At 65.7% G+C, this 456,634-nt stretch carries 417 protein-coding genes, 3 tRNA genes, 4 pseudogenes and 2 riboswitches (1 of these 426 running past the window's edge); of the genes and pseudogenes, 225 read left to right on the plus strand and 199 right to left on the minus strand.

Annotated features, from left to right (window positions below):
- Both IFR23_RS03360 and IFR23_RS03365 read left to right on the plus strand, forming a co-directional pair.
- Positions 1-263 carry the final stretch of a hypothetical protein gene (locus IFR23_RS03360; protein ID WP_192974718.1) on the plus strand. Its footprint begins 610 nt before the window's first position, so only the last 263 of its 873 coding nucleotides appear in the window; its start codon lies beyond the left edge, outside the window; it ends in the stop codon at positions 261-263.
- A 32-nt stretch (positions 264-295) separates the two neighbouring features.
- Positions 296-371, plus strand: a tRNA-Thr gene (locus tag IFR23_RS03365).
- Positions 372-489: 118 nt separating this feature from the next.
- On the opposite strand, the gene IFR23_RS03370 is transcribed toward IFR23_RS03365, so the two are convergent.
- Positions 490-1,386 (minus strand): LysR family transcriptional regulator, encoded by an 897-nt coding sequence (locus tag IFR23_RS03370; protein ID WP_192974719.1) that lies wholly within the window; start codon positions 1,384-1,386, stop codon positions 490-492.
- A 204-nt stretch (positions 1,387-1,590) separates the two neighbouring features.
- Here IFR23_RS03370 and IFR23_RS03375 point away from each other — a divergent pair, with 204 nt between their 5' ends.
- The 6 genes from IFR23_RS03375 (at position 1,591) to IFR23_RS03400 (ending at position 7,080) form a co-directional block, all read left to right on the plus strand.
- Positions 1,591-2,325, plus strand: coding sequence for an SDR family NAD(P)-dependent oxidoreductase (locus IFR23_RS03375; RefSeq protein WP_192974720.1), 735 nt, complete (start codon positions 1,591-1,593; stop codon positions 2,323-2,325).
- A gap of 63 nt (positions 2,326-2,388) precedes the next feature.
- Positions 2,389-3,156 (plus strand): SDR family oxidoreductase, encoded by a 768-nt coding sequence (locus IFR23_RS03380; protein ID WP_192974721.1) that lies wholly within the window; start codon positions 2,389-2,391, stop codon positions 3,154-3,156.
- A 26-nt stretch (positions 3,157-3,182) separates the two neighbouring features.
- On the plus strand, positions 3,183-3,785 hold the full coding sequence (locus IFR23_RS03385; RefSeq protein WP_192974722.1) for an NADPH-dependent F420 reductase: 603 nt from the start codon (positions 3,183-3,185) through the stop codon (positions 3,783-3,785).
- A 26-nt stretch (positions 3,786-3,811) separates the two neighbouring features.
- Positions 3,812-4,225, plus strand: coding sequence for a nuclear transport factor 2 family protein (locus IFR23_RS03390; RefSeq protein ID WP_192974723.1), 414 nt, complete (start codon positions 3,812-3,814; stop codon positions 4,223-4,225).
- Positions 4,226-4,406: 181 nt separating this feature from the next.
- Positions 4,407-5,657 carry an MFS transporter gene (locus IFR23_RS03395; protein ID WP_192974724.1) on the plus strand — a complete coding sequence of 417 codons (1,251 nt, stop codon included), beginning with the start codon at positions 4,407-4,409 and terminating at the stop codon, positions 5,655-5,657.
- A gap of 172 nt (positions 5,658-5,829) precedes the next feature.
- Positions 5,830-7,080 carry an arsenic transporter gene (locus tag IFR23_RS03400; protein WP_192974725.1) on the plus strand — a complete coding sequence of 417 codons (1,251 nt, stop codon included), beginning with the start codon at positions 5,830-5,832 and terminating at the stop codon, positions 7,078-7,080.
- A gap of 13 nt (positions 7,081-7,093) precedes the next feature.
- Here the strand turns inward: IFR23_RS03400 and IFR23_RS03405 are convergent, their stop codons facing one another.
- The 9 genes and pseudogenes from IFR23_RS03405 to IFR23_RS03445 all read right to left on the minus strand — a co-directional run bounded on the left by IFR23_RS03405 (position 7,094) and on the right by IFR23_RS03445 (position 20,806).
- Complete coding sequence (locus IFR23_RS03405) at positions 7,094-9,124, minus strand: MGH1-like glycoside hydrolase domain-containing protein (protein WP_192974726.1); 2,031 nt, start codon at positions 9,122-9,124, stop codon at positions 7,094-7,096.
- Between the two features lie 52 nt (positions 9,125-9,176).
- On the minus strand, positions 9,177-12,113 hold the full coding sequence (locus IFR23_RS03410; protein WP_244655435.1) for a TonB-dependent receptor: 2,937 nt from the start codon (positions 12,111-12,113) through the stop codon (positions 9,177-9,179).
- Positions 12,114-12,233: 120 nt separating this feature from the next.
- Complete coding sequence (locus tag IFR23_RS03415; RefSeq protein WP_446740882.1) at positions 12,234-13,577, minus strand: glycoside hydrolase family 27 protein; 1,344 nt, start codon at positions 13,575-13,577, stop codon at positions 12,234-12,236.
- A gap of 2 nt (positions 13,578-13,579) precedes the next feature.
- A pseudogene (locus tag IFR23_RS03420) lies at positions 13,580-14,614 on the minus strand (glycoside hydrolase family 43 protein); the annotation flags it as partial.
- A complete protein-coding gene (locus tag IFR23_RS03425) occupies positions 14,611-15,645 on the minus strand; it encodes an arabinan endo-1,5-alpha-L-arabinosidase (RefSeq protein WP_192974728.1) in 1,035 nt (344 codons plus the stop codon). The pseudogene IFR23_RS03420 and the gene IFR23_RS03425, both read right to left, overlap by 4 nt.
- Before the next feature lie 50 nt (positions 15,646-15,695).
- A complete protein-coding gene (locus IFR23_RS03430) occupies positions 15,696-17,270 on the minus strand; it encodes an alpha-N-arabinofuranosidase (protein WP_192975005.1) in 1,575 nt (524 codons plus the stop codon).
- Between the two features lie 7 nt (positions 17,271-17,277).
- A complete protein-coding gene (locus IFR23_RS03435; protein ID WP_192974729.1) occupies positions 17,278-18,204 on the minus strand; it encodes a Gfo/Idh/MocA family protein in 927 nt (308 codons plus the stop codon).
- Between the two features lie 2 nt (positions 18,205-18,206).
- The gene (araD1, locus tag IFR23_RS03440; RefSeq protein WP_192974730.1) at positions 18,207-19,199 is read right to left on the minus strand and encodes an AraD1 family protein; all 993 of its coding nucleotides are present in this window, start codon (positions 19,197-19,199) and stop codon (positions 18,207-18,209) included.
- 56 nt (positions 19,200-19,255) lie between these two features.
- On the minus strand, positions 19,256-20,806 hold the full coding sequence (locus tag IFR23_RS03445; protein WP_192974731.1) for an aldehyde dehydrogenase (NADP(+)): 1,551 nt from the start codon (positions 20,804-20,806) through the stop codon (positions 19,256-19,258).
- Positions 20,807-20,914: 108 nt separating this feature from the next.
- Here IFR23_RS03445 and IFR23_RS03450 point away from each other — a divergent pair, with 108 nt between their 5' ends.
- Positions 20,915-21,676: a FadR/GntR family transcriptional regulator gene (locus IFR23_RS03450; RefSeq protein ID WP_192974732.1), complete on the plus strand. Its 762-nt coding sequence runs from the start codon at positions 20,915-20,917 to the stop codon at positions 21,674-21,676.
- A gap of 65 nt (positions 21,677-21,741) precedes the next feature.
- Here IFR23_RS03450 and IFR23_RS03455 read toward each other — a convergent pair whose 3' ends face one another.
- Positions 21,742-23,052 (minus strand): sugar MFS transporter, encoded by a 1,311-nt coding sequence (locus IFR23_RS03455; RefSeq protein WP_197978275.1) that lies wholly within the window; start codon positions 23,050-23,052, stop codon positions 21,742-21,744.
- Between the two features lie 155 nt (positions 23,053-23,207).
- Between IFR23_RS03455 and IFR23_RS03460 the strand changes: the two genes are divergently transcribed.
- Positions 23,208-24,353, plus strand: a complete 1,146-nt coding sequence (locus tag IFR23_RS03460) for an aldose epimerase family protein (protein ID WP_192974734.1) — start codon at positions 23,208-23,210, stop codon at positions 24,351-24,353.
- A 49-nt stretch (positions 24,354-24,402) separates the two neighbouring features.
- A complete protein-coding gene (locus IFR23_RS03465) occupies positions 24,403-26,205 on the plus strand; it encodes an IlvD/Edd family dehydratase (RefSeq protein WP_192974735.1) in 1,803 nt (600 codons plus the stop codon).
- Between the two features lie 48 nt (positions 26,206-26,253).
- Here IFR23_RS03465 and IFR23_RS03470 read toward each other — a convergent pair.
- From IFR23_RS03470 to IFR23_RS03490, 5 genes and pseudogenes are all read right to left on the minus strand, one after another.
- Positions 26,254-26,589: pseudogene (locus IFR23_RS03470) on the minus strand (1,4-beta-xylanase); the annotation flags it as partial.
- 231 nt (positions 26,590-26,820) lie between these two features.
- Positions 26,821-28,095 carry an NAD(P)/FAD-dependent oxidoreductase gene (locus tag IFR23_RS03475; RefSeq protein WP_192974736.1) on the minus strand — a complete coding sequence of 425 codons (1,275 nt, stop codon included), beginning with the start codon at positions 28,093-28,095 and terminating at the stop codon, positions 26,821-26,823.
- Positions 28,088-28,351 carry a hypothetical protein gene (locus IFR23_RS03480; RefSeq protein WP_192974737.1) on the minus strand — a complete coding sequence of 88 codons (264 nt, stop codon included), beginning with the start codon at positions 28,349-28,351 and terminating at the stop codon, positions 28,088-28,090. The genes IFR23_RS03475 and IFR23_RS03480 overlap by 8 nt, the downstream gene beginning before the upstream one ends.
- On the minus strand, positions 28,348-29,547 hold the full coding sequence (locus IFR23_RS03485; RefSeq protein ID WP_192974738.1) for an acyl-CoA dehydrogenase family protein: 1,200 nt from the start codon (positions 29,545-29,547) through the stop codon (positions 28,348-28,350). The genes IFR23_RS03480 and IFR23_RS03485 overlap by 4 nt, the downstream gene beginning before the upstream one ends.
- 301 nt (positions 29,548-29,848) lie before the next feature.
- Positions 29,849-30,490, minus strand: a complete 642-nt coding sequence (locus IFR23_RS03490) for a TetR/AcrR family transcriptional regulator (RefSeq protein WP_192974739.1) — start codon at positions 30,488-30,490, stop codon at positions 29,849-29,851.
- Between the two features lie 183 nt (positions 30,491-30,673).
- Here IFR23_RS03490 and IFR23_RS03495 point away from each other — a divergent pair, with 183 nt between their 5' ends.
- Both IFR23_RS03495 and IFR23_RS03500 read left to right on the plus strand, forming a co-directional pair.
- Complete coding sequence (locus IFR23_RS03495) at positions 30,674-31,864, plus strand: acetyl-CoA C-acyltransferase (protein WP_192974740.1); 1,191 nt, start codon at positions 30,674-30,676, stop codon at positions 31,862-31,864.
- Between the two features lie 115 nt (positions 31,865-31,979).
- Positions 31,980-33,038 carry a CoA transferase gene (locus tag IFR23_RS03500; RefSeq protein WP_192974741.1) on the plus strand — a complete coding sequence of 353 codons (1,059 nt, stop codon included), beginning with the start codon at positions 31,980-31,982 and terminating at the stop codon, positions 33,036-33,038.
- Between the two features lie 10 nt (positions 33,039-33,048).
- On the opposite strand, the gene IFR23_RS03505 is transcribed toward IFR23_RS03500, so the two are convergent.
- A complete protein-coding gene (locus IFR23_RS03505) occupies positions 33,049-33,933 on the minus strand; it encodes an HpcH/HpaI aldolase/citrate lyase family protein (RefSeq protein ID WP_192974742.1) in 885 nt (294 codons plus the stop codon).
- A 211-nt stretch (positions 33,934-34,144) separates the two neighbouring features.
- Here IFR23_RS03505 and cysD point away from each other — a divergent pair, with 211 nt between their 5' ends.
- From cysD to IFR23_RS03520, 3 genes are all read left to right on the plus strand, one after another.
- Positions 34,145-35,050 (plus strand): sulfate adenylyltransferase subunit CysD, encoded by a 906-nt coding sequence (gene cysD, locus IFR23_RS03510; RefSeq protein ID WP_192974743.1) that lies wholly within the window; start codon positions 34,145-34,147, stop codon positions 35,048-35,050.
- Positions 35,051-35,180: 130 nt separating this feature from the next.
- Entirely contained in the window at positions 35,181-37,124 is a 1,944-nt protein-coding gene (cysN, locus tag IFR23_RS03515) for a sulfate adenylyltransferase subunit CysN (RefSeq protein ID WP_192974744.1), read from the plus strand.
- A 5-nt stretch (positions 37,125-37,129) separates the two neighbouring features.
- A complete protein-coding gene (locus IFR23_RS03520) occupies positions 37,130-37,885 on the plus strand; it encodes a 3'(2'),5'-bisphosphate nucleotidase CysQ (protein ID WP_192974745.1) in 756 nt (251 codons plus the stop codon).
- A 13-nt stretch (positions 37,886-37,898) separates the two neighbouring features.
- On the opposite strand, the gene IFR23_RS03525 is transcribed toward IFR23_RS03520, so the two are convergent.
- The gene (locus IFR23_RS03525; protein ID WP_056489311.1) at positions 37,899-38,156 is read right to left on the minus strand and encodes a hypothetical protein; all 258 of its coding nucleotides are present in this window, start codon (positions 38,154-38,156) and stop codon (positions 37,899-37,901) included.
- Positions 38,157-38,195: 39 nt separating this feature from the next.
- Positions 38,196-39,089 carry an aldo/keto reductase family oxidoreductase gene (locus IFR23_RS03530; protein WP_192974746.1) on the minus strand — a complete coding sequence of 298 codons (894 nt, stop codon included), beginning with the start codon at positions 39,087-39,089 and terminating at the stop codon, positions 38,196-38,198.
- Between the two features lie 94 nt (positions 39,090-39,183).
- Here IFR23_RS03530 and IFR23_RS03535 point away from each other — a divergent pair, with 94 nt between their 5' ends.
- The 4 genes from IFR23_RS03535 to IFR23_RS03550 all read left to right on the plus strand — a co-directional run bounded on the left by IFR23_RS03535 (position 39,184) and on the right by IFR23_RS03550 (position 43,062).
- Entirely contained in the window at positions 39,184-40,089 is a 906-nt protein-coding gene (locus tag IFR23_RS03535; RefSeq protein WP_192974747.1) for a LysR family transcriptional regulator, read from the plus strand.
- A 79-nt stretch (positions 40,090-40,168) separates the two neighbouring features.
- On the plus strand, positions 40,169-40,891 hold the full coding sequence (locus tag IFR23_RS03540; protein ID WP_192238952.1) for a response regulator: 723 nt from the start codon (positions 40,169-40,171) through the stop codon (positions 40,889-40,891).
- Positions 40,888-42,222, plus strand: coding sequence for a sensor histidine kinase (locus tag IFR23_RS03545; RefSeq protein ID WP_342344862.1), 1,335 nt, complete (start codon positions 40,888-40,890; stop codon positions 42,220-42,222). The genes IFR23_RS03540 and IFR23_RS03545 overlap by 4 nt, the downstream gene beginning before the upstream one ends.
- 66 nt (positions 42,223-42,288) lie before the next feature.
- The gene (locus IFR23_RS03550) at positions 42,289-43,062 is read left to right on the plus strand and encodes an EF-hand domain-containing protein (protein ID WP_192974748.1); all 774 of its coding nucleotides are present in this window, start codon (positions 42,289-42,291) and stop codon (positions 43,060-43,062) included.
- Between the two features lie 4 nt (positions 43,063-43,066).
- On the opposite strand, the gene IFR23_RS03555 is transcribed toward IFR23_RS03550, so the two are convergent.
- Positions 43,067-43,603: a Spy/CpxP family protein refolding chaperone gene (locus IFR23_RS03555; protein ID WP_192974749.1), complete on the minus strand. Its 537-nt coding sequence runs from the start codon at positions 43,601-43,603 to the stop codon at positions 43,067-43,069.
- Between the two features lie 34 nt (positions 43,604-43,637).
- Entirely contained in the window at positions 43,638-43,829 is a 192-nt protein-coding gene (locus IFR23_RS03560) for a hypothetical protein (protein ID WP_192974750.1), read from the minus strand.
- A 183-nt stretch (positions 43,830-44,012) separates the two neighbouring features.
- Between IFR23_RS03560 and IFR23_RS03565 the strand changes: the two genes are divergently transcribed.
- A complete protein-coding gene (locus IFR23_RS03565; RefSeq protein WP_192974751.1) occupies positions 44,013-45,308 on the plus strand; it encodes a glycoside hydrolase family 130 protein in 1,296 nt (431 codons plus the stop codon).
- Between the two features lie 106 nt (positions 45,309-45,414).
- On the opposite strand, the gene IFR23_RS03570 is transcribed toward IFR23_RS03565, so the two are convergent.
- A complete protein-coding gene (locus IFR23_RS03570) occupies positions 45,415-46,023 on the minus strand; it encodes a cysteine hydrolase family protein (protein ID WP_192974752.1) in 609 nt (202 codons plus the stop codon).
- A gap of 81 nt (positions 46,024-46,104) precedes the next feature.
- On the opposite strand from IFR23_RS03570, the gene pncB reads away from it, so the two are divergent.
- Entirely contained in the window at positions 46,105-47,409 is a 1,305-nt protein-coding gene (gene pncB, locus IFR23_RS03575) for a nicotinate phosphoribosyltransferase (RefSeq protein WP_192974753.1), read from the plus strand.
- Between the two features lie 146 nt (positions 47,410-47,555).
- On the opposite strand, the gene IFR23_RS03580 is transcribed toward pncB, so the two are convergent.
- Positions 47,556-47,894 (minus strand): DUF2794 domain-containing protein, encoded by a 339-nt coding sequence (locus IFR23_RS03580; protein WP_056051400.1) that lies wholly within the window; start codon positions 47,892-47,894, stop codon positions 47,556-47,558.
- 13 nt (positions 47,895-47,907) lie between these two features.
- Positions 47,908-48,600: a serine O-acetyltransferase EpsC gene (gene epsC, locus IFR23_RS03585; RefSeq protein ID WP_056057758.1), complete on the minus strand. Its 693-nt coding sequence runs from the start codon at positions 48,598-48,600 to the stop codon at positions 47,908-47,910.
- A gap of 161 nt (positions 48,601-48,761) precedes the next feature.
- Between epsC and IFR23_RS03590 the strand changes: the two genes are divergently transcribed.
- Positions 48,762-49,529, plus strand: a complete 768-nt coding sequence (locus tag IFR23_RS03590) for a sulfite exporter TauE/SafE family protein (RefSeq protein ID WP_056052944.1) — start codon at positions 48,762-48,764, stop codon at positions 49,527-49,529.
- A 113-nt stretch (positions 49,530-49,642) separates the two neighbouring features.
- Here IFR23_RS03590 and IFR23_RS03595 read toward each other — a convergent pair whose 3' ends face one another.
- Together IFR23_RS03595 and IFR23_RS03600 are read right to left on the minus strand one after the other, a co-directional pair.
- Positions 49,643-50,161, minus strand: a complete 519-nt coding sequence (locus IFR23_RS03595; protein ID WP_056051403.1) for a carboxymuconolactone decarboxylase family protein — start codon at positions 50,159-50,161, stop codon at positions 49,643-49,645.
- A 130-nt stretch (positions 50,162-50,291) separates the two neighbouring features.
- A complete protein-coding gene (locus IFR23_RS03600) occupies positions 50,292-50,837 on the minus strand; it encodes a peroxiredoxin (RefSeq protein WP_055879693.1) in 546 nt (181 codons plus the stop codon).
- 148 nt (positions 50,838-50,985) lie between these two features.
- Between IFR23_RS03600 and IFR23_RS03605 the strand changes: the two genes are divergently transcribed.
- The 3 genes from IFR23_RS03605 to IFR23_RS03615 all read left to right on the plus strand — a co-directional run bounded on the left by IFR23_RS03605 (position 50,986) and on the right by IFR23_RS03615 (position 53,358).
- On the plus strand, positions 50,986-51,888 hold the full coding sequence (locus IFR23_RS03605; RefSeq protein WP_060526661.1) for a hydrogen peroxide-inducible genes activator: 903 nt from the start codon (positions 50,986-50,988) through the stop codon (positions 51,886-51,888).
- 90 nt (positions 51,889-51,978) lie between these two features.
- Positions 51,979-52,611 carry a fasciclin domain-containing protein gene (locus IFR23_RS03610; RefSeq protein ID WP_107963001.1) on the plus strand — a complete coding sequence of 211 codons (633 nt, stop codon included), beginning with the start codon at positions 51,979-51,981 and terminating at the stop codon, positions 52,609-52,611.
- A 135-nt stretch (positions 52,612-52,746) separates the two neighbouring features.
- The gene (locus IFR23_RS03615) at positions 52,747-53,358 is read left to right on the plus strand and encodes a fasciclin domain-containing protein (RefSeq protein ID WP_107962805.1); all 612 of its coding nucleotides are present in this window, start codon (positions 52,747-52,749) and stop codon (positions 53,356-53,358) included.
- 79 nt (positions 53,359-53,437) lie between these two features.
- On the opposite strand, the gene IFR23_RS03620 is transcribed toward IFR23_RS03615, so the two are convergent.
- The 3 genes from IFR23_RS03620 to pgsA are packed head-to-tail and all read right to left on the minus strand — an operon-like array spanning position 53,438 to position 54,695.
- Positions 53,438-53,887, minus strand: coding sequence for a molybdenum cofactor biosynthesis protein MoaE (locus IFR23_RS03620; protein ID WP_192974754.1), 450 nt, complete (start codon positions 53,885-53,887; stop codon positions 53,438-53,440).
- Complete coding sequence (gene moaD, locus IFR23_RS03625) at positions 53,884-54,141, minus strand: molybdopterin converting factor subunit 1 (RefSeq protein ID WP_192974755.1); 258 nt, start codon at positions 54,139-54,141, stop codon at positions 53,884-53,886. Before moaD ends, IFR23_RS03620 begins: the two co-directional genes overlap by 4 nt.
- A gap of 2 nt (positions 54,142-54,143) precedes the next feature.
- Positions 54,144-54,695 (minus strand): CDP-diacylglycerol--glycerol-3-phosphate 3-phosphatidyltransferase, encoded by a 552-nt coding sequence (gene pgsA, locus IFR23_RS03630; RefSeq protein ID WP_192974756.1) that lies wholly within the window; start codon positions 54,693-54,695, stop codon positions 54,144-54,146.
- Between the two features lie 114 nt (positions 54,696-54,809).
- On the opposite strand from pgsA, the gene IFR23_RS03635 reads away from it, so the two are divergent.
- Positions 54,810-56,135, plus strand: coding sequence for an MFS transporter (locus IFR23_RS03635; protein ID WP_192974757.1), 1,326 nt, complete (start codon positions 54,810-54,812; stop codon positions 56,133-56,135).
- A 133-nt stretch (positions 56,136-56,268) separates the two neighbouring features.
- Here IFR23_RS03635 and IFR23_RS03640 read toward each other — a convergent pair whose 3' ends face one another.
- Positions 56,269-56,433, minus strand: a complete 165-nt coding sequence (locus IFR23_RS03640; protein ID WP_192974758.1) for a hypothetical protein — start codon at positions 56,431-56,433, stop codon at positions 56,269-56,271.
- Positions 56,434-56,627: 194 nt separating this feature from the next.
- Here IFR23_RS03640 and IFR23_RS03645 point away from each other — a divergent pair, with 194 nt between their 5' ends.
- Complete coding sequence (locus tag IFR23_RS03645; protein ID WP_192975007.1) at positions 56,628-57,746, plus strand: DUF47 family protein; 1,119 nt, start codon at positions 56,628-56,630, stop codon at positions 57,744-57,746.
- A 156-nt stretch (positions 57,747-57,902) separates the two neighbouring features.
- Positions 57,903-58,901: an inorganic phosphate transporter gene (locus tag IFR23_RS03650; protein ID WP_192974759.1), complete on the plus strand. Its 999-nt coding sequence runs from the start codon at positions 57,903-57,905 to the stop codon at positions 58,899-58,901.
- Between the two features lie 118 nt (positions 58,902-59,019).
- On the opposite strand, the gene IFR23_RS03655 is transcribed toward IFR23_RS03650, so the two are convergent.
- The gene (locus tag IFR23_RS03655; protein WP_342344863.1) at positions 59,020-59,466 is read right to left on the minus strand and encodes a phasin family protein; all 447 of its coding nucleotides are present in this window, start codon (positions 59,464-59,466) and stop codon (positions 59,020-59,022) included.
- 73 nt (positions 59,467-59,539) lie between these two features.
- Positions 59,540-60,040 (minus strand): hypothetical protein, encoded by a 501-nt coding sequence (locus IFR23_RS03660; RefSeq protein ID WP_192974760.1) that lies wholly within the window; start codon positions 60,038-60,040, stop codon positions 59,540-59,542.
- A gap of 161 nt (positions 60,041-60,201) precedes the next feature.
- Here IFR23_RS03660 and IFR23_RS03665 point away from each other — a divergent pair, with 161 nt between their 5' ends.
- The 7 genes from IFR23_RS03665 to IFR23_RS03695 all read left to right on the plus strand — a co-directional run bounded on the left by IFR23_RS03665 (position 60,202) and on the right by IFR23_RS03695 (position 69,284).
- Positions 60,202-61,503 (plus strand): UDP-glucose dehydrogenase family protein, encoded by a 1,302-nt coding sequence (locus IFR23_RS03665; RefSeq protein ID WP_192238965.1) that lies wholly within the window; start codon positions 60,202-60,204, stop codon positions 61,501-61,503.
- A gap of 64 nt (positions 61,504-61,567) precedes the next feature.
- Positions 61,568-62,182, plus strand: a complete 615-nt coding sequence (locus tag IFR23_RS03670; protein WP_107953862.1) for a TetR/AcrR family transcriptional regulator — start codon at positions 61,568-61,570, stop codon at positions 62,180-62,182.
- Between the two features lie 337 nt (positions 62,183-62,519).
- Positions 62,520-62,918: a hypothetical protein gene (locus IFR23_RS03675; RefSeq protein WP_107953860.1), complete on the plus strand. Its 399-nt coding sequence runs from the start codon at positions 62,520-62,522 to the stop codon at positions 62,916-62,918.
- Positions 62,915-64,192, plus strand: coding sequence for an efflux RND transporter periplasmic adaptor subunit (locus IFR23_RS03680; RefSeq protein ID WP_446740883.1), 1,278 nt, complete (start codon positions 62,915-62,917; stop codon positions 64,190-64,192). Before IFR23_RS03675 ends, IFR23_RS03680 begins: the two co-directional genes overlap by 4 nt.
- Positions 64,193-64,328: 136 nt before the next feature.
- Complete coding sequence (locus IFR23_RS03685) at positions 64,329-67,508, plus strand: efflux RND transporter permease subunit (RefSeq protein ID WP_192974761.1); 3,180 nt, start codon at positions 64,329-64,331, stop codon at positions 67,506-67,508.
- A gap of 10 nt (positions 67,509-67,518) precedes the next feature.
- On the plus strand, positions 67,519-68,928 hold the full coding sequence (locus IFR23_RS03690) for an efflux transporter outer membrane subunit (protein ID WP_192974762.1): 1,410 nt from the start codon (positions 67,519-67,521) through the stop codon (positions 68,926-68,928).
- 83 nt (positions 68,929-69,011) lie between these two features.
- Positions 69,012-69,284: a hypothetical protein gene (locus tag IFR23_RS03695; RefSeq protein WP_192974763.1), complete on the plus strand. Its 273-nt coding sequence runs from the start codon at positions 69,012-69,014 to the stop codon at positions 69,282-69,284.
- A gap of 22 nt (positions 69,285-69,306) precedes the next feature.
- On the opposite strand, the gene IFR23_RS03700 is transcribed toward IFR23_RS03695, so the two are convergent.
- Positions 69,307-69,564, minus strand: coding sequence for a hypothetical protein (locus IFR23_RS03700; RefSeq protein WP_107962997.1), 258 nt, complete (start codon positions 69,562-69,564; stop codon positions 69,307-69,309).
- Between the two features lie 132 nt (positions 69,565-69,696).
- On the opposite strand from IFR23_RS03700, the gene IFR23_RS03705 reads away from it, so the two are divergent.
- Positions 69,697-69,843, plus strand: coding sequence for a hypothetical protein (locus IFR23_RS03705; protein ID WP_181321158.1), 147 nt, complete (start codon positions 69,697-69,699; stop codon positions 69,841-69,843).
- 57 nt (positions 69,844-69,900) lie between these two features.
- Positions 69,901-70,953: a lactonase family protein gene (locus IFR23_RS03710; protein WP_192974764.1), complete on the plus strand. Its 1,053-nt coding sequence runs from the start codon at positions 69,901-69,903 to the stop codon at positions 70,951-70,953.
- On the opposite strand, the gene IFR23_RS03715 is transcribed toward IFR23_RS03710, so the two are convergent.
- From IFR23_RS03715 to IFR23_RS03745, 7 genes are all read right to left on the minus strand, one after another.
- Positions 70,946-71,221, minus strand: a complete 276-nt coding sequence (locus IFR23_RS03715) for a hypothetical protein (protein WP_192238972.1) — start codon at positions 71,219-71,221, stop codon at positions 70,946-70,948. The two genes, IFR23_RS03710 and IFR23_RS03715, sit on opposite strands and share 8 nt — an antisense overlap.
- Positions 71,222-71,353: 132 nt before the next feature.
- Complete coding sequence (locus IFR23_RS03720; RefSeq protein ID WP_192974765.1) at positions 71,354-72,904, minus strand: DHA2 family efflux MFS transporter permease subunit; 1,551 nt, start codon at positions 72,902-72,904, stop codon at positions 71,354-71,356.
- 277 nt (positions 72,905-73,181) lie between these two features.
- Positions 73,182-74,345, minus strand: a complete 1,164-nt coding sequence (locus IFR23_RS03725; protein WP_192974766.1) for an efflux RND transporter periplasmic adaptor subunit — start codon at positions 74,343-74,345, stop codon at positions 73,182-73,184.
- Positions 74,342-75,751: an efflux transporter outer membrane subunit gene (locus tag IFR23_RS03730; RefSeq protein WP_192974767.1), complete on the minus strand. Its 1,410-nt coding sequence runs from the start codon at positions 75,749-75,751 to the stop codon at positions 74,342-74,344. The genes IFR23_RS03725 and IFR23_RS03730 overlap by 4 nt, the downstream gene beginning before the upstream one ends.
- Complete coding sequence (locus IFR23_RS03735; RefSeq protein WP_192974768.1) at positions 75,748-76,218, minus strand: MarR family winged helix-turn-helix transcriptional regulator; 471 nt, start codon at positions 76,216-76,218, stop codon at positions 75,748-75,750. The genes IFR23_RS03730 and IFR23_RS03735 overlap by 4 nt, the downstream gene beginning before the upstream one ends.
- A 318-nt stretch (positions 76,219-76,536) precedes the next feature.
- On the minus strand, positions 76,537-80,061 hold the full coding sequence (locus IFR23_RS03740) for an autotransporter outer membrane beta-barrel domain-containing protein (protein WP_192974769.1): 3,525 nt from the start codon (positions 80,059-80,061) through the stop codon (positions 76,537-76,539).
- A 293-nt stretch (positions 80,062-80,354) separates the two neighbouring features.
- A complete protein-coding gene (locus IFR23_RS03745) occupies positions 80,355-80,504 on the minus strand; it encodes a hypothetical protein (protein ID WP_192238977.1) in 150 nt (49 codons plus the stop codon).
- 129 nt (positions 80,505-80,633) lie between these two features.
- Here IFR23_RS03745 and IFR23_RS03750 point away from each other — a divergent pair, with 129 nt between their 5' ends.
- Both IFR23_RS03750 and acnA read left to right on the plus strand, forming a co-directional pair.
- Complete coding sequence (locus IFR23_RS03750) at positions 80,634-80,999, plus strand: hypothetical protein (RefSeq protein WP_107962787.1); 366 nt, start codon at positions 80,634-80,636, stop codon at positions 80,997-80,999.
- 238 nt (positions 81,000-81,237) lie between these two features.
- Positions 81,238-83,922, plus strand: a complete 2,685-nt coding sequence (gene acnA / locus IFR23_RS03755; protein ID WP_060526615.1) for an aconitate hydratase AcnA — start codon at positions 81,238-81,240, stop codon at positions 83,920-83,922.
- A 527-nt stretch (positions 83,923-84,449) separates the two neighbouring features.
- Here acnA and IFR23_RS03760 read toward each other — a convergent pair.
- The 9 genes from IFR23_RS03760 to IFR23_RS03800 all read right to left on the minus strand — a co-directional run bounded on the left by IFR23_RS03760 (position 84,450) and on the right by IFR23_RS03800 (position 93,139).
- Positions 84,450-85,322: an S-methyl-5'-thioadenosine phosphorylase gene (locus IFR23_RS03760; protein ID WP_192974770.1), complete on the minus strand. Its 873-nt coding sequence runs from the start codon at positions 85,320-85,322 to the stop codon at positions 84,450-84,452.
- Complete coding sequence (locus IFR23_RS03765; protein WP_192974771.1) at positions 85,319-86,710, minus strand: amino acid permease; 1,392 nt, start codon at positions 86,708-86,710, stop codon at positions 85,319-85,321. Before IFR23_RS03765 ends, IFR23_RS03760 begins: the two co-directional genes overlap by 4 nt.
- 306 nt (positions 86,711-87,016) lie before the next feature.
- Entirely contained in the window at positions 87,017-87,370 is a 354-nt protein-coding gene (locus tag IFR23_RS03770; protein ID WP_060523833.1) for a HesB/IscA family protein, read from the minus strand.
- Positions 87,371-87,507: 137 nt separating this feature from the next.
- Positions 87,508-87,969: an SUF system Fe-S cluster assembly protein gene (locus tag IFR23_RS03775; protein ID WP_056057670.1), complete on the minus strand. Its 462-nt coding sequence runs from the start codon at positions 87,967-87,969 to the stop codon at positions 87,508-87,510.
- The gene (locus tag IFR23_RS03780; RefSeq protein WP_192974772.1) at positions 87,966-89,180 is read right to left on the minus strand and encodes a cysteine desulfurase; all 1,215 of its coding nucleotides are present in this window, start codon (positions 89,178-89,180) and stop codon (positions 87,966-87,968) included. Before IFR23_RS03780 ends, IFR23_RS03775 begins: the two co-directional genes overlap by 4 nt.
- Positions 89,177-90,250 (minus strand): SufD family Fe-S cluster assembly protein, encoded by a 1,074-nt coding sequence (locus tag IFR23_RS03785; protein WP_192975009.1) that lies wholly within the window; start codon positions 90,248-90,250, stop codon positions 89,177-89,179. Before IFR23_RS03785 ends, IFR23_RS03780 begins: the two co-directional genes overlap by 4 nt.
- Positions 90,251-90,252: 2 nt before the next feature.
- Positions 90,253-90,996, minus strand: a complete 744-nt coding sequence (gene sufC / locus IFR23_RS03790; RefSeq protein WP_056057662.1) for a Fe-S cluster assembly ATPase SufC — start codon at positions 90,994-90,996, stop codon at positions 90,253-90,255.
- Positions 90,997-91,095: 99 nt separating this feature from the next.
- A complete protein-coding gene (gene sufB, locus IFR23_RS03795; RefSeq protein WP_192974773.1) occupies positions 91,096-92,586 on the minus strand; it encodes a Fe-S cluster assembly protein SufB in 1,491 nt (496 codons plus the stop codon).
- A 124-nt stretch (positions 92,587-92,710) separates the two neighbouring features.
- The gene (locus IFR23_RS03800; RefSeq protein WP_060523825.1) at positions 92,711-93,139 is read right to left on the minus strand and encodes an SUF system Fe-S cluster assembly regulator; all 429 of its coding nucleotides are present in this window, start codon (positions 93,137-93,139) and stop codon (positions 92,711-92,713) included.
- 317 nt (positions 93,140-93,456) lie between these two features.
- On the opposite strand from IFR23_RS03800, the gene IFR23_RS03805 reads away from it, so the two are divergent.
- The 3 genes from IFR23_RS03805 (at position 93,457) to IFR23_RS03815 (ending at position 98,363) form a co-directional block, all read left to right on the plus strand.
- Entirely contained in the window at positions 93,457-94,485 is a 1,029-nt protein-coding gene (locus tag IFR23_RS03805) for a quinone-dependent dihydroorotate dehydrogenase (protein WP_192974774.1), read from the plus strand.
- Positions 94,486-94,649: 164 nt separating this feature from the next.
- Entirely contained in the window at positions 94,650-96,392 is a 1,743-nt protein-coding gene (ggt, locus tag IFR23_RS03810) for a gamma-glutamyltransferase (RefSeq protein ID WP_192974775.1), read from the plus strand.
- 186 nt (positions 96,393-96,578) lie between these two features.
- The gene (locus IFR23_RS03815) at positions 96,579-98,363 is read left to right on the plus strand and encodes an AMP-dependent synthetase/ligase (RefSeq protein WP_192974776.1); all 1,785 of its coding nucleotides are present in this window, start codon (positions 96,579-96,581) and stop codon (positions 98,361-98,363) included.
- A gap of 156 nt (positions 98,364-98,519) precedes the next feature.
- Here IFR23_RS03815 and IFR23_RS03820 read toward each other — a convergent pair whose 3' ends face one another.
- Positions 98,520-101,432 carry a M16 family metallopeptidase gene (locus tag IFR23_RS03820; protein ID WP_192974777.1) on the minus strand — a complete coding sequence of 971 codons (2,913 nt, stop codon included), beginning with the start codon at positions 101,430-101,432 and terminating at the stop codon, positions 98,520-98,522.
- A gap of 147 nt (positions 101,433-101,579) precedes the next feature.
- Between IFR23_RS03820 and IFR23_RS03825 the strand changes: the two genes are divergently transcribed.
- From IFR23_RS03825 to IFR23_RS03895, 15 genes are all read left to right on the plus strand, one after another.
- Entirely contained in the window at positions 101,580-102,443 is an 864-nt protein-coding gene (locus IFR23_RS03825) for an aspartyl/asparaginyl beta-hydroxylase domain-containing protein (protein ID WP_244655436.1), read from the plus strand.
- 98 nt (positions 102,444-102,541) lie between these two features.
- On the plus strand, positions 102,542-103,567 hold the full coding sequence (locus IFR23_RS03830; RefSeq protein ID WP_192974778.1) for a patatin-like phospholipase family protein: 1,026 nt from the start codon (positions 102,542-102,544) through the stop codon (positions 103,565-103,567).
- Positions 103,568-103,719: 152 nt separating this feature from the next.
- Positions 103,720-104,292 carry a NifU family protein gene (locus IFR23_RS03835; RefSeq protein WP_107953821.1) on the plus strand — a complete coding sequence of 191 codons (573 nt, stop codon included), beginning with the start codon at positions 103,720-103,722 and terminating at the stop codon, positions 104,290-104,292.
- A complete protein-coding gene (locus IFR23_RS03840; RefSeq protein ID WP_192974779.1) occupies positions 104,292-104,885 on the plus strand; it encodes a malonic semialdehyde reductase in 594 nt (197 codons plus the stop codon). The genes IFR23_RS03835 and IFR23_RS03840 overlap by 1 nt, the downstream gene beginning before the upstream one ends.
- 114 nt (positions 104,886-104,999) lie before the next feature.
- Positions 105,000-105,617 (plus strand): tRNA (adenosine(37)-N6)-threonylcarbamoyltransferase complex dimerization subunit type 1 TsaB, encoded by a 618-nt coding sequence (gene tsaB / locus IFR23_RS03845; RefSeq protein WP_192974780.1) that lies wholly within the window; start codon positions 105,000-105,002, stop codon positions 105,615-105,617.
- The gene (locus IFR23_RS03850) at positions 105,617-106,105 is read left to right on the plus strand and encodes a GNAT family N-acetyltransferase (RefSeq protein ID WP_192974781.1); all 489 of its coding nucleotides are present in this window, start codon (positions 105,617-105,619) and stop codon (positions 106,103-106,105) included. Before tsaB ends, IFR23_RS03850 begins: the two co-directional genes overlap by 1 nt.
- Before the next feature lie 74 nt (positions 106,106-106,179).
- Positions 106,180-106,602: a Fur family transcriptional regulator gene (locus IFR23_RS03855; RefSeq protein WP_056047123.1), complete on the plus strand. Its 423-nt coding sequence runs from the start codon at positions 106,180-106,182 to the stop codon at positions 106,600-106,602.
- A 31-nt stretch (positions 106,603-106,633) separates the two neighbouring features.
- Positions 106,634-107,320 (plus strand): lysophospholipid acyltransferase family protein, encoded by a 687-nt coding sequence (locus IFR23_RS03860; RefSeq protein ID WP_244655438.1) that lies wholly within the window; start codon positions 106,634-106,636, stop codon positions 107,318-107,320.
- Positions 107,321-107,620: 300 nt separating this feature from the next.
- Positions 107,621-108,937 (plus strand): tRNA (N6-isopentenyl adenosine(37)-C2)-methylthiotransferase MiaB, encoded by a 1,317-nt coding sequence (gene miaB, locus IFR23_RS03865; RefSeq protein WP_192974782.1) that lies wholly within the window; start codon positions 107,621-107,623, stop codon positions 108,935-108,937.
- Between the two features lie 386 nt (positions 108,938-109,323).
- Positions 109,324-110,328, plus strand: coding sequence for a PhoH family protein (locus IFR23_RS03870; RefSeq protein WP_056057614.1), 1,005 nt, complete (start codon positions 109,324-109,326; stop codon positions 110,326-110,328).
- Positions 110,329-110,385: 57 nt separating this feature from the next.
- Entirely contained in the window at positions 110,386-110,643 is a 258-nt protein-coding gene (locus IFR23_RS03875) for a type II toxin-antitoxin system VapB family antitoxin (protein WP_192974783.1), read from the plus strand.
- Complete coding sequence (locus IFR23_RS03880; protein ID WP_192974784.1) at positions 110,640-111,035, plus strand: type II toxin-antitoxin system VapC family toxin; 396 nt, start codon at positions 110,640-110,642, stop codon at positions 111,033-111,035. Before IFR23_RS03875 ends, IFR23_RS03880 begins: the two co-directional genes overlap by 4 nt.
- Before the next feature lie 9 nt (positions 111,036-111,044).
- Positions 111,045-111,554 carry an rRNA maturation RNase YbeY gene (gene ybeY / locus IFR23_RS03885; protein ID WP_192974785.1) on the plus strand — a complete coding sequence of 170 codons (510 nt, stop codon included), beginning with the start codon at positions 111,045-111,047 and terminating at the stop codon, positions 111,552-111,554.
- 8 nt (positions 111,555-111,562) lie between these two features.
- A complete protein-coding gene (locus tag IFR23_RS03890) occupies positions 111,563-112,462 on the plus strand; it encodes a hemolysin family protein (RefSeq protein ID WP_120299875.1) in 900 nt (299 codons plus the stop codon).
- 79 nt (positions 112,463-112,541) lie between these two features.
- Positions 112,542-113,870 (plus strand): PQQ-dependent sugar dehydrogenase, encoded by a 1,329-nt coding sequence (locus tag IFR23_RS03895; RefSeq protein WP_192974786.1) that lies wholly within the window; start codon positions 112,542-112,544, stop codon positions 113,868-113,870.
- 202 nt (positions 113,871-114,072) lie between these two features.
- On the opposite strand, the gene IFR23_RS03900 is transcribed toward IFR23_RS03895, so the two are convergent.
- Entirely contained in the window at positions 114,073-114,270 is a 198-nt protein-coding gene (locus IFR23_RS03900; protein WP_192974787.1) for a putative signal transducing protein, read from the minus strand.
- Positions 114,267-114,827, minus strand: coding sequence for a pyridoxamine 5'-phosphate oxidase family protein (locus IFR23_RS03905; RefSeq protein WP_192974788.1), 561 nt, complete (start codon positions 114,825-114,827; stop codon positions 114,267-114,269). Before IFR23_RS03905 ends, IFR23_RS03900 begins: the two co-directional genes overlap by 4 nt.
- 49 nt (positions 114,828-114,876) lie before the next feature.
- Between IFR23_RS03905 and IFR23_RS03910 the strand changes: the two genes are divergently transcribed.
- Both IFR23_RS03910 and IFR23_RS03915 read left to right on the plus strand, forming a co-directional pair.
- Positions 114,877-115,122, plus strand: a complete 246-nt coding sequence (locus IFR23_RS03910) for a type II toxin-antitoxin system CcdA family antitoxin (RefSeq protein WP_192974789.1) — start codon at positions 114,877-114,879, stop codon at positions 115,120-115,122.
- A complete protein-coding gene (locus tag IFR23_RS03915; RefSeq protein ID WP_133031548.1) occupies positions 115,123-115,413 on the plus strand; it encodes a CcdB family protein in 291 nt (96 codons plus the stop codon). It abuts the gene before it with no gap.
- On the opposite strand, the gene tldD is transcribed toward IFR23_RS03915, so the two are convergent.
- On the minus strand, positions 115,410-116,837 hold the full coding sequence (gene tldD / locus IFR23_RS03920) for a metalloprotease TldD (RefSeq protein ID WP_192974790.1): 1,428 nt from the start codon (positions 116,835-116,837) through the stop codon (positions 115,410-115,412). The genes IFR23_RS03915 and tldD overlap by 4 nt on opposite strands.
- Positions 116,838-116,855: 18 nt before the next feature.
- The gene (locus IFR23_RS03925; RefSeq protein ID WP_031393477.1) at positions 116,856-117,089 is read right to left on the minus strand and encodes a zinc-finger domain-containing protein; all 234 of its coding nucleotides are present in this window, start codon (positions 117,087-117,089) and stop codon (positions 116,856-116,858) included.
- 279 nt (positions 117,090-117,368) lie between these two features.
- Between IFR23_RS03925 and IFR23_RS03930 the strand changes: the two genes are divergently transcribed.
- The 3 genes from IFR23_RS03930 to IFR23_RS03940 all read left to right on the plus strand — a co-directional run bounded on the left by IFR23_RS03930 (position 117,369) and on the right by IFR23_RS03940 (position 121,112).
- A complete protein-coding gene (locus tag IFR23_RS03930; protein WP_192974791.1) occupies positions 117,369-118,307 on the plus strand; it encodes an ABC transporter ATP-binding protein in 939 nt (312 codons plus the stop codon).
- On the plus strand, positions 118,304-119,881 hold the full coding sequence (nadB, locus tag IFR23_RS03935) for an L-aspartate oxidase (protein ID WP_093398823.1): 1,578 nt from the start codon (positions 118,304-118,306) through the stop codon (positions 119,879-119,881). Before IFR23_RS03930 ends, nadB begins: the two co-directional genes overlap by 4 nt.
- A 118-nt stretch (positions 119,882-119,999) precedes the next feature.
- The gene (locus IFR23_RS03940; protein WP_192239000.1) at positions 120,000-121,112 is read left to right on the plus strand and encodes a serine hydrolase; all 1,113 of its coding nucleotides are present in this window, start codon (positions 120,000-120,002) and stop codon (positions 121,110-121,112) included.
- Between the two features lie 190 nt (positions 121,113-121,302).
- Here the strand turns inward: IFR23_RS03940 and IFR23_RS03945 are convergent, their stop codons facing one another.
- The 5 genes from IFR23_RS03945 to hflK all read right to left on the minus strand — a co-directional run bounded on the left by IFR23_RS03945 (position 121,303) and on the right by hflK (position 128,040).
- Positions 121,303-122,547, minus strand: coding sequence for a M20 metallopeptidase family protein (locus IFR23_RS03945; protein WP_192974792.1), 1,245 nt, complete (start codon positions 122,545-122,547; stop codon positions 121,303-121,305).
- An 82-nt stretch (positions 122,548-122,629) separates the two neighbouring features.
- Complete coding sequence (locus IFR23_RS03950) at positions 122,630-124,273, minus strand: helicase HerA-like domain-containing protein (RefSeq protein WP_192974793.1); 1,644 nt, start codon at positions 124,271-124,273, stop codon at positions 122,630-122,632.
- Positions 124,274-124,384: 111 nt separating this feature from the next.
- Positions 124,385-125,941 (minus strand): Do family serine endopeptidase, encoded by a 1,557-nt coding sequence (locus IFR23_RS03955; protein ID WP_192974794.1) that lies wholly within the window; start codon positions 125,939-125,941, stop codon positions 124,385-124,387.
- A gap of 102 nt (positions 125,942-126,043) precedes the next feature.
- Positions 126,044-126,910, minus strand: coding sequence for a protease modulator HflC (gene hflC, locus IFR23_RS03960; RefSeq protein WP_235518904.1), 867 nt, complete (start codon positions 126,908-126,910; stop codon positions 126,044-126,046).
- Positions 126,907-128,040: a protease modulator HflK gene (hflK, locus tag IFR23_RS03965; protein WP_192974795.1), complete on the minus strand. Its 1,134-nt coding sequence runs from the start codon at positions 128,038-128,040 to the stop codon at positions 126,907-126,909. Before hflK ends, hflC begins: the two co-directional genes overlap by 4 nt.
- Before the next feature lie 70 nt (positions 128,041-128,110).
- Here hflK and IFR23_RS03970 point away from each other — a divergent pair, with 70 nt between their 5' ends.
- From IFR23_RS03970 to IFR23_RS03985, 4 genes are all read left to right on the plus strand, one after another.
- On the plus strand, positions 128,111-129,061 hold the full coding sequence (locus IFR23_RS03970; RefSeq protein ID WP_192974796.1) for an Mrp/NBP35 family ATP-binding protein: 951 nt from the start codon (positions 128,111-128,113) through the stop codon (positions 129,059-129,061).
- A gap of 98 nt (positions 129,062-129,159) precedes the next feature.
- Positions 129,160-129,591 carry a CoA-binding protein gene (locus tag IFR23_RS03975; protein ID WP_192974797.1) on the plus strand — a complete coding sequence of 144 codons (432 nt, stop codon included), beginning with the start codon at positions 129,160-129,162 and terminating at the stop codon, positions 129,589-129,591.
- Between the two features lie 55 nt (positions 129,592-129,646).
- Entirely contained in the window at positions 129,647-129,982 is a 336-nt protein-coding gene (locus tag IFR23_RS03980) for a hypothetical protein (RefSeq protein WP_192974798.1), read from the plus strand.
- Positions 129,983-129,992: 10 nt separating this feature from the next.
- Positions 129,993-130,421 (plus strand): hypothetical protein, encoded by a 429-nt coding sequence (locus IFR23_RS03985; protein WP_192974799.1) that lies wholly within the window; start codon positions 129,993-129,995, stop codon positions 130,419-130,421.
- Positions 130,422-130,603: 182 nt separating this feature from the next.
- Here the strand turns inward: IFR23_RS03985 and IFR23_RS03990 are convergent, their stop codons facing one another.
- Complete coding sequence (locus IFR23_RS03990; RefSeq protein ID WP_192974800.1) at positions 130,604-131,893, minus strand: homoserine dehydrogenase; 1,290 nt, start codon at positions 131,891-131,893, stop codon at positions 130,604-130,606.
- 91 nt (positions 131,894-131,984) lie between these two features.
- Here IFR23_RS03990 and IFR23_RS03995 point away from each other — a divergent pair, with 91 nt between their 5' ends.
- Entirely contained in the window at positions 131,985-134,732 is a 2,748-nt protein-coding gene (locus tag IFR23_RS03995; RefSeq protein ID WP_192974801.1) for a [protein-PII] uridylyltransferase, read from the plus strand.
- A gap of 172 nt (positions 134,733-134,904) precedes the next feature.
- Here IFR23_RS03995 and IFR23_RS04000 read toward each other — a convergent pair whose 3' ends face one another.
- The 4 genes from IFR23_RS04000 to IFR23_RS04015 all read right to left on the minus strand — a co-directional run bounded on the left by IFR23_RS04000 (position 134,905) and on the right by IFR23_RS04015 (position 141,883).
- Positions 134,905-137,826, minus strand: coding sequence for a TonB-dependent receptor (locus IFR23_RS04000; RefSeq protein WP_192974802.1), 2,922 nt, complete (start codon positions 137,824-137,826; stop codon positions 134,905-134,907).
- Between the two features lie 545 nt (positions 137,827-138,371).
- Entirely contained in the window at positions 138,372-138,902 is a 531-nt protein-coding gene (gene infC / locus IFR23_RS04005) for a translation initiation factor IF-3 (protein WP_031396176.1), read from the minus strand.
- 98 nt (positions 138,903-139,000) lie between these two features.
- On the minus strand, positions 139,001-140,992 hold the full coding sequence (gene thrS, locus IFR23_RS04010; protein WP_192239012.1) for a threonine--tRNA ligase: 1,992 nt from the start codon (positions 140,990-140,992) through the stop codon (positions 139,001-139,003).
- A gap of 75 nt (positions 140,993-141,067) precedes the next feature.
- A complete protein-coding gene (locus IFR23_RS04015; protein ID WP_192974803.1) occupies positions 141,068-141,883 on the minus strand; it encodes an LD-carboxypeptidase in 816 nt (271 codons plus the stop codon).
- Between the two features lie 52 nt (positions 141,884-141,935).
- Here IFR23_RS04015 and IFR23_RS04020 point away from each other — a divergent pair, with 52 nt between their 5' ends.
- The 7 genes from IFR23_RS04020 to IFR23_RS04050 all read left to right on the plus strand — a co-directional run bounded on the left by IFR23_RS04020 (position 141,936) and on the right by IFR23_RS04050 (position 146,870).
- Positions 141,936-143,333, plus strand: coding sequence for a UDP-N-acetylmuramate--L-alanine ligase (locus IFR23_RS04020; RefSeq protein ID WP_192974804.1), 1,398 nt, complete (start codon positions 141,936-141,938; stop codon positions 143,331-143,333).
- A gap of 24 nt (positions 143,334-143,357) precedes the next feature.
- Positions 143,358-143,612, plus strand: coding sequence for a DUF6356 family protein (locus tag IFR23_RS04025; RefSeq protein ID WP_107962750.1), 255 nt, complete (start codon positions 143,358-143,360; stop codon positions 143,610-143,612).
- Between the two features lie 233 nt (positions 143,613-143,845).
- Positions 143,846-144,205 (plus strand): hypothetical protein, encoded by a 360-nt coding sequence (locus IFR23_RS04030; protein ID WP_192974805.1) that lies wholly within the window; start codon positions 143,846-143,848, stop codon positions 144,203-144,205.
- Positions 144,202-144,405, plus strand: coding sequence for a helix-turn-helix transcriptional regulator (locus tag IFR23_RS04035; protein ID WP_107962748.1), 204 nt, complete (start codon positions 144,202-144,204; stop codon positions 144,403-144,405). The genes IFR23_RS04030 and IFR23_RS04035 overlap by 4 nt, the downstream gene beginning before the upstream one ends.
- 1 nt (position 144,406) lies before the next feature.
- Positions 144,407-145,336 (plus strand): alpha/beta fold hydrolase, encoded by a 930-nt coding sequence (locus IFR23_RS04040; protein ID WP_192974806.1) that lies wholly within the window; start codon positions 144,407-144,409, stop codon positions 145,334-145,336.
- A 20-nt stretch (positions 145,337-145,356) separates the two neighbouring features.
- Positions 145,357-146,124, plus strand: coding sequence for an alpha/beta hydrolase (locus tag IFR23_RS04045; RefSeq protein ID WP_192974807.1), 768 nt, complete (start codon positions 145,357-145,359; stop codon positions 146,122-146,124).
- Complete coding sequence (locus IFR23_RS04050; RefSeq protein WP_192974808.1) at positions 146,121-146,870, plus strand: hypothetical protein; 750 nt, start codon at positions 146,121-146,123, stop codon at positions 146,868-146,870. The genes IFR23_RS04045 and IFR23_RS04050 overlap by 4 nt, the downstream gene beginning before the upstream one ends.
- Before the next feature lie 30 nt (positions 146,871-146,900).
- Here the strand turns inward: IFR23_RS04050 and IFR23_RS04055 are convergent, their stop codons facing one another.
- Complete coding sequence (locus IFR23_RS04055) at positions 146,901-148,007, minus strand: fatty acid desaturase family protein (protein ID WP_192974809.1); 1,107 nt, start codon at positions 148,005-148,007, stop codon at positions 146,901-146,903.
- 177 nt (positions 148,008-148,184) lie between these two features.
- Between IFR23_RS04055 and IFR23_RS04060 the strand changes: the two genes are divergently transcribed.
- Positions 148,185-149,336, plus strand: a complete 1,152-nt coding sequence (locus tag IFR23_RS04060) for an N-acetyltransferase (protein ID WP_192974810.1) — start codon at positions 148,185-148,187, stop codon at positions 149,334-149,336.
- A 73-nt stretch (positions 149,337-149,409) separates the two neighbouring features.
- Here IFR23_RS04060 and IFR23_RS04065 read toward each other — a convergent pair whose 3' ends face one another.
- From IFR23_RS04065 to IFR23_RS04090, 6 genes are all read right to left on the minus strand, one after another.
- A complete protein-coding gene (locus tag IFR23_RS04065; protein ID WP_192974811.1) occupies positions 149,410-150,204 on the minus strand; it encodes a transporter in 795 nt (264 codons plus the stop codon).
- Positions 150,201-150,971, minus strand: a complete 771-nt coding sequence (gene xth, locus IFR23_RS04070; protein WP_192974812.1) for an exodeoxyribonuclease III — start codon at positions 150,969-150,971, stop codon at positions 150,201-150,203. The genes IFR23_RS04065 and xth overlap by 4 nt, the downstream gene beginning before the upstream one ends.
- Before the next feature lie 7 nt (positions 150,972-150,978).
- Complete coding sequence (gene erpA / locus IFR23_RS04075; RefSeq protein WP_446740884.1) at positions 150,979-151,317, minus strand: iron-sulfur cluster insertion protein ErpA; 339 nt, start codon at positions 151,315-151,317, stop codon at positions 150,979-150,981.
- 141 nt (positions 151,318-151,458) lie between these two features.
- Complete coding sequence (locus IFR23_RS04080) at positions 151,459-152,637, minus strand: M23 family metallopeptidase (protein ID WP_192974813.1); 1,179 nt, start codon at positions 152,635-152,637, stop codon at positions 151,459-151,461.
- Positions 152,638-152,873: 236 nt separating this feature from the next.
- Entirely contained in the window at positions 152,874-153,326 is a 453-nt protein-coding gene (locus tag IFR23_RS04085) for a peroxiredoxin (protein ID WP_192974814.1), read from the minus strand.
- Complete coding sequence (locus IFR23_RS04090) at positions 153,319-156,027, minus strand: bifunctional [glutamine synthetase] adenylyltransferase/[glutamine synthetase]-adenylyl-L-tyrosine phosphorylase (protein WP_244655439.1); 2,709 nt, start codon at positions 156,025-156,027, stop codon at positions 153,319-153,321. The genes IFR23_RS04085 and IFR23_RS04090 overlap by 8 nt, the downstream gene beginning before the upstream one ends.
- Positions 156,028-156,102: 75 nt before the next feature.
- Between IFR23_RS04090 and IFR23_RS04095 the strand changes: the two genes are divergently transcribed.
- Positions 156,103-156,285, plus strand: a complete 183-nt coding sequence (locus IFR23_RS04095) for a hypothetical protein (protein ID WP_192974815.1) — start codon at positions 156,103-156,105, stop codon at positions 156,283-156,285.
- A gap of 51 nt (positions 156,286-156,336) precedes the next feature.
- On the opposite strand, the gene IFR23_RS04100 is transcribed toward IFR23_RS04095, so the two are convergent.
- Positions 156,337-156,990: a sigma-70 family RNA polymerase sigma factor gene (locus IFR23_RS04100; protein WP_192974816.1), complete on the minus strand. Its 654-nt coding sequence runs from the start codon at positions 156,988-156,990 to the stop codon at positions 156,337-156,339.
- Between the two features lie 346 nt (positions 156,991-157,336).
- Complete coding sequence (locus IFR23_RS04105) at positions 157,337-158,140, minus strand: response regulator (protein ID WP_192974817.1); 804 nt, start codon at positions 158,138-158,140, stop codon at positions 157,337-157,339.
- Positions 158,141-158,526: 386 nt separating this feature from the next.
- On the opposite strand from IFR23_RS04105, the gene IFR23_RS04110 reads away from it, so the two are divergent.
- From IFR23_RS04110 to IFR23_RS04120, 3 genes are all read left to right on the plus strand, one after another.
- A complete protein-coding gene (locus IFR23_RS04110; protein ID WP_162233433.1) occupies positions 158,527-158,616 on the plus strand; it encodes a NepR family anti-sigma factor in 90 nt (29 codons plus the stop codon).
- A 17-nt stretch (positions 158,617-158,633) separates the two neighbouring features.
- Positions 158,634-160,283 (plus strand): histidine kinase dimerization/phosphoacceptor domain -containing protein, encoded by a 1,650-nt coding sequence (locus IFR23_RS04115; protein ID WP_192975014.1) that lies wholly within the window; start codon positions 158,634-158,636, stop codon positions 160,281-160,283.
- Positions 160,284-160,638: 355 nt separating this feature from the next.
- Positions 160,639-160,773: an entericidin A/B family lipoprotein gene (locus IFR23_RS04120; RefSeq protein WP_197978278.1), complete on the plus strand. Its 135-nt coding sequence runs from the start codon at positions 160,639-160,641 to the stop codon at positions 160,771-160,773.
- A gap of 60 nt (positions 160,774-160,833) precedes the next feature.
- On the opposite strand, the gene tatC is transcribed toward IFR23_RS04120, so the two are convergent.
- Genes tatC through IFR23_RS04145 form a run of 5 tightly spaced genes read right to left on the minus strand, consistent with a single transcriptional unit; the run spans position 160,834 to position 163,825 of the window.
- Complete coding sequence (gene tatC, locus IFR23_RS04125; protein ID WP_192239026.1) at positions 160,834-161,616, minus strand: twin-arginine translocase subunit TatC; 783 nt, start codon at positions 161,614-161,616, stop codon at positions 160,834-160,836.
- 58 nt (positions 161,617-161,674) lie between these two features.
- Entirely contained in the window at positions 161,675-162,184 is a 510-nt protein-coding gene (gene tatB / locus IFR23_RS04130; protein WP_192974818.1) for a Sec-independent protein translocase protein TatB, read from the minus strand.
- Positions 162,185-162,222: 38 nt separating this feature from the next.
- Complete coding sequence (locus tag IFR23_RS04135) at positions 162,223-162,468, minus strand: Sec-independent protein translocase subunit TatA (RefSeq protein ID WP_056057475.1); 246 nt, start codon at positions 162,466-162,468, stop codon at positions 162,223-162,225.
- A gap of 35 nt (positions 162,469-162,503) precedes the next feature.
- The gene (gene scpB / locus IFR23_RS04140) at positions 162,504-163,106 is read right to left on the minus strand and encodes an SMC-Scp complex subunit ScpB (protein ID WP_192974819.1); all 603 of its coding nucleotides are present in this window, start codon (positions 163,104-163,106) and stop codon (positions 162,504-162,506) included.
- Complete coding sequence (locus IFR23_RS04145; protein WP_056055791.1) at positions 163,103-163,825, minus strand: segregation and condensation protein A; 723 nt, start codon at positions 163,823-163,825, stop codon at positions 163,103-163,105. Before IFR23_RS04145 ends, scpB begins: the two co-directional genes overlap by 4 nt.
- 106 nt (positions 163,826-163,931) lie before the next feature.
- On the opposite strand from IFR23_RS04145, the gene IFR23_RS04150 reads away from it, so the two are divergent.
- A complete protein-coding gene (locus IFR23_RS04150; RefSeq protein WP_056055789.1) occupies positions 163,932-164,138 on the plus strand; it encodes a ParD-like family protein in 207 nt (68 codons plus the stop codon).
- Position 164,139: 1 nt separating this feature from the next.
- On the plus strand, positions 164,140-164,913 hold the full coding sequence (map, locus tag IFR23_RS04155; RefSeq protein WP_192975015.1) for a type I methionyl aminopeptidase: 774 nt from the start codon (positions 164,140-164,142) through the stop codon (positions 164,911-164,913).
- Positions 164,914-165,270: 357 nt separating this feature from the next.
- Here the strand turns inward: map and IFR23_RS04160 are convergent, their stop codons facing one another.
- The 3 genes from IFR23_RS04160 to IFR23_RS04170 form a co-directional block, all read right to left on the minus strand.
- Positions 165,271-166,272 (minus strand): glycoside hydrolase family 3 protein, encoded by a 1,002-nt coding sequence (locus IFR23_RS04160; RefSeq protein WP_192974820.1) that lies wholly within the window; start codon positions 166,270-166,272, stop codon positions 165,271-165,273.
- A gap of 118 nt (positions 166,273-166,390) precedes the next feature.
- On the minus strand, positions 166,391-170,470 hold the full coding sequence (locus IFR23_RS04165) for a translocation/assembly module TamB domain-containing protein (RefSeq protein ID WP_192975016.1): 4,080 nt from the start codon (positions 170,468-170,470) through the stop codon (positions 166,391-166,393).
- A 74-nt stretch (positions 170,471-170,544) separates the two neighbouring features.
- The gene (locus tag IFR23_RS04170) at positions 170,545-172,539 is read right to left on the minus strand and encodes an autotransporter assembly complex protein TamA (protein ID WP_192974821.1); all 1,995 of its coding nucleotides are present in this window, start codon (positions 172,537-172,539) and stop codon (positions 170,545-170,547) included.
- A gap of 90 nt (positions 172,540-172,629) precedes the next feature.
- On the opposite strand from IFR23_RS04170, the gene IFR23_RS04175 reads away from it, so the two are divergent.
- Positions 172,630-172,869, plus strand: a complete 240-nt coding sequence (locus IFR23_RS04175; RefSeq protein WP_192975041.1) for a hypothetical protein — start codon at positions 172,630-172,632, stop codon at positions 172,867-172,869.
- A gap of 232 nt (positions 172,870-173,101) precedes the next feature.
- Here IFR23_RS04175 and IFR23_RS04180 read toward each other — a convergent pair whose 3' ends face one another.
- From IFR23_RS04180 to nadC, 3 genes are all read right to left on the minus strand, one after another.
- Complete coding sequence (locus tag IFR23_RS04180) at positions 173,102-173,815, minus strand: ribonuclease T2 family protein (protein WP_192974822.1); 714 nt, start codon at positions 173,813-173,815, stop codon at positions 173,102-173,104.
- Positions 173,805-174,266: a hypothetical protein gene (locus tag IFR23_RS04185; RefSeq protein ID WP_192239035.1), complete on the minus strand. Its 462-nt coding sequence runs from the start codon at positions 174,264-174,266 to the stop codon at positions 173,805-173,807. The genes IFR23_RS04180 and IFR23_RS04185 overlap by 11 nt, the downstream gene beginning before the upstream one ends.
- A 61-nt stretch (positions 174,267-174,327) precedes the next feature.
- Positions 174,328-175,176: a carboxylating nicotinate-nucleotide diphosphorylase gene (gene nadC, locus IFR23_RS04190; RefSeq protein ID WP_107962721.1), complete on the minus strand. Its 849-nt coding sequence runs from the start codon at positions 175,174-175,176 to the stop codon at positions 174,328-174,330.
- A 166-nt stretch (positions 175,177-175,342) separates the two neighbouring features.
- On the opposite strand from nadC, the gene IFR23_RS04195 reads away from it, so the two are divergent.
- Positions 175,343-175,492 (plus strand): hypothetical protein, encoded by a 150-nt coding sequence (locus tag IFR23_RS04195; protein ID WP_192974823.1) that lies wholly within the window; start codon positions 175,343-175,345, stop codon positions 175,490-175,492.
- Positions 175,493-175,529: 37 nt separating this feature from the next.
- Here the strand turns inward: IFR23_RS04195 and nadA are convergent, their stop codons facing one another.
- From nadA to IFR23_RS04275, 16 genes are all read right to left on the minus strand, one after another.
- Positions 175,530-176,513 carry a quinolinate synthase NadA gene (gene nadA / locus IFR23_RS04200; RefSeq protein WP_056057445.1) on the minus strand — a complete coding sequence of 328 codons (984 nt, stop codon included), beginning with the start codon at positions 176,511-176,513 and terminating at the stop codon, positions 175,530-175,532.
- Between the two features lie 29 nt (positions 176,514-176,542).
- Positions 176,543-177,268, minus strand: coding sequence for a DUF4230 domain-containing protein (locus IFR23_RS04205; RefSeq protein ID WP_192974824.1), 726 nt, complete (start codon positions 177,266-177,268; stop codon positions 176,543-176,545).
- Positions 177,250-178,107, minus strand: coding sequence for an MBL fold metallo-hydrolase (locus tag IFR23_RS04210; protein WP_192974825.1), 858 nt, complete (start codon positions 178,105-178,107; stop codon positions 177,250-177,252). The genes IFR23_RS04205 and IFR23_RS04210 overlap by 19 nt, the downstream gene beginning before the upstream one ends.
- Positions 178,108-178,360: 253 nt before the next feature.
- Positions 178,361-178,684, minus strand: coding sequence for a Grx4 family monothiol glutaredoxin (gene grxD, locus IFR23_RS04215; RefSeq protein WP_192974826.1), 324 nt, complete (start codon positions 178,682-178,684; stop codon positions 178,361-178,363).
- Between the two features lie 10 nt (positions 178,685-178,694).
- On the minus strand, positions 178,695-178,925 hold the full coding sequence (locus IFR23_RS04220) for a BolA/IbaG family iron-sulfur metabolism protein (protein ID WP_056057430.1): 231 nt from the start codon (positions 178,923-178,925) through the stop codon (positions 178,695-178,697).
- Between the two features lies 1 nt (position 178,926).
- Complete coding sequence (locus IFR23_RS04225) at positions 178,927-179,250, minus strand: DUF1476 domain-containing protein (protein WP_107962716.1); 324 nt, start codon at positions 179,248-179,250, stop codon at positions 178,927-178,929.
- 320 nt (positions 179,251-179,570) lie between these two features.
- A complete protein-coding gene (locus tag IFR23_RS04230) occupies positions 179,571-180,569 on the minus strand; it encodes an NADPH:quinone oxidoreductase family protein (protein WP_192974827.1) in 999 nt (332 codons plus the stop codon).
- A complete protein-coding gene (leuD, locus tag IFR23_RS04235; RefSeq protein ID WP_093399659.1) occupies positions 180,532-181,161 on the minus strand; it encodes a 3-isopropylmalate dehydratase small subunit in 630 nt (209 codons plus the stop codon). Before leuD ends, IFR23_RS04230 begins: the two co-directional genes overlap by 38 nt.
- A gap of 97 nt (positions 181,162-181,258) precedes the next feature.
- Positions 181,259-182,695 carry a 3-isopropylmalate dehydratase large subunit gene (gene leuC / locus IFR23_RS04240; protein WP_107962713.1) on the minus strand — a complete coding sequence of 479 codons (1,437 nt, stop codon included), beginning with the start codon at positions 182,693-182,695 and terminating at the stop codon, positions 181,259-181,261.
- Positions 182,696-182,886: 191 nt separating this feature from the next.
- A complete protein-coding gene (locus IFR23_RS04245) occupies positions 182,887-183,801 on the minus strand; it encodes an alpha/beta hydrolase (RefSeq protein ID WP_244655441.1) in 915 nt (304 codons plus the stop codon).
- Positions 183,768-184,451 carry a glutathione S-transferase family protein gene (locus IFR23_RS04250; RefSeq protein ID WP_192974828.1) on the minus strand — a complete coding sequence of 228 codons (684 nt, stop codon included), beginning with the start codon at positions 184,449-184,451 and terminating at the stop codon, positions 183,768-183,770. Before IFR23_RS04250 ends, IFR23_RS04245 begins: the two co-directional genes overlap by 34 nt.
- Complete coding sequence (locus tag IFR23_RS04255; protein WP_107962711.1) at positions 184,451-185,086, minus strand: 3-oxoacid CoA-transferase subunit B; 636 nt, start codon at positions 185,084-185,086, stop codon at positions 184,451-184,453. Before IFR23_RS04255 ends, IFR23_RS04250 begins: the two co-directional genes overlap by 1 nt.
- Positions 185,086-185,394 (minus strand): DUF5076 domain-containing protein, encoded by a 309-nt coding sequence (locus tag IFR23_RS04260; protein ID WP_056047204.1) that lies wholly within the window; start codon positions 185,392-185,394, stop codon positions 185,086-185,088. Before IFR23_RS04260 ends, IFR23_RS04255 begins: the two co-directional genes overlap by 1 nt.
- Complete coding sequence (locus tag IFR23_RS04265) at positions 185,394-186,272, minus strand: 5'-nucleotidase, lipoprotein e(P4) family (protein ID WP_446740885.1); 879 nt, start codon at positions 186,270-186,272, stop codon at positions 185,394-185,396. Before IFR23_RS04265 ends, IFR23_RS04260 begins: the two co-directional genes overlap by 1 nt.
- 77 nt (positions 186,273-186,349) lie before the next feature.
- Positions 186,350-187,060, minus strand: coding sequence for a CoA transferase subunit A (locus tag IFR23_RS04270; protein WP_192974829.1), 711 nt, complete (start codon positions 187,058-187,060; stop codon positions 186,350-186,352).
- A gap of 209 nt (positions 187,061-187,269) precedes the next feature.
- Positions 187,270-188,169 (minus strand): SMP-30/gluconolactonase/LRE family protein, encoded by a 900-nt coding sequence (locus IFR23_RS04275; RefSeq protein WP_192974830.1) that lies wholly within the window; start codon positions 188,167-188,169, stop codon positions 187,270-187,272.
- A 91-nt stretch (positions 188,170-188,260) separates the two neighbouring features.
- On the opposite strand from IFR23_RS04275, the gene IFR23_RS04280 reads away from it, so the two are divergent.
- On the plus strand, positions 188,261-189,901 hold the full coding sequence (locus IFR23_RS04280) for a thiamine pyrophosphate-binding protein (protein WP_192974831.1): 1,641 nt from the start codon (positions 188,261-188,263) through the stop codon (positions 189,899-189,901).
- Between the two features lie 9 nt (positions 189,902-189,910).
- Here the strand turns inward: IFR23_RS04280 and IFR23_RS04285 are convergent, their stop codons facing one another.
- The 3 genes from IFR23_RS04285 to IFR23_RS04295 all read right to left on the minus strand — a co-directional run bounded on the left by IFR23_RS04285 (position 189,911) and on the right by IFR23_RS04295 (position 194,713).
- A complete protein-coding gene (locus IFR23_RS04285) occupies positions 189,911-190,426 on the minus strand; it encodes a hypothetical protein (RefSeq protein ID WP_192974832.1) in 516 nt (171 codons plus the stop codon).
- Between the two features lie 55 nt (positions 190,427-190,481).
- Complete coding sequence (gene alaS, locus IFR23_RS04290) at positions 190,482-193,136, minus strand: alanine--tRNA ligase (protein ID WP_192974833.1); 2,655 nt, start codon at positions 193,134-193,136, stop codon at positions 190,482-190,484.
- Between the two features lie 296 nt (positions 193,137-193,432).
- Positions 193,433-194,713 (minus strand): M24 family metallopeptidase, encoded by a 1,281-nt coding sequence (locus IFR23_RS04295; RefSeq protein WP_192974834.1) that lies wholly within the window; start codon positions 194,711-194,713, stop codon positions 193,433-193,435.
- Between the two features lie 71 nt (positions 194,714-194,784).
- On the opposite strand from IFR23_RS04295, the gene IFR23_RS04300 reads away from it, so the two are divergent.
- A complete protein-coding gene (locus tag IFR23_RS04300; RefSeq protein ID WP_121903644.1) occupies positions 194,785-196,122 on the plus strand; it encodes a dicarboxylate/amino acid:cation symporter in 1,338 nt (445 codons plus the stop codon).
- Positions 196,123-196,351: 229 nt separating this feature from the next.
- Here IFR23_RS04300 and IFR23_RS04305 read toward each other — a convergent pair whose 3' ends face one another.
- The 6 genes from IFR23_RS04305 to IFR23_RS04330 all read right to left on the minus strand — a co-directional run bounded on the left by IFR23_RS04305 (position 196,352) and on the right by IFR23_RS04330 (position 204,345).
- Positions 196,352-196,987 (minus strand): glutathione S-transferase family protein, encoded by a 636-nt coding sequence (locus IFR23_RS04305; RefSeq protein WP_192974835.1) that lies wholly within the window; start codon positions 196,985-196,987, stop codon positions 196,352-196,354.
- Positions 196,988-197,003: 16 nt separating this feature from the next.
- Positions 197,004-198,026: a class I SAM-dependent methyltransferase gene (locus IFR23_RS04310; protein WP_244655442.1), complete on the minus strand. Its 1,023-nt coding sequence runs from the start codon at positions 198,024-198,026 to the stop codon at positions 197,004-197,006.
- A 282-nt stretch (positions 198,027-198,308) separates the two neighbouring features.
- Positions 198,309-199,382 carry a recombinase RecA gene (gene recA, locus IFR23_RS04315; protein ID WP_056047175.1) on the minus strand — a complete coding sequence of 358 codons (1,074 nt, stop codon included), beginning with the start codon at positions 199,380-199,382 and terminating at the stop codon, positions 198,309-198,311.
- Between the two features lie 629 nt (positions 199,383-200,011).
- On the minus strand, positions 200,012-200,944 hold the full coding sequence (locus IFR23_RS04320; RefSeq protein WP_192974836.1) for a 4-(cytidine 5'-diphospho)-2-C-methyl-D-erythritol kinase: 933 nt from the start codon (positions 200,942-200,944) through the stop codon (positions 200,012-200,014).
- Positions 200,945-201,269: 325 nt separating this feature from the next.
- The gene (locus IFR23_RS20515) at positions 201,270-202,655 is read right to left on the minus strand and encodes a tetratricopeptide repeat protein (RefSeq protein WP_192974837.1); all 1,386 of its coding nucleotides are present in this window, start codon (positions 202,653-202,655) and stop codon (positions 201,270-201,272) included.
- 28 nt (positions 202,656-202,683) lie between these two features.
- Positions 202,684-204,345 carry an electron transfer flavoprotein-ubiquinone oxidoreductase gene (locus IFR23_RS04330; protein ID WP_192974838.1) on the minus strand — a complete coding sequence of 554 codons (1,662 nt, stop codon included), beginning with the start codon at positions 204,343-204,345 and terminating at the stop codon, positions 202,684-202,686.
- Positions 204,346-204,484: 139 nt separating this feature from the next.
- Between IFR23_RS04330 and IFR23_RS04335 the strand changes: the two genes are divergently transcribed.
- From IFR23_RS04335 to IFR23_RS04350, 4 genes are all read left to right on the plus strand, one after another.
- The gene (locus tag IFR23_RS04335; protein ID WP_192974839.1) at positions 204,485-205,267 is read left to right on the plus strand and encodes a uracil-DNA glycosylase; all 783 of its coding nucleotides are present in this window, start codon (positions 204,485-204,487) and stop codon (positions 205,265-205,267) included.
- Complete coding sequence (locus tag IFR23_RS04340) at positions 205,264-207,135, plus strand: lytic transglycosylase domain-containing protein (RefSeq protein ID WP_192974840.1); 1,872 nt, start codon at positions 205,264-205,266, stop codon at positions 207,133-207,135. The genes IFR23_RS04335 and IFR23_RS04340 overlap by 4 nt, the downstream gene beginning before the upstream one ends.
- 5 nt (positions 207,136-207,140) lie before the next feature.
- Positions 207,141-207,668 carry a molybdenum cofactor biosynthesis protein B gene (moaB, locus tag IFR23_RS04345; RefSeq protein WP_056057366.1) on the plus strand — a complete coding sequence of 176 codons (528 nt, stop codon included), beginning with the start codon at positions 207,141-207,143 and terminating at the stop codon, positions 207,666-207,668.
- 253 nt (positions 207,669-207,921) lie between these two features.
- Positions 207,922-208,170 (plus strand): hypothetical protein, encoded by a 249-nt coding sequence (locus tag IFR23_RS04350; protein ID WP_192974841.1) that lies wholly within the window; start codon positions 207,922-207,924, stop codon positions 208,168-208,170.
- A gap of 56 nt (positions 208,171-208,226) precedes the next feature.
- Here IFR23_RS04350 and IFR23_RS04355 read toward each other — a convergent pair whose 3' ends face one another.
- Positions 208,227-208,424, minus strand: a complete 198-nt coding sequence (locus IFR23_RS04355; protein WP_107962697.1) for a hypothetical protein — start codon at positions 208,422-208,424, stop codon at positions 208,227-208,229.
- A 175-nt stretch (positions 208,425-208,599) separates the two neighbouring features.
- Here IFR23_RS04355 and IFR23_RS04360 point away from each other — a divergent pair, with 175 nt between their 5' ends.
- Entirely contained in the window at positions 208,600-209,670 is a 1,071-nt protein-coding gene (locus IFR23_RS04360) for a PA0069 family radical SAM protein (RefSeq protein ID WP_192974842.1), read from the plus strand.
- 22 nt (positions 209,671-209,692) lie between these two features.
- A complete protein-coding gene (locus IFR23_RS04365) occupies positions 209,693-210,406 on the plus strand; it encodes a nitrilase-related carbon-nitrogen hydrolase (RefSeq protein WP_192974843.1) in 714 nt (237 codons plus the stop codon).
- A gap of 404 nt (positions 210,407-210,810) precedes the next feature.
- Here the strand turns inward: IFR23_RS04365 and IFR23_RS04370 are convergent, their stop codons facing one another.
- Entirely contained in the window at positions 210,811-212,346 is a 1,536-nt protein-coding gene (locus IFR23_RS04370) for an aminoacyl--tRNA ligase-related protein (RefSeq protein ID WP_192974844.1), read from the minus strand.
- Positions 212,347-212,550: 204 nt separating this feature from the next.
- Between IFR23_RS04370 and IFR23_RS04375 the strand changes: the two genes are divergently transcribed.
- Positions 212,551-213,447 (plus strand): DMT family transporter, encoded by an 897-nt coding sequence (locus IFR23_RS04375; RefSeq protein ID WP_192974845.1) that lies wholly within the window; start codon positions 212,551-212,553, stop codon positions 213,445-213,447.
- A gap of 112 nt (positions 213,448-213,559) precedes the next feature.
- Here IFR23_RS04375 and IFR23_RS04380 read toward each other — a convergent pair whose 3' ends face one another.
- From IFR23_RS04380 to glmU, 8 genes are all read right to left on the minus strand, one after another.
- Complete coding sequence (locus IFR23_RS04380) at positions 213,560-214,072, minus strand: CcdC protein domain-containing protein (protein WP_192974846.1); 513 nt, start codon at positions 214,070-214,072, stop codon at positions 213,560-213,562.
- Positions 214,073-214,221: 149 nt separating this feature from the next.
- Positions 214,222-215,883: an aminomethyl-transferring glycine dehydrogenase subunit GcvPB gene (gene gcvPB / locus IFR23_RS04385; protein ID WP_192974847.1), complete on the minus strand. Its 1,662-nt coding sequence runs from the start codon at positions 215,881-215,883 to the stop codon at positions 214,222-214,224.
- Positions 215,880-217,250, minus strand: a complete 1,371-nt coding sequence (gcvPA, locus tag IFR23_RS04390) for an aminomethyl-transferring glycine dehydrogenase subunit GcvPA (RefSeq protein WP_192974848.1) — start codon at positions 217,248-217,250, stop codon at positions 215,880-215,882. The genes gcvPB and gcvPA overlap by 4 nt, the downstream gene beginning before the upstream one ends.
- Positions 217,251-217,382: 132 nt before the next feature.
- Complete coding sequence (gene gcvH, locus IFR23_RS04395) at positions 217,383-217,754, minus strand: glycine cleavage system protein GcvH (RefSeq protein ID WP_192974849.1); 372 nt, start codon at positions 217,752-217,754, stop codon at positions 217,383-217,385.
- A 1-nt stretch (position 217,755) separates the two neighbouring features.
- Complete coding sequence (gene gcvT, locus IFR23_RS04400; RefSeq protein WP_192974850.1) at positions 217,756-219,003, minus strand: glycine cleavage system aminomethyltransferase GcvT; 1,248 nt, start codon at positions 219,001-219,003, stop codon at positions 217,756-217,758.
- 47 nt (positions 219,004-219,050) lie between these two features.
- A riboswitch (glycine riboswitch) is annotated at positions 219,051-219,156 on the minus strand.
- A gap of 1 nt (position 219,157) precedes the next feature.
- A riboswitch (glycine riboswitch) is annotated at positions 219,158-219,261 on the minus strand.
- Between the two features lie 237 nt (positions 219,262-219,498).
- The gene (glmS, locus tag IFR23_RS04405) at positions 219,499-221,322 is read right to left on the minus strand and encodes a glutamine--fructose-6-phosphate transaminase (isomerizing) (RefSeq protein WP_192974851.1); all 1,824 of its coding nucleotides are present in this window, start codon (positions 221,320-221,322) and stop codon (positions 219,499-219,501) included.
- 21 nt (positions 221,323-221,343) lie between these two features.
- Entirely contained in the window at positions 221,344-221,778 is a 435-nt protein-coding gene (locus IFR23_RS04410; protein ID WP_192974852.1) for a hypothetical protein, read from the minus strand.
- Positions 221,775-223,178: a bifunctional UDP-N-acetylglucosamine diphosphorylase/glucosamine-1-phosphate N-acetyltransferase GlmU gene (gene glmU / locus IFR23_RS04415; RefSeq protein ID WP_192974853.1), complete on the minus strand. Its 1,404-nt coding sequence runs from the start codon at positions 223,176-223,178 to the stop codon at positions 221,775-221,777. Before glmU ends, IFR23_RS04410 begins: the two co-directional genes overlap by 4 nt.
- Positions 223,179-223,240: 62 nt before the next feature.
- Between glmU and IFR23_RS04420 the strand changes: the two genes are divergently transcribed.
- Both IFR23_RS04420 and IFR23_RS04425 read left to right on the plus strand, forming a co-directional pair.
- Positions 223,241-223,924 (plus strand): HAD family hydrolase, encoded by a 684-nt coding sequence (locus tag IFR23_RS04420; protein ID WP_192974854.1) that lies wholly within the window; start codon positions 223,241-223,243, stop codon positions 223,922-223,924.
- A gap of 14 nt (positions 223,925-223,938) precedes the next feature.
- The gene (locus tag IFR23_RS04425) at positions 223,939-224,301 is read left to right on the plus strand and encodes a hypothetical protein (RefSeq protein WP_244647412.1); all 363 of its coding nucleotides are present in this window, start codon (positions 223,939-223,941) and stop codon (positions 224,299-224,301) included.
- On the opposite strand, the gene IFR23_RS04430 is transcribed toward IFR23_RS04425, so the two are convergent.
- The 4 genes from IFR23_RS04430 to IFR23_RS04440 are packed head-to-tail and all read right to left on the minus strand — an operon-like array spanning position 224,298 to position 226,852.
- Positions 224,298-225,275, minus strand: a complete 978-nt coding sequence (locus IFR23_RS04430) for a nucleotidyltransferase domain-containing protein (RefSeq protein ID WP_342344865.1) — start codon at positions 225,273-225,275, stop codon at positions 224,298-224,300. The two genes, IFR23_RS04425 and IFR23_RS04430, sit on opposite strands and share 4 nt — an antisense overlap.
- Positions 225,272-226,132 (minus strand): HprK-related kinase A, encoded by an 861-nt coding sequence (locus tag IFR23_RS20135; RefSeq protein ID WP_342344866.1) that lies wholly within the window; start codon positions 226,130-226,132, stop codon positions 225,272-225,274. Before IFR23_RS20135 ends, IFR23_RS04430 begins: the two co-directional genes overlap by 4 nt.
- A complete protein-coding gene (locus tag IFR23_RS04435; RefSeq protein ID WP_342344867.1) occupies positions 226,129-226,422 on the minus strand; it encodes an HPr-rel-A system PqqD family peptide chaperone in 294 nt (97 codons plus the stop codon). The genes IFR23_RS20135 and IFR23_RS04435 overlap by 4 nt, the downstream gene beginning before the upstream one ends.
- A gap of 13 nt (positions 226,423-226,435) precedes the next feature.
- Entirely contained in the window at positions 226,436-226,852 is a 417-nt protein-coding gene (locus tag IFR23_RS04440) for a hypothetical protein (RefSeq protein WP_107962681.1), read from the minus strand.
- A gap of 129 nt (positions 226,853-226,981) precedes the next feature.
- Between IFR23_RS04440 and IFR23_RS04445 the strand changes: the two genes are divergently transcribed.
- The 9 genes from IFR23_RS04445 to IFR23_RS04485 all read left to right on the plus strand — a co-directional run bounded on the left by IFR23_RS04445 (position 226,982) and on the right by IFR23_RS04485 (position 235,874).
- Positions 226,982-228,208 (plus strand): ATP-binding protein, encoded by a 1,227-nt coding sequence (locus IFR23_RS04445; RefSeq protein WP_192239075.1) that lies wholly within the window; start codon positions 226,982-226,984, stop codon positions 228,206-228,208.
- A gap of 46 nt (positions 228,209-228,254) precedes the next feature.
- Positions 228,255-229,313: a substrate-binding domain-containing protein gene (locus IFR23_RS04450; protein WP_192974856.1), complete on the plus strand. Its 1,059-nt coding sequence runs from the start codon at positions 228,255-228,257 to the stop codon at positions 229,311-229,313.
- A gap of 271 nt (positions 229,314-229,584) precedes the next feature.
- Positions 229,585-230,961 carry a phosphate ABC transporter permease subunit PstC gene (pstC, locus tag IFR23_RS04455; RefSeq protein WP_192974857.1) on the plus strand — a complete coding sequence of 459 codons (1,377 nt, stop codon included), beginning with the start codon at positions 229,585-229,587 and terminating at the stop codon, positions 230,959-230,961.
- Positions 230,954-232,252: a phosphate ABC transporter permease PstA gene (gene pstA / locus IFR23_RS04460; protein WP_192974858.1), complete on the plus strand. Its 1,299-nt coding sequence runs from the start codon at positions 230,954-230,956 to the stop codon at positions 232,250-232,252. Before pstC ends, pstA begins: the two co-directional genes overlap by 8 nt.
- On the plus strand, positions 232,252-233,031 hold the full coding sequence (gene pstB, locus IFR23_RS04465; RefSeq protein ID WP_056489020.1) for a phosphate ABC transporter ATP-binding protein PstB: 780 nt from the start codon (positions 232,252-232,254) through the stop codon (positions 233,029-233,031). Before pstA ends, pstB begins: the two co-directional genes overlap by 1 nt.
- 14 nt (positions 233,032-233,045) lie before the next feature.
- Positions 233,046-233,735, plus strand: a complete 690-nt coding sequence (gene phoU, locus IFR23_RS04470; RefSeq protein ID WP_056489018.1) for a phosphate signaling complex protein PhoU — start codon at positions 233,046-233,048, stop codon at positions 233,733-233,735.
- Positions 233,735-234,427 (plus strand): phosphate regulon transcriptional regulator PhoB, encoded by a 693-nt coding sequence (gene phoB, locus IFR23_RS04475; protein WP_055873047.1) that lies wholly within the window; start codon positions 233,735-233,737, stop codon positions 234,425-234,427. Before phoU ends, phoB begins: the two co-directional genes overlap by 1 nt.
- A 116-nt stretch (positions 234,428-234,543) precedes the next feature.
- Complete coding sequence (locus IFR23_RS04480) at positions 234,544-234,864, plus strand: hypothetical protein (RefSeq protein ID WP_056057295.1); 321 nt, start codon at positions 234,544-234,546, stop codon at positions 234,862-234,864.
- A 95-nt stretch (positions 234,865-234,959) separates the two neighbouring features.
- Positions 234,960-235,874 (plus strand): SDR family NAD(P)-dependent oxidoreductase, encoded by a 915-nt coding sequence (locus tag IFR23_RS04485; protein ID WP_192974859.1) that lies wholly within the window; start codon positions 234,960-234,962, stop codon positions 235,872-235,874.
- Positions 235,875-236,043: 169 nt separating this feature from the next.
- On the opposite strand, the gene IFR23_RS04490 is transcribed toward IFR23_RS04485, so the two are convergent.
- A complete protein-coding gene (locus tag IFR23_RS04490; RefSeq protein WP_342344868.1) occupies positions 236,044-236,676 on the minus strand; it encodes a S24 family peptidase in 633 nt (210 codons plus the stop codon).
- Positions 236,677-236,789: 113 nt separating this feature from the next.
- On the opposite strand from IFR23_RS04490, the gene IFR23_RS04495 reads away from it, so the two are divergent.
- From IFR23_RS04495 to IFR23_RS04510, 4 genes are all read left to right on the plus strand, one after another.
- Positions 236,790-236,966: a hypothetical protein gene (locus tag IFR23_RS04495; protein WP_192974860.1), complete on the plus strand. Its 177-nt coding sequence runs from the start codon at positions 236,790-236,792 to the stop codon at positions 236,964-236,966.
- A 2-nt stretch (positions 236,967-236,968) separates the two neighbouring features.
- A complete protein-coding gene (locus tag IFR23_RS04500) occupies positions 236,969-237,289 on the plus strand; it encodes a hypothetical protein (RefSeq protein WP_192974861.1) in 321 nt (106 codons plus the stop codon).
- A gap of 67 nt (positions 237,290-237,356) precedes the next feature.
- Entirely contained in the window at positions 237,357-238,541 is a 1,185-nt protein-coding gene (locus IFR23_RS04505) for an acyl-CoA dehydrogenase (RefSeq protein WP_056055772.1), read from the plus strand.
- 73 nt (positions 238,542-238,614) lie between these two features.
- Positions 238,615-239,754 (plus strand): CoA transferase, encoded by a 1,140-nt coding sequence (locus IFR23_RS04510; RefSeq protein ID WP_192974862.1) that lies wholly within the window; start codon positions 238,615-238,617, stop codon positions 239,752-239,754.
- A 79-nt stretch (positions 239,755-239,833) separates the two neighbouring features.
- Here the strand turns inward: IFR23_RS04510 and IFR23_RS04515 are convergent, their stop codons facing one another.
- The gene (locus IFR23_RS04515; protein WP_192974863.1) at positions 239,834-241,129 is read right to left on the minus strand and encodes a sugar MFS transporter; all 1,296 of its coding nucleotides are present in this window, start codon (positions 241,127-241,129) and stop codon (positions 239,834-239,836) included.
- A gap of 105 nt (positions 241,130-241,234) precedes the next feature.
- Between IFR23_RS04515 and IFR23_RS04520 the strand changes: the two genes are divergently transcribed.
- From IFR23_RS04520 to IFR23_RS04540, 5 genes are all read left to right on the plus strand, one after another.
- Positions 241,235-241,780, plus strand: coding sequence for a (2Fe-2S)-binding protein (locus IFR23_RS04520; RefSeq protein WP_192974864.1), 546 nt, complete (start codon positions 241,235-241,237; stop codon positions 241,778-241,780).
- Positions 241,781-242,132: 352 nt separating this feature from the next.
- Complete coding sequence (locus tag IFR23_RS04525) at positions 242,133-243,089, plus strand: RcnB family protein (protein ID WP_192974865.1); 957 nt, start codon at positions 242,133-242,135, stop codon at positions 243,087-243,089.
- 116 nt (positions 243,090-243,205) lie between these two features.
- Positions 243,206-243,889: a prolyl hydroxylase family protein gene (locus IFR23_RS04530; RefSeq protein WP_107962670.1), complete on the plus strand. Its 684-nt coding sequence runs from the start codon at positions 243,206-243,208 to the stop codon at positions 243,887-243,889.
- Positions 243,890-244,292: 403 nt separating this feature from the next.
- The gene (gene recJ, locus IFR23_RS04535) at positions 244,293-246,044 is read left to right on the plus strand and encodes a single-stranded-DNA-specific exonuclease RecJ (RefSeq protein WP_192974866.1); all 1,752 of its coding nucleotides are present in this window, start codon (positions 244,293-244,295) and stop codon (positions 246,042-246,044) included.
- 61 nt (positions 246,045-246,105) lie between these two features.
- Positions 246,106-246,180 (plus strand) — tRNA-Glu (locus tag IFR23_RS04540).
- Positions 246,181-246,360: 180 nt separating this feature from the next.
- Here the strand turns inward: IFR23_RS04540 and IFR23_RS04545 are convergent.
- Complete coding sequence (locus IFR23_RS04545; protein WP_197978279.1) at positions 246,361-247,812, minus strand: FAD-dependent oxidoreductase; 1,452 nt, start codon at positions 247,810-247,812, stop codon at positions 246,361-246,363.
- 114 nt (positions 247,813-247,926) lie between these two features.
- Between IFR23_RS04545 and IFR23_RS04550 the strand changes: the two genes are divergently transcribed.
- Positions 247,927-248,352 (plus strand): MarR family winged helix-turn-helix transcriptional regulator, encoded by a 426-nt coding sequence (locus tag IFR23_RS04550; protein ID WP_244655443.1) that lies wholly within the window; start codon positions 247,927-247,929, stop codon positions 248,350-248,352.
- A 581-nt stretch (positions 248,353-248,933) separates the two neighbouring features.
- On the opposite strand, the gene IFR23_RS04555 is transcribed toward IFR23_RS04550, so the two are convergent.
- Positions 248,934-249,665 carry an SDR family NAD(P)-dependent oxidoreductase gene (locus IFR23_RS04555; protein ID WP_192974868.1) on the minus strand — a complete coding sequence of 244 codons (732 nt, stop codon included), beginning with the start codon at positions 249,663-249,665 and terminating at the stop codon, positions 248,934-248,936.
- Positions 249,666-249,731: 66 nt separating this feature from the next.
- Here IFR23_RS04555 and IFR23_RS04560 point away from each other — a divergent pair, with 66 nt between their 5' ends.
- From IFR23_RS04560 to IFR23_RS04575, 4 genes are all read left to right on the plus strand, one after another.
- Entirely contained in the window at positions 249,732-250,136 is a 405-nt protein-coding gene (locus IFR23_RS04560; protein ID WP_192974869.1) for a winged helix-turn-helix transcriptional regulator, read from the plus strand.
- A gap of 246 nt (positions 250,137-250,382) precedes the next feature.
- Positions 250,383-251,054: a DUF6445 family protein gene (locus IFR23_RS04565; RefSeq protein ID WP_192974870.1), complete on the plus strand. Its 672-nt coding sequence runs from the start codon at positions 250,383-250,385 to the stop codon at positions 251,052-251,054.
- Between the two features lie 103 nt (positions 251,055-251,157).
- On the plus strand, positions 251,158-251,394 hold the full coding sequence (locus tag IFR23_RS04570) for a hypothetical protein (RefSeq protein WP_192974871.1): 237 nt from the start codon (positions 251,158-251,160) through the stop codon (positions 251,392-251,394).
- A 16-nt stretch (positions 251,395-251,410) separates the two neighbouring features.
- The gene (locus IFR23_RS04575; protein ID WP_192974872.1) at positions 251,411-252,226 is read left to right on the plus strand and encodes a glycoside hydrolase family 16 protein; all 816 of its coding nucleotides are present in this window, start codon (positions 251,411-251,413) and stop codon (positions 252,224-252,226) included.
- Here the strand turns inward: IFR23_RS04575 and IFR23_RS04580 are convergent.
- A complete protein-coding gene (locus tag IFR23_RS04580) occupies positions 252,223-253,455 on the minus strand; it encodes an MFS transporter (RefSeq protein ID WP_192974873.1) in 1,233 nt (410 codons plus the stop codon). The two genes, IFR23_RS04575 and IFR23_RS04580, sit on opposite strands and share 4 nt — an antisense overlap.
- 349 nt (positions 253,456-253,804) lie before the next feature.
- Positions 253,805-256,063 carry a beta-glucosidase gene (locus tag IFR23_RS04585; protein WP_192974874.1) on the minus strand — a complete coding sequence of 753 codons (2,259 nt, stop codon included), beginning with the start codon at positions 256,061-256,063 and terminating at the stop codon, positions 253,805-253,807.
- 202 nt (positions 256,064-256,265) lie between these two features.
- Here IFR23_RS04585 and IFR23_RS04590 point away from each other — a divergent pair, with 202 nt between their 5' ends.
- From IFR23_RS04590 to IFR23_RS04620, 7 genes are all read left to right on the plus strand, one after another.
- Entirely contained in the window at positions 256,266-259,313 is a 3,048-nt protein-coding gene (locus IFR23_RS04590) for a TonB-dependent receptor (RefSeq protein WP_192974875.1), read from the plus strand.
- 334 nt (positions 259,314-259,647) lie between these two features.
- Positions 259,648-261,243 (plus strand): tryptophan halogenase family protein, encoded by a 1,596-nt coding sequence (locus IFR23_RS04595; RefSeq protein ID WP_192974876.1) that lies wholly within the window; start codon positions 259,648-259,650, stop codon positions 261,241-261,243.
- Positions 261,243-261,953 (plus strand): SapC family protein, encoded by a 711-nt coding sequence (locus IFR23_RS04600; RefSeq protein ID WP_107962661.1) that lies wholly within the window; start codon positions 261,243-261,245, stop codon positions 261,951-261,953. Before IFR23_RS04595 ends, IFR23_RS04600 begins: the two co-directional genes overlap by 1 nt.
- A complete protein-coding gene (locus tag IFR23_RS04605; RefSeq protein ID WP_192974877.1) occupies positions 261,946-262,977 on the plus strand; it encodes a cupin-like domain-containing protein in 1,032 nt (343 codons plus the stop codon). The genes IFR23_RS04600 and IFR23_RS04605 overlap by 8 nt, the downstream gene beginning before the upstream one ends.
- On the plus strand, positions 262,974-264,485 hold the full coding sequence (locus IFR23_RS04610; protein ID WP_192974878.1) for a tryptophan halogenase family protein: 1,512 nt from the start codon (positions 262,974-262,976) through the stop codon (positions 264,483-264,485). The genes IFR23_RS04605 and IFR23_RS04610 overlap by 4 nt, the downstream gene beginning before the upstream one ends.
- Positions 264,486-264,495: 10 nt before the next feature.
- The gene (locus IFR23_RS04615; RefSeq protein ID WP_192974879.1) at positions 264,496-265,569 is read left to right on the plus strand and encodes a LacI family DNA-binding transcriptional regulator; all 1,074 of its coding nucleotides are present in this window, start codon (positions 264,496-264,498) and stop codon (positions 265,567-265,569) included.
- A 703-nt stretch (positions 265,570-266,272) separates the two neighbouring features.
- The gene (locus IFR23_RS04620; protein WP_192974880.1) at positions 266,273-269,182 is read left to right on the plus strand and encodes a TonB-dependent receptor domain-containing protein; all 2,910 of its coding nucleotides are present in this window, start codon (positions 266,273-266,275) and stop codon (positions 269,180-269,182) included.
- 158 nt (positions 269,183-269,340) lie between these two features.
- Here the strand turns inward: IFR23_RS04620 and IFR23_RS04625 are convergent, their stop codons facing one another.
- Positions 269,341-270,144 carry a hypothetical protein gene (locus tag IFR23_RS04625; RefSeq protein WP_192974881.1) on the minus strand — a complete coding sequence of 268 codons (804 nt, stop codon included), beginning with the start codon at positions 270,142-270,144 and terminating at the stop codon, positions 269,341-269,343.
- Positions 270,145-270,407: 263 nt separating this feature from the next.
- Here IFR23_RS04625 and IFR23_RS04630 point away from each other — a divergent pair, with 263 nt between their 5' ends.
- Entirely contained in the window at positions 270,408-271,478 is a 1,071-nt protein-coding gene (locus tag IFR23_RS04630) for an endonuclease/exonuclease/phosphatase family protein (protein ID WP_192974882.1), read from the plus strand.
- Positions 271,479-271,524: 46 nt separating this feature from the next.
- On the opposite strand, the gene IFR23_RS04635 is transcribed toward IFR23_RS04630, so the two are convergent.
- Positions 271,525-272,190 carry a VC0807 family protein gene (locus IFR23_RS04635; RefSeq protein WP_244655444.1) on the minus strand — a complete coding sequence of 222 codons (666 nt, stop codon included), beginning with the start codon at positions 272,188-272,190 and terminating at the stop codon, positions 271,525-271,527.
- Complete coding sequence (locus IFR23_RS04640; RefSeq protein ID WP_192974883.1) at positions 272,190-273,587, minus strand: 8'-apo-carotenoid 13,14-cleaving dioxygenase; 1,398 nt, start codon at positions 273,585-273,587, stop codon at positions 272,190-272,192. Before IFR23_RS04640 ends, IFR23_RS04635 begins: the two co-directional genes overlap by 1 nt.
- A gap of 54 nt (positions 273,588-273,641) precedes the next feature.
- Between IFR23_RS04640 and IFR23_RS04645 the strand changes: the two genes are divergently transcribed.
- Positions 273,642-274,178: a TetR/AcrR family transcriptional regulator gene (locus tag IFR23_RS04645; RefSeq protein WP_192974884.1), complete on the plus strand. Its 537-nt coding sequence runs from the start codon at positions 273,642-273,644 to the stop codon at positions 274,176-274,178.
- A 128-nt stretch (positions 274,179-274,306) separates the two neighbouring features.
- Here the strand turns inward: IFR23_RS04645 and IFR23_RS04650 are convergent, their stop codons facing one another.
- A complete protein-coding gene (locus tag IFR23_RS04650) occupies positions 274,307-276,388 on the minus strand; it encodes a M48 family metallopeptidase (protein ID WP_192974885.1) in 2,082 nt (693 codons plus the stop codon).
- Positions 276,389-277,235: 847 nt separating this feature from the next.
- On the opposite strand from IFR23_RS04650, the gene IFR23_RS04655 reads away from it, so the two are divergent.
- Together IFR23_RS04655 and IFR23_RS04660 are read left to right on the plus strand one after the other, a co-directional pair.
- Positions 277,236-277,784, plus strand: a complete 549-nt coding sequence (locus tag IFR23_RS04655) for a hypothetical protein (protein ID WP_192974886.1) — start codon at positions 277,236-277,238, stop codon at positions 277,782-277,784.
- A 99-nt stretch (positions 277,785-277,883) separates the two neighbouring features.
- A complete protein-coding gene (locus IFR23_RS04660; RefSeq protein WP_446740886.1) occupies positions 277,884-280,343 on the plus strand; it encodes a TonB-dependent receptor in 2,460 nt (819 codons plus the stop codon).
- Positions 280,344-280,665: 322 nt separating this feature from the next.
- Here IFR23_RS04660 and IFR23_RS04665 read toward each other — a convergent pair whose 3' ends face one another.
- From IFR23_RS04665 to IFR23_RS20595, 4 genes and pseudogenes are all read right to left on the minus strand, one after another.
- On the minus strand, positions 280,666-280,824 hold the full coding sequence (locus IFR23_RS04665; RefSeq protein WP_192974888.1) for a hypothetical protein: 159 nt from the start codon (positions 280,822-280,824) through the stop codon (positions 280,666-280,668).
- 426 nt (positions 280,825-281,250) lie between these two features.
- Positions 281,251-282,876 carry a hypothetical protein gene (locus IFR23_RS04670; protein WP_192974889.1) on the minus strand — a complete coding sequence of 542 codons (1,626 nt, stop codon included), beginning with the start codon at positions 282,874-282,876 and terminating at the stop codon, positions 281,251-281,253.
- Complete coding sequence (locus tag IFR23_RS04675; RefSeq protein ID WP_192974890.1) at positions 282,873-284,291, minus strand: TonB-dependent receptor; 1,419 nt, start codon at positions 284,289-284,291, stop codon at positions 282,873-282,875. Before IFR23_RS04675 ends, IFR23_RS04670 begins: the two co-directional genes overlap by 4 nt.
- 290 nt (positions 284,292-284,581) lie before the next feature.
- Positions 284,582-284,986, minus strand: a pseudogene (locus IFR23_RS20595) (integrase core domain-containing protein); the annotation flags it as partial.
- A 77-nt stretch (positions 284,987-285,063) separates the two neighbouring features.
- Here IFR23_RS20595 and IFR23_RS04685 point away from each other — a divergent pair.
- The gene (locus IFR23_RS04685; protein ID WP_146168586.1) at positions 285,064-285,210 is read left to right on the plus strand and encodes an MFS transporter; all 147 of its coding nucleotides are present in this window, start codon (positions 285,064-285,066) and stop codon (positions 285,208-285,210) included.
- Positions 285,211-285,583: 373 nt separating this feature from the next.
- Here the strand turns inward: IFR23_RS04685 and IFR23_RS04690 are convergent, their stop codons facing one another.
- The 3 genes from IFR23_RS04690 to galA form a co-directional block, all read right to left on the minus strand.
- The gene (locus tag IFR23_RS04690) at positions 285,584-286,720 is read right to left on the minus strand and encodes a glycoside hydrolase family 53 protein (protein WP_192974891.1); all 1,137 of its coding nucleotides are present in this window, start codon (positions 286,718-286,720) and stop codon (positions 285,584-285,586) included.
- Positions 286,720-289,488 carry a TonB-dependent receptor gene (locus IFR23_RS04695; protein WP_244655445.1) on the minus strand — a complete coding sequence of 923 codons (2,769 nt, stop codon included), beginning with the start codon at positions 289,486-289,488 and terminating at the stop codon, positions 286,720-286,722. The genes IFR23_RS04690 and IFR23_RS04695 overlap by 1 nt, the downstream gene beginning before the upstream one ends.
- Positions 289,489-289,991: 503 nt before the next feature.
- Positions 289,992-292,487 (minus strand): beta-galactosidase GalA, encoded by a 2,496-nt coding sequence (gene galA / locus IFR23_RS04700; protein WP_192974892.1) that lies wholly within the window; start codon positions 292,485-292,487, stop codon positions 289,992-289,994.
- Between the two features lie 802 nt (positions 292,488-293,289).
- On the opposite strand from galA, the gene IFR23_RS04705 reads away from it, so the two are divergent.
- The 3 genes from IFR23_RS04705 (at position 293,290) to IFR23_RS04715 (ending at position 297,551) form a co-directional block, all read left to right on the plus strand.
- Positions 293,290-293,874: a hypothetical protein gene (locus IFR23_RS04705; RefSeq protein WP_192974893.1), complete on the plus strand. Its 585-nt coding sequence runs from the start codon at positions 293,290-293,292 to the stop codon at positions 293,872-293,874.
- An 83-nt stretch (positions 293,875-293,957) separates the two neighbouring features.
- Positions 293,958-294,242, plus strand: a complete 285-nt coding sequence (locus tag IFR23_RS04710) for a hypothetical protein (protein WP_192974894.1) — start codon at positions 293,958-293,960, stop codon at positions 294,240-294,242.
- A 537-nt stretch (positions 294,243-294,779) separates the two neighbouring features.
- Positions 294,780-297,551, plus strand: a complete 2,772-nt coding sequence (locus IFR23_RS04715) for a TonB-dependent receptor (protein WP_244655446.1) — start codon at positions 294,780-294,782, stop codon at positions 297,549-297,551.
- 175 nt (positions 297,552-297,726) lie between these two features.
- Here IFR23_RS04715 and IFR23_RS04720 read toward each other — a convergent pair whose 3' ends face one another.
- Together IFR23_RS04720 and IFR23_RS04725 are read right to left on the minus strand one after the other, a co-directional pair.
- Complete coding sequence (locus IFR23_RS04720) at positions 297,727-299,295, minus strand: GH39 family glycosyl hydrolase (protein WP_192974896.1); 1,569 nt, start codon at positions 299,293-299,295, stop codon at positions 297,727-297,729.
- A 240-nt stretch (positions 299,296-299,535) separates the two neighbouring features.
- On the minus strand, positions 299,536-301,926 hold the full coding sequence (locus tag IFR23_RS04725; RefSeq protein ID WP_192974897.1) for a TonB-dependent receptor: 2,391 nt from the start codon (positions 301,924-301,926) through the stop codon (positions 299,536-299,538).
- A 575-nt stretch (positions 301,927-302,501) separates the two neighbouring features.
- On the opposite strand from IFR23_RS04725, the gene IFR23_RS04730 reads away from it, so the two are divergent.
- The 12 genes from IFR23_RS04730 (at position 302,502) to IFR23_RS04785 (ending at position 313,865) form a co-directional block, all read left to right on the plus strand.
- Positions 302,502-304,181, plus strand: a complete 1,680-nt coding sequence (locus IFR23_RS04730; protein ID WP_244655447.1) for a GGDEF domain-containing protein — start codon at positions 302,502-302,504, stop codon at positions 304,179-304,181.
- Positions 304,182-304,239: 58 nt separating this feature from the next.
- Positions 304,240-304,437, plus strand: coding sequence for a hypothetical protein (locus IFR23_RS04735; RefSeq protein ID WP_192974898.1), 198 nt, complete (start codon positions 304,240-304,242; stop codon positions 304,435-304,437).
- Between the two features lie 65 nt (positions 304,438-304,502).
- Positions 304,503-304,742 carry an exodeoxyribonuclease VII small subunit gene (locus IFR23_RS04740; RefSeq protein ID WP_056060585.1) on the plus strand — a complete coding sequence of 80 codons (240 nt, stop codon included), beginning with the start codon at positions 304,503-304,505 and terminating at the stop codon, positions 304,740-304,742.
- Between the two features lie 13 nt (positions 304,743-304,755).
- On the plus strand, positions 304,756-305,646 hold the full coding sequence (locus IFR23_RS04745; RefSeq protein WP_192975025.1) for a polyprenyl synthetase family protein: 891 nt from the start codon (positions 304,756-304,758) through the stop codon (positions 305,644-305,646).
- 22 nt (positions 305,647-305,668) lie between these two features.
- Entirely contained in the window at positions 305,669-306,175 is a 507-nt protein-coding gene (gene coaD / locus IFR23_RS04750; protein WP_192974899.1) for a pantetheine-phosphate adenylyltransferase, read from the plus strand.
- Between the two features lie 152 nt (positions 306,176-306,327).
- Positions 306,328-307,053, plus strand: coding sequence for a peptidylprolyl isomerase (locus tag IFR23_RS04755; RefSeq protein ID WP_192974900.1), 726 nt, complete (start codon positions 306,328-306,330; stop codon positions 307,051-307,053).
- 7 nt (positions 307,054-307,060) lie between these two features.
- The gene (gene queA, locus IFR23_RS04760) at positions 307,061-308,086 is read left to right on the plus strand and encodes a tRNA preQ1(34) S-adenosylmethionine ribosyltransferase-isomerase QueA (RefSeq protein ID WP_192974901.1); all 1,026 of its coding nucleotides are present in this window, start codon (positions 307,061-307,063) and stop codon (positions 308,084-308,086) included.
- Positions 308,087-308,094: 8 nt separating this feature from the next.
- On the plus strand, positions 308,095-308,550 hold the full coding sequence (locus IFR23_RS04765; RefSeq protein WP_244655448.1) for an EF-hand domain-containing protein: 456 nt from the start codon (positions 308,095-308,097) through the stop codon (positions 308,548-308,550).
- Between the two features lies 1 nt (position 308,551).
- On the plus strand, positions 308,552-309,700 hold the full coding sequence (gene tgt, locus IFR23_RS04770) for a tRNA guanosine(34) transglycosylase Tgt (RefSeq protein WP_192974903.1): 1,149 nt from the start codon (positions 308,552-308,554) through the stop codon (positions 309,698-309,700).
- Positions 309,697-309,894, plus strand: a complete 198-nt coding sequence (locus tag IFR23_RS04775) for a hypothetical protein (RefSeq protein ID WP_197978314.1) — start codon at positions 309,697-309,699, stop codon at positions 309,892-309,894. The genes tgt and IFR23_RS04775 overlap by 4 nt, the downstream gene beginning before the upstream one ends.
- Before the next feature lie 8 nt (positions 309,895-309,902).
- Positions 309,903-312,734, plus strand: coding sequence for a M16 family metallopeptidase (locus IFR23_RS04780; RefSeq protein ID WP_192974904.1), 2,832 nt, complete (start codon positions 309,903-309,905; stop codon positions 312,732-312,734).
- 156 nt (positions 312,735-312,890) lie between these two features.
- Positions 312,891-313,865: a cell wall hydrolase gene (locus tag IFR23_RS04785; RefSeq protein ID WP_192974905.1), complete on the plus strand. Its 975-nt coding sequence runs from the start codon at positions 312,891-312,893 to the stop codon at positions 313,863-313,865.
- 295 nt (positions 313,866-314,160) lie between these two features.
- Here IFR23_RS04785 and IFR23_RS04790 read toward each other — a convergent pair whose 3' ends face one another.
- The 6 genes from IFR23_RS04790 to IFR23_RS04815 form a co-directional block, all read right to left on the minus strand.
- The gene (locus IFR23_RS04790; RefSeq protein ID WP_055873305.1) at positions 314,161-314,391 is read right to left on the minus strand and encodes a hypothetical protein; all 231 of its coding nucleotides are present in this window, start codon (positions 314,389-314,391) and stop codon (positions 314,161-314,163) included.
- Between the two features lie 106 nt (positions 314,392-314,497).
- On the minus strand, positions 314,498-314,710 hold the full coding sequence (locus IFR23_RS04795) for a cold-shock protein (protein WP_031394996.1): 213 nt from the start codon (positions 314,708-314,710) through the stop codon (positions 314,498-314,500).
- Between the two features lie 278 nt (positions 314,711-314,988).
- Positions 314,989-315,402: a glycine zipper 2TM domain-containing protein gene (locus tag IFR23_RS04800; protein WP_156362209.1), complete on the minus strand. Its 414-nt coding sequence runs from the start codon at positions 315,400-315,402 to the stop codon at positions 314,989-314,991.
- A 77-nt stretch (positions 315,403-315,479) separates the two neighbouring features.
- The gene (locus tag IFR23_RS04805) at positions 315,480-315,929 is read right to left on the minus strand and encodes a DUF3597 domain-containing protein (protein ID WP_192974906.1); all 450 of its coding nucleotides are present in this window, start codon (positions 315,927-315,929) and stop codon (positions 315,480-315,482) included.
- Positions 315,889-317,430 (minus strand): hypothetical protein, encoded by a 1,542-nt coding sequence (locus IFR23_RS04810; protein ID WP_192974907.1) that lies wholly within the window; start codon positions 317,428-317,430, stop codon positions 315,889-315,891. The genes IFR23_RS04805 and IFR23_RS04810 overlap by 41 nt, the downstream gene beginning before the upstream one ends.
- 758 nt (positions 317,431-318,188) lie before the next feature.
- Entirely contained in the window at positions 318,189-318,518 is a 330-nt protein-coding gene (locus IFR23_RS04815) for a hypothetical protein (protein WP_107952071.1), read from the minus strand.
- Between the two features lie 170 nt (positions 318,519-318,688).
- Here IFR23_RS04815 and IFR23_RS04820 point away from each other — a divergent pair, with 170 nt between their 5' ends.
- From IFR23_RS04820 to IFR23_RS04835, 4 genes are read left to right on the plus strand one after another with little or no spacing between them, the layout of a single operon-like run.
- Complete coding sequence (locus IFR23_RS04820; protein ID WP_192974908.1) at positions 318,689-318,961, plus strand: BrnT family toxin; 273 nt, start codon at positions 318,689-318,691, stop codon at positions 318,959-318,961.
- Entirely contained in the window at positions 318,921-319,220 is a 300-nt protein-coding gene (locus IFR23_RS04825; RefSeq protein WP_192974909.1) for a BrnA antitoxin family protein, read from the plus strand. Before IFR23_RS04820 ends, IFR23_RS04825 begins: the two co-directional genes overlap by 41 nt.
- Before the next feature lie 48 nt (positions 319,221-319,268).
- Entirely contained in the window at positions 319,269-320,078 is an 810-nt protein-coding gene (locus IFR23_RS04830; protein WP_192974910.1) for a hypothetical protein, read from the plus strand.
- On the plus strand, positions 320,075-320,752 hold the full coding sequence (locus IFR23_RS04835) for a hypothetical protein (RefSeq protein WP_192974911.1): 678 nt from the start codon (positions 320,075-320,077) through the stop codon (positions 320,750-320,752). Before IFR23_RS04830 ends, IFR23_RS04835 begins: the two co-directional genes overlap by 4 nt.
- Here the strand turns inward: IFR23_RS04835 and uvrA are convergent.
- On the minus strand, positions 320,749-323,658 hold the full coding sequence (gene uvrA, locus IFR23_RS04840) for an excinuclease ABC subunit UvrA (RefSeq protein ID WP_192974912.1): 2,910 nt from the start codon (positions 323,656-323,658) through the stop codon (positions 320,749-320,751). The two genes, IFR23_RS04835 and uvrA, sit on opposite strands and share 4 nt — an antisense overlap.
- A 216-nt stretch (positions 323,659-323,874) precedes the next feature.
- On the opposite strand from uvrA, the gene IFR23_RS04845 reads away from it, so the two are divergent.
- A complete protein-coding gene (locus IFR23_RS04845) occupies positions 323,875-324,741 on the plus strand; it encodes an energy transducer TonB (RefSeq protein ID WP_192974913.1) in 867 nt (288 codons plus the stop codon).
- Between the two features lie 141 nt (positions 324,742-324,882).
- Positions 324,883-325,413 (plus strand): hypothetical protein, encoded by a 531-nt coding sequence (locus tag IFR23_RS04850; protein WP_192974914.1) that lies wholly within the window; start codon positions 324,883-324,885, stop codon positions 325,411-325,413.
- Between the two features lie 387 nt (positions 325,414-325,800).
- Here the strand turns inward: IFR23_RS04850 and IFR23_RS20520 are convergent, their stop codons facing one another.
- Positions 325,801-327,012 (minus strand): diguanylate cyclase domain-containing protein, encoded by a 1,212-nt coding sequence (locus tag IFR23_RS20520; RefSeq protein WP_192974915.1) that lies wholly within the window; start codon positions 327,010-327,012, stop codon positions 325,801-325,803.
- 42 nt (positions 327,013-327,054) lie between these two features.
- Here IFR23_RS20520 and IFR23_RS04860 point away from each other — a divergent pair, with 42 nt between their 5' ends.
- On the plus strand, positions 327,055-327,285 hold the full coding sequence (locus tag IFR23_RS04860; RefSeq protein WP_192974916.1) for a hypothetical protein: 231 nt from the start codon (positions 327,055-327,057) through the stop codon (positions 327,283-327,285).
- Positions 327,286-327,632: 347 nt separating this feature from the next.
- Here the strand turns inward: IFR23_RS04860 and lpdA are convergent, their stop codons facing one another.
- The 17 genes from lpdA to sdhC form a co-directional block, all read right to left on the minus strand.
- Complete coding sequence (gene lpdA, locus IFR23_RS04865; protein WP_192974917.1) at positions 327,633-329,027, minus strand: dihydrolipoyl dehydrogenase; 1,395 nt, start codon at positions 329,025-329,027, stop codon at positions 327,633-327,635.
- A gap of 95 nt (positions 329,028-329,122) precedes the next feature.
- Entirely contained in the window at positions 329,123-329,410 is a 288-nt protein-coding gene (locus tag IFR23_RS04870; RefSeq protein WP_342344870.1) for a GIY-YIG nuclease family protein, read from the minus strand.
- Positions 329,411-329,504: 94 nt separating this feature from the next.
- Entirely contained in the window at positions 329,505-330,755 is a 1,251-nt protein-coding gene (gene odhB, locus IFR23_RS04875) for a 2-oxoglutarate dehydrogenase complex dihydrolipoyllysine-residue succinyltransferase (protein ID WP_121903545.1), read from the minus strand.
- A 126-nt stretch (positions 330,756-330,881) separates the two neighbouring features.
- Positions 330,882-333,818 carry a 2-oxoglutarate dehydrogenase E1 component gene (locus tag IFR23_RS04880; protein ID WP_192974918.1) on the minus strand — a complete coding sequence of 979 codons (2,937 nt, stop codon included), beginning with the start codon at positions 333,816-333,818 and terminating at the stop codon, positions 330,882-330,884.
- 159 nt (positions 333,819-333,977) lie between these two features.
- On the minus strand, positions 333,978-334,862 hold the full coding sequence (gene sucD, locus IFR23_RS04885) for a succinate--CoA ligase subunit alpha (protein WP_093396778.1): 885 nt from the start codon (positions 334,860-334,862) through the stop codon (positions 333,978-333,980).
- A gap of 54 nt (positions 334,863-334,916) precedes the next feature.
- Positions 334,917-335,213 carry a GIY-YIG nuclease family protein gene (locus tag IFR23_RS04890; protein ID WP_093396776.1) on the minus strand — a complete coding sequence of 99 codons (297 nt, stop codon included), beginning with the start codon at positions 335,211-335,213 and terminating at the stop codon, positions 334,917-334,919.
- A gap of 66 nt (positions 335,214-335,279) precedes the next feature.
- Entirely contained in the window at positions 335,280-336,242 is a 963-nt protein-coding gene (mdh, locus tag IFR23_RS04895) for a malate dehydrogenase (RefSeq protein WP_056060667.1), read from the minus strand.
- 127 nt (positions 336,243-336,369) lie between these two features.
- Entirely contained in the window at positions 336,370-337,461 is a 1,092-nt protein-coding gene (gene zapE / locus IFR23_RS04900) for a cell division protein ZapE (RefSeq protein ID WP_136189355.1), read from the minus strand.
- A gap of 135 nt (positions 337,462-337,596) precedes the next feature.
- Positions 337,597-338,064: a PaaI family thioesterase gene (locus IFR23_RS04905; protein WP_192974919.1), complete on the minus strand. Its 468-nt coding sequence runs from the start codon at positions 338,062-338,064 to the stop codon at positions 337,597-337,599.
- A gap of 179 nt (positions 338,065-338,243) precedes the next feature.
- A complete protein-coding gene (locus IFR23_RS04910) occupies positions 338,244-339,026 on the minus strand; it encodes a succinate dehydrogenase iron-sulfur subunit (protein ID WP_056060672.1) in 783 nt (260 codons plus the stop codon).
- A 133-nt stretch (positions 339,027-339,159) separates the two neighbouring features.
- Positions 339,160-339,741 (minus strand): ClpP family protease, encoded by a 582-nt coding sequence (locus IFR23_RS04915; RefSeq protein WP_056484564.1) that lies wholly within the window; start codon positions 339,739-339,741, stop codon positions 339,160-339,162.
- 60 nt (positions 339,742-339,801) lie between these two features.
- On the minus strand, positions 339,802-339,999 hold the full coding sequence (locus tag IFR23_RS04920; protein ID WP_192974920.1) for a type II toxin-antitoxin system HicA family toxin: 198 nt from the start codon (positions 339,997-339,999) through the stop codon (positions 339,802-339,804).
- Positions 340,000-340,005: 6 nt separating this feature from the next.
- The gene (locus IFR23_RS04925; RefSeq protein WP_192974921.1) at positions 340,006-340,254 is read right to left on the minus strand and encodes a DUF1902 domain-containing protein; all 249 of its coding nucleotides are present in this window, start codon (positions 340,252-340,254) and stop codon (positions 340,006-340,008) included.
- Between the two features lie 196 nt (positions 340,255-340,450).
- Positions 340,451-340,723 (minus strand): hypothetical protein, encoded by a 273-nt coding sequence (locus IFR23_RS04930; RefSeq protein ID WP_192974922.1) that lies wholly within the window; start codon positions 340,721-340,723, stop codon positions 340,451-340,453.
- A gap of 16 nt (positions 340,724-340,739) precedes the next feature.
- Positions 340,740-342,542 carry a succinate dehydrogenase flavoprotein subunit gene (sdhA, locus tag IFR23_RS04935; RefSeq protein WP_056047438.1) on the minus strand — a complete coding sequence of 601 codons (1,803 nt, stop codon included), beginning with the start codon at positions 342,540-342,542 and terminating at the stop codon, positions 340,740-340,742.
- Entirely contained in the window at positions 342,542-342,928 is a 387-nt protein-coding gene (gene sdhD / locus IFR23_RS04940) for a succinate dehydrogenase, hydrophobic membrane anchor protein (RefSeq protein ID WP_060524023.1), read from the minus strand. Before sdhD ends, sdhA begins: the two co-directional genes overlap by 1 nt.
- Complete coding sequence (gene sdhC / locus IFR23_RS04945; RefSeq protein WP_274599155.1) at positions 342,928-343,338, minus strand: succinate dehydrogenase, cytochrome b556 subunit; 411 nt, start codon at positions 343,336-343,338, stop codon at positions 342,928-342,930. The genes sdhD and sdhC overlap by 1 nt, the downstream gene beginning before the upstream one ends.
- Before the next feature lie 222 nt (positions 343,339-343,560).
- On the opposite strand from sdhC, the gene IFR23_RS04950 reads away from it, so the two are divergent.
- The 4 genes from IFR23_RS04950 to IFR23_RS04965 all read left to right on the plus strand — a co-directional run bounded on the left by IFR23_RS04950 (position 343,561) and on the right by IFR23_RS04965 (position 348,127).
- Positions 343,561-344,916 carry a methyl-accepting chemotaxis protein gene (locus IFR23_RS04950; protein WP_374956451.1) on the plus strand — a complete coding sequence of 452 codons (1,356 nt, stop codon included), beginning with the start codon at positions 343,561-343,563 and terminating at the stop codon, positions 344,914-344,916.
- A gap of 18 nt (positions 344,917-344,934) precedes the next feature.
- Positions 344,935-346,299: a methyl-accepting chemotaxis protein gene (locus IFR23_RS04955; protein ID WP_244655449.1), complete on the plus strand. Its 1,365-nt coding sequence runs from the start codon at positions 344,935-344,937 to the stop codon at positions 346,297-346,299.
- Positions 346,300-346,512: 213 nt separating this feature from the next.
- The gene (locus tag IFR23_RS04960; RefSeq protein ID WP_192974923.1) at positions 346,513-347,202 is read left to right on the plus strand and encodes an SDR family NAD(P)-dependent oxidoreductase; all 690 of its coding nucleotides are present in this window, start codon (positions 346,513-346,515) and stop codon (positions 347,200-347,202) included.
- On the plus strand, positions 347,192-348,127 hold the full coding sequence (locus tag IFR23_RS04965; protein ID WP_192974924.1) for a 50S ribosomal protein L11 methyltransferase: 936 nt from the start codon (positions 347,192-347,194) through the stop codon (positions 348,125-348,127). Before IFR23_RS04960 ends, IFR23_RS04965 begins: the two co-directional genes overlap by 11 nt.
- A 219-nt stretch (positions 348,128-348,346) precedes the next feature.
- On the opposite strand, the gene phhA is transcribed toward IFR23_RS04965, so the two are convergent.
- Positions 348,347-349,216 (minus strand): phenylalanine 4-monooxygenase, encoded by an 870-nt coding sequence (phhA, locus tag IFR23_RS04970; protein WP_192974925.1) that lies wholly within the window; start codon positions 349,214-349,216, stop codon positions 348,347-348,349.
- A gap of 22 nt (positions 349,217-349,238) precedes the next feature.
- Here phhA and IFR23_RS04975 point away from each other — a divergent pair, with 22 nt between their 5' ends.
- Both IFR23_RS04975 and IFR23_RS04980 read left to right on the plus strand, forming a co-directional pair.
- Entirely contained in the window at positions 349,239-349,904 is a 666-nt protein-coding gene (locus IFR23_RS04975) for a TIGR02117 family protein (RefSeq protein ID WP_192974926.1), read from the plus strand.
- A 119-nt stretch (positions 349,905-350,023) separates the two neighbouring features.
- Positions 350,024-350,581: an alpha/beta hydrolase gene (locus IFR23_RS04980; protein WP_244655471.1), complete on the plus strand. Its 558-nt coding sequence runs from the start codon at positions 350,024-350,026 to the stop codon at positions 350,579-350,581.
- Between the two features lie 138 nt (positions 350,582-350,719).
- Here the strand turns inward: IFR23_RS04980 and IFR23_RS04985 are convergent, their stop codons facing one another.
- Both IFR23_RS04985 and IFR23_RS04990 read right to left on the minus strand, forming a co-directional pair.
- The gene (locus IFR23_RS04985) at positions 350,720-350,998 is read right to left on the minus strand and encodes a hypothetical protein (protein ID WP_192974928.1); all 279 of its coding nucleotides are present in this window, start codon (positions 350,996-350,998) and stop codon (positions 350,720-350,722) included.
- Positions 350,999-352,003: a glycerophosphodiester phosphodiesterase gene (locus IFR23_RS04990; RefSeq protein ID WP_192975027.1), complete on the minus strand. Its 1,005-nt coding sequence runs from the start codon at positions 352,001-352,003 to the stop codon at positions 350,999-351,001.
- A 141-nt stretch (positions 352,004-352,144) separates the two neighbouring features.
- On the opposite strand from IFR23_RS04990, the gene IFR23_RS04995 reads away from it, so the two are divergent.
- The 6 genes from IFR23_RS04995 (at position 352,145) to IFR23_RS05020 (ending at position 360,014) form a co-directional block, all read left to right on the plus strand.
- A complete protein-coding gene (locus tag IFR23_RS04995) occupies positions 352,145-352,708 on the plus strand; it encodes a 2Fe-2S iron-sulfur cluster-binding protein (RefSeq protein WP_082441359.1) in 564 nt (187 codons plus the stop codon).
- The gene (locus IFR23_RS05000) at positions 352,705-353,685 is read left to right on the plus strand and encodes an FAD binding domain-containing protein (protein ID WP_107964072.1); all 981 of its coding nucleotides are present in this window, start codon (positions 352,705-352,707) and stop codon (positions 353,683-353,685) included. Before IFR23_RS04995 ends, IFR23_RS05000 begins: the two co-directional genes overlap by 4 nt.
- 2 nt (positions 353,686-353,687) lie before the next feature.
- Complete coding sequence (locus IFR23_RS05005) at positions 353,688-355,919, plus strand: xanthine dehydrogenase family protein molybdopterin-binding subunit (RefSeq protein ID WP_192974929.1); 2,232 nt, start codon at positions 353,688-353,690, stop codon at positions 355,917-355,919.
- A 217-nt stretch (positions 355,920-356,136) separates the two neighbouring features.
- On the plus strand, positions 356,137-358,341 hold the full coding sequence (locus IFR23_RS05010) for a xanthine dehydrogenase family protein molybdopterin-binding subunit (protein ID WP_192974930.1): 2,205 nt from the start codon (positions 356,137-356,139) through the stop codon (positions 358,339-358,341).
- A gap of 145 nt (positions 358,342-358,486) precedes the next feature.
- A complete protein-coding gene (locus IFR23_RS05015; protein WP_056047398.1) occupies positions 358,487-359,410 on the plus strand; it encodes an XdhC family protein in 924 nt (307 codons plus the stop codon).
- A complete protein-coding gene (locus tag IFR23_RS05020) occupies positions 359,397-360,014 on the plus strand; it encodes a nucleotidyltransferase family protein (RefSeq protein WP_056060724.1) in 618 nt (205 codons plus the stop codon). Before IFR23_RS05015 ends, IFR23_RS05020 begins: the two co-directional genes overlap by 14 nt.
- Here IFR23_RS05020 and IFR23_RS05025 read toward each other — a convergent pair.
- From IFR23_RS05025 to IFR23_RS05040, 4 genes are all read right to left on the minus strand, one after another.
- Positions 359,989-361,197, minus strand: a complete 1,209-nt coding sequence (locus tag IFR23_RS05025; RefSeq protein ID WP_107964077.1) for an ABC transporter permease — start codon at positions 361,195-361,197, stop codon at positions 359,989-359,991. The two genes, IFR23_RS05020 and IFR23_RS05025, sit on opposite strands and share 26 nt — an antisense overlap.
- A 163-nt stretch (positions 361,198-361,360) precedes the next feature.
- Positions 361,361-362,017 (minus strand): ABC transporter ATP-binding protein, encoded by a 657-nt coding sequence (locus IFR23_RS05030; RefSeq protein WP_243643425.1) that lies wholly within the window; start codon positions 362,015-362,017, stop codon positions 361,361-361,363.
- A gap of 70 nt (positions 362,018-362,087) precedes the next feature.
- A complete protein-coding gene (locus IFR23_RS05035) occupies positions 362,088-363,470 on the minus strand; it encodes an efflux RND transporter periplasmic adaptor subunit (protein WP_192974932.1) in 1,383 nt (460 codons plus the stop codon).
- Positions 363,470-364,942 (minus strand): efflux transporter outer membrane subunit, encoded by a 1,473-nt coding sequence (locus IFR23_RS05040; protein ID WP_192974933.1) that lies wholly within the window; start codon positions 364,940-364,942, stop codon positions 363,470-363,472. Before IFR23_RS05040 ends, IFR23_RS05035 begins: the two co-directional genes overlap by 1 nt.
- A gap of 614 nt (positions 364,943-365,556) precedes the next feature.
- Here IFR23_RS05040 and otsB point away from each other — a divergent pair.
- Genes otsB through IFR23_RS05055 form a run of 3 tightly spaced genes read left to right on the plus strand, consistent with a single transcriptional unit; the run spans position 365,557 to position 369,514 of the window.
- Positions 365,557-366,336 (plus strand): trehalose-phosphatase, encoded by a 780-nt coding sequence (otsB, locus tag IFR23_RS05045; RefSeq protein ID WP_244655450.1) that lies wholly within the window; start codon positions 365,557-365,559, stop codon positions 366,334-366,336.
- Positions 366,333-368,129: a glycoside hydrolase family 15 protein gene (locus tag IFR23_RS05050; protein ID WP_192974934.1), complete on the plus strand. Its 1,797-nt coding sequence runs from the start codon at positions 366,333-366,335 to the stop codon at positions 368,127-368,129. The genes otsB and IFR23_RS05050 overlap by 4 nt, the downstream gene beginning before the upstream one ends.
- Positions 368,126-369,514 carry an alpha,alpha-trehalose-phosphate synthase (UDP-forming) gene (locus IFR23_RS05055; RefSeq protein WP_056060743.1) on the plus strand — a complete coding sequence of 463 codons (1,389 nt, stop codon included), beginning with the start codon at positions 368,126-368,128 and terminating at the stop codon, positions 369,512-369,514. The genes IFR23_RS05050 and IFR23_RS05055 overlap by 4 nt, the downstream gene beginning before the upstream one ends.
- Positions 369,515-369,598: 84 nt before the next feature.
- Here the strand turns inward: IFR23_RS05055 and IFR23_RS05060 are convergent, their stop codons facing one another.
- Entirely contained in the window at positions 369,599-370,687 is a 1,089-nt protein-coding gene (locus IFR23_RS05060; RefSeq protein WP_342344871.1) for a mechanosensitive ion channel family protein, read from the minus strand.
- A 273-nt stretch (positions 370,688-370,960) separates the two neighbouring features.
- On the opposite strand from IFR23_RS05060, the gene IFR23_RS05065 reads away from it, so the two are divergent.
- The 6 genes from IFR23_RS05065 to IFR23_RS05090 all read left to right on the plus strand — a co-directional run bounded on the left by IFR23_RS05065 (position 370,961) and on the right by IFR23_RS05090 (position 378,687).
- A complete protein-coding gene (locus IFR23_RS05065; protein ID WP_192974935.1) occupies positions 370,961-372,619 on the plus strand; it encodes an MFS transporter in 1,659 nt (552 codons plus the stop codon).
- The gene (locus tag IFR23_RS05070) at positions 372,616-373,776 is read left to right on the plus strand and encodes an HlyD family secretion protein (protein ID WP_192974936.1); all 1,161 of its coding nucleotides are present in this window, start codon (positions 372,616-372,618) and stop codon (positions 373,774-373,776) included. The genes IFR23_RS05065 and IFR23_RS05070 overlap by 4 nt, the downstream gene beginning before the upstream one ends.
- Positions 373,777-374,030: 254 nt before the next feature.
- Positions 374,031-375,461 (plus strand): efflux transporter outer membrane subunit, encoded by a 1,431-nt coding sequence (locus tag IFR23_RS05075; protein ID WP_192974937.1) that lies wholly within the window; start codon positions 374,031-374,033, stop codon positions 375,459-375,461.
- Positions 375,462-375,584: 123 nt separating this feature from the next.
- Positions 375,585-376,301 carry a phosphocholine cytidylyltransferase family protein gene (locus IFR23_RS05080; RefSeq protein WP_192974938.1) on the plus strand — a complete coding sequence of 239 codons (717 nt, stop codon included), beginning with the start codon at positions 375,585-375,587 and terminating at the stop codon, positions 376,299-376,301.
- On the plus strand, positions 376,298-377,410 hold the full coding sequence (locus IFR23_RS05085; protein WP_192974939.1) for a hypothetical protein: 1,113 nt from the start codon (positions 376,298-376,300) through the stop codon (positions 377,408-377,410). The genes IFR23_RS05080 and IFR23_RS05085 overlap by 4 nt, the downstream gene beginning before the upstream one ends.
- A 152-nt stretch (positions 377,411-377,562) precedes the next feature.
- Positions 377,563-378,687 carry a CDP-alcohol phosphatidyltransferase family protein gene (locus tag IFR23_RS05090; RefSeq protein WP_192974940.1) on the plus strand — a complete coding sequence of 375 codons (1,125 nt, stop codon included), beginning with the start codon at positions 377,563-377,565 and terminating at the stop codon, positions 378,685-378,687.
- A gap of 128 nt (positions 378,688-378,815) precedes the next feature.
- On the opposite strand, the gene asnB is transcribed toward IFR23_RS05090, so the two are convergent.
- Complete coding sequence (gene asnB / locus IFR23_RS05095; protein WP_342344872.1) at positions 378,816-380,756, minus strand: asparagine synthase (glutamine-hydrolyzing); 1,941 nt, start codon at positions 380,754-380,756, stop codon at positions 378,816-378,818.
- Positions 380,757-380,878: 122 nt separating this feature from the next.
- Between asnB and IFR23_RS05100 the strand changes: the two genes are divergently transcribed.
- From IFR23_RS05100 to IFR23_RS05170, 15 genes are all read left to right on the plus strand, one after another.
- Positions 380,879-382,225, plus strand: coding sequence for a lipopolysaccharide biosynthesis protein (locus IFR23_RS05100; protein ID WP_192974941.1), 1,347 nt, complete (start codon positions 380,879-380,881; stop codon positions 382,223-382,225).
- 144 nt (positions 382,226-382,369) lie between these two features.
- The gene (locus tag IFR23_RS05105; RefSeq protein ID WP_181321239.1) at positions 382,370-382,816 is read left to right on the plus strand and encodes a DUF2141 domain-containing protein; all 447 of its coding nucleotides are present in this window, start codon (positions 382,370-382,372) and stop codon (positions 382,814-382,816) included.
- Positions 382,817-382,947: 131 nt separating this feature from the next.
- Positions 382,948-383,970, plus strand: coding sequence for a diacylglycerol kinase family protein (locus tag IFR23_RS05110; protein ID WP_192239433.1), 1,023 nt, complete (start codon positions 382,948-382,950; stop codon positions 383,968-383,970).
- Complete coding sequence (locus tag IFR23_RS05115; RefSeq protein WP_342344873.1) at positions 383,967-384,872, plus strand: hypothetical protein; 906 nt, start codon at positions 383,967-383,969, stop codon at positions 384,870-384,872. Before IFR23_RS05110 ends, IFR23_RS05115 begins: the two co-directional genes overlap by 4 nt.
- Complete coding sequence (locus tag IFR23_RS05120) at positions 384,869-385,624, plus strand: nucleotidyltransferase family protein (RefSeq protein WP_192974942.1); 756 nt, start codon at positions 384,869-384,871, stop codon at positions 385,622-385,624. The genes IFR23_RS05115 and IFR23_RS05120 overlap by 4 nt, the downstream gene beginning before the upstream one ends.
- A 158-nt stretch (positions 385,625-385,782) precedes the next feature.
- Positions 385,783-386,511, plus strand: a complete 729-nt coding sequence (dapB, locus tag IFR23_RS05125) for a 4-hydroxy-tetrahydrodipicolinate reductase (RefSeq protein ID WP_107964091.1) — start codon at positions 385,783-385,785, stop codon at positions 386,509-386,511.
- Positions 386,508-387,173, plus strand: a complete 666-nt coding sequence (gene nth / locus IFR23_RS05130) for an endonuclease III (RefSeq protein ID WP_192974943.1) — start codon at positions 386,508-386,510, stop codon at positions 387,171-387,173. Before dapB ends, nth begins: the two co-directional genes overlap by 4 nt.
- A gap of 59 nt (positions 387,174-387,232) precedes the next feature.
- Positions 387,233-387,309 (plus strand) — tRNA-Arg (locus IFR23_RS05135).
- A 496-nt stretch (positions 387,310-387,805) separates the two neighbouring features.
- Entirely contained in the window at positions 387,806-388,513 is a 708-nt protein-coding gene (locus IFR23_RS05140) for a sugar transferase (protein WP_244655451.1), read from the plus strand.
- 77 nt (positions 388,514-388,590) lie between these two features.
- Entirely contained in the window at positions 388,591-389,715 is a 1,125-nt protein-coding gene (locus tag IFR23_RS05145) for a glycosyltransferase family 4 protein (RefSeq protein WP_192974944.1), read from the plus strand.
- Entirely contained in the window at positions 389,712-390,848 is a 1,137-nt protein-coding gene (locus tag IFR23_RS05150) for a glycosyltransferase (RefSeq protein ID WP_192974945.1), read from the plus strand. Before IFR23_RS05145 ends, IFR23_RS05150 begins: the two co-directional genes overlap by 4 nt.
- On the plus strand, positions 390,845-391,876 hold the full coding sequence (locus IFR23_RS05155; protein ID WP_192974946.1) for a glycosyltransferase family 2 protein: 1,032 nt from the start codon (positions 390,845-390,847) through the stop codon (positions 391,874-391,876). The genes IFR23_RS05150 and IFR23_RS05155 overlap by 4 nt, the downstream gene beginning before the upstream one ends.
- Positions 391,873-392,445, plus strand: coding sequence for a polysaccharide biosynthesis/export family protein (locus IFR23_RS05160; RefSeq protein ID WP_192974947.1), 573 nt, complete (start codon positions 391,873-391,875; stop codon positions 392,443-392,445). Before IFR23_RS05155 ends, IFR23_RS05160 begins: the two co-directional genes overlap by 4 nt.
- Before the next feature lie 83 nt (positions 392,446-392,528).
- Positions 392,529-393,755, plus strand: coding sequence for an outer membrane beta-barrel protein (locus IFR23_RS05165; protein ID WP_192974948.1), 1,227 nt, complete (start codon positions 392,529-392,531; stop codon positions 393,753-393,755).
- 5 nt (positions 393,756-393,760) lie between these two features.
- A complete protein-coding gene (locus tag IFR23_RS05170) occupies positions 393,761-395,935 on the plus strand; it encodes a GumC family protein (protein WP_192974949.1) in 2,175 nt (724 codons plus the stop codon).
- A gap of 13 nt (positions 395,936-395,948) precedes the next feature.
- On the opposite strand, the gene IFR23_RS05175 is transcribed toward IFR23_RS05170, so the two are convergent.
- The gene (locus tag IFR23_RS05175) at positions 395,949-396,860 is read right to left on the minus strand and encodes a glycoside hydrolase family 26 protein (protein ID WP_244655452.1); all 912 of its coding nucleotides are present in this window, start codon (positions 396,858-396,860) and stop codon (positions 395,949-395,951) included.
- Positions 396,861-397,069: 209 nt separating this feature from the next.
- On the opposite strand from IFR23_RS05175, the gene IFR23_RS05180 reads away from it, so the two are divergent.
- Positions 397,070-398,371: a hypothetical protein gene (locus tag IFR23_RS05180; protein ID WP_244655453.1), complete on the plus strand. Its 1,302-nt coding sequence runs from the start codon at positions 397,070-397,072 to the stop codon at positions 398,369-398,371.
- Here IFR23_RS05180 and IFR23_RS05185 read toward each other — a convergent pair.
- Complete coding sequence (locus IFR23_RS05185; protein WP_192974951.1) at positions 398,358-398,549, minus strand: hypothetical protein; 192 nt, start codon at positions 398,547-398,549, stop codon at positions 398,358-398,360. The two genes, IFR23_RS05180 and IFR23_RS05185, sit on opposite strands and share 14 nt — an antisense overlap.
- A 189-nt stretch (positions 398,550-398,738) precedes the next feature.
- The gene (locus IFR23_RS05190; RefSeq protein WP_192974952.1) at positions 398,739-399,716 is read right to left on the minus strand and encodes a glycosyltransferase; all 978 of its coding nucleotides are present in this window, start codon (positions 399,714-399,716) and stop codon (positions 398,739-398,741) included.
- Positions 399,717-399,763: 47 nt separating this feature from the next.
- Here IFR23_RS05190 and IFR23_RS05195 point away from each other — a divergent pair, with 47 nt between their 5' ends.
- Together IFR23_RS05195 and IFR23_RS05200 are read left to right on the plus strand one after the other, a co-directional pair.
- A complete protein-coding gene (locus IFR23_RS05195; protein WP_192974953.1) occupies positions 399,764-400,744 on the plus strand; it encodes a glycosyltransferase family 2 protein in 981 nt (326 codons plus the stop codon).
- Positions 400,741-402,237, plus strand: coding sequence for a lipopolysaccharide biosynthesis protein (locus IFR23_RS05200; protein WP_192974954.1), 1,497 nt, complete (start codon positions 400,741-400,743; stop codon positions 402,235-402,237). Before IFR23_RS05195 ends, IFR23_RS05200 begins: the two co-directional genes overlap by 4 nt.
- A 152-nt stretch (positions 402,238-402,389) precedes the next feature.
- Here IFR23_RS05200 and IFR23_RS05205 read toward each other — a convergent pair whose 3' ends face one another.
- From IFR23_RS05205 to IFR23_RS05220, 4 genes are all read right to left on the minus strand, one after another.
- Positions 402,390-403,406, minus strand: coding sequence for a polysaccharide pyruvyl transferase family protein (locus tag IFR23_RS05205; RefSeq protein ID WP_192239419.1), 1,017 nt, complete (start codon positions 403,404-403,406; stop codon positions 402,390-402,392).
- A 40-nt stretch (positions 403,407-403,446) separates the two neighbouring features.
- Complete coding sequence (locus IFR23_RS05210) at positions 403,447-403,599, minus strand: hypothetical protein (protein ID WP_192974955.1); 153 nt, start codon at positions 403,597-403,599, stop codon at positions 403,447-403,449.
- A 299-nt stretch (positions 403,600-403,898) separates the two neighbouring features.
- Positions 403,899-404,372: a group I truncated hemoglobin gene (locus IFR23_RS05215; RefSeq protein ID WP_192974956.1), complete on the minus strand. Its 474-nt coding sequence runs from the start codon at positions 404,370-404,372 to the stop codon at positions 403,899-403,901.
- Positions 404,373-404,376: 4 nt separating this feature from the next.
- Positions 404,377-405,228, minus strand: a complete 852-nt coding sequence (locus IFR23_RS05220; protein ID WP_342344874.1) for a DUF3034 family protein — start codon at positions 405,226-405,228, stop codon at positions 404,377-404,379.
- Between the two features lie 177 nt (positions 405,229-405,405).
- On the opposite strand from IFR23_RS05220, the gene IFR23_RS05225 reads away from it, so the two are divergent.
- The gene (locus IFR23_RS05225; protein WP_244655454.1) at positions 405,406-406,005 is read left to right on the plus strand and encodes a methylamine utilization protein; all 600 of its coding nucleotides are present in this window, start codon (positions 405,406-405,408) and stop codon (positions 406,003-406,005) included.
- Positions 406,002-408,374, plus strand: a complete 2,373-nt coding sequence (locus IFR23_RS05230) for a bifunctional diguanylate cyclase/phosphodiesterase (protein WP_192974957.1) — start codon at positions 406,002-406,004, stop codon at positions 408,372-408,374. Before IFR23_RS05225 ends, IFR23_RS05230 begins: the two co-directional genes overlap by 4 nt.
- A 36-nt stretch (positions 408,375-408,410) precedes the next feature.
- On the opposite strand, the gene IFR23_RS05235 is transcribed toward IFR23_RS05230, so the two are convergent.
- From IFR23_RS05235 to IFR23_RS05245, 3 genes are read right to left on the minus strand one after another with little or no spacing between them, the layout of a single operon-like run.
- On the minus strand, positions 408,411-408,905 hold the full coding sequence (locus tag IFR23_RS05235; RefSeq protein ID WP_192974958.1) for a DUF427 domain-containing protein: 495 nt from the start codon (positions 408,903-408,905) through the stop codon (positions 408,411-408,413).
- Positions 408,902-409,261 (minus strand): DCC1-like thiol-disulfide oxidoreductase family protein, encoded by a 360-nt coding sequence (locus tag IFR23_RS05240; protein ID WP_192974959.1) that lies wholly within the window; start codon positions 409,259-409,261, stop codon positions 408,902-408,904. Before IFR23_RS05240 ends, IFR23_RS05235 begins: the two co-directional genes overlap by 4 nt.
- Positions 409,258-411,012: a tryptophan-rich sensory protein gene (locus IFR23_RS05245; protein WP_192974960.1), complete on the minus strand. Its 1,755-nt coding sequence runs from the start codon at positions 411,010-411,012 to the stop codon at positions 409,258-409,260. Before IFR23_RS05245 ends, IFR23_RS05240 begins: the two co-directional genes overlap by 4 nt.
- Positions 411,013-411,551: 539 nt before the next feature.
- Here IFR23_RS05245 and IFR23_RS05250 point away from each other — a divergent pair.
- The 12 genes from IFR23_RS05250 (at position 411,552) to IFR23_RS05305 (ending at position 423,090) form a co-directional block, all read left to right on the plus strand.
- Entirely contained in the window at positions 411,552-411,881 is a 330-nt protein-coding gene (locus IFR23_RS05250) for a hypothetical protein (protein WP_107964100.1), read from the plus strand.
- 37 nt (positions 411,882-411,918) lie between these two features.
- Positions 411,919-412,284, plus strand: coding sequence for a CsbD family protein (locus tag IFR23_RS05255; RefSeq protein ID WP_192974961.1), 366 nt, complete (start codon positions 411,919-411,921; stop codon positions 412,282-412,284).
- 18 nt (positions 412,285-412,302) lie between these two features.
- The gene (locus IFR23_RS05260; protein WP_192974962.1) at positions 412,303-413,832 is read left to right on the plus strand and encodes a PAS domain S-box protein; all 1,530 of its coding nucleotides are present in this window, start codon (positions 412,303-412,305) and stop codon (positions 413,830-413,832) included.
- The gene (locus IFR23_RS05265; protein ID WP_192239409.1) at positions 413,829-414,014 is read left to right on the plus strand and encodes a hypothetical protein; all 186 of its coding nucleotides are present in this window, start codon (positions 413,829-413,831) and stop codon (positions 414,012-414,014) included. Before IFR23_RS05260 ends, IFR23_RS05265 begins: the two co-directional genes overlap by 4 nt.
- 54 nt (positions 414,015-414,068) lie before the next feature.
- Entirely contained in the window at positions 414,069-414,947 is an 879-nt protein-coding gene (locus IFR23_RS05270; protein WP_192239408.1) for a hypothetical protein, read from the plus strand.
- A gap of 286 nt (positions 414,948-415,233) precedes the next feature.
- Entirely contained in the window at positions 415,234-416,145 is a 912-nt protein-coding gene (locus IFR23_RS05275) for a hydrogen peroxide-inducible genes activator (protein WP_192974963.1), read from the plus strand.
- A gap of 198 nt (positions 416,146-416,343) precedes the next feature.
- Positions 416,344-417,009, plus strand: coding sequence for a DUF2490 domain-containing protein (locus IFR23_RS05280; protein ID WP_192974964.1), 666 nt, complete (start codon positions 416,344-416,346; stop codon positions 417,007-417,009).
- Positions 417,010-417,035: 26 nt separating this feature from the next.
- Positions 417,036-417,746, plus strand: a complete 711-nt coding sequence (locus IFR23_RS05285) for a carbonic anhydrase (protein ID WP_107964107.1) — start codon at positions 417,036-417,038, stop codon at positions 417,744-417,746.
- Between the two features lie 123 nt (positions 417,747-417,869).
- Positions 417,870-418,805, plus strand: coding sequence for a hydrogen peroxide-inducible genes activator (locus IFR23_RS05290; protein WP_244655455.1), 936 nt, complete (start codon positions 417,870-417,872; stop codon positions 418,803-418,805).
- A gap of 94 nt (positions 418,806-418,899) precedes the next feature.
- Positions 418,900-420,591 (plus strand): ABC transporter ATP-binding protein, encoded by a 1,692-nt coding sequence (locus IFR23_RS05295; RefSeq protein WP_192974965.1) that lies wholly within the window; start codon positions 418,900-418,902, stop codon positions 420,589-420,591.
- Positions 420,575-421,654: an efflux RND transporter periplasmic adaptor subunit gene (locus IFR23_RS05300; protein WP_192974966.1), complete on the plus strand. Its 1,080-nt coding sequence runs from the start codon at positions 420,575-420,577 to the stop codon at positions 421,652-421,654. The genes IFR23_RS05295 and IFR23_RS05300 overlap by 17 nt, the downstream gene beginning before the upstream one ends.
- Positions 421,651-423,090 carry a TolC family protein gene (locus IFR23_RS05305; protein ID WP_192974967.1) on the plus strand — a complete coding sequence of 480 codons (1,440 nt, stop codon included), beginning with the start codon at positions 421,651-421,653 and terminating at the stop codon, positions 423,088-423,090. Before IFR23_RS05300 ends, IFR23_RS05305 begins: the two co-directional genes overlap by 4 nt.
- A 26-nt stretch (positions 423,091-423,116) precedes the next feature.
- On the opposite strand, the gene IFR23_RS05310 is transcribed toward IFR23_RS05305, so the two are convergent.
- A complete protein-coding gene (locus IFR23_RS05310; protein WP_192975042.1) occupies positions 423,117-423,281 on the minus strand; it encodes a hypothetical protein in 165 nt (54 codons plus the stop codon).
- On the opposite strand from IFR23_RS05310, the gene IFR23_RS05315 reads away from it, so the two are divergent.
- Both IFR23_RS05315 and IFR23_RS05320 read left to right on the plus strand, forming a co-directional pair.
- Positions 423,264-424,043 carry a glutathione S-transferase family protein gene (locus tag IFR23_RS05315; protein WP_192974968.1) on the plus strand — a complete coding sequence of 260 codons (780 nt, stop codon included), beginning with the start codon at positions 423,264-423,266 and terminating at the stop codon, positions 424,041-424,043. The genes IFR23_RS05310 and IFR23_RS05315 overlap by 18 nt on opposite strands.
- Before the next feature lie 176 nt (positions 424,044-424,219).
- Positions 424,220-426,379 carry a TonB-dependent siderophore receptor gene (locus IFR23_RS05320; RefSeq protein ID WP_192974969.1) on the plus strand — a complete coding sequence of 720 codons (2,160 nt, stop codon included), beginning with the start codon at positions 424,220-424,222 and terminating at the stop codon, positions 426,377-426,379.
- 51 nt (positions 426,380-426,430) lie between these two features.
- Here the strand turns inward: IFR23_RS05320 and IFR23_RS05325 are convergent, their stop codons facing one another.
- The 3 genes from IFR23_RS05325 to IFR23_RS05335 form a co-directional block, all read right to left on the minus strand.
- Positions 426,431-427,333, minus strand: coding sequence for a serine hydrolase (locus IFR23_RS05325; protein WP_244647484.1), 903 nt, complete (start codon positions 427,331-427,333; stop codon positions 426,431-426,433).
- 130 nt (positions 427,334-427,463) lie between these two features.
- Positions 427,464-428,534: an LLM class flavin-dependent oxidoreductase gene (locus tag IFR23_RS05330; protein ID WP_192974970.1), complete on the minus strand. Its 1,071-nt coding sequence runs from the start codon at positions 428,532-428,534 to the stop codon at positions 427,464-427,466.
- A complete protein-coding gene (locus tag IFR23_RS05335) occupies positions 428,531-429,439 on the minus strand; it encodes an aldo/keto reductase (RefSeq protein WP_192974971.1) in 909 nt (302 codons plus the stop codon). The genes IFR23_RS05330 and IFR23_RS05335 overlap by 4 nt, the downstream gene beginning before the upstream one ends.
- A gap of 26 nt (positions 429,440-429,465) precedes the next feature.
- On the opposite strand from IFR23_RS05335, the gene IFR23_RS05340 reads away from it, so the two are divergent.
- The 3 genes from IFR23_RS05340 (at position 429,466) to IFR23_RS05350 (ending at position 434,198) form a co-directional block, all read left to right on the plus strand.
- On the plus strand, positions 429,466-430,554 hold the full coding sequence (locus IFR23_RS05340) for a Gfo/Idh/MocA family protein (protein WP_192974972.1): 1,089 nt from the start codon (positions 429,466-429,468) through the stop codon (positions 430,552-430,554).
- A gap of 96 nt (positions 430,555-430,650) precedes the next feature.
- Positions 430,651-432,957, plus strand: coding sequence for a TonB-dependent receptor (locus IFR23_RS05345; RefSeq protein ID WP_192974973.1), 2,307 nt, complete (start codon positions 430,651-430,653; stop codon positions 432,955-432,957).
- Positions 432,958-433,052: 95 nt separating this feature from the next.
- A complete protein-coding gene (locus tag IFR23_RS05350) occupies positions 433,053-434,198 on the plus strand; it encodes an MFS transporter (protein WP_192975036.1) in 1,146 nt (381 codons plus the stop codon).
- On the opposite strand, the gene IFR23_RS05355 is transcribed toward IFR23_RS05350, so the two are convergent.
- Positions 434,170-435,177 (minus strand): substrate-binding domain-containing protein, encoded by a 1,008-nt coding sequence (locus IFR23_RS05355; RefSeq protein ID WP_192974974.1) that lies wholly within the window; start codon positions 435,175-435,177, stop codon positions 434,170-434,172. The two genes, IFR23_RS05350 and IFR23_RS05355, sit on opposite strands and share 29 nt — an antisense overlap.
- 360 nt (positions 435,178-435,537) lie before the next feature.
- Between IFR23_RS05355 and IFR23_RS05360 the strand changes: the two genes are divergently transcribed.
- Entirely contained in the window at positions 435,538-436,305 is a 768-nt protein-coding gene (locus tag IFR23_RS05360; RefSeq protein WP_192974975.1) for an alpha/beta fold hydrolase, read from the plus strand.
- Between the two features lie 107 nt (positions 436,306-436,412).
- Here IFR23_RS05360 and IFR23_RS05365 read toward each other — a convergent pair whose 3' ends face one another.
- On the minus strand, positions 436,413-437,399 hold the full coding sequence (locus IFR23_RS05365; protein WP_192974976.1) for an AraC family transcriptional regulator: 987 nt from the start codon (positions 437,397-437,399) through the stop codon (positions 436,413-436,415).
- A gap of 225 nt (positions 437,400-437,624) precedes the next feature.
- On the opposite strand from IFR23_RS05365, the gene IFR23_RS05370 reads away from it, so the two are divergent.
- From IFR23_RS05370 to IFR23_RS05390, 5 genes are all read left to right on the plus strand, one after another.
- Complete coding sequence (locus tag IFR23_RS05370; RefSeq protein WP_192974977.1) at positions 437,625-439,304, plus strand: GMC family oxidoreductase; 1,680 nt, start codon at positions 437,625-437,627, stop codon at positions 439,302-439,304.
- 159 nt (positions 439,305-439,463) lie between these two features.
- Positions 439,464-440,093, plus strand: a complete 630-nt coding sequence (locus IFR23_RS05375; RefSeq protein WP_192974978.1) for a LysE family translocator — start codon at positions 439,464-439,466, stop codon at positions 440,091-440,093.
- 142 nt (positions 440,094-440,235) lie between these two features.
- A complete protein-coding gene (locus IFR23_RS05380) occupies positions 440,236-441,150 on the plus strand; it encodes a proline iminopeptidase-family hydrolase (protein WP_192974979.1) in 915 nt (304 codons plus the stop codon).
- 217 nt (positions 441,151-441,367) lie between these two features.
- Positions 441,368-442,522 (plus strand): N-acetyltransferase, encoded by a 1,155-nt coding sequence (locus IFR23_RS05385; RefSeq protein WP_244655456.1) that lies wholly within the window; start codon positions 441,368-441,370, stop codon positions 442,520-442,522.
- A 16-nt stretch (positions 442,523-442,538) separates the two neighbouring features.
- Positions 442,539-443,246 carry an MOSC domain-containing protein gene (locus tag IFR23_RS05390; protein WP_197978282.1) on the plus strand — a complete coding sequence of 236 codons (708 nt, stop codon included), beginning with the start codon at positions 442,539-442,541 and terminating at the stop codon, positions 443,244-443,246.
- A gap of 89 nt (positions 443,247-443,335) precedes the next feature.
- Here IFR23_RS05390 and IFR23_RS05395 read toward each other — a convergent pair whose 3' ends face one another.
- Positions 443,336-444,010 (minus strand): NADPH-dependent F420 reductase, encoded by a 675-nt coding sequence (locus IFR23_RS05395; RefSeq protein WP_342344877.1) that lies wholly within the window; start codon positions 444,008-444,010, stop codon positions 443,336-443,338.
- A 70-nt stretch (positions 444,011-444,080) separates the two neighbouring features.
- Here IFR23_RS05395 and IFR23_RS05400 point away from each other — a divergent pair, with 70 nt between their 5' ends.
- Positions 444,081-444,437, plus strand: a complete 357-nt coding sequence (locus IFR23_RS05400) for a winged helix-turn-helix transcriptional regulator (protein WP_107964124.1) — start codon at positions 444,081-444,083, stop codon at positions 444,435-444,437.
- A 1,219-nt stretch (positions 444,438-445,656) separates the two neighbouring features.
- On the opposite strand, the gene IFR23_RS05405 is transcribed toward IFR23_RS05400, so the two are convergent.
- The gene (locus tag IFR23_RS05405; protein WP_192974982.1) at positions 445,657-446,211 is read right to left on the minus strand and encodes a TetR family transcriptional regulator; all 555 of its coding nucleotides are present in this window, start codon (positions 446,209-446,211) and stop codon (positions 445,657-445,659) included.
- Between the two features lie 95 nt (positions 446,212-446,306).
- On the opposite strand from IFR23_RS05405, the gene IFR23_RS05410 reads away from it, so the two are divergent.
- Genes IFR23_RS05410 through IFR23_RS05425 form a run of 4 tightly spaced genes read left to right on the plus strand, consistent with a single transcriptional unit; the run spans position 446,307 to position 449,119 of the window.
- Positions 446,307-446,984 carry a DUF1349 domain-containing protein gene (locus tag IFR23_RS05410; RefSeq protein ID WP_192975038.1) on the plus strand — a complete coding sequence of 226 codons (678 nt, stop codon included), beginning with the start codon at positions 446,307-446,309 and terminating at the stop codon, positions 446,982-446,984.
- A 5-nt stretch (positions 446,985-446,989) separates the two neighbouring features.
- Positions 446,990-447,577, plus strand: a complete 588-nt coding sequence (locus IFR23_RS05415) for a sugar O-acetyltransferase (protein ID WP_192974983.1) — start codon at positions 446,990-446,992, stop codon at positions 447,575-447,577.
- A complete protein-coding gene (locus IFR23_RS05420; protein WP_192974984.1) occupies positions 447,574-448,728 on the plus strand; it encodes an acyltransferase family protein in 1,155 nt (384 codons plus the stop codon). Before IFR23_RS05415 ends, IFR23_RS05420 begins: the two co-directional genes overlap by 4 nt.
- Positions 448,729-448,753: 25 nt before the next feature.
- On the plus strand, positions 448,754-449,119 hold the full coding sequence (locus IFR23_RS05425; protein ID WP_192974985.1) for a hypothetical protein: 366 nt from the start codon (positions 448,754-448,756) through the stop codon (positions 449,117-449,119).
- A 29-nt stretch (positions 449,120-449,148) separates the two neighbouring features.
- Here the strand turns inward: IFR23_RS05425 and IFR23_RS05430 are convergent, their stop codons facing one another.
- Positions 449,149-450,054 (minus strand): AraC family transcriptional regulator, encoded by a 906-nt coding sequence (locus IFR23_RS05430; RefSeq protein WP_192974986.1) that lies wholly within the window; start codon positions 450,052-450,054, stop codon positions 449,149-449,151.
- A 158-nt stretch (positions 450,055-450,212) separates the two neighbouring features.
- Here IFR23_RS05430 and IFR23_RS05435 point away from each other — a divergent pair, with 158 nt between their 5' ends.
- Positions 450,213-450,599: a limonene-1,2-epoxide hydrolase family protein gene (locus tag IFR23_RS05435; RefSeq protein ID WP_192974987.1), complete on the plus strand. Its 387-nt coding sequence runs from the start codon at positions 450,213-450,215 to the stop codon at positions 450,597-450,599.
- A gap of 109 nt (positions 450,600-450,708) precedes the next feature.
- Entirely contained in the window at positions 450,709-451,098 is a 390-nt protein-coding gene (locus IFR23_RS05440) for a limonene-1,2-epoxide hydrolase family protein (RefSeq protein WP_192974988.1), read from the plus strand.
- Between the two features lie 33 nt (positions 451,099-451,131).
- On the opposite strand, the gene IFR23_RS05445 is transcribed toward IFR23_RS05440, so the two are convergent.
- From IFR23_RS05445 to IFR23_RS05455, 3 genes are read right to left on the minus strand one after another with little or no spacing between them, the layout of a single operon-like run.
- A complete protein-coding gene (locus IFR23_RS05445) occupies positions 451,132-451,500 on the minus strand; it encodes an MmcQ/YjbR family DNA-binding protein (protein ID WP_213016636.1) in 369 nt (122 codons plus the stop codon).
- A gap of 30 nt (positions 451,501-451,530) precedes the next feature.
- Complete coding sequence (locus IFR23_RS05450; protein WP_197978284.1) at positions 451,531-452,193, minus strand: glutathione S-transferase family protein; 663 nt, start codon at positions 452,191-452,193, stop codon at positions 451,531-451,533.
- A gap of 42 nt (positions 452,194-452,235) precedes the next feature.
- A complete protein-coding gene (locus tag IFR23_RS05455; protein WP_192974990.1) occupies positions 452,236-452,994 on the minus strand; it encodes an SDR family NAD(P)-dependent oxidoreductase in 759 nt (252 codons plus the stop codon).
- 166 nt (positions 452,995-453,160) lie between these two features.
- Here IFR23_RS05455 and IFR23_RS05460 point away from each other — a divergent pair, with 166 nt between their 5' ends.
- Entirely contained in the window at positions 453,161-454,060 is a 900-nt protein-coding gene (locus IFR23_RS05460) for an AraC family transcriptional regulator (protein ID WP_192974991.1), read from the plus strand.
- A gap of 206 nt (positions 454,061-454,266) precedes the next feature.
- Positions 454,267-456,225 carry a TonB-dependent receptor plug domain-containing protein gene (locus IFR23_RS05465; protein WP_342344875.1) on the plus strand — a complete coding sequence of 653 codons (1,959 nt, stop codon included), beginning with the start codon at positions 454,267-454,269 and terminating at the stop codon, positions 456,223-456,225.
- Here IFR23_RS05465 and IFR23_RS05470 read toward each other — a convergent pair.
- Positions 456,153-456,557: pseudogene (locus IFR23_RS05470) on the minus strand (cation transporter); the annotation flags it as partial. The gene IFR23_RS05465 and the pseudogene IFR23_RS05470 sit on opposite strands and share 73 nt — an antisense overlap.
- Positions 456,558-456,634 lie beyond the last annotated feature (77 nt).

Genomic DNA, 456,634 nt, shown 5'->3' on the forward strand with positions numbered 1-456,634 from the left:
TCTACACCACCATCGCCGCGCGCGCCGCCGGCATTCGCAAGGGTCTCAGCAAGATGCGCGATGCCGGCTCGCTGGATGCGGCTCTCGCCAACCTCGGCAGCCAGCCGCACCGACCGCTCGCCCGCTACGACGATCACGCCACCGACGCGATCCTCACCGCCGCGTGGCTCCGCACCAACGCAGATCGCTCCGAACTCTGGCACCCGGCGGCGATGACATCGCATATCGCGCAAACCGAGGGCTGGACCTTCGGCGTATCTTGAAGCATGGGGCGATTACGCCTGACGCGCACCGGGCCGGTTTAGCTCAGTTGGTAGAGCGCCAGTTTTGTAAACTGGATGTCGCGGGTTCGATTCCTGCAACCGGCACCACGACCCATCGCTTGTCGAATCAGTTCGCAGATCGGTGTTCGAATCGTGCCTGACGGTCAGGATCCTATCGAACAGCCTCAAAGCGGGTCGGCAAGTGCTACGCGCGGCTGTCCGGGTATCAATCACTCGATCCGGATAGCCCGGCGAGAAGCGGTGCGTATGCGGCTAGCCTGCGGGAGACGTGGTCCGTGAACAACCGGACGCGCTTCGTCTTGCGCGTGTCCCCCTGCGTCAGGACCCAGAGCGTTCCGTACAGGTGCAGGTCGGTGCCCGGCACTCGTTCCAGCAGCGGGTCCGCATTGCCGACGAAGCATGGCAGCGTCGTGATGCCGAGCCCTTGCCGGACGGCGGCGATCTCCGCGCCTGCGTCGGTGACCCTGAAGGGAACCGCGGTGGTACGGACATCGCCTTCGCTCGCCCAATCCGGAATGCCGTGCGTGCTGATGACGATCCAGCGGAGGGGATCGGACGCGCCCGCGCGCCATGCAGCCAGCCGATCACGGGCGATATAGATGCCGCCGAACAGCTCAGGTCCCTTCAGTCCATGTAGATTGAGCGGCAGGGTCTTGCGGTCGTAGACGACGCGGATAGCGACGTCGGCCTCCCGGTTGGTCAAATTTGCGAGATCGCCGGAGGACTGGATTTCCATCTCAATGTCCGGATGCCGGCGCGCGAAATCGGCGAAATCCGGCAGCAGAAGGTGCGTTGCGAGGATCGGGGTCAGCGTCACCCGCAGGAGCCCGCGCACGCTCTGGTCGCGTCCGAAGACCCTCGTCTCCAGCTGGTGCGACGAGGATTCCATTTGCAGCGCGAATTCGAGAACCTCCTCGCCCGCCGTCGTCAGGCGGTAGCCCGAGGGCAGCTTTTCGAACATCTGCGCGCCGAGCCGCTGTTCGAGGTGCGCGATACGCCGCAGCACGGTCGCGTGGTTCACAGTGAGACGCTTGGCGGCAGCGCGCACCGAGCCCTCGCGCGCGGCGGCCAGAAAGTAGCGAACGTCGTTCCAGTCGATCATGGTGCATTCCCGCGCCGCAAGCTGCACGCCCACCATAGCACGAGGTGCCGGGATCCGCCCACGACGCATACTGTGGATCGTTTCCGCACCACCGATGTGCGGAATTCCACAATCCCTGCCTAACTTTGCCGAGCCCATGTTGAGGCTCGCGGGGGGACATCCCCGGACGGCCGGACACCCGGTCGGCGAACAAGGATGCACGACATGACCAGATTAGACGGAAAGACCGCCGTGATCACCGGCGGCGCGACCGGTATCGGCCTCGCCTCGGCAAAGCGGTTCATCGCGGAAGGCGCCTTCGTCTTCATCTATGGGCGGCGACAGGATGCGCTCGATGCCGCGGTGGCGGAGCTCGGGTCGCATGCCCGCGCGGTGAAGGGCTCGGTCTCCGACGAGTCCGACCTCGACCGACTCTACGCCGCGGTGAAGGCCGAGCGCGGAACGCTCGACATCGTCTTTGCCAATGCAGGCGCTGGAAGCCCGCTTCCGCTTGGCCAGATCACCGCCGAACACATCGACGAGACCTTCGACACCAACGTGAAGGGGACGATCTTCACCATCCAGAAGGCGCTGCCGCTGATGCGCGAGGGCGGTTCGATCATCCTGACCGGATCGAGCGCGGGCACCACGGGCGCCCCGGGGTTCACCGCCTACAGCGCCAGCAAGGCGGCCGTGCGCAACCTCGCGCGGAGCTGGGCGGAGGACCTGAAGGGTACCGGCATCCGGGTGAACGTCCTGTCCCCCGGCGCGACGGCGACCGAACTCGCCAAGGCCGCGCTCGGCGAGGAAGGCCAGAAGGCCTACGGCGCGATGACCCCGCTGCTGCGCATGGCCGACCCGGCCGAAATCGCGGCGGCCGCGGCCTTTCTCGCATCGTCGGACAGCAGCTTCATGACCGCCAGCGAACTCGCCGTCGACGGTGGCCTCGCGCAGCTCTGACGCATCCCACCCGCCGATCGCTCGCGTGATCGGCACCCGCACCCAAGTACGAAGGAACATCCTGTGGACCATCCTCTCAAGGGAAAAACCGCTCTCGTTACCGGGGCATCGCGTGGCATCGGCCGCGCGATCGCCGAACGTCTCGCACGCGACGGTGCGACGGTCGCGCTGACCTACAACGCCAGCAAATCCGGTGTCGACGAAGCGGTCGCAGCCATCGAGAAAGCCGGTGGCACTGCGTTTGCGATCCAAGCGGACCTGGTGGATCCGGCAACCGTGCCAGTCCTGTTCGACACGCTCGACCACGAGTTCACCAAGCGTAACGGCAGCAAAACACTCGACATCCTGGTCAACAACGCGGGCAATGCCGGCTGGATCGGCTTCAAGGACGCGACGCCCACCAGTTGGGACACGCTGATGGCGGTCTACCTGCGCGCACCGTTCTTCATCGTGCAGGCTGCGATGGATCGCCTCGCCGATGGCGGGCGGATCATCAACATCTCGTCGGCCGCCGCGACGAAGCCGGTGACGACAGCGCCGATCTACTCGATGGCCAAGGCGGCGATCAACACCCTGACGCATGCGCTCGCGTCCGAACTGGGGCCGCGCGGGATCACTGCGAACGCCGTCGCGCCAGGCTTTACGCGGACCGACGCGAACGCGGCCTTCCGGGAGAACCCAGAACTGGTGAAGGCGGTCGAGGCCGACATCGCGCTCGGGCGCTTTGGCGAGCCTTCGGAAATCGCCGCCGTCGTGGCGTTCCTGGCATCCGACGACGGCCACTGGGTGACCGGCCAGACGATCGAAGCGAGCGGCGGCTACAAGCTGTGACCGCCCGAAACCCCAAGGAGATTATCATGACCTACGCAATCATCGGTTTCGGCGAGATCGGCCAGACCCTCGCCAAGACGTTCGCCCGCAAGGGGATCGCGGTATCCGTCGCAACCACGCGCGATCCGGAAAGCTTCGCATCGACCGCGGTGGCGATCGGTCCCGGCATCACGCCCAAGACGCTTGCCGAGGCGGTCGAGGCGGACGTCATCTTCCTGGCCGTCCGTTTCCAATCGCACCTGGATGTCGCGAAGGCGTTGCCGGACTGGCAGGGCAAGATCATCGTCGATGCGACCAATGCGTACGGTGTGTTCGCGGAGGATATGGGCGGACGGCCCTCGGCCAAGGTCGTCGCGGACGCGTTCGCCGGCGGCAGGGTGGTCAAGGGCTTCAACCACCTGGTCGCCGCCGTGCTCGACCAGGATCCGGCCGTACAAGGCGGCAGGCGCGTCGTGTTCCTGTCGAGCGACGACGACGATGCGGCAACACAGGTCGGCGCGCTCGCGGAAGATCTCGGCTTCGCGCCGATCCAGCTTGGCGGGCTTTCGGAAGGGGGGCTGCTCGTTCAGGCGCACGACAAGAGCTGGGGCCGCCTGATCTTCAAGGATCTGGTCAGGTTCGACCGATGAACACCGGCGAGAGAGGCGAAAATACCATGGGCACCGAAAAGAACGTCCAGACCGTGAAGGACTTCTTCGCCGCGATCGGACGCGGCGACAAGAAGGGCCTGCTGGCACTGGTCGCCGAGGATATCGAGTGGATCATCCCGGGCAAGGACTGGCCACTGGCCGGCACCTACCGTGGGCATGCCGGATTGTCGGATCTGCTTGAGACCGCAGCCAGATCGATCGAAACGTCCACGGAACCGCGGGAGTTCGTGGCGCAGGGCGACCGGGTCCTGGTGGTCGGCTTCGCGAAAGGGAGGATCAAGGCCACGAGCAAGACGTTCGAGGACGACTGGATTTTCGCCATCACGGTCCAGGACGGCAAGCTGACCAGCATCCGGGAGTATGTCGATACGCAGGCGCTGGCGCTGGCGGCGCAGTCGGATTCGTCCGGGCTGCGATAACATCCCCGTGTTCGAGCACCGCCCGCGCCGGTACGAACTCGTTCCTTGTCCTGCTCTCCGCTGGGCTCACCCTCGCATCCAGTCGTTGTAAACCGAACCTGAACAAAGTCGTTCAGGCTGCTGCCGTCGGAGCGCTCTACCGACGGCGTAGAAACCTACGCGCGAACACTGGAGACACCCGATGGCATCTGCGGCAGCCCTGCCCGAGACGAAGGACCCGTCGCGGCGCAGCACGCCTACCGGCACGCTGGACGCGCTCAACTTCTTCCTGGCCGATGTCCGCGACGGATTGGGCCCGTATCTCGCCATCTATCTGCTGGTCGTGCGCGGTCCGTCGCATGGCTGGAACGAGGCGACCGTCGGGCTGGTGCTCACCATCGCCGGGATCGTCGGCCTGTTGTCGCAGACACCGGCGGGCGGGTTGATCGACCGGGCGAAGAACAAGCCCCGTATCGTCATCGGTGCCGCTTTGCTGGTGACGCTCAGCAGCCTGTCGCTGCCGATCGTTTCCGGCTTCACCATGGTGACGATCACCCAGTCGATCGCGGCGGCGGCGGGCGCGATCTTTGCGCCGGCGATCTCGGCAATCACGTTGGGACTGGTCGGGCCGAAGCTGTTCGCCAAGCGGGTCGGTCGGAACGAAGCGTTCAACCACGCCGGCAATGCCACATCGGCAGCGCTAGCCGGCGTGCTGGCCTGGTCGTTCGGCCCCGTCGTCGTCTTCTGGCTGATGGCCGGACTGACCGTCGCGAGCGTCATCGTGGCGGCGAGGCTCAAGAACGGCGACATCGACAATGCGGTCGCGCGTGGCCTCGACTGCGAGCCCGAGGAAGGCTGCGAGGAGCCGAGCGGCTGGAAGACGCTGATCGAAAACCGCCCGCTGATGATCTTCGCCGCGGCCGCGTTCACCTTCCATCTGGCGAATGCGGCGATGCTGACGTCGGTCAGCCAGCTGCTCGGTCGCACCGTCGGCACCGACAAGGCGACCTCGCTGACCGCGGCCTGCATCGTCGCCGCGCAGCTGGTGATGGTCCCGGTCGCGATCGTCGTCGGGCGCAACACCGAGCGGTGGGGGACCAAGCCGATCTTCCTGGTCGCGTTCGGCTTCCTCGCCGCGCGCGGCGCGCTCTACACGGTGTCCAGCGATCCGTGGTGGCTGGTCGGCGTGCAGGCGCTGGACGGGATCGGCGCGGGGATCTTCGGCGCGCTGTTTCCGGTGATCGTCGCCGACCTGACCAAGGGTTCCGGCCGGTTCAACGTCAGCCAAGGCGTCGTGTCGAGCGTCTTCGGCCTGGGCGCCGCCTTGTCGGCAACGCTGGCAGGATCGATCATCGTCTGGGCCGGATACAGCGCCAGCTTCCTGACGCTTGCGGGAATCGCCGCGGCCGGGTTCGTGCTGTACCTCACCGCCATGCCGGAGACGCACAAGTGACCGGCCTGCCGTCTCCGACATGGTCGTATGTCCGTTCAACGGAGGGCCCGCGCGCATTGCGGAGGCCTTACCCAGCCGCTTGTTCCGCTCCGCATGGCCTACGAAGTGACGCCCGGCGCTCGCGGTCCCCAGTTTTGCGACGGCCTGGTCCCGACCATAACGGAAGGCGGCAATGATCCTCGCGACGGGCGCGACCTGGGGTATCTGCGCCGCCTCCACGGCGGCCGTCATCGCGCGGCCGTTCCGCTGGCCGGAAGCGATCTGGGCGGTCACGGGCGCGGCGGCGCTGCTGCTGTTCGGCCTGATGCCCTTCCCCGCCGCCGTCGGCGCGGTCGCAAAGGGAATGGACGTCTATCTGTTCCTGATCGGCATGATGCTGCTCAGCGAAGTCGCGCGCGCGGAAGGATTGTTCGACTGGATCGCCGCCACCGCCGCGATCCATGCCAGGGGATCGACCGCCCGACTGTTCGCACTCGTCTACGTCACCGGCATCGTCACGACGACGTTCCTGTCGAACGACGCGACGGCGGTGGTCCTGACCCCGGCGGTCTATGCCGCGGCGAAGAAGGCGAAGGCCGATCCGCTGCCGCTGCTGTTCGCCTGCGCCTTGATCGCCAACGCGGCGAGCTTCGTCCTGCCGATCTCGAATCCCGCGAACCTCGTGCTCTACGGTGGCAGGATGCCGCCTCTCGGCCAGTGGTTCGCCTCGTTCGCGCTGCCCTCGCTGGCATCGATCGTCGTCACCTTCCTCGTGCTGCGCTGGGTCGAACGCAAGCGGCTGGCGGGCAGTTGCTGCAGCGACGTCGAGCGCACGCCGCTGACCACAGGCGGCAAGGCTGCGTTCGTCGGGATCGTCGCCACTGCGATCGTGCTGCTGGTCGTCTCCGCGCTCGATATCGAACTCGGCTTGCCTACCGCGATCGCTGGCATCGTCACGACACTGGCGGTCTGCGCGATCGCGCGGTCGTCGCCGGTCGCGCTGCTGCGGGGTATCTCGTGGAGCGTGCTGCCGCTCGTCGCCGGGTTGTTCGTGCTCGTCGAGGCGCTGGACCTTACCGGCGTGATTGCCTGGGTGGCGCAAGCGATCCGCACCGCGTCGGCCGACCCGGTCCAGGCATCGGTGGTATCCGGAACGATCCTGGCGATCGGATCGAACCTGATGAACAATCTGCCCGCGGGCCTCGTCGCCAGCACCGCCGTCCTCCAGGCCCAACCGCCAAGGCTGGTCGTCGACGCGCTGCTGATCGGCGTCGACCTGGGCCCCAACCTGTCCATCACCGGTAGCCTCGCGACGATCCTGTGGTTGCAGGCGATCCGGCGCGAGGGCGAGGATATCGGGTTCTGGCGGTTCCTGAAGCTCGGTGCGGTGGCGATGCCGCTCGCGTTGATCGCGGCGCTCGGCACCCGGATCGTGCTCGGCTGATCTCAGGTCATGACTAGTACAGCTTCAACTCGACCAGCCGGGTGCGCTTGGCCAAAGGCTGGGCGAACGAGACGCGGATCTTTCGAACCGAGACCCGCGGCCACCGCGCGTGCGTGATGCCGTTCGCAATGGGATCGCCGCCCCTGGCTCGCAAAGCCGTCCAGCGCCGGCCATCCCAAGCCTCGAACCTCAGCGATTTCGGCACTGCAAACTCCTGGCGATCGTCAAAGAATGCGAGTTCGGCACGCGACACGTCGACGTCGGTACCAAAGTCGACCTGGTACCACTGCGCGTCCCGCGACGGTGCGGAGGACCATCCATTGGCCAACTCGGGGAAGAACCATATTCGGCCGTCGATCCCGTCGTGCAATTTCTCCGGATCCGTACCGCTCGACGCGCTGGCCTTGGGGAACTGACCGCGCACAAGCTGGATCGCTCGGTCGATCGGACGTTCGATCGGCGGCGTCGCAAGCCACGTGATCGGCACGATCATCCGCCCCAGGGTCGCGCGGTGGGCGACACGTTTGCGGTCTATTTCGATCGTCAGTCCGGGACGACCGCCATAACGCCGGCCATCGACGTCCCAGGTCACCGCGACGCTGTGGCCATGATAGGGCACGTCCTGCATCCGGAACCAGCGTAGCGCCTGCGGATCCCCGGCGTCCGGCAGCAGCGGATTGACTTCCAGCACGTCGTCCGCGCGCGGGCGAATCCCGACCAGACCGGTCAAGATCAGGTCCGCGTATCCGGAGTGGAAATAATGATGGCTGCGCGCCAGCCCGACGATCGGCTTACCGGTTTCGGGGTGGTAATCCTCCTCGATATCAAGCCGGTCGCCCTGGTAATGCAGCGCCGCATATTGCCGGAGCAGCCGCATGTAATCGCCGCGCGTCACCTTCGACTGGCGGTAGTGATCGAGCAGGTTCGCCATGCCCGTCAGGACCTGCGTGGTCTGGAACGGCCAGATCGGGCCATTCCACTGGCACTCGGGCGCACCCCGCTCATAGCGATATTGTCGCATGTAATATGGATAGCTCGGCTCGACGGTGCGCATGCCCGCCGCCCCACCAAGCCCGTCCCGGTCAAGCAGATGCGTCCACGCACCCGCGAGCCTGTCGTCGTCGTCCGCGAGATCGAACGTCCAGGGCAGGTATCCGACCAGTTCGCGCCCACGGGTCGGCGCCCAGTATGTCACGAACGTGTTATCGACCTTGTAGCGATCGATGAAGTGGCCGAGCGCCGGGCTCCACAAGTCTCGTTGCACCCGCACCTTGATCGCCTGTGCGCGCGCCGAAAAGTCTTCCGCACCCTCATGGTCGCCGACCATCGTCGACAGTCGGGCGATCGCACGGGCGTTGGCGTACATGTACGCGTTGATCGACGGCCGAAACGAATCCCCGCCGCGGAAGCCGTCCTTGCCGCCCGACGCGTCGATCGAGGAGATCGTGTATTCGGTCGCATCGAGCAGAGGCTCGACCCAATACAGCCCCTTGCTGGAGTCGAAGTGATCGTTCCATGCATCGTACAGCCGCCGCATCGCCGCGAGATGGCGGGTCGCTGCGGCACGGTCCCCGTCGACGAGGAACCGGGCATAGACCGAATCCGCCATGTAATCTGTAAAGTGCCGGTCGTTGCCGCGCCGATACATGAAATCGATGTAATCGTCGGCGAAGCGCCGGTCGCGCAGCCAGCGCCCCTCCCCGAGGTGGAAGCCGGTGGCATCGTTCAGGCTGGCATAGGGTTCGAGCTGCCAGCTCACATCGTCGAGGAACTCGGTCGAGATATAGCCATCGGCACCGAGATCGCGCTGGTGCGCGCGAAACAGCGACCAGCGGTAGTAATAGACCGCATCGAGCTTCGGATCAGCGGATTCGAAGAACGGAATCCGGTTCTCATACCAGGGCGCATCGTTGCCGAACCGCGCGCGGGCGATGCGGTGCGTGTCGAGCGACGGCGCGGTCACCGACGGCGCTGCGATAACCGGGACGGCCGCCCCGAGCAGCGCGGCCCCGAGCAGTAAGGAGCGGCGGAGGATCGGCTTCATACCGCATCCGATCATTCCGCCCCTCCCCTTTGACCGTATGTACCCGGCCTGATTACTTGAACGTGTAGCGCGCACCGATCGCGAAGGTGCGGTCGATGAGCAGCGTGCTGGAGTTGAACTCCTCGCGGTTACCGACGTCGCCGAACTTGTAATAGTTCTGCTGCTTGGCCTTGGTCAGGTTCACCGCGTCGAACGTCAAGCCGATATCCTTGTTCACGTTCAAGGTCAGCTGGAAGTCCAGGCTCTTCTCCGGGGCGCGCCAGAAGCCGATCGGGTTGGCGAACGACCGGGCTTCGTTGCTCTGCAGGAAGCCCTTGCGCCAGACGTACGACAGACGCGCGCCGATCGGCCCGTTATCGTAGGCCAGCGTCGCATTGTACGACAGTTTCGATACGCCGAAGAACGCCGACTTCGTCGATCCCGTGATCTCGCCGGCCGCGTTGGTGAGCGGGATGGTCTGTTCGGAATCGAGGATCGTCGCGCTGCCGGTGACACCAAGCCCGTTCAGAGGACCGGGCAGGTAAATCGGGAAATAGGTCAGGCCCAGTTCGACGCCCTTCAGCACGCCGTTTGACGCGTTCACCGGACGGGTGATGTTGAACGTCTCGGTATAGGTCTCATTGCGCGGCAGATAGTTGTTCGGGATCGACTCACGCACCGTGAGCGGCACGACCAACCCGTCGATCTCGCGACGGAAGGCGGTCACGTAGATCGCGCTGTTGCGCTCGAAATACCATTCGACCGCCAGATCGATGTTCTTCGAATGCGTCGGGGTGAGGTTTGCCGTTCCCGACGTGCCCGAACCGAAGCCGATGCGCGACAAGTCGCCCGTCAGCACCGGATTGGGGTTCAGATCGCCGAAGCTGGGACGCCGGAGCGTTTCGCCATAGTTGAAGCGGACGCGCAGATTGTTCGTGATCGCATAGCGCGCGGTGAACGAGGGCAGCCACTTCTCCGAACCGGTGGACACGGTCGTCCGGGCAAAGTTGGCACCGCGATCGAAATAGTCATAATCGGTGTCGATCGCCACATACCGCACGCCGGCCTGAAGCTGCAGCGGACGCCCGAAGATGCTGACTTCGCCATCGGCAAGCGCATAGGCGGCCACGTTCGTTTCCGAGATTCCGAACACCTGGCCAAAGCTCAGCTGATCGGACAGCAACAGGCCGGGCGCGACGGCGCGATACAGCGTGCGGACGGCATCGCGGTCCATGCTGCGCGGATCGGCCAGCACCCAGCTCGTCGGAATGTCCGCCTGGCCGTCGAAGAAGCCGCTGTTGGTGAAGGGCTTGCCCTCGCCGAACGCCGCCAGCGTGGTGCCCAGCCCCCCCGCGCCCTGGTCGCGCACGTAATTGTCAGCCTTGCGGTCGTCGAAGCGGAAGCCGCCCTTGATGCGCCGCAGGAATCCTTCGTCCCAGCCATATTCGCCATCGAGCATCATCGTCAGCGCGCTGCCGGTATTCTTGGTCCCGCTGTCGAACAAATTGCCGATCGTCCACGCCGTCGGGTCGGTCAGCACCGCCTGATTGCCGAAGCTGTACGACGGCAGCCCACCGCCCGCGTTGAAGTCCACGTCGATGTCGAGCGGCCCGCGATCGGTGCGGATGGCGAAGAACGAGGTCTCGTTCTTGCTGTCCTGATACGCGATGTCGGCCGAGATCTTGCCGCGCTCGCCCACGTCCCACTTGGCGTTCAACGCATAGACATAGCTGTCGGTCTTGCTGGTCGCCGTGTCGCCGCTGTTGAACCCTGCGACCGATCCGACCTGCCGCGACTTGATGATGTTCGTCCCGTCGAACAGCTCGAAGCTCGTCCCGGGATTGGCCGGCAGGTCGCCCCACCAATCGACGAAGCTGAAGTTCAGGCTGTTGAACGTCTTGCCCTTGAAGCCGGTGTAGAAGACTTCCGCGGTGTAGACCGAACGATCGTTGGGCGCCCATTGCAGCGCTGCATTGAGCGCGCGACGTTCGCGCTTGCCGTAGACATCGGACGCGATGACGGCGTCTCTCGACAGATAATACGGCGTATTGACGCCGTTGATGTTGAGCGTGGAGCCCGGCGCGGTGGGCAGACCTGCATCGAGGCCCGGCGTCCAGTTCTGGTTCCTGTCACCCGGAAAGATCCGCTGCAACGGGGTAAGCCCCGAACCCGCCGGCGGGTTTTCCGTCGCGAACGGCACCATCGCGCCGGCCTGCAAATTCTGGTTGCGGAATTCGGCGCGCGTGTAGCTGCCGTTCACCAGCAGGCCGATGTCGCCGATGCCGGTTTTCCAACGGTCGCTGATCAGCAGCGCGGCATTTGGGTTCACCTTGTCGGCGAGTTCCGAATAGAGCCCGCGTACGAGGCCCGATATCGCGAAGCCGTCGAAATCGAGCGGGCGCCGGGTCTGCACGTCGATCTGCCCGGCCAGACCCGTTTCCAGCTGGTCGGCCGAACGGGTCTTGTAGACGTCGACCTGTTTGACGAGGTTCGCCGAGATATCCTGCAGGTTGAAGGACGTGCCGGCCGCGGTGAAGATGTTGCGCCCGTTCAGCGTCGTCAACGGATCGGTCAGACCTCGGATCGTGATCGTCGCCGCTTCGCCGCCGGCGCGGTCGGTGACCTGAATGCCGGTCACGCGCTGCAGCGCCTCGACGACGTTGTTGTCGGGCAGCTTGCCGACGTCTTCCGACACGATCGAATCGACGATCTGGATCGAATTCTTGCGAACGTTCAGTGCGCCGACGATCGAGGCACGGACGCCGGTGACGACGATGTCCGCGTCGGTCTGGTCGCCTGCGGTCTGGTCGCCGGCAGTCTGGCTGGTCGCGGGCTGTTCAGCCGAGGGCGACGTCTGGACGGTGTTGGCATCGACACCCGCGGGCGTACCGGTCGCCGGCAGGCCGTTCCGATCCTGCGGCGTGGTCGGTACGGCCTGCGCCTGTGCCGGCGCTCCCAGCATCAGCGCTGCGATCGATGCGGAACACAGAATTAACGACTTCATCGCCATCTAGCCTCTCCCTGGCATGCCCATCCGACCTTATCGGCAGTCGGTATTACTCGGACATTCGGTATGATCGGACGGACGTTGATGCAAGCGTTAATTTACCCAGCCACCTAGCTGGACAGGTCAGCGAGGCGTCAGGCGGTACAACGCAGCGCCGTGCGATGGCACACGTGTGACCAGCGTACCGGACGCCCTTTCCAGATCGCGCCGTGCCCAGAGATCACGAACGCCGACCGGCCCGTTCAGCGCGATCATGTCGAGACGAAGCTGCACGGATCGCTCGGTTTTGTCTGTGTTAAACAGCGCGAGATAGCGGTCCTGCGATCCCGGCACGCGCGCTGACCAGACTCGTATACCGTCTTCCACAAAATGCGGCTGGTTGGCGTAGCTCGCCTGGTTGACCGCGATGACTTCGGGATTGGTCAGCAGATCGAGCGTCGGGCGGTCGAGATGGCGGAGGTCGCCGCCCATGATCAGCGGCGATCGCGCGATCGACCACAGGGTCATCAGCGTGCGCTGTTCGTCGGGCGTGAACTTGGTGTCGCGCGCGCCGAGCGCGAGGCGCCCGAGCGGCAGCATGTCCGCATCGGGCCAGCCGCCGGGTACGCGGTGCGCGTTCCAGTTCTCCAGCCGAGTGAACTGCGCTTCGAGCAGCGGCCATTCGTCCCAGAAATCGTCGCTGATTCGCCACATCTGCGCAAAGCGGCGGACGTGATCGGCGCGGGATACCGGCGTTTCGCCGGGCGACAGGCTCAGGATGATCGGCCGCCTGGTCGCGACGATCGCGGCGTGTGCGGCCTCGATCTCGGGGGCATGCGCGTCATACGGCCGGCTCATGTCGTCCATCTTGACCAGATCGACGCCCCAGGATGCGTAGAGCGCGAACACGCTGTCGTAATAGGCCTGCGCGCCGGGCTTGCGCATGTCGACGCCGTACATGTCCGGGTTCCACAGACAGATGCTGGTCGTATCGGCGATGTCGCGGGCGCGGTATTTCGTGCCGAACACGGGTAGGTTGCGCTCGACGGCCAGCCGCGGAATGCCGCGCATCAGGTGGATGCCGAACCGCAGGCCGAGCGCGTGCACCCGGTCGGCGAGCGGGCGGAAGCCCTTGCCGCTGGCGCTCGACGGAAACCGGTTCGGCGCGGGCAGCAACCGGCCATAGCCGTCCATCGCCGGTGTCGGCTTGGTCGCGTAGGTGTAGCTCTGCGCCCCCGGCTCGTACCACTGGATATCGACGGTGAAGATATCATAGCCCGACGGCAGCAGCTTTTCCGCCATGATCGTCGCGGTCTCGATCGCCTGCGCCTCGGTGATCGTCGTCGCGAAGCTGTTCCAGCTGTTCCAGCCCATCGGCGGCGTCGGCGCCAAGGGCTTCGAGCCAGCACTCGCGCCAGCGCCTATCGCGGCCGCGGGTACGGCTGCGGCTCCCGCGGCGAGGAACGTCCGGCGATCGAGGCCGCTCACCGCAATGGGCCGTTGGCAACCGGTTCGCCGAAATCGGGGGTACCGTCGGGCTTGTACTTGAAGGTCTGGACGCGGGTATGGCGGTTGGGATCGAACAGCGGGTCGCCCTTGATCGCCTCATAGTCGCGCGCGTGATAGACCAGAATGTCGCGGCCGCGCTCGTCGACGGTGAAGCTGTTGTGGCCCGGCCCGAAGACCTTGTGCGCGGGCGAGGACTTGAACACCGGCTGCGGCGATTTCGTCCAGGCCGCCGGGTCCATGATGTCGGCATCGTCGCGCGCGGTCAGCATGCCCATGCAGTATCGCGCGTCGGTCGCACTCGCCGAATAGGTCATGAACAGCTTGCCGTTGCGCGCCAGCAGCGCAGGCGCCTCGGCGACCTTGAACCCGCGGATTTCCCAGTCGAGCGTCGGGACCGCCAACCGCGCGGGCTTCGCCGCCAGCGTCAGCGGGGTCCCAAGCGGCGCGAGATAGAGGTTGCTGTTGGTCTCGATCCCCGGCTCGCGCTGTGCCCAGGCGAGATAGCGCGTGCCGCGGTGGACGAAGCTGGTCGAGTCGAGCGTGAAGCTGTCCCACGGCGTCGTCAATTGCCCCAGCACGGTCCAGGTGCCGGTCATCGCGTCGGGTCCGTCGCAGACCACCGCGAAAGTGCGGATGCGGAACACGTCCTCGCCGCCGCCGCTGGGGCCTGCCGCGAAATACATGATCCAGCGGCCGTCGATCAGGTGCAGTTCGGGCGCCCAGAGGAAGCCGGACATCGGCCCGGTCTTCTCGTGTCGCCACAATACGCGCTCGTTGGCGGTCGACAGCCCTGCCAGCGTGCGCGAGCGGCGCAGCACGAGCCGGTCGTATTCGGGCACCGAGCCGGTCATGTAGTAATAGCCGTCGGTGTGCAGGAAGACCTGCGCATCGGCGCGCTGGCGGACCAGTGGGTTGACCGGCACCGGCGCCTTGGCCGCGACCCGTGCGAGCGCACCGCCAGCGGTCGCAGCACCAGCACCGGCCAGGAACAGCCGTCGTGTGAAATCCATCGTCATGGTCGGTTCTCCGCAACAGGCCAGCCATCCGCACCCCAGGCGATCGGTGCGATGCGCAACGTCGGGGTGCCTTTGGTCTGGGAATCATAGGCATGGTAGACGACATAATCCTTGCCGTCGGTGTCGTGCATCACGCCGGGGTGGCCGGGGCCGCGATAGCGCTGCTTTTCCTGCAGGTCGGCGCGCAGGAATATCGTCCCCCCGCCCTGCATCATCGCGCTGCCGTCCTTGCCCAGATACGGCCCGGTGATCGCCTTCGATCGGCCGACGACGGTGTAATAGGTGCTGTTCACGCCCTTGCAGCAATAGTCGTAGCTCGCGAGCAGCCAGTAGTAGCCGCCATGGCCGATGATGAACGGCGCCTCGACCGGCGCTGGTCCGCCCGCGGGTGCTGGCCGGCGCGCGATCGCATGGGGTTTCTCCGCGGGGTCGAGCAGCTTGCCGGTCTTGGGGTTCAACGCGAACAGCTTGATGCCGGTCCAGAAGCTGCCGAGCGACAGCCACTCGTGGCCCTGCGCATCGACGACGTGGTTGGGGTCGATCGCGTTGAAATCGTCCTTGGGCGTCGACATCACCACCAACCCCTCGTCGCGCCAGCCATAGCCGGGCGCCTTGGGGTCGAGCGTCGGGCTGGTCGCGAGCCCGATCGCCGAGCGGTTCGAGCCGAACGTCGAGACCGAATAATAGAGCCGGTACCGCCCGTCTGCGCTGCGCGAAATGTCGGGCGCCCACATGCCCTTGGTGCCCGGCACCGCCTTGGTCGCCCAGTCCGGCAGGCGCGACAGCGGCGGCGTGCCAGCGGTCCAGTGGACCAGATCGGGCGAGGTGCGTGCGCTCAGCATCTGGCCGTCGAGCCCGGTGCCGTAGACGTAATAGGTATTCCCTGCGCGGATCATCACCGGGTCGTGGACCGGGGCAATGTCGCCGGTCAGGCGGGCGTTTAATGCAGGCGGTGCATCGGCGGTTTGCGCCAATACGCTACTCGCGAGCGTCAGCGCGATCAGTCCGGTCGCCCATTTCGGTGCGGCCATCGTCTCTCTCCCGTAGGTGCGCCCGCCGGTTGCTCCGGCGGGCGTCACGATCACTTCAGTTCGAGCATCACCACCGACATCGGCGGCAACGTCACCGACAGCGTTCCACCGCTCAGACTAGCGCCATTGAATGCCTTCGGTGCGACCGCGTTGGGCGCCTCGAAGGTGTTGAGCGCAGTCATCATCGGCGCGGTCAGCACCTGCCCGGTGACGGTCTGCGCCGTCACGCCGGGCAACGCGGCCGAGACGCTCGTGGGCTTGTTCGGATCGAGGTTCGAGAGCGCGATCCGCACCACGCCGTCCTTTCCGCGCACCGCCGATGCGCTGACCGACGGCATCGTCCACTGGTCCTTGTTGTACCAGGGCGACTTGATATCGATCGGCAGGACGGTGCCGTCCATGTACGGCTTGTACATCGCGAACACGTGATAGGTCGGCGTCAGCACCATCTTGCTGCCGTCGGTCAGGATCATCGCCTGCAGCACGTTCACCATCTGCGCGATCGCGGTCATCTTCACGCGGTCGGCATGCTTGGCGAAGATGTTGAGGTTGATCGCGGTGACCAGCGCGTCACGCAGCGTGTTCTGCTGGCGCAGGAAACCGGGGTTGGTGCCCGGATCGCCGGCGTACCACGTGCCCCACTCGTCGACCGCGAGCCACATCGTCTTCTTCGGATCGACCTTGTCCATGATCGCCGAATGCTTGGTGATCAGCTCGTCCATCTTGAGCGTCTCGGACAGCGTCTCGGCCCAGCCGCGCTCGTCGAACACGGTCGCGGACGCACGCGGCGGCCAGCCACCGGGGACGGTGTAGTAATGCAGCGACAGCGCATCGACCTTGCCGACCAGCTCTCGCGCCATCGTCTCGGTCCAGTGATAATCGTCGACGTTGGCGCCGCTCGCGATCTTCATCACGCGCGTATCCTTGGGCGCCTTGATGAAGGTGGCATAACGCCGCGTGACGTCGGCGGCATATTCGGCGCGCATGTTGCCGCCACAGCCCCACAGCTCGTTGCCGACGCCGAAATACGGCACCGCCCATGGCGCCTTGTGGCCGTTCTTGGCACGTTCGTCGGCGAGCGTGCCGGCGGGCGAGGTCATGTATTCGACCCACTCCGCCATTTCCTGCGGCGTGCCGTTGCCGACGTTGCCGGCGATATAGGGCTCGGCGCCGAGCTGTCCCGCGAGGTCCATAAACTCGTGCGTGCCGACCGTGTTGGGCTCGGTCACGCCGCCCCAATGCGTGTTGATCTTGACCGGGCGCTTGGCCTTGGGGCCGATGCCCTCGCGCCAGTGATATTCGTCGGCGAAGCAACCGCCGGGCCAGCGCACGACCGGCACGCCGATCCCGCGCAGCGCGGTGACGACATCGGTGCGGAAACCGCGGACGTTGGGAATCTTGGACTTTTCGCCAACCCAGAGCCCGCCATAGATGCCGGTGCCGAGATGCTCCGCGAACTGCGTGAAGATGCGGCGATCATAGGTCGGGCCGGGCGTGTCGGCGTGGACCGTAACGGTTGCCCCGGTCGAACCGGGCGCGGTGGCGGGCGCGTCGGTCTGCGCGGTGCCGATGCCGGCGGTCGAGAGCAGGAGCGCGGCGGCGATGCCCTTCAGCGTGCGGGTCATTTTTGCCTCAATCATCGAAAGCCTCCACGGAATTGCGGGTGCCGCGCAGGAACGCGTCGGCGACGAGGGTGAACGGGGTCGTGTCGACTTCGCTGCGACCACCGCGGATCAGCGCGGCGAAGCGCGTGTAGAGGCCGGGATATTCCTCGTCGTCGTTATGCACGGTGCCGCTCGGCAGGGTGAGTACCGCGCCGCCCTTGGCGAGGCTGAGCGTGCCGGCGTCGGTCTCGACGGTGATGTCCCAGCTCTGCGGGCCGGTCTGGCGCCAGTCGAGATCCATGCTGATCGGCGTACCCGAGGCGCTGCGGAAGGTCAGGTCGGCGGCGATCGGCGCGGCGCGGTTGGCGGGCGTCGACAGCGTCGCGGCCGTCAGGAAGAACGGCTGCGGCAGGATCTCGGTCGCGATCGACAGCGCGTTGATGCCGGGATCGAAGACGCCGAGCCCACCCGGCTCCCAGATCCACGCCTGCCCCGGATGCCAGACGCGAACGTCCTCGCGCCAGACGATCGACACGCGCTCGATCTTACGCTCGGCGAGCCACGCCTTGGCCGGCGCGACACCCGCTGCGAACCGCGAATGCCAGCCGGCGAACAACGTCGTTCCCGTTTCGGAAGCCTGCGCTTCGAGTGCATCGACCTCGGCGAGCGTCGCGCCGGGCGGCTTTTCGAGGAAGACGTGCACGCGCTTGGCGAGCGCCATCGAGGCGAGCTCGTAGCGTACCTGTGGCGGCGTGCAGAGCGCGATCGCGTCGATCGCCGGACCGTCGGCGAGCAACGCCTCCAGCGACCTGAAGTTGGCGATACCCTCGACGCCCGGATCACGCGGGCTGACGCTGGCCACGAACTCGAACTCAGGGTTGCCCGCGATCGACGGAAGATGCTGGTCGCGGGCAATCTTGCCCATACCGATGACCGCGATCTTGATAGCGGCCATGCTTAGAGCGCCTTCACGGTAACGGGCTGCGGCGCAGCCTTGGTCAGCGTGTTGCGCAACGGCAGGGTGAACGGCGCAGCCTCGATCTCGAACACATCGCCTTCGCGCGTCGTCACGCCGTCGGCGAACGACAGCGTCGCGGTGCCGAAGAAATGGACGTGCACGTCGCCCGGACGGCGGAACAGGTCGTATTTGAAGTGATGCGCCTCGAGGTTGGCGATGGTGTGCGACATGTTCGCCTCGCCCGACAGGAACGGCTTTTCCCACAGCAGCGCGCCGTCGCGGTGGATGCGGCTCGCACCCTCGATATGCTCGGGCGGCGTGCCGACCAGCAGTTCGGGGCCGAGCGACGCCTGGCGCAGCTTCGAATGCGCGAGCCAGAGATAATTGTGGCGCTCGGTGACGTGATCGCTGAATTCGTTGGCGAGGCACAGGCCGAGGCGGAACGGCGTGCCGTCGGGACCGATCAGGTAGATCCCGGCAAGCTCTGGCTCCTCGCCGCCATCTTCGGCGAAATCGGGCATCGCGAATGCCGCACCCGGCGCAACCAGCCCCGAGCCATCGCCCTTGTAGAACCATTCGGGCTGCTGGCCACGCGTCCCCGCTGCGGGCTTGCCGCCCTCGACGCCTTCGAGGAACATCCGCATCGAATCGGTCTGCTTCTCGGCGTCCGCGGCCGCGCGGTGCATCTTGTCGCGGCCCTCGGCCGAACCGAGATGCGTCAGGCCGGTGCCGGTCATGATCAAATGGGCCGGATCGACATGATCGATCGGCGAGGTCAGGCGACCCGCGGCGAGTTCGGCGGCGATGTCGACGCTCGCGCCCGTTCCACAGGTCGCAACCGCGCCGGCGAGATCGCTACCGGCGGCAATCGCACGCTCGGCCAGCGCGCGAACGCTGTCGACCCCAGTGACGAACGCCGCCCCCTCGTTAGTAGCCGCGATCACCGATCGCGTGCCATCGACACCAACATGCTGCAACAGACGCAAAGTCATCAATTTCTCTCCTAGTCGGGACGCCGCCGTTACGGTTCGCCCCCGATATTTTCAGGTCAGTTGGCGGGAACGCCGTCGATCAGCCGCGGCGCGGTCGTGCCGTCACGCAACATCTCCGGCAGCAGTTCGGGCAGCAGATTCTGGTACGACACCGGCCGCAGGAACCGATCGATCGCAAGGCTGCCGACCGAAGTCGTGCGGCCGTCCGACGTCGCCGGGAAAGGACCGCCATGGACCATGGCATGGGCCACCTCGACACCGGTAGGCCAGCCGTTCGCGAGAATGCGTCCCGCCTTGCGTTCGAGCAGCGGGATCAGTCGCGACGCCATGTCGGCATCGCCCGCATCCATCTGGATCGTCGCGGTCAGCTGACCCTCGGCGGCGCGCAGTACGGCGTGGAGCTCGTCCTCGCTCGTGCAGCGCACCAGCAACGACGATGCCCCGAACACTTCATGCCCCAGCGCCTTGTCGCGCAGGAACTGTGCGGCGGTCGTCTCGAAGAACGCCGCCTGGCCCTGCGCGACGCCTTCGCCGACCTTGCCACGTGCGATCTCGTTCACCGCGTCGTGGCTGGCGAGTGCGGCGATGCCCTGCTCGTAGGCGGCATGGATGCCGCTGGTGAGCATCGTCGCGGCGGGAGCCTCGGGCAATGCCGTTGCGGCAGCGGACACGAATGCGTCGAGCCCCTCGCCTTCGAGCGCGAGCACGAGGCCGGGGTTGGTGCAGAACTGCCCCGCGCCCATCGTGAGCGACCCGACGAACGCCGTGCCAAGCGCAGCGCCGCGCGCCTTCAGGGCTTCGGGCAGCAGCACGACCGGGTTGATGCTCGACATCTCGGCATAGACCGGGATCGGAACTTCACGGGTCTGCGCCAGCTTGACGAGTGCAAGCCCCCCTGCCCGCGAACCGGTGAAACCGACTGCGGCGATCCGGGGATCCTGCACCAGCGCGCTGCCGAGCTCGTTGCCGGGACCGACCAGATGCGAGAACACGCCCGCCGGCAATCCGCACGCAGCGACCGCGGCCTCGATCGCGCCGGCGACCAGCGCGCCGGTGGCTGGATGCGCAGGGTGCCCCTTGACGACGACCGGGCAGCCTGCGGCCAGCGCCGACGCGGTGTCGCCACCAGCGGTCGAGAAGGCGAGCGGGAAATTGCTTGCGCCAAACACCGCGACCGGGCCGAGCGGGATCATTCGCAGCCGAAGATCGGGGCGCGGCAAGGGCGCGCGATCGGGCAGTGCCGGATCGATCCGCAACCCCATCCAGCCGCCACGACGGACGACGCCGGCGAACAGCTTCAACTGGCCGACGGTGCGGCCGCGCTCGCCTTCCAGTCGTGCGCGCGGCAGGCCGCTTTCGCGCATCGCGGTGACGATCAGGTCGTCGCCGAGTGCGACGATCTTCTCGCCGATCCGTTCGAGAAAGTCGGCGCGTGCGTCGTTGCCGGTCGCGCGATAGGCGTCGAATGCCGCCTCGGCGGCGGCGCATGCTGCCTCGACATCGGCCGGGCCATGCACCGCGAACGGATTACCCACTGCAGCACCGGTGGCGGCATCGATGGATCGAAACGCAGAACGCTCGGTCTGGCTCGTGCTTGTGTCTGACATAGTATCCACTCCCTATACTCCGACATATAAGCGACGCTAGGTTTTGGCAATCTTTGTCGTTCCTTGATCGTGCAGGGGCTGTTACGCCGTGTCCAGGGAGCAAGCGTTATGACGGACGTCGATCGAGTAGAGGTCGTTAGCGAAGATGAAACGCCGATCGCCCGCGCTCCACGCGGTACCGGTCGACGGTTGCACGGCGCGGTCGCCCATAAACTCGGCACCGCGATATTGTCGGGGGAGTATGCACCCGGCGACACCCTGTCAGGCGAAGTCGAGTTCTCGAAAACGCTCGACGTGTCGCGCAGCGCCTACCGCGAGGCCGTCCAGGTCCTCACCGCAAAGGGACTGGTCGAAAGCCGTCCGAAGATCGGCACGCGCGTGCTCCCGCGCAGCCGGTGGAACCTGCTCGATCCCGACGTCCTCGCCTGGGCGTTTGCGGGTGAGCCCGACATCGCGTTCGTCCGAGGCCTGTTCGAACTGCGCGCGATCGTCGAGCCGGCGGCGGCGGCGTTGGCCGCGGAACGACGCGAACGGACCGACCTGAAGATCATGAAGGAAGCCTTGGCGGCGATGCGGCGCCATACGCTGGCCACCGAGGCAGGGCGCGCGGCGGATCGCGAGTTCCACGACGCCGTGCTGACCGCGACACGCAACGATGCGCTGATCGTGCTGAGCGCGAGCATCGGCGCGGCCGTCAACTGGACCACGCAGTTCAAACAGCGCGCCCGCGCCTTGCCCCGCAATCCGATCCCCGATCACGTGCTGGTCTACGACGCGATCGCCGCCGGCGATGCCAACGGTGCTAGCGCAGCGATGCGGACGCTGGTCGATCTGGCGCTGGAGGATACGAAACTGGCGATGGCACGCTGATCGCCCGCCACCGCCGCTTCGTCGTCGCCCGCTAAATCGGCGCCCCGGTCAAGGGGCGCGCCACTTCAGGGAACGGCGACGGGATCGGGCAGCGCTTCGGTCACGCGCGAGCCCCAGACCGCGTAGAACAGGATGTACAGTTCGCACACCGCGGTCAGCAGGAACGAGATCTGCAACCCGTAGGTATCGGCAAGCCAACCCTGGACGATCACCAGCGCACCGCCCGCGATCGCCATGATCAGCAGGCCGGACCCTTCTTCAGTGAGCGGACCGAGGCCGCGGATGCCGAGCGTGAAGATCGTCGGGAACATGATCGAGTGGAACAGCCCGACCGAGATCAGCGCCCACATCGCGACGTGCCCGGTGGTGAAGGTCGCGATCAGCATCACGACGAACGCACCGATGCTCGCCACCGCCAGCACGCGCTCGGCGGGGATCGTCCGCATCACGACGCTGCCGACCAGCCGGCCGACCATCATGCCGCCCCACAGGATGAACAGGTAATGCGAGGCCTGCTCGTGCGTCAAATTGCCGATCTGCGGCTGGCTGACGAAATTGATGAACAGATTGGCGACGCCGATCTCGGCTATCAGATAAATGAAGATCGCCGGGATGCCGAGTACGAGGTTGCGGTGCGACCAGAGCGACAGGCCCTTGCGATCCGCCTTCGCCGAGCGCTGCGTCGACGCGCCCATTGCCGGCAGCGGGAAGCGCGCGATCACGATCGCGAGCACGACCAGCACGCCCGCGACGATCAGATACGGCAACACCACCGACTGTGCGTCCGCAAGTCGTTCTGCCGGCGTGAGCACCGCGGTCGACCCGGCAACGGCAGTGCCCGATGTGGAACGACCGAGGATCAGATACCCGCCGAACAGCGGCGCGAGCGTAGCCCCCGCCGAGTTGAACGCCTGCACCAGGTTGAGCCGCGACGACGCGGTCTCGGAGGGACCGACGACCGCGACATACGGGTTGGCCGCGACCTGGAGCAGCGTAATCCCGCTCGCGATCACGAACAGCGCAAACAGCGTGACGCCGTAGGACGGCAATCGCGCGGCGGGCACCATCATCAGCGCGCCGACCGCCATCAGGCCCAGCCCGAACACCATCGCGCGCTGATAGCCGACTCGCTCGATCAGCTTGGCGGACGGGATCGACGCGAAGAAATAGGCGATGAACCAGACGCTCTCGATCAGCGTGGTCTGTGTGTAGCTGAGGTCGAACACGCTGCGCAGATGCGGCAGCAGCGTGTTGTTGATGACCGTGATGAAGCCCCACATGAAGAACAGGCTGGCGAGCAGAGTCAGTGCGGAGCGGTAGCTTGGGCTAGCCCCCGGCGGATCCTGTGTCGCTGCACCCTCGACGGGTCGTTGCATCTGTATCGGCATCGCCATAATCGCTCACCCTCCGTGCCATGTCGGCGACTGCACGACAGTCTTTTCCCGCATGGCTTGCTCAGAAATATATTGTCGGACTATATAGCCTCACAAGGCGCGTCAACGGCGTCGAGCGATTAAGGACGGGAACCGGGATGCGCGCAATCACAAAGTCGGGGATCATCGCGGCCACTGCGTTGACGATAGTGTCGTCACACGCCGCGAACGCCGCATCGGCCAAGCGCGAAGCGTTCGGCAAATTGCCCAACGGCACCGCGATCGAAGCCGTCACCTTGACCGGCAACAACGGTGTCAGCGCGCGCATCATGACGCTCGGCGCGACGCTCCAGTCGTTCAACGCACCCGACCGCAACGGCAAGGCGGCCGACATCACGCTCGGCTATGACGATGCCGCAAGCTACGTCACCGCACCCAATTTCTGGGGCCAGACGATCGGGCGCTACGCCAACCGCATCGCCGGCGGCCGCTTCACGCTCGACGGCAAGCCCTATCAGATCACGCTCAACGACAAGACCAACACGTTGCACGGCGGCACGGTCGGCTTCGACAAGCATGTCTGGAAGATCGTCTCGGTCACGAATGGCGCGCAGGCGAAGGTCGTGATGACGCTGACCAGCCCGGCAGGCGACCAGGGCTACCCCGGCACGCTGTCGGTCAAGGTCACCTATGCGCTCGACGACAAAGGTGCGCTGACGATCGACTTCGACGCGACCAGCGATGCACCGACGATCGTCAACCTGACCAATCACGCGCTGTTCGATCTGGCGGGTGAAGGCTCCGCGACCGGGATCTACGGCCAGCGGCTGACGATCCCGGCGCGGCGCTATACGCCTGTCAACGCGACGCTGATCCCGACCGGCGAGTTGAAGCCCGTCGCGGGCACCGTGTTCGACTTCACCAAGGGACGCGCGCTGTCCGGCGGCATTCGCGACGGACGCGATCCGCAGATCGCCATCGGTCGCGGCTGGGATCACAACTTCGTGCTCGACAAGGGCGCAACGCCCGAGCCGGGGCTCGCCGCGCGGGTCGAGGACCCGGCATCGGGTCGCGTGCTCGAGGTATTGACCACCGAGCCTGGGGTACAATTTTACTCGGGCAATTTCCTCGATGGGTCGCTGATCGGCAAGTCTGGTCATGTGTACCGGATGGGCGACGGCCTCGCGCTCGAACCGCAGAAATTCCCCGACACCCCCAACCAGCCTGCGTTCGGTTCGGCGCGCGTCGATCCCGGCAAACCCTATCATCACCGCATGGTCTACCGCGTTTCCGTCGCCCGCTGATACCGGCCCGCCGACATCGACCTCTAGCCCGATCTCCAGAAAGCTCCTCATGACCGAAATGCCCAAGCTTCCCCAGTCGCTCAGAAGCCGCGCGTGGTTCGACAACCCCGAGAACATCGACATGACCGCGCTCTATCTGGAGCGCTATCTGAACTTCGGGTTGAGCCTCGAGGAACTGCGCTCGGGCAAGCCGATCATCGGCATCGCGCAGACCGGCAGCGACCTGTCGCCGTGCAACCGCCACCACTTGGTGCTGGCGGAACGCTTGCGCGAAGGCATCCGTGAAGCCGGCGGCATCGCGCTCGAATTCCCGGTCCATCCGATCCAGGAAACCGGCAAGCGCCCGACCGCGGGGCTCGACCGCAACCTCGCCTATCTGGCGCTGGTCGAGGTGCTGTACGGCTATCCGCTCGACGGCGTCGTGCTGACGATCGGCTGCGACAAGACGACGCCCGCCTGCCTGATGGCCGCCGCAACCGTCAACATCCCGGCTATCGCGCTCTCCGTGGGACCGATGCTCAATGGCTGGCACAAGGGCGAGCGGACTGGCTCGGGCACGATCGTGTGGAAGGCGCGCGAGCTGCTCGCGACCGGCGCGATCGACGACGAGGGCTTCATCAAGCTCGTCGCATCGTCGGCACCCTCGACCGGCTATTGCAACACGATGGGCACCGCGACCACGATGAACAGCCTCGCCGAAGCGCTCGGCATGCAGTTGCCCGGCTCGGCCGCGATCCCGGCGCCTTATCGTGATCGCCAGGAAGTTGCCTACCGCACCGGCAAGCGGATCGTCGACATGGTTGCCGAGGATCTGAAGCCTTCGGACATCCTCACGAAGGAGGCGTTCCACAACGCGATCGTCGTCAATTCGGCGATCGGCGGCTCGACCAACGCACCGATCCATCTCGCCGCGATCGCGCGCCATATCGGCGTCGACCTGCCGATCGACGACTGGCAGACGCACGGCCACAAGGTGCCGCTGATGGTCAACCTCCAGCCCGCAGGCGAATATCTCGGCGAGGATTATTACCATGCCGGCGGCGTGCCAGCAGTAGTCGCCGAGCTGATGAAGCAGGGCCTCATCCACGAAGACGCGATGACCGCGAACGGCAAGTCGATCGGCGACAATTGCCGGACCGCGACGATCGAGGACGAGCGCGTCATCCGCCCGTTCGCGACGCCGTTGCTGGAGGACGCCGGCTTCATCGTGCTGCGCGGCAATCTGTTCGACTCGGCGATCATGAAGACCAGCGTGATCTCACCGGAGTTCCGCGAGCGCTATCTGTCCAACCCGGACGATCTCGAAGCATTCGAGGGCCCCGCGGTCGTGTTCGACGGACCGGAGGATTATCATCACCGGATCGACGACCCCTCGCTCGGGATCACCACCGACACGTTGCTGTTCATGCGTGGCGCCGGCCCGATCGGCTATCCGGGCGCCGCCGAGGTCGTGAACATGCGGCCGCCGGCGTATCTGATCCGCGAGGGCGTCCATGCCCTCCCCTGCATCGGCGACGGTCGCCAGTCGGGGACCTCGGGCTCGCCCTCGATCCTGAACGCCTCGCCCGAAGCCGCGGCGATGGGCGGCCTCGCGTTGATCCGTACCGGCGACCGTGTCCGCATCGACCTTGCCAAGGGCAGCGCCAACGTCCTGATCTCCGACGAGGACCTCGCCGAGCGCCGCCGAGCGCTGACCGAAGCGGGTGGCTATGCCTATCCGCGTTCGCAGACGCCGTGGCAGGAAATCCAGCGCGCCACCGTCGGCCAGATGGAAACGGGCGCAATCCTCGAAGGTGCGGAAAAGTACCAGCGGATCGCGCAGACGATGGGCCTACCGCGCGACAATCACTGATACGCATGCAGCATCGCCGTCCCGTGGGAGGGCGATGCTGCACACCGTTTACCGCTGGCGACGTACCGCGGATCCATCGAACGGCGCCGTCGGTACGACGCCCTTCGGTGCCGCGCTCAAGCGTCGGATCAGATCCGTCTCCGCTTGACGATACGGCATGCCGTCGTTCCGGAATACTTCGTGAAACCAGATCGTCGGCTCGGCGAGCACGTACGGCTTCTGCCAGCTGTCCCACGGTAGTCGCGTCTGCGTCTTCCCATCGACGAACCCCCAGTTGATCATGCCGACATTGTAGCGCTTGCCGATCGGCAGCGAGCCATCGAAGGTCGATCCGTTGCCGCGCGCCATGTATTCGGTGCAGATCACCGGGCGGTTATAGGCGAGCCCCCAATTTCCCCGAAGGCGCGATCCTGACGAGCGATGCGCGGCATCAAGGGCCGGGCCACCACAGCTTCATCCGCACACCTCAGGGCGAGTGGTTGATCGTGTATCATCGCTGGGATCAGCGACCGCGTCCGCTACGGCGCCGATGGCACGATCCTGCCGATCGCGATGACCGACGGCGAAGAAGCGCCGACCTTGCCGCTCAACAACCACTCGAGTCCTCATCCTGCCTTATGAGCGAGGTTGCTTGAAATCGAGAACCACCTCGTCCTCAGCGCGGATCGTCTTCAGGTCGATCGTCGGGTCAGCCAGCGATGTCGAGTCGGCGTGCACCGACCCGACGACCAATGCGCGGCCCTGCACGTAATCCCGCACGCGGTTGACGCAATCGAGCGCGATCACGCGTCCGGCTTTCAGGTAGATCACCGAAAAGCTGCGCTCTGCGGGATCGCCGCGCAGAACCGCTTCGTCGTAGCCCGTCGACAATCCGACGGTCTGAAGCTTGAGGTCGTACTGGTTCGACCAGAACCACGGCACCGCATGATAGCGCTCGGGCGCGCCGGTCAGCATCTTGGCCACGGTCGTCGCCTGGTCGTTCGCGTTCTGCACCGACTCCAGGCGGATCGTCGCGCCATTCGCGAACGCGTTTGCATGGGCCGCGCAGTCGCCGATCGCAAAGACGTCGGGCAACGTCGTGCGGCAATGGCCATCGACCAACACGCCGTTGTCCCCCGCGGCCCCGGCCGCAAGCAACGGCGCGACGGTGGGCACGATCCCGATCCCGACGATCACCATCTGGCATTCGAGCAACTCGCCATCGGCAAGGCGGACGGCGGATGCTGCGCCGTCCGCCCCCTCGATGCACGACACCGCGACGCCCGTCCGCAGGTCGACGCCGTGCGCACGGTGCTCGGCTTCGTAGAACCGCGTCAGCGGCTCGCCCGCGACACGCGCCAGTACGCGGTCCTGCGCCTCGACCAGGGTGACATGCTTACCGAGCTTGGTGAGCACTGCAGCTGCCTCGAGCCCGATATAACCGCCACCGATCACGACGACGCGCTGGACCGATGGCAGTTCGGCGATCATCCGGTCGACATCGGCGCGTGTCCTGACGCTATGGACCCCCATGAGGTCATGCCCGGCGCAGGTCAGCCGCCGCGGCGCGCCTCCCGTGGCCCAGATCAACGTCCCATACCCGATGACGCCGCCGGTCGCGGTCGTCACCCGGTGCGCCTCGGCATCGACGCTCGCGACGGTCAGCCCAGGCCGCAACGTGATCGCGCGGTCGCCCCAGAATGTTGCGGGGCGCAGGAGGATACGCTCGAACGGCTTGTTTCCCGAGAGATACTCCTTCGATAAGGGCGGTCGCTCGTACGGCAGCGAGGGCTCGTCACCGAGCAGCGCGATCGTACCGCCATGATTGCGCTGGCGCAGACTGATCGCCGCCTGCGCCCCGGCATGGCCCGCGCCGACGATCAATACGTCGTAATACTCCAGTTCAGACATTGCCCATCCTTCGCGAAGTCCCTGCACGCACCGCCTGTTGCCAACCAAGGTCAGCGATACACCGCAGGTCGGCGACCAGCCGCAAGGCGTGATCACGCGGTAGGGTCCGTTCAGACCGGTCGCCCTCGGACAGTTCGATGACGAGCGAACCCGCAAATTCGTCGACGTCCGCAGCCGTCCGTTCGGCTAACCGCGTCTCGTCGAACCGGTTCGCGTCACGCGCAGGTCGGCTTACCGCGAACGCCGGCTCGCTCATGCCGTGGTCTCGGACGCCTGCGCCGCTTTCCAGTCGCGCTTGATTTTCTTAGCGAGGCTCCATTTGTGAACCTCGGTCGGGCCGTCGTAGATCCGGAACGCGCGGATCTCGCGAAAGACCTGCTCGACGATCGTGTCGCCGGTCACGCCGGTACCGCCCATCACCTGGACGCAGCGATCGGCGATCCTCATCAACGCCTCCGATACCGCGACCTTCGCCATCGAGCTCTCCGCGGTGCCGAGCGAGCCCCCGTCGAGCACGCCTGCGCACCAGTCGATCATCAGTTCGGCCTGACGCAGGTCGATCAAATTCTCGGCGAGCATGAAGCCGACGCCCTCGTGATCGATCAGCGGCTTGCCGAACGCATGGCGCCGACAGGCATAGTCGGTGGCGATCTCGTTCGCGCGGATGCACGCGCCGAGCCAGCGCATGCAGTGCGACAGCCGCGCCGGCGACAGTCGCACCTGCGCATAGCGAAACCCCTCGTGCGGCGCACCGAGGATCGCGTCGGCGGACACGCGCAAGCCATCGATCGCGATGACCGCATGCCCGCCGGGCATCGAGCTGTCGATCGTGTCGAGCACGCGTTCGATGCGGATCGCCGGGTCGGGCAGGTCGACGAGGAACATCGTCGCCGCCAGCTTGCCGTCGCCGGGATCGGTCCGCGCCATGACGATGCCGATCTTCGCGCCGTCCGCGCCGGTGATGAACGCTTTCCGCCCATCGATCACCCAGTGGTTGCCGTCGAGCCGCGCGGTGGTCTGCATCATCGACGGGTCGGAGCCCGCGCCGCCCTCCGACGCCGGTTCGGTCATGAAGAACGCCGAGCGCGCGTCGCCGGCGATCATCGGCGCGAGGAAACGCTCCTTCTGCGCCGCCGACCCCGCCTTGCCGATCAGGTACATGTTGCCCTCGTCGGGGGCCATCGTATTGCACGCGAGCGGTCCGAGGGGAGACAGGCCCGAGCGGATCAGCACGTGCGCGGTCTCCGCCTGAGTCAGGTGATCGCCGTCGGCAAGGATGTGCGGTGTCAGGACGCCGGCGTCGCGGGCGAGCCCTCGCATCTCCTGGACGAGCTCGTCGGACGGCCCGTGACTGCCGCGGCGCGGATCGCGTTCGAACGGCACGACGACATCGCGGACGAACCGTTCGACGCGTTCGCCGATCGCCAGCGCGCGGGACGTAAGGGCGGTCACAACGACTGTCCGTCGTCGATCGTGGAGTCCGAACCGGTGATACCCGCGCTTGCGTCGGACAAGAGATAGATCAGCATAATATCGAGCGAATCCTCTTCGAATAATTTGCAGCACGGCCACGCCTGCAACCGATGCGACGGCGCCGAACCTTGCTTCGCCCGCGTCGTAGAATCACGGCATTCGCACCGGCTGGCGCGACGAGGACGACGCCTGTGCTAACCACGGGCATCCCATCTTCTCCGATAGCGCCGTCCGGATCCGAGGACTTCGTACGCACCGCGCTGCCCTATCGTCCAAACGCTCAACGGGCCGGACGCAAGCCGGCGCACAGCATTTCGACGATATCGCGCGCGACCTCCTGCGCGGACATCGGCCCGTCCGCGCGAAACCAGCGCGCCGGCCAGTTGAGCGCACCCGCGAGCGTGAACGCCGTCAGTCGCACGTCCAGCACCGTCGCCGACCGATCCGCCACTGCCGCTTCGATCATCGCCCGCATCGTCGCGTCGATCTCCGCCTTCAAAGCGCGAAACTCCTTCCGCGCGTCCGGCGACAAGACTTCGTCGGGCGTGCGGATGACGCAGCGACCGAAATCGTCCATCGTCACTTCGGCATAGCGGCGGAGAAACGCCTTGAGCCGTTCCAGTCCATCGCCCTCGATCCGCTGCGACTGTTCGGCGGCGAGACGCAATTGCTCCAGACCGATGCGAACGCACGCGAACAGCACCTGATCCTTGTTACCGAGATGATGGTAGATCACCGGCTTGGTGACGCCCAGGCTTGCCGCGACATCGTCGAGCGACGTCGCGTGAAACCCGCGCTCGTTGAACATCATCACTGCCGCCCGCAGCAACGCATCGCGCTTTTCGAGACGCAGCGCCTCGCGCGCCGCCAAGCTCTGAAACGGCGACGGCGACGGCGTTCTCAATGCAGGTTGGCCGGACATACCCGTTCTTGACACATAGCCGACGCCGCGCGCAACTACTCGCCAGTAGGGTGCATACCCGTCGTATGGCAATTTCGCGCACGCAGACCGATATCACCGTCAAGAGGGTCGTACGCCGACACTGTCGTACGCCGACTGTAGTACGAGCGCGCCGAGTTCACGCCGAGTCCACGAGGGAAGACCATGTCCGAAGATCCGATCATCATCGCCAGCTATGCCCGCACGCCGATGGGAGGCTTCCAGGGGGCGTTGTCCGGCGTCACGGCGGTCGAACTCGGCGCGACTGCGGTTCGTGCGGCGGTCGAGCGCTCGAAGGTCGATCCGGCGATCATCGACCGCATCTATATGGGCTGTGTGCTGCCCGCCGGGCTTGGCCAGGCACCCGCGCGGCAGGCCGCACTGGGTGCCGGCCTGCCCAATTCGGTTGAGGCAACCACCGTCAACAAGATGTGCGGCTCCGGCATGCAGGCGACGATCATGGCGACCGAGGCGCTGATGGCCGGCACCGTCGACGTCGTGATCGCCGGCGGCATGGAGAGCATGACCAACGCGCCGTTCCTGCTCGCCAAGCACCGCTCGGGTGCGCGGATCGGCCATGACGTCGTGTCGGATTCGATGATGATGGACGGCCTCGAAGACGCGTACGAGAAGGGCAAGCCGATGGGCGCCTTCGCCGAGGACACCGCAGGCGAGTACCAGTTCACGCGCGAGGACCAGGACGCGTTCGCGATCGAGAGCCTCACGCGCGCCAGCGCCGCGATCACCAGCGGCGGCTTCGCGGACGAGGTCGTGCCGGTCACCGTCAAGACGCGTGGCGGCGACGTGATCGTCAGCGAGGACGAACAGCCGGGCAAGGCCAAGCCCGAGAAGATCCCCGGCCTGCGCCCCGCATTCGCCAAGGACGGCACGATCACTGCCGCCACCTCCGCCTCGATCTCCGACGGTGCCGCCGCCCTCGTGCTGACGCGGGCGAGCGTTGCCGAGAAGCTGGGCCTGTCACAGGAGGCGCGGATCGTTGCGACCGCGGCGCACGCGCATGCCCCCGCGCTGTTCACGACCGCGCCGGTCTCGGCGATCCGAAAGGTTCTCGACCGTGCGGGCTGGAGCGTCGAGGACGTCGACCTGTTCGAAGTGAACGAGGCGTTCGCGACCGTCGCCATGATCGCGATGCGCGAACTCGGCATCCCGCGCGAGAAGCTGAACGTCAACGGCGGCGCCACCGCGCTCGGCCATCCGATCGGCGCAAGCGGCGCGCGGATTATCGCCACGCTGGTCGCCGCACTGAAGCTGCGTGGGCTGAAAAAGGGCGTCGCGGCGCTCTGCATCGGTGGCGGCGAAGCCACCGCGGTGGCGGTCGAACTGATCACCGAATGACGCGCAAACGCTCCGTTTTCGTGCGCACGCACGAATCCAGGACCACGGACGGCGACGCTCGTGATCCTGGGCTCCTGCGTTCGCAGGAGAACCGGGCAGTAGGAATACCGACCCGGTGACCGCGCTCGCCGGCCTTCGCGTCGTCGAGTTCGCCAGCATCGGGCCGGGCCCGCATGCGGCGATGCTGTTGTCCGATCTCGGCGCGGAGGTGCTGCGGATTGAGCGGGTCGGCGGCGGATTTCGCAATCCCGTGCTGGACCGCGGTCGTGCGCGGCTCGCGCTCGATATCCGAACGCCGGAGGGGCGAGAGCAGGCGCTTGCGATCACGGACCGCGCCGACGTCGTGATCGAGGGGCTGCGACCGGGCGTGATGGAGCGCCTCGGCCTCGGTCCGAAGGTGATGCTCGAACGCAACTCGCGGCTCGTCTATGGGCGGATGACCGGGTGGGGACAGACCGGGCCGCTCGCGCAGGTTGCGGGCCACGATCTCAATTACATCGCACTCAGCGGAGCGCTCGCGGCGATCGGCGCGCCGGAAACGCCGCCGCCGCCGCCGCTCAACCTGATCGGCGATTTCGGCGGCGGGTCACTGTATCTCGTCACCGGTATCCTTGCGGCGCTGCTCGAACGCGCGCGATCCGGGCTCGGCCAAGTCGTCGATGCAGCGATCGTCGACGGGGTTTCGTCTATGATGGCGCTGTTCGCGGGAATGGTCCCAGCCGGGGTGATGTCGATGGACCGCGACCGCAATCTGCTCGGTGGCGCGGCGCCATTCTACCGCTGTTACACCTGTGCCGACGGGCGGTACGTCTCGGTCGGCGCGATCGAGCCTAAATTCTATGCCGAACTGCTCGATCGGCTTGGCCTCCCCGCCGACCTCGCGGCGGACCAGATGCTCGTCGAGCGCTGGCCCGAAACCGCGCGACGCTTTGCCGCGGTGTTCGTGACCAGATCGAGGGACGACTGGTGCGCCGCGCTGGAAGGCACCGACACCTGCTTTGCGCCGGTGCTCGAACTCGACGAAGTGCCGGCGCATCGCCACATGGCGGATCGCGGCGTCGTCGTCGACGGCATCTGGCAGGCAGCCCCTGCCCCGCGCCTGTCCCGCACGCCGGGCCGGATCGCCCCCAGCTCCGATGGCGCGGCGCTGCTGGCGGAATGGGGCGTCGGCTAGGACGCCCCGATCACGCGCGCCCGACCTGCCGCAACAGATGCTCTGCGCGCGACAAATACGGTCGGTCGAGCATGCCGCCCTTGTAGCCGATCGTACCGACGCCGGGATTGGCCGCGAACAGATCGACGATCGCCTGCGCCTCGGCGATCTCCGCCTCGGTCGGCGTGAAGGCTGCGTTGATCACGTCGACTTGCGCCGGGTGGATCGCAAGCATCCCGCGGTAACCGTCACGCCGGACCTGCTCTGCGCGCGTCTTCAGCGTGTCGAGATCGCGGAAATCCCCCTGGATCGTCTCTATCGCGGTGACCCCTGCCGCCGCGGCCCCCAGCAGGCACATCGACCGTGCCAGTTCATAGGTGAAGCGGTAGCTGCCATCTGGATTGCAGTTCGCGCTAGCGCCGATCGAGTCCGCCAGATCCTCCGCGCCCCAGGTCAGCGCGACCACCCGAGGCGCACCCTTATAGTCGCCCGTGTGGAACATCGCTTCCGCCGTTTCGGTGATCAGCACGATCACCGGGGTCGACCCGATCGCGATGCCGTTCGCCGCCTCGAACGCGGACAGGTAATGATCGAGACGTTCGACGTCCTGCCGCCCGGCGACCTTGGGCAGCATGATCCCACCCGGCCGCGCGGGCATGATCGCGGCGAGATCGGTCAGCGTATATGGTCCATCGAGCGGATTGACCCGCACCCACATCCGCGCGCGGTGCGCGACGTGCGCGGTCAGCACGTCGTGGACGGTCTGGCGCGCGAGCGGCTTGTTCTCGGTCGTCACCGCGTCTTCGAGATCGAACAGGACGATGTCGGCGCTGCCCTCGATCGCCTTGGTCATCTTGCGTTCGCTATCGCCCGGCGCGAACAACCAGGAACGCGTTTTCAACGATGCAACGGACATGGCGGCATGGTCCCAGACGGATCGAAACAGGCGCGTTGCGTACGGCGTCGATCGCGGGCGGGCAACTGCGGCGCAGGGTTCGTCGCGAAATCGTGCATGGTGCGCGGCGCCGTCATTCGAGGCATGAGATAGCGAAGCGTTCCCCGACCGAAGAATGCATTGATTGCCGACACCGCCCTGCGCCGGGCAAACGGCGCCGCGGAGACACATCATGGCGAAGACACTCACCCATCTGGAACGGCTCGAGGCGGAGGCGATCCACATCCTGCGCGAAGTCGTGGCCGAGGCCGACAAGCCTGTGATGCTGTATTCGGTCGGCAAGGATTCGGCGGTGATGCTGCATCTTGCGCGGAAAGCCTTCTATCCTTCGCCCCCGCCCTTCCCGCTGCTGCATGTCGACACGACCTGGAAATTCCAGGAAATGTACAAGCTGCGCGACCGGATGGCGGCCGAGAGCGGGATGGAGTTGCTCGTCTACCAGAACCCCGAAGCCGCCGAGCGCGGGATCAACCCGTTCGATCACGGCGCGCTCCACACCGACATGTGGAAGACGGAGGGCCTGAAGCAGGCGCTCAACCTGCACGGATTCGACGCGGCGTTCGGTGGCGCGCGGCGCGACGAGGAAAAATCGCGCGCGAAGGAACGCATCATCTCGTTCCGTACCGCGACGCATGGCTGGGATCCGAAGAACCAGCGCCCCGAATTGTGGAACCTCTACAATGCGCGAAAATCGAAGGGCGAGAGCATCCGCGTGTTCCCGATCTCGAACTGGACCGAACTCGACGTCTGGCAATATATCCAGCTCAACGACGTGCCGATCGTCCCGCTGTATTACGCGGGCGTCCGCCCCACGGTCGAGCGCGACGGTATGCTGCTGATGGTCGACGACGATCGCTTCCGGCTCGAACCCGGCGAAGTCCCGGTCGATCGCTCGATCCGTTTCCGTACACTCGGCTGCTACCCGCTGACGGGCGCGGTCGAGAGCACGGCGTCGACGCTGTCCGAGATCATCCAGGAGACGCTGTTGACCACCACCAGCGAACGCCAAGGTCGCGCGATCGACAAGGATGCCGGCGGCGCGGGCATGGAGAAAAAGAAGCAGGAGGGGTATTTCTGATGCAGCCCCTCCCACCCTCACCCGTCATCCCCCTGCCCGTCATCCCAGCGAACGCTGGGATCTCGTGCCGCGAGGGCACGCTCACGACCGCAAGAGATTCCAGCTTTCGCTGGAATGACGGAGTTCTCTGATGTCCGACGCCGTTACAATCCCGCAAACCTCCGCCTACCAGACCGACGCGTTGATCGCCGAGGATATCGACGCGTATCTCGACCAGCATCGCAACAAGACGATGCTGCGCTTCATCACCTGTGGGTCGGTCGACGACGGCAAGTCGACGCTGATCGGCCGGCTGCTCTACGACTCGAAGATGATCTTCGAGGATCAGCTCGCAGCGCTCGAGGCGGACAGCAAGCGCGTCGGCACACAAGGTGGCGAGATCGACTTCGCGCTGCTCGTCGATGGGCTCGCCGCCGAGCGCGAACAGGGCATCACGATCGACGTCGCCTATCGCTTCTTCTCGACCGAAAAACGCAAGTTCATCGTCGCGGATACGCCGGGTCATGAGCAATATACTCGCAACATGGTGACCGGCGCCTCGACCGCCGACCTCGCCGTGATCCTGGTCGATGCGCGCAAGGGCGTGCTGACGCAGACCAAGCGCCACAGCTATCTGGCGCACCTGATCGGCATCCGGAACCTCGTGCTCGCCGTCAACAAGATGGACCTGATCGGCTACGATCAGGCGCGCTACGACGAGATCGTTGCGGAGTATTCGGCGTTCGCGACAAGCATCGGCATCACCGCGTTCACGCCGATGCCGATCTCGGGGTTCAAGGGCGACAACATCTCCCTCAGGTCCGAAACCATGCCCTGGTATTCCGGCGCGACGTTGATGGAGCATCTCGAAGCCGTCGATGTCGATATCGACGACGACCAGGCCAAGCCGTTCCGGATGAGCGTGCAGTGGGTCAACCGCCCCAACCTCGATTTCCGCGGCTTCTCCGGCCAGATCGCCGCCGGCACGGTCAAGCCGGGCGACGCGATCCGCGTCCTGCCCGGTGGCAAGACCTCGACGATCAGCCGGATCACGACGCTCGACGGCGATCTCGACGAAGCGGTTGCGGGGCAGTCCGTCACGCTGTCGTTCGCCGACGAGATCGACTGCTCGAGCGGCAACGTCATCGCCGCGTCGGATGCGCCGCCCGAAACCGCGGACCAGTTCGAGACGACGATCGTCTGGATGGACGACGAGCCGCTGATCGTCGGCCGCTCCTACTGGCTGAAGCTCGGCACGCAGATGGTGTCCGCCACCGTTCGCGAGCCGAAATACCAGGTCAACGTCAACACCATGGAGCGGCTCGCGACCAAGACGCTCGAGCTGAACGCGATCGGCGTCGCGGAGATCTTGACGGACCGCGCGATCGTGTTCGAGGCCTACGCGCAAGAGGGGGCGGCGCCGAACAAGGTGCTCGGCGGGTTCATCCTGATCGACAAGATCACCAACGCGACCGTCGCGGCGGGGATGGTCCATTTCAGCCTGCGCCGCTCGCAGAACGTCCACTGGCAGGCGACTGACATCGGCCGCGAGGCGCATGCCGGGCTGAAGAACCAGAAACAGGCGGTGTTGTGGTTCACCGGGCTGTCGGGTGCTGGCAAGTCGACGATCGCCAACGAGGTCGAGAAACAGCTCAACCTGATGAACCGGCACACCTTCCTGCTGGACGGCGACAACATCCGCCACGGGCTGAACAAGGATCTGGGCTTCACCGAGGCCGACCGGATCGAGAATATCCGGCGCGTCGGCGAGGTCGCCAAGCTGATGGCGGACGCCGGGCTGATCGTGCTCACCGCGTTCATCTCGCCGTTCCGTGCCGAGCGCGACATGGTGCGCGCGATGCTGCCGGCGGGCGAGTTCATCGAGATCTTCGTCGACACGCCGCTCGATGTGGCGGAAGGTCGCGACGTGAAAGGCCTCTACAAGAAAGCACGGGCAGGCGATTTGAAGAACTTTACCGGGATCGACAGCCCTTACGAGGCGCCGCTCAACGCGGAGATCCGAGTCAACACGGTCGAGATGACGCCGGTCGAGGCGGCCGCGTTCATCGTCCGCCAGATCATGCCGCTCAAGTGAGCCCCATGACCAACACCGTCATAGAAAGCGACGTCCGTCTCGCCGAACGCCTCGCCACCGAGGCGGGCGAGATATTGCTCGCGTTGCAGAAAAGCAGCGGGCTGACGGGCAAGGACCTCGGCACGGCGGGCGACGAACAGGCCAACAGATTCCTCATGCGGATGCTGCGCGCCGCGCGGCCCGACGACGCGATCCTTTCCGAGGAAGAGAAGGATACCGGCGATCGCTGTTCGGTGCGCCGCGCTTGGATCGTCGATCCGCTCGACGGCACACGCGAATATGGCGAAGGGCGGACCGACTGGGCGGTGCACGTCGCGCTTGCGATCGACGGCGTCGCCGTCGTGGGTGCGGTCGCACTGCCGGGACTCGGGATGACGCTGACATCGGGTTCGCCGAAGCCGCTGGAACCGGCGGGCGATCCGCTCCGCATGCTGGTCAGCCGCAGCCGGCCTGCACGCGAGGCGGTGGCGGTCGCCGAGACGTTGGGGGCGACGCTGGTGCCGATGGGCTCGGCGGGCGCAAAGGCGATGGCGGTGGTCCGCGGCCAGGCCGACATCTACCTCCACACCGGCGGTCAATATGAGTGGGACAACTGCGCGCCCATCGCGGTCGCGCAGGCGGCCGGGCTGCACGTCAGCCGCGTCGACGGATCGCCGCTCGTCTATAATTGCGCCGATCCGTATCTGCCCGACCTGCTGATCTGTCGGATGGAACTGGCGGCGCGCGTGCTCGACCTGGTGAAAGCGTTACCGCCCGCCTGAACGGCGGACGGTATCAGCCGTCGGAGGCCACCAGTTCGACGAACTCGAAGTCGTAGCGCTGCCACCCGCGTTGCGCCGCGGCCTCGGCAAGTGCGTTGCGCTTCTTCTTCGCCTCGACGAGCGACTTGGTGTGGCCCCAGAATATCTCGGTCTTGCCGTTGGCCAGCACCGCGACGATCCGCCAGTAATGCGTGAACGGCGTCGCGGTCGGGCCGATCGTCTTCACGTAACCGTCGGGCAGCGTCGCGGTGAGGTAGCGTTTCTTGGCCATGACGCTGCCGTTAGCCGTCCGCCGCCCGGACGGAAATGCTTACGCGCTAGCGGCGTCCTTCCCGATGTGATCGAGTGTCGCGATCGCGTAGGCTGGCAACACGATCTCCCCCGCCGCCAAATTCTCGTGCAGATGACCGACCGACGACGTGCCGGGGATCAGCAGGATGTTCGGCGAACGCTGCAACAGCCAGGCGAGCGCGACCTGCATCGGCGTCGCGTCCAGATCGCGTGCGACGTCCGACAATGCGGACGACTGCAACGGCGAGAACCCACCGAGCGGGAAGAACGGCACATACGCGATCCCCGCCTCGGCAAGGTCGTCGATCAGCGCGTCGTCGTCGCGGTGCGCGAGGTTATACTGGTTCTGCACGCAGGCGATCGTCGCCATCGACCGCCCTTCCGCCACCTGGCGCGGCGTAACGTTGCTGAGCCCGATATGGCGGACCAGGCCCTGCCGCTGGAGATCGACAAGCGTCGCAAGCGGCTCGGCGATCGAGCCCTCGGCGGGTCCGTGCACGTCGAACATGATCCGCAGGTTGACGACGTCGAGCGTCTCCAGTCCGAGGTTGCGCAGATTGTCATGAACCGCGCTGGTCAGCTCCGCCGCCGATGTAGCGAGGTCCCATGACCCTTCCGGCCCGCGCCGCGCGCCGATCTTGGTGACGATTACGAGGTCGTCGGAATACGGGTGCAGCGCCTCGCGGATCAGGCGATTGGTGACGTGCGGGCCATAGAAATCGCTCGTATCGATATGGTTCACGCCGCCCGCCACCGCCGCACGCAGAACCGCGAGTGCCGCGTCGTGATCCTTTGGCGGACCGAATACGCCCGGCCCTGCGAGCTGCATCGCGCCATAGCCGATCCGCTTCACGCTACGATCGCCCAATCTGACGGTGCCGGCTACTGCAATCTCTGTGTCGAACTGCGTCATGGTCGTGTCCTCCATTGTGTGACCGCAATATGGACCCGACGCTATTTTGGGATAACAGGGCATTATCGGCACAGGCCGTTCGGAAGGACGCACAATGGCAGCGGACATCGGCGATCTGAACGCATTCGTCACGGTCGCCCGCGCGGGCGGTTTTCGCGAGGGCGCGCGTGCCAGTGGCGGGAGCGCATCCGGACTAAGCGAAGCGGTCAGGCGGCTCGAAGCGAAGTTCGGCGTACGGTTGCTCAACCGGACCACGCGGAGCGTCGCGCCAACCGAAGCGGGTGCGCGGTTGCTCGACCGGCTCGGGCCTGCGCTGGCCGAAGTCGAGGCGGCGCTCGACGTGGTCAACGGCTATCGCGATTCACCGTCCGGACCGCTGCGGCTGAACGTGCCGGTCAGCGCCGCGCGGCTGGTTCTACCCAGCATCGTGCCCACGTTCCTCGCGGCCTATCCCGACATCGAGTTGCACGTGATTGCGGAGGACGGCTTCGTCGACATGCTCGCGGCGGGATGCGATGCGGGAATCCGGTACGACGAACGGCTGGAACAGGACATGATCGCGGTGCCGATCGGACCGCGCGAACAGCGTTTCGCGACCGCTGCGTCGCCCAGCTATCTCGCGCGCCGCGGCACGCCTTCGCATCCTCGCGACCTGCTCGATCACGCCTGTATTCGCGGTCAGTTCGCCAGCGGCGCGATGGACGATTGGGAGTTCGAGCGCGACGGCGAGGTCGTCAAAGTCGCGACGACCGGCCCGTTGATCGTTCGCATCGGCGCAGCGACCGATCTCGCGGTCGACGCCGCGATCGCGGGGACCGGTATCATCCACCTGTTCGAGGATTGGCTGCGACCGCATCTCGACAGCGGCGCCCTGCTACCCGTGATCGAGCCATGGTGGCAGCGCTTTTCCGGCCCGTTCCTCTATTATCCCGGTCGGCGATATCTGCCGGCGCCACTTCGTGCGTTCATCGATTTCGTCGCAGCCCGGCGGATCGTCTAATGGCTTGTCCCGCTTCGGAAATCACCGCCGCCGCCGATGCTGAAACATGCCGAACACACTCTTGCCCCAGGAACGCCCGATGACTCCACGTTCCGCTCTCGATTCGACGAAACCCGTGCTCCTGGTCGTCGACGACGATCACATGATCCGCACGCTGCTGGCGCAGAGCCTCGGCATGCACGGCTATCAGGTCGAGACCGCGACGAATGCCGCCGAAATGGACGGCGTGCTGGCGCGGTGCCCGGTGTCGCTGATCCTGCTCGACGTGATGATGCCGGGCGAGGACGGCCTGTCGGCCTGCCGTCGACTGGCGCGAGCGGGCGCGCCGCCCGTGGTGATGCTGAGCGCGCTCGGCGACGAACCCGATCGGATCCTCGGGCTGGAGATCGGGGCCAGCCATTACCTGTCCAAGCCGTGCAGCCCGCGGGAAATCCTGGCGACCGTCCGTGCCGCATTGCGCGCACGCGAGATGCAGGATGCGGGCGAAAGCCGCGCGTTCGGTTTTCTCGGCTGGCGGGTCGATTTCGCCGCGCACGAACTGTTCGATCCCGAGGGCGTGCTTATCGACCTGACCGATGGCGAGTTCGCGGTGCTGCGCGCCTTTGTCGAGCGACCACGCCGCGTGCTGGCGCGTGACGCGCTGCTGGAGGCGGCACGTGGGCCCGACACCGAAGCATTCGATCGCGCGATCGATGTCCAGGTCAGCCGCTTGCGCCGCAAGCTCAGGTCGCGCGGGGACGAGATCATCCGGACGATCCGCAACGAAGGCTATTTCTTCGTTCCGCGCGTGGTGCGCCAGTGAGGAGCAGCGTTCAGCGTTCATGGCCGCTGTTTCTCCGCATCTTCGCGCTGATGCTCGGAACGGTGCTGCTGGTGCAGATCCTCAACTTCGCGATCCTGCTGATGATGCCGCCACCGACGCCGGCGATCTTCACGGCCAATCGCGTCGCCGCCGTCGCACGGGCGGGGCGTGATCCTACCGGGTTGCTCAAGAGCGAGATATCGAACGGACCACCACGCCAGACTGACAATCCACGCGATCGCCGCGTCGCCGCGTCGATCGCCGGCGACCTCGGCCTCCCCCGGACGAAGGTCACCGTGGAAACCGAGCGCTCGGCGATGCCGATGTTCGCCGGCGCGTTTCGCCCGCCGATGGCGATGGGCATGGGCCCGCGGCATCATCCGCCATCGTTCGATACCGCGTTGTTCGGCCCCTTCGTCGTCTCGATCGAAACACCGGACGGCCGGTGGCGCGTGATCCAGCCGAGCCACAACATGATCGGCCCTTGGCGGATGCGGATCATCCTGTGGTTCCTGGTCGCGATGGCGGTCGCAGCGCCGATCGCCTGGGCGCTCGCACGACGAGTCGCCAAGCCGATCAAGCTGTTCGCCGCCGCCGCCGAACGGCTCGGTCGCGATCCGCGGACCGATCCACTGCCGGTCGCGGGGCCACCTGAAATCGCGGAGGCCGCCAGCGCGTTCAACCTGATGCAGGAGCGGCTGAACCGGTATGTCGAGGACCGGACGACGCTGATCGCCGCGGTCGCGCATGACCTGCGCACGCCGTTGATGCGGTTGTCGCTGCGGCTCGAAAAGGCGCCCGACGATATCCGCGCATCGAGCGAAGGCGACATTCAGGAAATGAACCAGCGGATCGGCTCGGCGATGGCGTTCGTCCGCGACATGACCCGCCATGTCCGCCGCCAGAAGCTCGACCTCCGCTCGCTGGCGGAGAGCGTCACGGACGATTTCGCCGACCGCGGCGACGCGGTCGTGCTGCATCCGGGCGACGCGCTGGCGCTCGAAGGCGATGCGCCGTCGCTGAAGGCGCTGCTGGCGAACCTCGTCGGCAATGCCGTCAAATACGCCGGCCACGCCGACGTGCGGCTGCGGCGCGAAGGTGGAGTCGCGATCGTCGAGGTTTCCGATTCCGGTCCGGGAATGGCGCAGGCCGATCTGGAGCGCGCGTTCGAGCCGTTCTTCCGCGCCGAACAGTCGCGCAACCGCGACACCGGCGGCAGCGGGCTCGGCCTGGCGAGTGTCCGTGCGGTCGCTCGCGGCCATGGTGGCGACGCGACGATCGCGAACCGGCCCGACGGAGGCCTGATCGCGCAGGTAACGCTGCCGGTGTGAAATGCTCTGAAATCTAGCGGCAACGATCGCAGTGTCAGACCGCCGTCGAGGAACCGAGGAGTCTGCATGCGTATCGTCCTTTTGATCGGCCTTGCCGCCACGCTGGCCGGGTGCGCCGCGGATACGTCGCGATCGCACCGACCGCACCGACCGCACCGTGGCGGTGGCCCGGAACACGGCAGAGGCCAGCTCTTCATCAGTCCGATGGGCGAACCGTTTCGCGCGTCGCAACGACCGGGTGCGGCGCAGGACCTCTGGTTCGCGGGTGCCGACGCTGATGGCGACGGCCGCGTCACGCTGGCCGAGTTCCAGCGCGATGCCACGCGGTTCTTCGCGGTGCTCGACCGGGGCAAGGACGGCGAGATCGATCCCGACGACATCGCCTTTTACGAAAACGTGCTGGTTCCCGAGATCCGCGTGACGTCGGGCGGACGTGGCGGGTCGCCCGAAGGTCGTGGGCGCAGCCGTGGCGGACCGGGCGGCGGCGGACCGGGCGGGGGGAACCGCGGAGGTGGTAGCGGCGGGGGCGGATCCGGCGGCCAGGGCATGCATTTCGGCGATGGCGACAAGAAGACCACCGCTGCGGTCCACGAACGGCTCGGTGCGGCGCGCTTCGGATTCTTCGACCTGCCGGAGCCGGTCATCGCCGCCGACGTCAACCTGAACCGCGGCATCGATCCGGCGGAGTTCGCGAAAGCCGCAACCACGCGGTTCGCCGCGCTCGACCGAAACCACGATGGCGCGCTGACCCGCGGCGAGTTGCCCCGCGCGGGTGCCGAGACGTGGCGGAACGGTTCGGACGAACCGCCCGCCCCGCCGCCGCCACGCTCCGAACCCTGATCCGTCAGCGGCGCGGTGGCATGCCACCCATCGGCGGTAACATGCCGCCGATCGGCGGTGGCGGGCCATCGCCGCCCTGCATCGGTCCGTGCAGCCCCGGTCCCCGCCCTGGCCCATGCCGCAACCGCATCAACGCTTCGAACGACCGGCGCTGGCCCGCATCGAGCGCCGCGTAGAATGTCCGTGCCGCGGTGATACGCTGCGTATCCTCCGCCGAACGCCGCGCGGCGTCCTGAGCCATCCGGTCGAGATGCTGCGCAAATCCTTCAGCTGGTGGCGCTGTGTCCGTTCCGGGCTGCGTTGACCGATCGTGCTCGGGACGCGGAGGGGGCGCCATCGACTGCAGGAACGCAGCCAGCGCCGGACGTTGCGGCGCACGTAGCCCGAGCAGAAGCGCGATGTCGTCGGCCTCCTGCGCCTGCATCCTGGCGATCGCTGCCGGTGGAGGGCCACGTTCCCCGCCATGCTGTGCGAGCGCCGCGGGTGTTGCAGCCAACAACCCCAAGGCCATCAGCGGCCCAGCCAATATCGTCTTTTTCATCAGGTCTTCCCCTTTCGTGAACACGGTCGCCGGCTCAGCCGAGCAGTCCCGAGACGATCCATCGGCGACTGACCGCGGACTTCAGGATCGCCGCGCCGCAGCACCGACAGGCAGAGCGCTGGATCGGCTCGCCCTTGATGTCGCGGTGCCGTGACCGCGGCGTGTGACGGCCAAACGCGCAGCCTGCTGCCGCCGCCAATGGTTGCGGTGATGATGACGTCTGCACGCTGCCCCCTCCGATCGATCGAGGCCATCGTCTGGCAGGCGATGTTTTCCGCAGTGTTTCGGCAAGGTTGCAGCACCGACGCAGCGCATGTCCGTGGCGCCGTTTTCATGTAGCCATCGCAGCGGTTTCGGCGTTCACTGCCGGGCAAGCACCGCGCTCCTGCGCGCGTCATTGGAGCCGATCATGGCCGAACCCGATCTCGTCTCTTTTTCCGATATCCAGTTGCGTCCCGATCCGTCGCGCACCGTGATCCGGCCGTTCAACGTCGAATATCCCGGCGCGTTCAAGGTCGACGGCCATCCGCGCGCGATCCGCGTGATCGACCGCGTCCTGTCGCTCACCGCAGACGAGCTTTCTGCGGAGCGCGAGCGCGTGATGGTGTCGCTCGACGAACGCCACCGCGACGTCGACGATCTGTTGCTGCACCGCTTCGGCGTCGTGATGGCCGTGGTGAACGACCCACGCTCGATCGATCGCGACCAGCAGCTGCTGATCGGTGCCTATCTCAGCGAGGAATATTCGTTCGAGGCGGCCGCGTTGTTCAATCCGAGCATGGTCCTTCATCCCGATCAGAGCGGCGCGCCCGAGGGCGGGCTGCGCTTCATCCTGTCGCTGCGCGGGATCGGCGAAGGCCATGTCTCGTCGGTCACGTTCAGGACCGGACGCTGGTCGCCGAACGACGGCTTCTCGGTCGACCCCGCCAGCCAGACCGCAGTGCCGCCGCGGATCGAACCGAACGACCAGGGCGCGACCGACGGCGGCCCGACGCGCCTGCAATGCGGTGCCAGTCACGAACTCTCCGAGACGGTGCTTTTCCCGATCCTGCCGAGCCAGCGCCAGGGGATCGAGGATCTCCGTCTCGTTCGCTTCGAGGACGCCGGCGAGGTGCAGTATCTCGGCACCTATACCGCGTTCAGCGGCTCGGAAGCGCGTTGCGAGCTTTTGCGCGGCGAGGATTTCAAGACGTTCGAGATGCAGCCGATGCGCGGCGCGGTTGCCGCGACCAAGGGCATGGCGCTGTTCCCGCGCAAGATCGACGGGCGCTATGCGATGCTCGGGCGACAGGACAACGAGAACATCTGGTTCATCACCTCGGACGACCTGCTGACCTGGGACGGCGGCACCCGGATCGTCGAGCCGAAATGGCCGTGGGAGTTCATCCAGATGGGCAATTGCGGCTCACCGATCGAGATCGACGAGGGCTGGCTGGTGCTGACGCACGGCGTCGGCAGCGTCCGCAACTACTGCATCGGCGCGTGCCTGCTCGACAAGGCCGATCCGACCAGGCTGCTCGCCCGCATGACGCACCCGCTGATCGTGCCCAGCCCGAAGGAACGCGACGGCTATGTGCCCAACGTCGTCTATAGCTGCGGTGGGATCGTCCACGACCGCACGCTGCTGCTGCCGTTCGGGGTGGCGGACAATTTCGCCTCGTTCGCCACGGTGGATGTCGGGCGGCTGATTGCGGCGATGGCGTGAACGCCGGCAGCGTGAAAGCATGTTCCCCCGCGAAGGCGGGGGTCCAGCCTGGGCTCCCGCCTTCGCGGGAGAACAAGAGGGAGTGCGAACTGCCGCCCGAACCGGCTTACGCGATGCGTTCCGTTGGTTGGACGATCAACTGCGCGCCCGCGAAATCTTCCACCGCAACCACGTCGATCTGCCGTTCGATCCCGCGCGTGAGCCCTGCCGGCACGGTTACCGCGAAGCCGCGCGCGATCAGGCCTTCGACGGCCCAGCGGACGCAATAGTCCGCCGCAACGCCGATGACCGTAACGTCGGTAGCGCCCCTCGCGGCGAGGCCTCCGAAGAAGTCCTCCCGCGACACCGTTGGCTGCCCTTCGTCGCGCGCGTCCTCGATCGCCAAGCCCGGTTCGGCCCACATGTCGAACACGCCCTTTTCGATCCGCCACGCCGGGATCGCCGGATCGACCAGCGCGACGTCGAGCATGTTGCCCCACCCTTTCGTGCCCCGCACGCAGTGGATCGGGAACATCGCCGCCTCGGGCGAGGCAGCGTAGGTCTCGCGGAAATGCGTATCGAAGGTGAAGAGGACACCCGCAGTGTCGGCAGCGGGCAGCGCCGACAGCCACGCCTGCATCGGCGCGACCAGTGCATCGGCCCCCGCCACGCTCAGCGCGCCCTCGCTCGCCATGAAATCCCACTGCGTATCCACCACGACCACGAACCGCGCCATCGCCCGTCTCCTTTACCCGCTGCTTGACACAAACGCGTCTTCTCGGACACCCGCACCGCAACAACGCAGGAGCCCGCGCGCATGGCCGTGACCGATATCGCCACCCGGACGTACAATCACAATTTCCGGCTCGATCCGATCGTCCGCAGCCTGCTCGATACCGATTTCTACAAGCTGCTGATGTTGCAGATGATCCGGCAGGTGTATCCCGACGTCAGCGCCACCTTCGCACTGATCAACCGGACCAAGACCGTGCGGCTCGCGGAGATCGTCGACGAGGCCGAACTGCGCGCACAACTCGATCACGCGCGGACGCTCCGGTTCGCGAAGAAGGAGCTGATCTGGCTCGCGGGCAACAGCTTCTACGGCAGGCAGAAGATGTTCGGGCCAGAGTTCCTCGCGTGGCTCGCCGAGTTTCAGCTGCCCGCCTACGATCTGCGCAAGGTCGACGGGCAGTATGAGCTGCATTTCGAGGGCCCGTGGACTCACACGACGATGTGGGAAATCCCTGCGCTGACGATCATCAACGAGCTGAAGTCGCGCGCAGCCCTGCGCGATCGCGGCCGGTTCGCGCTCGATATCGTCTATGCGCGCGCCAAGGCCAAGCTGTGGGAGAAGGTCGAGCGGTTGCGCGAACTGCCCGACCTCGTGCTGTCGGACTTCGGCACGCGGCGGCGGCACGGGTTCCTGTGGCAGCGCTGGTGCGTCGAGGCGCTGAAGGAAGGGCTCGGCGACCGGTTCATCGGGACGTCGAACGTGCTGCTGGCGATGGATGCCGACCTCGAGGCGATCGGCACGAACGCGCACGAACTGCCGATGGTGACCGCCGCGCTGGCCGACAGCGACGCAGAGTTGGCCGAAGCGCCGTACCGCGTGCTCGAGCACTGGCGGCAACATTATAATGGCAATCTGCTGATCGCCCTGCCCGATGCGTTCGGGACGACTGCGTTCCTGCGCAACGCACCTCACTGGCTGGCGGAGTGGACCGGCTTCCGTCCCGACAGCGCGCCGCCGATCGCGGGCGGCGAGCAGATCATCCGCTGGTGGGAGGAGCAGGGCGTCGATCCGAAGACCAAGCTGCTGATCTTCTCCGACGGGATGGACATCGACACGATCGAGCAGACCTATCGCCATTTCCACGGGCGGGTGCGGATGAGCTTCGGCTGGGGGACGAACCTGACCAACGACTTCCGCGGCTGCGACCCCGATGGCGCGGCGGCGTTGGAGCCGATCTCGCTGGTCTGCAAGGTGATCGCGGCGAACGGGCGGCCGGCGGTGAAGCTTTCGGACAATCCCGCCAAGGCTACCGGCGAACCTGCGGAGATCGCGCGGTACCTGCGGGTGTTCGGGGAAGCGGACCGCGAGACGGCTCCGGTTCTGGTGTGATCGTCTTGATCCTCCCCCGCCAGGGGGAGGTGTCGCCGCAGGCGGCGGAGGGGGGGGACACGGAACGGTAGTTTCCCTTTCCGCCCCCTCCGTCAGGCAAGCGCCTGCCACCTCCCCCTGGCGGGGGAGGATCAGGAATTCTCGCCCTAATCCTCGACCAGTTTCATGAACCGTCGCTCGACTGGCGCCAGCACCGGCCCGAGTTCATGCCCGCGCTTCACCACCGCACCGGCCTCGCCGATCAGCGCCCACATCCCCTGCTTGTTACGCAGCGAAGGCCGCTTCTCGATCCGGAACTCCGGCCGTTCGGCGGCGCGGCGGAAGGCGGCGAAGACCGCGGCATCCTTGCCGAGATCGATCGCATAGTCGCGCCAGTGGCCCGCTGCGACCATTCGGCCGTAGAGATCAAGGATCCGGTTCAGTTCGAGGCGTTCGAAGCCGACCTGCGTCGCTTTGGACGGTGTGGGAAAAGGTACGACGCCCATCAGTTATCCACCATCATGCGCGGTCGCGACGGTCCTCTGGATGCTCGTCGGCGAGCAGCGCGTCGAGCCGCTTGCGCATCGTCTCCAGCTCGCAGCGCATGATCTCCATCTTCTGCGTCGCGGGGTCGAACATCTCGCTGCACGGTGTGCCGTACGGCACGAAGCGCGGCACCTCGGGCGCGTTGCCGCCCTCGATCGTCGTCGCGCGCGCGGGAATGCCGACGACCGTCGTCCCCGCCGGCACGTCGCGCGTGACGACCGCGTTGGCGCCGACCCGCGAGCGCTTGCCGAGCGTGATCGGGCCCAGCACCTGCGCACCCGATCCGATGATCGCGCCGTCGGAGATGGTCGGGTGGCGCTTGCCCTGCACGCCGTTGTCGGGGCTGGTGCCGCCGAGCGTGACGCACTGGTAGATCGTGACGTCGTCGCCGATCTCCGCGGTTTCGCCGATCACGACGAAGCCGTGGTCGATGAAGAAATTGCGACCGATCGTCGCGCCCGGATGGATGTCGATCGCGGTCGTGAAGCGCGACCAGTGGTTGACGCAGCGCGCGAGGAAATAGAGTTTCGCCTTGTACAGGCGGTGCGCGATGCGGTGATAGCCGAGCGCCCAGACGCCGGGATACAGCATGATTTCGGCGCGCGAATGCGGAGCGGGATCGCGGGCGCGGATCGAATCCAGATAGGCCAGTAATCCGCTCGACATCCGCAGTCCCCTTCGCGATTTCCGTATCTAGGGTATCGAACGACCGATTTCCAGAACCGCGCGCATGGGCGCCTCACCCCGTCAGGATCGGGGTAAAGCCTATCTTTGTTGTGGGATAAGCCTGCGCGTTGCACTCTGCGCGCGATATTGAGGGGATGCCGATGTTCGACCTGACGACCTTGAGCTTCGAGACGCTGTTGCCGTTCATCCTGGTCGGGTTCGCCGCGCAGATCGTCGATGGCGCGCTGGGGATGGCGTTCGGGGTGATTTCGAACACGCTGCTGCTGTGGGTCGGCGTGCCGCCGGCCGCGGCATCGGCGGGCGTGCATACCGTCGAGACCTTCACCACCGCGGTGTCGGGGATCAGCCATGTGCTGCACAAGAACGTCAACTGGACGCTGTTCTTGCGGTTGATGATCCCGGGCGTCATCGGCGGCGTGCTGGGCGCGTACGTGCTGTCGAACATCGATGCGAGCACGGCAAAACCGTTCATCCTCGCGTATCTGACGTCGATCGGCGTGTATCTGCTGTACCGGGGCTTGCGCTATCCGCCGAAGCAGAAGGAGCCGAAGATCGTCGAGCCACTCGGGCTCGTCGGCGGTTTCCTCGATGCCGCGGGCGGTGGCGGCTGGGGGCCGGTAGTGACGTCGAACCTGCTGGTGCAGGGCGCAAGCCCACGGACCACGATCGGGACGGTGAATACGGCCGAGTTCTTCCTGACCGCGACGATCTCGGCGACGTTCATCACGCAACTCGGCTGGGCGGCGTTTACGCAAGCGACGGTCGGGCTGCTGATTGGTGGCGTGCTGGCAGCTCCGTTCGGGGCGATGCTGGCGAAGCGCGTGCCGGCCAAGACGCTGATGGTGCTGGTCGGCGTGATCCTGACGATCACGAGCCTCTTCGGCCTCTACCGCGCGATCTGGCACTGACCAACTCCCCTCCCGCCTGCGGGAGGGGTCGGCGGAGGGCGTGCCAAATACGACGCCGTGCCTGAGGCCAGCCCCTCCCCTAACCCCTCCCGCAAGCGCGAGGGGAACAGAAGTCACAGCGTCGCGTGGACCGTTGCGACCGCGGCCATCACCGCGCCGATGCGTACCGACGTCTGTATCGCCTCGGCCGTCACGCCAGCCTTCTTCAGAATCTGCTCGTGGCTGTCGATGCACATGCCGCAGCCGTTCATCGCCGACACGGCCAGGCTGAACAGCTCGAAATCGACCTTGTCGATGCCCGGCTGGCCGATCACGTTCATCCGCAGCTTGGCGGGCATGTTGCGGTATTCCTGGTTCCCGGCAAGGTGCGTGAACCGGTAATAGACGTTGTTCATCGCCATCACCGCTGCCGCTGCACGCGCCGCATTAGCGGCCTCGGGCGAGAGCTTCGGCGCGCATTCGGCTTCTGCGGCCTCGACCAGCGGCTTGTAGCCCGAGCCGTGCGCGCACGTGAGCAGCAGGCCGTATTTGCGCTGGTCGGTCAGATGCGTCTCGTTCAGCAGCGAGCCGACGTTGAGGCGGATGTCCTTGGCGTAATCGGGCAGTTGCCCTGCGAATTCCTTGAGCGACATATCTTACTTCCTTCTGCTCCCCTTCCGCCTGCGGGAGGGGTCGGGGGAGGGACTGGAGACAAAAAGAGAGGGCGGCCCGTATGGACACGCCCTCCCCCAACCCCTCCCGCAAGCGGGAGGGGAGTTTCAGTTACGCAGCGAGCTGGAGGACGTCGTCGCCCTTGTTCCAGTTGCAGGGGCAGAGCTCGTCGGTCTGCAGCGCGTCGAGCACGCGGAGCGTCTCGGCGGGGTTGCGGCCGACGTTCAGGCCGTTGACCTGGACCGCCTGGATGACGTTGTCGGGATCGATGATGAAGGTCGCACGGAACGCGACATGCTCGTTCTTGTCGACGATGCCGAGCGCATCAGCGAGCTTCGCGCCGTTATCCGCGAGCCACGGGAAGTCCGCGGCGGCAAGATCCGCGTCCGACTTGCGCCAGGCGAGGTGGACGTGCGCGGTGTCGGTCGACGCGCCGATCAGCACGGCGTCGCGGTCCTCGAAATCGCCGCGGATGTCGCTGTAGCCGACGATCTCGGTCGGGCACACGAACGTGAAGTCCTTCGGCCAGTAGAACAGCACCTTCCACTTGCCGGGATATGCCGTCGTCAGGTCGAGCGTCTCGCCGGCGGGCAGCGCTGCGGTGCCCTGCTGGACGGGAATGGTCATCGATGGGAACTGGTCGCCGATGGTCAACATGATGGAAGCCTCCTGGAATTAAACTTGGCCCCAGGCATCCTCAAAGGCAGCGGTTGGCCCGCTCGGTCGTTGTGCAACGCGGTATATGGGGGCTGGTGTAATCGATCCAACGCTCTATTTATCATCTGATGATCGATAGAGGCGATTAATGGCTGCGACCTACCTACCCACGTTGAAACAGTTGCAATATCTTGTTGCGCTGAAGGACCACGGTCATTTCGGACGTGCTGCGGAGGCGTGTTTCGTGACTCAATCGACGCTGTCGGCGGGCCTGCGCGAGCTCGAAACGCTGATCGGCGTAGTGCTGGTCGAGCGTACCCGGCGAGTCGTGCGGTTCACGCCGCTGGGCGACGGGATCGCCGACAAGGCACGGCGCGTGCTGCGCGAGGCGGAGGAACTGGGCGACATGGCGCGCGCCGCCGGCCAGCCGCTGTCGGGCGACATGCGGATGAGCGTCATCCCGACGATCGCGCCGTTCATGCTCCCGAGGATTCTGCCGCGGTTGCGGAAGGACTATCCGGACCTGAAGCTGTTCCTGCGCGAGGAGCCCAGCGGTCCGGCATGCGAGGGATTGCACAATGGCCGCACCGACTGCGTGCTGCTCGCCCTCCCCTATGCGTGCGGCGAGGTGACGTCGGAGACGCTGTTCGAGGATCGGCTGTTCGTGGCGTACCCCTCGGGCGAAGAGCCGACCGCGCTGCCTGCGATCCCGGCGTCGGCGATCGACGAGACGCGACTGCTGCTGCTCGAGGACGGACACTGCCTGAAGGATCATGCGCTCGGCGCGTGCAACCGGCCCGAATTGCGCGCGGAGGCGACGATGCTCGGCACGTCGCTGCACACGATCGTGCAGATGGTCGACAACGGGCTCGGTATCACGATGCTGCCGGAAATGGCGCTGAAGGCCGGCATCCTCGACAACACCAACATCACCGCCCGCCCGCTCGACGAGATCAATGCGGTACGCAAGATCGCGCTCGTATGGCGCCGTGCGAGCCCGCGTGAAAAGGATTTCCGATTGATGGCGAAGGCGCTGGCCGACGTTCAGTAACCGGCTCCGCTCGGCGCGGGATTGGCACGGATGCGCAACCAACTCCGCGTTCGATCGTATGGTTCGCGAGTTCCCGCTGGAGACCCGATGATGTCGAAGACGCTTCCGCTACTGCTGATCACGAGCGCACTGGCGCTCGCTGCGTGCAGTGGCAAATCGAAGGACGACGTGGCCAGTGCGTCGACCACGCCCGCCAATCCCGCGCTTGCCGTGCCGAATGGCCCGCCCGCAGTCGCCAACCCGACCGTCGGCGGCGTGCCGATGATGGCGACGCGGACGATCGTCGACAACGCGTCGGCCGCACCGAACCTGTCGACGCTGGTCGCCGCGGTGAAGGCCGCCGGCCTCGTCGGGACGCTGTCTGGCCCCGGCCCGTTCACGGTATTCGCGCCAACCAACGACGCCTTCGGACGCCTCGCGCCGGGCATGGTCGACACGCTGTTGAAGCCCGAGAATAAGGCATCGTTGACCAAGGTGCTGACGTATCACGTCGTACCGGGCGTCATCACCGCGGACGATTTGCGCCAGCGGATCACCGCTGGTGGCGGCACTGCGACCTTGACCACGGTCGAGGGCGATCCGATCACCGCGACACTGGTCGGTGCAGTAATCGCGCTCACCGACGTCAACGGTAACAAGAGTTACGTCGAGACCGCAGATGTCCGCCAGTCGAACGGCGTCGTGCACGTCGTAAACGGCGTGATCGTGCCAAAACTGAGTTAGTTTTCAGGTCGTGAGGCTCGGTTCATCGCAACGATGCTACGCTTTGTCTGCAAAATGATTGAGCCGGACTTACACACTACCCAAATCTTTTCGTTCGAGTTTCGCAAGTCCCATTCACAATCTCTGGAGTCGCAGATGACTGTCAAGACCAACCTCATGATCGCAGCCGCATCGAGCCTGCTCCTCGCCACCGGCGCGACCGCGCAGACGACCGCACCAGCCGCCCCTCAGACCGCAGCCCCGACCACGCCGGGCACGACCGCAGCGCCAGCCGCGCCGGCCGCCGCCGCGACCACGACGATCGCCGCTGCGCTGCCGACGCTGCCGAACCGCGCGACACTGGCCAAGCTGGTGACCGCCGCGAAGTTGCAGACGACGCTTGCGGGCCCCGGCCCGTACACGCTGTTCGCGCCCAGCGACGAAGCGTTCACGCGCCTGCCGGCCGGTGCGCTCGACACGTTGCTCAAGCCAGAATCGTCGCCGACGCTCGCGACGATCATCAAGTACCACGTCGTTGCAGGCGCGATTACGGCGGAACAGCTGAAGGCGCAGATCACCGCAGGCGGTGGCAAGGCCACGCTGACCACGCTCGCCGGCCAGCCGCTGGTCGCATCGCTCGAGGCGAACGGCAACATCGCGCTGACCGATACCGCCGGGATCAAGTCGTTCGTCGACACCGCGGACATCAAGGAGACGAACGGCGTGGTTCATCTCACCAACGGCATGAGCGTCCCGAAGCTCGGCTAATATGATCGCGGGCCGCGATCTCCAATGAGATCGCGGCCCGCTTTTTGTGTCCTCGCGAATGGGGGAAACCGGAACTTCGCTAAGAGTTCGGCGTATCCCAGCGGGCAGCGGCGGCGTGATCGTTATCCCGCGCTTCGACCCAGCTAGCCTCGACCCCACGCGTCTCGCGCTTCCAGAACGGAGCGTCGGTCTTCAGCCGGTCGATCAGATACGCGCAGGCCTCCAGCGCCGCGCCGCGGTGCGCCGCCGTCGCCGCGACGAACACGATCCGCTCTCCCGGATGCATCGGCCCGACGCGGTGCACGATGATCGCGGCACTCAGCGACCAACGCTCGATCGCGCCCTCGGCGACCTTGAGCAACGCAGCTTCGGTCGCGCCGGGATAATGTTCGAGCTCGAGCGTCCCCACACCATCGTCAGCACGCACCAGGCCGGTGAACGTCGCCACCGCGCCCGCCCCTGCCGCTTCCGCGCGCATCATCTCGGCGGCGATATCGATCGGCGATTGCTGTACCGAGATATGGATCATCCGCCGGTCACCGGTGGGAAGATAGCGATTTCCTGGGCGCGGCCGATCGGCGTATCGAGCGGCACGAAATCCTGATCGACCGCCGCGCGCAACCGCGAACGGTTCTCGAAAGCCCCCGCATGCGCCGGGCTCGTCTCCGCCAGCCAGTCGACCAGATCCGCCACCGTCACGACGCTTGCCGGCGGCTCGACCGTCTCCTCGCCCGTGCCGATACGCTCGCGCACCCAGGCGAAATACACCATCCGTATCGTCATGATCAGTCCATGTGCTTCAGGCCGACGCGGAGATAATCCCATCCGGTCAGCAACGTAAGGACGGCCGCACCCCACAGTGCGACGATGCCGACATTATGCACCCAGACCATTTCGGGCACGGAACCGCCAAGGATGATTCCGCCGAGCGACACGAGCTGCAACGTCGTCTTCCACTTGGCGAGTTGCGACACGGGCACGGAGACCTGCACCTGCGCCAGGAACTCGCGCAGCCCCGACACCGCGATCTCACGTAACAGGATCACCAGCGCGGCGATTACATGGATGCCGGCGATATCGCGCGTGCCGACAAGGATCAGGATCACCGCGGCGACCATGATCTTGTCCGCGATCGGATCGAGGAAAATCCCCAACCGCGACACCGCGCCGCTCGACCGCGCGAGGTATCCGTCGAAATAATCGGTGATGCCCATCAGGCAGTACAGCACGAAGGCGATGCCGTACCCGGCCTCCCAGTCGGGCCACCACAGGAACCAGACCAGCAGGGGCACCGCGACGATCCGCGACAATGTCAGGAGGTTAGGCAAGCTCAGCACCCACCACCCCTATACCGGTCGGTCGCGGGGCGAAACCGGTTTAACGTTGGCGTGCGGATGACGCTCGGCTAAGGGTTCGACACATTACCGCAACGATCAGGGCTATTTCCCGTCATGCTCAATGCCCTCGGGTTGCTGAAGCAACGTCGCTTCCTGCCCCTGTTCACCACGCAGTTTCTCGGCGCGTTCAACGATAACCTGTTCAAGACCTCGATGGTCCTGTTCGCGACCTATGCCGTCTTCAACGATCCGAAGATGGAGGCCAATTTCAACGCGCTGGCGACGGGACTCGGCATCCTGCCGTTCTTCCTGCTGTCCGCGCTCGCCGGGCAATTGGCGGACAGTCACGACAAGGCGCGGATCATCCGGATCGTGAAGACGGTCGAGATCGGCATCATGCTGCTCGGCGCGACCGGCCTGATGGTCGCGCGCGCAGGGCATCCGTCGCTGGGGATCGGGCTCATGCTCGGCGCGGTGCTGTGCCTCGGCGTACACTCGACGTTCTTCGGGCCGATCAAATACGCGATCCTGCCGCAGCATTTGAAACCGTGCGACGTGCTCGGTGGCACGGGGCTGGTCGAGGCCGGGACGTATCTCGCGATCCTGTTGGGCACGGTGACGGCAGGCTGGATCCCGATCGAGGGTGCGGCTGCCAGCGTGTTGATCGTTGCCGTGATCGGCTGGTTCTCCGGCCGCCAGGTGCCGCCGGCACCGCGCGAAGGCCCGCCGCTGAAGCTCGACTACAACCCGTTCACCGCATCGTGGCGATTGATCAGCGCGACGCTGCACATCCCGCGGCTGTTCCTGGCGATCGTCGCGATCAGCTTCTTCTGGACGATCGGCGCGGTGCTGATCATCGTCTTTCCGCCGTTGGTGAAGAACGTGCTGACCGCCGACGAGCGAGTCGCGAGCTTCGTCATTGCGGTGTTCTCGGTCGGGGTCGCGATCGGCTCGGTGGTGATCAACTCGATGCTGCGCGGGCGGATTTCCGCGAAGTTCTCGCCTGCGTCGGTGATCGCGATGGGCGGGTTCGTCGTGCTGTTCTCGTTCCTCGCGCGCAACTGGACGCCCGCGGCTCCGGGGCATTATTACGATTGGGCCGGATTCATCCATCAGCCGGGTGCGATCCCCGTGCTGGCGACGCTGCTGGCGATCGCGATCACCGGCGGGATGTTCGTCGTGCCGCTCTACGCGTTCCTGACCACGACCGTCGAGAAGGACCAGACCGCGCGCACCGTGGCGGCGAACAACGTCGTCAACTCGGGCGCGATGACGATCGGCTCGATCCTCGTCATCGGCATCACCGCTATGGGTGTGACGCCCGAGGACATGCTGTTTCTCGTGGCGGCGATGTGCCTCGTCTCGGCATGGCTCGCGCAGAAGCTGCACCGGGCCTGCGACGACGACGCGATCGGGTGTTTGCCGACGCTTCGACACTGAAAATCCTCCCCCGCCAGGGGGAGGTGTCGCCGAAGGTGACGGAGGGGGAGGAACGGATGTTTTCCTTTCCTCCCCCTCCGTCTGGCAAAAGCCAGCCACCTCTCCCTGGCGGGGGAGGATCGACAACTCACTCTCAGAAAATGAAGCTGTAGAAGCACGTGAAGAACGCCGCGAAGCTCAGGAAGAACAGCTTCACGTCCTGATCGTCGTTCTTCGCGCTGGCGATCACCGGCGGCGGCAACGACCGGCGCAGCGGATGGCGGGCGGCTTCGTTGGTGAGGACTAGGCGTCTGGTCATGATGCAAACGTTAACGCCGCGTTTACTAATTGGACCAGCGACAAAAGTGGTTAAATCCGTCGCGTCCGGGAATGGGACGGAATTGCGCTGCCGGGCGCTCGTCCGACACCGACCACCGCCCCCTGTGCATGCCGCCCCCCGCCGTCTAAGCTGCTGCCATTCGCCGCGACTCCGCGCCCACAAGGACCCGAATTATCCAGCAGATTGCGGCACTTCCCTATGTGATCGACGAGACCGGGCATGCGCGCGTGATGCTGATCACGTCGCGCGATACCGGTCGCTGGGTGATCCCCAAGGGCAACCCGATCGTAGGCCTCGCCAGCCACGAGGCCGCCGCGCAGGAAGCGTATGAGGAAGCCGGCATCCGCGGCATCCCCTGCCCCTCGCCTGTCGGGCAATTCGCGTACCGCAAACGCCGCCGCACCGGCCGTTACCGCGACATGATCGTCACCGTGTTTCCGCTCGCGTTCGTCGAGCAGGTCGACGACTGGCCCGAGCGTCATCAGCGCGACACCCGCTGGTTTACGCTTGATCGCGCGGCGGAGGCTGTCAATGAGCCCGGCCTGAAGGCGCTGATCGCTGCCTTCCGTGAGCCGCCGATCCCGGTGTCGCTCGCGCAACGTATTTTACCCGTCGTGCGCACAAGCGCGAAAAGGAGAATTCCGATGCTGGGCTGGTTCCAGTCGCTGATGCCGAAGCAGGGACGGTTCTTCGAACTGTTCGACGCGCATGCCGCGACGTTGGTCGCCGGCGCCGATGCGCTTGCACGGCTGCTCCACGGCGAAGGCTCGATCGAGGGTCAGATCGCCGAGATCGTCAAGCGCGAGCACGAGGCCGACGATATCACGCGCGAGGTGCTCCAAGACGTCCGCCGCGTGTTCGTGACGCCGTTCGACCGCAGCGCGATCACCGACCTGATCGGCGTGATGGACGACGCCATCGACCAGATGAACGGTACCGCCAATGCGATCGCGCTGTACGAGGTCACCGAGTTCTCGCCCGAGATGCGCGACATGGCCGGCATCATCGTCGAGGCCGCGCGGATCACCGCGGAGGCGATCCCGCTGCTCCGCTCGCTCGGCACCAATGCAGGCCGGTTGCACGACCTGACCGCGCGGCTGATCCAGATCGAGGGGCATGCCGACGACATTCACGACACGGGCCTGCGCGCGCTGTTCCAGGCCTCGAAGATCAGTGCGGACCCGATGACCTTCATCATCAACCGCGAGATCTACAGCAGTCTGGAAAAGATCGTCGACCGCTTCGAGGACGTCGCGAACGAGATCCAGGGGCTGGTCATCGACCATGCTTGAAGTCGGCTCCCCTGCAAGTGCTCCCCCCCGGCGAAGGCCGGGGCCCAACTGGGGAACGGCAATGACGAAGGGCGGCGTTCCGTTGCTGCAACCTTTCCAATTGGACCCCGGCCTTCGCCGGGGGGGTGAAGCGGTAGCGGATAGGGCAGCAACCGCATGATCCTCTCCCTCCCCCTCCTCATCGGCCTGATCGGCATTGCGCTGCTGTTCGACTTCCTGAACGGCCTCCACGACGCGGCGAACTCGATCGCCACCGTCGTCTCGACGCGCGTCCTCAAACCCCAATACGCCGTCCTCTGGGCGGCGTTCTTCAACTTCATCGCGTTCGCGGTGTTCGGGCTCCACGTCGCGCAGACCGTCGGCACCGGCATCGTCCAGGCGCACGTCATCGACGCGCAAGTGATCTTCGCCGCGCTGATGGGCGCGATCGCGTGGAACGTCATCACCTGGGTGCTCGGCATCCCGTCGAGCAGCAGCCATGCGCTGATCGGCGGGCTCCTGGGGGCCGGCATCGCCAAGGTCGGCTTCGGCGCGATCGTCTGGAAAGGCGTCATCGCCACCGTCCTCGCGATCTTCGCCTCGCCCGCGATCGGCCTGATGCTCGCGCTCGTTCTCGTGCTGATCGTCGCCTGGACCAGCCTCAAGCTCACCCCGCTCGGCGTCGACAAGCGCTTCCGCAAGCTCCAGCTGATCTCCGCCGCGCTCTATTCGCTCGGTCACGGCGGCAACGACGCGCAGAAGACGATGGGGATCATCGCCGTGCTGCTCTATTCGCAGGGCCTGCTCGGCGGAGAATTCCACGTGCCGCTCTGGGTCGTGCTGTCCTGCCAGGCGGCAATGGCGCTCGGCACGCTGTCAGGCGGCTGGCGGATCGTCCACACGATGGGCTCGAAGATCACTCGCCTCACCCCGGTACAAGGGTTCTGCGCGGAGACCGGCGGCGCGATCACGCTGTTCGCGGCGACCTTCTGGGGCATTCCCGTATCGTCGACTCACACCATCACCGGCTCGATCGTCGGCGTCGGCGCGGCTCGCCGCCTTTCCGCGGTCCGCTGGAACGTCGCCAGCAACATCGTCGTGGCCTGGACGCTCACTTTGCCCGCCGCCGGGTTGATCGGTGCAGGCACGTACTGGCTCGTCGGACTGTTCGTCTAAGCCGGAAATAGTTGAGGCTGGTCCGCCGCCGCTCCGTCATCGTATCGGAGCGGCGGCGTTCTTGCTCGTCCGTACGCCGCTCCACCCGAAACGAAGAGCGGCGGATCGGCCGAACGGCTTACTTGATCCCGCCGCCCTGCAATGGCGCGACCGCGTCCTTGCCGAACTTCATGATCAGCTCGCCGATCTCGCGCGCTTGGCTCATGCTCCGCTGGCTCTGTTCGCGCAGGTAATCACCCTGAATCTTCATCACCTGGGTCAGGTCGCTGGCGCTCGCCGCCTCGCGCATCGCCGCGAAGGCCTCGCGCGCATTCTGCTCGGCCTGGTCGATCATCGCCTTGCCGATCGTCGCGCCGCCCTCGGCGATCTTGCCGCCCGATTCCTTCATCGCCTCGCCCGCGCGCCGTGCCGGATCGACGACCTTCTCCGAGAACGCATCGCGCGCCTTCCCGGCATTCTCGCGCATCGTGTCCGCAGCGCCCTTCGCCGCATCCGCCGCGCGGTCGGTTGCCGCCTTGCTAGCGTTCGCACCGTCATCGACTGCCTGCTTGAAGTCGTCCGCCACCGTCTCTCTCCTGTGTTGCACTATCGGTCGTGGTTTCAACCGGCATGCCCGGCTTTGGTTGCAGCCGCTCGGGTCAGCGGATCGTCGTGATCGACACGGACAGTTCGGCCGTCTTCGCCCCCGATAGCTGCAAGGCATAGCGCCCCGCCGGCAGCACGAAATCGACCATCTTCTTCACCGGCGAACAGACCGGTCCATGCGCGTGCGCGGTCGACGTCAGCACCTTGCCCGACTGGACGACATCGATCCACGCCGCTCCGCCAAGCGCCACGCGGTATGTCCCCGCCTTCGCGACGTCGAACCGGACGACGCCGGAAAACGTGTCAGCTGCGGGTGCCTTTGTCGGCGTGACCTCGAACGAAACCCCTGCCGACGGCTTCAGCGCCAGCCGACCCACCGAGCCGATCGGAAGCACCCCGCCCGGCGCGACCGAAGCCGGCTTGCTCCATCCCGCGAACTCCGCCGCGACGGTAGTCGGACACGACGGAGCCGCCGCCTGCTGTGCCGCAACCCTATCCGCGGAACCGAACATCACAGTCGCCACCAACACCCAGCCTGCCATCGTCGTCTGCATATCCGCCTCCGTTATCGGAACCATGATGCGCGCAACGTGGCGGGTTGCCTACCGTCGAAAGCATCAGGGCAGACGGCGCGAACGACACCGGTCGGTCTTCTCCAGCTTGCACGCGCGCGCATTACTCACGATAGGTCGCGCGGCTTTTACGAGGAACGTCCATGCGCATCACGATGATCGGTTCTGGCTATGTCGGCCTGGTGTCCGGCGCCTGCTTTTCGGATTTCGGCCATGACGTGATCTGCGTCGACAAGGACCAGTCGAAGATCGACGCACTGCTCGCCGGTCGCATGCCGATCTTCGAACCCGGCCTCGACCAGCTCGTCGCGTCGAACGTCGCCGCGGGCCGGCTGACCTTCACCACCGATCTCGCCAGCGCGGTCGCAGGCGCCGATGCGATCTTCATCGCGGTCGGCACGCCGTCGCGGCGCGGCGATGGCCATGCCGACCTCAGCTACGTGTTCGCCGCCACCGAAGAGATCGCCGCCGCCGTCACCGGACCGACCGTGGTCGTGACCAAGTCGACCGTCCCCGTCGGCACCGGCGACCGAGTCGAGGCGATCTTCCGTGAAAAGCGTGCAGACGTCGACGTGGCGGTCGTCTCGAACCCCGAATTCCTCCGCGAAGGCGCCGCGATCGGCGACTTCAAACGCCCCGACCGCATCGTCATCGGCACCGAGGACGAGCGCGCCAAGCAGGTCATGCGCGACGTCTACCGGCCGCTCTACCTCAACGAATCGCCCATCCTGTTCGTCGGTCGCCGCACGTCGGAGCTGATCAAATACGCGGCGAACGCGTTCCTCGCGACCAAGATCACCTTCATCAACGAGATCGCCGACCTGTGCGAAGCGGTGGGTGCCGACGTGCAGGACGTGTCGCGCGGGATCGGGCTCGACAACCGGATCGGCAAGAAATTCCTCCACGCCGGGCCGGGCTATGGCGGCTCGTGTTTCCCCAAGGACACGCTGGCGCTGCTCAAGACCGCCGAGGATTACGACACCCCGGTCCACATCGTCGAAGCCGTCGTGAAGGTGAACGATAGCCGCAAGCGCGCGATGGGGCGGAAAGTCCTGCACGCGCTCGGCGACAATCCCCGCGGCAAGACGGTCGCGCTGCTCGGCCTCACGTTCAAGCCCAACACCGACGACATGCGCGACGCCCCCAGCCTCGCGATCGCGACCGCGCTTGCCGACGCCGGCGTGACGGTCCGCACGCACGATCCCGAAGGCATGGCGCCCGCCAAGGCGATGATGCCCGACCTCGTCTACTGCACGGACGCCTATGATGCGGCCGAGGGTGCCGATGCGGTCGTGATCGTGACCGAATGGGACGCCTATCGCGCCCTCGATCTCGCGCGGCTGAAGCGCGTGATGGCCGGGCCGGTGATGGTCGACCTGCGCAACGTCTATCAACGCGCCGACGTCGAACAGGCCGGGTTCGCCTACACCGCGGTCGGTCGGTGAGCGTCCCCGGCAACATATTCCAGTCACTGGACCTTTTGCGCGCTCTCACTATATACCGAACGGTATGAATAGGCTTTGCACGCTCACCGCCCCCAAGGGCCGCCCCCGCGAGTTCGATCTCGACGATGCGTTGGCGGGTGCGCTGCGCGTGTTCTGGCGCAACGGGTACGAGGGTGCATCGATGGCGGAACTGACCGCCGAGATGAAGATCACCAAGCCCAGCCTGTATGCCGCGTTCGGTAACAAGGAGGCGCTGTTCCACAAGGCGCTCGACCTCTACGAACGCGAGAAGCTGGCGTACATGACGTATGCGCTGGATGCGCCGACCGCGCGTGCCGTAGCGGAAAACCTGTTGCGCGGCGCACTCCAGATGCAATCCAGCACGTGCGATCCCAAGGGCTGCCTCAGCGTCATCAGCAGCGTCGCGTGCAGCCCGGAAGCCGAGCCGATCAAGGCCGAGGTGGCGAAGCGCCGCGCGTCGTCCCAGGCCGCCTTGATCCGCAGGTTCGACGAAGCGAAGGCCGCGGGCGAATTTCCCGAGGGCCTCGAGTCGGACGCGCTGATGCGGTATCTGTTCGCGATCATGCAGGGTCTGACGATCCAGAGCGGATCGGGTGCGACCTGCGCCGAGCTGAACCAGCTCGTCGAGACCGCCATGTCGGTGTGGCCGACCAAATAGGCGAGACGAGACCGGCAAAATTGTCACGCATCACGATGCGATGAAATTTAAAATACCGGCCGGTACAAAAGTCTGTTGACTAGATGAACGTCAGGTTTATATACCGACTGGTATCGAAGCTCTCTCCTACTTCGGATGGGGCAGCCGGGGACACCAACCCATGACCACGGTTCAAACCTAAGACGGCTTCGGCCAAACTTTCGAAAATTCCAAGCGGGCAAGCGCGGCACGGTGATGTGCCGGCAACGACCGCGCACGCCTAGCGACCAGCTGACGTCGGTGGACCGTCCACCGACGAAGGCCAGCGCTTGCCCAAGATCAAAAGGGGGACAATCCCATGGCTTATCTCGACCTCGACAACATGTTCGCTTCGCCCGTCACCAGCCGTACGCAGACGGTGGCGGCTCCTGCCCCGACCGGCTTTTCCGCACTGGAATGGAGCGTCATCGCCCTCGCCAAGCGCGACACGTTGCGCAGCCTGTCGGGCCCTAGCCGCATGTCGCGCGCGATGGGTAGCCTGTTCGGCCTGAGCACCGCGTCGCGGCTCGCCGATCCCCGGCTCGAAGCGTTGCGGCGGATGGCTGTGTACGCCTGGCGCCGCGGCTTCGCGTTGCCGATGGCCGAGATCCAGGGCTTCCTCGCCGCCGGCTTTGCCGAGGCACAGATCGAAACGCTCGTCGAGAGCGTGACCGGCATGCGCGTCGGCATCCAGCAGAAGCGGAGCATCGCAGCGTGAACCAACTTACCACGATCACGGCCGCGAACGACGCCGACGTCGTTGCGTCGCCGCCCGCGGACCGTCACCGACGGCCGGCATGGCAGCGCGGCGCGATGGTGCTCGTGCCGATCGCGCTGCTCGGTGCGGTCGGCGTTAAGCTGTTCGACCATCCCGACGCGGCGATGGCGGCACCCCCGCCCGCCTCCGTCACGGTCGCGTCGCCGCTCGTCCGGCAGGTCAGCGAATGGGACGATTATGTCGGCCGCTTCGCACCGAGCCGCACCGTCGAGATCCGCCCGCGCGTCGCGGGCGAAGTCACCGGCATTCATTTCCGCGACGGCGAGATCGTCAGCAAGGGGCAGCTACTCTTCACGATCGACTCCCGCCCGTTCGCCGCCGCTCTGGCCGAGGCGCATGCCAACGTCGCCAGCGCACGCAGCGCTCTGTCGCTCGCCCGCACCGATCTGGGTCGCGCACAGCGACTGGTCGCCGACGAAGCGGTCTCGGCCGGCGAGGTCGACGCACTCCGCGGCCGGCTCGAAGCAGCACAAGCCGCACTCGCCGCAGCGCAGGCCCGCGAACGCGCCCGCGCTCTGGACGTCGGTTTCACACAGGTTCGCGCGCCGATCGGCGGTCGTATCTCCGACCGCCGCGTCGATGCGGGCAACCAGGTCGCGGGCGGCGAAGGCACCGGCGGCACGGTGCTGACGACGATCAACGCGCTCGACCCGATCTACTTCACGTTCGACGGCTCCGAGGCGCTGTACCTCAAGACGCAGCGCGCACGGCAGCCCGGCGCGACGCCGGCGGCGGTCGAGATCCAGTTGCAGGACGAGACCGAGCATCGCTGGAAGGGCAAACTCGACTTCACCGACAACGGCCTCGACCAGCGATCGGGCACGATCCGCGGCCGCGCGGTCCTCGCCAACCCGGGGTATTTCCTGACGCCGGGCATGTTCGGCAACATGCGCCTCGCGAGTGCGGGAACGCGGCAGGCTCTGCTAGTGCCCGACGATGCGGTGCAGACTGATCAGGCGCGGAAGGTTCTGCTGACGATCGATGCGAAGAACGTCGTGAGCCAGAAGCCGGTCGAGCTTGGCCCGGTGGTCGATGGCCTGCGGATCGTGCGCTCGGGCATCGGGCCGAACGACCGGATCATCATCCAGGGTACGCAGATGGCGATGCCGGGTGCCACGGTTGCGCCGAAGGTCGGCCGGATCGTGGTGGCCTCGGGTACGACGGCCCCAGCCTCGGTCCAGCCCATCTCGGGTGAGGCCACGCTCGCGAGATAGGCGTCCACCCCGGCGAAGGCCGGGGCCCAATTGGGATAGCGTTTCGACTTAATCACTGCGGTTCGCCCAATTGGGCCCCGGCCTCCGCCGGGGTGGTGTTGGTGTGTGCCCGCGCCCCTCTACCGAGGAAATTCCCATGCGCTTCTCGCGCTTCTTCATCACCCGGCCGATCTTCGCGGGCGTGATCGCGGTGATCATCACGATCGTCGGTGCGATCGCCTACATGACGCTGCCGGTGTCGCAATATCCCGACATCGTCCCCCCCACCGTCACCGTCAGCGCGACCTATCCCGGCGCCTCCGCCGAAACGGTCGCCGAAACCGTCGCCGCGCCGATCGAGCAGGAGATCAACGGCGTCGACAACATGCTGTACCAGTCGTCGCAATCGACCGGCGACGGCAAGGTCACGATCACCGTCACCTTCAAGATCGGCACAAATCTCGACGCAGCGCAGGTGCTCGTCCAGAACCGTGTTGCGGTCGCCGTCCCGCGCCTGCCCGAGGACGTCCAGCGTCTCGGCGTGGTGACGCGGAAGACGTCGCCCGACTTCCTGATGGTGGTGAACCTCGTCTCGCCCGACAACTCGCTCGATCGCGGCTACATCTCCAACTACGCGCTGACGCAGGTCCGCGATCGCCTCAGCCGCATCGACGGCGTCGGCGACGTGCAACTGTTCGGCGCACGCGATTATTCGATGCGCGTCTGGATCGATCCCGGCCGCGCCGCCGCGCTCGACCTCACCGCCGGCGAGATCGTCGCCGCGTTGCGTGCGCAGAACGTCCAGGTCGCCGCCGGCACGCTCGGCCAGCCGCCCTATGACAAGGGCAACAGCGCGTTCCAGCTCAACGTCGAGACGCAGGGCCGCCTGACCGATCCCAAGCAGTTCGCCGACGTCGTGATCCGCACCGACGCGCAAGGCCGCCAGGTCCGCGTCTCGGACGTCGCGCGCGTCGAGCTCGGCGCACAGGATTACGGCGCGAATACCTATCTCAGCGGCAAGCCCACGGTCATCGCCGCGGTCTTCCAGCGTCCCGGCTCGAACGCACTCGGCGCGGCGCAGGCCGTCACCGCCGAGATGGAAAGCATGTCGAAGCGCTTTCCCAAGGGTCTCGAATACAAGGTCATCTACAACCCGACCGAGTTCATCGCGCAGTCGATCGACGCGGTGAAGCACACGCTCTTCGAGGCGATGGTCCTCGTCGTGCTCGTCATCCTCGTCTTCCTGCAGAAGTGGCGCGCGGCGATCATCCCGATCGTGGCGATCCCGGTCTCGCTGATCGGCACCTTCGCGGTGCTCGCCGCCGCCGGGTACAGCCTCAACAACCTGTCGCTGTTCGGCCTCGTCCTCGCGATCGGCATCGTCGTCGATGACGCGATCGTCGTGGTCGAGAATGTCGAGCGCAACCTTGAGCACGGACTGTCCCCGCTCGAGGCGGCGCGTACGTCGATGGACGAAGTCTCGGGCGCGCTCGTCGCGATCGTGCTCGTGCTGTGCGCGGTGTTCATCCCGACCGTGTTCCTCACCGGCCTCTCGGGCGCGTTCTACCGCCAGTTCGCGGTGACGATCTCGACCGCGACGATCATCTCGCTGCTGATCTCGCTGACGCTGTCGCCGGCACTCGCCGCGATGCTGCTCAAGCCGACCGCCCCCGCGGACTCCGGCAACCGCCTGACCCGTACGGTCCGCCGCGCCGGCGACGCCTTCAACCGCGGGTTCGAGCGGATGAGCGACAGCTATGCCCGCCTCACCGCCCGCCTAGTCACCGCGCCGCGCCGGATGATGATCGCCTATGCCGCGCTGATCGCGGTCACGGTCGGCGTATTTACGATCACGCCGTCGGGCTTCGTTCCCGCACAGGATCAGGGCTACTTCCTGACCGTCATTCAACTTCCGCCCGGCTCGTCTGTCGAGCGCACCGACGCGGTCATGCAGAAGGTCGCGAAACGCATTCTCCCGCTCGCCGGCGTCAAAGGCGCGGTCATGCTCGCCGGCTTCGACGGCCCCTCGCAGACGCTCGCCCCCAACTCGGCCGCCGCGTACATCCCGCTGAAGAGCTTCGAGGAACGCAAGAAGCTCGGCGTCACCCTCGCCAGCATCATGGCGGAATCGCAGAAGGCGACCGGCGACATCACCGAAGCGCGTCTGCTGATCGTCCCGCCGCCCTTGATCCAGGGTATCGGCTCGGCCGGCGGCTACCGCCTGATGGTGCAAGACCAGGGTGGCCACGGTTACGCCGACCTCGGCAAGACGAGCTACGCGCTGATCGGCCGGGCGAACCAGACCAAGGGTCTCGCCCAGATCTACACGTTCTTCGACACCGCCACGCCGCGCATCTTCGCCGACGTCGACCGCGCCAAGGCCAATCTCTTGGGCGTCCCCCCGGAGCGCGTGTTCGAGGCGTTGCAGGTCTATCTCGGCTCGGCGTTCGTCAACGACTTCAACCTGTTGGGCCGCACCTACCGCGTCACAGCCCAGGCCGATGCACCGTTCCGCAACACCACCGCGGACATCGCCAACCTGAAGACGCGCTCCAACTCGGGCCAGATGGTCCCGGTCGGCTCGGTCTCGACGTTCAAGGACAAGACCGGCCCGTACCGCGTCGTCCGCTACAACCTGTTCCCCGCGGTCGAGGTCGATGGCGACACCGCCAAGGGCTATTCCTCGGGCCAGTCGCTGGTCGCGATGGAGAAGCTCGCCGATGCGTCGCTTCCGGCCGGCTACGCGCATGAATGGACCGGCATCGCCTACCAGCAAAAGGCCGCCGGCAGCACCGCCGCGCTCGTCTTCGGCATGGCGGTGGTGTTCGTCTTCCTCGTGCTCGCCGCGCAATATGAGAGCCTGACGTTGCCGCTCGCGATCATCCTGATCGTGCCGATGTGCCTTTTGGCAGCGATGACCGGCGTGAACCTGCGGGGCATGGACAACAACGTCCTCACGCAGATCGGCCTGGTCGTGCTGATTGCCTTGGCGGCGAAGAACGCGATCCTCGTGGTCGAGTTCGCCAAGCAGGCCGAGGAACAGGACGGCCTCACCCCCGTCGAGGCCGCGGTACGCGCGGCGAAGGACCGGTTGCGGCCGATCCTGATGACGAGCTTCGCGTTCATCCTCGGCGCGGTGCCGCTGGTGATCGCGACCGGTGCCGGTGCGGAACTCCGCCAGGCGCTCGGGACCGCGGTGTTCTTCGGGATGATCGGCGTGACCGGGTTCGGGCTGCTCTTCACCCCCACCTTCTATGTCGTCGCACGGGCGCTGGCGCTGCGGTTCGAACGCCGCAAGCCAACCGCTGCCGCCCCGACGCTCCAGCCAGCCGAATAGGACCAGCATCATGAAGTCCGCCCTCCTCGCGAGCCTCTCGGCGCTGACGCTCGCCGCCTGCGCCGCCGGCCCCGACTATGTCGCGCCGATCACCCCACCCAAGGCGGCGGCGTCGTTCGTCACCGCGAACGCAGCCACCGTCACGACCGCGCCGGACAACGACTGGTGGCGGATGTACCGCGACCCGGTCCTCGACGGCCTCGTCGCAGACGCACTCGCCGCAAACACCGACCTGCGCGTGGCAGTCGCCCGGCTAGATAGCGCCCGCGCGTCGTTGCGCGGCGCGAAGACCGACCGCGAGCCACAGGTGAACGCGGGCGCGAGCGGCAATTACGCGCGCACCTCACAACTCCAGAACCTGCCCGGCCTCGACCGAGAGCGCGCCACCTACGACGTAGGCCTAGACATCAGCTACGAAGTCGATCTCGCGGGCCGGGTCCGCCGCAACGTCGAAGCGGCCCGCGGTGACGTCGGCGCCGCACAGGCCGACGCGGACGCCGTGCGCGTCTCGATCGTCGCGGCGACCACCCGCGCCTATGTCGACGCAGCCTCATCCGCCGAACGTCTCGCGGTCGCGCGGCGGATCGTCGACCTGCTCGACAAGTCGAACACGCTGACCGGCAAGCGCGTCGACGCCGGTCGTGCAGCCCGCCTCGACCAGGTCCGCATCGCAGCCCTGCGTGACCAGCGCGCCGCCAACATCCCGCAGATCGAAGCCGAGCGCCAAGCTGCGCTCTTCCGCCTGGCCACGCTCACCGGCCGCACCCCGCAGGACCTTCCCGCAACCGCCGGCGCCCGGACCACCACGCCCCGCCTCGACCAGCCGATCCCGATCGGCGACGGCGCGGCGCTGCTCGCCCGTCGCCCCGACGTTCACGCTGCCGAACGTCGGCTTGCGGCGGCGACCGCACGGATCGGCGTGCAGACCTCGCAGCTCTACCCGCAGATCTCGCTTGGCGGCTCGATCGGCTCGACCGCGCTTAGCGTGGGCGACATCTTCACCGGTGGCCCGATCCGCTGGCTGCTCGGCCCGCTGCTGAACTGGTCGCTCAACCAGTCCGCCGCGCGCGCGCGCATCGCCGGCGCCGAAGCAGACTCGCGCGGCGCGCTCGCCAATTTCGACGGCAGCGTCCTCACCGCACTCGAGGAAACCGAGACCGCGCTGTCGAACTATGCCCGCGAACTCGATCGCCGCACGCAGCTACAGTCCGCGCACGACAACGCCGCCACCGCCGCCCGCATCACCCGTGCACGCCAGCGCGAAGGCCAGATCGACTTCCTCGACGTCCTCGACGCCGAGCGTACGTTGGCGGATACGGATACGGATCTGGCCGCCGCGGATGCGCGGATCGCCGGTGCGCAAGTCGACCTGTTCCGCGCGCTCGGTGGCGGCTGGCAGGGCGCGCCCAAGCCCGTTTGACGACCGGACCGACGCATTAACCACCTTCTGCAACAGGCGGGAAACTAAAACGCATCAATCCGGTCATGCCGATGGAGATCATCATGAACGACAACACTCTACCGACTGCGAACGCGGAAGCGTGGCGTGCGCAGGTCCAGTATCATCAGGATCGGGCCGAGCAGGAACAGGCGCTCGCTCGCCGTTCGCAGTCGGACGCGGGTCGCGCGGCGCATCTGCTGCTGAGCGAGAACCATCTGCAACTCGCGGCGTCGGCCGAACTGGTCGCCGACATGCCCGACGCCGAACCGCCGCAGAGTTCGTCGTTGCAGCATACCGGCTGGTTGATGCGCGAGAGCTACGGCGACGCCACGTAAGGCACCGGCATGACGCCTCGGCTCAGGCGATATCCGCCTTGCCCAGGTTGATGCCGTCGTACAGCGCCAGCAACGCGGTCACTTCTTCGACGACGGTTTCCTGCTCGGCGCGCCAGCGGGCGGTCGCATCGTGCTGCGGTACGCCGTCCTGGCCATCATGCAGGGTAAAGCCCTGTTCTATCAGCCATATCGCGTCCGTCGCCCGCGAACGCTGCCGTCGCAGGTGATAGACCCATTGCTCGATGATCCCCGAAGGAACCAGTCTATCCAGATCGCCCATGGTGTCGCGGTAGGCCAAGGCCGACGGCAACGCCAGCCCGGGAAACGCGCTTTTGGTACGGAATTGCAGGGCGTTAACCGTCTCGCGAAATTCGACCGCAACATAACGGGTCCAACACGGGCGGAGATGGATATGCTTCCGCCGCCTTCCGTGATCGAGCGCCGTATGGACGACCAGTCCGTCCTCGCCCGCCGCGCACCGAACGCCGGCGTCGCCCGGATGCACGAAGAGCTCGCCTTGCTGTACCGCGAGCAGTTGATCGGGCTGTTGAGGGTCTGAGCGTCGACGTGCGGTCGGCGTGTGACGGTGCCGCGAAACGGCGTTAGGAACGGCGGCATGATCGAACCCGAAACGTCGCCCGCGTTCAACGACTGCCGCTGGATCGGGACCTATGCCGGCGGTGGCGGGGCCGGTCTCTATCCGCTGCTCGATCATGACGATGGGCTGGCGATCGGCGCTGCCTGTCTCGACGCATCGAACGCCTCGTTCGGCGCGTACGCGTCACGGTTCGATCTGCACTATCTGGTCGACGAGCGCGACGACGGGACCCTCGGCGTACACCGGTACGCGGACCATGAGTGGCGACGTCTCGCGCAGGTCACGACCGGCGGCGCGGCACCCTGCCACGTCGCGCTCGATGCGACGCAATCCTGGGTCGCGGTCGCCAACTACATGAGCGGCAGCGTCGCGTTGTACCGGCTGGATGCCAGCGGACTGCCGATCGCCCCGCCCTTCGTGCACGCCAACAGCGGCAGCGGACCCGATCCCGAACGCCAGCTTTCACCGCATGCGCATTGGGTCGGCTTCGGCCCGGACAACCGGACGCTGTACGTCACGGACCTGGGGACCGATGAATTACTGGCATTCCCGTTCGACGCGGAACGAGGGATTCTCGGCACGCCGTACACCGCGTTCGCCGCGCCGCCGGGGTCTGGCCCGCGGCATATGCTATTCCACCCGCGTCACCCGCGCACGGCGTATCTCGCGTGCGAACTGACGAATACCCTGGTGGTACTGGACGTCGACGATACCGGCCTTAGCGAACGCGCCACGCTGTCGACGCTTCCGCCTGCGTGGCACGGCGCGAATATCGTCGCGCATATCGGCGCGAATGCCGCCGGCGATCGGCTGTACGTGTCCAATCGCGGCCATGAGAGCATCGCCGTCTTCGCGCTCGATCCGCACGGCGACGCGACACCGATCCAGCATGTCGCCAGCGGTGGCCTGTCGCCGCGGTTCTTCATGATGTCGCAGGACGAGCGCCGGGTGGTCGTCGTCCACGAACGCGATCACCGCGTCACGGTGCTCGATATCCTGCCGGACGGGACGCTCGCCCCGACCGGCCTGGCGGTCACCGTTCCCGGTGCCGCCTTCGCCTTCGTCAGCTAACGCTCGCGATCAGCAGCGTCAGTTCGTCGCGGACCGGGTTCGCGTCGGTGCGCAGCGGCTTCAGGTTACGCCGCTTGACCGGATAGGATGCGCGAACCGCCTCGCACAGGTCCCTGACCGACACGCGGATGCAGGCCCCCTCGTCGCACACCAGTCGTGGCTTGCTGACGGACTGTATGCACGTCACCGGCGCACCGGCCCAGGCGGGTGCAGCGCTCGAAAAAAGGCACACGGCAGCGATCCGCAAAGCGGTGTTCTTGATCATCATGGTATCTGGCCCCCCACAGGCATTTCGTATCTGGTAAATGCAGCGTTAGGGGCCAAGTGGTTGCGATAACGTTTCTAATATCGAGAAATCGTACGACCGCCTGCCGGTCGTAAGAAAACGACAAGCGACCGATCAATCCGCCGCGATCGGCCCCTGCGGAGGGCTCGCGCGTCGCGTGAACCAGACGATGATCACCATCGCCAGGCACAGCCAGGCCGAGACGCGGAACAGGTCGGTCGACGCGAGCAGATACGCCTGCGCCACCATCTGCCGCGTGATCGCGCCCGCCGCCTGCACATCGGTCAGCCCCATCCGAGTCAGCGCACCCTGCGCCATCTGGTACGGCGAACCAGTGCCGATCGCTTCCGACAACCGGCTCTGATGCAGCGTCTCGCGACGATCCCAGGCGGTCGTGATGATCGACGCGGCGAAGCTGCCCGAGGTGATGCGCGCGAAGTTCGAGATGCCCGTCGCCGACGGCAACCGCTCCGCCGGAATACGATCAAGCGAGATCGTCAGCATCGCCAGGAAGAACGTGCTCATCGCGATCCCCTGCACCATCAGCGGCCACATCAGGTCGTAGAAGCTTGCCCCCGTCGTATAACCCGAACGCAGGTAATAGGAGTAGCCGAACGACGCGAACGCCACCGTCGCGAGGATACGCGCGTCGATCTTGCCGCTCAGCCGCGCGACGAACGGCGTCAGGATCACCGCCACCGCGCCCGATGGCGCGGCGACCAGCCCCGCCCAGGTCGCGGTGTAGCCGAGCTGCGTCTGCAACCAGAGCGGAAGGAGCAGCGTGTTGGCGAAGAACACCGCATAGCCGAGGCAGAACGCGATCGTCCCGATCGTGAAGTTGCGGCTCTTGAACAGCGACAGGTTCACCGCCGGGTTGGCGTCGGTCAGCTCCCAGATGATCCAGCCGACAAAGCCGATCGCGGCGACGACTGCGGCGATGACGATCCGGTCGGCGGCGAACCAGTCGTCGTTCTTGCCGAGATCGAGCACGATCTGCAGCGCACCGACCCAGATCACCAGCAGGATCAGCCCGACCTGATCGATCGGCAGCTTCCGCGTCGGCGTGTCGCGCTTGCCGAGCTTGTTCCAGCACACGAACGCGCAGAACATCCCGAACGGCACGTTGATCAGGAAAATCCAGCTCCAGTGATAATTGTCGGAGATGTAGCCGCCGAGGATCGGTCCCATGATCGGCGCGACCAAGGTCGTCATCGACCAGATGCCGAGCGCGGTAGAGCGCTTGTGGACGGGGAAGATCGCGATCAGCAGCGCCTGGCTGCCCGGAATCATCGGTCCCGACACGGCACCCTGGAGAATGCGAAAGCCGATCAGCGACGGCAGGTCCCACGCGATCCCGCACAGGAACGACGCGATCGTGAACAGGAAGACGGACACGCAGAACGTCCGCACCACGCCGAACCGCCCCATCAACCACCCGGTCAGCGGCACCGCGACTCCGTTGGCGACCGCAAACGCGGTGACGATCCAGGTGGAGTTGTCGCTGGAAACGCCGAGATTGCCGGCGATGGTGGGGAGCGACACGTTGGCGATCGTCGTGTCGAGCACCTGCATGAAGGTGCCGAGCGCGAGCGCGAATGCGGTGAGCGCGAGCGAGCCGCCGACGAGAGGGGCGGGACCGGCGCCGGCGCTGGATGGGGCGGCCATTACAGGGTGCTCGCCTGAGAGGGGATGACCCAACCAAAGCCACCACCCCGGCGAAGGCCGGGGCCCAGTTGGGAAACGAGGCTAACGGAAGGCAGCGCGCCGTTACGACCACCTATCCAACTGGTCCCCGGCCTCCGCCGGGGTGGTGCGGTATGCATGCCAGCGGTTACCAACAAGACTGTTTCCCCGCGAAGGCGGGGACCCAGACTGGGCTCCCGCCTTCGCGGGAGAACAAGGAGGGCAGGACCGCACCGGAGTAATGGCCACCGCAAAATCATCACCGGTTGGCCGCAATGATCTGGCGGATCTTTGCATCGACCGCAGCATCGCCCTGCCCGGTCGCCAGCCCCTTATACGCCGCCACCGCCGGTCGCCCGACCATCGTCCCCGACTTGTCCGCGGTATCGACGATCGCGTTCACCGACAGCCCGACCCGCAGCGGATTGCGCCGCAGTTCACCCTTGTCGAGCGCGATCCGCACCGGCACGCGCTGCGTGATCTTGATCCAGTTTCCACTCGCATTCTGCGGCGGCAACAGCGCGAACGCATTGCCGCTACCCGCGCCGAGCCCGACCACATGGCCGTGATAGACCAGGTCGTCCCCGTACATGTCCGCCGTCACCGTCGCCGCCTGCCCGATCCGCAGATCCCGCAACTGAGTCTCACGGAAGTTCGCATCGACCCACACCCGGTCGAGCGGCACCACCGCCATCAGCGGCAGCCCCGCCGAAACCTGCTGCCCAAGCTGCACGGTCCGTTGCGCGACGACGCCGTCGATCGGCGCAACGACGTGCATGTGGCTCCGCGTGATCGCCGCGCGCCGATACGCTGCGATCGCCGCCAGCACCGCCGGGTTGTTCGACACCGTGGTGCCAACGACGCCGTTCTTCGACTGCGCCTGCTGGCTGCGCGCGAGTTGCAGCGTCGCGCTCGCGACCTTCACCTGATCCGCGGCATGGCTCAGCTCCTCGCCCGAGATCGCGCCCTCCGCCGCCGCACCACGACGACGCGCGAGATCGTTCCGCGCGCGCGCCAGTTCGGCCTCCGCCTGCACGACCGCGGCCCCGGTCTCGTTCACCTTCGAGAAGTCCGACCGTGTCGCGCGCACCGCCCGTGCGAGTTCCGCCTCGGCCGATGCCACACCGACATCGGAGGTCGCGGCGTCGAGGTCGATCAGCGGCTGGCCCGCCTTCACGACCTGCGTGTTATCCGCATGGATCGCGGTCACCTGCCCCGGATCGCGCGCCGTGATCGCCACCACGTCGCCCGCGACATAGGCATCATCAGTCTCCTGCTCAGGCGCGGCGAGCAGGAAGTGGAACACCGCCCACACGATCGCACCGATCACGACCACCACGCCGAGGATCGTCAGCGCGCGCTTGCGGGCGCGCGGATTGCCGGTCGGAGCCGCGGCGGGCGCCGGCGTTTGCGTATCGGTCATCGCGTCATCCCCTGAAAATCATAACCACCACCCAGCGCCAGCACGAGCTGCACGCGCTGTTGCGCGGCATCGGCGGCGAGGTCGGCATCGGCCTGTTCGGCGGCCAGCGTGCGGACGTCGTTGTCGACCAGATCGAGCCGGCTATCGAGGCCGCTCGACACGCGGATCGCGTTCAGCCGCCCGGTCTCGGCATAGCCGCGCACCACCTCGCGCTGTCGCTGACGGTCCGCGTCGAGCGCACCGATCCGCGCTACCGCGTCACCCGCCTCGCGCACCGCACCGATCACCCGGTCGTTGTAATCCGCGGTCGCCAGATCGAGCGCCGCGGTCGCGCCCGCGAGGTCCGCCTTCAGCCGGCCATTGTCGAAGATCGGCAGATGGACCGCCGGCCCGACGCCGACCGTGCCCGCATCGAGCGAGAACAGATTGCCGAGCCCGACCGCCTGGAACCCCGCCAGCGCCGCCAGATTGACGTTCGGATAGAACGCTTTCCGCGCAAACTGACGCCCGGCCGCCGCAGCCTCGATCCGCGCCTGCGCCGCCGCGATATCGGCACGTCGCGCGAGCAGATCGGCGGGTACGGTCTTGGGCAACGGCAGCGCCGCATCGAGCCGCAACGCGGTCGCACCGATCGTCGCCGGATAATCCGCACCACGCCCGGCCAGCGCCGCCAGCGCATTCTTCGCGAGCACCTGCGCCGCCTGCGCACGCAGCAACGCCTGCCGCGCCTGCGCCAGCAGCGTCGTCGCGGCCTGCGCGTCGAGCTTGCTCGCGAGATTGTTGCGGATCCGCACGTTCACGAGCCGCAGCGAATTCTGGCGCGTCGCGATCGTCCGCTGCGCGATCCCCGCCTGCGCCTCGGCGCGTTCGAGATCGATATACGTCTGCACGACCGCCCCCGACAGCGCCATCCGCGCCGCCGCGACGTCGAGCGAAGCCGCACGCACCGACGCCCGCGCGCCCTCGATCGCGGCCTTCTGGCGCCCGAACAGATCGAGGTTCCAGCTGAGGTTCGCCGCTGTCGACCCCACGAACCGCGTCGACCCGGCATAGGGCGGCGGGATCGTGTAGCGACCGCTCAACCGCGCGAGTTGCTCCTGCGCATCGAGCGTCACGTCGGGGCCATTGTCGGCACGCCGCGTCGAAAGCACCGCCTGCGCCTGAGCGACCCGTGCCAGCGCCGCATCGAGCGATGGACTGCCCGCGACCGCATCGCGTACCAGCCGATCGAGCTGCGGATCGCCGAACGACCGCCACCAGTCGGCCGCGATCACCGGCGCGGCGTCCGGCGCCAGCCCGAGCGCCGTGGCCGATACCGGCTCCACCACGGTCTTCGATGCCGGGATCGCGCACCCCGCGAGCAGCCCTGCCACCGTGATCGGGGCTAGGGCAGTGCCAATCTTCATGCGCGGCGTCCTTCGGTCAGAGCGTCGTCCAGCGTCGTGCGGAGTTTCTGCATCAGTTCGATCAGCTTCTCGATTTCGGCCCGGTCCCAGCCCGTCAGCAGGGTGTTCCAGTATTCGATGATCCGGTCGCGACACCGGATCGCGACCGCCTCGCCGTCGGGCGTCAGTTCGAGATTGAGCACCCGCCGGTCGTCGCTCGCGCGCGACCGCGTGACCCAGCCATTCTGCTCCATCGCGTCGACCAGCCGCGTCGTCGCGCCTTTGTCGTGCGAAATATCGCGCGCGAGGTCGGCACACGTCGCCGCGCGACCGGCCATGATCGACATCAGCGCGGACCACTGCGTGCCCGACATGTTCTCCGCCGCGAACACCGGCTCGATCAAGCTCTGCCCGATCTGATGAATCCGCCGCGCGAGGTAACCGAGCGAACAGTCGGGCCCGAATTCCGATTTGGTGTAGAACGTCATATCGTTGCCATGGCAACCATTGCTTAGGCAGTCAATTGCGCGTTTTGCATGTTGAGTTTTGGACGGTGGACGTTCGTGGTGTGGCGGCCCGGTACGACAGGTCGTCCATGCGCGCACTCGCACCCTCCGTCATCCTGACGAAAGTCAGGATCCAGGGTAACGGAGGACCGCGCCTCACCGCTCTGGATCCTGACTTTCGTCAGGATGACGGCGTGGCGAACCGCGAATTCACGCAGGCTCGGCCGCGAATACGAAAAAGGGCCACCCGCATGCGCGGATGACCCTTTCACCAATCCAACGATCTGGAACTGCCCTCGATCAGAAGCGGATCTTGATCGAGCCCTTGTACGACTGGTTCGACACGTCCTTGCGCTCGACGGTGGTGTCCGCACCGACCGAGATGTCGACGCTGTCGCCAACCAGCGTCAGCCCGGCGCTGATCTCGCCCCAGTTCTTGTCCTGCCCGGCCAGCCCGAACAGCGCGTTCGGACCGATCCCGCCGACGAAGTTCGCACCGAACACGCCCGGCGTCGACTGGAAGTCGTGGACGTAGTTCGCGGCGGCATAAGGCCGGAACGAACCACTGCCGCCGAGCACCAGCCCGGCACGACCCTGCAGGCTGTCGAAGCTGTCGCGATCGACGAACAAAGCCGGTCCGCCGCCATTCTCGATCGACTTGCCGAAGCCGATATGGCTCGCGCGCATCGACACGCGCGGGCCGACCTTGAGCATCGACAGGTCGAACGCCTTGCCGAGACCGACCTCGCTGACGACCGTCAACGCATTGTCGGTGCCGCGCAGGCGGTAGTTGGTGCCGACGAAGCCGACGGTGCGATCGGTCTTGGCGACGAACGCGCCTGCGCTGAACTGCGTATCGAGGACGATCCCCGATGCGGTCTCCAGCTTGCCGTACAGCGTGCCCTGAAACAGCTCGCCCTTCGCGCGCTGCGCGATCCCGCCGGTGGTGCCGTCGGTGTTGGTGTACGAGAACGAGAAGCCGATCACGCCACCCTCGCCAGCCTGCTTCTCAAGCCCCACAGCCGCGAAATAGCCATCGAACTTGTCATGCCCGCCGAACGGATTTGTCCCCGGCATCGACCGGCTCTTGCCGTCGATATAGCCGCCCGCGATGAAGCCGCTCATGTCGTCGGGCAGACGACCCTGCTGCAGCACGGTGCCGCTCGAATCGCTCATCGTGTCCTGCCCGCCGGGAAGGTCGCTCGCCATCAGCGAGGCGACCTGGACCGGCTTGCCAATCAACGCGAGCGTACCGCCGAGCCCGCCACGCGTATCGATCTGCGCGATGTGATCCCGGTAGAAGCGCGACATCGTGTCGATCGACGCGACGCCGAGGCTCGACTTCAGCGTTTCTGCCCGCGGTGCGAGGCCCTCGAGCGTCGAGCGGATTGTCGCCGCGTTCTGCAGGTCGAGCGAACCATAGACGTTGCTCAGCGCCGCATAGTTGGAACGGTTCTGGTCGAGCAGCCCGGCATAGGTCGACTGCACCGGCGTCGCGGCCACGACGTTGCGGTACTGACCCGCGAGGATCCGGACCTGCACCGCGTTGGCGCTGTAGACATAGCTCGGCGTCAGGATCGCGCTGAGCGGTGTCGCAGCGGCGAAGCTGCCGGTGATGCCACCCTGCGCGGTCACGATCGTGTACAGGTCGTTGTACCGGATCGTCTGACCGGTGGCCGGCGCGAAACCGACGCGACCGCCGAGATTGGCGATGCCGTTGGTCGCCACGCCCGCCGCGTTGAACGTCGTCGCGGCGAAGGCGAGCTTGTCCGACGTACCGTTCGGTCCGAGATCGATCAGCAGGTTGGTGCCCGAGGCGAGCACGCCGTTGCCGCCGATCGTCAGCGTGCCGATCGTCCCCGTCGTGCCGGGCGCGATCATCCCGGCGACGCTGGTGAAGAACGGCGTGTTGATCCGGCCCGAGCCGGTCAGCATGCCCGACAGCATGAAGTAATCGCCCGGCGTCGAGATGACGCCGTCGTTCTGGACGACGCCCGTGACCTGATTGATGGTCATCAGGCTCCGCAGCGACCCCGCCGACGTCACCGCCAGCTTCGCCGTGCTGCCCGCAACGGTGAACTTGTCGACGGTCACCGACGAACCGAGCGTGGTCGTGCCGGCCGCCGACAGCGTCACGTCGTAATACCGCGCGCTACGCTGGATCGTGCGATCCGGATCGATGTTGTTCGGCACGAAATTGGTCGCGCCGGGCAAGCCGTTCGCCAATGTCGGCGACAACACCGCGAGCGCCACCGCATCGCCAGCCGCCTGCGCGACATCGTCCGCGCCCGCCAACAGCGTCGCGCTGCCCTTGCCCGAATGCGCGACGGTTTCGAGGATCAGGCCTTCGGCGGCCGCGCCGGGTGCCGCAACCTTTTGGACGACCGCCGCAACGGCTGGCGTGCCCGTGCCCGTCGTCACCGGAACCCCGTCGACCGACGCGACGCCCGTCTTCACGTCGACGCAATCGCTCTGGAAACAGACCTGGCCGAACTTGTTGCCATCGCCGGCAATGCCCGCGCCGGTCGTGGTCGGCACGCCGTTGACCAGCTTGCCGTCGACGATGATCTGATAGTTCGGATCGAGCGCGGTCACCCAGTGCGCAGCATCGGTCCACTGCCCGTCACCCGCCCTGGTCTGCGCATACCGATACGGATTGTTCGCCGCGATATAGTCGGAGAACAGGTACAGCGGCTGATAGAAGCTCTCGGTGCCGTACGCACCGAACGGCTGCGCGGCGAAGAAGCGGCTGCCACCCGACAGAACGCCGATCACGACCTGCTTGGCAAAGGTACGATCGAGGATCAGCGGACCACCCGAGTCTCCGCCGGCGGTCGTGCCTTCCTTGGGAAGCGCGTTATCCTTGAACAGGTTGAAGTCGAACGGGCTCGCCGCCGCGGTACCACGGCGAGGATCGTCGAAATCGAGCTGGTACAGGTTCTGCGGCAGGCCGCTGGTCGAGCCGAACAGGAATGCGTCGCGGTCGTCGAACGAGCCGAGGATGCCGATCGTGTTCTCGGCGATGCGGCGACGGTAATCGACGCCGTTGGTGTCGCCCGTCAGCGTGCCGCCCTGCCCGTTGCGGCCATAGCCGGTGATGGTCACGTGATAGCCGGTGCCGGTCGTCTCGCTGATCGTCGCAGGCGCGGGCAACGCCGACAGCAACAATGCCCAGGTCGGCACGTTGGCGGCGGGCGTGTCGAGCGTCGCGATCGCGACGTCGGCCTGAAGAAAGTTCTGCGCCAGCCCGAGCTTCAGCGAGTCGGCGTTATAGACGACCTGATTGACGTTATAGAGGAAGTTGGCGGTGTTGGTCTTGTACTGCTGCGTATTCACCGCGCCGGTCGCGGTGGTCGGCAGGAACCAGTCGAGCAGCGCCGGACGGTTGTTCTGCGCAAAACCGAACGCGATCGGAATGCCGCCGCCCTGCGCGCCGTAGCCCCAGGGGTTCTGCGCGCCCGTGCCGGCGCTGTTCTCGTTCACGCAATGGGCGGCGAAGATGACGGTGCGCGGATTGATCAGCGTCCCCGTGCACAGGCCGATGCCGCCGCCACCCGTCGAGATCGTCATCTGGCCGACGCCGTTCACGCCGCCGGCGATATCCTGCGCGGTCGTCGGCGTACCGGGTGCCGAGATGACGATGCTGGGCGTATTGACGAGGTCGGCCGGATTCAACGAACTGCCATAGCCGATCGATTCCGCGCCTGTGGGTCGATCCTGCGCCGCAGCGATCGTCGGCAGCGCGGCCGAGGCCAATAGAGCAGTGGACGCGAGCAGGCCCGAACGAACATGGCCAAGCATCGAACGCGTGGAAGCGAATATCATCAATAATGTCCCCCGTGCGTGCCGCCCTCCCCGGGACGTGCACCACAACGGAAGACTATTCAGACCATTTTGGGAACGCAATCAGCGAAGGGTCGACAATGAGGTCAGTGTAACAATCCGTCACGGATGCGCCAAAAATGCAACACTTCCACCAACTTAGGACAGAGAAGGTGCCTCAGCGTGGTGACGGACGAACGGCTAGGGAGATGACCAGATCCCGCTAGCCGGAGCGTACCGCGACGAAGAACGTCGAACGCCATGGTGCACGCGCGGCCTGAATACGGGCGTGTCGGTCAACCGTCCCATGCCAACGGCCGGTCGAGTTCATCGAGGCACTGGGCCAGCAACGCACCGACGAGGTGATCCCGTCGCTCGTCGGCGATCAGCAGCGCTCGTGCGACCGCATCGCGCAACGCCTCGGCATCTTCTCGCTCAACCGCCATGCTCCCTGATCGGCGCTCCGCCGGGAGGCCGCAATACACCAGGTTATAGCGGCGCCAACTGACTTGGATCAGCCACAAAATTGCCCTTTACGCTATGGCGTGCCGTCTTCGCCGCGCTTAGCATCCGCCATGGCAAACAAAACCGAATCGGCACAAACAACGTCCGCACAAACCGCCGAGAACCTCATCCACGTGCGCGCCTTGCGGTCGGAGGTGTTTCCCAGCGAGATCTTCGACGAACATGCCTGGAACATGATGTTGCGCCTGTTCGTCGCGCAGGCGAAGGGCGATACTCTGTCCGAGACGCAACTGATCACGCTGACCGGAACGCCGCCGGGCGTCGGCCAGCGCTGGCTCGCGCACCTCGTCGCCGACGCGCAGGTCGCGCCCTATCCGGAGGGTGGCGCGGTGACGCTGACGCCGTCGGCGCTGGACCGCATGGAAGCGTTCCTGCGCGACGCCAGTGGCATCCACCAGACCGACGGACCGGCCTGACTCTATAACGCGCCGCCGAAAGCCCGACGCCGCACGCGAGCCGAGCCTAGCCAAGCCGTGGGGGGTCGCGAAGATTACCGCGTCGCACAGGCACCCGTGCCCTTCCCCGATGCGCTCCCCCTTGCTAAGGCCCCTCCGGTAACAGCATTTTTCGCTCGGTCCCCGACGCGCCCGCGTGGCCTATACGGCTGCTTTCCCCTCGGCGCCCGGCGGCCCGACGCCCACGGGAAGGACCCCTATGACTGCCATCGGCCAGGACACCCTCAAGACCCGCACCAGCCTCTCCACCGGCGGCAAGTCGTACGACTATTACAGCCTCGCCAAGGCGTCGGAACAGCTCGGCGACATCAGCCGCCTGCCCTTCTCGATGAAGGTGCTGCTCGAGAACCTGCTGCGCTTCGAGGACGGCGTGACCGTCACGCGCGAGGATATCCAGGCGATCGTCGACTGGCAGAAGGAGCGTCGCAGCGACCGCGAGATCCAGTATCGCCCCGCCCGCGTACTTATGCAGGATTTCACCGGTGTTCCCTGCGTGGTCGATCTCGCCGCGATGCGCGACGCGATGACCAAGCTCGGCGGCAACCCCGAGAAGATCAACCCGCAGGTCCCCGTCCACCTCGTCATCGATCACTCGGTGATGGTCGACGAGTTCGGCACGCCGCAGGCATTCCACGACAACGTCGACCTCGAATACGAGCGCAACATCGAGCGCTACGAGTTCCTCAAGTGGGGCAGCAAGGCACTCGACAATTTCCAGGTCGTCCCCCCCGGCACCGGTATCTGCCATCAGGTGAACCTCGAATATATCGGCCAGGCCGTCTGGTCGTCGGCTAGCTCGGGCGACCACGGCGACGGCACGATGATCGCGTATCCCGACACGCTGGTCGGCACCGACAGCCACACCACGATGATCAACGGCCTCGGCGTGCTCGGCTGGGGCGTCGGCGGGATCGAGGCCGAGGCCGCGATGCTCGGCCAGCCCGTGTCGATGCTGATCCCCGAAGTCGTCGGCTTCAAGCTGCTCGGCAAGCTCAACGAGGGCATCACCGCCACCGATCTGGTGCTGACCGTCACGCAGATGCTGCGCGCCAAGGGCGTGGTCGGCCGCTTCGTCGAGTTCTTCGGCCCCGGCCTGTCGTCGATGACGCTCGCCGATCGCGCGACGATCGCCAACATGGCGCCCGAATACGGCGCGACCTGCGGTTTCTTCCCGATTGACGACAAGACGCTCGACTACATGCGCCTCACCGCGCGCTCGGACGAGAATGTCGAGCTGGTCGAGGCCTATGCCAAGGCGAACGGCTTCTGGCGCGACGAGAACGCCGAGGACCCCGTCTTCACCGACACGCTCGAACTCGACATGGGCACCGTCGTCGCCTCGCTTGCCGGCCCGAAGCGCCCGCAGGACCGCGTCAGCCTCAACAAGGTCGACGAGGTGTTCAACAGCGACCTCCATAAGCTGTACCACAAGGAGCAGCCCGCCCGCGTCGCGGTCGAGGGTCGCGAGCATGACATCGGCGACGGCGACGTCGTCATCGCCGCGATCACGAGCTGCACCAACACGTCGAACCCGTCGGTTCTGGTCGCCGCAGGGCTCGTCGCACGCAAGGCCAACGCACTCGGCCTCAAGTCGAAGCCTTGGGTGAAGACCTCGCTCGCCCCCGGTTCGCAGGTCGTCACCGACTATCTCGACAAGGCTGGGCTGACCGCGGACCTGAACGCGCTCGGCTTCAACCTCGTCGGTTACGGCTGCACCACCTGCATCGGCAACTCGGGGCCTCTGGCGCCTGCCATCTCGGCCGCGATCAACGAGAACGACCTCGTCGCCGCGTCGGTCCTCTCGGGCAACCGCAACTTCGAGGGCCGCGTGTCGCCCGACGTCCGCGCCAACTTCCTCGCCTCGCCGCCGCTCGTCGTCGCCTATGCGATCAAGGGCACCGTCACGACCGACATGATCGAGACGCCGCTGGGCCAGGGTTCGGACGGGCAGGACGTGTATCTGCGCGATATCTGGCCGACCAACGAGGAAGTCCGCACGACGATGGACGCCAACATCGACGCTGGCATGTTCGGTGCACGCTACGGCGACGTCTATGCGGGCGACGCCAAGTGGCGCGAGATCGACGTCACCGGGTCTGACACCTACGCATGGCGTGCAGGCTCGACCTATGTCGCCAACCCGCCCTATTTCGAGGGCCTCAGCATGACCCCGTCGCCCGTGCAGGACATCATCGACGCCAAGCCGCTCGCGATCCTCGGCGATTCGATCACCACCGATCACATCTCGCCGGCCGGTTCGATCAAGGCCGACAGCCCCGCAGGCCGCTTCCTGCAGGAGCATCAGGTCAGCAAGGCGGACTTCAACAGCTATGGCGCACGTCGCGGCAACCATGACGTGATGATGCGCGGCACCTTCGCCAACATCCGCATCAAGAACGAGATGGTCCCCGGCATCGAGGGCGGCATGTCGAAGTACGACGGCGAAGTCATGGCGATCTACGACGCCGCGATGCGTTTCAAGCAGGACGGCACCCCGCTCGTCATTGTCGCCGGCAAGGAATACGGCACCGGCTCGTCGCGCGACTGGGCGGCGAAGGGCACCAACCTACTCGGCGTCCGCGCGGTCATCACCGAGAGCTTCGAGCGCATCCATCGCTCGAACCTGGTCGGCATGGGCGTGCTGCCATTGCAGTTCGCCGAGGGCACCGATCGCAAGACGCTCGGCCTCGACGGCTCGGAGACGTTCACGATCCTCGACGTCGCGAGCATCCGCCCGCGCCAGGACGTCACGGTCAAGATGACCCGCGCCGACGGCACCAGCGAGACGTTCCAGACCAAGTGCCGGATCGATACCGTCAACGAGCTGGAATACTTCCTCAACGGCGGCATCCTCCACTACGTCCTGCGCAAGCTGGCCGCGTAAGGCTGCAACGTCGTCCCGGAGCGATCCGGGACGACTCCGCTTCAGCCCAGACAACTACCGTCATCCCAGCGAAAGCTGGGATATTCCCGTGAGGCACACGTCGCCTACCACGAGGGATATCCCAGCGTTCGCTGGGATGACGTGTATTTGCGGATGATGAAGGACGGTTTGCGCGAGCCAACGAAGACCAGACGCACTCGCTCCCGAACAAAAAAGGCGGGGCGACCGCAAGGATCGCCCCGTAGTTCAGGGAGAAGACCGGGACAGGGGAGACCCGGTCAAGTCGCCGTCCACAGGGGGAGAGGGAGCGGCGACGCACTCCCCTTCGCCCCGATATGTTGCAGGGATATGTCGAAGGCCGCGAATGACGAACTTTTCACGAAGCGCCGCCCAATTTCGTTCTCCCGCGAAAGCGGGAGCCCAGGGTTCCAAGCGCCGACGCTAGCGCCCCCTGCCCTCACCCTCTCCGCCTTCGGCGTCTCCCCCTCTCCCATCGGGAGAGGGAAGGGTGAGGGTGAGGCTAAACCTCAGCCCCGAGAAAGCGCCCGCCCCGCCACGGCATTCAGCTTCGCCACCAACGCCGGATCGCGAGCCTCCCGCGCCGTGATGATCGCGCTATCGAGGCACGTATCGATCGGCGAAGCCTCACGCTCCACTGGCAACGCGCGCAGCAACGCCATCACCATCGCCCGAGCCTTCGCCGCATTCGCGCCAAGCTGTGCCACGACCTGCGCCACATCGACGCCCGCCTCGTCTTCACGCCAGCAATCGTAATCCGTCACCATGCCGACCAGCGCGTACGGAAGCTCCGCCTCCCGCGCGAGCTTCGCCTCGGGCATCGCGGTCATCCCGATCACGTCGCAACCCCATTGCCGGTAGAGCCTGCTTTCCGCGCGCGTCGAGAATTGCGGACCTTCCATTGCGAGATAGGTACCGCGGTCGTCGACCTGCGCGCCCGCCTCACGCGCGGCGTCGGCGGCATAGCGCGACAGTCGCGGACAAACCGGGTCCGCCATCGAGACATGCGCGACTAGGCCGGTGCCGAAGAAGCTTGACGGCCGCCCCTTGGTGCGATCGATGAACTGGTCGACGACGGTGAAACTCCCTGGCGGCCGCTGTTCGACAAGCGACCCGACCGAGGACACGGCCAGAACGTCGGTCACGCCAAGCCGCTTTAACGCATCGATGTTCGCCCGTGCGTTCAGCTCCGACGGCGAGATCCGGTGTCCCCGCCCATGCCGCGGCAGGAACGCCACCCCGACATGCCCAACGCGCCCGGTAAAGATCGCATCGGACGGCTCGCCCCAAGGCGTCTCGACCGTTTGCCAGCGCCCATCCTCGATTCCATCGACAGCGTACAGCCCAGAGCCGCCGATGATGCCGATCGTCCAGCCGCTCACTTGGCGAGCGCCCTCGGCCGCGCGTAGGCGAAGTAGATCACGAGTCCGAGCAGGTTCCACAGCCCGAAATACAGCTGCGTCTTCGAGGGCAGGCTGAAGAAGAGATACAGGCAGCCGAGGATACCGATCGTGCCGACCAGCGTCGCCGCGGGCGCGCGGAATGTACGGATCGTGTCGGGGGCACGACGGCGCATCACGAGCATGCAGGCGCAGACCGCGACGAACGCCGCGAGCGTCCCCGCGTTGGCGAGCGCGGCGATCTCGGCGAGTGGCAACAGGCCTGCAATCACCGCGACGATCGCCGCGGTGATCCAGGTGATGCGGACCGGGGCACCTCGCTTGGAAACCTTGGCGAGGCTGAGTGGGAGCAAACCATCGCGCGCCATCGTGAAGAAGATCCGGCTCTGCCCGAACAGGAACGCGAGCAGCACCGTTGGCAACGCGATCACGGCCGAAGCACCGAGGAAGGTCGCGAACCCGGGGCGGCCGATCTCGCGGAGGATCAGCGCGAGCGGCTCGGCGCTGCCGGCGAACTTGGTGTACGACAGCGCGCCGACCGCGGCGACCGCGACGAGGATGTAGATCGCGATGCACGCGACCATCGACCCGACGATCCCGATCGCGAGATCGCGGCCCGGGTTCTTGGTTTCCTCCGCCGCGGTGGAGATCGCATCGAAGCCGTAAAAGGCGAAGAAGATGATCGCTGCCGCCGCCATGACGCCGCGTTCGGCGCCATCGGGGGCGACCGCTTTGGGGAAACCGTAGGGCATGAACGGGTGGAGGTTGGCGCTATTGAAATAATGCAGCGCGATGAACACGAACACGGCGAGCGCGATCATCTTCACGCCGACCAGCACCGCGTTCAACGTCGCACTCTCGCGCGTGCCGAACGACAGCACGCCCGCGACGACGGCGATGATGAAGATCGCAGGGACGTTGAGGATGCCGCCGAGTTCGGGGCTGAGCGTCAGCGCCTCGGGAAACCCAAACGCGCCGCGCAGCAATGGCGCGGCATAGCCTGACCAGCCGACCGCGACGGTCGACACGACGAGCGAATATTCGAGGATGAGGCTCCAGCCGATCACCCACGCGATCAGTTCGCCGAGCACGACGTAGCTGTAGGTGTACGCGCTGCCCGAGGCGGGGATCATCGTCGCCATCTCGGCATAGGCGAGCGCCGCGCAGGCACAGATGCCGCCGGCGATGACGAACGAAAGGATCACGGCCGGCCCGGCGAGCCCTGCGCCGACGCCGATCAGCGTCAGGATGCCGGTGCCGACGATCCCGCCGACGCCCATCGCCACGAGATGCGGCCACGACAGCGTCCGCGCGAGCTGATGCTCGGGCGGCTGCTCGGTGACGATTTTTCGGCGAAACAGACTGGCCACGGATATCCCCTTTTGTTGCGCGGGAAGTGGCACAGGACGGGACCGGGGGGCAAGGCCAGCGGCCAACCACTTACCTGAGCGTCAATATCCTCCCCGACGGAGGCCGGGGTCCAGTTGGCAAGGTCATCGTGACGATGCGCAGCGCAATGTCAGCAGCGTTTCCCAACTGGGCCCCGGCCTTCGCCGGGGTGGTAGAAGGGGTGACGAAATCGAACGGCAGTCCGCTCGTCCTTGTTCTCCCGCGAAGGCGGGAGCCCAGCCTGGGTCCCCGCCTTCGCGGGGAAACACGCTACCTTACGGCAACTCTCAGACCGTGAAGCTTTCCCCACACCCGCAAGCACCCTTGGCGTTTGGATTCTGAAACACGAACCCCGCGGTGAAGTCGTCCTCGACCCAGTCCATCGTCGAGCCGATCAGATACAGGATCGACCCTCCATCGACGAACAAGGTCCCCCCCGGCGTGTCGATCCGCTCATCGAAAGGCTTGGCCTCGGTGACGTAGTCCACCGAATAGGCCAGCCCCGAACACCCACGTTTCGGCGTCGACAGCTTCACCCCGATCGCATCCTCCGGAGCCCGAGCCATCAGGTCGGCGATCCGCGCATGCGCCGTCTCCGTGAGGTTCAGCGCCGCCGGCCGTGCTCGCAATGTCGTCGCCATGATCGTCCTTCCTTCCCCCCTCCCGTAAGCGGGAGGGGCCGGGGGTGGGCTCCCGGCCAGCCACTCAAACTGTCGTTCGCGAGGTGAGCGCGTGCCCACCCCCTGCCCCCTCCCGCCTGCGGGAGGGGAAGCAGAAGTTACAGCATGCCCAGCTCGAGCTTCGCCTCGTCCGACATCTTCTGCGGATCCCAGGGCGGATCCCAGACTAGGTTCACTTCCGCGAACCCAACTCCCGGCACCGACCCAACCCGCATCTCGACCTCCGCCGGCATCGACTCCGCGACCGGGCAGTTCGGCGTCGTCAGCGTCATCGCCACCACCGCATGCCCGTCCTCGGTCACCTCGACGCCGTAGATCAGTCCCAGGTCATAGATGTTCACCGGGATCTCGGGATCGTAGATCTCCTTCAACGCGTCGATGATCGCATCGTACACCGCGCCACCGGGCTCGCCGGGCGAATCCACCTGCGGCTTCTGCGCCAGGAAACCCGCGAGATAATCGCGCTTCCGCTCCGCGTCGGAGTCCGTCTCCATCACGACGCGCGCCTTGGGCGGCGATGCGACGGCATCCACTTCCTCGATCTCGAACCGATCGCTCATCCGAATATCCTCGTTACTCGCTCGATACCGCGCACCAGCGCCTCGACGTCCGCCGGCCCGTTATACACGCCGAAACTCGCGCGTGCCGTCGCCTCGACGCCCAGCGCCTCCATCAACGGCTGCGCGCAGTGATGGCCGGCACGGATCGCGACGCGCTCCTCGTCCAATATGGTGCCGATGTCGTGCGGATGAACCCCCTCGATCGTGAAGCTCACGATCCCCGCCGAGTCCGCCGGGCCATACAGCCGCACCGAATTGATCCCCGACAGCGCCTCACGCGTGGCGGTCACCAGTGCAGTCTCGTGCGCATGGATCGCGTCGAGCCCGATGCTCTCGACATAGTCGATCGCCGCATGCAGCCCAAGCGCACCGACGATATGCGGCGTCCCCGCCTCGAACCGCCCCGGGGGCGGCGCATAGGTGGTTTTCGCGAACGACACCTTGTCGATCATCGACCCGCCACCCTGGTACGGCGGCATCGCGTCGAGCAGTTTCGGCTTGGCCCACAGCACGCCGATCCCGGTCGGCCCGTACAGCTTGTGCCCAGAGAACACGTAGAAATCGCAGCCGATCGCCTTCACGTCGACCGCGATCCGCGGCACCGACTGGCAGCCATCGAGCAGGATCTTCGCGCCGACCGAATGCGCGATCTCGGTGGCGCGCTTGGCATCGAGCACCGAGCCGAGCACGTTCGAGACATGCCCGAGCGCGACCAGCTTATGCGCCGGCGTGATCATCCGCTCCATCGCGTCGAGATCAATGCGGTGGTCGGCCGTCAGCGGCAACACGTCGATCGCGACGCCGCGCGCTTCCGCGACCATCTGCCAAGGCACGATGTTCGAGTGATGCTCAAGCATGGAGAGCAGAATGCGATCGCCCGCCTTCAACTGCGTCCCGGCCCAGCACTGCGCAACCAGATTGATCGCTTCGGTAGCACCACGGACGAAGACGACCTCGTCCGGCGACCCGGCACCTATGAACCGCGCGACGGCTTTCCGTGCAGCTTCGTAGGCGACCGTCATGTCGGCAGAACGCTGGTACACGCCGCGGTGCACGGTGGCGTAGGTCTCGCCATATGCGCGCGTGATCGCGTCAACTACCTCCTGCGGCTTCTGCGCAGTCGCGGCGGTATCGAGATACGCCCAGCCCTCCGGGATCGCGGGGAAGTCCGACAGGCGATCCAGGGGTCGAACGTCGGCGATCACGCTCATAATGCCCGCTCCAGCCACGCATCCGCATCCGCCACGAAAGCCTCGCGCACCGTCTCGTCCGCGATCTGCACGAACGCATCGCCGACGAACGCGCGCGTGAGCAGCGCCTGCGCCTTGGCATGCGGGATCCCGCGGCTCTGCATGTAGAACAGCGCGCGCTGATCGAGTTCGCCGACCGTCGCGCCATGCGCGCACTTCACGTCGTCCGCGAAGATCTCCAGCTCGGGCTTCAGGTTCACCGTCGCGGTACGCTGCAACAGCAACCCGCGGAGCGACTGCACGCCGTCGGTCTTCTGCGCATCGCGCGCGACCTCGACCCGCGCCGCAAGACTTGCGGTCGACTTGTCCGCAGCCACCGCACGCCAGATCTGCTTGCTCTGCCCGTTCAGCGCCGCATGCCGGACCGACACCGCACACTCCTGCCGCTGGTCGTTCCGCGTCAGCAACGCGCCGCCATATTCGGCGAACGCATCGTCACCCGTCACCGTGATCGCCCCATCGATCCGCGTCCCGGCATCGCCCGCGCCCAACACAGTGACGATCAGGCTCGCCTCGGCACCGATCTCGACCTCGTCGCGCAACGACACGAAACCACCGGCCTGAAGCAACCGCACCGCGCGCGTCAGCTTAGCGCTCTTGCCAAGCATCATTCGCGTAGACCGGTTCGACCAGCCTGCCCCGACATAGGTCTCGACCACCGAAGCGCTCGCGCCGTCAGCCAGCACGATCTCCGCCGGAAGCTGGTTCTCGCCACCGGTCGCAATGTGGACGATCTGGAGAAGCTCAACGCCGGCGTTCGCCTCGACCCGGATCGACCAACCGTTGCCCGTTGTACGACGACCGAGCGCATGCTCGCCGCCATGGATCGCCGTCATCGTGACGTGGCGCAGATCGCTTCGACCCTGATCCAGCACGCCGTCAACGAACAGCGCACGCGCACCCGGCAGGTCCATAAACCACGCATCCGCGTCCAGCGCGGCGCCGCGCCGCAGTCCGGCCGCGGCCGCAATCGCCGCCGGATCACCCCAGCGCCACGATTCCTCGCGCGTCGAGGGAAGGTCGAGCAGCATCGTCACGCGGCGATCCCCACATAGCCTTCGCTCTCGAGCTGCTTGGCGAGGTCCTTACCGCCCGAGCGGACGATCTTGCCGTCCGCCAGCACGTGGACGAAGTCCGGCTCCACGTAATCCAGCAACCGCTGGTAGTGCGTGATCAGCAGCACCGCCTTGTCGGGCGCGCGCATGATGCGGTTGATGCCGTCGCCGACGACGCGCAGCGCATCGATGTCGAGCCCTGAATCGGTCTCGTCGAGGATCGCGAACTTCGGGTTGACGATGCCCATCTGGACCATCTCGTTGCGCTTCTTCTCGCCGCCCGAAAAGCCGACGTTCACCGGCCGCTTGAGCATGTCGTAGTCCATGCCGAGCAGATCCGCCTGCCCGCGCGCGAGCTTGAGGAACTCGCCCCCCGACAGCGGCTTCTCGTCGCGCGTCGCGCGTTGCGCGTTGAGCGCCTCGCGGAGGAACTGGACGTTCGACACGCCGGGGATCTCAACCGGATACTGGAAGCCGAGGAACACGCCCGCCGCAGCGCGCTCATGCGCCTCCAGCTCGAGCAGGTCGACACCGTCAAACGTCACCGACCCGGCGGTGACCTCATAGCCGGGCCGTCCGCCGAGCACATAGCCCAGCGTTGACTTGCCCGCCCCGTTCGGCCCCATGATCGCGTGCACCTCGCCCGCGTTCACGGTCAGCGACAGGCCCTTGAGGATTTCCTTGCCGTCGATTTCGGCGTGGAGGTTTTCAATTTTCAGCATCGAATGTAGCCCAATTCCAAATCTCTAAAATGCGCGGCGCAGACTGCCCCAACCCCATCCCGTCATTCCTGCGAAGACGGGAATGACGGGAGCAAAGGGTCACCCCACGGAGCCTTCCAGCGAAATCCCCAGCAGCTTCTGCGCTTCCACCGCGAACTCCATCGGCAGCTGCTGCAGCACCTCCCGCGCAAAGCCATTCACGATCAGCGCCACCGCCGCCTCCTGGTCCAGCCCGCGCGACATCGCGTAGAACAGCTGGTCCTCGGAGATTTTCGACGTCGTCGCCTCATGCTCGATCTGCGCGGAGGGATTGCGGACCTCGATGTACGGCACGGTATGCGCGCCGCACTGGTCGCCGAGCAGCAGGCTGTCGCACTGCGTGAAGTTCCGTACACCCTCCGCAGTCGGCGCGACACGCACCAGCCCACGATACGTGTTGTCCGAACGCCCCGCCGAAATCCCCTTCGACACGATCGTCGAGCGCGTATTCTTGCCGAGGTGGATCATCTTCGTGCCGGTATCGGCCTGCTGGCGATTGTTCGTCACCGCGACCGAATAGAACTCGCCGACCGAACCATCGCCGAGCAGCACGCACGACGGGTATTTCCACGTGATCGCGCTGCCGGTCTCGACCTGAGTCCAGCTGACCTTCGAGTTCTTGCCCTGGCACAATGCGCGCTTGGTGACGAAATTATAGATCCCGCCGACGCCGTTCTCGTCGCCCGGATACCAGTTCTGCACGGTCGAATATTTGATCTCGGCATCGTCGAGCACGACCAGCTCGACCACGGCGGCATGCAACTGGTTCTCGTCGCGCATCGGCGCGGTACAGCCCTCGAGATACGAGACGTACGACCCCTTGTCCGCGACGATCAGCGTGCGCTCGAACTGCCCGGTATTCTCGGCGTTGATGCGGAAGTAGGTCGACAGCTCCATCGGGCAGCGGACGCCCTCCGGGATGTAGACGAAGGTGCCGTCGGAGAAGACCGCCGAGTTCAGCGTCGCGAAGTAATTGTCGCGCTGCGGCACGACCTTGCCGAGCCACTTCCGCACGAGGTCGGGATATTCCTTGATCGCCTCGGAGATCGAGCGGAAGATCACGCCCGCAGCCTCGAGCTCCTTGCGGAACGTGGTCGCGACCGAGACGCTGTCGAACACCGCATCGACTGCAACGCGACGCTTGGGCGTGCCGTCCTCGTTCAGCGGATCCTCGACCACGCCCGCCAGCATCTTCTGCTCGCCGATCGGAATGCCGAGCTTCTCGTAGACGCGCAGGATCTCCGGATCGACCTCGTCGAGCGACCCGAGCTTCGGCTTCGCCTTGGGCTCGGCGTAATAATACGCGTCCTGGTAGTCGATCGGGGGGACGTTGAGCTTCGACCAGTCCGGCGCCTCCATCGTCTGCCACAGTCCGAACGCCTTCAGCCGCCAGTCGAGCATCCACTGCGGCTCGCCCTTCTTGGCGGAAATGAAGCGCACCGTGTCTTCCGACAGACCCTTCGGCGCGAATTCCTGTTCGATGTCCGAGGAGAAGCCCCACTCGTACGTCTTGTTCGCGGCGGCGTATGCCTCTGCGTTCCGGGTAGCCATCATTCCATCTCCGCCGCGGCGCGGCTCTCGTAAATCTTCGCGCCTTTGCGCCTTTGCGTGCACAGAATCTTCTCACGCGAAGGCGCAAAGGCGCGAAGGAAGGGATAGGGCGCTGCGCGCAAGGTCATGCGGGCACCTGCGAAAGGGGGGCTTGCGAAAGGCTGGCGAGCGACACGCCGGCGAGCGCACCGCGGACCGCGCCGTTGACGGCGTTCCAGTGCGGCTTCACCTTGCACGTCTGCTCGACGCAGCAATCCTGCGATGCGCCATCGACACACGACGTCAGTGCGATCGGGCCTTCGACCGCCTCGATGATGTCGGCGAGCGAGATCATCGCGGGCGGGCGCGACAGGCGGAAGCCGCCCCCAGTGCCCCGCGTGCTCTCGATCAGCCCCGCGGCGGACAGCCGGCTCACCAGCTTCTGCACGGTCGGCAGCGGCACGCCGGTCTCCTCCGCGAGCAGCGTCGCGTTCAGCCGCGCGATACCGCCGCAATGACGCGCCGCGGCGCTCATCATCACGACCGCATAGTCGGCTAGGCTGGAAAGACGCATGGTGGCTTCGGAGTCCAATCGGACCGATATGATCCGATTGGTCAAATGGGCTTTGTGCAGTGCATCGTCAACCCGGCCAGGGGTGCTAACGACTCGCAACTGGCTGGGCATTTCTGGTCGCCCCGCGCGCCCTCTTTCAGCACCGTCCCCCGACCACCCGTCACCCCAGCGAAAGCTGGGGCCTCCTGGTTTGGGTCGGGCGCCTCGAACATGGATACCCCCAGCTTTCGCTGGGGTGACGGAGGCTGGGGTGACGGAGAATGTGGGGTGACGGAAGAAGGGTTTGGCCGCTCCAGCCGATATGCCTAAGAGCGCGCATGGCCTTCTACCACCCGATCCTCTTCCGTCTCGACGCCGAGCGCGCGCATACCCTCACCATCGCCGCGCTGGGCGCATGGGGGAAGGCCGGCACGCCGCTCGCCCCCAGCGTACCGCGGCTCGCGACGACCGTGGCGGGGATCGCCTTCCCCAACCCGGTCGGCTTGGCGGCAGGGGTCGACAAGGACGGCCGCGCGATCGACGGGTTCTTCGGGTTGGGCTTCGGCAGCGTCGAGATCGGCACGCTCACGCCGCTCGCCCAGCCTGGCAACCCCAAGCCCCGCATCTTCCGCCTTCCCGAAGACCGTGCGGTGATCAACCGTTTGGGCTTCAACAATGGCGGCCTCAATGGCGCGCTTCCCCGGGCACAGAGCGCAAAGCGGGACGGCGTTCTCGGAATCAACGTCGGCGCGAACAAGGACGCTTCGGATCGCACAGCCGACTATGTCCACGGCGTTACCAGAGCCGCACCCCACGCAGACTACATCACCATCAACATCAGCTCCCCCAACACCCCAGGCCTCCGCGATCTCCAGCACGGCGCCGCGCTCCGCGACCTCCTCGCCGCCTGCACCGCCGCCAAGGGCACGACGCCCATCTTCCTCAAGGTCGCCCCCGACCTCGAACCTGCCGATATCGACGACATCGCCGGCGCCGCACTCGACAACCGCATCGACGCGCTGATCGTCAACAACACCACGATCTCCCGCCCCGGCTTGCGCTCAGCCAATGCGAAGGAGACCGGCGGCCTGTCCGGAGCCCCGCTCGTCCCGCTAGCTCGCCAACGCCTGTCGGATTTCCGCAAGGCGACCGGCGCAGGGATCCCCCTGATCTCGGTCGGCGGCGTGGACAGCGGCGCCGAAGCCTATACCCGCCTCCGCGCCGGCGCGAGCCTCGTCCAGCTCTACACCGCGCTGGTCTACGAAGGCCCCGGCCTCCCCGCCCGCATCCTGCGCGAACTCGACGCGCTGCTCACCCGCGACGGATTTGCGTCGGCCGGCGACGCGGTAGGAGTCGACGCGCGCTAAGCCGCTTCCGTCATCCCGGCTCCTCCCGTCATCCCAGCGAACGGTGGGATCCAGAGCCACAGATGTCGCCCTGTGTGGCTCTGGATCCTGGGTCGAGCCCAGGACGACGGGAAGTTCGAGGTGAATGCTTGCCTCGTATTCGAACCGCGCTAGGCTCGCCCGCGATGAAGACCTCCCTCCTCGCGCTCGCCCTTATCCTGCCCGCTGCCACCACGGAGGCACGCCAGCCCGCCCCCGCCCCGGCCAAAGACCAAGGCATGGTCAGCGCCGCCGACCCCCGCGCGGCGGCCGCCGGCGTCGAGATCCTCCGAGCCGGCGGCAGCGCGACCGACGCCGCGATCGCGACGATGCTGGCGCTCAACGTCGTCGAACCACAAAGCTCCGGCATCGGCGGCGGCAGCTTCTGGATCTCCCACGCGGCCGGCGGCGCGCTCAGCACGATCGACGCGCGCGAAGAGGCCCCCGCCGCAGCCGACGCACGCTGGTTCTACGCCCCCGACGGCACGCCGCTGAGCCACAGCGACGCAGTCCCCGGCGGCCGCAGCGTCGGCATCCCCGGGGCACTCCGCGGCATGGCGCTGGCGCATCGCGCCTCGGGCAAGCTCCCCTGGGCGCAACTGTTCGCCCCCGCAATCCGGCTCGCGACGAACGGCTTCCAGGCCTCCCCCCGCCTCGTCAACGGCATGACGGCATACGGCGACCACATCACACCCGAGACGCGCAAGCTCTTCTCCGCCCCCGACGGCTCACCGATCGCCATCGGCGCAACGATCAAGAACCCGCAGCAGGCGGCCCTCCTCCAGCGCATAGCCACCCAAGGCCCCGACAGCTTTTACGTCGGCCCCGAGGCACAGAAGATCGTCACCGCGGTCAACACCGCCGCCCGCAACCCCTCGAAGATGACGCTAGGCGACCTCGCCAGCTACGACGCCAAGTCGCGCCCGCCGGTCTGCATCAAATACCGCGTCTACCGCGTCTGTGGGATGGGTCCGCCCTCGTCCGGCGGCATCACCGTGCTGATGATCCTGAAGCAACTCGAACGCTTCGACATGGGCAAACTCGGCAAGGACAGCGCGCAAGCCTGGCACCTGTTCGCCGAATCCTCGCGCCTCGCCTATGCCGACCGCGACCTGTACGTCGGCGATCCCGATTTCGTCCGCGTGCCTGTGCAGGGCATGCTCGACACCAAGTATCTCGCAGCGCGCTCGGCGCTGATCTCCCCCGCGAAGACTATGGCCAACATCGCGCCCGGCTCGCCCCCCGGCGCCCCCGCGCGCACCCGCGCCCCGGTCAGCGAAGTCCCCGGCACCACCGACATCGCCACAGTCGACGCGCGCGGCAACGTCGTCGAGGTGACCACCACCGTCGAAGGCTATTTCGGCTCCGGCATCACCGTCGACGGTACGGTCCTCAACAACCAGCTCACCGACTTCGACATCGTCCCCGTCAAGGATGGCGCGCTGGTCGCCAACCGCGTCGAGGGTGGCAAGCGCCCGCGTAGCTCGATGTCGCCGACGATCGTCTACGGTCCCGACGGCAAGGTGCGCCTGGCGGTTGGCGCGGCAGGCGGCTCGACGATCATCGCGCAGGTCGCGAAGGCGATCATCGGCGTGGTCGACTGGAAACTGTCCGCGCAGGATTCGATCGCGCTCGGGCTGCTGTATGCGCCGGGCCACGTTGCCGCGGCGGAAAAGGGCACCGAACGCGAGACGATGGTTCCCGCGTTGCAGGCGCTAGGCGAGACCGTCCAGGTCGCAGCACTCGGCTTGAAGGCAAACGCGATCGAGCGCGTAGGCGGCAAATGGGTCGGCGCAGCAGATCCGCGCAGCGAAGGCGTCGCGATCGCAGAGGACGGCTCGGTTACCAAGATCCAGCGCGTCGGCGCCCTCCAGCGCGCACCGGAATAAGAACTCTTTCCGTCACCCCGGACTAGTTCCGGGGTCCACCGTTCCGCGTACTCGACGCCAGAGAGATCGCGGAACGGCGGATGCCGGAACAAGCCCGGCATGACGTAGGCGTTCGGACGGGCTATACCACCCCAAAGATCGAGCACCCCCGCCAAGGCAAGCTCGCAGAGCACGTCAGGAGAGACAATGGCCCGCCAGCTCGAACGCTTCCCGAATCTCGTCACGATGTTCTTCGCGCGCGCCGCCGAGAAAGGCGACGCGCCGTTCCTCTGGACCAAAACGAGCGGCACCTGGGTCGCCACCAGCTGGGCCGAAGCCGCGCGTCAGGTCGCCAGCTTATCCACCGCGCTAACCGCGATAGGCCTGAAACGCGGCGACCGCGTCATGCTGGTCGCCGAGAACCGCCCCGAATGGTGCCTCAGCGACCTCGCGATCATGGCGGCTGGCTGCATCACGGTGCCGACCTACGTCACCAACACCGAGCGCGATCACCTCCACATCATCGAGAACGCTGGCGCCTGCGCGATCATCGTCTCGACCGCCAAGCTTGCCAAGACACTGCTCCCCGCGGTCATCCGCTCGAATCAGGCGCAGACCGTGATCGGCCTTGAGGACATGAAGGTCCCCGCCGGGATCGACTTCCACAACTGGCACGCGCTGATCGCCGCGCACCAGACCGCCCCCGAAACCGCCGCCGCCCGCGCCGACTTCGAACGCGAGGACCTCGCCTGCATCATCTACACGAGCGGCACCGGCGGCGCGCCGCGCGGCGTGATGCAGCACCACGGCGCGATCCTCCACAATTGCGCCGGCTGCGCATCCGTCATCTCGGAGGATTTCGGCTGGGACGACGAGGTCTTCCTCTCGTTCCTGCCGCTTAGCCATGCCTACGAACACACCGGCGGCCAGCATTTCCCGATCTCATTGGGCGGCCAGATCTACTACGCGGAAGGCCTGGAAAAGCTCGCCGCGAACATCGAGGAAACGCGCCCGACGATCATGTTCGTCGTCCCCCGCCTGTTCGAAGTCCTTCGCACGCGCATCTCGAAGACGATCGAGAAACAGGGCGGCGCGTCCGCGTACCTGCTGCGGCAGGCGCTCGACATCGGCGGCAAACGCTATGCCGGCCGCCTCCGCCTGATCGACCGGCCGATGCAGGCGGCCGTCGCCACCCTGTTCAAGCCGAAGATCTCGAAGAAGTTCGGTGGCAGGTTGAAGGCGATGATATCCGGCGGTGCCCCGCTCAATCCCGAAGTCGGCCTGTTCTTCGAGGCGCTCGGCCTCACCTTCCTGCAAGGTTACGGCCAGACCGAAGCCGCGCCGGTCATCTCGTGCAACCGCCCCAAGGCCGGCGTCCGCATGGACTCGGTCGGCCCCGCGCTCAACGACACCGAAGTCCGGATCGCCGAGGACGGCGAGATTCTGGTCCGCGGCGAACTCGTCATGCACGGCTATTGGCGCAACGATGCCGAGACCGCCAAGGTGCTGCAGGACGGCTGGCTCCACACCGGCGACATCGGCGAGATCGACGACCGCGGCCGGATTCGCATCACCGACCGCAAGAAAGACCTGATCATCAACGACAAGGGCGAGAACGTCGCCCCGCAAAAGGTCGAGGGCATGCTGACGCTCCAGCCCGAAATCGCGCAGGCGATGATCGCCGGCGACAAACGGCCGTACATGGTCGCGCTAATCGTGCCCGATCCCGAATGGACGCAAGAATGGTGTGCGGGCAACGGCGACGCGTGCAGTTTCGCACGGCTAGCGGAGAACAGCGAGTTCCGCACGGCGATCGGGCATGCAGTCGAGCGGGTGAACAAGGACCTGACGGTAACAGAACGCGTGCGGAGGTTCGTGCTCGCGGACGGCCCGTTCACGATCGAGAACGAGCAACTGACCCCCAGCCTGAAGATCCGCCGCCACGTTCTGAAACAGGCCTACGGCGAGAGGCTGGACGCGCTCTACAAATAACCCTCTCCCCTCCGGGGAGAGGGAGGGGCCCACGTGCCCTTGCGCGTGGGAGGGTGAGGGGCGTGAGGCTCGCAACGCCTCCGCCAAAGCCCCTCACCCTTCCGTCGCCAAGTGGCTCCTCCCTCCCTCTTACCGGCGGGGAGAGGGACTAAGCGGTCACTTCTTCGCCGAAGTCGCAGCCGGCACCACGGCCATCGTCCAATCCTTCTCCGGCCGTAGATACTTCGCCGCGGTCGCCTGCAACTCCACCGGCGTCGTCGCCACCAAGTCCGAAGCGATCCGCTGCGTCGCCGCGATCCGCCGCGGGTCGAACGTCGCGCCGCCAAGCTGCTGCAACCAGAACTGGTTCCCGGTCGAGGCGCGCAGGATATACTGCCCCATCGGCTTCTTGATCCGGTCCAGCTCGTCCGCCGCGATCGGCGTCGACACCAGCTCCGCCGCGATCTGGCGGGCGATCTGGAAGAAGAACGACACCTTGTCCGGCGCCACCTGCCCGATCGCGACCATCCGCCCGCCGGTGTTCATGCCCACCGGCCACTGGCTCGACACGTTCGGGCTGTAGCTCGCGCCCGCCGCCTGCCGCAGCCGCTCGAACAGGCGGTCGCTGAACACCTGCGCCAGCACATCGAGACGCCGCGCCTCGACGATGTTGTCGATCCCGCCGCCGGTCGGCCATGCGATCACCGCCGCCGCCTGGTTCTCCGGCCCGGTATGCGCCCGCATCACCGGCGTCGTGTTGTGCGCCGGGAAGCCGACCGGCGCACCGACCGTCGACACCGCCGTCCGCGGCTTCATCGCCCCGAACGACTTCGCCACCGCCGCGATCGCATCCTCGGTCTTCACGTCGCCGAAGATCGAGACCTCGATCGGCCCGGTCTTCAGGATCGGCTCCCAGAACGCGCGGAAGTCCTTCGCATTCAGCGCCTCGACGGTCGGCTTCGACGGCGTACCCCAACGCGGATCACCCGCGCGGAGCAGCCCCTCAAGGTCCCGCGACAACACGCCGTCGGGCGACGAATCATACCCGGCAAACCCCGCCAGCGCTGCCACACGAGCACGCGCCACCGGTGCCGGATCCCACGCCGGGAACGCGAGTTTCGCCGCCATCAGCCGCAACTGATCGGCATAATCCGCCGGCGACGTGATCGCGCTGAGCGTGAACGCATCGTCGTCGATCCCGAAGTCGAGCCCGATCCGCCGCCCCGCGGTCAGCTGGTCGAGATCGCCCTGGTCGAGCTTGCCGATACCACCCGCAACCAGCGCAAGATCGCCCGCCCACGCCGGCGTCGGCCGGTTCGACGGGATCGCGGTATAGCCGCCGCCGAACCGCACGCGCACATACACGCGGCCAGTCTCGCCCGCGTTCGGGAACAGCAGCACGCGCGTGCCATTGGCGAAGTTCACCTGCGCCATGTCGAACGCGGCGATCTTCTCGCGGCTGGCGACGACGCCCGGCTTGCCGAGCGACGGCAGCTTCGAGAAGTCGACCGCAGCCTGCGCGCGACGCTTGCCGGCAAGACCCGAAACGTCCGCCTTCAACGCGGTCGCCAGCTTCGCCGCAGCCCCCGCATCCGGCGTCTGCGTATTCACGAGCGCCCGGGTCGCGGTCCCCTCGAAGATCGCCTTGCTCGATGCGAGCAGCGTGGCGGGCGTGAACATGCCCTTCGCCTTGGCGTCCTGCAAAATCTTGTACGACGTCTCGGGCCCCGCCACCGTCTCGCGGATATCGAGCGCGCCGACCATGTCGTCCGCCTGCTTCGACCCCGCCTCGACCCGCGCGGTCTCGACGCTGGTTCGCATGATCGTGTCGAAATCGGCATATTCGCGGTCGACTTCGGCCTGGCTCGGCGCGTTGGTCTGCGCGTCGGCGATCACCGCGCGGACGTCCTTCAACGCCGCCTCCCAGTCGGTGCCGATCGGCACGATGTTGACGCTGGTCAGGTTCGCCGAGCGCGAGACGTCGTCGATCGACACGCCCGCCTGAAGGAAACTCCCGCCTGCGCGCGCCCGCGTCTCGAGCCGCCGACTGATCAGCCGGGTGGCGAGCACGTCGACCAGCCGCTTCTGGTTCATGATCGCGGTATCGTCCTTATACTCCCAAGGACGGACGACGCCGAGCGTCACCACCGCGGGAATAGCCGGCTCTGCGATCGTCGCGGAGACCGGCGCCTTCGGATCGGGCTTGCCGAAGCTGGGCGCGGGCGTGAACGGCCCCACACCTTTCCAGTCCGCGAAGTTCTTGACGATCAACCGCCCGAACAACGCCGGATCCATGTCGCCCGAGATGATGACGACGGTGTTCTCGGGCCGATACCAGCGATCGTGGAACGCCTTCACCGTAGCACCAGTGGCGGCTTCCAGCGTCTTGATGTTGCCGATCGGCGAGCGATCCGCGAGCGGCTGGCCGGCGAAGAACGTCGCGCGGATCGCATCGCCGAACCGCACCTGTGGCCCCGGCTGCTCGCGCTGTTCCGCCAGCACGACCGGACGCTCGGCGGTGACGGACGCGTCGGTGATGACCGGCTTCTCCATCATCCCCGACATGATCTTCAGGCTCTCGTCGAGGCCGGACTCGGTCGCCGACGGAAGGTCGAGCTTGAACGTGGTCGAGGTCGGCGTCGTCTGCGCGTTGGTATCAGAGCCGAAGGTCGCCCCGAACCGCTGCCATACCCGCTTCGCCTCGCCATCCGGCACGTATTCCGAGCCGCGGAACGACAGATGCTCGATAAAATGCGCGAAGCCCCGCTCGCTATCGGTCTCGTTCAGCGAGCCCGCATCGATCCGCACGCGCACCGACACCTGGCCGGGCGGCACGCCGTTCTTGCGCACCGCAAACCTCATGCCGTTGGGCAACGTGCCGAACTTCCACTCCGGATCCCGCGTGAGATCGCTGCCCTTGTAGAGCCACGCGGTCGTATCGATTCCCGGCAGCTCGGGAAGCGTCGGCGCTTCCTTCGTGGGGGTGGATACGGCCTGCTGCGTCGCCATCTGGCCGCTCGCCGGAATGGCGAGGCCGAGGATGACGGGGATGAGGACGGGAGCGCGGTACAAGCGCGAAAAGGACACCATGGTTCACCTGTAGCGGTCGCGGGCGTCGCTCGCCAGTGCCCTGCCTCCGCACCGGGCGCGCGGTGCCATCATTTCGTCCAACACTGCCGGTATATCGTGTCCGAACAAGGGGATCGGCGCCGCGGCGCGCCTGGATACAGGGTAGAGATGTTGGTCGAAGCCGAACTGGGGCAGTGTTCATTGTGGCGGGAATCGGGCGAACCGGTGGTACGCCGCGGCGCCCGCGTGCCCGATCTGAACGTCATATCCGGCGCGCCTAAACCAGGCGCACCGATGGTCGCCGAAGCCAACCGCCCACTCATCATCCGCGTCGGCAAGCACTTGCGCGGCGTGTTCGACCGCATGATCGCCTCGTCCTCGCTGGTCGCCAACGATCCTGTGCTCGACGTCCGCGACTTTGCCTGGACCGCTGACCTGCGCGAGAACTGGGCCGCGATCCGCGATGAGGCGGTCCGCGTCGCGCTGCAAGGCGAAGCGTCGCCCAGCCTCGCGACGATCTCGCCCGATCACCGCTCGATCGCCGAGGTCGACAAATGGCGCTCGTTCTTCCTCTATGGCTACGGCTACCCGATCGAGGAGAGCCTAGCACGCTGCCCGCACACGGCAGCCGCCGTTGCGCGCATCCCCGGCCTCAACAGCGCGTTCTTCTCGATCCTCGCGCCGGGCACCCACATCCCCGAGCATCGCGGCGTGACCAAGGGCCTCATCACCTGCCACCTCGGCCTGATCGTCCCGCGCGACGGCGACGTCCGCATGCGCGTCCACGACCGCACCGTCCGCTGGGCGGAAGGCGAAACGCTGGTGTTCGACGACACCTATCAGCACGAGGTCTGGAACGACACGACCGGCACCCGCGTCGTATTGCTGATCCAGTTCGAACGCCCCCTGCGCAACCCCGGCAAGTGGATCGCCGACCTGTTCCTCGGCGTGGTCCGCCGCTCCGCCTTCGTCCAGGACGCGGTCCGCAACATCGGCAGCTGGAACGCCGCGGTGAAACAACTCGACGTCTGAGCGATCCCGCGTGAGAGGTTGCACCGATCCGGACCGATCTCCGGACGTCGTTGTGGTCGTCTACTGATACGCTCAGGCCAGCAGTGGGAGAGGGCGTCGTGGACATCGATCGTGCGAGACCGAGATACATCCTGGCGATTGATGGCGGCGGGACGCGCGGGCTGATCCCCGCGCTGATCCTCGCCGAGCTGGAACGCCGGATCGGCCGACCACTGCACGACTGTTTCGATCTGATCGCCGGTACGTCGACCGGTGGAATCATCGCCGCCGGTCTCACCGCACCCAGCGAGACGGATCCGAAACGGGCCGCCTGCACGGCGAGCGACCTCGTCGATCTGTACCGCAACGAGAGCAAGCGGATCTTCCCGCACCTCTTCGGCATACCCCTTCGCGTACCGGGCTGGCCCTATAGCGCCCGGCCGCTCGAGCGGATCCTGGCGGCGCGGATCGGCACACGCGTGACGACGCGCGATGCGCTGACGAACATCGTCATTCCGGCGTATGACCTGCTGGCGCGCAAGGCGGTGTTCATGGCCGGCGGCCCCGATTATAACCGTAAGCCCGGCATCCCCGAGCGGGTTTTCCCGCTGCATATCGCCGCCCGCGCGACATCGGCGGCCCCGACGTTCTTCAAACCGGCCGCGATCGCCGATCCCACCAAGGTGGAACCGGATCTACTGATGGTCGATGGCGGCGTGTTCGCCAATGATCCGACGATCGCGGCGATCATCGAGGGGCGCAAGCTCGGCTGGCATCTCGGCGACATCGAGATTCTGTCGCTCGGTACGGGCCGGTCCGATCGACCCTATCCCTCTGCGCGGAACTGGTCGTTCCTGGGCTGGGTGAACCCGTTCCGGAGCGTGCCGATCTTCTCGATCCTGATGCAAGCAAGTTCCAGTACGATCTCCTATCAGGCCCGGCGGCTGGACATCGCCGCGTATGATCGCGCGGATTTCGCGTTGCCCCCTGGTGATGGCGGACTGGACAATTCGAGTGCCGCGTATCTCGCCGCTCTCACCACGCTGGCCGAGGACTGGATCGTCGCCAACGATGCCGTGCTCACCCGCTGGGCCGACAAGCTACGGACCAAGCAGTCAGGTCCGCCGCTGCCGCTCGCGGCGTAAGCCCCTGACGCAATTTACACGTTTCCCGTTGCTGGACAGCCAGAGCGCGGTACCGACACGAACGAGTTAGCCGGAATGCCCCTCACCCCCCGAAAGAAACCGTTTCCCGTTCCGCGCTTGATCCCCCGCCCCCTTCGGGCCACATGCCCCTCATGCTCATCGAAACGGAATCCACTCCCAACCCGTCGACGCTGAAGTTCCTGCCGGGACGCACCGTCATGGAAGCCGGCACGCGCGACTTCGCCACCCCAGAGGAAGCCGAGGCGAGTTCACTCGCCGACGCGATCTTCGGCCTCGGCGACGTCACCGGCGTGTTCTTCGGCCGCGATTTCGTCTCGGTCACCGCCGCGCCGGGTACCGCCTGGTCGGACCTCAAGCCCGACGTGCTTGCGATCCTGCTCGATCACTTCTCCGCCGCGATGCCGCTGTTCAAGCCCGCGCGCGCCGGCTTCTCGGTGCCGTCGGACGAACCGGCTCTGTCGGATGATCCCGCCGACGCCGACATCGTCGCGCAGATCCGCGAACTGATCGACACGCGCGTGCGGCCTGCGGTGGCAAACGACGGTGGCGACATCGTCTATCGCGGCTTCGACAAGGGCAAGGTGTTCCTCCAGCTCCAGGGCGCCTGCGCCGGCTGCCCGTCGTCGAGCGCGACGCTCAAGAACGGCATCGAGCAGCTGCTGAAATACTACGTCCCCGAAGTCACCGAAGTGAGAGCCGTCTGATGCGTCAGAAACTCGACGACACCGTCCTCGACGCCGTCTTCCGCGACGCCCGCAGCTATAACGGCTACACCGACCAGCCGGTCGCAGAGTCCGAGCTGCACGCGATCTGGGACCTGATGAAGTGGGGCCCGACCTCCGCCAACCAGCTCCCCGCGCGCCTGATCTGGGTGACCAGCGACGAGGCCAAGCAGAAGCTTGCCGACGCCTGCAGCGCGCAGAACCAGCCCAAGATCCTGAACGCTCCCGTGTCGGTGATCATCGGCATGGACACGAATTTCCACGAACACCTGCCCGAGCTGTTCCCGCACGCCGATGCGAAATCGTGGTTCGACGGCAACGCCGAACTCCGCGAGGCGTCCGCGTTCCGCAACTCGACGCTCCAGGGTGCGTATTTAATCATCGCCGCGCGAATGCTCGGGCTCGATACCGGGCCGATGTCGGGCTTCGACGCGGGCAAGGTCGATGCGGCGTTCTTCCACGACACGCCGGCCGTGCGGACCAATTTCATCTCGACGCTCGGCCACGGCGATCCCGCGACGATCTACGCCCGCTCGCCGCGCCCCGACTTCGCGAAGTTCAACAGCATCGCTTGATAAATAGCCCTCTCCCCCTCGGGGAGAGGGTTGGGTGAGGGGCTGTTCCAGGCGACGCACTGCTTGGCTGCCCCTCACCCTAGCCCTCTCCCCGAGGGGGAGAGGGAATAAGACGTGCGCACTTTAGTCATCGAAACATCCACCACCGCCTGCTCGGTTGCCCTGATCGAAAACGGCGCTATCATCGCCCGCGCGCACGAAGTCGTCGGCCGTGGCCATGCCGAGCGCCTCATCCCGATGATCGCCGAGCTGCCGGAAGGTGGCCGAGCCGGCCGCATAATAGTCGATTGCGGCCCCGGCAGCTTCACCGGCGTCCGCGTCGGCATCGCCGCCGCCCGCGGCCTCGCGCTCGGCTGGAATGCGGAAATCGCCGGCTTTTCCTCGCTCCCCCTCATCGCCGCCGCCGGTTTCGCCGACCGCTTAACCGACGATATTGCGGTGATCATGGAAGGCGGGCATGGCGAGGTCTTCATGCAAGCGTTCTCCGCCGATCTGTCGCCGCGATCCGACATGGTATCGCTGAAGCCCGACGCCGCGCTCGCCGCGCTGGCAGGACGGCGCGCAGTCGGCAACGGCATCCGCTGGCTCGCCGCACTCAACGACGGCTTGGACCTCACCGAAGCGCTTCCCGACGCAGCCTCCGCGATCCTGCTCCCTTCGGAACTGACCGCTCTAGCGCCAAGCCCGATCTACGGCCGCGCCCCTGACGCCAAGCCGTCGGTCCCGAAATAATGGCCACCCGTCAGGCCGCCACGCGCACTGTCACGCTTCGCACCGGCGACGCGCGCGATCTCGCGATCGTCGACGCGCTGATGACCGACGCGTTCGACCCGAGCTACGGCGAGGCGTGGACGCGCAGCCAGTGCCTCGGCGTGCTCGCACTGACCGGCGTCCACCTCACGATCGCGTTCGTCGACGGTTTCCCCGCCGGTTTCACGATGACCCGGTCGGTCGCAGACGAGGCCGAACTCCTGCTGATCGCGGTCGCGCCAGACTATCGCCGCCGCGGCGTCGGCACGGCGCTCATCCGCGCGGCGATCGCAGACTGCTCGGTCGGCAACATCGCCAAACTCCATCTCGAGGTCCGCGCCGGCAACGACGCGGTCAAGATGTACGACGCGCACGGCTTCACCAAGGTCGGGGAACGCCGCGCCTACTACCGCGGCAAGACCGGCGTCGCGTATGACGCACATACATATTCGAAAGATATCAACAGTTAAGGCTTATTGCGAGTCACTATCCCTTTTCGCAACAGCGCGGAGGCCCTACATGGCACTCAACGAGGGAACGACACATGCCGCGCAAAATCGATCTGGAAGCACTCTGCAACGAGAAGGGCCTGCGCATTACCGAGCAGCGCCGCGTCATCGCGCGCGTGCTGTCCGAGGCGGACGACCATCCCGACGTCGAGAAGGTCTATGAGCGCGCGTCGCAGATCGACCCCGGCATCTCGATCGCGACGGTGTACCGCACGGTCCGCCTGTTCGAGGAAGCCGGTATCCTCGACCGCCATGATTTCGGCGACGGTCGCGCGCGCTACGAGCCTGCGCCCGAGGCGCATCACGATCATTTGATCGACGTCGAGAGCGGCAAGGTCATCGAATTCGTTGATCCCGAACTCGAGCAGTTGCAGAAGGCGATCGCGGAGAAGCTCGGCTTCCGGCTGGTCGATCACCGCATGGAACTCTACGGCGTCGCGCTCACCCGCAAGGACTGACGCGATCGGCCGAATTCGCTTTGGCGCGCGGTTGGCGGCGCTGCTGGTTGCGCTGATTTTAGCGTTGCCGTTGCACGGTATGTGGCGGCTGTTCGGCCGTAAGTCGCCGTGGCCGCCACGGTTCCTGGGGCTGGTCTCGCGCATAGTCGGCGCCCGCCCTCGCGTCGTCGGCACGCCGCTTCGCCACGACGTCGTCTTCGTCTCGAACCATCTGAGCTGGATCGACATTCTTCTCCTGTCCGGCGCGACCGGCACCGCGTTCGTCGCCAAATCCGAACTTCGCGGAGTCCCGCTGGTTGGCTGGCTCTGCACGCTCAACCGCACCATCTTCGTCTCGCGTGCGGACCGCATGGCAGTAACCGCCCAAATCGCGCAGATCCGTGACACGTTGGCGGCCGACTGGCCCGTGACCCTCTTCCCCGAGGGCACGACGGGAAACGGCACCACGCTCCTTCCCTTCAAAGCCGCGTTGCTGGCAGCTCTCGACCCGCCCCCACCCGGTGTGAAGGTCCAACCCGTCCGCATCGACTATGGCGCGGCCACCGACGAACTCGCCTGGGTCGGCGACGAGCCCGGCCAACACCACGCCGCCCGCGTCCTGAAGCGGCGGGGCACATTCGTCGCGACGCTGCACTTCGCCGAACCGTTCGACCCCGCGGAATACGGCGATCGCAAAGCCATAGCCGCGGAAGCCCGCCGCCGCATGGAAGCGCTGTAAGCCACGACCAAAGAATGTTCCCCCGCGAAGGCGGGGGCCCAGTCTGGACTCCCGCCTTCGCGGGAGAACAAGGGAGGGAAGCTCCACCCATCCCCGAACTATAACACCACCCCGGCGAACGCCGGGGCCCAATTGGGGGACGTTGCTAACGGAAGACGGCGCTTCGTTACTGAGACCTTTCCAATTGGACCCCGGCCTCCGCCGGGGCGGTGCTCCAGCGGCGCTACCCCAATGATGCTCGAATGACTGCTCTAACAGCGCCCCTCCCCCCACGCGCACAAATTTGGTAGGGCCTCCCGCATGTCTCCCCCCAAAACCTTCCACGTAAAATCCTTCGGCTGCCAGATGAACGTCTACGACGGCGAGCGCATGGCCGAGCTGATGGCGGCCCAGGGCCTCACGCAAGCCGACGCGGTCGACGCTGACGTCGTCGTCCTGAACACCTGCCACATCCGCGAACGCGCCACCGAAAAGGTCTATTCGGACATCGGTCGCCTCCGGAAGGACCAGCGCCGCAAGTCCGGCAAGACCCCCATGATCGCGGTCGCCGGCTGCGTCGCGCAGGCCGAGGGCGAGGAGATCTTCACCCGTGCCAAGGTCGACATCGTGGTCGGCCCGCAAGCCTATCACAACCTGCCCGAGCTCGTCGCGAAGGCCGCCGCCGGCACGCCCTCGCTCGACACCGATATGCCGCTGCTGTCGAAGTTCGGCGCACTTCCCTCCCGTCGGAAGGTCGCCCCCTCGGCGTTTCTCACCGTGCAGGAAGGCTGCGACAAATTCTGCACCTATTGCGTCGTGCCCTACACGCGCGGCGCAGAAATCAGCCGCCCGTTCGCAGCGATCGTCGACGAGGCGAAAGCGCTGGTCGACGCCGGCGCACGCGAAATCACGCTGCTCGGCCAGAACGTAAACGCCTGGAGTGAGAACGAGCGCGGCCTCCACGACCTGATCCGCGATCTCGACCGCATCCCCGGCCTCGCGCGCATCCGCTACACCACCAGCCACCCCAACGACATGACCCAAGGCCTGATCGACGCACACCGCGACATCGAGAGCCTGATGCCGTTCCTCCACCTCCCCGTGCAGGCCGGCAGCGACCGCGTGCTGAAGGCGATGAACCGCAGCCACACCCGTGACTCCTACCTCCGCCTGCTCGATCGCGTCCGCGAAGTCCGCCCCGACATCGCACTCTCGGGCGACTTCATCGTCGGCTTCCCCGGCGAGACGGATGCCGAGTTCGCGGACACGCTGAGCCTCGTCGACGCCGTAGGCTACGCGCAGGCGTACAGCTTCAAATACAGCCCGCGTCCTGGCACCCCCGCGGCGTCGATCGTCGAGCAGGTCCCGGAATCGGTCATGGACGAACGCCTCCAGCGCCTCCAGGCCGCGCTCAACCGCGACCAGCACGCCTTCAACGCCGCCACCGTCGGCCGCACCTGCACCGTCTTGCTCGAACGCACTGGAAAACTCCCGGGCCAGCTGATCGGCAAATCCCCCTGGCTGCAATCGGTCCACCTGATCGGCAACCACGCTATCGGCGACCTCGTCGAAGTGACGCTCGCGGCTGCGGGCCCGAACTCCCTCACCGGGATCGAACGGATCGCAGAAGCCGCCTGAGCCCCCTCCTAATCCTCCCCCGCCAGGGGGAGGTGGCAGGCACTTGCCTGACGGAGGGGGAGGGCGAGATAACCGCAGTTGCGTGTCCTACCCCTCCGTCACCTACGGCGACACCTTCCCCCTTGCGGGGGGAGGATCGCAACGGCGTCCCTTAGGCTTCAAAACAATACCCGCGGCTCTCGAAACCACCCCCCGCGATTTCGCTGTCCTACACCCCGATCGCCTGTCACACTCGCCCCCGATGCAGCTTCGCCCACGCGACTCGAACCATCTCTCGGCCAGTGCTCCGGCGCGGCTTGAACGCGTCGCTTGGCGTGCTCATCTTCCTTTCAAAGGTTACGGTTCGACGCTTCCAGGCGTAACCTTTGACACCCTGAAAGGACCGTATGAGCCGTAAACCCGTTCCCGCCCAGTCCGGTGACCGCGCCCGCGTCGAGCTGCTGTTCGACAAGCCCCAATTGCTCGTCCGGCTGTTCGGCCAGTACGACCAGAACCTGGTAGCGCTCGAGAATCGTCTCGGCGTCTACATCACCGCACGAGGGAACAAGATCGGCTTGGAGGGCACCGCCGAACAAGTCGCCAAGGCGCGCGACGTGCTCCACGATCTCTACGCCCGCATCCAGCGTGGCGAAGACGTCGACGCAGGCTTGGTCGACGCGTCGATAGCGATGGCGGACGAACCCGTTCTCGAAGGCATCATCCGCGCCGATGCCGGTGGCGGTGGTGCCCCGCCGATCATGATCCGCACCCGGAAGAAGACGATCGTCCCGCGCACGCCGGCGCAGGCGCACTACATGCGCGAGCTCGCCAACAACGACATGATCTTCGCACTCGGGCCGGCAGGTACGGGCAAGACCTATGTCGCGGTCGCACAGGCGGTGCAGCAGCTCATCAACGGCAGCGTCCAGCGGCTGATCCTGTCACGTCCCGCGGTCGAGGCGGGCGAACGCCTCGGCTTCCTCCCCGGCGACATGAAGGAGAAGGTCGATCCGTACCTCCGCCCGCTCTACGACGCGCTCTACGACTGCCTCCCCGCCGAGCAGGTCGAACGCCGCATCGCCAGCGGCGAGATCGAGGTCGCTCCGATCGCCTTCATGCGCGGCCGCACCCTTGCGGATGCCTTCGTCATCCTCGACGAAGCGCAGAACACCACGCCCGCGCAGATGAAGATGTTCCTCACCCGCTTCGGCCAGAACAGTCGCATGGTGATCTGCGGCGATCCGAAGCAGGTCGACATCCCCGGCGGCGTCGCGGCGTCCGGCTTGGCGGATGCGGTCCGGCGGCTCGAAGGCGTCGAGAGCATCTCGATGTGCCGCTTCACCGTCGGCGACGTCGTCCGCCACCCGATCGTCGGTCGCGTCGTCGAGGCCTATGAAGGAACCGACGGTTGATGCTCGGGATATCCCGGAGTATATCCGGGATATCCGGGATATCCCAGGAGGATGGCGATGGCGTCTCTCTACATCAAGGACAACGAAACCGCCGAGCTCGCGTCTGAGCTTGCGTTGCGACTCGGTGTGACAAAGACCGAGGTCGTTCGTGATTTACTGCGTAAGCGCAAAGCGGAACTGGCACCGGAAGCTCCTCCGCTGAGCATGCGAGAACGATTGCGCGCCTGGCGCGAGGCGCATCCATTAGGCGAGTCCACAGGACTTGAGGCCGACAAGGCCTTCTACGATTCGTTGAACGATGAGGACGATGATTGACCATTCTCGTCGACGCATCCGCTATCGTCGCAATCATTCACGGCGAGCCGGAAGCGGACGATTTTGCCGATGCGATCGAGGCGCATGTCGACCGCTATTATTGCGCGGTCGGCGCGTGGGAAGCGGCGCAGGCGATCGCAAGGTTGAAAACCGTTAGTCTCCAGCAGGCGGCCGACCTCATTTCGAGCTTTGCGTATGAAGCCGGACTTCGTCTCGTGCCAATCGGCCACAGCGAAGGCCAGCAGGCGATTGTCGCGGCGGCGCGCTACGGCAAGGGCCGCCACCCGGCCAAGCTCAACATGGGCGATTGCTTCGCCTATGCCTGCGCGAAAACCCATGGCGCGGAACTTCTCTACAAGGGTAATGATTTCGCCCTGACCGATCTCGCCTGAAGGACCTGCATGCTCGAAATCGCGCTCTCTTCCGACGCCCCCTGGCCTGAGCAGGATTGGGACGCCCTCGCTCTCCGTGCGGCAACGGCAGCGATCCAGCGGACCCCGCACGGCGAACTCCTGACCAGCGCAGCCACGGTCGAGATCTCGATCCGGCTCGCGTCGGACAACGAGGTCCATACGCTCAACAAGCAGTACCGCCAGAAGGACAAGCCGACCAACGTCCTGTCCTTCCCGATGGTCCAGCCCGATCTGCTCGCCACGGTCAGTCAAAATTCGGACGATGGCGAAGTCCTCCTCGGCGACATCATCCTCGCGCACGGCGTCTGCGTCGCGGAAGCGGCCGAGCGCGGTATCTCGATCGAAGATCATGCGATGCATCTGATGGTGCACGGCACGCTGCATCTGCTAGGCTATGACCATATCGACGACGACGAGGCCGAGGGCATGGAGCAGATCGAACGCGATGCGCTCGCCGCCTTGGGCCTCCACGACCCCTATCTGATAACAGAGGACTGACGACCACGATGGCCGATGGCCCCAATGCCGGTAACGGCGATAGTAGCGACAGTATCTGGCGCGGGCTCAAGGGCCTGATCTTCGGTGCTCAAGACGAATCCCTTCGCGACCAGCTCGAGGATGCGATCGACCGGCACGAGGGCGATCCCGCCCCCGATGCGAAGGGCGATCTCACCCCGCTCGAGCGCCAGATGGTCCGCAACCTGCTCCACTTCAGCGAGCGCGACGCGGGCGACGTCGGCGTGCCGCGCGCGGACATCATCGCGGTCGAGGAGGACACGCCGTTCGCCGACCTCGTCAAGCTGTTCGCCGAAGCCGGCCATAGCCGCCTGCCGGTGTACCGCGACAACCTCGATACGATCATCGGCATGGTTCACATCAAGGACGTCTTCAACATCCTCGCGACCGGTGCCGAGCATCCGACATCGATCGCCGGGCTGATCCGTGAGCCGCTCTACGCGCCGATGTCGCGCGGTGCGCTCGATCTGCTCGCGGACATGCGCCAGAAGCACGTCCATTTGACGATCGTGCTCGACGAATATTCGGGCACCGAAGGACTCGTAACGTTCGAGGACCTGATCGAGGAGATCGTCGGCGAGGTCGAGGACGAGCACGACGAGGCGCCACAGGTGCTGATGACGCCGATCGAAGGTGGCGCCTGGGATGCCGACGCGCGCGCCGAGCTGGAGGATGCCGCAGAACTGATCGATCCACGGCTGGCGGAGGTCGATGGCGATATCGATACGCTGGGCGGCTTGGCGGCGCTCCTGGCCGGGCATGTCCCACAGATCGGCGAATGCGTCGATCATCCGAGCGGATGGAAGCTCGAGATCATCGACGCCGACGAACGCCGCATCAACCGACTGCGCCTGCATCCGCCGGTGGTGCCGGTCGAGGACGACGACTGATACAGCCTCTGCAATGGATCGACGGGCCTTTTACCCATGATCCATTGCCCCGGCCCTGCCTCCGTTCTAACTTCCCTTCATGCGCAAACATATCCTCATCGTCCTTGGGCTGATCCTGCTCGTGATTGCCGCGGGCGTCACCTATCTCGCCTGGCCTGACACGGCGGAGCTGTCGGTCGACCAGGTCGCCGGCAAGCTGCCCAAGATCACCGATCCCCGCATCCAGACGATCCCGACCGTCAAGGTCGCCAAGGTCGTCGGCTGGCAGAACGGCGCGATGCCGACGCCTGCCGCCGGGCTGAAGGTCCAGCCGTTCGCGACCGGGCTCGACCACCCGCGCTGGATGTATCGCCTCCCCAACGGCGACGTGCTGGTCGCCGAGACGAACTCGCCCCCGCGCGAGGGCGGCGGGATCACCGGCTGGGTGATGAAGATCCTGATGGGTCGCGCCGGCGCCGGCGTGCCGTCGGCGAACCGCATAACGCTGCTTCGCGACGCGAACGGCGACGGCGTGGCGGAAACGAAGTCGGTGTTCATGACCGGTCTCAACTCGCCGTTCGGCATGACGTTGCTCGACGGTCAGCTCTATATCGGCAACACCGACGCGCTCGTCCGCGTGCCGTACACCGACGGTCAGACCAAGATCACCGCCAAGCCCGAGCTAGTCATCAAGCTCAACCCCGGCGGCAATCACTGGGCACGCAACGTCATTGCCGCGGCGGACGGTAAGACATTGTATGTCGGTGTCGGCTCCTCCTCGAACATCGCCGAGAACGGCATGGATGCCGAGAAATACCGCGCCAACATCCTGCAGGTCTGGCCGAAGGACAAGAACTGGCGGATCTACGCCGCCGGCCTGCGCAACCCCAACGGCATGGCGATCAACCCCAAGTCGGGCGGCCTATGGACCGTCGTCAACGAGCGCGACATGCTCGGCTCCGACCTCGCGCCCGATTACCTGACCCAGGTCGAGTTCGGCGATAACTTCGGCTGGCCCTGGTATTATTGGGGCGGCTATCCCGACACCCGCGTCGAGCCGAAAAACCCCGCGCTCCAGCAATATGCCAAGCGCCCCGACTATGCGCTCGGACCGCACGTCGCTGCGCTCGGCCTGACCTTCTCGGCGGACGCGAAGCTTGGCGCGAAGTTCGCCAATGGCGCCTTCGTCGGCGAGCACGGCTCGTGGAACCGCAAGCCGGTCTCGGGTTACAAGGTGGTCTACGTGCCCTTCGGCGACACCGGCTTCCCGGCGGCGAACGCAAAGCCGGTCGATGTGCTCGGCGGTTTCCTGAACAAGGACGGCGACGCGCAGGGCCGCCCGGTCGGCGTCATCACCGACAAGACCGGCGGGCTGCTGATCGCGGACGACGTCGGCAACGCGATCTGGCGAGTCAGCGCCGGGGGGTGATTTCGTTGGGGGGCATCGAAGGCCCCGCCCTCTATACAAAAGGCGTACGAACCCAACTTGTCGTCATCCCCGCGGAGGCGGGGACCCATATGCTCAAGGGTTGTCGATTAGCTCGCGAGCTTTGCCCGTATGGGTTCCCGCCTGCGCGGGAATGACAATCCGGGGGCTTAGGCGGCTTTCTGTCAGCGCCTAACGCAACTGCTCACCCCGCCAAAATCCCCCGAGCCTCGTCGAGATCCTCCTCGTCGACCATCACACGGACCGGAATCAACAACCAGCTCCCCTCCAGGATCGACATCCCGCCATCGAACGCGATCGCGGGGATGCCTTCGCTCTCGAGCCGCCCGACGATGATATGCGCCTCGTTGCGGCCGTACCGCCCCAGTTCGACCAGGCTCATGCGCCGATGCGGTCCGGCAGGACGGTGCCGAGCCGAACCGGCAAGCCGTCGATGCTTGCGATTGGCCCCGCCAATTCCTCGGTTCGTTCGGCATCGGATTGCCTGGCGTGATATTTCGACAAGGTCTGCCGCTCGCGGTCCAGCGTCATGAACGGCACGCCCCAGCCGCAACTCGTCTGCACCTCGTCGACATCGATCACGAAAATTTGCCGCGTACCCGGCAACGGCGTGAACTGCGCGTAGAGGTCAGCCCAGCCATCATCCTGCGGCAACACCGCGCGGCCCTTGCCATAGATGCGAAAGATCAGTGCCGGCTGGTCGAACGCGCAGAACATGACCGTGATGCGACCATCGGCGCCCAGATGCGCGTTCGTTTCGTTCCCCGACCCACCGACGTCGAGATACGCGACCGTCTTCGGATCGAGTACGCGAAAGCTGTCCATGCCCTTGGGACTGAGATTGATCCGCGCGCCTTCTGCGGCTGTCGCAACGAAGAATACCGGCTGCCGGGCAACGAACGCGCGATGATCGTCGGTGAGCGCGGGGAAGAAGTCCATCGTTCGGCTCCGAATTGACGCGCATCGTTGACGCGCATACTCTATGCCCATGAAACATGATCCCGTCGCAACCGGCAAGCGCAAATCGGTCAATATATCGCTTGATACCGGCATCGTAGCGGCGGCACGGGAGGCAGGGCTCAACCTCTCCCAGATCAGCGAACACGCGATCAGGCACGCAACGAAAGTCGAACAGGAGCGGCGCTGGAAGGAAGAAAATCGCGAGGCGATAGAGGGCTGGAACCACTGGTACGAAAAGAACGGCGATCCGCTCGCCCATTTGCGGTCGCTCTGAATGGCGCAGTTCGACGTCTACCGTGTTCGCGGCAACGTGCTGGTGATCGATTGCCAGTCTGATCTTCTGACTGATTTGCCGACCCGCTTCGTGGTGCCGCTTCGCCCGATCGACACCGTCGCACTCAAGAGGCTGACCCCTACCTTCGTTATCGACGGCACGGCACTGACCATGATCACGCCGCTAGCGCGCGCGATCGATGTCCGCGATATCGAAGATACCGTCACGACACTCGACGCAGCACAGTTCGAGATCAAGGCTGCACTCGATATGTTGATCTCTGGGTTTTAAGCCGCCGTCCCGCCGACCGTAAGCCCATCGACCAGCAACGTCGGCTGCCCGACACCAGCCGGCACCGACTGTCCGCCCTTGCCGCAGATCCCGATACCCTCGTCGAGCGCGAAGTCGTTGCCGATACCGCGCACCTTGGTCAGCGAACTCGGGCCATCGCCGATCAGCGTCGCGCCCTTGATCGGCGCACCGAGCTTGCCGTCCTCGATCAGATACGCCTCGGTGCAGCTGAACACGAATTTTCCGGAAACGATGTCGACCTGCCCGCCGCCGAACGCCTTGGCGAAGATGCCCCTCTTGACCCGCGACAGAAGCTCGGCGGGATCGTCGTTGCCCGCCTTCATGAACGTGTTCGTCATCCGCGGCATCGGTGCGTGTGCATAGCTTTCGCGCCGACCGTTGCCGGTCGCCTCGACGCCCATCAGCCGTGCATTGAGGCGGTCCTGCATATACCCCTTGAGGATGCCGTCCTCGATCAGCACGGTCTCGCGCGTCGGCGTGCCCTCGTCATCGATCGTCAGCGACCCGCGGCGATCCTGGAGCGAGCCGTCGTCGACCACCGTCACGCCCTCGGCCGCAACGCGCTCGCCGATCCGCCCGGAGAAGGCCGACGTACCCTTGCGATTGAAATCGCCCTCAAGCCCGTGACCGATCGCCTCGTGCAGCAGGATGCCGGGCCAGCCATTGCCGAGCAGCACGGTCATCTCGCCGGCCGGCGCCGCGATCGAGCCGAGGTTGACCAGCGCCTGCGACAACGCCTCGTCGATCGCGCGGTTGTACGTCGCCGGCTCGAACAGGTCGTTGTAGAGATAGCGGCCACCGATCCCGTAGCTCCCCGTCTCACGACGACCATTCTGCTCGGCGACGATCGACACGTTCAGGCGAACCAACGGCCGGACATCGGTCGCGACGAAGCCATCCGCGCGCACGATCTCGACCACCGACCATGTCCCCGAAAGGCTGACCGAGACCTGCGCAACCCGCGGATCGCGGGCGCGCGCGGCAGCGTCGATCGTCTGGCAAAGGTTCACCTTGTCCGCGAACGGCACCAAATCGAGCGGATCGGCAGCGGTGTAGCGGCGCTGGTTGGTGCCCTGCGGCGGACCAGCCTTCGCGGCGACACCCGGTTCGATCAGCGCCATCGTCTCGGCGGCACGTCGGATCGCGGCGGGGGTCATCTCGTTCGAATGCGCGAACGCGGTCATCTCGCCCGAGACGGCGCGCAGGCCGAAACCCGAGCTCGTATCGTAGGACGCAGTCTTCAGCCGGCCGTCGTCGAAGCCGAACGCCTCGGCCTTGCGGTACTGGAGATACAGCTCGCCGTCATCGGCCTTGCCGAGCGCCTTTGCGGTCAGCGCCTGCGCCTGTTCGGGGTCCAGGGTATCGCGGTAGAGGAACGAACGGGGGTCTGCTGCTATCGTCATCCGATAGATATAAGCGGCTTAGCGCCCTGCGCCATCCCCGTGATCGCGCAAAGTCGACTGGTCCGCGCCATCCGCAGCGCCGCCGACGAGGATGAAGCGCCGGTCGCAATAGCCGCAATCGACATAGCCGGTCTCGTCGATCTGCAACCAAACGCGCGGATGGCCGAGCGCTGCGCCGCCGGGAATGTCGGTGGCGCCATCGCAGGCGACGCGGGCGTGGGTGACGCGGGTGGTTTCGAGCGGCGGATGCATGAGGGCGCGATAGCAAGCGCGCGCGGGCCGGGCAATTGGTTCTTCCACCCGCGTCCGTTGCCCTGCGACAGAAGATGGTTCACGCGAAGGCGCAAAGGCGCGAAGATGTTGCGCTTGTCGCACAGCGACTTTTCAATCGCCTATGGCGGCGCAGTTCGTTTTGTCTGCCGATCGATCGTCTGCGCGCCGCATCCTTCGCGCCTTTGCGCCTTCGCGTGAACACATCTTCTTGCAGCATCAGGGGATGACCCGCCTTGCGGCCGCCGCTATGCCGCAGCCATGACCGAAGCTGCGATCGCAATCTCGAACCTTTGCAAGACCTACGCGCCCGTCGGCACCGCCCCGCCCAAGCGCGCGCTAGACGGCGTGACGTTCGACGTCCCCCGCGGCCAGATCTTCGGGCTGCTCGGCCCCAACGGCGCAGGCAAGTCCACGCTGATCAACATCCTCGCCGGCCTCGTCAACAAGACCGACGGCAGCGCGGCGATCTGGGGGTTCGACATCGACGAACACCCGCGCAATGCCAAGGCGTCGATCGGGATCGTCAACCAGGAGATCCTGTTCGACCCCTTCTTCTCGCCGTTCGAGACGCTGGAGATCCAGGCCGGCCTCTACGGCGTCCCCAAGGCGAAGCGCCGCACGATGGAACTGCTCCGCGCCGTGCATCTGGAGGACAAGGCGCACGCCTATGCGCGCACGCTGTCGGGCGGGATGAAGCGGCGCCTGATGGTGGCGAAAGCGATGGTCCACTCGCCCCCCGTCCTCGTCCTCGACGAGCCGACCGCTGGCGTCGACATCGAGCTACGACAGCAGCTGTGGACGTATGTCCGCAGCCTCAACCAGGCCGGCGTGACGGTGGTCCTCACCACGCATTATCTCGAGGAAGCCGAAGAACTCTGCGACCGGATCGCGATCATCAACAACGGCCGCCTGATCGCCAACGAACCGACGCGCGAACTGGTCGGCAAGGCGCAGGAAAAGATCGTCGCCGTCACCGTCGATCGCGACGTGACCGAAATCCCCGCCAACGCCTGCTTCCAGAAGATTACGCTCAAGGGCACCCGCACCCTCGAAATCACCTACAAGAAGGACCGCGTGAACGCCGGCGAAGTCCTCGCCGCGATCCAAGGCAGCGGCTTCGGCATCGTCGACGTCTCGACCAAGGAGCCCGATCTCGAGGACGTCTTCCTCAGCCTGACTCGCGCCGCCAACGCATGACGAGCGACATCCTGATCGTCGGCTCGGGCGCCGCAGGTCTTACCGCGGCGCTCAACCTCGCCGACCGCTTCAAGGTCACGGTGCTGGCGAAGGGCGCGCTCAACGAAGGCTCGACCGCCTGGGCGCAGGGCGGGATCGCCGCGGTGCTCGAACCCGGCGACACGTTCGAGAACCATGTCGAGGACACGATGGTCGCCGGCGCCGGCCTCAACGACCGCGCGATCGTCGAAATGGTCGTCGAGGGTGCCCCCGCCGCGATCGAACGCCTGACGCATCTCGGCGTCCCGTTCGAGACCGAAGGCAACGCGCTCCACCTGACTCGCGAAGGCGGCCACTCGCACCGCCGCATCGTCCATGTCGCCGACGCGACCGGCTGGGCGGTGCAGGAGGCGTTGCAGAAGGCCGCCGAGGCGCATCCGAACATCACGCTAGTGCCCGACCAGATCGCGATCGACCTCGCGACCGGCCGCCACGAGGAACGCTATTCGGGCTCGGGCAACGTCTGGGGCGTCTACGCGGTCGACCGCAAGACCGAGCGCGTCGCCCTCTACACCGCGCGGGCGACGATCCTCGCGACCGGCGGTGCGGGCAGGACGTACCTGTTCTCGACCGCCCCCCGCGGCGCGACCGGCGACGGCATCGCGATGGCATGGCGTGCCGGGGCACGCGTTTCCAACATGGAGATGATGCAGTTCCACCCGACCTGCCTATACAATCTGGAGGTCAAGAATTTCCTGATCACCGAGGCTGTCCGCGGCGAAGGCGGGCGGTTGATCAATCCGTCGACCGGCAAGCGCTTCATGACCTATTACGATCCCGCGCGGATGGAGCTCGCCCCCCGCGATATCGTCGCGCGCGCGATCGATGCCGAGATCAAGCGCTACGGGCTCGATTACGTCCATCTCGACATCAGCCACATGCCGCCTGAGTTCATCCGTCACCACTTCCCGAACATCCACGAAAAGCTGCTCGGTCTCGGCATCGACATGACGACGCAGCCGATCCCGGTCGTCCCCGCGCAACATTACACGTGCGGCGGCATCGTAATCGATGAACACGGCAAGACCGATCTGCCCGGCCTGTATGCGGCAGGCGAGTGCACCGAGTCCGGCCTGCACGGCGCCAACCGGCTCGCGTCAAATTCGCTGCTCGAATGCTTCGTGTTCGGCGAGGCAGCGGCGGACAGCATCGCCGCTGCCTGGGATAGCCTGCCCCCGCCCCCGCCGATCCGCCCGTGGGACGAAAGCCGCGTCACAGACTCCGACGAAGAGGTCGTGATCAAGCAGACCTGGACCGAAATCCGCCGCTTCATGTGGAATTACGTCGGCATCGTCCGTACCACCAAGCGGCTCGAACGCGCCAAGCACCGTATCGAACTGCTCAACGACGAGGTCGCGGAATATTATCAGCATTTCCGCGTCACGCCTGATCTGATCGAGCTGCGCAACCTGCTCCAGACCGCCGAACTGATCGTCCGATCCGCGCTGCATCGGCACGAGAGCCGGGGGCTGCATTTTACGCTCGATTATCCCGAGACGCTGCCGGAGGCGGTCGATACGGTTCTCGTTCCCTAGCATGACGGCGGCTCGGCGCATCGTCGGCGCGCTTCGTCGCAGCGACGTGCCGCCGCAGTTTCACGTGGCCGATCAACGGATAAGGATCGATGCTTCAGTGCAGGGCGTTCAATCCATCATGACATCGGCGAGTGCGTTCAAGCGTCTTCTGGCAACCGCCCTGTTCGGCACGGCGCTCGCCGGATGCGGATCGGCGTCGCGGCCGACCCCGCCCGCCGTCTCCCCGGTGCATCAGTCCGAAGGGTTCGTGTCGATCCCGGTGCCGCCGCCCCTGCCGCGTACGCCGCGCCCCGCGCCCGCCGGTCTCGTCAACGCGATCTCCGAACTGCAGAGCGGGTTCCAGGGCAAGGCTGGCATCGCGATACGCGCGGTCGACGATGGCTGGACGGTCGAGGCCGGCGGGCGGCAGTTGCTGCCGCAGCAGTCGGTCAGCAAGCTCTGGGTCGCGATGACCGTGATGGACCTGCGCGACCAGGGCAAGATCCGCCTCGACGAGCCGATCGTCGTGCGGCCGCAGGACCTGACGCTGTTCCACCAGCCGATCGCGATGCTGGTCAAGGGCGACGGCTACCGGACGACGGTCGGCGAGTTGCTGACGCGCGCGCTGACGCACAGCGACAATACCGCGAACGACCGTTTGCTCACGCGTGTCGGTGGGCCATCCGCGGTGCGGTCGATGATCGCGCGCAAACAACTCGGCGCGATCCGGTTCGGGCCGGGCGAGCGGTTGTTGCAAAGCGGCACGGCGGGGCTGGTCTGGCAGCCGTCCTACGCAGTCAATGGCGGCTTCATGACGGCGCGCAACCGGCTGTCGCCCGCGGTGCGCGAGGCTGCCCTGAACGCGTATGTCCGCAATCCGCCCGACGGTGCGGCGCCGATCGCGATCGCCGACGCGATCGCCCGGCTGGCGAAGGGCGACCTGTTGTCGGAAACCTCCACCAAGATCCTGCTCGACACGATGGGTCGCTCGGTAACCGGCCGCGCTCGCCTGCGCGCCGCACTCCCCGGCGGCTGGGAGATCGCGCACAAGACAGGCACCGGCCAAGACCTCGGCCGACGCAACGCCGGCTTCAACGACGTCGGCCTCCTCACCGCCCCCGATGGCCGTCGGTATGGAATCGCAGTGATGATCGGCGACACGATCCGGCCGATGCCCGAACGCCAGAAACTGATCCAGGCGGCTGCGGCGGCGGTGGCCAACTATGCGGGCACCACGCGCCCAAGAGGCTAATGTTCCCGTGCTGCAGTGCAGCATAAGATCGCCGAGACAGGGTACCAGTGCGCTACCCGGACGCAGCCTCGAACACCGTCTTGGTGTGACTTTATCGTAACCTTTGGGACTGCGCGGGCTGTCCAGCCGCGAGCGGCTCGCCCTAAACCGCTACGTCCAGCCGTTCCACGCAGACCACGGCCACCGCCGGTCAGTCGAACCCGTTCGCGAGGAACCGCTCCGCAACCGCACAGTGCATCGCGATCCCATGCGCCATCACGCGTTCGTCGATCGTCATCCTGGTGTTGTGGAGAGGCGGGTTGGTGCGCGGGTCGCTCCCCTCGGGCGCCGCGCCAATGAACGCCATCGCGCCGGGAAGCTTCTGGAGGACGTACGAGAAGTCCTCCGCGCCCATCATCGGCGGCATCACCTGATACGCACCCTCGCCGCCGATCGCAGTCGCGCACGCCTTCATCAGATCGGTCGCGCGCTCGTCGTTGACCGTGACCGGATAGCCCTCCTCGATCGTCGGCGTACCGACCGCGCCATGCGCGGCAGCGATGCCCTCGACCATGCGGATGAACGCCGCGCGGACCTGCCCGCGCGTCCGCTCCGACAACGTCCGCATCGTGCCGAGCATCTCGACGGTCGACGGGATGACGTTGTGCGCGGAGCCCGCGTTGAGCTTGGTGATCGACAGCACCGCGGGATCGGTGACCGCCACCTGCCGCGCGACATAGGTCTGGAGCGCGGTGACGATCTCGCAGGCGATCGGCAGCGGATCAAGGCAGTCATTTGGCATCGCGGCGTGCCCCCCGCGACCGGTGATCGTAGCACGAAGCGTGTCGGTCGACGCCATCAGCGTGCCCGCGCGGCTGACGACATGGCCCATCGGCATGTTCGGCGAAATATGCAGCGCGAAGCCCGCCTCAGGCAGGGGTGAGTCGAGCAAGCCGTCGGCGATCATGTGGCGCGCGCCGTGATGCCCCTCCTCGCCCGGCTGGAACATGAACACGACCGTGCCAGGCAGCTCATCGCGACGGGCGCACAGAGCCTTGGCGGCACCGACCAGCATCGCGGTATGTGAATCGTGCCCGCAGGCGTGCATCGCGCCGTCGATCTTCGAAGCGAACGGCAGGCCGGTTTCCTCCTGCATCGGCAGCGCATCCATGTCGCCGCGGAGCAGCACCGTGCGCCCGTTCCCGCCGGCGTTACTGCCACGACCGCCCCGCAGGATCGCAACGAAGCCGGTGGTGGACGTACCTTCCCGAATTTCGAGCGGGAGCCCGGCGAGCGCAGCCTTCACCTTGTCCGAGGTGCGCGGGCAATGGAGCCCGACCTCGGGATCGGCGTGGATCGCGCGACGCAGCGTAATCGCATCGTCGAGGCTGTCCTCGCCGATGGCGGTCCAGTCGGTCGGGGCCCAGTCGGTGGTGGATTCGAAATCGAGGGACATCTGCTATCTCCATGTGTCCCCGCAAAGGCGGGAACCCAGTCTGGCACCCGCCTTCGCGGGTGAACACGCTATTGGCGACAGTCTACCCCCGGAAGAGCCGGCCTAAAACCCCGCGCAGTACCGTACCGACCAAGCCGCCGCTCGACGACGACCGGCGGGACTTCGTGCCGAAGACCTGCTTGCCGATCTCGTTCGCCACCTGCCGCCCGATCGACGAACTCGCCGCGCGTGTCGCCGACGATGCCATCTTGGTCCAGGGCGAATTCGCCGCCTCGCGGTCGGCTTCCCGCTGCTGGCGATCCGCCTCACGTTGGTCCGCAATGCGAGCCCGCTCCGCCTCTTTCGCCGCCTTCGCATCGACCTTCGCCTGCGTGGCCGCAGCCTTCTCCGCCTCGGTCGTCGCCTTGGCCTCGGCCGCCGCGGCGCTCGCCTCCTGCGTTTTCGCGGCCAGCAATTCCTCCGCTGACTCCCGATCGACCAGCGTGTCATACTTCGCCCCGACCGCATCGGTCTCGATCATCACCTTCCGCTCGGCCGGCGTGATTGGACCGACACGCGAAGCGGGCGGCTTGATCAGCGTACGTTCAACCGGGGTCGGTGCGCCATCCGCCTGGAGCAGCGACACCAGCGCCTCACCGACCTTCAGCTCGGTAATGATCGTCGCGACGTCGACGCCGGGATTCGCGCGGAACGTCTCCGCTGCCGAGCGCACCGCGGCTTGGTCCCGCGGCGTAAACGCCCGCAACGCATGCTGGACGCGGTTGCCGAGCTGGCCCGCAACCGTGTCGGGAATATCGATTGGGTTCTGCGTGATGAAGTACACGCCGACGCCCTTCGAGCGGATCAGGCGGACGACCTGTTCGATCTTCTCCAGCAGCGCCTTCGGAGCCTCGTCGAACAGCAGATGCGCCTCGTCGAAGAAGAAGCAGAGCACCGGCTTGTCGGGATCGCCGACCTCGGGGAGATGCTCGAATAGTTCGCTCATCAGCCACAGCAGGAACGTCGCATACAGTTTCGGCGAGGCCATCAGCTTGTCCGCGGCGAGGATGTTGACGATCCCCCGCCCCTTGTCGTCGATGCCGATGAAGTCGTTCATCTCGAGCGCCGGCTCACCGAAGAAATTCTCCGCACCCTGCGTGCGCAACTGGAGCAGCGACCGCTGGATCGCGCCGATCGACTGCTTCGAGACGTTGCCGTACGTCACCGTCAGCTCATCCGCTCGCCCTGCGCACTCGGTCAGCATCGCCTGCAGATCGTCGAGGTCGATCAGCAGCAGTCCCTCCTTGTCGGCGACGTGGAAGGCGATCGTCAGCACGCCCTCCTGCACTTCGTTCAGATCCATCAGCCGCGACAGCAGTAGCGGCCCCATCTCGCTGATCGTGGTGCGGATCGGATGGCCCTGCTCGCCGAACAGGTCCCAGAACTGCACCGGATTGTCGGCATAGGCCCAGCTATCGTCGCCGATTGCTTTCGCGCGCTCGGCAAAACTCGCATGCGTCTTCGCAGTTGGCGAGCCCGCCATCGCGAGGCCCGACAGGTCGCCCTTCACGTCCGCGACGAAGCACGGCACGCCGTTCGCCGAAAAGCCCTCGATGATCCCCTGGAGCGTCACCGTCTTGCCGGTGCCGGTCGCCCCCGCGATCAAACCGTGGCGGTTGGCGCGCTTCAGTTCGAGCGTCTGCGGCTTGCTGTCCACGCTCGCGCCGATGAAGATGCCGTCGGTCATGGGTCTCGTCCTCTGTATCCGGCGCCGACCCTAACCCCGCGCGCCACAAAGAAAAAGGACCGCCACTCCGGTGAGTGACGGTCCTTTTGGATCAGTCGGGTCGATCGGGGATTACTTGATCTTGACCGGCAGGAACTGTGCCGGGGTACGTCCACGCTTGACCTGCAACAGGACCTGCGGGCGACCGGCGGCCTTGGCGACGTTGACCGCATTCTGGACGTCGACCGCAGTGCGGACAGGCGTACCGTTGACCGAGATGATGACGTCGCCGCGCTTGAGCTTGCCGAACGCATCGCTGGTCTGCGCGACCACGGCGATAACGACGCCCTGTGTGCTCGCCTCGACGCCGACCGCCTGCGCGATCGCCGGGGTCAGCGGCTGGACGCCGATGCCAAGCGCTGCGCCGGCCACCGGTGCGGCGGGCGTTGCCGAGTCATCGCCGTCGTCACCGTCGTCGGTGCCGAAGCCTTGCGCATCGCCGCCGACCACAGCCGCCAGCTTGTCCGCGCTTGGACGGGGAACCACGACCACGTTTGCCGAAGTCGGCTTGCCGTTGCGCAGGATGTCGAGACGTGCAGTCTGACCAGGCTTCACGTTGGAGACGAGGTAGGACAGCGACTGGTCGACCGTCACCGGCTGGCCGTTGACCTTGGTCACGACGTCGCCTGCGCGGACGCCGGCCTTGGCCGCCGGGCCGCCTGCGGTCACATCGTTGATCAGCTCGCCCTGGTTCTTGGGGATGCCGAGCGCCGCGGCGGTATCCTCGTTGATCGTGCCACCCGGCTGCAGCTGGACGCCGATATAGCCGCGCTCGATCGTGCCGCCCTTCATGAAGGTTGCGATGATCGGCTTGGCGACGGCAGCCGGGATAGCGAAGCCAATGCCAATGTTACCACCCGACTGGCTAAAGATCTGCGAATTCACGCCGATCACGTTGCCGTTGAGATCGAACATCGGGCCGCCCGAGTTGCCCTGGTTGATCGAGGCGTCGGTCTGGATGAAGCGGTCATACGCGCCGCCCTGACCGGTGACGCGGTTGATTGCCGAGACGATGCCCGCGGTGACGGTGCCGCCGAGACCGAACGGCTCGCCGATCGCGACGACCCAATCGCCGACACGCGCGCCGTTCGAATCGCCGAACTTCACGAACGGCAGGTTTGCCGCATCGATCTTCAGCAGCGCGAGATCGGATTCCTGATCCTTGCCGATGACCTTGGCGACATATTCCTTCTTGTCGCTGAGCGTCACGGTGATCGAATCGACCGTGGCGCCCTGCGCTCCCGGCGAGATCACGTGGTTGTTGGTGACCACATACCCGTCTGGCGAGATCAGGAAGCCCGAGCCGAGCGAAGCGCCTTCGCGCTTTACCGGCGCGCCACCCTGGCCGCCGCCGCCCATGCCGCCGAACAGGTCGCCGAACGGCGTGCCCGCGAACGGATTGGCCTGCTGCTTCTGGACGATCGTCTGCTTGGTCGAGATGTTGACTACCGCAGGCTGAAGACGCGCGACCATGTCGGCGAAGCTCATCGGCGCGCCGGGTTTCGGCGAGACCGCCTGGATCGCACCGGGTTCGTTCTGCGCGACCTGCGCGCCGCTTGGCTGGAGCGCGAGCGTCGCGGTCGCGCCGCCGAGGAGAAGAGCACTGGTAATGGCGTAGGCGTAACGCACTAGATGTTGTCCTCTCGTTTCATCAATCGAAACAGGTATCCCGTAGGGACACCGTTCTGAATGATGCTTGAATATGAACGGGCGTTCAAAGGTTCCGCAGGCTCAACGCCCGCGGCCCTCGAATTCCCGCAAATAGCTGTTGTTCGGCGAAAGAATGATCGAGGTCGATCCTTCGGGTGCCGGACCGCCGTCCGCGCCGAACGTGTGGCGATACGACTGCATCGCGCGGTAGAAGTCGTAGAAATCGGCGTCCTTGCCGAAGCTCTCGGCATAGATCTTCGCCGAATCCGCATCGGCCTGGGCGCGGACGATCTGCGCCTGCTTCTGGCCCTCGGCACGGATCGTGATCGCCTCCTGCTGGCGCGCGCTCGACATGCGCTTGAGCGCGCTTTCGAGCGGCAGGCCGACGGGGAGGTTCGCCTGCTTTATGCGGACGTCGACGATCTCAACGCCGTACTGGCTGGCGACGCGCTGAAGACCCTTCTGGATGTTGTCCATCAGTTCGGACCGCTCGGGGCTGAGCAGTTCGACGAAGCGCCGCTTGCCGAGCTCGTTACGCAGCGCCGAGCCTAAGATCGGACGAAGCTGATCGGGGATCCGGTCCTCGCTACCGACCGCATTACGCATCTTCCGCGGATCGACGATCCGGTAGCGCGCATACGCATCGACCTCGAGGCGGAGCTGGTCGGTCGACAGCACCAGCGTGTTGTCGAGTTCCAGATCCTGCACGCGCTTATCGATCCAGACGATCCGATCGACGAACGGGATACGCGCGATCAGCCCCGCGCCGGTCTGGCCGAACGGCGTGTTCGGCTGCCACGCGTTTACCGTGCGGATCGGCTGGCCGAAGCGCAGGATCACCGCCTGCTTGGTCTCGGGGACGATCGCGAAGGTCGATGCGGCGAGGATCACCAGCAACAGGGCGATGATCCCGGCGACGATCGGGTTGCGGAAGCTCACGGCGTTCACTGGGCAGCTCCAGGCTGAGCTTGAGGTGCCGCGGCGGCAGCGGCGGGCGCTGGCGTGACGACCTCGGGATTCGGCAGGCGCTTGGCGTTCGACAGCGGCAGATACGGCACCACCCCGCCCGGCGTCTCGACGATCGTCTTGTCGCTCTTGGCGAGCACTGCCTCCATCGTCTCGTAATACATGCGGCGACGCGTCACTTCCGGCGCGAGCTTGTACTGCTCGTAGACCTTGTCAAACGACGCGGCCTCACCTTGCGCGCGTGCCACAACCTGTTGTGCGTACGAGCGCGACTGGTTGAGGTTGGCGATCGCCTCTTGCTGCGAGGCGGTGACCGCGTTGAAGTCCTCGACGATCCGAGCCGGCGCGGCAGCCTGCTTGATCGCAACGCCCTGAATACGCACGCCCGACTTGTAGTCGTTGAGGATCTGCTGCGTAAGTTCGGCGACGCGCTGCTCGATCACCGTGCGCCCCGTACCGATCGCCTGGTCTAGCGTCGTCGTCGCAACTACCGCGCGCATCGCGCTCTCGGCAGCGGCACGAACAGTGTCGTTCGGCTCGGCGAGCTGGAACACGTAATCGCGTGGATCCGAAATGTCCCAACGGACCGAATACGCTAAGTCGATGATGTTCTGGTCGCCGGTCAGCGTCAGGTTCTCGCCGTCACCGACGGGGAAGTTATCGGTGCGGATCTTCTGCACGTCGACCACCGCCACGTCGGCGATCGGCGCGGGCATCGTCAGGCGAATGCCGGGATCGAGCGTGCCGGCGTATTTGCCGAAATAGGTGACGACGCCGCGTTGCTGCGGGCCGATCTGATGGACAGAGGTGAACAGGATCCAGACGACCGCAATGATCGCTACGCCGATCGCCCAGAGCGCGCGGGCGTTTGCGCCCGATGGCAAGCCGCCGAAGCCACCCGTGCCACCACCGCCGCCGCCCGATCCGCGCGCTTTACGCAGGAACTCATCGAGCGCTGTCGGCTTGGCGGCTGGCTTGCGACCACCAGGCGGTTGCGCCCAAGGGTTGCGCGGGCCGGAATTACCGTCGTCGCCCGAGCCGCCCCAGGGGCCTTTCGGTGTTTCGGTGGCGAGGATATCGGGGCGCTGGAACCAGCGCGAGAAGATCGTCATACCAACCTTTATAGGTGTGCGCTGGCGGAAAAACAGTGCCAAGCGGCCTTAGCGGTCCTATCTGGCGCGGATGATCGACATCGAAGGCGTAAAGGCGGCGGTTGCTGCAGTAGCGGGCAAGCGGGCGACCGTCCGGCTCGAAGGGACCCGAGCGGGCATCATCATCGATGCAACCGGGCTCGACCCGCAAGCACGTGATGCGCTGGAGGCGACCGTGCGGATGGCCGCGACCCAGCCCGGTGTCTCGGAAGTGCGGATCGCCGTAACGGCCGAACGGTCCACGCGGAGGCTGATCGCGGTCGCCAGTGGCAAGGGCGGCGTCGGCAAATCGACGCTCGCCGCCAACTTGGCCATCGCGATGTCGCGTGCCGGTCGCCGCGTCGGGCTGGTCGACGCCGATATCTACGGCCCGTCGCAGCCCCGCCTGATGAACGTCGAGGGCACCCGCCCGACCGCCAAGGACAAGGTGCTCGACCCCGTCCCCACCCCGTATGGTGTGCCGCTATTATCGATGGGCCAGCTCGTCGAGCCCGGCAAGGCGATCGCCTGGCGCGGGCCGATGGCAGCGGGGGCGCTCGGCCAGCTGGTCGAGGCGGACTGGGGCGTGACCGATACGCTTGTGCTCGATCTCCCCCCCGGCACCGGCGACGTCCAGCTGACGATGGTCCAAAAATACCGCCCCGCGGGTGCGGTGATCGTCTCAACCCCACAGGATCTCGCGCTGATCGACGCACGCCGCGCGATCGACCTGTTCGAAAAGGCCGGCATCCCGATCATCGGACTGGTCGAGAACATGGCCGGCTATATCTGCCCGCATTGCGGCGAGGCGTCGGACCCGTTCGGCAACGGCGGCGCGGAGGCGGCGGCACGCGAACTCGGCATCCCGTTCCTCGGCCGCGTCCCGCTGACGATCTCGATCCGTACCGCCTCCGATGCGGGCACCCCGCCCGCCTCGAACCCCGACGATACGGTATTCATGCCGATTGCGGCTCAGGTCGTCGCATGGCTCGGGAAACTGTGAAACCCACGGGCCTGATCTACGTTGTCTGATTACCGGTCGTACCCGACGTGTTGAGTTGCGGTACGAGCGGACCAGGTTTCCCCGACAGGAGAGCATCGATGCCGTTGACCGCCGATGCCGACATTAAGACCCTACTCGAAGGCGCCCGCACGATCGCGATGATCGGCGCCTCCGACCGTCCCGACCGCCCCTCCTACGGCGTGATGGCAAAGCTTCAGGCGCATGGGTACCGCGTGATCCCGGTCAATCCGCAGATCACCGGTGAGCACATCCACGGCGAGTTCGTCTTTCGCGACCTGTCGCAACTCGGCGATCCGATCGACATCGTCGATATATTCCGCAACTCGACCGCCGCCGGTGAAGCGGTCGATCAGGCGATCGCGGCGGGGGCGAAGGCGGTGTGGATGCAGCTTGGCGTCGTCAACCAGGAGGCTGCGGCGCGTGCGGAAGCTGCCGGGCTGCAAGTCGTGATGGACCGGTGTCCGGCGATCGACATCCCTCGGCTCGGGGTCGCCAAGATCGAGCAATGACGCTTGCCCTTACCGGCGATCGCGGCCAGTCTGCGAGCCTGTCCGGGAGGCGCCGATGCTCGCGATGCTGCTGTCGATGGTGATCGAAGACCCGCTGATGGTGACTGCGAAGGCGCGGATGGCCGCCGAGCAACCCTGTATTCAGAGCGCCGACGAGACCGATATCACGGTCTGCGGGATGCGCACCGCCGACCGGTATCGCGTGCCGTTCTTGGTTCATGACGCTGGCGACCCCAAGCACGAGAGTGTCCGCGACGAACGTACTCGTCTACTACATCGCACCTCTCCGCTCGCCGATCTCGGTCCATTCCAGGTCGGTGGCGGGATGGCGGGCGTCACCATGACGGTCGGCGGCGGAGACGGCACGTCGTTCCGCAAGCCTGCGCCGTAAGGACCTGATCATGTTTGCAATAATCTTATCCACGCTGCTTCAGGTGTCGGCCCACACCGCCGCCCCGGCGGCACCGCCCTTGCCGGAGCACTTCTCGATCCTCGTCGATCCGTGCGCGACACAGACGCAGGACGGCAACGAGATCATCGTTTGCGGTAAATCCGCGACGACGACCCCACGCCTGCCGATGCGCGACGATCGCGGCCCGTCCGATCACGCGGTTGCCTCCAACCCCAACCTCAGTGCCGTCCGCGCGCTCGATCTCTCAGATACGCCGTGTGCGGCCCGACAGGGGGGATGCCAGGTGGGCTTCGGCCCGCCGATCGCCCCAATCGCGAAGGCCGCAGTAGGGTTGATCAAAAGCGCCCTCGCCAAGAAACCCGACAAGCGCAGCCGCGTGCCGATTGATCTCGACGGTCCCGTCGGCACCGTGAATTAGGCGGAAGGCTGCATAGCCCCGTTTCGCCCTGCCATGGGCCTCCCTGCCGCTACGCCGATCGTCGCGCCGCCGTAGATCGCTGTTCGCTGGTCGAGAACGCGGGCGAAGTCGCAATCGGTACGACGGACTGCCGATAGAGAGATGTCCCCCCCTCCCTAAACGGGAGGGGGGGATAAGTACTATTAATCTAGGATATGCATCCACATCGGCTGCCCTACGAGGCTCTGCGACCCACGCAGTTTTTCCAACGCCTGCGCGATCGAGCGTTCAGGGCTCTCGTGAGTCACGATCGCCACCAGCACGCTGCCATCGGCGATCGCGCCGCGCTGGATCAAGCTCTCGATCGAGACTCCCGCGTCGCGCATCGCCGCCGCGATCTCGGCCAGCACGCCGACCCGGTCCGCCACGGTAAAGCGGAGATACGCGCGGCCGCGTCTCTCGCCGCTGTCCGCCTTAGGTGCAGCCGTGAGCGAGACCACCGGCATTGCGAACGGCGGACCGAACTCGCCACGCGCGATGTCGATGAGGTCGGCCACTACTGCGCTCGCAGTCGGGCCATCGCCCGCGCCGGCCCCCTGGAACAGCAAGCGGCCGACGAAATTGCCCTCTGCGACCACCGCGTTCAGCGATCCGGTAACGTGCGCGAGCGGGTGATCGATCGGTACGAGATGCGGATGGACGCGCTGGAACAGCCCGTCCGCCCCCGCCTCCGCCAGCCCGAGCAGCCGGACGCGGTAGCCCAAGGCTGCCGCTTCGGCGATGTCCGCGCCCAGCAGATGCCGGATGCCGCTGACCGCAACGTCGTCGAACGCCGGCTGAGTCCCGAACGCGACCGCCGCGAGGATCGACAGCTTGTGCGCCGCGTCGACGCCGTCGATGTCGAAGCTTGGATCGGATTCGGCGAACCCGAGGGCCTGGGCCTCGGCCAGCACCTCGGCAAAGTCGCGGCCTTCCGATTCCATTTTCGACAGGATGAAATTGCAGGTGCCGTTGAGGATCCCATACACGCGAGCGATCTCGTTAGCCGCAGCGCCTTCCCGCAGCCCCTTGATGACCGGAATGCCGCCCGCGACCGCTGCCTCGAACTTCAACGCGACCCCGGCGCCCTCTGCCGCTTGCGCAAGTTCGAGCCCGTGATGCGCGATCATCGCCTTGTTCGCGGTGACGAAGTTACGCCCAGCCGCCAGCGTGCTGCGCGCCAAGGTCAACGCGGGGCCGTCCGATCCGCCGATCAGCTCGACCACGACATCCGCACCCGGCTGTTTCGCCAGTGCGGTCGTATCGTCGACCCACGCGAACCGCGACAGGTCGACGCCGCGATCCTTGCCGCGATCTCGCGCGGAAACCGCGACGATCTCAATCTGCCGGCCGGCCCGCTTGGCAATCAACTCGCGGTTCGCATCCAGCAATCGGATCACACCGCCGCCGACGGTTCCCAGCCCCGCAAGGGCTACGCGCAATGGTTCGCTCATTTTCGTCCTCCACTCGCGCGTCCGGTTACGTTTCGGCGGGCGTTTGCGCAATCCTGATGACGCACGCGCGCGGCGCCCCTATCTGGGCGCTATGTCCGGCCGCTTCGATCACCTCCCCAACCGTCGCGCGATCATTGATCGCCGCGCCGTCGCCGAAACCATCGCCGCGCTGGAGGGAGTCGACCCCACCGCGCTACGCCGCGAAGCGACCACGCTTCTGAAGGCCGCGCTTGATAAAGGCCGGGTCGAGGTCGAACGCCGCCTCGTCGAACATCCATCCCGCGGGCTCGAAGCGTCGGGGGCGCAGGCGTACCTGATCGATGCGCTGCTCCGCATCCTGTTCGATTTCACCACGCAGCGACTGTACCCGCTGCCCAACCCGACGATCGGCGAGCGCCTCACGCTGATCGCGGTAGGTGGCTATGGCCGCGCGGAAATGGCACCGCATTCGGATGTCGATATCGGCTTTCTCACACCGGGCAAGCAGACGCCGTGGGCCGAGCGCGTGATCGAATCGATGCTGTACGCGTTGTGGGATCTCGGGCTGAAGCTGGGCCAGTCCAGCCGCTCGCTCGACGAGATGGTCCGCCAAGCGAAATCAGACGTCACCGTCCGCACCGCACTGCTCGAAGCTCGCTATGTCTGCGGCGATACCGAGCTGTACGAACAGGCGTCGCACCGCTTCAAGACCGAAGTCCAGGCCGACACCGCGCGCACCTTCATCGCCGACAAGCTCGCCGAGCGTGACGCGCGCCACCGGAAGATGGGCGACACGCGCTATGTCGTCGAACCCAACGTCAAGGAGGGCAAGGGCGGCCTGCGCGATCTTCACGCATTGTTTTGGATCGGCAAATACATCTACGACGTCCAGCGCGCCGCCGAACTGGTCGAGGTCGGGCTGTTCACCAAGGCCGAATATCGGCTGTTCCACCGCGCCGACAATTTCTTCCAGGCGGTGCGCTGCCACCTGCACAGCATCACTGGCCGCGCCGAGGATAGGCTGACCTTCGACCTGCAACGCGAGATCGCGGACCGGATGCGGTTCTCCGACCGACCCGGCAAGTCGAAGGTCGAGCGGTTCATGCAGTTCTACTTCCTGCAGGCCAAGACCGTCGGCACGCTCAGCGGCGTGTTCCTCGCGCATCTCGACGAGAAGTTCGCGGCGCGGGGGCGGCGTTTCGGATTGCCAACGATCCGCCGTTCGCCGCGGAAGCTCAATGGCTTCGTGCTTGATCGCGGACGGTTGGCGCTACCCAGTGATGACTTTTTCCAGGCCGATCCCGAACGGCTGATCGAGATCTTCCAGCTCGCCGACAAACACGGCGTCGAGATCCACCCGCTGGCGATGCGCGCCGCTGCGCGGGACGCCAAGCTGGTCGACGACGTGCGCACCAGTCCGACCGCCAATGCGCTGTTCCTTGATGTGCTGACCTCGCCGCGCGATCCCGAACTGGTGCTGCGCTGGATGAACGAGGCGGGCGTGTTCGGCCGTTTCGTGCCTGATTTCGCGCGCGTCGTCGCGCAGATGCAGTTCGACATGTATCATCACTATACCGTCGACGAGCACACCATCCGTGCGATCGGCCTGCTCGCGCGGATCGAGAGCGGCGTGCTCAAGGAGGATCATCCGCTAGCGAGCGCGATCTTCGAACAGATCGTGTCGCGTCGGGCGCTATATGTCGCGGTGCTGCTACACGACATCGCCAAGGGGCGCGGCGGCGACCATTCGATCTTGGGCGCGGAGGTAGCGCAGCGTCTCTGTCCACGCTTCGGGCTCACGCCCGCCGAGACGGAGACCGTCGCCTGGCTGGTGCGCTGGCACCTGCTGATGTCGGCGACCGCGTTCAAGCGCGACCTGAGCGATTTCAAGACGATCCTCGATTTCTGCGACGTGGTGCAAAGCCCGGAACGTCTCCGCCTGCTGCTGACGCTGACGATCGTCGATATCCGCGCGGTCGGGCCCGGGGTGTGGAACGGCTGGAAGCGCCAGTTGCTCGGCGACCTGTATGAGTCCGCGGAGGAGGTCCTGCGGCTCGGTCACAAACAAAAGGGTCGTGCCGAGCGGATCGCGGCCAAGCAGGCACATCTTCGCGACGAACTTGGCTGGAGCGAGGAAACCTTCGCGACGCTCGTGCACCGGCTCCCAGAGGCCTATTGGATCGCCGAACCCGAGGATGTGCTGGCGCACAATGCCCGTTTCCTTGCGACCACGGGCGATGCGCAACTCGCGATCGACGCCCATGTCTATCCGGGCCGCGGCGCGACTTTGGTAACGATCTACGCGGCCGATCACCCGGGGCTGTTCTACCGCATCGCCGGCGCGATCCATGTCGCTGGCGGCAACATCATCGATGCGCGCATCCACACGACGCGTGACGGCATGGCGATCGATAATTTCCTTGTCCAAGACCCGTTCGGACGGCCGTTCGACGAGTCCGGCCAGCTTTCACGGCTGAAGACCGCGATCGAGGATGCACTCGCCAACCGCGGCAAGCTCGCCGATCGGCTGGTGGCGAAGCCCCTGCCCCGCACGCGGGCGGAGGCGTTCGACATCGTCCCGAATGCGCTGGTCGACAACAAGGCATCGAACCGGTTCACGGTGGTCGAGGTCAATGCGCGCGATCGGCCGGCGCTGCTCAATCAGCTCGCCAACGCGCTGTTCCAGTCGAAGGTGACGATCCACTCCGCGCATGTCGCGACGTACGGCGAGCGCGCGGTGGATACGTTCTACATCACCGACCTGACGGGCGACCGGATCACGCAGCCCGCGCGGTTGAGGACGCTGGAGCGAAGGCTACTGGCAGCCGCAGCGGGCGAAGAGATCGATTTGGCGGCGTAAGCGCCAATGCGTTCTCCCGCGAAAGCAGGAGCCCAGGGTAAAGGAACGCAGCGCGTGGTATCCTGGACTCCCGCGTTCGCGGGAGAACGAAGGAGTGCGAGAGCTATGCCTCTTGCCACGGAAAAGCCGGCCCGCAGCGAACTGCGAACCGGCTCTTCACACAATCACCCGATCAGAAGCGCGAGCGCAGCGTCAGGCCGTAGGTGCGTGGCTCGGCGAGGAACGCCGAGTAGAGCGCGTTGCCGGTGCCGCCATAGGCTGCAACGTTGGCCGAAGACCCCGCACCCTGGAACGGCGTGTTGAACGCCACCTGGATGTAGTTCTTGTTGAACACGTTCTGCGCCCAGAATTCGAGCGCCCAGACCTGGTCCTTGCCGCGCAAACCTACGCGGGCGTTGACCACCGCAAAGCCGTCCTGCTTCTTCTCCGGGGCCAAATCCGATCCCGTATTATAGTCGGATGACAGGCGGCTATCGACATAGAACAGGCCCGACATGCCGTTAGCACCGATATCCGGAGTCCACGCGAACGACGTGGTGACGACGTTCTTGGGAGCGTTCGACAACTGGCTACCCGGCAGCAGGAAGAGTGCCCGGTCGAGTGCCTCGCCGGTGGTCGAGCTGCCGATCAGGTTCTTGCGGAAATGCGTATCCGCATAGGTGTAGCCTGCGGTGAACGTGACCTGCTTGATCGGCGACATCGTCGCCTCCAGCTCGACGCCCTGCGAGATCACGCCCGGCTTCTTCGAGCGGTTCGTCGGGCATGTGCCGGTCTGCGCACCAGTAACGGGGTTGAAGCCGTTGTCCCTGTCGAGCCCGTTGAGATTGTCCTTACACGCCTCGATGTTCTGAACGACGAAGATCGAGCCGTTGAAGGTGTTGAGCTGGAAGTCGGTGAACTCTTCACGGAATGCGGCGACGTTGAAGGTGAACCCACGCGTGTTGAACTTCGCACCGATCTCGTAATTGTTCACCTTCTCGGCGTTGAAACGCAGGCCGGGCGCGTCGGCGTTGGTGCGTGGTGTCAGCACACCGTTTACACCGCCAAGATCCGATCGATCGAGATTGTAGCCACCCGCCTTGTAGCCCTTGGCGTAGGACGCATAGGTCAGCAACTTGGTGAACGGCTTCCACGACAGGACCGCCGTGCCGGTGAATTCGCCGTCGCCGAAGCTGTCGTTCAAGTTCAGGGCGTTGAGTGCGGGGCTGGAGTTACCCGTGCACGTCAACGTGACGATACCCTGCGCAAACGCCGTGGCGCCGCTCTGCGACTGTGTCAGCGGCGCGAGTGCCGCCTGCTGGATCGGGCAGACAGTGTTGTTGTTGTTGAACTTCGCGTTGAACTTCTTCGTTTCATGCGTGTAGCGAAGACCGCCGGTCAGCGACAGCGTATCGGTCAGGTGCAGGATGTTGTGTGTGAAGAACGCGTAGTTCTCGCTCTTCTGCCGGTAGATCGAGCCGGAATCGCCGACGTTGTTGACCCCGCCACCGAGACCGACCCCACCGGTCAGGCGATCGAGCGCCGACGTGATCAGCAGTCCCGCCTGCGGGCCGAATGCGCCGTTGAGTGTAGCACGACCCGCTGCACTCAGGCAGCCAGGTGCATTCTGGTTCTGAAGCGCAGCAACGGGGCTGACCGTCGCGACGAGACGGCAGGCTGCGAACTGCCCATATTGGGCGCCGAAAACGACGTTATCGACCAGCTTCAGCTTTTCGTTCGAGTAGAAGCCGCCGACCAGCCAGTCGAGCTTGTCGTTGAACAGCGAACCCTGGAGGCGCGCTTCCTGCGTGAAGGTCTTGAACTGGCGGTACGCGTTGCCGTCGCCCGCGCGGTGCGTGAGGTCGACGTTGGTGTAGTCGACATCGCCCGCGTTGCCCGACTTGTACTGGCGGTACGATGTGATCGACGTCAACGTCGCGCCGCCGAGATCCCAGTCGGCCTGCAACGAGCCGCCGTAATCCTTGGTCGTATTCCGGAAGGTCTGGCCCGGCGTGATCGCGACGTCGCGGCTGAACGGATCGGGCGTGTTGCCGGCCAGCGGGAACACGGCACCCTGACGACGCAGGATGTTGACGATGCGGTTCGTGGCGTTGTTGACCACTGCGCCATCGGTGTTGACGGTTCCGAAGAACGGCGCAACGCCCGCCGCGTTCGGCGTTGGATCGGTCGTCTCGACCTGGTTGTAATACACCGCGCCGCAGCAGCTTTCCTTGCGGTGCGAATAATCGCCGATCAGACGGAAGCTCAAGGTATCGGTCGGCTTGAACAGCAACTGACCGCGGACGAAGTAACGATCGCGATCGTTGACGCGGCTCTCACTGCCATTGGCCGCCGTGACATTCTTGTAGAAACCGTCGCGGTTCACATAAACGCCGTCGACGCGGAAGGCGAGTTTGTCGGCGATCAGCGGACCGGTGATGCCGCCGGCGAGGCGCTTCTGATCGTAATTGCCATAGGTCGCCTCGGCGTTGCCGTGCCAGTCGAACTCGGGTGAGCGCGTGATGATGTTGATCAGGCCGGCGGACGCATTGCGACCAAACAAAGTACCCTGCGGTCCGCGAAGCACTTCGACGCGGTCGATCTCGCCCAGCTCGTTGAGGCCGACACCGGTACGGCTACGATAGACGCCGTCGATGAACACCGCGACCGAGCTTTCGAGGCCGGGATTGTCACCGACCGTACCGATTCCGCGAATACGGGCAGAGGCGTTGGATTCGTTACCCGTCGACGAGATGAGCAACGACGGAGCAAGCTGGTTGAGCGAGCGGATGTCGCTGCCGCCCGAATTCTGCAACGCTTCCTGACCGACTGCGGAAACCGCGATGGGCACGTTCGACAGACGCTCGGAGCGACGCGTTGCGGTGATAACGATGTCGCTGGCGTTACGACCATCATCCGCCGCGGCACTCGCGCTAGCCGCCTGCGTGGTGTCGGCATCGGTCGCAGCGCTGGTCTGGCCAGCGACCGACGCGTTGGCGGTACCCTGCGATGGAGAAGCCTGCGCTTCGACGGTGCTGGTCGCCTGCTGCGCGAATGCCGGCGTGACGATCGCCGCGGTCGCAACGGCGGACAACAGATATGCGGTCATACGCATCGGCATTCTCTCCCTGAACATTCGAATTTTTCGAATTTATGGTTTGGACGTTAGATAGAGATATCTCCGTTCCTACGTCTAGTAATTTCCGCATACGGAAAGAGATTTTTGAACATCGTGTCTCAAAAACGCCACACAGCGACATAGACCAAACCCTAGTTTCAAATCGCAACTGTTTGGGAAAGCGGTGGGGCCGAGCGCACCTCTCTATCGAAGAGGCACCCTGCGTTTTAGCGTCCGAACAAGAGGCACGCTCGTTTGGCAAACGCCAGGGGCGAGCGCACTGACGCGGCAAGGGAGGGCCGCCGCAGTTGTCCGCGCCTGCTCTAACTGGGCATGTAGGGTTGCCCACCAGACGAGCTAGTTCCGCTATTCATAACGGGGCAGGCATGGCCGCCGCTTTTCCGACCAGGAGGATGGCCGACGGAGAGCCGCCATTTGGCTGGAGCGCCATGAGCAACCCAAAACGTGAAAAAGGCTGGCCAGTCCTATTGGACCGACCAGCCTCAAGGCTCACATCGCTGAGGGCAAAGCCCTTCTCGCCGTTACTTCGGTGCGAGCACCATCAGCATCTGGCGGCCTTCCATACGGGGGTACGCCTCGATCTTGGCGATCTCCGCGACGTCGTCCTGGACGCGCTTCAACAGGTTCATGCCAAGCTGACCGTGGCTGAGTTCTCGACCGCGGAAGCGCAGCGTGATCTTGACCTTGTCGCCCTCGCCGATGAAGTCGTTCACCTTCTTCATCTTCGTGTCGTAGTCATGGTCGTCGATGTTCGGACGCATCTTGATCTCCTTGATCTCCTGCGTCTTCTGCGACTTGCGTGCGAGGTTCGCCTTCTTCTGCGCCTCGTACTTGAACTTGCCGACATCGAGGAACTTGGCGACGGGCGGATCAGCGTTAGGCGACACTTCGACCAGGTCGAGGCCATGCTCGGCTGCCTGCTCGATCGCTTCGCGCGTGTACATCACGCCCAGATTCTCGCCCTCGTGATCGATCACGCGGACCTTCTGGCTCTGGATGAATTCGTTGAATCGCGGGCCGTTCATTGCGGGCGTCTGCATCGGCCGGCGCATCGTGGGAGGACGTATGGGGTTTGCTCCTGAAGTTTCTGACAATATTTGGGCCGGCGTATAGCGCAGAAACCCGCGCTCGGAAAGCCGGCCCCGTTGGATCACATATCGGGTGCGCGAGCCTCGTCCGCAAGACGCGCGATCGCCTCGTCGAGCGTCAGGATGGTCTGGGCCTGGCTGCCGAGCGTGCGGAGTGCGACCTTGCCCTCCTCGGCCTCACGCTTGCCGACGACCAGCAGGTTCGGCACCTTCGCCAGGCTGTGCTCGCGCACTTTGTAGTTGATCTTCTCGTTGCGCAGGTCCGTTTCGACGCGGATGCCCGCCGCCTTCAGCTTCGCCGCAACCTCCAGCGCATAATCGTCGGCATCCGACACGATCGTCGCGACGACCGCCTGCACCGGCGCGAGCCAAAGCGGGAAGCGGCCGGCATGATGCTCGATCAGGATGCCGATGAAGCGCTCGAACGTGCCGAGGATCGCGCGGTGCAGCATCACCGGGCGATGCCGCTCGCCGTCCGCGCCCACATAGGACGCATCGAGTCGCTCGGGCAGCACACGGTCCGACTGGATCGTGCCGACCTGCCACGTCCGGCCGATCGCGTCGGTCAGGTGGAATTCCAGCTTCGGAGCATAGAAGGCGCCCTCACCCGGCAGTTCCTCGAAGTTCGCCTTGATCGTGTCGCTCAGGCCCGACTGCATCACCGCCTCGCGCAGTTCCGCCTCGGCCTTGTCCCACATCGAGTCTTCGCCGAACCGCTTCTCGGGGCGCAGCGCGAGCTTCACCGCGTAATCGTCGAAGCCGAGGTCCTTGTAGACGCTGTCGAGCAGCTCGCAGAACTTGCGCACTTCCTCGACCAGCTGGTCCTCGCGAACGAAGATATGCGCGTCGTCCTGCGTGAACTGGCGGACGCGCATGATGCCGTGCAGCGCGCCGTGCGGCTCGTTGCGGTGGCAGCAGCCGAACTCGGCCATCCGGATCGGCAGATCGCGGTACGACTTGATCCCCTGCTTGAAGATCAGCACGTGCGCCGGGCAGTTCATCGGTTTCAGCGCCATCAGGTCGCCTTCGCCCGACAACACTGCGCCCTCATCCTCGACGTTCGGGATCTCGTCCGGCACGACGAACATGTTCTCGCGGTACTTACCCCAGTGGCCCGACTGCTCCCACTGCTTGGCGTCCATCAGCTGCGGGGTCTTCACCTCGGCATAGTCGGCGGCATCGAGACGGCGGCGCATATACGCCTCCATCTGCCGCCAGAGCACGAAGCCCTTGGGATGCCAGAACACCGAGCCCTGCGCTTCGGACTGGAGGTGGAACAGGTCCATCTCCGCGCCGATCTTCCGATGATCGCGCTTCGCGGCTTCCTCGAGGCGGAAGAGATGCTGGTCGAGCTGCTTCTTGTTGAGCCAGCCGGTGCCGTAGATGCGTGACAGCATCGCGTTCTTCTGGTCGCCGCGCCAATAGGCGCCAGACACGCGCGTGAGCTTGAAGGCGGCTGGGTCGAGCTTGCCGGTCGAGGCCATGTGCGGGCCGCGGCACATGTCGAGCCACTCGCCCTGGCGGTAGATCGTCAGTTCCTCGCCCTCGGGGAGTTCGGCGGCCCATTCGGCCTTGAAGCTCTCGCCCTGCTGCGTCCAGCGATCGATCAGCTGCTGCCGTGACCAGACCTCGCGCAGGAACGGCTCGTTCCGGGCGATGATCGCGCGCATCTCGGCTTCGATCGCGGGTAGATCCTCCTCGGTGAACGGGCGGTCCTTCGGCGCGAAGTCGTAATAGAAGCCATCGTCGGTGGCGGGACCGAACGTGATCTGCGTACCGGGGAACAGGTGCTGGACTGCCTCTGCCATGACGTGTGCGAGATCGTGACGGACGAGTTCGAGCGCATCGGCCTCGTCGCGCGCGGTCACCAGCGCGAGTGCGGTATCGCCCTCGAACGGCCGGTTGAGATCGCGCACCTGACCGTCGATGCGCGCGGCAAGCGCGGCCTTGGCGAGGCCCGGCCCGATCGCGGCGGCGACATCCGCGGGGGTAGTCCCGGGCGCAACCTCGCGGACGGAACCGTCGGGCAGCGTGATTCGGAACATGGCGGACATGGAGGACTTTCTGGTGTTGGAAGAGGCGCGGCTTATGCCGTCGCACACCCTATATAGGCAAGCCGGCGTCGAACGTCACGCCACCCCGAACGGGACGACATGGTTTGCCTGCGTGTGGCCGACCTCCGCGCGGCCGAGATACGGCACGCCCATGTCGCGCGACCAGCGGACCATCATGTAGTCGAGCGTCTCGCCCCAGGGTGGATCGTTCTCCTGGACCGCGGTCACGGCGCCGAGGCGCAGGCCCGCGATACCCTTCAACTGCGTGGCGTTGGCGACTTTGAAGAGCATGCGGTCGATCGCGTACATCGGCTCAGACACCTCCTCGACGATCAGGACGTGGTCGGTCAGGTCGGGCAGCCACGGCGTACCGATCAGCGAGGTGAGGATGCTCAGGTTGAACGCCGCGGAGGGCTGCCCGTTCAGTCCCGGCTCCAGCCCCGCCCGGTCGCCGCGCACCATCCAGCCGAGCGAGCGAGCGACGGTCGCCTCGCCGTCGTGGCGGTTGATATCGCTGACCATCGGGCCGTGCACCGGCCGCCCGATCCGCCGGGCGTAGAGCGCGCCGAGCAGGAAGCCGACGTCGGAATAGCCGAGATACGTCTTGTGCCGAGCGGCGCGGCCGAGTTCGGGCATGACCATCGCCAGGATGCGGTTCGAGCCGTAGCCTCCGCGCAGGAACCAGAGGGCATCGAATGCGGGATCGTTGGCATATTCGAGGAATGCCGCCGCCCTGCGGAAATCGGAACCGGCGAAGTGGCCGTCGGTCTCCAGGCACTGCGGGTGGAAGACGAGTTCGACCTCCGGGAACGCAGTGGCCGCGTAGGCGGTGATCTTGGCGATCGCCGCGGGATTGGTCCGGCTTGACGCGGCGAGGACACCGATGCGCATTGTTCGTGTTCCCGACCTTGCCCCGTTACCAAACCGCCCATATCGCGGGCCGATGGATATCAGCAAACCCTGTTTCTTCGTCGGCATCGGCGGCAGCGGCATGATGCCGCTCGCGATGATCCTCGCGGGCCGCGGCGCGACCGTCGCGGGATCGGACCGCAACCTCGACCAGGGCCGCGTGCCGGCGAAGTTCGACGACCTCGCGGCGAAGGGCGTCGCGCTGTTCCCGCAGGACGGCAGCGGGATCGTCTCGGCCGACCAGCTCGTCATCGCTTCCGCAGCGATCGAGGCGACCGTGCCGGACATGATCGCGGCGGATGCGCTCGGCTGCACCCGCTCGACCCGTGCGGCGATGCTGGCGTCGCTGTTCAACGACAGCCGATTGCCGATCGGGGTGGCGGGGACGAGTGGCAAGTCGACCGTCACCGGGATGATCGGCTGGATCCTGCACGCCCTCGGGCGCGATCCGACGGTCATGAACGGGGCGGTGATGAAGAACTTCGCCACCTCCGACGCGCCGTTCGCGAGTGCGCTGGTCGGCGAGGGAGAGGCGTTCGTCAGCGAGGTCGACGAGAGCGACGGATCGATCGCGGGCTATGCGCCGAAGATCGCGGTGCTCAACAACGTCAGTCTCGACCACAAGTCGCTGGAGGAACTGCGCGTGCTGTTCGGGGACTTCATCGCGAAGGCCGAGACGGCGGTGGTGAACGCTAACGATCCCGATGCGGCGGCACTCGCCTCGCGGCTGCCGCGCGGTCAGATCACCACCTTTGCGATTGATGCGTCGGCGGATCTACGTGCCGAGAATCTTAAGCCGGAGCCGTTCGCGATCCGCTTCGACATCGTCTCGCGTGGCGTTCGGACGCCGGTGAAGCTCGCCGTGCCTGGGCGGCATAACGTGTCAAATGCGCTGGCTGCGATCGGGGCGGCGATGGCGGCGGACGTATCGTTGGCCGATGCGGTTAAGGCGATTGCCGGGTTCACGGGCTTGCGCCGTCGCTTCGACCTCGTTGGCGAGGCCGGTGGCGTCTCGGTGATCGACGATTTCGGGCACAACCCGGACAAGATCGCGGCGACGCTGGATACGCTGCATGCGTTTCCGGGGCGGCTGCTCCTTTTCTTCCAGCCGCATGGCTATGGGCCGTTGAAGGTCATGGGGCGCGAGCTGGTCGCTACGTTCGTCGAGCGGATGGCGGAAGACGACGTGCTCGTCCTGCCAGACCCCGCCTATTACGGCGGAACGGTCGCGCGGGAGGTCACCAGCGCGGACATCGTCGGGCAGATCGTCGAGGGTGGTCGGGACGCGCGGCATGTCGCCGACCGTGCCGAGGCCGCCGCGGCGCTGGTCGCGGAGGCAAGGCCGGGCGACCGGATCGTGGTGATGGGCGCGCGCGACGACACGCTGAGCGTGCTGGCGGCGGGAATGGTCGACGCCTTGGCCGCTACCTGATACAGAGCAAGCAGGAGACCGCCAATGTTCCGCCGCTTGTTCCTCGACCACCCTGCCACCGTCGGGGAGAGCTATGTCGAGCATTTCGGCGTCGCCGGGCGCTTCGGCATGACGATGATCAAGGGCGGCCTCGGTGCGCTGGTCCACGCCTTCGTACCGGCGCTGTGCAAGACCCGCGGGAGCGACACGGTCGCCGAACTGCACCGCCAGATGGTGCTTAAGCGCGGCGCCGTGGCGGCGGATCAGACGCAGATGAAGACGGTCGAATTCATCATCTAACGATCCCTGGGGAGCCCGCAAGCTTCCAAAGGTTACGATAAGGTCACACCTGGAACGCGTTCGTGCGCAGGGGACACGTGCGTCGTACTGACGCGCGTGCATGTCTTTTTGTAAGGCTTCATTGACACGCCATTTCGATAGCATGTAAAGCACGCTTGTCCTTAACAGGGAGACTCTCCGTGCTGACCATGCGACAAGCCAACCGCCGTTATCTCAATCGCTTCATACCCAGCATGACCTGCTACGCAGTCTTTCTGCTGGGGTCGAACATGGTCGAGTCCGCCTACGCACCGACCGGTGCCGCTCTCATTGCGCTCGCGATCCTGCCTGCACTGCCGATCATCGCCGTCATCTGGGCGATGGGTATGGCGATCGTCGAGCAGCCGGACGAGTATGTGCGGGCCAAACTGATCCACGCCATGCTGATCGCGACTGCAATGATGTTGTCGGTCATGACGGTGTGGAGCTTCCTCGAAGATACCGGCGCGGTGCCGCACAAGCCGGTTCACCTCGCCTTTCCCTTGTGGTGCGCAGGGTTGTTGATCGGTCAGGCGTGGCTCTGGCTGCGCGACCGGATCGCCGGTCGCTCATGAAGAACCGTCTCAAGGTGCTGCGTGCCGAGCGGGACTGGAGCCAGGGCGATCTGGCCGACCGTCTCGGAGTCTCGCGGCAGAGCGTCAATGCGATCGAGACGGGGCGCTATGATCCGTCGCTGCCGCTCGCGTTCAAGATCGCCGAACTTTTCGACCTCAGCATCGAAGACATTTTCACTAGCCCGTCGAAGGAGTCGTGACATGATTTCGCACTTCAAAGCTCGCCTTGCCGCTACCGCCGTGACGCTGATGATCGGCTTGAGTCCCGCCGCGAGCCACGCGCAGGCTGCGACGGCCGCCGCGCCGAAGGTCGATGCGGGCGAGACGCAGATGCCGCACATCTCGGTGCAGACCATCGGCAAGGGTACGCCGGTGATCCTCGTTCCGGGGCTGTCGTCGCCGCGCGCGGTATGGGCAGGCGTTGTCCCTGCCCTCGCCAAGTCGCACCGAGTGTATGTGGTGCAGGTCAACGGCTTTGGCGCCGACGATCCGCGCGCGAACCTGTCGCCGGGCATTCTCGATGGCATCGTCGGCGACCTGCACACGCTGATCGCCCAGTCGAAACGCGGCAGGCCGGCGATCGTCGGGCATTCGATGGGCGGCCTGGTCGCGCTTATGCTGGCCAAGGCGCATCCCGATGACGTCGGCAAACTGATGATCGTCGATTCGCTGCCGTATATCGGCGAGATATTCGCGCCCGGCGCGACCGTGGCGGCGCTCGAACCACAGGCCAGAACGATCCGCGCCGGAATGGCCGCGGCGTACGGGAAGCCGGCGAACCCGGCGGCGAACGCGGCGCTTGCCGCGCGCATGGCACTGAAGCCTGCGTCGCGCGCGACGGTTGCCGCGTGGGCGGCAAAGGCGGATGCGCGCGTCTCGGCGCAGGCGATGTACGAGGACCTGACGACCGACCTGCGTCCCGACATGGCCTCGATCGCCGCGCCGATCACACTGGTCTATCCGTGGAACGCGGCGGGGCCGACCAAGTCCGATGCCGACGCTCTCTATCGGAAGGCTTACGCGATGGCGCCACACGTAACCTTTGTCGATATCGGCGATGCGGCGCATTTCGTGATGCTCGACCAGCCCGCCGCATTCCAGGCTGCACTCGACGCCTTTCTCCAGCGCTGAGGCGCGGCTAAGGTGCAGGCATGACCGATACCGCCACGCCGCCTGCACCGACGCCTCCGGCCAAGGAGCGCCCTCGCCTCGCCTATCATCACACGCCCGCGGCCGAGGGCGTGACCGGACCGACGATCGTGTTCCTGTCGGGCTATGCGTCCGACATGATGGGGACAAAGGCCGTGACGCTCGAGGCGTGGGCGAAGTCCGAGGGGCGCGCGTTCCTGCGGTTCGACTATGGCGGCTGCGGGCAGAGCGAAGGCGCGTTCGAGGACCAGACGCTGGCCGACTGGCGCGACGACGCGCTGGCGATGATCGATGCGCTGGTGGAAGACTCCGCGGTGATCGTCGGCTCGTCGATGGGCGGGTGGCTGATGCTGCTGGTGGCCAAGCTGCGGCGCGATCTGGTGAAGGGTCTGGTCGGAATCGCGCCGGCACCCGACTTCACCGACTGGGGCTTCACCACCGACGAGAAGATGGCGCTGCTCAGCAACGGGCGGATCGAGCGCAAGAACCCCTATGGCCCCGAGCCGACGGTCTACACCCGCGCGTTCTGGTCGTCGGGCGAAGCCAACCGACTGATGTTCGGCGAGATCGCGTTCGATGGTCCGGTCCGGCTGGTCCAAGGGCAGCGCGATCCGGACGTGCCGTGGCACCGCACCGCGCGGCTGGCCGAGCTGTTGCGTTCAGCCGACGTGCAGACGTGGCTGGTCAAGGACGGCGACCACCGCCTTTCGCGCGATCCCGATATCGCGCTCATCATCCGGGCGGTCGAGGATGTGATCGCCGCCTTATGATCCTGACGTTGTTGCTGATTGCCGCGCAGGCCTCGCCCGTTGCGGGGCCTGCCGTTTCCCGCCCGGATCGCGCCGCACGCTGTGGCGCGCTGGCGCAGACCGATCCGACAGCCGCACGTGCGGAAGCGGGCCGATGGCGGATCGGCGGTGGCGGCTATCTCGCACGTCAATGCGCTGGGCTGGCGTTCGCGGCCGAGAAGAACTGGCCGTCCGCGGCGGCGGAGTTCGAGGAAGCTGCGCGTGAAGCGCAGGTCGCCAAGGACGCAAGCGCGGCAAATTACTGGGCGCAGGGCGGGAACGCATGGCTCGCGGCGGGCCAGCCGGCCAAGGCTCGCGCCGCGCTCGATTCAGCGCTGGTAGCGGGAACGCTGACCGGATTGCCGCTCGGCGAGGCGCAACTCGATCACGCGCGCGCGCTGGTCGCAGCGGGTGAGCTGAACGCGGCGCGTGGCGATCTGGATCGGGCGCTGAAGAACGCGGGGGACGATCCGTTGGCGTGGCTGTTGTCGGCAACGCTTGCCCGGCGGATGAACGACCTGCCGCGGGCCAAGACCGATATCGCCGAAGCGTTGAAGCGCTCGGCGGACGATGCTTCGGTGCAACTGGAGGCGGGCAATATCGCTGCGGCGCTTGGCGACGAACCCGGTGCGCGGGCTGCTTGGGGAGCGGCTGTGCGGCTGGCTCCGACCAGCGACGCGGGCCGCAATGCCGCTGCCGCGTTGAAGCAGTTCGACGTTTCTAAATGACGGTCCGGGCGATGTGCCCGGACCCTCGTGTCAGCGACGGACCATCGTGCTGCGGGCGATCTTGCTGACCAGCCCCGGCAGTCCTGGATAGCTCGCCTTGTGATATGGCGACATCGCATCGAGTTCTGCCGATATCCGGCGATGTGCCTCGCCCAGCGCGTGATAGGGGAGCCCCGGCAACAGGTGGTGCAGCGCGTGATAGCGCAGCCCGACCGGCGCCCAGAGCGCAGGCAGCAACGCCGGCGGCGGCACGTTGACGGTGTCGAGATACTGCGCCGTCACGGTCATCGGCTCGCCGTCATTCTCCCAGAGATGCGCGACCAGCGTGCGGACCTGGTTGAGCACCGCGAAGGCCGATGCGATGCCGAGGATCGTCAGGAAAGCGCGGAGCGGCAGCACGCCCGTTACCGTGATCGCGATCAGCGTGATCGCCCAAAGGCTGGCCGCGATTTCGAGACGATCCCAATAGGCCTTTGCCTCGCCTTCGGGTGCGCGACGGCGGAACTGCGGGTTGATCGCCAGCGCCGAATACCGCTCGACCACCATCGTCCGCAGCTTCGGGGACAACAGCGACACGGGCGACAGGATCGCGAACCGGACGAGCAGCGCGATCGGTGCCAGCGCCGAGACGACGATGAACAGCGGCAGCGTCCACGGCTTCATCAGCGCGAGCGGCAGATATTCGGGATCCTCGACGGTGCCATAGCGCGTCTTGGCGTGATGGAGGTTGTGGACGCCCTCGTACATGAACGACGGGGTCAGCATCGGGACGCCGACCAGTATGTTCCAGCCGAGCCGGAAGTTGGGCACGGCGGCATGCTTCATGTGGCTGACTTCGTGGATGAAGCTGAGGCCACGATACAGACCGAGCACCGATGCGATCGCCGCGACGATTGCGACCGCGGTCGAGTCCGATGTCGCAGCGACGAAGAGCGCGCCATAGCCGAGGACCATCGACGCGATCAGGTCGCCCCAATAGACGGCAGGCCGCGGCTTCACCAGATCGCGCGTGAGATCGGCGGCGGCGCGCAACATCGCCTTATCGTCGGCAACGCGCACGAGGCCAGCCGCCGGAGAACCGGCCACCGGAGGGGCTGGAGCGGCCGTGCCGCGGGCTAGGCTGAGCGATGTGTCCATGGGTGTATCCTTTGCCCGAAGATAGTGGCCGCAGCGTGGCATTTACAGGTTTGACGCGCCCCTTGCCCGCCGAGGAAACACGATCACCGTGACAGAGCCCGGCGATGACGCATGTGTTGCTCGCCTTTGCGCGTGATGCTGGATAGATACGCTCGACTGCGCTTTCGGGAACGACACATGGCCAAGCTTACCATCCGTCCGGTCGAGACGAAGAAGGATCGCAAGATCTTCATCGACTTGCCGTTTCGCCTGTACGCGGACGATCCCAACTGGGTGCCGCCGCTGAAGTCGGAAGCGCTCGGGCTGATCACGCCCGAGAAGAACGGCTGGTTCAGTCATGCCAAGGCGCAGTTGTTCCTTGCCGAGGAGGACGGCCGCGTCGTCGGGCGGATCTCCGCGCATATCGATACGCTGGCGCTGACGATGCCGCCCGAACAGGGCTTCGGCCCCGGTGTCGGCCAATGGGGGCTGATGGAGGCGGAGCGGCAGGACGTGTTCCAGGCGCTGCTGGCGCGTGCCGAGGCGTGGCTGCGCGAGCAGGGCATGACGCGGGCGCTCGGGCCGATCAGCATGTCGATCTGGGAGGAGCCCGGCCTGCTCATCGACGGCTACGATCATCCGCCGACGATCATGATGGGCCACGCCAAGCGCGAATATCGCGGCTGGATCGAATGGGCGCAGTATCGCCCGATCAAGCAGCTGATGACGTACGAGGTCGACGTCACCAAGCAGTTCCCGCCGATCGTCCAGCGCATCATCAAGTCGGGCGAGAAGAACCCGCGGATCGTCATCCGCAACGTCGACAAGACCAAGTTCGAGGAAGAGGCGGCGATCATCCTGTCGATCCTCAACGACGCGTGGAAGGACAATTGGGGGTTCGTGCCGCTCACCCCGCCCGAGATCAAGGACGTCGGCGTCAAGCTGAAGCCGATCGTGTTCAACGACCTGATCCGGATCGCGGAGGTCGACGGCGTACCCTCGGCCTTCATGATCACGCTTCCCGACATGAACGAGGCGATCAAGCCGCTCAATGGCAACCTGCTGCCGTTCGGCTGGGTCAAGCTGTTGTGGTGGCTACGCAAGCCCAAGGTGCGGACCGTGCGCGTGCCGCTGATGGGGGTGGTGAAGGAGTTGCAGGCATCGCGGATGGCGAGCCAGCTGGCCTTCATGATGATCGAATATATCCGCCGTGCCTCGGTCGAGCATTACGATGCGAAGCGCGCGGAGATCGGCTGGATTCTGGACGACAACCAGGGGATGCGGTCGATCGCCGAGACGATCGAGAGCCGGGTGAACAAGGTGTATCAGGTTTACGAGCGGGTGCTGTAGGCTGGCGCCTGCGGAGTTCGGGAGGGAGCGGCGGGCCTGCCACGGCCTGACGCGGAAGCAGCCCGGCCGGCATCTAGAACCTGCGCGATATCCCCGCATAGACCCGGGCATCGGGCGTATGATCGTTAAGGCCGGCAGCGCCGAGCACGTCGAACTGGAGATCGTCGCTCGCCGCCCATGCCAGCGACAGCGCTGCGACCGTCTGCGTCGCATGCTCCTCGGGATCGTCGTCGCGGAGCGCCTGCATCTCGCCGGTGAGCGTGAAATCCTTGTTCAGCTTGTACGCCAGACCGGCTGCCGCGCTGTAGGCGAGGTGCCGGCCGTTACCGTCCTGATCGACCGCGGCGTCGATCTCGGGCGTGAGATCGAGCGAAAGCGTATCGGAGAGCTCGTACGTCACCGGGACCAGGAACCCCGCCCCCCAGTCGCCAGCGCCGATCGACGAGCGTCCGACCGGGAGCGTGACGAACGGCAGCACCGCGACCGAGAAGCCCGAGCCGTCGGGATCGTGCAGGTTCGCCTTGAGCCCCAGCGACACGTCGCCGATGCCGTTGACCGTATCGACGCCGGTATCGTCACGCATCCGGTCGTGACCAAACGGCGTCCAGCCGACCCGCGCCTCGATCGTGTCGCTCACGCCGACGCGCACCAGCGTATCACCGAACAGGATATTGTCCTCGCGCGAACCCGGCTGGTCGTCGCGGGTCCAGTCGGCGATCGCGGTCTCGACCGAGATCTTGCCGGGCGCCATCGTACAGGCGGGCGTGTCGATCCCCGGCCGCTCGGGGCAGTATTCGCGCTCCTGTGCGCCGGCACCGGTCGCATACAGCGCGGCGATCGACACCAGCGCGACGGCGAGCGCCTTCATCGCAGGCGGACCCAGGTCGGCGCATGATCGCTGGCCTTTTCGCGGCCGCGATACGCCTTGTCGACGCCAGCATCGATCATCCGGTCGGCAGCGTGCGGGCTGAGCAGCAGGTGGTCGATCCGGAACCCGGCGTCGCGCTGCCACGCGCCCGCCTGGTAATCCCAGAACGTCCAGACGCCGCCCTTGGGGTATTGCGTGCGGAGTGCGTCGGTCCAGCCCTGTGCGACGAGCGCACGGTAATGCTCGCGGCTCTCGGGCTGCATCAGTGCGTCATCCTGCATCGCGCGGACCGAGAAGGTGTCGTCGTCGTTGGCGATGACGTTGTAGTCACCCGCGAGGATGGCCGGCTTTTCCTCCGCGAGCAGGACGCGCGCGCGGGCCGCGAGGCGGTCCATCCAGCGGAGCTTGTAGTCGAACTTCGGGCCGGGCTGCGGGTTGCCGTTGGGAAGGTAGAGCGCGCCGACGATCAGCCCGTCGATCTCCGCCTCGATGTAACGGCTGTGCTCGTCCTCGGGTTCGCCTTCGAGACCGCGCTGGCGCACGACGGGCGTGCCGCTCTTCGCCAGGATCGCGACGCCGTTCCAGGCCTTCTGGCCGTGCCACACCGCGCCGTAGCCGGCGGCCTCGATGTCGGCGATCGGGAAGGTGTCGTCGCTCGACTTGAGTTCCTGGAGACAGACGATGTCGGGCTGCGCCTCGACGAGATACTCGATCAGCCGCGGCAACCGCGCCTTGATGCCGTTGACGTTGTACGTGACGATTTTCATGGGCTGGTCAGACCGAGAAGCTGGAGCCGCAGCCGCAACCCGATGCGGCATTGGGGTTCTCGACCTTGAACGCGGCGCCGGCGAGCGACTCGACGTAGTCGACCGCACAGCCGCGAACGAGATCGATGCTGACGCTGTCGACGACGAGCTTCACGCCGTCATGCTCGGCGATCACGTCATCGGCCTCTACCGAGTCGGCGAACCCGAACTTGTACTGGAAGCCGGAACAGCCGCCGCCGTCGACCGAGAGACGCAGGATCGCCGGCTTCCCCTGCTTGACGGCGATCGCCGCGACGCGCGCCGCAGCGGAGGGGGTGAGGATGATGTCTTGGACCAGCATTGCCATGCGCTTGAGATAGGAGGTTGCGCTATCCGCGGCAACCTTGGGGTTGGCATAGTGTAAGTCCGTCCCCGTGAGTCGAGGTCCCGGCTTTCGCCGGGATGACGGGGGTGTGGCCTTGAGTACCGTGTGGATTGCGGCCGCGTGTCAGTCCTGTGCGGCGGGGCCGCTGGTCGAGACGGGGATGGCGTTCACGGCGCGGTCCTGTGCGGCGAGCAGATAGTCTGCGGTCGTCAGGAACGGGACCGGGTTTACGGCGTGGCCGTCGATACGGACTTCATAGTGAAGATGCGAGCCGGTCGAGCGGCCGGTCGAGCCCATCAGCGCGATCAGCTGGCCGCGGGTGACGCGGGCGTTGTCGGCGACGAGGATCTTCGAAAGATGGCCGTATCGCGTCGCGATGCCCTTGCCGTGGCTGATCTCGACCATGTTGCCGTAGCCGCCCTGGCGACCGGCGTGCGCGATGATGCCGTCTGCGGTGGCGTAGATCGGCGTGCCGATCGGACCGGGAATGTCGACGCCGGCGTGCATCGCAGCGGTGCCGCGGAACGGATCGGAGCGGATGCCGAAATTGCTGGTGAACGACAGCGAATGCACCGGCTGCACCGACGGGATCGCGATCACGCCCTGCTGCAACGTGTCGAGCTTCTTCCAGGTCTGGAACAGCGTGCGGAACTGCGCGTCGGCGCGGAGATCGGCGGTGGCCTCCTCGCTGTTCGCTGCGATCAGCGGACCGCCCATCGCGGTCGAGCGCTGATGCTTCGCGACACGCTCCGGACGCAGACCGAGCTGCCGTACGGTGGCGGTGGTGTCGGCGTAACGCTGATCGAGCAGCTTCTGTGCGACGCTGGCAAGCTGGACCTGATGGCCTTCGACCTTGACGAACGGCTTCACGACGTCGGCAGCGAGCTTGTCGGCGGCGGGATCGATCGACGGGGTCGCGAGTGCCAGCGCCTTCGCGTCGCCGGTGCCGGTCAGTGCGGCGGCGATCAGTGCCTGGCGGTGATCGACGCGCTGGGCATGCGCCTGTGCAGTTTCGCGGATCGTCGCGACGCGCTGCTGCATCTGGCCGATCTGATGCTGCATCTGCGCAATCTGCGCATCCGTGTCGGCGGGCTCGACCGCACCGGCTGCAGCGACGGCGCCGTAACCGGAAAAGCCCAGCGTGACGGCGCCGATCGCGGCCATCGCGGCCTGACGCTTTGCGCCCAGGCTGATTCGACGGAGCGAATTGCCGTCATGAAACAGAAAATCGCGCGTCGCGAACACGGCCTTGAGACGCGTCACTATCACCGATACGGCGGCTGCTGCGGTAAATTCGACCATTGGTCCCCGACACAAAAATACAGGGCCGTTCGCTCCCAAAGCGGACGGCTCCCAAACTCTGTCCTGACTCGCAGCCCCTCCGCGCCCCAGACATTGTGGTTAGGCCGGACGCCGCCGACTTGGGCAATAGCGCGAGCGCGGTGACGCGGCGGAGCGGCATACCGGTGCGGCGAGTTGATGCCGGAGCGACGGAACGATGACGTCAGATCGCGAAAAACAGCGAATCCCCAACGGCTTCAGAGCGCCTTTGCAGTCGCCAGCACAGCATCCGCATGACCCGCGACGCGCACCTTGCGCCACGTCTTTGCGAGCGTGCCATCGGCGCCGAACAGGAAGGTCGCGCGCTCGATCCCCATATATTTGCGGCCGTACATCGCCTTCTCGACCCAGACGCCGAATGCCTCGCACGCCGCGCCGTCGACATCGCTCGCGAGCTGGACCGCAAGCGCGTGCTTGGCCATGAACTTGGCATGCGCGGCGGGCGTATCCTTCGAGACCCCGACGACAGTGACGCCGGCGGCGGCAAAATCGTTCGCAAGCGCGGTAAAATCCTTGGCCTCGGTCGTGCAGCCGGCAGTGTCGTCCTTCGGATAGAAATACACCACGAGCGGCGCGCCCAGACTCGCGAGCGATACGGGCGCATCGTCGATCGTCACCGTCACGTCCGGAACCTTCGATCCGTCATCCATCCTGCTCTCCCGTCACCTGCATCCAGAACCGGCGGACCTCCTGCAACGTCGATTCGAGCGTGGCAACCACCGCCGACCAGTCCGCAACGCCGATCGCGCGCGCGATCAGCTCCTCGGTCGCATGCCCCGGCGGCGTGGCATCGGGCGCAACCAGGCGCAATGTGACGAGCAGGCGGGTCAGCACGTCGTGCGCGGCGCGGATGGTGGGTGGAACGAGTTGCAGACCGATCAGGCTGTCGATCGCGGTGCCGAGATTGGGCGCGAACCCAGCGCGGTTCACCAACTGGACGACATGGATCGCGAATTCGAGATCGACGAGTCCGCCCGGGAGGAGCTTGGCGTCGAGCGGCCCCTTGGGTGGCTTGTGCGCCGCCATGTCGGTGCGCATCGTGCGCGCCTCGGCGATGATGTCGCGGTCTGGCCGATCTCCCTCGAGGACATCGCGGACGATCCCGGCCACCGCACCGCGTGAATCGTCCGATCCGAACACCGGGCGTGCCCGGGTGAGCGCCATATGCTCCCAGGTCCACGCATCCTCGCGCTGATACCGCGCGAAACTGTCGAGCGTGACGACGAGAGGCCCCTGCCCGCCGGACGGCCGAAGCCGCGTGTCGATCTGGTAGAGCGGACCTGCCGCGGTCGCGACCGAGAGCGCAGCGGTGACGCGCTGCGCGAGGCGGTTGTAATAGAGCGTGGCGCCGAGCGGCTTGGCGCCGTCCGACTCCGCGGCGAAATCGCCGGTAAACAGATAGATCAGGTCGAGGTCGGAGGAGTGCGTGAGCATCGCGCCACCCATCCGGCCGAGCGCGAGTATGACGAGTTCGCTGCCCGGTACGCGGCCGTGCGTCTTGACGAATTCTTCGATCGCCGCGCTCGCGAGTACGCCGATCGCGGCTTCGGCGACGCGTGCATAGCCCGCCGCGACGTCGAGCGGATCGGACGCGCCGGCGATAACCTGCGCACCGAGTGCGAACCGCAATTCGCCGACGACGCGGCGGACATGATCGAGGCGCGCCTGGTAATCGCCCCCGGCGTCGCCGGCGCGCATCGCCGTCTCCAGCGCCGCGATGTCGCCAACCGGCTCGAACGCGGTGGCGTCGATCAGGCCGTCGAGCAGGTCCGGGCGTCGTCCGAGATCGTCGGCGAGCGTCGGCGCGTGGCTGAGGATCGCCGCGAGCAACGTCGCGAGACCCGGCCGTGCCTCGAGCAGGCGGAAGACGTTGATCGCGCTCGGCAGCCGTTCGAGCAGCGCATCGAGCCGGAGCAACGCCGCCTGGGGAACGGGCGCGGTCGCGAGCGCCGGGACGAGCGTCGGCAGCACGGCCTCCAGCGCCTCGCGCGCGGCGGGGCTGCGCAGCGCGGGATAGGCCCCGCCCCGCCATGCCTCGATGCGCTGACGGGCATGGTCGGGCTCGTCGAAGCCAGCCGCAGCGAGGTCGGCCTCCAGCGTCACCGCATCGTGGGAGAAGGCGGGCCGCGTATTGTCGTCGAGCGCGTCGTAGATCCGCCCGGTGGCCGCGACGCGGGGTGCGAGCAGCGCGAGCAACGCGCCGGCGTCCCCCAGGCCGTGCAGTTTGGCGACCCGGTCGAGCGCGTCGCCGGTCGGCAAGGCGTGCGTCTGGCGGTCGTCGATCATCTGCACGCGGTGCTCGATCGTCCGCAGCAGCGTGTAGCCGTCGATCAGTGCGCACGATTCGTCGTCGCCGATCCACCCTGCCTCCGCCAACCGCGCGAGTGCATCGCGGGTGGCCGGGACGCGCAACGCAGGATCGCGACCGCCGTGGATCAACTGGTGGATCTGCGCGAAGAATTCCGCCTCGCGAATGCCGCCGCGGCCGCGCTTCAGGTCGTAGCCGGGGCCGAACGCCTGCCCTTGCGAATGATGATCGCGGATGCGGGCGGAGATCCCGCGAATCTCGCCGATCGCGCCGAAATCGAGCGCGCGTCGCCAGACGAACGGGCGGATCGCAGCGAGGAAACGCTGTCCCAGGGCGATGTCGCCTGCGGCGGCGCGGGCGCGGATGAAGGCGGCGCGCTCCCACGGCAGCGCCTGCGCCTCGTAATACCCGATCGCGGCCTCGACCGGCAGGACGATCGGCGTGATCTCCGGCGAGGGCCGCAACCGCAGGTCGACACGCAGGACATAGCCGTCGCCGTCGCGGGCCTGGAGTAGTTCGACGACGCGTTTGCCGATGCGGATCGCCGCCTCTTCCGGCTCCTCGCGGGGGCGGCGCGGCAGGGTGGCCGGATCGAACAGCAGGATCGGATCGATGTCCGACGAATAATTGAGCTCGCGGCTGCCCTGCTTGCCGAGCGCGATGCCGACGAACCCGAGCGACTCGGCACCCGGCGTGCGCTCCTCGATCGCGGCGCGGATCGCGGTGTCGAGCGCGCGATCCGCGAACCCGGACAGCGCACCGGTCACCGCGGTGAGATCCAGCACGCCGGCCAGATCGCCGATCGCGACGTTCAGCGCCATCGCGCGCCGTTCGATCCGGAGCCGTCTCGCGGTCGGCATATCGGGCGTGGCGCTCGATGCGGCGAGATCGAGCCGTCCTGTCGCCAGCGATTCCGCCAGCACCGGTTCGCGATCGAGGATCATCGCGAGAAAGGGCGACCATGACCGCGCGCGCGTCACGGCAGCTGCGATCGGGCTGCCGGAGCCGTCGAGCGTGGCAAGAGATGGGATCGTTACGGGCATGACCAGATACTACAGAATCCGGTCATACTATGACACGAGAAAGCAACGAATAGCGATGTCAACCGTTATCGCATCATGACCTATGCATTTCTCACGATCAAACGCGAACAAGACGGCCAGCAGGTCGTTCGCCGCCCGCGCGTGACCGATGTCGTCGGCCATTCGCTGCGTAGCGCTTTCGACGGATGCGGTGGCGTGCCCGACGACATGGCGTCGATGCTACGCAGGCTCGATGCGATACCGCACCGGCTCAACTAGTTCAGGAGAGGTCGATCGGAGCCAAAGTGCGGTGGGTGAGACGCCGGGGTCTCAGCGACCCCGGCTCAACTCCTCGACGTCGCCCATGATCGAATCGAGCGCGGTCTTCGTCGTGTCTGTCTCGTGATCGCGACGTGACGGCAGCGAGCCGTCGTTGAGGATCGTCTCCAAGGCCACGCGGCCACGTGCGACACGGCTCTTGATCGTGCCGACCGCGACGTTGCAGATTTCGGCGGCCTCTTCGTAGGCGAAGCCACCAGCGCCGACCAGAATGAGCGCCTCGCGCTGCGGCTGCGGCAGATGCATCAGCGCGCGCTGCATATCGCCGAGCTCTACGTGCCGATCCTGGCTGGCAGGTGCTGCGAGAATGCGGTCGGCGACCAGATCGTCCCACTCACCCTTGAAGCGCGCACGGCGCATCTGCGACAGATACAGGTTGCGCAGGATAATGAAGGTCCACGCACGCATGTTCGTGCCCGCCTGAAAGCGGAGACGTGCGGCCCATGCCTTCAGCAACGTTTCCTGGACGAGATCGTCGGCAAGATCGCGGCTGCCCGAGAGCGAACGACCGAACGCGCGCAGGTGCGGAATGACCTGTGCGAGCTGCACCTTGAACTCGGCGTCCGAGAGCGAGACATGCTCCACCGGCTCGACGACTTCGTCGATATCGTCCTCGGCGTCGGTACGCGGAGCAGGCTGGGTCATGGAAATCCGATCAATCCCGATAGAAGACTGTCGTCGACGTGCGACGAACATAAGCGTCCGAACCGGCCATTGCCAGTAAAGTACGCCTGATAGAGGTTAGCGGAGGATGATAAATCCGAAGATAACGATGACGAGTACCAACGAAATCGCCAATATGTACCGTGTCATGTGCGGAGTCGCGCCCGCCCGAGCGTCTTCGGTATCGATGTGGATGCGTTCGTTCGGGTCAGCCATGATATGTTAAACCCCCGAAAACCGTTTTGGGTCCGCAACCATTACGGACACGGACCCAGAATGCAGCGAGAACGCGGCACAATCAAGCGGTTGGCTGTTATTCCACAAGCAATCAGGCGGCGGGAACAGTTGCCTGATCGAAGAACAACGCCTGGCTGATCGCAGCCTTCACGGTCGAACGCTGGAACGGCTTGGTGATCAGGAACGTCGGCTCGGGACGCTCGCCGGTCAGCAGGCGCTCGGGGAACGCGGTGATGAAGATCACCGGGACCTCGAATTCGGCCAGGATGTCCTTGACCGCATCGATGCCCGAGCTGTCGTCGGCAAGCTGGATGTCCGCGAGCACGAGGCCGGGGCGCGTTTCCATCGCCAGCGCGACCGCTTCGTCACGCGTGACTGCGACGCCGGTGACGTCGTGACCGAGATCGCGGACGATCGTCTCGATATCCATCGCGATGATCGGCTCGTCCTCGATGATCAGGACCTTGGCGCGGGTCTGGTTCTCGATTTCCGACAGCGCTTCGGCGACGAGATCGTCGACTTCGCTCGTCTCGACTTCGATCAGATACGCTGCGTCCTCGGGCGTGAACCCTTCCATCGCGGTGAGCAGGAGCGCCTGACGCGACAATGGCGTCATCCGGGCGAGACGGGCACGCGCGACGGCCTCATGGCCTTCCGTATCACCGGCGGCCTCGTCGGCGACCTCGTCGAAGTTCGCCGAGTTCCAGATCGCCTGGAACATCCGGTACAGGCCGAGACGCGGATCGACGTCGCGGGGAAATTCTTCCGGTGCCGCGACGATCGCTTCGAGCGTGGCGCGGACGTATTTGTCGCCGTGCATCTGGCTGCCGGTCAGGGCCCGACCATAGCGCCGCAGGAATGGAAGGTGCGGTGCGAGTTGCTGTCCAAGAGACATGGGTAACGAATACTCCCTGATCCTACGCGGCCCCTCATGTGTCGGGTGGCTCGCGTCATTGCAATGGTAGTGGCCGAAAAAGCCGCCCCGTCGTTTCACCGCGACATGCACCGAATGGACGCATTTTGACGCGACCGGTCGACGCGACCGTGCACACAGTGATACGAAGATGCGGATTATTCGCTCGGACGTGGAACTATCGAGATGCTATTTGGTTTCACGAGCATCTTTTCGCGAGTGTGTGCGCCCCGATATCAGGGTGCGCTCGACCGTTTGCGTTCACATGAGTTTGCGTCGTGCAGGGGGAAGTTTTGAGTTTGGGCCACGACACGGAGAAGACAGTGCCTGCCACGAAGCCCGCAAATGGTCCCGATAAGGATCGTCAGATGGGGTCGGCACTGCGATCGGTTTACCAGAAGACCGTCGACGAGGCGATTCCCGACGATCTGCTCGACCTACTCGGCAAGCTCGACTGACGGCGGGCCACATGGCCATGCCCCCCGCTCCGGACGCCGCCGCAATCGCGTCCGCGCATGATGTTTCCGCCACCAGTTCGAACGGTGGCGACGGCGCCACTCAGCCCACGAAGCCCGACGGACGCATCGTCTCGTCGTTGCGGCGTTTGACGACGGGCGCCAAGCTGTTCCTGATCCTCAGCGCCGCCCTGCTTCCGCTGGCGTTGATCGCGGTCTTCGCGACCTTGCAGACGACGCGGCTGGCCGATGCCGAAGCGCGTGCGCGGTTGCGCGTCACCGCGAATGAAAGCGCGCGCGCGCTCGCGATCGAACTCGTCGGCGACATGACCGCGCTGCGAGTGGCCGTAAACGCGCTTGGCAACGATCCTGCCGATGCCCCCAGTTGTGCGCGGGCGCAGGGCGTATTTGCGCAACAATCGTCGGCGGGCACCCGGTTCGTCATCGCCGAGCGCGACGGCACCGTCCTGTGCGGCATGCCGTTGCCGGAACGCGTCGTGATCAACCAGGACGACATGCCGATCGCTGCCGCGATCGTGCCCGAGCGCGGTCTGGTCCTCGCGATCTCTGGCCCGGGCGGTCATACCTCGGCACGCGCCTATTTCCCGCGACCGTTCCTCGAGAAGATCGGCCGCCCTACGAGCCGGGCGCTCGAACTGAGCAGCGCGATCGTGCTCGACGACGACGCGCTGTATCTCGAGCGGATCGAGGACGAGCGTCCGCTCGACCGGATGGAGACGATGCGGACCGATCTCGGCGTCGCGGGTCTTGCGTTGCGGACCAGCATCCGCAGTGCGCCGGTGACGTCGTCACTGGTCATCGCGCTGCTCCTGCCGCTGCTTATGTGGCTGGCCGCGGCGAGTATCGCCTGGTTCGTGGTCGACCGGTTGCTGATCCGTCCGCTGCGGCAGTTGCGGGGCTCGGTCGCCACCTTCACGCCGGGCGAGGAAATCGACTTCGGTGCGGTCCGCACGCTGCCAGCGCAGGAAATCCGCGAGCTGGGCGAGACGTTCCAGGCGATCAGCCGAACCGTCGCGCTGCATGAGGCTGGCCTCGCCGAGGGGCTGGTCCGCCAGACCAAGCTGACGCGCGAAGTGCATCACCGCGTGAAGAACAATCTGCAGGTCATCTCCAGCCTGATCAACTTCCACGCGCGCAGCGCTCGCAGTGCGGATGCCACCGACGCGTATTCTTCGATCCAGCGCCGCGTCGATGCGCTCGCGGTCGTCCACCGCAACCATTTCGCGGAGCTCGAGGAAAACCGCGGCCTGAACCTGCGCACGATGATCGGAGAACTTTCCGCCAATATCCGCGCCACGGCAGCAGATCGCTCGCATGGGCTGGGCATCACGCTCGATATCGATCCGTATCTGGTCAACCAGGATGTCGCGGTCGCGATCGCGTTCCTTGCGACCGAGACGATCGAACTGGCGATGACGTGCGATCCGGCGGCGCAGATCCGCGTCGTGGTCAAGCCATCCGAGATACCCGGTCGTGCGGTGCTTCGCGTGGTGTCCCGCGCGCTCGTGGAGAGCGACATTCTGCGCGAGACGGTGACGCGCTACGGCCGCGTCATGGAAGGCCTCTCGCGCCAGTTGCGGTCGCCGTTGCATCACGATCCGCTGGCAGGGGCTTACGAGATCGCCTTTGCGGTCGTCGGTCGCGATTGATCGAAATAAGGTTCCGGGCGCGAGTCCGCCCGGGTCTTCATCAGATCGAATCTTTTTATCGCTTGAGCGCAAAAAAGCGGGAACCGACCTTCGCGATCACCGTTGGATACTTCGGATAGCGACTTTATGCCCCCCCGCTCTCGCTATCCAAGTCATAGGCCCGGAAGCATCACCCTCCCCCCCCCGGTGATGCTTCCGGGCCTTTATCTTTTTACGGTATTATTCCGGAGCGTGCCCGGTCGCCTGATGCAGTCGCCTGATAAGGCGAGAGGTTTTCAGTTCCGCAAACGGAACGAATGCCCTCCCCGAACATTCCCTCCACCGTGGCATTCAAGCCCTTCTTGGAGGAAGTATTATGCGTAAGTTGGTTGGATTGGCGATTGTCGCGAGTGCTCTGATGGTTTCGGCATGCAACACGGTCGAAGGCGCTGGCAAGGACGTCAGCTCGGCAGGCAAGACCGTCGCGAAGACCGCGAACAGCGCCAAGTAAGCCTCTGCGCTTGATCGTGAAACGGGGCTCGGTGCACACGCACCGGGCCCCGTTTTCGTTTCAGCTCTCGACGATGTCGGTGGAATCGCCCTCGATCGCCTTCGACTTCGCCCGGCTGCGCTCGGTGAACCAGATGCCGATCAGCGCCATCTCGTAAAGAATGACGAGCGGGATCGCGAGCAACAGCTGCGAGCCGATATCCGGCGGTGTCAGCACCGCCGCAATCGCGAACGCCGCGACGATCGCATAGCGCCGCGCACCGATCAGTTGCTTGCGCGTGACGATCCCGGCGCGCTCGAGCAGCATCAGCAGGACCGGCAGCAGGAACGAGATGCCGAAGCCGAACAGGAACTGCATCGTGAACGACAGATAGTTGCCGATCGCCGGCAGCGCCTCGCGGTGGATGCCGCCGACCATGCCGTCGAACCCGAGCAGGAAGTGTAGCGCCATCGGGATCGCGATGTAATACGCCATCGCCGCGCCGGTCAGGAACAGCACCGGCGTCGCGAGGATGAACGGCAAAAGCGCGCGCTTCTCCTTCTTGTAGAGACCGGGCGCGACGAACTGCCAGAGTTGGTTCGCGATCACCGGGAACGACAGCATCATCGCGGCGAAGAACGCCACCTTGATCTGGACGAAGAAGGCTTCGAAAATCTCGGTGTAGATGACCTTGTTTTGGCCGGCCGCGAGCAGCGGATGGACCAGGAAGCCGAAGATGTTCTCGGCGAAATACATCGCCACCGCGAACGTCACGACCAGCGCGGCGATGCAGTAGAGCAGCCGCCGCCGCAGTTCGATCAGATGGTCGAGCAACGGGGCCCGGCTTTCGTCGATCTCGCTCATGCTAGGCTTTCAGCGGTCTGGGAGGCGTTCACGACGGGCGTGGTCACGACGGGTCTCATCACGACGACGCGACGTCGGACTTGCCGGTCTTGTCGTTGGCGTTCGATGCGGGCGTATCGAAGAGATCGGGACCGCGATCGGTCGCTGGCTTCGGCTCGTCTGCAGGATGTTCGGGTGCGGATGCGGATGGCAGCGCGTGCTGGTCGGCGACCGCGACGACGGGCTTTTCGACCATGATCGGCTCGGACGTATGATCGTCGTGGTCCGCGTCGGTTTCGGGGGAATGCACCACCTGCGTGGTATCGACAGGCGTGTCCGTAGCCGTGGCAGTCTGCGGATGCTCGCGCATGATGCGTTCGTTTTCCGACGCCCAGCGCTTTTCCATCTCTTCGAGTTCGGCCTCGCGGACCATGGAATCGAAGCCCGAGCGGAACTGCCGCGCGACGCCGCGCGCCTTGCCGACCCAATAGCCGACCACGCGCATCGCCTTGGGCAGATCCTTCGGACCGATCACGACGAGCGCGACGAAGGCCACGAGCAGAAACTCGGAGGGCGCGATATCGAACATTCACCCGCGCCTATCTAGGGTCGTCAACTCTGCCGGCTTCAGGCAGGACGGTCGTCGCGGACGCGATTGCCGTCGCGATCGAACGCGGGATCGGCAGTTTTCTGCGCTTCGATCCGGGCCGATGGCTTGGCCGGCGTCTCGTCATCGTTCTCGGACATGCCCTTCTTGAAGTTCTTCACGCCCTTGGCGACGTCGCCCATCAGGCTGGAAAATCGGCCGCCGCCGAGAAGGAGGATCGCGACGACCGCGAGAACGAGCAAGTGAATCGGGCTAAAACCGCCCATGGCAATTCTCCTGGAAACTGAACCCTATCTAAGCCTCATCCCGTCTCATTGCCAGCCACCTCGCCATCTTCCCGGTCGTCTTCGCCATCTTCGAGGCGATCGAACGCGAGATCGACCGGATCGAGCAGCCCCGCGGCGCGCAGATCGTCGATTCCGGGGAGGTCGCGGCGGCTCTGGAGGCCGAAATGGACGAGGAATGCAGGCGTGCTCGCGAACATCAGCGGTCGTCCCGGCACTTCGCGTCGTCCGGCCGGCTTCACCCAGCCCGCTTCCATCAGGACGTCGAGCGTTCCCTTCGAGATCTGCACCCCGCGAATCGCCTCGATCTCCGCGCGGGTCACGGGCTCGTGGTAGGCGATGATCGCCAGCGTCTCGATCCCGGCGCGGCTGAGCTTGCGCGGTTCCTCGCGGTCGCGGCGGAGCATGTGCGCCATGTCGGGCGCGGTCTGGAACTGCCAGCGCTCGCCGCGTCGGACGATCGCGATGCCGCGACCGGCATAGTCGGCGGTCAGTTGGTCGAGCGCGGCGCGGACGTCACCGCTGCCGACATGCGCGCGAATCGCGTCGAGCGTCAGCGGGGTCTCCGCCGCGAACAGCACCGCCTCGACAGCGCGCGTGAAGTCGTCGGGTGGGGTCACGCGCGGGCTCTCAGATACAGCGGCGCGAAAGGTGACGCCTGGCGCAGTTCGATCTTCCCCTGCCGTGCGAGTTCGAGTGCCGCGACGAAGCTCGACGCCAGCGCCGACCGCCGCAAACGCTCGCCCGCTTCGGGCAGGAAGCTCTCGATCACGCTCCAGTCGATCCGCTCGCCGACCAGCATCGACACGCGCTCCAGCGCCGCCTCCAGCGTCATTACCTCACGGTCGGCGACGACGTGCATCACCGGCCGCGTCCGCGCGGAAATGCGGCCGTACGCGGCGATCAGGTCGAAGATCTCGGCCTGCCATGCCGCCTTGCGCACCGTACGCAGCCCCTCGGGGGCGCCGCGTAGGAACACGTCTCGCCCGGTGCGATCCCGCGCCATCAGCCGCGCACCCGCCTCGCGCATCGCACTCAGCCGTTCGAGCCTCAGTTGGAGCCGCAGCGCGAGTTCCTCGGGGTCGGGCTCGGCGAGTGGGTCGCGGGGCAGGAGCAGCGCCGATTTCAGATAGGCGAGCCATGCTGCCATCACGAGATAGTCGGCGGCGAGTTCAAGCTTCAGCGCGCGCGCGGAGTCGACGTACGCCAGATACTGCTCGACCAGCGCGAGGATCGAGATTTTCCGCAGATCGACCTTCTGCCCGCGTGCGAGCGAGAGCAGCAGATCGAGCGGCCCCTCCCATCCGTCGAGATCCAGGGTCAGTTGCGCATCGTCCATTGCCGGACGCTACAGCGCACGCTGCCGGGCATCCACCCTCCACGTTTGACCTCAGACCATATGAACCGTACACGTTTCATGTGGTCAGAGTGAATGTGAGGCTTGAATGGGTATCGTGAAGATCGACGACGCGCTGCACGAGGACGCGCGGCGGGCGAGCCAGGTGCTGTGTCGGTCGATCAATGCGCAGGCGGAGTTCTGGATGAAGATCGGCATGCTCGCCGAGGCCAACCCGACGCTGTCGTTCAACGATATCGTCACCGCGCAACTCGCCGCGGCCTCGGTACGTGTCGCCGACAAAACGGCAGCCTGAGATCGTGAAGACGCCGGCCGAACTGGCGCTGATGCGCGTGTCGGGCGCGTTGCTCGCGTCGGTATTCGAGATGCTCGACGAGCAGGAGCTGGCGGGGCTGTCGACGTTGCAGGTCAACGACATGGTCGATCGCTACATCACCGACGACCTTGCCGCCCGGCCTGCGAGCAAGGGGCAATATGGCTTCGAATATGTCCTGAACAGCTCGATCAACCATGTCGTCTGCCATGGCGTGCCGAACCCGCGCGATGTCATTCGCGACGGTGACATCGTCAACCTGGACATCACGCTGGAGAAGAACGGCTTCATCGCCGATTCGAGCAAGACGTATATGGTGGGCACCGTTCCGCCCGCCGCGAAGCGTCTCGTGCGAGTCGCGCAGGAAGCGATGTGGCAGGGTATCCGGCAGGTCCGGTCGGGCGCGCATCTCGGCGATATCGGCTCCGCGATCGAGCGGCATGCGAAGAAGCACGGCTATGCGGTGGTGCGCGACTATTGCGGGCACGGCATCGGTCGCGAGATGCACGAGGAGCCGCAGGTGCTCAATTTCGGGCGCGCGGGGACCGGCATGACGCTGCGCGAGGGGATGGTGTTCACGATCGAGCCGATGATCAACCAGGGGACGCGGAAAGTGTCGACCGAGGATGACGGGTGGACCGTGGTGACCGACGACGGCAAGCTTTCGGCGCAGTTCGAGCATACGGTGGCGGTGACGCGCGGCGGGGTCGAGGTGCTGACGTTGCGCGGGGACGAACGGGCTCGGGGGTTGGCGTGATCGCGGGGGGGCTGTTAGTTTTGCAGCACCTCACCCTTGATTTCAGGCGCTCCCCCTCAACCGTTCGTGCTGAGTAGCGACTGAGTAGGCTCGTCAGAGCCGTATCGAAGGCGTGTATCGAAGCACAGGTTCCGCGTGCCAACCTGGCCTTCGATACGCCGCTTCGACAAGCTCAGCGGCTACTCAGGACGAACGGGAACGCCCTTTCTACCAATCCCACCCCGGCGGAGGCCGGGGCCCAATTGGGGGACGCTGGTAACTGAGGATCGCGCCCCATTACCGCGACCTCTCCAATTGGACTCCGGCCTTCGCCGGGGAGGTACGAAAAAAAACGCGCGTTACTCGTAGCAAACCAGATCAGGCGCGCGCCAAGAGCGCGTCCCGCGTCGCGATCAGTTCTGCGAACTGGCCTTTGCCCGTCCCGACCGACTTCATCGCCCGATCAAGCCGCGCACGCGACGCCTCCGAGATTTCCCCAAGCCGCCCGGCGATCTCGACCATCTCGTCCATCCGCGCCCAGCAATCGAGCACCAGATCGCACCCAGCCGCGATCGCGCCAGCCGCCTTGTCGCCGGCGGTGCCGGACAGCGCCTTCATGTCGATGTCGTCGGTCAACAGCAGGCCGTCGAAGCCGATCCGTCGACGGATGATCTCGTCGATCACGATCGGCGATAGCGTGGCCGGGCGATCGGCGTCCCAGGCGTCGAAGACGATGTGCGACGTCATGCCCATCGGTGCCTGGTTGAGCGTGCGGAAAGGTTCGAGGTCGACTTCGAGTTCGGCGTCGGTCGCGGTGACGGTTGGGAGGTGGTGGTGCGTGTCCACTCGCGCGCGGCCGTGGCCGGGCATGTGCTTGACGACACCGACCACGCCGCCTTCGGCCAGCCCTTCCAGCGTTGCGCGGCCGAGGGCTGCGACGCGCATGGGGTCGGAGCCGAACGTGCGCGAGGCGACGGCTTCGGTGGTGTCGGGCTGCGACACGTCGAGCAGCGGCAGGCAGTCGACGGTGATCCCGACCTCGCTGAGCATCACGCCGAGTGCCTGCGCGTTGGCGCGTGCCGCCTGGATCGCGGTCATTGGCGCGCGTTCGTAAGCTGCGTCGAATACCGGGCCAGCGGGGAATGCCGGCCATTCGGGCGGTCCCATTCGCGCGACGCGGCCGCCCTCCTGGTCGATCAGGATCGCCAGGTCCTGGCGTCCGGCCACCGCGCGGAGCGAGTCCGTGAGCGCCCTCACCTGCGCGCGATCGACGATGTTGCGCTTGAACAGGATGTAGCCGGCGGGCTCGCACTCGGCGAAGAACGCGCGTTCGGCGGGCGTGAGGACGGGGCCGGACAGGCCGAAGATAACGGGCTTCATGACTGGGTCCTAAACCAAAAGCCCCCCCCTTACCGTTCGCCCTGAGCGAAGTCGAAGGGCCTGCGTATCGGAAGGGACTTCGACTTCGCTCAGCCCGAACGGCAATGGGGCCATGTCCTCAATAATCCTTTGACACGCGGACGTTGGCACTCTGACGGCCGAGCGTGGAGATGCTCGATAGCAATGACAGCCAGCGGGTGACCTGGAACTCGACCTGTGTGGCGGAATAGCCCTGACCGTCGGTAACGATCTCCGCGTAGAGGCGCCGGGTGACGTATTTGCCCGCCGCGATCGAGGTGCCCTGCCCGGTCTGCGGATCGGCTGGGAGGATGCGGAGGCGGTCGAGCCCAGCGGCACGACGCACCGCGTTGATAGGGTTCAAGCCGCTGCCGCCGCCCTGCAACGCCGCGACTGCCGCTGCGAGTTGCAAAGCTTCTGGCGCGGACAGGTTGGTGATCGAGGTGCCGAACAATAGCCGCGAGAGCAGTTCGTCCTCGGGTAGCGCGGGCGTGCTGGTGAAGCCGATTTCGGGTTTGAGCGCGTAGCCGGTAACGCGGATCGATGCGCTCAGGCCCGTCGAGTCCGCGTTCGCCTCGATATCCAAAGCGGGGTTCGCCGGGACCTGTCCATCGAAGCGGATCACGCCGCGTGCCAACTCGAACTGGCGGCCCGCAAACTCATAGTCGCCGCGGATCAGCGTGGCGCGGCCGGTGATCGCCGGGTTCTCGGGCTGGCCGGCGATCTGGAGGTTGGCGGACCATTCGCTGGTGAGGCCGAGGCCGCTGACCATCACCTGGTTAGGGGCACGCGCCTTGATCGCCAGCGTCCAGGGCCTGGTCGGGGTCGCGACTTCCTCGCCGCCGTCGGGCAGGTTGATTTCGCGGATGTTGAGCTGCGGTACGGCACTGGCAGCGGTGGCCTGGCCGAGGCGGTAGCGGCTCTTGTCGAGCACGACATCGCCGGCGATCGTGCCGCCCGAGCCGTTCGACTTGAACGTCAGCGGGCCGGAGACGGTCGCGCCGATGTCGTCGCGGTTGATCATCACCGCCTTGTCAGCCTGGAGCGCGAGGTCGAGGCCGATCCCGGCGGCGGCGGCGAATTCGAACTGGCCGGTGCCGGTGACGCGGCCGCCCTTGCCCGCGTCCGCGCCGAACCGGTCGATCACGAGCCGCGAGCCGCCGAACCGGCCGGTCGCCTGAACGTTGGTTAGGACGGTGCCGGTGGTCGCGCTTTCGATCCGCGCGCCGTTCGCCTGGACGACGCCGCGCAGGGTCGGGTTGGCGAGCGTGCCGACGACGTCCGCACCGATCGCGACCGGGCCTGAGAGGTCGAACAACTCGACCCCGGTGAGCCGCCAGAGCGTGTCGGCCGGGCCGCTGTAGCGGAGTTGTCCGAACAGGCGGGCGTTGCTGATCCGCGAGGCGATATCCCCCTGCCCCAGCGGCGCGAGCTGGGCTTGCGCGCGGCCGATGGTCTTGCCGGCGGACGCGATCACCGCGCGCAGGCCGAGCTTGTCGGGGGAGAGCACGGCTGCAACGCCGACGTCGATCGGGCGCGACGAGAGGACGAGGCCAGCGCGGCTGAGCCCGCGGATCGTCACGTTCGCCTTGCCGGTCGGGGCCGCACCATTGGCGGTCGCGATCGTGAAACTGCCCGAGGCGCTGCCGCTGAGACCGAGCCCGGGATAGGCGATGTCGAGGATCGCGAGCGGCATGCGCGTCAGGCTGGCGTCGATCGCGGTGCTGGCGGCAGTGAAGCGGCCGCCGACCTGGGCCTCGCCGCCCGAGAAGCTGAGCTTGGTCGGCGCGAGGTGCCAGCCATCGTCTTCCTGGGTCAGGACCGCGGGGGTGAGCAGTTTCAGCGGGCGGCCGTCGAGCGTGCCTTGCGCGGATATCGCGTAGCTCGTGGCGGTCACCTGCGTGACGCTCTGGATATCGAACGCGCGGCCGCGGGAGCCGGCGATCGATGCCTTGATCGTGCCGACGCCGCCGCGCAGCGACGCGGAACCGTTGAACCGGGCGAGGCTGAACGTGCCGCGACGCAGGCCGAGGCCGGTCGCGGTCGCCTCGATCGAGGTTCCGGCCGGGTCGAGCAGCGTGACGAAATCGAGCTTGCCCGATCGGAGCGCGACGGTGTCGAGCGTCGCGGCCTTGGCGGCGAGATGCCCTTCGATACGCTGGATCTGGCCGACCGGGCGGAACAGGAGTTCGCCCGAGATGCCGCCGCCTGCGACGGCGAGCGCGCCGTTGAAGCCGCCATCGACCACCGCGACATTGCCGCTCGCCTTGGTGCCGGCTACGTTCAGCGCGGCGATGGCGATCGTTGCATCGGCGCCTGGCGGCAACAGGATCGCGCCGTTGGTGGTGAACGGCCCGAGCCGCGATCCGCCCGCTGCGGTGAATGCGAAGCCCTGCGGCGTCGGATCGAGATGCGCGCGGACGTTCGACAGCCCGAGCGTCGCGTTGGGGCTGGCGAAGACGAGGTCGAGCGTCGGCTTCTCGATCTGGCCGTCGAGATTCAGCGTCACCGGACCATAAGTCTGCTGGCGCCCGCCGCCTTCGAAATGGAAGGTCCCGTCGCGCCGACGATAGCCGTTGCCGGTCAGCCGGATCTGCGGCGCGGTCAGCACTAGGTTGGTGAAGTGCAGCACACCGTCGGTGGTGCGTTCGAGGTTGGTGGTGATCCGCGGCAACCCGCCCGCGAGGCTGCGGAAGAACGCGTTGTCGAGCCGCACCATCTGTGCGCTGCCCTGCCCGATGACGCGCGTGCCCTTGCGGTTCGGGCCGGGGACGACGCGCAGCGTCGACTTCACATCGACGATGCCGAGACCGGGGATCAGATAGCGGCCGAGGCCGCCGTTGATGCCGACCTCGAACTGGCCGTTGCGCAGGTCGACCGCGAGATTGATGCTGCCGGTGAGCTTGTCCGAGCGGAGCTTGAGCGCGTCGCCGGTGAGCAGCGTCGGCGTCACACGGAGCAGTCCGTCGACCGACAGGTTGCGCAGGATCCCGCCCGCGACGGTGCCGACGCCGGTGACGCGCGCTGCGGTGAAGCGGATGGGGACGGTTACCGGCGCGGCGGACAACCTGCCTTTGCCGGCGGCGTGAGCGTTCTCGAACCCGGTCTGGTCGAATGCGAAGCGGCTGGCGTCGAGGCGATAGTCGAACGCGGCGGTCGCAAACGGTCCGTCGAGGATCGCGCGCAATTCCACCATGTTGCCGGTCATGTTGGCGAACAGCGCGGGCGGTCGGAGCAGCCGCGCCTTGATCCGCACGTCGCGGTACGCGTTGGCGGCGAGATCGATGATGCCGGTCGTGTCGATTGCCAGCGCGGGCGTGCGCAGCGAAAGCTGGCCGTCGAGGCGGCGGTTGGCGAACCCGGCGCTGCCGTTGACGAGGATGCGCGGCGCCGTCAGCTTTTGCAGCCGGCCCTTCAGCAGCGACGACGGCGAAAGTGTCCCTGACAGCGTGTAGCGGCCTGCGACCTGCGCGAGCGCGAGATCGACGACGCGTGTCGTGCCGACAATGCCGTTCGCGCGGCCGTTCCACTTCGCCCAGCTGCCGTCGCCGGTGACCGCGAGCGCGACCGGGCCCTTCGCCTTCACCATCCGCGCCAGCACGCCGCCCGCGGCCCCCTTCGCGGCGACGTCGAGGTCGAAGCGGTCGCGGGCGGGCTCGGCATCGATCCGGAGCTTTAGGTCGTCGCTGCCGGCGACGCGTGCCTTGAGGTCGACCAGTGCGCGGCCGGAGCGGATGTCCGCGCGGCCTTCGAGCGTCCCGATCCGCTCGGTCCCGAGCACGCGCTTCGCCAGCGTGAGGCGGCCGACCGAGAGCTTGCCGATATGGATGTCGAAGTCGGGCAGGATCGGGCCACGGCTTTTCGACGGGCGCGTGCGCGGTGTGTGCGTCAGGATCGCGCGATCGACGATTAGGCGGTGTATCTCCAGGCGGTTCGAGAACCAGTCGAACGGGGACCAATCGAGCGTGACGTTGGGCGCCTGGAAGACGAGACCTTCGAGATCGTACACGCGGAGATCGGTCAGCCGCGTGTCGCCGTATAGCGAGCCATCGATCCGACCGACCGTGAAGCGCAGGCCGTTCGCGGTCTTGATCGCCGCGATCCGGTCCGCGACGAAACGGTGGCCGATGTCGGTGTCGACGATCAGCAACGCCGCACCGACGATCGCGAGCAGCGCCATGACCGCGCTGACGATCCAGCGCCACCAGGCGATCGGGCGCCTTGGGCGGCGCTCCGGAAGAGTGACCTCTTCGGTCAAAACGCCTGCCCCAGCGAGACGTAGACGGCGATGCGGCTGTCGCCGGGCTGCGGGTTGATCGGGGTGCCGACGTCGAGGCGGATCGGGCCGAAGTTCGAATAATAGCGCACGCCAATCCCGGTGCCGTATTGCAACCCGGTGAATTTCGGCAGCGGCGAGGTGTAGATATTGCCCGCGTCGAGGAACGGCACGATCCCGAAGCTGCCGAGGACGCGCACGCGCGCCTCGATCGAGAATTCGGTGAGGCTGCGGCCGCCGATCGGGTCGTTGTTGGGATCGCGCGGGCCGATCGACTGATAGCCGTAGCCGCGCACAGACGCGCCGCCGCCGGCGTAGAAGCGGCGTGACGGGGCGACCTGATCGCGGGGGGCACCGACGATGGTGCCGAGTCGGGTGCGCGCGGCGAGCACGACCCGACTGCCGAACGGTTGGTACACGCTGCCGTCGAACTGCGTGCGCGTGTAGCCGAATACCGAGCCTTGCAGCGACACTTCGGGGCTGAGGCGGCCGCCGAGACGGAAGCCCTTGGTCGGGTTGAGCAGATCGTCCGAGCCGTCGTAATTGAGGCTGGTCGGCAACGCGCCGATGAAGAAGGTGCGGCGGCGCGGGTCGCCGGTCGAGAGGATCACGTCGCGCTCGTCCGATGCGACGAGTTCGGCGCCGAGCGACCAGGTCCAGGTCTTCTGGAAAAAGATGTTGGTCTGGCGCTCCAGCGTGCCGGCCAGCGAATAGGTCTTCGCGTCATAGGCGTTGCGGTTGGTATGCGCGGCCGATGCCTGGAGCGTCAGCACCCGGTCTCGTGCCTTGAAATTGTTGCGGCGGAAGACGACCGAGCCGAGCTGTTCCTGCGTCCCCAGCACGCCGCGCAGCGTCAGCGCGCCTTCGGGCGGGAACAGGTTGCGGTGCGTCCAGCTGAGTTCCGCGCGCGCGCCTTCGCCGGTGCCGTAGCCGAGTTCGCCGGCGACGGTATGCGGCGGTGCGCGATCGAGTTTCACGGCGACGTCGACGGTGTCGGGCGTGGCCCCCTGCACGGGCTTGAGGTCGACCGAGGAGACGAGGCTGGTCTGGATCAACGCGCGGCGGAGATCGTCGAGCTTGGTCGCGTCGTACAAATCGCCGGGCGAGAAGCGCGCGATCTCGGCGACATGGTCCGCCCCGAACACGCGGTTGCCGGGGAGTGCGACGACCTTGCCAAATTTGCGCGCGCCACCGGGTTGGACGGACAGGTCTAGCGTCGCGGTGCGCGTGGCATGGTCGACCACGATCGCCGGATCGCCGACCTTGGCGAACGGGAAGCCTTCGCGGCCGATCTGCGTGGTGAGGTTCGCCTGCCCCGCGACTATCGCATCCGAGTTGACCGGATCTTCGGGCTTGATGCCGAACGCGGTCGTGAGGCCGGGCGCCTTGTCGCCCGCCGCGGCGATGCCGTCGATCGTCACGCCCTTGAATGTGTAGAGCGTGCCCGGGGTGGCCGCGAGCACGACCATCGGCTTTGCGCCCGGCTCGACGCGCGTGACGACGTTGGAGTCGTAATAGCCTTGCGCGCGGAGCAGGCTGTTGAGCAGGTCGGCATCTTCGCGCGCGCGGCGATCGAGTTGCGCGGCGTTGGCGGCCTGGTGATCGTTCGCGTCGAGCGTCGAGAGTGCGGCGAAGCGTTGGCGGAGCAGCGCGTCGTTGATCCCGTCGATGCCGTCGATCCGCCAGGCGTAGCGGTTCTCGGTATTGGCATCGACCGCGGCGACCGTGGCGGCCGGGTCCATCGGCGACGTCGCGAGATCGGGCCAGGCGACGCCGATGTCCGGCAACGGAGCAAGCGGCGAATTGGGGTCGAGCGACATCGGCGTGTCCGCGATCGGGTTGGCCGGAGCCTGCGTCGGCACAGGCGCGGTTTGTGCTCCTGCGGCACGTATGCCCGCGCACGGTAGGGCACCCGCTGTCGTCAGAACGAAAAAGGCGGCGGCCGGCCCGGCTCGCCCGACGCGGAACACCATGTCCGGCTCCTAGCCGGGCTTGTCGTTGCGGAACAGTATCTAACGCCGTATTTCCGCCACGTTTCGTCCGGGCGACGGATCGCGCTTGGCGTGTGGGTGGCATCCGGCGGCGGCGCGTGGCAGGACATGGCGATGACCGACCCGACTTCCCGCGACACCCTGCCCCCCCACAAGGACCCGAGCGCTGCGGGCGGGTTCCTCGTTGCACTCGGCATGCTGGGCGGTGCTGGGGTGGGGTTCGCGATCGGGCAGGCTACGCCGGGGTTTCTGGTGGGGACCGGGATTGGCGTGCTGGCGGCGGTGCTGGTCTGGTTGAGGGACCGGCGGTAGCGGCATCGCGCTTCCGCCTCATCCTCTTATCTTCCGTTCGTCCTGAGTAGCCACCGAGTAGCTGCTCTTGCAGCGTACCGAGACGGCGTATCGAAGGACGGGCTGGCGCTCGGAACCCATGCTTCGATACGAGCCCTCGATACGCTCCTTGCGGAGCTACTCGGTCTCTACTCAGCACGAACGGGATGTGGGGTGGCTGCCGTGCCATGCTGATTTAGCGGCGGCCTACCGCCTATCGACTCCCACGCCAGATCTGAAGCGGTGCGCTCGGGTTCAGTCCGCCCTGATGCACCGGGCAGCGGCGGTAGCGGAAGCGGCGGTCGAGGCAGATCCAGACCTCGTCGAGCCAGCCCTGCTTGGTTGCGGTGACGCGCATCATGTCGGGCTTCAGGCCGGGGTTCGCGCCGGCCATCGCCGCCGCGAACCGGCCTGCGGTCAGCGGCGTGCGCGACAGTGCGTTCATGTCCGGATAGCGAAGCTTGCCGTACAGCCCGGCCGACTGGTTGAAATACTTGGCGGGACGATAGCCGGGCATGCAGGTGCCGTGCTTGGCCCATTCGTGCTGGAGCAGCTGCGCGGACGGCGTGGTGCAGAGGTGCGCGCGGATCACCGGCGGCGGCACGAACTCCGCCGCACGGCAATATTGCGGCCAGTCCTTGGCGACGCCGTCGGGCCACAGGCCGTGCAGCGTGAAGCCGAAGCGGTTGCCCGCGCCGCACTGAAAGCTTGATCCGGTACGATCACCATTGTCGCGGCAATATTGCGGCGCCCAGGTGATCGCGAGCGTGTAGCTGCCGATCGGAATGTCGCGCTTCGGCTGGCTCTCCGACGGGAGATCGGGGCGGACCCGCTCGACCGTGGACGGGGTCGAGCATTGATAGGCCTGTGCCTGGACGACGCCCGGCAAGGCCAGCGCCGCGGCGGCGAGGATCATCCTAGCGATCATGCGACATATCCTCGAAAGTGTCCGGCTCGTCGGCGTCGGGCAGTTCGCCGAACCAGAGCTTGGCGTCCGCCTTGAACAGATGGAGCGCGGCGACGACGGAGAGCGCGTCGGCCGCGAACGAGACGATCGAGGTCGTGCCGATCGTCGTCTCCCCGCGCGCCACGGTTGCCAAAGACAGGCCGACGCCGACGATCGACAGCACCGCAAGCACGACGACGACCCACTTCGCGGCCACGCTCGGCGAGCGCGCGGTGAAATACCAGAGCAGCAGTGTGACCGCGATGCCGATGACCTGGAACGTCGGCAGGATCCAGCTGACCTGCGCGAGGACCGGATTGGCCGCGACCAGCGCGACCCGCTGCGGCCAGTTCATCGCGGAAACGATCAATCCGAGCACGAACGAGGCGAGATACAGCCTTTCGTAGCGCACGATGGATATCGGCCTGATCATGCTTGTCGTTCCCTGCCTTGTCTGTGTCCCGCCCCGGTGCACGCCGCGATCGGCGCGGTCGTCAGGCGGTTGCGAAGTCGAGGCCTATATCCGCCGCGGGTGCCGACTGCGTCAAGCGACCGACCGAGACATAGGTCACGCCCGTCTCGGCGATCGCGCGGATCGTGTCGAGATTGACGCCGCCCGACGCCTCGGTCGGCACGCGGCCGGCGACGAGCGTCACCGCCTCGCGCAAGATCGCGGGCGGCATGTTGTCGAGCAGCAGGTGCGTCGCGCCGGCGGCGAGCGCGGGCTCGATCTGGTCGATGCGGTCGACCTCGACGATGATGTGCGCGATCCCCGCAGCCCTGGCGCGCCGGACGGCCTCGGCAACGCCGCCGGCCACCGCGACGTGATTGTCCTTGATCATCGCCGCATCCCACAGCCCCATGCGGTGATTCTGCGCGCCGCCCATGCGGGTCGCGTATTTCTCCAGCACGCGCAGGCCGGGAATCGTTTTCCGCGTGTCGAGCAGGATCGCGCCGGTGCCGGCGATCGCGTCGACATAGGTCCGGGTCATCGTCGCGATACCCGAGAGATGCTGGACGGTGTTGAGCGCGGACCGCTCGGCGGTGAGCAGCGCCCGCCCGGCCCCCTCGAGCCGCAGGAGTTCGGTGCCCGCGGGAACCCGATCGCCGTCGTTGACGAGCCGTTCGATCGTCACGTCGGGATCTAGCGCGCGGAAGAACGCCTCGGCGAGATCGAGCCCAGCGACGACGATCGGGTCGCGACTGTCCATCACGCCGGTAAACCGCGCATCGGCCGGGATGACGGCGGCGGACGTGATGTCGCCGATCGTCCCGAGATCCTCGGCGAGCGTCGCGGCTACGAACGCGTTGATGTCGAAGGATTTGGGCAAGGCTGCGTTCACCTGAAGTCTCCCAGAAATCGCGGGTAGGTCATGCCGGGGCGGGTGCCAAAAAACGGCACTGGGGGACAGCGAATTTACGATGCCGACAGCCGATCGAAATATTTTGAAAACGTCGGAACCTTACCGCCCGACGCGAGTTGCCTGATCGATACCCAAGGAAATTTCCATGCCTGCCAAGACGATGACCGATACCGCACGCCTGAACGCCCTGCTGGACGAGGCGCTTGTCCTCGCCGACGCACTCCAGCTGCCGATCGCTGCGATCCACATCGACCAGGCACTGGCGCACCTTGGTGCGGACGTTCCTGCCGCCTGAGCTCGGCAGGGGCTGGCGGTAGACCAGCCCCGCAGCGTCACTTCGGCCCGAGATCACCCTTCCCGACGGTATTCGATGCCATCGACAGCATGCGGTCGAGGCTTTTCTTCGCCTGGAGCCGAAGCCCTTCCTCGATCTCGATCCGCGGCGACAGATCGCGTAGCGCGACGTACAGCTTTTCGAGCGTGTTGAGCGCCATGTACGGACAGATATTGCAGTTGCAGTTGCCGTCCGCACCCGGCGCGCCGATGAAGCGCTTGTTCGGGAGCGCCTTTTCCATCTGGTGGATGATGTGCGGCTCGGTCGCGACGATCAGTGTGTCGCCGGGCATCGCGAGCGCGTAATCGAGGATGCCGCGTGTCGAGCCGACATAATCGGCGTGATCGAGGATGATCGGCGGGCACTCGGGATGCGCCACGACCGGCGCGCCGGGATGCTGCGCCTTCAGCTTCATCAGCTCGGTCTCGCTGAACGCCTCGTGCACGATGCACACGCCCGGCCACAGCAGCATGTCGCGGCCGGTCTTCCGCGCGAGATAGCCGCCGAGATTGCGATCGGGGCCGAAGATGATCTTCTGCTCGGGCGGGATCTGCGCGAGGATCGTGTCCGCCGACGAACTCGTGACGATGATGTCGGAGAGCGCCTTCACCTCGGTCGAGCAGTTGATGTAGGTCAGCGCGATGTGATCGGGATGCTTGGCGCGGAAGGCCGCGAACTGCTCGGGCGGGCAGCTGTCCTCAAGGCTGCACCCGGCGTCCATGTCGGGGAGCACGACGATCTTGTCGGGCGACAGAATCTTGGCGGTCTCGGCCATGAACCGCACGCCGCAGAAGGCGATCACGTCGGCATCGGTGGCCGCGGCCTTGCGCGACAGGTCGAGACTGTCGCCGACGAAATCGGCCAGATCCTGAAGCTCCGGCTTCTGATAATAATGCGCGAGGATGACGGCGTTCTTCTCCTTGCGGAGGCGCTCGATCTCGGCGCGTATGTCGATACCGGCGAAGTTCTGCTTCAATTCCATGGTCGTATCCCGAGTTTAGCGCCCGTCTTCTAGCGACGATTCCCTAGCACGTCCTGCAGCGAGCGCGAGGTGTCCCAGCGTTCGGTATTCGCGGTCGGCTCGTCGGCGAAGCGGACCGCGACGGTCGCGTCGATTCCGGCAGCACGCAGCGGCATCGCGAAACTGCGTTCGACCGCACGACGGGTGGCGTCGCGCGCGAGCTTGATCATCGCGGGTTCGCGCGCCTGGCGGATCAGTTCGATCTGGCCCGCACGGCGATTGGCGGCGTCGAGGCGCTTTTCGGCATCGGTGAACGTGGTCAGCACGCCGCCCGACCCATATTCGCGGACCGCGTTGAGATCGACCTGCGGACCATCGGCTTCGACTGCGGGAAGGCGAACGGACAGCGTCTTCGAAGTGCCATCCCACGCGACGTCGGACTGGGTCAGCTTGGCCATGTCGACTTCGTACCGGACCATCCCGGGCATGATCAGCGTCTTCTCGGTCGTGAAGCCGAGCTGCGACTGTTTCGAGGTGACGACCGCGACGTAGCGCGCGGCGAACGCCGACAAGCGGTTCTGCTCGCGCATTCCTTCGAGGCTGGCGCTGGCGATCGTCGTCGGATCTGGCGTGAGGCGGTCGCTGACGTAGCGCTGCACACCCCAGAGCACGAGCAGCCCTGCGAGGACGAGAATCAAGACGATTCCGACGGCCTTGGCCAGGAACGGGGCCACGCCGTTCTTGCGTACGGGTTCGGTCACGCTGTCGTTCGCCATCTCTCGCCTTCCTCGATAACCAGTCCGCGGGTTTGCAGGTCGTACAGATGCGCCAGCACCGATCGTTCGGCGGCGGGCACGAGTTGTGGGCCGAGACCGACATACATGCGCTCGACCATCGCCGGGATCGGCCGCGCGCCCTCGCGGAGCAGGCGGAGGATCTGCCCTTCGCGTTGCTTGCGGTGGCCGAGCATGCCGCGGACGAGCCGCTGCGGCTTGTCGATCGCCTCGCCGTGGCCGGGATAATAGATGCGGTCGTCGCGCCGCATCAGCTTTTCGAGGCTGGCCATGTACGCCGTCATATTGCCGTCGGGCGGCGAGACGATCGTCGTCGACCAGCCCATGACGTGATCGCCCGAGAACAGCGCCTTCGTCTCGGGCAGCGCGAAGGCGAGATGGTTCGAGGTGTGGCCGGGCGTCGCGATCGCCTCTAACGTCCAGCCTTCGCCAGTAACGGTATTGCCCTCCGAAAGAACGCGGTCGGGTGCGTAGGCGGCGTCGAACGACGCGTCTGCTCGCGCGCCTGCGTCAGCGAGGTCGAACGGTGCAGCGCCGACGATCGGGGCGCCGGTGAGCGACTGGAGCGGACGCGTGGCGGGGCTGTGATCGCGGTGGTGATGCGTGACGACGATCGCCTTGACCGGGCGGCCATCGATCGCGCGCAGCAACGCGTCGATGTGCGCGGGATCGTCGGGGCCCGGATCAATCACGGCAAGATCAGTCGCGCCGACGATGTGCGTCTGCGTACCGGTGTAGGTGTACGGCGACGGATTGGGCGCGAGCACGCGGATGACGAGCGGCTCGAGCTGGATCGGGATACCGGTCGGATGCTCAGCCATGGACGCGAGATGGCGGCTCGGTGCGGCGATGGCAAGGCTCACATTCTTGGAGGGACCGTCGCCATTCTTTACAATCCCGACAGGGCGGCGCTCCCGATTAACTATCGAGAGGCGCGCAACGCCGTGATGCGACGGTTCTGGCACGCGCAATGCAAAGTCTGCGCTGTCACCGAGCGCCTTCGCGCTCATGCAGGGTGGATCGACCGCTACCGTCCGGTCTCGCGTCGATCCACCCTCCCCGGTGCCTCTCGGGTCAGTTCGCCTTCTGCGTCTCGAACAGCTGCGCCATTTCGCCGCTCTCGTACATCTCCATCATGATGTCCGATCCGCCGACGAATTCGCCATCGACATAGAGCTGCGGGATGGTCGGCCAATCCGAATAGCTCTTAATGCCCTGGCGGATGCCCTGGTCCTGCAACACGTCGACGCTCTCGAACTCGACTTCGAGGTGATTCAGGATCGCGATCGCACGGCTGGAAAAGCCGCACTGCGGGAACAGCGGGCTGCCCTTCATGAAGAGGACGACCGGGCTGGCTTTTACCAGAGCGTCGATGCGGGCGTTGGAATCGTCGGTCATGTCTTCGTCCTCAGGAAATTGCGGTGGTAAGCTGAAGTGCGTGCAGGACGCCGCCCATGCGGCCGCCCAATGCCGCGTAGACCGCCTGATGCTGCTTCACGCGGCTCATGCCGGCAAAGCTCGCGGCGGTGACTTTCGCAGCATAATGATCGCCGTCGCCGGCGAGATCGGTGATCTCGACCTGGGCATCGGGGATCGCATCCTTGATCATGGTAGCGATGTCGTCGGCAGCCATCGGCATATCAATGGGACTCCAGCAATTGGCGACGCGCTTCGATCATCTGCTGCGCCAGCGCGCGGCGGACGGTGGCCTCATCATGGTCGAGTCCAGCTGCGGTCAGGTCGCCGACAAGTTTCCGCACGACGTCGTCGTCGCCGCCGCCCTCCATGTCAGCATGTACGAGCGCGGTCGCATAAGCATCGGTTTCTTCGGGGGTGAGCGCCATTTCCTGCGCCGCCCAGCCGCCGAGCAGGCGATTGCGCCGTGCGGTGATGCGGAACGCCATTTCCTCTTCGCGCGCGAAGTTCGCCTCGCTGGCGCGTTCGCGGTCGTCGAAAGTGGTCATTGCGCAAGTCCCCGTTCAGTCTCGTCTTGGGCCCGAGATAGGTCGTGGACCTCCCCTGCGCAATAATCGGCTGTATCGGTCAAAATAGAACTGGAACTACGACCGAAACGTACCTATCTATAAGTCAGTCGCGTGACAAATCTCACGGGCAGGAGAGCGATGATGAACATTTCGGCACACGCACCTTCGAAATCCACGCAACCGGATACGTATGTCATCCGCGGTCTAGGCCTCGCCGTGCTCGTATCCTTGATAATGTGGGCGGCGATCGCGGCTGCGGTCTACGAGTGGATCTGAGCGGTCGGGGAGGCCGGCGGTAATCAGCCGACCTCTACGACGAGCTTACCGATCGCGCCGCGCGCCGCCATCTTGGCGATCGCTTTGCCGCCGTCTTCGAACGCGAACACTTCGGTCACGCGCGGAGCGATCTTGCCTGCTTCCCACAGGTCGAACAGCGTTTCGATATGCGCCTGGTTCGCCTTCGGATCGCGTGCCGCGAACGCGCCCCAGAACACGCCGCAGACGTCGCAGCTTTTGAGCAGCGTGAGGTTGAGCGGGAGCTTCGGGATGCCCGCGGGGAAACCGACGACGAGATACTTGCCCTCCCACGCGATCGAGCGGAGGGCGGGCTCGGCATAGTCGCCACCGACCGGATCGTAGATCACGTGCGCGCCGTCGCGACCGACCGCGGCCTTGAACTGTTCGGCGAGCGCCTTCGACTGGTCCTTGTCGAACGGCGCGCGGGCGTAGATCAGCGTGTCGTCGGCACCGGCGGACTTGGCTGCGGCGGCCTTCTCCTCGGACGAGACCGCGGCGACGACCTTCGCGCCGAACGCCTTGCCGAGTTCGATCGCGGCTAGCCCTACCCCGCCGGCCGCGCCGAGCACGAGCAGCGTCTGGCCCGCCTTGATATGACCGCGGTCGAGCAGCGCGTGGATGGTCGTGCCGTAGGTGAGGATCAGCGAGGCGCCCTCGGCGAAGCTGCGTCCCTCGGGGAGGCGATAGAGCTTGGCGGGGTCGGCGATGACCTTCTCGCACAGGCCGCCGTGGCCGAGCATCGCGATCACGCGGTCGCCGACTTCCCAGCCGGTGACGCCTTCGCCGATCGAGTCGATCGTACCGGCGATCTCGCCGCCCGGTGCGAACGGGCGCTGTGGCTTGAACTGGTATTTGTCCTCGATGATCAGGACGTCGGGAAAGTTGATCGCGCAGGCCTTGACCGCGACGACGACCTGCCCGGGGCCGGCCACCAGATCGGGCAGCTCGACCATTTCCAGAGTTTCAGGTCCGCCGACTGCCTTCGACACCAATGCTCGCATACCCGCTCTCCACCGTCGTCCAGGGGCGATTCGATGCGACCGCCTCCTCGAATTTCGAAATCTGGGTATCCCTTGCCAGCGTCAGGCCGACTTCGTCCAGCCCTTCCATGAGACACTGGCGACGGAATGCGTCGAGTTCGAAGGTGAAGCGGTCCTGGAACGGGGTGGTGACGGTCATCGTCTCGAGATCGACGGTGACGATCTGGTCCTTGGCGACCTCGAGCAAGCGGTCGATCGCCTCCTGGGGCAGCACGACGGGGACGATGCCGTTCTTGAACGCGTTGCCCGAGAAGATGTCGGAGAAGCTCGGCGCGATCACCGCGGTGATGCCCATGTCGGCGAGCGCCCAGGCGGCGTGCTCGCGGCTGGAGCCGCAGCCGAAATTATCGCCGGCAATGAGGATCGGCGACCCGGCATAGCGCGGGTCGTCGAAGATGTTGCCGGGTTGCGCGCGGACCGTCTCAAACGCGCCGCGGCCGAGGCCGGTGCGCGTGATCGTCTTCAGCCAATGCGCCGGGATGATGACGTCGGTGTCGATGTTCTTCGCGCCCCAGGGATAGGCGCGGCCCGAGACGGTCGTGACGGGGGTCATCGCTGTTCCGTGCGCTCCGGAACCACACGCGCCGATGCGACATAGGCCGCGACGCCGCTGATCATCGCGCCAGCCGCCAGCAATACGAATACCTTCTTCACACTATTTCCCCCATCAACTCTCTGACGTCGCTCAGCTTGCCGGTCACCGCCGCCGCCGCCGCCATCGCAGGCGATACCAGATGCGTGCGCGCTCCGGGACCCTGTCTGCCGACGAAATTTCGGTTCGACGTGGAAGCGCAACGCTCCCCCGCAGGAACTTTGTCCGGGTTCATCGCGAGACACATCGAACAGCCCGGTTCGCGCCATTCGAAGCCGGCGGTGATGAAGATCCGGTCGAGTCCCTCGGCTTCGGCCTGACGCTTCACGAGGCCGGAACCAGGAACGACCAGCGCGCGGACGCCGGTCGCGACATGGCGACCGTCGGCGATCGCCGCGGCGGCGCGCAGATCCTCGATACGGCTGTTGGTGCAGCTGCCGATGAAGACGTGCTGGATCGGCACGTCGCGCATCGCAGTGCCGGCGGTGAGGCCCATGTAGTCGAGCGATTTCTGCGCCGCCGCCTGCTTGGCGGGGTCGGCGAAGCTCGACGGTTCGGGGACGAAACCGGTGATCGGGACGACGTCCTCGGGGCTGGTACCCCAAGTGAGGCCGGGCGCGATATCGGCAGCGTCGAGCGTGACGGACTTGTCGTATTTCGCGCCGGGATCGGTCGCGAGACTGCGCCACCAAGCGACGGCGCGGTCCCAGTTCTCGCCGGTCGGGGCCATCGGGCGGCCCTTGAGATAGGCGAAGGTGGTGTCGTCGGGCGCGATCAGGCCGGCGCGGGCGCCCGCCTCGATCGACATGTTGGCGATCGTCAGGCGACCTTCGATCGACATGTTGCGGATCACGCTGCCGGTGAATTCGATGACGTGGCCGGTGCCGCCCGCCGCGCCGATCTTGCCGATGATCGCGAGGATGACGTCCTTCGGGCTGACGCCGAAGCCGAGTTCGCCGTCGACGCGGACTTCCATCGTCTTGGCCTGCGACAACAGCAGCGTCTGCGTGGCGAGGACGTGCTCGACCTCGCTGGTGCCGATGCCGAACGCCAAAGCGCCGAGTGCACCGTGCGCCGACGTATGGCTGTCGCCGCAGACGAGCGTGGTGCCGGGGAGCGTGAAGCCCTGTTCGGGGCCGACGACGTGGACGATGCCCTGCTCGGCGGCGGTCGCGTCGATATAGTCGATGCCGAACTCGGACGTGTTGCGGCGGAGTGCGTCGAGCTGCTGCGCGCTTTCGGGATCGGCGATCGGCAAAACGCGACCGGCGGCGTCCTTGCGCGCGGTGGTCGGGAGGTTGTGATCGGGCACCGCGAGAGTGAGGTCGGGGCGGCGCACCTTGCGGCCTGCCACGCGGAGGCCTTCGAAGGCCTGCGGGCTGGTGACTTCGTGGACGAGGTGGCGGTCGATATAGATCAGGCAGGTGCCGTCGTCGCGGCGTTCGACGACGTGCGCGGCCCAGATCTTTTCGTACAGCGTTTGTGGAGTGACCATGATCGGCGCGCGTTAACCGAAAAGGGATGCTGCGCCAAGGTTGTATGTAATTTTCGGTCGTAAGAATGCTTCGGTGCGCCGCGTATCGGGACGAAGACCGTCATCCTGACGAAAGTCAGGATCCAGGGTTACGTCGGGCGGTGCTTGGTATCCTGGGTCCTGACTTTCGTCAGGATGACGGAAGTGGACGGTTACCGCGCGGGCATCGCCTTGTTCAGAAAGGCGACGCTGTCGGCCAGCACCGGCGCTTTCCCGCGGAACGGCTTCGAGAGCGCCATCGCGACGTTCTCGTGGCTCAATCCGGGATAGTCGATGTGCGTCACCGGCGCGCCGAGCGCCTTCAGCCGCGCGGTGAGGTTGATCGCGTTGTGCGGCTTGACCTGCGTGTCGTCGCCCGCCGTAATTAGCAGCATCGGCGGGGCGTCGGCGCGCGCGAAGTGGATCGGCTGGGTCATCACCGGGTCGGCGGCGCCCTGCATCGCGTCGATCGCGCGTTTCGCGGTGAAGGGGTAGAAATCGTATGGCCCGCACAGCCCGACCGCGGCCTTGATGATGTGCGGGTCGACGCCTTCCGCCTTCAGCCAGCGCTCGTCGAGCGTCAGCATCGCGACGGTGTAGGCGCCCGCGGAATGACCAGCGACGGCGATCCGGTCCGGGTCGCCGCCGGACTGTGCGATGTGGTCGCGGGTCCATTTCACCGCTTCGGCGCCGTCCTGGAGGAAGGCGGGGAAGCGGACGTCGGGAACCTTGCGGTAGTCGGGCATGACGACGACGTAGCCCGCCTTCGCATAGGCGCGCGCGGCGAACGCGTAGGCGCCGCGCGAGCCGTGCACCCAGCCGCCGCCGTACCAGAAGATCAGCACCGGCAGGCCAGTCTTGACGCCGCCGGACGGGCGCCAGACGTCGAGCTTCTGACCGTGCGTGCCGAACGGGACGCCTTCGCGGATGCGCGCCGTACCGCGACCGCCGCCCATCACGCCGTCGAGGACGCTGAGCGTGCCGGGTCCCGCGGTGAACGCCGTGCCTGCGATCAGGATGACGATCAGCGCTATGACGATCGCGGTGCGGCGCATCAGCTGCGGAAATCCGTGGTGATCGATCCGCATGTCGCGAGGTCGGCCTCGTGGCTTTCCTCGCGCCATGTCTCGGCGAGCGCGGTCGCTTCCCATTCGCGCATTGCCGGGTGCGCGATGATCCGCTCGACCCAGGCGTGACCTGCCGGGCCGACGTCGATCCCGTAGGTCCGGACACGGAACGCGACTGGTGCATAGAACGCATCGACTGCGGTGAACTGCGCGCCTGCGAGCCAGGGGCCACTGAACCGGGCGAGTCCCTCGCTCCAGAGTTCGGCGATCCGCGCGACATCGCGGTCGAGCGCGTCGCTGCCGGGGGCGGCTTCGACTCGGACGCCGACGTTCATCGTCCGCTCGTTCCGCAGCGCGGAGAACCCGCCATGCATTTCCGCCGTCGCGCAGATCGCCCACGCGCGCGCCTCCTCATTGACCGGCCACACGCCGTCATGACGCTCGGCAAGGTAGAGGACGATGCCGAGCGAATTCCATACCGTCCGCTCGCCGTCGATCAGCACCGGCACTTGCCCGGTCGGCGAGAAGGCGCGGAACGCTTCGTAATTGACGGGCGCCAGGAACGGCTCGATCCGGTCCTCGAACGCAATGCCGAGCGCCTTCATCAGGACCCAGGGACGCAGCGACCAGCTCGAGTAATTGCGGTTCGCGGTGACGAGGGTGTAGCCCATCAGGCGGTGTAGCGCGCGGTGGTCTTCGCGGCGATCTCGTCCGCGGTGACGCCCGGCGCCATCTCGACCAGCTTGAACGGGCTGTCGTGATCAGGGCGCTGGAACACGGCGAGGTCGGTGACGATCATGTCGACGACGTTCTTGCCGGTCAGCGGCAGCGTGCAGGACGGGATGAACTTCGGTGTGCCGTCTTTGGCGGTGTGGTCCATCACGACGATGATCTGCTTGACGCCCGCGACGAGATCCATCGCGCCGCCCATGCCCTTGATCATCTTGCCCGGAATCATCCAGTTGGCGATGTCGCCGCCTTCGCTGACCTCCATCGCGCCCAGCACGGTGAGGTCGATATGCCCGCCGCGGATCATCGCGAAGCTGTCCGACGAGCTGAAATACACCGACGAGGGCAGTTCGCTGATCGTCTGCTTGCCGGCGTTGATCAGGTCGGCGTCCTCCTCGCCCGCATAGGGGAACGGGCCGATCCCGAGCATGCCGTTCTCCGACTGGAGCGTGACGGTCATGCCCTCGGGGATGTTGTTCGCGACCAGCGTCGGGATGCCGATGCCGAGATTGACGTAATAGCCGTCTTTCAGTTCCTGCGCCGCGCGCGCGGCCATCTGGTTACGGTCCCAGGGCATCAGTGCATTCCTTCCTGGATGGTGGTGATGGTCGTGAATTGTTCGCGGAGTTCGGTGCCGACGCCGTCGACGATCGCCTGCAAGGCGGCATCCTCGTCGAGGCCCCAGGTGCCCGCATAGGCGCGCGCGGCGTGGCGGATCGTGTCGGCGAGGAGGTAACCGAACACGGTCGGGTCCTCGAGGATGCCCGCGTCGATCAGCACATTGCTGCCGGCGCCGTTGGTGATCCAGATCCGCGCGACCTCGACCGATTCGCTGGTGAGTTGCGCGCCCTTGTCGAGCGCGATCGCGTTTGGGTGGTCGGCCATTAGCGTACGCCTCCTGTCGGGGCCCAGCGGACTGCTGGCGGGAATACGTCCTCACGGTTGCCCTTGAGCGCGGTGCCGTAGACGGGGTTGGGCAGGACGAACCACCCCGCCCCCCATTTCGCGGCGATCGCGGGCGACTGGACGGCGGCGCGGCGGGCGGCGGGGGTCTGGCCGGCGTTGAACAGGTCGCTGAAGTCGCCGAGCTGGTCGCCGCCCATCGCGACGACGCAGTACCGCGCCGCGATCGTTGCGCGGCGGCCGTCCTTCTTGGAGCCCGTCGCATCGTCGCCGGCGAGGAACAGCGTCTCACCGTGGCGCGCGGGGCCGAGACCTGCAGCTTCGATCGTGGCCTCGGTCTGTGCGGCGTTGGCGGCGAAGCGGTTGGTGTTGAAGATCACTGTGACGCCCATCGCGCGGAGTTGGGTGAGCGCATTTAGCGCGCCGGGGACGGGGGCGACCTGCTTGACACCGGTGCGCTCCCAGTCCTGCCAGCGGGGATCGGACCAGGGTTGGCCGGAGGATGCGTCGTATTCAAAGCCGAGGTTGAGGAGAACGGTTTCGTCGACGTCGAACACCGCGGCTTTGGGTTTAGTGCCGCAGGTGGTCCAGGTGGGGGCGGCCAGCGAGGCGCCTTGCGCGAGGACGACGGATGTTGGCGTGCGTTGCGTGCGGACATAGCCGACGAGCGCGTTCCAGGCCTGGATGCTGACCGCTGCGGCTTCGCCCGAGGCGTAGAGATACTGCATGCCGGCGGGGACGCCGTCGATGGTGACGGGGGCGGAGATAGCCGGCGTCGCTGCGATCGAGGTCGGCGCGGAGACGCTGACGCAGCCTTGAAGCGCCAGTGCCCCTGCGAACGCAGGGGTCCAGGATACCACCCGCAGCGCTCGTGACCCTGGGCTCCTGCGTTCGCAGGAGAACGGGGAGCGTTTGGGATACACCGGTGCGCTTCGTGTCACGCCGTCGCGCGCTCGCGGACGGTGCGGAATTCGATCTGCTTGTCGTAGGGGGCGCCGACGATCATCCGCTTCACGTAGATCCCCGGCAGGTGGATCGTGTCGGGGTCCAGGCTGCCCACGGGGACGATCTCCTCGACCTCGGCAACGCAGATTTTCCCCGCGGTCGCCATCGGCTGGTTGAAGTTGCGCGCGGTCTTGCGGAAGATGAGGTTGCCGCTTTCGTCCGCTTTCCAGCCCTTGATGATCGCGAGATCGGCGCGGATGCCGCGTTCGAGGATGTATTCCTGGCCGTCGAAGACCTTTACTTCCTTGCCCTCGGCGACCTGCGTGCCGACGCCGGTCTTGGTGTAGAAGCCGGGAATGCCCGCCCCCCCTGCCCGGCAGCGTTCGGCGAGCGTGCCCTGCGGGCAGAACTCGACCTCGAGTTCGCCGCTCAGATATTGCCGCTCGAATTCCTTGTTCTCGCCGACATAGGACGAGATCATCTTCTTCACCTGACGCGAGCGGAGCAGTTTCCCCAGCCCCTGCCCGTCGATCCCGGCATTGTTGCTGGCGATCGTCAGGTCCTTCACCCCAGACGCCTCGATCGCGTCGATCAGCCGCTCGGGGATGCCGCACAGCCCGAACCCGCCCGCGCAGATCGTCATGCCGTCGAACAGCACGCCTTCGAGCGCCGCCGCCGCGTCGGTGTAGAGCTTGTTCGCCATGCATCCTCCTCAGGTCTTTCGCCTCGCATAAGGCGGCGATGCTCGGTCGGCAACGTAGACTAGATCGACATCTTACGATCCTCCCCCGCCAGGGGGAGGTGGCGCCGAAGGTGACGGAGGGGGAGGATACGGAACAGAGGCTTCGTGTGCCTCCCCCTCCGTCTGGCAAGTGCCAGCCACCTCCCCCTGGCGGGGGAGGATACAGTGGTTCAATACGCCAGCTTCAGCCCCGGCCGCTTCCACCGGGTCTTCACCAGCCGGCCGCTACCCGAGCAGGTGATGTACGCGTCCATGCCATTTGCGCCGCCCCAGCAGATGTTGGTGGTGAACACGTCGTCGGTCGCGACGAACTCGACCAGCTCCCCCGCCGGCGAGATCACGCTGATCCCGCATTCGCCGATCGTCGCGACGCAGATGTTGCCGCATGCCTCGATGCCGAGTGAATCGAAGAACTTGTAGCCGGCGGGACGGTAGAGCGGCGTGCCCGAGGCGCTGGCGACCTTGCCGGGCGCGACGATGTCGAACGCCATCAACCGGCAGGTGAACGTCTCCGCCGCGTAGAGCCGCATGCCGTCGGGTGAGAGACCGATGCCGTTGGGATTTTCGCTCGGGAAGATTACTTCCTCGAGGTGGCTCCCGTCGGCCTTCGCGTAGAAGATGCCGGTGATGTCGCGTTCCCAGTCGCGCGATTTTCCGTGATCGGTGAACCAGAAGCCGCCGTGCGAATCGAAGACGATGTCGTTCGGCCCTCGCAGCGAGCAGCCGAAATCGCCGTCCTTGTAGAGGATCTCGACCGCGCCGGTGGCGATGTCGATCCGTTCGATCCGGCCGCCCGAATAGTCGTTCGGCTGGCCGTGCGGGGTGAGGAAGCCGTTCGTCTCGCGCCACGCGAAGCCGCCATTGTTGCAGCAATAGAGCTTACCGTCGGGGCCGATCGCGAGGCCGTTGGGACCGCCGCCGGGTTCAGCAACCGTCGTTTTCGTTCCGTCAGGGGCGATGCGCGTGATGCGGCCGGCCTCGATCTCGACGAGAATAACGCTGCCGTCGGGCATCGCCACGGGACCTTCGGGAAAGCGCAGGCCGTCGGCGACGGTGGTGAAGTCGGTCATGATCCTCTCCGGGCGAGTCGGGTTGGTCCCGGCTTCGACGCCAGCGTAACCGCGTCTCGACTTCGCGCGCAACGGACGGCAGGATGCGGCGATGATCACTCCACGCACCGGCGGCCGTATCCTGGTCGACCAACTCGTCGCACAGGGCTGCGACCGGATTTTCACCGTGCCGGGGGAGAGCTTCCTGGCTGTGCTCGATGCGCTGCACGACACGCCGGCGATCGACCTCGTCGTGTGTCGGCAGGAGGGCGGCGTCGGGTTCATGGCGTGCGCGGACGGGACGCTGACGCACCGGCCGGGGGTGGCGTTCGTGACCCGCGGGCCGGGCGCGACCAACGCGTCGATCGGCGTGCATGTCGCGATGCAGGATTCGCAGCCGATGATCCTGTTCGTCGGCGATATCGACCGCGGCACGCGCGACCGCGAGGCGTTCCAGGAGATCGATTTCCAGGCGATGTTTGCGCCCATCGCGAAGTGGGCGGCACGGATCGACGATGCGCGGCGGATCCCGGAATATGTCGCGCGCGCCTATGCGACGGCGATGTCGGGGCGGCCGGGACCGGTGGTGCTGGCGCTGCCGGAGGACATGCTGCTGGATGTCGTGGATGCGGTCGATCGGCCGCGGGTCGAGAGGGTGGCGCAGGCTTGCGATGCGGACATGATGGACTTGCTGGCCGACCTTCTGACGACTGCCGAGCGACCTTTGGCGATCGTCGGAGGTGCGGGCTGGGATGTTGCGGCATCGGGGGCATTCTCGACCTGGGCGGATCGTAACGGGATTCCGGTAGCGGCGGCGTTTCGGCGACAGGATGCTGTTCCGAACGACTGTCCGGTTTGGGCTGGGAACCTTGGGTATGGGCCAAATCCGAAGCTGGTCGGGCGGGTCAAGGCAGCGGATCTGCTGCTGGTCGTCGGGCCGCGGCTGGGGGAGGCTACGACCGATGGCTATGCGCTGATCACGCCCGATCATCCGGGGCAGCGGCTGATCCATGTCCATCCCGATCCCGACGAGTTGCATCGGGCTTACCGCGCGGATGTGGCGGTGTGTGCGGGGATGGCGGAGTTCGCCGAGGCGTTGCTGGCGGTCGACTTGCCGCCGCGGACTGCCGGGTCGGAGGCGCATGCGGAGTGGCTGAACTGGTCGACACCGGCGCCGCGGGATCTGGTGATGGACCTCGGGCCATGCGTTACGGCGATGCGCGAGCGGCTCCCGGCGGATGCGATCATCTGCAACGGCGCGGGGAATTACTCGGGCTGGTGGCATCGGTACTGGGCCTACGCCGGCCCCGGCACGCAACTAGCGCCGACCGCAGGCGCAATGGGGTACGGCGTCCCGGCCGCCGTCGCGGCATCCTTACGGCATCCGGAGCGGACCGTCGTGGCGCTGGCAGGCGACGGTTGCTTCCTAATGAACGGCCAAGAACTGGCAACAGCGGTCGCACACGGCGCGGACATGCTGGTGATCGTCGTGGATAATGGCGGGTACGGGACGATCCGGATGCATCAGGAGCGGGAGTATCCGGGGCGGGTTTCGGGGACCGGGTTGCGGAATCCGGACTTTGCCGCGCTGGGGCGGGCTTATGGGTGCTGGGCTGAGACCGTCGAGCGGACCGAAAATTTCGCAGCGGCGCTGGACCGGGCGATGTCTCGGTCTGGAGTGCGGTTGCTGCATGTTGTGACGGATATCGAAGCAATCACCGCCGGGACGACGCTAGCGAAGGTTCGGGGCTGACACTGCCCGTCACGGTCGGCGGTGAAGTTTGACGAGCAGCCCGCCGTCCCCCTTCATCGTCACCGTCTCGCCGGCCTTCAGTCTGACCGCGTCGTTCATTTCAACCGTTCGTGTGCTGGCTTGGACCGGACATTGCCCGGTTCCAGGACGGGTCCAGCGCAACGTGACGGCGACGCCGCTATCGGCTTCGTCGAACCTGGTCGGTCGCAATTGCAGCGAGAAGCCTGTCTGTATGCCGCTGCGATATCCAGTCCGGCCGCCGCAATCACTCTCCTCTGCTTCGGTCTGATCGCGGCGGAAGCTTGCCGTCGCATTCGATGCCACCCGGAGCGATCCCGTCCAGACGACCGCACCGTCTGCGCGAACGTCGACATCGACGACGTAGCGTTCCGCCACCATCGCGCCGCCAAATCCGCGCTGCACGAGGTTCGACGTCATGATCGGCGGTGCGGGCGGCGCGGGTGGTGCCGGAGGCGCGGTGGGGAGCATCGCGGAAGCCGTTTGGATCAGGGTCGTGAAGATCATGATACTCTCCTGGAAATCACCACCCTACGCGCCGACCGTTAGCGCAACGACAGGATTATGCGTTAATGGCCTCGAGCGCGGCGCGCACCGCAGCGACGGCGTCCGCGGCCTTGTCACCATCGGGACCACCGCCCTGCGCCATGTCGGGACGGCCGCCGCCGCCCTGCCCGCCTAGCGTCGAGACCGCGATCTTGAGCAGGTCGACCGCGTTGAGGCTCGCCACCAAGTCCGCCGTCACGCCGACCGCGACCGAGGCGCGGCCGTCGTTGATCGCGACCAGCATCGCGACTCCCGAGCTCAGGCGCTGCTTGGCTTCGTCGACCGCGCCGCGCAGGCCCTTGGCTTCGAAGTCGTTGAGTACCTGGCCGATGAACGCGACGCCGCCGACCTGTTCGGGGCCGGCCGCTTCGCCCGAGCCGCCGCCGCCGAGTGCCAGCGCCTTCTTCGCGTCGGCGAGTTCGCGTTCGAGGCGGCGGCGGTCTTCGAGCAGCGATGCGACGCGCGCCGGGACCTCGTCGGGAGTCGACTTCAGTACCGCTGCCGCCTCGCGCAGGCGGTCGTCGCGGCTGGTCAGATACGCGCGGGCTGCTTCGCCGGTGAGCGCCTCGACACGACGGATACCGCTGGACACCGCGCCTTCGCCGACCACCTTGAACAGGCCGATATCGCCTAACGCAGTGACGTGCGTGCCGCCACACAGCTCGATCGAATAGGTCTTCCCCTCGTCGGTCGAGCCCATCGACACGACGCGGACTTCGTCGCCGTATTTCTCGCCGAACAGCGCCATCGCGCCCATCGCGATCGCGTCGTCGGGGGTCATCAGCAGCGTCGTCACCGCGCCGTTGCCGCGGACCTGCGCGTTCACGTCCGCCTCGACCTGCGCGATATCGGCAGGGGTCATCGCGACCGGCTGCGAGAAGTCGAAGCGCAGGCGATCGGGTGCGACGAGGCTCCCCTTCTGCGCGACGTGCGTGCCGAGGCGTTCGCGCAAGGCCTCGTGCAGGAGATGCGTTGCGGAGTGGTTTGCGCGGATCTGCGCGCGGCGGGCGACGTCGATCTGGAGCTTGACCGGGTCGCCGACCTTGATCTCGCCGGCGTCGACGATCGCGTGGTGGACGAACACGCGGCCGAGCTGCTTCGAGGTCTCGGTGACGTTCGCGCGCAGGCCGGAGTCGTTGGAGATGTGGCCCGCGTCGCCGACCTGGCCGCCGCTCTCGCCATAGAAGGGCGTCTGGTTGACGACGATCGCGACCGTATCGCCGGTGGTGGCGTGGTCGACGCGGGCGCCGTCCTTGACCAGTGCGACGACCTCGCCCTCGCCGGTATCCGATGCGTAGCCGAGGAATTCGGTGCCGCCGGTCTGCTCGACGATGTCGAACCAGACGTCGTCCGAAGCCTTCGCGCCCGAGCCCTTCCAGGCGGCGCGAGCGGCGCGCTTCTGCTCGGCCATCGCGGTGTCGAAGCCTGCGCGGTCGACCGCGATGTTGCGTTCGCGCAGTGCGTCCTCGGTCAGGTCGTACGGGAAGCCGTAGGTGTCGTAGAGCTTGAACGCGACGTCGCCCGCCAGCGTGCCGTCGGTCATCCCCGTGGTCGCCTCGTCGAGCAGCTTCAGGCCCTTGTCGAGCGTCTGGCGGAAGCGCGTCTCCTCCTGCTGCAACGTCGCTTCGATCAGCGGACGGGCGCGCGACAGTTCGGGATAGGCGGCGCCCATCTCGGTGACGAGCGCGGGGACGAGCCGGTGCATCAACGGCTGCTTGGCGCCGAGGATGTGCGCGTGGCGCATCGCGCGGCGCATGATCCGGCGCAGGACATAGCCGCGGCCCTCGCTCGCGGGCAGCACGCCGTCGGCGATCAGGAAGCCGGCGGTGCGCAGGTGATCGGCGATCACGCGGTGGCTGGCGGTGTTGGCGCCATCGGTCGCGGTGTGCGTCAGCGCGCCCGAGGCTGCGATCAGTGCCTTGAACGTGTCGGTGTCGTAATTGTCGGTGACGCCCTGCATGACCGCGGCGATGCGCTCCAGCCCCATGCCGGTGTCGATCGACGGCTTGGGCAGGTTGCCGACGATCTCGGCATTCTCCTGCTCGTATTGCATGAACACGAGGTTCCAGATCTCGACGAAGCGATCGCCGTCCTCGTCGGGGCTGCCGGGGGGGCCGCCGAAGATGTGGTCGCCGTGGTCGTAGAAGATTTCCGAGCACGGACCGCACGGCCCGTTGTCGCCCATCGACCAGAAATTATCCTTGGTCGGGATGCGGATGATGCGGTGATCGGGGAGGCCGGCGACCTTCTTCCAGAGATCGAACGCCTCATCGTCGGTGTGGTAGACGGTGGCGGTCAGCTTGTCGGGTGACAGGCCCCATTCGCGCGTGAGCAACGTCCAGGCGTGGACGATCGCCTGTTCCTTGAAATAGTCGCCGAACGAGAAATTGCCGAGCATTTCGAAGAAGGTGTGGTGGCGCGCGGTGTAGCCGACATTGTCGAGATCGTTGTGCTTGCCGCCGGCGCGGACGCATTTCTGCGATGAGGTGGCGGTGGTGTAGGGGCGTGATTCGAGGCCGGTGAAGACGTTTTTGAACGGCACCATCCCGGCGTTGACGAACATCAGCGTCGGGTCGTTCTGCGGCACGAGCGGCGCGCTGGGCACGATCTGGTGCCCCTGCGATCCGAAATAGTCGAGGAAGCCGCGGCGGATGTCGTTCGTCGATGTCATGCGCGGGGACTTAGGCGAGCGGGGCGGTTCGCTCAAGTCGGGTGTGGGGCTCGCCTCGCACGCATCGCATTGAAACGAAGATAGCTTGTTTCCCCGCGAAGGCGGGGACCCAGACTGGGCTCCCGCCTTCGCGGGAGAACAAGGGAGTGCTGCAATTCGGCAAGAGCGCCACCACCCCGGCGAAGGCCGGGGCCCAGTTGGGGAACGTGGCTAACGAAGGACTGAGCTCGATTATTGCCACCTTTCCAACTGGGCCCCGGCCTTCGCCGGGGTGGTGGCGCTATTGTGAAGGTCCCTTACCCAAAAAGTGCATCCAGCGACTTAGGCGGCTCGCTGAACCATTTCGGGCCCGCATCGGTCATGTGGAAACAATCCTCGATCCGCACGCCGTACCTCCCGGGAATGTAGATGCCCGGCTCGTCGGAAAAGCACATCCCCGCCGCCAGCTTCGTCGTCTCGCCGCGGACGAGGTTGACGGGTTCGTGGCCGTCCATGCCGATGCCGTGACCGGTGCGATGCGACAGGCCGGGGAGCTTGTACCCCGGCCCGTAGCCGAGCGTCTCGTAATGGCGGCGGACGGCATCGTCGACGCTTCCCGCGGACGCCCCGATCTTCGCGGCGGCGAACGCGATCTGTTGGCCTCGGGCGACCTGATCCCACGTCTTGCGCTGGTCAGCGGTTGCGGTGCCGTGGACCCAGGTGCGAGAGATGTCGGACTGATAGCCCTGCACGGTGCAGCCGCAGTCCATCAGCACGACCTGGCCGTCGGCGACGCGATGGATCTCGCGGCTGCCGTGCGGATAGGCCGACGCCTCGCCGATCAGCGCGAGCGCGAATTCGGGCGCGCCGCCCAGTTTCTTGGTCGCGGCATTCATCAGCGCGCCGATCTCGGGGCCGGTCATGCCCTTCTCGACGCGCGGCTTGGTCCAGCGATAGGCGGCCAGCGTGACCTCGGTCGCGGCCTGCATCAACGCGATCTCGGCGGGGGTCTTGATCATCCGGCAGGCGCGGACGACCGGGTCGGCGGACACGATCTTGGCGTCGGGCAGCACGCGGGCAAGCCCGGCATAGGCGAAATAGCGCACCTCCGCCTCCAGACCGATCGCCCTCGCGGCGAGCTTGCGGTCGCGCAGGAAACCGGCGACGACGGCGAGCGGGTTCTCGTCCTCCTGCCAGACGCGGACCTCGGCGGGGACGGCGAGCGTCTCGCGCACCGACGGTTCCTCGAAGAACGGCGTGACGATGCACGGTTCGCCCTCGACCGGAAGGATTGCGAGCGTCAGCCGCTCGCTGGTGTGCCAACGGACGCCGGTGAAGTAGATCATCGACGATCCCGGCTCGATCAGCACCGCGCCGATGCCGGCCGCCTTCATCAGCGATTGCGCGCGGACCAGCCGCGCTGCACGCTCGGTGGCGTCTATCGGCCTGGTTGTGCCGGTGATGTCGGACAGCGCCGACAGGTCCGGCTCGGCGGCGCGGAGGATCGCGGTGGTCGACAGCAACGGCGCCGCGATGGCGAGGCTCAGCAAGTCGCGGCGCGAGGGGCTGAAGGCGGGCTTGTGGCGTGCGGTCGACATCGCCGGACGATAGGGTCCTTGACCCGGGCGCCGCAATCCCCTTCCCTGTTCGCACTTCTCGGGAGCGATTGATGGCCAAGCGGCTAACCTATTACATCTTGTTCGGCCTCGTCGCGGGGATGGTCGTCGGCTGGATCCTGAACGCGTCGATCGACAACGGCACGGCCGAGTCCGCCGAACGGCTGAAGGACATCGCCGGCTATTTCTCGATCGTGACGACGCTGTTCCTGCGGCTGATCAAGATGATCATCGCGCCTTTGGTGTTCTCGACGCTGGTCGTGGGCATCGCGCATATGGGCGATACCGGTGCGCTCGGGCGGGTCGGATTGCGCAGTCTTGGCTGGTTCATCTGCGCGAGCCTGTTGTCGCTCACGCTGGGCCTGATCCTCGTCAACGTGTTGCAGCCGGGCGTCGGACTCGCGCTCGCGATCCCGCCAGCCACCGCGTCGAGCGGCGTCGACCGGGCGGCGTTCGATCTCGCCAAGTTCATCACGCACATCGTCCCCGATTCGATGATCGCGGCGATGGCGGGCAATGAGATCCTCCAGATCGTCGTGTTCTCCGTGTTCGTCGGCGTCGCGATCACCGCGGTCGGCGAGAAGGCCGCGCCGCTCGTGAAGGCGATCGAGGCGCTGGTCGCGGTGATGCTCCAGATCACCAACTACGTGATGCGATTCGCGCCCTTCGCAGTGTTCGCAGCAGTGACCGCGACGCTTGCCGAGCGGGGGCCGACCATCCTCGGGCAGCTCGGTTATTTCATGCTGAGCTTCTACATCGGCTTGGCGCTGCTGTGGGCGGTGCTGATCGGGATCGCGTTCCTCCTGATCGGGCCGCGGACGCGGTTGCTGGTGCGGTATATCCGCGATCCGTTGATCCTGGCGTTCTCGGCGGCATCGTCGGAGGCGGCGTATCCGCGCACGCTGGAGGCGCTCGACCGTTTCGGCGTGCCGCCGCGGATCGCGAGCTTTGTGCTGCCGCTGGGCTATTCGTTCAATCTCGACGGGTCGATGATGTACATGACGTTCGCGTCGCTGTTCATCGCGCAGGCCTACGGCATCCACATGCCGATCGGGCAGCAGATCGCGATGCTGCTGGTGCTGATGGTGACGTCGAAGGGCATTGCGGGGGTGCCTCGCGCATCGCTGGTGGTGATCGCGGGGACGCTGTCGATGTTCAAGATCCCGGAGGCTGGGATCCTGCTGATCCTGGCGGTTGATCATTTCCTCGACATGGGGCGGTCGGCGACCAACGTGATCGGCAATGCGGTGGCGGCGACCGTGGTGGCGAAATGGGAGGGCGGGCTCGATGAGCGTGAGCCTGCCGACCGTGATTTCCCGCATGCGCCTACCGGGCATGGGCCGAAGGTGGATGTCGACAGTTACGAGAAGATCGGGCCGGGGCAGGTTTGAGGCGATTGGCGATGTCGAGCCGATGACGTCTCGAAGATGCGCTTGTACGCTAGCGGTCTACTGAAGAAGTACCACCCCGGCGAAAGCCGGGGTCCAGTTGGGGGACGCTAATAGTGACCGCCGCTCCTCGTTACTCCAACCTCTCCAATTGGGCCCCGGCCTTCGCCAGGGTGGTGTCTAAGGGTAGGTTTGCGTTTTCAGCCTCGATGCGGTTTCTGATCTACAGCACTCAAGCGTAGGCGTAGGCGTAGGCGTAGGGGCCGCCCTTCTTTAGCCCCGCCTGATACGCCGGCCGCGCGTGGACCTTGGCTAGCCACGCGATCGTTGCGGGGCGGGACTCGTTCAGGCCACCACGACTGCGCGCGGCTTCGAGCGGGAAGCTCATCATGATGTCGGCGGCGGTCATCTCGGCGCCGGCGAACCAAGGGCGCTGCGACAGTTCGGCTTCGACATAGTTGAGATGGACGTCGATCATCGGCTGGATCTTCTTGGTCGCCGCCTTGCCCAAGATCGGGATGCGCGCGAGGACGAGCTTCAGCAGCAGCGGCGGCATCATCGAGCCTTCCGCATAGTGCAGCCAGAAGCGGTAACGTAGCGCGTCCGCGCGATTGGCGGGGGCGCCGAGCTTGCCGTCCGCGTTATCGACGAGATATTCGACGATCGCGCCTGTCTCGGCGACCACCTGGCCATCATCCTCGATTACCGGCGACTTGCCGAGCGGGTGGACCTGCTTGAGTTCGGGCGGCGCGAGCATCGTCTGCTTGTTCCGCTCGTAGCGCTTGATCTCATAGGGGAGGCCGAGTTCCTCGAGCATCCAGAGAATCCGCTGCGATCGCGAGTTTTCGAGGTGGTGGACGATGATCATACTGAACCCCCTTTTGTCATTCGGACGATTTGCGCGCGGTCCAGATCCAGGCGGCGGCGGGGAATTCCACCGTGTCGCCGCTTCGGTACCGGTCGCAGACCTGGGTGAGACGCGCGATGTGGCGCTCGCGTTCCTCGGGGGCGGCGTCGCGGATGGCGGAGGCTGCGGGGCCGATGCGGCGGAAATAGTCGACTGCGTCGGCGACGGGATCGGCGCCCTCCCCTGCACGGTAGGCGAACTCGACATGCTCGGGTAATGCGACATGCCAGCCGGATTTTTCGAGGATGCTCGCGACGTAGGTTGGGTCGGCGAAAGCGAAGGGGCCAGGTGCGGTGGTTGCTGGCGCGTCTGCATTGCCGCCGGTCGCGGTGATGATTTCGGTGGCCCAGCGGTTGGCGGCGCGGTCGGCGAAGCAGGAGAAGACGAGCGTTGCGTCTGGGGCGGCGGCTTCGGCCAAAGTGGTGAAGGCGGCGACGGGGTCGGCGAAGAACATGACGCCGTGGCGGGAGACGTAGAGGTCGATTGGGGCGTGGTTCGGGGCGGTGGCGGTGATGTCCGCGCACTCGAAGCGGGCGTTGAATGCGGTTTTGGCGCGGTGTTTGGCGATCTCGATCAGGTTTGGTGAGAGATCTATGCCGGTTATTTGCGTGGTCGGGAGCGCTTGGGCGGTGGCGAGTGAGGTTGCCCCGGCGCCGCAGCCTATGTCGATGATCTTGCGGGTTTGGGGGGTGGCGGCGGACAGGATTGCGGCGTTCAGATGCGGGGTCAGGTTGGTGAAGCTGCGGTCGGTTCGGCGCCATTCCTCGGCCCAGACGTCGCCTATTCTGCCGGTCCAGTCGTAGGCGGTGGTCATGGGCTGGGGTGCTTTTTGGTTGCGTTTCGGGGCGGTGGTTTGGAGTGAAGTATAGGAAGTGTAGACGCTCGCGCAGGTTTGATGTTGTGGAATTTCGAGGCTTTCCCAAGTCCGTCGCGCTGCTTTTCCTTGTTTCCCCGCGAAGGCGGGGATCCAGACTGGGCTCCCGCCTTCGCGGGAGAACAAGGGGGGGCGGCTCGTTCAAGAATGTGGGGTCATTGCCGCCAAAGAGCTTGGTTTAGCACAGGATTTTATTTGCAGGGTCATGCCAACTGGGCCCCGGCCTTCGCCGGGGTGGTGTTGGGAAGTAGGCTGGCGCGGTGTCAGTTCACCATGTGTTCGAACTATCGGTCGTGCGCATCTTCGGCCTCATGAGCAATGGGCCATGGGCCAAGCACCATGCCCTCACCCTCCCATTGCAGAAGCAATGGGTCCCTCCCTCTCCCCTGAAGGAGAGGGAAAGTAGGATTACGCGTCGTCGCCTTCTTCGGGGCCGGCCATCATTTCTTCGGCGACCTTGTCGGTGCGCGCGCGGATCTGCTTTTCGAGGCGGTCGGCGGTTTCGGGGTTGTCCTTGAGGAAGGTCTTCGAGTTCTCGCGACCCTGGCCGAGGCGGACGCTGTCGTAGCTGAACCAGGCGCCCGACTTCTCGACCAAGCCCGCCTTCACGCCGAGATCGAGGATCTCGCCGAGCTTGGAGACGCCCTGCCCGTACATGATGTCGAACTCGACCTGCTTGAACGGCGGCGCGACCTTGTTCTTGACGACCTTCACGCGGGTCTGGTTGCCCGTCACCTCTTCGCCGGCCTTGATCGCGCCGATGCGGCGGATGTCGAGGCGGACCGAAGCGTAGAACTTCAGCGCGTTGCCGCCCGTCGTCGTCTCGGGGTTGCCGTACATGACGCCGATCTTCATGCGGAGCTGGTTGATGAAGATCACCATGCAGCGCGAGCGGCTGATCGAGCCGGTGAGTTTGCGCAGCGACTGCGACATCAGGCGGGCCTGCAGGCCGACATGGCTGTCGCCCATCTCGCCTTCGATTTCGGCACGCGGCACGAGTGCTGCAACCGAATCGACCACGAGCACGTCGATCGCGTTCGAGCGGACGAGCGTGTCGACGATCTCGAGCGCCTGCTCGCCGGTGTCGGGCTGCGAGACGATCAGTTCGTCGATATTGACGCCGAGCTTCTTGGCGTAGACCGGGTCGAGCGCGTGCTCGGCATCGACGAACGCCGCGGTGCCGCCGCCCTTCTGCGCTTCGGCGATCACGTGGAGCGCGAGCGTGGTCTTGCCCGAGCTTTCCGGACCGTAGATCTCGATCACGCGGCCGCGCGGCAGGCCGCCGACGCCGAGCGCGATGTCGAGCCCAAGCGAGCCAGTCGAGATGACCTCGACCTGCATGGTTTCCTTGGAGCCCAGGCGCATTGCCGAGCCCTTGCCGAAGGCGCGGTCGATCTGCGCGAGCGCGGCGTCGAGCGCCTTCTGCCGGTCGTTGGTTGCGGTTGCCATGCCGGTGTCGATCACTTTCAGATTAGCGGCCATCGAATATGCTCCCATCGCTAAAGCAAGCGCGCGTGCCATTCAACGCGTCAAACACCATGTATTCTCTTTGTTCTTTTGGAACAAGTGGGGAACGGGAGGTTTGTTGGGGGAAATTTGCGCCGGTTGGGGAGTGCAAAGCCCGTCGGGTGCGCGAACGGCGTCATTCTGGCATCCGCCGGTCTGCATGCTCGAAGCTTCAGGCCCACGGGATCGTGAGTTCGTGGAATGCAGGCGTTGGAAGACGTTCGATGCGGACACGAGTCGGGCAAGTGCACCTCCCCGGCGGAGGCCGGGTCCAAGTGGAGAGCTTGGCGTGACGACGTGCGTCTGTCGTCAGGAGCGTTTCCCAACTGGGCCCCGGCCCTCGCCGGGGAGGGACTTTGGTTGTGAAATATGATCCCGGACACGTTCGGGATGACTGACGAGGGGCGGGATCGGCGGTGCGGGCGTTTAGGTCGAGATCGGTTCGGTTTGTTTGGATGCAGGGTTGGACGGCCGACTGATCTAAAGTTTGAGGGGTGTCTGTGACGGGCGGTTCGTTTGCCGCTCTGAATCCTGACTTTCGTCAGGATGACGGGCGGTGGCCGCGGTGACGCCCCGTCTCAAAGGTGCCGCCGCCTATCGACCGATCAGGCGAGCGTTGTCGCGAGGGTCCACCAGCCTTTGGCTTGGGCGGCGGTTGCCGCGGTGTCTCTGGCTTCGGGGGTTTCGAACAGGGCGAAGCAGGTGGCGCCGGAGCCGGACATTCTGGACAGGAGGACGCCTTGGGCTGCGTCGAGGAGCGTGCGGACTTCGGCGATTACGGGGGCGAGGGCCAACGCGGGGGGTTCTAGATCGTTGCGGCCTTCGAGGGCGCGGTCGAGGAGATTGCCTTCGGGGATCGGGCCTCGGTCGTAGCCGTCCCAGGTCTTGAAGACGGCGGCGGTGGAGACCGCGACGCTGGGGTTCACGAGCAGGAGGGGGGTGCCGGACAGGCCTTCGAGGGTGGTGAGGGTGTCGCCTTTGCCGGTGCCTAGCGTGGTGCGGTTGGCCAGGCAGGCGGGGACGTCTGCGCCGAGCTTTGCGGCGATTTCGTGGAGGCGGGGGTCGGTTGGGGCTATGCCGTGGAGGCGGGCCAGCGCGCGGAGCGTGGCGGCGGCGTCGGCTGAGCCTCCGCCTATGCCCGAGGCGATGGGGAGGTGCTTTTCGAGGGTTATGGCGTGGTGGGTCTCGGGGGCGAAGGCGGTGGTGAAGGCGTCTGCTGCGGCGGTTACTAGGTTGCCTTGCCAGGGGGCGGCGCCGGACGAGCGCGGTGCTTCATCATTGTCCGTCCCCAATTGGGCCCCGGCCTGCGCCGGGGTGGTGTTGGGGGTCGGGGTGGTGTTTTGGGCGGGGAGGAGTGCTGCGGCGAAGGGGCCGGTTATGGTGAGGCTGCTGGTTTGCGCGGGTTCTACGGTGATCAGGTCGCCTTCGGTGGCGAAGGCGAAGAGGGTTTCGAGGTCGTGGTAGCCGTCGGGGCGGCGGCGGCGGACGTGGAGGGCCAGGTTGATCTTGGCGGGGGCGGGTTCGGTGATGGCGGGCATTGTCGGTCTCGGGATTTGGCGGCAAAGGGTCGAACGCGGCTTAGCGTAATACGCGTGATGTCTGCGGGTTTAAGCGCGTCATCCTGACGAAAGTCAGGATCCAGGGTAACGATTGGTGCCGTCCTTGGCTCTGGATCCTGACTTTCGTCAGGATGACGGGAGGGGGATGCCGCACACTTCGCCAGTTGCGGGCGTTGTCACGATCACTTCCGTGGATGCTCGGAATTAGAGGTGATCTCGCGAGACGGCCCTTTAGCCGTCAACTCGCCCTGCCCTCACCCTTCGCATACCTACAGTGCCTTTCTCTCTCCCGGTGGGAGAGAGGTTAGCGGCGAGCTTTGGGCAGGAGGCCGTTGGCGATCTTGGCGGTTATGCGTGCCGTGTCTGCGGGTTCGGCGGTCAGCAAGGCGGCGCGCCAGGCGTAGCGCGCTTCGTAGTTTCGGCCGACGCTCCAATAGGCGTCGCCAAGGTGGTCGGCGATTTCGGCGTTGGTGGGTTCGGCCTGCGCGGCGGTTTCGAGCAGCGGGAGCGCTCGGGCGGTGTTGCCCGAGAGGTGGTAGGCCCAGCCAAGCGAGTCGGTAATCGAGGCGTTGGTCGGGTCGATCCGGCTGGCGCGTTCTAACAGCTTGATCGAGGCGGGGATGTCGTCGCCGTGCTCGACTTGCGCGAAGCCGAGATAGTTGAGTGCGAGCGGTTGCGCGGGGCCGCGGGCGACGGCTTTTTCCAGTGCGTCGCGTGCTTCGGGCCAGCGGCCGGCCTGGTCGAGCGCGCCGCCATATTGCAGCCAGTTGCCCCAGCTGCCGCCCTTCGCGCCGTCGGCGGCGATGATGCGCTGGTACCAGGTCGCGGCTTCGGCGGGGTTACCGGTGGTCAGCAGGAGGTCGGCATAGCGTTGCCAGTCGGCGGGCTCAGACCCCTTCTGGTCGACGCGGTTCTTGGCGGCGGCGAGCGCTTCGCCGTTGCGGTCGGCGGTGGCGAGGATGTCGATGCGTTCGGCGGCGGCGGCCGGGGCGGAGGGGCTCTTGGCGTCGACGCCGTCGAGCACGACGAGCGCGCGGTCGACCAGCTTGTTGCGGGCGAGCGCATCGGCGAGGAGAACGCGCGCGGCGTCGTAGCTGGGGTCGGCGCGCAGCGCGGCCTGGGTTAGCGCAATCGACAACGGCGAGGGTTCGCCTGCGCTGAGGTCGCTGGCGAGGCGGGCGAGCAGGCGCGAGACGCCGATCGTGAGCGGTTGCTTGCGCGGTGCGGCGGCGATCAGCGCGCGCGTTTCCGTGGCGAAGCGGTTGGCGACGGGGTCCTTCGCTGCGGTCGCCAGAGACGGTTCGGGATCGCGGCCTTCCGCATGCGCTACCCAGGCGTAGAGCGAGGGGGCGAGGACAACGAGGAGGCCGCTCGACAACGTGGCGATCGCAGCGCTGGCGGCCTTCGCGTCGTTGCGGCGTGCGGCGTCGGCGAGCGGGATCAGCGCGGCATCCGCGGGGGCGACGCCAGCCTTGTTCAGCACTGCGACGGCGCGGGTAGCGAGCGGCACGTCGCCGGCCTCCAGCGCCTCGCGATAGGCGCGGATCGCGACGACGGGATCGTCGGGCGATGCCGCCAGCACCTTGGCGTAGCTGGCCGCTGCGAGGTCCGGCTGGGCGGCGGCGTCGGCGACGCGGGCCTTGAGATAGGCGGAGAGATCAGCCTGCGCAGCCGTGGCGGGCGCCGCCACGGCAAGACCTAGGGCTAAAAACAGACGCTTACATGTTGGGATAATTGGGGCCTCCGCCGCCCTCGGGTACGACCCAGTTGATGTTCTGGGTGGGGTCCTTGATGTCGCAGGTCTTGCAGTGGACGCAGTTCTGCGCGTTGATGACGAACTTCGGATCGGCCGTGTCCTCGCCGACGACTTCGTAAACGCCGGCCGGGCAATAGCGTTGCGCAGGCTCGTCGTACATCGGCAGGTTGTATTCGATCGGCACGCTCGCGTCCTTGAGCGTCAGGTGGACCGGCTGGTCCTCCTCGTGGTTGGTGTTCGAAATGAATACCGACGACAGGCGGTCGAAGGTCAGGACACCGTCGGCCTTGGGATAGACGATCGGTTTGACCAGGTCCTTGCGCCACAGGCTCTCGTTGTCGGGATGGTGGTGCATCGTGAAGGGCATCTTGATCCCCAGATGCTCCGCCCACATCGTGATGCCGGCGAGGCCCGAGCCGACGAGGTCGCCGAACTTCTTGACCAGCGGCACGACGTTGCGGACGACCGACAGCTCCTTCTTGACCCACGACTTATCGAACGCTTCGGGATAGGCGGCGAGTTCGTCATGGCCGCGCTGCGAGACGATCGCCTCGACCGCGGCCTCGGCGGCCATCATGCCGGACTTCATCGCGGTATGCGTGCCCTTGATCCGCGGCACGTTGAGGAAGCCGGCGCTGTCGCCGATCAATGCCGCACCGGGCATGACGAGCTTGGGGATCGACTGGAGCCCGCCATCGCTGATCGCGCGCGCGCCGTAACTGACTCGCTTGGCGCCCTTGAGCAGCGCGGCGATCTCGGGATGCGTCTTCCAGCGCTGCATCTCGCTGAACGGTGAGAGGTACGGGTTGGTGTAGTTCAGCCATGTGACGAAGCCGATCGAGACCTGGCCGTTCGCCTGGTGATAGATCCAGCCACCGCCGTTCGAGCCGTCCGTTTCGGACAGCGGCCACCCCTGCGTGTGGATGACGCGGCCGGGGACGTGGAGTTCGGGATCGATGTCCCACAGCTCCTTGATGCCGAGGCCGTAGACCTGCGGATCGCTGTCCTTGTCGAGCGCGAACTTAGCGATCAGTTGTTTGGTCAGGTGCCCGCGGCAACCTTCGGAGAAGAAGGTGTATTTGGCATGTAATTCGAGGCCGGGGGTGTAGTCGCCCTTGTGCGTGCCGTCGCGCGCGACGCCCATGTCGCCAGTCGCGACGCCCTTGACCGAGCCGTCGTCGTTGAACAGGATTTCGGCGGCGGCGAAGCCCGGGAAGATCTCGACGCCGAGCTCTTCCGCCTTGCCCGCGAGCCAGCGGCACAGGTTGCCGAGCGAGCCGGTATAGGTGCCCTTGTTGTGCATGAACGAGGGCGTGACGAAGTGCGGCATCTCGCTCTTCTTCGTCTTGGTCAGGATCCAGTGATGGTTCTCGGTCACCGGCACCTCGGCGAGCGGGCAGCCATCCTCGCGCCAGTTGGGCAGGAGTTCGTCGAGGCTCTTGGGATCGATGACCGCGCCCGACAGGATGTGCGCGCCGACTTCCGAGCCCTTTTCGAGCACGCAGACGCTAATCTCGGCGTCCTTCTCCGCGGCCAGCTGTTTCAGGCGGATCGCTGCCGAGAGACCGGCCGGGCCAGCGCCGACGATCACCACGTCGTACGGCATCGATTCACGTGTCGTCATCATCGTCTCCCGGGGGATGTCCCCTATTGCCATAGCTTTGCGCCCCACCCTTCGTTCGGGCTCGGGCCGGCACCGTATTGTCCAATATGGCGATTGCGCGAGTTGACCGCCACGTCAACCGTGCAGCATAGGTTACCCTGTGGGGGCGGATCAAACCATCGACTGGCGAAACACAGCGGCGAGTGCGCTCGACTGGTGGCACGAGGCTGGCGTCGACACGCTGGTCGACGACGTTCCACGCGACTGGTCCGCGGCACCCGAGCCGCTTGTCGTGCCCTCCGCTGCGCCTGCTGCACCCGTCGTCGCACCGTCCGCGATGCCGACTTTGCTGGCCGATTTCCTCACCTGGCGGAGCGGCGCGGAAGTTCCCGAAGCAGACTGGAGCGGGGTTTCGCTCGCTGCCGTAGGTCCGGCTGACGCTACGGTCATGGTGCTTGTCGATTGCCCTGACCGGGACGACGGTGATGCGGGGGCGTTGCTGAGTGGCGCATCCGGCCGGTTGCTCGACAAGATGCTCGGTGCGATCGGGCTGACGCGCGACGAAGTGCATCTCGCGGCGGTCTGCGCGAAGCGGCCGACGGCGGGGCGGATCCAGAGCGAGGTCGAGGCGCGGCTGTCGGAAATCGCCAAGCATCACATCGGGTTGGTCGCGCCCAAGCGGCTGCTCCTGCTGGGCAATGCGGCGAGCCGTGCGATCCTCGGGACGGAATTACAGGCGGCGCGCGGGCGTTTACACGAGTTTAACCATAAGACCGGAGAAACGGGGTCCGGTTCGGCGTCTGGCGAAACGTCCAGCGAGACCGGCGTGGTCGCGAGCTTTCACCCGCGGTTTCTGATCGAGAAGCCCGCGGCCAAGGCCGAGGCCTGGAAGGATTTGCAGATGCTGATGCGCGGACTGACGTCGCAAGAGGGTGTGAGATGATTCGGACTCTAGCTATCGTTCTGGGGCTCAGCGCCCTCCCCTTTCCAGCACTCGCGGCGACTGTCGCTGGCGAGCCTGCTGGCGACGCGCGGCTCGGCACGACGCAACTCATCGGCGCACCGACGATCGAGCAGATCCCCGACCAGCTCGATGCCAGCCAGCGCGAGGCCTACAGGACCGTGTTCGCCGCGATCCGCGACGGCAAGTGGACCGACGCGCAGATCGGGCTCGACACGATGAAGCCCGGCCCGCTGCACGCGATCGCGCGCGCCGAGATGTATACGGCGAAGGGCTCGCCCCGCGTCGAGATGGAGCCGCTGGTCGCGCTGCTCAACGAAGCGCCCGAACTGCCCGAAGCCGCGCAGATTTCGCGCCTTGCAACGACGCGCGGCGCGGTCGGTTTGCCGCCCCTGCCCGTAGCGCAGCGGTTGATCTGGCAGGACGGCGCCCCGCGTCGCGTCCGCGCCAAGAGCCTGCAGGGCGACATGATCGCCGCCGATCTCGCGATGAAGATGCAGCCCTACGTCAAGGCGGACATGGGCCGCGAGGCACAGTCGCTGCTCGAAAGCACGCCGGGGCTTACCCCCGAGGCGCTGACCGAGTGGCAGCAGAAGATCGCGTGGATCTACTTTCTTCAGGGCGACGATGTGAACGCGCGCGTGATGGCGGCGAAGGCACAGGACGGCGTCGGCGACTGGGCCGTCCAGGGCCGCTGGGTCGGCGCATTGTCGGCGTGGCGGCAGAATGACTGCGCGAATGCCGAGACAGGGTTCGAGGGCGTCGCAGCACGCGCCGGCGACGTCGATCTGCGCGCGGCGGCTTTGTACTGGGCGTCGCGCGCGGACATGGTGTGCTCGCGCCCCGACAAGATCGAGGGCCGGCTGAAGGCGGCGGCACAGTTCGGCGAGAGCTTCTACGGCCAGCTTGCCCGCCAGCAGCTTGCGATGAAGGACAAGGGCACGTCCGTGGGCGGACTGGTTGCGAGCGATTGGAAGGTCGTGGGCAAGCGTCCGAACGTCCGTGTCGCAGCGGCACTGGTCGAGGTCGGCGAGACCGACCTGGCCGATACCGTGATCCGCCAGCAGGCGAAGATCGGCGATCCGCGCGAGTTCGCCAACCTGGTCCGCGTGGCGGAAGCGCTGAGCCTGCCGGCGACGACCGTCTGGCTCGCGCACAATTGCCCGCAGGGGGTCACGTCGACCGCCGAGGCGCGCTATCCGACGCCGAACTGGACGCCCGACAGCGGCTGGCACATCGACAAGGCGCTGGTCTACGCACACACGCTCGAGGAATCGCGGTTCCGTAACACCGTGAAGAGCCCGGCCGGCGCGTATGGCCTGATGCAGATCATGCCCGCCGCCGCGACCGATTTCGCCCGCGAGCGTGGCACCTCGATAGACGTGAAGGCGCTAACCAAGCCGAGCACCAACATGGATGTCGGCCAGCGCCATCTCGAGCGGCTGCGCGACATGGCGGGCGTCACCGGTGGGCTGCTGCCCAAGGTGATCGCGGCGTATAATGCGGGTCCGCGCCCGGTCGGCGACTGGAACGCGATCGTCCACGATAACGGCGATCCGCTGATGTATATCGAGAGCATCCCGTATTGGGAGACGCGCGGATACGTCACCACCGTGCTGCGCAATTACTGGATGTACGAGGCGCAGGGCGGCAAGAAGGCATCGACCAGCCGCAACGCGCTGGCGCAAGGCATGTGGCCGCGCTTCCCCGGCCTGCCGGGGGCGACCGCGGTGCGGATGGCGGCCAAGCCGTACACGCAATATCGGGCCAGCACGGCGCCCTTGAATGCCACCGTCGCGGTGAATGCCAGCGTCGGACCGCAGTCCACCACTGTCACGCGCGCGGACTGAGTTTCATGCCGATCGATGAAAGCCGGACGTTCCTGCCGGTCCGAATTGCCGTGCTGACCGTGTCGGACACACGGGGCCTTGCCGAAGATCGCTCCGGCGATACGCTGGTCGCGCGGCTGACCGAGGCGGGTCATGTACTCGCCGATCGCCGGATCGAGAAGGACGACGTCGAGACGATCGTCTCGCGCCTGCACGCCTGGATCGGCGATCCCGAGGTCGACTGCATCATCACCACCGGCGGCACCGGCGTGACCGGGCGCGACGTGACTCCCGAAGCGGTGGAGCAGGTCGCCGAGAAGATGATCCCCGGCTTCGGCGAGCTCTTCCGGATGCTCAGCTACCAGACGATCGGCACCTCGACGGTTCAGTCGCGTGCGTGCGCCTGCGTGTCGCACGGCACCTATATCTTCGCGCTGCCGGGCTCGACCGGCGCGGTGAAAGACGGCTGGGACGGCATCCTTCGCGACCAGCTCGACAGCCGCCACCGCCCCTGCAACTTCGTCGAGTTGATGCCGCGGCTGCTGGAGCGCTAACCGGGGGCCCCGTTCGCTGAATTAGCGATCGGGTGAGCGATCTCGGACCATTTTCTCGCGGTTATCACCATTAGATAGTGCGGCGTACCAAGTGGAGAATCCGCTTTCGGCCGGTGGCCCATCAACAAGTTTTCAGCATCCTCAATGACTTACGACAAGTGATGCACTGTATTATATAACTGGCACGCCAGATGCATTGATCGAGATGTCGCCCCACCAGGCGCCTCGTACCAACCATCACAAGGATGCTGCCATGACCTCGATCTTCCTGAAGAGCCTCGTCGCCGTCGCCGTTCTGGCCACGGGCGTTCCAGCTCTCGCTGCACCGCAGGATTCGATCCAGAAGACGGTGCTCAAATACGATGCCAAGACGCAGAAATACTGCTTGAACGATCCCGCCGTGACCGGCTCGCGGATCGGTCAGAAGACCTGCAAGACCAGCGCGGAATGGTCGGCAGCCGGTCTGAACATGCCCAAGACGATGGCTCTGGCGCAGAAGTGACGCGTGATGGTTCGGTCGGGCGATCTCGCGATCGTCGCGACCGGACCGCGGCCGCCTTACGCCAGCGCGGAGCCGCCCCTCGCAGTATGGATGAGATCGACGAGCTGCTTGTTGATCGACGCACCGTGAAGATGAAGATGAACCGCGTCATACCCCTCGCGGCGCAACCGCTGGCGTAGCGCGTTCACCGACTCGCATTCGCCCGATCGCGCCAACTCGAATGCCCGTTCCACCGTGGTGATCTGTTCCGTCATGTGCCTGCCCTACGCGCTATCGCGGCAGGCGGCGAGTATTCTTTCGCACCGGCGCCAAGCCTTTACAAACCTGCGTTTATTTAACTAGATATGGATCAAGGCTCGACGGGTTCGCCAGCGCCACCGCATCAACTATGTTCTTCTTTTGTTCATAGATCGCGTGTATCGTCGTGCGATGAAGACCGCCCGACCGGTTCGCGGAGCAACGCGCAACGACGAAAGCCGTCGCTTCAACCTGCCGCAGACCGAGGCGGACGGCGACTGGCTCGACATGCGCGAAGGCATCGACGGGATCGCGCCGAAGCTGCGGACGACGGTGACGGTCGAGACGCCGCGGACGATCATCAGCCGCAGCGCCTCGCCCGACGTACCGTTCGACCGCTCGATCAATCCCTATCGAGGATGCGAACACGGCTGCATCTACTGTTTCGCGCGGCCGAGTCATGCGTTTCACGACCTGTCGCCCGGGCTCGATTTCGAAAGCAAGCTGTTCGCCAAGCCCTCGGCAGCCGCGCTGTTGCGGGCGGAATTGAGCAAGCCGGGCTACGTCGTCGCGCCGATGGCGCTGGGTACGAACACCGACCCGTACCAGCCGATCGAGACCGACTGGCGGATCACCCGCGGCATCATCGAAGTGCTTAGAGAGACCGATCATCCGCTGACGATCACGACCAAGTCGGACCGCGTGGTGCGCGATCTGGACCTGCTGGCGCCGATGGCTGCGAAGGGCTTGGCGGCGGTGGCGATGTCGATCACTTCGCTCGATCCGAAGGTGGCGTCGACCGTCGAGCCGCGTGCGCCGCATCCCGAGCGGCGGCTGGCGGCGGTACGCAAGCTCGCGGACGCAGGCGTACCCGTGTACGTGTCGATCGCGCCGGTCATCCCGGCGATCACCGATCACGAGATCGAGCATCTGATCGCGCGTGCGGCGGAGGCTGGTGCCAGCCGGGCGTTCTTCATTCCGGTACGGCTGCCGCATGAGGTCGCACCGCTGTTCCGTGCGTGGCTAGACGAGCATTTCCCCGATCGCGCGGGCAAGGTGATGGCGACGATCGCCTCGCTGCGAGGTGGCAAAGATAACGATCCGAACTTCTTCACGCGGATGAAGGGGCAAGGACCATGGGCCGACCTGCTGGGTACGCGGTTCCGGATCGCCTGCGCCAAATACGGGCTGAACCAGGAGCGGATCGCGCTGCGCAACGACCTGTTCCGCGCGCCGACGGGCCCCCAGGGAGAGTTGTTTTGACCGATCGTCCGGTGTCGCGGCCGTGCGGATAGCGGCGTTCCAGCGCTTGCGGGTCGAGGACGACGCCGCCGCCGTCGTCGCGCGGGTCGTCGACGACCTGACGCGAGCGGACATGCGCATCGACCTTGCGGTGTTCCCCGAATGTCATCTGCTGGGGCACAGTTATGATCCGGCGACGATCGCCGCGCGGGCCATCGATGTCGAGGACGACCGATGGCGCGCGATCCTCGCTGCACTCGCACCGGTCGCGACAACGGTGATCCTCGGCAGTTTCGAGCGCCGCGCGGACGGCGTGACGAACAGCGCCTTCGTGATCGAACGCGGTCGCGTCGTGGGCCGCTCTGCGAAGCGGCATCCGAACGAACCGGGCGTGGTCGCGGGGCGCGCAAGCCCGGTCTTCGAACGGGACGGCGTGCGGTACGGCATCAACATCTGCAACGACGCCAACCATCCCGACGCAGCACGAAGTTTGGCCGACCAGGGCGCGGCGGTGATCTGCTATCCCCTCGACAACATGCTGCCGCCCGATACCGCGGCACGCTGGCGATCGCGCAGCGCCGAGAACTTACGCGCACGCGCCGTGCAGACGGGGTGCTGGATCGTGTCCGCCGACGTGACGGGATCGCAAGGGGCATTGCTGAGCCACGGCTGCACCATGATCGTCCGTCCCGACGGGACGATCGCGGCACGCGTCCCGGAAGGGATCGAGGGGGTAGCGCTCTGCGATGTTTCGTAGCGCTGGTGGCGATCGTCTTAGCGAACCCGTCATCGCAGGCATGTGACTCTGACCCGGATCGAGCCCGGAATGACGGGTAGACCAGTCTATGCGAAGCCAACCAAGAGGCGCTCCGACACGGGGACGGAACCAGGGTTTTATGCCCCCCCGAAGCAGTGGCTGGCGCTTGCCGGACGGAGGGGGAGGTCGGTGACCAATGATCGTTCCGTGCCCTCCCCCTCCGTCACCTTCGGCGCCGCCTCCCCCTGGCGGGGGAGGATCGTCAGTCCGATGATCGGGCCCGTCGATCCTTCGATGCATCGACGCCCTCACCAGTCATACTCACGACCGTCCGGTTCCAGAGCAACACGCGTCCCGGCACGTAACTCTGGATCCTGGGTCGAGCCCAGGATGACGGCCGAGACTCAGTAGGCACGGCCGATCAGGATGCGTTCGACCGCAGGTTCGCCAGTGAAGATGCACGCGCCGTCGTCACACCCCGTCTGCCCCATCGGTGCGTTGCGGATCGTGAGCTTGAGCGCCTTCAACCGCTCGACGACCTTGTCGAGTGCCGCCCCCGTCGGCTTGGACCAGCGGACGTCGACCCAGCCGGGGTTCTTCACGCCGTCGGCGAAATGCGCTTCCACCGCCGCGAAGTCGTTGGCGGGGACGATGTTGCCCTTCACGCGGTTCATCGATTCGACGTGGAGCGTCGCCTGGATGTCGTGCAGCATCCCCGAGACGTCGCCGACGAACGCGTCGCGCGGCGTTGCGACGCTGTCGAGCTTGCCGTCCTCGCGGTACAGGCGATCGCGGCGGATCACGGTGACGTTGCCGCCCGCCATGTCGCGGCCGCCGACCTCGATCACGATCGGTGCACCCTTCTTGACCCAGCCCCAGCGCTTGGTGGCAGCCTTGGCGGGTTTCAGGTCGAGCAGCGCGCGGACCGGTTCGCCGAGCGCGGACTGCTTAGCGAGTTCAGCCTGGAGCGACTTGCAATACTCGACGATCGCCGCATCCTCGGGGACGTCGCGCAGCATCGGCACGATCACCACCTGCCACGGCGCGATCATCGGCGGCACGCGCAGGCCGTCGTCGTCGCCGTGGACCATGATGACCGCGCCGATCATCCGCGTTGACACACCCCAGCTGGTGGTGTTGCACAGCTCGAACTCGCCGCCCGCATTCTGGAAGCGGATGTTCTGCGCCGAGGCGAAGTTGGTGCCGAGGAAGTGCGAGGTGCCCGCTTGCAGCGCCTTGCCGTCCTGCATCATCGCCTCGATCGAGTAGGTCGCGACCGCGCCGGGGAAGCGCTCGTTCTCGGGCTTCTCGCCGGCGATCACGTGGACGCCGAGGCATTCCTCCGCAAAATCGCGGTAGACTTCGAGCATCTTGAGCGTCTCGTCGCGCGCTTCGTCGGCACTGGCGTGCGCGGTGTGCCCCTCCTGCCAGAGGAACTCGCTGGTGCGCAGGAACATGCGGGTGCGCATTTCCCAGCGGACGACGTTGGCCCATTGGTTGATCAGCACGGGCAGGTCGCGCCACGACTGGACCCAGCGCGCGAACGCGGCGCCGATGACCATTTCGGAGGTCGGGCGGACGACGAGCGGCTCCTCGAGCTTGGCGTCGGGGTCTGGGATCAGGCGGCCATAGCCGTCGGCCTTGAGGCGGTGGTGCGTGACCACGGCCATTTCCTTGGCGAACCCGTCGACGTGCTCGGCCTCCTTCTCGAAATACGAGAGCGGGATGAAGAGCGGGAAATAGCAGTTCTCGTGGCCGGTCGCCTTGATCCGGTCGTCGAGCAGGCGCTGGATTCGCTCCCAGATACCGTAGCCCCAGGGGCGGATGACCATGCAGCCGCGGACGCCGGATTCCTCGGCAAGATCGGCCTCGGAGATGACGGCCTGGTACCAGGCGGAGAAATCCGCCTCGCGGGTGACGGGGAGTGCGCGCTTTATCATGGCGTGCGGATAGCGGGTGCGCGGGGGTTCGTCACCCCATCCTCCATCGCGCTCCGTCATCCTGACGAAAGTCAGGACCCAGGATACCACACGCACCGCTCTTGGCTCTGAGTCCTGACTTTCGTCAGGATGACGGACGTGTTTGTGTGGCGAAGACGGCGGTTTGGGGTGGGATGCCCGCCCGGCCCTCGCTAGGGGTCGCGCATGCCCACCGACCGCATCCTTCCCGCCATCGGCATGCGGTTGCTGTCGGTCGTGATCTTCGCGCTGATGAATACCGCGATCAAGTTGGCCGAGCGGCACGGCGCGAGCGTGTCGGAGATCCTGTTCTTTCGTCAGTTCGGCGCGTGCCTGCTGGTGTCGGCGGTGATCGTCGCAGGGCCGGGCCTGCCTTCGGTCAAGACCAGGCGGCTACCCGCGCACATCGTTCGCGCGATCGTCGGGCTGTCGGCGATGGCGTTCACCTTCAACGGGATCGTTGCGTTGCCGCTCGCGGAGGCGACGACGATCGGGTTCACGGTGCCGGTGTTCGCGACGATCCTGGGGGCGCTGGTGTTGCGCGAGCCTACCGGGTGGCATCGCTGGGCGGCGGTAGCGACGGGGTTCGCGGGGGTGTTGATCGTCGCGCAGCCCGGAAGCGGGGATCACTTTCCGTTATGGGGTGCGGGGTGTGCGCTGGCGGGAGCGTTCGGGACGGCGAGCGTGTCGATCCTGTTGCGGCAGATCGGCAAGACCGAGAGCGCGCTGACGACGGTATTCTGGTTCTCGGCGCTGTCGCTGATCCCGTTGTCGGTCTTCTACGGCCGGGCCGCGCAGTCGCATGATCTGGTCGCGTGGGTATGTCTGGCGAGCGTCGGGATCTTCGGCGGGCTGGCGCAGATCGCGATGACGACGTCGTTGCGGCTTGGGCCGGTGTCGGTGGTGGTGCCGATGGATTATTCGAGCCTGTTGTGGGCGACGCTGTTGGGGTGGCTGGTGTTCGACACGTTGCCGGCAGAGGCGACCTGGGTCGGGGCGCCGGTCATCGTCGCGAGCGGGTTGTATATCGTGTGGCGGGAGCATGTGCGGCGGCGGGAAGAGACTGAGCAAGCGATCGCTTGAGCCCACTCTAATCATTCCCGCGGAGGCGGGAACCCAGACTGGCTGACCTATCGTCTGCATTACTGACGCTTGCCAGTATGGGTCCCCGCCTTCGCGGGGATGACGGTTCGGATTAGCGGACGCGGGCCGTTTCGAGCATCCGTTTGGCGCGGAGGTACATTTCGATGCGTTGGGTGGTGAACAGGCCCAGCGCGAGTGCGACCAGCATGTCGGTGATGGCGAAGGCGTCGAGGTGGAGGGCGTGGCCGTCGCCGATCACGGCGCGGGCGCCGGTGCGGACTGCGACGATCGCTACGATGAACAGGACCGCTGCCGGGGAGAACGTCGTGTTGAGTGCGTGGCTGTCAGGATCGATCGTGATCCGCATGAGCTTGCCGCGCTGCCAGCCTAGTGCTGCGCCCATGACCAGGGCCAGCGCGCAGAACAGCCAGGCAAGGCCGTGCGGCGGGTACATCGCGAACATGTAGAGCGTGACGGCGGCGTAGAGCGCGGGAAAGATCCAGAGGCGTTCGAGCTTGAGCGGCTTTACGATACTCATACGGCGCCAGCGGACCGCGAAAACTATGCCGATGACGATCGCGGTGATCGCGTAGCTGATCCAGCCTTGTGCTTCGTGCGCCTGCATCGATCCTGACCCCCACCCCTGTTGGGGCGGAGGCTAGATCGGTTGCGGCGTTCTGGGCAATCCGTTTTCCTGCGAACGCAGGAAGCCAGGGTTACGGGGGGTTGCGTTCTTTACCCTGGGCTCCTGCGTTCGCAGGAGAACTGCGAGGTTTACTCCGCGGCTTGCGCCAGCGGAGCCGGGTCCTTCCAGACCAGTACCGGTTTGCGTGCCGCAAGCGTCTCGTCGAGACGCGCGCGGGGGGCGAAATGCGGCGCGGTCTTGAGGCTCGGATCGCCGGCCTTGGCGCGTTCGGCGACCGAGCGGAGCGCGGCGATGAACTGGTCGAGCGCCGCTTTCGATTCGGTCTCGGTCGGCTCGACCAGCATCGCGCCGTGGACGACGAGCGGGAAATACATCGTCATCGGGTGGAAGCCCTCGTCGATCAGGCCCTTCGCGATGTCGATCGTCGAGAAGCCGGCGGCGAGGCCGGAGTCCGAGAACAGCGCCTCGTGCATGCACGGACCCGAGGGGCCGAACGGCGCGTCGAGCGTGTCGTCGAGGCTGCGCAGGATGTAGTTCGCGTTGAGTACCGCGTCCTCCGACACCTGGCGCAGGCCATCGGCGCCGTGGCTGAGGATGTAGGTCAGTGCGCGCGTGAACATGCCCATCTGGCCGTGGAACGCGACCATGCGGCCGAAGCTGCCGGCGTGATGTTCGCCTGCGGTTTCCTCCTCAACGAGGACGAACTGGCCGTCCTGGTTCTCGACGAACGGGAGCGGTGCGTAGGGAGTCAAAGCCTCCGAGAACACCACCGGGCCCGAGCCTGGACCGCCGCCGCCGTGGGGGGTCGAGAAGGTCTTGTGCAGGTTGATGTGCATCGCGTCGATGCCGAGATCGCCGGGGCGGACGCGACCGACGATCGCGTTGAAGTTCGCGCCGTCGCAATAGACGAAGCCGCCCGCCGCGTGCACCGCGTCGGAAATTTCGCGCATGTCGCGCTCGAACAGTCCACACGTGTTGGGGTTGGTGATCATCACGCCGGCGACGTCGGGGCCGAGGCGGGCCTTCAGCGCGGCGGTGTCGACGCGGCCTTCGGCGGTGGCGGGGATGTCCTCGACGCTATAGCCGGCGAAGGCTGCGGTGGCGGGGTTGGTGCCGTGCGCGCTCTCGGGGACGAGGATGATCTTCCGCGCGCCTTCGCCCTTGGCTTCGAGTGCGGCGCGGATCGCGAGGATGCCGCAGAGTTCGCCGTGCGCGCCGGCCTTGGGGCTCATCGCAACCGAGGTCATGCCGGTGAGCGTGACGAGCCAGTGTGCGAGCTGGTGGATGACTTCCAATGCGCCCTGCACCGTGTCGACCGGCTGGAGCGGATGAACGTCGGAGAACCCGGGGAGCCGCGCCATCTTCTCGTTGAGGCGCGGGTTGTGCTTCATGGTGCACGAGCCGAGCGGGAAGAAGCCGAGGTCGATCCCGTAGTTCTGGCGTGAGAGGCGGGTGTAGTGGCGGACGGTCTCTGGTTCGGAGAGGCCGGGGAGGCCGATCGGTGCGGTGCGCGAGAGACCGGCCAGGCGGCTTAGCCCTCTCCCCTCCGGGGAGAGGGTTGGGTGAGGGGTCGTACCGGGCGCAGCATTGCTGGGCTGCCCCTCAGCCCGGCCCTCTCCCCGGAGGGGAGAGGGAGCAGCGAAGTCTACGCCGGTGGTGTGGGTGTCGCCGATCTCGAAGATCAGCGCTTCTTCCAGCATCAGCGCCTTGTTGCCGGTTACCGATGCTGGGACGTTACCCGTGTTCGCCTCGGGCGAGGTCGGGCGCCAGCCGCTCTGGTTGATGCTCATGCCAGTATCTCCCCAAGGACGGTGGATAGTGCGGACGCAAGCGTTTCGACGTCCTCCGCGGTGGTCGTTTCCGTCACGGCGACGACGAGGCCGTTCGCAAGGGCGTCCTGCCCGGGGTAAAGACGGCCGAGCGACACGCCGGCGAGGATACCGCGATCGGCGAGCGTGCGGACGACGGGGCGGGCTTCGGTCGGCAACTTCAACGTGAACTCGTTGAAGAAGCTCTCGTTGACCAACTCGACACCGGGGATCTGCGACAAGCGTTCCGCCGCCGACACCGCGCCGGCGTGGTTGATCTCCGCCAACTGGCGCAACCCGGCTTCGCCGAGCAGCGTCATGTGGATCGAGAAGGCCAGCGCGCAGAGGCCGGAGTTGGTGCAGATATTCGACGTCGCCTTCTCGCGGCGGATGTGCTGCTCGCGGGTCGACAGAGTCAGGACGAAGCCGCGGCGGCCGTCGGCGTCGACGGTCTCGCCGCAGAGGCGACCGGGCATCTGGCGGACGTATTTGTCCTTGCACCCGAACAGGCCGACATAGGGTCCGCCGAACTGAAGGCCGACGCCGAGCGACTGGCCTTCGCCGACGACGATGTCCGCGTCCATCTCGCCGGGCGACGTAATCGCGCCCAAGGCGACCGGCTCGGTGACGACCGCGATCAGCAGCGCCTTCTTCGCGTGGCACGCGTCCGCGAGCGGGCGCAGGTCGGCGATGCGGCCGAGGATGTCGGGATACTGGACGACGACGCACGACGTATCGTCGTCGATCTTCGCGATCAGCTGGTCGAGGTCCATGTCGGTGACCAGTTCGGGCGCGGTCGTGTCGAGCACGTCGCCGGTGAACTTGGCCATCGTGTTGGCGACCGAGACGTAATGCGGGTGGAGGCCCGACGAGAGGATCGCCCTACCCCGCTTGGTGATGCGACGCGCCATCACGATCGCTTCCCAGCACGCGGTCGAGCCATCGTACATCGAGGCGTTGGCGACGTCGGTACCGAGCAGCCGCGCGACCTGAGTCTGGAACTCGAACAGCATCTGCAGCGTGCCCTGCGCGATTTCGGGCTGGTACGGCGTGTAGGCGGTGAGGAACTCGCCGCGCTGGATCAGGTGGTCGACCGACGCGGGGACGTGATGCTTGTACGCGCCGCAGCCGAGGAAGAACGGCGCTTCGCCGGCGGTGAGGTTCTTCTTGGCGAGCGCCGACATGTGGCGTTCGACTGCCATTTCGGACGCGTGCATCGGCAGGTCGCGGACCGGGCCGTCGAGGCGGGCGGCTTCGGGCACGTCGACGAACAGGTCGTCGATGGTCGCGGCGCCGATGACGGCGAGCATCGCCTCGCGGTCGGGCTGGGTCAGGGGAAGGTAGCGCATCGGCATCAACTCCCCCCTCCCGCATGCGGGAGGGGTCGGGGGTGGGCGCCCGGCCTATTGCGGGCGGAACGCTGGAGGTGAGCGCGCGCCCACCCCCTGCCCCCTCCCGCTAGCGGGAGGGGGTTCTAGGACTTAAAGCCCTTCGACGAAGGTCGCGTAGGCGGCTTCGTCCATCAGGCTGTCGAGTTCGCTCGGGTCGCTGAGCGTCAGCTTGAAGAACCAGCCGGCGGCTTCGGCGTCCGAGTTCACCAGGCTGGAGTCATCGGTCAAAGCCGCGTTGCCCTCGGTAACGGTGCCCGAGACCGGAGAATAGACGTCCGACGCGGCCTTGACCGACTCGACGACCGCGGCTTCGTCGCCCTTGCTCAACGTCTTGCCGGCTTCGGGGACGTCGACGAACACGACGTCGCCGAGTTGGCTCTGCGCGTACTCCGAGATGCCGACGGTGCCGACATTGCCGTCGACATCGACCCATTCGTGATCTTGCGTGAAGTAACGGCTCATATCACTTGGCTCCTGCGCGGACGTAGCGGTGGGGAATGAAGGGCATCGCGGTGACGGTGGCGGTGTGGACCTTGCCGCGTTGCGCGATCTCGATGCGGGTGCCGGGCGTCGACAGCGCGAGCGGCACATAGGCCATCGCGATCGGCTTCCCGAGCGTGGGTGCGAAACCACCGCTGGTCAGGCGACCGATCGTGGCGCCGGTGTCGTCGATCACTTCGGCGCCCTCGCGCGCGGGCTGGCGGCCCTCGACGATCAGGCCGACGCGCTTGGTGGCGGGGCCGTGCTCGCGCTGGGTGAGGATACGCTCGGCACCGGGGAAGTCGGCGGCCTCGCGGCGGCGCTTCGACAGCGCGAACCCGAGGTCGGCCATCACCGGCGTGATCTCGGGATCGAGGTCGTGGCCGTAGAGCGGCAGACCGGCTTCGAGACGCAGCGAATCGCGCGCGCCGAGGCCGATCGGCTTGATCTCGGGAAGCGCGAGCAGCGCGTCGGCGAAGGCTACGGCGTGCTCGGCGGGGAGCGAAATCTCGACGCCGTCCTCGCCGGTGTAGCCCGAGCGACTGATCCACAGCGGGACGTCGTTCCAGTGAAACGCACCGGCGGTCATGAACACGAGCGCGTCGACGCCGGGGACGATCCGCGCGACCGCCTCGACCGCTTTCGGGCCCTGCACTGCAAGCAATGCCTGGTCTTCGAGGATGTTGATCGTGACGTCGTCGGGCAGATGCTCGATCAGGTAGCTGATGTCGTCATACTTGGTCGCGCCGTTGACGACGACGTAGAAGCTGCCGCTTGCGGTCGGCGACGGGTGGAGCGGGTCGTACGCCTCGGGCTCGACGTCCTGCGCGGAGAAGGGCGATGGCTGATCGTCGGGGAGGCGCGTAGCCATCAGGTCGTCGAGGATGCCGCCGTCCTGCGCGAGCAGCAGCGAGTAGCGCATCTTGCCCTCGCCGAGCCCTGCGATGTCACCCGGCAGGACGGTTTCGAGCGCGTGTGCGACGCCTTCGCCGGAGAAGACGAGCTGGCCCATGTGGCTGACGTCGAACAGGCCCGCCGAGTCGCGCGTCCAGGCGTGCTCGACCATGATGCCTTCATACTGGATCGGCATCTCGTAGCCGGCGAACTCGACCATTCGCGCGCCCTGGGCGCGGTGCCACGCATCGAGCGGCAATGGCAGGATCTCGGGCTCGACGTAATCGTCGGCCTGATCGATGATGCTGGCGTAATCGCGCAGTTCTGGGTCGCTCATGGTCGTCTCCGTCGAAGGGGCGCGCGGCACCAATGGGTGCAACGATCCGAACCCCCTCTGTCACGGGACCTGAGAGCTTTCGCGCGGGACTTGTCCAGCGCTTACCCCTTCGGTGGCCCTCGACTCACGTCAGGACGCTTTCCAGAGTGTCGATCAGCCCCGCGCGGTCTCTGGTGCCTGAGAGATTCCGGGGTGGTTGCTCCTTCGGCGGTTCCATCAGCCCTGAAAGGACCGGAAACGCTCTCCCGCGCGGCGCCATGCCGGTTGCCCGACATCGACGCCGCGAGTTGTGACGCGGCGCACAATCTTAGTCAATCGAGGGTTGCGCGCGGCGGAAAGAAATCGGCGTTCGCCACCTACCATACGCACCACCCCGGCGAAGGCCGGGGCCCAATTGGAAAGGTCGCTGTAACGGAGGACCGCGCCTTAGTTACCTCTGCCCCCTCAATTGGGCCCCGGCCTTCGCCGGGGTGGTGTAATGGGTGGGGGAACAGATTATTCGACCGTCACGCTCTTCGCCAGATTACGCGGCTGGTCAACGTCCGTGCCCTTGAGCACCGCCACATGATACGCAAGCAACTGGACCGGTACAGCGTACACCAAAGGCGCGATCAGCGGGTGGACCTTGGGCATGGTGATCGTCGCCATGCAGCCTTCGCCGGCGGCCTGGATGCCGTCGTAATCCGAGATCAGCACGACCTTGCCGCCGCGCGCCATGACTTCCTGCATGTTGCTAACGGTCTTGTCGAACAGCGGTCCCGACGGCGCGATGACGATGACCGGGACGTGCTCGTCGATCAGCGCGATCGGGCCGTGCTTCATCTCGCCCGCGGCATAGCCCTCGGCATGGATGTAGCTGATTTCCTTCAGCTTCAACGCGCCCTCGAGCGCCAGCGGGTAATCCGTCCCGCGGCCAAGATACAGCACGTCGCGCGCGCCGGCGATGTTGTGCGCCATCGCCTCGATCGCCTCGTCATACGCGAGCGCGCCGTTGAGCGCGGCGGGCGCCTCGGCGAGGTGGCGGACGATCTCGCGTTCCTGGTCCCTCGTCAGCAAACCCTTCGCGCGCGCCAGGTTCGCGGCGAGTGCGGCGAGCACGGCAAGCTGACAGGTGAACGCCTTGGTCGAGGCTACGCCGATCTCGGGGCCCGCATGCGTCGGCAGCAGCAGGTCCGCCTCGCGCGCCATCGAGCTGGTCGGCACGTTGACGACGACCGCGATCTTCTGGCCCTCGGCCTTCGCATGACGCAACGCCGCGAGCGTGTCGGCGGTCTCGCCCGACTGCGAGATGAAAAGCGCAAGGCCGCCGTCTTCCATCACTGGCGCGCGGTAGCGGAACTCGGAGGCGACATCGAGATCGACGGGGACGCGCGCGAACTGCTCGAACCAGTATTTGGCGACCATGCCGGCGTAGAAGCTCGTCCCGCATGCGACGATCGTCACGCGCTTAATCGTGGACAGGTCGAACTCGGGGATCGGCAGCGACACCTCGCCTTCCATCCGCTTGAGGTACGATCGGAGCGTCTGCGCGACGACAATCGGCTGCTCGTAGATCTCCTTGAGCATGTAATGCTTGTGGTTGCCCTTCGAGATCACCTCGCCGGTGATCCCGGACAGCGTGATCGCGCGCTCGACGGGAGCATTGTCGCGGTCGTAGACCTGCGCTCCGTCGCGCGTCAGCACGACCCAGTCGCCCTCGTCGAGATACGCGATCCGCTGCGTCAGCGGCGCGAGCGCGAGCGCGTCGGAGCCGAGGTACATCTCGCCCTCGCCATGACCGACGACCAAAGGCGAGCCGAGGCGCGCGCCGATCAGCAGGTCGGGATGCTGGCGGAATAGAATCGCGAGCGCGAACGCACCGTGCAGGCGGGGCAGCACGTCGCGGACCGCAGCGATCGGGTCCATGCCCGCCTCGATCTTCTCGCTGACGAGATGCGCGACGACTTCGGTGTCGGTCTCGCTGGTGAACGTCCGGCCGCGCGCGATCAGTTCGTCGCGCAGCGGTTTGAAGTTCTCGATGATGCCGTTGTGGACCACCGCGACCTCGCCGGTCGCGTGCGGGTGTGCATTGTTGGTCGTCGGGCCGCCATGCGTCGCCCAACGCGTATGCGCGATACCGGTCTTGCCGGGCAGCGGATGCGCGGCGAGTTCGTTCGCAAGATTGACGAGCTTGCCCGACGCGCGCCGGCGGTCGATCGCGCCGTCATTGTCGGTGGCGATCCCGGCCGAGTCATAGCCGCGATATTCGAGCCGCTTGAGGCCATCGAGCAAACGGCCCGCGACGTCTTCGCCGCTCAGAATTCCAACGATGCCACACATATAGTCCGTCCGTCCGTTCGTTCAGTCGACCGAGAGGAGCTGTTCGCCCCGCTCGATGACGACATGGGTCTGGTAGTAATGTTTGCCGGTCGGGCGACCGTCCGCGGTGAAGTCGATCCGCACCCGGCGCGCCTCGCCGTCGACGCGGATCGTCCGTCCCTGCAGCACAGTCTCTGCGGGCGCGCCCAACCGCGCTTCGAGTTGCGCCTGCGCAATCGGCCGAACCTCGAAAGACAGGTTGCGCGGGTCTCGGTAATCGCTTTCCGAATTGAGATAGAGGCTGGCGCCCTGCCGGCCCGACGCGCGAACCGTCATCACGAAGACGCCGGGATAGGCGCCGGGTGCCAAGCCCGCCGCGCGCTCGATCGCGAGCATCGGCGGGATCGCGTCGCGCGAAACCTGCGGCGTTGCGCAACCTGCCAGCGCCAGCACGGCAACGAGCGCGACCGCCCTCATGACCGCTTCCTTGCCAGCATCCGCTCTCGAAAGCGCTTGGCCCAGCCGGGCTTGGCGATCTGCGGCGGGCGGACGATCGCCAACGCGTCGGTCTCGACGTCCTGTGTCACGACCGATCCCGCGGCGACGATGGCGCCTGCGCCGATCGTGACGGGTGCGACCAGCGCGGAGTTCGAGCCGATGAACGCGCCCTCGCCGACGACGGTCCGGTATTTGAAATAGCCGTCGTAATTGCAGGTGATCGTGCCCGCGCCGATGTTCGCGCCCGCGCCGATGTCCGCGTCGCCGATATAGGTGAGGTGGCTGACCTTCGCGCCTTCGCCGATGACCGCCTTCTTTACCTCGACGAAGTTGCCGACCTTAGCATCCGCACGCAGGTCTGCGCCGGGACGGAGACGGGCGAAAGGCCCTACGTTCGCGCCCTTGCCGACCGAGGCGCCCTCGACGTGGCTGAATGCGTGGATCGTCGCGCCGTCCGCAATGCGCGCGCCGGGGCCGAAGACGACGTTGGGTTCGATCACGACGTCGCGACCGAGTTGCGTGTCGTGCGAGAACCAGACGGTGTCCGGGGCGATCAATGTCGCGCCGTCGACCATCGCCTGCGCGCGGCGCGTGGCCTGCCATGAGGCTTCGACGCCGGCGAGTTCACCGCGGCTGTTGACGCCGGCGACTTCGTCCGCGCCGGTTTCGATGACCGCGGACGAGCGGCCGTTGGCGCCCGCCAGACCGACGATATCGGTGAGGTAATATTCGCCCGCCGCATTGTCGTTCCCGAGCCGGTCGAGCAGCGCGAACAGGTCGGCCGAGCGCACCGCCATCAGCCCGGAGTTGCACAGGGTCACCGCGCGTTCCGCCTCCGACGCGTCCTTATACTCGACGATCCGGTCCATTCGGCCCGCGGCGTCGGCGATGACGCGACCATAGGCGCCGGGCTCTGCAGGTCGAAAGCCGAGCACGACGACGGCGGGCGTATCGTCGCTTTCCAACCGGTCGATCATCCGCTGCATCGTCGCTGCGGTGACCAGCGGGACATCGCCGTAGAGGATCAGCACGTCGCCCTCGAACCCCGCCAGGGCCTCGCGCGCCTGTGCGACCGCGTGGCCGGTGCCGAGTTGTTCGGCCTGAAGCGCGGTGGCGATGCCGAGCGGCGCGACCGCCTTTTCGACCTGCTCGCGCCCTGCCCCGGTCACCACGACGGTCCTTGCCGGATGCAGCGCCGCCGCGCTCGCGACCAGGTGCAGCAGCATCGGCCGTCCGGCGATCGGGTGGAGCACCTTGTGCAGGTCGGATTTCATCCGCGTGCCCTTGCCGGCGGCGAGGATCACGACTGCGATCGGGTGCGCGGGGATGCGCGCGGAGGACTGCGCCGAAAACGGTTGGTCGTTGGAATGCGTCGTCATGGAAGGATCGCTGCCACGAAAGCCTTGCCAATTCCATAGCGTCGCTGGCAGGCCCGCACGCAATGACGCATTTTTCTTTCGATATCGTCGGGTTCGACCTCGACGGCACGTTGCTCGACACCAGTGGAGACCTTGCCGCCGCGGTCAACCACGCGCTCGCATCGGTCGATCGCCCGCCCCTGACCGTCGAGCAGGTCAAGCCGATGATCGGCGGCGGCGCGCGGCACATGCTCAAGCAGGGCCTGACCGCGACCGGCGGCTATGACGAGGCGATGCTCGACACGCTGCACGCGGACCTGCTCGCCTATTACGAGGCGAATATCTGCGTGCTGACAAAGCCTTATCCGGGCGTGATCGATGCGCTGGATGCTCTGGCGGCGACGGGTGTCACGCTGGGCATCGTCACCAACAAGATCGAACGGTTCGCGCGGACCGTGCTCGGCGAACTCGGGCTGACCGACCGGTTCGCGTGTATTCTCGGCGGCGATACGATGGCGGAATCGAAGCCGTCGCCGATGCCGATTCACGAGATGGTACGGCTCTGTCGGAAGTCCGGGGGTGGAGAAGGACGCGCGGCGTTCGTCGGCGATTCGATCTTCGACATCCAGGCCGGGAAAGCGGCGGGACTGCCGACGATCGCGTGCAGCTTCGGCTTCCTGATGCAGCCGGTCGCGGAGCTCGGCGCCGACGCGGTGATCGATGGGTATGAAGACTTGCTGCCGACGCTGGAAGGATTGGCCCGATGAGGCAGGAACGCGATTTGACGCGTCTTTTCCAGGTGCTGCTGGCCGCCGCGATCGTGTTCGCGCTGACGATGGCCTTGCTGCCCAAGCCGCCGCACATGCCGATCGATCGCTTTGGCGACAAGTTCGAGCACATGCTCGCCTTCGCGACGCTCGCGGCGCTGGCGTCGTTCGCCTATCCAGCCGCGCGTGCGCTGAAGGTGCTCGAACGGCTGTCCTTCCTCGGCGCGATGGTCGAGGTGCTGCAATCGATCCCGTCGCTGCACCGGGATTGCGACATTCGCGACTGGATCGCCGATACGATCGCGATTGCGGTGGTGGTCGGGATCATCGCGCTGATCCGCAGCAGTCGACCGCCGCGGCTCCGCACGCTGCACTAGGCCTTTCGCCACTTGGTCCAGAGATGGCGCGCGAGCATCGCCGGCGGCATGCGCAGCCAGTGCGAGCGGATATAGAAGACGAGACGCGTAATGGGGCGGGTCGGCCTGCCCCAGTCGTCGCGCGCGATCAGCCGGCGCAGGAAGAGACGATCGATACCGTGTGCCTCGCCGTCACCGAACAGTGCCTCCACCAGTCTTAACGATCGCGCGACCTTTCGGTGCAGACCGTGCCTGCGAGCGTCCGCATCCAGGCCTTCGGTGCCGAACTCCTCGACGAGGCACCGGATATCCCACAGATTACGCAGGCCACCCGCCAGATCGCCGTCGGCGAACAGGTGCGCGGCGGCGTGGACGATCATGCCGTTCGAGGACAGCGTACGCAGACCGTTGCCGAGCGGAACACTGTCGGCGATCAGCGCGTCCGCATCCGGCGTGATCCGTGCGGTCAGCGGCAGGATCGTGTGGTGGACGTCGATCATCCGGTCGCGCTCGCGGTGGATCAGCGGCGGGAGCTCGTGCATCCAGCGGCGGTAATAGGCGTCGTCATACGGGTCGGGCTTCACCCACTCCCAGCCCGCGGCAAGCAGCGCCGCCTCGACCGCATCGAGCGCGGGGCGTGGCACCAGGATATCGAGATCGCCGATCGATCGCCCCTGCCCCGCGGACAGCCCAGCCGCGACGAACGCGGTACCCTTCAGCAGCACGACCGGACAGTCGACCGACGCGAGCGCGCGGCGCGCCATCTCCGCCTCCCACAGCGCGGCGCGGCGGCCCTGCTCGGCGGCGGCACGCGCGTCGGCGAGGATTCTTTTCACCGCACCCGGCATGGGCAGGCCGTCGAGCCGCACCGACAGCGTGCCGATCAATTGCTCCGCCCGCGCCATCGCGAGCAACGCGGTCCAGCCGTCCGCATCGAGCCAGGCGACGCTGGCGGGATCGGCGAGGGCGCGCGCGAGGATCCGGGCGTCGGTCACAATGTTGCCCACAGCGCCTCGACCTGCGCGATCGCGTGCGGACCATCGGGATAGTCGATCGCCACCGAGAGGACGCCCGCGATCAGTGTGGTCAGCGCACGGAACCCAGCTTCGCCGAGCGCGGTGTAATTGGTCGACGCCTGCGTCATCCTGATGAACGCCTCGGCAGGGGGCACCGGCCGCGTGTCCGGCTCGAAACCGTAGCGCGGGAACAGCAGCAACGCAGGGATGGCGGGCACGTCCATCGCGCCGATCGCCCGCGCGTCGGGGACCATGTGGCGGATGTCGCCCTTGGGCGTCGCCGGCATCAGCGGCCCCATCCGCGCGTTCGACCATGCCGCCTCGGCCGCGGCTACGCCAGCGTTCTTCAGGCTGATCAGGCGCGGGAAGGCGTGCACCAGACCGGTCGCGGGATCGAGCAGCGCGAATTCGTCGCCCATGAACCGCCAGCCCTTCGCCGCGAGCAACGTCGCGAGCGTCGACTTCCCCGCGCCGGACTCGCCGGTCATCAGCAACGCCCGGCCATCGCGCTCGACCGCGGACGCGTGCAGTAGGAGATAGCGCCGCGCGCCCAGCGCCATCTGGAGGTTCATCGCCATTTCCGCCGCGAGCAGGCCTTGCCGGAGCGGCAAGGGTGCGGCTTCGGGTAGCATGTAATCGCCGCCGATCTCGACCGAGGGGCGGATCAGCCGGCGCCACGGTCGGCGCGCGAACAGGCGGACGGTGAAGTCCGCTACGCCGTCTTCGGGCTTCGGATAGTCGCGATACAGCGTTTCGAGTTGGTCGATCGGCGCGCGCCAGTCGGAGCCGATGCGAAAACCGACCGGGCCGATGCGAACGGAGAAGGCATGCCTCACAGGCGCTCGACGAGCCCGGCTTCGATCAACTCGTCTAGCCGCGCCGCCAACGCATCACGATCCGCGTCTTCGAGGTCATAGTCGTCGCCCAGACGACCGAGCAGCGCATCGAGCGACAACGTGCCCTCGCCGAGTATCGCGAGAATCTGCGGTGCGGGTTCGGTCAGGAGGTGCGTGATGCCGGACGCGCGATGATAGACCGCGGTGAATTCGTCGAGCGGTGCGATCAGCAGGCCGCCCTCTTCGGGCGCTCGAAAGATCGCGGGCTGCACGGCCGCTTTGTCGATCACGGCCTGCACGGCCTCAGCCGCGCGGCATCTGCAACGAAGCGAAGCAGGTGAAGCCGCCCTGGCCACGCTGCAACCGGCGGATATATTTGACGTAGGCGCGGCTGCGGTCCGAATCGGTGCCCGGAAGCGTGCTGCCATTGGCCATCGCGCGCCTGACCTCTTCGCCCTTGAACGCGCGGTTCGATGGCGGGAACGCGCCCTTCGTACGCGCCGGAACGACCTTGCCGTCGCGATCGATATAGCCGCCCGCGCGGCTCCGGTCGGGTACTGCGATTTCGCAAGTCAGCACCGAACCCACGGTCTGCGCGAGCGCGGGACGGATCGACACGACCGCCCCTGCGCCAACCGCACCGAGCGCGAGGACGCGGCGGCGTGTCGGGACGTCGGTATCCGGCATCTGATCCTGGTCGGGTCGGGTATCGTCGCTCATGGTGCCCCTGCTATACCCCCCAGTTATACCGAAGCCCTTTCACAATCCTGAAGCGCTGACAATATAGCCGTGCGGATCGTATCGAACTAGGACGCAACGGCGCCGCGTACACGCGCCTTGGAGACCATGATGCTTTCCGGATTTGGCCTGCGCACATTTTGGGCGATCGTCGTCGTATTCGTCGCCGCCGTCGCGGTGTTCGCGATCACACGCGACGTGCAGGGCGCGATCGTCGCGCTGGTTGGCGGGATCGCCGCCGCGCTGGTGGCTGCCGGCACCGGGGACGAGGCGCCTGCCCTGGACGACGCGACGAGCGTGTCGCCGTCGGTGCTCGACGATGTGCTGGATGCGATCGTCGCGCCGGTGATGCTGGTGGAAGATGGTCGCGTGGTGGTCGCCAATCGTGCTGCGCGGACGTTGCTCGGCGCGCATATCCTTGGCGAGGACGCGCGCGTCGCAATCCGCCATCCTGCCGCCGCCGAGCGTCTCGGGACGCCGGGGCCGATCGACGGCGAGCGGCCGATCGAACTGGTCGGGCTCGGCACGCGCGATCAGCGCTGGGAGATGCTGCTCAGCGAGACGTCGGAGGGCCAGCGGATCGTCCACCTCGTCGACCAGACCGGCAACTATGCCGCCGAACGGATGCGGATCGATTTCGTCGCCAATGCGAGCCACGAACTTCGCACGCCCCTGGCTTCTATTCTCGGATTTATCGAGACACTCCGTGACGAAGCCGGCGAGGATGCCGAGGTTCGCGCGCGGTTCCTGAAGGTGATGGACGACGAGGCGCGACGGATGCAGCGGCTGGTCGAGGATCTGATCTCGTTGTCGCGCATCGAGGCGGAGAAGTTTCGCCTGCCCGATCAGGCGGTCGATCTCGCGCGTCTCGTGGAGGATACGCGTGAGGAACTGGCGGATGCGGCGGGCGATCGCGGGCGGGATCTGGTCGCGACGATCGATCCGGGTATCGCCGCGGTGTCGGGCGACCGCGTCCAGCTGTCGCAGATGCTCCACAACCTTATCGGCAACGCGATGAAATACGGGCGCGCCGGGACGCCGGTGACGATCGACCTGAAGCGCGACGATGCCGGGATGATCCGCCTGTCGATTCGCGACGAGGGCGACGGGATCGCGGCGGTGCACATTCCGCGGCTGACCGAGCGCTTCTATCGCGCCGATGCCGGGCGCAGCCGGTCGTTGGGCGGCACGGGGCTCGGGCTGGCGATCGTCAAGCACATCGTCGAGCGGCACCGCGGTCGGCTCGATATCGCGAGTCAGGTCGGCGTCGGGACAGTCGTTTCGGTCATCCTGCCCCCGAGCGGCGGGGCGACCAAAGGCGCTGTCATAAAAGGGTAACCCAAGTGTCACACAGGATCGTCTTAAGTACCGCTAAGGCCGGTGCATGACGGGAATTCTGGTGCAGCGGTTCGTTCTTCTAGGGGTGTTTGGGGCTCTGGCCGCGTGCGTCGATCAGGCGAACGGTGGCGGGGCGGGCTCGCGCGACCAGATCACCGCGGTCGGGTCGTCGACGGTCTATCCGTTCACGACGATGATCGCCGAGCAGCTTGTCGCGAACGATCCCGATGCGAAGGCGCCGGTGATCGAATCGACCGGGACGGGCGCAGGGATGAAGCTGTTCTGTGCCGGCGTCGGTGCGGCGCATCCCGATATCGAGGATGCGTCGCGGCGGATGAAGGCAAGCGAGTACGCGACGTGCGCTAAGAACGGCGTGCGCGACGTGATCGAGATCCAGGTCGGGATCGACGGGATCGCCTTTGCCGAGGCGAAGAACGGCCCCAAGATGCAGCTGACCCCGACCGATCTCTACAAGGCGCTCGCCGCCAATCCGGGGGGCAAGGTGAACACGGCTCGGGTCTGGCGCGACGTCAATCCTGCGCTGCCCGCGGTGCCGATCCAGGTCTACGGGCCACCGGCCACCAGTGGCACTCGCGATGCGCTGGCCGAGCTGATCCTGACCAAGGGGTGCGAGGCGAGCGATCCTTCGGCCAAGGCGCTCGCGAAGTCGGATGCCGAGGCGCACAAGGCGCTGTGTACGCGGGTGCGCGAGGACGGCGTGTACGTCGATGCGGGCGAGAACGACAATCTGATCGTCCAGAAATTGCAGTCGAACCCCAATGCGATCGGCGTGTTCGGGTATAGCTATCTCGAAGAGAACAAGGACGACGTGAACGGGGTGTCGATCTCGGGTGTGGCGCCAACCTATGCGACGATCGCGGACAACGCGTATCCGGGGTCTCGGCCGCTGTATATCTATGTGAAGAAGGCGCATCTGACCGCGATCCCGGGACTGCGCAACTTGTTGAAGCTGTATGCGGCGAACTGGGGGGCGACGGGGCCGTTGGTGAAGCGGGGGTTGATTGCTTCGCCGGCGGCGGTTCAGGCGCGGTCGGCGGCGATTATCGCGAACGAGACTGTGCTGGATCCGGCGGTGTTGTCGTGATGTGTGTTTCGCATAGCCGCACCTCCTCCCTAGTTCCCCCGCGAACGCGGGGGCCCCGGAGCCACACGCGCTATCCTGGCTTAGCTGGACCCCCGCGTCCGCGGGGGAACGAGAGGCTTGCGATGCGGGCTGATCGTTTCACGACCACCCCGGCGAAGGCCGGGGCCCAATTGGGCACCGTTGCATTGGTGAGCACAGCCCGTCGTTACTTCGACCTCCCCAATTGGGCCCCGGCCTCCGCCGGGGTGGTTGCTCTAGGAGGGCACGCCTGATGTCCCCCATAGCCCTCCTCTTCCTCGTCCTCGGCCTAGGCCTCATCGGCTGGCTGACCGCGCGCGTCCGCGCCACGCGCTTCCGCGCCGGCAGCACCGTGCGGTTCAGCTCGCTGCCGTCGCATCACGGCTGGTACGTCGCGTTGTGGACCGCGATCCCGCCGCTCGTCTTCCTCGTCGTCTGGTCGATGACCGCACCCGCGCTCGTCACCGATGCCGTGCTCGCCACGCCAGCCGCGATCCAGCTCCCCCCGCCCGGCTTCGACCGCGCCTCGATCCTGTCCGAAGCGCGTAGCCTCGCGGAAGGTCGCAGCTTCGGCGCGTTCCACGGGCTCGCCCGCACGCTCGCCCCCTCCTACGCCGCGGCACAATCGCGCTACGACTGGATCGCCACCGCCGCCGCGTTGCTGCTCGCCTTCGCCGGCGGTGCGTTCGCCTTCACCCGCGTGAAGCCCGGGTTCGGTGCACGGACGCAGGTCGAGCGGGTCGTTATGCTGATGCTGCTCGGTGCGTCGCTGATCGCGATCCTGACCACGGTCGGCATCGTCGCGTCGCTGCTGTACGAGTCCGCGCGGTTCTTTCACGTAGTGCCGATCACCGACTTCCTGTTCGGCACGCACTGGAGCCCGCAGGTCATCGACGCACGCGATCCGGGCGCGTCGCTCGGCGCGGTGCCGTTGTTCTGGGGAACGTTCTTCATCGGCGCGGTGATCGCGATGATCGTCGCCATTCCGTTCGGGTTGATGAGCGCGATCTACCTCACGCAATATGCCGCGCCGAACACGCGCAAGTGGATGAAGCCGATCCTCGAGGTGCTCGCGGGCGTGCCGACCGTCGTCTACGGTTATTTCGCCGCGCTGACCGTCGCGCCGGCGGTGCGTGACCTTGCCGTATCAGTCGGGATCAGCTGGGCGTCGTCGGAAAGCGCGCTGGCCGCCGGCCTCGTGATGGGCATCATGATCATCCCGTTCGTGTCGTCGATGGCGGACGATTCGATCGCAGCGGTGCCCTCGTCGATGCGCGACGGGAGCCTCGCGATGGGCGCGACCTCGTCCGAGACGATTCGCCGCGTGCTGCTCCCCGCAGCCCTGCCCGGTGTGGTCGGGGGCGTGTTGCTCGCCGTTTCGCGGGCGATTGGCGAGACGATGATCGTCGTGATGGCCGCGTCCGGCGTCGCCACGCTGACGCTCAACCCGTTCGCCAGCACCACCACGGTCACCAAACAGATCGTCGACCTGCTGACCGGCGAGGCCGAGTTCGACAGCCCCAAGACGCTTGCCGCATTCGCGCTCGGCCTGACGCTGTTCGTGGTCACGCTCCTTCTCAACATCGTCGCGCTGCGCGTCGTCAAACGGTACCGTGAAGCCTATGAGTGACACGCTCGTGCCCCAACTTCCGGTGACCAATGCCGAACCGGTGCGCCGCGTGCCGACCGACTGGGCGACGCAGGCGATGCAATCGCGCATCCGCCGCCGCTACGCATCCGAACGCCGCTTCCGCTTCGCCGGGCTCGCCGCGGTGTGGCTGTCCGCCGCGTTCCTCGCCTATCTGCTGATCACGATGGTGATGCAGGGCGCGAGCGGGTTCGTGGAGACGCGCGTGTCGCTCCCGGTCGATCTCGCCGCTGCCAAGCTGCCGATCGAGCCCGCCCGCCTCGTCGGTCGCGGCGCCGATCTCGCACTCGCCGGCGCAGGGCTGGAAGGCACCGTCGACCTCGCCGCGACCAAGGCGTTCGGCAAGGACGGCACCGACCTGCTGTCCGACGGCGCCTGGGCGGTGGTCCGCGATGCGATCAAGGCCGACCCGTCGCTGCTGCAGCGCAAGAGCGTGTTCGAAGTCCCCGTCTCCAGCCCGATCGACGTCGCCGCCAAGGGCAACGGCACGCGCGATGCCGAAGCGATCGTCGCGCGGCTGAAGGCGAGCGGCGCGCTGACCCGTGGGTTCAACGCGGGCTTCCTCACCTCGGCGGACTCGACCGATGCGACGCGCGTCGGGATCTGGGGGGCGTTCAAGGGCTCGCTGCTGACGATGATCGTCACGCTGTTGCTGGCGTTCCCGATCGGCGTGCTGTCGGCGCTGTACCTCGAGGAATATGCGCCGAAAAACCGCTGGACCGACCTGATCGAGGTGTCGATCAACAACCTCGCGGCGGTCCCTTCGATCATCTTCGGCCTGCTCGGGTTGGCCGTGTTCCTCGGCACGTTCGGCATGCCCCGCTCGGCACCTATAGTGGGCGGCCTGACGCTCGCGCTGATGACGATGCCCGTCATCGTCATCGCCGGGCGCAACGCGATCAAGGCCGTCCCCCCATCGATCCGCGATGCCGCGCTCGGGATCGGCGCGTCGCCGGTGCAGGTCGTCTTCCACCACGTCCTGCCGCTCGCGCTGCCCGGCATCCTCACCGGCACCATCATCGGCATGGCGCGTGCGCTCGGCGAGACCGCGCCGCTGCTGATGATCGGCATGCGCGCGTTCATTGCAGCCCCACCGTCCGGGCTAAGCGACCCCGCGACCGTGCTGCCCGTCCAGATCTTCCTGTGGTCCGATCAGGTCAGCCGCGGCTTCGTCGAGAAGACCTCCGCCGCGATCATCGTCCTGCTCGTGTTCCTGCTCGCGATGAACGGCGTCGCGATCTACCTCCGCAACCGATTCGAGACCCGCTGGTGATGCCAAAACATTCTAAGCCCCCCATCCTCAAGATGACGGCGCGCAACGTCTCCGTCGCCTACGGCAGCAAGATCGCGATCAACGACGTCTCGATCGACGTCGACCAGGACGAGGTGGTCGCGTTCATCGGCCCGTCGGGCTGCGGCAAGTCGACCTTCCTGCGCACGCTCAACCGCATGAACGACACCGTTGCCAGCGCGCGCGTCACCGGCGAGATCAAGCTCGACGGCCAGGACATCTATTCGCCCGACATGGACGTGGTGCAGCTCCGCGCCCGCGTCGGCATGGTGTTCCAGAAGCCCAACCCGTTCCCGAAATCGATCTACGAGAACGTCGCCTACGGCCCGCGCATCCATGGGCTGGCCGGCGCGAAGGCGGACCTCGACCGGATCGTCGAGAAGTCCCTGCGCCGTGCGGGCCTGTGGGACGAGGTCAAGGATCGCCTCTCGGACAGCGGTACTGCGCTATCGGGCGGCCAGCAGCAGCGGCTGTGCATCGCGCGTGCGATCGCGGTCGATCCCGAGGTCATCCTGATGGACGAACCGTGCTCGGCACTCGATCCGATCGCGACCGCCAAGATCGAGGAGCTGATCCACGAACTGCGCGGCCGCTACGCGATGGTGATCGTCACGCACAACATGCAGCAGGCGGCGCGCGTCAGCCAGAAGACCGCGTTCTTCCACCTCGGCACGCTGGTCGAATACGGCAACACCTCGGACATCTTCACCAATCCCCGCGAAGAGCGGACCAAGGATTACATCACCGGCCGTTACGGCTGAGTCGGGAAACGACCATGAACACGCATACGGTCAAGGCCTTCGACAACGACATCGGCGAGCTCCGCGGGTTGATCTCGCAGATGGGCGGGCTCGCCGAGGACGCTATCGACAAGGCGATGCAGGCGCTGCAACGCAACGACCTCGCGCTCGCCGAGCAGGTCCGCGTCGCCGACAAGCAGATCGACGTCATCGAGGCGGAGGTCGAGCGGCTCGCGGTGCGGATCATCGCCCTGCGCGCGCCGATGGCGGTCGATCTTCGCGAGGTGGTCGCCGCGCTGAAGATCGCGGGCGTGGTCGAGCGGATCGGCGACTACGCCAAGAACATCGCCAAGCGCGTGCCGATGATCGAGAGCGAGCACCGGATCGAGCCGATCTCGATCCTGCCCGCGATGGGCCGGATGGCGAGCGAGATGGTCCACGACGTGCTCGACGCGTTCGCCGCGCGTGATGCGGAAGAAGCGGTGCGGGTGGTCGAGAGCGACAATGCGCTCGACGATTTCTACGACAGCATTTTTCGCACGCTGGTGACCTACATGGTCGAGAACCCCAAGACGATCAGCCAGGTCGCGCATCTGCTGTTCGTCGCGAAGAACCTCGAGCGGATCGGCGACCACGCCACCAACGTCGCCGAGATGGTCTATTTCGCCGCGACCGGCACGCAGATGGTCGATCGCGAACGCGGCATAAAGAAGGAGCAGGCATAATGGCACGCGCGAAGATGCTGCTGGTCGAGGACGACGCCGCCCTCGCCGAATTGCTGGTCTGGCATTTCAAGCGCGAGGATTTCGAGATCGCGCATACCCCCGATGGCGAGGAAGCGCTGCTGCTCGCCAAGGAGAAGGTGCCCGACATCGTCCTGCTCGACTGGATGGTCGAGGGGCTTTCGGGGATCGAGGTGTGTCGTCGCCTGCGCCGCGCACCCGAGACGCAGAACGTGCCGATCATCATGCTGACCGCGCGTGGTGAGGAGGAGGATCGCGTGCGGGGCCTCGAAACCGGTGCCGACGATTACGTGACCAAGCCGTTCTCGCCGCGCGAACTCGTCGCGCGCGTCGGGGCGGTATTGCGCCGCGTCCGCCCTGCCCTTGCAGGCGAAGCGCTCAGCTATGCCGACATCGAGATGGACACCGTCGGGCACAAGGTCCGCCGCTCGGGTGAAGTCGTGTCGCTCGGACCGACCGAGTTCCGGCTGCTGAAGCATTTCCTCGAGCATCCGGGCTGGGTGTTCTCGCGCGAACGCCTGCTCGATGCGGTGTGGGGGCATGACAGCGATATCGAGAGCCGGACGGTCGACGTGCACATCCGGCGACTGCGGAAAGCCATCAATGTCGGTGAGCGACCGGACATCATCCGCACCGTTCGTTCGGCGGGCTATTCGCTCGATACGGGCGGATAACGAGACTGTCCCGCGGTGGGGCGAATGGAATCGGATGCGAAACGAAGGACCCAAGCACGACTTAGTGCGTTCAGACGTCGCGCTACCAAAATGGTGCACCCATTTAGGAGATTCGTATGAAGTCCATTCTCTTCGCTGCCGCCGCTCTTCTCGCGTCGCCCGTGATCGCCCAGACGACGCCGCCGGCAGACCCCGCCGCGCAGACCGCGCCCGCGGACCAGGCGGCACCGGCCGATCCCGCAGCGCCTGCCGATCCTGCGATGGCCGCTCCTGCCGATCCGGCAGCAGCACCCGCCGCACCGATGGCACCGCCAGCACCCGCCGGTGGCGTGACGTTCGGCCAGCCGACCGTGACCCCGCCGACGCCAGCACCCGCCGAGTATCCGGTGTGCTCGAAGACGGTCAAGGACGGCTGCCGCAACCGCGGCGGCAAGTAAGTCCGGCGGCAAGCGGCGGGTGATCCTGCCGCTTGCCTAGCTGGCTTTACGTTCTAGGAAAGGCGCTCCAACTATAAGAGAGGGGCGCCTTTTCCATGTCTGAGAACTATGAATCTATCAGCTTTGAAGATCGGGTCGCGATCGTCACCGGCGCAGGCGGTGGCCTGGGTCGTGAATACGCGCTCGAACTCGCCCGCCGCGGCGCGAAGGTCGTGGTCAACGATCTGGGTGCATCACGCGACGGCACCGGCCATTCCGACGCCGCGCTGAAAGTCGTCGAGGAAATCGAAGCGGCCGGCGGCGAGGCGATATCGAACGGCGGCAGCGTCACCGACTACGACCAGATGGTCGAGATGGTCGCCCGCGCCTCCGAGAAATGGGGCGGCGTCCACATCCTCATCAACAACGCCGGCGTGTTGCGCGACAAGAGCTTCGCCAAGATGGAGCCTGCCGACTTCAAGTTCGTCGTCGACGTCCACCTGAATGGCTCGGCCAACGCCACCAAGGCGGTCTGGGACACGATGCGCGCGCAGAATTACGGCCGCATCCTGATGACCGCGTCGTCGACCGGTCTCTACGGCAACTTCGGGCAGGCGAACTACGGCGCCGCCAAGCTGGGTCTTGCCGGCCTGACCAAGACGCTCGCAATCGAGGGCGCGAAGAACAACATCAAGGTCAACACGATCGCGCCCACCGCGGGCACGCGGATGACGCAGGACATCTTCCCCGAGGAAGCGTTCAAGGCCTTCTCCCCCGACAAGGTCGCGCCAGCGGCAGTCTTCCTCGTCTCGGAGGATTCCCCGACCAACATGATCGTCGGTGCCGGCGCCGGCGTGTTCCAGGCGGCGTACGTCACGCTGACGCAGGGCAAGTTGCTGACCGGCGACGACCTGTCGGTCGAGGGTGTCGCGGCGCACTGGGACGCGATCATCGACCGCACGGGCGAAATCGTCCCGCAGTCGGGCTCGGAACAGTCGATGACTATCCTGAGCAAGTTGCAGGGGCGGTAAACGGCGGATCAATGGCACGTCGATCCTCCCCCGCCAGGGGGAGGTGGCAGGCACTTGCCTGACGGAGGGGGAGGCGAACGATGACCATCGTTCCGTGTCCTCCCCCTCCGTCACCTTCGGCGACACCTCCCCCTTGCGGGGGAGGATTCAAGCATTGAACGCCAGCCTGCTATCGCGGCTCGCGCATTTGCCAGACCACGCGGCCAATGACGGCGATCGCTCCGCTAGGCACAACCGCCGCGTCCGGATTATCGCTCGTCGCCACTAGCGCACCGCGTACCAGGGCAACGCGCTTCACCATCACCGCGTCGTCGATCCGGATGACATACACACCTCCCTTTGCGCGCGGCGTACGGTCGGCCGTGTCGACCACGATGTGATCACCGTCGAACAGGCCCGGCTCCATCGAATTGCCGCGCACGCGGATGATCGCCGCCTGCCCGTCCCTTAGCCCGAGTTTTCGCGCGAGGCCGGGGTCGAGCATGTCGGTGCCAAGCACGATCTCGCCGTCGACCAGCGCGCCCGGCCCCGCCGACGCCGCGACGTCGAGCTTGCGGATGCGGAACCCTGCCGGCCGGTCGGCGGGTGCGCCCAGCGTTGCCTCGCTCACACCCAGATAGTCCGACAGCAATCGGCGGTCGCGTTCGCCGAGCACCCGCGGCGATCCGCGCCGGACATATTGCTGGAGATACGCCGCGTTGCGCCCCAGCATCGCCGACAGCGCCGCCAGACTGTCGCCGCGCGCCGCGGCCAGCGTTGCCAGCGCGGTTCTTGGATCGGGATTTGACACGGTTATAGCCACGCCCGAACCGTAGCGTAGGAATGTTCCTAGACAAGTAGGATTTGCCGGAACAGATCGAGAACACAGGCAAGGACTCGGCCAGGGACTCGGGACCAGAACAGGAAGGAGCGACCATGTCCGTTCTCATCAAGATCGACCGATATCTGCGGCAGACCGGCATGCCGACGTCGAAATTCGGCCGGTTGGCGGTCGGGGATCCGCGGTTGGTCCACGATCTCCGACTCGGTCGCCAGCCGCGCGCGCCGATGGTGGCGCGGATCGAAACCTTCATAGAACGGCACGGCGCGTGAGGATGGACGCGATCCGCGGCCCCGATGCGGGCACGCTGTTGATCCGCGCGCTTCGCGGCCATGCGGGGGCGGCAGGCCTGACGATGCACGTCGAGTCGATCGCGTGCACGCCGTGGGCGAGCGCGACCTTCGTCGGCACGCTGCACCGGCTGACGATCGCGGCGACGCCCGTACCCGGTCTTCGAGACTGGATCGACGCGTTGCCCGAAGCGGAGTTTGCGATGCGCGGGCATATCGTCGCCGATCTGGTGGTCGACCGCATCGAGTCGATCGGCGACCGCGAGCATGTGACGATCGCGGTACTGACGCTGATCGACGCGTAAACGTCTCGTCAGGGGTGGACTTTCGCTGGCCGAACCACGAAGTCGGCGGTCAACGAAGGAGATTCATATGGCCGGGATGGGCAAGTTCGACTGGGCGGATCCGTTCCTGCTCGACGATCAGTTGAGCGAGGACGAGCGGATGATCCGCGACAGCGCGAAGGCCTATGCCGACGACAAGCTCGCGCCCCGGATCATCGACGCGTTCCAGCACGAGCATACCGATCCCGCGATTTTCCGCGAGATGGGCGCGCTAGGGCTGCTTGGGCCGACGATCCCCGAGGAATATGGCGGCGTCGGCGCGTCCTATGTCGCCTACGGCCTCGTCGCGCGCGAGGTAGAGCGGATCGACTCGGGCTATCGCTCGATGATGTCGGTGCAGTCGAGCCTCGTGATGTACCCGATCAACGCGTTCGGGTCCGAGGAGCAGAAGCGCAAATACCTGCCCAAGCTCGCGACCGGCGAATGGATCGGCTGCTTCGGGCTGACCGAGCCGGATGCGGGGTCGGATCCCGGCGGGATGACGACGCGCGCGAAGAAGACGGCCAACGGCTATGTGATCTCGGGCGCGAAGACGTGGATCTCGAACTCGCCGATTGCGGATGTGTTCGTGATCTGGGCGAAGTCCGACGAGCATGGCGGGGGCATCCGCGGGTTCATCCTGGAACGCGGGATGAAGGGGCTGGAGACGCCCAAGATCGAGGGCAAGCTGTCGTTGCGCGCGTCGATCACCGGGATGGTGATGATGGACGAGGTCGAGGTCGGCGATGACGCGCTGCTGCCCGACGTGCAGGGGTTGAAGGGGCCGTTCGGCTGCCTCAATCGCGCGCGGTACGGAATTTCCTGGGGTGCGCTAGGTGCGGCGGAGTTCTGTTTCCATGCAGCGCGGCAATACGGGCTGGACCGGAACCAGTTCGGGACGCCGCTCGCGGGGCGGCAGCTGTTCCAAAAGAAGCTGGCGGACATGGAGACCGAGATCGCGCTCGGGCTGCAGGCGTCGTTGCGCGTCGGGCGGCTGATGGACGAGGGCCGATTCGCGCCTGAGATGGTCTCGATCGTGAAGCGCAACAACGTCGGCAAGGCGCTCGATATTGCGCGGATGTCTCGCGACATGCATGGCGGGAATGGGATTTCTGGCGAGTATCAGGTGATGCGTCATTTGATGAACCTGGAGACGGTCAACACGTATGAGGGTGCGCATGACGTGCATGCCCTGATCCTCGGGCGGGCGATCACGGGTATCGCTGCGTTTTGATCGAATTAGGCAGTTTGTTTCCCCGCGAAGGCGGGGACCCAGTCTGGGCTCCCGCCTTCGCGGGAGAACATAGGTGAAGGACACGCCCCTCGCCGGTTTGAAGGTGGTCGAACTCGCCCGGATCCTTGCGGGTCCTTGGGCGGGACAGGTTCTTGCCGATCTCGGTGCCGACGTCGTCAAGGTCGAGAGCCCGGCCGGTGACGACACGCGAACCTGGGGGCCGCCGTTTATCGACAACCCTGACGGCAGCCGTGACGCTGCGTATTTCCATGCCGCCAACCGTGGGAAGCGGTCGGTCGTCGCCGACTTTACCACTAAGGAAGGCCAAGCGATCGTCCGCGACCTGATCGCCGATGCCGATGTCGTGATCGAGAACTTCAAGGTCGGCGGGCTCGCCAAATACGGGCTCGACTACGCCACGCTTGCGGCGATCAATCCGCGTGTCGTCTATTGCTCGATCACGGGGTTCGGACAGGACGGCCCTTACGCCCCCCGCGCGGGCTACGACTTCATCGTCCAGGGGATGAGCGGGATCATGGACCTGACCGGCGAGCCGGACGGCGCGCCGCAGAAGATTGGCGTCGCGTTCGCCGACATCATGACCGGGCTATATTCCGTGATCGCGATCCAGGCGGCGTTGGCGATGCGCGAGCGCACCGGCCGGGGTCAGCAGATCGACATGGCGCTGCTCGACACGATGACCGGGGTGCTGGCGAACCAGGCGATGAACTGGTTTGCGAGCGGCGTGTCGCCGACGCGGGTGGGGAATGCGCATATGAACGTGTGTCCGTATGCGGTGTTTCCGTGTGCCGATGGGTGGTTCATTCTGGCGGTCGGCAACGACGGGCAGTTCCGGCGGTTCTGCGACGCTATGGGCTTGCCCGAGATGCGCGACGATCCGCGGTTCGCGACCAATGCCGGGCGGTTGGCGTTCAAGGAATTGCTGTTCGCGGGGATCGAGGCGGCGACGTCTTTGGTGCCTAAGCTGGCCTTGCTGGCGCGGCTGGAGGCGGTCGGGGTGCCGGCCGGGCCGATCAATACGGTCGCGCAGGCTTTCGACGATCCGCAGGTCGTCGCGCGGGGGATGGCGATCGACGTCGCGCGGCCGGATGGGTCGACGGTTCCCGGGCTGCGTACGCCGATCCGGTTTTCCGATGCCGATCTCGCGACCGGGCGGGCGGCGCCGATGCTGCCGAAACCACGGTCATCCTGACGAAAGTCAGGATCCAAAGCCACGTGCGCGAGCGTCCGTGGCTTTGGATCCTGGGTCGAGCCCAGGATGACGGATGGGGTTAGGCCGCGACCTCCGTCACTGGCTTCCGCGCATACAACCCGTACGCCAGGATCAGCGCGTAGCAGATCGCCGGGAGCAGCAGCGCGAAGTGCAGGCTGCCCGACTTGTCCGCCAGCATCCCCGTCAGATACGGGACAATCGCACCGCCGACGATCGCCGTGGCGATCACGCCCGAACCTTCCGCCGCGCGCTTGCCGAGACCTTCCGACGCCAGCGAGAAGATCGTCGGGAACATCACCGCGTTCATCAGGCCGATCGCGAGCAAGGCCCAGCCCGACAAAGCGCCCTCGGTGTTCGCCGAGATCAGGATCAGCGCCAGCGTCCCCGTCGCGACGCCCGCGAGGACCTTGCCCGGCGAGACCTTGTTCAGCACGTACGCGCCGATGAACCGGCCGACCAGCGCGCCGCCCCAGTAGAACGGCACATGTTTGCCCGCCGCGACGTCGCTCAGGCCCATCACGCTCGGCTGCATGAGATAGTTCACGATCAGCGAGCCGACCGCGACTTCGGCGCCGACGTACAGGAAGATGCACGCCGTACCCATCGCGAACCGCGGGCGCTTCAGCAGCGTGAACGCGTGGAAGATGCTGCCGGTCTGATCTTGCTCCTCGTTGAGCCGGTTGCGGCGGGTCCACACGACCGCGGCGACGATCAGCAGCGCGATCGCGAGGCCGATATAGGTGTGCACGACCGTCCGCGACGATTCCGTCCGGTACGCATCAAGGGCGGCGCCGGTGAGCGTCGAGGAGTCGACCGTGGCCAGCCCACCGAGGATCAGTGCGGAGCCGACATACGGGAAGATGGTGGTGCCGAGCGAGTTGAACGCCTGCGCGAACGTCAGCCGGCTCGAGGCGGACTTGGGATGGCCGAGCGCCGAGATCAGCGGGTTGGCGACGACCTGCACCACGGTGATGCCGGCGCCGAGCACGAACAGCGCGAACAGGAACATGCCGAAGCTCGCCTGGCCGGCGGCGGGGATGAACAACAGGCAGCCCGCGGTCATCGTCACGAGGCCGATCGACGCGGTCCGCATATAGCCGGCCTTGCGCACGATCGCCGCAGCGGGGATCGAGAACAGCGCATAGGCGAGGAAGAACGCCGACTGGACCAGCATGGCGGTCGCGTGGTCGAGCGTGAAGAGCTCCTTCATCTTGGGGATGATGATGTCGTTCAGCGAGGTGATGCCGCCGAAGATGAAGAACAGCGCGAACACGAACACGCGCAGATCGGGCGCGTCGTAGCCGTGGCTGGCATCGCCTCCGGCCGCTGGTGTGGATTTGGTATCGACGTGCATCGTGGTGCGCCCCCTCGCGGTATTATCCGCGCGACATAAGCCGGGGCGACGGCGCGTGGCAATGCCGCGTGGTGCGATCCTTCCCGGCGAGCTAGGACGGCGGGCATGAGCCGCTTCACCGTCAACAACGAACCGATCGAATACAAGCTCGACAACGAGACGCCGCTGCTGTGGGCACTGCGCGATGCGTCGAACCTGACGGGGACCAAATATGGCTGCGGCACCGGACAGTGCGGTGCGTGCACGGTGGATATCGACGGACGGGCTATGCGGAGTTGCCGCGTGCCGATCGGTTCGATCGAAGGGGCGTACGTCACGACGATCGAGGGGCTGTCACGCGAGCGCAATCACCCGGTCCAGCTGGCGTTTATCGCGGAGTCGGTGTCGCAATGCGGGTTCTGCATCCCGGGGATGATCATGGCCGCGGCAGCTTTGCTGAAGCGCAACGCGGACCCGAGCGAAGCGCTGATCCGCGAGCAGATCACGAACCTGTGCCGGTGCGGGGTGTATCCGCGCGTGGTCGAGGCGGTGCAACGTGCCGGGCGGGCGATGCGCGGAGAAGAGGTGATCCCCGCCGGGCCGCGGCCGGGGATCGATCCGGCGGACTCCGCGCGGCTGGTGCCGGCGCTGATGCCGCCGCCAGCGCGATAGGCGCTTCCCTCAGAACCAAGCATGTTCTCCCGCGAAGGCGGGAGTCCAGACTGGGCTCCCGCCTTCGCGGGAGAACAAGGTTCGCGATGAACATGTCGGCGGTTTCTACCACCCCGGAAGGCCGGGGCCCAATTGGAACGTCCGAAGTAATCGATCGCGCGCTTCGTTACTTGCCGCCCCCAATTGGGCCCCGGCCTTCGCCGGGGTGGGTACTTTCCAGTGACGAGCAACTGATCCCGCCTAAACCTGTCTAATCGCTGACGAACCCATTCAGCCTCTCAACACACGAGATCGAATAGACCCGCCATATTATAGGAGCCGGCTCGTGCGCCGGCAGTCGAGGACGACGGCAATGACGGGCAAGTTTCTCAAACTCTTGATGGCGGCTTCCGCGTTGGTGCCGGCAACCATGATGGCATCGACCGCGACCGCGCAACAGGTCGACCAGGACCGTGGTGACCGGGGCCAGCGTCCCGACCGCGGCCAGCGTCAGGATCGCGGCGATCATGGCCCACGTCCGGACGGACAACCCTTCCAGCAGCAGCGACCCGACCGCCCCGCCGCGCCCGATCAAGGCCAGCGCCCGCAACGCGCCGATCTAGGTACGCAGCCGCAAGTCCGCGGCGACCGCCCAGATGGTCAAGGCCGTGCCGATTGGAACGGGCAGCGCGGCGGGCAGCGCGGCGGGCAGCGTGGCGACGGACAGGCTTGGAACGGCCAAACCCGTCCCGACCCGCAGGCCGGCCAAAACCGCCCCGACTGGAACCGCGACCAGGGACGCCCCGGTTTCGATCGCGGCAACCAGCAGGCCGATCGCAACCAGTTCGATCGCAACGGCGGGCGCGGCGATTGGCGCCACGACGGGCGCAATGACCGGGGAGATTGGCGCAACGGCGGCCGCGATGGCTATCAGAACCGCCAGCCCAACCGCGCTTACGGCAACGTCCAGGGCTATGGCCGTGGCGGCTACAACCAGGGCCGTTACAACCAGGGCGGCGCGTGGAACCGCGGCTGGCGTAACGATAACCGTTATGCCTGGAGCAATTACCGCGCGTCGAACCGCGGCGCCTACCGCCTCCCGCGCTATTATGCGCCGAGCGGCTGGGGTTCGGGCTATCGTCGCTTCGGGGTCGGGTTTTCGCTGAACAGCATTCTGTACAACCAGAATTACTGGATCCAGGACCCGTACACCTACTGCCTGCCCGAAGCCTACGGTCCGTATCGCTGGGTGCGTTATTACAACGACGCGTTGCTGGTCGATCTCGACAGCGGCCGCGTGGTCGACACGGTGTACGACATCTTCTGGTAGGCTCCGGCCTGCCGGCACGCAGTAACAGGGGAGAGCCCCGCGGCGGTCCTGATCGCCGCGGGGCTCTTGCGTTTACCCCTCTTGCCTTTCGGGGCGAGTTCGCCAAATCCTGCGGCGTGGGTATCTTTTCAAAAGCCAAGAAGGTCGATCCGGCCGCGGCACTCCGCCAAGCCTTCGGATCTCAGGTCGCCGCGCGCCTCGACGCCAATCCGGCGGTGCAGCGCATCGCGATGGATACGGTGCAGTTCTATTACCAGGACAAGTTCCTCGATCCCGCGACGTGCAAGCGGCTGATCGCGGTGATCGATTCGAAGCGACGGCCGTCGACGCTGCTGTCCGATCGCCCGAACAGCAACTTCCGGACCAGCGAGAGCTGTGACATGGATCGCTGGTCGCCGGACGTGCAGCCGACCGACGAGGCGATCGCGACCTTGCTCGGGATAGACCTGCTCCACGGCGAGACGATGCAGGGCCAGCGCTATGCCCCCGGCCAGCAATTCCGCGCGCACCATGATTATTTCCACGAGTCCGAAAGCTATTGGGCGAAGATGCAGGAGCAAGGCGGCCAGCGCACCTGGACCGCGATGGTGTTCCTCAACGACGTCCCCGAAGGCGGCGCGACCTGGTTCCCGCAGGCCGGCGTGAAGATCGCGCCGAAGCGCGGCATGCTGCTGGCGTGGAACAACATGAACCCCGATGGGACACCCAACGGGCTGACGCTGCACGAGGGCATGCCGGTGGTCGAGGGCGTGAAGTATATCGTGACGAAGTGGTTTCGCGAGCGTCCGTGGATCAAGTGAGAGGCGCAAACCGACTCCAACATCGCTCGCCCCTCCCCTGTTGCGGATCCGCCCGGCGCGGATTCCCTATCTCGCCCCCCTCCCCGTTCGTCCTGAGTAGCCGTCGAGTAGCTGCGTCCGCAGCGTATCGAGACGGCGTATCGAAGGACAGGTGGGTGGCACGGAACCGATGCTTCGATACGCGCCCTCGATACGCTTCTACAAAGCTACTCGGTCGCTACTCAGCACGAACGGGGGAGGGGGCGTCCCTCCCTCATTGTTTCCCCGCGAAGGCGGGGACCCAGACTGGGCTCCCGCCTTCGCGGGAGAACATGACGCAATGGGTGCATGCGGTGGCAAGATCGCCTAACAACGCGCCCCCTCCCCGCTCGACAATCCCCCCACAGCCACTACGTCCCAAGGCATGACAGTTCTCGGCGTAACCTCCTCGATCCTCGGCCAGCCCTGGCGTTGGCGAGCCCTAGCGGCTGACGGCCGGGACGGCTTTACCGGCGACGACCTCGTCACCCAACTCCTGCTCGCGCGCGGCTGCCCCCGCGAGGCGCTCGACGCGCACCGCACGCCGTCGATCCGCGCGTTTATGCCCGACCCGTCGATCTTCCGCGACATGGACCGCGCCGCCGAGCGCCTCGCCGACGCCGTGCAGGCGCACGAACAGGTCGCGATCTTCGGCGACTACGACGTCGACGGCGCCACCTCCGCCGCGCTGATGGTGCTCGTGCTGCGCGATCTCGGCATCGAAGCCCGCCCCTACATCCCCGACCGTCTGCTCGAAGGCTACGGCCCCTCGGGCGAAGCGCTCGTCCGCCTCGCCGGCGAAGGCGCCACGCTGATCGTCACGGTCGATTGCGGCGCGCAGGCGTTCGACGCGCTCGACGCCGCCCGCGACGCGAAGGTCGACGTGATCGTCATCGACCACCACAAATGCTCGACCGCGCTCCCGCACGCGCTCGCGCTGGTAAACCCCAACCGCCTCGACGAGACCGAAGGCGCCGCGCACGGCCATCTCGCCGCGGTCGGCATGTGCTTCCTCGCCGCCGCCGCGCTCGTCCGCACGCTCCGCGCGCGCGGCTTCTTCAAGGACCGCGCCGAACCCAAGCTGATCGACCTGCTCGACATCGTCGCGCTCGGCACGGTTGCCGACGTCGCACAGCTCCGCGGCCTCAACCGCGCGTTCGTGTCGCAAGGCCTCAAGGTGATGGGCGCACGCAAGAACATCGGCGTCGCCGCGCTGATCGAGGCCTCGCGCCTGACCCGCAACCCGACCTGCACCGACCTGGGCTTCGCGCTCGGCCCGCGCATCAACGCCGGCGGCCGGGTCGGTCGCGCGGACCTCGGCGTCCGCCTGCTGACCACGCAGGACCCCGATGAAGCGCGCCAGATCGCCACCGAACTCGACCGCCTTAACGAAGAACGCCGCGCGATCGAAACCGCCGTACAAGAAGCCGCCGACCTCCTCTCCAGCCGCGACCGAGCGGTCGCCGTCGTCGCCGGCCACGGCTGGCACCCCGGCGTGATCGGCATCGTCGCCGGCCGCCTCAAGGAGAAGCTAGGCCGCCCCGCGATCGTCATCGCGATCGACGAGAACGGCATCGGCAAGGGCTCCGGCCGCTCGATCCCCGGCGTCGACCTCGGTGCGGCTGTGATGGCAGCCCGCGAACACGGACTGCTGGTGGCGGGCGGAGGCCACGCGATGGCCGCCGGCCTGACGATCAGCGAGGCCGCGATCCCCGCCTTCACCGACTTCCTCGAAGAGCGCCTTGCCGCCGCTGTCGAACGCTCGAACGGCGACCGAGCGCTCCTGCTGGACGCAGTGCTGGCAGCCGGCGGCGTCAACCCCGGCCTCGTCGAATCGATGGAAGCCGGCGGCCCCTACGGCATGGGCTGGCCAGCACCGCGCGTCGCGATGGGCCCGGTCCGCGTCATCAAGGCGGATATCGTCGGCAACGGCCACGTCCGCACGATCGTCGCCGGCGACGACGGCCGCAGCATCAAGGCGATGGCCTTCCGCTCGGCCGAGAGCGCCCTCGGCCAGGCGCTGCTCGGCGCCGCCCCCCACCGCAAGCTCTGGCTCGCCGGCCGCGCGAAGATCGACGACTGGTCCTCGCGGCCCTCGGCCGAACTCCATGTCGAGGACGCGGCATGGGCGGACTAAATTCTTGTATCGAAACGCTTGACGCCCCGCCCCCTTCCCCTTAGTCGGCCTCCACCACGCAGGCCCCTTCGTCTAGCGGTTAGGACGCGGCCCTTTCACGGCTGAAGCACGGGTTCGATTCCCGTAGGGGTCACCATAGTTGGGTTTCCAAGCACGCAGCGGTGAATGAGGCTCGATTGTCTCACGGCGACAATGACGCCAACTCTGCTGGCAAGGCTGGGTACGGCTGTTTTCAGCACGGGAAACAGCTTGGCTTCGGCATGCCACCCACCCTCTCACGATCGATAAGGCGGCAGGACGTGCGATAGATAGTCGGTCATCGCGTGCGTCTCGCCCGGTCCGAAGCATGCCCCGACATAGCCGTCCGGACGAACGAGACGCCGTTCGCCTTTCGCCAAGCCCAGTTGGCCGTTGTCATCGCGAAGCTGCCATCGCCGTCGATCGTCACGACGTTTACCCCGGCACGCGCCGGCACGTCCGCATCGCCGGCATCGCCCGCGACCAGCAACGTCCAGTGCGGACCAGCTAGCAGATCGTACAGGCGGCGAGGCTGCCCGGCGGCGCCCCGCAGCACGGAGTCGGGCATACGGTCGCCCGGCTGGATACCGTTCGAGCGCTCGGACATTCCGAATGCGAGCGACGAGCCGCGATACTTGAGATCGAGCTGGTGCACCTCCCGGCCGCGGCGCATGCCGCCGTGTCTGGCCTTGTCGAGCAGCCCTGCCGCTAGCCCCAGCATCCCGGCGGCGACAGGTCGACGCTCCTCCTCGTACGTATCGAGCAGCACCGGCGGGGCGCCGGCCAGCACCGCTGCCAGCTTCCACCCGAGATTATAGGCATCCTGCACGCTCGTGTTGAGGCCCTGTCCTCCCGTCGGCGGATGGATATGCGCGGCATCACCGATCAGGAAGACGTTACCGACCCGGTAGTGTTCGGCGAGCCGCGCGTTCATCGCATAGGCCGATGCCCAGTGAACCGCGCGGACGCGGATGACTGCCATGGATAGGCGCTCGTCGATAAACGCCTGCAAGCCCGCAACGGATAGGTCGGCCTCACCATCGAGCGCGATCGGTGCCTGCAATTGGAATATGTCACCATGCGGCAAGGGGCAGAACGATATCTGACGCGCCATGTCGCCTCCATTGAAACGATGCCACACGTCGCGGCCGAGGCCGTCGATCTCGATATCGGCGACGATGGCACGGACACCGAGCGTCTTTCCCGGAAACTCGACGGACAATGCCCGGCGGACAAACGAGCGACCACCATCCGCGCCGATAAGATACCGACACCGGATCGTCTGGATACCATCCGTGCCAGCGATGCTGGCCACGGCCGCGTCTCCGTCGTCGACAAAGCTGACCAGTTCCACGCCATACTCGACCCGGCCGCCTAGCTCGACGATCCGATCTCGTAGCACGGCCTCCGTACGAAATTGTGGAACGAGCAGGGGCATCCGATAGGGCTCGCCATCGGTGCTCGCTGCGATGCTGAACTCTTGCGTATCCTCGAAGCCTCCGTCGATCCCGTAGACGCGCTGCGGCGGATAGAGGCTACCAGCCGCGGCGATCCGGTCGACGAGACCCAGGTCTTCGAAAACCTCCAGCGTACGCGGTTGAATCCCCTTGCCCCGCGAGCCTTGGAACGGTCCGTCGAGCCCGTCGATCAAACGGAACGTCACGCCGCGGCGCGCGAGATCAACCGCGAGCGTCAGGCCAGCAGCCCCCGCCCCCACGATCAGGACATCTACGTTCAGATCGGATTGCATCATCGGACTCCTATGTGTATTTTGCATACATCTCTGGAGAAGCAGGTCGTGTCAACAAACAAAGTGCATAATGCACATATTCGGGAAAATCTGCCGTCGTTGCATCGTGCGTTGATGGAGATCGTCAGCGTCATCAATCGGCCGGAGCAGGATGCGGCTATGCTCGACGCGGCAGGGCTCAGCCTCGAGCGCGCATTGTTCCCGCTGATCGTGATGGTCGAGCGCCTGGGACCAATCGGCGTCGTCGATCTCGCGAGCAGGGTCGGGCGTGACTACACCACAGTCAGTCGCCAGATCGCCCGATTGGAGGAATTAGGCCTCGTCACGAGACACCCTGGCGCGACCGACCGCCGTGTCAGAGAAGCGCGGATCACCCCGCAGGGAAAAATTGCGACGGATGCAGTGGACCGCGCGCGGGAGACAATGGCTCTGACGTTGTTCGAAGATTGGAGTCGCGAAGAATTCGACGATTTGACGATGCTGCTGGAAAAATTGGCGCAAGGTCTGATTTTGAAGCCCGCGTCGTCCCCACCCAAATGAAGTCTGACCGGCTTCCCCTGAGTGTAGAGCACCCGCATAGAGCGCGCACGCCGCGCCTTTAATAGGAGCCCCGCAGCGGTGGGAAGTTTTCAATCGCCAGCCATAAAAAGCTCTTGCCGATGATGAATGCCAACACGATTCCGTGGTAGTACCCGCGGGCGATGATGGCCGGAATCGACAATATTGCGCTTCGCCACGGTGCGCGACGAGCCCTGGCTTACACGCGGGCCGAACCGATGATCCGCTGTATCGAAGAGGCGATCCGCGACCATCGTCGACGCACCGGTGACATCGACGCAATGCCCCACGTAAGCAACTTGGTGACATTATGCGCGGCACGACGTCTGTCGGCCGCGCGCGGCGGGCCTGTCTCTCACAGTACAGTGGTCCGCGCTCTCAAGCTCATGGGCTTGCGGTAGCCGGTCCTGTGAACGGCAATGGCGGCGCCACATCGAACGATCTCGCCGCGTCCACCGATCCAAACTCGCCATCCCGGAGCAGAATCAGGCTTCCCGATTTCCGACGGACATTCAATTTGCGACCGTGGCTAAGCGGAACCGTCCCGGCAGGCATGCCCAGGCTCAGACCTGCGTCATCCCGCCATCGACGCACAATTCGGCACCGGCGATGTAACTCGCATCATCGCTCAGCAGGAAGACGACAGCCGCGGCCACCTCGTCCGGTCGCCCCATGCGGCCGAGCGGGATCGGCGCGGTCAGCGCCGCGCGCTCGGCATCCGACACGGCCGCCATCATTGCCGTATCGGTCGGTCCTGGACTGACCACGTTCACGCGGATACCGCGCGGTGCCAGTTCCGCCGTCCAAGTCCGGGCATAGGATCGCAGCGCAGCCTTGGTCGCCGAATAGGCACCGCGGGTCGGCACGCCGATCGCATCGGCGATCGACCCGATCAGCACCACCGCGCCTCCCTCGCCCATCGCGCGCACGGCTGTTTGCAGGGCGAACACCGGGCCGCGGACGTTGACCGAGAAATGCCGATCGAAATGGTCGAGCGTTTCGTCGGCCAGCGACGCAGCTTCCGAAATTCCGGCGTTCAGCACCAGCGCGTCGATGCGGCCATGCGTGTCGCGAACCGTCGCCACCGCGCGGGCCATATCCGCGGGAATGCCCGCGTCCGCGACAAGTCCGACCGCACCGTTGCCGATCGCGCGCGCCGACGCCGCGACCTCGTCAGCGTCGCGCCCGGTGAAGACCAACGTCGCGCCGTCCGCGGCCAGCCGTTGACCGATTGCCAGCCCGATCCCCTTCGCCCCGCCTACGACCAGCGCCACCTTGTTCGTCATCGATACCATCGTGGAATCCTTCATCCGTGATGGCAGGCTAGATATACTGATTATATCTGCTATCAATAACGCACCATGAATAGCCTAGATATCATCGCCGATACCGACCTTGGCGCGACCGCGCAGCGGACGGTATCCGAGTCAGCACAGGTGCGTCCGGTGCTCGACAAGATCGCGGACAAGTGGACGGTCATGATTCTGACCGTGATCTGTCCGAAGCCAGCGCGATTCAACGAGATCAAGCGCCGCCTGGATTGCATCACGCACAAGGCGCTCGCCAACTCGCTCAAGCGGCTGGAACGCAACGGCCTGGTCACGCGCACCGTCTTGCCGACGAGCCCTATCGGCGTCGAGTATGCGATCACGCCGCTCGGCCACTCGCTACGACAACCATTCGAAGCACTCTACGCCTGGGCGCTGAACCATGGCGGTGCCATCGAGGAGGCTTCGCGGGCGTACGATCGTGCAAGGGAGGAGTGACCGTCCGGCTAGGTCGAGCGCTTTATAACACCCAGTGCCAACCGGCTGTGGCGTCATATGTCGCGCTGAGCGAGCCGAGGACTTCGATTTCATCGCGCAACGATTTGTCGGCGGGGTCTCCCCACGTGCCGAGCTTCACGTAAACCCGACCCGCGTGCCGCGTTGCAGTCCACCAAAATCACTACGATCATCGGATGCGTTTACATTGGCGCTGTGGCAGCAACCGGCAATGGACGACGAGCGGTCATGACGACGCACAATATCACCAGACGACGTATCGGGGCCGAGGCGGAGCCACTCGTCATCATCGACGGCTTCGCCGGCGATCCCGACGGGTTGCGCGCAGCGGCGGCGGAGGCCGCGTTCGTTTCCGCGGGGCAGCATTATCCCGGCATCCGCGCGGCCCTTCCCGATACGTATCTGCGCGATCAGCTTCCCGTGGTCGCACGCGCGCTGGGACGGGAGTTCGGACCGTGCCGCCGCATCCGCGTCGTCGATGCGCAATTCTCGATGGTGACGATCACGCCCGAAGCGCTCGATATTCGGCAACGTCTGCCGCATGTCGACGCGTACGGGCGCGACCGGATCGCGCTGATCCATTACCTCTCGCCGACGATACGTGACGGCACCGCGTTTTTTCGACATCGCAAGACCGGGTTCGAGACGATCGACGAGACGCGCGCGCCCGCATTTTTCGAATCCCTCGGCCACGAAGTCGAAGCGACGCCGCCCGACGGGTATATCGCCGGCGATACGGCGCTGTTCGAACGCACGGCGCTGGTCGATGCGGCCTATAATCGCGCTTTGCTGTATCGAAGCTACGTCCTGCACAGCGGCGCGATCGCACGCGGTGCGCCACTCTCCGCCGATCCCGCGGCAGGGCGGCTGACGGTCACTGCGTTCCTCGCGATCGAATGAGGGCGGTTGAGCCAGGGGTTCGCTTGGCCTAATCTAGTCGCGCTACCGGACCGCGCCGCACCACGCGGCGATGGTTCCGGAGCGGATATCGGGGAGGCCAGCCTTGAACCACACGCGCCAGGCGTTTCTCGAAGGCGTCGGCGGAACCGGGCTCGTCGGAGCGTTCCCGACGGCCGCAGCAGCCGAACCCGAAGCCATCCCGGATTTCGGCTCCAACGTCATCATCGTCGATCCGAATATGCCCGCCGCCACCGTGCAGGCGCGCGTGGACGCCATTCTCCGCGACCAGGAGCGCGCGCATTGCGGCGCCGTCCGCCAGACGCTGGTCCGATATCCATGAACACGAGGACCACCGCATGATCCTGCTGATACTCGCCGCGCAAGCCGCCACGCTGGGTGCGACCAACTATGGCGCCACCGCGCCGATGCCCGCGCCCAAGGGCAAGCCGAGCTTTGCCGACGAATTCGACGGCAAGGCGATCGACCAGAGCAAATGGCGCTTCGACACGTCGCGCAACGCCGAGGGCTGGTACAATCACGAACGCCAATATTACGCCAAGGACCGCGCCGAGAACGCACGGATCGAGGACGGCGCACTGGTAATCGAGGCGCGGCGCGAGGCGCTGGACAAGTCGAAGTTCGCTGATTGGGGCGGCCAGGCCTATACCTCCGCCAAGCTCGTCTCGCGCCAACCGCGCGGCTACGGCTTCTACGAAGTCCGCGCGAAGCTGCCCTGCGGACGCGGCAGCTGGCCGGCGATCTGGTTGCTTCCGTCCGGCGGCACATGGCCGGACGAGGGCGAGATCGACATCATGGAGATGGTCGGCTGGGACGCCGGCACGATCCACGCGACGCTGCACAGCGGCGCCTTCAACCACGTCAAGGGCACGCAGCGCGGCGCCCAGACGCACGTCGCCACCGCGTGCAGCACCTATCACCGCTATCAACTCGACTGGCGGGCGGATGCGATCACGATCGGCGTCGATGGCCGCGCGGTCATGCGCGTCGCCAACGATCAGCCCGGCGGCAAGGCGGCTTGGCCGTTCACGCGTCCGTACGAGCTGATCCTCAACCTCGCGGTCGGCGGCGACTGGGGTGGCCAGAAGGGGATCGACGACGCCGCCTTTCCGCAGCGCATGGCGGTCGATTACGTCCGTTACTGGCGCCGCTAGCGTCGACCGCGCGCGGCGAGGATGATCCCGCCGCCGCACAGCGTCAGCGCCGCGAGCACCAGCATCACCGCATCGAAATCGGTCGGCGTCGCGAGCGCCCAGGTCAGCGTCGGCCCGAGCAGCCCCGGCAGCGTGTTGGTCAGGTTGAGCAGTCCCAGGTCACGGCCGCGGTGCAGTGGGTTCGGCAGCAGCTGCATGGCGAACGACGCGTGCAGCGCGAGGAACACCGACGCCCCCGCGGTATAGACGCAGAACGCGACCGCGCCGCTCGTAAAGTCGTTGGCGAACGCCATGCCGCACAGTCCGGACGCGGCAACGATGGTGGCGGCGAACAGGAACGGCTTGGTCCGCCCGGAACGATCCGCCAGCCGTCCGATCAGCACCGCGATCGGCAGCGGCACGGTGTACGCGACGATCATCACCATCCCCATCCGCGCCGCAATTCTGCCCGGTGCCACCGACGGCGCGATGCTTTCGAGATAGTAGAAGAGATAGACGAACAGCGCACTACCGGCGACCTGCACGAACAGCCGTGCGCTCCACGCGAGCGCCAGATCCCGGCGCAGCACCGCCTCGATCGGCGATGTCGGACCGATCCGCGCGATCGGTTGCGCCGGTGTCAGCAACATCGGAACGATGCAGCACGCGACCACGACCGGCACGATCGCAAGCCGCAGCGTTTCGCTCAGCGACGCGGTCGCCACCAGCAGCGCCGCCAAGGCCGATGCCACCGGACTCGCCATCGCCAGCAGGCCGCCGGCCACGCCTTTCTGTGCATCAGGCACTTCGTCGGCCATGATCGCGAGCAGCGGCGCGAGCACCGCGTTCACCGCCACCTGGAACGCGACGACTGCCAGGATCAGCGCAATCGGCGTACTCGCGACGGCCATCGCGGCGTAGGCGATCGCGGTCGCGACGAAGCCTCCGGCCAGCCAGCGCCGGCGCCCCCCGCCCCGCGCGACCGATCGATCGCTCAACCACCCGAACGCGATGTTCGACACGCTAGCCGCCAGCGCACCCGTAACGACGATCACGGTGAGAACGTCCAGCCGCCCCGCCCCCCCGATCGCGGTAACGACCGCGTCGACCTTGATCGGCAGCAACAGCGTCAACAGCGGGAGATAGCCGACGACCCCACCCACATAGGCGAGCGCGAAGACAAGCAGGAACAGGGTCGAACGACGATCGGCGCCAGGCGCGGAAACGCGGGAAGCGGGAAGACGCGCCATGCCCTATCCCTAAGCTGCGGGAGGCGGGACAGGCAACCGCTTGGCCGTTCGATCGGCGGATCGGCCGGGCATTCGATCAGTCTCGGTCGCACCCGCGTCTTGTTCTCCCGCAAAGGCAGGAGCCCAGGCTGGGTCCCCGCCTTCGCGGGGAGACATGCGCATCGAGGGCAAGCGTACGGTGACGGTTGCCAATCTCTGCAATCCTCCCCCGCCAGGGGGAGGTGGCGCTGAAAGCGACGGAGGGGGAGGACAGGGAACGATAGTTCATCGCGTACCGCCCCCTCCGTCTGGCAAGCGCCAGCCACCTCCCCCTGGCGGGGGAGGATTTCGGACCCGGACAGAAAAAAGACTACGGCTTCATCGTCGCCGCATCGAGCCTGGTCGTAACAACCAGCGCCCGGTCCTGCGCATCATGCGCGAGCGCCACCCGGTAGGCACCCCCCGCAATCCGCCAGCCGGGCAGCGTCGTGTCGTAATCGGCGACGATGCGCGGTTCGGCGGTCAGCGTGACTCGCCGCGTCTCCCCCGGCTTCAGCGTCACACGCGCAAAGCCCGCGAGCCGCATCGGCGTGGCCGAACCGTCGCGCGCGACGTACATCTGCGGAACGTCCGCCCCTGCCCGCTTGCCCGTGTTGGTGACCTCGAACGTGACGTTCAGCGATCGCCCACCCGTCACTACCGGGTTGCGATAGGTAAAACTGGTGTAGCTCAGCCCGTGCCCGAACGCGAAGAGCGGACGCTGGCGCTGCTTCTCGTACCAGCGATAGCCGACGTTCGCGCCTTCGACATAGTCGACCGGAAAGCTCTCGAGCCGGAAGGTCGATGCGTTCGCGGGGTTTGCAGCGGCCTGCGCCTCGACCGACGTCAGCCGGTCCAGCCCGACCGGTGCTGCGCGCGGCGCCTGCGATGCCGCGGCGGGGAAGGTGATCGGCAGCCGACCCGATGGAGAAACCTTGCCCGTCAGGATGTCGGCGATCGCCTCGCCGCCACGCTGGCCCGGATACCAGGCCTGGAGCACCGCCGGGACCGATCCGATCCACGGCATCAGCACCGGCCCGCCGGTTTCGAGCACCGCGACCGTTCTCGGCTGCGCCTTTGCGACCGCGGCGATCAGCGCATCCTGGTTATCGGGAAGCGACAAGTCGGGAACGTCCTGCGCCTCGGTCGTCCACTGCGTCGCGAACACGATCGCGATGTCCGCCGCCCGCGCCGCGGCGGCCGCTGCCGCGACGTCCTTCCCGTCGACGAACGTCACGGTCGCACCGGGCAGCGCGGCTTGCAGCGCCTTCAGCGGCGACGATGCGTGATAGGTGTAGCGCGCGAACGACATCGCCGCGCCCGAGGTCAGCGGGATCTCGATCGGTGCGCCACCGACCGAGCGGACCTGGCTCGATCCGCCGCCCGACAGCACGCCGACGTCCGCTCGCCCACCGATCAGCACGATGCGCTTGGCGGTCCGCGCCACCGGCAACAGGTCGCCATCGTTCTTGAGCAGCACGATGCCCGCCTCCGCGGCGCGCTGCGCGACCTCGGCATGCGCGGCATAGGGCGGCGTCTGCACGCTGGCCGGGACCGGGTTGTCGTACGCGCCGGTCTCGATCAGCCCGGTCAGATAGCGCGCGATCATGTCGTCGAGCCGCGCGACCGGTACCGCGCCAGATTGGACCGCAGCCTTCAGCGGCGCGGCGAAGTACATCGCCTTGTCGAGCTCCTGCCCCGATTGCTGGTCGAGCCCCGCATTCGCCGCCTTCGCGGTAGAATGCACCGCGCCCCAATCGCTCATCACCCAGCCGCGATAGCCCCAGTCGCGCTTCAGCACGTCGGTCATCAGGTGCCGGTTCTCGCACGCCCAGTCGCCGTTGATCTTGTTATAGGCGCACATCACCGATCCCGGCCGCCCCTTTTCGATCGCGATCTGGAAGGCAAGCAGGTCGCTCATCCGCAAGCTCGCCTCGTCGATCCGCGCGTCGACTACCATCCGCCCGGTCTCCTGCGCGTTGAGCGCAAGATGCTTCACGGTCGACACGATGTGGTTCGACTGCACCCCGGCGATATGCGCGCCAGCCATTTCCCCCGCCAGCAACGGGTCCTCGCCCAGATACTCGAAATTGCGACCGTTCCACGGGTCACGCGTCAAATTTACCCCGCCCGCCAGCAGCACGTTGAACCGCTTGGCGCGCGCCTCCGCGCCGATCATCGCGCCGCCCGCGCGCGCGATCGCGACGTCGAAACTCGCCGCGGTCGCGAGGCTGGACGGCAGCGCGGTGGCGACGTCGCCCTTGCGCTGTTCGACCTGGTTCGCAACGCCGAGCGACGCATCGCTCTCGCGCACCAGCGGGATGCCAAGCCGCGGAATACCGTCGATATGCCCGGCCGACGGGATCAGTTCATTGGCGGTCTTGCCGGCGGCCATCGGCGGGAACAGCCCGTGCGCCAGCGCGATCTTCTCGTCGAGCGTCATCCGCGAGACGATAGCCTGGGCCCGCGTGCGAGCATCGGCATTGGCGGCGATCGTGGTGCCGGGCTTGCCCGCATCCCGAGCATCGACCGCCCCTGCGAGTGCGAGCAGCGATGCCCCCAACAGCATCCCGTAAAACCTGTTCGACATCCTTGCGTCCTTTCCTGATGCGGCGACCGCTCTCGAAGGCGGTCGTCCGGCGGCGTGTTGCGCCATAGCCACTATCAACAGCATATTTTGAGAACGTTCACAACGGTAGCGCTACCGTGCTTGACACCGTTCCGTCCAGGGAGAAAGTGAACGTTCACGGGACAGGCGCAGGTCATAGCGTCGTCTACAGGGGAGGATTACCATGCGTAGCTTCGCAGCTCGCTCGCTTTCGCGTTTCATCATCGGCACGTCGGCGCTGGCTCTTGTCGGCATACCCGGTATCGCCATGGCGCAGGACGCGGCCGCAACCGTCGGCAATCCAGGGCCGTCGGACATCGCACCACAGGCCACCCCGACCGACCCCAACGCGACCACCGACGATATTGTCGTCACCGGCATCCGCGCATCGTTGCGTGAAGCGATCGACATCAAGCGCAACGGCCAGGGCGTGGTCGACGCGATCTCGTCCGAGGACATCGGCAAGTTCCCCGACACCAACCTCGCGGAGTCGCTCCAGCGCATCACCGGCGTGTCGATCGACCGCTCGAACGGCGAAGGCTCGACCGTCACCGTCCGTGGCTTCGGCCCCGAGTACAACCTCGTCACGCTCAACGGCCGCCAGATGCCGACCTCGACGCTCGGCGATGGCGCCAGCGCGCCCGCATCTCGCTCGTTCGACTTCGCCAACCTCGCCTCCGAAGGCGTCGCCGCGGTCGAGGTCTACAAGACCGGTCGCGCCGCCATACCGTCGGGCGGCATCGGTTCGAGCATCAACATCCGCACCCCGCGCCCGCTCGACAAGCCGGGCACGCGCGGCAGCATCGCCGCCAAGGGCGTGCTCGACAGCTCGCGCAACGGCAAGGACCAGATCACCCCCGAAGTGTCGGGCATCCTGTCCACCACCTTCGCCGACGACCGCATCGGCGTGCTGTTCAGCGGCGCGTACCAGCGTCGCAAGGCGAGCAACAACTCGGCGAGCGTCGGCTTCCGCGACGGGTTCCTCGGTGCGGAGAACAACTGGGGCACGCTCGCGCAGCCCGGCACGCCCGGCGCCGCGAACATCACCAATCGCCCCGGTCCGACGGACGTCTACGAGATCCCGCAGAGCGCCGCCTACGACGTCATCGACATCGATCGCGAGCGCATCAACGGCCAGCTCGTGTTGCAGGCCAAGCCGACCGACACGCTGACCGCGACGCTCGATTTCACCTATTCGAGCAACAAGGTCGAGGTCCGCGACAGCAGCGTCGGAATCTGGTTCAACTTCGGCGACACGCGCAGCGCGTGGACCGACGGCCCCGCGGCCGGCCCGCTCTTCTATTCGGAGAATTTCGCGCCCGGCAAGGATCTGTCGTACAGCAGCTCGCTGACCGCGAACAAATCCGAGAACAAGTCGATCGGCGGCAATCTCACCTGGGAAGCGCCGGGCAACGTCACGATGTCGCTCGATGCGCATCACTCGACCGCGGTCTCGAAGCCGACCAACGATTACGGCAGCAGCACGTCGATCGGCGGCGCGATCTTCGGCGTCCAGTCGCAGACCGTGAATTTCGAGAAGGACCTGCCGATCATCTCGTACCAGATGTATCCGGGGATCGATCCGCTCAACGCCGCGCTGATCACGCCGACCGGCAACGCGTTCCGCAACGCCTATTTCAAGGACGAGATCAACCAGCTCCAGCTGAAGGGCCATTACGACCACGACGGCGAGTTCCTCGACAGCATCGACTGGGGCTTCTCGTACGTCGACAACAAGGTCCGCTCGGCCTACGGCTTCATCCAGAACGAGACCTGGGGCGGCATCGATCCGCGCGGCGCCTCGTTCGGCGCGGCCGCGGTGCCCGACGATTTCTTCAACCTCACCAGCATCCCCGACAAGTTCAAGGGCGTCTCGGGCTCTGGCAATCCGGCGATCCCGCAGTCGATCTACACGTTCAATTTCGAGCAGATGGCCGAATTGCTGCGCTCGCAGTATAATATCTGCAGCGCGCCGCAGACCGGCGTCGCCGCGCCCGGCACCTGCCTTGCCAACTACACCAACGATCGCCGAATTCGCGAGCAGACGATCTCGCCGTTCATCCAGTTCAACGGCAAGTTCGACGTGTTCGGCCGGCCCGCGCACATCATCGGCGGCGTCCGCTACGACGAGACGCAGGTGAACTCGTCGGCGCTGGTGCCGATCCCGAACGGGACGCGCTGGACCGGCGCGAACGAATTCGCCCTCACCTATGGCGCGAACTCGTTCACGTCGCTGAAGGGCAAGTATCACAACTGGCTGCCCGCGGTCGATTTCGACATCGAACCGGTCCGCAACGTCAAGCTGCGCGCCTCGTACAGCCACACCATCACGCGCGCGGATTACGGCAGCCTCCAGGGCGGCCTGAACATCGACTCCAACCCGCGGATCGGCGGCGGCACGGGCAGCCAGGGCAACCCGAACCTGGTCCCGTTCAAATCGAAGAACATCGATCTGTCGGCGGAATGGTATTACGGCCCCGAAAGCTACATCTCGGTCGGATACTTCACCAAGGACGTCGAGAACTTCATCGGCACGACGCAGCTCAACACGCCCGCGTTCAACCTGCGCAATCCAGGCTCGGGCCCGCGCTATCGCCAAGCGGTCGCGGCGCTGGGGACGACGGACAATCTGCGCGTCCGCGATTACATCCTGCGCAACTTCCCCGCGTCGTCGCAGGTCACGGGCACCAGCGATGCCGGCCTGTTGAACGGCAACATCTTCGGCCTGCCCGAGGACGATCTGTTCAACTTCCAGCTGAGCCAGCCGTTCAACAGCGACCAGACCGCCAACATCAACGGCTGGGAATTCGCGATCCAGCACCGGTTGTGGGAAACCGGCTTCGGTGTCATCCTGAACTACACGATCGTCAACGGCGACGCGAAATACGACAACACGCTCGACCCCAATGTCGGCCAGTTCGCGCTGACCGGGCTAAGCGACAGTGCCAACGCGGTCGGCTATTACGACAAGAACGGCATCCAGGCGCGCGTCGCGTATAACTGGCGCGGCGAGTTCTACGCCGGCGGTGCGTTCGACCCGACCTATGTCGAGGCGTATGGCCAGGTCGATGCGAGCGCGAGCGTCCAGATGACCAAGGGGCTCGCGGTGTTCGCCGAAGCGATCAACCTCACCGGCCAAGGCCGCCGCGGCCACCGCCGCTCGGACAATTTCGTGACGTTCGCGCAACCGGGGTATGCACGCTACTCGGCAGGCCTCCGCTTCAACTTCTGAGTTGAAACCTTACGATCCTCCCCCGCAAGGGGGAGGTGGCTGGCTCTTGCCAGACGGAGGGGGAGGAAGGGGTAACCTCTGTTCCGTGTTCCTCCCCCTCCGTCGCCTTCGGCGCCACCTCCCCCTGGCGGGGGAGGATCGCAGGGTATGGACGGCCTCGAACCGCTCCGTCACCCTGACGAAAGCCAGGACCCAGAGCCAATGAGGACCGTCTTCAGCTACCCTGGGTCCTGACTTTCGTCAGGATGACGACGAAGGATGACGGCCAAGGATGGCGCACCCGCCGCGGACGGAGCAAGTTGGCAGGCACAGATAAGGGAACAGGCAGCAGACGATGGCCACGGATAACGGCCCCGGAGTAACGAGCGACCACCCGATCACAAACATCGTGGTCGTCGGTGGCGGTACGGCCGGCTGGCTCGCCGCGTGCCTGATCGCCGCGCGCGCCGATCGCCGCGCGCAGCGGCCGCTCTCCGTTACCCTCGTCGAGTCCCCCGATGTCGCGACGATCGGCGTCGGCGAAGGCACATGGCCGACGATGCGCCGCACGCTCGAACGGATCGGCATCACCGAAACCGACTTCCTCGTCGCCTGCGATGCCGCGTTCAAACAGGGCTCCCGGTTCGACGGCTGGCGCACGGGCGCGGCCGACGACAGCTATCTTCACCCCTTCACCGCCCCCGTCGACGGCGACCCGCGCGATCTCGTCTCGGCGTGGTCGGAGCATGGCGGGCGGTTCGCGGACATGGTCGGCGCGCAGGGCGCGATCTGCCACCACGACCTCGCACCGCGCCAACGGGCGATGCCCGATTACGCCGGCACGCTGAACTATGCCTACCATCTCGACGCTGGCAAGCTCGCCGCGCTGCTGACGCGCCACGCAACCGAACGGCTCGGCGTGCGTCACGTCCGCGACCACGTCGTCGGCATCGACGGCACCGAGGACGGCGACATCGCCGCGGTCCGCACGCGCGCGTCGGGCGCCATCGCGGGCGATCTCTTCCTGGACTGCACCGGCCATGCCGCGCTGCTGATCGGCGACCATTACGGCATCGCCACGATCGACCGCGGCCGCGAACTGTTCAACGACCGCGCGCTCGCCGCGCAGGTGCCGGTCGCGGCCGGCAGCCCGATCGCCTCGCAGACCAACGCGACCGCGCACGCCGCCGGCTGGATCTGGGACATCGGCCTGCCCACCCGGCGCGGCATCGGCTCCGTCTATTCGTCCGCGCATCTGAGCGACGATGCCGCGGCGGACACGCTTACGCGCCATATCCGCGCCACCGCGCCGGACGCGCCGTTGCCGACGTTCCGCCAGCTCAAGTTCCAGTCGCGCCACCGCGTGAAATTCTGGGAGCGCAACTGCGTCGCGGTCGGGCTGTCCGCGGGGTTCCTGGAGCCGCTCGAAGCCTCGGCGATCGTGCTGATCGAACTGTCGCTCGACGCGCTGCTCGACAATTTTCCCAGCTACCGCGGCGCGATGGATATCCACGCGACGCGCTTCAACGCGCTGTTCCGCTATCGCTGGGACCGGATCGTCGAGTTCCTCAAGCTGCATTACGTGCTCAGCGAACGCGACGAACCCTATTGGCGCGACCACCGCGACGCCGCCTCTATCCCCCCGCGCCTCGTCGAACTGCTGGCGCTGTGGCGGCATCAACCACCGTCGCGCGCCGATTTCCCGATGATCGACGAGATCTTCCCTGCCGCGAGCTATCAATACGTCCTGTACGGCATGGGCTTCCCCGTGCCGACGCGCGGCGCGATCGCCACCGCGGATCGATCGCGGACGGAAGCCTTGCTGGCGCAGGTCGATCAGCGCAGGCGTATGCTCGCTGCTGGACTGCCGACCAACCGCGCCTATCTGGATGCCCTGCGGCATGCGACCGCCCCTGCGATGGAATTGCCTGCGATGGAACCTATAGCCTGATGCCCGACCACGTCATCCTCACCGCCGAAGCCCACCGCGACCTGCGCATCCGCACCGAGCGCACGCCCGCGCTAGGCGATGCGGTGATGACCTGCATCACCGTCCCCAGCGAGTTCCGCCGCGTCCAGACGCACTATCCGATCCTGTTCCAGCTCGACCAGACGCGCGACAGCTTTACCGCGCTAGCAATGTTCGGGTTCGAGCCCGGCGAGAACCTGTTCCTGGGCGACGCAGGATGGGACGCGCGCTATCGCCCGCTCGCGATCGACAGCCAGCCGTTCCTCGTGGGGCGCGGCGCGGGCGACGTCCGCCAGGTTCATATCGACATGGCCAGCCCCCGCATCGGCACAAGTGAAGGCACACGCGTATTCGACGATACCGGGCGGCCGACGCCGTATCTCGAACGGATCGCCGATCAGCTCCGCGCGCTCGACACCGACTATGTCGCGTCCGCCGACTTCTTCGCCGCGTTGCGCCGCTACGAGCTGCTCGAACCGCTGACCATGGACGTCACGCTAGACGATGGCGCGAAGAACAGGCTCGTCGGCTATCACGTCATCGACGAAGATCGGCTGGTCGCGCTCGACGATGCCGCGGTCGCCGACCTCCACGCCGCCGGGCACCTGATGCCGATCTTCATGGCGCTCGCGTCACTCGGCAACATCGGCGACCTGATCGCGCGAAAGAACCGGCGGATGACGCGTGGCTGACGCCGATCCCGGTATCTTTGCGACCATGCCGCGCATCCGCGAGATCGAGATCCGCGATCCCGCAGACTTGGACGTGCATCTGCGCGAGGCGACCACGCCGTTCATCGTGCGTGGGTTGATCGCGGATTGGCCGATGGTCCGCGCGGGACTGCAATCGTCGCGGGCGGCACGCGACTATATCCAGCGCCACGCCCGCGACCTTCCCTTCGCGGTCTCCGTCGCGATGCCCGACAGCGGCGGGCGACTGTTCTACGATGCCGCGCACGCGATGAACTTCCAGATGCTCCGCGCGAAACTGCCCGAGATCTTCGCGCGGATCGACGCCAACGAAGGCGCGACCGACGCGCATGCCATCTATCTCGCGTCGATCGACCTGCACCAATTCTTCGTCGGGCTGCACGAGGCGAACCATGTCGAGCTCGGCGACCGCACGCCGCTCGCGAGCATCTGGATGGGCACCCGCACGCGGATCGCCGCGCATAACGACGTGCCCGACAATCTCGCCTGCGTCGCGGTCGGGCGCCGCCGCTTCACGGTCTTCCCGCGCGACCAGTTCCGCAATCTTTACCTCGGCCCCGTCGACAACACGCCCGCCGGGCGCGCAGTCAGCATGGTCGATTTCCACGATCCGGACTTCGCCGCGCACCCCCGTTTCCGACAAGCGATGAAGCACGGCCAGGTCGCGGAACTGGAAGCTGGCGACGCGCTCTACATCCCGGCGATGTGGTGGCATCACGTCGAGGGGCTGTCCGACTTCAACGTGCTGGTGAATTACTGGTGGCGCGAGACGCCGCGGTGGCTAGGCCAGCCGCAAAATGCGCTCAACCACGCGATGCTGGCGATCCGCGACCTCCCCGCGGACGAGAAGACGCATTGGCGCGAGATGTTTGATCATTACGTCTTCGCCAACCGCCCCGACGTCACGGACCACATTCCCGAGGCGGCGCGCGGCGTGCTCGCGCCGCTCACCGCCGACACCGCGGGTCGCCTCCGCGCCTTCCTTTTGAGAGCGCTCAGCCGATGACCGAACACCCTATACGCCGCGTCGTAATCGCCGGGGGCGGCACCGCTGGCTGGATGGCCGCCGCCGCGATCGCGCGCACGATGGGCAGCACGATCGAGCTCACCCTGGTCGAATCCGATGCGATCGGGACGATCGGCGTCGGGGAATCGACGATCCCGCCGATGATCACCTTCAACCGCCTGCTCGGGATCAACGAAGCCGAGTTCATGCGCGAGACGCAGGCGACGTTCAAACTCGGCATCCTGTTCGACGACTGGAAAGACCGCGGCGAAAGCTATTTTCACTCGTTCGGGATCACCGGCAAGGATCACTGGTCCGCGGGCTTCCAGCATTTCTGGCTGCACGGCCTGACCAAGGGCCACGCGCAACCCTACGACGATTACTGTCTCGAGCTGCGGGCGGCGTTGCAGGGCAAGTTCGCGCACCTGCCCGACGACCGGATGAACTATGCGTACCAGCTCGATTCGACGCGCTACGCCAAGTTCCTTCGGAAGATGGCGGAGGCCGACGGCACGCGCCGCCTCGAAGGCCGGATCGCGCAGGTCGAGCTGAACGGTGAGAGCGGTGATATCGCCGCGCTGGTGCTCGAGTCCGGTATGCGGATCGAGGGCGACTTGTTCCTCGACTGCACGGGGTTTCGCGCGTTGTTGATCGAGGGCGCGCTGCACGCCGGATTCGACGACTGGACGCATTACCTGCCGTGCGATTCCGCGATCGCGATCCAGACCGAGAGCGTGCGGCCTGCCTTGCCCTATACGCGGGCGATGGCGCATGATGCGGGCTGGCAGTGGCGCATCCCGCTCCAGCATCGCACCGGTAACGGCATCGTCTATTGCAGCCGCTATCTCGACCGCGACGCCGCGCTCGACCGGCTGCTCGGCAATATCGAGGGCAAGACGCTGACCGAGCCGAACGTGATCCGTTTCGTGACGGGTGCGCGGCGGCAGCAATGGCACCGCAACTGCATCGCGATCGGCCTGTCGGGCGGGTTCATGGAGCCGTTGGAATCGACCAGCATCCACCTGATCCAGCGCGCGGTACTGCGGTTGCTGCGGCTGTTCCCGTCGGGAGCGGTGAGCCCCCGCGACGTCGCCGAATTCAACGACCAGCAGCATACCGACATGCTGCAGATCCGCGATTTCCTGATCCTGCATTACAAGGCGACGAACCGCCGCGACAGCGCGTTCTGGCGGCAATGCGCGGCGATGCCGATCCCCGCCTCGCTCGAACAGAAGATCGAGCTGTTCCGCGAAACCGGCCGCGTGTTCCGCAAGAACGAGGAGCTGTTCGCGGAGAACAGCTGGGTGCAGGTGATGCTGGGGCAGGGCATCGTCCCGCGGAGCTATCACCCGATCGCGACCAAGCTGCGCGACGACGAACTGGCGCGGCTGCTCGGCGGCTTGCGCGACGGCACCAACGCGACCGTCGCGGGGTTGCCCGAGCATGCTGAGTACGTCGCGCGCTACTGCGGCACCGCCCCCGCCCCCTCACCCGTCCTCGCAGCCTGAGTTCAGACGCATGGCACGGCGACGTCAGGCGGTAACGATCAAGCATGTCGCGGCGGATGCGGGCGTGTCGCTGCAGACCGTCAGCCGCGTGGTGAACAAGGAATCGGGTGTCCGGCCCGAGATGATGCAACGCGTCCAGGCATCGATCGACAAGCTCGGCTACGTCCCGTCGATCGCCGCGCAACGCATGGGCGGATCGCGTTCGTACCTGATCCTCGCGCTGAACGATCGCGAGCGGACGATCGCGGACTGGCGCGCGCGGCAGGGCACCGACTGGTTCGACCAGATGATGCTCGGCGGCATGCTGACCTGCGCCGAGCACGGCTATCGCCTGATCGTCGAACTGGTCGACACGCATAGCGATCATATCGAGCGCGAATTGATGGCCGCGATCGCCGCATTGCAACCCGACGGCGTGATCCTGACGCCGCCACATTCGGGCAACCCGCTGATCATCGACCTGCTCGAGACGCAGGGCATCAGCTTCGCGCGGATCGGCTCGCTGACCGAAGGGCCCGGCATCCGGCTGATCATGGACGACACGCGCGCCGCCCGGATCGCGACCGAGCATCTGGTCGAACTCGGCCATCGCCGGATCGGCTTCATCGCCGGCCCCGACGAGTATGAACTGAGCGGGTGGCGCGTCGACGGCTGGCGCGCGGCGATGCTCGCGGCAGGCTTCCCGACCGATGGACTGATGACGCAAGGCGACTTCAGCCATGCCTCCGGCCGCGCCGCGGCGCAGGCGTTGCTGGCGCTGCCCGACCCGCCAACCGCGATTATCGCGAGCAACGATCAAATGACGCTGGCCACGCTCGAACTGGTGCGCGAACGGGGTTTGACGGTTCCGACCGATCTCTCGCTGATCAGCTTCGACGACACCCCGATCATCCGCCTGGCGCATCCGCCGCTGACCGCCATCGTCCAGCCGATCGCCGAAGTCACCGCGCAGGCCGTCACGCTTATCATCGCCGATCACGTCAACGGCCCCATGATCACGCCCCCGGTAACGGTATCCGCGTCGATGACGATCCGCGAGTCCACCGCACCGTGCCGCAGCCCGAGCCGGAACCTCTCCGATTGAAGCCGTTGCTTAGACGTGATGGCCGTTAGCCCCGAGCGATGCTGATTTCCTTGGTCACCACCTATTTTGACGCATTGGATGATAGGCCACTGGTCAACGGATCCTCGCGGAAAGAACGGCAACTGACCGTCGATCGCTGCCCGTAAGCGACAGGCCGGCATCCACCGGTCTTCCACGTTGGGCGAAAACTGCTGTTGAGCGCTTATTGCTCTTCGCCGGCGTGGCGCTTTTTACGACCCGTCGGTAGCTCCCTGAGACCGGTCATATCGTTGGGTCGGCAGATATCCGGAGAGATCCGCCGCGGATTGCGCGATGCGCTGGGAAAGCCGTGCTTGGCGCGCTGCGGCATTGAGCCACGCACAAAATTGTCGTGTTCATTCAAATCCTTAAGCGACTACCGACGCCACGGCCGCACACACAAACTTGGCTTCGGGTACCATGTGGCGCTCACCGGCGGGCCACAGGATGGCCCTCGATGTCACATCTACCCGTTCAAATTTCGACGGCCCGCCAAACCGTAGCCTTCTGCACGTTGTTCGGCGCTGCCGCCGCACAACCACGACGACCATAAATTACAGTATGTTGCAGATTTGCAACTTAGGTTGGAACTTCGCAACAAATCCGGGTGCCGGAACTGTCTTTCTATTGCAGCGCACCACTTTTTCCGGGAGGTAGCGACTGGTTAATAAGGGGGCTTACGACCATGATGAACCGAACCTTGCTGCGTGCGGGCATATGCCTGCCGGCGATGCTTTTCGCCGCGGCTTCCGCCCGTGCTCAGGCGGTCGACGTTGGCCCCACCGCGGCCGCGAGCGCTACGAGTAACGAGGCGGCGGACACGCCCGACGACATCATCGTCACCGGGTCGCGCATCCGTCAGAGCCCGCTCGAACAGCGCTCTCCTGTCGTCACGCTCGATTCCGCAGCGCTTGCGCAGACCGGCCTGACCTCGGTGGCGGATATCCTTCAGCGCCTCCCCAGCGCTGCCGGTGGGTTGAACACCAAGGCGAACAATTCGGGTAACATCGGCAACCCGCAGGATGGCGGCGGTGTCGGTGCTGGCTCGGCCGAGATCGACCTGCGCTACCTGCTGGCCAAGCGGACGCTCGTGCTGGTCGACGGGCTTCGCTACGTCAATGGTGCGTCGGCGAGCGGCATTCCCGGCACGGTCGATCTGAACACCATTCCCAACAGTTCGATCGAGCGGATCGAGGTTCTGCAATCGGGCCAGTCGCCGCTGTACGGTTCAGATGCCATTGCCGGCGTCGTCAACATCATCACCAAGGCCAGCCAGAAGGGGCTGCGCATGTCCGGCCAGTTCGGTACGTACCGCGCAGGCGATGGCCATTCCTACAACGGCGACATCAGCTACGGCGTGAAGGGCCCCAACACATCGCTCGTCTTCGGCGGCAGCTATGTAAAGGAAGGCAGCGTGCGCACGAGTGATCGGGCCGGGTCGCAATTCCCCAATCCCGGGCAGACGACCTGCCTCGATCCTCGCGGTGGTTGCTCGGGCGCGGCCCTGGGCGGTCGCATCGTCTTCAACGCCGGCAACGCCATCCGTCCGCAAGGCGGCACGCTCACGGTTCGCCAGAACGGCCTGACCAGCCGCGGAGTCTACGATCCCACGCTCGCTGGCGGCGATTTTCGCGCGTTCACCGCCGCGGACCGGTTCAACTTCGCACCGTTCAACTATTACCTGACGCCGTCCGAACGCTACGGTGCGTTCGTCAGCTTCAAGGGTGACCTCGGCTCGGGTATCAACCTGCGGGTCAAGACGGTGTACAATCACCGCAATTCGCAGAACCAGGCCGCTTTCCTGCCCCTGAACGTCGGCCCCGATGCGGGGACCGGGACGCTCACCGATCGGATCTCGATCGACGCGACCAACCCGTTCAACCCCTTTGGCGTTACCTTGTCGGCTGGTGGACCCGGCCAACCCCCGGCGAACTACGCGTTGGTCGGACGCCGTCTCGTCGAGGGCGGGCAGCGCACCTACAATCAGAGCGTCGATACGATGTCGGTCACCGCGACGCTGGACGGCAAGTTCCAGGTCGGCGGGAAGACGTTCTACTGGGACGTGAACGCGGTCCAGGGCTTCAACGACGCCAAGCAGGTGTTCACGGGCAACATCAACACGCAGCGCCTCGCGCAGGCGCTCGGCCCGCTCGCGCAGTGCACGGGCGAGTGCGTGCCGTTCAACATCTTCGGCGGCGCAGGCTCGATCACGCCGCAGATGCTGGCCTTTGTCGGCTTTACCGAGCGCGCCAAGAGCAGCCAGGAACTGCGCGACTACACCGCCAACCTCACGGGTGAACTGTTCGACCTCCCCGCCGGTCCGATCGGCTTCGCGGTCGGCTACGAACATCGCTACCAGAAGGGATCGTTCACCCCGGATGCGTTGATCCAGGCCGGTTTCGGCGCCGACATTCCCGCGCAGGCGGCCAGCGGCGCGTTCAACTCGGACGAGGTTTACGGCGAAATCCGCGTTCCGCTGCTGAAGGACGTACCGTTCTTCAGTTCGCTCGAAGCCTCGGGTGCGGTCCGCCATGTGAACTATTCGATCAGCGGCAGTAACACGACCTATACCGGCACGGGTCTCTGGAAGCCGATCCCGGACCTGCTGCTCCGCGCCTCCTATGCCGAAGGGTTCCGTGCACCCAGCATCGGCGAGCTGTTCGGCGCGCAGTCGCGGTCCGATATCGGCATCCCCGATCCCTGCAGCAATATCGCCGGCTCCCGCTATCAGGCGTCCGCCACGGTGCGGGCCAACTGCGCGGCCAACGGCGTTCCGACAAACGGCAGCTATCAGGAGCCGATCGGCCAGCTCGGCGTGACGACGGGCGGCAACCAGGCGCTTGCGCCGGAAACCTCGAAGACCTGGCTGTTCGGCGGCGTGCTCAGCCCGGCGTTCATGCGGACAAGCGGCCTTGCCAGCCAGTTCACGCTGGAAGCCAATTATTACGACATCAAGGTATCGGGCGCGATCGCCTCGACCAACCCGCAGGTGACGCTGGCGCGGTGCTCCGAGGCGGGTGACGCGCTGAGCTGTTCGAACGTAGTGCGCAGCAGCAGCGGCCGCATTTCGAGCATCGTCGGCCTGCTGCAGAACATCGGGGAGATCCGCACGCGCGGCATCGACCTGACGCTCAACTATCGTTCGCCCCAGACCGGCGTGGGCATCTTCGGCCTGTCGTTGAACGGCAATCATCTCATGAAGTACAGTGAGACGACGCCAACCTCGACCGGGTTCAGCGCGATCAGCTATCGCGGCACGACCCGCGGTTCACCCGACCAGTCCTACCCCAAGTTCAAGGGAACGGGCGTGGTCAGCTGGAGCATCGCCGATGTCGAGGCGTCGTTCACCGGCCGTTACATCAACCATGTCCGCGAGAATACGGGCGCCCGGCTGGACAACACCTTCTACGGTGACGTGCAGCTGACGTTCTCGCCGGCCTTCCTGGACAGGAAGTTCGATTTCACGGCCGGCGTGCGCAACGTCTTCAACCAGGATCCGCCGGCGTGCACGACCTGCACCGGTCCGAACTATGATCCAACGACCTACGACGTGCCGGGGCAGTTCGGCTATCTCCGCCTCTCGTATCGGATGTAACGCGGCATCCGATCGGTTGGGTGACCTTCGTATGCGCTGACCGTACCCCGAGGAACGACGTCGTTCCTCGGGGTACGGTCGACCCACAGCCTTCCGACACCGTCACGTGAGCATTCCAAAGCCATGGAAGATGGCCTTGGTCACGGCGAGCACGGTGCCTAGAATTTGCGCGGCTCGTGACCGATCACGTCGCACGAACCGCGGAAGCCATAGCTGGCGGTTCCCTGCACGGTGATCCCGCCGGTGCGCCGGTCGATCACTATACGCGGCTTGTTGAGGCCATTCAGGCGGTAGCGAGCGCGGATGACGTCGGGGCCGGCGACGACGTCGTAGAGGTCCCACCAGCCACTGTTGCCGCGCGAATTGATCGGCGGGATCAGCGACCGTGGCAGACGAATGCGGCCGCCGCCGTCCCAGGTCTGCACCATCAGCGACGCGTCGAAGACTTCGCGGGTGGTCTGATTATAGGTGCCGTATTCGTAACGGTCGCGGTCGCGGTTCCAGGTCCATGTGGTACCGCTCGCGATGCCGCTTTTCGATCCGTCACCGAAGCAGACCAAGCCGAGCCCGACCGCGCGACCGTCGACCACGGGGCCGCCAGTGGGAGAGCCTGATCGGTTGTCGCCAGGCCGATACGGTGGACGCGAAGAGCTCGTCGTCGGCTTGAGCGTAGCGGGCTTGCGGCAGTCGGGCGCGGTCGTCGCCTGGATCGAGTCGTAGCGCCCTTCCATCGTCGCGATCGTCACGCACTGGCGACGACTGGCGTTCCACCAATAGGCGTAGCTGCGATCGTCGCCCTTCTCGGCCCGGATGCTGGTGTAGCCACGACGCTGAAGCTCCGCCTCCGCCTGACCGGCACGCGCCCCCACCATGTCCTCAAGGCCGGTGGACTGCGCCGCGGCGATCGCCGGCGCGAAGGTCGAGAGCAGAAGCGACACGGTGAGCGCAGTCGAGCTTTTCATGGCCGGCACGTGAGTTCCCCTGTTCGTCCCGCTCCGTCTTCCGACGGCACGCGCGCATTTTACGGTCGCGGCAGGACTGCGTCCATAACCGTAATTGGTTCACCACAACGCGATCCGACGCTCCGCGCGTCGTTCCAGTCAGCCGAGGCGAGGCACATCACGTCCCGCCGACTCACGTCGCAGATCGCGCATCACGCAGGACATCCGTTACCCCCGCGCCGCCATCGTTGCAGGCTCGCGCGTTCTGGAGGAATAGCGGAAGCATGAAGCGTCCGGTCGTCATCGTCAGCCTGTTGCTCGGAGTTACCGGGTGCGGAACCCTTCCCCCGACCCGGCATCTCGCCTGCACCGTCGCCACCGTGCGCCCGAACCTGGCGCAACGCGGATCGGGCACTGCCACGCTCTCGGTGCTGACGTACAATATCGAAGGCCTGGGCTGGCCTGCCCGGCAAGGGCGCGCGCCGCGTCTTGCCGATATCGCCCGCTATCTGGCCACCGCCCGCGCATCCGGGACCGCCCCCGACATCGTTATGGTCCAGGAGATGTTCAGCGGTGCCGCAAAGAAGGCCGTGCTCGCGACCGGCTATCCAGCGATCGTTTCGGGGCCCGCACGCACGGCCAGGACCGCTAATGCCGTGTCGCGAAAACTGCCTGGCCGCGCGAGCCTCAAACGCGGCGAGACAGGATTCCACCTGACCGGCAGCGGCCTTGCCATCGCGTCACGCTACCCGATCATCGCCTCGCGGAGCCAGCCCTATGGCCGCAAGTCCTGCGCCGGTATCGATTGCCTGTCGAACAAGGGCGTCATGCTAGCGAGGATCAGCATCCCCGGCGTCCCGGTGCCGATCGACTTGTACAACACCCACATGAACTCGCGCGGTGCCTCGAAAGCGCCTCACGCGCGCAACCTTGCCGCGCACGAGCGGCAAGCCCTGGAGGCATCCCAGTTCATCGACAGGACGCACGACGATAGCCTGCCGATGATCTTCGGCGGTGATTTCAACATGCGCAGGGCTCAGGATCGCTGGGATAATTTTACACGGCATCAGCCGATGACCCTGGTCCACCGGGTTTGCATCGATCGATCCTCGGGGTGCGAGGTGCGGATGTCATGGGACGGCGACGAGCCGTGGATCGATACCCAGGATCTGCAATTCTTCGAGAGCGGCAAGGCGGTGACCATTCGCCCGATCCGCGTCGAGGCGATGTTCGACGGAGGCCCGTCTGCGCCGGCGTTGTCCGATCACGACGGCTTCCTGGTGACCTACCGGATCGACTGGGCTAGCGACGTCGAAAGGCGCCCCGGGTGCCAGATGCCTTTGGGGCGCCAGTAAGCGGCGAGGCCCGGCGTTTGCCAACCTTGGATCGTTTTCGAGACCGTCAGCGTGCCGCGCGGCGTTGGGCAAGACGCCGGTACCACACCGTCCAGAGCGCGAGCGCGCCCATCGAGCCGTAGCCGACGAACGGACTGACCAGCATGTAATCGTGGATGCTGAGCGTGAAGACGAGCACGCAGGCGAGCGCCGACGAGATGAGCAGGCCGATGCCCCAGACCAGCGTCATGACCGTCATGACCCGGCGGAAGCGGGGCGTGTCGCGCTTGGCCTCGAACGCGGCGACCTCGTCCGGCGATTTCCGCGCCAAGCCGGCACGGGCAAGCTGATAGATCAGCGGGCGGCCGATCGCCGCCGACCCGAGGAACACCAGGCCGATCAGTGCCGAGACGAGGTTCTCGCGCAGTTGGAGGAAGCGGACGGACCCGCCCCCGAGCATCGCGAGCAGCGACAGCGCGATGCCGGCCAGCACGAGGATCGACAGCGCATCGACGCGGCGCCGGCGGGCGAACTCGACGAGCGACCAGATCAAGGGTGGCAGCGAGGACGCCATCAGCGCGACCACGTCACCCGACTGCGGTGCCACGCGATCGTAGATCAGCAGCGGCAACCCGAAATTGATGCCCGCTTCGATGGCGATGAGGCCGATGCGACTGCCGGTCCGATGGTTCATTACAGGGCTGTCCTTCATGGTCGTGACGATCGTGGTCATTATGCTTGTCCCCCGTTGATCCAGTTGCCGTGAAAGCCCGGTGGAATGCGGTGTGGCAGGCGCACCGTGGCGACCGGAGCGCCCTCGAAGTCGCGCGCATCGAGGATGACCAAGTCGGTGGTATCGCTTGGTTCGTCGATGACGAAGCCGATCAGCCATCCCTCGTCTTCATCCCCACCGTCATGCGCGGGCACGAACACGAATTCGCCGGGGTGACGGCCGGTCCCGAACTCGTGCACCTCCCGCCCGGCCTCGACGAGATCATGCTTGTAGAGCCGGCTCGCGCTCTGGAACCGACGGTCCGACTGCGTGGCCACGACATAGGCATAGCGGTAGGTCTGGCCGAACCGGCGCTCGTCGATGCGGGGAAACTCCTGCGGCGCGGCATCGATGGTCCGGACCGTGGTCGTGCGGGCAGCGGGATCGAGCGTCCAGCGCTCCAGCCCGCGCGAAGTCGCATCGGGCCCACCGGGCGCTCCGGCGAACATCGTCGGATACGCACACACGTCGAGCACCACCCGACCGTCGGGCAGGTCGAAGGCATTGGCGACATGAAAGACATAAACCGGATCGACGTCACACCAGATAATGGCATGCTGATCGCCGCCCCGTGGCATCAGCCCGACGCGGGCACGATGCGCAGGGTTCCAGGCATAGGGCAGCGGCTGACCCGCAAGATGAGTTGCCAGCGAAAACGTCACCGGAAGATCTAGGACGACGACGTAGCGTGCGGTGATCGCGCAATCGTGAATCATCGGGCCGTGTTCCACCGCGATCGGCTCCTCGCGTACCACACTGCCGGTGGGATCGAGGACGACGTGGTGGATCTCGTTGGGGTTCGTTCCCTCGTAGCAGATGCCATGATACTCGCCGGTCAGCGGATCACGGTGAGGATGCGCGGTGAACGAACCGGCGAGCGATCCGCGGAAATTGTCGTAGCGCTGCTCGTCCAGCGTCTCGGACAGTGCGACGGGATAGCTACCGCCTTCGACAACCGCGAAGACGCGCCCGCCCAGATCGACGACGTTGGTGTTCACGGTGTCGCTGGAACCGTGGCGCGGCCCCGGTGCCGGGGTCGTTCCACGGGCAGCCGCGTTGCTGCGCGATCCGATCCAGCGATTGCGGTACCAGATCGCCTTGCCGTCCCGGATCGCCAAGCCGTGCACCATGCCGTCACCGGTGAACCAATGGTACGATGCGGGATCGGCTGCGACGGGGTTCGGCCCGGTTCGCAGGTAGCGACCGCGCAGTCCCGGCGGAATCGCGCCGCGAACCTCGAGCGAGGTCAACGTCAACTCCTCCTGCATCGGCCGATGAATGCCCGACAGAAAATGCCGTGCCGTCTGCGTCCCCTCCCCGTCCCCGTCAGCATCTACCCTTGCCAGAACGCTAGCCATGCCCGCCTCCAATGTTTACACCATGAGCATAGGTGCAAGGGTAACAGTGTCAACATGGAAAAACGCTATCATCACGGCGATCTGCACGCGGCGTTGATCGAGGTTGGGCTTCGGCTGCTGGCGGAACGCGCCGTGGAAGGCGTCTCGCTGCGCGAAATGGCGCGCGAAGTCGGGGTCAGTGCGACCTCGGTGTACCGGCATTTTCCCGACAAGGCGGCGCTGATGCGCGCGCTCGCCCGCGAGGGGTTGGACCGGCTCGCCATTGCGCAGCGCGACGCGGCGAGCGGCAAGGACGGCGCTGCTGCGTTTGCCGCAACCGGCCGGGCCTATGTGCGGTTCGCGCTCGCCAACCCGGCTATTTTCCGCCTCATCTTCACGTCGTCCGCACAGTTGCAGGCGACAGGAGAGATCGAGGCGCTGCGGATGTTACGCGCCAATGCCGCCGCGGCATCGCCAAATGACGCCGGTTCGGATCAGGTCGAGACTGGCGCGCTACGCTCCTGGTCGCTCGTCCACGGCCTCGCGATGCTGATGCTCGATGGGCAATTGCCCGCCGACGACCATCTCATCGATACGCTCGTCCAAGGCTGACGAGCGCGCACGATAGTTTCGTTTGACGGAAAGGTCGGCGACAAGGTCGGCTGATCCGGGGCGCGACCTGACTGACCACGTCCGCGACCGACAGCGCAGCGGCAAAGCGCGAGCGCATGCCGCGCGCGTCAGCGCTCCGCCAGAGCGCGCCTGGCTTGCTCCGCCTGGAAGTAGCTTTCGATCAACTGCCGGAAATCCTCGACGCCCATGCCGCGAACGCCGTAAGCGCCGATCGTGACCAGGCGCTTAGCCTTCCGCACCGCGGTCCCTCGCGCGAACCGCCGCGCGCGGGGCAGAGCCACGCCGTCCTCCAGTACCAGATCAAGGCCGAAGCGAGTGCCGAAGGCGACCCCCCAGGCCTCTACGTCGGGCCACGCGATCGGCGCGTCAAGCTGCGGGGAACTCAACGTTTCGGGCAGCAGGATCAGATAGGGCGTCCGCGCGCCACGGCGGATCAAGGCGCCGCCCATCACGAAGATTACTGCCGCACCTATGAAGGCACCGATAACCAGCCGCAGCTCGAACGTGTCGTGCCCGAGGCCGATCGGCTGCCGGAATATCCAGATCGCCGCGCCTGCGGCAAGGAACAGTATCGCCGCACCAAACTGCACCCAGCTTGCCGGACCGACATTGTTGTACAGCGTCACCGCCTCCTGCGGCACCGCCGCGGCGGTTTGCTCCAGAAACTGGCGATGGCGCGCATGGGCACCGCGGGCCTCTGCAAGATAATCCGTGCTCAGGCGTCGGCACCAGTCCTGCCAGTCGGCGATCAGGCGCTCGCCTGCGGGACGCGGCCCCTCGCGTGGCGCACGCAGCGCGGTTTCCAGCAAGGCATCGTCGAGCGCCACGTCCAGCCGCTGGATGCGTTCGGGCGTGCGCGGATGGGTATCGGTCGGGTGCGACTGCACGTCTTCCAGATAGGCGCGGATGTCCGGCCACCCCTTCTCCTCGACCATCTGCGCCGCCATGGCGACGAGATCCGGATCGTCTTCGGGTGGGTTCGCGAAGGCGTCCTCGAGCACGGCGTCGACCGGCGGTGCGACCACCGCCGTCCGGATCAGCGCGGAGGCCGCTGGCCGGCCGCCGGACACCCGCGAGCCCAGCCGATCCGCCTCGAACTCGCGCAGACGACTCCAATGGCGCACCGCGAGATCGAACCGCTCCATCGCGTGATCGGCCAGTTGCAGCGGTCCCTTGAGCAGCAGCAGACCGTTGGCGTCCGAATGCATCGCCGCCAGCGCGCGTCCCATCCCCGCGAAGAGCGGTGCGAAACGCCGGCTGTACGCGGTGTCCTCGCCGGTGAAGTGCGCCAGTTCGTGGCCGACGATCGCCGCCACCTCGCCTTCGTCCAGGAACTGCAGGTAAGGCGCCGGCAGGTAGAGCGTACGCCCCGAAACACGTCGCTCGCCCGGCGACAGCAGCAGGTCCTGTTCGGTGACGTAGAAACCCTGCGCCAACCCCAGCACCAGCGTATCGGGGGCGATCGCCTGCTGCCGGCCGGCGATGTCCTGTACGAAGCGCCATAGCGCGGGTGCTTCGTCCACGCCGACCGCCCGTCCGGTGACCTCACCCGGTTGCGGCGTATAGAGCGCCACCACCTCGCGCAGCGCGCGGATCGCGGACCAGGCGGTCCCCAACGCCACGAGGGCCAGCACCACGCCCGCGAACATCAGCTTCACGCCGCCGCCCGACAGCGTCACCGACGACCACAGGCTGATCAGTTCGAACAGCACCCCACAGACCACGGCGAGCGCGAGCCCGATCACCATGCCGCCCAGCACCAGCGGCAGCGCGCGCTGGAGCGCGGCAAAGCTCGCCACGAGCGCATCGCGCGACACCATCGCCCGGCGCGCGGCAATCTGCGCTGCAGCCAGCCCGATCGCGCCGCAGATCAGCGCCAGCAGCGCGCCCCCGATCACGCTCCAGGCGAGCGGCCCCTGCACGCGGGCAAGGATCAGGCTGCGCCGGACCGACGGCAGGCGCTCCTCGACCATGTCGGCCGCGAGTGCGGGGGCGTAGACGGTATCCGGATTGCCGAGGTCGACCGAGGCAGTGCTGTCGCGCGCGCCGAGTTCGCGCATCGCGCGCACCTGCTGCGGAAGGGAGGACTGCATGGCGGTGTATTCGGCGACCGAGCCCTGCGCTCGCACGCGCTCCCAACCGCCGAGCACGCCAAGCAGCAGCGGCACCAGCAGGATGCTGATCAGCATGGCGTATGGTTGCGGCAGGCGTCGCATCGCGTTCTCCCCTTTGACAAACAATTACGCCCGATCAGAACGCGATCCGTCGGTTCTGTCTCGGCGCGCGAATTTCTACGGAATACTCAGATGGCTGAGCGCCAATGACGTCCCTCCACCCCGGCACACCGGGATGGCGGCAGCCAGTCAGTGCGATGTCGACCGCGTCGTACGGTGTCCCTGCATGCGCCACGTACATGTACCAACGCCGGCCGAGCATCATCACTGCGGCGAAAAAGCCCCCGCAAACGACCTGAAGGATTGTCGAAATCAAGAATTTCCTTTGCACGAAGGCCACCCGCTGAACCCAACCTCAATCAATTTCAACCACCGAAATAGTCCATTCGTAGCGGCCAAATCGATCGAGAGCCGTCTGTGGCGGAAGGTCAGAACGCATAGGTCGCGCGCTATCAAATACTTACGATAGCCTCCGGTCGCCGTGTTTCGATCATGGCGTTCCCAAGGTGCTCCAGCGATTTTGGGATCAGCGTTCGTCGACGGCGGCGGTATAACCTCGCTGTACGCCGTGTATTTCATTGGCATCGACAACCGATAAGTGCCGGAACGCGATCCCATCCGGAGCGCGGGGTCGACAACGCCCAATTCCGGACATTCACGCCCCCTAACTTCTCGCTCCAACCCGGCCATTCGTCCATCTGATCTTTGACGGATCTATCACGCTCGTTGGCGCGCCCGATCCGAGAAGCGAGACAGGTTTCTCGCTCTGAGCTGTGCAACCGTTTGGCCCCGCGCGAACAGCCCAAGTTCGTAAATAGCGAGGGCGCTTTCGTCATCGCCGCGATGGTCGATCAACGCGCGCATGCAGCGCCGGCCGACCGCTGTGCTCATGCAGGTCGAGCAGGCCGCCCCTCGGACTGCGCCTGCTCGCGCGTCAATCTTGCCACCGACGGCTCCCGCCCGGCGCGCTCGCGTTACCCAGGCACGTGCTGCGTACGACGGCACGGTCGCCGTTGATCGTCAGACCGTGCTGGCGGTGTTCCAGGATGTCGAGCGCCAGCTCGTGGCGCCGCGGATCCTCGCGCGTCAGGAGGCTTTGCCGCGCGACGCGATAACCGAGTCGAACCGCGCGGAGGCGAACACGCTGAACCGGTACGAGGCTCGGCTGATCACCGATACCGACATGGTCACGGCACACGCGACCGCGCGCAACGCGCGCCGTAATGCGTGCAGACCGCGGTCGACCGACAAAGCGGCGCCCGGCGCAGATTTGGCCATTGGGCGGAGCATGGTCGCGCAGCGGCCCCGTTCCGGTACTTTCGCGGCGATCGCTCCCGTATGGGGCCGCATATCGCGTTCTTTCCGTACCATCGTCGAGTTCGTGAGGCCGGCTCAGCACCGGCAATTATGAGCGGGGTGTAACAAACCGGAAATCCCTCAGAAATGCGGGGCGCATACCGCATCTGTCCGAGTGGCGCACGGCATGTCGCCATCATCTCGGGGTATAAAAGTGGGCAAAACCAATCTGACGCGCGGCCTGTTCGGCTGCTCCTTGTGTCTGATCGCGACTCCTGCGTTCGCGCAGTCGACCGGCACCAAGGATTTCGAGGAGATCGTCATCACCGGCAAGAAGGGCGATCAAGCCGTCGGCGGCGTCGTCCTTCCCGCGACATCCAAGGCCAAGGTCGGACTGAACGCGGAGTTCATCCAGCACGAGACACCCGGCCAGTCGATCAACGACACGATCAACATGCTGCCCGGCGTCAGCTTCCAGAACAACGATCCCTATGGCTCGTCGGGCGGCACGCTGAGCATCCGCGGCTTCGACGCCAGCCGCGTGTCAGAGATGTGGGACGGCTTTCCGCTCAACGACACCGGCAGCTATGCAATCTATTCGAACCAGCAACTCGATCCCGAACTGATCGGCCAGGTCGCGGTCAGCCTCGGTTCGACCGATGTCGACAGCCCGAGCGCGTCGGCGACCGGTTCGACGATCAACTACACGACGCGCAATCCGTCCGAGGATTTCCACGTTCGGATGGCGGGTTCAGTCGGCCAGTACGACTTCTTCCGCGTGTTCGGCGCGGTCGACACCGGCGTCTTCACGCCGTTCGGGACGCGTGCGTTCTTCTCCGCCAGCAAGTCGACCAACAACGTCGTGTTCACCGACGCAGGCAAGATCGACAAGACGCAGATAAATGCCAAGATCTACCAGCCGATCGGCAACAACGGCGATTTCATCTCCGTTGCAGGTCATTACAATCGCAACATCAACAACTTCTTCGGCTCGGTGCCGCTGAGCAATGTCGGCGCCAGCGTCGGTACGGGCTCGGGCAATCGCTTCCCGCAGACGCGTGACGAGCGGTTCTACGACGTCGCGAATTGCGTCAGCAGCGCAGGGGTCGCCTGCGGGTTCGGCGCCTACGACTATCGCTACAATCCGTCGAAGACCGCCAACATCCGCGTCAATTCGCGCTTTACGCTGACCGACAAGCTGACCTTCACCGCCGATGCCGCCTATTCGTACACGCTGGCGAACGGTGGCGGCACCGCGACCGCCTCGGAGGGCTTTGCGACGATCGGCGGCCAAGCGGTCGCAGGCTATGTCGGCAGCACGCCGTATTTCGGCGGCATCGATTTGAACGGCGACGGCGACACCAAGGATAGCGTGCTCGTCAGCGCGCCGAGCGCCACGGAGACCAACCGCTACCTGCTCAACCTCGGCCTGCGGTACGATTTCAACGACACGCAGACGGTACGCGTCGGCTACAGCCTCGATTACGGCCGCCATCGCCAGACCGGCGAGTTGACCACGATCAATGGCTACGGCTTGGCGACCACGCCGTTCCCGACCGAGAGCCCACTGCTCGATTCGACCGGTACCGCGCTCCAGAAGCGGGATCGATTCTCGAAGGCGATCCTGAACCAGGCGTTCGGCGAATATCGCGGGCGGTTCTTCGACAGCAAGCTGACCTTGAACGCCGGCATCCGCGCACCGTTCTTCACGCGCGACCTGCACAACTATTGTTTCACCACCAGTGCGACCGGCGCGCTGATCTGTTCGGGTCAGAATGCGGCGACCGATGCGATCATCGCCGCTGCCTATCCGAACTATCAGGGGCCTCAGCAGCGCAAGTTCACGTATAACCGCGTGCTGCCAAGTGCGGGCCTCGTGTACCAGCTCGTAGCGCCACTTGCCGTCTTCGCGAATTATTCGAAGGGCATGCAGGTTCCGGGCACGGACAACCTCTACAACAGCTTCTATTATGCCGACGGGACTTCCGGCGCCGAGGGTGCCAAGCCCGAGACGACCGACAATTTCGATGCCGGGCTGCGGTACCAGATGGGCCCCATGCAGGCGCAGGTTTCAGGCTGGTACACGGTGTTCCACGACCGGCTCGCCTCGTCCTACGATCTCGAGACCAACACGACGATCTACCGCAATCTCGGCACCGTCCACAAATACGGGATCGACGGCAGCATCAGCTATCGTCCGATCGACCTAGTGACGCTCTACGCCTTCGGGTCATATCTGAAGTCGAAGATTCTCGACGACATCCCGGCGTCCGCCACGACCACCTACTACACCGCTGGCAAGCGTGAGGCAGGCGCTCCCACCTACACCTTCGGCGGCCGTGTCGAGGGCAATGCCGGACCGATCCGGGTCGGCCTAGAGGCCAAGCGTACGGGCGAGCGGTACGTCAACGACCAGAACCTGCCCGTTACGATCTCGGGCGTCCAGGTCTATGGGGCCAAGGCGCCGGCCTATACGCTGGTCAATCTCGACGCGCGCATTTCGCTCAAGCCACTGGGACTCGACGACCAGACGTATCTGCAGCTGAACATCAGCAACCTGTTCGACAAGCTCTATGTCGGCGGCTTCAGCGGCACTAGCGCGACCAACTCGCTGACCTACGCCCAGATCGGCGCACCGCGTGCTGTGTCGGCAACACTGAACGTAGGGTTCTGACGGCGGTGCGGCGGAGGTGGGGGTTAAGCCGCCGCCTCCGCAACACCTGGGCTTAAGAGACAGCTACTCGTCCTGGAGCCAATAATTGAGGCGACCGTGTAGGTGGGAACCCGCCGGCTGGTGAGCGAGGACAGCTTTCGAGAGCGTTAGTCTGCTCACACTTCATGCTACCCGCCTGCAAGAGACCTAGAGCCCAACAGCGGATCTTATACTGGGAAAGTTCGACAGAGATTATAATTTCACATTTCGGCGAAAGACTAATGGTTAGCCCAATCCCGATCGATCGGCTCATTGATCAGCGCGCTGGGAACTTTCGCCAGATTTATCGTAGTCTACTATGGGCTATCATCGGTACTCGGTCGAACGCCTTGAGAGCTTCCCCGCGGTGGACGATAATCCGCGTGATCCCCATCGTCCAGATCGCCGCGTTCACCGCCCGCTCGTACGCGCTGTCGAGATGCGCCGTGCCCTCGCCCATCACCAGTATTCGGGTTAGCGGTTTGACTCACGGGCAAGCAGCACGCGTTGCTTCTAGCTCCCCGACAACGCCTGCCCCACGTCGCCCACCAGCGTTTCGTACGCGATCGGCACTCGCGGGATGTCGTCCTGTATCGATGCCGCGGTCGCCGCCGCGAACGTCCGCTCCATGTCGACCGGTGCGTCGAAAAGCGCGATGTTGTCGGCAAGACCTCATCAACTCAACGTAATAGCAGGCGCGCTTCATCGAACATTGCCAAATCATACGCGGAAATCGGCTCATCAGCCGGTGAATACATCGTCTCTAGCGAAAGAAATGATAGCAATATCTTATCCACTTACGCACCGATGCCCGACAAGACAGCTTCGTTTTCAAATATATCTATTCTAATCTTTGGGGAAGCTATGCCTCCCCAAAGATTGATAGCTCCTAGAAGCGGAGCTGAAGCTGGACTCTGGCCGAACGTGGTGATTGATAGCCGGTAGCAGCTTGATAGTCAGAGCGAACCGAACCGTCAGCGTTCGTGCCGAACTCGTTAGCGTCGGTCACACTCTTCGAATTGAATACGTTGAAGACGTCGAAGCGCAACACGGCGTTAAAGGCATCGGTAGGCAGCGTGAAGCCGGCCGTGAGATCGAGCGACGTGATCCAGTCGGTGTGGAAGCCGGTACCGCGGCTCACTTCCACGATGGGGTTCGCATCGCTGATTTCACCGTTCGCAAGCGGGCAGTACCGTGACGCAGCACCGTAAGCGTCGTTGATCGTCTGCGCAAAGTCCGTCAGGTCGGAAGGCAAAACGCCGAAACAGCCAAAGTGACGGGGGGAGGATATGTTCCCGTTCGCTCCCAAAACCAACCAATCGCCAATCTTGTAGCTGCCGTAGACCTTGAAGTTATGGCGCCGGTCGTTCGGTAGATATCCGTACGACCCATAGGTGAGTTCGGGCTGATCGAAGTCCTGGGTTAGGCCGGCATCGGTTTGACCGTTATCGGATGTCACGGAACCCTCGTAGTTTCCCTTGGTCTTCGACCATGTGTAAGATCCACCGATGCTCCAAACGCCGTCGAAGGCGCGATCGAACTTGAAGGTTACTGCCTTGTATACGCGCTTCGCCTTTGGATAGCCGATATTCGATAGCGTCACCGTAGGCGTCGTGCCATCTGGCAGCGTGAGCTGCGTGGTTATGTCGGCGCCCGGATTGTTCAGGACATACTGGCTGAACCCGGCATAGATGGCGGAACACGCATCGATATCGAAGCCCTGCGCCACGCAATAGCTACGTGCTGCGGCGTCGACGGCCGAGTCCTCGAGCGCCCGGTTAAGCTTCCGGTAAGTGCCGTAGAGACCAAGCGTCCAGCGCGAGCCCAGCTTCTGTTCGAAGCCGAGGATATACTCGTCGGCCGACTGCGGCTTGAGGTTCTGCGCCACCGTAGCCGCCGTCTCTGCAGTCGTTCCGTCCGATACGACCGTGCAATTGTTCGTCACGCCATAAGTGGTGTCGGGACGGATGCACGATCCCGAACGCGTTATTGGTGTCCCAAGGATAGGTTGTCCGTTCGCACCGATCCCGTCGAGCTTGTAATAGGAATAGACGTCGTATTCGGCACCGCCGAGGCGGATGTTGGTGTTTGCCGCGATCGGGAGAAAATATCGTCCGAAAGACGCGTAGACCTTCGTCCGCTTGTTACCGAACGGATCCAAGATCATCGCTAGACGGGGGCCCCACTGGTTGCCCGATTTGTAATAGGTCACGTCATCGATGTTGTTGTTGGCAAAACGATCGTTCCGAAGCCCTGCCTGCAGCGTCAGCCGGTCGTTGAGCGTCGACCAGCTGTCCTGAATGTAGAAAGCTTCGTTCTTGGTATGGAACGTCCCGCCGCTTTCGAAAGTGCGCCCGCGAACGTAATCGCAAGATGCTGCCGTTCCGCAAATTGCTGCGCTGGTCGTTGAAAAAAGCTGATAATAGGCGCCGCCGGTGTAGCTTGTCTCGCCCGATGTGGTGAGATTTTCCCTGTCATAACCAAAACGGAAATGATGGGTGCCGAGCAGATTCACGTAAACATCGGCATCGGCGCGATAGAACTCGCGCGTATCCTTGTCGTCTCGATCGTCGTATCCGGGTTCGACCCCGGCACCTGCGACGGGTCGCCGCGATCGTCCTCGACATAGGAAATGTCGGGGATTGCCGAGATCGCGTTGGTTCGATCCTGGCTTTTACCGTACGCTGCTGAAAAGGTGAACCACTTCGTGAACTGTCCCGTATAGCGGGCAACGTAATTGCCCCCCCCTGTCTCGTTGTCCTGCGTGCTGAGGTAATCTCCGATCCGATTGGTCGTGGAATCATAGACGTTGGTAACGTCGGTGGTAACGCCCTTCGTCCGGAAATAAGTGAATTCGAGGCGCTGGCCATCGGTGATGACCGCATCGACCTTCCCGGCGAAGAACGGACTCTTGGTCGACGACGTCACGTACGTCGCGTTGCGGTCGATCGTGCCACCATTGCCCGTCTTGACGTCGCGGGCCTCGTACAACCCGTAGAAGAACAGGTGATCCTTGATGATCGGCCCTGAAATGTAAAAGTCCGACCGCAGATCGGAAGAATAATCCTTATCGTTGTCAGCCGTCAACGTGTCGGGTGATTTACTGCGCAGACCGTTGGGTGAATAGGTAGTAACCAAGCCTGCGTGAAAATCGTTACTTCCCGATCTGGTCGTCGCGTTGATGAAACCACCGGTCGATCGGCCGTATTCTGCTTGATATCCACCATCTTTCACTTCCACCGAGTCGTAGAATTCGAATGGCACCGTGTTCGCACCTAGGAAAGTACTGAAATTGGTGACGTTCAATCCATTCACGAAATACTGGTTCTCACCGACGGAGGCGCCACCGATCGATGGCAATGCTCCGAACGCACTATCGCCTTGAGACACGCCCGGCGTTAATTGGATGATCGAGTTGAGATCGCGGCCGACCGGAACGCGGTTTGCAATGTCCGCGACATTGATGACCGCACCGGTCGTGGTCCCTTCGAAGTCCGCCACTGCAACGCGTTTGTCCACAATCACGATATCGCCGGAGCTCGCGGCGCCAACCGGTACAAGCGTGAACGCGTTGCCAGATGAATTTTGGGAAAGCGATACCGTCGGATCGGTAAACGTATCAAACCCAGCCGCCGCTATCGTGAACGTATAGGTCCCGCTCGGCAGTTGCGGAATTCTGTAACTACCATCGCGCCCAGTAGTAATTGTACGAGAAAAGCCTTGGGCATTCGACGTGACAGTTACCGTCGCGCCCGAGATGACTTTTCCATCGGCGCCTTGTATCCGCCCCGATGCCGCGACCGTCTGGAAATCCTGCGCCATTACCGAACTAGCGGTGAATGAAAAACCAATTACACCGGTGCTGATTAGAGCAATGGCCTTCAAAGCTGTGCTACAATTAAACCTGGACCGAACACGCGTTATCGTCATGCATAATTCCTCACTGCCGCCGAGCGATGTTGCTCTGGCGAGACCGGTTCGTTCAGCAAGGGGCCCCGTGCATGGGGTAAGATTGACAAGTCATTTTAGACTGTAAAGCGAATGCTCGCGGCTGCAGCAATTTTCAGAAGCCTGTCGTAAATATGGCACTGTTACTGTCGTAACATGTCATCCTTTGTAACAATGTGATCTTATATGTCCGCCTCGCACGGGGTGATCCGTTCCTATCTGCATAAGATTGCTGTCGAACATGACGTCGTCCTGGACGTGCCCCCCGCCGTTCATCCAGCGGCAAGCGGAGACCGGCCTTTGTTGTCGCGCGGGAGTGCAGGTGAAGTAACGGTCGGGTTTATACCTGTTCGTTGCTTTTCGAGCGCGGCGGCAAAGGCTGCCGGCGTGCCGTAGGCGTAGCGGGGCGAAAGGTGCGACCGCTCGGTAATCGTCGACCCAGCGCGCGAGGATCGAGAGCGCCTGCCGGACCGTGAAGAACGCCGGACCGTGAAAAATAGCGTCTCGTTGATCAGTTCGTCCCGCATACGACCGTTGAAGCTCTCGACGAACCCATTCTGCGTCGGCTTGCTCGGTACGATGTAATGCCAATCAACGCCGGTACCGCCTGACCACGCGAGCACTGCGTTCGAAGTCAGTTCGGTGCCGTTGCCGGTGACGATCATCCTGGGCGCGCCAAGTAGTGCGCGCCCACGGCTTCAGGCGCCCCCATGCAGACGCCACACGGACGACAGCTGTTCGCTATCCCGTCTGGATGATGGCCGCGGCGATGCTGGCCTCGTGCCTTGCCATTATCGACGGCTCGGTGACCAACGTCGAGCTTCCCGCGATGGGCAAAAATCTTGGCGGTCATGCTTCGGACCTTTCCTGGATCATCAACGCGTATCTGCCGCCGCTTTAGGCGCGGCCTCTGCTGGATTGCGTAGCGGGCGACCATTACTGCCGCAGGCGAATGCCGGTGTCCGGCACAGTCCTGTTGGCACTCGCGTCGATCGACTGCGCGCTGGGCCGACGCTCTCGATCCTGCTGGCCGCGCGCGGAACGCAGGGCATTGGCACCGCAATAGAAGCAAGGGGCAAGCGGTCGCGATATGGGCCGTAGATACGTGCATCTTGCCATTCGACGGTATCGTGCGGAGAGCATAATCAGATGATGACCGCCATCGGCTGAGGCTCGGTCCGCCGCGGTCATTGCCTGCACATATGGCGCGAAGCCAACCGCGTTCATGGCACCAATGAAAGGTTAAATTGGACTCACGTCGAAGACTGCCGCCCCTACTTCGGTCGCTTCACATATTGCCGCCCGAGGAAGTCGAACGCCGGCAGCGCTTCGTGTCGCCCAAGGCCGAACCACGCGGCATTCTCCCAGTTCGAGCCTTTGCCCCAGCGCGTCCCGCACTTCGTCGAGACCCAAGCCGGCTCCCAATACACTATGCCGATCCCGCCTGCGTCCACGACGGTCTGCGTCAGGTCGACAAGGTATTTCAGCTGCCCCTTCGGCGTCGCGGGATACTCTGGCAGCAGCGAATCCGATCCGAGCAGGTCGGGCGACGCATCCTCGCCGACCGGGCTGAATGGGTACGCCGTCTCGACCACGATCACGTCGGCCTTGTATCTATCCTTGGCATACGCGATCGTTTCGCCCAACTGCGCAGGCGTTCGCGTCGACCATTTGCGGTAATAGCTGATCCCGATCACGTCGTAATCGAGCACCCCCGCCACCGTCGCATCGTCGAACCACGCCGCGACATGCTCGGGCTGCGCAATGTGCAGCATGATCCGCGGATTGATCTTGGCCACCTTGCCCGCGTCGCGCACCGCCTTGATCCCGGCGTTGAGCAACGTCGCGTTACGCGTCCAGTCGATCTTGTGGTCCTTGAGATTGCCCTTCGGCAGCGGCCCCATAACCTCGGGGTTGGTCTCGTTCCCGACCTGCACCATCTCCGGCATCAGCCCGTCCGCATCGAGCTTGCCCAGCACGTCGCGCGTATAGGCATAGAGCGCCTTGGCCTGCGCCGCGGTATCGAGCGTCGCCCAGGCAGCGGGGACGATCTGCTTCTCCCCGTCTGCCCAATCGTCCGAATAATGGAAGTCGAGCAGCACCTGCATCCCCGCCGCCTTTGCGCGCCGGATCGTCTTCGTCACGTCGGCGAGGTCGCTGTACTTCGTCCACTTCGCATCTTTCCAGATCCGAACGCGGACGATATTCCCGCCCTTCGCCTTCATCAGCGTGAACGGATCGACCGGCTTGCCCTTCGCGCGAAAGACAGCGCCGCAATCCTCCATCTCGTTGACGTAGGACAGGTCGGCGCCGAGGTAGAGCCCGCTTGCCGGTTTCGCGACAAGCCTCGGCGCGGTCTGCGCACTCGCGGCGGACGAAAGCAGGGCAAGCGTGAAAAGAGCGTTGCGCATCAGAATTCGAACCCCGCACCGATCAGGAACCGTCGTCCGAACTTCTCGTACCGCCCCTGCAAGCTACGATCGCCATAATAGGTCTCGAACGGCTCGTCGGTCAGGTTGTTCGCCTGGAACAACAGCTTGAGCCCCGCCAGCTTCGAATCCTTGCCGAAGTCATAGCTCGTCTGAAAATCCATCACGCCTTCGGGAGCGGTGTAGAGGATGCGGTCGGTATCGCCGAGTTCCGTCGCATAGCTGCTGCGATAGCGGTACGCGACCCGCGCCTCGAAGCCCGCCTTGCTGTAGTAGAGCGTGGCGTTACCGACATGCTTCGACAGCCCCGGCAGCTGGATCGTACCGATCGCGTTGTCGTTCTCGTCGACTGTGATGTTGCTGTCGGTATAGCTGTAATTGAGATACACGCCGAAGCCGTTCAGCACGCCCGGAAGGAAGGTGAAGGCCTTCTGGAACAGTACTTCGACGCCCTTGATCTCGCCGCCCTGGCCGTTGACCGGCTGCCGGAACGTGCCCTCCAGATCGGGTCCACCAGCCGGGTTGGGCGCGAAGATCGTCGTCAGCTGTGGCACGATGTAGGTGCCGAGCTTCTTGTAGAAGCCCGACACGGTCAGCGCGCTGTCGCGGTCGAAATACCATTCGACGGTGGCATCGAGCTGTTTCGCGCGGAACGGTTCGAGCAGCGGGTTGCCGCCCTGCCCCGATGGCGGACCCGAGGTGAAGATGCTGACGCCTGCGCTCAGATCGTCGAGCGGCGGCCGCGAGACGGCTTGGCTCGCGCCGAGCCGGAACTGCAGCTTGTCGGTCGCCTTGAAGGTGAGGTTGAGGTTGGGCAGCCAATCGGTGAATTCATTAGCCACCGACAGCGGCGTGGCGGTGGTGACGATCGCCCCGTTAGGCTGCTGGACCTGGTTGACCTGCGTGCCCTGCGACAGGGTTTCCGTCCGGATCACGCGCAGGCCGAGGTTGCCCGTGAACGGCATGCCGAAGATGTTGCCGTCGAGATCGACCTGCGCGTACCCCGCATAGGTCTTCTCGCCGACTTTCCAGCTTGCCTGGCGATCGAACTCCGACGTGGTCGGGTTGATCTGCCCGAACAGCTGATTGACGGCAGCCAGGATGTCGATCGACTGGACCGACGGCAGGCCCGCAAACGCGCCCGAGAAGCTGTAGGGCGTATTCAGGAGATTGGCGGGGACGGGCGCCCGTGCCGCCGGATCGACGAAGCCGAACTGCGTCCGCTGCGTATAATCCTTCGACCGATCGGTATAACGACCACCGAAGCGCAAGGCGGCGAGCGGCCCCTGCCCGATCTCGCGACGCGCATCGAAACTGCCGCTCCACAGTTCGTCGTTGATCAGCGGCGCACCGCCGCCATTGGTCGGGATCTGGAAATCGGCGATGCGGTTGAGTGTCGGGTCGGTCAGGTCGACATTGACACCTATCGTCGGCACCTTGCCGGGGCGGGTCTGGAACGATGTCGTCGGGGCGATCCCGAACGGCTCGGTCCGCAGCGTCAGGAACTGCTGCTCGCGATGCGTCTTGGAATAGCCGACGTCGCCGACGATCTCCCACCCTTCCGGGCTCCACTTGGCGTTCAGGCCGCCCGCGTAGAGATCGTCCTTGAAGAAGAACAGCTCGTTCACGCCGCGTACTACTTGACCATAGGGCTGGTTCGCGTTGGTAGCGGTAATGCCGGTGACATAGCCGTTCTGGACGGTCGCATTGGTTAGCGTGTTGCCGAACGGCAAATTCTCGACGCGCACGCCGCGCTGGGTCTCGTCGAACTTCACCCGGCTGTAGAAGAAGTCGCCGTTGACCTCGAAAACGCTGCTCGGGCGCCACTGCAATGCCGCCAGCGCACCGTGGCGGATGTCGTCGCCACCGCGCGACAACGCCTCGAAGCCGTACGGGATCTGGTCGTTGGTCTGGCCATCGCCGTTAAGGTCCGCGAAGCTGTTGGTGTAGCGGAACACGTTGGTCCGAACGGTTGCAACGGACTGACGTCGTCCCGAATAGCCGACCGCGATGCCCAGCGTATTGTCGAGAAACTGGCCGATATACGACGCGCTGGCGATATAGCCCCACGGCTTGGAATCCTGCACGTCGCCTGCAAGGTCGCTGTAGATCGCACGCGCGTTCAGGACGATCTTGGTGCCGCTGACATCGAGCGGGCGGATCGTGCGGAGATCGATCTGGCCGGCGATCGCGCCTTCGACCTGCGCTGCGGTCGGCGATTTGAACACCGAAGCGCCGTTGATCAGTTCGGCCGGATATTGCTCGTAGCGGACGTTGCGGCTGCCTTCGGCCGAGACGATCTCGCGGCCGTTGAGCAGCGTGCTCACCAGATTGGGGCCGAGCCCGCGAATGCCGATCTGGGTGCCGTTGCCGCGATCGCGGTTCGTGGTCAGGCCCGGCAGGCGCGCGAGCGACTCCGCGATGCTGGCTTCGGGCAGCTTGCCGATATCCTCCGCCGACAGCACCTCCTGGACGCGGTCAGCGTTGCGCTTACCCGCGATCGCGGTACGCAGCGATTGACGATAGCCGGTGACGACGATCTCGTCGGTCGTCGCTTGCGGAGCAACACTTGTCGGAGTCGAGCCCGTGGCTGGCACGATATCGGTCGATGCAGCCTCTGCGGGAACCGGCGACGCCGCGTCCGCAGTGGGAGATGCGCTGGTCGATCCGCCTCGATTTGACTGTGCCGTTGCGGCCCCTTCCAGAGACAAAAGGCTGACCGCAGTCAGCAACATGAACCTGTTGCGCATCATCACTCCCCTACATCGACCCTCATTGGAGCCAGACAGTATTTGTATGATATATATGACACATTTCGCAACAGGGAATATTCGGGGTGCGGTCAGAGGGTGTCGTGATGCCGAAAGGATCCCTTGGCCGGCCGTAAAAATACTGGCCGGCCTATGCCGGATCGATCATCACGTCTGTCCCGCGACAGCTCCCAAGACGGCTCCGTGACCCCGTTTTGGTTCGGCGACCATCTCTTTATGACACGGGCCCGTCATTGCCGCACAGGCGGGACCCATACTCGCAAACTTCCCGAACGTTATCGCGACCGTTGGAGTCTCGGGGTCCCCGCCTGTGCGGGAATGACCAGACTCTACGTGCCGAAGAGAGGTAACCGCCAAACGGGTTCAGGCTCCATGGTTCGGCAACCCAAATTTACAGAATTTGCGGCACCGCTGAAGCCTGAACACGTATGACACAAACCAAATTGGCGAGGTTCGTCAGCTTGACTGAATGCCAATCCGACCTAGGCCGGCGGCATCGCCGTAATCCGGAGCGATGCGCCCTTAACCCCCTCACCCGTCACCACGACATCGAACGGCCCGGCGCGGCTACCTACGCGAACGATCGCCTGGGCCAACCCGTGGAATGCGCGTCGTCGGCTTGCGACATCGGGTTCGAGGCTGGTCGGATTGCCGTTGCCGACGCCGATCACTGTTGCGTCACCACGGCATTCGAACGTGAGTTGCGTATCGGCATCGGGCACCGGACGTCCGCGCGCGTCGACGATTTCGGCCCGTAGCATTACCACGTCGTCGCCATCCGCCGTCACGATCCGGCGATCCGCGGTCAGGTGCACCGCTGCCGCCGCGCCCGCCGTCTCGCGCACCGACGTCGCCACGCGCCGCCCCTTGTTGAGCCCACGCGCTTCGATCCGGCCGGGTGCATAGGGCACGCTCCAGGCAAGGTGGCCGTTGCGTGGCATCGGTTTGCGACCCAAAGAGCGGCCGTTCAGCAACAGCTCGACCTCATCGCAATTACCGTGCGCCCAGACCTCGATCGGCTGCCCCTCGCGACCCGGCCAGGTCCAGTGCGGGAGCAGATGGACCTGCGGAAGGTCCGGCCGCCACCACGCGCGGTAATAGTGATAATTGTCCTTCGCGAACCCACAGGTGTCGAGCACGCCGAAATAGCTCGAGATGCTCGGGAACTGCGCGAACGGCGTCGGCTCGCCGCGATAATCGAAACCGGTCCAGATGAAGCCGCCGGCGATGTAGGGCCGAGTCGCCGCGATCGACCACCACGCTTCCGCGGTCGAAGCCCACCACGGATGTTCGGTATCATAGGCGCGGACGACGTGCGCCGCGGCATCGTTGACGTACGCGCCGCGCGTCGAAACGGTACTGCCGGTTTCGGTGCCCATCGTCGGCACGTCGGGGAAGCGCTCGTGGAACGCCTCGATCTTGTCAGTACGATAGTTGAAGCCCACGACGTCGACGATCTTCGCCGCACCGGTATCCCAGCTATTGTCGAACGCGAACGTCGTCGGGCGCGTCGGGTCCAGCGTCCGCACGACCGCCTGCATCTCGGCGGTGATGCGAGCGCCCTTGGTCGAACCCTGTTGCGGCTCCTCGTTGCCGAGCGACCAGGCGATGACGCTGGGCCGGTTGCGATCGCGGCGGATGATCCGGTCGAGCTGCGCCATCGCCTCGTCGTCGCTGCTATTGAGGCGCGCCTCGACGACCATCAGCATGCCCGCCGCGTCGCACACGTCGAGCAGCGCGGACGCGGGCGGGTTGTGTGCGCTCCGCCAAGCATTCGACCCCATGTTCTTCAGCTGTGCGACACGCCATGCGTGCAACGCATCGGGAATGCCCGTGCCGACGCCGGCGTGATCCTGATGGTTGCAACTGCCGAGCAGCTTGACGGGCTTGCCGTTCAGCAGGAATCCGCGCGCGCCGTCGAAGTGGATCGTGCGAATCCCGAACGCCGTCTCGTAGCGGTCGACAATATGATCGCCGACGACGATCTCGGCTTCGACCGTGTAGAGCCTGGGGGTTTCGACCGACCACAAGGCAGGCGTGGCTACTTGCGCTTGCTGGTCGAGCGTGACCTGCGCGCCGGCAGCCAGCATGAACGCGCTGTCCGGCACTTGCGCGACCGGTCGGCGGTCAGGGCCGATCACGCGCTGTCGCAAGATGCCGTTGACCGGCGTGTCACCGGTATTGACGATCTCGGTCGCGACTCTGACCTGCGCGCCGACCTCCTGAACGTCGCTGCGGACGACAGTGCCCCATTGCGGGATGTGCACCGGATCGGCGCGTACCAGATCGACATGGCGGTAGATCCCCGCGCCTTCGTAGAACCAGCCTTCGCCAAGAGTCGCATCGACCCGCACGGTGATCACGTTTTTGCCGTCTCCTTCACGTGCGTCAAAGTTGAGAAAATCGTCGATCTCGACGCGAAAAGGTGCGTAGCCGCTGTCGTTGCGACCGACGATGTGGCCGTTCACGAACACCAGACAATTCCGGAATACACCATCGAACTCGAGCCATAGTCGTCGACCGCGATCGGCAGCACTGATGGCGATCGGGCAGCGATACCAGCCGATACTGTTCCCCGGATGCTGACGACCGATCGCCTTGAACCCGTGGGCAGCGACCGCGTCCTCGGTATCCTTGGAGGCAGGCGCGGCGGGCGGCGCGAATGGCAGTGCGACTGCCCAATCATGCGGGATGCGGACCTGTTGCCAACTACTGTCGTCGAACGCTGCCATGGCGGCATCCGAGGTGGTCGCCCCCGCCTTTGCAAAGGTCCGCTGGTTACGACCGAACCCGAAATCGCGCTCGAGATCCGCGGCATGACCAAGAGCGAAACGCCAGTCCGCAAGCCGCTCGCGTAATCGCGAGCGTCGCCGATCCAGCGAGAATTTCCTTACGGTTACGCCAAGTGCCGGGCTGGCAACTGCGGTCAATGCGAGCGCGCCTTGGCCGAGTACCGAGCGGCGGGTAAATCCTGGCATCACATTCTCCCTAGTTTATTATAAGATAATTTAATCGAACTGTTTGCGCGAGGTATTTCCCGACGACTAGCGTGTTCAGATCCCTCTCGTGCCACGCTGGCCGTAATGCGACGCGATGTTCGATGAAAACCAGACCTCAGGGTGTCGATGGGTGCACCTCGAACTGGCCGGATCAGCGCTCCAGAGTGCGGTCATAGACATAACATTTCAGCGCGACCGGACGACGAGGCGGGCCGGAAGCGGGAATTTGCCTCAGCATGATGCGCTGGGGCTGGAGCCCAGCTGTTCCCTCAGGCCGACGCGACATTGCTGTTCGCGATACGCTATGTAGCCAAGACCGTTCGGTCCAAGACACTGCCCAAGCATGAAGCACCTGATCTCCACAATGGGCTGATCCGTGCGCCCACATACGCTCGAATGGGTCCGACGCGAACGCCCCTGTCCCGCGCTGCACAACGTGACGTTCGAAGCCGCAATTATCGCGTGATACGCAGTGCACGATACCGGTCACGGGCAGCACGGTAGCCAACCAGAAAACGCTGTTTAAAACTCTGGCGGCCTTCGTGAGGCGGGCCACAAGTGGACATCTAGCTTCCCTTGCCAGCCACCCGACTTCTACATTTGTTTATCGGGCTGGACGGCAGAGCTCGGCGGCTGATCCATTGGCTAGGCGGCTTAATGGGAGAGAAAAACGGTCGGTCCGCTTTCGGCGAGGTAGGTGGCGATAGCCGACATGGGCGATGCTATCTTTCCCAAAGCGGGAAATCAGAAAGGCTTTCCCCTCGATCACGATCGCTAGGTGTTGAAGGGTGAAGCAACCATGCGATCACTGGCGGCATCGAGCGACCGTCCCATCCCGTTGTTCAGCTTTCCCTACAACCATGTCGGGGACACCCAAGCCAAGCTCGCGATCAAAACGCTTCTCGCCAGTCATGGCTACAGACTGGCCGCGTTGACAATCGACACATCCGATTACTGTTCAAAAGCGCCTATGAACGCGCCCTCGCTAAACGCGATGCGCGCCATGACGGAGCGGATCGAGCGGGCCTATCTAGACCATACTCGCGTTCAGATCTCCTATTATGGAGAGCTGGGCCGCAAGGTTCTCGACGGCGAGGTGCCCGCGATCATCCTTCTTCACGCCAACCGATTGAACGCCACGACGATCGGACCGCTAATCAGCCTATTCCCGTTAGCAGGCTACGGGTTCGTTTCACTCGCACGGGCACAAGCCGACGTGGCCTATTCGCCCATGCCTGCGGTCGCGACGAAGTTTTGCCCCATATTGGCGTACCGATGGGCTCGTGATGGACGGGTGAAAGTTGACTATCGGCTAGAGCATGAACCACTAGCTTGGATCAGCGCTTACGCCAGCAAGACACCGTAGGGCGCTTCTGCAACTTCCTGACTGGGAACCGCGAAAAGCGGACGTTCGCAACACGTTATTACGGGCTAGGCGCCTGATTCTCCATGTCCTCGCGTCAGGATTATCCCAGTCATTTCACCGTTCCCGCCCTCACCATCTGCATGGTGGCAGCTTCCCTCGCGCAGGATGCCTCGCCGGCTTATGACTTTCCGGAAGGGACTCGCGAACTCACCTTTGACCCTACCCGTCTCCTTCCGAACGGCCTCAACCGGCATTGTCGATTCCGCTACCTAAAAGACGATTACGGCTTCCCGGTATACGCGATCGCGGTGGGCGGGGGCTGCATCAATTCTGACTGGAGCTGCTTTGAACGTACGGCGCGCGACTGACTGCCCGTATGGTCCGTTTACCGTTGAAAATTGAACCTCTGCGACCGCGAGCCGGCGGGCAACAACTCTGGGCTGTTATTGCACAATCGCAGCCGCAGAATGACGACGCTCTGCTCCGTTCACTCGACACGGCTGGGTTGAAGTGGCTCGAAGCCGACGTTCGCGGCTGCCCATCAGCATCAGAGAAGAGGGCGCGCGTCATTCCGGCCGGGCTTTCGGCTTCAACAGTCCTTTGGGAAACCAATCAACCTCTGCGGCGTCGGTGGGCATTCGACGTGAGAAGTATCGTCTTCGCCGCAATATTTGGAAAGGTTCTATTCTGGCATCAGCCGTTCACACCCTTCCGAACAAGACAAAGAGTAATTATCGATAGATTTCCTTACAAAGTGGTTATATGTCAGGGTCACCAAGCCCGAACTTATACACGTCCAAAATAGGACCAAGGTTCCGGTAATCGGGAGCGCCAGATTGCGTCGGATCGGCGTCGTGGGGCGAGAGAAGGGGTTTTTGACAATGGACTTCCGGAATAATATTTTCTTGGCGTCGACTGCAGCTGTTTATGTCGCCGTTACACCAAGCGCGTTCGCGCAGGTTGCCACAGCGCCGGCGGCGCAGACCTCCGCGTCAGATCCGCAAACTACCGAACCCGTCGCCCCCGCCGGTGACGAAACCGGACAAGACATCGTCGTTACCGGTATCCGCGGCAGCTTGCGCAGCGCGATTGCGGTAAAGCGTCAGGCCAACGCTATCGTTGACGTCATCAGCGCCGAGGCGATCGGCAAGTTTCCAGACCGCAACGTCGCAGAATCGCTATCGCACGTTCCCGGCGTCAGCATCGACCGTCGCTTTGGCGAGGGCGAGAAAGTCGCAATTCACGGCACAGATCCCGCACTCAACCGCATGCTGCTTGATGGCCATGCGGTCGCCTCGGCCGACTGGGGTGGCAACGACAACGACCCGACCAGCCGTACCTTCAACTATTCGCTGCTTGCACCCGAGCTCGTCGAGCGCCTGGAAGTGTACAAGTCGCCCGAGCCGCGGATCGAGGAAGGTAGCATTGGCGGCACCGTCATCGTCCGCACGCGCCGTCCGCTCGACACGCCCGCCAACTCGATCTTCGCATCGGGCGGCTATTCGTACAACGACCGCGCCGACAAGGGTAACGTCCGCGCGTCGGGCCTGTACAGCTGGCACAACGAGGGTGGCACCTTCGGCGTGCTCGGTGCCGTCACCTACGACAAGCAGAGCCTGACGCGCTCGGGCGTCGAATTCTTCGGGTTCGAGAATGCCAGCGACCGCTTCTTCCAGAAGGATGCGAACAACGCGCTGATCCGCGACGCGAGCGGCCAGCCCGTGTTGAAGAACACGGCCGCGACGGTCACCGGCGGCACGCGTCAGGATCTCGCCAACGCGGTATCGCCGTTCGGCATCAACTACGCGTATTTCACGCAGGAGCGTAAGCGCATCAGCTATGTCGGCACGGTCCAGGCCAAGCCGACCGACGACATCACGCTGACCCTCAACGGCCTGCATATCGACGGCAACTATAACAACAGCAGCCAGTCGATGTACGTGATCCCCGGCGCGTGGAGCGGCGACGTTCTCCAGTCGGCGACGGTCGCGAACGGCGTCGTCACCAATGCGAGCTTCGGCGCGGCCTCGGCGAACAGCCAGAGCGCGCAGCTCGACCTGCTGATCCGCAAGACCAAGCTGACCACCGACAACCTCAACTTCGTCGCCGAGTGGGAAGGTCCCGACGGCGCAACCGTGGCGGCGACCGGCGGCTGGAGCAAGGCGATCGGTGGGCGCAATCCCGAATATCTGCTCGATGTGCGCACCGACCTTCCGTACAGCTACGGCTTCACCTCGGACAGCGCCAACGTCGATTACGTCGGCGACCTGACCAACCCGGCCAATTATCGCCGCAGCAACAGCCCGCAGCTCCAAACGATCGACGGCGCACCCGTCATCGTCAACGGCACGCAGCTGAATGCGGCGCGCGCGGGAGGGATCGATTTTTCGAAGACGATCGATCGCGATTACTACGCAGGCTATGACGCGGTCATTCCGTTCGAGGCGGGGCCGTTCAAGGAAATCCGCATCGGCGGCAAGTTCACGGATCACCGCAACCGCCTGAACGCGAGTGGCTTCAACAACTACTCGACGTCGAACTACACGCTGGCGAGCCTGGGCGTCGACACGATGACGACGCCGAACGGCACGTTCGACGGCACCGGCGGCACCGGCAACGCGACCAAGTACATCAACCTGTCGCAGCAGACCGTGATCGACATCCTAGCGAACTCGATCAACATCCCTGTCGCCAAGCCGACTGCATCGTACATCGTCGACGAGATGGTCGCGGCGAACTACGTCCAGCTGAACTTCGACCAGAGCGGCTTCCGCGGCAACATCGGTGGGCGCCTGGTCTATACCAAGAACGTGGCAAACTACGCCGATCAGGTCTCCGGCACTGACGGCAGCCTGCCGACGATCGTGCCGCAGCGGGTCGAGAACGACTATCTGAAGTTCCTGCCGAGCCTGAACGTCGCGTACGAAGCGGGCACGCACCTGATCTTCCGCGGCAGCGTTGCCAAAGTGATCGCGCGCCCGCGCTACGAGCAGCTCGGTGGTTCGGTCGGTCGCAACGACATCACGCTGGATGCGAGCGGCGGCAACCCTAACCTCAAGCCGTACCAGTCGACCAACTACGAACTGTCGGCGGAATATTATCCGCGCGAAGGGACGCTGTTGTCGCTTGAGCTGTTCCGCCGCGAGGTGAAGGACTACATCCTCAACGGCCTGAGCCGCCAGACGTTCTTCAACGAACTGACGCAGACCAACGCGTCCTATCTCGTGTCGCAGCCGCTCAACGGCGGCAAAGCGAACGTCAACGGCGCGCTGGTGTCGGCCCAGGGTGAGATCTGGCACGGCTTCGGCCTGCAGGCGAACTACTCCTACGCCGAGAGCTCGACCGACGAAGGGCTGAACCTGCCCTATCTGTCGAAGCACACAGTCAACGTGATCCCGTATTACGAGAACGGACCGTTCCAGGCGCGCCTGAGCTATAACTACAGGTCGTCGTATTTCCGCGCGATCGGTCGCCTGAACTCGATCGACATGGTCGCGCCGTACAGCCAGCTTGATTTCTCGGCAGGCTTCAACCTGACCAAGGCGATCACGCTGACGGTCAACGCGCAGAACCTGCTCGACTCGACCTATACGCAGTATAGCGGCTCGCGCGATCGGCCGACGGCGTTCTACAAGAACGGACGTACGTACGTCGCTTCGGTCTCGTTCCGGATGTGACACGGTAGCGCGTCGCGAACGGCGCGCTACACTCCTACGGCTCGACGGCTACGATGGTTTGGCTTGGTATCAGGTTTGACGCTGCCCGTAAGCGGACATTCCGCTATGGACTCCATGTCGACCATTCGGCCGATGTATGAACTCTTGCCGGTGGGCTGCTACACTCGATCCGATGTCAGCGCGCGATGGGCTCCAGCGTGACCAGTGCGACGTCGTTGCTGCGCATGGGCACCGTCACGCTCGCCGAACCGCTTGCACCGATCGTTACGACGCGGTCCTGTTCGGGCAGGTCTGCGGTCGCACGCTGGAGGGTTGCCAGTTGCGCGCCGTCGAGCGCCTTCGGCATCCCCATTGTGATGTACAGAGACAGTGCATCGTTGTTCCGATAGCCGGTTTTGTGCACCTGAAGCCGGTACGTGCCTTGCGGCACATGCGCGAACTGGAACGCGATCGGCTTGCTTGCGGTCGCCGGTACCAGCTTGGTGTAGAACGGCGTGTTGCTGACCGACTGTACCGGCTGCTGCCAATCCCACACCAGCGCGGTGATCCGCCTGCCATCCACTGCGGCGAGCCCGAATTCGTCGCCGAGCGCAATCGAGCGGCCCTTCAACGCATTGAGATATTTATAGGCGAACCACGCCGGCTTGCGGATGCCCTCACGGTTCATCAGGCCAAACCCGCCATGAAAGGGCGTCGGCGGCGGGCCGGGCTCCTCGAACAGGTCGGTATACGTCCAGTAGCTCATGCCCTGCGCATAGCGCCGAGACTGTTTGAGCTTGGTCAGGATATAGGGTGCGCTGACATAGCTGTCGTGGACGAAGTCGCGCGGCGTGTAGCTCGTGCTCCACTCGGTAAAGTACAGCGGCAGTCCGGCATATGACGTCGCCTCGATCTGCGCGCGCACCCGCCGGACATCGCCGACGATCGCGTCGGGTGATGCGGACAGTTTCGTATCCTGCTTGCCCTCTTCGTCGAGGAAGCCGCCATCGACACCATATGTGTGCGTCGTGAGAAAATCGATCGGTACGTTGTTCCGCTTCGTGTACGCCAATAGTTCGGGCACCCACGCGGCCCCAGCCGTCGACGGTCCACCGACCTTCAGCGCCGGGTCGATTGCCTTGATCGTGCGTGCCGTGCTCGCATAAAGGTCGAAATACGCCTTCTGGTCGGCCTTTTCCCAGAACCCCTCGAGATTTGGCTCGTTCCAGACCTCGAAATACCAGCGCCGCACCTCGTCGGCGCCGTAGCGCTCGCGGACATGCCGGACATAGGCATCGATCAGATCGCGCCACATTGCCGGATAGGGGTGAGACGTGTTCCCCTTCCAATAGAAGATCGTCTGTTCCGATGTCTTCATCGCGCTCGGCGTGAAGCCGAGTTCGACGAACGGGCGGATGTGGCGGGCGAGCAAGGCATCGTAAAGCTGGTCGATCTTCGTCCAGTCGTACACGATCCGACCGTCAGTCTTGCGTACGGTGCCGAGAACGTCGTGGAAGATGTCGTGGAACCGGATGTACCGGAAGCCCAGCTCGTCCACCGCCGTCTTCAGCTGCGCCTGGCTATCGCTGCGGATCAGCGTGCCCGGAAAATCGGAACCGATCGACAGGTCGAACGAACGATCTACCGGTGCCCCCGCCGTGGCGACATCGATGCGGATCTGGCGCGGACCGGCTGCGTCCTTCGCTGGTGCGGCATACGGTGTTCCTACCGCGACGGCGATTGCCGCCCATGATCGCCAACGCATATCCACACTCCCAGACTTTTCTCGTCGTTGATCGGAATGGTAGCGCAATCAGTTTCCGCGGCAAGACCTGGTGGAGAAGCCGGGCTCAGGTTCGTGCTTCCAACGATCTGATCGTCTGGCGTGTGAAGAGCTCTGCGCGCGCCGCAGCCGGTCTCGAACGCCTGGGCGACCAATGTCCGTATCGCGGTCGGGATTTGCCAGTTGAGTGACGATCCAATCCCCGCACGGCCGTCGTCGCCTTCAAAACAATTTGCGGAGCGATACCACGACGCTGCGTCCGACCGCATCGAGCAAATCCGGCTGATACCGGTAAGGAACGATGCCGGTGGCGTCGCGCACGCCTTGGCGAGCGCCGGTAATGTTGGCGATCTCGAGCTTGAAGCCCAGATGCCGGGACCAGTCCTGGCGCGGCAGGAAGTGGTGGATGCTCAGCGAACCGGTGACGTTGATCTTGCACAAGGGCGCGAATGTCAGGGTCGATGCGGCGACCGCGCCGCGAACGGTGGCCCCACCGGTACAGTAGAAATCAAATGTACCGCCATTGCCCAGATAGCTCAGCCCCCCATAACCGTAACCGGCAATTCGCTGCGTCGTACCGCCCGACACCGTGTCGCCCGCCAGCAGGTCGAGCGTCGGCATCCCCGGCCTGAGCTCGATCCGGTCGGCAAGGCGCAGCGTGGGGCCGATCCCGCCATAGAAGGTCGGGCGATCCGGTGGGTGGCCTCCTGGTGTCGCAGGTGATTGGGGACGACCGAGTTGGCCGCTGGCGGCGAGTGTGAGGTTCAGCGTCCGGCGACGTTCCCGGAAGACATTGATCGGACGGAATGCCACCGACACCAGCGCGCCGGCGGCATCGCGGACGAACAGTTCGGGTAGCGCCGCTTGCGCAGCGGACGTGAGGGCGAAGATGGTCTGGATCCCGTCGCGGATCTCCGTAACCTCGTAGGTGGCGCCGATACGCAGTTCGCTCTTGACGAGGGGCTTGACGGTTGCCCCGATCGAGCGCGTCCGCCGACGTTCGGCAGCCAGCGCAGGGTTGCCGCCCAGAAACAACGTCACCAGCGTCGAACGGCCGGTCGCGAAATCGAACAGGGGCACCTGTGGCGCCGAAATCTGCGGCGCGGCAAGCTGATCCAGCGTTGGCGCCGTGGCCGACCGTTTATACTGTGCCAGCAGTTGGAGACCCGTGAACGGCGCCCAGTTCACACCAACCGTCGAATCCGACAGGTCACCGAAACCACCGACACGCCGCACGGTAGCGGAGGCGGAGGCCGACACATCGCCAACCCACGGCAAGACATCCTCACGTCGCGATGCGATCGGCAGGTCGAGCGCGACTGCGCCCTCCACTCTCCCTCGATCGAACGCGATCGCCGATGGGGTGGCGCCGCGCGTCCTGCTGTTCGTGCCGATCTGCTCGCCCTCTATCGTAGCGGCCAGCGTCACGCGGCCGGCCGGCAAGCGTAGCGGACGGTTGGTCGCGACGAACTTTGTCCCTGCACCATAGGTCGATTGGACCGTGTGATCGACAAGCCGGTTGGAAAGCAGCGCAAGATCGAACGGTCGAAACGGGTCGGCGCCAGCGGCGATCGCCGCGTTGACGGCGGTGGTGTCGATCGCCTTGGCGACAAGACCGTTCCTGCGTTGCGTGTCGAGCGTGCCGGTCCAGTCCCACTGCCAGCCGCGCCAAGCTCCGCGTACCACGCCCCCGGCATGAAGCGTCGTGATATCGGTGCGCTGGCTGAGCGGCGGCGCTTCGACGAGATAGCGCTGAAGCAGAACGTTCCGGCTGAATGGCGAATACGGGTTGTCGCTGGGAATGAGGAGCGTCGCGCTCGCGGGACCGAAGAGGGTGCGTTCGCGACTATGATCCGCGGTGAGCGTCAATGAACCCGACAACTTCCGCCCGAGCCGGTTGGCGATCACCGCCTCGCCGTGGAAGCTGTCGTTCGACGGCGCGAGCGCACGTAGCGGCGACAGGTCGAACAGCCGCGGTCGATTTGCGTTTGCCGCGAAGCTGTCCAGTCCGACGGTGCCAACCGGTAGAGGGCCGGTCGGCACCGGGACGATCGTCACGAACTGCCCCGCGAGTGCCGACAAGGCGGGATCGATCTCGCCTCCCGCCAGAATCCCGGTGATATTCCCGCGTGCATCGAACGGCACGTCCGGATCGGGCAGGATGCGCCGCCGCCTTTGCAACAGTGCATCGGTATGCCGTGCGTCCAGCGACAGCGTCAGGCGACCGTTGCCCTGGAGACGCGTGTAATCGACGTGCGCATTGGCGTTGTCGGCACCGCCGCGCGTCGAGGTGCCGACGGCCTGCTTCGACGACAGCTGGCGAAACCGGCGCTTGGTGATGAAGTTCACGATCCGGCGGGTCGGCGGGTAGCCGTATTGGAGTGCGACCGGCTCCGGAAACACTTCGACCTTCTCAAGCGCTTCCGGCGGCAGGTTGCCGATCTCCTGGTATCCCGACACACGTTGCGCGTTGAGCAAGAAGATTGGATCCTGCCCATCACCCGATTGCGTCACGCCGCGGATCGTCCGCAGCAGCTCGTCGATCGATGTCGCGCCCGTAGCGGTTATCGCCCCCGCGTCGAGCGTCGCCAGCGGCTCGATCGCCGTGTCCACCTGCCCTCGACGGCCTAGGATCACGATATCGGGGCGGGCATCCGATACTTCAGCCTGAGCACGAGATGGCGTGGGTTCGGCATTGGTCGGTGCAGCTGGAGGCGGCTCCGACTGTACTCCAGACTGGCCCCCGGATTGACTAACCCCCGCCACCGACCAACTCAGAAGAATTGCTGCCGATGCCAGACGACCGACGCGACGAGTATCCGGACACATACTCTCGGACAGCTGCATGGGTCTGATACCTTTTGCGGATACATATGATCAACACGTCGAACCGACTGACTACACTGATCTCGAAAGTGCATATTTGCCGTTTACTGGTCCATGCGCCAGTGCCACGCATCAGTATAAAAGCAGTGACATGCTTTGCGACGAAGCCCGGTATCGGCAAAGCCGTTCTGGAAGCAGGCATTCGCGCACCGCCGCAACACTTCAGACTTCGGCGTACCCGTCCGGTACTTTCGGCGCTTTCCCCCGGCGGAGAGAGATCGGGGCGCTGTCGATTGGTCCGTTTTGCGACGAAACCATCCGGCGTTTACCGATAATTCGGAAAGCGTCGCTAGCGTAGCCCTATGGAAAGCATGGCATGGCTGCGATGGATGATCGGCGCGTTCGCGTTGGCGTTCGGCCTTGCCCTTGCGGTGCCGGCCGCAGCCGTGACGGGCACGCCGATTTCGGTCTGCGTTCGTCCCGCGATCGCGGGGCAGACCCCCGCCACATTGTTCGGGCAGCCACGCGGTTTCGACTGCACCACCTCTCAAACCCAATTTGGCAGCGGCGATTTCTGGGTACTCTCGCAGCCCCTGCCAGCGATCCAAGCCGCCGATCATACCGTGCGGATCGGCAGCACCTGGGTAAACCGCGTGACGCTGTTCGTGCTGTATGCCGACGGATCGATCCGCAACACCGGCTTCACCTCGCGCACCGCGGGACGTCTGCTCGGGCTGGGCGCAGTGATCGTCCAGCCCCTGCCGTCACATGACGCGGCGCCGGTCCGGTTGCTCTGGCATGTCGAGGGGGCAGCGAACCTGCGCGGCCTGATCCTGGGACCCGCGCTCGCCGACCATGACCAGCGCGATACCACCGAGATCCTGCTCGCTGCGCTGTATGGTGCGTTCGGAGGGATGGCGATCGCGCTGATCGTCTACAATCTCGCGCTGTGGGGCGCGTTGCGACAGGCGTTCCAGCCCGCTTATTGCCTGCTCGTGCTGTTCCTGCTCGCGTATGCGGTAACGTCTTCGGGTGCGTTGGGGCAGATGTTTCCGACCTTAGACAACAATGATCGCCAACGGCTGAACACGCTGTTCCTTGCCGGATCGGCGGCGTCCGCACTGGTGTTCGCCCGTACGTTCTTCGAACAGGGCGTGTTTGGCGGATGGCTGCGAGCCGCGAGCAGTTGGGTGATCGCCGCGCTGCTGACGGCAGGCACGTTGTGGGCGGCATTCGCGCCATGGCAGTTTCGTGTGCTCGATACGATACTGGCGAGCACGTACCTTTTGTTGCTGGTGCTGATCCCCATCATTCTCTTCCGAGCCTGGCGGATGCGGAGCAATTTCCTGTGGCTGTTCGCGCTGGCGTGGAGCGTACCGATCGTGGTCGCCAGCCTGCGCGTCGCCAACGCGTTCGAGTTGCTCGATTGGAGCCTGTGGCTCGACAATTCGACGATCCTGTCGATGGCGCTGGAATCGATGCTGTCGAGCCTTGCGATCGCCTACCGGATCCGCCTGCTCAGCGTGGAGCGCGATACCGCACGCGAACAGGAAATCGCTGCACGGCTGCTCGCGGATACCGAGCCGTTGACGGGCCTGCTCAATCGCCGCGCGTTCCTGCACCACGCGATCGGCCGGCCAGGCGACCAGATGCTGCTGATCGCCGATGTCGACCATTTCAAACGCGTCAACGAGACGATCGGGCATGATGGTGGCGACGAAGTGCTGCGCGTCGTCGCCCGAGCGCTCCGCAACGCGGTGCCGCCCGAGGCGCTGGTGGCGCGAATCGGTGGCGAGGAATTCGCGATACTGGTCGATGCGGCGACGCCGGTCATGCCCGATACGATCCTCGAACGGTTGCGCAGCCAGCGGATGCCGTTCGATATCGCCGTCACCGCCAGTATCGGCAGCTGCACCGGACCGTTGCTGCGCGAGGCGGATTGGAAGACACTGTATCGCAGCGCCGATCGTGCGCTGTTCGCGGCAAAAGGCGCAGGACGCGATCGATCGCGCGATGCGAGCGTCCTGCCGATCGCCGCTTGATACACTTGCGCAACGACCGCGATCGAGGCATGTTCGCAGGCGTTCCGGGAGATGGGTGATGCGCGATCGTAGGGACGTGCTGGTGATCGCGGGACTCGTGCTGATGGCACTGACCATCCGCCATCCGACTGCCGACATTCGTATCCTCACGCACGAGACCAGCGATCCGTCGCCGCATCGGATGCAGGCTGCGGTCGACCTCGGGCTGATCGGCGTTTCCGTGCTCTATACCTGGACCGTGAACCGCCTGCGCTGAATCGCCCTTCCATCCGTGGCGCGCGTCCTTGACCCCCGTCGCGTGCCTGCGCCATAGCGACGGGCATGGACACGCCGATCGAAGACCTCGCGTTCGAGGATGCACTGAAGGAACTCGAGCTTATCGTCGGGAAGCTGGAAAGTGGCGACACGCCGCTCCAGCAGGCGATCGAGCTGTACGAGCGCGGCAACAAGCTGCGCCAGCGTTGCGCCGACCGGCTCGACGCGGCACAGGCGCGGATCGAGGCGATCCGGCTCGACGGCGACGGCAAGCCTGCCGGCGTTCGCCCGTTCGCGGCAGGCTGACGCGGTGAGCCAGATGCCCGTCACGCTGGATGCCGCGCTCGCAGATGTCGCAGCCGAGATCGACCGGCAGTTCGACCAGCTGCTGGCGATCCCCGACGATCCGCGTGGCGACCTGTACCGGGCGATGCGGCATGCCGCGATCGGTGGTGGCAAGCGGCTGCGACCGCTGCTCGTCTTCGCGACCGCCAATCTGTTCGACGTCGCGCGCGGATGCTCCGCACGGGCGGCGACCGCGATCGAGGCAATCCACGTCTATTCGCTGATCCACGACGATCTGCCGTCGATGGACGACGACGACATGCGCCGCGGCAAGCCGACGGTGCACAAGGTGTTCGACGAGGCGACCGCGATTCTGGCGGGCGATTGCCTGCACGCGATGGCGTTCGAGATCCTGGCCGATCCGGCGACGCACGCCGATCCGTTCGTCCGCATCGAACTGGTCATGGACCTCGCGCGCGCGTCGGGGCCGAACGGCATGGCCGGCGGCCAGAAGATGGACATCGAGGCTGAGAACACGCGCTTCGACCTCAATACCGTGACCCGGTTGCAGCAGATGAAGACGGGCGCGCTGATCTCGGCGTCGGTCGAGGCTGGCGCGATTCTCGGGCGGCTGCCACCGGAGGGCCGCGTGGGGCTTCGCGGGTATGCGCATGACCTGGGGCTGGCGTTCCAGATCGCCGACGACCTGCTCGATGCCGAGGGCGACGAGGCGGTCGTGGGCAAGTCGCTGCGCAAGGACGAGGTCGCTGGCAAGGAGACGTTCCTGTCGCTGCTCGGGCCCGAGCGTGCGCGCGAGCAGGCGCGGATGCTCGTCGACCAGGCGGTCGCGCATCTGCACAGCTATGGCAAGGAAGCCGACCTGTTGCGGGATATCGCCCGTTTCGTGCTCGAACGTGACCGCTAGAACTACAACCGGGGAGATCGGCATGACGGCACGGATTGGGGTTTACCCGGGGACGTTCGATCCCGTCACGCTGGGGCATATGGACATCATCCGGCGCGGCGCGAAGCTGGTCGATCGGCTGGTGATCGGGGTGACGACCAATCCGTCGAAGTCGCCGATGTTCACGATCGAGGAGCGCATGGCGACGGTGCGCCGCGAGGTGGCCGGCATCGGTGGCGATATCGAGGTGGTCGCATTTGATTCGCTGCTGATGGATTTTGCCGAGCGGCAGGGGGCGAAGGTGATCGTCCGCGGCCTGCGCGCCGTCGCCGATTTCGAATATGAATATCAGATGGCGGGGATGAACCAGCAGATCAATCCGCGCGTCGAGACGGTGTTCCTGATGGCCGACGTCGCGTTGCAGCCGATCGCGAGCCGGCTGGTCAAGGAGATCGCGCTGTACGGCGGGAATATCGCGAAGTTCGTGCCGGAATCGGTGCGCGAAGAAGTGGTTGCGCGGGTCGAGAAGATCGGCCGCAAGGGAAGCTGACCTCCTTCGTCGTCCTGACTTTCGTCAGGATGACGTATCGTGATGGGGGACTGCTGCGTTCAGCGCCCCTCACGTTCAGATTGGCGCAAGCGGGGATTTGCTCTAAGTGGCGGCAGCCTGGTTGCGCCGGGCCTCTTTCGAGTGGGAATTTGATGCGCTTTTTCGTCGGAATGTTCGCGTTGCTCGGGTGCCTGGTCACGGTGCCGGTCGCGGCGCAGAAGAAGGATGTCGTGGCAGCGCCTGCGCGCCTCACGCCGCCGCTCACGACCGATACGCAGAATTTGCTGCTGCTCGATCTGTCGACCGGCGGCCGCGTGACGATCTGGCTGCGGCCCGATGTCGCGCCGCTGATGGTCGAGCGGATCAAGACGCTGACCCGCCAGCATTTCTATGACGGCCTCGCGTTCCACCGCGTGATCGATGGCTTCATGGCGCAGGGCGGCGATCCCAAGGGCGACGGCACCGGCGGCTCGACGCTCCCCGACGTGAAGGCCGAGTTCAATTACCTGCCCCACGTCCGCGGCGCAGTGTCGGCGGCGCGCTCGGACAAGGAGGACAGCGCGAACAGCCAGTTCTTCATCGTATTCCAGCCGCGGTTGAGCCTCGACAAGAAGTACACCGTGTTCGGTCGCGTGCTCGACGGGATGCAGTATGTCGACGCGATCGAGCGTGGCGAGCCGCCGGCGAACCCGTCGCGGATCGTCCATGCGTATATCGCGGCGGATAACCCTCCAGCGTATATCGCTGGGCCGCCTGCCCCGGCGCTCGGTGCACCGGTGACGTTGCCGGGTACGGCTACGGGCCCGAACGCGGCCAAGCCAAAGCTCGCGCCGGCCGCTCGCAAGGCGTCGGTAAAGAAGGCTCCTGCAAAGAAGTGACTCCACGTTGAACGTCGACCTTTTCGACTTCGACCTGCCGACCGACAACATCGCGCTCCGCCCCGCGGCGCCGCGCGATGCTGCGCGGATGCTGGTGCTCGAAGGTGATGCGACCCGCGACGCGGGCGTGTCGGATTTGCCGTCGTTGCTGCGACGCGGCGACATGCTCGTGTTCAACGATACGCGCGTGATCCCGGCACAGCTCGACGGGCGGCGCGGCGATGCCAAGATCGGCGCGACGCTCCACAAGCGCGAGGGGCCAAGGCGGTGGCGTGCGTTCATTCGCAATGCGCGGCGGCTGCGTGACGGCGACGTGATCGAGTTCGGCAATGGCGTCAGCGCGGCGGCGGTCGATCGCGAGGACGACGGAAGCTACGCGCTGGTGTTCGCCGGCGACGAGCCGGTCGAACTGTTGCTGGAGCGCGCAGGCCATATGCCCCTGCCCCCGTACATCGCCGGCAAGCGTCCTACCGACGAACGCGATGCGGACGATTACCAGACGATGTTCGCATCCGAGCCGGGTGCGGTTGCAGCACCGACGGCGGCGTTGCACTTCACGCCGAAGTTGATGGCGGCGCTTGAGGCGGCGGGGATCGAGCATGCGACGCTGACGCTGCATGTCGGCGCGGGCACGTTCCTGCCGGTCAAGGCGACCGACACGACCGAGCACAAGATGCACGCTGAGTGGGGCCGGATCAGCGCCGCCACCGCCGATCGGCTCAACGCGGTCCGCGCGAACGGTGGTCGCGTGATCGCGGTGGGTACGACGTCGCTGCGGCTGATCGAGAGCGCGACCGGCGAGGACGACGTGATCCGTCCATTCGACGGCGACACCGCGATCTTCATCACGCCGGGATACCGGTTCCGCGGCATCGACGGATTAATGACCAATTTCCATCTGCCGCGCTCGACGTTGTTCATGCTGGTATCGGCGCTGATGGGACGCGAGCGGATGCAGGCGGCGTATGCGCATGCGATCGCTGAAAAGTATCGCTTCTACAGCTATGGCGACGCCTCGCTTCTGCTGCCATGACGGGCGGCATGCTGCTCGCCCTTGCTCTTCTCCAGGCCATTACCGCCGCACCGCCGCCCGCTGGCACGCCGCAACCGCCTGCAACGATATTCGCCGAGCCGGCTGCGCTGTTCATCGCCGCGTGCGATACGAACGGTGATGGCCGCGTGACGCAAGCCGAGCTGACCGCAGGCGTTGCTCGGAGCTATGCGACCGCCGAGGGTGCTGCGACCGGATCGATCGGGTACATTGCCTTTGCCGACTGGGCGCAGGCGTGGCTGGGCGATCGCAATGCGTTGCCGAGCCCGTTCGAGGTCGATCGTGACGGCGACAACCGGATCACGCTGGCCGAACTCCAGGCGCGGTTCGCGCAGTTCTTCACGCGGTTCGACCGCGACAAGGACGGCGTGCTGACCCGCGCCGAACTCATCACCATCCGCGGCGCGCCGGCCGGCGATCGCTACGGCATCCGCAAGAAACGTTGATATGACCCGCCCCCGCTTCGACTTCACCATCTCCGCCACCGACGGTAAGGCGCGTACCGGCGTCATCGCGCTGCAGCGCGGCGACATCCGCACGCCCGCATTCATGCCGGTCGGCACCGCCGCCACCGTCAAGGGGATGAAGCCCGCCGACGTTGTCGGTGCGGGCGCGGACATCATCCTCGGCAACACCTATCACCTGATGCTGCGGCCGGGGGCCGAACGAGTCGCGCGGCTGGGCGGACTGCACGCGTTCTCGGGGTGGTCGAAGCCGATCCTAACCGACTCCGGTGGCTATCAGGTGATGAGCCTCGCCGACCTGACCAAGCGCTCCGAGGAGGGCGTGTCGTTCAAGTCGCACCTCGACGGCACGCGGCATTTGCTGAGCCCCGAGCGGTCGATCGAGATCCAGCGGCTGCTCGGTTCGAACATCGTCATGGCGTTCGACGAACTGGTGCCGACGACGTCGACGCGAGAAGTGCAGGCCGCGGCGATGGAGCGATCGATGCGCTGGGCCAAGCGGTCGCGCGCGGCGTTCGACGCGGGTGAAGATCATGCCGAGAACAACGCGATCTTCGGCATCCAGCAGGGTGCGCTGAACGAGGGCTTCCGCAAGTCGTCTGCGGATGCGCTGATCGATATCGGCTTCGATGGCTATGCGGTCGGCGGGCTGGCGGTCGGCGAGGGCCAGGAGGCGATGTTCGGCTGCCTCGACTTCGCGCCGGACCAGTTGCCGGTCGACAAGCCGCGCTATCTGATGGGCGTCGGCAAGCCCGACGACATCGTCGGCGCGGTCGAGCGCGGGATCGACATGTTCGATTGCGTGATGCCGACCCGCTCCGGGCGGACCGGCCAGGCCTTTACGCGGACCGGACCGATCAACATCCGCAATGCGAAGTTCGCAGAGGATATGGGGCCGCTCGATCCCGCCTGTCCCTGTCCCGTCTGCGCGACCTGGGGTCGGGCGTATCTGCATCATCTCGTCCGGTCAGGCGAAATGCTTGGCGCGATGCTCATGACGGAGCATAACATCTGGTTCTACGAAACGCTGATGGCGGATCTGCGGGCGGCGATCGCCTCGGGGACGCTGACACAATTCGCGAATGATTTCCGTGGCGTGTATGCCCGGAAGAGTGAAGGAGAGCCCAAGTGACGATCAAGATCGACAGCGATACCCCGAACGAAATCCTCGCCGCCGCGAAGGAAGCTAAGCTGCAGGCCGAAGCCGCGGCGCACAACGCCGCGGAGAAGGCCAAGAGTTGGCCGCTCGCGAAGATCGGCCTGGGCGTCGGCATCGGCTCGGCGGCAATCGCGGGCGCGGTGCTGTTCGCGAACCGCAACAAGTAGGGATCCCGATGCGCCTCCTCCGCTCCGTTTTGCTGCTGACCGCAGCTTCTTTCCCGGTAGCGGTGGGGGCGCAGACCGCACCTGCCCCGACGCAGGTTTCGGTAAAGCCGCTCGCCTATACCGAGCGCACGCTGCCGAATGGTCTGCGCGTGTATGCGATCCGCGATACCGGCACGCCGAACGTGTCGGTGCAGGTCTGGTACGACGTTGGCTCGAAGGACGATCCCAAGGGTAAGTCCGGGTTCGCGCACATGTTCGAACACCTCATGTTCAAGTCGACGCGTAACCTGGTATCGGAGCAGATGGATCGGCTGACCGAGGATGTCGGCGGCTACAACAATGCGTCGACCAACGACGACTATACCAATTATTATGAAGTGATCCCGGCCAACCACCTCCAGCGGCTGTTGTTCGCGGAGGCGGACCGGATGGCGAGCCTCGTCGTCGAGCCCAAGAGCTTCGGCTCGGAGCGCGACGTGGTGAAGGAGGAACTGCGCCAGAGCACGCTTTCGCGGCCGTACGGAAAGCTGTTCTCGCTCTATTATCCGGCGATTGCCTATACGACGCATCCCTATGCGCGTGGGACGATCGGCAGCCTGGAGAATCTGGAAGCCGCCGGGATCGATGACGTCCGGGCGTTCCATGCGACCTATTATCGGCCGGACAACGCCATCCTTGTGGTGTCGGGCAATTTCGACCCGGCGCAGTTGAACGGCTGGGTCGACCAGTATTTCGCGGGGATAAAGAAGCCGAGCGCAGCGATCCCGCGGGTAACTGTCGCCGAGCCCGCGCGGACCAAGGCGGTGACGCGGACCGTGTACGAGCCGAACACGCCGCTTCCCGCCGTGCTGGTCAGCTATCATGTGCCGGCCGACCGCGATGCGGACATTGCGGCGTTGACGGTGCTGAAGGCGGTGCTGGCGACCGGCGAGAGTTCGCGGCTGTACGAGAGCGTCGTGTACCGTGACCAGCTTGCGCAGTCGGCGGAAGCGTTCCTGGATACCAAGCAGGCGACCGGCAACATGGTCGTCTACGCAATCCTCGCGGGCGGCAAGACGGTCGAGGCGGGTGAGGCTGCACTGAAGCGCGAGATCGCCCGGTTCCGCGATGCGCCGGTGACCACCGCCGAACTGGCCGAGGCGAAGAACGAAATCCTGACCCAGTCGATCCAGTCGCGCGAGACGGCCGAGGGCAAGGCGAGCACGCTGGCGTCTGCCGTGCTGGTCGACGGCGATCCGCAGGCGGCTGACAAGCAATTGGCGGCCATCGCGCGGGTGACGGCGGCGGATATCCAGCGGGTTGCGCGGAAATACCTCGGCGACAACCAGTCGGCAACGATCCGGTACCTGCCACTCGCGGCCAAGCCTGCGGGCGGTGTCGCGGATGCGATCACGGTTGCACCGACGGTGCAGGTTGCCGACCTGAAGGCGCCGGCGAACATCGAGATCTTGACGCCTGCGCCGGAAGGGCAGCGGGTCCAGCCACCTGCGCCGAGCGCACCGGTATCGCCGACGATCCCACAGCCGGTCGAAACCCGGCTCGCGAACGGCATGCGGCTGGTCACGGTGGAGCGGCACGACCTGCCGATCGTCACCGCGTATCTCGTTACCGCGGGTGGTGCGGCGACCGATCCCGCGAACCGCGCGGGTGTCAGCAGCCTATCGGCGGACCTGCTCACCAAGGGCACAAAGACGCGTTCGGCGACACAGATCGCGCGTGCGGTCGAGGGGCTTGGCGGTGCGATCGGGAGTTCGGCGGGGAGCGATGGCGCGTCGGTCGACGTCACGGTGAAGTCGGACCAGCTCGCGCCGGCGATGGCCATTCTCGCGGATGTTGCGATCAACCCGGCCTTTGCGCCTGAGGAGATCGAGCGGGCGCGGACGCAGCAGGTCGACGCGGTGACACTGGCGTTGAAGGACCCGGCGCAGGTCGCGGGTCTGGTTGCGGATCGTGCCGTGCTTGGCGCCTCGCCCTATGGTGCGCCTAACGGGGGCACGCCGCTGTCACTGAAGGCGATCACGCGGGCCGATATCACGGCAGCGTATGCGCGGAGCTTCCAGCCGGGCCAGGCAACGCTGATCATGGTCGGCGACGTCACCGTGGCGCGCGCCAAGGCTTTGGCGGAGGCACAGTTCGGTTCTTGGAAATCGACCAGCACGGCAACCGCGAACGCGCCGCAGGTCACGTACCCGAAGCCGCGCGTGATCGTCGTCGACATGCCGGAAGCGGGCCAGGCGGGCGTAGTAGTTGCGCGGCCGGCCATCGCAAGGTCGGACGCACGCTATTATCCGCTCGCGGTCGGCAATACCGTCCTGGGCGGCGGCTTCTCGTCGCGGTTGAACCAGGAGATCCGGATCAAGCGCGGGCTTGCGTACGGCGCGGGCAGCGGGCTCGATGCGGGGAAGACGCAGGGCACGGTCGCGGCGCGGACTCAGACCAAGAACCCGACGGCAGCCGAAGTCGTGACGCTGATCGCCGCCGAAATGACGCGGATGGGGGCGTCTCCCGTGCCCGCTGCAGAACTCGATACCCGCAAGGCCGTGCTCGTCGGCAATTTCGGGCGCGGGATCGAGACGACGTCGGGCGTTGCCGGGATACTGGGCGCCTATGTGCAGAACGGCGTGCCGCTCGGCGAACTCCAGCGCTACACCGGCGCGGTGGGCGCGGTCGATCCGGCAGCCGTGCAGGCCGCGGCGGTCGCCTTACTCGATCCGAAGGCGGCGAGCATCGTCGTGGTCGGTGACGCCAAGCAGTTCATCGAACCGCTGCGCAAAGCCTATCCGAACGTCGAGGTCATCCCCGAAGCCGCGCTGAAGCTCGACACCGCAACCTTACGGTAAGCGATTGCTGCTACGGATTCAGTCCGTCCCGCGGTGGGACGGACTGAATCCGTGCGCGATCGGTCCAGCCGAATCGGCTATGCCGGACGTTGGGCATGCTCGATAAAGCAAGTACGAGGAAAGCGGTTGCGGGTTCGGTTGCAGACGGTTCGGCTGATGAAGCGCATCTGGGTGGCGATGGTCGTCACGGTGCTGATCATCGGCGCCGGGATTTCTGCGCACGCAGCGCTCCGGGCGATGTCGGCGCGTGAAGCGGCGAGCGACCGCGCGAGTGCCGCATCTTCGGTAAGGGTCTCAGCCCCCGCCCCAGCGCTGGCCGAGCAGGAGATTGCCGCCCCCGCGGCGGGTGTTACGGGGACCATCGACCTGCCCGATCTGCCGATCCCGGCCGGTGCGACGCTCGACGCGGGCATTGTTCCCGCACGGCCCTTCTCGACGGCAAGCGCATCGCCGCTGGACCGCGACCGTGCGCTGCAATGCCTCACCGCGGCGATCTATTACGAAGCGGCATCCGAGCCCGATGCCGGCCAGCAGGCGGTTGCGCAGGTCATTCTCAACCGTGCGCGGCATCCTGCCTTTCCGGGAACGGTGTGCGGCGTGGTGTACCAGGGCTCGGAGCATGCCGGTTGCCAGTTCAGCTTCGCATGCGATGGCGCGATGACGCGCGTGCCAGCGCGTGCCGCGTGGGTCCGCGCCGCGCGAGCGGCCGGCATGGCGCTGGCCGGGTATGTCTACGCTCCGGTTGGGTTAGCGACGCACTATCATACCTACGCCGTGACGCCCGCGTGGAACCGGAGCATGGTGATGACCGATGTCGTCGGTGCGCATTTCTTCCATCGGTGGAAGGGGTATTGGGGCACGTCTGCGGCATTCAACCAGCGTTATGCGGGCGGCGAACCGGTACCTGGGCCGCATATGTCCGTGCAACCGATCGCGCCGCCGACGCAGCAGATGATCGCAGCCGCCACGGCCGGAGCTGTCTCCGTCCCGGTGCCGGCTCCGGTGGTAGCGGCTGTTGCGCAGGCCAAGCCCGCTACTCAGGCACCGGCAATACCAGTTGCTTCCGACATGCTGCCGCCAGAATCGCAGATACTCGACCGATGGAAGGATTCGGGTAAGCCGTTGAAGTAAGTCGCCGCGGTCGCTTGCAAGGTTCCGCGTCAGCGGTGTTCAACGGATACCCTCTGGCAGTCAACTTGCTAGATGAAGAAGTTGGTTCGCACGGAGGCGCAGAGGACGCGGAGGTGAAGCGTTCTGGGCTAGGTCGCGGATGTCACGTCTGATTTCGGGAACTTGCGGTTCAGCTAAAAGCTCCGCGCGCTCTCTGCGCCTCTGCGCGAACCATCCTGTCTAAAGACCACAAAGAAAAACCCGGCTGCATCGCTGCATCCGGGTCTTCCAAATCATCGAACCTCGGAGATCCGGCCTATTCGGCGGGGACCATCGACGGGGCACCGATCATCATGCGCTCGCCACCGGGAGGGGCGGCTTCGCGGGCGGCGCGGAGGATCTGGGTGCGTTCGGCGCGTGAGGCCATGTCGTCCCAGGCCTTTTCGGCGCGGCGGCAGCGGTCACGAACATTGTCGAGGAGGGCAGCATCGCCGTTGCGACGCTCTTCATCAGCGCGGGCCCGGTAAAATTCTGGATTATCGGCCATGCTGGTGCGCTCCTACGGGAAATTTCAAAGGGGGTGATGCGGCGGCCATGACAGCCGCCGCATCGCAACCGAGATCAGGTTGGCGGACCGTAATCCGCCAGCGAGATCAATCGGCTGGCTGGAGGTTCACGGCCGACTGCTTGCCACGCTTGTCGGGCTCGAGCTCGTAGGTGACGCGCTGATTCTGGTTCAGCGTCGGCATGCCGGCGCGCTCAACCGCGGTGATGTGCACGAATGCATCGTTGCCGCCGCCATCCGGCGCGATGAAGCCATAGCCCTTGTCGGCGTTGAAAAACTTGACGGTTCCGGTGATAGCCATGAAGTGGCTCCTTCTTAGTAGAGAGTAACCCGACGTTCGGGCGACCCGTGCCGCGGAGCAGGGAAAGAAGGAGAAAGGTGCCGCAAAGCGCCAAGAACCGTCGATATGCGACTGTAGCTGATCGCTATATGGGCCAAGACCGCCCGAATTGCAAATCTTGCCGGTAAAATGGGTCAAGAACTGCGTCGATTATCGCAGATAATATTTTCTCGCGCGCCGCCATCAATGGCGATGATTTAGAACGACCGGCGCCGATATTTCGGCGCCGGTCGAGGGATTTAACGGCAGCGCGTGTCGTTGCTGGAGCGATCCACCGCACGCCCGGCGAGTGCGCCGCCGGCCGCACCGAGGACGGTGCCGAGCAGGCCCGAACCGCCGGGCGCGATGACGTTGCCGAGCACGCCGCCCGCGACTCCGCCGACGATCAGGCCGGTGGTGCCGTCGTTGCGGCGGCAATAATACCGACCGTCATTGCCACGATAGACGCGGTCGTTGCGCGACAGGCGGCGCTCGCGATACCGTGCATCGTCGCGGTAATAGCGGCCGGCGTCGTAGCCGCCGTATGCGGGATCGACGCGGTTATAGTCGTAGGAGCGATAGCGCGGGTCGACGCCGTAGCGGCTGCCTCCGTCGCCGACGCAGCCGGCAACCATGGTAGAGGCGGCCAGCAGGCCCAGCATCGCAACGCGCATTTCGTGTCCTTTCAGTGGGTTGATACTGAAGGCGTAATGATCGGCGCCGGGGTTTGGTTGCCGGCGCCGAAACACCGTCAGTCCTTGAGGTTGGCGGGCACGGTGCCGCCGTTCTTCTCCAGCTCGCGCATCACGGCCTTGATCAGCCACATGTTCATCTCCGCGCTGCCGTCCTTCGCACCGGTATAGCCGAGCTCGGTGGCGAGCTCCTTACGGTTGTCGAGGCTCGAATCGAGATCGAGCAGCTTCATCAGGTCGACGATCGAGGTGCGCCAGTTGAGGTCCGAACCCTTCTTCGAAGCGATGCCCGAGAGGACGGCCTCGACGTCGACTGCCTGGGCGGGTGCGGCGGGGGCAGCCTGCGGAGTCGGGGCGGCGGGCGTTGGCGTCGGTGCGGGCTGGGCTGCGGTGGTCTGCGGCGCGGGCGCTGGTGCGGGCGCGTCGGCCTTGGGGGTACCGAAATGGCCGCTGCCGAGCGGTCCCTTCTCACCGAAGATTGCGGACTTGATCTTGCTGAAGATGCTCATGGGGGTCCCTGTCGTATAAGAGTCTGACGGCGGGAGAACGCCCGATCGGGGATTTGGGTGCAGGCGCCGCGACCGGGGGCGACGGAACGTCCGGGCGCTGCGGCTGGCCGGGATCGAGACCCGCACGCGCGCCGGACGCCGGTGCGACCGGTTCGTCGCAGCCGAGAGGATCGAAACTCGCCGCCAACGTGGTGATGCGATCCGCGTCGGTGGCGCCGGCCGCCTCGGCGCCCGCTTCGTCGACGAGACCGCCGTCGATCGCATAGGCGACGAACCATGTATCGCGGTCGACTCCCTCGGTGATCGTCCGCTCGGCGATCTCGCGGTCGCGTGGCGCGTCGAGGATGATCGTTTCTTCGTCCGAACATTCCCGGCTGTACGTGTCTTCGCCGAACAGGCCGTCTTCGGTGTTGAAATACGGATCCGGCGGCGGAAAACAGGTCCGCCAGCCCTGCGAAATCGAGTCGAACCAGACCGGATGAACGCCGTCGCGACCATCCTGGTCAAAGTGAAGTACAGGAAGTGCAGACGCTGGCGCGTTTTCGACAGCGGGCTTCAGGTCCGGATCGAGCACCGGATCGGGTGCCGGTTCGGGCGCGGGTTCCGGCGCCAGTTGCAGCAGTCCGGCGGCTTCGGCGCGCGACCATTGCGCGGCGGTCCAGTCGGCGCGGGCGGCGGGATCGAGATCGGTGATGTCGATCCCGGAGGCGACGCCGGCGGCGCTGCGCAACCAGCGGTCGGCGCGGGCGAGCGCGAGGATCGGCGCCATTGCCGCTCCGGCTGCGCTCGGGGCTGATCCCGTTCCTGGCCCCGCCCCCGCCTGTATGGCGTCGGCGTCGAGACGTTCGCCGAGGAACAGGCCGGCGCGGGCGGGGCCGGCGTCGCGCGCGATGATGTCGAGGAAAGCGTCGAATTCGGCGGCGACCATGCGGGTGGCGGCGTTGGCGGTCTCGGTGGCGTCGGCGTGGCGATCGAGCCGGTTGAGCAAGGACATGGCGAGGCGGTTGTCGTAGCGGTGGCGCTCGATGACTTCGCCGTCGGGCCTGGTGACGCGCTCGGTCTGGCCGGCGATCGCGCGGAGGAACAGCGTTTCGGCGACGATCGGCCGCGCGACCAGCTTGGCGGCGTCCCAGCCGAGCGCGAACGCAGCGCCTGCCGCGCGGCGTCGCAGCGTGTAGGCGGCACCGGGCGAGAGGCCGACGCTGGCGCTGGCTTCGTCGACGGTGGCGCCCTCGGCGATGCGTTCGAGGAAGCCGCGCTGGCGATCCGGGGTCCAGCCGTCGCTGCGTTGGGTGTAGCGGGTCGGGGTGGCTGGGATGTAGGCGCGCGGGGCGTGATCGGCTTGCGGAGCGGGGTCGGCTTGCGGAGCGGGGTCGGCTTGCGCGGCGGGGTCGGCTTGCGGGGGTGCGGGGTGAGCGGGGGCGGTTTGCGAGGGAGCTTCGAGTTGGCCGGCTTGCTCGGTGGCTTGGTCGATGCCGTGGTCCTGGAGAGCGGCGGTCACTTGCGCATGGTCCGGGCGAGCGCGGTTCAGCGGTCGCGGTTGGTGGCGATTTCGGGCGATACGGGGATGCGGGTGCCGATGCGGCCGGCGTCGACATGCGCTTGCCAAGCCATGACGTGGCGGACCGCGTCGGGGAGATGGTCGGGGATTGGGGGTTCGTACCGTGGCCGGGGGGGCGGGCGTGGCGCGCGTTGCGATGTAGCATGGGGGCGGGTCGGCCGGGGTGGGTGCGTTCGCCATGATCGATCCTCGTTGCGGAGAGGACCGATCAGGTATGCCGGATCGGGGTGTGTAGGACAGCGGTTTCTGGGGGGTAGGTGCGGGATGCCTCGGCGGCTTGAACTGCGGTCTTGTTCCCCCGCGAACGCGGGGGCCCAGGGGCCACGATCGCTGTCCTGCTTGATCCTGGGCTCCTGCCTTCGCAGGAGAACGAGGATGGGGGTTATGCCCTCCCCCATCATGTCGGACCCTTCGGCTTTGGTCAGGAGAGCCCTGTTCCGGTATCCACCGTTCCGCACATCGCCGCTATCGCGTTTGGGGGACCGTGGACCCCGGAACCAGTCCGGGGGGACGGAGCGAGGGTGGTGGCGTCGGAATCAGCGTCGACCGCCGAGCTCTTCTGATCCTCCCCCGCAAGGGGGAGGTGGCACCGCAGGTGACGGAGGGGGAGGACACGCAACAGGGGTGATCGCCCCCTCCCCCTCCGTCTGGCAAGCGCCAGCCACCTCCCCCTTGCGGGGGAGGATCAGGAAGGCGTCTCAGCCGAGCGTCGAACCACGATCCGCGGCGAACGACGGGGCCGGGCCGGTGGCGGGGCGGAGCGACTCGCGCTCGGCCTTGGTGGGGACCGCGGTGGGATCGGGGCGGAAGGCGTCCGGCGCGCGATCGGTCGCACCCGGGCGGGGCTTGTCGAGCGCGAGATCGGGCGCGGCATGCTCGGCGGGGTTGGCCTTCGACCGCAGGAACACCGCCAGCAACGCACCCCCGAGACCGATCGCCGCGGCCCCGATCGACAGCGCGTTGATGCCGAACGTCTTGGCGTTTGGCTTGGGGCTGGGGGCGGGCTTGTGTGGGTGAGGCTTGGTCATGGGAATGTCCTTTGATGCAGCCTCGGAAACGGACGGTCGGTGGCAGGGGTTCCGCCGGGCACCCGCGACCTAGATGCGTCCGTTACCGATGCGATTACCCTTGCTGAGTGGGGTGACGCGCTATGCTCTCATTGACGGTCACATTGTTGTAGTTACATAAAGGGTCGGATGTGGAGATCAGCTTCGACCCGGTAAAGCGCGCTTGGACGCTGGCGGAGCGAGGTCTGGACTTCGCCGATGCGGGCAAGGTGTTTGCGGGGGCGGTGTTCGAGTTCGAGGACGGGCGCGTCGCGTATCCCGAGAGGCGCTATTCGACGATCGGCATGCTCGAAGATCGTATGGTCGTGGTAATATGGGTCGACGCCAAAGACGGTCGGCGCGTCATATCAATGAGGAAGGCCAATGCCCGAGAACGCACGCGATTTGAACGCTACCTCGCTTGATCCGAACGACGACGCGCCGGAGTGGACGGACGAGATGTTCGAACACGCCGAATTGGCGATCAACGGCAAGGTGATCCGGCCGGCGACGGGCTATCTGGGACCGAACGGCGTCGTAAAGGGCCGCCCGCCGCTGCGCGACCGGGCCAAGCAGCAGGTGACGTTGCGGCTCGACCCGGACGTGCTGGCGAAGTTTCGCGAGGGCGGGCCGGGATGGCAGGGGCGGATCAATGCGGCGTTGCGGGATGCCAAAAAGATATGAAACATGAACATCAAGGTTTAGGCATGCCAGCTATCTAGAGGAGTAGGCATGTCGCAGCGCAGCAACTATGGTCGGGTATTTCAAGAGGTTGTGTCCGTGGAAGCGTGGCATTCCTCCTTCGACCCAGCAACCAAACTTGCAACGGTACATGCCGACGTTTCCTTCATGGTCGCCAAGTTAGGCGCCGAGAGAGACTGTCCGGTCCGTTTCTCCCTTTCGCTTCGTCGAGCCGAAGTGTCTTTAATCATCCCGGACCGCGAACCTCTCGCAGTAGTTCAAAGCTCTATTGCACGAGAGATTGGCCCAACAGGCCAACGAACTTTGGAAATCACTTCTGGCCATAAATTTGAGGGAAAATTGAGCGCGGGCGTCGATGCGTTATCAAACACGCCCTTATCCCTTCAAGCCAGCGGGTCACTTTTCGGCGATAATAGCGCAAAAACTTCAACCTCATTAACAGAAAAAATTGGCCCCTTTACCGTCAGGCATTTTACTAAGGATAGTGCGCAATGCTGGGAAATATTCGCTGAGGATGGAAGTAGCCTTATCGGAAAGGCATGGCACCCAGTACTTGAACCCCGTTTAAAGATTAAGAAGCTTAACGACAGCACTCTTGAACCATCTGCACAACTGCGAGTGCGGTGCAAAAAAGAGGATCTGATAATATCAAGCGTGTCCTTTAAATCGCCAAGGATACTAGATCACATGGGATGGCAGGCAGCCAAAACGAAAGAGGCAGCTGCTGCGGCATATATAAAATCGCGCTTGGTTGAGTACGACCTCACCCCAGCAAATTTTGAAGAAGAATACTCCATTGTCTTCCTTGCGGACTCAGTAGTTTCCGAGGAAATATCATGACGCATTGGCTTGATAAACTGTGGCTTATATCGGATTCAAGATCCATCGATTTGAAGCAAATGGCTACAATGCTCGATGCCGATCCACGAACGTTCTACCGCGGACAAGATCTAACATCCTGCGACCTAAGGGGGCAAGACCTTAGTGAAATGGACCTTACAGGTTGCAATATAGAAAAAGCACTTATTGATTCTGCGACAAAAATATCACCTATTTTCGACCCAAGAGTTTTTGCAGTTTCCGACTATATTGCCATTTCGATCAGTCGCGATATGAATAAGCTGATACACGATTATGCTGACGAAGCAGGTTACACTTATCCCGCTTGGGCATTCAAGGCATTAATTGATTATGGCATTTCCGTACACCGTCGAAAACGCTGGTCCTTTTACGCAGGAATTATACAATCGAATAAATACTTCGATGCTCTACTTGACCATAGAAGTAGATCATCAATGCTAAAAAAGACATTACAAGTTCATCACTGGCAGCAAAAGTACTTGTCCAACGAGATGGGATTTGGATTGGATGAAAAACGTTTCGCTTGGGTGCTATTCGTCGGCCTTCTTAGTAAGAAAATCCCGTTTGCGGACAATCGGGATTATTCAATGATTACGCCAAACGGCCTTGTCAAGCGACGGACAACTGGTGCGGTCATCAGTGGATCTGCTTAATCCAAATGAGCGTTCTCCTCTGCGTTTCGCTTCTCTAGCAACGGCGCCAGATACTTCCCCGTAAAGCTGCCCTTCGCCTTCGCCACCTTCTCCGGCGTGCCTTCGGCGACGATCTCGCCGCCCTTGACGCCGCCCTCCGGCCCCAGGTCGAGGACCCAGTCGGCGGTCTTGATGACGTCGAGATTGTGTTCGATCACGACGACCGTGTTGCCTTGCTCGACCAGCGCGTGGAGGACTTCGAGCAGCTTGCGCACGTCCTCGAAATGGAGGCCGGTGGTGGGTTCGTCGAGGATGTAGAGCGTGTTGCCGGTGGCGCGGCGCGAGAGTTCCTTGGCGAGCTTGACGCGTTGCGCTTCGCCGCCCGAGAGCGTCGTCGCCTGCTGGCCGACCTTGACGTAGCCCAAGCCCACCTCGACCAGCATCGCCATCTTGTCGCGGATCGGGGGGACCGCCTTGAAGAACTCGGCGGCGTCCTCGACCGTCATGTCGAGCACGTCGGCGATCGAATGGCCCTTGAACTTCACCTCGAGCGTCTCGCGATTGTAGCGCGCGCCGTGGCAGACGTCGCACGTGACGTAGACGTCGGGGAGGAAGTGCATCTCGATCTTGAGCACGCCGTCGCCCTGGCACGCCTCGCAACGGCCGCCCTTGACGTTGAAGCTGAAGCGGCCGGGCTTGTAGCCGCGCGCCTGCGATTCCGGCAGGCCGGCGAACCAGTCGCGGATCTGCGTGAAGCTGCCGGTGTAGGTGGCGGGGTTGCTGCGCGGGGTGCGGCCGATCGGCGACTGATCGATGTCGATGACCTTGTCGAGATACTGGAGGCCGGTGATCTTGTCGTGCTTGCCCTGGACGATGCGCGCGCCGTTCAGCTCGCGCGCGGCGGCGGCGTAGAGCGTGTCGATCGTGAAGCTCGACTTGCCCGAACCGGAGACGCCGGTGATGCAGGTGAACGTGCCGAGCGGCAGGCTGGCGGTGACGCCGCGCAGGTTGTTGGCGACCGCGTTGTGGACGGTGAGCTTCTTGCCGTTGCCTTTCCGTCGCGTGGTTGGGACCGGCACCTCGCGCGTGCCGTTGAGGTAATCGGCGGTGATGCTGCCCTTCGACTTGAGGATCTGCTTCAGCGTGCCCTGCGCGACGACCTGGCCGCCGCGGACGCCGGCGCCGGGGCCCATGTCGATGATGTAGTCGGCGGTGCGGATCGCGTCCTCGTCATGCTCGACGACGAGCACGGTGTTGCCGAGATCGCGCAGACGGCGGAGCGTCTTGAGGAGCATGTCGTTGTCGCGCTGGTGCAGGCCGATGCTGGGCTCGTCGAGGACGTAGAGCACGCCGGACAGGCCGCTGCCGATCTGCGACGCGAGGCGGATGCGCTGGGACTCGCCGCCTGACAGTGTGCCGCTGGTGCGGTCGAGGTTGAGGTAGTCGAGGCCGACATTGTTGAGGAAGCCGAGGCGCTCGACGATCTCCTTGAGGATGCGTTCGGCGATCGCGTTCTGCTGGTCGCCGAGATGCTGCGGCATGTCGGTGAAGAACTGGAGCGCGTCGACCACCGAGAGATGCGTGGCGTAGGAGATGTCCTTCATCGCGATCTTGACCGCGAGCGCTTCGGGTTTCAGGCGCGCGCCGCCGCAGACCTCGCAGGGGGCGGCGGACTGGTACTTGCTCAGTTCCTCGCGCATCCAGGCGGAGTCGGTCTGGAGCATGCGGCGGTTGAGGTTGCCGATGACGCCCTCGAACGGCTTGCTGACGTCGTATTTCTTCTTGCCGTCGATGAAGGTGAGCGTGACGGGCTTGCCCTTCGAGCCGTGCAGGATGGTGCTCTGGACCTCCGGCGGGAGGTCGGACCAGGGCGTCTCGATGTCGAACTTGAATTCGCGCGCGAGGCTGCCGAGGACCTGCATGTAATACGGGCTCGGAGGGTTGGATTTCGCCCAGGGGACGACCGCGCCCTTTTTGATGCTGAGCATGTGGTTGGGGACGACGAGGTCTTCGTCGAACAGCAGCTTCTCGCCGAGGCCGTCGCAGGCCGGGCATGCGCCTTGCGGGGCGTTGAACGAGAACAGGCGCGGCTCGATCTCGGAAATGGTGAAGCCGCTGACCGGGCAGGCGAACTTCTCGCTGAACACGATGCGGCCGTCGGGGGCGTTGTTGCCGAGGATTTCCGACTTGGGGGTGTGCGGCTCGACCGGGTCGGCGGGGTCGACATAGGCGAGGCCGTCGGCGAGTTTCAGCGCGGTTTCGAACGATTCCGCGAGGCGCGTGGCGATCTCGCCGCCGACGACGAGGCGGTCGACGACGACTTCGATGTCGTGCTTGTACTTCTTGTCGAGCGCGGGAGCCTCGTCGATGTCGTGGATCGTGCCGTCGATCCGAACGCGCGCGAAGCCGGCCTTCTGCCACTCGGCGAGTTCCTTGCGGTACTCACCCTTGCGGCCGCGGACGACGGGGGCGAGCAGGTACAGGCGCGTACCCTCGGGGAGCGCCATGACGCGGTCGACCATCTGCGACACGGTCTGCGCGGCAATGGGCTCGCCGGTCGCGGGCGAATACGGGATGCCGACGCGCGCCCAGAGCAGGCGCATATAGTCGTAGATCTCGGTGACGGTGGCGACGGTCGAGCGCGGGTTGCGCGACGTCGTCTTCTGCTCGATCGAGATCGCGGGCGAGAGGCCTTCGATGTGGTCGACGTCGGGCTTCTGCATCAGTTCGAGGAACTGGCGGGCGTAGGCGCTCAGACTCTCGACGTAGCGGCGCTGGCCCTCGGCGTAGATCGTGTCGAAGGCGAGGCTCGACTTGCCCGAGCCGGAGAGGCCGGTGATCACCGTGAGCGTGTCGCGGGGGATGTCGATGTCGACGTCCTTGAGGTTGTGCTCGCGCGCGCCGCGTACGGAAATCTTGGTCAGCATGAGGCTGGTTCTACTTCTGTTCTGATCGGGAGACTAGTGGGAGAGATAGGAATGCATGAGGCCGGGTGCCAGTTCATCCGGGACGATCGATTGGCAAGATCGATTGCGCGGGATCGGGCGACGGGTGCCGACGGCGCTTGAAACGCCGGGACGGATTGGCGACAACCGACGGACTGACCGGAACGTCAGGGGGACGATGATGAGGGGATTCGACCGATGCCACTGATGTTGGCGCTGAGCGCCGCCGCCGCGATCGCCGAGCCTGCCGCGACCGCACCGATGATGCCGTCGGGGCGGTGGAACGTCGATTACGGCGATACAGCCTGCACGCTCGGCCGGACGTACGGCAGCGGCAAGACCGAGACGGTGCTGGCGATGCGCCAGTTGCCGTTGGGGTCCACGCTCGAGATGATGATCTATACCAACGATCGGAATGGCGCGATGCGGTTGGGACAGGCGACGATCACGCTTGCGGGGGGCGGATCGGACGAGAGCCGGTACGAGAGTTATCCGACGCAGGCGGCGGGCAAGCGGATGACGCGGATGCCCGTCGACATCGCGCTGTTCGAGACGCTGCCGGCCAAGACCGGGCCAACGGATACGAACCCGGCCAGCGCGAGGCCGGCCGACGCGGTGCTGCGGGTCTCGCCGGAAAAGATGCCCGGATGGGCGTTCGTCATGCCCAATGCGAAGGCGGCGTTCGAGGCGTTGGCCAAATGCAACGACGCGACGGTCAAGCTGTGGGGCATCGATCCGACCGAACGGTCGCGGATCGCCCAGCCGGCCGAGCCACGATCGCCCGAAAGCTGGGTCACGACCAACGACTATCCGATGAGCGTCGTCGGCAAGGGCGCGCAAGGGACGTCGACGATCCTGTGGACGATCAACCTCGACGGACACGCTGTCGATTGTCGGACCGTGGTGACGAGCGGAGAGGTCGAACTCGACAAGGCGGCCTGTCGGGCGATTGCCGCGCGGGCACGCTATACCCCGGCATTGGGCTTCGACGGCAAGCCGATGATCAGCCACAGCACGCGCAAGGTAACGTGGCGGCTGCCGGGGACGTGGTCCGGCGGCAAGTGATCCAAGCCGGGTGATCCAGGCCGGGTGATCGAAGCCGGGTGATCGTGGCGGGGGCCTGGCCCGGCATCCCGCGGGGTTGCGCTGCGGTATTGGTGTATTATCTTTATCGTACACACCAACCGGAACGGCACAGAGGGCGACATGGGCAAGAAGAAGGACAAGCGGGAGCGCAAGGAGCAGGAACAGGCCGCGGGCAAGCACGGCTGCGAGCCCGGCACCAAACACGGCACCAAACACGGTGCCAAACACGACACCAACCACGGCAACAGCCATGGGGGCTCCGCGCCGCTCGCGGGGATTGCCGCGGCGATCGCGCGACAGATGGGAACGCCCGTCGGTCGGCAGATGATCGCGGCCGGGTTGATGGCGGCGGCGACGGCGATCTCGAAGCATGAGCCCAAGCCGAGCGTGCGGCCCGCCCCGCCGACGCCCCCTGCCCCGCCCTCCCCGCCAGCGGAGCCCGATGCATCGAAAGTCGCACCGGACACGGTTGGCGATCAGGCCAAGCCGCAGGGCGCGGGTCCGTTTGCCGGGGATACGCCCGAGCCGCCGCGTAGCGAGACGAACCCGTTGCCGCCTGAATTCGCCAAGGTGCTCGATTCGGTATCTGCGGGACTCGATCGGCTAATCTCGGGGTTCGGCAAGCCCAAGGATACGCCGCCTTCGACGTGAGGGAACTGCCGTCAGATATCGAGACTGTTCTGGCGAGGCCCCGCTGGAGGATGTAGTTTTCCCGTCACGACTTCGGACCCGTCACGACTTCGGAAACGCGGCCCTGGTTGATTTCAAGCAGGGCCGCGATCTGATGATGATAGAGGCCCTGTGCCTTCAGCAGGCGGATCTGGTCGGCCATTTCAGGTGTGACGGTCGGCGATGACTTGCGGTGCATCTCGTCCCTTTCATTTGGGACTCGCGCTTTCAGCATCGCCGATATTGGCGGACGAGGGTTGATCCGGTCAGATACTTACAGTCGCATCGCATGGCCATCGGTCGACCGCCTGGGCGGCTTGCCATCCACCTCTGCGATGCTCAGCGGCCTCTCGTTTCGTACTCGGGACGTCAGGCAGCCTTGAAATAGGCGATCGGCGCGCGGCGTCGGTCGCCTTTCGCGATGTACATCGCCTTGTCGGCGCGGGCGATAAGATCGGCGATCGCGCCCGCGGTGTCCCCTTCGACGATGCCGATGCTGACGCCCGGTGCCGCGTCGACCGCCGCCGAGGTCGCCGAGGTCGCCGTCGCCGTGGCCGTCGCGGTCATGACCTGTGCGAACTGACTGGCGATGCCGACGCCGATCATCCGTGCCCGTTCGATGCCGACGTCAGGCAGCAGGCAGACGAATTCATCGCCGCCCCAGCGGACGAGGTGGCCTCGTTCGCCGATCATGGCATGCGCGATGTCGGCGAGCGACCGCAGCGCGGCGTCTCCGGCAGCGTGGCCTTGGGAATCGTTGAGTGCCTTGAAGTGATCGACGTCGAGCATCATCGCGGTCAATCGTCCCACCGAAGAACGATCCGCCAGCGTCGCGGCGATACGGTCGACGCCCGCGCGGTTGAGGGCACCGGTGAGCCAATCGCGCTCCATCTGCTCGCGCAGGGCATTCTGCCCGCGCTCGGCCTGGAGGATCAGCAGCGAGAAGACGCGAAAGACGATGAAGGCGATCTGACCCGCAGCAAGCCAGGCACCGATGTCGTCGTGCATGCCGGTCAGCTGCGTACCGATACGGTCCTCATAGGCCAGCCACGCGCGGCCGACGAACAGCGGGACCGTGATCGCGAACAGCGTGGCGACGATCCAGCCGGTTTGCAGCGATTCCCGTCGGGCAAGACGCACCGCGGCGATGACGATGACGATGTCGAAGCCGGCGCGGACGACGCTGAGATAGGCGACGCGGAAGTGGAAATGCGCGGGGTCTCCACTGACCACCAACGGCACGGCGAGGACGGCGGCGATCGTCAGCAACGGCGTCAGGCGAGCGTCGGGGCGTGCAAACCGGAGTACCGCGCCAGCGATCAGCGCATAGCCGATCACCGCGGCTGGGTTCCCCGCGTTTGGCGCCCATGCGATGCCGATATGGTCGTTCAGAACCGCCATCATCGTCCCGAACCCGACGACGAGATGCCCCCCGCCCCACAATGCGGCCCAATCGCCGAACCGGCCGGTCGCGACCGGCGCGAGGTGGACGATCCCTGCGACGAGCATGCCAAGCGCCGCAACGACGTAGAGAGTAGTGAGATCGAGCGCCACGGACACCTGCTTGTTCGTTCGTTTCACGCGCTACTAGGTTGGCTTTGCTAAGGAATAGTTTGATTTAAGTTGTTTTTTTCGCGCGCGGGGTTCGCGTCGGCGGTCGCGTCGGCGGTCGCGTCGGCGGTCGCGTCGGCGGTCGCGTCGGCGGTCGCGTCGGCGGTCGCGTCGGCGGTCGCGTTCGGACGCGTGGAAGCGTGGCCGGGATCCGGTCGGCGTGGCGACGGTCGGCGTGCGGGGTTTTCCTCCGCCATCCGTCTGCCGGGTTGTGCTCCGGCGGACGTTTTTGGATGTCTCTGAGCGTGAAGGACGGTTCGTGATGCCACATCTGCCAGAATACCGGCATCGTGTCGGGCGTGTGTGGTACGTTTGGGATGCAGTGTGGTCGCCAGGGGGGCGATGCATCGCCGGGCCGACCACATTTGCTTCTCCGCAGAGGCGGAGCATGGCGCCGGGTGTTCTTTAAAGCGCGGTACCATCGGGGTACGACCGACCGGCAGTTTGCGCTGCTCATAGGTATGGATCGTAGGGAAATTGTGTTGGCCGGACAGGGGCAAAGCCCCTGTCGTCGGACGCGGCTTTTGGCCGCGCCGGCCGATCTGACCGCTTGATAGCTCGGCCGTAGCTTGCGCTACGGCTTTGCGCGGTCAGATGTGTATCGGCTTGCCCTGCACCGCCATCGCGGCTTCCTTGATCGCCTCGGCATGCGTGGGATGCGCATGGCAGGTGTAGGCGATGTCCTCGCTGGTCGCGCCGAATTCCATCGCGATGGCGGCTTCGGCGATCAGCGTGCCGGCGAGGCTGGACACGATCCAGACGCCGAGGACGCGGTCGGTCTTGGCGTCGGCGATGATCTTCACGAAGCCGTCGGTGTCGCGATTGGTCTTGGCGCGGCTGTTCGCGGCGAACGGGAACTTGCCGACCTTGATCTCGGTCTTTTCCTTCGCAGCCTCTTCCGTCAGGCCGACGCCGGCGATCTCGGGCATCGTGTAGACGACGCTCGGGATGACGTCCTCGTTGACGATGCCGGTCTGGCCGGCGATGTTTTCCGCGACCGCGACGCCCTCGTCCTCGGCCTTGTGCGCGAGCATCAGGCCGGGGATGCAGTCGCCGATCGCCCAGACGCCGTCGACCTTGGTGCGGAACGAGTGGTCGGTCTCGATCTGGCCACGCTTGTTGAGTTCGAGGCCGATCGCCTCGAGGTTGAGGCCGTTGACGTTCGCTTTCCGCCCGATCGAGACGAGCACCGCGTCGGCGGTCAGCGTCTCGGACGCGCCACCGGCGGCGGGCTCGACGGTGACGGTCGCGACACCGTTGTCGACGGTCACGCCGGTGACCTTGGTCGAGAGCCTGAGCTCCATGCCCTGCTTCTTGAAGAGCTTGGCGGTCTCGCGGCGGACTTCGCCATCGAAGCCGGGGAGGATCTGGTCGACGAACTCGACGACCGTGACCTTCGCGCCGAGACGACGCCAGACGCTGCCGAGTTCGAGGCCGATCACGCCGCCGCCGATGACGACCATGTGCTCGGGGACCTTGGGGATCTCGAGCGCGCCGGTGCTGTCGACGACGGTCTTCTGGTCGACCTCGACGCCGGGGAGCGGCATGACGCTCGAACCGGTGGCGATGACGATGTTCTTCGCGGTGACCTTTTGTCCCGCGACATCGACCGTGTGCGCGTCCTGGAACGCAGCCTTGCCCTTGAGCCAGGTCACCTTGTTCTTCTTGAACAGGAATTCGACGCCGCCGGTCAGCTCCTTGACGGCCTTGGCCTTCTCGGCATGCATCTGGTCGAGGTTCAGGGTGACGCCCTGGAAGTCGATGCCGAACTTCGTCATGTGGCCGCCCTTAGCCTCCTCGTAGATCTCCGACGCGTGGAGCAGCGCCTTGGACGGGATGCAGCCAACGTTGAGGCAGGTGCCGCCGAGCGTCTCGCGGGACTCGGCACAGGCGGTGCGCAGGCCGAGCTGCGCTGCACGGATCGCCGCGACGTAACCGCCGGGGCCCGCACCGATCACGAGGACGTCATAGTCGTAGTCAGCCATTCTTCATCTCCGTCGTTCTCCTGCGAACGCAGGAGCCCAGGGTTACGGGAGGCGCCGTTCGTGGTCCTGGACTCCTGCGTCCGCAGGAGAACGGGTTAGAATAGCGTCTCGTACAAATCCTTCCAGTGCGGGTTGGTCTGTTCGATCAGGTCGATCTTCCAGGCCCGCTTCCATTTCTTCATCTGCAGCTCGCGTTGCCGTGCAGATTGTATGTCGTCACTCGCCTCGAACCACACAAGGAGGATGCAGCCATGCTCCTTGGAGAAGCCGTCGATCAGGCGATTGCGGTGTTGGTAGGCTCTGGCGAGCAGGTCGCTGGTGACGCCGAGGTAGAGCGTTCCGTTGCGGCTGCTCGCCATCAGGTAGAGGAAACCGGGTCTCACGTTTTCCTGCGTAGGCAGGAATCCAGGGTCACGAGCGGCGGTGTCCGTGACCCTGGGCTCCTGCATTCGCAGGAGAACGAGACGCCAGTGAAGGTCAGAGGTCGATCAGGATGCGCGTGGGGTCTTCGATCGCGTTCTTGAGCGCGACCAGGAACGTCACGGCTTCGCGGCCGTCGATCAGGCGGTGGTCGTAGCTGAGCGCGAGGTACATCATCGGGCGGATGACGATCTGGCCGTTGACGACGACCGGGCGCTCCTCGATGCGGTGGAGGCCGAGCACGGCGGACTGCGGCGGGTTGATGATCGGGGTCGACATCAGCGAGCCGAACACGCCGCCGTTCGAGATCGTGAAGGTGCCGCCCTTCATTTCGTCCATCTTGAGCGCGCCTTCCTTGGCACGCTTGCCGAAGTCGCCGATCGTCTTCTCGATCGTCGCGACCGACATCTGGTCGGCATCGCGGATCACTGGGACGACGAGGCCGCCTGGCGACGAGACCGCGACCGAGATGTCGGCATAGTCGTGGTAGACGATGTCATCGCCGTCGATCGATGCGTTGACCGACGGGATGTCGCGCAGCGCCATCGTCGCGGCCTTCACGAAGAAGCCCATGAAGCCCAACCGGACGCCGTGCTTCTTCTCGAACAGGTCCTTGTACTTGGCACGTGCCTCGATCACCGCGGTCATGTCGACGTCGTTGAACGTCGTCAGCATGGCCGCCGTGTTCTGCGCTTCCTTGAGGCGCTTGGCGATCGTCTGGCGGAGGCGCGTCATGCGAACGCGCTCCTCGCCGCGACCCGAAGCAGCGGCGGGGGCTGCCGCCGGAGCAGGCGCTGCGGCGGGGGCAGGCGCTGGCTTGCTCGATGCAGCGGCGGTCACGTCTTCCTTGGTGATGCGACCGTCGCGACCGGTGCCCTTGACGGTGCCGGGGTCGACGCCGTGCTCGAGTACCGCGCGGCGGACCGACGGGGAGAGCGCGGCGGGCGAGTCGCTCGTGCCTGCGCCGGGCTGGTCGCCATAGCCTGCGCCGGACTCGTCCTTGGCGGGGGCGGACGGCGTTGCGGTCGCGGCGGGCTCGGGAGCCTTGGCGGGGGCAGCGGCGGCGCCGTCACCGGAGTCGATCGTGGCGAGCATCGCGCCGACCTGCACGGTGTCGCCGACGGCGACCGCGTGCTGGCCCATGACGCCGGCGACCGGCGACGGGACCTCGACCGAGACCTTGTCGGTCTCGAGGCTGGCGATCGGCTCGTCGACCGCGACGGGGTCGCCGGGCTGCTTCAGCCACTCGCCGAGGGTGGCTTCGGTGATCGATTCACCCAGGACGGGGACGGTGACTTCGGTTGCCATTTTCTCGTTTCCTCCACCCCGGCGTAGGCCGGGGTCCAGTTACGAAACGCTGAGTGGCCGGCGTTTCGCTCAATTACATCTACCATCCCAATTGGGCCCCGGCCTACGCCGGGGTGGTAGAAAAACTTAGTTTGCGCGGGTGCGGCGGATTTCGTCGCGGACGGAGTGGCCGAGCGCGTCGGCGACGAGCGCGCCCTGTTCGGCCTGGTGACGCTTCATCAGGCCGGTCGCGGGCGATGCCGAGGCGTTGCGGCCCGCATAGCGCGCGCGCTTCACCGGTGAGTCGACCGTTGCCAGCGCCTCCTCGATCAGCGGCTCGACGAAGAACCAGTAACCGTTGTTCTTCGGCTCTTCCTGCGCCCAGACGATCTCTTCCAGGTTCGGCATCCGTGCGACGCGCTCGGCGATCGGGTTGCCGGGGAAGGGATAGAGCTGTTCGACGCGGACGATCTGCGTGTCGGTGTCGCCCGCCGCGTCACGTGCCTCGATCAGGTCGTACGCGACCTTGCCGGTGCACAGGACCAGACGCTTCGTATCGACGTCGGCGGCCGGATTGGTATCCGACAACAGGCGGCGGAAGTGGCTGTCGCCCTGGAAATCCTCGGCGTTCGAGACCGCCAGCTTGTGGCGCAGCAACGACTTCGGCGTCATCACGATCAGCGGCTTGCGGAAGTTGCGGTGCATCTGCCGGCGAAGCAGGTGGAAATAGTTCGCCGGGCTGGTGCAGTTCGCGACCTGGATGTTGTCGTCCGCGCAAGACTGGAGGAAACGCTCGGGACGTGCCGAGCTATGCTCAGGCCCCTGCCCTTCATAGCCGTGCGGGAGCAGCATCACGAGGCCGTTGGCGCGGAGCCACTTCGACTCGCCGGACGTGATGAACTGATCGATCATGATCTGCGCGCCGTTAACGAAATCGCCGAACTGCGCCTCCCAGAGGACCAAGGTCTTCGGGTCGGCGAGCGCATAGCCATACTCAAACCCGAGCACGCCGTATTCGCTGAGCGGGCTGTCGAGCACTTCGAAGCGACCGTGTTCGATTTCCTGCAACGGCACGTACTTATGCTCGTCGGTCTGGTCGACCCACACCGCATGGCGCTGCGAGAAGGTGCCGCGGCCCGAATCCTGGCCGGACAGGCGGACGCCGTACCCTTCCGAGAGCAGGCCGCCGAATGCGAGCGCTTCGCCGGTCGCCCAGTCGAAGCCCTTGCCCGACTTGAACATCTCGCGCTTGGCATCGATCACGCGGTTGAGCGTCTTGTGGATCTTCACGCTGTCCGGGATCGTGGTCAGCGTACGGCCGAGCGAGTCGAACAGCTTCTGGCTGAGGCCGGTCTCGACGTTGCGACGAGCCGACGCGCCATCCGTGGGCGCGCTGAGGCCGGTCCAGCGACCGCCGAACCAGTCCGCCTTGTTCGGCTTGTACGACGACCCGGCTTCGAACTCACCCTCGAGGCGGAGCGTGAACTGCTTCACGTTCTCGTCGATCCAGGGCTGGTCGATCACGCCTTCCTTGATCAGGCGATCGCCGTACACAGACGAGACACCGGGATGCTTGCGGATGATGTCGTACATCAGCGGCTGCGTGAAAGACGGCTCGTCGCCTTCGTTGTGACCGAAGCGGCGATAGCACCACATGTCGATGACGATGTCGCGGTGGAATTTCTGGCGGAACTCCATCGCCATCTTGGTCGCGAAGGTGACCGCCTCGGGATCGTCGCCGTTGACGTGGAAGACCGGCGCCTGGACGCCCTTGGCAACGTCCGACGGGTAGGGCGACGAGCGCGCGAACTGCGGCGAGGTCGTGAAGCCGACCTGGTTGTTGATGATGAAGTGGACGCAGCCGCCGGTGTTGTAGCCGCGAATGCCGGAGAAGCCGAGGCACTCCCAGACGATCCCCTGCCCTGCGAACGCCGCGTCGCCGTGGATCAGCACAGGCAGGCTTGCCACGTGGTCCTTGAGGTCGTTGTTTAGCGTCTGGATCGCGCGCGTCTTGCCGAGCACGACCGGGTCGGCGGCTTCGAGATGCGACGGGTTGGCGACCAGGCTCATGTGAACCTTGTGGCCGTCGAACTCGCGATCGGTGCTGGTGCCGAGGTGATACTTCACGTCGCCCGAGCCGCCGATGTCGTCGGGGTTGGCCGAACCACCGGCGAATTCGTGGAAGATCACGCGCAACGGCTTGGCCATCACGTTCGCCAGCACGTTGAGACGACCGCGATGCGCCATGCCGATGACGAGCTCGCGCACGCCCATCTGGCCGCCATACTTGATCACGCTTTCAAGCGCAGGGATCATCGACTCACCGCCGTCTAGCCCGAAGCGCTTCGTGCCAACGTACTTCTTGCCGAGGAACTTCTCCCACTGCTCGGCTTCGATCACCTTGGTGAGGATCGCCTTCTTGCCGTCGATGGAGAATTCGATCGCCTTGTCCTGGCCCTCCATGCGCTCCTGGAGGAAGCGGCGCTCCTCGACGTCGGAGATGTGCATGTATTCGAGGCCGACATTGCCGCAGTAGTTCTTGCGCAACGTGTCGACGAGCTCGCGGATCGAGACCCATTCGAAGCCCATCGTGCCGCCGAGATAGACCTTCCGGTCGATGTCGGCGTCGGAGAAGCCGTGATATTCGGTCTTCAGATCCTCGGGCATCTCGCGCTTCGACAGGCCGAGCGGATCGAGATTGGCGGCGAGGTGACCACGGACGCGGTAGGTGCGGACGAGCAGCTGCGCGCGGATCGCGTCGGCGGCGGCCTTGGCGATCTCTTCCTTCGAGACGGGCGCGGGTGCCGCTGCTGCGGGAGCGGGCTTGCCCCCCTTTGCGGGCTTGGGCGCGGGCTCCATCTGGGTCGGATCGAGCGCTGCGGTCAGGTCGTCCGTGGTGGTGAGCGGCCAGCGGGCGCTCTCCCAGCTCGGGCCCTGCGCGGAGCCTTCGAGACCCTCGAAGAACGCGCGCCAACCGGACTCGACCGAGGCCGGGTCCGCGTTGAACTTGGCGTAGAGCGTCTCCACGAACGCCGGGCTGACGCCGGCTGCGATATCGCTGAAATCCTGGCCTTCGTAGCCCATCGTTCTCGTCCTCAGTGTCCCTCTCCCCGCGGGGGAGAAGGAGGGGCCCGCCCGCACTTGCGGGTGGGAGGGTGAGGGCACGGGCGGTCACGTGCCCTCACCCTTCCGCTGCCAAGTGGCAGCTCCTTCCCTCTCCCCGGGGGGAGAGGGGTAGTCAGCTCAACCCTTCAACACGCTCAGCAGCGTCTCGCCGAGCAGGCTGGGGCTTTCCGAAACGCGGATCCCGGCAGCTTCCATTGCCGCGATCTTGCTCTCTGCGTCGCCCTTGCCGCCCGACACGATCGCGCCGGCATGGCCCATGCGACGGCCCGGAGGCGCCGTACGACCGGCGATGAAGCCTGCCATCGGCTTCGACCGACCGCGCTTGGCTTCGTCGCGGAGGAACTGTGCCGCCTGCTCTTCCGCGTCGCCGCCGATTTCGCCGATCATGATGATCGACTGGGTCTCGTCGTCGGCGAGAAACAGCTCGAGCACGTCGATGAAGTTCGTGCCGTTGACCGGATCGCCACCGATGCCGACCGCGGTCGTCTGACCAAGGCCTGCGTTCGACGTCTGGAACACCGCCTCATAGGTAAGCGTGCCTGAACGGCTGACAACGCCGACCGAACCCTTCTTGAAGATCGAGCCGGGCATGATGCCGATCTTGCACTCGCCGGGGGTCAGCACGCCGGGGCAGTTCGGGCCGATGAGCCGCGACTTGGAGCCCGACAGCGCGCGCTTGACCTTGACCATGTCGAGCACGGGAATGCCCTCGGTGATCGCGACGATCAGCTCGATCTCGGCGTCGATCGCCTCGAGAATCGAATCGGCGGCGAAGGGGGGCGGCACGTAGATGACCGACGCGGTCGCGCCGGTCATCGCCTTGGCTTCGGCGACGGTGTTGTAGACGGGGAGGTCGAGGTGGGTCGTACCGCCCTTGCCGGGCGTGACGCCGCCGACCATCTGCGTGCCGTATTCCAGCGCCGCCTTGGTGTGGAAGCTGCCGGTTTCGCCGGTCATGCCTTGCGTGATGACCTTGGTGTTCTTGTCGACGAGGATGCTCATCTTGTCTCGTTCCTTACCACCCCGGCGAAGGCCGGGGCCCAATTGGGAAAGCGGTCATGGTAGTGCGATGCGATCGTAAAGGTCGTCCCAAGAGGGATTGAAACCGTTGATCTCACGCAGCTTCCAGTCTCGCTTCCACTCCTTCATGTGCAGCTCGCGCTGCCGGGCGGCTTCCCAACTACCGGCTAACTCATACCAGACGAGCAGCTTGCAGTCGTATTTCTTCGTGAACCCGGCGACGACGGCGTTGCGGTGTTCCCACACGCGCTTCGCCAGGTTCAGCGTCGAGCCGAGGTAGATCGTGCCATTAAACCCACTTGCCATGATGTAGACGAACGCTTGTTCTTCCATCAGCGGGGCCTTCCCAATTGGGCCCCGGCCTTCGCCGGGGTGGTGCGATCCTTACCTCACCTCAAATCAGTTCAGCGAACCATCGATACCCTTGCAGGCCACGATCAGCTCCTTCACCGCATCGACCGACACGGTGAGGTTCTGCTTGGCTTCGTCGTCCAGCTTGATCTCGACGATCTTCTCGACGCCGCCAGCACCGATCACCACCGGCACACCGACGTACAGATCGGTAAGGCCGTACTCGCCCGACACATAGGCCGCGGCCGGAAGCACTCGCTTCTGGTCGTACAGATACGCCTCGGCCATCGCGATGCCGCTGGTCGCCGGCGCGTAGTATGCCGAGCCCGTCTTCAGCAGCGCGACGATCTCGCCGCCGCCGCCGCGCGTGCGCTTGACGATCGCGTCGATCTTTTCCTGGCTCGACATGCCCATCGCGATGAGATCGGGAACCGGGATGCCCGACACGGTCGAGTAGCTGATGACCGGAACCATCGTGTCGCCGTGGCCGCCGAGCACGAAGCTGGTGACGTCCTTGACCGAGACCTTGAACTCGTCGGCGAGGAAGTGGCTGAAGCGCGCCGAGTCGAGGACGCCGGCCATGCCGACGACCATGTGGTGCGGCAGCCCGGAGAACTCGCGGAGCGCCCAGACCATCGCGTCGAGCGGGTTGGTGATGCAGATCACGAATGCATCGGGAGCGTTGGCCTTGATGCCCTCGCCGACGGCCTTCATGACCTTCAAGTTGATGCCGAGCAGGTCGTCGCGGCTCATGCCGGGCTTGCGTGCCACACCGGCGGTGACGATGATGACGTCCGCGCCGGCGATGTCGGCGTAGTCGTTCGAGCCGGTAATCTGCGAGTCGAAGCCTTCGACCGGGCCGCACTGCGACAGGTCGAGCGCCTTGCCCTGGGGGATGCCCTCGGCGACGTCGAACAGGACGATATCGCCAAGGCCCTTGAGTGCTGCGAGGTGCGCGAGCGTACCGCCGATGTTACCGGCGCCGATCAGCGCGATCTTCTTGCGAGCCATTCCAATCCGTCTCCGTCTGATGTGCGGGGTGATTGGTGACGCCGGTTACGCGCATTATCCCGCTACGGCAACCGCTAAAAGGACAAAAGCGGGTTGTTATTGCGAGTAGTTCGCATGTGCAATAAGCTTAGAGGTGGCCCTCGGCGAGATAGTCCTCGGAGCGCATCTCCTCGAGGCGGCTGATCGTGCGGTCGAATTCGAACCTGCCGTCGCCGCTTTCGTAGAGGTCGCCGGGTTGCGCATCGGCGGCGGCGAGGAGCTTCACCTTGTGCTCGTACAGCGCGTCGATCAGCGCGACGAACCGCGCGGCCTCGTTGCGGTTCTCGGGGCCGAGCTTGGGGATGCCGACTAGGATGACGGTGTGGAATTTCCGCGCGATGGCGAGATAGTCGGCTACGCCGCGGGCTTCGCCGCACAACTTCTTGAAGCTGAACACCGCGACGCCCTTGAGCGATTTCGGCACCCGCAGCGTGCGGCCCTGGACGATCAGGTCTTCGGCCGGGACGTGCTCGCTGTCGTCGGTCGAGAAGTCGGTGAGGCGGAAGAATGCGGCGGAGAGCTGCGCGGTCGCTTCGGGACCGTTGGGGACGAGCCAGGTGTCCTGGCTGCCGAGACGGTCGCGGCGATAGTCGACCGGGCCGTTGAGCGGGAGCACGTCGAGGCGCTGCTCGATGGTCGCGATGAAGGGCAGGAAATGCTCGCGGTTGAGGCCGTTCTTGTAGAGATCGGCGGGCGGGCGGTTCGAGGTGGTCACGATCGTCACGCCGGAATCGAGCAACGACGTCACCAGTCGCGACAGGATCATCGCGTCGGGGCTGTTGGTGACCATCATCTCGTCGAACGCGAGCAGCCGCGTCTCGTCGGCGATCGCGGTGGCGACGGGAACGATCGGGTCGCCGACTTCCTTGCGACGCTCGGCGGCGATGCGCGCGTGGACCTCGAGCATGAACTCGCCGAAGTGGACGCGGCGCTTCTTCTCGACGGGCGCGTTGGCGAAGAACAGGTCCATCAGCATCGACTTGCCGCGGCCGACGCCGCCCCAGAGGTAGACGCCGCGGGGGTCTGGTTTCTTGGAGAAGCGCGCGAAGAAGCCGGTGGACTTGGGGGTGGCGAGTTCGGTGGCGAGGGTGTTCAGGCGCGCGGCGGCGGCGGCTTGTTCGGGATCGGGGCGGAGTTCGCCCGAGGCTACGAGGGCTTCATAGGCTTTAAGGACTGTCACTTCCCCACCTCTTTACCACCCCGGCGAAGGCCGGGGTCCAGGTGGAAAGGTCGCCGTGATAGAGCGCTGCGCTTGATCAATGATCGTGTCCCAACTGGGCCCCGGCCTTCGCCGGGGTGGTGGTAGCGGCCGGGGTCAGCCCTTCGGCGGCTTCGGCGACGGCTTGCGGATCGTGGCCGAGAAGGCGGCGATCTTCGTTTCGTCGTCCCCTTGCACCACGAGACCCCGGAGGAACAAGAGGCGGCCGGTTTCCTTGAGGACCTCGACCTGCGCCTCGATCGGCTCGCCAACGCGGCCGCCGCCGATAAATTGCGTGTTGAGATCAAGCGTGACCGCGGTGCCGGCGGTGATCAGGCCGAAGCCTCTGGCGGCGGCGAACAGCGCGACGTCAATGAACGCGAGGAGCGCGCCGCCGTGGACGTTGTTCTGGAGATTCGAGTGGCGATGCTCGGGGGTGATGCGGACGCGGACGCTGTGGTCGTCGACGCGGTAGAGCATGGGGCCGAGGAGGGTGTTGAAGCGGGTGGGGTCGGAGAGCGACCAGCTGCGCCAGCCTGGGTTGGCGGGGTCTTCGGCTTCGACGAAATGGGGTTTGTCCGTCATAATTTCCGTTCGTCCCGAGTAGGCATCGAGCTTGTCGAGATGGCGTATCGAAGGACATGTACCTCGATACGAGCTCTCGACTACGCTCGATCTCTACTCGGCACGAACGGGGTGGGGGGAAGGCAGGTCTCCCCCCCCCAAAAAGTCGGGAAAGGTAGGCCCTCCCCCAACCGAAGGGATCAGACGATCCGTTCGGCTTCCATCTTCTTGATCTCGGCGATCGCCTTGGCGGGGTTGAGACCCTTGGGACAGGCGTTCGCACAGTTCATGATGGTGTGGCAGCGGTACAGGCGGAACGGATCCTCGAGCTCGTCGAGACGCTCGCCGGTCATCTCGTCGCGGCTGTCGGCGAGCCAGCGATAGGCCTGCAACAGGATCGCCGGCCCCAAGAATTTGTCGGCGTTCCACCAGTAGCTCGGGCACGAGGTCGAGCAGCAGGCGCACAGGATGCACTCGTACAGGCCGTCGAGCTTCGAGCGGTCTTCCGGCGACTGGAGGCGTTCCTTGCCCGAGGGCGGCGGGGTGACAGTCTGCAGCCACGGCTTGATCGACGAATATTGCGCGTAGAAATGCGTGAAATCGGGGACCAGGTCCTTGATCACGTCCATGTGCGGCAGGGGCGTGATCTGGACCTCGCCCTTGCAATCCTCGATCGCGGTGGTGCAGGCGAGGCCGTTCTTGCCGTTGATGTTCATCGAGCACGAGCCGCAAATGCCCTCGCGGCACGAGCGGCGGAAGGTGAGCGAGGAATCCTGCTCGCTCTTCATCTTGATCAGCGCGTCGAGCACCATCGGGCCGGTGTCGTCGAGATCGAGCTCGAAATTATCGTAGCGCGGGTTCTCGCCGCTGTCGGGATCGTAGCGGTAGACCTTGAACGATTTGAGACGCTTACCCCCGCTGGTCGAGGCGTGCTTGACGCCCTTCTTGACGACGCTGTTTTTCGGGAGCGAGAATTCGGCCATTGCGAGCGGTCCGTCCGTGGTGTGATTATAGGTTGTCAGAGCCGATACATGACAGGGGCCCTCCCCGCAAATCCTTAGCTTCGCGGGTGCAACATGCGTCACACCCGCTGTCGCGTTGCCTGCTCGCGCCGGGTCAGATGATGTCGAGGACAAGCCCCAGGTCGCGGGCTTCCTCTGCCTCGATGTACCAGTTGGAGGGGGCCTTCTTCTTCAATTCCTCGAGCGACACCTTCGAGCCCTCGACGATCGCGCGGAAGCCTTCCTCCTGGATGTTGATCGAGTCCTCGATCTCGTGGAGCTTGGCCTTGAGCGTATAGGAGAGCGTGTTGAGCGGGCCGTTGAGTTCGATCGTGCTCTGCATCTGGCGCTCGTGGATCATGATGCGGCTGTTGCGGGTGAGGAAACGGCTGTCGACCGGGAAGGCGGACATGAACGTCGCGCCGGCGGAATAGACCGCGACCTTGCCGAGGAAGAGCGTCTCCCGGCCAGTGTATTCGCGGAGCAGGCGGATGTTGTCACCCATGGCGCGCGCGACTTCCGGGTCGCCGCCGAGCGTGGTGATCGAGACGACCAGCGGGCCCTCGGTGGGGGCGGCGACGAGTTGCGACTTGAAATTGTCGTACATCGCGTCGTCGACGGGGCCATGGAGGTGGATATGGGGGGCGGCCAGCAAGGGGTAGTTGCGGGCGTTCGAAGCGGGGGATGTGTCGGTCATGCCGCGGCAAACTTTTGCGGGGGCGGTGGGTTCCGAGGGACAGGATAAAAGCGCGAGGGCCTAAAGCTTCGTGGCAAGCCCCGCCTGTTTGAGGATGGCGTTGGCCGTGTGGCGGGACAGGATCGTGCCGTCGACGACGACCGGGCGTGGCGCGTGCGGGCTGTGCCAGATTTCGTGATCGCCCTTGCCGCTGCGCACGAAGGTGCATCCGTTCGCCGTGAGGATATCGCGAACCTGCGCGGCGTATCCCCGGACCATGATCCGTTAGGCCGCGATCTCGAAATCGCGCTCGTGGTGCGCGATGATCCGGATGCGGTGCGGGCCAGCGAGGCGCGTGGGATCGGCGATATCGTTGGCGTGAATGTCGAGCAGGTCGGGCAGCATCGCCGCGGCTTTTTCAACGAGTGCTTCGAGCGTGGCGGCATCGGCAGCGAAACCGGGGATGTCGCCGTCTACCGAATACCAGACGCTGGCTTCGGGGTCGTAGTCTGCACGGATCGTCCAGTGCGCCATGTCCAACCTCGTCTTTCCGCGGATTGCTGGGGTTGGTGTACGCCGAAATGCCCGTCGGCGCCACAATTGCGGTTTTGCCGGGTCGGACGCGGACTACACCCAACAGCCGTTCTCCTGCGAACGCAGGAGTCCAGGATCACAAATGCCGCGTTCCGTAACCCTGGGCTCCTGCGTTCGCAGGAGAACCGGAGGGGGTTCAGCTAGCCTTGGTTGTGCGCTTGTACTGGAGGATCCAGCCTACGAGGCCGCCGGGGACGCCGCCTACCAGCGAAAAGAGCGCGTAGAAGGTGATCGCTATCTTCTGGGGTTCTTCGCCCACGCCGCGGGGTTCGATGCCGAAGACGTAGATCGCGGTCAGCAGCGCGACGACCACCGGCCATAGGAAGCCGGCGATCATCGGTTGGAAGCGCGTCAGGAGCCCCACCGCGACGGGCACGAGGAACCCGATCGCGATGATGGCCCACGTCATCGAAACATCCCGCTCATCAGTACACCCGCTTCTTGGGCTTGATGTAGTCGATGTCGTCGGTGAGCGTGTAGTCGTGGACCGGGCGGAAATCGATCTTGGTCTCGCCGCCCTTGCCGCCCCAGCCGTTGAAGGTGGTGATGGTGTGCTTCATCCAGTTCGCGTCGTCGCGCTCGGGGAAATCCTCGTGCATGTGCGCGCCGCGCGACTCGGTGCGGTTCGCCGCCGAGTTCATCGTCACGACTGCCTGGCCGATCAGATTGTCGAGCTCCATCGTCTCGACCAGATCGGTGTTCCAGATCATGCTGCGATCCTTCACGGCGACGTCGGTCATCCGGCTGTAGATCCCGGCCATCTTCTCGACGCCCTGGTTCAGCAACTCGGTGTCGCGGAACACCGCGCAATGCTTCTGCATGGTCTGCTGCATGTCGAGACGGATCTGCGCGGTCGGCGACCCGCCGCTTGCGTTGCGGAAATGGTCGAGACGCGTGAGCGCCAGATCTTCCGACCCCTTGGGCAGCGGCGCGTGCGCGGTGCCGGGCTTCAGCGTGTCCTTGATCCGCAGGCCGGTCGCGCGGCCGAACACTACGAGATCGATCAGGCTGTTCGAGCCGAGGCGGTTGGCGCCGTGGACCGAGACGCACGCGGCCTCGCCGACCGCGAACAGGCCGGGGACGACCGCATCGGGGTTGCCGTCGACGAGGTTGACGACCTCGCCGTGGAAGTTGGTCGGGATGCCGCCCATGTTATAGTGGACGGTCGGCGTGACCGGCAGCGGCTGACGCGTGAGATCGACGCCGGCGAAGACTTTCCCAGTCTCGGTGATGCCCGGCAGGCGCTCGGCGAGCACCTTGGGATCGATGTGATCGAGGTGCAGGAAGATGTGGTCGCCGTTCTTGCCGACGCCGCGGCCTTCGCGCATTTCGAGCGCCATCGAGCGGCTGACGACGTCGCGCGAGGCGAGGTCCTTCGCCGACGGGGCATAGCGCTCCATGAAGCGCTCGCCCTCGGAGTTGGTCAGGTAACCGCCCTCACCGCGTGCGCCCTCGGTGATGAGAACGCCTGCGCCGTAGATGCCGGTCGGGTGGAACTGGACGAACTCCATATCCTGGAGCGGCAGGCCGGCGCGGAGCACCATCGCGTTGCCGTCGCCGGTGCAGGTGTGCGCCGAGGTCGCCGAGAAATAGACGCGGCCGTAACCGCCGGTGGCGAGCACGGTCTGGTGGCTGCGGAAGCGATGGATCGAGCCGTCTTCCATGCACAGCGCAATGACGCCGCGGCAGACGCCGTTCTCCATGATCAGGTCGAGCGCGAAATACTCGACGAAGAAGTCCGTGTTGTACTTCAGGCTCTGCTGATACAGCGCGTGGAGCATCGCGTGGCCGGTGCGATCGGCGGCAGCGGCGGTGCGCTGGACCGGGGGGCCCTCGCCCATGTTCTGCATGTGGCCGCCGAACGGACGCTGATAGATCGTGCCGTTCTCGTTGCGGCTGAACGGCATGCCCGCATGTTCGAGCTCGTAGACCGCCTGAGGCGCCTCGCGGCAGAGATACTCGATCGCGTCCTGGTCGCCGAGCCAGTCGGAACCCTTGACGGTGTCGAACATGTGCCAGGTCCAGTGATCCGGCGAGTTGTTGCCGAGCGAGGCAGCGATGCCGCCCTGCGCTGCAACGGTATGCGAACGGGTCGGGAAGACCTTGGTGATGCACGCGGTCTTCAGGCCGCTCTCGGCGATGCCCATCGTCGCGCGCAGGCCGGAACCGCCGGCACCGACGACGACCGCATCATAGGTATGATCGATGATCTTGTAGGCAGCTGACATTACGCGGGAGCTCCGGAGAAGGCGACCTTCAGGATCGCAAACAGGGCGATGCCGCCCAGCGTGAAGGTGAACAGGTTGAGGAGGATCATCGTCACGACACGGCTTTCGTCGTGCATGTAATCCTCGATCACGACCTGCAGACCGAGACGGAAGTGATAGAAGACCGACAGGATCAGCAGCGCCATCGGCACCGCGACCCAGGCCGACTGCAGCCAGAGGTGGACCGCGGCGTAATCATAGCCGGGCATCCGCGCGACCGAGATCATCAGCCAGAGCATGAGGAACAGGTTGGCGCCCGCCGTCAGGCGCTGCTGCCACCAGTGATGCGCGCCGTGTTTCGCACTGCCGAGGCCGCGGACGCGACCGATTGCCGTACCCGAACCCATTACTTGATCCCCATGTAGAGCCAGAACACGACCGTCAGCGCAACCGAGGCGACCATCGTCGCGATCGCGCCCATCTTGTTGCGCTTCAGTTCGTAGCCGGCGCCGGTGTCGAGCACGAAGTGGCGGATACCGGTCATCATGTGCTGGAACAGCGACAGCGTCAGCCCGACCGCAACGATATAGCCGAGGATGTTGAGCCGGCCCGTCTCGGTGGTGAACACGTCGACGAAGGTCGCATAGGCCTGATCGCCCGCGGCGATCGCAGCGAGCCACCAGACGAGCAGCAGGCTGCCGACGGTCGCCATCCCGCTGCCGGTCACGCGGTGCAGGATCGAGACCAGCATGTGCGGGCCCCATTTATAAACCTGCAGATGGGGAGATAGCGGGCGTGCCGGGTTGCGCGATGCCAAGGGCGGAGTCCTCGATCGTAAAAAAGATGGTTGGGCCGACCTATTAGACTCCGCGTGCTGCGATGCAACCCATTGGCCGCCCATCTGTAACCCAAGGCAATCGCGCGTCACCCGCGTCGAGGTCGTGCACGGCGAGCGAAGATTACCATCGATCCCTAACCAGCTCTTAAACAATAGGCGGTAGCGCTGGACGGGCAAAACCCGATTTCGGAGTCCACCGCCTTGACCAAAGACCTGCCGACGCTCGGCTCGATCGCCGCCACCGTCGACATCCCGGCGCGGCTGCGGGTGTTCGATTTCGATGGTTCGCTGGCAGTGGCGAGCCGCGAAGTGTGGGACGCGCTCGAGCCCGAGATCGCGATCGTCTCGAAAGCGTATTGGGAACAATGGCTTCGGTGCTTCGCGGACGAGCGTCTCTGGGCGCCGAGCGAGACCGAAAAGATGATCGAGATCGGCTGCACGTTCCTGAGAAACCGGTTTCTGGATACCGCGGGCCGGGCCTGGATCGAATCGGTCGAGCGGTCGGTCGCCGCGGCCTATGCGGCGGACGTATCGCCGATGGCGCTGCTGTCGATGATCAGCGCGAGCGACCGTGCCGCGCTCGACGTGCTGATGCGCCGGGTCGACCGCGAGGGCGTCAAGCTGCCGCGCTACATCGACACGCTGATGCGGCTGTCCGCGCTGGAGGGCGAGATCACCGTCGCGATCTACAACAATTACCGCGCGCACTCCGCACAGGTCGGTCGCGATACGCTGGCGGCGGAATTCCGCGACGGCATCGCGGCGATGGTCGAGACCGCGACCAACGAGGGGCATACGTTGCGCGAACAGGCGGTCCGAAGCTCGGCATCGACTCGCGCGGTGCTGGGCAAGGCGAGCGAAGTCGCCGCGGCCGCCGAACAGTCCGCCGTGGCGATGCGCGAGGCGGCGCAGACCGCCGCCGGGCTGATCCGGGCGATCGAGGATGCGCGGACCGAGGTGGAAGCTGCAGCGGAGATCGCCAACCGCGCGTCGGTACAGGCGGGTGAAGCCGTCGGCATGTCGGAAGCGCTGAGCGATCATGCGAAGTCGATCGAATCGATCCTCAGCCTGATCCGCGATATCGCCGGTCAGACCAACCTGCTGGCGCTGAACGCGACGATCGAGGCGGCGCGCGCAGGCGATGCAGGCCGCGGGTTCGCCGTCGTCGCGCAGGAGGTGAAGAGTCTGGCCAACCAGACCGCGCGCGCGACCGATGACATCGCCGCCAAGATCGCCGCGATCCAGTCCGCCACCCGCGGCACCGTCGAGACCAATGCCAGCATCAAGGCGACCGTCACCGAAGTCCAGGAATCGGCCGATCGCATCCGCTACGCGATGGAGGCGCAGGCGCAGACCGTGACGGCGATCACCGCTGCGGTCGACGAAACCGCGCTTGCCGCCGATTCGATGTCGACGACGATCGCCGCGATCCGCGAGGATACCGAGACCGTCGCGAGCGAGATCGACGGCGTCGGCCGCGGCTTCGACGTGCTCGATGGACGGCTGAGCAATCTGAAGAACAGCGCCGGCGATTTCGTCGCCAAAGTCGCTGCATAACGAGCCTTGGGAGAGGTCATGACCGCGGATACCGCGCTGGCGACGCCAATGCGTTCGGCCAGATCGCTGCGCGAGCGCGTCGGCGACTATGATTGGGACGGGCTGATCGCGCCGGCCTGCGCCACGCTCAGCGCGTTGCTCGACGAGGACGATCACCGGCGGATCGGCGAGATGTTCTGGCGGCATTATCTGTCGCTCGACGCGGTGCGCCATATCGCCGCGCAGATCACGCCCGACCGGCTCGAACGGCGGATCGCCCAGAGCGCGGTCTATGCCCGGATGCGGTACCTGTCGCCGTATGACGAAGCGTGGGAGGCTATGGCGATCGACCATGCGGAGAGTTCGCGCCAGTCGGGTATCCCCCTGCCCGCGCTGCTGTCGGCCGCCGCTTTCGCCCATAGCGCGACGCTGAACCTGGTCGTCGACCGCCTCGGCACCGACACCGCGACGATGCGGATCGTGGCGGATGCGGTACAGCGGCTCGCGCTGATCGAGGCGGACATCATGGCCTCGTATCTCGGCGCGACCGACACCGAGGCGGCACGCGCCGAACGGGGCACGCGGGCATCCGACTTTCGCCAGCGCATCGCCGCGTCGATCGAGGATACCGCCGCTCTGGGCGCGCGAATCCGCGTGCAGGCGGCGGCGGCATCGTCCTCGACACGCGGCGTTCTGAGCAAGGCGAGCGAGGTCGCGGCGGCCGCGGAACAATCGGCCCTGGCGATGCGCGAGGCGGCGCAGACTGCCGCCGGGCTGATCCGGGCGATCGAGGATGCGCGGACCGAAGTGGAGGCGGCGGCAGAGATCGCGACCCGCGCCTCGGCGCAGGCGGGCGAAGCGGTCGGCATGTCGGAGACCCTTAGCGAGCATGCGAAGTCGATCGAATCGATCCTCGGGTTGATCCGCAGCATCGCCGGTCAGACCAACCTGCTGGCGCTCAACGCGACGATCGAGGCGGCACGGGCGGGCGATGCCGGGCGCGGCTTTGCGGTGGTGGCGCAGGAGGTGAAATCGCTGGCCAACCAGACCGCGCGCGCGACCGATGACATTGCCGGAAAGATCGCTGCGATCCAGGCGGCGACGCGCTCGACCGTCGTCACCAACGCGTCGATCAAGTCGACGGTCGCGGAGGTGCAGGAGAGCGCGGACCGGATCAGGTTTGCGATGTACGCGCAGGCGCAGACCGTCACCGCGATCACTGCAGCGGTCGACGAGACGGCGCTGGCGGCGGACGCGATGTCGACGACGATCGCCGCGATCCGCCAGGATACCGAAGGGGTGGCGGTCGAGATCGATCAGCTCGGGCACGGCTTTTGCGCGGTGGACGACAAGCTGGGTGTGCTGCGCGGCGCGGCGGACGGGTTTTCGGCTAGCGTGGCTTGAGGGGCTTCGGAGGAGAGTAACGGGTTCACGCGGAGACGCGGAGACGCGGAGGGCCTGGCGTAACCGGAGGTTCTTCAAAACTCACGTTGTTATACGCAGCGTTATACGCAGCGCCTGACCGACGCGCATCACCTCCGCGTCTCCGCGTCTCCGCGTGAACCATTCCTTCTTCGGCTTGGTGACGGATACGGCCTGCGGCGCTAGAGCGCTGGCATGACTATTCTTCTTACCGGCTCCAGTCGCGGTATCGGCGCGGCTATTCATGCGGCGCTGACCGATGCGGGCGCTTCCGTCATCGGGCATGGGACCGCTAGCGGTATCCCGGCCGACTTCAGCGATCCCGAAGGGCCGACTGCGTTGTGGAACGCGGCGCTGGAGCAGGCTGGCGGTACGATCGATGTGCTGATCAACAATGCGGGCGTGTTCGAGGCCAGCCCCCTTCACGACGACGACTGGACCGCGCAGTGGGAGCGGACGATGCGGATCAACCTTACCGCGTCGGCCGAGCTGTGCCGGTTGGCGGTATTGCACTGGCAGTCGCGCGGTGTCGGTGGGCGGATCGTCAATATCGCGAGCCGGGCGGCGTATCGCGGGGATTCGCCGGCGCATTGGCATTACGCCGCGTCGAAGGCGGGGATGGTGGCGATGACCAAGACGATCGCTCGGGGCTATGCTCGGGAGGGGATCCTCGCATTCGCGGTGTGCCCCGGGTTCACGATGACCGGGATGGCGGAGGATTATCTGTCGAGCCGTGGCGGCGATGGGTTGCTGGCGGACATTCCGCTCGGGCGGGTCGCTGCGCCTGACGAGATCGCGGCGGCGGCTAAGTTTTTGGCGTTGGAGGCGCCGGCTTCGATGACGGGGTCGGTGATCGACGTGAATGGGGCGAGTTATGTCCGATAGTTGGAAGCTCACCCTCCCCTGCACGCGGGCGGAGGCGGAGGCGATCGATGCGAGCGACGATCTGACGATCGACGGCGTGCTGATGACCACCGAGGAGATCGAGGACGATGTCGAATCCTGGCGGCTCGATGCGTATTTCGAGCATGAGCCGGCGGCCGACACGGTCGCGGCGGTGCGGGCGCTAGTCCCGAGTGCGGCGGGGGCCGAGATCGCGGTCGAGCGGTTGGGCGATGCGGACTGGGTGACGATGAGCCAGGCCGGGCTCGAGCCTTTGTCGGTCGGGCGGTTCTTCGTGCATACGGGCGCGCATGCGGGCGCGGTGCCGGCGGACAAGCGAGCGTTCCTGATCGAGGCTAGCCGGGCGTTCGGGACGGGGCATCACGAGACGACCAGCGGGTGTCTGGCGATGCTCGACGGGTTGGCGGATGCGACGTTTGCGAACGTGATCGATATCGGGACGGGGACGGGGTTGCTGGCGTTTGCGGCGGCGCATTTGTGGCCTGAGGCCAAGGTGATGGGGACGGATATCGATCCGGTCTCGATCGATGTGACGGCGGAGAATGCGGCGCTTAACGGGGTCGAGGGGATCGATCTCGTTGTGGCGGACGGTACGCTGGACGATGCGATCGTGGCGCGGGCGCCGTATGATCTGGTGATCGCGAATATTCTGGCGGGGCCGCTGGTGTCTATGGCGCCGGAGATCGCTTCGATTTCGGATGTTGGGGCGACGATTGTTCTAGCCGGGTTGCTGGAGACGCAGCGGGCTGGGGTTGTCGCGGCGTATGAGGCTTGCGGGTGTTCGCTGGAAGCTGTCGACCGGCGGGGGGATTGGAGTGTGCTTCGGTTGCGCGCTGGGGCGGAGAGGTTTGTGGCGGAGGGGCCGTTCGATCCTAAGGGGCGTGATGGGTGGGCGTTGGATATCTAGAATACCCCTTCCCAGCAGAAGCTTGTTCCCCCGCGAAGGCGGGGGTCCAGTCTGGGCCCCCGCCTTCGCGGGGGAACAATCTTTTGGGGAGGGAGGCCTCACCCCACGCCTAACACCACCCCGGCGGAGGCCGGGGCCCAATTGGGATAGCGGTGCGGTTCGATCTCGGAGGTTCGCCCAATTGGGCCCCGGCCTTCGCCGGGGTGGTGCCTCTGTCAGTTACGCGACAATCTTGCCGGTAGCGTAGTCCTGCGTGCCTTCGGTCAGCACCACATCGCCCGGCTCGATCCGCGCGACCGGGATATCCGGGAGCGCCTTCAGCTCTTCGTACAGCGGCGCGAAGTCGGTCTCTACCGTCAGCCGCAGCAACTCCTCGAAGCTCGGGATGACGAAATAGTTCTGCTGGAAATCGTCGATCCGGTATTCGGTCCGCATCACACGGGCGAGGTCTAGCGCGATGCGGTTCGGGCTTGGGTCGTCCAAGGCAAACCGCGTTTCCGCGTAGCTGGAGACGATACCCGAGCCGTAGATGCGCAGGCCTTCGGGTTCTGCGATCAGCCCGAACTCGACCGTGTACCAGTAGAGCCGTCCCAGATACTTCAGCGCGTCGAGCCCAAGCGCACGCTGGCCACCGCGGCCGTAGGCGGCGAGGTAGTCTGCGAACACCGGGTCGGCGAGCATCGGGACGTGGCCGAACACGTCGTGGAAGACGTCGGGTTCCTGGAGGTAGTCGAGCTGGTCGGGGCGGCGGATGAAGTTGCCGGCGACGAAGCGGCGGTTGGCCATGTGGTCGAAGAACACGTCGTCGGGGACGAGGCCGGGGACCGCGACGACCGACCAGCCGGTGAGCTTGGTCAGGCGTTCGGAGAGTTCCTCGAAATCGGGGATGCCGGGTTTCGACAGCTTCAGGACGTCGAGCCCGCGCAGCCAGGCGTTCGAAGCGCGGCCGGGAAGCAGCTTCGACTGGCGCGCGAACAGCGTGTCCCAAGTCGCGTGATCCTCCGCGGTGTAATCCGCCCAGTTCTGCGGGATCGTCCAGTCGGGAGCGCCTTCGGGCGGGGTGCTCAGTACGTGTGTGTCATTGGCCATGCGGCTGGTCTAGCATGACGGAATGAAGACGGAAACGCGTTGGGTTACATGGATTTTACGGGCGATCGCGGCGGTGTTCGGCGTCGTTGCGAGCTATGCGGTGGCGGGGCTGGTCGGCGGGTCGATCCCGAGCAACCGCGACTGGCGGGCGCCGGCCGAGGGGGTGCATATCTTCGTCGAGAGCAACGGCGTGCATACCGGGATCATCGTGCCGAAGGTCGCGGCCGGGGTGGATTGGCGCGGGGTGGCTCGGGCGGAGGATTTGCGCGATCCGCGGTATGGCGCGTTCGATCATGTGGCGTTCGGGTGGGGAGAGAAGACGTTCTACCTGGAGACGCCGACCTGGGCCGACGTGAAATTGCGGACGGTGATGGGCGCGGCGTTCGGCAGTACGCGGACGTTGATGCATGTCGATCATCTGCCGAGGCCGCGCGCGGGGGATGGGGCTCGGGAGATCGTGGTAACGCCAAAGCAGTATCGGCGGTTGGCGGCGTATATCCGGGCGAGCTTTCGCGATGGGGGTGCGCGGTACCGGGGGTATGCCGGGTATGATGCGTTTTACGAGGCTAACGGGCGGTATAGTGCGGTGCGGACGTGTAATGCGTGGACGGGGGATGCGCTTCGGTTTGCGGGGGTTCGGGTTGGTAAGTGGACGCCGTTTCCGGTTACTGTGATGGGGTGGTTTTGAAGCCGCCGTCGAAAGCGCTTTGGGCCGCAGAGTTGCCGCGCGCGGCGTGGACGGTTGCAACATGGTGGCGCCATCGTCCGGCGCTGGCTGCGGTACCTCGCGGTGACGGGAGGGCGGTGATGGTGCTTCCGGGGCTGTTCAACACCGACCGCTCGAACTTCGTGATGCGGGGCTATCTGAAAAGGCTCGGCTACCGCGCGACCGGCTGGGGATTGGGGCGCAATCTCGGCGTGCGGACGGTCGGCGTGGAGGCAGAGCACTTGATAGCGCGGATCGCGGCGCGGGCAGCGCAAACCGGGCCGGTCACGCTCGTCGGGGTGAGTCTCGGAGGGATCATGGCGCGCTTGGTCGCGCACCAACGTCCCGATCTGGTTCGGGCCGTGATCACGGTCAGCTCGCCTTTTGCGGGCTCTGCCAAGGCGACCAACGTCTGGCGAGCGTTTGAATGGATGACGGGCGAGCGGCTCGACGATCCGGCGGTGATCGCGCGCAGCGCGGCGATTGCCGCGCCGCTGCCGATACGGTCGACCGCGATCTGGAGCCGGTCGGACGGGTTGGTCAACGGGTTCATATGCCACGACGCGGCGGGGCGTGCCGTGGAGGTTCGGAGCGGGCATCTCGGCGTGCAGCTGAAACCGGCGGTGCTGATCGCGGTGGCGAAGGCTTTGGCGGACTAGGCCACCTCCCCAGCAGAGGCAGGGGTCCAGTTGGGGAACGTTGCTGACAGGGGGCAGCGCGACGTTACTTCGGTTCGCCCAACTGGGCCCCGGCCTTCGCCGGGGTGGGGCTTCGCTTGGGTGGTATGGGGGTGCCGATCAATTCCCGGCGCGATACCCTTGGTACTGCCCGCATTCCGAGCGTTGCGGGTCGCGCTTGCAGCGCTTCGCGAGTTCCTTGCGCTGCTTGCCCTCTTCGGCTTCCTGCTTGCGCATCTTCTTGCCGTAGTTGCGGTCGGATTCTTCCTGGCTGGTGGTGGTCCAGTCGACCGCCTTGCCGGCGACCTGGAACGGTGCCTTCACGATCGAGGTTGCAGTGCTGATGCAGCCACTTACGAGGAACGGCAGGACCGCGAGTACGGGGATGACTTTACGCATTTACTTCACTCCTGCGCGGGACCGATCGCGCGCCTGGCTTCCGTATAGCGGAAAGTCGGTGAACAATCCGTCGATACCTTGTGCAAGTCCGGCGTCGATCTCGGCGGCGATGTCGCCGTGGGCGGCGAGATCGGTGCCGCGGCGGAAGCGGGTCGGTTCGAAATAGTTCTCCGCGCGGTAGGTCCAGGGGTGGACCCGCAGGCCGGCCGCGTGCGCGTCGGCGACCAGCGTGGTCGGGGTCGCATCGGTCCAGAGCATGCTCTTGTTCGGGCCGATGCCGTAGGCGTAGGCGGCGACGGCCTTCAGGCCTTCGGGCGTGATCATCGCCTTGTAGCTCGGCTGCGCGCCATCGACGGGACCGCCCTCCCCGTCCATGAGCTGGATCAGGCGGACTTTCGTCATCTTGTGGAGGCGCTGGAGGTTGGCGACCTCGAACGACTGGATGAACACCGGCGCTTTGGCCGAATCCCAGCCGGCCTCGCGCAGTTCGGCGACCAGCTTCGCGTCGGTCGGATGGCCGATCTTGGCGAAATAGGTCGGGTGCTTGGTCTCGGGATAGATGCCGATCGTCCGGCCCGTCTCGGTCGTGCGGCGTTTGGCGAGCGCGATGATCTCGGCGAGCGTGGGGATCTGGAACTGGCCGTCATAGGCCGTATTCGCGGGGCGGAGCTTGGGCAGGCGCTCCTTCGCGCGCAGCGTCTTCAGTTCGGCGAGCGTGAAGTCCTCGACGAACCAGCCGGTCATCGTCTGGCCGTCGATCGTCTTGGTGGTTTTCCGCGCGGCGAACTCGGGGTGGTCGGCGACGTTGGTCGTCTCCGCGATGTTGTTCTCGTGGCGAGCGACGAGGACGTCGTCCTTGGTCGGCACCAGATCGGGTTCGATGAAGTCCGCGCCCTGGTCGATCGCGAGCTCATAGGCCGCCAGCGTATGCTCGGGCCGGAGCCCGCTCGCACCGCGGTGCGCAATCACGATTGGGGGCGACAATCGGGGAGAAGCTGGCGTCATCGCCGCAGCTTGCCCGCTCAGCGCTATGAACGCCAGCGTACCAACACGTGAGAGCTTGTCGCAATAGGAAACGATCGGTCGCATCGGCGTTAAGTCCTCGAAATCCGTACATTCCCGGCACATTCAACCAGGGGCACCGCCATGCATTTCACGATCAATGGTCAATCATATGACGCCGAGCCCGATATTCGTACGTCGGTGCTCGACCTGTGCCGCGAGCATCTCGGGCTGACGGGCTCGAAGAAGGGCTGCGATCATGGCCAGTGCGGCGCGTGCACGGTGCTGATCAACGGGCGCCGCGTCAATTCCTGCCTGACGCTCGCGGTGATGCATCAGGACGACGAGATCACGACGATCGAGGGGATCGGCCAGCCGGGTAACCTCCATGCGCTGCAGGACGCGTTCGTGCGGCATGACGGGTATCAGTGCGGCTATTGCACGCCGGGGCAGATCTGTTCGGCGGTCGGCATGCTCGACGAGGTCAAGAAGGGCTGGGCCAGCCATGCGTCGGGCGACCTGACCGATCCGAAGTTCGACGATGCCGAGATTTCCGAGCGCATGAGCGGCAATCTGTGCCGTTGCGCCGCGTATCCGAACATCGTCGATGCGATCCGCGAAGTCGGTGGTGCCGAGCCCGCAGGCCGGACCGCGGACGAGAAGGACGCCGCGATGGAAGCCAACGCGCGCGGGGAGCTGGTGGCATGAAGACCTTCACCTACGAGAAGCCCGCTACGCCCGAGGCTGCGGTCAAGGATATCGACACCGTTGGTGCGAAGTTCATCGCGGGGGGTACCAATTTGCTCGACCTGATGAAGTTGCAGGTCGAAACTCCGGACAAGCTGGTCGACATCTCGCGGCTCGATCTCGCGAAGATCGAGGAGCGCGAGGATGGCGGGCTGACGATCGGTGCGCTGGTGCCGAACAGCGATCTCGCCGCCGATCGCCGGGTCGTTGCCAAGTACGAAGTGCTGAGTCGGGCGTTGCTGGCGGGTGCTTCGGGGCAGTTGCGCAACAAGGCGTCGACCGGGGGCAATCTGCTCCAGCGGACGCGGTGCTATTATTTCTACGACACCGCGGCGGCGTGCAACAAGCGTGAGCCGGGCAGCGGGTGTTCAGCGATCGGCGGCTTCAACCGCATCCTCGCCGTGCTGGGGACGAGCGAGCATTGCATCGCAACGCACCCGAGCGACATGGCGGTGGCGATGCGGGCGCTCGACGCGACGATCGTGACGCTGAAGGCAGACGGCGATCGTCGGCGGATCTCGATCCACGATTTCTATCGCCTGCCGGGCGATACGCCGCAGATCGAGAACGCGCTCGAAGCGGGTGAACTGATCACGCACATCGAGCTGCCGGCACCGGTCAAGGGCAAGCAGGAATATCGCAAGGTGCGCGACCGTGCGTCCTATGCGTTCGCGCTCGTCTCGGTGGCGGCGATCGTCGACGTGCAGGACGGCGTGATCGCGTCGGCTTCGCTCGCGTTCGGTGGCCTTGGGCCGATGCCGTGGCGCAACCCGGCGGTCGAGGCGGCTCTGGTCGGCAAGGCGCCGTCCGATGCCGTGTTCGAGGCTGCGGCGACCGCGCTGCTGGCCGACGCCAAGGGCTATGGCTCGAACGACTTCAAGATCCCCCTCGCCCGTCGCACGCTGATCGCGACGCTGCGCAACGTCACGGGAGCATAAGCATGTTTGGTCTTGGCACTACGAACAGCCTGACGATGGACAAGCCGCATCCGGACAGTCTTCTGGATACGGGCGTCCAGGGCGTCATCGGCAAGCCGCTCGACCGGATCGACGGTCCGCTGAAGGTTACGGGCACGGCGACCTATGCTGCGGAGTATCAGTTCGCCAACATGGCGTACGGCGTGCTGGTCGGCACGAAGATCTCGGCGGGGAAAGTCGTCTCGATCGACGTCGATGCGGTGAAGTCGATCCCCGGCGTGATCGACGTCGTCACCGACTTCGACCAGTTCATCCGCGTCTCGGCGCAGGGCGGCGCGACCGATGCACCGACGCAAGGCGTGAAGGACATCGCGTTCTTCGGCCAGATCGTCGCGATCGTGCTCGCCGAGAGCTTCGAGGTTGCGCGCGATGCGGCGGCTCGCTTGCCGATCGAGTATGACGAGGCCGAGGGTCAGTACGACTTCGCCGCGCACCGCGACGAGACGCGGACGCCGCCGGACGATGCGACGCCCGCGCATTTCAAGCAGGGCGACGTCGACAAGGCGATGGCCGATGCGACGGTGACGATCGATTCGACCTATGTCACGCCGAGCCAGAACTCGGCGGCGATGGAACCGCATGCCTCGACCGCGGTGTGGGAAGAGGACGGCTCGCTGTCGCTGTACGGCGCGTACCAGATGCCGACCTCGGACGCGCAGCAGTTGGCGAAGTCGCTGGGGCTGTCGGAGAAGAAGGTGCGGATCATCGCGCGCTATATCGGCGGCGGGTTCGGATCGAAGCTCGGCATCGCGCCGGAGAGCGTCGCGGCGGCGATCGCGGCGAAGCAGCTTGGCCGTCCGGTCAAGGCGGTGATGTCGCGCCCGCAGGTGTTCGAGGCGACCGTGCGGCGGTCGAATACCGAGCAGCATGTGCGGCTCGCGGCGGATGCCGATGGCAAGTTGCTGGCGATCGGTCACGAGACGCTGACCTCGAACCAGCCGACCGAGGATTATTTCGAGCCTGCGGGTATCGGCACGCATTTGCTGTACGGCGGTGAGAACCGACTGATCACGCACGAGGTGGTCGATGTGAACTTCGTGCTGTCGGGCTCGATGCGCGCGCCGGGCGAGGCTGTCGGGATGCTCGCGCTGGAAGGCGCGATGGACGAGCTGGCCGAGAAGCTCCAGATGGATCCGATCGAACTGCGCAAGCGCAACGATCCGAAGATCGACCCTGAGAAGGACGTGCCCTATTCGTCGCGCAACCTGACGCGTGCGCTCGACGAGGGTGCGAAGAAGTTCGGCTGGGACAAGCGCCAGAAGGCCGGCACGCGGCGCGAGGGCGAGTGGCTGATCGGCATGGGCGTCGCCTCGGCGGTGCGCGGCAACATGATGATGGAATCGTCCGCCAAGGTCGAGATCCACCCGGATGGCTCGGCGACGGTGTCGTCGGCGATGACCGATATCGGCACGGGCAGCTACACGATCCTGGCGCAGATCGCGTCGGAGATCCTCGGGATCCCGGTCGAGAACATCACGATGTCGCTGGGTGATACCAACGATCCTCCCGCCGCTGGTTCGGGTGGTTCGTGGGGTGCGGCGTCTTCGGGTACTGCCGTGTACCTCGCGTGCGAGATGCTGCGCGGGAAGCTCGCCAAGGCGGCGGGCGTCGACGAGGACGGCCTGACGCTGAAGGACGGCAACGCGATCGGCGACAACCGCTCGACGCCGATCGGCGAGCTGGTCGGCAAGGGTCTCGAGGCTACCGGGCACATCAAGCCGGGCAAGCAGGAGAAGGAGACGTCGCAGGCTGGGTTCGGCGCGCATTTCGCCGAGGTCGCGGTCAACGTGATCACCGGCGAGACGCGGGTGCGGCGGATGCTCGGGTCGTTCGCGGCGGGGCGCGTGCTCAACGCGAAGACCGCGCGGTCGCAGTGCCTCGGCGGGATGACCTTCGGGATCGGCACCGCGCTTACCGAGGACCTGATCCACGACACGCGGACCGGCAAGCTGGTGAACCACGATCTGGCGGAATATCACGTGCCGGCCAATGCGGACGTGCCGCAAATGGACGTCCACTTCGTCGACGAGCGCGACATCCATGCGAACCCGATCCACGCGAAGGGGATCGGCGAGTTGGGGATTTCGGGCGCGGGTGCTGCGGTGGCGAACGCGGTGTATAATGCGACGGGTATTAGGGTACGCGAGTTCCCGATCACGTTGGATAAGTTGCTGGACCAGTTGCCGGCTGTTTGAGGCTCGCCTCAAGTAGAGATACCGCTAAAATAGTTACTTCCCCGGCGGAGGCCGGGGCCCAATTGGGCAGGCTTTGATAACGGAGGATTGTCCGCCGTTACCCTCGTTCCCCAATTGGGCCCCGGCCTTCGCCGGGGTGGTGTTTTGGGGTTGGGCTGTGACCTCGTCAAACGCCCCCGCCCTACCCATATCCTTCGCTCCACCCGAGGACCGCAGAATGAACGAACACGTGATGGATGCGGCGTTTCGGCCGGGTGGTCTCGACCGCGCGAAGCAGGGCGTTCTCGGGCTCGGGCTCGACCGGATCGAGGGGCCGGCTAAGGTCACCGGCGTGGCGGATTATGCGTATGAAGGCACGCCCGACGGCATCGCCTATGCCGCGATCGTCGGTACTCCGGTCGGCAGCGGGCGCATCCTCGGCACCGACGTCAGCGCCGCCGAGGCTTTGCCTGGTGTCATCGCCATCATTCACGACGACGCGCGCATGCCGGCCGGCGAATCCAACTCTCGCGCGATGCCGCTGTTTGACACTGACGTGATTCTCCACCTCGGCCAGCCGGTCGCGATCGTCGTTGCCGAGGACCAGGCGATCGCGCGCGATGCCGCGGCGCTGGTCCTGGTTCGCACCGAGGCGGGCGAGGACCGGTTCGACGTCGAGGCACAGCCGGTCGACACCGCGCCGGAAATCGGCTTCCTCCCGCCGATCAACAATGGCGATCTCGACGCAGTGATGGCGGACGCGGCGGTGACGTTCGATCGGACCTACACGACGCCCGTCCATTTCCCCGCCGCGCTGGAACCGCATGCCACCACCGCGTGGTGGGAGGGCGACAAACTCACCGTGCGGTCGAGCAACCAGGTGATCGGCGGCGCGCGGAAAACGATCGCCAAGGCGCTCAAGATCGATGCGGACAAGGTGCGCGTGCTCGCGCCGTATGTCGGCGGAGGGTTCGGGGGCAAGACCGGCGTCGGGCCCGAGGCGATCCTCGCGGCGATCGCGGCGGAGGTCGTCGGGCGGCCAGTGAAGGTCGCCCTGCCCCGCCGGCAGACCGCGTATATGGTGCATCACCGGTCGCACACGACGCAGCGGATCCGGATCGCTGCCGACGAGCACGGCGTGATCCTCGGCATGGGGCATGAGAGCGTCGTCGCGCAGAACGACGATGGCGAGTTTCTCGAGCCGGTGCCGTTCGGGACCTTGCCGCTGTACCGGGGCGACGCGCGGCGGTTCAAGACCGACCTCGTCCGCGTCGACCTGCCGGCGAGCGGTGCGGTTCGGGCGCCGGGCGAAGCGGTCGGGACGTTCGGGGTCGAGTGCGCGATGGACGAGCTGGCCGAGCAGCTCGGCATCGATCCGATCGAGCTGCGGCGACGCAACGAGCCCGAGACCGATCCGGTAAGCGGCAAGCCGTTCTCCACGCGGCGGATGCTCGATTGCTACACGCAAGGCGCGCAGCGGTTCGGCTGGCCGGACACGGTGCCGGCGCCGGGGTCGGTGCGCGACGGCGAGTGGCTGGTCGGGATCGGCATGGCGGCGAGCCTGCGCGGCAATTTCACCGTCGAGGCGCAGGCGCGCGTGCGGCTGGAGGCGGACGGTCGCGCGACGGTCGAGTGCGACATGACCGATATCGGCACGGGGACGTACACCATCCTCGCGCAGACCGCGGGCGAGATGCTCGGGCTGCCGGTCGCCGAGGTGAATGTGCGGCTCGGCGATACCGACTTCCCGCCGAGCGCGGGGTCGGGCGGGTCGTTCGGCGCTGGCAGCGCATGTTCGGCGGTGGTGCTGGCGTGCGAGGATATCCTTGGCGAGCTGGCGTTGCGGATGAATGCCGCGCCAGAGGATCTGAGCTTGCACGATGGCTGCGTGAGCGCTGGCGGGCGGTCGGTGAAGCTTGCCGATCTCGTGCGCGGCGAACCGATCGTGGCGATGGGCAAGACCGGGCCGGGTGCCGAGAGCAAGCGCACCAGCCAGGCGAGCCACGGCGCGCACTTCGTCGAGGTCGCGGTGAACGCGGTGACGGGCGAGACGCGCGTGCGGCGGATGCTCGGCGTGTTCGACGTCGGGCGGGTGCTCAATCGCAAGACCGCGACGAGCCAGATCACCGGCGGGATGGCGTGGGGGATCGCCTATGCGCTGAGCGAGGAGGGCATCGTCGACACGCGGACCGGAGCGTTCGTGAACCCCGATTTCGGCGAATATCATGTCGCGGTGAATGCCGACATTCCGCAGCTCGAAGTGCATTTCATCGAGGAGATCGACGATTCCGCGAACCCGGTCGGGGCGAAGGGCGTTGGCGAGCTTGGGATTTCCGGCGCGGGGGCTGCGGTGGCGAATGCCATCTACAACGCGACGGGGGTTCGGGTTCGGGACTTTCCGGTGACGCTCGACAAGCTGCTCGAGGGTTTGCCGGCGGTCTGATCTCTCCCCGGCACGGGGGGGGGACCGCGCCCCACGGCGTGGTGGAGGGGGGCGACCCCAAGCGTAACGTCTGCGGCTGGCCCCCTCCACCAGCTGCGCTGGTCCCCCTCCCCGCGTGCGGGGAGGATTAGAAAGAGAACGAGACATGGCCGAAAACGATAGCGTGCTCGCTGCTGCGAAGACCTGGAAGGGCGAGAAGATGGCGATCGCCACGGTCGTCTCGACCTGGGGCTCGGCGCCACGGCCCAAGGGCAGCCATATGCTCGTCCATGCCGATGGGCGGTTCGAGGGATCGGTGTCCGGCGGGTGCGTCGAGAGCGACATCCTCGCCACCGCTGCCGAGGTGATCGCCGGGGCGCCGTTCCAGGTCCGCAACTACGGCGTCGCGGATGCGGCGGCGTGGGAAGTCGGGCTGCCGTGCGGCGGCGAGATCGCGGTGATGGTGCAGCCGGTGTCGGCCGAGGGGTTCGATCCCGAGCTGTTCGATCGGATCGCCGATGCGCGCGATCACGGCGATGCGCTGACCGTGACGACCGACCTCGCGACCGGGCACAGCGACGCGCGGCCGCTGGAAACCGGCGAGGTGTTCGTCAACCGCTACGATCCGCCGCGCCGGCTGCTGATCGTCGGCGCGGTGCAGATCGCGCAGGCCTTGGCCGGGCTCGCGCGCGAACTCGGGATCGAGACGGTGGTGATCGATCCGCGCGCGCGCTTCCTGACCGAGGAGCGGTTTCCGGGCGTGACGCTCGACGATCGCTGGCCCGACGAGGCGATCGCCGCGCTCCGTCCCGGTCCGTCGACCGCGGTCGTGACGCTGAGCCACGACATCAAGATCGACGACCCCGCGCTGATCGCGGCGCTCGCGTCCGATGCCGCGTATGTCGGTGCGCTCGGCAGCCGCAAGAGCCATGCGGCGCGGCGCGAGCGGCTTGCCTCGGAGGGCGTTACGGCAGAGAACATCGACCGGATCGATGCGCCGGTCGGGCTCGACATCGGCGCGATTGGACCATCGGAAATCGCGCTGTCGGTCGCGGCGGCGATGATAGGAGCGTTCAATGATCGCCGCTGAAAACGTCTTCCTCATCCTCCTCGCGGCGGGCCGCTCGGAGCGGTTCGGCATCCCCAACAAGCTCGAGGTGCCGTTCCTCAACAAGCCGCTGGGGATGCACGTCGTCACCGCGTTCGAGAACATTCCGTTCAAGCGGCGGCTGGTGGTCACCGACGGCTGCAAGCTCGACTTCATCAGCCATCATTTCGAGGTGGTGCATAACGACGATCCGTCGTCGGGGATGTCGCAGTCGGTGAAGCTCGGCGTGCAGTGCGCGAAGGACGAGGGCGCGGAGGCGGTGCTGATCGCGCTCGCAGACATGCCGCGCGTGACCGCGGCGCATATCTACCGGATGCTCGATGCGGCCGACAGCGCGGACGCGGTGGTCGCGTCGAGCGATGGCGAGAAGCCGAGCCCCCCTGCCCTGTTCGGGCGCGAGCGGTTCGATTTCCTGCTGACGCTGGACGGCGATGCGGGTGCGCGTGACCTGGTGAAGGCGGGGCGGCACGTCGTGACCGCGCCCGCCGAACTGATCGACATCGATACGCCCGAGGATCTGGACCGGCTGCAGGCGCTGGTCCACGATCCCAAGGCGGCGATCACTCGTGCCTTAACGCGTCGATAGGGTTCATCGCCGCCGCGCGCCGTGCCGGGAAATAGCCGAAGACGACGCCGATCACCGCGGAGATCGCGAAGGCGAAGATGTTGATCTCCGGCACGAACAGCCACTGAACCTTGATCAGCGGCGCGATGATCGCGATCGCGGCCTGCGCGACGATCAGGCCGATGACGCCGCCGAGGCAGGACAACGCGATCGCCTCGACGAGGAACTGCAACAGCACCTCGCGCGCGACCGCGCCGATCGCGAGGCGTATGCCGATCTCGCGCGTGCGCTCGGTCACCGACACCAGCATGATGTTCATGATGCCGATCCCGCCGACCACCAGGCTGATCCCGGCGACCGCGGCGACGATGCCGGTGAGCAGGGTCGTCGTGCCGGTCAGCGTGTCGGAAATCTGCTTGGTGTCGAAGATGTTGAAGTCGTCTTCCTTGCCCGCGGTGATCGTGCGGCGCTCACGCAGCAGGTCGGTGATCGAGGCCTGTACCGTCGAGGTCGAGAATTTCTGATCCACGCCGACGAGTATCAGGCGGATGTCCCGGCTGCCGGTGAAGCGGCGCTGGACCGCCTTGATCGGCATGATGACGACATCGTCCTGATCGCCGCCGAAGCCGGCCTGGCCACGAGTCGAGAGGACACCGATCACGTCGCAACTGATCGCGCCGATCCGCATCCGCAGGCCGACCGCGTCTCCCCCGCGGAAGAGGTTGGTGCGGACCGTGTTGCCGATGATGCAGACGGCCTTCCCCGCGGCTTCCTCGATCGGTGAGAAGAGGCGGCCCGAATCGAGCGGCCAGGGCTGGACCTGAAAATAGGCCGAGGTGGTGCCGTTTATCGTGGTCGACCAGTTGGCGCCCTCGTAGATCGCGGTGGCGGTGGCTTGAGCCTGCGGCGCGACCGCGGTGACGCCGGCGATCTGGTTGGCGATCGCGTCGACGTCCTCGGGCTTGAAGTCGGGCGGACGCGGGCCCCCGCCGCCGCGGCCGAAGCCCTGGCCGGGACGGATTTGCAGGATGTTGGTGCCCAGTGCGGAGATCGACTGCTGCACCGCGGCGGTGGTCGCCTTGCCGAGCGTGACCATCGTCACGACCGCACCGACGCCGATGACGATGCCGAGGATGGTGAGGAACGATCGCAGGAGGTGGCGGCGGATCGAGCGGAGCGCGAGGACGAGGGTGGTTCCGAACATTATCGCGTCGCTCCGGTATCGAGAGCGCAGTCTTGCTGCTCCCCTTCCGCTTGCGGGAGGGGTCGGGGGAGGGACTGACCAAATAGACCGGACGCCAGTACGTACGTCGCGCCCTCCCCTGACCCCTCCCGCAAGCGGGAGGGGAATGCGTTTTGGGACGCGCTCACGATTCCACGCTTTCGCCTTGGCGGTGCTGGCTTTCGATGCGTTCTACCAGGCCGTCCTTGAAGTGGACTACGGTGCGCGCGAACGCGGCCATGTCGGGTTCGTGCGTGACCATCAGGACCGTGATGTTCTTCTCCGCGTTCAACCGCGTGAGGAGTTGCATGATCTCCACCGAGCGTTCGCTGTCGAGATTGCCGGTCGGTTCGTCGGCGAGCAGCACGTCGGGGCTGGTCACCAGCGCGCGGGCGATCGCGACGCGCTGTTGCTGGCCGCCGGAGAGTTCGGCGGGGGTGTGGTCCCACCAGTCAGCGAGGCCGACCGTGTCGAGACTCGCCATCGCGGCATCCCGGCGCGCGCGCTTTTCGTCGCCGCGGTAGAGCAAGGGGAGTTCGACATTCTCCAGCGCGGACGTGCGGCTGAGCAGGTTGAAGCCCTGGAACACGAAGCCGAGATATTTCCGCCGGAGCAGCGCGCGCTGGTCGCGGTCGAGCGTCTCGACGTGATGGCCGCGGAACAGGAAGGTGCCGTCGCTCGGCACGTCGAGGCACCCGAGGATGTTCATCGTCGTCGACTTGCCCGACCCCGACGGCCCCATCACCGCGACGAAATCGCCCGCCGCGATGTCGAGGTCGACGCCCTTGAGCGCCTGGAACATCGTCGCGCCCTGCCCGTACGTCTTGGTGACGCCGCGCAGGGTGATGAGCGGTTCGGCGGTGAGCGGTGCGTTACTGGCCACCGCCCCCACCCTTGCTCGCGCTCCCTGCGCGACGTGAGCCGCCACTGCGCTTGGCGTCGTCGCCGCCGCTCGCCAACTGGCCGGTGATGACCTGCGCGCCGGGCTGGAGATTGCCCGACAGGACTTCGGTCATCGTGCCGTTGGTGTCGCCGGTGGTGATCTGCACCGGCTGCGGCGTGCCGTCCGCGCCCTTGACGTAGATCGTCTGCTGCGCGCCGCGAGCGACCGTCGCAGTGCGCTCCGCACCCCCGCCACGGCGCGGACGGAAGGTCAGCGAGCCGGCGATGCCGCCGCCTGCATCGCCGGACGCCGCGGTCGGCTTGAAGCGCAACGCGGCGTTGGGGACGAGCAGGACGTTGCGCTTGTCGGAGGTGACGATGTCCGCGGTCGCGGTCATGCCGGGGCGCAGCGTCAGCGACTGATTACCCACCGTCAGGTCGGCGGCGTACGAGACGACCTGCCCGGTGGTCGAGGTCGCGGTGGTCGAGGTCGACGAGGTGGCCGAGCTGACGGTCAGGTTCGACCCGAGATCGACGCGGCTGATCGTCGCGGGGAAGGTCTGGCCGGGGAACGCGTCGACCGTGAAGCTCGCCTTCTGGCCGATCTTGACCTCGCCGACGTCGGCTTCGTCGATCGCGACCTCGAGCTTCATCTTGGTGAGATCTTCGGCGATCACGAACAGCGTCGGGGTGTTGAACGACGAGGCGACGGTCTGGCCGGGATCGATCTGGCGCGCGAGCACCACCCCCGTCACCGGCGAGCGGATGATCGCGCGCGCGCGCTGCGTCTGGTTCTGCGCGAGGAGCGCGCGGCTGGCGACGACGTTGGCTTCGGCGACCTTCTGCGCCGCGACCGCGCGTGCGTAATCGGCGCGGCCGGTCTGGAGCTCGGTCTTCGACGGCACGCGACCACCCGAGAGGCGCGAGACCTCTTCGAGGCGGTTCAGCTGTGCGCGCGATTCGGCGACGGTGGCCTGAGCCTGCGCGACCTGCGCCTGGTTCGCCGCGAGCTGCGCGCTGGTCTGGCGGATCTGGTCGTCGAGCTGTTCGGGATCGATCAGCGCGAGCGGCTGCCCTGCGGTCACGCGGTCGTTGACGTCGACGACGACCTTCGTGACGAGACCCGATAGCTGCGAACCGACCGTGACCTGCGTGGTCGGGGCGAGCTTGCCGGTTGCCGAGACGCTGACGGTCAGGTTGCCGCGCTGCGCGGCCTGCGTCGAATATTGCGTCTGCTCCTTCGCGCCGAAGCACTTCGCGAGCAACAGGCACAGTAGGACCACGCCGACCGCGATCACGACCCACTTTACGTAGCGTTTCCAGGGGGCCTGCGGCTTCACGCCGAGGAAGTCGTCGATCGATGCGTCGGCCATCAGCGTGCCTCTGGATTGGATATGGGCGCTTCAGGGATCACGGTGGAGTCCCAGCCGCCGCCGAGTGCGGCATAGAGTGCGATCAACGCGGTGGCGGCGTCTGCGCGCGCCTGCGTGGCGCCGTTGCGCGCGGACAGGAGCGCGGATTCCTGCTGGTTGAGCGTGGTGAAATCGGTGAGCCCGGTGCGGTACTGGCTGCGGCTGAGGATCGCGGAATTGTTCGAGGCGTCGAGTGCGATCGCGAACTGGCGCTCGCGTTCCTGCGCGGTCTGCAGCGCGACGACGGCGTTCTCGACATCCTCCAGCGCGGTGAGGACGGTCGATTTGTAGAGCGCGAGCGCGCCGTCGGCGGCGGCTTCGCTGGTGCGGACCTGGCTTCGCAACCGCCCGCCGTTGAAGATCGCCTGCGTCAGCCCGGCGAACAGGCTGCCGGTGATCGCGTCGCCGATATTGCCGATCGAGGTCGCGTTGGTGTTGAGATTGCCGGTGATCGCGAGCGCGGGGTAGAGCTGCGCCTTGGCCACGCCGATCCGCGCGGTGGCGGCAGCGAGCGCGCGTTCGGCGGAGCGGATGTCGGGACGCTGGCGCAGCGTGTCGGCGGGGATGCCGACGCCGACCGCGGCGGGGCCGGTCGGGATCGCCTTCGCGGGCGCCATCATCGCCCGGAGCGCGCCGGGCGCCTGCGCGGTCAGCACGCCGATCCGCGCGACGGCGGCGGCATATTGCTGGTCTAGGCTGGGAATCGTCGCGGCGGTCTGTGCGCGCTGGGCGCGAGCCTGTTCGGCGTCGACGCTGGAGACGAGCCCGGCCTGGACGCGGAAACCGGCGATCTCGAGGTTGTCGTCCTGGATCGTGAGCGAGGCGCGGGCGTTGGCGAGCTGTTGCTGGTACGAGCGGGCGAGGACGTAATTGCGCGCCACCTCGCTTTCGACAGAAATGAGCACGGTGGCGTAGTCGTAGCCGGACGCGGCGTAATCGGCGCGGCTCGCCTCGACGGTGCGACGGATCTCGCCGAACACGCCGACCTGATAGCTGGCGCTAGCGCCGAGCGTGAAGCTGTTCGCGCCGCCGCCGCCGGTGTCGACGACGGTGCCGTCGGGCAGCGTGAACGAGCGCCCGCCGCCGCGGACGTTCTCGTTGCGCTGATACCCGGCCGAGCCATTGACCGTCGGGAGCAGCGAGGCGCGGTTCTGGAGCAGGCTTTCGCGGGCCTGGCGGAGGCGGGCTACCGACTGTGCGATGTCGAGGTTGGCGGCGGCGGCCTGCTCGACGAGCTGGCCGAGGACGGGGTCGTCGAACTTCTGCCACCAGCGGGTGAGGTCTTCGGGCTTGGTCTCGGGCGTGACTGAGTATGCGTCGGGAACGCCGAGCTCAGCGGCGGCCTTGGGGTGGTAGTCCGGGCCGACGGTGCAGCCGGCTAGCAGGACGCCCGCGGAGACGGGTGCGAAGAGAAGGACGCGGACGCGGGACATGGGCGGCAGGCATGACCACGCGGCTGGGGCTAGTCCAGCGGTTTTGTGTCGCGAGGTGTCGCAGGTGGGGTGGATTGGAGGGGGTGGCTTCATCTAGCGCCGGCGCCGCGGACTTGCTCGGCTGCTATCCCGATGGGATGTGTGTGCGCTGTTTAGCGTGGGCCACCCCCCGCTACTTGTTCTCCCGCGAAGGCGGGAGCCCAGTCTGGGTCCCCGCCTTCGCGGGGAAACAAGGTTTGCAGGCCTGAAATGGAGTGAGATGTGCATCCTTTAGCACCTCCCCGGCGGAGGCCGGGGCCCAGTTGGAACGTCTGAGGTGATATCGCGCAACATGCTTCATTGCCGTCCCCCAACTGGGCCCCGGCCTTCGCCGGGGTGGTAGGATGCGATGGGAAAATCAGGGTCCGCCTCTTTCTTGTTCCCCTGCGGAGGCGGGGGGCCAGGGTTACGGGCGCTGCGCTGCTGGATCCTGGGCTCCCGCGTTCGCGGGAGAACAGGAAGGGTGGTCGCGCTAATCAAGCCCACCGCCCCCTCCCCCACCCCAAAAAATCGAACCGCACCCGTTCCAATTTTGCAGTGCAGCGGAACGGAGCGGTGGCGCTAGGGGTTCAGGGATGATGCTAGCCGAACGCCAGCCCGCGACTGATGTCCTCGCGCCGCCTCTTGCCGTGCCCGACGCCGTGAGCCTTTTCTTCGATTTCGACGGGACGCTCGTTGATCTCGCCGCGACGCCGGATGCGGTCGTGGTGAGCCAGATCCTGCTCGATACGCTCGATACGCTTGCCGAGCGGTTCCCCGGTCGCGTCGCGATCATCAGCGGTCGTTCGATCGCGCAGCTCGACGCGATGCTTGGGCGCCACGCGCACCTGTTCGCGGTCGCGGGCAGCCACGGCGCCGAGACGCGCACGCCCGAGGACGGCCATGTCGCGGCCGAACGCCCCGCCTCGCTCGAAGCCGCCGCCGGTGCGTTCCGCGACTTCGCCGACGCCAACGGGCTCGTCTACGAGGCCAAGAGCCTTGGCGCCGGGTTGCACTATCGGATGGCGCCGGACTTCGAACCCGCCGCGGTTCGCCTCGCCGAAGACCTCGCCGTCACCCACGGCCTTACGCTCCAGCGCGGCAAGATGATGGTCGAGCTGCGCACGCCTGGCGACAAGGGTGCGGCGCTCCGCAACCTGATCGCGGCGCCGGCGATGGCGGGCAGCGTGCCGTATTTCTTCGGCGACGACGTCACCGACGAGGACGGGTTCGAGGCCGCACGCGACCTTGGCGGGGCGGGCGTGCTGATCGGTGAGCAACGGCCTACCGCCGCCACCTACCGCCTGAACGACGTTGCCGCACTTCGCGACTGGATTGCTGCCATATTGGAAACACCCACGTTGGAAACACGATGACCGCACCTACCCACAAAGCCGACATGAACCTGTGGCCGATCGGCAATTGCCAGGTCTCCGCGCTGATCGACAAGACCGGCACGTTCGTCTGGGGCTGCGTGCCCCGCGTCGACGGCGATCCGGCGTTCTGCGCGCTGCTTGGCGGCGATGCGCCCAAGACCGGGTTCTGGGCGATCGAACTCGAGGGCGGCGCGAAAACCACGCAGGCCTATATCCGCAACACGCCGATCCTGGTCACGCGCCACGAGGACGAGGCCGGCAACGCGGTCGAGGTGATCGATTTCTGCCCGCGCTTCGTGCGCGAGGGGCGGACCTATCGCCCGACCAGCTTCGTCCGGATCGTCAAGCCGGTCGCGGGCTCGCCGCGCATTCGCGTTAGGATGCGGGTCGCGACGAACTGGGGAAAGCCGACCGAGCACACGCAGGGTTCGAACCACATCCGCTTCCTGATGGACGACCAGACGCTGCGGCTGACCACCGATGCGCCGGTCGGGCATATCGTCGGCGAGAACTGGTTCCGGCTCGAACGCCAGATGCACCTGTTCCTCGGACCCGACGAGAGCTTCGCGGGCGTGCTGCACGAGGCGGCCGAAGCGATGCTGTCGCGGACCAAGGACGAGTGGCGGCACTGGGTTCGCGGGCTGGCGACGCCAGTCGAGTGGCAGGACGTCGTCATCCGCGCGGCGATCACGCTCAAGCTGTGCCAGCATGAGGAGACCGGCGCGATCGTCGCCGCGCTCACCACCTCGATCCCCGAGCATGAGGGGTCGGAGCGCAACTGGGACTATCGCTACTGCTGGATCCGCGACGCCTATTATACCGTGCAGGCGCTCAACCGGCTGGGTGCGCTCGACGTGCTCGAAGGGTATCTCGAATATCTGCGCAACATCGTCGATGCGTCGAAGGGTGGCCATGTCCAGCCGCTCTACGGGGTCGGCGGCGAGGCGACCCTGATCGAGCGGATCGAAAGCGACCTGCCCGGCTATCGCGGGATGGGCCCGGTCCGCGTCGGCAACCAGGCGTACGAGCAGATCCAGCACGACGCGTACGGCCAGATCATCCTGTCCGACGTCCAGGCGTTCTTCGACAAGCGGCTGTTCCGGATGTCGAGCGAGGAGGACTTCAAGAGCCTCGAACTGGTCGGCGATCGCGCATGGGAGACCTACGACAAGCCCGACGCGGGACTGTGGGAGCTGCGCACCAAGGCGCACGTCCACACCTATTCGGCGGCGATGTGCTGGGCAGCGTGCGATCGGCTTGCCAATGCGGCGGAGGTTCTCGGGCTTGAGGATCGCCGGACGTTCTGGGAAGAGCGCGCGAACACGATCCGCAACGTGATCGAGCAATCGGCGTGGCGCGAGGATACGCAGCGTATCTCGGCGACGTTCGGTGGCGACGATCTCGACGCGAGCCTGATCCAGCTGCTCGACCTGCGCTTCTTCGCGCCCGACGATCCGCGGTTCCAGTCGACGCTGAAGGCGGTCGAGGAGGGTCTGCGGCGCGGCAGCCACATGCTGCGCTATGCGACCGAGGATGATTTCGGCCTGCCGCACACCGCGTTCAACGTCTGCACCTTCTGGCTGATCGAGGCGCTGCACGCGACCGGCCGCACTGCCGACGCGCGCGCGCTGTTCTGCGAGATGGTTGCGCGGCGGACGCCGGCCGGGCTGCTGTCGGAGGATATCGACCCGAACACCGGCGAGCTGTGGGGCAATTATCCGCAAACCTATTCGCTGGTGGGGCTGATCAATTGCGCGGTCCTGCTCAGCAAGCCGTGGAGTGCCGTCCGATGAGCCGCCTCGTCGTCATCTCGAACCGCGTCCAGTCGGTCGATGCGCCTTCGGGCAACCAGGGTGGCCTCGCGGTCGCGTTGCTCGCTGCACTCCGCGAAAAGGGCGGCGTGTGGTTCGGCTGGTCGGGGTCGACCACCGAGACCTTCACCGGGCACATCAATTTCCAGCAGGGCAAGGGCGTCACCACCGCGACGATCGACCTCGAAGAGCAGGATTTCGACGAATATTACAACGGCTATGCGAACCGCACGCTGTGGCCGCTGTTCCACTACCGGATCGACTTGACCGAGTTCGAACGCGATTTCTCCAGCGGCTATGCGCGGGTGAACAAGCGGTTCGCGGAGACGGTGCTACCGTTGATCGAGCCCGAGGATCTGGTGTGGGTCCATGATTACCACCACGTTCCGCTCGGGCAGGAACTGCGCAAGCTCGGCGTCGAGAACAAGATCGGGTTCTTCCTCCACATCCCGTGGCCGCCGATGGCGATGCTGCTGTCGCTGCCGAGCCACCGTGCGCTGGTCGAATCGATGTTCGCATACGACGTGATCGGCTTCCAGACGCAGGACTGGCTCGACAGCTTCCTGCATTACGTGACGAGCCAGCTCGACGGCGTGGTCGGCGAGGATGGCTGGGTGACGGTCGGCGACCGTACGATCAAGGCGATCACGACGCCGATCGGGATCGAGACCGCGGACTTCGAGAAGTCGGCGAACAGCGACGCGGCGCGGCATGCCAAGGAGCGGATGTACATGTCCGCGACCGGCCGCAGCCTGATCGTCGGGGTCGACCGGCTCGATTATTCGAAGGGTCTCGCCGAGCGGTTCGCGGGCTACGAGCGGTTCCTCGGGTCGCATCCGGATCGGCGCGGGCTGGTCTACATGCTCCAGATCGCGCCGCCTTCGCGCGAGAAGGTGGATACCTACCAGGAGATTCGCGCGAACCTCGATTCAATGTCGGGGCGGATCAACGGCGAATATTCGGACATCGACTGGACGCCGATCCGCTACGTCAACCAGGGCTTTCCGCGCGATGTGCTGGCGGGGATTTATCGCGCCGCCCGGGTCGGGCTGGTGACGCCGTTGCGCGACGGGATGAACCTCGTCGCGAAGGAATATGTCGCGGCGCAGGACCCCGAGGATCCGGGCGTGCTGGTGCTGTCGCACTTCGCGGGCGCGGCGACACAGTTGAAGGACGCGGTGCTGGTCAATCCGTACAGCCCCGAGGAGATGTCCGACGCGATCGACCGGGCGCTGAAGATGCCGCTGGCCGAGCGGAAGGCCCGCTGGGAGAAGCTGATCGATAACGTCCGCAAGGAGGACGTGATGTGGTGGTGCGAGTTGTTTATTACCGCGCTGGAGGCAGTGCCGGAGCACGTCGAGGCGTAGGTCCCAGCCTCCTTCGTCATCCTGACGAAAGTCAGGACCCAGGGTCACGAGCGCTATGGTTTTGGCTCTGGGTCCTGACTTTCGTCAGGATGACGGGGCGTGTGTGGAAAGGTCAGGCGCCATCAGCAGGCGGTTGCGCGGGATGGCTTCGGGCATTTCCTCGCGGATGTACTTCAGCAACGCTTCCCGCACATCACAGCGCAGATCGAACGCGATCGCGGCGTCCTTGGCGGTCATCAGCCCGCGCAGTTCGATGCAGTCCGTCTTCACGTCGGTCACCTGGAGGTTGTAGAACCGCTTGTCCCAGCGTGGGTTCGAGGTAACGATCTCGCCCAGTTTCTCCCGCAGCCTGGGCACATCCGCCGACGGGTCGAGGTACCAGAACACCGAGCCCATCAGCTGGCTCGTCTCGCGCGTCCAGTTCTGGAAGCTCTGTTCGAGAAACTTCGACACCGGCACGACGAGGCGTCGCTCATCCCAGATCTTGATGACCACGAAGGTCAGGTTGATCTGCTCGACCCGCCCCCATTCGCCGTCGACGATCAGCACGTCGTCGATCCGGATCGGCTCGGTGAACGCCATCTGCACGCCGGCGATCAGGTTCTTGAGCGCAGGCTGGGCCGCCGCACCGACGACGAGGCCGGCGATACCCGCCGACGCCATCAACGTGACGCCGATCGAGCGGATACCGGGGACGCTCAACAGCATCAGGCAGACGCTGACGAAGATGATGAAGAACGTGCCTATCCGCCCGAGGATCGCGGCCCGCGTGCGCTTGCGGCGGGCGCGGAGATTGTCCTCGACCGAGATGTCGGCGCGAATCTCGATGACGTCCTGGAACGCGCGCAGCGCCGCGACCGCGAGCCAGCCGAGCAGCGCGGGGACGAGGAAACCGAGCAACTGCTTCCACAGATCCTCGATGTCGTTGTCCATCGGCAGGATCCGCGCGACGAACGCGACCGCGACCGAGACGAACACCGCGCGCAACGGGCGGCGAACGCGGGCTAGGACGAGACCGTCGGTCTTGGCGGTGGAGCGTCGCTGGGCATGGCCGCCGATCCGCATCGTCAGCCAGTGCGCGACCAGCGCGACGAGGACGGCCGCCGAAACGACGGCGACGCTCTCCAGCCAGACCCATTCGGGGGGTATGTGGAGCGATCTGAACATGCGCATGTTAGCGCAACGGTTGGGTGGGCGCGCGAGTTCCGCTGCAGTGCAGCATTTTGCTCATTAGACTAGGATTGACCACCGGACAGTCACCACCCCGGCGAAGGCCGGGGCCCAATTGGGAAGGTCGCAGTAACGGCGGACTGCGCATCGTTACAGCCGTCCCCCAATTGGGCCCCGGCCTTCGCCGGGGTGGTCTGCTGATTTGATTCGCGTTGCCTACCGTCGAAAGCGTTCCTGGATGACGCCCCGCCCCGATCATGCCAGAACCGCCCAACCATGATCGCCCAGAGAATCAGACACTTCCTGAGCGAAGAGGACTGGCAGTTCGCCGAACACGAACGCCCCGTCCTCCCCGGCTCCCCCGGCTCGCCGCTACACCCCCGGCACCGCCAGATCGCCTATGCACTGATCGGCATATTGCTCGGCCTGACGGTAGGTTTCGGCAACGCGCTCATCAGCGCCAACACCTACACGCTCCAGGGCGCGCTCGGGCTCGATCCGGCCGAGATCGCATGGCTGCCGACGGTCTACGTCATGACCAACGTCAGCATAAACCTGTTGATGATCAAGTTCCGCGCGCAGTTCGGCCTGCGCCCGTTCGCGATGATCTTCCTGATCCTCTACGTGCTGATCACGCTCGCGCATCTGTTCGTCCACGGCTTCGCGACCGCGATCGCGGTGCGTGCGATCAGCGGGATGGCGGGCGCGGCACTGAGCAGCCTGTGCCTCTATTACGTGATGCAGTCGCTCCCCGCGAAATGGCGGTTGAAGGCCGTCGTGCTTGGCATCGGCATCCCGCAATGCGCGACGCCGCTCGCACGGCTGTTCTCTCCCGACCTGCTGGCGATGTCGCAGTGGCGGACCTTGTACCTGTTCGAACTCGGGCTGGCGCTGCTGTCGCTTGCCGCGGTCGCAGCCCTCCGCCTGCCGCCGACGACGCGGAGCAAGGCGTTCGAGCCGCTCGACTTCTTGACGTTCGTGCTGTTCGCCGGATCGACCGCGCTGTTCGCCGCGGTGCTCGGGCTCGGGCGGATCGTCTGGTGGACCAACGCGCCGTGGATCGGCTGGGCGCTGATCGTCGCGATCCCGATGTTCGCCGCCGCGATCGTCGTCGAGCATCACCGCGCCAACCCGCTGCTCAACACCCGCTGGCTCGGCAGCGCCGACATCGTCCGGTTCACGATCGTGATCGTCATGGCGCGGATCGTGCTGTCGGAGCAGACCTATGCGTCGGTCGGGCTGCTCACCGTGCTCGGCCAGAACAACGACCAGCTCGTGCCGTTCTTCCTGATCATCTTCGTCGCGTCGGTCGCCGGCGTGATCGCGAGTGCGGTGACGCTGGACGTCGAGCGGCTCGGCCACCCGATCATGCTGGCGATCGGCCTGGTCGCGGTGGCGGCGTGGTTCGATTCCTATGCGACCAGCCTGACGCGCGCGCCGCAGATGTACGTGACGCAGGCGATCATCGGCTTCTCCGCGACGTTCTTCCTCGGGCCCGCGCTGCTGTTCGGCATGACCCGCGCGCTGAAGGAAGGCGCGGGGCACATCATCAGCTTCATCGCGCTGTTCGGGATCATCAACTCGCTCGGCGGGCTCGGCGGCACCGCGCTGCTCGGCAGCTATCAGGTGATCCGCGAGAAGGCGAACAGCGTGGCGCTGGTCCAGCAGATCTCGCCGACCGACCCGATCGTCACGCAGCGCATCGCCGCGGGTGGCGCCGCGGTCAGCCGGGTGATCGTCGATCCAACGCTGCGCAACGCCGAGGGCGCCGCGATCCTGTCGCAAACCACGACGCGGGAGGCGAACGTGCTTGCGTATGACGACGTCTTCCGGTTGATCGCGGTGCTTGCCGGCGGAACGTTCGGGTATCTGCTGTTCCTGCTGGCGAGACGCGCGCGACGCGAGAGACGGGCGCGGCTTGAGGGGATGACATGAGCGACGCACGCAGCCCGGTGGCCGAGGGGCCGGCGACCGAAGAGAAACAGGCGGAGGTGGCCGCTGCACCGGCCGCCCCGGTCACGCCGGTCGGCTCCGGATGGCGTCCGCAACCGCCCAGCCGCAACGTCATCATCATCATCGCCCTACTCGCGATCGCGGGCGTGTGCGCGGTGCTCGCGGCGTGGCGCCTGCCGCCGTTCGCGACCAGCTATCAGTCGACCGACAACGCGTATGTGCGCGGCCGGACGACGGTGATCAGCCCGCAGGTCAGCGGCTATGTGACGCAAGTGCTCGTGCGCGACTTCGCCGATGTGAAGCAGGGCGATCCGCTGGTGAAGATCGACGACCGCATCTATCGCCAGCGCGTCGACCAGGCGCAGGCGCAGGTCGATGCGCAGGCAGCCACGCTCGCCAACAGCCGGCAGACGGCCGCCAGCCGCGAGGCGACGTTCGCAGCACAGGACGCCGCGGTCGCCAATGCCGAGGCGCAACTGATGCGCGCGCAGGCCGACATGGCGCGCGTCAACGACCTCGTGACCGACGGCTCGGTGTCACTGCGCGAGCGCGACCAGACGCTGGCGGCGTTGCGCCAGGCACAGGCACAGGTCCGACAGGCGAAGGCTGCGCGGGAGATTGCGCGACAGGATATCCGCACTGTCGAGGTCGGGCGTGGTGGCCAGCAGGCAGGCGTCTCGGGCGCGGAGGCGGCGCGACAGCTTGCGCGGATCGATCTGGCCAACACCGTGATCCGCGCGCCGGAAACGGGGCGGTTGAGTGAGGTCGGCGTACGCCTCGGGCAGTATGTGACGGCCGGGTCGCAGCTTATGTTCCTGGTGCCGCCGGAGACGTGGGTGATCGCGAACTTCAAGGAAGCGCAGACCGCCAAGATGCTGATTGGGCAGCCTGCTTCATTCACGGTGGACGGGTTGGCGAACGCGCGGCTGACCGGGCATGTCGAGCGGATCTCGCCGGCGGCGGGGTCGGAGTTCGCGGTACTGAAGGCGGACAATGCGACGGGGAACTTCACCAAGGTGCCGCAGCGGATCGCTGTGCGGATCCGGGTGGATGGGGGGCAGCCGCTGAGCGCACGGTTGCGACCGGGGATGTCGGTGCAGGCTCGGGTGGATACGGCCGGTGGGCCGGGGGTTCGGTGATGCGGACGAAATTGCACGTCCCCCCCGTTCCTTGTTCTCCCGCGAAGGCGGGAGCCCAGTCTGGATCCCCGCCTTCGCAGGGAAACATCGATTTTGCGGGACACGTAATAGGTGGCGCGAGGCCCATCCCCCAATGGGCCACTACCCCGGCGGAGGCCGGGGCCCAATTGGGGAACGGTGGTAACGAAGCGCAGTCCCCCCTAACCCCGACCTTTCCAATTGGGCCCCGGCTTTCGCCGGGGGGGAAGCGTTTTGTGCGATCGTCTTCGCTCAGGTGGTACGATCCGGTAGGAGCGGGATCAGCGAGAGCCGCCGCCCTCACCCTCGCCCTCCTCGCCACCGCCTGTATCGGCCCCCGCCCGGAAGCGCCCGCCACCACCGCGGTAACCCCGCCCCCCGCGTGGCGCACCGCGCTTGGCCCCGGGGCACCGATCCGTGCGGACTGGTGGAGCGCGTTCGGGGATCCCGTCCTCACCGATCTCGTCGCCCGCGCGCTCGCCAACAGCCCCGACCTCGGCTCCGCCGCCGCGCGCATCGACGAAGCCCGCGCCGCCGCACGGCTTGCCCGCGCGCAGCAGACGCCGCTCGTCAGCGGCTCGGCACCAAGTACCACCGGCCAGACCGTCAGCCCGCTCGGCACGCCCTCCGATGCGATCGGCGCGCAGCCGGCGGTGACGATCAGCTACGACCTAGACCTGTTCGGCCGCCTCCGCCTCGCAAGCCAAGCCGCCCGCGCGCAGTTGCTCGCCAGCGAAGCCGCGCGCGACACGGTGAGGCTCGGTATCGCGAGCAGCGTCGCGACCGGCTACATCACACTCCGCGCACTCGACCTCCGCCTCGCCGTCGCGCGCGAGACGCTGGCGGCCCGCGCGGAAGGCTTGCGCATCGCCCGCCGCCGCGCAGAGACCGGTTACACCTCGAACCTAGAATTGCGGCAGTCGGAGGCGGAATATCATGCCACCGAACAGCTTGTCCCTGCCGCCGAACTCGCGATCAGCCGGCAGGAGAACGCGCTCAGCCTGCTGCTTGGCGACACCCCCGGCCCTATCGCGCGCGGCCGCACGCTGGACCAACTCGCTGCACCGGCGATCCCAGACGGCCTCCCCGCCGACCTGATCCGCCGCCGCCCCGATCTGTATCAGGCCGAGCAGACTTTGGTGGCCACCGATCGCTCGCTCGACAGCGCGCGCGCGGCGATGCTGCCGAACCTTGCGCTCACTGGCTCGGCCGGCGTGGTGCTGTCGAGTGCGCTCGCCAACCCGATCGCGGTGTTCTCGCTCGGCGCGAGCGTGCTGAGCCCAATTTTCGACGGCGGGCGCTTGGGGGCACAAGCCGACGCGGCCACCGCGCGTCGCGACCAGGCCGCGTTCGCCTATCGCCGGACAGCGCTGCAAGCGTTCCGCGAGGTCGACGACAGCCTTGCCGGCGTCCAGCGCTCGGGGCAGCAGGCAGTCGCGCTCGCCGGCCAACGCGACGCGCTTGCGGGCGCGCTGCGCAATGCGTCGAACCGCTACCGCGCCGGATATTCGGCGTATATCGACCAGCTCGATGCGCAACGTGGTTTGCTGACCGCGGAGCTGTCGTTGGTGCAGGCGCGCGCGGATCGGCTGACGGCGTATGTGACGCTGTACCAGGCAATGGGCGGCGGCTGGTCGCGCGCGGACGCCGAGGTGGTACGGCGCTAGTGTTCCCCGCGAAGGCGGGGGTGCAGGGTCAAGCAGCGCTGCGTTCGTAGTCCTGAGCGCCCGCCTCCGAGTGAGAACTACGATGCATTTTCCTGCCACACTTCGCCCGTAGAGCCGTACCCCATGAAGGCCATCATCCTTGCCGCGGGCCACGGATCGCGGCTGCTGCCGTTGACGCTCACCACGCCGAAATGCCTGGTCGAGGTCGGCGGTCGCGCGATCCTTGACCATCAGCTCGACGCGGTCGCTGCGGCGGGAGTTGCCGGCGCGGTGATCGTCGGTGGCTACCGGATCGACCAGATCGAGGCGCATCTGGGCGCGCGCGACTATGGCCTGCCGACCGACCTCGTCTTCAATCCGTTCTGGTCGACTGCCAACAGCATCGGCAGCGTCTGGGCGGCGCGCGCGTATCTCGAGGCGCCGTTCGCGCTCATGAACGGTGACACCGTGTTCGATCCGGCGATCCTGCGCACGGCGATGGCGGGTGGGACCGAAGAGGTAGCGTTGCTGGTCGAGCCGCTCGTCGATGCCGGTCTCGACGACATGCTGGTCGAGACCGAGGGCGACCGGGTCATCGCGGTCGGCAAGCATCTCGTCGGTCACGCGGCGACGGATCGATCGCTCGGGCTGATCGTGTCGCAGGGCGGGGCGGCCTATGCCGAGGCGCTGCGCGCGGTGATCGGCGAAGAGAACGGCATCCACGCCTATCACCACGCCGTCGTCGCGCGTGTCGCGCAGGGGCCGGGCGTGACGGCGGTGCGGATCGCGTCCGGCGCGCACTGGCAGGAGATAGACCGGCCCGAGGATATCGCGCTCTGGGAAGGCGATCACGGCCGATGATGCCGAAGGTCGCGTTCCTGTTCCTGGGGGAGACGCTGCTGATCCCGCATATCTATCCGATCGTCGAAGCGCTCGCCGCCGCGTCGGACGTGCCGATCGAGTTGTGGGTCAGCACGTCGGTGCACGAGACGTTGCTGGCGCGGTGGACGGCGCCCTTCCCTACCGTTCGCATTCGCCGCGCGCCCGGGTATCGCGTCGTTGCTGACGACGGCAGCGGGCGTAATCCGGTGCTGCCAGCGAAGATGCCGATGCTGCTGCGGCTGCTGCCGTATCTGCGCAGCGCGACGGTCGTCGTGTGTGCCGAGCAGACGAGCCTGTGGCTGCCGCGGCTGTTTCCGATGCGCGCGAAGTTCGTGAAGACCTCGCACGGGGTTGGCTCGATGAGCGCGCGCGATGACCCCCGCCGGCGGGCCGCGGCGTTGACGCTGGTGCCGAGCGAACTGGAGCGGCGGACGTACCTCGACCGCGGGTTCGCGCCCGAGCGTTTCGTCGCGACCGGCTATGTGAAGGCCGACTTCACGCACCGGACGCACGCCGCGCCGCCGTTTGCGGATACGCGGCCGGTCGTCCTGTATGCGCCGCATTGGCAGCAGCATCGCTCGTCGTGGTGGCGCTGGGGGGCGGAGGTCGTGCGGCGGATCGTCGCGGACGGGCGCTACAATCTGATCTTCGCGCCGCACCAGCGACTGGTCGAGCGCGCGCCCAAGGTGGCGGACTTGATGCGCGAGATCGGGGACTTGGCGCATGTGCACTGCGACATCGACGGGTTCGCGATGGTCGACGGCAGTTATACCGGCGTGGCGGACGTGTATCTCGGCGATACGTCGAGCCAGGTGATCGAGTTTCTCATGCGGCCGCGGCCTTGTGTGTTTCTCAACGCGAGGGGTGTCGCCTGGGAGAGCGATCCGAATTACGCGATGTGGGTTTGCGGTGAGGTGGTTGGCGATGTTGCGGATGTCGTGGCGGCGGTGGATCGCTCGGCGCTGAGGCATGCGGAGTATGCGGCGGTTCAGGCGGAGTTTGCCGGGCGGTCGCTGGGGGCGGTCGAGGGTGGCGCGGCGCGCGCTGCGGAAGAAGTCCTTCGGCTACTGGAAGCCACGTCGGTCTAGTAAGCAGCTGTTCCCCCGCGGAGGCGGGGGTCCAGGGTACCAACCGCAGCGCTGCTTGATCCTGGGCCCCCGCCTTCGCGGGGGAACTAGATACGATCGGCAACCGTGAGCCCCCTCTCGCTTTCACGACCAGATCGGGTAACGGGTGCGGCATGTTAGATTCGACAGCCCCCACGCCAGCGCTCCGGACCGTCCGGGCGAACGACACGCTGCTCTGGGGCATGACCAATGCCGAGCGGATCCGGCGGATCGGCGTCGCGCAAGGGTTGCCGGCCGATGGCGACGGCGACACCGGCTCGGTGATCCTCGCCAATCTCGCCTATGCGTTCGACCCGATGTGGATCGCGTATCTGAAGACGCGGGCCGGCACCGTCGTGACTCGCACCGGCGTCCCCGTGCTCGCGCATGTCCGCGACGCCGACGAGCGTGCGCGGATGACGGCGGCGATGCTCGGCGAGGCGCCGCTAGTGACCGGGCTGACGGTGATCGCCGCCGAAGCCGAGGAAGGCATCTTCAACGAAGCGTTGCGCAAGCGCGAACGCCCGTTCGCCGAACTACTGACCCCCGCCGCGGTGCCGGCGATCGAGCGGGCGAGCTATGTCGGCGCGTACAAGGGCGTCACCGACCTGCTGACCAAATATCTCTGGCCCGAATGGGCGCTGGCGATCACGCGGGTCTGCGCGCGCGCCGGGATCACGCCGAACCAGGTGACCGCGCTCGGTTCGGTGCTGTGCATCGTCGCCACGGTGGCGTTCTGGTATGGCTGGTTCTGGACCGGGCTGGCTACGGGTCTGTTCTTCATGGTGCTCGACACCGTCGACGGGAAGCTGGCGCGGTGCACGATCACCTCGTCGAAGCTGGGCAATGCGTGGGATCACGGCGTCGACCTGGTCCACCCGCCATTCTGGTGGTGGGCCTGGGCGGCGGGGTGTGCGCCGTATGGGCGACCGCTCGAGGACGGCGTGTTCTGGGCGGTGATCGGGACGATGCTGTTCGGCTATGTCGCGCAGCGGCTGATCGAGGGGGCGTTCATCGTCCGGTTCGGGATGCACATCCATGTGTGGGAACGGTTCGACAGCTGGTTCCGGCTGATCACCGCGCGGCGCAATCCGAACATGGTGATCTTGTTTGCGGGGTTGCTGGTGACGCGGCCGGACTGGGGGATCATCGGGGTGGCGGCTTGGACTGCGATCTCGTTGGTGGTGCATCTGGTAAGGCTGGTGCAGGCGATGGTTCGCAAGGCGAAGGGTGAGACGCTGACGAGTTGGCTGGCTTGAGCTAGCCAAATACTCACACCACCCCGGCGGAGGCCGGGGCCCAATTGGAAAGGTTGGAGTAACCGGGCGCATACTTCCGTTACCGTCGTCCCCCAATTGGGCCCCGGCCTTCGCCGGGGTGGAAGACTTCAGGTTACGACGCTCTTAGGCCGCCCGATCCACCACAGGCAGTAGATCGCCAGTGCGTACAGGAAGCGGCTGTAATCCCGTTTCCCCGCACGGTGATCGGCGAACACCTTGTCGACCGCGCCGGCGCGCCAGATGCCTTGTTCGCGGACGCCGCTGTCGCGCCAGAGCTGCTCCGCATACGCGCCGAAATCGCCTGCGAACCATGCGGCCAGTGGCATCTGGAAGCCCTGTTTGCGGCGGTCGAGAATTCCTTCCGGCAACCACGGCGCGATCGCCTGGCGGATGACGTATTTGCCGATTTTGCCGTGCAGCTTCATGTCGGCGGGCATCGACAGCGCGAGGTCGACCATGCCCTGCCCCAGCATCGGCACACGCACCTCGAGCGAATGCGCCATGCTCGCGCGGTCGACTTTCGTCAGCATCGCGCCGGGGAGGTTGAGCGCGAGGTCCGCCAACCCGAACTGATCGAGCGTGTCGGTCGAGATCGCGTCGGGATTGGGGAAATATTCCGCGACCAGCGCGGCGATCCCGCCCTCTTCCTCGGCGATAAACTCCGCCGAGAATATCTCACGGCGGAAGGCTTCGTTGGTGATCTGCGTCTTGGCGAAGAACCGTGCGACACCGTTCGGGAGTGCGGCGCTACCAGTGGTTTTCCGCCAGCGCTGCAATACGGCGTTCGCATGTCGCGAGGGCAAGGTCGGCACTGCATCCAATGCGCGCGCGAGCCTGCGCAACGGCGCGGGCAGCGCACCGATCCGGCGTTCGGTCGCGTGGCGCTTGTAGCCGAAGAACAGTTCGTCGCCGCCATCGCCCGACAGCGCGACTTTCACCTCCTGCGCGGCGATCTGGCTGACGTACCAGGTCGGCACCGCGGACGGATCGGCGAACGGCTCGTCATAGCAATGCTGGACCTCGGGCAGCATCGCCTGCGCGTCCGCCAACTCCAGCGTGCGCGTGACGTGGTGGCAGCCGAGATGCCGCGCGATCGCCTCGGCATGCGGTGATTCGTCGAAGCGCGGGTCGGGGAAGCCGATCGTGAAGGTGCGCACGGGCCGATCCGAGACCTGCGCCATCGCTGCGACCACCGCGGACGAATCCACACCGCCCGACAGGAACGCGCCGACATCGACGTCCGCGACCATCTGCTTGCCGATCGTGTCAAGCCATTCGTCGCGGAAACGCTCGATCCACTGCGCCTCGGACCGGGGTTCAGAGGGATGATAGGCGGGTGTCCAATAGGCGCGCATCGTCGGCGTGCCGCTCGCCTCGACGGTCATCACATGGCCCGGTGGCAGCGTGCGGACCTGCGCGTAGATCGAGCGCGGGGTTCGGACGTGGCCGAAGCTGAAATAATCGTGGAGCGCGCGGCGATCGACGTCGAACGCCATGCCCGGCAGCAGCGTCAGCGTCTTGAGTTCGGAGCCGAACGCGAACCCGGCGGCCTGGTCTGTGTAATAGAGCGGCTTGATACCGATCGGATCGCGCGCCAGCGTAAGCCGTCTGGCGTGCGTATCCCACACCGCGACCGCGAACATTCCGTCGAGTTTCGCCCAGACGTCGTCGCCCCAGCGCTCGTAGCCGGCGAGGATCACCTCGGTATCGCCCGCGCTCTCGAACACGCGCCCCAGCGCCTGCAACTCGCGCCGCAATTCGCGGAAATTGTAGATCTCGCCGTTGAAGACGAGCGCATAGCGATGGTCGGGCGAATGGAACGGCTGGTGGCCGCCCTCGATGTCGATGATACTGAGGCGACGCATCCCGAAGCCGAAGTCGCCATCGGTCATCACGCCCTGGTCGTCGGGGCCGCGGTGGAGGATCGCGTCGCACTGCGCGGTAATGAGGGGCGCGGTGACGAGGCGGGGCGAGACGGCAGCGCTACCTCGCGCATAAAGGCCGGCAATTCCGCAGATAGAGAAGTATCCTCGATATCTGGGCGGCACGCTCGCCCGATCGTCCGCGATCTATAAGCCACCCGCCGCTTTGTCACCTCCGGCATTCCGGAGCACCTGCGTACCGCCCCGCACTTGCCGCGTGGGTTAACGCGTTATAGGGGCCGGACAGCATGGTTCAGGCCCCCGCTCCTCCCCCGGCACCGGCGCCTACTCCGGCTCCAGCCGGCACGACCGGGATTTTCCGGGCCGCGGCACGCAATCTCGGCTGGCTGCTCGCCAGCCGCAGCGTGCTGGCGATCCTGTCGCTGTTCTATCTCGGGTTCGCGACGCGCACACTGGGCGTGGTCGATTTCGGCCGGTTCGCGCTCATCAGTGGGGCCGCACAGGCGCTGGCGACGTTCGTTGGCTTCCAGACATGGCAGATCATCGTCCAATACGGCGTCGAGCCGATCCAGACCGGCGACACCCCAAGGCTGGCGCGGTTGCTGCGGCTGTCCGGGATTCTCGATCTGTGCAGCGCGCTGCTCGGGGCAGTGCTCAGCGTGGCGATCCTGTGGACGTGGAGCGAGAGCTTCGGCATCCCGCCCGACCTGATGCGCGACACGTTGATGTTCGCGGTGGTGCAGCTCATCACGATCCGTTCGACCCCGCTCGGCATCCTCCGCCTGCGCGATAAATTCTCGTTGTCGGCGGTGGCGGACAGCATGACGCCGATCATGCGCTTCGTCGGTGCGGGCGCAGCGATCCTGTTCGAACCGACGATCCGCGGATTCATGATCGCCTGGGCGGTGGCGGAGATCGTGACCGCGGGTACCTACTGGCTGATGGTGGCCAAGAGCGGCGACCTCGACCTGCTCGCAAAGGGTCGCGGAACGTGGCGACAGATCCGCGACGAGAACCCCGGCATCGTCCGCTTTTCGCTCAGCACCAACGCCAGTGCCACCTTGGGCTTGTCGAGCAAGCAGATCCCGTTGCTGCTCGTCGGCGCGTCGATCGGCCCCGCCGCTGCTGGCGCGTTCCGACTGGCGACGCAGCTGGCGCAAGCCTTGGCCAAGCTGTCGCAGATGCTGTCGCGCGCCGCCTTCCCCGAGATCGTTCGCGCGGTACGCACCGCGGAGCCCACGCGCCTGCGCCGGATACTGGTGCGGACGATGCTGGCGAGCAGCGCGGCTGCGCTCGTCATTCTCGCGATCGTTGCGCTGGTCGGCGAACCGATCCTGAAGCTGGTCGGCGGCAAGTCCTTCGGCCACGCCTATCCCGTGCTCCTGTGGCTAGCGGCCGCGGGCTGCTTCGACCTGGCGACCGTGAGCCTCGACACGGTGATGACGGCGTTGCACCGCGCCGGCACGGTGTTCGCGATCCGCGCCGTCGGCGTGCTGCTGTTGTTCGTCACGGCCTTTGCGTTGATGCCGACCTATGATTCGACCGGCGTTGCCGCGGCAGTCGCGGTCGGATCGATGGCCGTCGCGATCCTGCTCGGGTTCGCGGCGGCGCGGATGACGCGCGCGCTGAGCTGAAAGCTGAGCCGGCTGCTGGGCCGGCAGGCGCCGAACGGGGTCGCGGATACGATAAAGGCGGCGTTCACGTCGACAATGCCATCGGGGCGCCCCGCTACCGCCACTTTTCCAGGTCTTTATCCGCCGATGAAATATGCACTATCCTTGGGCCTCGCTGTGCTCGTCGGTATCGTCGCGCCGGTTCAGGCCAGTGCGGCCGAAACGTGCGAGGGCACGCCGGGCAACGGCAATGCAAAGTTGGTCCTCGAAGCGACGACGATGCACAATGCCGTCGGCGAAGTCGCCTTCACGGTGTATCCCGACGACAAGAAGCGGTTTTTGGCAAAAGGCGCAAAGCTGGCACGGGTGCGCGTTGCTGCGACGACGCCCCGCGCGTGCTTCTGGTTGAAGCCCGGCTATTACGCGATCGCGCAATATCATGACGAGAACAGCGACCACAATTTCAACCGCACGCTGTTCACCCCCAAGGAGGGGTTCGGCTTTTCCAACGACGCTCCGACGTCGATCGGGTTGCCGTCGTTCGAGGCTGTTCGAGTCGCGCTGCCGGCGTCGGGGACAGTCGTGCGGATGAAGATGCGGTACCGCCGTTAGGGTGAACCGGTCTCCGCCGACGCGGAACCGAAATCTTCCTGACATAAATTTGTAGCGGTTACGGACCGTGACGGGTAGTTTGTATTGTGGCTGATGCTGTTTCCAACTTTCAGGCCTTTGGAGGGCGCCCGGTGTCGCCATCGGCATGGATACCCGACGTCCTGTCGGAACCCGTCGGCGTGAGCCCGCGCGAGGCGGCGGCGAAGATCCGCACCGGCATCATCTGCAACCCGAAAAGCCACCGTAACCGTAGCAGCGTCGAGGCGACCAAGCCGTTCCTGTCGGGCACCGTGCTCGCGGTGACGCCGCGTACGCAAGCCGAACTCGCCGAAGTGCTGACCGATTTCGCGCGCCACGGTATCGAACTGCTCGTGATCGACGGCGGCGACGGGACGATCCGCGACGTGATGACCGCCGCTGCGCGCGTCTGGACCGGCGCTGCGCCCCGTGTGGCGATCGTGCCGTCGGGCAAGACCAACGCGCTCGCGCTCGATCTGGGCATCCCCGACAGCTGGACGCTCGACCAGGCGCTCACCGCGGCGCGCGACGGCAACGTCAAGACCCGCAGCCCGATCGAGATCGTTCGCAAGGACAATGGCACGCGCCTGCACGGTTTCCTGTTCGGCGCGGGCGCGTTCGTCCAGGCCACCGCGCTGGCGCAGCGCACCCACCGCGCGGGCGCGTTCAATGGCGTCGCCGTCGGACTGGCGCTGTGCTGGGCGATCCTCCAGACGCTGTTCGGCGGCGCCAACAGTGCGTGGCGTGCAGGCACCCGGATGCGGATCCGCTTTCAGGGCGGGGAGACTTCGGGTGCGCATGCTCCGGGTGCGAACACCAACTCCGACCGCGCACGCTACATCATGCTGGCTTCGACGCTGAAGCGGATGCCGGTCGGTATCCGCCCGTTCGGCGTGCCGCGCGCGGGGATGAAGACGCTGGTCGTCGATGCGCCGCCGCGCTGGCTGGCGGCTGCGACGCCGTTGATCGTGACGGGCTCGCCCGCCGCATGGCTCGATCGGGCCGGCTATCACCGGATCGATGCGCCGTCGCTCGACCTGTCGATGGACTCGGGCTTCATCCTCGACGGCGAAATCTATCCGGGTGGCGACCTGATCGTCCGCGAAGGCAAGCCGCTCCGCTTCGTCGTCCCGTGACCACATTGGACGACGTCGTCCGGCGCCAGCTTCGCGCCTCGACGATCCCGGCGGTCCGCGATGTCGCGGCCCTGCTCGCCGAGCCGTCCGACGTGGTGGCAGTTCTCTTCTACGGCTCGAACCTGCGCACTGGTCTGACCGAGGGCGTGCTCGACTTCTACGTGCTGACCGCCGGCCCGCCCGAGCGCGGCATCTGGCCGACCGTCAGCTACCGCGAGTTCGATCTGCACGGCGAAACGCTGCGGGCGAAGATCGCGACGATGCGGCTGACGACGTTCGCGAAGGCCGCCGCGGCCCGTACGCTCGACACCACGATCTGGACACGGTTCGTCCAGCCCTCCGCCCTGGTCTGGGTCCGCGATGGTGCAACCACCCAGGCGGTGGCGACGGCTATAGGCGATGCGGCGAAGTCGGCGGCGCGGTTCGCCGCAGCGCTCGGCCCCTACAGCGGCACGGCGGACGAGTATTGGCGGGCGCTGTTCCGCCAGACCTACGCCGCCGAACTTCGCGTCGAACGCAAGGGCCGCGAGGGGCAGATCCTCCAGTTCGATCCGGGGCGCTACGACGCGCTGCTTCCCCTGGCATGGGCGGCGGATGGTATCGCGTTCGTCGACAACGCCGGCGTGCTGCAACCTGCGCTGCCCCCCGCACAGCGTGCGCGCCTGTTGCAGGCTTGGCGCCATCGCCGGCGCGCGGGCAAACCGATCAATGTCGTTCGCCTCGTCCGCGCCGCCTTCACCTTCGAAGGTGCCGCGCGCTACGGTGCCTGGAAAGTCGAACGCCATACGGGGATCCCCGTGCCGATGACGCCGTGGCGCGAGAAGCACCCGATCCTCGCCGCCCCTGGCGTGTTCTGGCGGGTGTGGCGCGCACGCGCCAACGAGGCTGCGAAGCCGGCATGAGCACGGGCTTCAGCGCGCTGATCCTCGCGGGCTCGCGTGGCGGCGTCGATCCGGTCGCAGCTTACGGCGGCGCGTCGCACAAGGCGCTGATCCTGCTCGACGGCAAGACCCTGCTCGCGCGCGTCGCCCAGTCGCTGCGAGACGCGGGCGCGACCCGGATCGCCGTTTCGGTATCGGACGACAGGGTCCGCGCCCACGCGATCGCGCTGGGCCTTACCGTCCTGACGGCCGCCGCCGGCCCCAGCCTCAGCGTCCGCGAGGGCATCGAGGCACTCGGCACGCCGCTGCTCGTCACCACGGCCGACCATGCACTGCTCCAGCCCGAATGGATCACGCGCTTCCTCGCCGATGCGCCCCCGAAGGCCGACGTAGCCGCATTGCTCGCACGTCAGGACGTGATCGAGGCTGCCGCCCCCGGCACGCGCCGAACCTATCTGCGCTTCGCCGACGGGGCATGGTCCGGCTGCAACCTGTTCTACTTCGCTACGCCGCGCTCGGTCGCTGCGCTCGATCTGTGGGCGCAGGTCGAAGCGGACCGCAAGCGGCCTTGGCGGATCGTCCGTCGGCTCGGCATCGGCACGTTGTTCCGCTATCTTTCTGGCCGGTTGACGCTGGTCGCAGCGATCGCGCACCTCGGTCGGCTTGCCGGCCTCGATGCAGCGGCGGTGGGGAGCCCGTTCGGGCTTGCGGCGGTCGATGTCGACAAACCCGCCGATCTCGATCTGGTGCGGAGCTTGATCGCGAACGACTGAAGCGGCGTCGTTACGACGGAGCCGCTGCGACGGCCTGCGCCAATTCCACGAAGAAATAGCGCGACCGGCCTGTTCGCCCCTGTCCCCAAGCGCTGGCTTGGTGCAAAGCGCCGCGCATGCAAACGTACGCGCCCCAAACCGCCCCGCATGCCCGTGGCATGACCTCGATCGGCATCTACGGCAGCGCAGGACGCATGGGGCGCGCGATCGTCGACGCGATAGAAGCTGCCGGTGCGACGCTCGCTGGTGGCGTCGACGCGCGCGAGGATCCCAACGCGCTCGCACAGACCGCCGACGTGCTGGTCGACTTTTCGACCGCGTCCGCCGTCGAAGCACACCTCGCCGCCGCGCGCGCGGCTGGTACCGCTATCGTCATCGGCACGACCGGCCTTTCGCCGCAGCATCAGTCGATGATCGACGCGGCCGCAAACGATATCGCCGTGCTGCAGACCGGCAACACCTCGCTCGGCGTGACGCTGCTCGGCATCCTGGTGCGCGAAGCCGCCGCCCGGCTTGGTTCGGACTGGGACGTCGAGATCGTCGAGATGCACCACAAGCACAAGGTCGATGCCCCCTCCGGCACCGCCCTGCTGCTCGGCGAAGCGGCAGCCAAGGGACGCGGTACCACGCTTGCCGAACTCCGCGTCGACAGCCGCGCCGGGCTCGTCGGTGCACGGACCGAGGGGACGATCGGCTTCGCGTCGCTTCGCGGCGGCTCGGTGATCGGCGATCACAGCGTGATCTTCGCGGGCGAAGGCGAGCGGATCGAGCTGAACCACCGCGGCGACGATCGCTCGATCTTCGCGCGCGGCGCCGTACGCGCGGCGATCTGGCTCGCCGGCCAACCCGCCGGGCGCTACCGGATGGGCGACGTGCTCGGACTGTGAAGAAGGCGGACGTCGTCGAATTCTACGCGCGTCTGGCGGAGGCGGATCCGCATCCCGAGACCGAGCTGGAATTCGTCAATCCCTACACGCTCGTCGTGGCGGTCGCGCTCTCCGCCCAGGCGACCGACGTCGGCGTCAACAAGGCGACGCGTGCGCTGTTCCGCGACGTCGACACGCCGGAGAAGATGATCGCGCTGGGCATCGACCAACTCAAGCGCCACATCAAGACGATCGGCCTGTTCAACACCAAGGCAAAGAACGTCATCGCGTTGTCGCAGATGCTGATCGACGATTTCGGCGGCGAAGTACCGCCGGACCGCGAGTCGCTCGAACGCCTGCCGGGCGTGGGCCGCAAGACCGCCAACGTCGTGATGAACGTCGCGTTCGGCGCGGAGACGTTCGCCGTCGACACGCACATCTTCCGCGTCGGCAACCGCACGGGCCTTGCACGGGGCAAGACCCCCTTGGCGGTCGAACTGAAACTCGACAAGGCGACCCCGCAACCGTTCCGCCTCCACGCGCATCACTGGCTGATCCTGCACGGCCGCTACGTCTGCAAGGCGCGGACGCCCGAATGCTGGCGGTGCATCGTCGCGGATCTCTGCGCGTTCAAACCCAAGACGCCGCCGCCCAAGGTCAGGAATGCCATACCGACGAAGTGACGCGCGGGCATCAAAACGGCTGGCGCCCCGCCCCCAGCTTTGCTAGGCGCTCCCATCTGGCACCCGTAGCTCAGCTGGATAGAGCGCTGCCCTCCGAAGGCAGAGGCCACTGGTTCGAATCCAGTCGGGTGCACCAAAATTTTCCGTAATGTCCTGGCATGACCTAGATTGCCTGTTCCGGTGTTGTCCCGGAGCCCTTGGACGATGGGCGAGCTTCGAGACATGCGGCAGGCCGAAGGTGCCCGGGCATTTGCACTCGCACCATGTTGTGATCGCGATACCCTCTTTCAGAGCGTGCTCGATACAGCGGCATTAGACGGGCTTAAGTGACTAGCATAGGCGAAGCTGAGTGGTTCTGCGAAAACCATGGCCGATGATCAGTGCCGGGGATTTGCCGCCGTGAAAGCAGATATTCATCTATACTCTGCTCTTTATAGTTAACGATTTACTAAATTCTACAAAAGTCAGATTTTAGACAGAACGTGCGACCGCCACGGCCAGTTGCAGCACATTTGCTGCAATGCGACGAATAGTCCGAAAGCCGGGCCAGCTAGCGCTACGGCAGCTAGGCAAATATGGTCTTATCTGAAATATTGCACTGCAGCGATACACATCAGTCAAGAGGTGCGGCCATGGATTTTTATGGCGACGTGCGTACTCGTTTTCGAGTGCATTCGGGACTAAATGGCGCGCTTGGGATGGCATCTCGCGCTAACCTGAGGCGCAAGGTGGACGGCAATATATCTAGACTGATCGACATAGTCTTTTCTTCGACGGCGTTCCTCATTCTTCTTCCGGTTATCGCCCTGATTTGCATAGCAATTGTTGTGCAGGATGGCGGCTCGCCGTTCTTCGTGCATCGCCGTATCGGTCGGGGTGGACGACTGTTCCCGTGCCTCAAGTTGCGCACCATGGTGCTCGATTCCGAAGCCCGGTTGCGCCGTCACCTCGAAGAGAATCCCGAGGCTCAGGCCGAGTGGGCGCTGGACCAGAAGCTGCGCAACGATCCCCGGATCACGCCGCTCGGCGTATTCCTGCGCAAGTCGAGTCTCGACGAACTGCCGCAGCTGCTCAACGTCGTCTGGGGGCATATGAGCCTTGTCGGACCACGGCCGATCGTGCCTGCCGAAGTGCCGCGTTATGGCCGGTACATGGAGTTCTACTGCAACATGCGGCCCGGCATCACCGGGTTGTGGCAGGTCAGCGGTCGCAACGACATCAGCTATCGCCGACGTGTGGCGATGGACACGATCTATAGCCGGACGCGGTGGTTCGGTAGTGACATCTGGATCATGGTTCGTACCGTTCCGGCGGTGTTCGCGAGCAAGGGTTCGTTCTGAATACCGCCCTGCTCCCGTCGCGCGCGGACGCGACGATCGCCGGCCAACTGGGTCATTCCCCACCACGATCGGTCCTGATGGTCGATCCCTCGCTTTTCACCGCGCCCTATGATGCAGCACTGTCCGACGGTCTCCAAACCAATGGCACTCGGCCGACCTGGGCGACCCGTGCGCTCCGTGCGAACGAGGAGGATTTGCTGGCGATGACGTCGTGCCTGCCCTTCTTCTATCCGTTCACCGACGGACCGCGGCGACGGACGGGCGCGGCTTGGCGGGCCGTCAAAGGCCTCGAGCACGTGGCCGGGTTGCGACGGCTCCAGAAGGAGGCCGCGCGGTTCGACCTGGTTCATTTCCAATGGGCGCCGCTGCCGATGCTCGACGTTCGCGCCGTGCGTCGCATTCGCCGGGACCGTCCTGTGGTATTGACGGTGCACGACGTCGAACCCTTCAACGGCCGCCCCGTCAGTGCCGCGCAGAGCGGTGGCTATCACGCGATGCTCGGCGAGTTCGACCGGCTGATCGTGCACACCGAGCAAGGCCGCGATGCGCTCCGTACGCGCGGTCTGCCTGCCGACCGTATCCATGTCATACCGCACGGCGTATTGCCGCTGCGCGCCGCCGCACCCGAGCCGCGCGCGGACGATGGCCGCTGGCGCATCGTGCTGTTCGGGCGATTGCAGGCGTACAAGGGCGTCGACCTGCTCGTCGAGGCGCTCGGCTTGATCGATCCGGCGGTCCGCGCCCGGATCGAGGTGATCGTCGCGGGCGAGGCTCAGATGCCCGTCGAACCCATCCTGGCTCGGGCGGCCGACCTGAAGCTCGGCGCGAGCTTTACCTTGCGCGCGGGGCGGCTGTCGGAGGACGCGATGGCTGCTCTGTTGCGGAGCGCCGACGCGTTCGTCTTCCCCTATCGCGCGATCGACGCGAGCGGCGTCCTGCACCTCGTCGCCGATCTCCACCGCTGGCTGATCGCGAGCGACATCGGCGCATTCCGGACGATGATCGGCAAGTCCGACGATACGGGCGACCTCGTCCCTCCCGCCGATACCCAGGCGCTGGCGGACGCGATCGTCCGATCGATCGGCCGACGCCCACAAGCGCCACCCGACACCGGCGTGTCCGACTGGACACAGATCGGCGCCATGACTCGCGACGTATACGACGCGGCGCTCGCCGATCGCGGCCGGAGCGCGGCGTCATGAGCCGGTCGCTTCTCATCCTGCAGGACAGCCCCGAATTCGGCGGGCATGAAGCGATGTTTCTCCGCTTCCTCCCGACGCTCGTGCAGGACGGCGGATACGACCGGATCGTCGTCCGCCATCCGATGTCGAACGCAAAACTGGCGGAGCGGCTCCAGCCTTACGCCTCGGACACGTTCGAGGTGAAGCCCTGGCCTTTCACCAAGCAGCGCGCCGAACCGTATCTGGCCGGTTTCCGCCGGACCTACGCGCGTGCCGTCCAGCAGGTCTTCGGCGAGATGCGGCCGACCGCCACGTTGCTGCTTCAGGGCAGGATAGAGAATTGCGCGGTACCGCTGCTCGCTGCGCCACGCGGCAGCTTTGTCGTCAGCTATGTGCCGATGGCGCACAAGATGGCCGATCTGGGTCGTCGCGCGGTACCGGGCGATTGGGTTCGCCGACGCCTGTACCGTCGCCCCGATCGCTTCATCGTCCCCGGATCGGCAGTCGTCGGCCAGGTCCGCGCCGCAGGCGGGCGCTCGCCGGTGGTGGTCGCCGACAACGTCGTCGCGCCGCCGCCCCGCCCCGATCGTGCGCAGGCTCGGGAAGCGCTCGGGCTCGCGCCGGATGCACGAGTCGCGCTGTTCCTGGGCCGGCTCGACGTGCGCCAGAAGGGGCTCGACAACCTCGCCGACGCGATCCGTCGCGATGCCGCGCAGCTCGGTGGTTGGACGTTCCTGTTCGTCGGTGCGGGCGAAGGCCAAGCCGACCTGGAAACGCTGGCCCGCGATCTCGCCGGGAAGGTTGATATCCGCTGTTCGAGCTGGACCGACAGCCCGCACGCGACGTTGGCCGCCGCCGATCTGTTGCTGATGCCGTCGCGCTGGGAAGGCGTACCGCTCGTCATGCTGGAGGCGATGACCTACAGGGTGCCGATCCTCGCCTCGCAGATCGATGTCTTCCAGGACTATCTGCCACTCGCCAACCGCACCGATTTCGCGAACGTCGATCTGGCGGATGCGATGACGCGGGCGATCTCCCCACCCGTCGCCGAAAGCTACCGCACGCATGTGGGTCAACGGTTGGCGACGACCGATCTCCAGCAATCAAGCATGCGCTTCGTCGAGGCACTACGCCCGGAAGGGACACCGATATGACGGCGACGGTCATCATCCCCACCCTCAACGAGATCGCGCATATCGATACCCTGCTCGCCAAGCTTCTTGGCGAACCGGCGACGGTGGTCGGCGAGATACTCGTTGCCGATGGCGGCAGCAGCGACGGCACGCGCGAAGCCGTGTCGGCCTTTGCGCGACGCTCCCCACGGGTGCGACTGATCGACAACCCCGAGCGCATCCAGGCTGCGGGCGTCAACCGCGCGGTAGCGGCGGCGGATCGCCGCTTCGACGTCATCGTCCGGGTCGATGCGCATGCGCTCTATCCGGCGGATTACGTCGCACGCCTGCTGGAATCGCTGGATGCGAGCAAAGCCGACTCGGTGGTGGTCCAGCTTACGACCAGAGGCCATGGCGGCTTTCAACGTGCGATCGCGATCGCGCAAAACAGCAAGATCGGCACGGGCGGTTCGGCACATCGGATGGGCAATGTGTCGGGGTGGGTGGAGCATGGGCATCATGCGGCCTTTCGTCGCGCTTTGTTCGAGCGGGCGGGCGGGTACGACACCAGTTTCGAGGCGAACGAGGACGCCGAGCTCGACGCGCGACTGCGGGCGCTCGGCGGCCGGATCTGGCTCGATACGACGATCCCCGTCATCTATTACCCTCGCGCCACGCTCAGCGGCCTCGCGCGGCAGTATTTCCGCTACGGCTCGGGCCGCGCGCGGACCAGTTACAAGCATGGCGAGCGGCTGCGGCTGCGCCAGATGCTGCCTCCCGTCGTTGCATTGGCAATCGGGTTCAGCCTGCTTGGCGCCATCCTGCTCCCCGCGTTGCTGGTAATTCCGCTGCTCTACGCGCTCGTGCTGCTCGCGGCATCGAGCCTGTTCGCCGTCAAGGAGCGGTGGCTCGGCGCGCTTATGGCCGCACCCGCACTGGCAACGATGCACATCGCGTGGGGCGCAGGCTTCCTGAAGCGCAAAGCGCTGCAAATTCGAACAAGGAAACCCATGATCGATACCGAGATCGAGCGCGTCCGCGGTGCGGAACGCAGTGGAGAAGCGATATGAAGCGGAAGGTCGCAAGCGCCCTTGCGGCGGCCTGTGCGGCGTCGGTCTGGCTGACCGGCTGCACCGCCGATATCGCGCAAACACCCGCGGGCGCCCCGCCCACCGCCGCCTATGTCTACCGGCTCGCGCCCGACGATCGGCTGCGGATCAACGTCTATAACGAGCCCGGCGTGACCGGCGAATATGCGGTCAACAGCGAAGGCGACATCTCGTTTCCGCTGGTCGGCATGATCAAGGCGCAGGGCCAGACGCTCGGCGAGTTCTCGGCGACGCTGACGCAGACGCTTCAGGCACGGTATTTCAAGAATGCGCACCTGGTCGTCGACCTCGTCGCCTCGCGGCCGATCTACGTGCTGGGCGAAGTGAACAAGGCGGGCCAGTTCCCCTATCAATCGGGGATGACGGTGCTGGGCGCGGTCGCGACCGCGGGTGGCTTCACCTACCGTGCCAACCAGAAGACCGTGATGATCCGCCATACCGGACAGGCTGCCGAACAACGCGAACCGCTGACCGCTGACGTGATCGTGCAACCCGGCGATACCGTCCGGATCCGAGAGCGAAACTTCTAGCCGCCGTGTTCCGCCGTACACCGTATTGGCTTCGTCATGCCGCCCGCACAAGCGTGTTGGGCAGTGCGATGTTGTGCCCGCAATTGGTCCATGCCCAGGAGGCACCGCTGTTGCCCGAGGAAAAGCCCCAGATCGAAACGCGGCATACCGCCGTGCTCGAGCGCGTGCAGCCGGGCTATGTCGCGCCGGGCATCCCGCTCGGCGGGTTCCAGCTGGCGCCGTCGGTCGAGATCACCGGCGTCTACGACGACAATATCTTCGGTACGCAGGACGACCGGGTCGCCGACAGCCTGTTGCGGATCCAGCCGCAGGCGAAACTGCAATCGCAATGGGCACGCAACAGCCTGAGCCTCGAAGCCAAGGGCAAGATCGACCGGTATCTCAACCGCAGCACCGAGAACGTCGAAGATTATTCGGTGACCAGCCGCGGCGTCTATGAATTCGATCACGCGACCGCGCTTACCGCTGCGATCCGTGCCGAAGGCATCCACCAGTCGCGCCTGTCGCAGGACATCTTCTCGCAGACGATCAAGCCGATCTACTACACGCAGCAATCGGGCGCGATGCTGCTCGCGCATGATTTCGACAAGCTGCGGCTGTCGGCGACGGCGCGCGTGGCCCGGTTCGATTTTCGCGACGGCCAGCTCGCCGACGGCTCGATCGCGGATTACCAGCCGAGCGACAATACAAGCTACCGCGTCGGCATGCGCGCCTCCTATGCGCAGACGCCGTCGATCGCGTGGTTCACCAGCGCGAGCTACAATATCCGCCGGTTCCGGGTCGGGACGATCGAGACGCCCAAGCGCAATTCGGAAGGGTTCGAGCTGCTTGCGGGCGTAAGCTTCGAGCCGGCGGCGCTGATCCGCGGCAGCATCGGCATCGGCTATATCCAGCAGCGGTTCCGCCTGCCCTTCTACAGCGATCTCGGCGGCCTAGGCTTCAACGCCACGGTGCAGTTCTTCCCGACCCAGCTGACCACGGTCACGATCAGGGGCAATCGCTCGGTGCTCGACTCCGGCATCCCCGGGTCGGGCGGTTATCTGTCGACGCAGGGCAGCATCCAGGTCGATCACGAATGGCTGCGTCAGCTGATCCTGTCGGCGTCGATCGGATACCAGGACAGCCGGTTCAACAATCTCGATCGCACCGATGGTCGCCTCAGCGCCAAGGCCAGCGCGACCTACCGTATCAACCGCCATGCCGGGCTCAAATTCGGCATCGAGCGGCTCGACCAATCCTCCAACGGCACTGATCGTTACCGCGCGTTCAAGGACAACCGCGCGACGATCGGCCTGACGCTGACAAGGTGAACGCCATGGACGACTTCCGCTCCAGCCAGACTGCCGATTCCCATACCGCTGGGCCCCGTGCGAAAGGGCGATTGGCCGCAACGATCGCCGACCCGATGGACAGCATCCGTCGCGCATTCGCGGCCGCACGCCACAGGAAATGGCTCGCGATCGGCGTGTTCCTGAGCGCGCTGGCCCTGGTGCTCGCCTACGGGTTCACGCGGACCAAGCTGTACACCGCGACGTCGGGCATGGTCGTCAATTCGCGCGAGCTGAACGTGTCCGAGAAGGACAAGGAAGTGCTGCCCGGCCTGTCCACCGCCGACACCGCAGTCGCGACCGAGGTCGAGATCATGCGCTCTTCGGCGGTCGCGCTCGGCACCGTCCGCGCGCTGAACCTCGTCGACAATCCGGTCTTCGCCGCGAGCATCGCCAAGCTGCCAGCCACCGCCCGGGAAACCGCAGCCACCGGCATGGTGATCGGCGGCACCAAGATCATCCGGCCCGGTGAATCGAGCGTCGTCTCGATCGCCTATACGACGTCGGATCCGACGCTCGCCAAGGCGGTGGCGGATCAGATCGGCCACCAATATCTCGCGGTGAAGGAAAAATCCCGCCGCGCCGCCGTCGAGCAGGTCGGCCGTGGGCTCGGCAACGAACTCGACAATCTGCGCATCCAGCTCGAAGCCGCGGATACCGAGGTCGCCCGATACCGTGCGCAACACGATCTGTTCGACAGTCAGGGCGCGACCTTCACGCAGCAGGAATTGTCGCTCTACAAACAGCAGCAGGCCGCAGCGCAAGCCGCACTGGCCGACGCGCAGGCCAAGCTTAGCACCGCGCGCGGGCAGACGCGCAAGGGCGATACCGGCGGCGTCGGTGCGGTCCTGCAATCCCCGGTGATCCAGCAGCTGCGCAACCAGCGCGCGTTGCTGGCGACCACCTATGCCGACATGCAGGGCCGGTATCAGCCGGATCATCCCGACCTGATCCGCACCAAGGACCAGGTCGAAGCGCTCGACCGCGCGATCAGCGCGGAAACCAGCCGGCAGCTCGCCAATCTGAACGCCAACGCACAGATCGCCCGCGATCAGGTCGCCAACGCGGCCGGTATCGTCGCGCGGACGACGGGTACGCTGGCCAGCGACAACAACGCATCGGTCCAGCTTTCCCAGTTGCAGCGCAAGGCGGATGGCCTGCGGTCAACCTATCAGGCGCTGCTGGAGCGCAAGAACCTGATCAGCAGCCAGGCGCTGGTCGCGGACGAGGATGCCCGGATCTTCTCCCCGGCGGCGTTCCCGCAGCGGCCGACCTCGCCCAACAAGCCGCTGATCCTGATGATCGGTCTCGTGCTGGCGACGATCGTCGCGGGTGCGGCGGTGTGGATCGCGGAAGCGTTCGATCGCAAGCTGAACTCGTCGGCCGACATCGAGCGAAAGCTGGGCCTGCCGCATATCGCCAATGTGCCGGAGATTTCGTCGATCGCCCGGCCCGGCGAGGAAGGGATTTCCGCGATCGATTTCCCGGTGGAGCGTCCGTTGTCGCTCTACGCCGAACAATTGCGCGCCGTACGACTGGCTCTGGTGCGCAAGGGCCGCAACGCCATGACGAGCGTCGGCATAACCTCGGCACGCCCGAGCGAGGGCAAGACCACGCTCGCGATCTCGCTCGCGCGGACGTCGGCTATGGCGGGTAGCCGCACGTTGCTCGTCGATGCCGATCTCCGTCGGGCTTCCGTGTCACGGGCGATGGGGCTGCCGCCGCATGCCGGGCTGGTGCAGGTGCTGCGCCGGACCGCGACGCTCGACGAGGCGCTGATCCACGATGCGGTCAGCGGGATGTACGTGCTGCCGGCCGGCGATACGACCGAGAACCGGCAGGACCTTTTCGCCGCGGCGAATATCGGTGCGCTGCTGGCCGAGGCGGAAAAGCGTTTCGACCTGGTGATCTTCGACGCGGCGCCCGCGCTCGCCGTGACCGACGCCCGGTTGCTGCTACGTCAGGTCGACGAGGTGCTGATGGCGCTGCGCTGGAACGATACGCCGAGCCAGACCGCGGCGGCGACGCTGAAGCGGATGCGCGCGCTCGATATCGAGCCGCTCGGCGTGATCGCGACCCGTGTCGACATGCGCGCGCTGGCTGCCTTCGGCCACGGCGATGTCGATCGCGATCACGCCGACTATGGGGCCTATTATGCCTGAGTCGGTTGGCCGCTCACTTCGCGAACTCCTCCTTGTAGGCCGCCAGCGCCAACGGGAATTTGCCGGCCGACATCGTCGCATCGTAATCGGACGCGGTGAAATCCCAATAGCTCGCATACGCGACGCGGTGCGTCCGCATCCAGGCGGCCATGTTGTGGATGAACGTGGGATCGTCACCATAGCCATGCCCGTCGGGCCGCGTGCCCGTGCCCCATTCGGGCACCACGATCGGCTTGCCGTGCGCGGTGGCGAACTTCGCGAGCCAGTTCAGCCCGTAATTGGCGGTGAGGTACCCCTGCCAGCGCGTGGCGGCGTCGGTATCCTGCGGGCGCCAGCTCTGGTTGTAGATATCGATCCCGATCAGGTCGACGGCATCGTCGCCCGGCCACAGCGAATCGGGGGTGTTCACGCCGGTGGCGAGCGAAGGGTTCCACACGATCCGGAAATGCTGGCCGGGCACGGCGCGCAGCACCTCGACGACGTGACGGAACGCGCCGACGAACGAGACCGGGTCCTTCTCGGCGGCCCAGGCATACCAGTTGCCGTTGAACTCCCAGCCGAGCCGGATGACCGTATCGGCGCGCCCCTTTGCGACGAGCAGGTCGCCGATCTTGCGGAACTCCGCGTCATACTCGCCGGCAGCCGCCGAACTCAGCGTACCGCCCTTGACGACGAGCGGCACGCCAAGCGCGAGGCGAACCGGCTGGTTCTGCCAGCAGGTCAGCGCCCATTGCGCGCCGCTATGCAGTTGAGCCCAGCTTTCGGCGGACAGGAAATCCGAGACACCGTCGAGCTTGCGACCGATCACGCCCTGATAGCGTGGCAGCCGATCCTTACCGTCGCAGCCGGCGCCCTTGTAGACGTACATCAGCGGGTTGGCTTGCGCAGGCGTTGCGGCCAACGCGGCGGCAGCAAGTGCGATCATAACGGCAGTCCGGGCCATGAGGCGGCACTCCAGCCCGGCCGGGATGGGAAAACGAAACACCGGCCGGCCGGGCGACGGCGGTGGCGATCGATCCTCTACCGGTCCGCTCTCTGGCAGCCTGTACGTAGCGATACGCCCTCCGGAACCTGCGGAAAAGCACCGCGCCACGCGACGCCCCGCGCGCGAGACGAGGCGAGTTGGTTAACGTCATGACCACCATGCCCACCTCCCGAGATCATGCTCTCCGATACGATGCCTTGCGGGACGGGATCGCGGCGGACGCGCAGGACCAGTCCGAACGCAACAGCCGGATCTTCGTCCACGGCACGTTGATCGCCTGCCTGATCCTGCAACGGTTCGGCGCGATGCCGGGCGGAAGCGCGGTGTTCATCAGCCTGCCGGCGTTCGGGCTGCTGCTCGGATGGGGCCTCTCCAGCGGCATCGCGACGCTGCGCCCGCGCGGCGTGGCGCTCTATCTCGCGTTCGCCGCCTGCACGCTGATCTCGACGCTGATCGCGTTGACCACGCCCGATGGCCGTTTCGGCACCAGCGTCAGCTCGGTGGTCGCGATCCTGGTAACGTACGGCTTCACCATGATCGGACCCAGCGTGCGGTTCGACCGGGCGACCGTGTTCCGCCTGTTCCTCGCCTATACGCGCGTCATCGCGGCGGCGGGCATCGTCCAGTGGCTGGTACAGTTCGTCGGCATCCGGATCTTCTCGTTCATGGTGACGGTGCCCGCGCTCAAGCCGGTGCTGGTCGAGCAGTTGTATAACTTCAATCCGATCATGCACTACGGGTCGACGGTCATGCGCTCCAACGGCTTCTTCCTGCTGGAGCCGAGCATGTTGTCGCAGACGCTCGTGATCGCCGTCGTGATCGAGTATTTCATCCTCGGCCGCGTGAAATACCTGCCGCTCTATCTGGTCTCCTACATCCTGTCGTTTTCGGGCACCGGCGCCTTGTCGCTTGCGCTCGCGGTGCCGTTCTATGCGTGTCTGTCGGCCAGGAATTTCGGCCGCGTCGCCGGTTTCCTGATCGCCGGCGTGGTCGCGCTGGCGCTCGGGTCGATCGTCTTTCCCGAGCAAATCGGGTCGATCCTCGGCCGCACCAACGAGCTCAGCTATTCCGGGTCCAGCGGCTATGCGCGCTTCATCGGCCCGTTCCTGCCGATCGCGGAGCTCAGCCACGAGGCGCGTATTTTGGTCGGCTGGGGGCCGGGCGCGACCGAGCGGTATCTCTACTTTAAGGAGGGCACGGGCAATTCGATCGCCAAGCTGATCACCGATTACGGCGCGATCGGGATCACCGCGTTCATGGCGATGTTCGTCGGTACGTTGTGGCGGCGCGAGATCGCGATCCTGTCCGTGCTGGCGCTGACCACGTTCATCATCGGCGGCGGCTATCTGTTGTTCACGCCGATGCTCGTCCTGCTGTTCCTGCTGTGCATCTGGGGCGGCGTGCCATCGGATGCCGCGGTCGCGATCGACGGCGACGTCAGGCCAGCTTGATGATCACCATCCACAGCAGGACGCCGACGACGGCGGCGGCACCCCAGGCGGTGAATGAAATGCGACGTCCCGTCGGCGCCTGCTGCCACGGCGAGCCCGCCACGCGCGACGCTTCAGTATCGGCAAAGGGTGCCGCACTTCGGTTGAGCGGTTCGGGCGCGATCGGCGCACGAGTCATCGACTCGCTCTCTTTTCCCGTAGGATCCTCGCCAATCATCCCTGCCTCTCCGGCCGCTAATGTTCTGCAGTGCACGGCCGGCATATGACACAGCAAACGCGAATGCTGCCCCGTTCCGACCGGACTTACTGCTCTTATCGCCCCGATATAGGACAATTTCTGAAGATTAGCTTGCGGAATCCACGGAGATTACAGGTCCGCGGCGACATCCTGATCGCGGAAGCGCAGGCGGGAGACGAAGGTGCGGTTGGTACGCCGCTGCACCTCGGCCGCGACGATCATTGCGACGCGCTTCGGCGTGGGCTCGAGACGCAGCGCGCCGAGCATCAGCATCCGCGCCTCGCGGTAATGACGCATCGTGAAGTTTACCCGGCCGCATTCCCACATCTGGCTGGCGCGCATCGCCCGCTCCAGCTTGCGCCATGTCGGGGCGGAGAACCGCGCGCGGATCGTCGCGTTGCCGCCGATCGTGTCGAGACAGGGCTGGTGGTTGGCCCAGTCGACCGAAAGGCCCCCCGACGAACTGCCCGGCCGGACCCGCAGCGAGAACACTTCGGGCTCGGTCCCGATAAACGCGAACTCGCCCTCGGCGGCGAGCCGGCACCAGAACTCCCAGTCCTCGCTCAGCCGCAGCCGGGTATCGAAGCCGCCGAGCCGGCGCGCGACCTCGGTCCGGATCAAGACGTGACCGCCATTGGCGAGGAAATTGCCGCGCAGCATCGGCTCCAGCACGTCGCCGTCGGGATAGCGGTGCAGCGCGAGCGGCTTTTGCCCCGGATAGGGCGCGCCGCTCGGCAGGATCTTGAGGAACGTGCCGAACGCCGCGACCGCGTCGGCCCTGGCGTCCAGGGCGGCAGCAAGGCGCGCGAACGCGGTCGGGTTGAGCACGTCGTCGCCGTCGAGGAACATCACGAACCTCCCCTGAGCCAGCGAAAGACCGTTATTTCGCGCGGCGGAGACCCCGGCATTTTTTTGCTGCACCAGCGAAATACGCGGGTCGTCGAGCGTGCGGATCTCGTCCGCGGTAGCGTCCGTAGAGCCGTCGTCGACGACGATCGCCTGCCAGTCGGCGCGCGATTGGGCCATGATGGATGCCAGACAGGGCAGGATGAGTCCGGCCACGTTGTATGCTGGTACGATCACCGTAATCTGAGGGTCCGACATCATGCTCCTTTCGAGCAGCGATCCCGGAAACCCGCCTTGAGGGAACCCGTATGATCCAGGCCAGCGTCATCATTCCGGCCTATAATGCCGAGCAGTATATCCAGGCGACGATCGCTTCTGCAATGCAGCAAAAGGGGTGCGATCTGGAGATCATCGTGGTCGATGACCGGTCGACCGATAACACCGCCGCGATCGTCGCCGAGATCGCCCGCAGCGATGCGCGCGTGTCGCTGCTCGCACTGCCGCGCAACGGCGGGCCATCGGTCGCGCGCAATGCCGGGATCGGCGCTGCGCGCGGCACATGGATCGCGCTGCTCGACGCGGACGACGCCTTCATGCCCGGCAGGCTCGCGGCGTTGATCGCGCTCGGCGAAGCGAAGAACGCCGACATGGTCGCGGACAATCTGCTGCTCGTCGATCAGGTGGACGGGTCCGAGCAGCCGATGCTTGAGCCCGGCGCGCTGACCGCGCCCTGCCCGATCGACCTGCGGGAATTCATCGCCCGCAACATCTCCGCGCCGGAAGCACCGCGCACCAATTACGGCTTTCTCAAACCGCTGATGCGGCGCGATTTCCTGACGCGACACAACCTGCGCTACGACGAGAATGTCCGGTTCGCGGAGGATTTCGCGCTGTATGTCGCGTGCCTGCGTGCGGGGGCGCGGTGGTGGCTGCATCCCGAACCCTTTTATCGGTATCTGGTCCGCCCGGATTCGCTGACGCAGATCCAGACGACCGGCGATCTCGACGCCCTGCGCCGCCGCCAGCGCGCGCTGCTCGCCGAGGCGCAGGCGACGGGAGACGGTCCGCTGGCCGCCCTTCTCCGTCAGCATCTTCGTACCGTCGACCGCTGCTATTATTATCGCGGTTTCACCGACGAGCTGAAGGCACGCCGCCCGCAACGCGCGCTCGGCTATCTGTTCGCCAGCACCGACAGCACGCTGCTCGTCGCGCAGGAGGGCGCGCGTCAGTTGCCGCTGATCCTGCGCAAGGCGTTGCAGGGCGGCTACAAGAAGGCGGCGGCTCGATGACCGATATCGCAATGCCACCCGAATTCTCCCCGGAAGGCGATTCATCCGCGCTGAAGCGCCGGTCGGCGATGGGCGCGGTCATCACCATGGGCGGCCAGGGCAGCAAGTTCGTGCTGCAATTCGGCAGCCAGGTCGCGCTCGCGCGCCTGCTGTTGCCGACCGACTTCGGGTTGCTGGCGATGGTCGGCCCGCTGGTCGCCGCCGCCTTGCTCATGACCGACCTCGGTCTCTCCGCGGCCACTATCCAGCGGCCGACGATCAACCAGACCGAATTGTCGAGCCTGTTCTGGCTCAACGTCCTGATCGGCTTTTGCCTCGCCGGCCTCGCGGTCGCCGCCGCGCCTCTTGCCGCGATATTCTACGCCACCCCCGCGGTGACGCCGGTGATGATGGCGATGTCCGCAGCGCTGCTGCTGTCGAGCCTCGCCGCACAGCATCTCGCGCTGCTCAACCGCCGCATGCAGTTCGGCGCGATCGCGATGATCGAGGTTGGCGCGCTCGTCGCGGGCGTCATCGTCGGTGTCGGCGGCGCGCTTGCCGGGTTCGGCTATTGGTCGCTCGTCGCGATGCAGATCACCAACGGTCTCGCCACGCTGATTCTCGCCTGCGTCTTCTCGCGGTGGCGACCGTCGCGGCCGGGGATCTCGCGCGATGCGCTCCATTTGCTGCGCTTCGGCGGCACCGTGACCGGCTATAATCTGCTCGGCTATCTGATCACCAACCTCGGCAATATCCTGATCGGCGCGCGGTTCGGCGCGGGTCCGCTCGGAATCTACGATCGCGCGTACAAGCTGATGTTCCAGCCGCTATGGCAGATGACCGCGCCTGCCGCGCGGGTCGCTGTGCCGTTGCTGTCGCGGCTGGCGGGGGACGACGCCGGCTATCGCAGCGCATACCTCGCAATGCTCGGCGGCGTCCTGACGCTCACGACGCCCGGAATCCTGTGCGCGATCGTGTTTGCGAAACCGGTCATCGTCGTCCTGCTCGGCGAGCGGTGGCTGGACGTCGTGCCGACGTTCGCGTGGCTCGGCGGCGCCGCGCTGACGCTCCAGTTGCGCCAGGCCGCATCCTGGCTGTTCGTCAGCCAGGGGCGTGCCAAGGAACAGCTCAAATGGGGCGGGCTGGGATCGGCGGCGATCATCATCGGCTATCTGATCGGCATCTTCTGGGGGCCCAAGGGCATCGCCATGTCCGCCGCGATCTCCAGCGCGCTGGTGCAGATCCCGATGATGTGGTGGGCGGTCACGCGCAGTGGTCCGGTGACGCGCGCCGATGCGATCCAGCTGGCGATCCCGATCGCGTTCGCGACGGCGATCACCGGCGGGTTGCTGGCGCTGGCGGCACGCGAACCGATCTGGAGCAGCCTGCCGATGCTCGCGGTTGCCGGTATCCTTGCCTACGCGCTCTTCATCGGTGCGCTGGCGTTGTTCCCGAATGGTCGGGCCCAGTTGTCGAAGGCCGGCGGGATCGTTCGGAGGTTGGCGAAGCGCTGAAAGCGAACGATCCTCCCTCGCCAGGGGGAGGTGGCGCCGAAGGTGACGGAGGGGGAGGACACGGAACCGAGGTTGTTCCTTTCCTCCCCCTCCGTCTGGCAAGCGCCAGCCACCTCCCCCTGGCGGGGGAGGATTCCAGAACTAGCTTCTCGTTAGCCTGCGCGCACGTCCGCGATCAGCCCCTCGACGGCGTGCTCGAGCTGGCCGAGGCGCTCGGCGAAGATCGCATCCTTGCTGAGATAGCTCTGCCCCGTGGCCGCCGCCTTCAAGGCACGGCTCGCGTCTGCCAGCCGACGGCCGTCGAACCGCGTCGCCGCCGTCTTCAGCAACGCCTTGATCGCGCCCGGTGCCGCGACCGCGCCGATCACCGCAGGCTCCTCGCGGAACCGGTCCTGGAAATCGGCGATCAGCGCCGCGTCGTCGACGCTGGCTGAATCGGTATGCGCGACGCTGCGCCCGCCCGCCTGAGTCAGGCGGCTGATGCGATCGTAGCGGAAAGCCTCCAGTCGCGCGGTCGGGGGCAGTGCCACCGGCCGGTAGGCGAGATCGAGCGACCCTGCCCAATCGCGCCATTTGAAGATGCTGACCTCGGGCGAGATCATCACCGGGATCCACGGGATACGCAGCGTATCCGCGACGATCGCGCCGTGCATCGCCTCGGTCACGACCAGCTTGGCGCGGCCGTAACAGGCGAGGATTCGGTCGGGCGTCCATTGCGGATCGACGAAGGTCATCCCCGCCTGCTCGGCGGCCGCCTGCCAGCGACTGTTCACCAGCGTCCGGTGATGCGGCATGAACAGGATCTCGTCGGGGTTTGCGGACCGCGGCACCAGATCGGGAAGCTTGGCGAGCAACGCCGCGCTGTCGGTCACCGCGGCTTCGGGACGGCCGATCACCGTGGCGGTCAACGGCCCGCGGACCGCGCAATAGGTCCAGCGCGCGTAATCGTCGGGCAACCGGCCATACGCCGCGCCCGATCCGAGCACGAACACGCGCTTGTCGACCGTCACGACATCGCGAAACCGTGCCTCGTCGAGCAGGCTGCCGATGCCCACCAGCACGGTATCGGGCGCCGCGCGCACGTCGTCGGGCAAGACCCGGGGCCAGATCAGTTCGTTCAGGTCATCGCCGAAATTGCCGACGGCATCCTTGTAGTAGACGATCTGCATCTGTGTTCCTGTCTCAGTCGTTGGCTAGAAAGCGATGCGGCTAGAAAGCGATGCGGCTCGACACGCGTTTGCGCCCGGTGTCCCGATCGGCGAACCGACCGAGATTGGGAATGTGGCGGGATGCAGCCGCTGCGCGCGCAAAATGATGCAGCGTCCGCGTTACCGTCGCGGCGGGAGCGAGCACGTCTGTCATTGCTCTATTGCACCGCAACATGATCTTCCACGCAAGCGGTCTCGCTCGCGGATCGAGACGCACCGTGCACCATTCGGGCTTATCCCAGATTATGGCGGTTTTTGACCAGCCAGCGTCGAACGGGACGGCGCGCCAGGAGTATGGCCGTTCTCGCTGCGATCGCGCTGAAGCATGGTGCATGGCAACATCGGCGACGTCTCCATCGCCGAGATCGATGCCGCTTCCGCCACGCTCGGATTCAGATCGACGCCACCGCGCGCTGACCGAGGCCTGACGACAAGCCTATCCCTGCTCGCCCGCTAGCGGGTGACGACATCGCGTTTCATCGGCGCGAGCTTGGCGAGCAAGGCGTTCTGCGCGCGGAACGCGACGTGCTCGCGGGTCATCGCAGCCTGGAGGTTTTCGACGAGCGCGTTCATGTCCTTTGCCTGGATCCCCAGATCCTTGTGCGCGGTCGCCATGTCGCGGCCCGAATAGCTGCAGCCGCCGGCCAGCAGATAACAGAACTGCTCCTTCAGCGTACGGCGCAGGCGGACCATGTCCTGCCCCTTGAAGATGTCACCGATGCGCGGGTCCGCCTGGCTCGTCGTGACGAGGTCGTCGACGACGCGGTCAATCCCTGCGCGACCGTGGAACGCCTCCAGCAGGACCGTTTCCCTGGCGGGGCGAGCACCGGCATGGGTATCACGCATGATATAGGGCGCGACCGGGTCTTCCCCGGCCAGCGCGGGCGTGACTTGCAGCAGTGCCACCAGGAACGAAAGCATCGTCATGTCCTCAGAATGCCGCCTGGAGCGACAGGAAGCCGCCGCGTTGGCGATCCGCGGTCGCGATCGAACCCAGGTCGACATACGCCGCGGTCGCGGTCAGGTTCTTGCTGATCGCGTAGGCGGCATAGGCGGTTGCCCAATCGTCCTCCCTGGCGAAACGGAGATTGTCAGGCTTGGAGCGGTATTCGCCGCCGACCAACAATCGCCGCGAGACTTGATACCCGAGCGTCGCTTCGCACTGGAGCGTGCGAGCCTTGCCAGCATCGCCGCCGAAGCCGAGCAGGCCGTTCTGGTTGGCCTTGGTATAGCGGGCGGTCGCGCCGACCAGGATGCTCTGGCGCAGCAACAGTTTAGTTGCGGCTATGTAGAAATCGGTACCGCTGGCGTGTCGCGCACCGACCGCGGCGGCGATCGGCGCATCGAGGTTGTGCTTGTACTGCATCCCGACCGCGATCTGCGGCAAATAGGGGCTGCCATAAACCGCATCGCCCGCCAGCCGCACTTTTGCACCGAACACGTCCTGATCGAGCGTGGTGCCGCGACCGATGCCGAGCCTGCCGCCAACCGCGCGTGTATCAAGCGACTGGCGTGCATAGCTCAGCTCGAGGCGATCCTCGAGGCCGACCGCTGCACCGTAGCTTGCGAAGCGGAAGTCCGGGAGGACGATGCCGGAGACGTGCAGCGATCCGCCGACGCCGTCTGTGGTTTCGTTGCCGGCAATCAGCGCCCAGGTCGAGATGCCCCCGCCCGAGCTCCCCTCGATCGTCGTGACGCCGTTGGTCAGCATCAGCTTGCCACCCGCACGTCCGTCCTGCGCGGATGCGGGCGACAACGCGAGTGCGCCGAGCAGGGGAATCAAGGCAGTCGATCGGCGTATCGGAGGTCTACACAATGTCGGGTCGATGACCGGTTTCGGGGGATGCTCGCGGCGAGGCCGGAAACATCGAATTTGAACGTTTAATGGACCCGAAATGGTTTCTCGTGGGTAAACAACGTCTTCACGAGTTCGAAAGCGCGAGGCGTTAACCTCGCTGGCATGGTGTACCGCGTCTTTCCGTTCGTTCTCGCTTTCCTGGGCCTCGGCCTACCCTCGACCGGGTCTGCCGCGACCGTCTCGATCGATATCCGCGCGGTCGACGGTAAACCGCTGGCCGGTGCGGTCGTCACGATCGAAACGCCCAAGGCCCCCGCGGCAACGGTGCGCGGACCCTATAATGTGGAGCAGCGCGACATCGCGTTCCAGCCGCACGTCCTGATCGTACCGGTCGGCGCGACGGTCGGCTTTCCGAACCGCGACAAGGTACGGCACCATGTCTATTCCTTCTCGAAGGCGAAGAAGTTCGACCTGAAGCTCTATGGTCGCGAAGATGCGCGGACGGTGGTTTTCGACAAACCCGGTATCGTGCCGCTCGGCTGCAATATCCACGATGCGATGAACGGTTTCGTCTACGTCACCGCGACGCCCTTTGCGGCGCTGACCGACGGCGCGGGGCATGTGACGATCGACGGCGTGCCGGTGGGGGGCGCGACGGTGCGCGTGTGGCACCCCTCGATCCGTGCGCCGGGCAGCACCGCGTCGCAGCCCGTGACCGTCGGATCCTCCGGGCTGGCGACGATCTTCGCGCTGCACCGATGATGGATCTGACGAAGATCCGGGCCGCACGCCCGCGGTTCAAGCGCCTCCGAACGAAGCTGTCGGTGCTGTATGCGGGGTTGTTCGTGCTCGCGCTGGTGCTGCTGGCGGTCGTGGCTCAGGTGATGATCGGCAATCACGCGCGCGACTCCGTCCGGGCCGAACTCACCACCAGCGGCAGCGTATACGACCGGCTCTGGGCGTTACGCGCGCAATCCCTGTCGAGCTCGGCCGACGTGCTCGCGCGCGATTTCGGATTTCGGGCGGCGGTGGCGAGCGGCGATCGGCCGACGATCGCTTCGGCGCTCGCCAACCTGGCGACCCGGGCATCGGTATCGGCAGCCTATGTGGTCGACAATGACGGGCAGGTCACGGGCCCCTCCGGCGCACTCGAATCGGCGGTGGCATCGTTTCCGTTCGTGGTTCCCGAGGGGCGCAACGACGCGGTCGTCGCGGTCGGCGGCGACGTCTACCGGCTGGTGCTGTCGCCGGTCATGGCGCCGACCCGGATCGGCTGGGTGGTCTTTGCGGTACGGCTCGACGCGGCGGAGATGCGTGCGCTCGAACGCCTGTCGTCGATCCCGCTGATCGCAACCATGATGCAGCGCGATGCAACGGGGCATTGGCAGGCGACCGATCGATCCATCCGGAGCTCGCGCGCGATCGATGCGCTGGTCGAGCGGTCCCTGTCCGGACGCGCGCTGGCGACGCTCGATCTCGCCGCCGGGCGGGCGTTCGCCCTCGCCAAGCCGCTGGCCGGTACGGGGCGCAAGCCACAGGCCGCGATTCTCATCCGCTATCCGCTCGATGCCGCGCTCGCGCCTTATCTGCCGTTGCAGGGCGGCATCGCGCTCGCAGGACTTGTCGGGTTGCTGCTCGTACTGTTCGGCAGCAGCCGGCTCGCGCGGAGCATCGCCAAGCCGATCGCCGCGCTCGACACCGCCGCCAAGGCCCTCGAACAAGGCAGCCGCGTGCCGGCGATCGTCGAAGGTACCGACGAGATCGGACGGCTTGCCGCCAGCTTCAACCGGATGGCGGCGGGTATCGTCGACCGCGAGAACCGGATCAGCCATCTCGCGTTCCACGATCCGCTGACCAGCCTGCCCAACCGCATCTATTTCCGCGAGGCCCTCGACCAGGCGATCTCGCAGGTCGGCCGGCATGGGCTGGCGCACGGCGGCGGGACGGTCGCGGTGCTGTGTCTCGATCTCGATCGGTTCAAGGGAATCAACGATACGCTCGGTCATCCGATCGGCGACGCGTTGCTCGCCGCGGTCGGCCGGCGGCTGGCGGACGTGGCCCCCGACGGGCTCGTCGCACGGCTCGGCGGCGACGAATATGCGATTATCCTGTCGGGTCCGTGCGAACCCGATCGGCCTCGTGCGCTGGCGCAGGCGTTGCTCGACGCACTGCGCGACCCCGTCGAGGCCGAAGACCATCTGATCGCGACCGGTATCAGCATCGGCATCGCGATCGGTCCGGCCGACGGCGACACCGCGGACGAACTGCTCAAGAACGCCGATCTCGCGCTGTACCGCGCCAAGGAAGACGGGCGCGGCGTGTTCCGGTTCTTCGAACCCGCGCTCGACGCCGCCGCGCGCGAGCGTCACCAGGTCGAACTCGATCTGCGCGATGCGATCCGGGACGGACAGTTCGTGCTCAACTACCAGCCGGTCTTCGATCTGAAGGCGAACCGGATCGGCGGGTTCGAGGCGTTGCTGCGCTGGCATCATCCGACCCGCGGCCTGGTGCCACCGCTCGCGTTCATCCCGATCGCCGAGGAAACCGGGCTGATCGTGGCGATCGGCGCCTGGGTGCTGCACGAGGCATGTCGCGAGGCCGTGCACTGGCCCGACCACGTCCGCGTCGCGGTCAACGTTTCGCCGCTGCAGTTCCGCAACGCGGGGTTCCAGGCCATCGTGTTGCAAGCGCTCGCCAACAGTGGCCTGTCGCCCGACCGGCTCGAGATCGAGATCACCGAATCGATATTCCTCGAGGGCGAGGCGCCGGTCGTCGCGTTGCTCCACCGGCTGCGCGAAATGGGCATCCGCGTTGCGCTCGACGACTTCGGCACGGGCTATTCGTCGCTGAGCTATCTGCGCAGCTTCCCGTTCGACAAGATCAAGATCGACCGCTCGTTCGTCACCGGCGTAGCATGCGATCCGAGCGCGGCGGCAATCGTCCGCGCGATCGTCGATCTTGCCACCGCACTCCACATGGAAACCACAGCCGAAGGCGTAGAGGATATCGACCAGCTCGAACGGCTGCGCGACGAAGGCTGCGGCAATATCCAGGGCTATCTGTTCAGCAGACCCGTCGAGAGTCAGCATATCGCCGGATTGCTCGGCCGGGTGATGCTCAAGGCAGCCTGACGACGCGGCGATTGCGGTCGATGGCCTGCTACCGGCTTACCAACTCATACTGCCCGACACACCCTTAAACGGACCGGCGAGGTCGGACGTGATCCACCCGCCATAAAAGCCGCCAGGCTGCGGTCGCACGCGCTCGCCATCGACCGAGCAGCGATCGAAAGGTCCCGCATAGAAGGCGACGTGATCGCGCAGGATGGCGAAGGCCGGCGTGGGATCGGGATAGCTCCACGCGACGTCGGTGAAGGTGCGTCCGCCGATCTCGACGTTCCAGTATCGCGCCTCGCCCTTCCATTCGCAGAACGAGCGACGCGTCGATCGACGGAGCAGTCCCTGCGCGATCGCGTCCGGCGGGACGTACCAGCTCGGCGGATGGCTCGTTTCGATCGTGCGTACCGCCGCGGAGGTATCGACAACGACGATACCGGCATGCTCGATGACGATGCGGCGCTGGCTTGCCTCGGCAATCGCCGGCCGGGGATAGTGCCAGACGCTCTCCTGTCCGGGCGCGACCGGATCCGGCTTCGGCCTCATGCCTTCGCCTCGTGTTTGCCCAACCAGCGTTGCAGGCGCGGACGCACCTTCAGAAAGCGCAGATACGCGCGCTCCAGCAGGTCGAGTACGGGGCGATACCGCGCGAGCAGACCGATCGGCCGAAGCACGGGAATCGCGCGCCACATCGCGGCAAACGCAGCGGCTCCGGACAGAAGACGCCCGTCCTCCATCGCATGGAAGCGCGCGAGCAACGCGGCGCGATCGATCGGACAATCGTCCGCACCGGTCGCGTCGATGAAATCGATCCTGCCACGCCGGTCCAGCCGTCGCATGATCGCGATCTCGCGGCGACAGAGCGGGCAATTGCCGTCGTGCCAGACGGTGACGCGCGTCACTTCCCTTGGTCCGGATTGTCGCGCCAGATGCGTTCGGCGAGCAAGGTCGCAAAGCCGAGCCACGCAACGAACGGCAGGCCGACCGCCGCGGCCGGCTTGTCCACCTTGGCGGCGGTCGCGACATAGGCTGCGCTGGAGGCGACCATGGCGCCCGATACGACCGCACTCGTCCCGAGGCGCTTTTCGCGGAAGAACAACTGCGTCCAGCCGCCGACCATGGCGGTGTTCAGCAGCCAGAGCCCTACCGCTGCATTGCGGGTCGCGCCCGATGGCTGCCGCAACAACCGATAGCCGCCGACCGCAAGACCGGTTTCCAGCACCGGCCAGACCGCCCCGAATGCCGCATCGGGCGGCGTGAAGCCCGGTTTGTCGAGCCGGCGATACCAACGACGGATCCCGGGATGCGACGGATCGGGCGCATTGCGCCGTCCGACGATCGCGCTCGCGCCCAGCACCACACCGACCGCGCCAAGCGCCAACAGCGGCGACAGCCCACCTGGCGATGGCGCAGCGCTGGAGGGCTGCGCACGGCTTGCCGCAATGCCGGCTGGCACATCCGCCGTCGCGTCGACATAGCGAGACAGGTCTGGCGCCTTCGACCGACCACCGAACAGCTTGCCCACCGTCCCGCGAACGGCCGGCCGGCTCGCCATGCCCAACACACCGTGCAGCAGACGAATACCCAGCCGGCTATGCGGATTCATCAGTCGTGGCGCGATCTTGGGGACGCCCTGCGCATCGTCCACCATCGGCCGCATCGCCTGTTCGTAGGCGGCGAAGGCGGTGGCGACATCCTCGCTCCGCGCCATCTCGGCAGCGAGCACATAGGCGCCAGTGATCGCCAGCGTCGTTCCGATGCCCGCGATCGGCGTAGCGCACCACGCGGCGTCGCCGGTCAACACGACCCTGCCCTTCGACCACCGCGTCATCCGCACCTGCCGCAACACATCGAAGTAAAAGTCGTCGGTCGCGTCCATGCCATCGAGCACGCGCGCGGATTGCCAGCCGGCGTCGGTGAAGCGTTCGCGAAGCCAAGCCTTCTGGCGCGCCGTGCTCCAATCCTGCTCGTCACCAGGTGGCTGCTGCACCGACAGCATCGCACGCGTAGTACCATGACGGTCGGGACGCAGCGACACGCTGCGTCCCTCGGTCGCGTTGTACCAGCGCCACAGCCGATCGTCGCCGTACGCCCGCGGGATCGTGCAATAGGCGATCGTGAGATCCATCCAGCGCGGCGCGTTCTCGTTCGGAAAGACAAGCCCGCGCGTGGCCGAACCGACGCCTTCGGCGACGATGACCGCGTCGTACCGCTCCGTGCTGCCGCTGGCGAAGGTAACGAACGCCGCCTCGTCGGTCTGCTCCATCGCGGTCACGCTGTCGCCGAAACGATACGCCGCGTGTTCCGCCGCAGGTTCGTAGAGCAGCCGCGCAAGATCGCCGCGCAGGATCTCCATCTCCGCGGTCGGCCCATCCGCCTCCATCTCCGCCGTCAGGAACTGCGCCACGATCCTGCCATCGCTGTCCACCCAGGCGGTGCCCTCTTCACCGGTGCCCGCGTCGAGTGCCGCCTGCTCCAGCCCCATCCGCCGCAGCACCTCGCGACCCGATCCGCGTACATCGATGTTCTGACCACCATCGCGAAACCCGGACGCGCGTTCGACCACCGTCACGTCGAAACCGGCGCGACCCAGCCACCACGCCGCGGTATTTCCGGCAACGCTCGCACCGGTGATCAGAATTTGGCGGGACATGAAACGCTCTCCTCTGCACCGCACAACGGCCGAGGCCGCGTTAAGGTCGCCGCGCATCCGACCCGGCACGCAAATTCGGTTCGAACCGGTCCTGTCCGGGCGAGCATCGCTGCAATGGATGGTCCCGCGAGTAGTTTTACCGGTCGCAACGTTCTGACATTTCTACCTGTACGACTGGATATTTCTGATCACGCGCAATGCCCCGTATTGGCATAACGAATGCCGCTAGATCACATGGGAGCTATCGCCGTGACGGACGAAGCCGAGACGATTTTTACGGGCGATAGCGACGACGACCGGACCTATTTTCGGGGACGGGCGGCATGGCACGAACAGCGTGCCGAAATCGCCAGCGACAGCTCTACACGGATGCTACATCGCCGGTTCGCCAAGATGTACGCAACCAGATCGCTGTCCCAAAATAGTACATAAGACCCAGGCGCCTTACACAAAACTACCAGGAACCAAGTGGTTACCTCACGCCTTATGCGTCCGGTCCGATTGCAACGTCGCTTCGGCCGGTAGGCGGGGTATCATCCTTGAAACGCATTCTCGCAAACGGTGGGGCGATAGCCCTGCTGACGATCACCGTCGGTTGCGCCGCTCCGGCGACCCGGATCTCGACCGGCCTTCAGCGCTATGGCCTGGATGAAAGCCGCGCCGATTGCGTAGGCGGCCGGCTTCAGGCGAACCTGTCGCTGGGCCAGTTACAGCGCCTCGGCAAGGCCGCCGCGGCGTATCGGCAGGGCGATACCACACCGGGGGTATTGACCGCATCCGACCTCGTCCGCGTCGCGGCGCAGCTCAAGGATCCTGCGATCGCGCTTGAAGTGGGCAAGGCCGCTGCCGGGTGCGGCGTACTGCCGTGACGATCCGAGCTTTTCCTCTTTCGAACAGGACAGACCAATGAACAAAGACGAATTCCAGGGCGGCGCCCGCTATGTCGGTGGCAAGGTCGAGAAGGCCGTCGGTGACACCGTGAACAGCCGCGACTGGCAGGTCGACGGCGTGGTCGATCAGGTGGCTGGTGGCGCCCAGAACCTGTACGGGCGCGCGAAGTCGGCAATCGAAGACGTCGTCGACGGTGCGCCCGAACTCGCCGACAAGATCGGCAGCGATGCTCGCGACGCTGCCGAGCGCGCAGCCGAGGCGGCAAAGCGCGGCGCACGTTCCGCCCAGGCATCGGCGCAGGACGCCCCCGTCCTCTGGGCGTTGGGTGCGGCGGCGATCGGCTATGGCATCGCCTGGCTCGTCCACGGCCAGCGCAGCTGATCCGGGACGACTGAGATCGTGGCATCGGCTCCGGCCCTCAAGTCGCTTCGCGACTCCGCCGATCTGCGCCACCTGCGCCAGATCATCGCGGGGCTCGACGAAGGCGTCATACTGGTCGACCCCGACCAGAGTATCCTGTGGGCCAATGATGCGGCGCTCGGGATGCACGGGGTCGCATCCGTCGAGGAACTCGGGACCGATGTCGACGAGTATCGCCAGCGTTTCCAGCTGCGCTATCGCAACAACCACAAGCTGACCGATGCGGACTATCCCATCGAGCGCGTGGTGTCCGGCGAGGCGTTTTCGGAAGTCGTGGTCGAGGTCGCCGTGGCGGGCGAGGAGGAACCGCGCTGGGTTCATCAGGTGCGCAGCCTCGTCCTGACCAACGATGCGGACGAACCGGAATGCCTGGTCATGGTGATCCAGGACGTTTCGGCGCGGTTCGAGGCGGAGGATCGTTTCGAACAGTCGTTCAACGCGAACCCCGCACCGGCCGTGATCTGTCGTCTGTGCGATCTTCGTTTCGTGAAGGTCAATCAGGGCTTCATCGACATGACCGGGCATGATCGCGAGACGATCCTGTCGCGGACGGTGTACGATATCGACGTGCTGGAACGCGCCGAACAGCGCGATCTGGCCAAGGGGCGACTGGCAGAAGGACGCACGATTCCGCAGATGGAAGCCGAGCTCGGTCTGCCGGATGGCAGTACCAAGCTCGTCATCGTCGCCGGTCAGCCGATCGACATCGGCGATCAGTCCTGCATGCTGTTCACCTTCGCCGATCTCGAACCGCGCCGCAAAGCCGAGACCGCGCTGCGGCATAGCGAAGAACGGTTCATGCGGACCTTCTCCCTTGCGCCGGTCGCGCTGGCGATCGGTGCGCTGGATGGCCACCGCCTGTGCGACGTGAACGAGGCCTTCACCGGGCTGACCGGATATTCCTCCGAGATCGTCGGTCGTCCGCTCGGCGATGTCGAGCTGTGGGAGACCCCTGCCCTTCGCCAGGCGATCGAAGCGGATATCGAGGCTGGCCATCCCATCCGCGACCGCGAGGTCCGGATCCGGTCGAAAGAGGGCCACGTCCTCGACTGCATCGTGTCGGCCGAACCGATCCGGTTGGGCGACGAGGCCTGCGTCCTGTGGGCGATGCGCGACATCAGCGTCCGCAAGGCGTCCGAACGCGAACTCGTCAACGCGATCGAAGCGGTGATGAAGGACACGAGCTGGCTCAGCCGGTCGATCATGGAAAAGCTCGCGCGCATCCGCACGCCGGATGCCGAACCGGCGGGCGTCGGTCTCGACGAGCTGACGCAGCGCGAGCGCGAAGTCCTCGCTCTGATCTGTCGCGGGCTCGACGACAAGTCGATCGCGCGGACGCTGGACGTGACCGGCAACACGGTGCGCAACCACGTCGCACGGATCTACGCCAAGATCGGCGTCAACCGCCGCAACGCCGCCGCTGCCTGGGCGCGCGCCCGCGGGTTCGACGGCGATTCCATGCCGATACCGCAGCGCGGCGGCCCAACTTTGAAGGACGCAGCAGCATGACGAGCAAGTCGGACGAGGCGCGGACCCGTCGGGCCAAGGGCTCCGTGCAGGAGGCCATCGGCAAGATCATCGGCGACACCGCGGTCGAAAAGCAGGGCCTCAGCGAAAGCAAGGCCGGCGCCCGACAGGCGAAGTCCGAACACCCGATCGATCCGCCGATCGATAGCGATGGCAAGGACTGACCCGGTCCGCCGACAGCGTTTCAGAAATTCCCTTACGAATAAACAGGAGTGATTATGGCTACCCATCTGACGCCCGGCGTCCTGCCGGTCGATGACGTTCGCTATGCGAAGACCCCGACGCGCGTATCCTGGGGCGCGATCTTTGCAGGCGTCGTGCTTGCGATCGCGATCCAGCTCGTGCTGGGCATCCTCGGCACCGGCATCGGCCTCAGCCTCGTCGATCCCGTCGAAGGCACTACCCCCGGCGCGGCTGGGTTCGGCATTGGTGCGGGGATCTACTGGATCATCACCACGGTGATCGCACTCGGTGCAGGCGGTTATGCCGCAGCACGCGTGGCCGGCGTGCAGGACCGGTTCGACGGTCTGGTCCACGGTCTGGTCGTCTGGGGTGTCACGCTGATCCTCACGCTGTACCTGCTGACATCAGCCGTCGGCGGAATCATCGGCGGCGCCTTCCGCACCGTCGGTTCGGTCGCGACCGCAGCCGGTAGCGGCATCGGTGCAGCAGCACCCAAGGTTGCCGACGTCGCCAACGTCGACGTGACCGACGTACGCGACGAGGCTTCGGCCTATCTGTCGACCGCACCGTCGGATCCCGCCCAGATGACGCCGGAACAGGCCCAGAAGGAAATCGCCCAGGAACTGCCGGCCCTTGCCCGTGGTGGCCAGGATGGCGTCCGCGCGGAAAGCCGTATTGTCGACATCGTCGCTGCCCAGCGCAAGATCAGCCGTCCTGAGGCTCAGGCTCAGGTTACGCGTGCCAAGGCGCAGTTCGTGAAGACCAAGAACGAGACGATCGCAACCGCGAAGTCCGCGACAGACACCGCCGCCGGTGCAGCTGCCGGGACGTCGTTCATGGTCGTGATCGCCCTGCTGATCGGCGCTGCCGCCGCTGGCTTCGGCGCCACCGCGGCTGCTCGTCGTCGGGTCTGATATCGACCGATTTCGATAACGACTGGTTTCGATACCGAAAGGAGGGCGCTACCCGGTCGACGGGTTGGCGCCCTTCATCGTTTTGTACGAGCTTCGCTGGCCGATCCGGACCATTCAGACGTGCGACTACATACCTAGTGAAGTCCGTAGCCCCGGCCGGCCCGGCTTCGCGGCAGCAGCCGTTACGCTTGCGTGCGGTTGCCCGAAGATGGAATGTTCGGTCTGTGGAAGTGACACGCCTGCTGCCGGCATCTAAACATTTCCCAGCACATGAGCGGGAGCCGGCATGCCAACTTTTCGTCAGCTGGAATATCTCGTGGCGATCGCCGACGCCCAGAATTTCCGCCGCGCTGCCGCAGCCGTGCATGTTTCCCAACCAACATTGAGCCAGCAGCTTCGCGTGCTCGAAACGGAACTCGGCATCACGTTAGTCGAGCGTCAGTTGGCCGGAGCACAGTTGACGCCGATCGGGCGGGATATCGCAGACCGTGCTCGCAAGCTTCTGGTAGAACGACAGGATATCTGTGATCTCGCATCGTCCTCCCGCGATAGCGCCATCGGGACGATCCGGTTCGGGGTGACGCCGACGCTTGGGCCGTATCTCTTACCTGGCGTCATTGCCGACCTGACGCGCGATCATCCCGGATTGCGGCTCTATATTCGAGAAGGCATTCCTGACGAACAAACGCTCGAACTTGCGCGCGGCAAGCTCGACATGATCCTGGGTCCGCTACCGATTCACGGTGACGCACTCTCGATCGAGCCGCTGTTCCGCGAAGATCTGGTGCTCGTTGCATCGCCGCTCCACCGGTTGGCGCAGCGCAGCCAGGTGACGGCGGAGGATCTACGTGGCGCCGAAGTACTGAGCCTCGATCCGCGGCATCACCTTCACCGACAGGGCATGATCCTGTGCGAGCGATACGGCATGGTTCTGTTACGCGACTATGAAGGCACCAGCCTCGATAGTCTTCGGCAGATGGCAGCGACGGGTCTGGGACTTGCGATCCTACCGAAGCTTTACATGTGTTCTGAAGTGGGTGGCGACGCGGGGATCCGAATTCTGCGACCCGATGGCTGGAACGGTCACCGGATGATCGCAGCCAGCTGGCGTGAGAACGCGGCAAACGGCGCGCTGTATGCGATGATCGCCGCCCGCATGTCCGACAGCGCGACGCGGATCATGGACACCTGTCGCTGACATCATTCCGATAGCCTCAGCCTATCGAAAAGCGCCTTAACTATCGATTGGCGCGAAGATACCGAAACGGCCATTTCAATCCTGCGAGCAACGCCCCGATCAGGTGGCACGCTCGCGAATGGAAGGAGAGACTTCGTGGCCGTATCACGCAAGCGTCTGAAGGATCAGCGAGGTCCTCCGCCGCAGTTCGCGACAATAATGAAGCTGTCCGCCCTGATGGTCACCTGTCTCGGGGCAACCCCCGCGCTGGCGCAGAGCGATGTCCAGGCATGGGGCGGCTTCCTCGCAAGCGGAACCGTCCGGGGGCAGCTCGGGGTGTGGGCCGAAGGGCAGATCCGGGTCATCGATGACATCGGGCACCTCGGGCAACGCAACCTGCGGCTCGGGCTTGGCTGGGAGCCATCGCCCGATCTCTCGATCTACGGAGGCTATGCGGTCTTTCGCAATACGCCGGTCGACGATCGTGCATCATCGACCGAGCATCGCACCTGGCAGCAGCTGCTCGTCACGCTGCATTCGTCCCCGAAGCTGCGGCTGATCGGACGGACGCGGACCGAACAGCGGTGGCGCGAGAATGCGAGCGGGACGTCGTGGCGGGCACGACAGATGCTGCGCGGTGTGATGCCGCTGGGCAAGCCCGGCGCGCCGTCCGCCATCGTGACGAGCGAAGTCTTCTTCGAACTTGCCGACACGCGCTGGGGTGTCCGCTCCGGGCTCGATCAGGTCCGCACCTTCGCCGGTGTCGGCATCCCCCTGAAGCCCGGCCTGTCGACCGAGATCGGCTATCTCAACCAGACGCTGGTCGGCCGCGACCGGCCTGGACCCAACCATATCGCGCAGATCACCCTGGTTGCCCGATTCTGAAGTTCCCTCACCTGAAAGGACGATCCATGACCATTTCCCGACGTGACATTCTGACCACCGGCACGCTTGCATCGATTGCCGCCGCAACGACGGCGACCTCTGCCGGCGCGGCTGATCCGATCGTATCGGCCACTCCCCAGCTTACCCCCGACGCGGCGTTACGACGGCTGAAGGACGGCAATGCAGGATTCGTCGCGGATCGGCCGGTCAAGTCCGACCTGTCGCGCGCCCGGCGTCTCGCACTCGCCGAGGGCCAGCAGCCGTTCGCGACGCTCGTCGGCTGCTCGGACTCGCGCGTCGGCCCCGAACAGCTGTTCGGTGCGGGTCTCGGCGAATTGTTCATCGTCCGCACCGCCGGCAACAATGTCGATACTGCGGGCATGGGCTCGATCGAATATTCGGTCACGGCGCTCGGCGTGCCGCTGGTGGTGGTGCTGGGGCACGAGAAATGCGGCGCCGTCGCGGCCGCGGTGGATGTCGTGAACAAGGATGTCCGGCTGCCGGGCAGCATCGGGCGCATGATCGAACCGATCATTCCCTCGGTTCTGGTTGCACGGCGCGCCGGCGCGACGAACGAGACGCTGCTGAACCGTACGATCGACGAGAATGTCCGCCGCATGGTCGATCGGCTGCAGAACTATTCGGAGCCGATGCTGCTCGAACCCCAGCGTCAGGGGAAGCTGAAGGTCGTCGGAGCGGTCTACAGCCTGGCGACCGGTGCGGTGCGCTGGCTCTAGGACGGATCGTCCGGGTCACGACATCTCCGAACTCGCCCCGTCATGCCGGAACGAGGCTCTCCTGAGTGGAGTCGAAGGGCACGACATGACGGGGCCCGCGGCCCCCAGACAGGACGAATTAGGATGCGTCTCACGATCGGTGGCGCGATAGCGTGGGGCATGCACCGCCCGCGCACCACGACCCGCCAGCTCAGCTACTTCGTCGCGCTCGCCGAGACCGGAAGCTTCACCCGCGCCGCCGAGCGCATGGGGATATCGCAGCCGTCGCTGTCGCAGCAGATCCGCGGCCTCGAGCTGGTGATCGGGGCGCCGCTGTTCGAGCGTGGCGGTCCGGCGCTGCTCACCCCGCTCGGGCGCGAGGCGCTGGAGCGGGCAAGGCGCATCCTGCTCGACGTGACGGACCTGGAGGAGATGCGGGCGGCGTCGGCGGATGCGCTCGTCGGGACGATCCGGCTTGGCGTGTCGCCGACGCTGGGCGCGTACCTGCTGCCAAGCCTTGTTGCGCGACTGCACCGCGAACATCCGACGTTGCGCGTGCACATCCGCGAGGGGCTGCCGTCGACGCTGACGAGCGGGCTCGTCGCCGGCGATCACGATCTGATCCTGCTTCAGCTGCCCGTCGCGGGGCGGGCGTTGCATACCGAACGCCTGTTTCGCGAGGCGCTCTGGCTGGCGATGGCGACCGATCATCCCCTGTCCGCCAAGTCCGCCATCGAACCGGCCGATCTTCGCGGCCAGAACCTGCTGACGCTGGTTCCCGAGTACCGGCTGGCAGAACAAGTCGCCGAAATCGCTGCCGACGTCGGCGGCATCATGCTGAACGACTATGAAGGCACGAGCCTCGACGCCATTCGGCAGATGGCCGGCATGGGGATGGGTCTGGCGTTGTTGCCCGAACTCTATGTCCGGCAGGAGGTGCGTGACGGCGACGACGTGATCGTCCGACCGATCAAGGGCGGACGCTATTACCGCGAGATCGGGCTGTTGTGGCGCGTCGGGGCAGGCCGCTCACCTGCCTATCGGCTGATCGCGGACATGCTGCGAGCCGTGGGCCCATAGGATAATCCTATCGTCAGTATAGCCTGCGCAATATTGTACCAATAGCGCCGATCGTCGACCCTATGCGTCTCTGCAACGACGCTGGATGATGCAAGTGGCACACGAACGGATCGGCTGGCGCGAGGCAAGCGAATGGCTCGGGCAGATCGTCGGGCCGGACATGCCGTATCTGCGGCTTGCCGCGGTCTACGGCGTAGCGATCAGCCTCCTGTCGCTGGCGACCCCGATCTCGGTCCAGCTGCTGATCAACAACGTCGCCAACACGGCGCTGCCGGCGCCGCTCTGGACGCTGGCGGGGTTGCTGCTGCTGCTGTTGCTGTTCGTCGCCGGCCTCAGCGCGATGCGGTTCTGGATCATGGCGTTGTTCGAGCGGCACGCCTTCGCGCGCGTCGTGTCCGAGGTGACGACGCGTGCGATCCATGCCCAGAACCCGTTCTTTGCCGATCAGAACCGCGGCGATCTGTTCAACCGCTATTTCGATCTCGTCGTGGTGCAGAAGGCCGTGCCGAGCCTCATCATCGGCGGGTTCACGATCCTGCTGCAATCTGTCGTCGGGCTCGTCGTCACCAGTTTCTACCATCCGTTCTTCCTCGCGTTCAACGCGCTGCTGGTGGTGCTGGTGCTGGCGATCTGGCTGCTCTGGTCCCGTGGATCGATCCGGTCCGCGGTCGCGCTCAGCCACGCCAAGCATGATGCCGCGCGGTGGCTGGAAAGCCTCGGCGCGTCGAACGGCTTCTACAAATCCAGCCGCCATCTCGATTTCGCGATGGACCGTTCGGACGCCGTCACCGCGACCTATGTCGAGCGGCACCGTCGCTACTTCCGCTACAGCTTCGCCCAGACGGTCGCGTTCCTGCTGCTTTATGCCTTTGCCAGCGCGGCACTGCTCGCGCTCGGCGGAAACCTCATCCTGCGCGGCGAACTGTCGATCGGCCAGCTGGTCGCGGCGGAGCTGATCCTGAGCGGCGTGTTCTACGGCGTGTCGCAGCTCGGCTGGTATCTCGACACGCTGTACGATCTGGTGGCGAGTGCCGAGGAGCTGTCGCTGCTGTTCGCGATTCCGCAGGAGCCCACGGTCGCCAAGGCGGGCGCGGCCCCCGTCGATGGCGCCGTGCAGCTCGCGGGGGTCGAGATCGAGCATGCCTGCTTCGACTTCGCGCTGGCGGCGGGCGAGCAGCTCGTCACATTGTCCGACGGCAGTGCCGAGCGGTTGCTGGCGATGGTGTTGAAGCGCCACCTCGTTCCCGAGCGCGGTCTGGTCACCGTCGGCGGTGCCGACATGGCGACGTTCGACACCTATCGACTGCGATCCGAGATCATGGTGCTCGATCGTCCGACCATCGTCGAAGTCACGATCCGCGAATATCTGACGCTGGCAAACGACGTTTCGGTACCCGGCGCGGTGCTCGAGGCGCTCACCATGGTCGGTCTGCGCAACGCCATCGCGCGGCTGCCGCTCGGGCTCGATACGCCGCTGGCGGCATCGGGATTTCCGCTGTCGATCGCCGAGGTCATCGCGTTGAAGCTGGCAAAGGCGCTGCTCGTGCGCCCGCGCGTGCTGATGCTGTCCGAACTGTTCGATCTCGTGCCCACCGACCGGCTCGTCAATGTGCTACGCCAGTTGAAGGCGGCGCAGACCACGACGCTGCTCTGCACCGGCAGGCCCGAGGACATCAGCCTCGATGGCTGGTTCCAGCTCGATCCCCGTCGACAGCGGCGGTTCGACACGCGCGAGGCGCTGATCGCGGCCACGCGGAAGGAGGCGACCGATGCCGTACACGCCTGATCGTTCCGCACATTTCCCCACGCTGGGCAGGATGCGGCCACCCCGGGTGGCGAGGACGCTGGCCTGGATGCTCACGATCGGCGTCGCGACCGCGGGGGCGATCATGGCGCTGGTTCCCTGGGTGCAGACCGCGAGCGGGACGGGCCAGGTCGTCGCGCTCGATCCCGACGATCGGCAGCAGCAGGTCACCGCGTTCGTGCCGGGCCGCGTCGAGCGCTGGTATGTCCATGATGGCCAGCATGTCGCCAAGGGCGATCCGATCGCGCGTGTCGTCGATCTCGATCCCGACCTGCTGTCCCGCCTCGGTGCCGAGCGAGCGCAGGTCCAGGCGGAGATCGCCGCGATCCAGCAGAGCCGCGCGGTCGCCGGGATCGACGTATCGCGGACGGCGCAGTTGTTCGCCGAAGGGTTGGCCGCGCGGCGCGACTATGAGCAGACGCAGATCAAGGTCGCCGATGCCGGCGCCAAGCTCGCCGAGGCGCGCGCCAAGCTCAACCGGATCGACATCCAGCTCAATCGCCAGTCCGTGCAGATGGTCCGCGCCCCGCGCGAGGGACGTGTCCAGCAGCTCAACGCCGCAACCGGGGGCGCGATGGTGTCGCCTGGTACGGTGCTGGCGGTGATCGCACCCGAGCGCATCGAGCGCGCGGTCGAGCTGTTCGTCGACGGACGCGACGTGCCGCTGCTCCGGACCGGACGACCGGTGCGGCTCGAATTCGAAGGCTGGCCCGCGATCCAGTTCAGCGGCTGGCCGTCGGTGGCGCAGGGCATGTTCGACGGCCGCGTCCGCACGATCGATCCCAATGCCGCGGTCGACGGGCTGTTCCGCATCCTGGTCGAACCGCAACCGGGCAAGCCGGCCTGGCCCGCGCGTGAGTTCGCACGTCCCGGCGGCAAGGTCCGCGGCTGGGTGCAGGGCGAGACGGTCCTGGTCGGTTACGAACTTTGGCGCCAGCTCAACGACTTCCCGCTGGAGTTCGGTCGCCGTCCCGCCGCGCCGGCGAAGGACGATGCGAAGGCTGCTGCCTCGAAGGCCGGCGACGAGGAGGGAGCGAAGAAATGATCCGGTTCCTCCTGTGCTCGGTCATCGCCTTGTGCCCCGTGGCGGCGAGCGCTCAGACACTGTCCAGCACGCAGGTCGCTTCTCCCGGCGTGGTCACGCCATTGACGCTCGACGAGGTGCTGCGATCGTCCGCCCGCTCCGCGCCGCAGATCGTCGAGGCGCTGGCCCGCGTCCGCCAGGCGGAGGGCCGATCGCTGTCAGCCGAGGGCGCGTTCGACACCGTGTTCGATGTCGACGGCAAGTCGCGCGTGGCCGGCTACTATGACGGTACCGTCGTCGAAGGTCGCGCAACGCGCCCGCTGACCGGCAATGGCGGGTATCTCTACGGCAATTACCGCGCATCGCGGGGCACGTTCCCCGTCTATGAGGACCAGGCCTATACCAACCGCGCCGGCGAGGCGAAGGTCGGCGCGCTGTTCGCGCTGCTGCGCGACCGTGTCGTCGACGAACGCCGTACGCGCCGCACCCTTGCCGGCGCCGATATCGACGTCGCCCGGTTCGAGGGCGAGATGGTCGCGATCGGCGTGCAGCGGCGCGCGGTCGACGCCTATCAGGGCTGGGTCGCGGCCGGATTGCGACTGCGCGCCTACCGCGAATTGCTGGATCTCGCGGAACGTCGCCGCGGCGCCATCGGCCGCTTGGTCACGCTCGGCGCCCGGCCCGAGATATTGCTCACCGAGAACGACCAGAATTTCGTCCGGCGTCGCGCCCTCGTCGTTCGCGCCGAGCAGGATATCGCGAGCGCGGCCAACGCGTTGTCGCTATATCTGCGCGACGACAACGGCGCACCGCTGCTCGTATCGACCGAGCGATTGCCGCCGGACACGACACCGTTGGCAGGTCTGGCGGCGGCGTCCCCGATCAAGGCCCCCGTTGCGCGTCCGGACTATCGCGCGATCCTGACCCGGATCGACCAGTCGACCGCAAAGCTGATGCTGGCCGAGAACGATCTTTCGCCGCGGCTCGATCTGCGCGGCGACGTCGGCAAGGACCTCGGTGCCGTCGGTCTCGGCGGCCCGAGCCGTACGCCGCTCGAAGCCACGGTCGGGTTCCGCTTCAGCGTGCCCTTGCAGAACCGCGCCGCCAAGGGCCGTGTCGCCGAGGCACGGGCCGAGATCGACGCGCTCGGCCAACGCAGTCGCTTCCTGCGCGATCAGATCGCCGTCGAGGTCGACGGGATCGTCATCGCGGTCGATGCCACCGAACGCCTGGCGGCTATCGCGGACGAGGAGTGCCGCCTGGCCGATCGCCTTGCGGTCGCCGAACGACGTCGCTTCGAGCTGGGCTCGGGCGATTTCTTCCTCGTCAACCAACGCGAGGAAACCGCGACCGACGCCCGCGTGCGACTGATCGATGCACAGGCCCGGATCGCATCGGCCCGCGCAGAACTCGCCGCAGCCACCGCCGATCGTGCGGCGTTGCGCCTGGAAAATTGATCAGCCACGCCACACCGCGGCAATCATCATTCGTAGTCGGCAGCCAGCGAAACTCCGACCGGATAACGGTCCTGCTCGACGTCGTCGGGATCAGCGAACATCACGGCGGCGGCTAGCTCGACAGCGCGCCGCCGGTACCTTAGGCCGTTCCAGCTGCTGACGAAGGCACGTGCATGATACTCTACGATCACCCGCTTTCCTCCTACGCGCAAAAAGTGAAGATCGCTTTGCGCGAGAAAGGCGTCGCGTTCGAGCGGTTGCTACCTGACGATTTCGGTACCGGAAGGCGCGATACCCCCTTCGCTGCCGCCAATCCGCGCGGAGAGGTGCCGGTCCTGATCGACGGTAACGACGCGATCTTCGATTCCACGGTAATCCTCGAATACATCGAGGAGCGTTGGCCCGAGCCATCGCTGTTGCCGGTCGGTGCGCTGGCGCGGGCCGCCGCGAGGACGACCGAGGAGGTTTGCGACACGCAATATGAGGCCGTGAACTGGGGCTTCGGCGAACTTCTCTGGTTCCGGCGTGCCGAGGGCGATCTTGCCGGACGCCTCAAGGCCGCCGCCGCCCGTGACACGGCAACGCTGCAGACTTGGCTCGCCGAACGCCTCGGCGATGCCGACTGGTTCGGCGGCGAGCGGTTTGGGTGGGCCGACGCCGCAGCGGCACCAATGGTCAACCGCTCCGCCCATTACGGCATGGGCCCTGCCTCCGACACGCCGCTCGCGCGTTGGCTAGCCCGGATCCGCGAGCGTTCGTCGGTTGCTGCGACGTTCTCGGAGTTCGAAGAGGCGGCGTCCGCGATGGCTGACGCTGCGGACCATTATCGGACCGGCGGGCGACGACGCGAATACCGCGATCACCGGCTCGAGTGGATGGTTCGCTCGGGCGGGATCGATGTGGTGCGCGCTGGACTGCGCGACGACACGATCCGCTTTTCCTGGCCGGGTTGACGCTGCGGGCCATGCTGCTCGATTGCGCCCCCTTGAAATTGGCGTGACGCAATTCGAGGGCCCGTTCAGTTCGTGGCCAAGCCGAGAAGACCCGATACACGCCCCTTATTGAGATTGACTTGCATTAGTTACTGGTACGCGCCAAGAGCCTGCAAAAGGTTCCTTGGGGGAAATAGATGTCTGCCTTACTCGCCGTTCTACTGACCGCGGCCGATCCCACCGCGGGGTCCGTTACCATGCCCGATCCTGCGCTCCAGACGGGCCAGTCCAATGACGAGATCGTCGTCACCGGCGCGCGTACCGAGGGCAGCAGCGATTACACCATTCCCGGCCAGACCACCGCGACGCGGCTCAACCTGACGTTGCGCGAGACGCCACAGTCGGTCAGCGTCGTCACGCGCGCGCAGATCGAGGATTTCCAGCTCAACGACGTCAACACGCTGCTCGCCACGGTTCCCGGCGTAAACGTGCAGGCCGGCGAGACCGACCGCGTGTATTTCTCCGCGCGCGGCTTCGACATCCAGACGTTCCAAGTCGACGGCATCGGCGTGCCGTTCGCGTTCGGGATCCAGACCGGATCGATCGACACCGCCTTCTACGACCATATCGAGGTCGTCCGCGGCGCGCCCGGCCTGCTCTCCTCGACCGGCAACCCGTCCGCCGTGGTCAACTTCATACGCAAGCGTCCGACCAAGGACCTGCAAGTACGCGCGAGCGGGCAATATGGCTCGTTCGATCAGTATCGCGGCGAAGCCGATCTGAGCGTGCCGATCACCAAGGACGGCAGCGTCCGTGCCCGCGCGGTCGGCGCGTATCAGGGCGGCGACAGCCATCTCGACCGCTACGGCCTGCGCCGCTGGGTCGGCTATGGTATCGTCGAGGCCGATCTTGGTGCCAACACCACGGTCAGCGCAGGCTATGGTCATCAGGATCACAAGAGCCGCGGCGCGATGTGGGGCGCGATCCCGCTCACCTACAGCGACGGCACGCCATTGAACTTCGCGCGCTCGTCGAACGTCGCGCCCGACTGGTCGAGCTGGAACGTCATCGACCGCCAGATCTTCGGCGACATCACGCACCGCTTCGGCAATGGCTGGATCGCACGCGCCAGCGCCATCCGCCGCGCCACCGATGAAAACAACACGCTGTTCTACGTGTATGGCAACCCGCTGCGGAACGACGCCGACGGGATCGGCATCGATCCGGCGACCGGGCTTCAGACCGGGATTCAAAGCTACCCCGGCAAGTTCCGCGCGACCACGCGCAACCTGACGATGGAAGCCTACATCGCGGGCCCGGTAACGTTCCTCGGCCGCGAGCACGAGATCAACATCGGCGTGAACCGTAGTGCGCAGGAATATATCCAGCAGTCGAGCTACGACAACAGCACGATCGGGACCTACCTGCCCTACCCCGACCTGTTCGCGGGCAATTTCCCGCTGCCCAACTTCCCGACCGAATTCTCGAGCGATCCGATCTCGAGCCAGAACACGCACACGACGCGCGAGACCGCCTATGGCCTCATTCGGTTCAATCCCGGTGATGCAGTTAAGGTGATGTTCGGCGGCAACGTGACGCATGCCAAGAGCACCGGATTTTCCTACGGCACCAACACCGATTTCGACGCGACGCGCTTCCTGCCGTTTGCCGGCGCGACGGTCGATATCTCGCACAATCTGAGCCTCTACGGCAGCTACGCGACGATCTTCAATCCGCAGAACCAGCTGCTCGACCTCAACAGGCGCATCATCGATCCGATCGAGGGCGAAAACCTCGAACTGGGGATCAAGGGCGACTGGTTCGCGGGCCGGTTGAACGCGACGGTCGCGGTGTTCAAGACGCGGCAGGACAATACCGCCGAGGCCGCGGGCATCGTCGTCGAGAACAACGTCACCCGCACCTATTATGTCGGGATCGATGCGCAGTCGGAAGGCATCGAGCTCGACGTCGGCGGCCAGATCGCACCGGGTCTGCAGATGACCGGCGGGTACACGGTGATGCGGATCGAGGACCCCGAGGGCAATCCGGTCCGCCGCTACGTCGCGCGCAACACCGGGCGGCTGAACCTCAGCTATACGCTCCCGATGCTGCCCGCGCTCAAGGTGGGCGCATCCGCGCAGTACCAGAGCCGCATCATCTCGCCGTCCGGGCTGGGCCGGCAGGGCAATTACGCGTTGCTCGACCTGCTGGCGGCGTACAGCATCACCCCGAACATCTCGGCCGCGGTGAATGTGCGCAACGTCACCAACACCAAGTACCTGACGGCGACCAACTTCGACGGCGGATATTACGGCGCCCCGCGTTCGGTGATGGGTACGATCAGCGTGCGATACTGAGCGACGCACGAATGTGCGGTGGACGCGAGCGCCCAATCGGCGACACCCGGATCAGCGCATTCGCATGAAAAGAGACAGTGCGCTGCGCGCGCTGTCTGCGAAATAGTCATAGATGGCGCGGGAGACTTCGGCGATGACCGGCTGGCGATCGCGGCCACCGCGGGCGAACACGACGATGGCCACGCGGCGGCCGTCGGGCATGGTGATGAACCCGACATCGTTGGTGATGCCGTCGAGCGTGCCGGTCTTGTCCTCGACACGAGTACCCGCGGGCAGCAGCGCGCGGATACGGCGCGTGCCGGTCTGGCAGCGGCTCATCAGTTCGAGCAGGAAATTGCGGCTCTGAGCCGTCAGGACGGTTCCGTTATCGAGCTTGTTCAACAGCGTGACCATCGCGATCGGCGTGGCGACGTCCTTGCTGTCGGCAAGATGGCCGCGCTCTCGCAGCAGCTGGGCTATGGTCCGGTCCATCCGGATGCCGGCTATCTTGTGCGACCACAGCCACTGCTGGATGACGACGGGGCCGCCCAGCGCGGCAAGCAGCTGGTCGGTCGCCTGGTTGTCGCTGCGTACGATCATCAGCTCCAGGGCTTTCGCGGCAGGACGGCCGACGATCATGTCGCCAAGCGTGCGTCGCCCTTGATCGACATCGGCAAGGTAGGCGCCTGCGATGGCGAGCTTGACCGTGCTCGCCATCGGAAACGGCGTGTCGCCTCTGATCGAGACGGTCGAGCCATCGCGAAGGTCGAGCGCCGCGATGCCGTAGTCTCCGGAGCGTTCCGCGACCAGCATGCTCAGAACCCGCTCGAGCCCCGTGGGTTCGAAAGCGCTTGTGGTTGCCGATGCCGATGCTGGGACGAGGAAGCTTGCAGCGATACTGGAGAGAAACAGGCGGGAAAGCCGGGGTGCGCGCATCGATCGTCCTCGAATGTTGTCCTTCAGCGACTTGCTCATGCTAGACCCGAAAACCTGAACACTTCATGTTGCATGCCGGTGACGTACGAACAACGGTGGATCGCGACTGAGCGAAGCGACTTGCCTGTATCGTCGCCCTCGTGCGGACGACATACGCCGCCGCCCCAAATCAGGTGCTATGCGATAGCGGCGCGTGCGTCATCTTCGGCAGCACGTGGCGGGCGAACAGGTCCGCCTCCGCAGCATGGGGGTAGCCCGAGAGGATGAACGCCTCGATCCCCATGTCCTGGTACATGCCGAGCTTGGCGAGCACCTGGTCGGGATCGCCGACGATCGCCGCCCCGCAGCCCGAGCGCGCCCGCCCGATACCGGTCCACAGATTGTCCTCGGCATAGCCGTCGGCCGATGCGCCCTCGCGCAGGGCCGCTTGCGCCGCGACGCCGGCAGACCCCGAATCCAGCGACTTGGCGCGGATCGCCGCGCCCTGTTCGGCATCCAGCTTCGAGAGCAGGCGATCGGCGTACACCCGCGCCTCGTCCTCGGTCTCGCGGACGATGACGTGCGCGCGGTAGCCGAACCGCAGCGTTCGGCCGTGGCGGGCTGCGCGGGCGGTCATGTCGGCGATGATGTCGGCGACCTTCTCGCGCGTGTCTGGCCACATCAGATAGACGTCGCATTCCTTCGCCGCCGCCTCGCGCGCATCCGGGGACAGCCCGCCGAAATACAGCAACGGCGCCTTGCCCGAGACGGTGCCGATGCGCGGCGGATCGACCTTCAGTTTCCAGAACTCGCCGTCGTGATCGAGCGGTTCGCCGTTCAGCAGCGTCTTGAGGATACGCATCAGCTCTACCGTGCGGGCGTAGCGCGGGCCGGACGCGAGCGTCTCGCCGGGCATATCCGACGAGATGATGTTGATATTGAGCCGCCCGCCGAGCATCCGGTCGATCGTCGCGATCTGGCGCGCGAGTTGCGGCGGCCAGCTTTCGCCGACGCGTACCGCCATCAGCAGCGCCAGCCGGCGCAGCATCGGCGCGATCGCTGCGGCGAAGGCGGTGGTGTCGAGCCCCAGCGCATAACCCGAGGGGAGCAGGATGTTGTCGTAGCCACCGGTCTCCGCCTGGAGGACGATATCGCGGCAATGCTCCCAGCTCGATTGTAGCCGGGGATCGGGCACGCCGAGAAACTCGTAGTCGTCGTCGCACAGCGCCGAGAACCAGCTGACTTCGCAGGGTTTCGTCATGGCAGCGGCTCGCCCCGCGCCGCGATCAGGACGTCGTACCACTCCTGCCGCGTCCACGTGATCGTGAAGGCCTGCGCCAGTTCGGCGATCCGCGCCGGGTTCTGCGTACCGACGATCGGGATCGCGCGCACCGGATGCGCCATGATCCAGCTATACGCGGTCGCCGCCCGGCTCGCGCCCGTCTCGGCTGCCTTGCGATCGAGCGCCGCCGCCACCGCTGCGCTGCGCGCGTCGGCGGGCACGCCGAGCCGGCCACCACCCAGCGGCGACCACGCCAGGACCGCCATGTCGCGCTCCATCGCCTGATCGAACAGCCCGTTTTCGAGCGGTTCGAGGTGGAGCGGCGAGAATTCAGGCTGATGACTGACGAGCGGAATCGTCAGGAACGACGCCAGCGCCTGTGCCTGCGCGGGCGTGTAGTTCGACACGCCGACCGCACGCACCTTGCCCGCCGTCACCGCATCCTCCAGCGCACGCGCTGCTTCCTGCGGGTGCGTCAGGATGTCGGGGCGATGGATCTGATAGAGATCGACCTGGTCGACTCCGAGCCGGGTCAGCGACGCGTCGAGCGCCTGCGCCAGATAGCCCGCGCTCGAGTCATACGGCAACGGCGGGAGGATGCCGCCCTTGGTGGACAGCACCATCCGCGCGCGCAGGCCGGGCGAGTCTGCGAAGATGCGGCCGAGCAGCGCTTCCGCATCGCCGAACCCGCCAGCGCCGTCGAACCCATAGATGTCGGCGGTGTCGAACAGGGTCACCCCCGCCTCGAACGCCGCCTCGATCAGCGCGCGTCCCTCGGCGACGCCGACTCCGGCGAACCGCCACATGCCCCAGGCTATCGGGCTGACAAGGATTCCGCTCTTGCCGAGCGGAATGGCTTTGGGTGTAGAATTAAGCTGCGACATCGCTGTCACGAATAGGGGTAATACGCTTGGTCGAGCAAGTACGTTATGGGCTGGTCGGAACCGGCATGATGGGGGTCGAGCATCTCCAGAACCTGGCCGTCACCCCCGGCGCGGTAGTGACCGCGATCGCCGACCCGGTGAGCACCTCGCTCGGCTGGGCCCGCGACGCGCTGGGCTCGCGCGGCGACGGCGTGCAGGAGTTCGCGGATGCCGCGACGCTCGCGCGCAGCGGGCTGGTCGATGCGGTGATCGTCGCCAGCCCGAACTACACGCACCGCGACGTGCTGGAGCCGCTGTTCGACGCGGACGTCGCGATCCTCTGCGAAAAGCCGCTGGCGACGACGCTGGAGGACGCGCGCTGGGTCGTCGATCGTGCCGCGCAGATGACGCGGCCGTTCTGGACCGCGATGGAATATCGCTACATGCCGCCCGCCGCAGCGTTTATCGAGCAGGTGCATGGCGGTCGGATCGGTGCGTTGCGAATGCTGTCGATCCGCGAACACCGCTTCCCCTTCCTGCCCAAGGTCGGCGACTGGAACCGCTTCAGCCGCAACACCGGCGGGACGATGGTCGAGAAATGCTGTCACTTCTTCGACCTGATGCGGCTGATCGTCCGATCCGAACCCGTCCGCGTCTATTGCTCGGGCGCGATGGACGTGAATCATGTCGACGAACGCTATGACGGCGAGCGGCCCGACATCATCGACAACAGCTACACGACGGTGGACTTCGCCAACGGCGTCCGCGCGGTGCTCGACCTGTCGATGTTCGCGGACGGCGCCGAGAACCAAGAGGAGATCACCGCGGTCGGCGACGCCGCTCGGCTCGACGTGCTGATCCCCGAAGGTGCGCTCGTGTTCAGCCCCCGCACCGGCTTTCTCAATCCGAAACAGGTCGAACGGCGGGTGATCGAGGTCGATCGCACCGCGCTCGACGCCGGCAGCCATCACGGCTCGACCTTCTATCAGCATCAGAAATTCATCGCCGCGGTGCGCGGCGAAATCGGTGTGGAAGTCACCGCGCGCGACGGGCTCATGGCGGTGGCGATCGGTACTGCTGCCGAGATCAGCGCACGGACGAAGCGCGTCGTGGAGATGACCGAACTGGGGTTCTGATGAAGCCGCGCTTGGCTGCACCCAAGACAAACTCGTGCATGACAGCGCGAGACATTCGATAGCCTACCGGACGAGTAGGAATATTTAGGGGGCGGCATGAAGAACTGGTTGCTGGCAGGCGCGGCATTGGCCGCAGGACTGGGCGCGCCTACCTGGGCGCAGGACGTCCCGACCGGGAGCGGTCCCTCGGATAGCGGCCAAACCGGCAATGGCGCCCCCGCCGCGTCCGAGCCCGGCGAGATCGTCGTCACCGCACAGAAGCGCTCCGAGCGTCTTCAGGATGTGCCGGTCGCGGTGTCGGTGATCTCGGGCGCGCAGATCGCCGCGCAGGGCGGGGTAAACCTCGAAAGCGCGCAGTACCTCGTACCAACGCTGAACTTCCGCAAATCGGGCACGACGATCAACCAGTCGCTGTTCCTCCGCGGTGTCGGCACGTCGACCTTCTCGGTGGCGGGCGAGCCGTCGATCTCCACCGTCGTTGACGGCGTCGTCTACAGCCGCGCGGGCGAAGCGTTCAGCGACCTGATCGACATCGACCGGATCGAAGTCTTGCGCGGTCCGCAGGGCACGTTGTTCGGGAAGAACACGAGCGCCGGCGTCATCAACATCGTCACCAAGCGTCCCGGCAACGTGCTCGCCGGGACGGTCGAAGGGTCGTTCTTTACCGGCAACGGCAACGAATATCGCACCCGCGCCGCGCTCGACATTCCGGTGAACGAGACGATCAAGAGCCGCTTCACCGGGTTCTACGGCAATTACGCGGGCAACATCCGCAACGTCGCGCACGATAACCGGCGCGTGAACGGCTACGAGCATTACGGTTTCCGCGGCATGGTCGTCGCCGACGCCACGCCCGACCTGACCTTCACGCTGATCGGCGACTATCGCCGGAGCAACGACGATTGCTGCGCCGAAGTCATCGGCACCACGCCGACCACGGGCCTTACCGCCAGCGTGCTGCCCGATCGCAACGGCAACAAGTCGCGCACCATCAACCAGGACCTTATCACGCATACCGACGAGAAGAGCTGGGGCGTCTCGCTGCAAGCCGACGCGACGCTCGGCACGCAGACGGTGACGTACATCGGCTCCTACCGCGAATACGACAATACCGAGATCCGCGACGGCGACTGGCTGCCGACCGCCTATGTCGGCGCCAACCAGCTCCACGATTTCGGCCCGCAGACGAGCAATACGTTCACGCAGGAAGTCCGGATCGCGTCACCGTCGAACCAGTTCTTCAGCTACGTCGTCGGCGCATTCTACTCGCGCGCGGAAACCGAGCGGACGTTCCGCCGCGACGACGTCGTCTGCACCGCTACGCCGACGCCGACCGTGCTCACCCCGTGCTCGACCGCGGGCACGACGGTCAGCCGACCGACCGGCACCGCGGTGTTCGGCTCGACCTTCAAGAACCTCGCCTTTTTCGGGCAGGGCGTGTTCAACCTCACCGACCGGTTCCGCGCGATCGCCGGCGTTCGCTACACCAGCGACCAGCTCGACGTCTTCCACAGCCGCGTCACCGCGCTCGCAGGGCCAGGCATCAACCCGAGCTTCGGGCCGTTCGCGGGGAAGACCACCAACACCAACTGGTCGGGCAAGGGCGGCTTGCAGTTCGACGTGACGCCGCAGTCGACGACCTACGCGACCTATTCCCGCGGCTATAAGGGGCCGGCGTTCAACATCTTCTACAATCTCGGCGCGACCGGCACCAACGTGATCGATCCGGAAACCGCGGACAGTTACGAAATCGGCCTCAAGAACACGCTGTTCGGCGGCAAGCTGGTGATCAACCTCGCCGCCTATTACGCGAAATACCACAATTTCCAGGCCAACAACCCGGACGTGGTCGCGGGCGTGCTCGTCACCCGCTTCACCAATGCGGGCGACATCTCGACCCGCGGCGGCGAGCTCGACCTGCTCTACCGCCCGGTCCGCGATCTCAACATCTCGGGCGGGCTCGCCTATACCGATGCGCATGTCGACCAGTTCAAGGTCCCGACCAACGGCTCGACCACGGGCGTCGTGCCCGCGGGTACGCAACTCGGCTATGCGCCGCGGTGGAAGGGCTCGCTCGGCGGCGACTACCGGATCCGCACCGGCAGCAGCATCGATTTCACGCTGGGTGCGCAAGGCTCCTACCAGTCCAGCCAGATCTCGCAGTTCGACGCGAGCGCCGCGATCCGCGACGCGACCACGATCAAGGCGTACGGCCTGCTCGATCTCTCGGCCGGCATCGTCGATGCGAAGGACGCGTTCCGGATCGTGCTGCAGGTGAAGAACGTGCTCGACACCAGCTTCGCCTCGTCGATCGTCAGCGGCGGCCCCGGTGGCGCGTATCGCTACATCATCCCGCGCGAGGCGGATCGCTACGCCGGCATCACCGCAAGGCTGAACTTTTGACGGAAACGGTACAGACCCCCTCCCCCTCCCCGGCCCCCTCGCCCGCCCAATCCAAGGCGCGCTGGGTGGTCGTGGCGCTCGTGTTCTTCGCGATCATGCTAAACTATGTCGACCGGCAGATCCTGGCGTTGCTGAAACCGACGCTCGAGCAGGAGTTCGCCTGGTCCGATCAGGATTACGGCAACATGGCGTCGGCGTTCCAGTTCGCCGCCGCGGTCGCGTTTCTGGGGACCGGCTGGTTCATCGACCGGGTCGGCCTGCGGATCGGCTTCGCGGCGGGAGTCTTCGTGTGGAGCCTCGCCGGCATGGCGCACGCCTTCGTGTCGGGCGTGACCGGATTCATCGGCGCACGCGTCGTGCTCGGCGCGGCGGAGTCGATCGGCACGCCTGCCGCGGTCAAGTCCGCCGCAACCTATTTCGGGCCCAAGGACCGCTCGATCGCGCTGGGCATCGGCAACACCGCGCCCAATGTTGGTGCGGTGATAACCCCGCTCGTCATCCCGGCGCTGGCGATCGCGTTCGGCTGGCGCGCGGCATTCCTCGTCGCGGGTGGCCTGGGACTTGTCTGGGTCGTCGCATGGTTCGCGTTCAAGATGCCCGCCGCGATTGCGGAAACCGGTGGCCCCGCGCCAATCCGCTGGATCGACCTGTTCAAGGACCGCCGCACGCTCGCCATCGCGGTCGCCAAGGTACTGTCGGATCAGGTCTGGTTCTTCATGCTGTCGTGGCTACCCGATCTGTTCCACCGGCTGTTCGGACTGCCGCAGGGTCAGGTCGGGCTCCCGGTCGCGCTCGTCTATGCGCTCGCGGCCTGCGGCGCGCTGACCGGTGGCTGGCTGCCGACCCGGCTGATGGCACGCGGCTGGAGCCTCGACCGTGCGCGCAAATCGACGCTGCTGCTGTACGCGCTGCTGATCCTGCCGGTGCCGATCGTGCTGTCGCTGCAAAGCCCGTGGACCGCCGCGCTGGTGCTGGGCCTAGGGCTGTTCGCGCATCAGGGGTTTTCGACGAACGTGTTCGCGCTGACGACAGACGTCATGCCCGCCCGCTCGGTCGGGTCGACGATCGGGATCGCGGCGTTCTGCGGCAACATGGGCTCGATCGGGATGATCCAGCTATCCGCCTGGTCGCTCGGGCACGGCTTTGGCTATGCGCCGATGCTGGTTATCTGCGCGGTCAGCTATCTGCTCGCGCTGGGGTTCATCCAGCTGCTCATCCCGCGGATCGAAGCGGCCCGGTAGAGTCGCGGCGGATCAGTTCGAACGGGACTTCGATCCGCTTCACCGCGAACTCCGCAGCGAGGAGCAGATCGGCCGCCGTGTAGCCGAGCGTCCGCGTCGGCTGGCGAATCGTCGTCAACGCGGGCCAGACGAACCGCGAGATCGCATCGTCGCCAAAACCGGCGATCGACAGTGCGGTCGGTACCGCCAACCCGCGCCGGTGCGCGACGCTGAGCGCACCCGCTGCCATGTCGTCGTTCGAGGCGAAGATCGCGGTGGGCGGCTGGCGGAGGGCGAGCAGTGCTTCCGTCGCGTCCGCACCCGACGCGAAGTCGTAATCGCCGGGGCGGACCAGTACGGAATCGAACGCGATGTCTGCCTCGTCGAGTGCTGCGCGGTAGCCCGCCAGGCGCTGCGCACTGGTCGCATAGCTCGCATGTCCCGTGATGAAGCCGATCCGATGATGGCCGAGCGCCAACAGATGCCGCGTCATCACGGTCGCGGCGCCGACATTGTCGATGAACACCGACGCGGTGAGGTCGAGCTCGGTTCCCGGCGAGACGCGAACGAACCGCACCTTCCGACGCGCCATCAGCGCCAGCACCTCGGGATAGTCGGTCGCGGGCGGTGTCAGGATCAAGCCGTCGACACCAGATCCGTCGATCAGGCTCTCGATATCGTCGATCAACCGGTCGGAGTCATGGTCGTAGGGCTGCGCGATCATCCGCACGCCGTCGAGCAGACACCGGTCGCGTATCCCGGACTGCATCTCGTAGACGTAATACGGGCTGGGATTGTCGCACGCGAGCGCGATCTGGAAACTGCGATGCCCTGCTAAGGTCCTGGCGGCCATGTTCGGTCGATATTTGAGGGTCGCGAACGCCGCCGTCACCCGCGCACGCGTCGCATCCGACACGCGGGGCTCGTTGTTGAGGACGCGCGACACCGTCTTGATGGAAACGCCTGCAAGCCGGGAAACGTCGCTGATCGTCGGCCGCACGCATGGTCCTCAAAAGCGTCACGATGATCAGTTTGAGCAAAACCGTCAAAGAAAACCCCACATAATCGCGCATTCGATCTGCGAGTGGTCAGCCGCGCCTCGGTACTGGATACCTTCATGCGCAACGAGAGGGGCTATTGGCATCCTCAATGAAACCGAGACAGGCAAGATGGTGGCGGACCTGAAAAGCCCCCCCAAACTCCAGGGCCTACCGTCCTTCTGGATGTAAGGTCATGAAGAGCGGCTTCTCGTGCATGGTGTACGATCGGTGATCAGACGACACCGGATCATCAATCAGGTGACCGGAGAACAGCGATGAACATTCCCCTTTTCAAGCTTCTAATGGCGTCTGCGGCGTTGATGGTAACCGGCAGCAATGCCGCATCTGCCAAGGAAAATAGCGTGGCGGAGCATCCAACGATCGTTCTGGTTCATGGCGAATGGCAGACCGGCGATGCCTGGCTGCCCGTCGCAGATCGCCTGCGCGGCGACGGCTACCGCGTCATTACCGTCAACCTTCCGGGCCGCGCCGGCACCCCGCTTGCTGCGTCGGCAGCCAGCCTGGCGCTCTACCGGGATACCGTCATCACGGCGATCGGCGCGGAGCGGAACCCGGTCGTGCTCGTCGGTCACAGCTTTGGAGGCATCACCATCTCCAACGTCGCCGAAACCATTCCCGAACGCATCAAGACCCTCGTCTACGTTGCAGCATTTCTTCCCCGTGACGGCGTATCGCTGCTGGATATGGCCAAGACCGACGCTGGCAGCCTGGTGGTGCCCCATCTGCACGTCGATTCCGCGGCCGGCGTGATGAGGCTCGACGCAGCCGGTGCAGCGCTGTTCGCGCAGGACGGCACTGTCGAGCAACAGGCCTTGGTTGCCGCCAGTTCGGCCGACGAGCCACTTGGGCCGCTGGCGACGCCCGTCCACCTGACGCAAGCCCGTTTCGGCAAGGCAGATCGCGTGTACATCAAGACGCTGCGGGATCAGGCCATCAGCCCCGCATTCCAGGATGCGATGATCGCCGCTGGCCGCGTTCGACTTACGCTCAGGGTCGATACCGGACATCTGCCCGCGCTGACCAATCCTGAGGGATTGACGACAGCGATCGAGACGGCAGCCAAGTAGGTCTTCATCGGCGCGGGCCGACCGGCGAGCCCGCGCCGTTACACCAGCCGTTCTTTGCCTGCACGAGCGTCGAACGGACCATGGCATTCGGTCGTCCAACCCCAAGCCTATTGCCTGGGCTTTGCGACCTTGGGTGATTGGCCGAAGTGAGCTTTGTACGCACGACTGAAACCAGCCTCCGACTGGTAGCCTGCGGCGCGCCCGGCGGTTCCCACCGAGGCGGCGCCAGCGCTGATCAGTTGGTCGGCAACCGTGAGCCGCCAGCGTGTCAGGTATCGCATTGGCGCTTCCCCAACCGACGCCGAAAATCGCTCTGCAAACGCCGAACGAGACATGCCAGCGAGATCGGCGAGTCCCGCCAACGTCCACTGAACCGCAGGCTCGGCATGCAATGCGTTGAGCACCCGTCCGATCCGCGCATCGCCTAGTCCGCCCAGCCATCCCGCTTCGTCGGGATAGAGATCCGCCCAGCTCCGCAACGTACGGATCACCAACAGATCGATGGTCCGCGAGATCATCAGCGCGGAACCCGGTCGCGGCTCTCGTGCCTCGAGCATCAGAAAATGGACCATGTGCTGGAGCCAGTCGGGCACCTTGCCTCCATCGTCCCGAATATGAATCAGTATCGGTAGACCGGTGACGACGGGCGGCAGCGGGTGCTCCTCGAACCGGAACGTCGCGCCGATGCAGCGAACTTCGGATCCGGCGCCGTCCCCGACCCGTATGACGAGCCTGTCGGGATCAAAAGCCGGTGATCCCAGCATGTCCCCGCCGGTTGCCCGCCCGGTTGCCCGATCTGCGATCAGATGGCCTTTTCCATGCGGTAGCAGAACCAGGTCACCCGCCTTCAACAGGATCGGCTCCAAGCCAACCGGGGTCACCCATACCGAACCGTGCTCGATGAACAGCAGGTGAGACGGGCCAGCCGCAAAGCTGCCAGCGAATTGACCGGACAACTCCGCGGAATACACCAGCTCGCCGCGCAGCCTCACCAGCGTAAGCAGATGCGACAATACATCGGATTGATCCGCTACTCTTCTCGATCCAACCGAATATTCTGGACGATCAGTCAAGGATTCAGGTGGCGTCTTCATGGTCGGGAGCGCCTCAATCTTCCAAAAGGGACTATGCCATTTGGAGTAAAGTCTTGGAAAATTACAGCCTTGCCGGCTTTGGCCTTCTGCCCCAGTGGCAGGCATTGGTCGCCGCACGCCATGCTGCCCGCGTGACCAATCCATCGGATCGCCTAGCGTTTACTGGGGTGCCCATAGCCGATGAACCGCTCGCCGTCTCCCCTCCGCCTGTTTCCGGCCCGCACCATGAAGCGTAACAGCGAAAGCACCGCGGCGTTTGCCGTGCGGGCGAGCGCCAACCAGGCCGAGCGTCGCGCGAACCTGCTCGGCGAATACGACTTCATCGTCTGCGGCGCAGGATCCTCGGGATCGGTCGTCGCACGCCGTCTGGCGGAAGACCTCGATATGTCCGTCCTGCTGATCGAGGCTGGCGGAGACGATAACGCAGCGAGTGTATCCGATCCTTCGCTCTGGCCGACCAATCTCGGCAGCGAACGCGATTGGGGCTTCGTCGCGGAGCCGAGTTCTCATCTGGCCGGGCGGTCGATGCCGCTGTCGATGGGCAAGGGCCTGGGTGGCGGATCGTCGGTCAACGCCATGATCTGGGCGCGGGGGCACGCGAACGACTGGGACTATTTCGCTGACGAAGCGAACGATCCGGCGTGGAATTATCCGGCCGTTCTCGACATCTATCGCCGCATCGAGGACTGGAGTGGCAATCCCGACCGGCAGCGACGCGGCCGAGGCGGGCTGTTCCCGGTCGAACCCGCTCAGAACGCGCATCCGATTGCGAGTGCCATGCTCAGGGGTGCGGCTGCGGCCGGCATCCCGACGTTCGACGATCATAACGGCGCGATGATGGAAGACGCGGGTGGCACTGCGCTCAGCAACCTCGCGGTTCGCGACGGTCGCCGATCCTCGGTGTTTCAGCGCTACGTCGCGCCGGTCATGGCTCGGGCCAATCTCACGGTGCTGACGCATGCGACCGTCAACCGCGTCATCGTCGAGCGAGGCAAGGCTACGGGTGTCGAGATCACGCTGGGGAATGAGCATCTGCGGCTGCGCGCACGCCGCGAGACGATCCTTTCGCTTGGAGCGATCCACACGCCCAAGGTCCTCATGCAGTCCGGCATTGGCGATGCCGCCATGCTGCGGCGGCACGGAATCGAGGTCGTCGAGCATCTTCCAGGCGTCGGCAGCAACTTCCAGGACCATGTGATGGTGGCAGGCTGCGTCTGGGAAAGTCCCGTTCCGATCGTGCCGCGCAATAATCTGGGTGAGGCGACGTTCTTCTGGAAAAGCGACGATCGGCTCGACACGCCGGATATCCAGGCGTTCCTGATCGAGGTTCCGATCGTGGCACCCGATGCGCTCGAGCAATACGGAACGCCGCCTGCTGCTGCATGGGCGCTGCTGCCCGGTCTGGTTCGCCCGAAAAGCAGGGGCAGCGTCCGGCTGACCGGTCCCGACCCAAGCGATCCCGTGGCGATCGATGCCAATGTCCTCTCGCACCCCGACGATCTGACGGCGCTCGTCCGCAGCGTCGAGCTATGTCGCGAGATCGGCAACGGTCCGGCTCTACGTCCTTTTGCAAAGCGCGAGATCATGCCGGGCAATCTCACCGGCGAGGCGTTGCGCGCGTTCGTCCGCAACACGGCGTCGAGCGTGTGGCACCAATCCGGAACCGCCAAAATGGGGACGGATGGCATGTCCGTCGTGGACTCCGAACTCCGCGTCTACGGCGTCGAGAACCTCCGGATAGCCGATGCCTCGATCATGCCGCGGGTGACAACCGGCAACACCATGGCACCCTGCGTCGTGATCGGTGAACGGCTCGCCGGCTTGCTGACGGGGGGACGGCGCTCTGCTGCTGCCTCACGGGCAATGCGTCGGGAGAGCGACGAGGCACTCGAAGTCACTCGCTGATCGGCGGGCGGGGGCACCGATCGAGCAGGATCTGGTGCCCCACCCTTACGCAACAGATCGGCTCACATCGCTGCGATCGAGGCCGGCGCCGCCGTCCCTGGGCAATTCTGCGCGCCCGATGTGCCAGCGCCGAAAATTCTACTGGAATCGAGACGTTCAATGTTCGCCGAAAACATCATTGCGTTCGTCGTCACCGCGACGGCGCTGACCATGGCGCCGGGCCTCGACACCGCGATGGTCCTTCGATCTGCGCTCGCCAACGGCGGTCGGCACGGAGCCTTGACGGCTGTCGGCGTGGCGGCAGGGTGCCTGTGCTGGGGTAGCGCGGCGGTGCTGGGTTTGTCGGCATTGTTGCAGGCCTGGCCTCTGGCATTCCTGGCGCTGAAATGGGGCGGTGCCGCGTATCTGGCGTGGCTCGGCGCGCAACTCCTGCTTCACCCGCGCGAGGCGATCGTCCCCGGCCATGTCGCGACGTCTCCTTCGCCAAGATACGGAGCATCCATCATGCGGGGCTTCGGCACGAACATCCTGAACCCGAAAGTCGGCCTGTTCTACGTATCCTTCCTCCCGCAATTCGTTCCTCGGACGGAAATCGGCAGCAACTATGCCTTCTGGCTTGCATGCAGTGCCGCTCGCATCGCTCTTGTCTGGTTCACGCTTCTGGCAACTATCACCGCCGCCATCAGACCTTGGCTCAAAAGCGCACGGGTAGCGAAGGCGCTCGATCGCATGACCGGAGGCGTCTTTCTGATCCTCGGGTTCAAGCTCACGCAAATAGCAAATGCCTGATCCTCGGCTCATAAAACAATAGAGACGCGATATGCACGATACTGACCGCCGAACATTCGTCGCGGGGTTTCTGGCCACTGCTGCCATTCCAGCATCGGCGCGCGTGACGACCTCATCATATCCGGACGCCAAATCTTGGCACATGGAAACCGGACCGGAGCGGGAAGGCATGGCGCCCGGACCCAATGGCCCCGTCTATTACCGTGTCTATGGCAAGACGGGTGGCACGCCGCTGATCGTCTTGCACGGCGGCCCGGCAGCCGGCGAAATCTATATGAGACCCTATGCAGGTCTGGCGGTCGATCGGCAGGTCATCCTCTACGATCAGACCGGTTGTGGTCGTTCGGCGAAACCCGACAGTCTCGCGGGCTATACCCCGGACGCCTATGTTTCCGAACTCGAAGCGTTGCGCGATCACCTGGGCTTCGAGCAGGTTTCCCTCCTCGGCCATAGTTGGGGCGGCTTTCTCGGCGCGCTCTACGCTACGGCGTATCCCGACCGTGTCGCCTCACTCGTGCTGGCAGGAACGGCCACATCGATGAACGACTTTTCGCAGGGGGCAGACCGCTGGCTGAACGCGTTCGGACCGTCGGCACGTACGACGATAGCGCGGCAGGAGCTGCCCCCCGCCGAGCCCAATCCAGCCTATGACGCCGCGTACGAGGAACTGACCGAAGCATATTATCGGCGTCATTTGCTGCGCCTGAATCCGTGGCCGGCGTTCTTCATGGAGGTCGGCGCCGCGCTCGCGGTCAATCCGGTCTACGCCTACCTCAACGGGCCATCCGAGTTTCAGCTGACCGGCAAACTCGCGACACTGGATATAAGCAGCGACCTCAAACGTATCGTGGTCCCGACGTTGGTCACCTGCGGGGAGTTCGACGAAGCGCCCCCATGGGTGGCTACGAAGATCGTGCGCCTGATCGCCAACGCCACGCTCGCCGTATTTCCCGGCGCGTCTCACATGGCGCATATCGAGCAACCCGCACTCGTATTGGCAACGACCTCCCGATTTCTACGCGCAGCGGACCGTGCGTCGTCGCAGGCCACACGGTGAGGCCCGGCATCGTGGTGGCCCGAGCATGGCCGACAACCCGCCGCCCCTCCGGAGCCCCGCCCCCTTTACGTTCGGCCCCCTCACGCAATCACTCGCTTGCAGCGTTCGGCGCTGGCTGCCCGCAATGACGCACGAAAGCCGAAAGCCGAAAGCCGGATGAGCCAGCCGGATGCCGTCTCGCTTGCCGCTCCATCGCCATGACATATCGGAACATTTCTTGCCCACGTTGAAAATCGCGCCCGTGACGTCGAAGAACGATCGAAAGCTCTTCGTTGATCTGCCGTTTCGCCTCTACCGCGACGATCCGTTCTGGGTGCCTCCGCTCAAAAGCGAAGCGCTCGGTCTCATCACGCCGGCCAAGAACGGATGGTTCAGCCATGCCGAAGCGCAGCTGTTCCTGGCCTATGAGGACGATCGCGTCGTCGGGCGGATCTCGGCGCACATCGATACGCTGGCGCTGACGATGCCGGCCGGGCGCGGCTTCGGGCCGGGTATCGGTCAATGGGGGCTGATGGATGCCGAACGCGAAGACATATTCGTCGCCCTTCTCGCTCACGCGGAGAACTGGTTGCGCAGCCGCGGGATGGCGCAGGCTCTCGGCCCGATCAGCATGTCGGTCTGGGAGGAGCCGGGCCTGCTTGTCCAAGGCTTCGATCATTCCCCGACGATAATGATGGGTCATGCCAAGCCGGCGTATCAGGGCTGGATCGAACGGGCCGGCTATCGGGCAGCCAAGCAGCTTCTGACCTACGACCTCGACATCACGCACGCGTTCCCGAAAATCGTCCAGCGGATCATCGCGTCAGGCGAGGCAAACCCCCGCATCCACATCCGCAAGGTCGATAAATCGAACTTCGTCGAGGAAGCCGCGATACTGCTGGCCATCCTGAACGATGCCTGGTCCGAGAATTGGGGCTTCGTACCGCTTACCGAGCCCGAGATCCGCGACGTCGGCGTAAAGTTGAAACCGATCGTGTTCGACGACCTGATCCGCATCGCCGAACTGGACGGCAAGCCGGTCGCTTTCATGATCACGCTTCCCGATCTCAACGAGGCGATCAAACCGCTGAACGGGTCGCTGTTGCCGTTCGGATGGGCGAAGCTGTTGCTGTGGTTGCGCCACCCGAAGGTCCGGACGATGCGCGTGCCGTTGATGGGCGTCGTCAAGGACCTTCAATCGTCGCGCATGGCTGGCCAGCTCGCCTTCATGATGATCGAATATATCCGCCGTGCCGCAGTCGAGAGATATGGGGCGACGCGGGCGGAGATCGGCTGGATCCTCGAAGACAATCAGGGAATGCGATCGATCGCCGAAACGCTCAATGGTCGCGTCAACAAGACGTACACGATCTATGGCAAGTCACTACTTTAGAAGATCGGGTCGATCCATGAACCATATCAACCAGAAGATGGTGCGCCTCGACACGCTACTCACCGGAGCGTTGGTCCCGCTCGGGCCACGCAACGTGCCCAGCGGCATAATCAAGACACCGGTCGACGGACCGACGCTTCTCGGTAGCGAAGGACTGGTGACGGATCGGCAGGGCGATCTGAAAAATCATGGCGGTCCGGAAAAAGCCGTTCATCATTATTCGATCGATCACTACGCGACATGGTCGCGAGAAATCGGCACCCGCGAAATGCTGACCCGCGCCGGTGCCTTCGGTGAGAACTTCTCCAGCGCCGGGCTGAACGAACGCGATATAGCGATCGGCGACGTGTTCGGCATTGGCGGCGCCATCGTCGAGGTGAGCCAAGGACGGCTGCCGTGCTGGAAGCTCAATCAACGATTCGACGTTCCCGACATGGCGCTGCGGGTTCAGGCGAGCGGTCGCACGGGATGGTATTACCGAGTGCTGCAGCCCGGCAAGATCGCACCCGGCGACGCACTGGTGCCGCTCGACCGTGCCACGCCCGAGTGGACGATCGAGCGGCTGCATCGACTCTTTTATATCGATCCGTTCAATCCCGACGAACTCGCTGAGGCCGCCGCGCTGACGCATCTTGCGGAGGGGTGGCGCAAATGCGCTCAGCGCCGACTGGAAACCCGACGGGTCGAGGACTGGGCACCGCGTTTGACCGGCGTGTCGAGCTAGCACGGGTCGGTGTTTCCCGCGCCCATGTCGGTCGAGACAACGGACGCGGGATGGATGGAGGCGCGACGGCCAGGTTCACGGGGGTGGCACTATGCGGATACCCCGGCGCCGCGGACGGTGGCCTGCAGTCCCTCGCGCAGAGTCTCGACCGTCCTGGGCACGCAATAGACCGGTGTGCCGGCTTCGAACCGCCATCCTTCAGACAAATCGCCCGCATCCACGACATCGAAGCCGATCGCATCCAGCAGGCCGACCACCACCGTCTTGGCAGCGGCGTCGTCTCCCGCGATTGGCAGGGCCCGGCGGTCGGGCGTGCCCGTCGGCGTTCCATCGCGTTCGATGTCGCCCGCCAGGATCGCATTGAACACCTTGACCACTTGCGATGCCGGAAGATGCTGCGCGAGGATTTCACTGGTCGTGGTCTCGTGGCGGTCGAGCGCAGCAATCGCGCCATCGCGGTCGGGATAATAATTGCCCGCGTCGAGCACGATCTTTCCGGTCAAGGGCTCGGCCGGGATCGTATCATAGGCATACAGGGGTATCGCAACCAGCACGACGTCGCCGAACGCCGCGGCCTCGTCCACTGTCCCGCCCTTGCAGCCGATGATGTTGACGGCGGTAAACAAACTCCTCGGCCCCCGGGTGTTCGAAATCATGACGTCATAGCCGGCGCGTGTAGCAACGCCCGCAACCGCACGAGCGATATAGCCCGCGCCGATGATACCGATCTTCATGTGATGTTCCTCAGTTTTCGAGACCGGGATATCGGAGCGGTGGAATTAATGGCAAGAACTTACAGAAAAGTGCCATACATACCAAAAGGTGCATTTCCTTATGCTCGATGTTCCCACCTGCGATTCCACGATACGCGGTCATTGCGGCGTCACGATGCAGTCTGCGATCCGGTCGATCGAAGGTCGCTGGAAAATGATGATATTGTCGCATCTCTACTATTCGGCGCGTCCGATGCGACTCTCGGAACTCAAGCGCGAAATTGCAGGCGTTTCGCAAAAGATGCTGATCCAGCAATTGCGATCGCTCGAGGATGAACAGATAATAGTGCGAACCGTCTATCCCGTGGTTCCACCCAAGGTCGAATATACGCTGACCGACCTGGGGCGAGCGCTCGAACCCGTGCTGGTGGCATTGCTATCCTGGGCGGACGCGAGAAAAGAGTTTCTGCGCTTGTGAATGCCAGCGCATGTGACCTTCCCTACCGACGCCTTCTGCCTGTCTGTCGCTGGATCGATAGCAGAGTCGTGGCGGCTTCCTTTTTTTACACCGAGCTCACTCTTATGGAATTACCAAGGGCATCGGCAGCCGCAGATCTAGCGCGGCGTAAACATTCCCTATTCAGCTACACGGTGAGCTGTACCGGCCGCTGAACATTCCCAACGGCGTGCAGCCCAAACGCACGAAAGCCCCGGGCCGGGAGGCCTGGGGCTTTCGTGGTGTATGGTTGCGGGGACAGGATTTGAACCTGTGACCTTCAGGTTATGAGTACGTGAAGCTGACATACAGATCTCTGTAAAACAACACTGAATTTTATTTTTCTGAGGATGTGTACTAGCACTTGTGCTAAGAAGGCTGTTGGAACTTTGCCACTCCGGGCCCGCTACAGTAGATTGGCACACCCGAACGGGACCTTCTGCCGCACTGCGATGTGAGTGGGAGCTCACTCGGATTTTTACTGGGGTCGTTTTCTAAGAGCGAGGCAACCGAGCAGGAGTGCTAGGTCAATATGTGAGAGAAACCTCAGCTGCCCCTCCCCGCTTCGCTCAACCGCCTTTCTCCGAGCTTCCTGCTTGCCGTAACCGCGTCTTATCGCTTTCCGACCGTACCACGTAGTCGGACTGGGCCTGCTTCAGCAGATTGTTTTCGAGTGTCGCGCCAAGCAAGGCGGCGGTCTTGCTGGCCCGGACAGGCAGGCTCCGCCTTGGCTTGACCGGTCATTCAGGTTCTAGACCTTGAAGAAGAGAGTCTAGTTTCGCTGTTACCAACCCTGTTTGAACAGGTTTTGTGTCGCATAGCCCCTGCCCAGTCAGGGTATACCTCTAATAACGCAGTGTTTCCCATCGTGACGACCACTTGGTGGTTAATGCCGTTTATTGTCGGAAATAGAGCTCCCGGTCAGACACAAACACCCTCCCTATGCTCGTGACGTCATGCCTGGCACCAATCGAGTTTTGTACTGGCACGCTTTGGGTATACCTCTGAAAAACTGCGCGTTACTCAATCTCAGGAAGCTGGCGCTTCGGAACGGCCTGGTTCTGGTAGTCAACATTCGGCGGCTTTGGCGATGTTGGGTAATCGACCAAGGTTGCTAGGCGCTGCCCCCTTTCCCGAGAAGTGTGGTCCAGCGCCTCAATCGGACGCACCTATTTTTCGTGCCGAGCGGCATTCTGGTAGCTTAATTAGCGTCGGCAATCCGATCCACGATCGCGCGGATGGCGTCCGAGTCAAGCGGCTCCGTATCAATCGAATTATGAATACCTATGCCTTCGACAAGCGCGTCTAAGGCGCGCGCAGTTAAAGGATCAAACCATCGCTCGAGCGCAATACGGCTGTTCCGCATCCATTCCCGCATGATGGCAGCAATCTCGGGGCGGCGTGCCGCGAACGCGTAAAGTTCGTAACTGAGCAGCAGAGTTCGCGGCGTCGCCCAAACGGATCCCGCAATCACGTCGATGACGGCGTCCTTCGCGCTGTCGCGATCAACCGCCCTCGTCATCCGTTCGGCAAACGTACCCGATGATTGTCTAGCCAGTTGCTCGAACGCAGTCGTCAACAGCTGGTCAAGGGTTACGAAATAATATGTTACCGAGCCCAACGGCACGCCGGCAGCGGCCGCGATGCGGCGATGCGTGGTCCCGGTCACGCCGTACTCGGTGATCGCCTCCAACGTCGCATCAATGATGCGTTGCCGACGCGAGGGATCGTTTCGTCTGGTTCCGCCGCTTGCCACCCGTCGCCCCTTTGCAAAGTATATGTACGGCTGTACACATGTCGTCGTCAGTCACCGGCATGCATCATGCCGTAGCGTATTCGAGGGCGTTGTTCATGCTGGAAGCATCTGTGTCGCGCCGTTTGGTACTGGGGGGCGCTGCCGCCTTGACCCTGCCTGCAGTTGCGGGCGCTGAAGCGATAGGGCTAGCGCTAGGCCGACGCGACGGTCGCTGGCTTAACGCTCCTGCCCAATGGAGCGCCGCCCCGAACGGCGAGGTATCGGTGGTCACCGATCGCGCGACCGATTTCTGGCGTGAGACCCATTATGGCTTCACGCGGGACTCAGGACACTTCCTTGCCTTCCCAACACCTGCAGCCTTCACGGCGCAGCTGCGCATCCGGGGAGCATATGAGAAACTTTATGATCAGGCCGGTATCATGGTCCGCTTGGACGAGCGTCGTTGGGTCAAGGCAGGGATCGAACTATCCGACGGCCGCGCAATGTTGAGCAGCGTCCTGACCGACGGTCGATCTGACTGGGCGACCAGCCCTTACGCCGGCGATCCGCGGGACTTTTGGATGCGCGTTACGGTCGCGAAGGGCGTGCTGCGCCTACAGGTGTCGGCAGACGGCGTTCACTGGCCGTTGATGCGACTTGCCCCCTTCCCCATCGCTGCCTCCTATCAGGTCGGACCTATGGCCTGCACGCCGGAGCGGGACGGATTGCATGTCCGTTTTTCGGATCTGCTCATCACGGCGCCGCTCGAAAAAGACCTTCACGACCTGAGCTGATAACGATGAGCGAAAAGGCGAAAATGTTGGCGGGTGAACTCTACACTGCCGACGATCCCGAACTTATAGCCGATGCGGCGGGCGCCGTAGCATGGATGGCGGGTTACAACGGTATGCCCCCCCCAACGCCCGAAGGGCAGCTGGCGTTGCTGACCGAAGGGCTGGGCTCCGTCGGCCGTGGCGCTACGGTTCGGCCACCATTCTACTGCGACTATGGCTACAACATTCACCTAGCCGAGAATGTCTTCCTCAACTTCGGCTGCATCCTCCTCGATGTCGCGCGCATCGAGATTGGTGCGGGCACGCAGATAGGGCCGGGCGTCCAGATCCTCACCGCCGATCACCCGCGCGACGCCGTGTTGCGCGCACGACGGTTGGAGTTCGGACGGCCGATCCGCATCGGCGCAAACGTTTGGATCGGAGGAGGGGCGCTCATCCTGCCAGGCGTGACCATCGGGGATGATGCAGTAGTGGGCGCGGGCAGCGTCATTACACGCAATGTTGCCTCAGGGCAGACGGTAGTCGGCAGTCCCGCCAGGGCCCTTCCTCGATCAATGCCGGACGGACCAGCGAACCCGGGAACGCGACGATGACATCAAAAACCAAACCCACCCCGCCGGATCGTACCCGCGGTGGCAAGATGCACTTCGAAGTACTCGATGGCCTGCGCGGCGTCGCGGCGCTGCTCGTGGTCGCGTTCCATATCCAGGGCATCACGGTACTGTTCGACGCAAACCGGCTACTGCTGCCCCATGCCTATCTAGCGGTTGATTTTTTCTTCGCGCTATCAGGCTTCGTCGTCGGCTACGCCTACGATGATCGATGGGCGTCGATGTCGACCCGGCAGTTCCTTGTGAGACGTCTTGTCCGGTTACATCCGCTGGTGGTGCTGGGAGCGCTACTCGGGCTGATCAGCTATCTTGCGGATCCATTCGCAGGGAACAAGCAGTACGCGTCAGGCTTGATGATCGCTCTGGCGTTCGTCGCTGCGATCTTTGCACTGCCATCCGCGCCGCTACCCAACCGGCTTGGTGACAGCCATCCGCTCAACGCTCCAGCGTGGACGCTTCTGCAGGAATATTTCGGTAACCTGGCTTACGCATTGGTGTTGCGGCATCTTGGCACCCGCGCCCTGGCCGGCGCCGCTATCGTCGCCGGCGTAATCTCGGCTGCGACAGCATTGTCGTTGGGATCGTACGACACCGGTTGGGGTCTATCCAACTTCTGGGGCGCGCCTGTCCGATTAGCGTACCCGTTCATAACCGGGCTGCTGATCTTTCGGCTGCACGATCGCCTGCCCCGTTGGCGTCTGGGGCTTGTGCCTCACAGCATTCTGCTCGTCTTGGCGTTCGCTGCCCCCGTGCTGCCTGCCTACGGCATATTGAAGTTGAACGGGCTGTATCAGGCAGTGTGTGTGCTAATTTTATTTCCGGCGATGATTGTGGCGGGTCGGCATTCCGACGGCAGCGAGATGGCGCTGCGAGTGTACAAGGCGGCGGGCCGGATATCCTATCCACTCTACATCACACACTACCCCTTCGTGTACTTGTACATGAACTGGGTATCGACACGTGGCGGATCGACCGGCGCCACGGCAGTAGTCGCGTTCTCGCTATACGCCTTCACCATCGCGTTTGCCCTTGCTGCGTACCGATACTGGGACGTACCGTTGCGGTCGGCTCTGCATCGTCGCACGAGAATGGGCGATGCCGTCGAACGGCGTACGCTTACCTGTGACGATTAGGCAGATACCAGAACGCCTGCATGACATGCCCGTCGCGCCGGAACTCACGCGTGACCTCGTCTACCGGCCTTACTCAGTCGCCGACAAAGCTTCCTGCCTGAAGCTGTTCAACGGCAACGTCCCCGCCTACTTCGCGCAGTCCGAAGGCAGTGAGTTCGAACAATTCCTCGACGATTGCCCGGGTACCTGGTCGTACGACGTCATCGTACGAAGCGATTTCATCGTCGCGTGTGGCGGGTATGCACTTGATGCCCACGGTACGACAGCGAGCCTTTGCTGGGGCATGGTAGATAACGCCCTGCATGGAACCGGCTTGGGGAGATTGCTTACCATGGCCCGTCTAAGGCTCGCGAACATTCTCGAAACGCGATGGTATTATGAGAACGGCTGATGCGCTGCGGCCTGGGGTGTAGGGGTCTCTTACCGCGGCTGAAGTGGCATCAACGGGTTTCGTCCTCGAACACTTTCTCGGGCACTTCGGGTGTCACGGCCAGGCGGTGCCCCAAACAGGCGCTTGTACTCGCGGCTAAATTGCGACGCGCTCTCATAGCCGACGGCGAATGCCACCTCGGCCGCATTAACGTGGTTCGCGATCATTCGGCGACGCGCTTCGTGAAGGCGGATATACTTCTGGTACTGCAACGGACTGACCGCCGCGACGGCCTTGAAGCGGCTGTAGAACACGGACACGCTCATACCGACCATTCCGGCAATCGCCTTGAAATCGAGATGCTCGGTGTAATTGTCACGGATCAAGGCCATCGCGCGCCTGATGTGCGACAGGCGCGAGCCCGCACCGGCAAGCTGACGAAGCAGGCTCCCGTGCGGCCCCATCAGCATTCGGAACATCAGTTCACGCTCGAGCAGCGGCGCCATCACCGGGATCTCGGCCGGATGATCTTGCAGTTCGAACAATCGACGCCACGCGCTCACGAGGGTCGTGCCAGCCGTGCTGACTCCATAGCCAGAACCGATCGGCAGATCAGGTATTCCCGCAACCTCGATTAAGATGTCGGAGAGCAAGGCCGTGTCGAGAAACAGCCCCAAGGCGAGGAACGGCTTTTCGTGGGAGGCCTCGCAAATCTGACCGAGGGCCGCGAGCTCGGCCGCCACTATCAGGCTCTGCCCGGGTCCAAACTCAAAAACTTGGTCCCCGATGAACATACGTTGCGTACCCTGAATCACCAGCGACACGGCAGGATCATAAATGAGTGGATCGACCTCCGTCGTGTGGTTCAGCGTGTAGGCAAACAATCGGGGCAGTCGCTGATGCTGCCGGCCAGCATAGCGCGTCACAAGTGCGCGGATCGCATCAAGTTCGTCCATCAAGAATTATAACTGACTTGCCCGGCATTATCAATCAGCCAGGAATATTAGGCAACTTTATCAAATGAACGGGTATCGCTGGTGTAGTGCCCTCAGCTTAAAACCTGCTTCGAAGCGAGATGCCTGCCGGGCGTCGTCTACCGCTGAAAGGAGAAGCCATGCCTACCGCGATCAAAACCGTTTCGGCATTTTGCGCAGAGTTTGCCAAGGATGGTGGCAGACCCGCCGTTCGTCGCTGGTTCACAGCCCGGACGCGCTGGGTCAACGAAGGCCTCTCGGTCACGACCGGTATCGACGAAGCCATAGCCATGATCGACGGACTGGAATCATCAATCGGGATCGCCACGGTCCATATCGATATGCTTGCGATCGCAGCGGACGGATCGCGCGTGCTTACCGAGCGGCTCGATCGGTTCGAACGCGACGACGGCACCGAGATCGGTCAGTCGATGATCATGGGGATCTTCGAACTGGACGGTGATCGGATCATCGAGTGGCGAGACTATTTCGACACTGGCGCGGTGGCGAATTTTGGGTCCGCCTGATGCTGCGCGATGGTCGAGACGCGCCGTTCTCACATCGATTCTAGTCGTTCTTTCGACACCGGTCAGTTCAAGCCCTTCAGGCAGCCCGATCAATCATCGAAGGAAAACCATGCCCACCCCTATCGAAACCGTGAAGGCGTTCAGCGCCGCCATTTCCGAGGATAACGGGAAAGTTGCCATCCGCCGCTGGTTCACCCCGACGACGATATGGATCAACGAAGGCGTCTCGAAAACGACTGGCATCGATGAGGCAATCGCCTTTCTCGAACGGCCCGGCCGGTCGCCAGAAATCGCCGCGGTGCATTTCGATATGCTCGCGATAGCCGCCAACGGGAACAAGGTCCTCACCGAGCGTCTAGACCGCTTCGTTCGCGCCGATGGGAGCGAGATCGCCGCGATCCGGTTGATGGGTATCTTCGAAGTCGAGGGCCAGCACATCGTGGAATGGCGGGATTATGCGGATACGAACGCTGGTGCGAAGATCGCCAAGAAACCGTAATAGAAGCATGGGGGAGCATTTCCCCAATGCGGATCAGCCTGGCCTTAGGGTGTTTGGAAGGCTCGCCACGATGAGGGTATAGGCGTCCTGGACCAGTTCGGTGACGAGCGCCCGAGTGATACCGCCACCAGCGGCGATGGATATCCAGTGCCGCTTGTTCATGTGATACCCAGCGGTCACCGTCTCATGGACTTCGCGCAGGATGATGGCGCGGTCGGGATCGCATTTCAGCGTGACAATCTTTTCGCCTGGAACCTCCGTCGTCATTGCGAAGACCTTTCCTCGCACCTTGAACACGTCATACTCGGGACCGAAGGGCTGGGTGCAGGCCGCTCCGGGGAGTTTGCCGGCCACATCGGCGACGATCTTCTGCATCTCTTCACCCGTGATCGACTTGCTCATCGATAGGTCCCTTTCCAATCTGGATGACGATTAACCGGCGAGCAACGCGCCATGCTGTCGGAGGTGCCGCCGAAAGCGATCGGCATAATCTCCGGCCACCGCATTGATGACGCTTGGCCGCAGGGCCAGTGCCGTCCGCCATGAGGCCACGCGCGGAAGATCCTCGAAGATCGACTGCACGACTATTGGGTTGAGGACATCGAAGTAGCGGAAGACCGGTGCGAATACCGCGTCGACCATGCCGAAGCTGGCACCGCCGAAATACGGCCCGCCTTCCAGCACGGCTTCGAGCTGTTCGAGACGCCTGCAGAATGCTGCTCGCTTCCCATCGGCAATGCTCGGGTCACTAGAGTTGAGGAATTGCCAGGCATCGGCGAGCGTCGCGGTGCCGAATTCGGCCCAGCCTCGCTGCCGGGCTCGGGACAAGGCATCGACCGGATACATCGGCGCGCCGCGCTGCGTCTCCTCGAGATACTCGCAGATCACCATGCTCTCGAAGAGGATTGCATCATCCCCGTCCGGCTGCCCGACTTTCAGCACGGGCACTTTGCCGGTCGGGGACATCGTCAAGAACCAGTCGGGCTTGACGGCCAGATCGATGTCGATCCGCTCGAACGCTACGCCTTTTTCCAGCAGGACGATCGCGGAGCGCTGGACGAACGGGCATAGCGGATGGCTGATGAGCGTCAGCATAGTGTCGAACATAAGGACCTCTTGAGGTGACGGAGCGATACGCTACAGGAGCTGTCCGCCGGAAATGTCGAACGTAGTGCCGTTGGCCCAAGCGAGGTCCTCCGAAAGGATTGCGGCAACGGCGCCCCCGACATCATCGGGCTGCCCGACGCGGCCGAGCGCGATGCCCTGTGCCACCCAAGCGTTCACTCCATCATCATCGCGCACCGCACCGCCACCAAAGTCGGTCGCGATGGCGCCTGGCGCGATTGCGTTGACGCGGATGCGCCGTGTGCCAAGCTCGACGGCCATGTAGCGGGTCAGCACCTCCACCGCTGCCTTCATTGCCGCGTAGAGGCTGTAGCCCGGCAGCGTGAAGCGGACGAAACCGGACGAGACGTTGAGGATACGTCCGCCATCCGCAATCAGTGGGAGAAGCTTCTGGGTCAGGAATACCGGGCCGCGCAGATGCGTGGCCACTAGGGACGCGAACTGCTCCTCGGTCGCTTCGTCGAAACTGGCGAACAGGCCGTTGCCCGCGTTGTTGATCAGGAAGTCGAACCGCTCGCGCTGAAAATCTGCGTTTAGCGTGTCGGCCACCGTCGCCGCGAAAACCGCGAAGCTCGCGGTATCGGTGACGTCGAGGGCCATCATCGTGGCCTTGCCGCCCATAGCCTCGATTTCCACGCGCAGCGCATCGGCTTCCGCAGCGCCATGGCGATAGGTGCCAATAATATCGACGCCGCGCTTTGCGAGGTGCAGCGCCATGTTGCGCCCAAGGCCGCGGCTGGCACCGGTGATAAGTGCGATTGGCTTGGACATGCTAAGATATACCTGAATTGGAGATGTTGAAACGGGCCAATGCGGCCCCGCTGATGATCCTGAAATAAGCCTGTCGATCCCGGTAGGCCCCGCCCGATCGGCTCAAAGTCTTGCCCGATTGTCTCAATCGTCTTGCCTATGAGAGGGGTCATGCCATAGTCGAACAATGCCCGATGACCTTCGCCCGCATCTCGAAATCGTCCTGCGCCATGCGTCGCTGAGATCGACCCTCACGCAGATTCCGCGACTGGAGATCAACTTCGGGCAGGCAACTGCGGCCACGTCGCCGTGCTTGTACCGGTCAATGGTCTGCTTCATTCTGCAAGGGTCGAAGGATGTGGCACTGTCCCACGAGCTGCTGAGCTACGATCCGGCCCAGTATCTCATTAGCGCCCTGGACCTTCCGCTCAGTGGACAAATCCGCGATGCCGATGACGGCCAGCCCTATGTCGCGGTTTCGCTGACCCTCGATCCGGCGCTCGTTGCAGAGGTCGCATCGACAATGCCCCCGGTGCGCGACACAGAGGCACAGGGTACCGGCATCGCAATCAATCCGATGACGACGCTATTGCGCGACACGCTGCTCCGGTTGTTATCGCTGCTCGACGCGCCGAATGATATTCCGGGCCTCGCGCCAATCGTCGAACGCGAACTGCTGTATCGTCTGCTACAGGGTTCGCAGGGCCGGCTCCTCCGCAAGATCGCTCAGCCAGATGGCGCGCTAGGCCGTATCCGGCGCGCGGTCGCGTGGATACGCGCTCATCACGCCACCCGGCTGCGGATCGAGGCGTTATGCGACGCCAGCGGCATGAGCCGTGCCAGCCTGCACCGTCATTTCGTGGCGCTGACCGGCCTCAGCCCGATCCAATACCAGAAGCAGCTGCGTTTGCAGGAGGCACGGCAATTGCTGCTCGCCGGTGATCATAGTCCCTCCGATGTGGCCTTTGTAGTCGGCTACGAAAGCGCCTCGCAATTCAGCAGGGAGTATCTCCGCCAGTTCGGTGCTCCCCCGGCACGCGACGTTCGCCAGATCCGGCAGGCGATTGGCAGCGCAGCCTTGGCCTGAGGCGCAGCGTCAGCCTTGCCTGTTCATCCGTATTCCAGCATCGAAGGGTGGCCGAGACGCCCGGAGCGTTCCCAAAAGGATCCTTTTCGGGAATGAGCAAACACGCTTGACCCTGTAGCTACTACAGACTCTATGGAACGGCTCGAACGCATCCATAGGCGGTGCGCAGTTCGGGAATAGCAGTTGCGATGAAGATACATGCTCGCGTGCTGGTCGCCTCAACAGCCTTGACGATCGCGGCATCCTTGTTCGCGCCTACGCCCGCCTTCGCACAAGATCGCCCTGCCAGCGAGGAACCAGAGGAAGGCGAGGATATCATCGTGCAGGCGACGCGGACGGGTCGCCGCGTGCAGGACGAACCAATTCGTGTCGAGGTGCTAGACCGGGAGGAAATTGAGGAAAAAATCCTCATGTCGCCCGGCAACGTCGCCATGCTGGTAAACGAGACGCCGGGTGTACGGGTACAGGTAACGTCACCGGCTACCGGCGCATCCAACGTCCGCGTGCAGGGGCTCAAGGGTCGCTACACGCAAATCCTTGCTGACGGCCTGCCACTCTATGGCGGACAGACGCCTTCGATCGGCCTGCTGCAAATTACACCTACCGATCTTGGACAGGTCGAAATCATCAAGGGTGCGGCATCAGCACTCTATGGCCCCTCGGCGCTGGGCGGCGTGATCAACCTCGTGTCGCGTCGGCCCGCAACTGAACAACAGGACGAACTCCTGTTGAACGCCACAAGCCGGGGGGGACAGGACGTGACCGCCTACAATTCAGCGCCGCTCACCGACGATCTAAGCTACTCGCTCACGGGTGGTTTCAGCCGGCAGGACCGGCAGGACGTAGATGGGGACGGCTGGGCGAGCATACCGGGTTATCATCGCTGGACCGTTCGCCCTCGGCTATTCTGGAATGGTGCGAACGGGGCAAAGGCGTTCCTGACGGTCGGCGCAATGACCGAGCAGCGCGACGGCGGGACACTGCCGGGGCGGGTGGTGCCCGATGGTACGGCCTTTCCTCAGGATCAGCGAAGCCGCCGTCTCGATGCCGGGCTGAACGCCCAAACTCCGATCGAGGGGCTGGGGACGTTGTACCTTCGGGCATCGGGCGTCACCCAATCGCATCTTCACCGTTTCGGCAACGTCGTGGAGAATGATCGTCACCGTACGCTGTTGACCGAAACATCGCTGGGCGGCGATACGGGTGCGACCACATGGCTTGCCGGTGCAGCCTATCAGGTGGACACCTACCGCTCTCGCACCTTTCCCGCGTTTGACTACACCTACCGGGTGCCGGCGCTGTTCGCGCAACTGGAACAGAAGGTGTTGCCGGACCTGACGCTGGCGGGAAGCGCGCGCTGGGACGATCATAGCGAATATGGCTCCCGGCTAAGCCCGCGGGTGTCGATGCTGTTTAAGCCGGGACCGTGGACGGTGCGGGCGTCGCTTGGTCGGGGCTTCTACGCGCCCACGCCGTTCGTCGAGGAAATCGAAGCGGCCGGGCTGTCACGGCTTGATCCGCTGCGTGGGCTTCGTGCCGAGACGGCGGACAGCGCGTCGATCGACTTCGGCTATGCGCGAGGCCCCGTTGAGGCGAGCCTGACGCTGTTCGGCTCGAACATCGACCATGCCGTGCAACTTCTCGACATTGCCGCCGATCGCGTCGCCCTCGGCAACGCCGATGGTGTAACCCGCACGCGGGGAGCCGAACTGCTGCTGCGCTATCATTTGAAGGCGATCACTTTCACGGGCAGCTACGTCCACACTGATGCGACGGAGCCGAACCTGGATGTCTTTGGACGCCGCGCCGTGCCACTGACCCCGCGCGATACCGCTGGCCTGACGGCTGTTTGGGAAAAGCGCGGCCGGGGTCGGCTCGGTCTGGAAGCCTATTACACAGGCCGGCAGGGTTTGGAGGACAACCCCTACCGATCGCGGAGCCGGCCTTATGTCGAGCTGGGCGCGATGGGAGAGCTTATGCTGGGATCGGTCAGCCTGTTCGTCAACGCGGAGAATCTGCTGAACGTCCGCCAGACCCGCTATAACCCGCTGCTGCTGCCATCCCGCGCACCGGATGGCGCGTGGACTGTGGATCAATGGGCCTCGCTGGAAGGCCGCACGATAAACGGGGGCGTGCGCTTCCGGTTCGGCGCTGGTGCTGATTGATCCTCGTGCAATTCCGCGCGGGCTTGGCGTATGATCTGCCAGCCCCCCGACAGCCCAAGTCCCGCGAGGATCATGGCAACCGCGATATCCGGCCAGCCGGTGCCCGTCCCGAATACGCCGAAAGCGGCGGCAACGACGGCGATGTTGCCGATCGCGTCGTTGCGCGAACATATCCAGACGGACCGGCGATTGGCTTCGCCATGTCGATGACGCCAAAGGATGACCGCACATATGAGGTTTGCGGCCAGCGCCAGCCCGCCTACGACGCCCATCGTTTCCGCGGCCGGGAGCGTGCCTCTCGTCGCCATCCAGACGGTGCTGCCGATCACCCATGCGCTAGGGTCAGGACTCATTGGTCATAGCCAGAAGATGACAGTGGCCGCGAGCGCGACGGCAGAGAAGAAGACGG

This window comes from Sphingomonas sp. CFBP 13603 (genome assembly GCF_014892665.1).
Taxonomy (GTDB): domain Bacteria; phylum Pseudomonadota; class Alphaproteobacteria; order Sphingomonadales; family Sphingomonadaceae; genus Sphingomonas.

Excerpts from the sequence above, each read along its gene's own strand:
- IFR23_RS03370 (WP_192974719.1), bottom strand. The coding sequence starts at position 1,386 with ATGATCGACTGGAACGACGTTCGCTACTTTCTGGCCGCCGCGCGCGAG.
- IFR23_RS03375 (WP_192974720.1), top strand. The coding sequence starts at position 1,591 with ATGACCAGATTAGACGGAAAGACCGCCGTGATCACCGGCGGCGCGACC.
- IFR23_RS03385 (WP_192974722.1), top strand. The coding sequence starts at position 3,183 with ATGACCTACGCAATCATCGGTTTCGGCGAGATCGGCCAGACCCTCGCC.
- IFR23_RS03390 (WP_192974723.1), top strand. The coding sequence starts at position 3,812 with ATGGGCACCGAAAAGAACGTCCAGACCGTGAAGGACTTCTTCGCCGCG.
- IFR23_RS03395 (WP_192974724.1), top strand. The coding sequence starts at position 4,407 with ATGGCATCTGCGGCAGCCCTGCCCGAGACGAAGGACCCGTCGCGGCGC.
- IFR23_RS03400 (WP_192974725.1), top strand. The coding sequence starts at position 5,830 with ATGATCCTCGCGACGGGCGCGACCTGGGGTATCTGCGCCGCCTCCACG.
- IFR23_RS03405 (WP_192974726.1), bottom strand. The coding sequence starts at position 9,124 with ATGAAGCCGATCCTCCGCCGCTCCTTACTGCTCGGGGCCGCGCTGCTC.
- IFR23_RS03410 (WP_244655435.1), bottom strand. The coding sequence starts at position 12,113 with ATGGCGATGAAGTCGTTAATTCTGTGTTCCGCATCGATCGCAGCGCTG.
- IFR23_RS03425 (WP_192974728.1), bottom strand. The coding sequence starts at position 15,645 with ATGGCCGCACCGAAATGGGCGACCGGACTGATCGCGCTGACGCTCGCG.
- IFR23_RS03430 (WP_192975005.1), bottom strand. The coding sequence starts at position 17,270 with ATGACCCGCACGCTGAAGGGCATCGCCGCCGCGCTCCTGCTCTCGACC.
- IFR23_RS03435 (WP_192974729.1), bottom strand. The coding sequence starts at position 18,204 with ATGGCCGCTATCAAGATCGCGGTCATCGGTATGGGCAAGATTGCCCGC.
- araD1 (WP_192974730.1), bottom strand. The coding sequence starts at position 19,199 with ATGACTTTGCGTCTGTTGCAGCATGTTGGTGTCGATGGCACGCGATCG.
- IFR23_RS03445 (WP_192974731.1), bottom strand. The coding sequence starts at position 20,806 with ATGTCAGACACAAGCACGAGCCAGACCGAGCGTTCTGCGTTTCGATCC.
- IFR23_RS03450 (WP_192974732.1), top strand. The coding sequence starts at position 20,915 with ATGACGGACGTCGATCGAGTAGAGGTCGTTAGCGAAGATGAAACGCCG.
- IFR23_RS03455 (WP_197978275.1), bottom strand. The coding sequence starts at position 23,052 with ATGCAACGACCCGTCGAGGGTGCAGCGACACAGGATCCGCCGGGGGCT.
- IFR23_RS03460 (WP_192974734.1), top strand. The coding sequence starts at position 23,208 with ATGCGCGCAATCACAAAGTCGGGGATCATCGCGGCCACTGCGTTGACG.
- IFR23_RS03465 (WP_192974735.1), top strand. The coding sequence starts at position 24,403 with ATGACCGAAATGCCCAAGCTTCCCCAGTCGCTCAGAAGCCGCGCGTGG.
- IFR23_RS03475 (WP_192974736.1), bottom strand. The coding sequence starts at position 28,095 with ATGTCTGAACTGGAGTATTACGACGTATTGATCGTCGGCGCGGGCCAT.
- IFR23_RS03480 (WP_192974737.1), bottom strand. The coding sequence starts at position 28,351 with ATGAGCGAGCCGGCGTTCGCGGTAAGCCGACCTGCGCGTGACGCGAAC.
- IFR23_RS03490 (WP_192974739.1), bottom strand. The coding sequence starts at position 30,490 with ATGTCCGGCCAACCTGCATTGAGAACGCCGTCGCCGTCGCCGTTTCAG.
- IFR23_RS03495 (WP_192974740.1), top strand. The coding sequence starts at position 30,674 with ATGTCCGAAGATCCGATCATCATCGCCAGCTATGCCCGCACGCCGATG.
- IFR23_RS03505 (WP_192974742.1), bottom strand. The coding sequence starts at position 33,933 with ATGTCCGTTGCATCGTTGAAAACGCGTTCCTGGTTGTTCGCGCCGGGC.
- cysD (WP_192974743.1), top strand. The coding sequence starts at position 34,145 with ATGGCGAAGACACTCACCCATCTGGAACGGCTCGAGGCGGAGGCGATC.
- cysN (WP_192974744.1), top strand. The coding sequence starts at position 35,181 with ATGTCCGACGCCGTTACAATCCCGCAAACCTCCGCCTACCAGACCGAC.
- IFR23_RS03520 (WP_192974745.1), top strand. The coding sequence starts at position 37,130 with ATGACCAACACCGTCATAGAAAGCGACGTCCGTCTCGCCGAACGCCTC.
- IFR23_RS03525 (WP_056489311.1), bottom strand. The coding sequence starts at position 38,156 with ATGGCCAAGAAACGCTACCTCACCGCGACGCTGCCCGACGGTTACGTG.
- IFR23_RS03530 (WP_192974746.1), bottom strand. The coding sequence starts at position 39,089 with ATGACGCAGTTCGACACAGAGATTGCAGTAGCCGGCACCGTCAGATTG.
- IFR23_RS03535 (WP_192974747.1), top strand. The coding sequence starts at position 39,184 with ATGGCAGCGGACATCGGCGATCTGAACGCATTCGTCACGGTCGCCCGC.
- IFR23_RS03540 (WP_192238952.1), top strand. The coding sequence starts at position 40,169 with ATGACTCCACGTTCCGCTCTCGATTCGACGAAACCCGTGCTCCTGGTC.
- IFR23_RS03550 (WP_192974748.1), top strand. The coding sequence starts at position 42,289 with ATGCGTATCGTCCTTTTGATCGGCCTTGCCGCCACGCTGGCCGGGTGC.
- IFR23_RS03555 (WP_192974749.1), bottom strand. The coding sequence starts at position 43,603 with ATGAAAAAGACGATATTGGCTGGGCCGCTGATGGCCTTGGGGTTGTTG.
- IFR23_RS03565 (WP_192974751.1), top strand. The coding sequence starts at position 44,013 with ATGGCCGAACCCGATCTCGTCTCTTTTTCCGATATCCAGTTGCGTCCC.
- IFR23_RS03570 (WP_192974752.1), bottom strand. The coding sequence starts at position 46,023 with ATGGCGCGGTTCGTGGTCGTGGTGGATACGCAGTGGGATTTCATGGCG.
- pncB (WP_192974753.1), top strand. The coding sequence starts at position 46,105 with ATGGCCGTGACCGATATCGCCACCCGGACGTACAATCACAATTTCCGG.
- IFR23_RS03580 (WP_056051400.1), bottom strand. The coding sequence starts at position 47,894 with ATGGGCGTCGTACCTTTTCCCACACCGTCCAAAGCGACGCAGGTCGGC.
- epsC (WP_056057758.1), bottom strand. The coding sequence starts at position 48,600 with ATGTCGAGCGGATTACTGGCCTATCTGGATTCGATCCGCGCCCGCGAT.
- IFR23_RS03590 (WP_056052944.1), top strand. The coding sequence starts at position 48,762 with ATGTTCGACCTGACGACCTTGAGCTTCGAGACGCTGTTGCCGTTCATC.
- IFR23_RS03595 (WP_056051403.1), bottom strand. The coding sequence starts at position 50,161 with ATGTCGCTCAAGGAATTCGCAGGGCAACTGCCCGATTACGCCAAGGAC.
- IFR23_RS03600 (WP_055879693.1), bottom strand. The coding sequence starts at position 50,837 with ATGTTGACCATCGGCGACCAGTTCCCATCGATGACCATTCCCGTCCAG.
- IFR23_RS03605 (WP_060526661.1), top strand. The coding sequence starts at position 50,986 with ATGGCTGCGACCTACCTACCCACGTTGAAACAGTTGCAATATCTTGTT.
- IFR23_RS03610 (WP_107963001.1), top strand. The coding sequence starts at position 51,979 with ATGTCGAAGACGCTTCCGCTACTGCTGATCACGAGCGCACTGGCGCTC.
- IFR23_RS03615 (WP_107962805.1), top strand. The coding sequence starts at position 52,747 with ATGACTGTCAAGACCAACCTCATGATCGCAGCCGCATCGAGCCTGCTC.
- IFR23_RS03620 (WP_192974754.1), bottom strand. The coding sequence starts at position 53,887 with ATGATCCATATCTCGGTACAGCAATCGCCGATCGATATCGCCGCCGAG.
- moaD (WP_192974755.1), bottom strand. The coding sequence starts at position 54,141 with ATGACGATACGGATGGTGTATTTCGCCTGGGTGCGCGAGCGTATCGGC.
- IFR23_RS03635 (WP_192974757.1), top strand. The coding sequence starts at position 54,810 with ATGCTCAATGCCCTCGGGTTGCTGAAGCAACGTCGCTTCCTGCCCCTG.
- IFR23_RS03640 (WP_192974758.1), bottom strand. The coding sequence starts at position 56,433 with ATGACCAGACGCCTAGTCCTCACCAACGAAGCCGCCCGCCATCCGCTG.
- IFR23_RS03650 (WP_192974759.1), top strand. The coding sequence starts at position 57,903 with ATGATCCTCTCCCTCCCCCTCCTCATCGGCCTGATCGGCATTGCGCTG.
- IFR23_RS03660 (WP_192974760.1), bottom strand. The coding sequence starts at position 60,040 with ATGCAGACGACGATGGCAGGCTGGGTGTTGGTGGCGACTGTGATGTTC.
- IFR23_RS03665 (WP_192238965.1), top strand. The coding sequence starts at position 60,202 with ATGCGCATCACGATGATCGGTTCTGGCTATGTCGGCCTGGTGTCCGGC.
- IFR23_RS03670 (WP_107953862.1), top strand. The coding sequence starts at position 61,568 with ATGAATAGGCTTTGCACGCTCACCGCCCCCAAGGGCCGCCCCCGCGAG.
- IFR23_RS03675 (WP_107953860.1), top strand. The coding sequence starts at position 62,520 with ATGGCTTATCTCGACCTCGACAACATGTTCGCTTCGCCCGTCACCAGC.
- IFR23_RS03685 (WP_192974761.1), top strand. The coding sequence starts at position 64,329 with ATGCGCTTCTCGCGCTTCTTCATCACCCGGCCGATCTTCGCGGGCGTG.
- IFR23_RS03690 (WP_192974762.1), top strand. The coding sequence starts at position 67,519 with ATGAAGTCCGCCCTCCTCGCGAGCCTCTCGGCGCTGACGCTCGCCGCC.
- IFR23_RS03695 (WP_192974763.1), top strand. The coding sequence starts at position 69,012 with ATGAACGACAACACTCTACCGACTGCGAACGCGGAAGCGTGGCGTGCG.
- IFR23_RS03700 (WP_107962997.1), bottom strand. The coding sequence starts at position 69,564 with ATGGGCGATCTGGATAGACTGGTTCCTTCGGGGATCATCGAGCAATGG.
- IFR23_RS03705 (WP_181321158.1), top strand. The coding sequence starts at position 69,697 with ATGCTTCCGCCGCCTTCCGTGATCGAGCGCCGTATGGACGACCAGTCC.
- IFR23_RS03710 (WP_192974764.1), top strand. The coding sequence starts at position 69,901 with ATGATCGAACCCGAAACGTCGCCCGCGTTCAACGACTGCCGCTGGATC.
- IFR23_RS03715 (WP_192238972.1), bottom strand. The coding sequence starts at position 71,221 with ATGATGATCAAGAACACCGCTTTGCGGATCGCTGCCGTGTGCCTTTTT.
- IFR23_RS03720 (WP_192974765.1), bottom strand. The coding sequence starts at position 72,904 with ATGGCCGCCCCATCCAGCGCCGGCGCCGGTCCCGCCCCTCTCGTCGGC.
- IFR23_RS03725 (WP_192974766.1), bottom strand. The coding sequence starts at position 74,345 with ATGACCGATACGCAAACGCCGGCGCCCGCCGCGGCTCCGACCGGCAAT.
- IFR23_RS03730 (WP_192974767.1), bottom strand. The coding sequence starts at position 75,751 with ATGAAGATTGGCACTGCCCTAGCCCCGATCACGGTGGCAGGGCTGCTC.
- IFR23_RS03735 (WP_192974768.1), bottom strand. The coding sequence starts at position 76,218 with ATGACGTTCTACACCAAATCGGAATTCGGGCCCGACTGTTCGCTCGGT.
- IFR23_RS03740 (WP_192974769.1), bottom strand. The coding sequence starts at position 80,061 with ATGATATTCGCTTCCACGCGTTCGATGCTTGGCCATGTTCGTTCGGGC.
- IFR23_RS03745 (WP_192238977.1), bottom strand. The coding sequence starts at position 80,504 with ATGGCGGTTGAGCGAGAAGATGCCGAGGCGTTGCGCGATGCGGTCGCA.
- IFR23_RS03750 (WP_107962787.1), top strand. The coding sequence starts at position 80,634 with ATGGCAAACAAAACCGAATCGGCACAAACAACGTCCGCACAAACCGCC.
- acnA (WP_060526615.1), top strand. The coding sequence starts at position 81,238 with ATGACTGCCATCGGCCAGGACACCCTCAAGACCCGCACCAGCCTCTCC.
- IFR23_RS03770 (WP_060523833.1), bottom strand. The coding sequence starts at position 87,370 with ATGGCGACGACATTGCGAGCACGGCCGGCGGCGCTGAACCTCACGGAG.
- IFR23_RS03775 (WP_056057670.1), bottom strand. The coding sequence starts at position 87,969 with ATGAGCGATCGGTTCGAGATCGAGGAAGTGGATGCCGTCGCATCGCCG.
- IFR23_RS03780 (WP_192974772.1), bottom strand. The coding sequence starts at position 89,180 with ATGAGCGTGATCGCCGACGTTCGACCCCTGGATCGCCTGTCGGACTTC.
- IFR23_RS03785 (WP_192975009.1), bottom strand. The coding sequence starts at position 90,250 with ATGCTGCTCGACCTTCCCTCGACGCGCGAGGAATCGTGGCGCTGGGGT.
- sufC (WP_056057662.1), bottom strand. The coding sequence starts at position 90,996 with ATGCTGAAAATTGAAAACCTCCACGCCGAAATCGACGGCAAGGAAATC.
- sufB (WP_192974773.1), bottom strand. The coding sequence starts at position 92,586 with ATGGCTACCCGGAACGCAGAGGCATACGCCGCCGCGAACAAGACGTAC.
- IFR23_RS03800 (WP_060523825.1), bottom strand. The coding sequence starts at position 93,139 with ATGCGTCTTTCCAGCCTAGCCGACTATGCGGTCGTGATGATGAGCGCC.
- IFR23_RS03805 (WP_192974774.1), top strand. The coding sequence starts at position 93,457 with ATGGCCTTCTACCACCCGATCCTCTTCCGTCTCGACGCCGAGCGCGCG.
- ggt (WP_192974775.1), top strand. The coding sequence starts at position 94,650 with ATGAAGACCTCCCTCCTCGCGCTCGCCCTTATCCTGCCCGCTGCCACC.
- IFR23_RS03815 (WP_192974776.1), top strand. The coding sequence starts at position 96,579 with ATGGCCCGCCAGCTCGAACGCTTCCCGAATCTCGTCACGATGTTCTTC.
- IFR23_RS03820 (WP_192974777.1), bottom strand. The coding sequence starts at position 101,432 with ATGGTGTCCTTTTCGCGCTTGTACCGCGCTCCCGTCCTCATCCCCGTC.
- IFR23_RS03825 (WP_244655436.1), top strand. The coding sequence starts at position 101,580 with ATGTTGGTCGAAGCCGAACTGGGGCAGTGTTCATTGTGGCGGGAATCG.
- IFR23_RS03835 (WP_107953821.1), top strand. The coding sequence starts at position 103,720 with ATGCTCATCGAAACGGAATCCACTCCCAACCCGTCGACGCTGAAGTTC.
- IFR23_RS03840 (WP_192974779.1), top strand. The coding sequence starts at position 104,292 with ATGCGTCAGAAACTCGACGACACCGTCCTCGACGCCGTCTTCCGCGAC.
- IFR23_RS03850 (WP_192974781.1), top strand. The coding sequence starts at position 105,617 with ATGGCCACCCGTCAGGCCGCCACGCGCACTGTCACGCTTCGCACCGGC.
- IFR23_RS03855 (WP_056047123.1), top strand. The coding sequence starts at position 106,180 with ATGCCGCGCAAAATCGATCTGGAAGCACTCTGCAACGAGAAGGGCCTG.
- miaB (WP_192974782.1), top strand. The coding sequence starts at position 107,621 with ATGTCTCCCCCCAAAACCTTCCACGTAAAATCCTTCGGCTGCCAGATG.
- IFR23_RS03870 (WP_056057614.1), top strand. The coding sequence starts at position 109,324 with ATGAGCCGTAAACCCGTTCCCGCCCAGTCCGGTGACCGCGCCCGCGTC.
- IFR23_RS03875 (WP_192974783.1), top strand. The coding sequence starts at position 110,386 with ATGGCGTCTCTCTACATCAAGGACAACGAAACCGCCGAGCTCGCGTCT.
- ybeY (WP_192974785.1), top strand. The coding sequence starts at position 111,045 with ATGCTCGAAATCGCGCTCTCTTCCGACGCCCCCTGGCCTGAGCAGGAT.
- IFR23_RS03890 (WP_120299875.1), top strand. The coding sequence starts at position 111,563 with ATGGCCGATGGCCCCAATGCCGGTAACGGCGATAGTAGCGACAGTATC.
- IFR23_RS03895 (WP_192974786.1), top strand. The coding sequence starts at position 112,542 with ATGCGCAAACATATCCTCATCGTCCTTGGGCTGATCCTGCTCGTGATT.
- IFR23_RS03900 (WP_192974787.1), bottom strand. The coding sequence starts at position 114,270 with ATGAGCCTGGTCGAACTGGGGCGGTACGGCCGCAACGAGGCGCATATC.
- IFR23_RS03905 (WP_192974788.1), bottom strand. The coding sequence starts at position 114,827 with ATGGACTTCTTCCCCGCGCTCACCGACGATCATCGCGCGTTCGTTGCC.
- IFR23_RS03910 (WP_192974789.1), top strand. The coding sequence starts at position 114,877 with ATGAAACATGATCCCGTCGCAACCGGCAAGCGCAAATCGGTCAATATA.
- IFR23_RS03915 (WP_133031548.1), top strand. The coding sequence starts at position 115,123 with ATGGCGCAGTTCGACGTCTACCGTGTTCGCGGCAACGTGCTGGTGATC.
- tldD (WP_192974790.1), bottom strand. The coding sequence starts at position 116,837 with ATGACGATAGCAGCAGACCCCCGTTCGTTCCTCTACCGCGATACCCTG.
- IFR23_RS03925 (WP_031393477.1), bottom strand. The coding sequence starts at position 117,089 with ATGCATCCGCCGCTCGAAACCACCCGCGTCACCCACGCCCGCGTCGCC.
- IFR23_RS03930 (WP_192974791.1), top strand. The coding sequence starts at position 117,369 with ATGACCGAAGCTGCGATCGCAATCTCGAACCTTTGCAAGACCTACGCG.
- nadB (WP_093398823.1), top strand. The coding sequence starts at position 118,304 with ATGACGAGCGACATCCTGATCGTCGGCTCGGGCGCCGCAGGTCTTACC.
- IFR23_RS03940 (WP_192239000.1), top strand. The coding sequence starts at position 120,000 with ATGACATCGGCGAGTGCGTTCAAGCGTCTTCTGGCAACCGCCCTGTTC.
- IFR23_RS03945 (WP_192974792.1), bottom strand. The coding sequence starts at position 122,547 with ATGTCCCTCGATTTCGAATCCACCACCGACTGGGCCCCGACCGACTGG.
- IFR23_RS03950 (WP_192974793.1), bottom strand. The coding sequence starts at position 124,273 with ATGACCGACGGCATCTTCATCGGCGCGAGCGTGGACAGCAAGCCGCAG.
- hflK (WP_192974795.1), bottom strand. The coding sequence starts at position 128,040 with ATGACGATCTTCTCGCGCTGGTTCCAGCGCCCCGATATCCTCGCCACC.
- IFR23_RS03970 (WP_192974796.1), top strand. The coding sequence starts at position 128,111 with ATGATCGACATCGAAGGCGTAAAGGCGGCGGTTGCTGCAGTAGCGGGC.
- IFR23_RS03975 (WP_192974797.1), top strand. The coding sequence starts at position 129,160 with ATGCCGTTGACCGCCGATGCCGACATTAAGACCCTACTCGAAGGCGCC.
- IFR23_RS03980 (WP_192974798.1), top strand. The coding sequence starts at position 129,647 with ATGCTCGCGATGCTGCTGTCGATGGTGATCGAAGACCCGCTGATGGTG.
- IFR23_RS03985 (WP_192974799.1), top strand. The coding sequence starts at position 129,993 with ATGTTTGCAATAATCTTATCCACGCTGCTTCAGGTGTCGGCCCACACC.
- IFR23_RS03990 (WP_192974800.1), bottom strand. The coding sequence starts at position 131,893 with ATGAGCGAACCATTGCGCGTAGCCCTTGCGGGGCTGGGAACCGTCGGC.
- IFR23_RS03995 (WP_192974801.1), top strand. The coding sequence starts at position 131,985 with ATGTCCGGCCGCTTCGATCACCTCCCCAACCGTCGCGCGATCATTGAT.
- IFR23_RS04000 (WP_192974802.1), bottom strand. The coding sequence starts at position 137,826 with ATGCGTATGACCGCATATCTGTTGTCCGCCGTTGCGACCGCGGCGATC.
- infC (WP_031396176.1), bottom strand. The coding sequence starts at position 138,902 with ATGCGCCGGCCGATGCAGACGCCCGCAATGAACGGCCCGCGATTCAAC.
- thrS (WP_192239012.1), bottom strand. The coding sequence starts at position 140,992 with ATGTCCGCCATGTTCCGAATCACGCTGCCCGACGGTTCCGTCCGCGAG.
- IFR23_RS04015 (WP_192974803.1), bottom strand. The coding sequence starts at position 141,883 with ATGCGCATCGGTGTCCTCGCCGCGTCAAGCCGGACCAATCCCGCGGCG.
- IFR23_RS04020 (WP_192974804.1), top strand. The coding sequence starts at position 141,936 with ATGGATATCAGCAAACCCTGTTTCTTCGTCGGCATCGGCGGCAGCGGC.
- IFR23_RS04025 (WP_107962750.1), top strand. The coding sequence starts at position 143,358 with ATGTTCCGCCGCTTGTTCCTCGACCACCCTGCCACCGTCGGGGAGAGC.
- IFR23_RS04030 (WP_192974805.1), top strand. The coding sequence starts at position 143,846 with ATGACCTGCTACGCAGTCTTTCTGCTGGGGTCGAACATGGTCGAGTCC.
- IFR23_RS04035 (WP_107962748.1), top strand. The coding sequence starts at position 144,202 with ATGAAGAACCGTCTCAAGGTGCTGCGTGCCGAGCGGGACTGGAGCCAG.
- IFR23_RS04040 (WP_192974806.1), top strand. The coding sequence starts at position 144,407 with ATGATTTCGCACTTCAAAGCTCGCCTTGCCGCTACCGCCGTGACGCTG.
- IFR23_RS04045 (WP_192974807.1), top strand. The coding sequence starts at position 145,357 with ATGACCGATACCGCCACGCCGCCTGCACCGACGCCTCCGGCCAAGGAG.
- IFR23_RS04050 (WP_192974808.1), top strand. The coding sequence starts at position 146,121 with ATGATCCTGACGTTGTTGCTGATTGCCGCGCAGGCCTCGCCCGTTGCG.
- IFR23_RS04055 (WP_192974809.1), bottom strand. The coding sequence starts at position 148,007 with ATGGACACATCGCTCAGCCTAGCCCGCGGCACGGCCGCTCCAGCCCCT.
- IFR23_RS04060 (WP_192974810.1), top strand. The coding sequence starts at position 148,185 with ATGGCCAAGCTTACCATCCGTCCGGTCGAGACGAAGAAGGATCGCAAG.
- IFR23_RS04065 (WP_192974811.1), bottom strand. The coding sequence starts at position 150,204 with ATGAAGGCGCTCGCCGTCGCGCTGGTGTCGATCGCCGCGCTGTATGCG.
- xth (WP_192974812.1), bottom strand. The coding sequence starts at position 150,971 with ATGAAAATCGTCACGTACAACGTCAACGGCATCAAGGCGCGGTTGCCG.
- erpA (WP_446740884.1), bottom strand. The coding sequence starts at position 151,317 with ATGGCAATGCTGGTCCAAGACATCATCCTCACCCCCTCCGCTGCGGCG.
- IFR23_RS04080 (WP_192974813.1), bottom strand. The coding sequence starts at position 152,637 with ATGGTCGAATTTACCGCAGCAGCCGCCGTATCGGTGATAGTGACGCGT.
- IFR23_RS04085 (WP_192974814.1), bottom strand. The coding sequence starts at position 153,326 with ATGGATGACGGATCGAAGGTTCCGGACGTGACGGTGACGATCGACGAT.
- IFR23_RS04090 (WP_244655439.1), bottom strand. The coding sequence starts at position 156,027 with ATGCCCGTAACGATCCCATCTCTTGCCACGCTCGACGGCTCCGGCAGC.
- IFR23_RS04095 (WP_192974815.1), top strand. The coding sequence starts at position 156,103 with ATGACCTATGCATTTCTCACGATCAAACGCGAACAAGACGGCCAGCAG.
- IFR23_RS04100 (WP_192974816.1), bottom strand. The coding sequence starts at position 156,990 with ATGACCCAGCCTGCTCCGCGTACCGACGCCGAGGACGATATCGACGAA.
- IFR23_RS04105 (WP_192974817.1), bottom strand. The coding sequence starts at position 158,140 with ATGTCTCTTGGACAGCAACTCGCACCGCACCTTCCATTCCTGCGGCGC.
- IFR23_RS04110 (WP_162233433.1), top strand. The coding sequence starts at position 158,527 with ATGGGGTCGGCACTGCGATCGGTTTACCAGAAGACCGTCGACGAGGCG.
- IFR23_RS04115 (WP_192975014.1), top strand. The coding sequence starts at position 158,634 with ATGCCCCCCGCTCCGGACGCCGCCGCAATCGCGTCCGCGCATGATGTT.
- IFR23_RS04120 (WP_197978278.1), top strand. The coding sequence starts at position 160,639 with ATGCGTAAGTTGGTTGGATTGGCGATTGTCGCGAGTGCTCTGATGGTT.
- tatC (WP_192239026.1), bottom strand. The coding sequence starts at position 161,616 with ATGAGCGAGATCGACGAAAGCCGGGCCCCGTTGCTCGACCATCTGATC.
- tatB (WP_192974818.1), bottom strand. The coding sequence starts at position 162,184 with ATGTTCGATATCGCGCCCTCCGAGTTTCTGCTCGTGGCCTTCGTCGCG.
- IFR23_RS04135 (WP_056057475.1), bottom strand. The coding sequence starts at position 162,468 with ATGGGCGGTTTTAGCCCGATTCACTTGCTCGTTCTCGCGGTCGTCGCG.
- IFR23_RS04145 (WP_056055791.1), bottom strand. The coding sequence starts at position 163,825 with ATGGACGATGCGCAACTGACCCTGGATCTCGACGGATGGGAGGGGCCG.
- IFR23_RS04150 (WP_056055789.1), top strand. The coding sequence starts at position 163,932 with ATGGGTATCGTGAAGATCGACGACGCGCTGCACGAGGACGCGCGGCGG.
- IFR23_RS04160 (WP_192974820.1), bottom strand. The coding sequence starts at position 166,272 with ATGAAGCCCGTTATCTTCGGCCTGTCCGGCCCCGTCCTCACGCCCGCC.
- IFR23_RS04165 (WP_192975016.1), bottom strand. The coding sequence starts at position 170,470 with ATGGCGCTGCTCGCGATCGTCGGTGCGGCGTTGCTGATCGTCGACACC.
- IFR23_RS04170 (WP_192974821.1), bottom strand. The coding sequence starts at position 172,539 with ATGGTGTTCCGCGTCGGGCGAGCCGGGCCGGCCGCCGCCTTTTTCGTT.
- IFR23_RS04180 (WP_192974822.1), bottom strand. The coding sequence starts at position 173,815 with ATGATCGCTAGGATGATCCTCGCCGCCGCGGCGCTGGCCTTGCCGGGC.
- IFR23_RS04185 (WP_192239035.1), bottom strand. The coding sequence starts at position 174,266 with ATGATCAGGCCGATATCCATCGTGCGCTACGAAAGGCTGTATCTCGCC.
- IFR23_RS04195 (WP_192974823.1), top strand. The coding sequence starts at position 175,343 with ATGCCTGCCAAGACGATGACCGATACCGCACGCCTGAACGCCCTGCTG.
- nadA (WP_056057445.1), bottom strand. The coding sequence starts at position 176,513 with ATGGAATTGAAGCAGAACTTCGCCGGTATCGACATACGCGCCGAGATC.
- IFR23_RS04205 (WP_192974824.1), bottom strand. The coding sequence starts at position 177,268 with ATGGCGAACGACAGCGTGACCGAACCCGTACGCAAGAACGGCGTGGCC.
- IFR23_RS04210 (WP_192974825.1), bottom strand. The coding sequence starts at position 178,107 with ATGGCTGAGCATCCGACCGGTATCCCGATCCAGCTCGAGCCGCTCGTC.
- grxD (WP_192974826.1), bottom strand. The coding sequence starts at position 178,684 with ATGACCGACGATTCCAACGCCCGCATCGACGCTCTGGTAAAAGCCAGC.
- IFR23_RS04220 (WP_056057430.1), bottom strand. The coding sequence starts at position 178,925 with ATGCCGATGGCTGCCGACGACATCGCTACCATGATCAAGGATGCGATC.
- IFR23_RS04225 (WP_107962716.1), bottom strand. The coding sequence starts at position 179,250 with ATGACCACTTTCGACGACCGCGAACGCGCCAGCGAGGCGAACTTCGCG.
- IFR23_RS04230 (WP_192974827.1), bottom strand. The coding sequence starts at position 180,569 with ATGCGAGCATTGGTGTCGAAGGCAGTCGGCGGACCTGAAACTCTGGAA.
- leuD (WP_093399659.1), bottom strand. The coding sequence starts at position 181,161 with ATGACCCCCGTCACGACCGTCTCGGGCCGCGCCTATCCCTGGGGCGCG.
- leuC (WP_107962713.1), bottom strand. The coding sequence starts at position 182,695 with ATGGTCACTCCACAAACGCTGTACGAAAAGATCTGGGCCGCGCACGTC.
- IFR23_RS04245 (WP_244655441.1), bottom strand. The coding sequence starts at position 183,801 with ATGCGGATCGATCACCACGGATTTCCGCAGCTGATGCGCCGCACCGCG.
- IFR23_RS04250 (WP_192974828.1), bottom strand. The coding sequence starts at position 184,451 with ATGGGCTACACCCTCGTCACCGCGAACCGCAATTACTCGAGCTGGTCG.
- IFR23_RS04255 (WP_107962711.1), bottom strand. The coding sequence starts at position 185,086 with ATGCCCTGGGACCGTAACCAGATGGCCGCGCGCGCGGCGCAGGAACTG.
- IFR23_RS04260 (WP_056047204.1), bottom strand. The coding sequence starts at position 185,394 with ATGGCCGACCACCCAAACGCGATCGCGCTCGACAAGGGCGCGCAACTC.
- IFR23_RS04270 (WP_192974829.1), bottom strand. The coding sequence starts at position 187,060 with ATGGCGAACAAGCTCTACACCGACGCGGCGGCGGCGCTCGAAGGCGTG.
- IFR23_RS04275 (WP_192974830.1), bottom strand. The coding sequence starts at position 188,169 with ATGACCGACTTCACCACCGTCGCCGACGGCCTGCGCTTTCCCGAAGGT.
- IFR23_RS04280 (WP_192974831.1), top strand. The coding sequence starts at position 188,261 with ATGATCACTCCACGCACCGGCGGCCGTATCCTGGTCGACCAACTCGTC.
- IFR23_RS04285 (WP_192974832.1), bottom strand. The coding sequence starts at position 190,426 with ATGATCTTCACGACCCTGATCCAAACGGCTTCCGCGATGCTCCCCACC.
- alaS (WP_192974833.1), bottom strand. The coding sequence starts at position 193,136 with ATGACATCGACGAACGACATCCGCCGCGGCTTCCTCGACTATTTCGGA.
- IFR23_RS04295 (WP_192974834.1), bottom strand. The coding sequence starts at position 194,713 with ATGTCGACCGCACGCCACAAGCCCGCCTTCAGCCCCTCGCGCCGCGAC.
- IFR23_RS04300 (WP_121903644.1), top strand. The coding sequence starts at position 194,785 with ATGGCCAAGCGGCTAACCTATTACATCTTGTTCGGCCTCGTCGCGGGG.
- IFR23_RS04305 (WP_192974835.1), bottom strand. The coding sequence starts at position 196,987 with ATGATCATCGTCCACCACCTCGAAAACTCGCGATCGCAGCGGATTCTC.
- recA (WP_056047175.1), bottom strand. The coding sequence starts at position 199,382 with ATGGCCGCTAATCTGAAAGTGATCGACACCGGCATGGCAACCGCAACC.
- IFR23_RS04320 (WP_192974836.1), bottom strand. The coding sequence starts at position 200,944 with ATGCCCGCCATCACCGAACCCGCCCCCGCCAAGATCAACCTGGCCCTC.
- IFR23_RS04330 (WP_192974838.1), bottom strand. The coding sequence starts at position 204,345 with ATGACGACACGTGAATCGATGCCGTACGACGTGGTGATCGTCGGCGCT.
- IFR23_RS04340 (WP_192974840.1), top strand. The coding sequence starts at position 205,264 with ATGATTCGGACTCTAGCTATCGTTCTGGGGCTCAGCGCCCTCCCCTTT.
- moaB (WP_056057366.1), top strand. The coding sequence starts at position 207,141 with ATGCCGATCGATGAAAGCCGGACGTTCCTGCCGGTCCGAATTGCCGTG.
- IFR23_RS04350 (WP_192974841.1), top strand. The coding sequence starts at position 207,922 with ATGACCTCGATCTTCCTGAAGAGCCTCGTCGCCGTCGCCGTTCTGGCC.
- IFR23_RS04355 (WP_107962697.1), bottom strand. The coding sequence starts at position 208,424 with ATGACGGAACAGATCACCACGGTGGAACGGGCATTCGAGTTGGCGCGA.
- IFR23_RS04360 (WP_192974842.1), top strand. The coding sequence starts at position 208,600 with ATGAAGACCGCCCGACCGGTTCGCGGAGCAACGCGCAACGACGAAAGC.
- IFR23_RS04370 (WP_192974844.1), bottom strand. The coding sequence starts at position 212,346 with ATGATAAAGCGCGCACTCCCCGTCACCCGCGAGGCGGATTTCTCCGCC.
- IFR23_RS04375 (WP_192974845.1), top strand. The coding sequence starts at position 212,551 with ATGCCCACCGACCGCATCCTTCCCGCCATCGGCATGCGGTTGCTGTCG.
- IFR23_RS04380 (WP_192974846.1), bottom strand. The coding sequence starts at position 214,072 with ATGCAGGCGCACGAAGCACAAGGCTGGATCAGCTACGCGATCACCGCG.
- gcvPB (WP_192974847.1), bottom strand. The coding sequence starts at position 215,883 with ATGAGCATCAACCAGAGCGGCTGGCGCCCGACCTCGCCCGAGGCGAAC.
- gcvPA (WP_192974848.1), bottom strand. The coding sequence starts at position 217,250 with ATGCGCTACCTTCCCCTGACCCAGCCCGACCGCGAGGCGATGCTCGCC.
- gcvH (WP_192974849.1), bottom strand. The coding sequence starts at position 217,754 with ATGAGCCGTTACTTCACGCAAGATCACGAATGGGTCGATGTCGACGGC.
- gcvT (WP_192974850.1), bottom strand. The coding sequence starts at position 219,003 with ATGAGCGACCCAGAACTGCGCGATTACGCCAGCATCATCGATCAGGCC.
- glmS (WP_192974851.1), bottom strand. The coding sequence starts at position 221,322 with ATGTGTGGCATCGTTGGAATTCTGAGCGGCGAAGACGTCGCGGGCCGT.
- IFR23_RS04410 (WP_192974852.1), bottom strand. The coding sequence starts at position 221,778 with ATGAGGGCGGTCGCGCTCGTTGCCGTGCTGGCGCTGGCAGGTTGCGCA.
- glmU (WP_192974853.1), bottom strand. The coding sequence starts at position 223,178 with ATGACGACGCATTCCAACGACCAACCGTTTTCGGCGCAGTCCTCCGCG.
- IFR23_RS04420 (WP_192974854.1), top strand. The coding sequence starts at position 223,241 with ATGACGCATTTTTCTTTCGATATCGTCGGGTTCGACCTCGACGGCACG.
- IFR23_RS04440 (WP_107962681.1), bottom strand. The coding sequence starts at position 226,852 with ATGAGCGACGATACCCGACCCGACCAGGATCAGATGCCGGATACCGAC.
- IFR23_RS04445 (WP_192239075.1), top strand. The coding sequence starts at position 226,982 with ATGCTTTCCGGATTTGGCCTGCGCACATTTTGGGCGATCGTCGTCGTA.
- IFR23_RS04450 (WP_192974856.1), top strand. The coding sequence starts at position 228,255 with ATGACGGGAATTCTGGTGCAGCGGTTCGTTCTTCTAGGGGTGTTTGGG.
- pstC (WP_192974857.1), top strand. The coding sequence starts at position 229,585 with ATGTCCCCCATAGCCCTCCTCTTCCTCGTCCTCGGCCTAGGCCTCATC.
- pstA (WP_192974858.1), top strand. The coding sequence starts at position 230,954 with ATGAGTGACACGCTCGTGCCCCAACTTCCGGTGACCAATGCCGAACCG.
- pstB (WP_056489020.1), top strand. The coding sequence starts at position 232,252 with ATGCCAAAACATTCTAAGCCCCCCATCCTCAAGATGACGGCGCGCAAC.
- phoU (WP_056489018.1), top strand. The coding sequence starts at position 233,046 with ATGAACACGCATACGGTCAAGGCCTTCGACAACGACATCGGCGAGCTC.
- phoB (WP_055873047.1), top strand. The coding sequence starts at position 233,735 with ATGGCACGCGCGAAGATGCTGCTGGTCGAGGACGACGCCGCCCTCGCC.
- IFR23_RS04480 (WP_056057295.1), top strand. The coding sequence starts at position 234,544 with ATGAAGTCCATTCTCTTCGCTGCCGCCGCTCTTCTCGCGTCGCCCGTG.
- IFR23_RS04485 (WP_192974859.1), top strand. The coding sequence starts at position 234,960 with ATGTCTGAGAACTATGAATCTATCAGCTTTGAAGATCGGGTCGCGATC.
- IFR23_RS04495 (WP_192974860.1), top strand. The coding sequence starts at position 236,790 with ATGTCCGTTCTCATCAAGATCGACCGATATCTGCGGCAGACCGGCATG.
- IFR23_RS04500 (WP_192974861.1), top strand. The coding sequence starts at position 236,969 with ATGGACGCGATCCGCGGCCCCGATGCGGGCACGCTGTTGATCCGCGCG.
- IFR23_RS04505 (WP_056055772.1), top strand. The coding sequence starts at position 237,357 with ATGGCCGGGATGGGCAAGTTCGACTGGGCGGATCCGTTCCTGCTCGAC.
- IFR23_RS04515 (WP_192974863.1), bottom strand. The coding sequence starts at position 241,129 with ATGCACGTCGATACCAAATCCACACCAGCGGCCGGAGGCGATGCCAGC.
- IFR23_RS04520 (WP_192974864.1), top strand. The coding sequence starts at position 241,235 with ATGAGCCGCTTCACCGTCAACAACGAACCGATCGAATACAAGCTCGAC.
- IFR23_RS04525 (WP_192974865.1), top strand. The coding sequence starts at position 242,133 with ATGACGGGCAAGTTTCTCAAACTCTTGATGGCGGCTTCCGCGTTGGTG.
- recJ (WP_192974866.1), top strand. The coding sequence starts at position 244,293 with ATGACAGTTCTCGGCGTAACCTCCTCGATCCTCGGCCAGCCCTGGCGT.
- IFR23_RS04545 (WP_197978279.1), bottom strand. The coding sequence starts at position 247,812 with ATGCAATCCGATCTGAACGTAGATGTCCTGATCGTGGGGGCGGGGGCT.
- IFR23_RS04550 (WP_244655443.1), top strand. The coding sequence starts at position 247,927 with ATGGAGATCGTCAGCGTCATCAATCGGCCGGAGCAGGATGCGGCTATG.
- IFR23_RS04555 (WP_192974868.1), bottom strand. The coding sequence starts at position 249,665 with ATGGTATCGATGACGAACAAGGTGGCGCTGGTCGTAGGCGGGGCGAAG.
- IFR23_RS04560 (WP_192974869.1), top strand. The coding sequence starts at position 249,732 with ATGAATAGCCTAGATATCATCGCCGATACCGACCTTGGCGCGACCGCG.
- IFR23_RS04565 (WP_192974870.1), top strand. The coding sequence starts at position 250,383 with ATGACGACGCACAATATCACCAGACGACGTATCGGGGCCGAGGCGGAG.
- IFR23_RS04575 (WP_192974872.1), top strand. The coding sequence starts at position 251,411 with ATGATCCTGCTGATACTCGCCGCGCAAGCCGCCACGCTGGGTGCGACC.
- IFR23_RS04580 (WP_192974873.1), bottom strand. The coding sequence starts at position 253,455 with ATGGCGCGTCTTCCCGCTTCCCGCGTTTCCGCGCCTGGCGCCGATCGT.
- IFR23_RS04585 (WP_192974874.1), bottom strand. The coding sequence starts at position 256,063 with ATGTCGAACAGGTTTTACGGGATGCTGTTGGGGGCATCGCTGCTCGCA.
- IFR23_RS04590 (WP_192974875.1), top strand. The coding sequence starts at position 256,266 with ATGCGTAGCTTCGCAGCTCGCTCGCTTTCGCGTTTCATCATCGGCACG.
- IFR23_RS04595 (WP_192974876.1), top strand. The coding sequence starts at position 259,648 with ATGGCCACGGATAACGGCCCCGGAGTAACGAGCGACCACCCGATCACA.
- IFR23_RS04600 (WP_107962661.1), top strand. The coding sequence starts at position 261,243 with ATGCCCGACCACGTCATCCTCACCGCCGAAGCCCACCGCGACCTGCGC.
- IFR23_RS04610 (WP_192974878.1), top strand. The coding sequence starts at position 262,974 with ATGACCGAACACCCTATACGCCGCGTCGTAATCGCCGGGGGCGGCACC.
- IFR23_RS04615 (WP_192974879.1), top strand. The coding sequence starts at position 264,496 with ATGGCACGGCGACGTCAGGCGGTAACGATCAAGCATGTCGCGGCGGAT.
- IFR23_RS04620 (WP_192974880.1), top strand. The coding sequence starts at position 266,273 with ATGATGAACCGAACCTTGCTGCGTGCGGGCATATGCCTGCCGGCGATG.
- IFR23_RS04625 (WP_192974881.1), bottom strand. The coding sequence starts at position 270,144 with ATGAAAAGCTCGACTGCGCTCACCGTGTCGCTTCTGCTCTCGACCTTC.
- IFR23_RS04630 (WP_192974882.1), top strand. The coding sequence starts at position 270,408 with ATGAAGCGTCCGGTCGTCATCGTCAGCCTGTTGCTCGGAGTTACCGGG.
- IFR23_RS04635 (WP_244655444.1), bottom strand. The coding sequence starts at position 272,190 with ATGACCACGATCGTCACGACCATGAAGGACAGCCCTGTAATGAACCAT.
- IFR23_RS04640 (WP_192974883.1), bottom strand. The coding sequence starts at position 273,587 with ATGGCTAGCGTTCTGGCAAGGGTAGATGCTGACGGGGACGGGGAGGGG.
- IFR23_RS04645 (WP_192974884.1), top strand. The coding sequence starts at position 273,642 with ATGGAAAAACGCTATCATCACGGCGATCTGCACGCGGCGTTGATCGAG.
- IFR23_RS04650 (WP_192974885.1), bottom strand. The coding sequence starts at position 276,388 with ATGCTGATCAGCATCCTGCTGGTGCCGCTGCTGCTTGGCGTGCTCGGC.
- IFR23_RS04655 (WP_192974886.1), top strand. The coding sequence starts at position 277,236 with ATGCAGCGCCGGCCGACCGCTGTGCTCATGCAGGTCGAGCAGGCCGCC.
- IFR23_RS04675 (WP_192974890.1), bottom strand. The coding sequence starts at position 284,291 with ATGACGATAACGCGTGTTCGGTCCAGGTTTAATTGTAGCACAGCTTTG.
- IFR23_RS04685 (WP_146168586.1), top strand. The coding sequence starts at position 285,064 with ATGATGGCCGCGGCGATGCTGGCCTCGTGCCTTGCCATTATCGACGGC.
- IFR23_RS04690 (WP_192974891.1), bottom strand. The coding sequence starts at position 286,720 with ATGCGCAACGCTCTTTTCACGCTTGCCCTGCTTTCGTCCGCCGCGAGT.
- IFR23_RS04695 (WP_244655445.1), bottom strand. The coding sequence starts at position 289,488 with ATGCGCAACAGGTTCATGTTGCTGACTGCGGTCAGCCTTTTGTCTCTG.
- galA (WP_192974892.1), bottom strand. The coding sequence starts at position 292,487 with ATGCCAGGATTTACCCGCCGCTCGGTACTCGGCCAAGGCGCGCTCGCA.
- IFR23_RS04710 (WP_192974894.1), top strand. The coding sequence starts at position 293,958 with ATGTCCTCGCGTCAGGATTATCCCAGTCATTTCACCGTTCCCGCCCTC.
- IFR23_RS04720 (WP_192974896.1), bottom strand. The coding sequence starts at position 299,295 with ATGCGTTGGCGATCATGGGCGGCAATCGCCGTCGCGGTAGGAACACCG.
- IFR23_RS04730 (WP_244655447.1), top strand. The coding sequence starts at position 302,502 with ATGGAAAGCATGGCATGGCTGCGATGGATGATCGGCGCGTTCGCGTTG.
- IFR23_RS04735 (WP_192974898.1), top strand. The coding sequence starts at position 304,240 with ATGCGCGATCGTAGGGACGTGCTGGTGATCGCGGGACTCGTGCTGATG.
- IFR23_RS04740 (WP_056060585.1), top strand. The coding sequence starts at position 304,503 with ATGGACACGCCGATCGAAGACCTCGCGTTCGAGGATGCACTGAAGGAA.
- IFR23_RS04745 (WP_192975025.1), top strand. The coding sequence starts at position 304,756 with ATGCCCGTCACGCTGGATGCCGCGCTCGCAGATGTCGCAGCCGAGATC.
- coaD (WP_192974899.1), top strand. The coding sequence starts at position 305,669 with ATGACGGCACGGATTGGGGTTTACCCGGGGACGTTCGATCCCGTCACG.
- IFR23_RS04755 (WP_192974900.1), top strand. The coding sequence starts at position 306,328 with ATGCGCTTTTTCGTCGGAATGTTCGCGTTGCTCGGGTGCCTGGTCACG.
- IFR23_RS04765 (WP_244655448.1), top strand. The coding sequence starts at position 308,095 with ATGCTGCTCGCCCTTGCTCTTCTCCAGGCCATTACCGCCGCACCGCCG.
- tgt (WP_192974903.1), top strand. The coding sequence starts at position 308,552 with ATGACCCGCCCCCGCTTCGACTTCACCATCTCCGCCACCGACGGTAAG.
- IFR23_RS04780 (WP_192974904.1), top strand. The coding sequence starts at position 309,903 with ATGCGCCTCCTCCGCTCCGTTTTGCTGCTGACCGCAGCTTCTTTCCCG.
- IFR23_RS04785 (WP_192974905.1), top strand. The coding sequence starts at position 312,891 with ATGAAGCGCATCTGGGTGGCGATGGTCGTCACGGTGCTGATCATCGGC.
- IFR23_RS04790 (WP_055873305.1), bottom strand. The coding sequence starts at position 314,391 with ATGGCCGATAATCCAGAATTTTACCGGGCCCGCGCTGATGAAGAGCGT.
- IFR23_RS04795 (WP_031394996.1), bottom strand. The coding sequence starts at position 314,710 with ATGGCTATCACCGGAACCGTCAAGTTTTTCAACGCCGACAAGGGCTAT.
- IFR23_RS04800 (WP_156362209.1), bottom strand. The coding sequence starts at position 315,402 with ATGCGCGTTGCGATGCTGGGCCTGCTGGCCGCCTCTACCATGGTTGCC.
- IFR23_RS04805 (WP_192974906.1), bottom strand. The coding sequence starts at position 315,929 with ATGAGCATCTTCAGCAAGATCAAGTCCGCAATCTTCGGTGAGAAGGGA.
- IFR23_RS04815 (WP_107952071.1), bottom strand. The coding sequence starts at position 318,518 with ATGACCAAGCCTCACCCACACAAGCCCGCCCCCAGCCCCAAGCCAAAC.
- IFR23_RS04825 (WP_192974909.1), top strand. The coding sequence starts at position 318,921 with ATGCCCGAGAACGCACGCGATTTGAACGCTACCTCGCTTGATCCGAAC.
- IFR23_RS04830 (WP_192974910.1), top strand. The coding sequence starts at position 319,269 with ATGTCGCAGCGCAGCAACTATGGTCGGGTATTTCAAGAGGTTGTGTCC.
- IFR23_RS04835 (WP_192974911.1), top strand. The coding sequence starts at position 320,075 with ATGACGCATTGGCTTGATAAACTGTGGCTTATATCGGATTCAAGATCC.
- uvrA (WP_192974912.1), bottom strand. The coding sequence starts at position 323,658 with ATGCTGACCAAGATTTCCGTACGCGGCGCGCGCGAGCACAACCTCAAG.
- IFR23_RS04845 (WP_192974913.1), top strand. The coding sequence starts at position 323,875 with ATGCCACTGATGTTGGCGCTGAGCGCCGCCGCCGCGATCGCCGAGCCT.
- IFR23_RS04850 (WP_192974914.1), top strand. The coding sequence starts at position 324,883 with ATGGGCAAGAAGAAGGACAAGCGGGAGCGCAAGGAGCAGGAACAGGCC.
- lpdA (WP_192974917.1), bottom strand. The coding sequence starts at position 329,027 with ATGGCTGACTACGACTATGACGTCCTCGTGATCGGTGCGGGCCCCGGC.
- odhB (WP_121903545.1), bottom strand. The coding sequence starts at position 330,755 with ATGGCAACCGAAGTCACCGTCCCCGTCCTGGGTGAATCGATCACCGAA.
- IFR23_RS04880 (WP_192974918.1), bottom strand. The coding sequence starts at position 333,818 with ATGGGCTACGAAGGCCAGGATTTCAGCGATATCGCAGCCGGCGTCAGC.
- sucD (WP_093396778.1), bottom strand. The coding sequence starts at position 334,862 with ATGAGCATCCTCGTCGACAAGAACACCAAGGTCATCACGCAAGGCATG.
- IFR23_RS04890 (WP_093396776.1), bottom strand. The coding sequence starts at position 335,213 with ATGGAAGAACAAGCGTTCGTCTACATCATGGCAAGTGGGTTTAATGGC.
- mdh (WP_056060667.1), bottom strand. The coding sequence starts at position 336,242 with ATGGCTCGCAAGAAGATCGCGCTGATCGGCGCCGGTAACATCGGCGGT.
- IFR23_RS04905 (WP_192974919.1), bottom strand. The coding sequence starts at position 338,064 with ATGACGGACAAACCCCATTTCGTCGAAGCCGAAGACCCCGCCAACCCA.
- IFR23_RS04910 (WP_056060672.1), bottom strand. The coding sequence starts at position 339,026 with ATGGCCGAATTCTCGCTCCCGAAAAACAGCGTCGTCAAGAAGGGCGTC.
- IFR23_RS04915 (WP_056484564.1), bottom strand. The coding sequence starts at position 339,741 with ATGACCGACACATCCCCCGCTTCGAACGCCCGCAACTACCCCTTGCTG.
- IFR23_RS04920 (WP_192974920.1), bottom strand. The coding sequence starts at position 339,999 with ATGGTCCGGGGATACGCCGCGCAGGTTCGCGATATCCTCACGGCGAAC.
- IFR23_RS04925 (WP_192974921.1), bottom strand. The coding sequence starts at position 340,254 with ATGGCGCACTGGACGATCCGTGCAGACTACGACCCCGAAGCCAGCGTC.
- IFR23_RS04930 (WP_192974922.1), bottom strand. The coding sequence starts at position 340,723 with ATGACGTGGGCCATCATCGCGATCGGGTTCCTCGTGCCCGTCGCGGTG.
- sdhA (WP_056047438.1), bottom strand. The coding sequence starts at position 342,542 with ATGTCAGCTGCCTACAAGATCATCGATCATACCTATGATGCGGTCGTC.
- sdhD (WP_060524023.1), bottom strand. The coding sequence starts at position 342,928 with ATGGGTTCGGGTACGGCAATCGGTCGCGTCCGCGGCCTCGGCAGTGCG.
- IFR23_RS04955 (WP_244655449.1), top strand. The coding sequence starts at position 344,935 with ATGACCGCGGATACCGCGCTGGCGACGCCAATGCGTTCGGCCAGATCG.
- IFR23_RS04960 (WP_192974923.1), top strand. The coding sequence starts at position 346,513 with ATGACTATTCTTCTTACCGGCTCCAGTCGCGGTATCGGCGCGGCTATT.
- IFR23_RS04965 (WP_192974924.1), top strand. The coding sequence starts at position 347,192 with ATGTCCGATAGTTGGAAGCTCACCCTCCCCTGCACGCGGGCGGAGGCG.
- phhA (WP_192974925.1), bottom strand. The coding sequence starts at position 349,216 with ATGGCCAATGACACACACGTACTGAGCACCCCGCCCGAAGGCGCTCCC.
- IFR23_RS04975 (WP_192974926.1), top strand. The coding sequence starts at position 349,239 with ATGAAGACGGAAACGCGTTGGGTTACATGGATTTTACGGGCGATCGCG.
- IFR23_RS04980 (WP_244655471.1), top strand. The coding sequence starts at position 350,024 with ATGGTGCTTCCGGGGCTGTTCAACACCGACCGCTCGAACTTCGTGATG.
- IFR23_RS04985 (WP_192974928.1), bottom strand. The coding sequence starts at position 350,998 with ATGCGTAAAGTCATCCCCGTACTCGCGGTCCTGCCGTTCCTCGTAAGT.
- IFR23_RS04990 (WP_192975027.1), bottom strand. The coding sequence starts at position 352,003 with ATGACGCCAGCTTCTCCCCGATTGTCGCCCCCAATCGTGATTGCGCAC.
- IFR23_RS04995 (WP_082441359.1), top strand. The coding sequence starts at position 352,145 with ATGCATTTCACGATCAATGGTCAATCATATGACGCCGAGCCCGATATT.
- IFR23_RS05000 (WP_107964072.1), top strand. The coding sequence starts at position 352,705 with ATGAAGACCTTCACCTACGAGAAGCCCGCTACGCCCGAGGCTGCGGTC.
- IFR23_RS05005 (WP_192974929.1), top strand. The coding sequence starts at position 353,688 with ATGTTTGGTCTTGGCACTACGAACAGCCTGACGATGGACAAGCCGCAT.
- IFR23_RS05010 (WP_192974930.1), top strand. The coding sequence starts at position 356,137 with ATGAACGAACACGTGATGGATGCGGCGTTTCGGCCGGGTGGTCTCGAC.
- IFR23_RS05015 (WP_056047398.1), top strand. The coding sequence starts at position 358,487 with ATGGCCGAAAACGATAGCGTGCTCGCTGCTGCGAAGACCTGGAAGGGC.
- IFR23_RS05020 (WP_056060724.1), top strand. The coding sequence starts at position 359,397 with ATGATCGCCGCTGAAAACGTCTTCCTCATCCTCCTCGCGGCGGGCCGC.
- IFR23_RS05025 (WP_107964077.1), bottom strand. The coding sequence starts at position 361,197 with ATGTTCGGAACCACCCTCGTCCTCGCGCTCCGCTCGATCCGCCGCCAC.
- IFR23_RS05030 (WP_243643425.1), bottom strand. The coding sequence starts at position 362,017 with ATGTTCCAGGCGCTCAAGGGCGTCGACCTCGACATCGCGGCGGGCGAT.
- IFR23_RS05035 (WP_192974932.1), bottom strand. The coding sequence starts at position 363,470 with ATGGCCGACGCATCGATCGACGACTTCCTCGGCGTGAAGCCGCAGGCC.
- IFR23_RS05040 (WP_192974933.1), bottom strand. The coding sequence starts at position 364,942 with ATGTCCCGCGTCCGCGTCCTTCTCTTCGCACCCGTCTCCGCGGGCGTC.
- otsB (WP_244655450.1), top strand. The coding sequence starts at position 365,557 with ATGATGCTAGCCGAACGCCAGCCCGCGACTGATGTCCTCGCGCCGCCT.
- IFR23_RS05050 (WP_192974934.1), top strand. The coding sequence starts at position 366,333 with ATGACCGCACCTACCCACAAAGCCGACATGAACCTGTGGCCGATCGGC.
- IFR23_RS05055 (WP_056060743.1), top strand. The coding sequence starts at position 368,126 with ATGAGCCGCCTCGTCGTCATCTCGAACCGCGTCCAGTCGGTCGATGCG.
- IFR23_RS05060 (WP_342344871.1), bottom strand. The coding sequence starts at position 370,687 with ATGCGCATGTTCAGATCGCTCCACATACCCCCCGAATGGGTCTGGCTG.
- IFR23_RS05065 (WP_192974935.1), top strand. The coding sequence starts at position 370,961 with ATGATCGCCCAGAGAATCAGACACTTCCTGAGCGAAGAGGACTGGCAG.
- IFR23_RS05070 (WP_192974936.1), top strand. The coding sequence starts at position 372,616 with ATGAGCGACGCACGCAGCCCGGTGGCCGAGGGGCCGGCGACCGAAGAG.
- IFR23_RS05080 (WP_192974938.1), top strand. The coding sequence starts at position 375,585 with ATGAAGGCCATCATCCTTGCCGCGGGCCACGGATCGCGGCTGCTGCCG.
- IFR23_RS05085 (WP_192974939.1), top strand. The coding sequence starts at position 376,298 with ATGATGCCGAAGGTCGCGTTCCTGTTCCTGGGGGAGACGCTGCTGATC.
- IFR23_RS05090 (WP_192974940.1), top strand. The coding sequence starts at position 377,563 with ATGTTAGATTCGACAGCCCCCACGCCAGCGCTCCGGACCGTCCGGGCG.
- IFR23_RS05100 (WP_192974941.1), top strand. The coding sequence starts at position 380,879 with ATGGTTCAGGCCCCCGCTCCTCCCCCGGCACCGGCGCCTACTCCGGCT.
- IFR23_RS05120 (WP_192974942.1), top strand. The coding sequence starts at position 384,869 with ATGAGCACGGGCTTCAGCGCGCTGATCCTCGCGGGCTCGCGTGGCGGC.
- dapB (WP_107964091.1), top strand. The coding sequence starts at position 385,783 with ATGACCTCGATCGGCATCTACGGCAGCGCAGGACGCATGGGGCGCGCG.
- IFR23_RS05140 (WP_244655451.1), top strand. The coding sequence starts at position 387,806 with ATGGATTTTTATGGCGACGTGCGTACTCGTTTTCGAGTGCATTCGGGA.
- IFR23_RS05145 (WP_192974944.1), top strand. The coding sequence starts at position 388,591 with ATGGTCGATCCCTCGCTTTTCACCGCGCCCTATGATGCAGCACTGTCC.
- IFR23_RS05150 (WP_192974945.1), top strand. The coding sequence starts at position 389,712 with ATGAGCCGGTCGCTTCTCATCCTGCAGGACAGCCCCGAATTCGGCGGG.
- IFR23_RS05155 (WP_192974946.1), top strand. The coding sequence starts at position 390,845 with ATGACGGCGACGGTCATCATCCCCACCCTCAACGAGATCGCGCATATC.
- IFR23_RS05160 (WP_192974947.1), top strand. The coding sequence starts at position 391,873 with ATGAAGCGGAAGGTCGCAAGCGCCCTTGCGGCGGCCTGTGCGGCGTCG.
- IFR23_RS05170 (WP_192974949.1), top strand. The coding sequence starts at position 393,761 with ATGGACGACTTCCGCTCCAGCCAGACTGCCGATTCCCATACCGCTGGG.
- IFR23_RS05175 (WP_244655452.1), bottom strand. The coding sequence starts at position 396,860 with ATGATCGCACTTGCTGCCGCCGCGTTGGCCGCAACGCCTGCGCAAGCC.
- IFR23_RS05180 (WP_244655453.1), top strand. The coding sequence starts at position 397,070 with ATGACCACCATGCCCACCTCCCGAGATCATGCTCTCCGATACGATGCC.
- IFR23_RS05185 (WP_192974951.1), bottom strand. The coding sequence starts at position 398,549 with ATGACTCGTGCGCCGATCGCGCCCGAACCGCTCAACCGAAGTGCGGCA.
- IFR23_RS05190 (WP_192974952.1), bottom strand. The coding sequence starts at position 399,716 with ATGATGTCGGACCCTCAGATTACGGTGATCGTACCAGCATACAACGTG.
- IFR23_RS05195 (WP_192974953.1), top strand. The coding sequence starts at position 399,764 with ATGATCCAGGCCAGCGTCATCATTCCGGCCTATAATGCCGAGCAGTAT.
- IFR23_RS05200 (WP_192974954.1), top strand. The coding sequence starts at position 400,741 with ATGACCGATATCGCAATGCCACCCGAATTCTCCCCGGAAGGCGATTCA.
- IFR23_RS05205 (WP_192239419.1), bottom strand. The coding sequence starts at position 403,406 with ATGCAGATCGTCTACTACAAGGATGCCGTCGGCAATTTCGGCGATGAC.
- IFR23_RS05210 (WP_192974955.1), bottom strand. The coding sequence starts at position 403,599 with ATGACAGACGTGCTCGCTCCCGCCGCGACGGTAACGCGGACGCTGCAT.
- IFR23_RS05215 (WP_192974956.1), bottom strand. The coding sequence starts at position 404,372 with ATGACGATGCTTTCGTTCCTGGTGGCACTGCTGCAAGTCACGCCCGCG.
- IFR23_RS05225 (WP_244655454.1), top strand. The coding sequence starts at position 405,406 with ATGGTGTACCGCGTCTTTCCGTTCGTTCTCGCTTTCCTGGGCCTCGGC.
- IFR23_RS05230 (WP_192974957.1), top strand. The coding sequence starts at position 406,002 with ATGATGGATCTGACGAAGATCCGGGCCGCACGCCCGCGGTTCAAGCGC.
- IFR23_RS05235 (WP_192974958.1), bottom strand. The coding sequence starts at position 408,905 with ATGAGGCCGAAGCCGGATCCGGTCGCGCCCGGACAGGAGAGCGTCTGG.
- IFR23_RS05245 (WP_192974960.1), bottom strand. The coding sequence starts at position 411,012 with ATGTCCCGCCAAATTCTGATCACCGGTGCGAGCGTTGCCGGAAATACC.
- IFR23_RS05255 (WP_192974961.1), top strand. The coding sequence starts at position 411,919 with ATGAACAAAGACGAATTCCAGGGCGGCGCCCGCTATGTCGGTGGCAAG.
- IFR23_RS05265 (WP_192239409.1), top strand. The coding sequence starts at position 413,829 with ATGACGAGCAAGTCGGACGAGGCGCGGACCCGTCGGGCCAAGGGCTCC.
- IFR23_RS05270 (WP_192239408.1), top strand. The coding sequence starts at position 414,069 with ATGGCTACCCATCTGACGCCCGGCGTCCTGCCGGTCGATGACGTTCGC.
- IFR23_RS05275 (WP_192974963.1), top strand. The coding sequence starts at position 415,234 with ATGCCAACTTTTCGTCAGCTGGAATATCTCGTGGCGATCGCCGACGCC.
- IFR23_RS05280 (WP_192974964.1), top strand. The coding sequence starts at position 416,344 with ATGAAGCTGTCCGCCCTGATGGTCACCTGTCTCGGGGCAACCCCCGCG.
- IFR23_RS05285 (WP_107964107.1), top strand. The coding sequence starts at position 417,036 with ATGACCATTTCCCGACGTGACATTCTGACCACCGGCACGCTTGCATCG.
- IFR23_RS05290 (WP_244655455.1), top strand. The coding sequence starts at position 417,870 with ATGCGTCTCACGATCGGTGGCGCGATAGCGTGGGGCATGCACCGCCCG.
- IFR23_RS05300 (WP_192974966.1), top strand. The coding sequence starts at position 420,575 with ATGCCGTACACGCCTGATCGTTCCGCACATTTCCCCACGCTGGGCAGG.
- IFR23_RS05305 (WP_192974967.1), top strand. The coding sequence starts at position 421,651 with ATGATCCGGTTCCTCCTGTGCTCGGTCATCGCCTTGTGCCCCGTGGCG.
- IFR23_RS05315 (WP_192974968.1), top strand. The coding sequence starts at position 423,264 with ATGATACTCTACGATCACCCGCTTTCCTCCTACGCGCAAAAAGTGAAG.
- IFR23_RS05320 (WP_192974969.1), top strand. The coding sequence starts at position 424,220 with ATGTCTGCCTTACTCGCCGTTCTACTGACCGCGGCCGATCCCACCGCG.
- IFR23_RS05325 (WP_244647484.1), bottom strand. The coding sequence starts at position 427,333 with ATGAGCAAGTCGCTGAAGGACAACATTCGAGGACGATCGATGCGCGCA.
- IFR23_RS05330 (WP_192974970.1), bottom strand. The coding sequence starts at position 428,534 with ATGACGAAACCCTGCGAAGTCAGCTGGTTCTCGGCGCTGTGCGACGAC.
- IFR23_RS05335 (WP_192974971.1), bottom strand. The coding sequence starts at position 429,439 with ATGTCGCAGCTTAATTCTACACCCAAAGCCATTCCGCTCGGCAAGAGC.
- IFR23_RS05345 (WP_192974973.1), top strand. The coding sequence starts at position 430,651 with ATGAAGAACTGGTTGCTGGCAGGCGCGGCATTGGCCGCAGGACTGGGC.
- IFR23_RS05350 (WP_192975036.1), top strand. The coding sequence starts at position 433,053 with ATGCTAAACTATGTCGACCGGCAGATCCTGGCGTTGCTGAAACCGACG.
- IFR23_RS05360 (WP_192974975.1), top strand. The coding sequence starts at position 435,538 with ATGGTAACCGGCAGCAATGCCGCATCTGCCAAGGAAAATAGCGTGGCG.
- IFR23_RS05365 (WP_192974976.1), bottom strand. The coding sequence starts at position 437,399 with ATGAAGACGCCACCTGAATCCTTGACTGATCGTCCAGAATATTCGGTT.
- IFR23_RS05370 (WP_192974977.1), top strand. The coding sequence starts at position 437,625 with ATGAAGCGTAACAGCGAAAGCACCGCGGCGTTTGCCGTGCGGGCGAGC.
- IFR23_RS05375 (WP_192974978.1), top strand. The coding sequence starts at position 439,464 with ATGTTCGCCGAAAACATCATTGCGTTCGTCGTCACCGCGACGGCGCTG.
- IFR23_RS05380 (WP_192974979.1), top strand. The coding sequence starts at position 440,236 with ATGGAAACCGGACCGGAGCGGGAAGGCATGGCGCCCGGACCCAATGGC.
- IFR23_RS05390 (WP_197978282.1), top strand. The coding sequence starts at position 442,539 with ATGAACCATATCAACCAGAAGATGGTGCGCCTCGACACGCTACTCACC.
- IFR23_RS05400 (WP_107964124.1), top strand. The coding sequence starts at position 444,081 with ATGCTCGATGTTCCCACCTGCGATTCCACGATACGCGGTCATTGCGGC.
- IFR23_RS05410 (WP_192975038.1), top strand. The coding sequence starts at position 446,307 with ATGCTGGAAGCATCTGTGTCGCGCCGTTTGGTACTGGGGGGCGCTGCC.
- IFR23_RS05415 (WP_192974983.1), top strand. The coding sequence starts at position 446,990 with ATGAGCGAAAAGGCGAAAATGTTGGCGGGTGAACTCTACACTGCCGAC.
- IFR23_RS05420 (WP_192974984.1), top strand. The coding sequence starts at position 447,574 with ATGACATCAAAAACCAAACCCACCCCGCCGGATCGTACCCGCGGTGGC.
- IFR23_RS05425 (WP_192974985.1), top strand. The coding sequence starts at position 448,754 with ATGCCCGTCGCGCCGGAACTCACGCGTGACCTCGTCTACCGGCCTTAC.
- IFR23_RS05430 (WP_192974986.1), bottom strand. The coding sequence starts at position 450,054 with ATGGACGAACTTGATGCGATCCGCGCACTTGTGACGCGCTATGCTGGC.
- IFR23_RS05435 (WP_192974987.1), top strand. The coding sequence starts at position 450,213 with ATGCCTACCGCGATCAAAACCGTTTCGGCATTTTGCGCAGAGTTTGCC.
- IFR23_RS05440 (WP_192974988.1), top strand. The coding sequence starts at position 450,709 with ATGCCCACCCCTATCGAAACCGTGAAGGCGTTCAGCGCCGCCATTTCC.
- IFR23_RS05445 (WP_213016636.1), bottom strand. The coding sequence starts at position 451,500 with ATGAGCAAGTCGATCACGGGTGAAGAGATGCAGAAGATCGTCGCCGAT.
- IFR23_RS05450 (WP_197978284.1), bottom strand. The coding sequence starts at position 452,193 with ATGCTGACGCTCATCAGCCATCCGCTATGCCCGTTCGTCCAGCGCTCC.
- IFR23_RS05455 (WP_192974990.1), bottom strand. The coding sequence starts at position 452,994 with ATGTCCAAGCCAATCGCACTTATCACCGGTGCCAGCCGCGGCCTTGGG.
- IFR23_RS05460 (WP_192974991.1), top strand. The coding sequence starts at position 453,161 with ATGCCCGATGACCTTCGCCCGCATCTCGAAATCGTCCTGCGCCATGCG.